Here is a 461,373-nt window from a genome sequence, read left to right as displayed (position 1 = left end):
AAACGGTGATTTCGAAGTTTGGTTATAAAATTAATTTCAAATCGAAACAAGATATTTCTAAATCATTGAATACGTTATTGAATGATGTAGTTGGAAAAAAAGAGCAAAATTTAGTCGATACATTGACTATACGAAGTATGAGTAAAGCGGTCTATTCTACTGAAAACATTGGTCATTACGGATTAGCCTTTGATTATTATTCGCATTTCACATCACCAATTCGTCGTTATCCGGATGTGATGGTACATCGTTTGTTGCAATATTATTTGGATGGAGGAAAATCGGTTTCGGCAGAATTGTATGAAGAAAAAAGTGCTCACTCGTCTGATATGGAAAATTTAGCTGCTAAAGCGGAACGAGACAGCATCAAATACATGCAAGTAAAATACATGCAAGATCATAAAGATCAAGAATTTTTAGGTGTTATTTCCGGTGTAACCGAATGGGGAATTTATGTAGAAATCATCGAAAATAAATGCGAAGGAATGGTACGAATCCGTGAAATTAAAGATGATTATTATGTGTTTGATGAAAAACAATATGCGTTAGTAGGTGAAGTTTCTAAAAAAATTATACAATTAGGCGACGAAGTTTACGTTAAAGTAAAAAATGCCGATTTGGTTAAAAAACAATTGGATTTTCATTTTATTAGAAGAAAAGAGTAAGTGGTCAGTTGGCAGTTTTTAGTAATCAGTTTTCCTGCAAGATTTTTAATTTATTTATATGAATTTATTTAAAAATTTGACTGTACTGACTGTATTTTCAATTTTATGGTTTCTAATTTTAATATTTTTTTATATTACTGAAGAAGGTCTTTCTGGGTATAAAATTATAGCATTTTTAGGATCATCAATTTTGGGATTTATCGGTTTATTTATTGATTTTTTATTAAAAAAGTTTATTAAGAATAGAATTAAAGTTAATATTATAGGTTTATCATTAGTTATTATTTTTACTATTTGGTTAACCTTATAAATTTATAAAAGGTTTCATTTTTGAAGCTAATCAATCATCAAAATCATCACATCATGAAAAAAATCATCTTCCTTTTCATTTTAACCACTTCTCCCCTTTTTGCTCAAACCGTAACCAAAAGTCCGGGCGATTTTACAACGGTAAAAATATTTGACAGAATTTCAGCTCAACTCATTCCATCCAATGAAAATAAAGTTGAAATCAAAGGTTCAAGAGCTTCAGAAGTGGAAGTGATTAATAACAATGGCGATTTAAAAATCCGCATGCCGCTGACCAAATTATTAAAAGGAGAAGTGATTGAAGCCACCGTTTATTACAAAAAATTAGAAGGTGTTGAAGCCAGCGAAGGTTCGTATGTAATTGCAGAAAAATCAATTAAAGCAGTCAATTTTGATTTGAATGCCAAAGAAGGAGCAGAAATTAAAATTGCTTTAGATGTAGAAAAATGTAATAGTAAAGCATCAACCGGCGGAAAAATAAACATTACCGGAACTACTCAAAATCAAGAGGTTATAGTTACTTCCGGAGGCGAATTAAATGCTAATAAATTCAATTCCAAGCAAACAACAGTAAGTATTAATGCCGGCGGAAATGCCAGTATTCATGCCACCGATTATGTGGATGCCAAAGTGAGAGCCGGCGGTTATATTTACATCTACGGAAAACCAAAACAAATTGATCAAAAAACAGTTTTAGGCGGTTCAATTAAAGAAATGAACTAAGAAATGTGTTAATTTGAATATTAAATTTTAAATTAGCATTTAGAAAGTTTCGTAACTTGAAACTTTAAACCTGAAACTTTTTTCAATGCTTAACGATATTTTAGCTGCCATTCCGTGGGGAATTCTCTTGGCTTTCACCATTGGTCCTGTGTTTTTTGTACTGATAGAAACCAGTATAACCAAAGGTTTTAAAGCTGCCATCACATTTGACTTTGGTGTTGTTTTTGGCGATTTGGTTTTTATTCTGATTGCTTATTTCAGTACCAACCAACTGCTGGAAAAACTCAAAGACGATCCGAGTTTATTCATCTTTGGTGGAGTGATTATGTTTGTGTTTGGTTTAATTTCCTTTATCAGAGAAAAAAGAGTAAAAAAGAAAAACCTCAACCCTGAGTTTTTAGCCGATTCAATTCCGAAAAACAATTATTTAGGGCTTTTTTTTAAAGGATTTTTGCTCAATTTCATCAATATTGGTGTATTGGGTTTTTGGGTGGGAATCATCATCGTCTTTGGTCCGCAAATGAATATGGAAACTGACCGAATTGTGTTGTTTATGACCGTTATCATAATTACTTATCTAATTACCGATGTGGTAAAAATCATCTTAGCCAAACAACTCAAAAACCGTTTAACACCCTATATCATTTATAAAATTAAACGCGTTATCAGTGTAATTCTAATGATTTTCGGGTTCTTTTTAATCATTCAAGGTTTTTTTCCTGAGGAAAAAGAAATGATTAAGGAGAAGTTTGAGAGGTTGAAAGATTGATTTTAATTTTATTATCAACAATAAATTACTTACCTTTGGCGTTAGTATATAATCTATAGTTCTGTGATTAAAAGTTTTACATGTAAAGAAACGGAGAAAATTTGGAACGGAATTCAATCCAGAAAACTTCCTTCTGACATTCAAAATGTAGCCAGAAGAAAATTAAGAATGATTAATAATGCTCAAAACATAAATGATTTAAGGATTCCACCTGCAAACCATTTAGAAAAATTAAGCGGAAATCTTGAAGGATTTCATAGTATCAGAATTAATAAACAATGGCGAATAATTTTTAGGTGGGAAAATGACAATGCTTTAGAAGTAGAAATTATAGATTATCATTAAAAATTGAAATTATGGCAACTTTAAAAAACATACATCCCGGTGAAATATTAAAAGAAGAATTTCTTGTTCCACTTGAAATATCAGCATACCGTTTATCAAAAGAAACGTTTATTCCTCAAACTCGCATAAGCGAAATTATTAAAGGAAACAGAAGAATTACTGCAGATACAGCCTTGCGATTATCAAAATACTTTAGTACCACTGCCAAGTTTTGGTTAGGTTTACAAGATGATTATGATATTGAAGAAGAAAAAATGGCTAAAAAAACAGAATTGGATAGTATTCAACCGATGAATACGGATGCGGCTTAGTTTTTTTGAAATGTTTGAATGAATAAATTTCAACTCATACTCTCTTTACTTTTCTGTCAATTTTTATTGGCACAAAATGATTCTGTAATTGTTTCAAAATCTAAAATAGGACTCATTTCTGCCGATAAATTGAATGTAGTTTATAGAGGAATTCAAAATCCAATTTCAATTGCTGTTCCAAACGCAAGATCATTTACTGTTTCTGGATTAGGGGTAAAAGAAGAAAATGGTAAATATTATATTGTTCCCGGACAAGGAAATGAAATGGTTGTTAAATTAGAGATTATTTTAGACGACGATTCAAAAGTGGTTGAAGAACACTTTTTCAGGATAAAAAATTTAAAGAAACATATTGCTAGAATTAACAATAAAAATTGTCAAAACTGTATCGTTTTGATGAAAAAAGAAGAATTAAAAGATGCTGAGATTTCTTTTTATTTAGAAGATTTTCTATATGATTTTTTAAATTTAAAAGTGACAAGTTTTGATTTATATATACATAAAAAAAAGAAATTTCACATTGAAGGAAGTAAAATTACGGATGAGGTATATAAAGAACTATTAAATTTAAAAAAAGGTAAAAAAATACTAATCTATAATATTGAATTTAAGCTACTTAGTGAACTAAATATTTTAATCCATCCAATTGATTTAATTCAAATACAAATTTCAAATTGATTTTATTAAATTTTCAATTACATTGAGATTTCTCCTATCGTCGAAATGACACAATGGAGCTAAAAAAAAGAGCTACTTTTCAGTAACTCTTTCAGAGGCATCGCCCTCCCGATTGCTATCGGGAGAACCGGGGTAGACGGTTTTGCGTTATCTTTAATTAATTTTTTCTAAAAATTTAAAACAAAAAAAGCTCCTTTTTCAAGAAGCTTTAATTTTGAGGCATCGCCCTCCCGATAGTAATCGGGAGAACCGAGGTAGACGGTTTTGCATTATCTTTAATTAATTTTTTCTAAAAATTTAAAACAAAAAAACCTCCAAGTTTCCTTGAAGGTTTCAGAGGCATCGCCCTCCCGATAGCAATCGGGAGAACCGAGGTAGACGGTTTTGCATTATCTTTAATTAATTTTTTCTAAAAATTTAAAACAAAAAAAGCTCCTTTTTCAAGAAGCTTTAATTTTGAGGCATCGCCCTCCCGATAGTAATCGGGAGAACCGAGGTAGACGGTTTTGCATTATCTTTAATTAATTTTTTCTAAAAATTTAAAATAAAAAAACCTCCAAGTTTCCTTGAAGGTTTCAGAGGCATCGCCCGGATTCGAACCGGGGTAGACGGTTTTGCAGACCGGTGCCTAGCCGCTCGGCCACGACGCCTTATAATCGGATGGCAAATGTAAATAAAAAGTTTAAAGTTAAAAAGCTAAACTTCAAAAAACTTTTTCTAAAAGTAAACTTAATCTTAAATTTATGAGATTCCTCATTCTTCGGAATGACAATTTTACGCAGAAAACCCGTAACCCGCAACTTTTCAACTCGCAACCTTCTAACTCCTGTATTCCTCCATCACAACCGTAACCGCTTCCACATCACCACCAATAGGCGGATTCAGCTTTGAAACCGAAACAATTACTCGTGAAACAGCCGGAATTTCATCAAAAATTCGTTTGATAATGCGATGAGCAACGTGTTCTAATAACTTGGAACGAATGGCCATTTCTTCCACTACTGCTTTATTCAAATGAACATAATCAACTGTATCGTGCAAATCATCGGAAACGGCCGATTTTCGCATATCAGTTTTAATTTCCAAATCAATTGAATAATCTGAACCGATTTTACTTTCTTCCATCAAACAGCCGTGAAACGAAAACGTTCGGATGTTTTGTAATTTAATTGTTCCCATTTGTTGTTTTTAAAAGGTACACGGACAGTTGCTAATGCCTTGGAAAATATCTACACCAAGCGTAACCATGTGCGTACCCGAATTGTAATTCACCAATTTGTTGAGCGTGATTTGATAGGAATAAGCGAAGTAAAAATTACTTTTCTTTAATCCCAACATCGGTCCAATATTCAAAGGTTCCAACAATTGATCATTTAAAAACCGATAGGAAACACCTGCCCAGTAATAATCATCAAAGTTATAAAAACGCAGCTTCAAATTCAAATCTGTTGTTGATCTTTGATCACTTTCAAAATATTGAAAAAATCCGGATGGTTCTACTTCAAAATCATTGTTGGATGAACTTCTCCATTTATAACCCGTAAATACTTGATAATTACGTAGTTCCAACGGTTCAACATCATTAAAAACATCTAAATTTTTGTTTAGTAAATTCGCAACGGTAAAACTACCGTAGAAACCGTTTTTACGATACAAAAAACCAACATCTACATTGTGATTGGTAAGTCTTCTATCATCAACAACAGCCATATCTTGTCCGGTAAAATTTTCAATTTCAATTCGAAACTGATTTAAAGCGTACGAAATTCCAAACGAAACAAATTGTTCCGCATATTTATCAATTACAATATGATGAGCAAAACTCACTTTTGCTCCAGATTGACGGGTATTTCCGTTTTTATCGCTATACAAATACAAACCAATTCCTGATTGATCATGAATTCGCATATCGCCGGCAAGCGACATATTTTCGGGTGCGTCTTTAATTCCAACCCATTGTGTAAATCCGTTGGCTCTGATTTTTACATTGTCTCCAATTCCGGCATACACCGGCGAAATTATAAATGGATTATCAGCTAAATATTGCGTAAAAGAAGGTAGGTTTAATTCCTGGGCTTTTCCGTTTAGAAAAGCTAGCAAAATGAAAAATGGGGCTATTTTTTTCATGGTTGTAGGTTTTTGGGTTAAACCAACTCCAAATTTGTGGCGACTTGGAGTTGGTTGTTTTTTTATTTTTTTATCTGTAAAGGGTAACGTTTCCAACAAATTGTCTTCCGCCGTCTAGCGTGATGGTGTACCAATAATCACCGGTAGGTAACAGTGATCCGTTGTAGGTTCCATCCCACTCGCCTTTGTGTCCAAATTGCGTAATAATTCTTCCGTAACGGTCAAAAACCTCTACGCGTGCATTTGGGAATCCTTCTAAATTTTCAGGAACCCACGTATCGTTATCACCATCATCATTTGGTGTAAAGAAGTTTGGAATATCGATGTCGATAAACTCAATGTAAATTTGAGCTTCGGCCGTACAACCGTTTTCATCACGAACAAGAACGGTGTAAGTTCCGGTAGCTAATATTTGGAAAACATTGTTGTATCCATAGTCTACTCCGTTTAGATAGTAGGTATAACTTCCACTTCCTCCGGTTGTTGTTGCCGTAAACTGATTTTGATACGTTTCAGATAAAGTCAACGCAATCGGAATGTAATTTGAAATGGTAAATCCAATAGTTTCCGAACAACCATCTTCATGAAGAACTGTTACTGAATGATTTCCATTTGATAAATTGGTAAATACATTCCCGGTTTGGAATGCACCGCCATCTAATGAAAATGTTACATCCGCGAATACGTCTTCTCTCGTTTTAACGGTAACGGTGTTTAAAGCAGTATCACCAACACAACCATAAACAATGTTTGTAGCAGGAGAAATATTAATTCCTCCATCCACATCAACTTCCAATGTTGTTACACATCCATTGGCATCTCTTACATAAATGGTATAGGTTTGTCCGCCAGCTAAATCTTCAAACAAAACACGGTTGGGTGTATAATTGTTTTCATTATTCAAACTAGTTGAGTAAGGAGCAATTCCACCATTGATGGAAATTTCAATTGCACCCACATTGTCACCGGCACATAAATCCGGGAACATGGTTACTAAGGAAGTATTTAACGCGTTTGGTTGGTTGATTGTGATGTTTAACTGGGTAGTACAACCTATTTCATCCCTAACAATAACCGTATAATTTCCGGCAGGTAAATTGGTAAATGTTTGGTTTGGACCAAAATCTGTCAAGTTTGGAGAAACAGCAAATTCTAATTGTCCGCTTCCTCCAAAGGCTGAAACTTGGAAAGAACCTGTTGATTCACCATGACAAGTCACATCTACTTGAGTAAATAAAGCTTGAACCGGAGTTGACGGTGTGATTGTAAATAGAACTTGTTGTTCACATCCATTGGTATGTCTAACGGTGATGGTGTGGTTTCCAACCGCAACATTGGTGAATGTGGCAGATGCTTGAAAAGTTCCTCCATCCAATGAATAGGTTACATTATTTACCACAGCTGAATTTACACTAACTGTTACTGCATTTCCTACTACATTACCTGTACAAACATAGGTTACAGCAACCGTTGGATTAATAGTAACCGGAGCATCTAACGTTACCGGAATAGATGATATACAATCATTAGCATCACGAATGAAAATGGTATAAGTTTGTCCACCAGTTAAGTTAGAATACGTAAATTGATTGGCTACAAAATTGTTTTGGTTATTCAAACTTGTTGAATAAGGAGCAACACCGCCATTTACAGTAATTGTGATACTTGCATTTCCGTCACCAGTACATAATTCTTGTACTAAAGCAGAAACACTTGAAGTCACAACAGTTGGTTCGGTGATGATTACTTCTTGTGAAAGAGTACAACCAATTCCGTCACGAACGATGATTGTGTATGTTCCGGCAGTTAAATTTGTAAATACATTATTTGTGGTAAATGTGGTTAAGTTTGGCGAAATAGCATACTCAATTGTTCCTGAACCTCCAGTTCCGTTTATCGTTACACTTCCTGTTGAATCACCATTACAAAGTGCATTTTGAACATTTGACACAGTAACACTTATCGGTTGAATGTCATCGATGATGAAATTAACAGTTTGAGTACAACCATTGGTGTGTTGAACCGAGATGGTATGATTTCCAACAGGAACATTCGTGAATGATGGAGATGTTTGGTAAGTTCCTCCGTCTAACGAATAGGTTACATCATTAACGACCTCTGAATTTACACTAACAGTTACGGTGTTTCCAACTACATTTCCTGTACAGAAATACGCTATATCAACCGTTGGAATAATCGTTACCGGAGCATCTAACGTTACAGGTATGGATGAAATACAACCATTGGCATCTTGAATGAAAATGGTATAAGTTTGTCCACCAGTTAAATTAGAATAGGTAAATTGATTCGCAACAAAATTATTTTGGTCATTCAAACTTGTTGAATACGGAGCAACGCCGCCATTTACAGCAATTGAGATGCTTGCGTTTCCGTCATTTGTGCATAATTCTTGTACCAAAGCAGAAACACTTGAGGTCACAACTGTCGGTTCAGTGATGATTACTTGTTGCGTAACACTACATCCAATTCCATCTCGAACGATAATGTCATACGTTCCGGCGGCTAAATTAGTAAACACATTGTTTGTTGTAAATGTGGTTAAGTTTGGTGAAATCGCATATTCAATTGTTCCGGTTCCTCCAGTTACGTCGATGGTTACACTTCCTGTTGAATCACCATTACAAAGTACGTTTTGAACACTTGATAAAGTTGCACTTAACGGTTGATTATCATCGATATTCATATCAACAGTTTTGGTACAACCGTTGGTGTGTTGAACTGAAATAGTATGATTTCCGGCTGGAACATTCACAAACACATTTGAAGCTTGATAAGTTCCGCCATCCAAAGCATACTGAACATTTCCAACTGCAGATGCATTGACAGAAACGGTTACGATGTTACCCGGCACATTTCCTGAACAATTATAAACAACTGATTCGATGGCAGGAATTACTTCTACCGGAGCATCTAAGAAGATATACGCAATTGTTTCACAACCATTGGCATCTTTTACGAAGATGAAGTAATCAGTTCCGCCTTCTAATCCTGAGAACGATAATTGTCCTTCAACAAAAGCACCCGGATCTTGGTTATTCAAACTGGTTGAATATGGAGCTGTTCCTCCGGTGATTAGAACGGTAAACGAACCATCATTATCACCTAAACATAAGTTTTGAACCACTGTTGTTAAATCAACATCAGCTATTAATGGAGCAGGTTCAGTGATTTCGATATCCAATAAAATAAAACATCCGTTTTGATCTTGAACGATAATATCATAATTGCCCGGAGCTAAATTATTGAATGTTCCGGTGTTGAAAAATTGATTTAAGTTAGGCGAAATCGCATATTGAACTGTTCCTGTTCCTCCTGTAGTTTGGATGGAAACACTTCCGTTTTCTCCTCCATTACATAAAACATTATTGACAGTCAAATTAGAAATCATCAATTCTTGCGGATCAGTGATTTGGATTAGTGATGAAACCGCATTACAATCGACACTATCCACCTCAACAATATAACTTCCGGATGGAAGATTGGTGAACATTCCACTGCTTTGTGGACCGGCAATTACGTTATTCGCATTGTCTAAAAGTGTGTAGCTGTAATTTCCTAAACCGCCAGTTGTGTTGGCAATAATGGTTGCTGTACTTTCTCCAAAACAGTTGATGTTGGCACTATTTAAATTTAAATTCAATTCTAAATCAGGAATAGTTTCTATCGTGATTTGATTGGTTTGAACTACGGCACAATTGTTTGCATCTCTTACAAAAAATTGATACGTTCCTGGGCCAACATTGTAAACCGTTGTGTTGGTAAAAGTGATTCCGTCGGTACTGTATTGATACGGAGCCGTTCCACCCGAAGCAGAAAGTGTGATTATTGCATCATTTGTACAAGTTAATGAACTTGTTAATGTTAATGAAGCTACTACAACTGTTGGTTCAGTTATTGTGATGATGTTAGTTGTAAAATCACAATTCCATCCGTCTGTGATGGTGATGCTGTAAATTCCTGCACCTAATCCATCAAAAGTTGGACTCGTTTGTCCTCCTGAACTGGTTACAATTGTTGTTCCGGTTGAATCATACGTATTCAAAATGTATTGATACGTTCCTTGTCCTCCGATTACATTTGCAGCCGTTACAGAAGCATTTGTATCACCATTACAAAGTAAATTAGTATTGATAGAAGTAAGATTAGCCGAAATTAAACTCGGTTGAACCAAAATAACAGTTGTACTTACTAAACATCCTCCGGCATCTTGCACAGAAACTGTATAATTTCCGCCTGCTAATCCTGTAAATAACGAATTGGCTCCAAAAGGTTGAACAGTTGTAGCAGTCGTGTTGTTGACCAATTCATATTGATACGTTCCCCATCCTCCGATTGCATTGGCAAAAATTTCACCTAAATTGTTAGTACAAGTAACATTTGCTGTTTCATTCGCTGTTAAAACCAATGGCTCACTTGGCGAAGAAACTACTGCAAAGTTGGATGTAGCTGTACAGAAAGGTGTCTCAGTTGCTGTGACAACTACTTGATAATTTCCACCTGATAATCCTGAAACGATAAACGGATTTATAGCAGTATTTCCACTTCCGGAAGCAACCGTATTTCCTTGAATGTCAATTACATCATAGGTTACATTTCCAACATAACCTAAAACATTTACAGTTATAGTTCCATCTGTATCGCCAAAACAAGTTACAGCAGATGAGTTGATTATACTTGCTTCGATGGTATCAAAAGGAGTGATTGTATAAGGAGCAGTTATAAAATAACATCCTGTTTCGTTGTCAGTTACTTGGAAAGTATAGGTTCCAGGCTCAGTTAACGTAAAGTTAGCACTGAAAACACCACTTCCCGGTGTGATAGCAGGCTGACTTCCTAGGGGTAATAATTCAAATGTAAAATCACCTGAACCACCGGTTACATTAATTTGAACGGTTCCGTCATTCGTACACGTTAAATTCGTTACCGTTGTTGTAGTAACTGCAGTAATGGTTGGTAATGGATTAATGTTCACAAGAGTTGTCGTCAAACAATTATTAGCATCACGAACAGTCACAGTAATGTTTTGAACACTTCCATTATCTACGATTGTAAATGTGTTGGATGCGAAGAAATTCGTTCCGTTAATGCTGTAAACATAAGGAGCTGTTCCAAAATTGGCTGCGGCTGTAATGGTTGATGTTTGAACCACATTGGAAGCATCACAAGCAAAATCGGTAGCCGTTGCAGCAACTGTTAATAAAGCCGGTTCATCAATTACAATGATTTCTTGTAAAGAACAATTTCTGGCAGAAGTAACAGTAATAGTATAAGTTCCAGCCGCTAATCCGGTGAAAACACCATTATTTTGAGAAATTGGAGCATTTACACCATCTGTTAAAACATACGTATAAATCGGGTTATCGTTGGATGCCGGTAAAGTCACAGTAATACTTCCGTCATTTCCGCCATTACAACTTACATCATTATGAACAGTGGTAAAAGTTACAGGAGTTGCAGGTTCTAATTCAATTGGAGCTTGAGCTGAACAGCCTGTGGTTGTGTCATTGATTACCACCACATAATTCCCTGAAGCCAATCCGTTGAATATTGGAGAAGCTTGAGCAGCAACAATTACACCGCCTACATTGTTTTGTAGTTCATAAGTAAAAGTTCCGCTTCCGCCGAAAGGTGTTACGGTAATAATTCCGTCGTTATTAGCACAAGAAGTTTGAGCTGTAATTGCCGGAGTTAAATTCAAAGGAGCAGGAATAGTAAGGTTTACAGTATGAATACATCCGTTAAAATCTCTCACTCTGATGGAATAATTTCCTGAATTCAAATTAGTATAAGTGAATGTAGGAACTGTTTGTGCTTGGAAAGTTCCGCCGTTTAAACTAAATGTATATGGAGCAATTCCGGCAGTTGTTAACGTTACTTCAATTGTAAAATCGCCTTGAGCTGCCGTACATAAATTGGTTACAGTAGCTGAAATTTGGGGAGAAGGATCCGTCGGTACAAAAACAGGTGCTGATTGAATACATCCGTTGGCATCTCGAATATAAACTACATAATTTCCGCCTTCAACATTGAAAACATTGGTTGCACTTCCCGCCCAAGTTAGTACTGTTGGAGCAGGATCACCGGCTACTACCAATTGATATTGATAAGGAGCTGTTCCAAATTGGCCGGTTGCAGTGATTCGTCCTCTATTGTTTAAACAGTTGTCGTTTCTAGTAACATTTGCAGTTACTTGCAATAAATTAGTTGATTGAGAGATGGTAAATGGCACTGATGCACTACTACATCCGGTTAATGTTCCTCCATTTTCAGTAAATAAAATGTAATAAATTCCGGGAGCTAAAGGGCCAAGATTTGTTACAGAAATTGGTCCGCCAAGTGGTGACGATGTTCCGGTAATTCCGGTTGAAATATTCGATTGAGAATTAAATACTTCGTAGGAAACACTCGTCGCCGTAGCATCATAATTATCAAATGTAAAATTCACAAAACCATCATTACTTCCGGTACAACTCACATTTCCAACCACATCTAACACAGAAGTTAAATTAGAAGGTGTGTTGATTGGCGTATCAGCAGTTTTAAAATAATAACAATCGGTTACTAAATCGTGCACTACAAACGTGTATGTTACACCCGGAACTAATCCTGTAAAAGTAGAAGTTTCAGGAGTTCCAACATCTGCCGGTTGATAGTTTGTTGAATAAGGTAAAACATTCGTTTCTAAAATCGCAAATTCATATGAACCGCTACTTACCGCAGAAGTTACTGTAATGACAGCTGTTCCACCGTTCACACAATCAGAAGTTGAAGTAGAAACATCAATAATCAAATCACTTGGAGGTGAAGCGATGATGATATTATCAACTAGTAAAACACAACCATTGGCATCAATAACTTCTACATTATAAATTCCGAAATTAAGAATTTGGAACGAATGATTTTCATTGGTTACCGGAGTATAAGAAGCAATAAATCCGAAATTATTATTTAAAATATAAGTATATTGAGCTGTTCCACCGGCTACACCTTGCACGATTATTTCACCATAAGAAGTACCACCCGGATTGTTACACGTAATATCTACTGTTGATATTGTGAAAGCAATCGGATTAGGTTCAGTTAATGTAATGGATGCTGTATCGGTACACGAATTAGCATCAGTTAATGTAATTTGATAATTTCCGGCCGTTAATCCTGACGTTTGAGTTCCGTAATTTACACCGGTTGTAGTATTGATTACTTCTAAAACGAAAGGAGCTAATCCAACCGCATTATTGGTATTGATTTGAATTTCTCCTTCATTTCCTCCGTGACATAAAATTCCTTGTAATTCTACTACAGAAGTGATTTCAGGTAATGTCAACGGTTCAACAGTAATAGTTTGACTTGTAAAAGTACAACCTTGTGCATCGGTTATCAAAAATTGATAATTTCCGGCATTCGCAGTAGAATATACAAAGTTAGTTCCAACCACATTCGTGGATGATCCAAAAGCTCCACTGTTGAACGAAACTTGATAAGTAAACGGAGCTAATCCGCCAGCGATTGCAGCTGAGATTTGAGCATTTGGTGATGCTGTACAATCCAAACCTTTGGTTAACGAAAAATCGCCTGTTAATTCAGGTTGAATAGTTTGTGAAACAGTTGAGGTACATCCATTAGCATCCGTAACAATTACCGTATAACTTCCCGGGGTTAAATTGGCAAATGTGTTTGAATTTTGTGATGGATTTCCGTTAATACTGTACGTATAAGGAACTACACCACCCGTCACTGCAATTACTAATGTAGCCCCATTAGCGTCAAAACATAAATCGGATGACGATGCAATTACAGCAACAGGATTTGTTGGCGTAGTTAGGTTGAATGTGTTGCTCACAACACAACCGTTTATATCATTTACCGAAATCGTATAGGTTCCGGCTTGAGTTAAATTTGTAAACGTGGCATTCGATTGAGGCCCTACCACTACCCCATTTGGTTGAGTAAGTTGGTATTGATAACTTCCCCATCCGCCGGTAGCTGTAATGATTACGCTTCCGTTGGAATTACAACTGATTTGATTAGCAACAAATGTGAAAGCTAACGCACTGCTTGGTGCTTCAACAATAGCAGTTGCTGTGTCAGTGCAATTAGTAACGGTATCTGTTATCGTTATTGTATAGGTTGAAGCAGTTAAACCTGTTAGCGAAATAGTCGATAAATTTGAATTGTTTGCTGATGCAACAACCGCATTTGAACTATTTACGATTTGATAATTGTATGGATTTGAATTGGTTACTGTAAAAGTAACAGCTCCATTTGAAGCTCCAAAACAAACCACATTGCTAATCGTTTGACCTATTACATCAATTATTGGTAATGGATTGATGGTGTAAGTTTCTTGATACGTACAACCATTACTATCAGTTACTTCAAACGTGTATGTTCCGGCAGTTAATCCTGCAAAAATAGGATTAGTTCCGTTGTTCACTGTTTGTCCTGCAGGAGCGATGATTTGATACGTAAACGGAGCTGTTCCGCCAACTGTTGTTACTGTTACCGTTGCATTTTGTGCCGGGCACGTTAACGCTGTTGCATTAAAAGTTAAATCGGTTAATTGGTTTGGTGCAACTAAGGAAATGGTATTGGTTGTAAAAATACATCCATTCGCATCTTGAATATAAATAGTATAATTTCCTGATGTTAAATTGGCAAATTCCGAAGAAGAAACAAAATTCACACCATCAATACTAAATAGATATGGAGCCGTTCCACCTGTGATGCTTCCTGGAACAATGTTAATCGTTCCTGCGTTAGTTATACAAGTATAATTTTCAGTAATTTCTGCAACACCTGTCATTGGCGTTGGTTCAGTAATTGTAAAATCTGTTGGGAATTCACACACTCTATTTCCTTGTGATTGAACTAAAACAACTGTATAGTTTCCAGCAGGTAAATTATTAAAAATGCCTGAATTGTTAGTACTGATGATGTTTCCGTTTTCATCTAACAATTGATAAGAAACCTGAAAACCATTTGATGAAGTTAAGTTATAGACAATAGATCCATTATTCTGACCAAAACAATTTATATTTTGAACAGTGGTAGTAAACTGAACATTAGGAACTAATTCAATTGTTACAGGATTGGATAATGCGGTACAATTATTTGCATCTACAACTATGAAAACATAGGTTCCTTGCTGACCAAATTCAATGTCAAAAATAACACTTGTTTGATAATCCGCAGAAGTAGGATTTAATAAAGCTCCATTAAAACTATAAATTGTAAAAGAATAAGGAGGTTGTCCGCCAGAAGGATTTACTAAAATATTCCCTTGATTACAAGTGATATTTTGAGATACTGACGCTACTAATTCCAAATCATTTTGGTCTTCAATTGTAACAGTTCCGGTAAATGAACAACCATCTTCTGTAACAACTGTAACGGTATAAGTGCCCGGATTTAGATTATCGAAGGTATAATCGTTATCAACAACCCATCCGCTTGTGGCAGAAATTGGATTGGTAATGCTAAATTGATATTGCGGCTGTGCTCCTGTTGCTTGCACACGAATACTTCCAAAACCATTACAATTGGTGTTTTGCGGAATCAAATTTACTTGAAAATTATTTTGTTGAATTCCGATGTTTGGTAATTCAAATACGCATCCCTCTGTCACACCAATTTGAGTTACTTGAACAGTATAAACTCCCGCATTTGAAATAGTAAACACAGGATTATTTTGATAAGGAACTAAAATGTTTCCTGTCATCTGATCAACTAATTGAAATTGATAATCAGACGGAAGATTCGTTATCGTAATGCTTCCCGGCGTATTACAAAGAATGTTTGTTGTTACATATTGAATATCCAATAAATTTGTAAAAACATTAAAGTAAAAACGCGTAAAACAACCATCTTGATAATTAATCGTCAAGCGATATTGACCGGCGGTAGTTACATTAAAATTAGCACCCGTTCCTACTTGATTCCAAGAACAAGCCGGATTATTATTGGCACACGTATCAATGCCAACCGGAGGACAACTAGCCTCATTCAGCACTTCCCAAACGATACTAGTTGCATCGCTGATTCCGGTTTGAATAAGCTGACTATCATTGGTTCCACAAAGAAAAATTAAAGGCAATTGTTCACCATTATTCGGACAAATCACCACCTCATCAGCAAATGGAATCACCGGATTAGTTTGTGTTGCTCCAAATAGTAAAACATTGAACGTTTGAGTGATTCCGATACACGGAGGAGTTGCCGTATTCACAACTGTATAGGTTCCAACATTGGAAACAGTGATGGTTTGTGTATTTCCGATTACTTGGTTAGAACTGTTGTACCAAGTGTACGTTTCGTAGCCATTTGCTGCAGTAAGTGTTAAATCTGTACCACACAAATAAGCATCATTTTCAAAAATACAATCATCGATATCGACCAAGAAATTCGCCGGACCCGGTTGACCAAATCCACAACTATCTAGTCCGGCAAAACTTGGGTCATTTGATATCCAATTGCTGTTTAAAATTCCACGATAAGTGGCGTAAGCTTGATTCTGAATTAAATTTGAACAAGCATCTTCCAATTCACTACACGTTGTTGCCACTTGCACACGAATGCGAATGGTATAAACAGGATCGCCTATTTCAACTAAGTTATTTGGTAAAGTAAAAACCAATTCATCAAAAGCAGGATCGTGTGTGAAAGTCACCCCAGGAGCCCCACTTAAATCTACTGATATAAAACTGGTATTGATTGGTAATATGTCACGAATGGTTGCATTTGTTGCATCATCATTACCCACATTTTGAAACGTAACAACATAATCTAAGAATTGCCCTAGGTTAACATCAGCCCCACCGATGTCGTTTCCTGCTAAATCTTCGACTGTTTTTACTAATTTAATATCCGGTTCTATGACTTCAATATTGAATGCATTGAAGAACATAAAGTAAGTATCTTGATTGGATGTAATCCGAAGCGTTGCTGCCGTTTCATTATTCGGAATTACACTGTTGAGCGGATTGGCAACGGTGATAATATCACCATCATATCCCAACGTATTTAAACTGTTTGGAACTCGATCTAAAAAGTCTACATTATTTAATGTCAATCGACTATTAAAAAAATTGTTCGTTGCATTTAAAGTATTACCCAAAGCGGTAAAAGTTGCATTGGAAGCCGCTCTAAACAACAACTGATCTCCCGTAATTCTGTTATCACCTTCCAAAGCAGCAGAAGCTAATTTTGCTCTTACCGGAAATGGCGGCGGCAAAGTGGTAAATCCGGAATAGTTAATATCCGTTTGACCAATGGCTGCACGAACACCTGCAAAACCATCATAAGCGGTAATGTATTTTCCGGTCATCGTTGGATTTTCATACACAAAGAAAATAGTCCATCCACCCGAAACTCCTCCTCCATTTATAAATCCTTGTGTGGCTCTAATGTTTGCCACAGTATATTCTCCTTCCGGATTGGCTAAACCGGTAACTAATGAAGTAATGTCTGCAAAACACGAATACGGACTATTTGCAATAAAATCAGGACTAGTAAATCCGTCAAAAATTAATTGTCCGGTGATGTTTTGATAAGCCCCGCCGGGTAACTTTAATCGCACTTGGTTAAAATCGTTTGCACGAACATTGTCACCATCTCCAGGATTAGTGGAATAACCGTTGTTAAATCGATACGTAGCCGACCAATATAATCCGGCATACACAATTTTGTTACATCCGCTGGCAGGCAAAATTAACGATGCACTACTAGAACTGAATGTACTTGGATCACCATCAATATCAATGTATCGCATATCGAAGTTATCATTGTATTGTGATGAATTTCCAACTTCATTATAAGGAACATTCGGACCGTTGGAATTATGTTGTCTGTTCACAATTCCGTTTGAAATCAACGTCATATCTCCTTTTAAATTTCGTTCGTAGCGAACCGTAAAAGGAACGGGAACTTGGGCATAGGAAGCCAAGTTGAGTAGCAAAAAACAACCGAGTAGGAAGATTGTTTTTAATTGTGGTATTTGGGGCGTTTTCATTTTGGGGTGTTTATTTTATGTTAATGTTCATAATCCAAATTTCATCAAAGTAGGTGTTGTCAACATTCGTGTAATAGGAGATTAGGGCTTCACTCCATTGCGGATGTTTGGTTAAATAGACATACCTGAAATTGTTTTTTGGGTTAATAAAATAATTGGCTTTAATTCCTCGCTTTTTTAGCTTATTGATAAAATCATCGGCAAAAGCAGGATCAGAAAAAACATTGGAAATAATGTAGAATCCGGGTTCTTGATTATCTACCTGCAAATAGTTTCCTTTTTTGGCAGTAGCTCTTTTTTTGTCGGTCAGTCTGGAATAATACTCTTTGATTTCTTCATCGGTTAGGGAAAATTTTGAATTGGTATTTGTTTTTGGTTCTTCTTTTTTGAGTTTGGAAATTTTAGATTCCAAATCAGTATTTTTTGAATTATTTTTAGTTGATGGCAATTTAATTTCTTCTTTTTTAGTTGATGATTTCATCGCTGATAATTTGCTGTTCAAATCATTTTTGTCTTCTTTTACTACAGGAGTTTCAGCGTTTTTTACAGTGGTTTTTGTTGTCGTTTCCACCGTTTTTTCTTCCGTAACTACTGTTGTTTTTGGATCGCAATTGCAATCTTTTTCGGCAATGGTTACTTCTAATCGTTCGATGTATTGCATCATATTTTCAATTCGTTTTTCAAAATCGGCTTTTTTCATATTTTCAAGCGAATCTTGTTTAACAATGATTTCCAATAATTTTAAATTATTTTCGTCCAACGTCATTTTTAATTTTTCAATTTCGATGTCTTTGTTGTAGGATTTCATTGTTTCTTCTTCATCAAATTCTTCTTCTTCTTCAACTTCAGCAATCGCTTTTGATGGTTTTTTCTTTTTCAAAACCGATTTTTTCTTCTTTGGAGCAGGCTCAATGATAATTGGTTCTTCGGCCATATCTTCATATTCTTCTTCGGCAAAATCGTCTTCGTATTCTTCTTCAAATTCTTCTGTTTCTTTCAACACTTTTGGCTTTCTAACAACTGCTGTAGGCTTTTTTTTTGATGATTTTCTGTTGTATGTTTCTTCGCTCTCCTTTCCTGCAAATCGATAGGAAATCGTGATTTCGTGCGTTGGACCAAAATTCACTAAACCATCATTGATTACTCTTTCATAGGTATAACCTAAAGACAATTTTTTGGTGAAATGAGCTCCAACGCCAATACTTACTCCAAAAAAATCATCAATTCCGGCTTGAACCCAACCTAAATTCGGGAAGTTGGTAATCACCGAACCGCCATACACAAAATCATCCGTCTGATTCATTTTTCCACGGGCAATTAATCTGAAAAAACCGTTTTCAAACAACCCTTCCTGATTTTGCATTTGATGATGATACATTGCATGTCCGGTGTACGTTTTTTGCGAATAATCCTGAACCATTTCGCTGGATTTAAAATCATAATCCACAAAATTTTCGGCATAAACTCCAAAGTCAAAACTTCCCCAGGTTACATTCAAACCCGGTTTTATTGTTAATATCGAATTATTTCGCAACGCCATAATGGCCGGATCAGGTTCGTTGGTTACGGCTCTGTTTCGGTCCACACCACTGTTGTAATAAGCGATGTTGAAACCTAAAGTCAACTTTATTTTTTCACGAATCGGAATTTGATAAGCATAGTTTCCAACTCCACCAAAACTGGTAATAATTCCTAAATTCTGTTGATAAATTCCAATCCCCACTCCTGCTCTTTCACCGTGTTTACCTGAATAAGAAAGCATATATAATTCCGGCGAATCATCAAATTGAATCCATTGATTTCTGTGGTAAAGTGTGAGGTATGAATCGTTTTCACGAACAACCGAAAAAGTCGGATTCATCATAAATCGATTTAACAATAAAGTATTTTGCGTAGGTATCGTAAACGTCAAAACAGGAGCATCTTGTGCTTGCAAATCGGCAAACACAAATCCTGTTAAGATTAAAACGATTACGTACTTTTTTATCATTTTTATTCGATTACGGTAATGGATCCTCTTTTAATAATTTCGTCATTTTCAGAAATGGTATAATAAAAAACCGGTTCTGATTTAGCATATTCTAAAGTTGAATTTGGCCAGTTATTTTGATAATTTCTAGCTCTGAAAACTACTTTTCCTTTTGGTGAATAAATAATCACCTCAACATCTTCTTTATTGATATATTCGTTCGGAAGTGACCAATAATCATTGATTCCGTCGTTGTTCATCGTGATTACATTTGGCACAACAATGCTTGTGTTTTCAACAACAGTAACAGTGAATGTTTTGGTGAATTCGCAGTCGCCAATGGTTCCAATAATTGTGTATGTTCCGGCTTCTGATACAAAAAATGAATTTCCGGTTGCTATGATTTGATCATTCAAATACCAAGTGTAATTATCAACTCCACTGGCAATCACTTCGGTTGAACCACCTTGAATAACCGTAATCGCATCGGAAATGTTTAAAGTAATTCCGTCTGTTGTAATCACTTCAACTGCAATTGTGTTTGAAGAATAAGTACATCCATCAAAATCAATCGTCATAAAATAATTTCCGGGTTCAGTTACAGTAATTGAATTTCCTGTTCCGATTTCAGTATTATTTTCGATGGAAAACCACGTTAGGATATAATCTGGATTTGTGATGTCTGATGATAAAGTGACACTTCCACCCGATTCACATAAAGTTCCTTCGGTTGATAAAGTAAAATCATCTGAAATGCCTAATTTTATTTCTACAACATTTGAAATAATCGAACTAAAACCTGCTATGGTAACTCGTAATTCATACAAGCCATTTTCTAAATAAGAAGGAACAGTGTAGGTTGTATTGGATGATGAAAGCACCAATTCTCCATCCTTAAACCATTCATAAACATACCCAAAGGAATTGTTTAAAATAGACATTGTTTCAGAAGAACTAACCGCGTTAAAGTTTGTAATTGATAACGTTGCTTGGTCACTTTCACAAGGAGAATAACCTGTATTTGCAGCAATTGTCACGTTGAAAGAATCAGGATAAACCAATTCAGCTATAACTTCTTGTGTTGCATCACAACCGGTTGTTTGAGTAACAATTACTTTGTAAACACCGTCTTGCGTCACATTGATTGACGAAGTTGTTTGTCCCGAAATAATTGCGTTATTTCTAAACCATTCGAAAGAAGGATTCACCGCATTGGTTGTTGCAGTTAAGGTTTTGGTTTCTCCCGGAATGATAATAGAAAGTGCGGGTAAATTCAAACTCGCTGTAATGCTGTTTAGTTCTAAATTCACCGTATTTGATGTAACCGTACAAGTTCCATATGAAATTACTAAATGATAATTTCCCTCTTGATTGGTGGTGTAACTTGGTTGAATTGCTCCGGTAATTAAGGTGTTGTTGCGATACCAATTGTATGTAAAAATACTGTTGGTTACAGAACTGTTTAGTTGAACTGAGTTTGTTCCGCATAAGCTTCCAACCGCGGTTACGACCGGAGTTTCAAGTTGCAAAGCAATCGAAATTGCATTTGATTCAATTGGTGCAAATGTTGGAATGGTAACACGTAATTCATACAAACCATTTTCTAAAAATGAAGGAACGGTGTAGGTTGTACTTGATGATGAAAGCACCAATTCGCCATCTTTAAACCATTCATAAACATATCCAAAGGAGTTGTTTAAAATGGATATTGTTTCAGAAGAACTAACAGCATTAAAATTAGTAATTGATAAAGTCGCCCCCTCACTTCCACAAGGAGAATAACCCGCATTTGCCGCAATTGTCACGTTAAAAGAATCCGGATAAACCAATTCGGAAACAGCTTCTTGCGTTGCATTACAACCTGTTGTTTGTGTAACAATTACTTTGTAAACGCCATTTTGTGTCACATTGATTGACGAACCGGTTTGTCCTGAGATAATTGCGTTATTTCTAAACCATTCAAAAGTTGGATCTACAGCATTGGTTGTGGCGGTTAAGGTTTTGGTTTCTCCCGGAATGATAATCGAGGTGGCAGGTAAATTCAAATTGGCTGTGATGCTGTTTTGCTCCAAATTCACCGTATTTGATGTAATCGAACAAGCTCCATACGAAATCACTAAATGATAATTTCCGGCTTGGTTGGTTGTGTAACTTGGTTGAATTGCTCCGGTAATTAACGTGTTATTTCGATACCATTTATAAATAAAAATGCTGTTGGTTACAGAACTGTTTAATTGAACTGAGTTAGTTCCACACAAACTTCCAACGGCTGTTAACACCGGTGTTGGAAGTTGCAAAGCAATCGAAATGGCATTTGATTCAATAGGAGCAAACGTTGGAATGGTAACACGAAGTTTATATGATCCATTTTGTGTTGCATCGTTAACTGTATGTGATGTTCCGGTAGCTCCTGCAATTGATGAATTATTCAGTAACCATTGATACGAAAAGTTTGAATTTGGAAGAGAAACCGTTACGTTTCCGGAAGAAGTTTGTGCAATAATCGAGCTCAACGACAACGTAGCATTCGTCACATTACACGATTGATAATCGCCGGAATTTTGAATAGTTACCGTAAACCCAATAGGATATTGAACCACAACTGTCAATTGTTCAGAAATAGTGCAACCTTGTGTTTCGGTTACCGTCAATTGGTACGTTCCTGGTTGTGTAACAGTGTAATTTGCAGTAGTCGCACCCGCAATAACTACGTTATCTTTTCTCCATTGATAGGTTGGCGACGTCGCATTATTTACCGAATTAATTTGAAGTTGTTCGCCAGGAATGATGACTTCATTCGCATCCACATTCCAATCAATATCTAATTCAATTAGTTCTAAGAAGATGGCATTCGATTCAAAAACACAACCACCAAACGTAATTCTTAATTTATAGATTCCTTCTTGTGCAGCATTGTACGTTGGTCCGGTTGCTCCCGAAATGGCCACATTATCTTTAAACCATTGATAAACGTAACCTGTATTTTGATGAGATGATGTTAAAAGGCGTGGCGTTCCATCACAAATATAATCGACATTCCCAGCAGATGAAATCGATAGATTTATACCGGCAGTTACATTAACAGAAACAATGTTTGAATAGGAATTCATCACACAACTTCCATAATCTACAATCGCATAATAATTTCCGGATTGAGTTACGTTTAATGATGGTCCGGTTGCTCCTGAAACTTCAGCAAAATTGCGGTACCATTTATACGATAAACCGGAATAGAATAGAGGTGAAGCCGGCGTTCCTGTATTATCAACTTGTAATGTTATATTTCCTCCTTCACAAAAAGAAACGGTTCCCGAATTATTATTAATTGAAAAAGGTTGATTGTGAACAGCGTAATAAGCAGAAAAAGCAACACTTACCGGACTTGTAACTGCCGGAGCTGTACTTCTAACTCTAATTCTGTACGCTTCTCCGGCAACCGTTGTTGGCATAGCAAAAGAAACATTTACCGGTGAAGTTACACTAGTAGAAGTCGTTAATGTCGTTGCCGAACCAAAATTGCCCGACGGATCAGAAAGTTCCACAATAAATTGATTTCCCGCCTGAACATTGGAAACCGGGAAAAATGTAAAACTAAGATTGTATGAATTAAATCCTTGTGAAGCACAAGCTTGAGTGAATCCTAATGAAGGTGTGCCAATTACTATCGTTTGGGCATACCCATTTCCGATGCTGTTAAGCAACATCAGAAACAAAAAAGAAAAAAATAATTTTCTTGGGGTAATTTTCCAAACCATAAAACACTCTTTATGTCGGACTGCTTTTACCCCAAAAGCAATCGGTTGTTATTTTGTAATTTAAATAGGCACTACACTACACTTAATTACGAAAAAAACGATAAATGGTTTTCTGTTTCTATCTGTTTTTGAAATTTGTTTCACTAAAAGTATATAAATATTTAGATGACTAAGTAAATTTAACATTAAAATCGATGAACGGTAAGCAGGTTTGCGGGAAACCGTAATTACCCGTATTGAAAACCGTAACAACAATTGCAGTTGGTCGATTATTTAGAAACAGACTAACATTTTGGTTGAATTTTTTTAAAAAATCATTTACGGCAAATAGGTAAATTTTTCCGTATTTTTGTCGCTCATTTTATTGATTATGTCAGAAGAAAAGTCGCTCAATTTTATTGAACAAATTATCGAAGAAGATTTAAAGAATGGTTTTGCCAAGGATAAACTTCGTTTTCGTTTTCCGCCGGAACCAAACGGATATCTTCACGTAGGTCACGCCAGTTCTATTTGTTTAAATTTCGGATTAGGAATTGATTATCAATCGCCGGTAAATTTGCGTTTTGATGATACCAATCCCGCCAAGGAAGAACAAGAATATGTAGATGCCATCAAACGCGATGTGCAATGGCTTGGCTATCAATGGGCAGAAGAGCGGTATGCATCTGATTATTTTCAAGAATTGTATGATTGGGCAGTTGAATTTATCAAAAAAGACAAAGCTTACGTAGATAGTCAATCTTCGGAAGAAATGGCAAAACAAAAAGGTACGCCAACACAAGTGGGAACAAATAGTCCTTACAGAAATCGTTCGGTAGAAGAAAATCTTGATCTTTTTGAACGTATGAAAAACGGAGAATTTCCGGAAGGAACACACGTTTTACGTGCTAAAATCGATATGGCTTCTACGAATATGTTGATGCGTGATCCGTTGATGTATCGAATTTTACATAAACATCACCACAGAACTGGCGACAAATGGTGCATTTATCCAATGTACGATTGGGCTCACGGTGAAAGTGATTATATCGAAGGAATTTCTCATTCACTTTGTACGCTGGAATTTTTACCACACAGAGAATTATACGATTGGTTTTTAGATCAAATTTATGATGCGAATAAAGTTCGTCCGAAACAACGAGAATTTGCGAGAAGAAACCTTTCGCACACAGTTGTAAGTAAACGAAAGTTACTGCAATTGGTTCAAGAAGGTCACGTAACCGCTTGGGATGATGCCAGAATGAGTACGATTTCAGGAATGAGAAGAAGAGGTTACACGCCAACTTCCATTCGGAATTTTGCCAAAACAATTGGTATTGCTAAACGAACTAATTTAATTGATGTTTCACTTTTAGAATTCTGCGTTCGCGAAGATTTGAATAAAACCGCTCCTCGTGTGATGGCTGTTTTGAATCCGATAAAATTAGTCATTACCAATTATCCTGATGGTCAAGAAGAATGGTTGGATGCTGAAAATAATCCGGAAGAAGAAATTTTGACCTACAGAAAAGTGCCTTTTTCAAAAGAATTATACATCGAAAGAGAAGATTTTCAAGAAGAAGCCAATAAGAAATTTTTCAGATTAACGTTGGGAACAGAAGTGCGTTTAAAAAATGCTTACATTATCAAAGGTGAAAATGTCATCAAAGATGCTGATGGAAATATCACCGAAATTCACGCTTCGTATGATGTGGATTCAAAGTCGGGTAGTGGCACAGAAGCTAGTCAACGCAAAGTAAAAGGAACCATTCATTGGGTTTCTGTTCCGCACGCCGTGGCAGCAGAAGTTCGTATTTATGACCGATTATTTACGCATGAAAACCCGGATGGCGATAAAGAAGTAGATTTTAAAAACTACATCAACCCCAATTCATTAGAAGTAATTACCGGATATGTTGAACCAAGTTTACAAACCGCTCAACCGGAAGATAAATTTCAATTTCAACGATTAGGCTATTTTTGTGTTGATAAAGATTCTTCTGCAGAAAAATTGGTTTTTAATAAAACCGTTGGTTTGAGAGATACTTGGGCAAAAGTGGAAGCGAAGGAGTAAAAATTTTTTTCAGCTCGTTTGTCATTTCGACCTAAGGGAGAAATCACATATCGAAAATAAAATATTCGTTTATCAACATTATGTGATTTGCTTCGCCTGTTCGCTATCGCTCGAGTCTCCTATCGTCGAAATGACACAGCGATAGAACTTTATAAATAAAAACTATAAAAGCCACAAATTACTGTGGCTTTTTCTATTATTACTATTTTCTATTGATTTTTAATTTCTATTATCAAAAACAATCAAAAACGGCTTTTTTAGAGCTTTTTTCAGACAGAAAAAATAATCAGCAATGTGATTTTATGCCTCACTTCATTAAAGTGAATTTAAACGGCTCTAATTCGTTTTTGATGAATTTCTAACCGTTTTTTCATTCTTAAAAATTCGAAAACTAAAATTTCTGTGCTTTCCGTGATTTCTGTGAGAAAATAATTTTTTTGATTTCCAAAATCTGTGTTCTAAAAAATCCTTCAAAATCCATTAAGCAAAGCTTCAAAAAAAATCAGCGTAAATTCTTTTCATCCATCAAACCTGCCTGCCGACAGGCAGGTCCGTGTTCCATTAAATTTAGCTTTCAAATCGGTATCCAATAAAAACAAAAAAAAGAGACCCGAAGGTCTCTCTCATTTTATTCTTCATCTTCTTCGGTCGTACCGAATTCATCTTTCGGTGCAATTTTTCTATTTGCTTTTTTGATAGCTCCTTTTTTCATCGCTTCACCAACTTGGTTACTCGCGGTAAAACTAGCTACCATATTATTTAACATATCACTTCCGGCTTGTGGTGAATTAGGTAACAAAATCAAGTTTGAATTTGTGTCAGCACCAATTGCTTGCAACGTATCATAATGTTGTGTAACCACAATTAAAGCAGATGCTTCTTGCGAATTAATTCCAACGCGATTCAACACATCCACACTTTCCACCAAACCTCTAGCAATTTCTCTTCTTTGGTCGGCAATACCTTGACCTTGCAATCTTTTGCTTTCTGCTTCCGCTTTTGCTTTCGCTACAATTCTGATTCTTCCTGCTTCTGCTTCATATTCTGCAGCGGTTTTTTCACGGTCAGCAGCGTTGATTCTGTTCATCGCATTTTTTACTTGAATGTCCGGATCAATATCGGTAATCAACGTGTTGATGATGTCATAACCATAAGTAGTCATTGCTTCATTCAACTCACGTTTTACGGCAACAGCAATATCATCTTTACGCTCAAAAACATCATCCAATTTCAATTTTGGTACTTCGGCACGCACAACGTCGAATACATACGAAGTGATTTGATCGTGCGGATATTCTAATTTATAAAAAGCTTCGTATACTTTCTCTTGAATCACTTTAAACTGAACAGAAACTTTCATTTTTACGAATACGTTGTCTTTTGTTTTCGTTTCAATAATAACATCCAATTGTTGAATTCTCAAATTTAATCGTCCGGCAACTCTATCTATCACAGGGATTTTAAGTTGTAAACCGGATTGTCTGGTGCTACTGAATTTTCCAAAACGTTCAATCACCGCAGCCGATTGTTGTTTAACGGTGAAAAATGAGGCTAACAGTAACAAGACTGCAATAGCAATAAAAATGTAAGTAAACATAGAAAAATAGTTTTTAGGTTATATGTAATGATACGAAATTTCTCGTACGTTTGTTACAACTTTATACACAATTCATGAAAAGATATTTTTTAGCGTTGGTTTTACTTGGTTTTACAAGCACAATTTCGGCTCAATATGGTAAAGGTGACTATAACCACATCGGAATTAGTTTAGGGATAAATCAAACCGATTTGTACACAGATAATTTTGCTATAAAACCCGGCACTAGTTGGACAGGCGGACTGTCTATGCGTGGAAATTACTACAACAATTTTTCGATGATTTACGGAATGAATTTCTCCGAAAATAAATTTGCTATTGAAACATTTTCCAGCAATTCTCAAAAGGAAGTCGATTTAAAAATGATGGCTGTTCAAGTACATTTGTTATTTTGTTACAAAATAGGAGGAGGTCCGGTTTCATTAGATTTTGGTCCTGTATTGCAAGTGAACAGTAAGTTAAAGTTCAATAGTTCTGACGAGAATAATATTATTGTGGGTAATGAATTGCTTAGCGTAAAAGATATTGAAGACATCAATCCAATTAATTTTAATGTTTACGCCGGAATTTCCGGTGGTTTTGAAAATATTCGTTTGAGTTTGAGTTATCAATATGGCGTAACCAATATTTTGAATAATCTCAATAACCAAGATGAAGTTGCTCTTTTAGCCGATGGAAAATTGAAAGGGAATTTGGGAATTATTGCAGGCAATATTATCTTTTATTTTTAAACTTTTAATTATACTGAATATGAAAAAAATTTACCCAGTTATTTTAGTGTTTTCATCATTTTTTTGTTTTGGACAAACATTAATCTTAGACGAAAAAATTGAAAAAGATTATATTCCATTGAGGATAAATTTTCTACCTAAGGAAAATAAAATTGTATTTTCATCAGGAACTTATTTAGGAATAAGCACAAATGAGATGATTAAAAATATTTATAGTTATGATCATTTAGGTACGAAGGAAATTTTATTAGAAAATGAAGCCGTAATGAATTTAAGATTTTCAACAACTGAAAAATCATTTTATGTTGAAGATTATGCAAAGATGTCATATACAGGTCCTTTTTATAGAATTTTTACAAATGGAATTCCATCAAAAAAAGTTAAGTATGAATATAAAACCAGAAAGTATGCTTTCAACTTTAGGAATTATGGATTTAATGATACTTACGAGTTTGGAATTTCTAATCAAAAAGGAAATGAGGATGTAAACTGTAAAGAAGATGATATTTTTATAGAAGTTACAGATATTAATACAAGAAAAGCAATAAAAAATAAAATTGATAAACCGTCGATAGAAAGAATTGAAGGAGAAGGTTTTATAAAATATATTCCAAAGAAAAATAAGATTGGATTTGGTTATTATGTCGTAGGAAATGAAGGGTTTCAAATTATTTCAAAATCAATTTCCGCAGATTATAGAACTATTATTATGTATAGAACTAACTATAACACTGAGGGTAAGTTTATTAATGAAGATTCTTTCAAAATAGAGTTAAATAAAGAGAATACGTATTTTGTTTATTCAAATAATGGAGGTTCTAAAACAACAACAGCAATTGTTAATAATTTACCCATTTTCTCGCATGATCTTGCAATTAATAATTTTGTGGTAGATAAAGATGAAAATGTTTATATATACGGCATAACAGGACCAAAAGCTGAAAGCTTGAACACTTTCAATGTAGCAACAGGATATTATATATTTAAATTCAATAAAAACGGTGATAAAATTTGGGAATCTTTTCATGAGATAAAAGATGAAAGCCATTTTAATAAAAAAAGGCACCTATATCGTCTATTTGTGGATTTAGATATTTTTGATGATAAGATTTTGTTTTCTACTGGAACAGATTACGTTCATGAACATATTCATTATTCTATCTTAAATAGTCATAATGGCGATTTAATATCTACAGAAAAGTTACTATTTGATGAAAAAAAGATAAGATTATTTAGCACAGGAGCTAAAAGATTATTTTATCCACATTACTTTATAGAAGAGTTTCAAAATAAAATATTTGATGTTAATTCTCTTATTGCCAATAAGATAAATAAAGATTTTAATGCGTACTTAGCAAGTATTAAAAACAATGAGAATCTATCTTTTAAGACCTTGTTTTCTCAGGAAGGTATTTGGTTAGTAGAAACGGATCATATAAATTATTACAAAGTCAATTATTTTGATAACTAATAAATAAGGCTCCCTAAAAAGGAGCCTTTATTTTAATGGCCAGGTTCGTAAATCAACCTAAAAAAAGTACTAAATCGTTCGTTTTCCCTACTAATTGGAATTCCTGTTACAATTCCTATCAGTAAATTATCTGCAATTCCAACTCGCATTTGCGGACGAATGGTCATATCAAAATCGGTTTTTGTAACTTCTTTATTGAATTCCACTCCAATAAAATTCCGTGTCCCCGGAATCATATAATGAACGTTGCTGTTAATTTGCCAGTTGGTATAAGTTGAATTGTCTTCAAAATGATGAATAAAAGCCGGTCCGGTATAGAGTAGGGTGTGAAAATTATTTCCCCAACGTTTTGCTGCTACAAAAAACGGATTGTAAACATTTCCAACAAACAATCTTCCATTTTGGTAATTATCAAATTCATTCATTTCAAATTCGTGGATATAACCAATGGCTAATGATGTTTTCTTCTTTTCGGAAACAAAAAAAGAATATTGTCCGGCCAATTTTAAGCTGTTGAGCTTGCTTCCCGGAGCCATTCCGTTGCTGTTGGAAGGGTAAATCGTAAATGGTAATTCGACTTCTAAACCTAATCGGTCAATCGGAGCCCATTCATATTCTACTAAAGCTAAATATTCATCATAGTCGTTGTTGTCGGTAATTCCAAAACCAAGATTCCATTCTTTTTCGCCTTTTCTGGCACCTAAATCTCTAATTAAATCGATGTACAATGGCTCTGCGTGAAGTACTTTTGGTTTTTCGGTTTTGGTTAAAACTTCTTCGATATACAAACTGTCTTTTGTTGTATTTTCGGTTTGTGTAAAGGAAATTTGGCTTAAAAGAAGCATAGAAAAGAAGCATAGCATTTGCTTCAAATTAAATTTGAACATAATTGTTTAATTTTAAATTATACGAATGATTTAAACTGTTTCCGATTGGAAAACAAGTTGTTACGAATAAAATAAATTAAACTTCCGGGGGAGGAGAATGAATTTCTAACGAAGGTTTTAAGAAAATAGTTTTAGAGTAATGAAAACTCTTTTTTATCGGATTAAAAACGACTATTTTAGGATTGATTTCATAAAATGGTAACACGAACTTATCCATCGAAAAACCTTTTTTCATTGTTGGATTATGTTCGCTGTCGTTTGCGTTATTTTCAGGAATAGCCTCTTCAAAACCTAAGACTTTTTCAAGAACTATTTCGACTAAACTTTCTTGTTCATTGTAGTTTGTATGTTTTTGCTTTTTTTCATCAAATAAAGAAGTGACATCTACACTGATATTGAGCAGGTAGAAGGCCATAAATCCCCAAACAAAAGTTGTTATTTTAGAATGTCGAATTGCATTTAACATGACACAAAAGTAAAACCTTTTGACAAAATTAAATTTTTTCTATCGCTTTTAATATTCTTTTAACGGTTTCTTCTTTGCCGATAAGTTCAATAATATCAAACAAATGTGGCCCTTTTAAAGCTCCAACCAAACTTAATCGAAGCGGTTGCATCACTTTTCCCGTTCCAATTTCGTTGGTGGTCATCCAATCTTTCAAAATTGTTTCGATTTTTAAAGATGTAAAATCCTCAATCGATTCTAAAACTTCAATGACTTGTTTCATTAAAGCTGGTGTTTCTTCTTTCCAATTTTTTGATGCTTTTTCGTCATACGAAGTAGGTGCAACAAAGAAATAATCCGCTAATTCCCAGAAATCGGACACGAAATTCGCTCGTTCTTTTATCGAAGAAACAACTTTGATCAGTTTATTATTTTCAACAGAAATTCCTTTTTCGTTTAAAATTGAAGAAAAACTTTCCGCCAATTCTTCGTCACTTTGCTTTTGCAAATACTGATGATTAAACCATTTATTTTTCTCCGGATCAAATTTAGCTCCGGCTTTGTGAACTCGATTTAAATCGAATTTTTCAACTAATTCTTCTAATGAAAATATCTCTTGATCAGTTCCATCATTCCAACCTAATAAGGCTAAAAAGTTAATCACGGCTTCAGGAAAATAACCCGTTTCACGATAACCTGATGAAATTCCTTCTTCTGTTTTCCATTCCAAAGGAAATACCGGAAAGCCCATTTTATCACCATCTCTTTTTGATAATTTTCCGTTACCAATTGGTTTTAAAATCAAAGGTAAATGTGCAAATTCAGGTGCTTCCCAACCAAAAGCTTTGTACAATAAATGGTGAAGTGGGAGCGAAGGCAACCATTCTTCGCCACGAATCACGTGTGATGTTTCCATCAAATGATCATCAACAATGTTGGCCAAATGATAGGTTGGCATTCCATCACTTTTAAATAACACTTTGTCATCCAATAAGTTAGTATCAAATTTTATATCTCCACGAATAATGTCTTTCAATTCCAAAACTTCATTCACAGGCGTTTTAAATCGAATGACAAAATCTTCGCCGGCAGCAATTCTTCTATTGGTTTCTTCAAGTGAGATTACCAATGAAGTATCTAATTTTTCACGATTATGCCAATTATAAATGAATGTTTTTCCTTGTTCTTCGTGCTGTTTTCTGTGTAAATCCAACGCATCAGCTGTATCAAAAGCATAATACGCCCAACCTGAATTAATCAATTGATCGGCATATTGTTTGTACAACGTTTTTCGCTCACTTTGACGATAGGGTCCGAACTTTTCGTTCCTATCTACCGTTTCTGAAGGAGCAATTCCTAACCATTCCAATGCTTCAAAAATGTACTGCTCAGCTCCCGGAACAAATCGATTTTGGTCGGTATCTTCAATTCGTAAGTAAAAAACACCGTTATTTTTTTTCGCAAATAAATAATTAAACAAAGCTGTTCTCACACCACCAATGTGCAATGGTCCGGTTGGACTTGGTGCAAAACGAACGCGTACAGGTCTTGACATTTTTAGTAAATTTTTTGCAAAGATACATTTTATGAATTTTATTTATGAAAAGTGTTTTGAAAAATAACCTCCCCACAACCACTACAAGACAAAAGCAAGACGGTTAACGTAATCATTTATGAAAATTTGTGAAATTCGTGGCAAAATCCTCCCCCCAACCCCCTCCAAAGGAGGGGGAGACGAGATGGTGAAAACTTGGCTACAATTTTAGATTAGAAGTAATTGCCGTTATGTTTTTCTCGGTGAAATTTTTTCAGCAAAATAATCTGTGTTAATCAGTGAAATCCGTGTCAAAAAACCAAACTAAACTGTTAATTTCATTAGAAAATATTTAACTTTTGACTATCGAATAAAATTGTACTTTTATCAGTTATAAGTAAAAGCCTCATTATTTTGGAAACAAAGTCACTGATTTATCAAAAGTTAGAAGCATTCATAAAAAAATATTACACCAACGAACTGGTAAAAGGAGTCATTTTATTTGTTGGTTTTGGGTTGTTGTATTTCTTTTTTACGCTTTTTGTAGAATATTTTCTTTGGTTAAAACCAGTAGGAAGAACAATATTATTTTGGTTATTTATCGCCGTTCAATTGTTTCTTTTATCGCGATTTATTTTGTTTCCGCTGTTCAAGTTGGTTAAACTTCAAAAAGGAATTGATTACAACCAAGCATCGCAAATCATTGGAAATCATTTCACTGAAGTGAATGACAAACTGACTAACTTTCTGCAATTAGCCGAAAATAATCAGCAGTCAGAGCTACTTTTAGCTTCCATCGAACAAAAAGGGAAAAGTTTGCAACCGATTCCGTTTAGCAACGCCATTAATTTTAAAAAGAATACCAAATACCTTCCGTGGGCGATTGTTCCCTTGTTGTTTTTGAGTTTCTTTATGTTGTCCGGAAACAGCGATATTATTGCCGATAGTATGAATCGAGTAGTGCGATATAATGAAAAATTTTCGCCACCAGCTCCGTTTTCTTTTGTGGTTTTAAATGAAAATTTACAAACTGAACAAGGGTTGGATTACGTTCTTCAAGTAAAGTCAGAAGGAAAAGTCATTCCCGAAAATGCTATGATTTTTATTGGTGACGAAAGTTATTTTATGGAGACCACCAAACCCGGCATTTTTGAATATCGTTTTACAAAACCATCCAAAAATGTTGAATTTCACATTGAAGCAAATACCGTTTCATCGGAGGATTATGAACTTTCGGTTGTGGCTGTTCCAACTGTTTCTAATTTTGAAATGGTATTGCAATTTCCATCGTATCTGAATCGAAAAGCCGAAATCATCAAAGGTTCCGGAAACGCCATTGTTCCTGAAGGAACGAAAGTGAGTTGGAAAATTAATGCACTTTCCACATCAAAAATTGAATATGCTGATGGTTCGGGTTTTACCAATTTTGTTCAGGAAAATAATGAATTCAAATTGTCTAAAAATGTTCATCAAAATACAGAATATCAAATACTGACTTCAAATAATAAAGTTAAACATTACGAGAAATTAAACTATCAAATTTCAACAATTAAAGATCAATTTCCAACGATAACGGTCAATAATGCACCGGATAGTTTGCGAATTGAAAAGAATATTTTAATCGGACAAGTTTCAGATGATATTGGACTTTCTAAATTGCAAATTGTCTATTATCCGAAGAACAATGAAAAAGCGGCTTTAAAATCGGCTATTCCGGTGAAGAGAGATGTTTTTGATCAATTCATCTACACGTTTCCTGGGAATCTTCCTGTAGAAGAAGGTGTTTCGTATGAATACTATTTTGAAGTGTTTGATAATGATGCGATTCACAATTATAAAAGCTCAAAATCTTCTGTATTTTCCGATCGAATTAGTACGGAAGAAGAACGGGAAGATGAGCAATTCAAACAACAAAATGATAATATCAACAGCATTCAAAAATCTTTAAAAAATCAAGATAAGCAGATGTCTGAGTTAGATAAGCTTCAGAAAATGAGTAAAGAAAAAGAAAGCTTAGAATTTAAAGACAAACAAAAAATAAATGATTTCATCAAACGCCAAAAGCAACAAGAGGAAATGATGAAAGAGTTCACAAAAGATTTGAAAGAAAATTTAAAGGAATTCAATAAAGAAGAAAAAGACGAATTAAAAGAAAATCTTGAAAAACGTGCTGAAAATGCTGAAAAACAATCAGAAGAAAATCAGAAACTTCTAGACGAACTTCAAAAACTTTCAGAGAAAATTCAGGATTTAGATATTGAAGAAAAGTTAGATAAAATCAAGCAAAATTCTGAAAATCAAGCGAAGAATTTAGAACAGTTGGTTGAACTGACTAAGAAATACTATGTTGAAAAGAAAGCCGAACAACTTATCAAAAAATTAGACAAATTAGCCGATAAACAAGATAAGTTATCAAAAGAAGATAAAGAAAATTCGGCTGAAAAGCAGGAAGCAATCAACAAAGAATTTGATAAAATTCAGGAAGAATTGCGTCAGTTGGAAAAAGAGAACAAAGAATTGAAATCGCCGGTTGACATTCCATCGGATGAGAAACAAGAAAAAAGCATCGAAGAAGATATGGAAAAAGCTTCGGATGAACTTCAAAAAGACCAAAAGGATAAAGCAAAACCTAAGCAAAAAAGTGCCGCTCAAAAAATGAAGCAAATGAGTATGCAAATGCAAGAAGGAATGGCGGGTGCAGAAATGGAACAAATGGAGGAAGATGTTAAAATGATGCGTCAGATTTTAGATAACTTATTGGCTTTTTCGTTTTCACAAGAAGATCTAATGAAACAATTCAAAGGATTAAAAAAAGGTGCTCCGTCGTATAACAAATACCTTAAAATTCAACAAGATTTGAAACAGCAATTCAAACACGTAGATGATAGTTTGTTTGCAATGTCTTTGCGAAATGAGATGATTACCGAGAAAGTGACGGAAGAAATTGGAAACGTGCATTACAACGTTGATAAATCGCTTGAATCATTAGCGGAAGCGATTATTTCCAAAGGGGTTTCGCATCAACAATACACAGTTGCAGCGTCTAATCGTTTAGCTGATTTTCTTTCAGATGTAATGAACAATATGCAAATGTCTATGCAAGGAATGGGAGCTGGCGGCGGTAAACCAAAACCGGGTCAAGGTAAAGGTGGACAGTTACCTGATATTATTCAAAAACAGAAAGGTCTTTCTGAGAAGATGAAAGAAGGAATGCAGAAAGGCGAAAAGCCAGGTGATGGCGAAAAAGGCGAGAAACCCGGTGAAGGAAAAGACGGTGAGAAAGGTGAAAAACCTGGCGGAAAAGAAGGAGGAAAAGATGGCGATAAAGGCAAAGGAAACCAGAAAGGAAATAAACCAGGCGAAGGAAGCGGCGGCGGTCAAGGCAATAATGATGGCGAAGAAAATGCTCGTGAATTAATGGAAATTTACCAAGAGCAACGTCGATTACGTCAACAGTTGGAAGATGAATTGAAGAAACAAGGTTTAACGCCTGGAGGTCAAAAAGTGTTGGATCAAATGAAAGATGCAGAGAAACAAATTTTAAATAAAGGTTTTAAAAATGAAGTGCTTCAGCGGATGTTGAATATCAATTATGAAATGTTGAAACTCGAGAAAGCAGTTCAACAACAAGGGGAAGATACTAAACGTCAATCTGAAACAAACAAGAAAGAATTCAATAATGCGGTTAAACCACTTTCGCCTGAATTACAACAATATTTGAATAGTGTTGAAATTTTAAATCGACAAAGCTTACCTTTGCGGCCAAATTATAACCAAAAGGTTCAGCAATACTTTAAGAAGAATGATTAGTTTTAATTATGAAACCGATTTTGAATTAGGTGACGAAAAATTGTTTTCCAATTGGATTTCGGCAATAATTTCATCGGAAGACAAAGAAGAAGGAGAAATCAATTACATCTTTTGTGATGATGGTTATTTGCATAAAATCAATGTCGAATACCTAAATCACGACACGTTAACCGATATAATTAGCTTTGATTACAGTGAAGGAAATTTTTTACACGGCGATATTTTCATTTCAACCGAAAGAGTGCAAGAAAATGCGTTAGAATTCAACGTTTCTTTTTTAGATGAATTAAAACGGGTGATGGCTCACGGTGTTTTGCATTATTGCGGCTATAAAGATAAATCGGAAACTGACGAAAAACTAATGCGTCAAAAAGAAGAAGAAAAAATGATGATGTTCCACGTGGAACAATAAAATGAATTTAATGAAGTTTCCGTGAAATGTTTCACGTGGAACAATCTAATAAAACTATGTTTCAAGATAAATATGATGTAATTGTGGTTGGTGCTGGCCACGCAGGTTCTGAAGCGGCGGCGGCGGCGGCCAATATGGGCTGTTCAACGTTGTTAGTAACAATGAACTTGCAAACTATCGGGCAAATGTCTTGTAATCCCGCTATGGGCGGTATTGCAAAAGGCCAAATTGTGCGTGAGATTGATGCTTTAGGTGGCTATTCCGGAATTGTTTCCGATAAGACAGCTATTCAGTTTAAAATGCTTAACAAGTCAAAAGGTCCGGCTATGTGGTCGCCAAGAGTTCAAAGTGATCGAATGCGTTTTGCTGAAGAATGGCGTTTGATGTTAGAAAACACGCCAAATGTTGATTTCTATCAAGAAATGGTTGCTGGTTTAATTATTGAAAACAATGTTATCAAAGGAATTAAAACTTCATTAGGGATTGAAATCAAAGCCAAAACCGTTGTTTTAACGAATGGAACTTTCCTTAACGGATTAATTCATATTGGCGAAAAACAGTTCGGAGGAGGAAGAGCAGGTGAAAGTGCAGCTTATGGAATTACCGAAGATTTAGTCAAACTCGGATTTGAATCAGGTCGAATGAAAACCGGAACACCACCAAGAGTTGATGGGCGTTCGCTGGATTACACCAAAATGCGAGAAGAAAAGGGTGATGATAAACCGCATAAATTTTCTTATTTAGATTCTTCTAAACCATTAATTCATCAAAAATCGTGTTGGATGACGTATACATCTGAAACGGTTCACAATTTATTACGTGAAGGTTTTGATCGTTCGCCAATGTTTAATGGTAGAATTCAAAGTACAGGGCCACGTTATTGCCCATCCATTGAAGATAAAATTAATCGTTTTGCAGATAAAGACAGACATCAATTGTTTGTTGAACCGGAAGGTTGGAATACGGTTGAAGTATATGTAAATGGATTTTCAACCTCCTTACCGGAAGACGTACAATTTAAGGCCTTACGTTCAGTGGAAGGTTTTGAAAAAGTGAAATTCTTTCGTCCGGGATATGCCATTGAATATGACTATTTCCCACCAACACAGTTAAAACACACGTTAGAAACCAAGTTGGTAGATGGTCTTTTCTTTGCCGGTCAAATAAATGGAACGACTGGTTATGAAGAAGCAGCTTCACAAGGCTTAATGGCAGGAATCAATGCTGCTTTAAAAGTGCAAGAACGTGATCCTTTTATATTGAAAAGAGATGAAGCCTATATCGGTGTTTTAATAGATGATTTAATTACAAAAGGTACTGAAGAACCGTATCGAATGTTTACTTCCAGAGCAGAATACAGAACGTTATTACGTCAAGATAATGCCGATGAGCGTTTAACGCCTAAAGGTTTTGAGTTAGGATTAGCTTCAGTAGAACGCTTAATTCGAATGAATCACAAGTTTAATGAAGCGGAAAAAATGGTCTCTTTTTTCAGAGAAACAAGTATTTCTCCTGAAGAAGCAAATCCGGTTTTGGAAACAAAGGGAAGTTCCCCAATGGTTCAATCAGACAAAATGTATAAAGTGTTTTCGAGACCTCAAATTGATTTAGAAGACATTGTTTTATTTGATAAAGTAAAAGAATATATCGCAGTCAATAACTTGGATGATGAAACAGTTGAGCAAGCAGAGATTCAAGTGAAATACAATGGTTATATTGAAAAAGAACGCAACAATGCCGATAAACTAAAACGATTAGAAGACGTCAGAATTCCGGATAATTATGATTTTGATAAAATTAAATCATTGTCGTATGAAGCTAGGGAGAAGTTTAAAAAAATTCGTCCGGTTACAGTATCTCAAGCATCTAGAATTAGTGGTGTGAATCCAAGTGATATTTCAATATTATTAATTTATATGGGAAGATAGGAAGTAATCAGTTCGTACCATCAATTTCAATTGTTCCACGTGAAACTATTTTGAAAAAACTAACAAGCACAAAGTGTTCCGTAATAAAAAACACTTTATTAATTGAAATGAATTTTACAAAAGAACCGTACATTAAAGTAAAAGATTATTCCGTTTCGGGAGAACAGTTTGAATTGTTGATGGATGAAAATCTTCAATTATTGAAAACGTATCCGCAACCTGCATTATCGGATTTACCGAATTATTACGAAAGCGAAGATTACATTTCACATACAGATAATAAACGATCTTTATTTGAAAAAGTATATCATTTTATCAAACGAAAAGCAATTCGCGACAAAGTAAGTTTGATAGAATATTGGAGTGTTGAAAAAGGAAGTGTTTTAGATATCGGTTCCGGAACCGGAGATTTTTTAGCAAAAGCTAAACAACAAAACTGGAAAGCTGTGGGAATGGAGCCAAGCGATAAAGCAAAAGCTCTTGCCAAACAAAAAGGAATTTGCATCATTGATACGTATCCTGAATTAGAAGATCACTTTTTTGATGTTATAACAATGTGGCACGTTTTAGAACACGTTCCGGATTTGGAATTCCAAATTAAAGAACTGAAACGATTGCTAAAACCGGATGGCGTTATATTTATCGCAGTTCCAAATTACAAATCGTATGATGCAAACCATTACGGAAAATTTTGGGCGGCTTATGATGTTCCTAGACATCTTTGGCATTTTTCTAAAACGGCTATGGAAAAACTTTTTGCTCAGGAAAATTTAAAACTAAAAAAAGTTCAACCAATGTGGTTCGATAGTTTTTACGTTAGTTTATTATCAGAAAAACACAAAACCGGAAAGATGAATCCGTTTAGAGCATTTTGGATTGGTTTGCAATCAAATTTGAAAGGAAGAAAGAGTTTAGAGTATTCTTCACACATTTATATCTTCAAAAACAGCTAAAAAATCATTTTAAGGCTTGTTTTTGGCCTATTTCATCAATGAACAGCTCTTTTGTCGATTCAGATCTGTTAATTGATTTAATCGAATCTAATGCGTCAAAACCAAATAAATTTAAGCTATACACTATTTAAAAACTATTGTAATTTCTTATACTGACAATTTTTTGAAAATGATATTCAAATTTGCCAATTAAATAGGAATTACTACTTTTACCAAAATTTTATAAATCAGACAATCATAATGAAAAAATCAATTTTAGTTTTCGGCTTACTTTTGGCCATGGCATCGTGTGATAAAGCAGCCGATCAAAAAGATTTCAAAACAGCTTATGTAGATACTTCAAAACTTTTGGATGAATATACCGAAGCAAAAGATATTGAAGAAAAATATAAATCAAAAGGCGAAGAAATGGGTAAGCAGTTAGAAGCTGAAGTAGCTCGTTTCAGAACTGAAGCAGCAGCTTTTCAAAAAAATGCCGAAACATATGGTCCACAATGGGCTCAACAAAAAGGGGCTGAATTGCAAAGAAAAGAACAAGAATTATCATATGCTCAACAAGCTATTTTACGTCAATTGCAAGAAGAGAGCGGAAAAGAAATGGACAGCCTAGTGAAAGATGTAAAAAAATTCATCAAAGACTACGGTAAAGAAAAAGGATACAATTACATCTACGGAACAGGTGATGCGGCAACAGTTTTGTATGCAAAAGATGAATATGATATTACCAATGATGTAATTAAATTACTGAATGATAAATACAAATCAACTTCTTCGGATGATAAAAAAGACGAAAAAGCAGATACAAAAGTAGATTCTACTAAAAAATAAGCAATCAATTTATTGCCATTCAAGTCTCTTGTTTTGAGATAGAGCTGTACACTAATTGCTATTCATTTTGGCCACGAATTACACTAATATACACGAATTAATTTGTGTAAATTTGTGAAATTCGTGGCTATCTTTTTAAACAGATTTATTTAAATCTGTTTAAATTTGTGAAATTCAATTGTTTCAAAGAGACAGCCATTATTAGTTATTCATACTTTTACCAAACAAATTTCAACAAAATTCAGATCATGGCTTTCACAATTATTCAAAAATTTGTAAATTTCCACCTTTAAACTCAACGCCAAATGGAAATTACAAACGATGCACGCCAAGTCCTGCAATTTATCAATCAAACGCAACGTTCTATTTTTCTAACGGGAAAAGCCGGAACAGGAAAAACCACTTTGTTGCGGAAAATCATTCAAACAACTCATAAAAATACGGTTGTAGTTGCTCCCACAGGAATCGCTGCACTGAATGCGGGAGGAGTAACCATTCATTCGATGTTTCAATTGCCTTTTGGAGGTTTTATTCCCGAATATATTGCCGGTTCCAGCATTTCTGAATACCAGAAATTTGAAACCAAAAACACCTTAGTTAAGCATTTTCGCATGAGCGGCCAAAAGAAAGCCGTGATGCTCAATATGGAATTGCTCATTATTGACGAAGTAAGTATGCTACGTGCGGATTTATTAGATGCTATCGATTTTATGTTACGAAAAGTCCGTCGAAGAGACATTCCTTTTGGCGGAGTGCAAGTACTTTTTATTGGCGATTTACTGCAATTGCCACCCGTTGTAAAAAATGATGAATGGCACGTTTTACGCAATTATTACCGTGGAATTTTCTTTTTTCACGCCAAAGTTATTCAGGAAAGACCGCCGTTGTATATTGAATTATCTAAAATTTTTAGGCAAACAGACGATCGTTTTATTTCAGTTTTAAATAACCTTCGAAATAATACAATTACACAAAACGATATGGTGGTTTTGAATGATTTTGTGAAACCAAATTTCGACATCAAAGCCAATAAAGGATACATTACTTTAACGACTCACAATGCCAAAGCCGACTCTATTAATGCAGAATCATTAGAAGAATTGGAAGGAAAATGTTATCGATACAAACCTGAAGTAGTAGGTGATTTTCCCGAAAAAATTTATCCTGTAGAAGAAATTCTTCAGTTGAAAGTGGGTGCTCAAATTATGTTTATTAAGAATGATTTGTCGCCGGATAAGAATTATTTTAATGGAAAAATGGGTTTCATCAAATCGTTATCTGAAGCTGAAATAATCGTTCACTTTCCGGAAGAAAATAAAACCATCGAAGTAGAAAAATATGAATGGAAAAACATTCGTTATTCGGTAAACGAAAATACGAAAGAAATTGACGAAGAAACACTAGGAACATTTGTGCATTATCCGATAAAATTAGCTTGGGCAATCACGGTTCACAAAAGTCAGGGACTTACATTTGACAAAGCCGTTTTGGATGTTTCACAAGTATTTTTACCCGGACAAGCGTATGTTGCATTGTCACGATTGCGATCATTGGAAGGTTTGGTTTTATTGAAGCCTATTCAAATGAATGGCATTTCCAACGACCAAGATGTAATGCAATATGCTGAAAATAAGGCAGATGAAGAAACCATAGTGAATGCTTTACAAAAGGAAACGCAACGATTTATTCTTCAATACATTAAGAATAGTTTTGACTGGGAAGCGATAACTCAACAATGGCGAAATCATCGCTTTAGCTACAATACTGATGCTGAAAAATCAGAGAAATCGAAGCATCAAAACTGGGCAGAAATTCAAGAACAGAAAGTTTCAAAATTAGAAGAACCGGCAAAAAAATTCAGATCCCAATTAGACAAACTTTTTCACGCTGATGATGTCAATATTCCCTTTATTGCAGAAAGAGTGAAAGCAGCCAAAGATTATTTCCTTCCAAAACTGAATGAAATTATGTTTGATTTGCTTTTGAAAATGGAAGAAATCAAACGTAAAAAAAGAGTCAAGGAATTCTACAACGAGTTGAATGAATTAGAAGAAGGTACTTTAAAAACTGTTCTTCAATTGTTTAAAGCCGTTAAAATGGTGGATGTTTTATCTGAAGGAAAAGAAATCAACAAAGAAAATTTAACTTCAAATGAAATTCAAAACTACCGAAGTATTTTAGTTGAAAATGTGGTTGAACATTTTAAATCCATCCAAAACACATTAATCGAAGAAGAGGGAGAAGCTGATTTTGATCCGTATCAATATCTTCCAAAAAAGAAAAAAACGAAAGAACCGAAGAAATCAACTGTTCAGGAAACGTATGAACTTTGGCAAGAGAAAAACTCGGTAAAAGAAATTGCTAAAATTCGTGTTCTAACCACACAAACGATTTACGGCCATTTAGCGAAGCTTATTCAAGCCGGAACCGTTTCTATTACAGAAGTGTTGCCCGAAGACAAAATAAATGAATTAGCGGCCGCATTTGAAGGCTACAACGAAGATTCATTAACCGCTTTAAAAGAACAAGTAGGCGAGAAGTTTACTTGGGGTGAATTGCGGTTGTTTAAGGCGAATTTGTAGGTTTTTTTTATTCTGGCATTAATATAGAAACAGCGGCTTCTTAATTTAATTCAAAAAGCCACTGTTTAGTTTAATAATTATATATTATTCAACCGCTATTTGATGACTTTCAATTTGGTCGTCTATATAAATTTTCAATATATAAATACCTTTGTTTAAATCACGAACTGAAAAAGTTGCTTTGTTGTCAAAAATCTCAACTTTTGATTTTACTAAGCCCATTAAATCAAATAGTTCGCCATAAATTTTTGAATTACTATCAGGTTTATTATTTTGGTCTCTCAAATCAATAAATACATCGTCTTTTGAAGGATTTGGATAAATTTTGTAAGTTGATGATTGTTCATTTATCATCATAAAATTATTTCCATTACAATTGATAACATTCATTGTATAAAAAGCCCAGTTCGATACATCACAACTGTTCGAAACTCTAACTTTGAATGAAATTTGACCTAACGAATAAGGGGTTATATAAATTTCATTGTTACTGCGTGAAAAGTTGAAATTGGTAGTTAATTTTACTATTTCCCAATGCGAATTTGCATCTAAACCTGCTACACATATTGTTTTTTTGTTTTCATAAATATCACCACCTCCTAAACACAATGTCATAGGTTCTATAGGGCACACTTCGTTAACATAATATTCTAGTTCAGCAGGATTTGGATTTGCACCAAAAACATAAGGTTTACCTATCCAAATGTTTTTTGTTAACGTAATGTTTCCACAACGACCACCACCATTGTTTTGAGGGTCATCACCCATTGTTAAAGAAAGTTTAACATACCCATATACGTTTGGTAATGCAGTAAGGGTGAAATTTTGTGTACTGTTTCCAATCGAATTAACTAAATGTGCTCCTTCAATAATTTGCCAATTATAGAATGTTCCGCCACTCGGTGCAGTAAAAGTTTTACTAATATTGTTGCAAATTTCATTTACTCCTGTTATAACATTGTTTCTACCATCACAATTATATGTGCAATTAAAAACATCTTCGTTATTAGTAATATTGTCTAATTCTAAAGCTAACCAATTACCATTACGGGTATTAAATGAAATGTGATTTTCGTTTATACCAGAGGTATTATGAGATGTTGTGAAATTGTTAAACGGAATTGTTCTTGAACCTGTTGGAGGAGTTAAAGAATTATACTTAACAAAATAGTCGTTATTATTTAAGACAATATTTCCATTACCAACATCTAAAGCACTTGGAGTAGGAATAAAGTTGAATGACGGTGCTAAATAAGCAGAAATTCCTAAATTAATAAAGTCATTATTTATTGTAGAAGTAGAAAAATTAAATGGCAATTGATATTTGCCTCCAGGGTAATAGTCATAAGATAATAACGCAGGATTATTATGGCTTCTACTGGTTAAACTAACTGTAATTTTTGGATTCCAACCAAAAAGACTAAATATTTTTTTGGTATAAGAAATACTTCCATGATAGACCTGAATTGTCGATCCAGCTGTTGGTAATGCATTAGCTTTAAAATTCATTGCAAAACTACTACTACCAGGAAGCATTCCTAAAAGCAAACCCGGTTCGTTGAATTCGAAAGCTAAGATTGGAGCACTAATACCGGTAATAGGTTCAATTAAAGCTGTTAAAAACGTGGTTAGGGCAGTTGTGCTTGCATTTCCATTTAAGGTAAATAAATTTGCCCCAGGATTAAAGCTTTGCGGATTTGCACAATGATTTCCATTGCTCAAAGCAACATTTCTAGTTTGTTGTGGATAGCCTAAATTGCGTAATTCAGTTTGAAATGTATTGAAAGCAGAATTATCTAAAGCAAAACTAGAGTTGATATAATTTGCTAACAATTGTTTTGTTCCTTGAGCATTTAAAAGGTTTTGAATATCAGCAATACTTATATTATTACCGCCATCAAGTTCGATTTGATAATCACCAACAGGAGTGTCAATAAATTGGTTTGCTAAATGACGTGCAAAATATTGAATTCCTACAGGAATATTGGCTCCTTGATGGGGTGCATCGTGGCTAATATATAAATTGGCTTGATGGTTCCATGTTTGGTCACCTGAACTTGCTAATTGATTTTCCATATCACGCAAGGCATAGCGAGCTAATACGCCACCCATACTTTGTCCTAATACCACATTTGGCAATGAGCCTTGTTTTACAGAGTTTACCCATTTAATAATATCTTGAACCAAATAGGCGTTGCGTTGCATATAATCTTTACCATTTTTGAAATTGATGTAGATGATGTCGTAGGTAGAAAGTTGGGAAGGAAGGTTACTAGACTCTATAAAAGAACTGTTTCTAAAATTTCAATATTGAACTTCCCCCAATTCATTTTCTACACCCAGTAATCCACCATCAAATCCTTCCACCACAAACAAAGGTTTGCGAATAACACAGTCATTTGATGCATAGTCAATTTCAAGGATTGCTTGATTTGCTGTACCTAAATAGGGTCTTGTGCCATAAAATTCTACTTTGTCAATGCCAAAAGCATCTTGACTGCATGGTTGATTTATGGTTCTGTTAATCGTTGTATTATTTGTTGGCGGAATTTCTACGTCAATTAATATTTTGCTGTGGCTGTATAAAATTTGGTTATTAGTAAGTGTTAGTTTGTATTTCCATTCATAAGTTCCTGCTGTTGCATAATTGATAGTACGAACTTGACCCAATGTCATGGTTTGATACCCTGCACCATTAGCAAAATCTATAGCAATGCTTTGTACCGAAGTTGCCTGATTGGTGTGCCACAATGAAGCAGGAAGGGTAACTTGAAGCGATAAACTTTTGTAAACAAATATTGGTGAAGCTATGGCAAAAACGTGTTGGTCTATATATGGATTTTGCCAAACGCCATTAACATATTTATCAGTAATGACATCATTATTATTGACCAAGAAATTTGGATAAGCATTGGTTTTAAACTTGTTATATTTGAAAAATAAACCACTCAGCACTATTTTATTTGGTTCTCGTAAATTGTCCCAATTTGTTTTAAATGCGTTTGGATTTATTAGCCCCGCTACGTTTGATTGCACTCGTGACATCAGGAGCGTGTTGTATATATTGGTAAATTTTCCTTTTGTTGTAAAGTTGGTAGCAGACATTTCGCCTGCATAATCGGTAAGTTCTGCAAACTCCATTGCTTGGTTAATAAGTAACTTGGTAGGAATTTTGGTTTTATCAAGACCTGCAAACTTGGCGTTAATTTGAGTTTTGTAGGTTGTGTTGATAGTTTGAGACTGTGCAAAATGAGTCGCAAAAAGGCAAAGCAGTAGCAACCCTTTGCCGAGAAAGAGTAATTTGTTCATAATATAATTGGTTTAAAAGTTACTAATTTGTGTAATGCATATCAAAACGACCTTCGCGGATTTGGTGTACATTACCTTGAAAATCTACAATGTCAAACCAAAAAGTTCCGGATACAATGTAATTTACTGGGTCTAATTTTGTAATGTATAATTCTCCTGTATAAATATCATTGGTCCTAGTAGGGATCCCTTCTAATGCGTATGTGCCATACGCATTAGAAGGAATCATCCCTTCTAATGCGTATGTGCCATTTTGAGCAATTTGTTTAGCATCTGTACCAACTCCTACACTTATTAAATAGTTATCTTGATTTATATTATTTGCATTTACTGAAAAATAATACTCTCCATCAACAAATTGGTAGAAACAGTTTGTAGAGTTATGATAATTTCCTGGCAAAAATGCTTTTCCATCTAACAAACAGCCAAAGGTATTAGCACCTGTTTGTGTGGCTAGTGGTAGTTTGTCAATTTCTGCAATGGGTTTGTCGTCATCGTTGTTGCAACAGCTTAATGTTGTTGCGAGTGTAAAAAGTAAGAGTAATTTTTTCATAAAATGTGATTTGGAGTATATTTGTATAAATCTACAAAAAAAAAAAAATAGTTTAACAAGTTTTTTAACACTAAATTGTTAAGATTTTGTGTTTATATATTCTTTAAACTATTTCTTTATTAAACTTTCACAGAGGGGTCTAATTCAACCAATACACCGCCAAAACAGCCGGAATATAATAAATCACAATCGTTCTGGCACCATCATAATCTTTGGCTAAACGTTGACCAAAAAGCAAAAAAAGTAAGGTAACACAACTCATTACAGCGGCATAAAAACCATAGTCGCGGTTGCCGTTATAAAGCAATTGAATTAGGCCGGCAATGGCTAAAATTACGGTTACTAATTCCAAAAGCAATACAAAAGCCAATGCTTGCGGAACTATGTTCTTGATAATGGTTTTAGAAAAATGTTCTTTTAACCAAGCCAAATTGTCTTTCCAGTAAAACAGTTTATCATAGCCGGATTGCAAAAAAGTTACGGTTAAAAGCAACAAAATCAGAAAAGAGGCGGGGTTGTTCATGCGTTTATTTTTTATGAATTAAACGGGTCAATTTAATTGATAAATCGGTTAAAATAATCTTCGCATTGCCATTGCGTTCAATGTGATACATGGCATCGTTAAGTTCCTTATAAATATCTAAGATATTATTTCCGTTTACAAACGGAGCAAAATTTTCAAGTTTAAATTTTTCCACTTTCGGTTCCAAATAAACCAACGATGTCGCTTGATAATTCAGCAACAACGCCTGACGGAACATTTCAATACAAAACGACAAAAATTTCTTTTGCGTTTCGCGACCTAATTTGGCAATTTCTTCGCTCCAAGTAATTAATTCGTGAATAGCGGCGGCGTTCCCTTTGGCTTTAAAAGCGGCACGAACCCAAAGCACAAACCATTGTTCAAATGGTAAATCTTCGTTGTCATCGCTTAGTAATTTCAAGGCTTTGTTATAATTTCCTTGTGCTTGATGGGCAATTTTTGTTGCCGCTTTTGGGTCAAGTTGTAGTTTCTCAATCAATGCTTCGGCAATCACACTTTCCGGAAGTCCGTTAAAATCTAACACCTGACAACGTGAACGAATGGTTTGAATCAAATCTTCTTCGTTTTCGGTAATTAAGATAAAAACAGTTCTATCGGTGGGTTCTTCCAAAATTTTCAGCAATTTATTGGACGCGGCAATGTTCATTTTATCGGCCATCCAAATAATCATCACTTTATAACCCCCTTCGTAGGATTTGAGCGAAAGTGTTTTTACAATTTCCTGTGCATCATCTACACGAATTTCACCTTGTTTATTTTCTACACCTAAAATTTTGAACCAATCAAACAAACCACCATATACATTTTCACTTAAAAAAGTTCGCCAATCTTGAATAAAATCAATACTTTTTGGTTTCGATTTAACGTCATCTGTGGTCACAGTTGGGTAAATAAAATGTAAATCCGGATGAGCAAAATGTTGAAATTTGAGGTTACAAGCTTCGTTTCCGCCTGAATTTTCATTTCCTGTATTGTTGCACAAAAGATATTGAGCATAAGCGATTGCCATAGCCAATGTTCCTGAACCTTCCGGACCAACAAAAAGCTGTGCATGCGGAATCCTACCCAACTGAACACTTCGGGTTAAATGATTTTTTATATGGTCTTGGCCTAATATTTGAGTAAATTGCATAAAGCAAATATAAATGATTTTTTTTGCCAATAAACGAGTTTGTTTTTTTGATGTTGAATTTCAAATTTTAACAAAATCGAGTTAAATTAGTATGATTGTATGAAAAAAGAAACCATTTTTGGCACTTTAATCGGTAAAATATGCGTTTTATCGTTGGTCTTTAGTACCTTTGAACCCAAATTAATAGTCCCAAATCTAAAATTGCTCCTTGCAATATGAGTAAATTTATGAACAAAATAAGATATAAAAATTTATTTTTTTTACTGTTTTTTATATCTGTCAATTTATGCCATGCTCAAATGGCCGTCCCTTTTAAAGAGCGATACAAAGCGAATATAAAAGGTGATATGACTATTATTGCCAATTCTATTCTGAATCGAATTGATAAAAAAAATTCCCCCAACGATCCGTACAATGACCAAAGTATTGATGCTATCACTAACGATGAAATCGATATGGAATACATTGATATTGATACCGATAAACAAACTTTTTCCTCCAGTAGTGCCGCTTTATTCCAAAAAAATGAAGCCTCAAAAAAAATTGTTTATGCCGGATTATATTGGTCAGCCACATACAAATATGAAAGCGGTTATAAAAAAGGACAGGATAAATTCGTTGCTTTTGATAACACCAGAGAGCCTTTTGAAGAAATTGTAGTGAAATTTCCCGATCAAAAAGAATATGCTACGATTAAAGGCGAAATTATTTTTGATGGTTTAAAACACAAAGAATTTAAAGATGCCGCACCGTATGCTGTTTATGCCGACATTACGGAGCAAGTAAAGGCTCTAAAAAATCCATTTGGGTTTTATACGGTGGGAAATGTTCGTGCAACACAAGGAACGCTCATTGGCGGTTCTGCTGCGGGTTGGACAATGATTTTTGTATATGAAGACGCATCAATGAGTGAAAAATTCATTGTTTCTCACGACGGTTTTGCCGGAGCATCAAGCGAAAGTGTCAATGTGGTTTTCAAAGGTTTCAAAACCCAACCACAAGGAAATGTTCAAGTAAAATTAGCCGGTGCAGCCTTAGAAGGTGATTTTAAAGTGGACGGCGATTTATTTATGTTTGGCTCATCCAAAAACAAAGATTTTACCAATGTTAAAACCGTCACTCGACGTTACAGTAATTTTTTTGACAGTTCCATTACCATCGAAGATGAACATTTTAAATACCGAATTCCTGATGGAAAAAATACCTTGGGTTACGACTCGTTTTTAACCACTTTATCAAATTATAACAACCGTTTTATTGGTAATAATATGGATGAAGCAACCGTTCGTTTCAAATCGTCCGGAGATGTTTTTTACCTTTTTTTCAGTGCAATGGCTATTGAAACAAAACCAGCAGTTGAGGTACAAGCTGATACTACGAAATTGGTTTATGAAGACAACAAGTTCAAAGTAGTTGATAAAACAACAAATGAAGAAATTGTTCAAAATCAAACGGCAAATGATTCTCTTTCTGCTTCATTAGCTCAAAAAGCAATAGATGGTTTAGCTCAAGATTCCAAGGAAAATACAAAATCAATTGTTGCCGAAGTTGAAAAAATACCTGAAGTCAAAGAAACAAAACAAGAACCGAAACCGGCTGTAACGTCTAAACCTGAAGCTAAAAAAGAACCTTCAACACCAATTGCCAAAAAAGAAACAGTTACCAAAAAAGAAGAACCAAAAACTGCTGTAAAACCGGATGTTGTCAAAGTTACTAAAACAGATGAAGTTAAGCCAAAAATAAATCCTGTAGTTGTTGCTCCTGAAGCAGTTAAAACAGAAACACCTAAAGAGGGAAAACAGCCGGAAATAGAGGTTTTAAATGATATTGACTCTCCAAAAGGTTATTATTTGGTGGTAAATGTGTTTAACGAAAGAGTAAATGCCGCTCGATTTATGAAAAGCCTAAGAGACAAAGGATTAAATCCGAATTATTTTACTAATCCAGCCAATAATTACATGTATGTTTATTTAGGTTATGTCACGACAAGAGAAGAAGCAGACAAACTCATTGAAAATAAATTAAATAATTTATATACCGAAGAAATGTGGATTTTAGTAATCAATATGAACAAATAATCGTAAACATGATTATTATCAATACATTTTAAATTCTAAAATTTTATATTTGTCTTTCCATTAAAAAATTAAAACTATAAAACCATGAAAACGTTGTTCGACTTCAATTTCAAAAATAAAAAAGCATTAGTTCGTGTTGATTTTAATGTTCCGTTAGATGAAGATTTTAATGTAACCGATGTCAATCGAATTGAAGGAGCAAAACCAACCATCGATAAAATTTTAGCAGACGGCGGAAGCGTGATTTTAATGTCGCATTTAGGAAGACCAAAAGGTGTTGAAGAAAAATATTCGCTTAAACACATCGTTTCAAAAACAGAAGAAGTGTTGGGTGTTCAGGTTAAATTTGCTTCTGATTGCATTGGAAGCACTGCCGAAAAAGCCGCTGCCGATTTAAAACCAGGCGAAGTTTTATTATTAGAAAACCTTCGTTTTTATAAAGAAGAAGAAGCGGGCGATGTAGATTTTTCTAAAAAATTAGCTTCACTTGGTGATATTTATGTTAATGATGCTTTTGGAACAGCTCACCGAGCACACGCTTCCACAACTATCATTGCTCAATTTTTTCCAAATGATAAATGTTTCGGAACCTTATTAGCCAAAGAAATTGAAAGCTTAAACAAAGTTTTAAAAGATAGCGAAAAACCGGTAACAGCCATTTTAGGTGGATCTAAAGTATCATCTAAAATCACGGTTATCGAGAATATTTTAGACAAAGTAGATCACATGATTATTGGTGGCGGAATGACGTTTACGTTCGTGAAAGCCTTGGGCGGAAAAGTAGGCGATTCAATATGCGAAGATGATAAAATGCAAATGGCTTTGGATATTTTGCATTTAGCGAAAGAAAAAAACGTACACATTCATATTCCGGTTGATGTAGTAGCTGCCGATGCTTTCTCAAACGATGCCAATACCAAAATTGTTGATGTTCGCGAAATTCCGGACGGATGGCAAGGTTTGGATGCCGGACCAAAATCATTGGAAAATTTCAAAGAAGTAATCATGAATTCCAAAACAATTTTATGGAACGGACCACTTGGTGTTTTTGAAATGGAATCATTTGCAAAAGGAACTATCACACTAGGAAATTATATTGCCGAAGCAACTGCAAACGGTGCTTTTTCACTTGTTGGTGGTGGAGATTCTGTAGCTGCCGTAAAACAATTCGGATTAGAGCCAAAAATGAGCTATGTTTCCACCGGTGGTGGAGCAATGTTAGAAATGCTGGAAGGACGAACATTGCCGGGTATTGCTGCCATTTTAAGTTAAAAAAAGTTTTTTAACAATAAATAAACAACTTATAACGTTTAACTTAATTATGTTTGCAAGTACGCTTAACCTATTGACAAATAAAACATTAACCACGAAAGAATGAATTTACGAAATACCACACTCCTCGTTGTTCTATTTTCTGCGACTACTTTTTATGCCCAAGAATCAACACTTGCGGATGTAAATGTGTCTGTAGAACCAAAATTATCCTATTTAGATTCTATTAAATCAACCTTTCAAAAACATGACATTGCTGCTTGTGTAGAGGAACGTTGGATGACCGAATTAAGCAATCAGGATTTGTACAGCGAAATGATTGCTGACATCGAAAACACAAATATTGATCAAAAAGTTGATTATGATTTATCAACCGAATTGCTGAAAGAAAGATTAAAAGCTTTAGACACAAAATCGGCTTTTCACATCGAATACAATCCCGGTTTAGAAAATATCATTAAACATTATCTTAAAAACAGAAAGCGATCATACGAACGTTTGATGGCTTTATCACAATATTATTTCCCAATTTTTGAAGAAGCGTTGGCAAAATACAACGTTCCGTTAGAAATTAAATATTTGGCCGTGGTTGAATCTGCTCTAAATCCAAGAGCGGTTTCCAAAGCCGGAGCAACCGGATTATGGCAATTTATGTACGGAACCGGAAAACAATACAATCTTGATATTAACACATTTACCGATGAGCGAAGTGATTTGCTAAAAGCCACCGACGCCGCTTGTCAATACATGGTGAATATGTATAAAATATTTGGCGATTGGGATTTGGTTTTAGCTTCTTACAATGCTGGGCCAGGAAACGTAACCAAAGCAATTCGTCGTTCGGGCGGAAAGCAAAATTATTGGAATATCAGACCTTTTTTACCAAAAGAAACACAAGGTTATGTGCCGGCTTTTATTGCCACCATGTATGTGTTTGAATACCACAAAGAACACGGCATCACACCACAAAAACCGATTGTAAATCATTTTGCGACTGATACCATTATGGTTAAAAACAAAATGTCTTTCAAACAAATTTCAGAATTGTTAGATATTTCGGTGGAACAATTACAGTTTTTAAACCCTTCGTATAAGAGAGATTTTATTCCGTACCAAACAGATAAAAAACATTTTGTTCGTTTACCGTTGGATAAAGTAGCGGTGTTTACTTCGAATGAAAATCAAATTTATGCGTATTGCGATTATGATTTTAATAAACGTGAAAAACCATTTACTTCGCAGGAAATGTTAGCCTCTTCGGATGCTTCTATTGTATCTAAAACCAAATACCACAAAGTAAAAAGAGGAGAATCGTTAGGATTGATTGCTCAGCGTAATGGCGTTACGGTTACTGAATTAAAACGTTGGAATGGTTTAAAATCCAATAACATTGTTCCCGGTAAAAGTTTAAAGATAGTTACAGAAGAAAGAGTGGCAGTTGCTCCTAAAAAAGCAGTTGAAACTCCGGTTTCCAAAGCGGTGGTTTCCAACGATACAATCAAAGTAAAAGCAAAATCAATTGAAACAGCTAAATTTCACGTGGTTGAAAAAGGAGAAAGTTTATTCAGTATTGCTCAAAAATATGATGTAACAAGTGAAGAATTAAAAGCATGGAATAATTTGGAAGAAGAAACAATTCAGTCCGGTTCAAAATTAGTTGTGACTGCTTTAGTGAAACAAAAAACAGAAAATCACATCGTTCAAAGTGGTGAAAATTTGAGTTCATTATCAAAAAAATATGGTGTAACGATTGATGAATTGAAAGAATGGAACGAATTAGAAGATAACAATATTAAATTAGGTTCAACTTTAAAAATTATGCTTCCTGCCGATGAAGAAGTGGTTGTGGCAGAAGTAAAAGCAAAAAAGCCTGAGAAACAGTCACCTTACAAATCTGAAAAAGTATATATTGTGCAAAAAGGCGATTCATTATTCAGCATTTCTCAAAAAATTAAAGGTGTAACGGTGTCAGATTTAAAAAAATGGAACGGTATTAGTGGTAAAAATATTAAACCGGGAATGAAACTTAAAATCAGCGGATAAAAAGGTTCATTTCACCAGAAAACACCATCATGAAAAAAGTTGTTATTTTACTGTTTGCTGTCTCTTTCTTTTTTTCTTGTAAAGAGGAAAATAGAGAAGACCTTTTAAAAGAATCTTCCGGAAAAATCAATCATTTGTCGGTTATTATCGAAAACCAACTTTGGAACGGCGAAGTAGGCGACAGCATCAGAACCATTTTTGCCGCTCCGGTGGATGGTTTGCCACAGGAAGAACCTTTGTTTACGATTAAACAGTATGCTCCCAATTTATTTGAAGGTTTCATGACCAACAGCCGAAACATTTTGGTGGTTTTGAAAAAAGAAAATAACGATTTTGAATTGGTAGAAAATGAATTTGCCAAACCGCAGAACGTGGCTCACATTACAGGAAGTTCTGTTGCCGAAATTGTTAGTTTATTAGAAAAACATTCGCCGGAAATTATCAATAAGTTTAAGCAAACTGATATTGCCGAAAATCAACGCAGAATTTCAAAATCGTTGTTGGACGATGCAAAAATCAAAAAGAATTTTAAGGCGAGTTTAAAACTTCCAACGGCTTATAAATATATCATTGAAGAAGATAAATTCTTTTGGATTAGAAAAGAACTTCCTTCCGGAAATGCAAGTATTTTGATTTATGAAGTTCCGTTAAACAGAATTCAAAAAGATACTAATACGATTGCCAACATTATTCAAATGCGTGATTCCATTGGTCAAAAACACATTGAAGGCACGCTACCCAATACCTACATGATTACCGAGGCATCTTATTCGCCTTATCTGTTCAACATTATCTTGAATGGTAAAAAAACCTATGAAACCAAAGGAACATGGGAATTGAAAAACGACTACATGGCCGGACCATTCATTAATTATGCCATTCGAGACGAAAAAAACAACCGTTATTTGGTGATTGAAGGTTTTTGTTATAATCCTTCCTTGGCAAAACGTGATATCATGCACGAATTGGAATCCATTCTCAAATCGGTAAAGATTTTATAAGTTTCGTTTTCTAAAAAATGTATCTTCAAATTTCATTAAATTCGCAGGAAGTAAACTTGTGAAACTATTTCAATGAAATTACAATTCAAAATAAAGCGATTTAACGAGCTTTCTCTAGTCGAACTCTACAATGTGCTACAATTGCGTAGCGAAGTGTTTGTAGTGGAGCAAAACTGCGTTTACCAAGACATTGACGGCAAAGACGAGAAAGCACTTCACCTTATAGGAACATTTAACAACAAAATAGTGGCTTATGTCCGCATTTTTAAACCTGGCGATTATTTTGAAGAAGCGTCCATCGGCAGAGTAGTGGTGAAGCAAACTTATCGCGATAAAAAATGGGGCTTCGATTTGATGCAAGAAGCTATTGCAGCAACCAAATCAGAATTAAACGAAACCAACATTACCATTTCCGCTCAATTATACCTTCAAAAATTCTATGAAAATTTAGGGTTTGTGCAAACGAGTGAGGTTTATTTGGAGGATGATATTGAGCATATTCAGATGAAACGAAAAGGCTTATCAACCCCAAAAATAAATTTTTAAATACATAGTAATATAGAATAATTCTTGGATTAACATATAGTTTTTCGATTTAATCTTTTCAAATTGTTGCGTAAGGTGAGGTTATTTCGTTCGATTTGATTAGTTCCAAACCTTTTGACACAATGAATAGTTTTTTCTATAATCGATTTATAATGTCTTAAACCATCAGTGTAAATTCGTTTGGCTTTGGAAAGTAGTAGCGTATTGATTACCGTGCCAAGTGTTCGTAATGTTCTTTTGCCAATTGCAAAACTGACAACTTTTTTTGTTTTTCTTTGCAAAGCATATACTATCCAAATTTGTCGAGACTTACTACTAATAAAACTTCGCATTTCATCTACTTCATAAATTTGACCTGATGAGATTGGAGGTGCTTTGATCGATTTTGCAATTGAAATGATTCGCTTTAAAACGGTTGTGGTTGAAATAAGTAGAATTCTGGCTGTGCTTCTAATACCGACACCTTCTTTAATTAGCTGTATAATTGAAGAATTTATGTTTTTACAACATGCTTTGTTAGTATAATAATCAATACTTCTTGTCTTGCAACTTTTACAATAATATTGTTGCTTTCTATTCTTTGTAAAACCATTTTTAATAATCTTTTTTGATCTACAATTAGGACAATTTCCAGTATCACTAACTTTATAACACGTGGTGTCACTTTTCTTCATTACATTCGTTTTAAGCCATTTTCAAATGTAAAAAAGACGAACAGTATCGTTCGTCTTTTGGTTTTAAATTTTATTTAAATATTGATTTACAAATGGTTAAATTGTAATTTTTGGTTCATCACTAACTATGGAACATTACCGTCTTAAAAAAACCAATCAAACAACCATTTCAAAATTCTTGTAAAAAAATTTTCTTTTTTTTCCATAAAATATAATTATTAGCTTTTTTTATAAACTTTTCTAAAATATGAATAAAAAAAATAGATTGTTGTAATAAAAGAAATTATAAATATAAAAAGATTATTATTTTTAACAAATGCTGTAATGTTTTCTTGATTTTGATATGTTATAAACAAAAGTGAGTTGATTAATATATGTGAAAAAACAGAAAAAATTATTTTCTTATTTTTCAAATAAATCAAAAAGAAACAACACCCGAATATAAAAGCATTTAACAAGGGTGTATCGCTAAAAATATGTGAGATACTAAAAACAAAACCATTCAATAATATTAACCCAATAAATTTAGTACTCTTATAAGTACTGAAATATAATTTTCTAAAAAAAAGCTCTTCAAAGACTGGATATAAAATAACGACAGTAATTATATTTAAAATTGAGAAGTCTAATGCAACCCTTTCATAAGATTCATAATTAAAAAAAACACCAATAGAATACAAGAATATATAAACTGATAAACTAAAAAATATGCTTAAAAAAAAGTCTAACAAAAATTGTTTATCAAGATTAATTTTCTCTTCATTAAAAATATCTTTTTTAAACTCAATAAAAAATACTAACAATAAAAATAATAAAGGGTACAATAATTTATTTTCATAGTCAACAGAAAAACTTACTGAAATTAGATAAAAGATTATGTAAATAAAAAATTTATATTTTGTTAAAGTTTTCGCCATACATTATAATAATTACTTGTGTTATTAATCATCGGAAGAGGTGTTTGTTTTTGTGGTGCAAACATATAGTTTAACAAAGAAGTTTTCGCAATATTGAAGCCATTATCGATTTGACTTTGTCTTAACTCTTGGCCTTTATCGTATTTAGCAGGATCATTATTAGCTAATTTACCTCCTGATAGAAGAGTTCCAGGAATTCCTGTTGCTTTCTTAAGCCCTTGTTTAAGAATGAATCCTATTCCTTTACCAACATTATCTGTTTCAGTTTCGGGTCTTGGAATTACAAAACCAAAGCGGGGAGAATTTAATAAATTTTCAAATTCAACATAAAATTCATAATCTCCAGTTTGAACTAAAATTAATTCATGTTTTGAAACCCAATCTTTCAATTCTTTATCGTTACCTGTACTACCAAATTGATTTTTCACATAATCAACATCTATCCTTGACTTTTTTTTCGGATCTCCATTATCATTACCTCCACCATTACCATCATCTTCATAACCAGCATTATCGATATCCGTTCCATAACTAAGCCTACCTGTTTTCCAATTATAGTTTAGTCCTTTTGCTGCTCCTGCCTGCATTCCATCTGGGTCAATGAAATAAATTGGATTATTATACGCATAGTTATAAGGTGTCCAACGTCTTGAGTTTTCTGCCAACGGGTCAATATTCATCCATCTTCCAATTGCAGGGTCATAATTTCGGGCATGATAATCATACATGTTAAGCCCCAACTCGTCTTGCCACTCCTTCCCATTGTACTTATACTTATTCGCCAAAGCAGAACTATCCTCATTATATCGCTTGTGTTTCATTCCAAACGGATAATAATGATTTTCTTCTAAAATCTCATTAGATTCAATAGTGCCGTTTTGGTTTAAATCACAATACTTTAAGCGAATGTTGCCTAAATGATCCGTATAGTTGAAAACGTGTTTATATGTACTGGTTCCTTCTTTAATTACATATCCTTCAGCATGTGGAAAAAATTTAAGAACGTTGTTTTCGTATTGATAACCTCCTGCCATGTATTTGGTGGTGGTTACTGTACTTCCTTCGGTTACAATTTTTTCTGTTTTCTGACCTAAGGCATTGTAAACATACTCAATTTGGCCTAAACCTGCAAAAATAATTTAATGAAAAATAGTACGATTTTAACTCATCACTAATTCTGAAACACGTGGTGTAACTTTTCTTCATTACATTCGTTTTAAGCGGTTTTCAAATGTAAAAAAGGCAAACTATTACGCTTGCCTTTTGGTTTTAAATTTTATTTAAATATTGATTTGCAACTGTTTAAATTGTAGATCTTGGTTCATCACTAATTATGGAACATTACCAATTATTGGATTTTTTACACTGGATCAAACCACTCTCTCTTTTCAGCAACTTTAATTAAGTGATAAAGGGTTATAACAGGCTTTTGGTTATTGACAATTCTTTTAAATCTCAAAAGATTTATAAAATACTTTAAATCCAATTTTGGCAATGGATTAAAGTATTTGTCAATGTCCAGATACCCTTTTTCAACTTTAAATTTCTCAAAAAAAGATTCCATTAAAAAATATGCCTCATCAGCTAAATAATCAGGTTTGTTGATGATTGTGTTAATATTATCACTTTCAGAAATTATTCGTTTTTCCTTAAAAAAAGTGATTACTTCTTTTTCTACTTCACTCATTATATTATTTAGATTATATATTTAGTTAGAAACAGAATCAAAAAGACCATACCCCCCTCCAGCTGTTTGAAAACCTCCAAAAATAGGAGAATTTCTACCTAAGAAAGTCCCCCAATCTTTAGCTGGGCCGTATAAAGTCGGCAGCCTTGATACAGGTAAATTTTTAAATCCTAATAATTTTGTAAAATATGCAGATGATACTAAGGTTTCTTTAGAAGCTCCAAACCCTACCTTAAATCCAACTGAGGACTTTAAAATTTTGGTAGTTCCCATTTTAATTAAAGTTATTCCTGAGCCAATATTAAAAACATCCAATACCAGATCTGTTAATCCCATACCAACACCTTGAGGACCAATCATTGAAATAGAATATCCGTTTTCTCTAAGAAATGAACCTAATAAGCCTCTTTCTGTTGCCATAACCTCTTCTTCGTCAACAAATATTCTGTCATGGCCGTCTCCGGTTCTTTCTACTTCCACAGTTTTATTTTTAGTATTTATTCTTACATTATCATCTCTTTCTACTTCATAATCATTCTCTTCACCGTTTCCATCAATTTCATGACCAGCATTATCAATATCCGTTCCATAACTAAGCCTACCTGTTTTCCAATTATAGTTTAGTCCTTTTGCTGCTCCTGCCTGCATTCCATCAGGGTCAATGAAATAAATTGAATTATTATACGCATAGTTATAAGGTGTCCAACGTCTTGAGTTTTCTGCCAACGGGTCAATATTCATCCATCTACCTAAAGCAGGGTCATAATTTCGTGCATGATAGTCGTAGAAGTTAAGCCCCAGCTCGTCTTGCCATTCCTTCCCATTGTACTTATACTTATTCGCCAAAGCAGAACTATCCTCATTATACCGCTCGTGTTTCATCCCAAACGGATAATAATGATTTTCTTCTAAAATCTCATTAGATTCAATAGTGCCGTTTTGGTTTAAATCACAATACTTTAAGCGAATGTTGCCTAAATGATCCGTATAGTTGAAAACGTGTTTATATGTACTGGTTCCTTCTTTAATTACATATCCTTCAGCATGTGGAAAAAATTTAAGAACGTTGTTTTCGTATTGATATCCTCCTGCCATGTATTTGGTGATGGTTTCCGTACTTCCTTGGGTGACAATTTTTTCTGTTTTTATACCTAAGGCATTGTAAACATACTCAATTTGTCCTGAATTTGCAAATGTAATTTTAGTAGGTAGATTTAAATGATTATATACTATCTCAGTAATTCCTTTGTTATGATCTTTAGTCATATTACCAAAATCATCATACTCATATTCAATAGCTAAATTTGCTCCATCAACAAATCCTCCGTTGTTTGTTGGGGTAGAATCGTCGGTTAGTTTGATTAATTGATTTGTGTTTTCTCGGTATTCATAAGTTAAATCGTCTATCTCTATGGTGTCTAATTCATCTTCTAAACTACTGTTTCTTTGCAAACCCTTGATGTTTCCGTTTTTGTCATACTCGGTTATTTTTTCATTATACGCATGGACGAGAAAATCATTTTTGTGATAAACGGCTTCGTTAAACGGTTTAAGTTGTCGTATTTATAGCTGTATCTTCTCCATCACTAACTTTGAAACACGTAGTGTCATTTTTCTTCATTACATTCGTTTTAAGCGATCTTCAAATGTAAAAAAGACGAACGATACTGTTCGTCTTTCTGTTTTAATTTTTGATTATGAATTGATTTATAAATGGTTAAGTAGTGATTTTTGTTTCATCACTAACTTTGAAACATTACCCATTACCACATCACATTATTGGGATTTCAATAATTTTTGTAGTGTCCTGTATATTTAAATAATCTATTGCTTTTGGTATTTTTGAATTACCAAAAATTGTTTTAATATCGTCTTTTGATTCTTCACAGTTTCCTTCATAAGCCTTTAATAGATAATAAACAGCCATCTTATCAAGTTCTTTACTTTCCATGTATCTTGTGTGTATATACATATAGTAATATGCTTTAGGATAATTATATTTCTGAGCCATAATAGTTGAGAAGTAAAACTCCTCTTTTGTGTTTACGCTTGAAACACATATGTTGTATAATTCTTCAAAATCTTCAGGCTTTCCATTATTAACTACTATTTTTCTTAGGCTGTCCATATATGTAGAATTATTGTATAATTTTGATTCAATATTTTCTGCTAAACTTTCTTCAATTATTTCTTTTTTCTTGCTACAGCAAGTAAAAAGTAGAAAGAGTGTTGTAATTATAATTATTCTAATCATGATTATTTTTTTTGTTGTTCAATTGCATTAAGTGGTTTAGTTTTCAAGTATTCTTGAAATGGAATACTTTTTAATCGTTTGCCATTATTGTAATAAATGACATTACCATTATTATTAACTCCAAAAACACCATAAGTTACGCTTCCATCCGAATATGTTCTTTTTCCCATGGTAGCTTTGTCAGAAAAGCCGGCAACTGTAACATTTTTATAAACAGCAGAAAATCTAGCCGCTATTGAGTTTTTACTGTCTCCCGATGAGCAAGCAAACAGATACAATGTAATTTGTTCTCTCTCACTTTCAGGCTTACTCATAACTTTATTCCACTCAGGGCTAATCTCCATCAAGAGCTTATTGAGTTCTTTAACGTCGTAAATTAACTTTTTATTTCTCCATCCTTCTCTTCTGTCTGAAATTGCTCCATCATACGTACCATGTGCATAAACTGTAAAAATACCATCACCAATTTCATAGTCTCTAGACTCAACAACATCGTTATGAAGATTTGCATAAACCTGCTCAATTTTGTCACTATTCATCTCTGACCCAACTTTATCTTTTGAGCCTTTACGTTTCTGAAACAAATTTATAGGAGGCTCTTCATTCAAGCTAGCTAAAGCACTTTCAACATTTGAACTTTCTCCTGAACTTTTATCAATATATCTTTTCTCATTCCAATCATAGTATATACTTGCTGTCTGAGAAGCTTCAGCCTGCATTCCATCAGGGTCAATGAAATAAATTGGATTATTATACGCATAGTTATAAGGTGTCCAACGTCTTGAGTTTTCTGCCAACGGGTCAATATTCATCCATCTTCCTATTGCAGGGTCATAATTTCGGGCATGATAATCATAGAAGTTAAGCCCCAGCTCGTCTTGCCACTCCTTCCCATTGTACTTATACTTATTCGCCAAAACAGAACTATCCTCATTATATCGCTCGTGTTTCATTCCAAACGGATAATAATGATTTTCTTCCAATATTTCATTGGATTCAATAGTACCGTTTAAGTTTAAATCACAGTATTTTAAACGAATATTGCCAAGATGATCTGTGTAATTGAAAACGTGTTTATAAGTGCTTGTTCCTTCTTTAATTACATATCCTTCAGCATGTGGAAAAAATTTAAGAACGTTGTTTTCGTATTGATAACCTCCTGCCATGTATTTGGTGGTGGTTACTGTACTTCCTTCGGTTACAATTTTTTCTGTTTTCTGACCTAAGGCATTGTAAACATACTCAATTTGGCCTAAACCTGCAAAAATAATTTAATGAAAAATAGTACGATTTTAACTCATCACTAATTCTGAAACACGTGGTGTAACTTTTCTTCATTACATTCGTTTTAAGCGGTTTTCAAATGTAAAAAAGGCAAACTATTACGCTTGCCTTTTGGTTTTAAATTTTATTTAAATATTGATTTACAAATGGTTAAATTGCGAGTTTTTGTTCATCACTAACTTTGGAACATTACCACATTACCCTATTCGGTTTTATTTTTTGACTCAAAAGTAAACAAATCGAAATCTGTTGTTTTATAAGGAGTATTAATAAATATTGAATTCTCTTTTTCAATTTTCATAAAGTTTGAATTAAAACCTTCAACAAAAATAAAATTAGGAGAACCAAAATGAATGGGTTTAGAAATTATAGATCCATTATCAAAAAAAAACAAGAAGTAGGTATGATCTGGATACTCTTCATATTCATAATTGGGCAAGATTTTACCTGTTTTAAAAAAAATATTAATTCTATTTATCAAATTTACTTTATCAATAACAATTATATAATCCCAAGGTTTGCAATTAAAGACCTTCTTAAAATCGAATTCTGCACCTACGGACAAGCTTTCAATAGGTATATATTGTTCATTTAAGCAAGAGTCCTTTAAATTATTTCCATTACTAAATTTGAATACAAGTACTATTACTATAATTAACAAAAGAAATCCTAAAAAAAAATTTATTTTACTCCCTAGGACCATATCTGAGTGCCCATTGTTTTGCTTTTTCATAATTTTCTCTTTTTTTAGTGATATTTGGAATTGTATTTTGATTCAATATTATTATTTCATTATTCATTACCGCATTATCAAAGTAATACTGAAAACTTTTTTCAAAATCAAGACTAAGGTTTTTTAAGGCGAAATTAATACCCCATTCATTATTGTGTAAATCCATCCTTCCCCATGGTGAATCCAAATTATTTACTTGTATCCCTTCTGAGTTTCTAAATAATTGATTTTCATGGTGAATACCAAACTGTCTAGCAATTTCTGGACCTAATTCTTTAGTAATTAAATACATCCAGTAGGTATGTCGAAGTGCATCTCCATAACCGCCATTATTTTGAGTTGTACCATTTGAAAAAAGTTCTTTCGCTCCTGCTTTCGCAGCTGCCGCTTTAATTACAATTGCCTCGTTGGGATTATTTTTAAACCATTCTTTATCACTTTTGGACCATGACCCAAAGGACCCACCAATGATACTACTTGGACTTTTGCTTTTTTTTCCCTTTTCCCCTCCAGAATCATTCTCACCACCATTACCATCATCTTCATAACCAGCATTATCGATATCCGTTCCATAACTAAGCCTACCTGTTTTCCAATTATAGTTTAGTCCTTTTGCTGCTCCTGCCTGCATTCCATCTGGGTCAATGAAATAAATTGGATTATTATACGCATAGTTATAAGGTGTCCAACGTCTTGAGTTTTCTGCCAACGGGTCAATATTCATCCATCTTCCAATTGCAGGGTCATAATTTCGGGCATGATAATCATACATGTTAAGCCCCAACTCGTCTTGCCACTCCTTCCCATTATACTTATACTTATTCGCCAAAGCAGAACTATCCTCATTATACCGCTCGTGTTTCATCCCAAACGGATAATAATGATTTTCTTCTAAAATCTCATTAGATTCAATAGTGCCGTTTAAGTTTAAATCACAATACTTTAAGCGAATGTTGCCTAAATGATCCGTATAGTTGAAAACGTGTTTATATGTACTGGTTCCTTCTTTAATTACATATCCTTCAGCATGTGGAAAAAATTTAAGAACGTTGTTTTCGTATTGATAACCTCCTGCCATATATTTGGTGGTGGTTTCCGTACTTCCTTGGGTGACAATTTTTTCTGTTTTTACACCTAAGGCATTGTAAACATAAACAATTTGTCCTGAATTTGCAAATGTAATTTTAGTAGGTAGATTTAAATGATTATATACTATCTCAGTAATTCCTTTGTTATGATCTTTAGTCATATTACCAAAATCATCATACTCATATTCAATAGCTAAATTTGCTCCATCAACAAATCCACCGTTGTTTGTTGGGGTAGAATCGTCGGTTAGTTTGATTAATTGATTTGTGTTTTCTCGGTATTCATAAGTTAAATCGTCTATCTCTATGGTGTCTAATTCATCTTCTAAACTACTGTTTCTTTGCAAACCCTTGATGTTTCCGTTTTTGTCATACTCGGTTATTTTTTCATTATATGCATGTACGAGAACATCGTTTTTATGGAAAAGGGCTTCGTTTAACCGGTTTAAATCGTCATAGTTATAGCTGTAGCTTCTTAAATGATTATCATTAGCTGTTTTCCAGAAGGTTTCGGCAATATTGCCGTTGTAAAGAGGTTTTATGCTTCCGTTTACATCATTTTCTACTGTGTTGTAGTTGATTTTAAAGGCAAATAAATCCATTGGGTCTGTTACTTGTTGAAGATTTGCTCCGTCGTTTATGCTCAACAACCATCCTCGGATATTGTATTTATAATCTATTTTTTGTAGAGGGGTGGCGGCAGATACATCGGTTCCGCCTATTCTTTTAACCATAAGATTACCCAATTCATCATAACTGTTATGTGCTATTAGTTGAGGTGTGCCGTTATTAATTTGTTGAATGTGTTTCACCAATTTGTCTTGATCGGAATAGGTGTAAAAATCCCTTGTTGTTACACCGGGCGACTCACTACTGATACGTTTGTGAAGAGTAACAGTTCGTTCTACTTTTCCGGCAAAGTCATATTTAGTATCAATTTGTGTACAGCCACCATCTCCACGTTCTCCGTTTCGGTTAAAAACCCTAATTGGTCTTGATTTTTGTCATAGAGTGTATAACTGGTTTCGTTTCGATAGGAGCCGGCAGTTCTAAGTAAACGTGTCCATGATCCAGTAACCAGTCCGATCGGTTTTCGGGAATTGTTGTAATATACTTCTTGTTCTTCAACTTCCGCAGGAATGGTTGGTGGGTTTGGGTAGTTGTAATCATCATAATAAGTTACATTCAACACATGATAGCCCGAGGTTGGCCATGCAGTATTGCTGTATCGGTAGGTGACACCCATTATCGTTACATCCGGGGTGTTTTCAGTTTTACTTTCGCTAAACACTGTTTGTCCATTAATTCCTAATTGTAAATTTTTACGTTTTGTATTTGTTATTGAGTCCGAACTTATCCATCCGGCTAAAATGGGTCGGTTAAATTTGTCGTATTTAGTGATTGACCAACCATTATCAGTTCGGTCACTAAATGGTGGTGCAGTGGGTCCAACACCTACCACACGATCGAGTTTGTCGTAAAGGATAAATTCCCATAACTTGCCCGGTATTTTTTTTGCTACTAACCGATTTCGGGAATCATATTTGTATTGGTAACACAAACCGTTAAGAATCGTTTCATCAATGGTTGATGTTGTATCAACTAATGGCGGAATTACATAGGTTAAATTGCCGTAAATATCATATACATAATAGGTGTCGTGTGGATCGTCATTGTTATAAGTTCGCTTTAAAACTACTTGACCTTGTTTGTTTTTAAATTCTTCGGTGGTGTTGTTTAAACCGGAAGCTTGTTTCCAATTCTCATCTTTGGTAATGGTTTTATACAATTGATTTTCTGTATAATGTCCATCTTTAACAAGTGCGATAGTATATAGACCTTCGGTTGCAGACCATTCGGTTACTGCTTTAAAATAAATTACTTCTTCATGTTTATTGGTTTGATAATCGAATTTAATGGTTTTGCCATTGGTTTTTTCCCATGGGTCGCCCGGTGCTGCTTGTTCAAATACTCTGGAAAGTGGGGAGGCTTCCAGTACTTTTTCGCTATACGGATTGCCTGTTGTTTCAAGAAAAGGGTTGCCTGATAGTGAAACGTTAGGGGTGGCATAAAAACTCATTGTATTTGCCTCTCCATTAGGGTCAAAATTTACCAAAGCACTCGAACGCACATAAGGCAGGTATTCTTTGGTTTGTCTCCCAAATTCATCGTAACCAATATGCACAATGATGTCTTTTCCGGTGTTGGATTGTTTATGAGCAACTTGTTGAATGGGTCTGCCGAGTCCGTCGAAGTATTGAATTGTAACGGCTACATCAGCTGGATTATCAACATCAATTTGTTCCTCTGTGGAAGGTTTTTTATACGTTGTGTTTTTGATGTAATTTTGTTCCTGTGCAAATAACAAAACAGGAAGGACTAAAAATAATATATATAGTTTTTTCATGGCTTGTCTGTTTAGTTTTGGGTTCTGTAATGGTATTCATTTTCAGAAAGAATGTTTCCCTGATGGTCTATGACAAATTTCAAACGACCAAAGCTATCATATTCATAGGTGGTTGTTTGTTCTTTGGGATCAGTTATTGTACTGACACCGACTAACGGTTTGTAAGTGAGGGTTGTAATCATACAATCTGCAAAAGCAGCAAGAGAAACTCTTAAATTATTTAATGCAGTCAAAACAAGGCTTTCATCATAAACCGAAGGAACGTCGGTAGAATTATGGATAGCTTCTATAGCATTTGGAGGAATCTGATTATAACTAATGTTTTCGATTTTAGCTACGGGTAATGCTTGATTATACGCATAGATATAGCAAATTTTTATTCCATTTTCTTGTTGTACTTCTAACGTATTGCCTTTTTCATCCATTTCGTTAAATATAACTTTAACTTCTGTATTCTGTTCACCTTTGGCTGAATGAATAAATTTAGGAGCTACGAAGCTTGTTGTGTTTATTGTCCAGTTATTAAATTCAGTTTCTTGTTCAGATAACTTGTCACCTCCTTTAAAACTTTGAGTTACTAGAGGAACGTCTAGTATGTTTTTATTTTCAAGCTCTAATCGAAACGGTTTTGAATTCATTTCAGGATCCTTAGCGTAAAAGTATTTTGTACTATTTAAAATACCATCGCTGGTAGATTGCGTAATGATTGATGGACTGTAATGATTGTCGTATCTGTAATTATAATCAGTTCTTGTAACCAATTCTTCTCCATTATCATAATATTCGGTGGTTTTGGTTTTCCAAAGATCTACGGTACCACCAGTGAAATGATACGTTTTGTAACCAACTCGTTGCGGATGACCTAGAATAGTATCGTGACCAGTTGTTGTAAAAATTGGTAATCTAAAATTTTTCGAATTTTTCAGATATTGTGCTAATGAAATATCCAAATCCTCACTTATGTGCTTAGTTACCGGAATTGGCATAAATACGGATGGGTTAGAACTTTCCATAGAGTCTATTTCATCCCCATATAAATATTCATTTTCAATTTTCCTTACTAGGTTATATGAACCATTTAAGTTTTTCTTAAAAGTTTTAATACTCAGTTCTTTGCCTCTTAACCATTCATTATCTGTGGGTGGATGATAAGGAAAGTAATAATACAATCCTGTATCTAAAGGTATAGTATATTGATGAACTGTTTTGCCAATAGTATTTTCTCCCTCTCCAAAATACTCGGTAACCCATTCATAGCCTAGTGTATTGCCTTGATAAGTTGAAAATGGTTCACCAGGAACATTACCCATTGGATTAACGACATGTAATCCTTCACTCCATGAACTAGAATTCCGAGAATAAAAACTAGCAAGTCCTAGCAGATAACCACTGGTTATCCCTGTTTCAGGATTTAAGTATTTGTATGTTTTAAAAAACTCTACATTATTTAAATCATCACGATACTCAATTTTCTTAATTCTTTTTCCTGATGTATAAATTAAATTACGTTCAACTTCTTCAATCCAATCTAAATCAACGTTAAAATGTTCTGATGTTGTACTGGTAGGATCATGATTTATATTTTTTGGTTTGACTGATAATACATAATCTCCGGGAGGAACGAGTGTGTTTACGTATTGACTATTAGGGGTAACAGGTAGGGGCACTACAAAAGAATCATCACTTAGTCTGCGAATTGTTACAATAAAATCACAATTATTGTAGTTTACACTATTACAATTTTCATCCCCAGTCATATATGTCCTGTATTTAAGCTGGCCCACTAGTCCTTCAGATATCGAAAATGCTTTTCTATAAATATTTTCAGATGGCGAATAAACTAATTGACCTCTGATACTGTCATAATCGGCGTGACTTAACGGTGTTAACAACATGTGTTTTTCTGCTATTGGGTTAGTACCGTCATAAACAATAGTATTAGGAAAAGTATTTAAAACTTTATTATGTTCGTAATGAAAATGAATGCTACCTCCCTCGGGCTTGATAATTTTCTTTAGCAAACCTGCTTCTGATTTTAACGTGTCAACTGCTCTACTTGAATTTGAATGACCTAAATAATCTTTTAAAAATTGACCATTGGTTCTACCATTAAAATATCCCCAATAATCAATTGAATTAGAATGTCTGCTAGGTAATAATTGTTCGTCATATTCAAATTGATAAGGCAAAACCATACTATTTTCATCATTTTGTATTTCTAACGATTTTAAGAAAAGTCTTTTTTTAGCTCGTTCATCCATCCCATTAAGATAAAAATTAGTATTTCCATCGTCTTGAGCCAAAGTATAATCATATGTTAATTTGACTTTCTTAACTACTTTATTATACATATCATACATTGTTATCTCTTTTAGAGCATTACTTCCAAATATGTCTTCCCGATCAGTTTCAAAATAATTGAATTCTAACTTTCCTTTTTCAAAATGAATTTCTTTAATTCTCTTTTGATTACTTATTACATTTGAAAAATATGATTTATACTCACTTGGTTCATTTTCATGATCAAATTTGTCATATGATCTTCTATGAAAGAAACTTTGTTCGTTTTCATAAATAAATGATATTTCTTTACCTAGTTGGGTTTTTATTTTAGTCAAATGCCATGTATTTATTACTAATGGATCGGATGATTCAGAATTAGGAGTATAATCGCCAGATTCTTTAGCTACAAAATTTATTGTTGAATAATCTGTGTCTGTCATATTATTTTCACCAAAGTAGAATGTATTACCACTACCATCAATTATTTTAAATCCATCGTTTGATCCAAAGTCTGTCCTAATAATTTTTATATTACTAAATTTTTGCATTAAGATTTCACCATCATTATAATCAAAAATAAATTTACCGTTAACTCCCAAGAAATCAAAAAAATACTGATCTGGTATTAAATCGCATTTTCTGTCATTTTCAGGACTGTGACCTTGAAAATCAAATATATTCCACCTCATATTAACGTTAGAAAACAAGTCATTATAATTATTCATTTGACAATAACTATAGCCATCATAATAACCTCTCATTTGCTTTGAGACCATCCCACCATAATTAAGGCTCCATCCAAGTCCAACTCTGGAAGCTACTTCAGCTACTTTAATTCCTCTTGAATGATAACTAATATTTATAGGTATTTTTACTCCGTCTGATTCAATCTCAAACAAAGGAATATTCATATTGGCTAGACCACTATATAAAGAAACCGGAACTTCAGTAAATTTAAAAACGGATGCTGCTTCAGGTGAAGGAGGAACTATAGTAGGCATACCTTCTTGACCGATAGCAATATTACTGAGTAGTAATGTGTAGCAGATAATATATATTTTTCTCATTTTTTTCGTAGTATTAATTTTTTATTCCTTTAATCACCTTCACCCCATCTTTCTGCACATTTGTTCTAACCTCAATCACATAAATCCCCTCTGGTAATCCACCCAAATCCACGGGAATGGTGCGTTCTTTAGTTATGTCAAAACTTTGCAGTTGTCTGCCCCCTAAATCAAAGACCGAACAAGTTCCTTTTTCATATTCATAGCCAATAATAACATTGGTGTACTGAGCCGTTGGATTAGGAAAGGCTTCAATAGCAACCTTGTCTTCTTTACGTTTATCTTTGTCTTTGAGTTTCACAATCCAAAAGTCATTTTTTCCAATAGAAGATTTCTTATCCCCTGATGCTTTCCCTGTACTAGTACCTGCCATTAAATAACCTCCATCTCTAATCTCTATCGCTTTTTTCAAAACATCTTTTCCTCCGCTTCCAATTGATTTACGCCAAATTTCTTCACCATGCTCATCAATCTTAATGGCTATATAATCATTGATGTCTTCTTTATCTTTTTTCTTTGTGCCATAAACTTCACTACGAGCATGACATCCTAAAAGCATCGAATGATCATCATTTTCTATTAGAGAAGTCAGGTAGTCAGATTTTCCGATGTTATAGGCTTTCTGCCAGAGTATTTCACCTGTTTCATCTATTTTTATCAGCCAGATGTCCATTCCTTTACTATTGGCAGTGTTTTTATTTCCGCTGGTTCCTGAATTGGAACTTCCTCCCAAAATAAAGTTGCCGTCATAAGTTTGATGTATAGCATGTAGTTGATCATCCTCTTCTCCTCCATACACTTTCTGCCATTCTTGTTGACCTTTGTTATCGAGTTTAATAACCCAATAATCACCTAACCCGTAATTTTTTTCTGTTTTATTGCCTGATTCAGGCGAATTAGAATAACCTCCCACAATATATCCACCGTCTTTAGTCTGTTCAATGTTTCGAACAACATCTGCGAATCTTCCTCCAAAACTACTTTGCCATTCGATTTCTCCTTTTGAATCGAGTTTAACGATCCAATAGTCTAAATTTCCAAAACTATTTTGATTTTTTGTAAATTGTTTTTGGACTTGTGATTCATCTTCTAGACTATTTGAGCTTGATGTAGCCCCTAGAATATAACCACCATCTATAGTTTTTTTAATACTATGCAGTTGTTCCTGTCCTTTTCCTCCAATTGTTCTTTGCCATAGTTCGTTTCCTTTGGCGTCTAACTTTATTATCCAAAGATCATCTGCTCCAAAAGACACATCTTTTTTGTCTCCTCCCTTTGGAGAATTGGAAATCCCAGCAAGAATAAATCCACCATCATTTGTTAAAGCAATGCTTTGAAGTAAGTCTGAACCTGTTCCTCCAAAACTTTTTTGCCATTCTAAATCGCATGTTCGTCCATTTTCCAGAGCCAATAATCCAAGTCACCTTGATTGGCATCGGTTTTTTTTCCGGTTTTCCCCGACAAGGAACTGCCTGCTAAAATAAATCCATAATCAGCCGTAGGAACAGCATCAAATAAATAATCGGCGTGTTTGCCGCCAATGGATTTTTCCCAAAGTATATCCTGAGCAAGGCAATTAATTCCAAACAGAAAAAATAGTAGTGGGATAAGGCAAAAGTGTAGTGTGATTTTTTCATACAATGAATTTAATGGTGAATAAATGGCAAATTAAAACTCTTCAAAAAATATTACTTTACGGACTTTCCGTAATTTTTATTTTCTATTTGGAATTTACGGCAAATTATAGAACGTGTTTAGATACATTTTACAGAAAATCTGTAAAAATTGTTAAAGTTTAAGAAAGTAAATTTACAAAAGGGAGCATACTGCGTATTATGAGAATATTTTCTTTTTGCAAAATTTCTTACTAACTCTCAACACATTACAATTTTAGAATAAAAATAAACACTAAACGATACCCACTTCTAGTGATTTTTTTTGTCTCACTAAAAACAGGGGGCTTTTGATATTAAAAAAGTAGAATAATTTTTGTAATAAAAAGTACTTTTTGTTTGGAAGATGATATTCCACATCTTGAAATGAAGAGGGGATAGTTCAAACTATCAGTTTGTTTAAAAAAAAAAAGTAGGTATGTTGTTCAAATACAACAACACTGATTTTTTTCTTATATTTGTAATAACTAAATTAAATTAGAAATGACACCACTTAATATAACCATTCATCCACAAGATGACGCACAAATAGAAGCTGTAAAAGCATTTATGAAAGCCTTGAAAATTAAGTTTGAGATTTCTAAAGACAAACCATTTTCCCTAACTGGTGAGCAACAAAAGCAATTGGATGACCAAGTTGGTTTAGATAAAAAACACTACACCGATGCAGAAACAGTTTATGGTGATTTAAAAAACAAGTATGGCTTATAAGATCATTGTTTCTCCCATTGCGTTGAAAAATATTGATAGTGCCTTAGAATATTATATCGAACAAGCCAGCAAAAAAGTAGCTCTTGCATTTCTTGATGATTATCAAAAAGTATATAAAGCCCTTCAGAAAAATCCTTTCTATCAATTTCACGACAGTAATTACAGGTACTTACCATTTAAAAAGTTTCCTTTCATCGCTTTTTTTATTGTAGATGAGCCCACAAAAACAGTTTTTCTGAATGCAGTTTTTAATACGCATCAAAACCCTGATAAAATAGAAAAGCTGTGATATCTTTTAGATTTTAAAAACAACCCTACACCTTCGTAATCACCAACTCCACCCGTCTATCCAATTCCGGACTTTTGCCCAACGGTTTTGTGTTTCCGTAGCCTTTAAAAGTCATTCTGGCTTTGGGTACTTTCTTTAAGATGAGGTATTTGTAAACCGCTTCCGCACGGTTGTGCGACAGTTTTCTTTTTTTGGTTCCTTTGTCTATGGCTTCTTTGTGGTTGGGCGGCGTGCAACACACATGACCTTGAATTTCGATGTTGATGTTTTTGTTTTTCAACAACATGCGAGCCATTTTGTCTAATTGATTTTTACTTTTTAGGGTGAGTTTGCTGCTTCCTCTTTCAAAAATCATGTCAGAAAGCATGATGCGGTCGCCCACAATATTTTCTTTGTCAAACATTGCATAGACACCGGGAATTTTTAGATCTTCTTCGGGTTGCGGTTTCATATTTAATACCACGTCCACCCGACGGTTTTTGGAACGGATTTCAGGAAGATTTTCTTCAATATCATCGTCAATCAAAATGCGACCTTTTCCTTCAATTGTCACAATAATTTTGCTTTTGATGCCGCTTTTGGTGATTTCCGCTTTTACTTTATTGGCCCTTTCGGTAGATAATTTTCGGTTATAATCATCTTTTCCAACATCATCACAGTAGCCAAAAATTTCGATGCTTTCTACTCTTGTACTGTCTGTTTTTTGAATAAAATTGAGTAATTCGGTTGCATATTTTGCTTCAACATCCGATTTATTGGTTTGAAAATAGATTGATTGAACAATTTCTTCTTGAGCAAAAAGTCCAAAACTCATCAGTAATAAAATGCCCGAAACCCACTTTTTTATCATTTTATAAGAATTTTATTGTATTCGGAAGCATTTGCCAAAATAGAAGTCGCTTTTTTAACTTCAGAATTATTTTGAATATAATATTGATAAAGTCCTTCTTTGTATTGATAGCGTTTGATTAATTCGTCTAACAACAATTCTTTAATTTCCGATTGATTTTTGTTCAGCTGAATATCTTCACTTTTTCGCAAAGCAGTCATCAAATTTTGGTACTCGGTTTTGATGTTTTCGTCTATTTTTTCAACTTGAGCAGCTTCTAATGTCTTTTTTAATTGCTTTTCTGTTTCTGTGTCAAACGAGAAGTTTTCTTTCTTTAAAAACGCTTTAAAGTCATTAAAATCGGCATCGGAAATGCTTGGAATTTTTGTCCCTAAATTCGGATTTTTATAAAAATAAACCGTAGCAAAATTAAAAACAGCATCATTTCGTTGAAGAGCTTCGGCTATCGAACTCAATTTTGTTTCTTCCAATTCCACATCCGGCTGAATACCTCCGCCATCATACACCGTTCTTCCTTTTTTGGTTTTAAAAGCATTAAAATTTTTGGAATCGGTTTTGATGGCTTTTCCGTTAACGTCTTTTTTGGAATAATCCAACGCCTGAATACATCTGCCGGAAGGTGTGTAATAACGAGAAATCGTCACTTTTACTTGTGTTCCATACGTTAAATCCAACGGACGTTGCACTAAACCTTTTCCAAAACTACGACTTCCCACCACAATGGCACGGTCTAAATCTTGCAAAGCACCCGCCACAATTTCGCTGGCAGAAGCACTTTTTCCATCTACCAAAACCACTACCGGAATATCTAAATCGATGGGTTCACGAGTGGTTTTATAGGATTGATTGTGTTTGTCAATTTTTGATTTGGTGGTTACAATCACTTCGCCTTTTGGCACAAATAGGTTGCAAATATTCACGGCTTCGTTCAGCAATCCACCCGGATTTCCGCGTAAGTCTAAAATGATTCGTTCGGCTCCTTGTGTTTTTAAATCCAACAAAGCAGCTTGGGTTTCAAACGATGCTTTTCGGTTGAATTGCGAAAGCACGATATAACCGGTTTTTTCATCTACTTTTCCATAAAACGGAACGGCTTTCACTTCCACTTCGTCTAACACAATCGTAGCATTTTGTGTTTTTCCTTGACGGATGAACTTCACATCAACTTTAGTGTTTTTGGCACCTCGCATCAAGGCAGAAGCATCTTCTTTGTAGTCTTTTAGATTGACATCGCCAATTTGAAAAATCTCATCGCCGGCTTTCAATCCAGCTTTGTCGGCAGGATAACCTTTATACGGTTCTTTAATGATGATTTTACCGTCTTTTCGAGTAATCATCGCACCAATTCCGGTGTATTCGCCTGTGTTGTTGATTTTAAATTTCACCACATCACCTTCATTAAAATAATTGGTGTACGGATCTAAATCGGCCAACATACTTTTGATTGCTTTGTCCATCATTTCACCCGGATTTGTTTCGTCAACATAGTTCATATTCACGGTTTTAAACAAATTAGTGAAGATTTCAATTTGCTTGGCGATTTCAAAAAAATCTTCTCTGAAACTACTTCCAACAAGTAAAAATCCACTTAAAATTACGGGAATGATATAGCGTTTTTTGAATTTTTTAAACATGAAAAAAGGTATTATATTTTTTGATTGACTTAATAAATAGAAACAAAGTGGCATCTAAATTAAGAATAAAATTGTAATAAACTGTTGATATAACGTTAAACCCGTTCGATAAAGTATCAAATGCAGTTTTGTAACTCAAAAATCAGACCGATTTGATCTCCTTAATAAACTTTTCGAAAAGTTGAATCGTTTTTTGATTCATTTCTTCAAAAGTCATTGCTTCTTTGCTTTGGTAAAAAAACATAATGGCATAGGGTTTATCGATGTTTTCCAATAAGATTTTTTTGTTTAACCGATAACATTCACGCAGCAACCGTTTGTAGTAATTTCGATCGACTGCTTTTTTAAAATATTTCTTTGAAACCGAAACCCCGAACTTAATTTTCTCTTCGTTCTCCAATTCCACCGGAGCAAAAACCAACCGCAACGGATACTTGGAAACCGATTTCCCATCCGAAAACAGTAAATCAATCTGCTTTTGGCTTTTAAGTTTTTCGTGTTTGGGATAGGTGAAGGTCATGCGGCAAAAGTACGAAAAGGTTTTGAGTGTGGAGAATTGGATTGAAAAGTTAAGTTTTGAGCTATTTTGAATTATTTATAACTGGTAATTTAACACTTTTATTATATTTTACTTGTTTCATGTTCCTCAACAGAATAAAATATAACTTTGTGCAAGTGAACCCGAACCGTTTAGAATCAAATTAATATGAAAGTAAAAGCCATTCTTTTTGCATTGCTACTTACAGTTTTGAATTCATGTAAAACCTATACCATTCCGCCGGAAAATTTTAAAAAACAACTTTCGAAAGTTGAAAATCAGCATCAAAAAACAATTTATCAAGCCTATGATCTTGACAATTTGGTGGTATATGATAGTAAGGGAAATGCAACCACGCTGCCCAATTCTCCAACTATAGAAATGCAGGTTACGCAAAAGAACGGTAAAAAAAATGCCTTCTTTTTTGATACAGTTTTTATAGAAAACGACACGTTGAAAGGAGAAAAATCGAGAATTTTAGGGTTGATGAACCACGTTCCGTTTGATCAAATAACCAAAATAGAAGTGCAAGAAGGAGTAAAAACACACTACCAACGAAGTGCTGAATTTAAAGTCCTGAAAATTGATGAAAAAGTAGATAGAATGAAGGAAGATTTAGGAGAGTTTACAGAAAAACCCAATTTTCCTATTGATTCTATTGCTATTAGTTATTCACATTCTGAAAATAGGCACTATGCGGTAGCAAATTTTAAACAAAGCAAAACAGAAATTACCTTTATTTTCTATAAAAATAACAACAACTTAATTCGAATTTTAACCAGAGAAAAAAGTCCGATTGATGAAGAGGTCTCGTATATAAATTCATTTTATGTGGAAAACAATAAAATTTTTTATGAAAAGAACTTTGTCACTACAAATGAAACAAAAGGAAGCATAAAAAAGGATTACGAGTTTTACCGATTCAACAAAGCCTTAGAAGCTCGTGTTTTAAAAGGAGTTTCGTTGGAAATTTATAAGGAATTGGAGAAAATGATCAACTAATTTTTTGCTAAATCATTATTTGCAACCATTTCTCACCTTTTTTCAGGTCGATTAAAAATAAAGTAATACGTCGCAGAACGTATTTTACCACGTCCATAGACGTATTCTACCACGTCCCCAGACGTATTTTATCACGTTCTGTACCGTATTATAATACGTTCCGAACCACTTTTACCACGTTGCCTAACGTATTTTACCACGTCCTTGGACGTATTCTACCACGTCCCCCAACGTATTTTACCACGTCTCCTACCGTATTAAAATACGTCCCCTACCGTATTTTACCACGTTCTGAACTACTTTTACCACGTCCCCTAACGTATTTTAATACGTTCCGAACCCATTTTACCACGTCTACTAACGTATTTTAATACGTCCAACAACCCCTTTTACCACGTTGGTAGACGTATTTTAATACGTTCGGAACCACTTTTAATACGTTACCCAACGTGGTAAAAGTAGTTTAGAACCCCTTTTAATACGTTACCTAACGTGGTAAAACCAGTTTGACAACCTATAAAAAGTAGTTTAAGACGTGATAAAAGTAGTTTGAAACGCCAAAAAAGTAGTTGACCAACGTATAAAAAGTGGTTTTTGGGTAGGGAAATGGGGTTTTGGATGGGTGGATTGGGGGAATTTGGTTTGGAATTGTTAAAGTGTTAATTTTTTTTGTAATTTGGTGGGGAATTAAAAATAATTCAATCAAGGATATAATTATAAATAGCGGTAAATATTTGTAACAAAATATTTGAAAGACTATTCACCATTTGCACACATTTAGTATGAAAAAAACAGTAGGGAAACCCGAAAACTGGCAAGATTTTGAATTACTCTGTAAAAAACTATGGGGTGAAGTATGGGATATTTCCAGCTCTATAAAAAAGAATGGAAGATTAGGTCAAGAACAAGCAGGAGTAGATGTTTATGGAATCCCCAAAAACAAAAATAATTATTGGGGAATACAATGTAAAGGGAAAGATGACTATACAAACGCCAAATTAACGAAAGCAGAAATTGACAAAGAGATTGACAATGCAAAAAATTTTAAACCTAAATTGGAAACTTACATTATTGCAACAACAGCTAATAAAGATGCTAAAATTGAAGAATATGTCAGAATAAAAGATTTTGAGAGTCGAAAAAATGGTATGGAAATACATCTTTTTTGTTGGGAAGATATTGTCGATTTGCTTGAAGAATATAATGATGTATATAATTGGTACTTAAGTGGTATAGGGCAAAAAGATAAATTTGATTTCACAATATCGTTTAATGATTTTCAAAAAGAATTAACACTTAAACCTATCTTCGAAAAAAATATAACTAAATACATTTTAACTAAAAAAAGCCAACATGAATTTATCCTTAGTAAATTAGAAAAAAAATCCTTTACTCCAATTTCGCATTGGGATTTAATAAGAAAAATTCATTTCCCAAGTAAAGTAAATAAATCTTGGTGCGATTTTGAAATCAACCTTGAAAACTCCGGTAAAAAAGTGATTGAAGATTGGAAATTTAAATTAAAATTTATTGATGGTATAAGGCATATTTTCGATGAATTCGAAAGTATTCATTCGACGTCAACCCCTTTAAATTTGAGAAAAGTTTATGTTTCAGATGATAAAAAATCACTAACATATTATCCTCTCAAAAATGAACCATTAATTCAGAAAGATTATAGAATTTTTGATGTTTCTATACTTCCAAAACATGAAATAAATATAATAACAGTTGAATGGGAATTACTTGCTCGTGATTTCAATACAAATGGAAAAATTGAAATTCATGTAATTCCTGAATATATTGAAAAAGTAGAAACTTTTGAAGTAATGTTGGTAGAAGAATTAATTGCAGACAAAGTAATTATTTCTGACCATGTTATTGACACCGTATCATCCTGCTAGTGTGAGTGTCAAGCTCGAACCTACAAACAAAATTTTTAATGAATAAAAGAGCAATTACCTAAATGACCAAAAGAAAAATCATCTTACTCCATATTCTACTGTTTTTAGTATTAACAGCGGTGTTGTTTTTCTATTCTGAGCGTTTATTAAATATTTTTGCCCCGGGTTATCATGATGTTTTTATGTGGTTGAATTTAATTATCTATGGAACAATTGGGATTTTGATTTTAACGATAATTTCGTGTTTTGTTTTTATAAGAAAAAGATGACTGATAAAGAATTACAAGAAATAGAAACCAGATGTGTTTCTGGGACTAAAGGTCCTTGGATTGCTATGATTGAAGGAATAACGCATACTAGCGGTTCTGATTTTATAATGACAGGCGTTGAAAATTCAAACGAATATCAAAATCCTGAAAGAGGAGAAGACCTTTATTTGACAAATGGAATGAAGGAAGATTTGATTTTTATTGCAAACGCAAAACAAGATATACCAAAATTAATAGCAGAAATAAGAAGACTGAAAAGAGTATAATTCCTAAGCTCTCCAAACTCTTCTTTACTAACACGAAGCTCAGCGATGGTCACAGATATTTAAAGTTATGGATACAAGTATTATACTTTTATCGGTTATTTTTACCCTCGTCTTAGTTGCTTTTATATATCAAAATATACAAGACAGAAAGTTGTTGAATACTGTCACGAAATCTCACCGAGGCACACGAACAGAAAGGTTAATGGTTTTATATCTTTTGAAATCTGGGATTCCACACCAAACCATCTTTCATGATTTATATTTAAAAAAACAAAGTGGAAATTATTCTCAGATTGACTTGGTAGTTGCCACAAAAGTTGGGATATTAGTTTTCGAAGTAAAGAAATATAATGGTTGGATTTTCGGATTTGCAAATCAAACCTATTGGACACAAGTATTAGCTTATGGTAAACATAAATATCGCTTTTACAATCCAATCTTTCAAAACAAAAAACATATTCAAGATTTAAAAAAGCAATTACCCCAATTTCAAAATGTTCCTTTCTACTCGATAATTGTTTTTTTTGGAAACTGTAGTTTCAGAAACCTAGATTACGTCCCAGATAGTACATTCTTGGTAAAATCACATAGGGCAATTAAAGTAGTAAAAGAAATCTTAGAACGAAATGAACCAGCCACCTACGTTAACAAAAGAGAAATAGTAAATCTTTTTAATTCAGCGGTGCTAAACGGAGAAAGTCAGGAAATTAAAGCAAAGCACATTCAAAATATAAAACGGAATTTCGGATAATAAACTCGACCTCGCAGCATACAAAAAAAAATCCGAACCTAAGTCCGGATTTCCTTCTAATTTCCTTTCGGATAAATATTATTCTCTTGATTCACATCGGCCATTAAACCACTCGGGTCAATCACCACCGATTTAATTTTTGATTTTTCCTGTGAAAGTGGCAATTCATACGTTGGATATGCCCAATCCCAGCCTTTTACAACCGTTCGTTTTACTTGTGGATACGGGTTTTCTTTTTCCCATCGCATTAACGGGTTTGGGATGTAAAAACTTTCTACGGTACCGTCTTCATAAGCTACCAAAATATCTAGCGGCATTGGCATTCTTCCGATGCGTTCGAGGGTTAGTTTACCGCTGTCATCTATGTTTTTAATGCTATAATCTATTGTGTTGGTCGTTTGTGTCCAATCCACCAAATACCAATCTAAAACTGCTCCCGAAATACGTTCGGCAGTACGTTTAAAATCGTTTGGCGTTGGATGCGTAAACTGATAATCGTGGTAAAACCGTTTTAAGGTTTTAAACATGTTATCCATCCCAATTACATAAGCCAATTGGGTCAAGAAAACTGTTCCTTTGCTGTACGAAGAAATGCCGTATACCATATTTTCATCATACCGATCGGCATGCGTAGATTGCGGTTGCTCACGACCAGTGCTCACCATGTAGAAATAGTTGTTGTAAGCACTTTGAAATGGGTTGTCGTCTTCTTTTTTGTTTTTAGGAGGCATTATTTCGGACATTGCCAAATCGGAAATGAAGGAAGTAAACCCTTCGTCCATCCATTCGTGCTTACTTTCGTTGGTTGCCAACACGTGTTGAAACCAAGTGTGAGCCAATTCGTGAGCAGTAACACCCACCAAACTGCCCAACGAGCGTTTTCCGGTGATGAGGGTACACATCGCATATTCCATACCACCATCGCCACCTTGAATAACTGAATATTGTTTATAGGGGTAAACGCCAATTGTTTTATTGAAGAAGCTTAATAATTCCGCTGTTTTAGGTTGTAAAGTCTTCCAATTTTCAAGGATTTCTTTATCATTTTTATAGAAAAAATGGAGCTCGACACCGTTTTCTCCGATGATTTTATCGTGAATGTAGTCGTCATCCGCACCCCAAGCAAAATCGTGCACCATCGGAGCTACAAAATGCCAGGTTAGGTTTTTGGTTTTTTTAGGATGTTTGACTTCTAGACCTTCGTCTTGGTAGCCGTGACCGATTTCGTTTTTGTTTTGCAAATAGCCCGAAGCACCAATGGTATAATTTTTATCAATCGAAATTTTTACGTCATAATTTCCCCAAACACCGTGAAATTCTCTGCCAATGTAAGGGTCGGCGTGCCATCCTTCAAAATCAAATTCACAGATTTTCGGATACCATTGCGTCATTGAAAGAGCGACTCCTTCCGCACTGTTTCTTCCTGAACGACGCACTTGCTCCGGTACTTGTCCGTCAAAATCCAATGTGAATGTCGATTTTGATTTAGGGAGAATTGGTTTTACTAACGTAACTTCCAAAATGGTTCCCACTACTTTTGTCGCAGCAACTTGTCCGTCTTGTTTAAAATTATTGATTTTTAAATACCCAATTTGATCAGGTTTTAAGGTGGAAATTCTACTTTCTTTGACTTCTTTGTCGCCTACTTTAAAACTTTTCACCATTCGTTTATCGGGATCGGTAATCGTTTTTAGTCGAATATCCATTTCGCTTCCCGGTTGAAACGCATTAAAATACAAATGATAAAACACTTTGCGAAGCGTGTCGGGTGAATTGTTGGTGTATTCTAATTCCTGAGTTCCTTTGTATTGAAAGGTTTTCACATCCATAAAGAAATCCATTTTATAATCGGCTTGTTGTTGCCAATAGCCTGGATTTGGATTGTTTTGAGCGGAAAGAAAATTAGAAAAAACAATAAAAAGAAGCACGGTAGCCTTTCTCATAAAAATAGATTTAGGATTTATTTTGAAACTTTTCCGGTTGATTTAGCCAATCTATCCGCCATCAACAACGCATTATACGCATTCACAATTTTTCCCGAAGTAGATAATTCTGAGAACGGCAATTTGTTTGTTGGATCTCCAGCTACAACTACAGTTTTGTTGATCGCAACGCCGCTTTCTTTCAAAATTTGTTTTACTTGCGGAGCGGTTAACGTTGGATAATACGAACGAATTAAAGCCGCAACTCCCGCTGCGTTTGGCGATGCCATTGAAGTTCCTTGTTGGTGTTCGTATTCGTTGTTTGGAACGGTAGCATAAATTTTTACACCGGGAGCAAAAACATCTACATCGGTTTTCCCGTAGTTTGAAAAATCAGCGACAGTTTTTGAACCATAATCAAAGTTTAAAGCACCAATCTTGATGAAGTTGTCTGCAATTTCAGTATCGCCAACTCGATCATTTGGAAAACTTTCTACGATGTTTAAATCATCACCATCATTTCCGGCAGCGTGAACGAATAAAACATCTTTGCTTGCCGCATATTTAATGGCATCATAAACCCATTCTTTTTGAGGAGAAAATCCTTTTCCAAAACTTCCGTTGATAATTTTCGCACCGTTATCAGCCGCATAGCGAATGGCAAGAGCGATATCTTTGTCGTATTCATCTCCATTAGGAACGGCACGAATCGCCATAATTTCTACGTTAGTTGCCACACCATCACCACCTAAATTATTTCCTCGAACTTGAGCAATAATTCCCGCAACGTGCGTTCCGTGTAACGCGTGTTTTTTATCTGGACCCCAAACTTGGTTGTTTCCATAGAATTTGGTTGAAAAATCTTCGTAGTTATCACCTAAAATTTTTCGACCATCGTATTCTGTGTTCAAATTGTAGTTCAATTGATCATAAACGTGCTCTTCATATTCTTTTACGCCTTTCATAAATTCTTCGCGGGAAGAATTAGCTAAAAATTGCATCATCGCCATTTTGTAATTTCCCAATGTTGGATTGGTGGTTAAGATCGATTTTACATCTTGTAAGGTGTAATCTTCTTTTTTTAAATGTTCTAAAATTCCTTTATCAGCAGCAACAATAAAATCGATTTGTTGTTTGTTCATCAATGCTTCCTGCTTTTTTTCTTCCAATTTTTTCGAAGCATTTTTATAGGTTTCAGAACCATCATCGCCTTTTCGTACGATGCGAGTCATTTCTAGTGTTTCATTCACCACATCGCCTAAAAAGTTCCAACCGTGAATATCATCGATATAACCGTTATTGTCATCGTCAATTCCGTTACCGGGAATTTCTTTAGCGTTTGTCCAAACACGACCTTTTAAATCTTCGTGTTCAATATCGGTTCCGCTATCAATTACGGCAACAATTACTTTTTGACCTTTTTTGTTTTTTAACAATTCTTCATACGCACGATCGACACTCATACCGGGAATCGTGTCTTTAATTAAATCTAAATGACTCCAACGTAACAATTCGGCATCAGAAATTTTACTGTTTTTTAATGGAACCGTTTCAGAAGATAATGGTTTTAAATTAGTGAAGGATGATTTTGAAGCTCCACATCCGGTTAAAATTAGAGCAGATAAAAGAGTAAATGCTGTTGAACGTATCAATTTCATAGTTAATGATTTGTAAATTTAATGTAAAAGGCAAATTTCATAAAAAGAAGTTCTAAAACCACATATTTTTGATTTTTTTTATGATTATTATCTAATTGTTGAACCGATAGAATTTCGATACAAAGATTCCGTCAGTTGAAAAGGTTGCTGTCATTCTACTTTAAGCAGAATAAATGGATGTTATAACCGACAAGCTTAACATCACTAAATAGGTGATAATTCGTAACATAACTGATTCGTTTTTTTGATTGATGATTGAAACTATTTACAATTTTGACTGATTTTTTTCAAAACCCGATCCACAATTTCTAATTCAGCTTGATTAATTCCGGTTAGTGCGATTTGACGGTTTTCTAGAACTACTTGATATACTTTTTCGATGGTTTTTGAACCCAATTTTGTGATTTTTAGGACAGATTTTCTTCTGTCGTTTTGATCTGTTTTACGTTCTAAATAATCTGATTTTACTAATAATTCGATGATTCGAGTAACGGAAGCATTGTCTTTAAAAACCCTATCAGCCAATTCATTTTGGGCAATATCAGGGTTTTCATTGATTGTTTTTAGTACAAGCCATTGGTCTATCGTTATTTTTAATCCGTTGTCTTTTAATCGTTTTTGTGCAAACATTCGATAGGTTCGAATACTTTGATCCATAGAATAAAAAATAACACTACTGATTTTTTCCATATTATAATTTTAATCAAAATTAAAAATGATTTATCAATAATTGATATATCAAATAAACATTTAGTACAAGTTTAACAATTTGTAATGATTGAATTTTAAAGGTTTAGGATGTCCTTACACGAAAAAACCTCTTTCAAACGAACGCCTTTTTCAGTTTTTTCAACAGTGATAATTTCGTTGTGAGCATCGTGTTCTAAAAACAAATAGTAGTTGTTTTCGGCAGCGGTTGTTAAAAATTTTGCTTTTTCATCCAACGTTAAAAGCGGTCTGGTGTCATAACCCATCACATACGGAATTGGAATATGACCAGCCGTAGCCAATAAATCCGCACAAAAAACAATGGTTTTATCTTCGTATTTGATGTGAGGAAGCATTTGCTTTTCAGTATGACCATCCGCATAAAAAATTCCGAAATCCATTTCTTCCGAAAAACCAAAATCACTGTTTGGTCTTTTGATAAAATTCAACTGACCACTTTCTTGCATCGGAATGATATTTTCGTGCAGAAAAGACGCTTTTTCACGAGAATTGGGTTTAGTTGCCCATTCCCAATGATTTTCATTCGTCCAGAATTTTGCATTTTTGAAAGCGACTTCATAACCGGTTTTATCTTTATTCCAATTGACGCTTCCGCCACAATGGTCAAAATGAAGGTGCGTCATAAAAACATCGGTTACATCATCCCGATGAAAACCATATTTTGCCAACGATTTATCTAATGAATGTTCGCCCCAAAGCGAATAATAACCAAAAAATTTATCTGATTGTTTATTGCCCATTCCGGTGTCAATCAACGTCAATCGATTTCCATTTTCAATCAACAAACAGCGTGCAGCAATGTCGATGAGGTTGTTCTCGTCTGCCGGATTTGTTCGGTTCCAAATGGTTTTCGGGACAACGCCAAACATAGCTCCGCCGTCGAGTTTAAAGTTTCCGGCTTCAATGGGGTATAGTTTCATTTTTTAAAATTTTTTGTTTCCGTGTAATGTTGCTTGCTGTATTCTTTTTTGAATTTTTACTATTGAAATCGGTTTTTTAAGAACAGGAGGGTCTATACTAGGGTCAATATCTTCAAAATAATTAATAGCTCTTAAGGCAATTAATTTATTAGAATGTTTGTATTTTATTTCATAAAATCCCAACATTTGATTCAATGAAAAATGCTCAAGTAAAAAATAAATATCTATAAAATCTTTAAGACGTTTCCCTGAATTTTGTATCGCGTGTAGTTTCATAGCACAAATATCTTCCAAGGAAAGATATGTAATTCCCTCTTCAGAAATAGGCTCATTAATTAGTGGATAATTGTGCCGAATAAAATCAGTTTTTATTTCATTTATTGAGCAGACAATAGTGTTTTTACGATTATAAACTAATTTTAAATCAAATAAATGTAGAAGATTTTCTAAAAGTTCATTGTCATTAAATTCGTCTTGAGTGAATAAATCAATGTCAATTGAATTTCGATGGCCAAGTTTTAATGCTAATGCCGTTCCGCCAACTAAATAAAAATCTTTGAGATAATCAAGCGATTGAAGTTCCTGAATCAAATTGAAAGTTTCAGGATGAATGATAAAAGGATCCTTACACAGCATAAAGCATATCAGATTTTAAGAAAAAAAGACTAAAATCCTTATCTCTTTTATCAAGCTGAGCAGACCATTCAATGGTTTCCAAAATTTTTTCTTTAGGATAAAACCGTATCATCTCTTTCCAATCATTGATAGTACCCAATTGTAAAACACGTTCAATAACAATTTTATACGATTTGTCGTAGTTAAATGTTTTTAGATCATATTCCCAAAGAAGGAACGCTGGAATGTTTGGTTTATCATTTTTTTGCATACTACAAAATTAATAAAAAAACAGTGTATTTCCGAGTCAAAATCAATTTTTTCTATCTATCCATTCGTTATAAAAATGTTAGGAATCCTTTTAAAATTCCTATTTTGATGTATCTTTGCAGTTAATTTAGACAAAATCAAAATAGCAAATGATTAAAGTTTCAGATACAGCCAAAAAGAAAATCATCAATTTGATGGAAGATGATGGTTTTGATGCTGCCCGAGATTACGTTCGAGTTGGCGTAAAAAGTGGTGGTTGTTCCGGTTTGTCTTATGATTTAAAATTTGACAAAGAAATTGGAGAAAACGATAAAGTATTCGAAGACAACAATATACGAGTAGCAGTTGAAAAGAAAAGTTTCCTTTATTTAGCCGGAACCATATTAGAATTTTCCGGTGGTTTAAATGGAAAAGGATTTGTATTTAATAATCCAAATGCGAACAGAACGTGTGGTTGCGGAGAAAGTTTTTCGCTTTAAAAACTAAACTATTAAGATAGAAAACTTAATGTTTCTTAATCTCTTAATGGTTTAAAAAAAATTAAAAAAATGGCAAAATATACAGAGGACGATTTAAAAGTTGAACTCGAAAGCAAAGAATACGAATACGGATTTTACACCGAATTAGACTCGGAAACGTTTCCTATTGGGCTAAATGAAGACATTGTCCGTGCGATTTCTATGAAAAAAGAAGAGCCACAATGGATGACCGATTGGCGTTTGGAAGCTTTTCGTGCTTGGCAAGAAATGATCGAACCGGATTGGGCAAATGTACATTATGAAAAACCCGATTTTCAAGCAATTTCGTATTATTCCGCTCCAAAAAAAGCAGATCCAAATAAAACACTAGACGATGTTGATCCGGAATTATTAGCGATGTATAAAAAGCTGGGAATTTCGATTGATGAACAGAAAAAAATGAATAATGTGGCGATGGATATTGTGGTGGATTCGGTTTCTGTAGCTACAACGTTCAAAAAGACATTAAACGAAAAAGGAATTATTTTCTGTTCGATTTCTGATGCAATTAAAGAGCATCCGGATTTAATTCAGAAATATTTAGGAACGGTTGTTCCGCAAAGAGATAATTTTTATGCGGCTTTGAATTCCGCCGTTTTTTCAGATGGAAGCTTTTGTTATATTCCAAAAGGCGTTCGTTGTCCGATGGAATTATCAACTTATTTCCGAATCAATCAAGCCGGAACAGGTCAGTTTGAAAGAACGTTATTAATTGCCGATGAAGGCAGTTATGTTTCGTATTTAGAAGGTTGTACCGCTCCAAGTCGTGACGAAAATCAATTGCACGCCGCTGTGGTTGAATTGATTGCGATGGATGATGCCGAAATAAAATATTCAACCGTTCAAAACTGGTATCCCGGAAATAAAGAAGGAAAAGGTGGTGTTTTTAATTTTGTAACGAAAAGAGGCTTGTGCGAGAAAAACGCAAAAATTTCTTGGACACAAGTTGAAACCGGTTCGGCCATTACGTGGAAATATCCTTCCGTTATTTTAAAAGGAAATAACTCGATTGGTGAGTTTTATTCAATAGCCGTAACCAATAATCATCAACAAGCCGATACCGGAACAAAGATGATTCATTTAGGGAAAAACACTAAATCGACTATCATTTCCAAAGGAATTTCTGCCGGAAAATCACAAAATAGTTACCGAGGTTTGGTTCGAATTAGTGCCAATGCCGATAATGCCAGAAACTTTTCGCAATGTGATTCGCTTTTGATGGGAAATAATTGTGGAGCACACACGTTTCCGTATATCGAAAGTAAAAACACATCTGCCAAAATTGAACACGAAGCAACGACTTCCAAAATTGGAGAAGATCAAGTTTTTTATTGCAACCAACGTGGTATTCCAACCGAAAAAGCAATTGCTTTAATTGTAAATGGTTTCAGCAAAGAAGTATTGAATAAATTACCAATGGAATTTGCAGTTGAAGCTCAGAAATTGCTAGAGATTTCGTTGGAAGGTTCAGTAGGATAATAAAACTAATAGTTATGGATATAATTTTAAAAAACGTAAAGAAAAAAGATTTTCCACTTTTAAAAAAATTGGCAAAATCACTTGGTTTTGAAATTGTTGAAAAAATCGAGAAACCCTACAATCCCGAATTTGTTAAAGAAATTTTGGAAGCAGAACAAAGTATCAAAGACGGAAAAGGTGTGAAAATAAAATTGGAAGATTTGTGGAAGTAGTTTATTCTGAAAAGGCTCAAAAAGATCGTGAGTTTTGGAAAAAATCTGGAAACAAAGCAATAATGAATAAAATTTCAGCTTTGATTGAAGATATTCAATTACATCCTTTTGAAGGCATAGGAAAACCAGAACCTTTGAAACATCAACTTTCGGGTAAATGGTCAAGAAGAATAAATCAAGAACACCGAATTATTTATCAATTAATCGACGAAAACACAATTGAAATTTTAAATATTTTGTCTTTAAAAGGACATTACGAATAGGTTTAATAAACCTGAAACATTAAACTTGAAACAAAACACAAAATGTTAAGCATAAAAAATTTACACGCTTCCATCGAAGACAAAGAAATATTAAAAGGCATCAACCTTGAAATAAAAGCGGGAGAAGTGCACGCCATTATGGGTCCGAACGGATCAGGAAAAAGCACACTTTCTGCTGTAATTGCCGGAAATGAAACGTTTGATGTAACCGAAGGTTCTGTTGAATTATTAGGCGAAGATTTAGCCGATTTAGCTCCCGAAGAACGTGCTCATAAAGGTATTTTCTTATCGTTTCAATATCCGGTGGAAATCCCTGGAGTTTCGGTAACGAATTTTATGAAAACGGCTATCAACGAAACCAGAAAAGCTAATGGAAAAGAAGAAATGCCGGCAAATGAAATGCTGAAACTCATTCGTGAAAAATCAGAATTATTAGAAATTGATCGTAAGTTTTTATCTCGTTCGTTAAACGAAGGTTTTTCGGGTGGAGAAAAAAAACGTAACGAAATTTTTCAAATGGCGATGTTGGAACCCAAATTAGCCATCTTAGACGAAACCGATTCAGGTTTAGATATTGATGCATTGCGAATTGTGGCCAATGGTGTGAATAAATTGAAAAGCCAGGACAATGCTGTTTTAGTAATCACGCATTATCAACGTTTATTAGATTATATAATCCCTGATTTTGTACACGTTTTGATGGACGGAAAAATCGTAAAATCCGGCGGAAAAGAACTAGCTTACGAGTTAGAAGAAAAAGGATACGATTGGATAAAAAGTGAATTGGTTTAACACAATATTGTCATGCTGACGAAGGAAGCATCTCATTATGAGATCACTCGTTCCTCGGACACGAGAACTATTCTCGAATTGGCGAAGCAATGACAAAAGAATAACAAAATGGATTTAAAAGAAAAATTAGTATCATCCTTCATGGCCTTTGAAGAACGAATCGATGTAACCGCCGAGTTACACGACATTCGAACTTCTGCCATCAAAAACTTTGAAAACAAAGGTTTCCCAACCAAAAAAGAGGAAGCTTGGAAATATACATCATTAAATACCGTACTAAAAAACGACTTTTCTGTTTTCCCAAAAAGAGAAAATTCAATTGAATTTAAAGATGTCAAGAAATTTTTTCTACACGAAATTGACACCTACAAATTAGTGTTTATCGATGGAAAATTCAGTTCGTTTATGTCGTCAACAACGCACGAAGGAATTGACGTTTGCTTACTTTCTTCGGTGCTGACAAAGCCAAAATACAAAATGGTTTTGGACACCTATTTTAACCAAATCGCTAGTAAAGACGAGAGTTTAACAACTTTAAATACTGCTTTTGCACAGGAAGGAGCGTTCATCAACATCCCGAAAAGTAAAGTGGCTGATAAACCAATTGAAATCATTCATTTCTCTACCGGAGTTGAAAGTGCGTTAATGGTACAACCTCGAAATTTGATTATTGTAGGTGAAAATGCTCACGTGCAAATCATCGAACGTCATCAAAGTTTGAACAGTAATCCGGTGTTGACCAATTCGGTAACCGAAATTTTTGCTCAAAAAAGAGCGATTGTCGATTATTATAAAATTCAAAACGACGAACAAACCGCCAACTTAATTGACAACACTTATATTTCTCAAAAACAAGAGAGTAGAGTAGCGGTTCACACGTTTTCTTTTGGTGGAAATATCACCCGAAACAACCTGAATTTCTATCATTTTGGTGAACGAATCGATTCAACTTTAAAAGGAATCACGATTATTGGCGACAAGCAACACGTGGATCATTACACCTTAGTAAATCATGCCACGCCCAATTGCGAAAGCCATCAAAACTATAAAACCATCCTAGGTGGAAGTTCCACCGGCGTTTTCAACGGAAAGATTTTCGTGGAAAAAGAAGCCCAAAAAACAGATGCTTTTCAACAAAATAACAACATTTTATTAAGCGATAAAGCCACCATCAACGCCAAACCACAATTGGAAATTTTTGCCGATGATGTCAAATGTTCACACGGTTGCACCATTGGTCAATTAGACGAAAGTGCGATGTTCTATATGCAACAACGCGGAATTCCTAAAAAAGAAGCCAAAGCGTTATTGCTGTATGCATTTTCCAACGAAGTGATCGAAAGCATCAAAATACCTGAACTCAAACAACGCATCACGAAAATTATTGCGATGAAACTGGGTGTGAATTTGGGGTTTGATTTGTAGGGTTTATCCTCATTTTGTGTCATTTCGACCAGAGGGAGAAATCACATAATCGAAGTATATTTTTTAAATATTTGAAGCGAATGGTTCGGGCATTTTCAGCCAACCATTTTCCCGCTTTCCGTTCCAATTTTTTGTTCCCGAGCAAAGCTCGCCAACAAAAAGATTTCCACTGCAACCTGCCTGCCGGTAGGCAAGGTCGGGGCTAAAAGATAAACTGTATTGAGTTTCAGGAAAATTTCTTCAAACCTTTCGGTTAAATTATCAATTTGGCAGATGAAATTTTTGGGTAAAATTTGCAGAAAATAAGTAGTCAAAAAAAAATCTACAATAGCAATAGCTTTTAGGTGATAGGTTAACAATATAGTTCGCAAAACTACATTTCACCTTCCCATTCAGCATAAAATTGGCTCAAAAATGTTTCCATAAAACGGTGACGTTCTTGAGCTAATTTTTTTCCGGTTTCGGTATTCATTTTATCTTTTAGAAGAAGTAATTTTTCATAAAAATGATTCAAAGTGGGCGAATCACTGTTTTTGTATTCTTCTTTGCTCATGTTTAGTTTTGGAGCAATAGTTGGGTTATATAAAGCTCTGTTTTTAAAACCACCATAATTAAAAGCTCTTGCAATTCCGATTGCTCCTAAAGCATCCAATCGATCGGCATCTTGTACGATTTCTAATTCTTTGGATGAAAAAGTTTTTTCAAAATTCCCGCCTTTAAACGAAATATTTTTGATGATTTGAATCACATGCTCGATTATTTCTTCGGAAACATTTTCGCTTTCTAAAAATTTTCTAGCAGTTTTTGGGCCAATTTCTTCATCTCCATTATGAAATTTTGAATCGGCAATGTCGTGTAATAAAGCTCCTAATTTCACAACGGTAACATCACAAACTTCTTCTTGAGCAATTAAAACAGCATTTTTAAAAACGCGTTCGATGTGAAACCAATCGTGACCGCCTTCGGCATCTTGGAGTTTTTCTTTTACAAAAAGAATAGTTTTATCAATCAAAGACATTTCAAATTATTTTTTGGAATTTAATACAATATCTATTTCTAAATATTTCAAAGAATGCATGGTACTCAGAGCAAAAGCTGCTGCTGAAGCACTAAAAACAGAATAATCAAAAGCTCCTTTAATTCCGGTTGAAAATGTCATTGACAAAGCAAAAATTAGCAATAGATAACCACTTAATTTTGCAAAATATTCCGTTCGGTAACCGATCATCAAACAAACTGCAAAGACAATTTCTAAAACAGTTGCTAATAATCCTATCGTTGAAACAGTACTTTTGGGCAACCAAGGATTTATCATTTGCGTATAACTTAAAAAGTTGTCCCAATTTCCCCAAACGGCTATTTCTTTATTCCAAAAACCAAGTCTGTCAGCTACTGCAGACAAGAAACTAATAGCAACAGCAAGTCTAAGAAAAATTTTTATTGCTTTCATAAGTGTAACGAGTTGATATAATTTACTTCACCAAAGCAGGTTGCACCCATTTAAACACATGTCCGGTTTCCGGAATAACTAATCGTTCAGAAATTTTGGCCATTCTAGCCGGAAGTTTCATCAAATAATCACGGGCTTTTTCGGCTTCATCTGTCAAACCGTTCATTTGATCAATTTTCCATTTATCGATTAACTTTTGCATAATATCAACATAATCAGCCGCCGTGTAAACACCAATTCGTTGAGCAGAATCGGAAAACTGTTCAAAAGCGGAACTAATTTTTTGTCCCGATTCACGTAAAAAATGAGCCGGCATCACAATTTTTTGTTTCATCATATATTGAAAAGCCAACATCATTTCGCTCGGATCAACTTGAAAAATTTGGTTCACAAATTCACTGTACGCATGATGATGACGCATTTCATCGCCTGCAATCAATTTGCACATTTTAGACAATTTGTTGTCTCCATATTTCTTTGCCATTTGAGCCACACGATTGTGTGAAACATACGTAGCTAATTCTTGAAAACTGGTATAAACAAAGTTTTTGTATGGATCTTTTCCGGTTCCGATATCAAATCCATCATTAATAAGGTGTTGCGTAGTCATTTCGATTTCACGCATGTTTACTCTTCCGGAAAGATAAAGGTATTTGTTAAGCAAATCACCGTGACGGTTTTCTTCGCCCGTCCAACTTCTCACCCATCTTGACCAACCGTTTCTTTCTTCATTATCAACGCCTTCTACTTCCATCAACCACGATTCATAGGTTGGCAAAGCTTCTTCGGTAATGGTATCTCCTACCAACGTTACCCAGAAATCATAAGGTAAATCTTTTGCAATTTCACGCAATTCTTTTACTTCTTCAAAAAAAGTTTCTTTTTCAGAATCCGGTAACAAATCGGATGGTTGCCAAATTTGTTCTACCGGAATTAAGTAATCGTTCATAAAAGTATCGACCTTTTTTTCCAGCAACTGCATCACTTCTAAACGAATGTTTTTTATAGACATAATTTTAATTTTTTATTCCGCTAATCACGGCATTTTCTGTTCTTTGCATCATTTCTTCGAACGTCATTCCCTTTACAGGAAAAGGTTCTTGTATTGTAAATGTAATTTTATTTCCCAATCCCATCGGAAATTGCCCAAATCGATTCATTTTCCATGAGTTATTAATTGAAATCGGTACAATATAAGCCGAAGGAGAGTATTTATACAAAATTTTCAAGCCATTTTCTGAAAATTTCTTGGGAACACCTGTTTTACTTCGAGTTCCTTCAGGAAAAATAACGGTTGAGCGATTGTGTTTTTCAATGTATTCACCCATCACTCTAATAGCAGACAACGCTTGTTTTGGATCTTTCCTATCTATTAAAACGGAACCTCCGTGTCTTAAATTGTATGAAACGCTTGGAATTCCCTTGCCGAGTTCTTTTTTACTGACAAATTTGGGATGCCAATCTCGCATAAACCAGATAATTGCAGGAATATCATACAGACTTTGGTGGTTAGCCACAATTATTATCGGCACACCTTTAGGTAACTTTTCTCTGTTTTGAAAATCATAGGTAGTTCCCAGTAAATGTGTGGTTCTAACTAAGAAAAAGTTTAAAATACTCACGCTTTTTTTATGAGCTTCGTAACCAAACCAATTAAAACAAATCCATTGAATAGGATGAAATATACACAAAAACAACCCAAAAGTTAGGTAATAAATAACCGAAATCGGATATGAGATAATTTTGTGCATTGAGTTTTGGAATCATTGCAAAAGTAAGAAATCAAAATAACTTAGCCGATTGCTTTTGTGGAAAAATAAATTATTTACACATCAAAAAAAAAAGTATTTTTACACAAACAATTCTTTATTAAAATTAAAGCCAAATTATTATGAGTTCAGAAAAAGAAGCCAAATTAAAAGCCTTGCAACTAACACTTGATAAGCTAGATAAAACCTACGGTAAAGGCACGGTGATGAAAATGGGTGACAAAGCGGTAGAAGAAGTAGAAAGTATTTCATCCGGTTCACTTGGTCTAGATTTAGCACTTGGCGTAAACGGATATCCAAAAGGAAGAATTATAGAAATATATGGTCCGGAATCTTCAGGAAAAACTACTTTAACGCTTCACGCTATTGCTGAAGCTCAAAAAGCAGGTGGAATTGCTGCATTTATTGATGCTGAGCATGCTTTTGACAGAAATTATGCAGAAAAATTAGGTGTTGATATTGAAAATTTAATCATTTCGCAACCGGATAATGGTGAACAAGCCTTAGAAATTGCTGAAAACTTAATTCGTTCGGGAGCAATTGATATTGTTGTAATTGACTCGGTTGCAGCCTTAACTCCTAAAAGTGAAATTGAAGGCGAAATGGGTGATTCCAAAATGGGATTACATGCTCGTTTGATGTCGCAAGCATTAAGAAAACTTACTGCTACGATTAGTAAAACACATTGTACCGTTTTCTTTATCAATCAATTACGTGAAAAAATTGGTGTAATGTTCGGAAATCCTGAAACGACTACTGGTGGAAATGCGTTAAAATTCTATGCTTCCATTCGTTTAGACATCAGAAGATCATCACAAATTAAAGACGGTGAAAATGTAATTGGAAACAGAACCAAAGTAAAAGTTGTTAAAAATAAAGTAGCTCCACCTTTCAGAACAGCCGAATTTGACATTATGTATGGAGAAGGAGTTTCAAAAACAGGAGAAATTTTAGACTTAGCCGTTGAATTTGAAATTATCAAAAAAGCAGGCTCATGGTTTAGTTATGGCGAAACAAAATTAGGTCAAGGTCGAGATGCAGTGAAATCTTTGATTAAAGACAATCCTGAATTAGCCGATGAACTTGAGGTAAAAATTAAAGACAAAATAAAAGAAGCTGAATAAACATAATAAACCCGAATTTTCGGGTTTTTTTATTAGTAATACGCAACCTTTTTAACTTTCGTGTATCTACAAAATATAATTAGAATTTTATGAAAAAGCTGTTTTTTTTATTTGCAATTGTTTTAAGTTTAGGCTCATGTAGCTTAGATGATGATTCTGAACCAGGATACCACATGGAAATTGTCCCTGTTGAAAATTTCATTGTTCCTGATACATTTAATTATTTAGGGTTTCATCAAATAAAATTATTTTATAAAAAACCAACTATTTGTCATGAACTTGCCGGCATTTATTTTGAAAAACATTTAAACGTTAGAACTGTTGGATTACAATGTATTGTGACAAATTCGCCCAATTGTATACCGTATGAAGGAGAGCTATATGAAGTTAATTTTAACTTTCAAGTAATTAGCAACGAAACCTATTTATTTAAATTTTATAAAGGAAAAGACGAAGACGGAAACAATATTTTTGAAGAAGTAGAAATCCCGGTGAATTAATGATTAAATCATCTTAGAAAACCATCGCGAGTGAATCTAGAATTACTCATACATGAATGCAAAAGCAACAATACTAAAGCACAAGAACAATTATTTAGATTATTATCTCCTAAATTGTTTAGTGTTTGCATTAAGTATTCGAAGAATTATGCCGAAGCTCAAGATAATTTACAAGATGGATTTTTAATAATTTTTGATAAAATAAATCAATTTGACAATAAAGGATCTTTTGAAGGATGGGCTAAAAGAGTGATGATTAACAACATCCTTCAAAAGTACAGAACACAAGGTATTTTTGAAATTGTATCAGAAAATTATCCCGATGTGGTTGATGTAGAAGTGGAAGAAGAAACCATATCAATGGAGTTTTTGACAAAAATAATTCAGGAATTACCGGACAAATATCGCTTAGTATTTAATTTGTATGTTTTAGACAATTATTCGCACAAAGAAATTTCAACGATGCTTAAAATTTCCGAAGGAACATCAAAATCAAATCTGTCTAGAGCACGAGCGATATTAAAAGAAAAAATAGAAAACAAGGCGTCGAATGAAATGAATGAAGCCAAATGAAAGATAAAAAGAATTTAGACCGATTGTTTCAAGAACAATTCAAGGATTTTGAAGAAATTCCGCCGGAAATTGTTTGGAAAAACATCGAAGCAGAACTAACCAAAAAGAAAAAAAGAAGAATCATCCCGCTTTGGTATAAACTTTCGGGTGTAGCTGCTTTGTTTATTTTTGGATTTTTAGGAACTCGTGCACTTTTGAATCAATCAAAAATTGAAACAACCAATCCAATTGTAATTGAAGAAAAAATCAATTCAACAGATAATCAAAATAGTGTTGTTGATTCAGACGAAAAAGATAATCATAATCAATTGAATTCAGATGAAAATGATTCAAATAAAATAAATAATAACTCAGAAAAACCATTGTTTTCTGATGATGAAGCTCTTGCGAATGAAAATTCTAATATTGAAAAACCTTCAAAAAAAGAAAATAATCAGCATAACAACACTGACAAATTAAACCAAAAGAAAAAAGAAAATTCAGGATTAGTTTCAAATTCTTTCGATAAAACAAATCGAACCAAAGAAGAAACTAAAAACAATTTAAACAAAACAAATAATTCGGAACTAGTTGATAATTCAACAACTAAAGACAAAAAAACAAAACAAATTTCTGAAACTGAATCAGCTATTGCAAACACTGGTTCAATCAATCAAAAAGCTACTGGTAATGAGACTGAAAACGAAGAAAAAAATAAATTAGGAGTTTTAGTTGACAATAACATCATCAAAAATGATAAACAATTTGTTTTAGAAGATCATTCATCTAAAATAGATAAAAATAAAATCGATTCTACTGCTGTTGCAACGCTAATTGCAACAAACGAAGAATTGAATACGTTGGGAGAATTGCTAAAAGAAAAAGAAAAAGATCAAAAACCTAAAGTTGAACCTAAAGAAAACAAATGGCAGATTACCTCAAATCTAGCTCCTGTTTATTTAGGTTCATCTTCCAACGGTTCTCCAATCGACTCTCAATTTGCCAACAATAGTAAAGACTATCAAAACACAATGAGTTATGGGCTTGGCGTAAATTATGATGTTAGCAAAAAGCTAACGTTAAGAACTGGTATTAACAAAGTTAATTTTGAATATTTGACCAACGGTATAGAATTTTTTGCTTCGCTAGAAGGTCGCCAAATGGCTTCATTAAGCACAACAAATTCATCAAATGCTGCTACAATTGTAGTTCAAAATTCTACTTTTACTACAGGAGAACTTTCAATGGCTTGGACGCAACAAGGAGCGATCGAACAAAGCATGGAATATTATGAAATTCCACTTGAATTATCATACAAAGTTCTAAATAAAAAATTTGGAATAGATGTCATTGGCGGATTTAGTACGCTTTTATTGAACGACAATAATCTAATGGTGGTTTCCGATGGTTTTTCGGCCGAATTAGGAAAAGCAAATAATCTTAATTCCGTTCATTTTAGCACCAATGTTGGACTAGGTTTCAGGTACCGATTTTGGAAGTCGTTTCAAGCAAATTTTGAACCCACTTTTAAATATCAACTCAATACATTTAGCAGTAACGACGGTGGATTTAAACCCTATTTTGTTGGTTTATATTCCGGTCTAAGCTATCGTTTTTAATATATAAGCTTTATTGGTTTGGCTTATAATGTTTTAGTTTTTTAGTTAAGTTCGTTATTACTTTTACTGCCATCAGTAATAACAAATAGAAAAGAGCACTTCCGGTTTTGGTGCTCTTTTTTTGTATCTTTAACTTTCAAAATAAACTCAAATGAAAACATATTTTATCACTTTGGTAGCCGTTTTTGGTTTTTTTTCTAATTCAGATACAGAACAAGAAAAAATAGAAATTGATTCCGTTATTAATCAATGGCATAAGGCTGCCGCCGAAGCTAATTTTGATAATTATTTTGGTTTAATGACCGATGACGCTGTTTTTATCGGAACCGATGCATCCGAAAATTGGAATAGAAAAGATTTTGAAGCCTATTCAAAACCACATTTTGACAAAGGCAGAGCATGGACTTTCCATAAATTAGAAAGAACTATTTATGTTGATAAAAACAATAAAATAGCTTGGTTTGATGAACTACTCGACACTTCATTCAAAATCTGCAGAGGCTCAGGCGTTTTAGAAAAAGTGAACGGAAAATGGAAAATTAAACATTACGTTCTCTCCATGACCATTCCAAATGAAACTTCAAAAGAAGTAATTGCTATTAAAGATTCCATCGAAACCAACTACATTCAAAAATTAAAATCAAAAAAATAACACTTTCATAAAACCATACCAAAACTTTTCTCGTAACTAAGAAGAACAAACTCAAAATTCTTGGTTATGAAAATCAACAGAAAAGTAAAACTCTTTTTAGGAAGCATTGCCGGAATTGTATTCCTGCTTTTTGTGACATTAGTAGTTCACATCGCAACAGCCAAGCCGGTTGAAGTAGATAATGCAACCATACAAATTAGTAGAATCGATTTTAATGAACCGCTTGATTCGCTAAAATCGAAAGAAATTCACAGAAACCTAAAATCGATTGATGGAGTAAAAAACATCAAAATTGTACCCGAAAAAGGTGTGGTTGTTTACTTTCATGACAACCGTATTGCCAATTCTGAACAAGTTTTTGCACAACTTTCTGCCAAAGGAGATTACCAAGCTGAACGCTTTGTGATTTCGGATGAACTGGCATCCAAAAAAGTATGTCCGGCTATGAGTACCGATAGCTTTAGTTACAAATTTTCAAGAGGAATCCAACGTATTTTTAATTAACCTAAATAGAATTGTTATGAAACATTTATCAAAATTATCCCTTTTTGCTTTCCTGCTTATTTCAGGATTTACGTTCGTTTCTTGTAGTGACGACGACGATGCAACACCGCCGGCAGAATTGACCCTTTATCAAAAATTAGGCGGAACTGCCAAAGTTTCTGACCCAAACAATCCCGGTCAAATGATTGAACAAGGAAGATTGTCTTATCGTTCTGTAGTTGACAGCACAATTACACTGATTGTAGCCGATATTGTAGCCGATTCTCAAGGAAATTTAGGAGCTCATTTTGCTCCTGTAGTTGGTGAAGTTTTAGGCGGAAACACAACCAATGTTGCCGTGTTAAGTAAAAACTTAACCGATTTCTTTTCAGCTAATACCGGTGGTGGTGCAACAAACACCTACTCTGGCCTAGGAATGGTTGCGGCTCATGACCCTGCTCAAAACCCAAGAATGGGTGTTAAAGCAAACAATGCTGACTATGATAAATTTATTGGCTACGTAGGAGCTGCAGCCGGTTTAAACGGAGTAACAGACCCAGCTTTAATTGGTGATGTTGTTGCTGTTTTAGAATCGCTTAGAGCACCTATTGTACAAGAATAATATATCTCCTACTTTAACTGTGCGGAATCACCATTCTTTTTTTAGGGTGGTGATTCTTTATTTTTGAAGGTTTTCCAACATTTCAACAGTCATCAAATCCATATCAAAATTGTGTTTCCAGCCCCAATCAGTTCGTGCGGAAGAATCATCAATTGAACCCGGCCAACTGTCTGCAATCTTCTGACGGAAATCGGGTTGATATGAAATTGTAAAATCAGGAATATGTTTTTTAATTTCTTCCGCAATTTCTTTCGGTGTAAAACTTACTCCTGACAAATTATAAGACGAACGAATTTTTATTTTTTCTGACGGAGCTTGCATAATTTCTATCGTTGCACGTATTGCATCATCCATATACATCATCGGCAAACGCGTTTCTTCCGATAAAAAGCATTCAAATTTTCCATCGCTTAATGCTTTATGATAAATATCTACAGCATAATCGGTCGTTCCTCCGCCCGGTGGTGTTGACCAGCTAATTAATCCCGGATAACGAACACTTCGAACATCTACGCCAAAAATGTTGTGGTAATATTCACACCATCTTTCTCCCGATTGTTTCGAAATTCCGTAAACCGTCGTTGGTTCCATAATCGTAAACTGCGGCGTATTTTCTCTTGGTGTTGTAGGTCCAAAAACAGCAATACTGGAAGGCCAAAATATCTTTTTAATTTTTCCGGCTTTCGCTAAATTCAATACGTGAAAAAGTGAATTCATGTTCAAATCCCATGCAAAAGCTGGATTTTTTTCGGCTGTAGCCGATAATAAAGCCGCCATCAAATAAACTTCTTCTACATGATATTTTTCAATAATATGCTCAATTTGATTAAAATCTAATGCATTCAAAACCTCAAAAATTCCATCATTCACTACATCATTATTTAACTTTCTGATGTCGGAAGCAATCACATTATCAGTTCCGTAAAGTTTTCGTAATTGTTGCGTTAATTCGGTTCCAATTTGACCGCACGCTCCTATGATTAGAATTTTTGTGCTCATTAGTTGTGTATTTATGATGCAAATATAAGGTTTTCGGAAAGCAAAAAACTGTTAAGAATAGGCTTTTATTTTAGAAAGCTTTAACGAGAATAACCAAGTTTCGATTTACCTTTGTATTTTTGAAAATCTAAATTAAATTTGATGAAAATTCGTTTCCTTTTTATCTGTATTACTGCCTTATTTCTTTTTTCTTGCGAAGAGGATAATGAGAAACGTTTAATCGAACAACAAAAAGAAGTCGCCAAGAAGGAGGAAATCTTTAAAAAAATAGACAAAGCATGGAGTTTTAGAACCATGAATTTGGAATCATCCTCTCAAAATTTAGTGAAAGATTGGGCAGAATGGCGTTTGTTTCTTACCGAATTAGAACAAAAACCAACAAGTTCAATTGGAGCTTTTCAAAAAAAATCTAAAAACCTAACGCAAAAAGCAGATGCTCTTTTAAATACAATTCCCCAGTCTTTATCGAATCCGGAATTCAAAAGTCGTTTTACTGTTTTGTTAAACCATTTTCGATCGTTAGAATTATACATTCATTTGGATGCCATTCCGGAAAAAAAAGTAATTGATTTAATATCAGATATTAACTTGCAATTAGCCTCTATCGAATTGCAAATGAATGAATTAATTAGAAAACGACAAATTCCAATGGAACAAGGAGAAGCTGATATGATCAGAATGTTAGATACTTCCAGAGCTGTTCGTGAAACACCAAAAAATCTAGACTAATTGAACGTTTCAACTATTTCTTCTGCTTATAATTCTTCTGCTAAAATTATTCAATTAGCTGAAAACATTACCGTTCCAGAAAATAAAATTCAAATCAAAGGATTAATTGGTTCGTCGTTGTCGTTTGTTATTCAAACTTTATTTCAAAAAACAGAATTACCTTTTTTATTACTTTTTAATGATAAAGAAGAAGCCGTTTATTATTTGAATGATTTGGAAAACCTCATCAACGATCAAGATGTGCTTTTTTATCCGAGTTCGTATCGACGACCTTATCAAATTGAAGAAACAGATAATGCTAATATTTTGCTTCGGGCTGAAGTGTTAAACCGCATCAATTCCCGCAAAAAACCATCGATTATTGTTACTTATCCGGAAGCTCTTTTTGAAAAAGTGGTTACTCGAAAAGAATTAGATAAAAACACGTTGAAAGTCGCTGTTGCCGATCAAATTTCGATTGATTTTATCAACGAAGTATTGTTTGAATATAATTTTAAACGCGTTGATTTTGTATCAGAACCGGGCGAGTTTTCGGTTCGTGGTGGAATCATCGATGTCTTTTCATTTTCAAATGACAATCCGTACCGAATTGAATTTTTTGGCAATGAAGTCGATAGCATCCGAACATTTGATGTAGAAACGCAACTTTCCCTTGAAAAACAGAAGAAAATATCCATCATTCCTAACGTAGAAAATAAATTTTTACAGGAAAATAGAGAAAGTTTCCTCAATTATATCAATCCAAAAACCGTTCTTTTTGTTCAGGAAACAGAAATGGTTTTGAGTCAATTTGATAAATTATTCGATAAAGCAACAGAAGCCTTCGGAAAACTTTCCGGTGACATTAAACACGCTTCACCAGATGAACTTTTCATCAATCAATCTTCTTTTGTAAAAAAAGCACTTGATTTTTCTATTGTTGAAGTTGGATTGAAATCGATTTTTAAATCCGAAAAAACGATTGAATTTCTTACCAAACCACAACCATCTTTCAACAAACAATTTGATTTATTGTTGAATGATTTGAATGAAAATCACTTTAACGGAATCAAAAATTACTTGTTTTGTTCCAATGAAAATCAAGCTAATCGCTTTCACGATATTTTTGAAAGTATTGATGAAGAAAATCACGAAAACATCCGAAAACAATACAAAACCATTGTTTTTCCGCTTTTTCAAGGTTTTATTGACGAAGAAAATCAATTAGCTTGCTACACCGATCATCAGATTTTTGAACGTTATCATAAATTCAGCATCAAAAACGGGTATTCCAAAAAGCAGACCATTACGTTAAAGGAATTAACCCAACTTTCTGTGGGTGATTATGTGACGCACATTGACCACGGAATCGGAAAATTTGGGGGTTTACAAAAAATTCAGGTGGAAGGCAAAATGCAAGAAGCCATTAAATTGGTGTACGCAGACAATGATATTGTGTATGTGAGCATTCATTCGCTACACAAAATTTCAAAATACAACGGAAAAGACGGAACACCTCCAAAAATTTACAAATTAGGTTCGAATGCGTGGAAAGTTTTAAAACAAAAAACCAAAGCTCGCGTCAAACATATTGCGTTCAACTTGATTCAATTGTATGCCAAAAGACGTTTGGAAAAAGGTTTTGCCTGTGCACCGGATAGTTATTTGCAAAAAGAATTGGAAAGTTCGTTTATTTATGAAGATACGCCCGACCAAATTACAGCTACGCAAGATGTAAAAAACGATATGGAACGTGATCGTCCGATGGATCGACTAGTTTGTGGCGATGTTGGTTTTGGAAAAACAGAAGTCGCCATTCGTGCTGCATTTAAAGCTGTTGACAACGGAAAACAAGTCGCTATTTTGGTTCCAACTACGATTTTGGCTTATCAACATTATCGAACATTTACCGAACGTTTGAAAGATATGCCGGTTACGGTGAATTATTTAAATCGATTTAGAACCGCGAAACAAAAAAGCGAAACACTAAAAGGTTTAGCAGAAGGAAAAGTAGATATCATCATCGGAACGCATCAATTGGTGAGTAAAGATGTGAAGTTTAAAGAATTAGGATTATTGATTATTGATGAAGAACAGAAATTTGGAGTGAATGTAAAAGATAAACTCAAAACGATTTCTGCTACGGTTGATACATTGACGTTGACCGCAACTCCGATTCCGAGAACGTTGCAATTTTCGTTAATGGCAGCAAGGGATTTATCGGTCATTACAACTCCACCACCGAATCGATATCCAATCGAAAGTCATGTGGTTGGGTTTAATGAAGAACTGATTCGAGATGCTATTTCGTATGAAATTCAGCGAAATGGTCAAGTTTTTTTCATCAATAATCGTATCGAAAATATTAAAGAAGTAGCCGGAATGATTCAACGGCTTGTTCCCGATGCTCGTGTTGGCATTGGTCACGGACAATTGGATGGAAAAAAGTTAGAAGAATTAATGCTTGGTTTTATGAACGGTGATTTTGATGTGTTGGTTGCCACCACCATTATTGAAAGCGGTTTAGATGTACCAAACGCCAATACGATTTTTATCAACAATGCCAATAATTTTGGTCTATCCGATTTGCATCAAATGCGTGGTCGTGTGGGTCGAAGCAATAAAAAAGCGTTTTGTTATTTTATCACACCGCCCCAATCAGTGATGACGGAAGATGCAAGAAAACGAATCAATGCATTGACACAATTTAGCGAATTGGGAAGTGGTTTCAACATTGCGATGAAAGATTTAGAAATTCGTGGAGCCGGTGATTTATTGGGTGGCGAACAAAGCGGTTTTATCAATGAAATCGGTTTTGACACGTATCAAAAAATTATGAACGAAGCCATCGAAGAATTAAAAGAAAACGAATTCAAAGAATTATATCAGGAAGAAAATGATATTGAAACCAAAGAATTTGTGAAAGATCTTCAAATTGATACTGATTTTGAATTATTGTTTCCGGATGACTACATCAACAGTGTCAACGAGCGATTAAATTTATACAACGAACTTGGAAGTGTAAAAGACGAAGAAGGTTTATTAGCCTACGAACAAAAACTAATTGACCGTTTTGGCTCATTGCCAAAAGAAGCAGAAGCGTTGCTGAACAGCATCCGAATTAAATGGATTGCCACGCGATTAGGCATCGAAAAACTCATTATGAAACAAGGTAAAATGATTGGTTATTTTGTGGGCGATCAACAAAGTGATTATTATCAATCTTCTCGATTTAGAAAGGTGTTGCAGTTTGTTCAATTGCACGGAAACCTTTGCAAAATGAAAGAGAAAGAAACCAAAAGCGGCTTGCGTTTGTTGTTGACTTTTGAGAATGTAAAATCGATTAGGAAGGCGTTGGAATTTATGGAGTTGATGGGACGTTAACTCTTTCTGCTTTAATCGTTTTCGTTGTTTTTATAATTTTCTTATTATCTTTGATATTCAAAAGAATTGATATGAGTGTTCAAACCGAAAAATCGATCTTAATTGATTTACTTCAAAATATTAGTGATGTTTCGATTTTAAAGAAAGTGAAGCAATTTGTATTGAAAGAAATTGAACAAGGAGAATTAACTGATCTTCAAAAGCAAGAGTTGAATAATCGATTAGAAGAACATCAAAAAAATCCCAAATCAGGAGTTGATGCTTTCGAGTTCTTAGATTCTATCAAAACAAAATATGAGTTATAAAAAACTCATTCTTAAATCTACCGCTTCTATTGAAATTGAAAATACAATTTCACATTATTCCCATATAAATAAATCTTTAGCTCAAAAACTTGAAAAAGAGATTCGTTATTCTTTTTTAAAAATTTCAAAACATCCGGAAAGTTTTCAATTTCGCTATCAAACAATTAGAATAATTTGGTTGAAAACTTTTCCCTATGGAATTTACTATATTTTTGATTCGGATGAGGTATACATCTTAGCGTTCTGGCATACTAAAGAAGATGCTGTTAATAAATTAAAGAAATAAAATTTATCTAAAGACTTTTCAAGTCTTTAATCACTTTAAAAGCCACATCAACTTCTTCTTCGCTCACTAAAATGGTAAACTCGTTTGAAGTAGAAATTACTTCGTTAATAATAATTCCTTCCCAAGCCAAACGTTGAAAAATGAAGTAATATATTCCGGGAATACTAACGTTTTCTTTAGGAAGTTTTACGGTTATTGAAGCTAAATTTTCTTGCTTTTGAATTAACTTTTCAGTTGAAAAATGCTTGTCTACCAAATGACCAACACTTTCACTTACAACAATGTTAGTTTCGTTTACACCTCGTGAAGAAGTATAAAAAATTCCGGTTTCTTTATTTATTTCCGAAATTAAAGCGGCTTGTTTGTCTAAAATGGTTTCCGAAACAGCAAACGTATAATCGATTAACGAAGAGCGAACGGTGATTTCGCCAATGTTTTTTAAGACTTTTAAGATTTTGTGATTAACTCTGAAATCCAATTCTTCTGAAAGTCTTTTTAAAGCCATAACAACAGCTCCTTGTTTGACATCTTTCCCCAATTCCTGCTCCAATTCGGGCATCATGTTTCGGGATAATGAAGTTAAATTGATGATACCTTGAGACAAAGCACTCAACAAAAATGGTTTTGTTTTGATGTAATGTTCTACAACCGAAGAAATAGTTTTCATTTAAAAATGTTTTAAAAACACGGCAAATATATAAATAAAAACAATTTGTTACAAATATAACATTAAAAATAATAAAAAGCATCTTCAAGATGTTCGATAGCTGTTTCTTGGTTGTTGATAATAATTCCTAAAATATCAAAACGCACTTCTAAATCAAGATCGTTTACATTCATATATTGGTCAACCGCTTTCACTAAATTTTGAATTTTTTTTCCTTTCACAAAATCTTGTGGTAAACCAAAATCGCCTGAAGTTCTTGTTTTTACTTCTACAATCGCAAGAATTGTTTCCTTTTGAGCAATAATATCGATTTCTGCTTTTTGATAAACCCAATTGGTTTCGAGAATTTCATAACCATTTTTTTGGAGATATTCAACAGCTATTTCTTCTCCTTTTTTTCCGAGTTCGTTGTGTTTTGCCATGATGATGCTTTATTTTCTGTGTCATTTCGACGATAGGAGAAATCGCATAAAGTAGATAAAATAACAGCGGCCTAAGTTTATGTGATTTCTCCCGTTGGTCGAAATGACACAATTGGAAGTGAATTTAGCATTAAATATATTTAATTGAAAGTTTTATTCAAACTTCAAAATCGTTCCTTTCTCACTAACTTCCAACGTTACTTGCCTTCCAAAAACCAACGCACGATTGTCCGGTATATGTCCGGCAGGAAAATTATAAACAACCGGAATATTATACTTTTTAGTCACATCTTGAATAATTTCTAATGCGTTTTTTCCCCAAGGAATTTCGTTATCGTTCATTTTAGTCATGCTTCCTACCACGATTCCTTTTAAACTTTCAAGGCAACCGTTGCGTTTGAGGTTCATCATCATTCGGTCAAAGTGATATAAATATTCGTCTAAGTCTTCCAGAAAGAGAATCTTATCTGAGCAATCAATCGCTGAATTTGACCCAAATAAACTGTATAAAATAGAAAGGTTTCCGCCCACCAACTCGCCTTTTGCCTTTCCTGATTTATTCATTGAATCATGCGGAATTGTATATGAAAGTTTTTCTCCAAATAAGGCTTTTCGTAAGCTTTCTTTGGCTTCGGGTGTAGCTCTTGGAATATTGACAGGCATCATTCCGTGAATGGATTGAAAACCTAACGTATTCAAATGACTATGCAAAACCGTTACATCGCTAAATCCGATGACCCACTTTGGATTTTGTTTAAACTTAGAAAAATCGAGTAAATCGACCATCCGGACAGTTCCATACCCTCCACGGACACACCAGATTGCTTTAATAGTTGGATTATCCATTTGGGTTTGAAAATCTTTTGCTCGGTCTTCATCCGTTCCGGCCAGTTGATGGTTATCTAACCCGATGGACGAACCAATTACAGTTTTTAAACCCCAATTTTCAAGGAATTCTTGGGCTAATTTTAAATCGTCATTCAAGTGTTTTCTGGCTGTGGCTACGATGGCAACCGTGTCGCCTTTTTGTAAATAAGGTGGAGTTATCATTTTTTTATCTAATTGAGCATTTGTGTTGAAAAAGAGTGAAAGTAATAAAATGGTTATGGCTTTTTTCATGGTTAAGAAAGTATTTGTTTGTTTCAAAGGCTTTATTCACAATCAAAAAGTTCTGCGGGATTAATTTTAAATTGAAGCATATTTGCTGTTTTTCTTCCACCATCTCCTCCTTTTCGCTGCATCGTTATCCTTCCAATTTTAAAATTACCTCTTTTTGTGACTTCAACTTCACCATTTCCAAAATGATTTAAACAAAAATTCATAGGTTTTAAAATCCATCTGGAATTTTGTTTAAGTTTTTGGGCAACAAGCATCCATTCAGCAGAAAATTGTCCTCTGCCTTTTAAAATATCTGAAACAATAAGCGATTTATTTTCTTTTAACCATTTTAAGACATTACTCTGTTCTTCTGTAGTAAATTCATGAAAGAACATTCTTCTTTTGTCTTTAGAATTTGTAACACTAGGTTCAACTTCACCTGTATAACGTTTAAGAATTGAAGCTATGTTTTGAGGAATATTCCACATTTCAATATATTTATCAACCCACCTTTTATCAATTTGATTAAACCCTCTTGTATTACTTACAAGCTTTACTTGTAAATTTTGGGCATCAATAGCTTCTTTCAATTTAATTGTTACCTGAACTTGAACGTCTGTTTTAAAACCACTTAATTTAAGTGCTTTAAATTCAATTTGGTTGAGTTCATATTGCATGATTAAAAGCCATTTCTGAGCTTCTTCATCGAATTCCCAATTATTAAATTTGATTACAATATTATCTTCATTTAAAAATCCGTTTTTTGCTGTTTGCGAACCTAATAATTGCTCTTTATGCATATTCTAACTTAGTTGTTTGGATTAAATTTTTACTGTTTGCGTTCAAAACTTTTGCAATCTCGAATAGGATATGTTGTAAAACATTAACAGAAACACTATTTCCAAATTGTTTATACGTTTGTGTGTCTGATGAATTTAAAATAAAACTCTCTGGAAAACCTTGTACTCTTGCACATTCTCTTGGTGATAATTTTCGTATTTTATCATTAATGAGATACAATCCTGTTTTTGAACCCACTCCACCTCCATGTGCAGAAAGCGTAATTGCATGACCTAATGGATGGTAAATTCTTTCTCCTTGTCCACCTTTGTTAACTTTTCCTATCTGTATAGGTTTGTTGAGCAATTGTATATCTGAAAACAAGTTGCTTGAAACAGTATAATTTTTATAAATTTCAATATCATCTCTATCAATAACTTTGGCATTTTCAGGTTGATTTTCGAGAATTTTACCTAAACAAATTGGTTCGTTAGTTGGTGAAGGAAAACTAAATTTGCTTGAATCTATTGATTTATGAAAGGCAATTATGTACAATCTCTCACGGTTTTGAGGTAGTCCAAAATTACTGGAGTTCAATACTTTGGTAAAAACCTCATAATCTAATTCTTTCAGAATGTTAGTAATAATTTCTAATGTCTTCCCATTTTCGTGCTTGACTAAGTTTTTTACATTCTCTAAAAAAAGAACTTTTGGTTTGTGATGGTTTACAATTCTTGCTATATCAAAAAACAATGTTCCTCTTGTATCTTCAAAACCTTTTTGTTTTCCAGAAATTGAAAAGGCTTGACAAGGAAAACCACCACAAAGAATATCATGGGTAGGAATTTCACTTTCATTGATTTTAGTGATGTCTCCAAGAGGCTTTATTCCGAAGTTTTCATAGTAAGTTGTTGATGCAAATTTGTCCCATTCAGAGGCAAAAACACAATTAGCACCAAATGATTTTAAAGCCAAATGAAATCCTCCTATTCCTGCAAATAGGTCGATAAAGTTATAATTTGAAAGTATATTTTTATCTGTTTTAATCATTTATCAAAGTTACTAATTTTTTTGACTTTTGATATTTTAATAAAATGATTGATTACATCTCTCTTTATTGCACTTATCCCTAGCCCGGATAGCAGTGGAAAGCCTTTTGCAGGATTGTTGTATTTTTTCTTGGCAAAAAAAAGCGACCAAAGGAAGCTCTTTTTTTGCCTTAGAAAAAAACAACAAGACAAAAAAGCTTGAAACGGATAGCCGGAATAGCTTCTTGAAAAAAATAAATTGCAATCTCTGAAGTCATTGCCTCTTGTCTGTGCGATAAAAAACTTATTTTTGCATACAATTTTGAAGTTTATGATAGAAAATCCAAAAAGATATACGATTACGGCGGCGTTGCCTTATACGAACGGACCGATTCACATTGGTCATTTGGCGGGAGTTTATGTTCCGTCTGATATTTATGCTCGCTATTTGCGTTTGCAGGGGAAAGATGTGGCGTTTATTTGTGGTAGTGATGAACACGGCGTGGCGATTTCGATGAAAGCCAAAAAAGAGGGAATTACGCCTCAGGAAGTGATTGATAAATATGATGGAATTATCCGGAAATCGTTTGTGGATTTTGGAATTTCGTTTGATAATTATTCGCGGACTTCGTCTAAAATTCACCACGAAACGGCTTCTGCTTTTTTTAGAAAATTGTATGAGAACGGCGATTTTATTGAGGAAACCAATGAACAATTGTATGACGCGAAAGCTGATCAGTTTTTGGCCGATCGATTTGTGGTTGGAACTTGTCCGAAGTGTGGCAACGAAGAAGCGTACGGCGATCAATGTGAAAAATGTGGATCGACCTTAAATGCAACCGATTTGATTAATCCGAAATCGACGATTACTGGTGAAACTCCGATTTTGAAATCGACGAAACATTGGTTTTTGCCATTGGACAGATATGATGATTTTTTAAAGGAATGGATTTTAGTCGGTCATAAAAATGATTGGAAAACCAACGTTTTGGGTCAAGTGAAATCGTGGTTAGATGATGGTTTGAAACCAAGAGCTGTCACTCGTGATTTGGATTGGGGAATTGATGTTCCTGTGGAAGGTGCCGAAGGCAAGAAATTGTATGTTTGGTTTGATGCTCCGATTGGTTACATTTCTTCTACTAAAGAATGGGCTGCCAAAGAAGGAAAAGATTGGGAACCGTATTGGAAAGATGCTGACACTAAATTGGTTCATTTTATTGGAAAAGATAACATCGTTTTTCATTGCATTATTTTTCCGGCGATGCTGAAGGCTGAAGGCAGTTTTATTTTGCCTGATAATGTTCCGGCGAATGAATTTTTGAATTTGGAAGGAAATAAATTGTCAACTTCAAAAAACTGGGCGGTTTGGCTGCACGAATATTTGGTTGATTTTCCGGATAAGCAAGATGTTTTGCGTTATGCTTTGACGGCGAATGCTCCGGAAACGAAAGACAATGATTTTACTTGGAAGGATTTTCAAGCGAGAAATAATAATGAATTGGCAGCGGTTTATGGGAATTTCATAAATCGTGTGGTGGTTTTGACGAATAAATACTATGATGGAATTGTTCCTCAACCGAATGAATTTTCGGAGGTTGATGAGCAGACTTTAGCAGAATTAAAAGCGTATCCGGCTGTGATTGCAAGTTCAATTGAACGATACCGATTTAGAGAAGCACAAGGTGAATTGATGAATGTGGCTCGATTAGGTAATAAATATTTAGCCGATGAAGAACCTTGGAAGATGATTAAAACCGATCCGGAACGTGTGAAAACACAGATGTATGTTGCGTTGCAAATTGCGACTGCGTTGGGGGTTTTATCGGAACCTTTTTTGCCATTTACGGCTGAGAAACTTTCACGCATTCTTGTCATTCCGACGAAGGAGGAATCTCATAAAGGATGGGAAACCGTTTCCAAATCATCCGAATTATTAAAACCAGGTTACAAAATCGGTCAAGGTGAAATATTGTTTGCACAGATTGACGATGCCGAAATTCAAAAACAAATAGACAAATTGGAAGCAACTAAAACCGCTAACAAAATGGAAAACAGAACTGTAGAACCACAAAAAGAAACGACAACTTTTGAAGATTTTTCAAAATTAGATTTACGTGTCGGAACTATTTTGGAAGCTGAAAAAATGCCAAAAGCAAATAAATTATTGGTTTTAAAAGTGGATACAGGAATTGATGTGCGAACCATTGTTTCGGGAATTGCTGAACATTTTTCACCGGAAGAAGTGGTTGGAAAAAGAGTAACCGTTTTAGTGAATTTAGCACCAAGAGCATTGCGAGGTGTTGAAAGCCAAGGGATGATTTTAATGACCAATAACGCGGAAGGAAAATTGGTTTTTATGAATCCGGATGGAGATGGGGTTGATAATGGGGCGTTGATTTCTTAAAAAAATAATATATGAACCTAAAAGTAATCGCATTCGACGCCGACGACACTTTATTTGTTAACGAGCCCTATTTTGAAGAAACCGAGAAGAAATTCTGTGGTTTGATGGAAGATTATTTATCACATCAAAGTTTATCGCAGGAATTATTTCGGACGGAAATTCAAAATTTACCGGTTTATGGTTATGGAATTAAAGCCTATATTTTGTCGATGATTGAAGCGGCGATGAAAATTTCGAATAACACAATTTCAATCGAAATTGTCGAAAAAATTATTCAATACGGTAAAGAATTATTAGAAAAACCAATTGAATTGTTAGACGGTGTTGAAGAAACTTTGGCAGAATTACACGGAAAATACAAATTGGTTGTTGCTACCAAAGGCGATTTAAAAGATCAACAACGTAAATTACACGATTCCGGTTTGGGTAAATATTTTCACCATATTGAAGTGATGTCTGACAAACAAGTGTTGGATTATCAAAAATTAATCGGTCGGCTTGAAATCAAACCGGAGGAATTTTTTATGATTGGAAATTCACTGAAATCGGATGTTTTACCGGTTTTGCAAATGGGAGGATATGCCGTTCACGTTCCTTTTCATACCACTTGGGCTCACGAGCGAATTGACCACAAAGTGGAACATCCCAACTTTAAAACAATTGAAAAAATTACGGAAGTTTTGCCGATTTTGCTTAAAAAGTAGTTGCTTGGAGATTTCTTAATTAAAATATGTCCAATTGATTCCGTCACTGATGACGATTAAACTTCTATTATTTCCTTCAAACATATAAACATCTGTGCTTCCTGTGGTCGATGTTTTTGGAAACAATAACCCTCCCGCAGTGGTTAAACGAGCTGTAACACTATTTTGTATGTTTCTTAAAATATAAACTCTTCCCGGAAAATTTACAGCATTTGGCAATCTGAATTCCTGATCTGTTAATAAAGGTTGCAAAGAAATATAAACTCCGTCATTAATTAAAGTTGGTGTAGCACTTCCTACCAAAATAACAGTTTTTAATGATAAATTTCCATTAATATCTAAAGTGCTTAAAGGTGTTGTTGTGTTAATTCCAACTTGTCCAAATGAACTTTTTGAAATCAAACACATCAATACTAAAACGAAAATAATTTTTAACTGGCTCATACGATTTATGTTAATTTACAATAAAGTTAAATAAATACTTCAATAATTTAACACCTTACCTATACAACACCTCACCGAAAACGTTTTCGTGTTGAAAAGTTTTTAATTTATATATGTTCAAATTCTTATTTTCATAAAAAAAGCGACAATATTTTACGTTGTCGCTTTTTACTAATCTTAAATAAATTTAACTGGCGTGTAATAACGAAATGATATCGTTTCCGTATCTTGAAATTTTATTTTCTCCAAAACCTTTAATCTTTTTCAGTTCATCAACCGAATCCGGTTTTAGCTTTGCAATTGTCATCAATTCAGAATTATGACAAATCATATATTGTGGTAATCCTAATTTTGACGATTTCTCACTTCGCCAATGTTTAAGCGAATTCAATGTGTTTTTTTCTTCTAAAGTTAACTCATCATAATTCAAAACGGCCACTTTTTCTGTTTCAGTTGTTTCTTTTATTTTTTCAGTTTTTGGTGAATAAAAAACTAAAACTGACCAATAATCAATCATTCCTGTTATAAAATTAGTTGCTGTTTTTTCAACGTTTACATCGGTTAAAAACTGATTGATGGCGTCTTGATCGTTCTGTAAATACTCCCCACTTACACGAACTCTGAAATGTTTTACTTTCATAATTTCTAGTTTAATGGATTTATTTACCTAACAACATTATATCATTCACAATCACTTCTGTGATGTAGCGTTTGTTTCCATCTTTATCATCATAACTTCTGGAGGTTAGTTTACCTTCAATGGCAATTTCTTTTCCTTTGGTTACAAATTTTTCGATGATTTCGGCATTTTTATCCCAAGCAACCAAACGATGCCATTCGGTTTGTTCCACTTTTTCACCTTTTTTGTTGGTGTAAGAATCATTCGTAGCGATATTAAAATTCGCTACTTTTCCACCTTCGAAGGTTTTTACTTCAGGGTCATTTCCAACGTGACCGATTAACTGTACTCTGTTTTTCATTGTGTTCATGGCGTATAAAATTTAATGGTTTATTTGATTTTTGTTATTGATATTGTAATTGATCTTTTGAAAGTTTAATTCATCAAAAGCAGTTCATTCACAACCACTTCCGTTACATAGCGTTTGTTGCCTTCTTTGTCGTCATAACTTCTGGAAGTCAGTTTCCCGATGATACCAATTTGCTTTCCTTTATCAACAAATTTCTCGATGATTTCGGCTGTTTTTCCCCAAGCAACAACATTATGCCATTGCGTTTGTTCTTTTTGATCTCCACTTTTGTTTACGAAAACATCTTTTGTGGCTAGCGATAAGTTTGCTACTTTTTTCCCTCCGTCTAAATCTCTAATGATTGGTTCGTTTCCAACATGTCCGATTAATTGTACTTTGTTTTTCATTGCATTCATGGCTTTTAAAATTTTAAATGGTTTATAAAAATTGTTGTCGTTCTTTCGTTTCGACATTGCAAAGTTGTGACAACCGGCAAATTTTATTCGGTAGAAAAACAATTACTTTCGGTTGTAAATATTTGTAAGCGTTTGTAAACGGAAAATATTTTTTGTATCTTGCAGAAAAACAAAGTATATGCACGAAGCAATTAAGAAAATTGAGTTACGAAATTTACAAATTGAAGATTACAAAGAATTGAAAAATTCGATGATGGAAGCCTATAGCGAACTCGAAAATTCGTATTGGAAAGAACATCATATCGAAAAATTACTTTCCATTTTCCCCGAAGGACAATTGGTTGTTTTGGTGGATGGAAAAGTTGTTGGCTCAGCACTTTCATTGATTATCGATTATCGAAAAGTGATTGCCAATCACACGTACGCCCAAATTACAGGAAATTATTCTTTTGATACACACAATCAAGAAGGTGAAGTTTTATATGGAATTGATGTTTTCATACATCCAAAATACAGAGGTTTAAGATTGGGAAGACGTTTGTATGATGCTCGAAAGGAATTATGCGAACAATTGAACCTTAAATCCATTATTTTCGCTGGCAGAATTCCGAATTATATTGATTACAAAGAAGAACTTTCTCCCAAACAATATATTGAAAAAGTAAAATTAAAAGAACTCTATGATCCTGTTTTATCTTTTCAAATAAGCAATGATTTTCACGTAAAAAAAATCATGAAAAATTATTTGGTTGGCGATACCAGTTCTAACGAATATGCGGTTTTGATGGAATGGAACAATATTTATTATGATGAAAATCCGAATTTAATTAACCTTAAAAAGAGCGTCATTCGTTTAGGATTAATTCAATGGCAAATGCGTCCATTGAACAACTTAGAACAACTTTTTGAGCAAGCCGAATTTTTTATCGATGTTGTTTCCGGTTACGGAAGTGATTTTGCGTTATTCCCCGAACTTTTCACCGCACCTTTGATGGCGGATTACAACCATCTTTCCGAAGCTGATGCGATTCGTGAACTAGCAAAACATTCGGAACCCATTCGAAAAAGATTTCAAGAATATGCCATTTCTTATAACATCAACATCATTACAGGAAGTATGCCTTACCTGGAAAACGGTGTTTTATACAACGTTGGATTTCTGTGCAAACGCGATGGAAGCAGCGAAATGTACACCAAAATTCACATCACACCCAACGAATCGTTGCATTGGGGAATGAAAGGCGGATCGCAAATTAAAACCTTCGACACCGATTGCGGAAAAATTGGCATTATGATTTGTTATGATGTGGAATTTCCGGAATTATCCCGATTAATGGCCGATGAAGGAATGAATATTCTTTTCGTTCCGTTTTTAACCGATACTCAAAACGGTTACACACGCGTGAAACATTGTGCTCAATCTAGAGCCATTGAAAACGAGTGTTATGTGGCAATTGCCGGTTGCGTTGGTAACTTACCAAAGGTAAATAATATGGATATTCAGTATGCTCAATCAGCGGTTTTTACACCTTCTGATTTTGCTTTTCCAAGTAATGGAATCAAGGCCGAAGCCACGCCAAACACCGAAATGACATTAATTGTTGATGTTGATTTAGATTTACTAAAACAATTGCACGAATTTGGAACTGTCCGAATTTTAAAAGACAGAAGACATGATTTATACAACATTAAGAAATTGAAATAGTATGAAAGAGTCCTTCACAATAGTGTTGTTCATATTCGTTTTCATGATTAGTTGCAATTCAAAAAATGAAGAGCAACAACAAATAAATATGGATACTGAAATTCAAAAAAAAGAAATTGACTCTAATAAAGTTAATCGTATTGAAAAAGATTCTATTGAAAATGAAGTTAAATCAAACATAAAAGTAATCGTTTTACAATGTTCTAACGGCTATGGTCACAATGATTTTAATAGAACTATTGAGTCTGAAATTAGTAAAAAGGAAGGTTTTACTATCGTTCCTTTTCCAAACAAAAAACTAGTAGGGGTCACTTTTCAAGGAGTTTATGACAAAAAATATTGTATTCCGATTATTGAGAGAATTGATGTTGATTACATTGTTATGACAAGATTTCTTGGGAATATAGAGGAAGCAGTTGAAATCATTGACGAAAATTTTGTATGGGGATATGAAATTAAAATTTTAAATACAAAAAGTATGAATCAAAAGATTTCAATTCGAAAAGACAACTTAGCAAAATATAAAGATCTTTTAACCGATATCGAAAAAAACGGTGAAAAACTACTTAATGACATTGAAAATTTAAAATGAAATTATGACAAAAAACTGTTTAGAATGTAACGAAAAAATCATTGGTCGCGAAGATAAAAAGTTTTGCAGCGACGGTTGTAGAAATGCCTACAACAACAAAATGAACAAAGACAGCAACAATTTGATGCGAAACATCAACAACAAGTTGCGAAAAAATTATCGAATTTTAAGCGAATTAAATACCGAAGGAAAAAGCAAAACCACTAAATCTAAACTGCTTAGCAAGGGTTTTGATTTTGATTTTTTCACTTCCATTTTACATACCAAAACCGGAAACACCTATCATTTTTTGTATGATCAGGGCTATTTGGCTTTGGAAAACGACTATTTCATGTTAGTCAAAAGAGACAATTAACCACAACCACTTTCAATCATGAAAAAAAATTACGCTTCGTTACTCATTTCCGTTTTGTTGATGGGAATTATTTGGTTTATTTTCCATCGGATGATGCCTTCCGATTACTCTAAAGGAGACGTTCCGGCAAGTGAATTTTCAACCGAACGAGCGTTAAAACACATTGAAGAAATTTCCAAAGAATCGCATTATGTTGGCTCACCCAATCATCCGAAAGTGATGAATTATTTGGAAAAAGAACTACAAAAACTAGGTTTAGAAACCCAAATTCAGCAAAGTGCCATTTTAAGTAAATGGAATAATTTAGTTGAAACAAAAAATATCATTGCCCGAATCAAAGGTTCAGATTCATCAAAAGCGTTGTTGCTTCTCACGCATTTTGACAGTGCTCCACACACTAAATCACTCGGAGCCAGCGATGATGCAAATGGTTTAGCGGTAATTTTAGAAGGAATTCGAACTTTTCTTCACAACAAATCAACCCACAAAAACGACATTATTATTGTTTTTTCGGATGCGGAAGAATTGGGTTTAAACGGAGCTTATGCCTTTGCATCCGAACATCCGTGGGCAAAAGAAGTCGGTTTAGTTATCAATTTTGAAGCCCGTGGAACTGCCGGCCCTTCGATGATGTTAGCCGAAACAAACTACGGAAATGCCAACTTAATTAAATGTTTTGCAGCTGCGAATCCGAAATTTCCGGTTACCAATTCGTTGATGTACAGTATTTATAAGATGCTTCCTAACGACACCGACTTAACCGCTTTTCGTGAAAAAGCTGATATTCCGGGCTACAATTTCGCCTTTATTGATGATCATTTTGATTACCATACCATTCAAGATAATTATGAAAATTTCACTCCCGAATGTTTAGAACATCAAGCCACTTATTTGATGCCGTTGCTCGCACATTATTCCAATGCCGATTTGAGTAATTTAAAAACTGATCAAGATCATGTCTATTTTAGTTCTGCGGTTGGATTTTTTAATTATCCTTTTTCATGGAATTTTCCGCTTTTAATTATTGCTTTCGTGCTTTTTCTTGGAGTTGTAACCATTGGACTAGGCAAACATTTATTAGATTTTAAAGAAGTTATACGGGGATTTGCACCATTATTTTTGTCAATTATACTAGTTGGATTGGTTACTTTTTTTGGTTGGGAAATGATTCAATCACTTTATCCACAGTACCAAGACATGCTCCATGGTTTCACTTATAACGGTCATAGTTATATTGCTGCTTTTGTGTTGCTGTCTATGGCTATTTGTTTTTGGATTTACGCCAAATTCACTAAAAGTAAATTAATGCCAAGTCATTTTGTAGCTCCATTATTTTTATGGTTCATCATCAATCTTTTGATTTGTATTTACTTAGAAGGAGCCGCTTTTTTTATAATTCCAGTTTATTTTGGTGTTTTCATTCTTGCTTTTTTGGTGTTTAAAGAAAAATCAAATCCTTACATAAATTTGGTTTTAAGTATTCCCGCTTTGACGATTTTAGCTCCGTTTATTCATTTATTTCCAATCGGTTTGGGTTTAAAAATGTTAGCTGGAAGTGCCGTATTAGTTGTACTTACATTTACACTATTACTACCTCTTTTTGGTGATTATTCTAGAAAAGCCAATTGGGGAACTTTCTTGTTTATTATTTCTATTGGATTTTTTATCAAAGCTCATTTTCAAAGCGATTTTGAAAAAGGAAAAGGCAAACCCAACAGCCTCGTCTATGTTTATGATGCTGATAATGACAAAGCCAATTGGGCAACGTATGACAAAGTGTTAGACAATTGGACTAAGAATTATTTAGGCGAAAATCCGAGTTTAGATAAAAATTTAAATAAATTCGGATTGAGTAGCAAATACAATTCCGGCTACAGTTATTCGGCTGAAGCTCCTAGAAAAAACATTGCTAAACCGACATTTACCTTTTTAAGAGATACAATTGTGGGCAATCAACGAGCAATCACAGTTAAAATTGAAGCCAATAAAAACGCAAATAGAATTGATGTTTTTGCTTCTGAAAAATTAAAAATCCATCATCTAAAAGCAAACGGAATTAAAAACATCAACCAAGAAGGAAGTTTTTATAAGCGAAAAAAATCCAATGTGTTGAATTATTATCCGATTAACAACAAACCGTTAACGCTGAGTTTTCAAATTCACAAAGACGATAAATTGGATATGGATGTGATGATTTCTTCGTTTGATTTATTGGAAAATCCACAATTCAGTATTCCAAAACGACCGGATTCGTTTATTCCGATGCCATTTGTGTTAACGGATGCAATAATTGTGAAAAAGAAACTTATCAAATCTGTTCCAAAAAAAGTGGAAATCAGCGAAACGATTGAAACCGAAATGGATTCATTAACTACTCAAAAAGACAGTCTTGAAACAAATTAGCATTTTAGGTTGCGGTTGGTTGGGAATGCCATTAGCGAAACATCTGATTCAAAATGGCTATTCAATTAAAGGTTCAACCACTACAGAAACAAAATTAGAATTACTTCAAAATGAAGGCATCTCACCTTTTTTAATTTCGCTTAAAGCGAATGATATTCCGCGTGAAATTGCCGATTTTTTAGAAAATTCAGAAATTTTAATTATCAATATTCCTCCCGGATTAAGAGGAAATTCAGGAGAAAATTTTGTGGCTAAGATGGAAAATTTCATTCCGTTTATCGTAAAATCTTCCGTTAAAAAAGTAATTTTTGTGAGTTCAACTTCGGTTTATGCAGATAAAAACGAACTTATTACCGAAGAAACTCCTCCAAAACCGGAGACAGAAAGCGGAAAACAATTGCTGATTTCTGAAAATTTACTTTTAAATAATTCCAACTTTCAAACCACAATTCTCCGTTTTGGCGGATTAATTGGTGAAGACCGTCATCCTATAAAATTTTTATCAGGAAGAAATAATATCGAAAATCCGGAAGCTCCCATCAACTTAATTCATCAACTTGATTGCATCGAAATCATCCAAAAAATCATTGAAAAAGAGGTTTGGAATACTGTTTTTAATGCCGTTGCTCCGTTTCATCCCAATCGGAAAAAGTATTATACAGAAAAAGCATTGGAGTTGAATTTAGTTCCTCCTCAATTTAATGAAAATCAACCTTCTGTCGGAAAAACAGTTTCATCCAACAAATTGATTACCGTTTTGAACTATGAATTTAAAAATTTAGGTTAAATTTACCTTTGCAAACTAAACTTATAAAATGAACAATTCTCCAAAATTTGCAGTGATTGGTGGCGGAAGCTGGGCAACTGCGATAGCAAAAATGTTGTGCGTTAACCAAGCTGAAATTTGTTGGTACATGCGGAATCAAAACGCAATCGACCATATTAAAACCGAAAAACACAACCCAAATTACTTGAGTTCCGTTGAATTTGACACCAAAAAATTACACCTAACTACCGATATAAACGAAGCGGTTAGTTATGCCGATATTTTAATTTTTGCCATTCCATCTGCTTTTTTAAATACCGAATTGGAAAAATTGACAGAATCCTTAAACGATAAAGTGATTTTTTCTGCCATCAAAGGAATTGTTCCTGAAACATTTTTGATTGTAGGCGAACATTTTCACAAACAATACAACATTCCGTATGAAAACATTGGTGTAATCACCGGTCCGTGTCACGCAGAAGAAGTAGCGTTAGAACGTCTTTCCTACTTAACAATTGCCTGTGCTGATGCTTCAAAAGCAAAAATTGTGGCCAAAAATTTAAACAGCAATTACATCAAAACCAAAATTTCCGATGACATTATCGGAACCGAATATGCTGCCATGTTGAAAAACATTTATGCTATTGCTGCCGGAATGGCTCACGGTTTAGGTTACGGCGATAATTTTCAAGCCTTGTTGATGAGTAATGCCATTCGCGAAATGAAGAAATTCATCCGTAAAGTGCACAAAATGAAACGAAATATCAATGATTCTGCCTATTTGGGCGATTTATTGGTAACCGGTTATTCCGTTTTTTCTCGAAACAGAATGTTCGGAAACATGATTGGAAAAGGCTACACCGTGAAAAGTGCGATGATGGAAATGAGCATGGTTGCCGAAGGCTATTATGCCGTAAAAAGTGCTTATAAATTAAATCAAGATTACGGAGCCAAAACCCCAATTATTGATGCGGTTTATCAGATTTTATACGAAAGTAAAGACCCGAAAAGTGTTTTTAAAAAATTAACGGACAAGTTAGATTAATTTAAAAATTAATAGAAGCAAAACAAGCGATAACAAAATTTGTGAGCGAATGGCTCGGGCATTTTCAGCCAACCATTTTCCCGCTTTCCGTTCCAATTTTTTGTTCACGAGCAAAGCTCGCCAACAAAAAGATTTCCACTACAATCGGGGCTAGTGGATAGACTGTATTGAGTTTCAGGAAAGTTTATTCTTTTGAATTCCAGTAAGAAAATGATTGAGGAGGAGTTAAATTATAATCTGCCTTTAAACATTTTGGGTTTTCAAATCTTTTTTTATTCTTAATCTGAATTGCAAAACCATTTTTTCTGTCAGCAAAATATTCATAAAAGTAATCTTCTGTTATACCTGAGTGTTCTTTAGTTTTATCCCAAAGAGTTTTTAAGTCAAAATTGAAAATTTCTCCAATTTCAAATTCTCCAATTACTTTTTGCACAGGTGAAGAAGCATAAACTAAAACCGAAGTAACATTTTGGTTTTTGAAAATAGCTTTTCTGAATTCAAATTTCTTTGTCCCATCAAAAATCTTATTTGCAAATTGGGGCTTTATTGATAGTACTACTTTCATATTTTATAATTTATAGGCAAATTTAATCAAAACATTAAACTGTTCATTCGTTATTTTAATAAATCCTCTCGGCATATTTAATATATCTGGAATTATCCCTAATCTATTTAAATCATCAAGAGTGGGTTTTGGTGTTGGTAACGAATGAGCATATAAAAAATTTACAACAAATGGTCTGTTCTTTGGATTTTTATCCCACCAATTTGTTTTTAAATCTTCTTTTGAAATCATAGTTCTTCTTTTACAAGCATTAAAAAAATCTTCAAAGGAGCTAAAGTTATTTTGTACATTTTCTACAATACAAATTGTTGTAACAGTACTTGAATATTTTTTTGGTGATGTTTCACCCATTCGATAAATTATCAAAAGATCCCCAGATTTTAAATTTCTATCTTGAGAATGCGATATATATACTTTACCAATTCTATTTCTATGCGGCTCATTTTCAGTATATTTCTGAATATCTTCTCTAGTATTTATACTATCTGGAAAAAGCTCAGTATGATATTGAGGCTCAATTTTAATAATATATTTGTCTGTTTTTCTTGATAAAAAGGGAAATGTAAGTTTTGGATTCTCTAAATTAACGGGGGTTTCTCTACTAAAAGGTCTAATATAAACTTTTTCTTCTCCGTTTTTTGTTGTTTTTAATCCATAATAAATAAATCCCCATTCTTCTAACATTTCTACTAACTGCTCTTGTTCAGGTCTTTTCGTAAAAAGTGTAACATATATTTTTTTGACTTTAAATTGGATTGCATTATCAAAAATTGTTTTTAAAAACCTTTCTCCAATTTTATATCCATTTCCAGTAACCTTTAAAGTTCCTATTTTCAATCTTTTTTTTGGTTGAAAAACAGGATTTATATTAGAGTAGTTTTCATTTTCGTTTTCAATTTTGACAAAAAGAAAAGCTGTCAAATTTCCATCGCTATAACATACATAACAGGGCTCTTCGGATTTACCGTTAAACCAACTGTCGAATTCTCCATAATCTAATCTGAAACTATCAAAAAACTCGTCTTTAATATTTACTTCAGCAAAATCAACTTTTTTAACAGCAAGAACTTTGTAATTAACTAAATCAGGGTTTTCCGAAATTACTTTTTCTAAAAAACTTTGAATTTTAAAAACCCGATTACCTATCCCAAGTAAATTTGCTTTAGTGTGAATTTTTTTATCTTCAGAAATTAAAATATCAACTCTACCTTCATAAACTTCGTTTAATATCTGCGAGTCAATAATATCGTTATCATTTCCATCTACTTGAGATATAACTTCTAACATTTTTTCGCTAAAAGGAGCTTGATGCTTTAGTAAATTATAACTCTCAATTTTAATGCTCATTGTGTCAAGAGCATTTTTATCTTTATACTTTTCTAACTCTTTAACCGTTAATGGATGAATATATTTGGAGTATTTAAGGTTATCAATCCATTTGAAAAGTTGACCAATTTCAGGCTTATAAATTTTATTCGCTTCTCGGTGAATAATAATGTTTGTGTCGAGTAAAATTTTCATCATTAAATAATGTTTAAAAGGCTTTTATAATTACTATTCCATATTTCAATATATGGAACAGAATATTTGTTTGAAAGATACTTTGCATACTCAATTTCCATTTCTTGCAATTCATTTAAGATTTTAGAATCATATTTTCTTTTATCTCTTTTTTCCAATCTTTCTGCAACTTTTTCAACATCATCAATTACGATTGCAACAATTCTTGGATTAATATAGTCAAATGTTTCCTCTTCAATTTTACTTGGAATTCCTTTTGAATTCAACAAACAAAAATGTCCATCAAGTAAATATTGTTTATCTTTTTCAATAAGATTTTTTAAGCCTAAAATCAATCTTTCTTGCGTCGTAGAAATATTATCAACTAATTTATTATCAGATTTACTAATTTCATTCCATTTTAAAACTTGACTTGCTGTAAGATGGGTTAGTCCAGATTCGTTTGAAATTTCTTTACAAATTGTACCTTTTCCGACTCCGTGAATTCCTCCAATAAAAACAATATTTTTGTTAAAAACCATAAAACTGAATAAATAAATTATGGTAAAATTAAGAAAAAACTCATTAATATAAGAAATTTACTTTTTTAAACTTGAAATTATTCCCCTCATCATCCCATTAAAATCAAAATCCTCATCTTCCGTCAAACCAAACCGAACAATCACCAATTCTTTGGAAGGAATAATAATCACTTTCTGACCTTGAAATCCGCCGCAGAAATACATATCTTTCGGAACATCAGGATATTTTCCACCGGCATTTAACCAAAAATGTCCACCATATTCTCCGTTAGAAGTGGGTGTAGGAGTCGCCACATACTTCGCCCAACTTTTATCAAATAGTTGCTCACCATTCCAATTGCCTTCGTGCAAATAAAGCAAACCAAATTTCGCCCAATCACGAGCCGTTGCCCATCCATACGAAGAACCTACATAATTCCCTGCCATATCCGGTTCAATCAACATCGAATGCATGCCGATTTTATCAATCAACGAAGCATACCAAAAATTCAAATAATCCTGATGATTTTGAAATTGTCTTCGCAAAATTCCCGACAGCAAATTCGTTGTTCCCGAAGAATAATTCCAATGTGTATTCGGTGCAAAAGTAGCCGGTTTTTCCAATTGAATTTTCGCCATATCATCCGCTAAAAAAAGCATTTTCGTTACATCCGATATTTTCCCATAATCTTCTTCCCATTCCAAACCGGAATTCATTTGAATCAAATTATGCAACGTAATTTTCGATCGAGAATCATTTGCCCATTCTTTCACTGGAGCAGGTTTATTAATGTCAATTTTGCCTTGCTTTTGTAAAATTCCAAAATAAGTTGCCGTGATACTTTTTGTCATCGACCAACCTAAGAATTTAGTATTTTTAGAAAAGCCAATTTCGTAATTCTCAGCAATGATTTTATCTTTATAAATCACTAAAAGAGCTCTTGTTCGCTTGTTTATTTCGCCTTTACTATCAAATGCATTTGCAACAGCAGTATTTAGTTTCATATAATTCACTTCCGGAAAAATTGAATCTTTTGGTTCTAAATTTCCATACGGAAAAGGTAAATTCGTTTCAACTTTTGTTCGTTTCGGAACCAAATACGGTTTTGTTTCATCAAAATCATCATTTATCAAAGTGGCACCCAAACCTTCTCGGTAAATGGCTTTTCTTTTTTTCAATCCAAAAGCGGAAGAAACAGCAAATTTTCCTTCATCATCAATTTCGTTTTTAGCTAATCGTACAGTTTCTATATCATTATCACCACTTTCAATAATTTGGAGCGATCGTCCATCAATAAAATGACCGGAAGCCACACTTTTTGCTGAAAAACCGGAAACAATATCCAATTTTGGATAGGTTGTTATTCCAATATAAATGATGAACAATAAAATAGCAATACCAAGAAATTTGAAGAATTTTTTCATTTGAAATTTATTTAGTGCAATGTATAAAATTATCTCAAATGAAAATCAATCGTTGACATTTTCAGTTCATACAATTCATAAAAATTCGTAAATTCGTGGCTAATACGGAATCATTTTTACTACTTTTGTATTTAGAATTTTTCTAAATAAAAAATGATAAACATCCAAAAAATCAGAGCCGATTTCCCGATACTTTCCCAAAAAGTAAACGGAAAACCGCTTGTTTATTTCGATAATGCCGCCACTTCGCAAAAACCAATTCAAGTTATTGAAGCCGAAGCGAATTATTATAAAGAAATTAATGCCAACATTCATCGTGGTGTTCACACATTAAGTCAATTGGCCACAGATGCGTATGAAGCTTCACGGTTGAAAATTCAACAGCACATTAATGCAAAATTTAGTCACGAAGTCCTTTTTACTTCCGGAACTACTCACGGAATTAATTTGGTTGCCAACGGATTTGCAAGTTTTCTTAAACCAGGCGATGAGGTCATGGTTTCTGCATTAGAACACCACAGCAACATCGTTCCCTGGCAAATGTTATGCGAAAAAACCGGAGCGAAATTGGTTGTCATTCCGATGAATGAAAACGGCGAATTAATTCAATCTGAATACGAACGATTACTTTCAGATAAAACCAAAATTGTAACCGTAAATCATATTTCCAATGCGTTGGGAACCATCAATCCAATCAAATGGATGATTGAAAAAGCCCACGAAGTTGGAGCAGCGGTTTTAATCGATGGAGCACAAGCAACTCCGCATCTAAAACCTAATGTTCAAGACTTGGATTGTGATTTTTATGTGTTTTCCGGCCACAAAATCTGCGGACCAACCGGAACCGGAATTTTATATGGCAAAGAAGCTTGGTTAAACAAATTACCTCCCTATCAAGGCGGAGGCGAAATGATTGCGACCGTTTCTTTTGAAAAAACAACGTATGCCGAATTACCCCATAAATTCGAAGCCGGAACACCAAACATTGCGGGCGGAATTGTGCTGGGAACGGCCATCGATTATCTCAATGAAATTGGATTTGACAACATTGCGACGTACGAACATGAGTTATTAGAATACGGAACCAGCCGATTACTAGAAATTGAAGGATTAAAAATTTATGGCACATCCAATCAAAAAACTTCCGTAATTTCGTTTAATATTGATGGCATTCATCCGTATGACATTGGTACGATAATTGACAAGTTAGGAATAGCGGTTCGCACCGGACATCATTGTGCCCAACCAATTATGGATTTTTATAAAATTCCCGGAACGTTGAGAGCTTCGTTTGCTTTTTACAATACCAAAGAAGAAATCGATGCGTTGGTAGAAGCCGTTAAAAGAGCAAAACTAATGTTGTCTTAAAAAACAAAAAATATGAAAACGATAACCCTAATTTTTCTTTCACTTTTTTTAACTAAAAATTGCAATCAAAAGGAAAAAGAAGAAATGAAAAAAGCCACCATCGAATATCAAGCGATAACGAGAGGTAGTTATCTTAATATTCAAATTCAGAACGAAAACCTTTCTATTGTTAGAAAACGAGATGAAAAAGCAAAAAACTATCAATTAGCAAAAGAAGATTGGAAAGAATTGGCAGATTTGTTCATGAAATTAGATTTAGACCAACTAGAAGAGTACAAAGCACCAACCGAAAAACGATTTTATGACGGTGCAGCAATGGCCAATGTTAGAATTGTGTATGAAGGAAAAGTTTATCAATCACAAACGTTTGACCATGATGCTCCACCAGTAGAAATTAAAGCCTTTGTAAATAAAATAGTTTCGTTTGTAAAAACCGAAAAAGATGACAATTAAAGAAATACAAGACGAAATCGTTGACGAGTTTTCGATGTTTGATGATTGGATGCAACGCTACGAATACATCATCGAACTCGGGAAAACATTGCCGTTGATTGATGAAAAATATAAAACCGAAGAAAACATCATCAAAGGATGCCAATCAAAAGTATGGTTGCAAGGTGAAGAAAATGACGGAAAAATTACGTTCACAGCCGATAGCGATGCCATTTTAACCAAAGGAATCATTGCTATTTTAATCCGAACATTTTCCAACCAAAAACCATCCGCCATTTTAGAAGCCAATACTGATTTTATTGATGAAATAGGATTGAAAGAACATTTGTCTCCCACACGAGCAAACGGTTTAGTATCTATGATAAAGCAGATAAAAATGTATGCGTTAGCTTTTGAAGCGAAGAATTAAAAAATAAAGACTTATTGACTTTGTGCCTTAGTGGCAAAAACAAAACTTAGAAGTAAACAAAATGGAAGAATATAAAGACGAAATAAACCTAGGCGAATCAGTTGTAAAAGTTCTTAAAGGAATATACGACCCCGAAATCCCAGTCGATATTTACGAACTCGGATTAATCTACGACGTAATGATCAACGAAGACAATGATGTAAAAGTGTTAATGACTCTAACCTCACCCAATTGTCCTGTTGCTGAAACATTGCCAAGAGAAGTAGAAGAGAAAGTGAAATCACTCGATGCCGTAAAATCCTGCGAAGTAGAAATCACTTTCGATCCACCGTGGAGCAAAGATTTAATGAGCGAAGAAGCAAAATTAGAATTGGGGATGCTGTAACAGTTATCGGTTGTCAGTTGTCTGTTATCCGTTTTTCAGACAACCGACAACGACAATCGACAACCGACAACCGATAACGGACAACCGACAACAGAAATGAACGAAATCATCAACAAAGTAGCCAATTCAACCCTTTTAGTATTCGATTTGGAAGATTTTTATCCAACCGGAATTCGAACACAAATTGATATTGCTCAATGGCTCGAAGAAGGATTTTTATTAAAAGAAAACAACTTCCGTGAGGAATTAAAAAACCACGATTGGTCACACTATCAAAACCATTTCGTGGCAATTCATTGTTCTACCGATGCCATTTTACCGGCCTGGGCAACTATTTTAGTTACGGTTCATCTTCAGCCGTTTGCTAAAAAAATCATCTTAGGCAAAAAAGAAGAAATCGACACCTTATTATATAGTGAAATTCTGCAACAAATCGATTATTCCATTTACCAAGGAAAACCGGTTATTCTAAAAGGATGTTCCAAAAAGCCGGTTCCGGAATCAGCCTATATTTTTGCTATTCAAAATCTACAAAAAGTAGCCAAAAGTGTTATGTTTGGCGAAGCTTGCTCGGCAGTACCATTATTCAAAGCATCAAAATAGCCGACCTTTAAGCAGAAATAAATTGTTAAATTTTACAACAATTACTAACTTTGCCTCGCAAATCTTAAAAATAAAAAGATGAGAAAAATAGTAATAGCATTAAGTTTGATGTTTGGCTTACACACTTTTGCTCAACAAGAAGTTGTAAAAAGTGTTGAAGAAGTAGTAAAAGCAGTAAACGATACTACACGAACCAAAGGTTGGATCAAAAAAGGGAACATCTCTTTCTTATTCAATCAATCTACTTTTGACAATTGGGTTGCCGGTGGTGAAAATAATATTTCAGGAAATCTAGGACTAAATTATGATTTCAATTACAAAAGCGACGACTGGTCTTGGGACAACAAAGTAATTGCTTCCTACGGAATCGTAAAAACCAAAAATTCAGAATTCGAAAAGAAAACCGACGACCGTTTCGAGTTCAATTCCCTTGCCGGAAAAAGAGCAGGAGGATATTGGTATTATTCAGCATTTTTAAACTTCAGAACGCAATTCACAAAAGGTTTTGTTTACGGAACCGATGAAAACGGCCGAGAAATAAGAACCGAAAACACCAACTTTATGTCACCGGGTTACCTCACTTTTGGTCCGGATATGATGTGGAAAAAAAGCGATAATTTCAAATTCAATTTAGCTCCGCTATCTTCAAAATTCACATTTGTAGATAAAGATTATACTTCTGTTCCGGGTTATGTTGATGGAAGTTATTTTGGTGTAGATGAAGGAAAATCAATGCGTTACGAACTCGGTTTCTATGCAGCCGGCTACTACAAATTCAATTTATTCGAAAACGTTTCTGCCGAAAATATCCTAAGTTTATATTCCAATTATTTAGAAGATCCGCAAAATGTGGACGTTGATTATCAGTTAAATATCGTGATGACCATCAATAAATTTCTATCCACCAATTTGTCATTCCAAACCATTTATGACGACAACGCATTTCGCGGATTCCAAACCCGTCAAGTGTTGGGAGTTGGCGTGAATTACGGATTTTAATAATATAAATTTATCCCCAATCTGTGTCATTTCGACGCAGGAGAAATCACATAAAGTAGGTAACTCGGTTTTCTTGCTTAGCGTTATGTGATTTCTCCTTCGTCGAAATGACACAGTAGGGAATAATTTTTTACTTTTTTTGGCGAACGGCCGGGCTTTCTGTTCCAAGTTTTTTGATTTTTTTCAACAACTGCTCCGGCTGCGGTAGCTTCCGTTGGTCGCTTCCTCGCTCGGCCATTTGTACAAAAAAAATCAAAAAAGCTTTCCACTGCAATCCCTGTCGCAGTCGGTGCAATCAACTATTCCTCATCCACAGCATCCTTATAATCCGGATACAAAAATTTATTATACGGAAAACGAGTCACGTGAATTTCCCTTACGGCTTCATAGACTTTTTCTCTAAATTCTTCAAAATTCTCCTTGTTCGTAGCCGAAATAAACAATGCACGCTCTTCACCCACATTACTCATCCAAGTGGCTTTCCATTCTTCCAATGAATAATGTTTTGATGTTTTTTCAATCATCAAATCATCTTCATCAAATTGAGCAGGTTTGTAGGCATCAATCTTATTAAAAACCATAATCGTATGCTTATCGGCACTTTTAATATCCTGCAAAATCTGATTTACTGAAGCAATGTGATGTTCAAAATCCGGATGCGAAATATCAACAACGTGAAGTAGTAAATCGGCTTCGCGAACTTCATCCAGCGTACTTTTAAACGATTCTACCAACTGAGTCGGCAATTTTCGAATAAAACCAACCGTATCCGAAAGCAAAAATGGTAAATTCTTAATTACCACTTTTCGAACCGTTGTGTCTAATGTCGCAAACAATTTATTCTCTACAAAAACATCGCTTTTTCCAACAGCATTCATCAATGTCGATTTTCCCACATTGGTATATCCCACCAAAGCAACACGAACCAACGAACCACGATTTCCGCGTTGCACCGACATTTGTTTGTCAATCGTTTTAATTTTATCTTTCAACAAAGCAATTCGATCACGGACAATTCGTCTATCCGTTTCAATTTCCGTTTCACCCGGACCACGCATTCCAATTCCACCTCGCTGACGTTCCAAGTGCGTCCACATTCCCGATAATCTCGGTAACAAATACTGACACTGAGCTAACTCAACTTGAGTTCTGGCATACGACGTTTCGGCACGTTGAGCAAAAATGTCCAAAATCAGGTTGGTTCGGTCCAACACCTTACAATCTAAAATTTTGGTAATATTTTTTTGTTGAGAAGGCGAGAGTTCATCATCAAAAATCACGGTAGAAACTTCGTTTTCAACAATATATTTATGAATTTCTTCAATTTTTCCTGTTCCAACGAAGGTTTTAGGATGTGCTTTTTCAAGTCGTTGCCAAAAACGTTTAATCACTTCACCGCCGGCAGTAAACGTTAAAAACTCTAATTCATCTAAATATTCATTCAATTTAGACTCATCTTGTTCTTTCGTAACAATTCCTACTACAACTGTCTTTTCAAAATTTGTTTTTTCTTTTTCTAGCATATTCAATTAAATGTCTTGCAAAATTAAGCAATTCAGTCGCTTTTTAGACAAAAATTTTTAAACTATAAAAACAAATTGATTGAATAATTTAGTTAAAAATTAAAATAATGTTACATAATTCTTAATTTTTGTTAAATTTGGCTCTCTAAACTTACGGAAAAAATTTTCAAAACAATCTAAACTTTCATTTATGAAAAGAATTACTTTACTATTACTGTTGTTTATGCTGACAGGAACAGTTGCGTATTCTCAGGTTCCTCAAGATTTTGAGGGCGGAATACCACCTGGGTGGACGTCATATAACAACGCTTTTGGTCCATCAACATGGACAACCATTAATTCTGTTAGTACTCCTCCAATTGTTTGTGAGGGAGCTGTATCTGCTTATGTGAATGGTAGAGAGAATATTGGTGCTGGTAACACTTCAGAAAAGTGGTTAGTATCATCATTAGTTACAGTTCCTAGTAATGGGCAATTGTTATTCTCAACCCGTTCAACAATTAACGGTTTCGACAATACAACTTATCAGATTAGAGTTTCTACTGTTTCTCAAAACAGTGGTTTCCAAATTGTAGCTCAGTGGACAGAAGCTGAGTTAAATCAAGTATTCAATATTTGTGAAGAAAAACAAGTTGATTTAGTAGGAGCAGGTTATGCAGAAGGGCAGGAAATTTACATTGCCTTCGTAATGTTGGTAACACAACCCACTACTAGTCCAACCGGAGACAGATGGATTGTAGATAATGTTCGTGTGGTGGAAAGATGTTTAGAACCAACAAATTTAAATGCAACCTTTACATTTAATACTGCCACCTTAACATGGTCTGGTTCTGCTACTTCTTGGGAAATAGAGGTGGTTGAATTACCGGGTGTTCCAACAGGCACCGGAGTTCCTCATTCTGGTTCAAATTCATATTTGGCACAAGGTTTATCACCGAATACTTCTTATGCATATTACGTAAAAGCTATATGTTTAGACGGAACTAGTGAATGGGTTGGGCCATTTAATTTTACAACTACTATTGCACCTATTGGGTGTGGTGATACTTTTGTAGACTCAGGTGGAGCAGGAGGAAACTACGGCAACAACGAAAATATATCAACATTAATTTGTGCGGATAGTCCAACAGATTTAGTTACTGTTACATTTTTATCTTTTGCAACAGAAAACAATTGGGATTTTTTAAGAGTTTATGATGGTAATAGTGCTTCGGCTCCTTTGATTGGAGCTTACACAGGTAACAATTTACCTCCAATTTTAACTTCGTCAACTCCTGGAGGATGTTTGTTTTTTGTTTTTACATCAGATGGATCAGGATTAGCAGCCGGATGGGTCGCTAACATTACATGTGCACCTGCACCAACATGTCCACGACCTTCAGCTTTAGCAACTTCTGCTGTTTTGTCAGGCTCAGTTAATTTAGCTTGGACAAATAATAGTACTGCTACAGCGTGGCAAGTGCTTGCTTTACCTTGTGGTTCTCCATTACCAACTGATTCAACAACTGGTTGGATTGACGCACCAACAAATCCATTCAACGTGACAGGATTAAATCCAGACACATGTTATACATTTTATGTTAGAGCAGTTTGTGCTGTAGATGATATTAGTGCTTGGTCTCAAGGAGTAAATGCAACAACACAGCTAGTGCCTCCAGCTTGCGGAGGGACTTTTACTGATCCAGGAGGTGCATCAGGAAATTATGGAAATAATGCAAACGTTACAACAACAATTTGTCCAGAAAACGGGACAGATTTAGTAACTGTTTCATTTTTATCCTTTGCTCTAGAAAACAATTGGGACTTTTTAAGAATTTATGATGGCCCTAGTGCCGCATCTCCATTAATAGGTTCTTACACAGGAAATAATATTCCACCTGATGTTACATCATCCACTCCAGGAGGATGTTTAACATTTGTTTTCACATCAGACGGTTCAGGAGTAGCAGCCGGATGGGTTGCTAACGTAACTTGTGGTCCGGCACCAACATGTCCACGACCAACAGCTTTAGTAACTTCTGCTGTTTTGTCAGGCTCAGTTAATTTAGCTTGGACAAATAATAGTACTGCTACAGCGTGGCAAGTGCTTGCCTTACCTTGTGGTTCTCCATTACCAACTGCTTCAACAACAGGATGGGTTGATGCACCAACAAATCCATTCAACGTTACAGGATTAAATCCAGATACATGTTATACATTTTATGTTAGAGCAGTATGTTCTGTAGATGATATTAGTGCTTGGTCGCAAGGAATAAACACAACGACACAACAAGTGCCTCCAGCGTGTGGAGGAACTTTTACAGATCCGGGAGGTGCATCAGGAAACTATGCAAATAATGCAAACGTAACTACAACGATATGTCCGGATAATGCAACAGATTTAGTCACTGTTTCATTTTTATCTTTTGTAACTGAAGGATGTTGTGACTTTTTAAGAATATATGACGGTAGTGATGCTACTGCACCATTAATTGGCACATATGGAGGAACGGCTATTCCACCTGATGTTACATCATCTACACCAGGAGGCTGTTTAACATTTGTATTTACTTCAGACATTAGTGTTGTAGAAGCTGGATGGGTTGCCAACGTAACTTGTGGTCCGGCACCAACATGTCCACGACCAACAGCGTTAGTAACTTCTGCGGTTTTATCAGGTTCGGCTAACTTAGCATGGACAAATAACAGTACTGCTACAGCGTGGCAAGTGCTTGCGTTACCATGTGGCTCTCCGTTACCAACTGCTTCAACAACAGGTTGGGTTGATGCTCCAACAAATCCATTCAACGTTACAGGACTAAATCCAGATACTTGTTATACATTTTATGTTAGAGCAGTATGTGCTGTTGATGATATCAGCACTTGGTCTCAAGGCGTAAATGCAACCACACAACAAGTACCACCAGCATGTGGAGGAACTTTTACAGATCCGGGTGGAGTTTCAGGAAATTATCCAAATAATTCTAATGTTACCACTACAATATGTCCAGATAACAACAATCAAGTTGTTACAGTAACTTTTTCAGCATTTAATCTTGAAAACAATTGGGATTTCTTAACAATATATAATGGTAGTGATGCAACAGCACCATTAGTTGGTACTTATACCGGAACTACATTGCCACCGCAAATTAGTTCTTCAACCTTTGGTGGTTGCTTAACCTTTGTTTTCACCTCTGATGGAGTTGTAAACGCTCCGGGTTGGGTAGCAAGTGTAGTATGTACAAGCTGTCCTTCACCAACCAATCTAACAGTTACAGCAACTAATACATATACTGCAGATTTAACGTGGACTAGCTTAAGCGGAAACAGCTGGGAGATTTTAGCTTTGCCTTGTGGTTCGCCTGCTCCTAATGCTAGTTCAACAGGATGGCAAACTAGTGACACTACATCGCATGTATATACAGGATTAAACCCTTTAACCTGTTATAATTTTTATGTTAGAGCAGTTTGTGATGAAGAAACCGGGCCATGGAGTTTATCAGCGACTGGAACCACTTTGCCAACATGTCCTCAACCAACCGACCTTTTGGCAACTACAGAAATCGGTTCTTATGCAGTTAACTTAACTTGGACACCACTTGGACCAGAAACCCAATGGGAAGTTATTGTGCAGCCATTAGGAGCTGGAGCTCCTGGAGCTACAGCAACTGGAGTTGTTGTAAATAATCCAAGTTACATATTTATGGCTGATGAAGATGTTTTCTATGAATTTTACGTGAGAGCTATTTGTAGTGATGACGATATTAGTTTTTGGTCTGGTCCAGAACAATTTTCAATCTTCATCCCACCAGGATGTGCATCTGTTGATGTTGTTGGCGTTGGAGTAGATATCGTTGATGGTTCAATTGTTGTTTGTCCGGATTCAGATATCGAAGAAATTAATCTTTCTGCTTCTTTCTACGGAATTGCAGCAACTACTTCATATGCAGTTGAATCTATTGAATACGCACCACCATTTCCTTTTACAGGTGGTACACAGACATCTGTAGACACTGATGACGTTTGGTCTAATGTTATTAATTTACCATTTAATTTCTGTTTCTTTGGCGAAAGTTTTTCTACTGCTCAAGTAAGTTCAAATGGAGCCGTTACTTTTGGAACCAATTTTGCACCTAATATACCGGGATCTTCCCCTTGGCAATACACACAAAATGTTCCAGACCCAACTTTTCCAATCAGAAATGCAATTTATGGAGTTTACCAAGATATTGACCCAAATATTAATAATGCTTTTGCTAATCCTAACATTAATTATCAGGTTTTAGGCACATCCCCGTGTAGAGCATTAGTAGTAAGTTTCTCAGAAGTTGCACAATTTGGTTGTACAACTGATGCAAATATTGGAGCTCAAACAACTCAAATCGTAATTTATGAAATTTCAAATATTATAGAGGTTTATGTTCAGAGAAGAGTTCCTTGTACATCTTGGAATGGAGGTAGAGGTGTTATAGGTATTCAAAATGCAGCAGGAACATTAGGCTATACACCTCCTGGTAGAAATACAGGACCTTGGTCTGCAACAAATGAGGCGTGGAGGTTCTTACCCAACGGAGAGTCAGATGTAGATTTCCAATGGTTGATGAATGGAGCTTTCTTTAGTAGTCAAGAAGATATTTCTATCGTTTTAACACCAGAACAACAACAAGAGTTAGAAACAAACTTGTCTTTAACGCTTGAAATGCAAGCTGTTGCAACATATGCTACTTGTACCCCAGGTGAAGAAGTTTCAACTACTAAAAATGTTGATATTGTTTATATTATTGAATTCCCAAGTAATGATCCAATAGATTTAGAATCTTGTAGTGCTACAGGTACAGCAATATTTGATTTAACTCAAAATACACCAATAATATTAGGTTCTTATAATCCTGATTTATTCTTAATTACTTATTATGAATCGGAAGAGGATGCTTCTATTCCTCAAAACCCTATTGAAACTCCTACAGAGTTTGAAGGTACAGATGGTCAACAAATTTGGGTAAGAGTTTCAGATTTAACCAATACTTGTTCTTTAGTTAAATCATTCTTCTTGAATTTTGGAGATGATATAATCACGCCTGTTGTAGGGTTTGAGTATAATCCTGCTGTGATATGTGTTTCAAGCACCAGCGGACTTCTATTGCCAACTTTAGCAGATGACTTTAATACAGGAGGAGAATTTTCTTCCACAGAAGGTTTAGTGATTGATTCTATAACAGGAGAAATTAACTTAGGTACTAGTACCGCCGGTATTTATGAAGTTGTTTATTCTCTAGAAGCAGTAGGTTGTACGGATTCTGGAACTCATTCATTTACTGTAGAATTAGTTAATGCAGTTACTCCTATTGTAGAATTTAGTTATGATGCTTTAGAATATTGTAAATCAGGAGATAATCCTATACTTGAACCAGCTGATAACTTTGATTCAACTGGAGAATTTACTGCATTACCTGAAGGATTAACAATAGACCCTTCAACTGGTGCAATTGATCTGTCAACAAGTACAGCTGGAGTTTATGAAATTACATATTTAGTTTCTTCTAGCACAGGAGTTTGTGAAATTAATGAAAGTCACACAGTTACATTAACAATTAATGATGTTGTTGATCCAATTTTTGAACCAATTACATTAACCTATTGTATTGGAGCAACACCAGATGAATTGCCAACAGCAACAAATGGTATCACAGGAACATGGAGTCCTACAACAATTGATACTTCGTTAGCAGTTGTTGATGCAGAATATATATTTACTCCAGATGAAGGCCAATGTGCAAACCCTCTTACATGGTTAGTTACTGTAACGGAAGAAGTTACACCAACATTTGAACCAATTGTTACGGCTTATTGCCTAAATGCAACACCAGATGCTTTACCAATGGCAACAAATGGTATTACAGGAATGTGGAGTCCATCAGCAATAGACACATCAGTTGCGGTAGTAGATGCAGAATTTGTGTTTACACCAGATGAAGGGCAGTGTGCGGCTTCTGTAACGTGGTTAATCACAGTTTCAGAAGAAATCACCCCAACCTTCGATCCAGTTTCAGTATGTCAAGATTCAGAAGCCCCTATTTTACCGGCAACTTCTTTGAACGGCATCACCGGAACGTGGAGTGGAGTTGTAGACACGAGTGTAGCAGGTGAATTTGTATTCACATTCACACCAAATGAAGAATTTGAATGTGCTATACCAGTAGATTTATCAGTTGTAGTTACGGCCACGGTTGCCGCTACGTTTGATGCTTTCACCACTACATATTGTCAAGGAGCTATAGCGGACGCTTTACCGTTATCGAACAATTCAGTATCTGGAACATGGTTTCCAGATGCAATTGATACGTCTGCTTTAGGAGTAGCTACGTATATTTTTACGCCAGATGTGAGTATTGATTGTGCTGTTACGACAGAGGTTGTGATTACCATCAGCACGCCTGTAACACCATTATTTGAAACACTTACAACAACGTATTGTTTAGATGTAATGCCAAGTGCTTTGCCAGCTGCTTCAGAAAATGGAGTAAGCGGAACATGGAATCCATTAGCGATAAACACAACAGCAGTAGGCACAACACCATACACCTTTACCCCTGATGCAGGACAATGTGCCGAGGAGGTAATTGTACAAATCACAATCAACGATAGAGTTGTGCCAACATTTGCACAAGTAGGGCCATTGTGTGTAGGAGAAGTTGCAAGCTTACCTGAAACATCACAAAACGGAATTGCAGGAACATGGACTCCGGCATTTAGTACAGCCACAGCAGGGACAACAACCTATACCTTTACACCAAGCGAAGGAATTTGTGCTACAACTCAAGAAATGATAGTTGAAGTAATAGCCCGACCAGCAGTGGATGAATTTGCTAACCAAACAGTTTGTGCAGCAGATGGAGCATTCCCGCTTCCGTCCTTAACCAATGGAGTTTATTACTCAGGACCAAACGGAACTGGAGACTTACTAGTAGGAACAATTCCGGTTAGCAATACACCTCAAACAGTTTATATCTTTGCAGCAGGCACATTAGCAGGCTGTTCGTCAGAATCTAGTTTTACTGTAACTTTTATCTCGGTAGAAGCAGATGAACTAAGCGATGTAGAAGAATGTGGTCGTTACTTCTTACCGGAAATAGCAGTAGGGAATGTTTACTATACAGGACCTGGTCAAACCGGAACTCAGTTAGTTGCAGGACAAGCTGTTGAAGAAAGTCAAACGATTTACGTTTCACAAGGAACGCCAAGTAGTTGTTATGATGAGACTTCGTTTGAAGTAGTAATCAACAATTGCGGCATTCAAAAAGGTATCTCACCAAACGGTGATGGACTGAATGATTTCTTTGATTTAACAGCATTTGATGTTCGAACCCTCTCTATTTATAACCGTTACGGTAAAAAAGTATACAGTAGAGGAAACTACAGCAATGAGTGGGTTGGTCAAAGCAGCGGCGGCGACGAATTACCGGATGGAACGTACTACTTTGTGATAGAATTCAATAACATTGAAGCTAAAACAGGTTGGATTTATATCAACAGAGAGCGTTAGTAGATATACATAACTCACCATTACTAAAGAAAAGTAATGGTGAGTTTTAAAAAATAAACCCTATAAAGAAATGAAAAAAATATATTTTGCAACATTGATCGCCGCGATCAGTTTCTTAGAAACCAAAGCCCAGCAAGATCCACATTATACACAGTACATGTATAATATGAACGTAATTAACCCTGCTTATGCAGGAAGTAAAGAAAACCTATCCTTTGGATTACTTTACAGAAAACAATGGGTAGATATTGAAGATTCTCCTACCACAGCCACCTTTTCCGGTCACATGCCAGTGGGAAGAAACGTTGGATTAGGATTGAGTGTGATTTCCGATAAAATTGGACCCGTAGAAGAGAACAATGCGTATGCCGACTTCTCATATACACTTAACTTAGGAGGCGAACACAAATTAGCTTTTGGATTAAAAGGAGGACTTACCTTTCATAAAGTAGGTCTTTTTGATCAAATTGGAAACGGAAATGTTCCAGATCCAAACGATCCGGCATTTAGTGAAAACGTGAGCAACACCTATTTAAACATTGGTTCAGGTATATTTTATTATACCGATAAATATTATGTAGCTTTTTCGGTGCCAAACATGCTAAAATCAAAACACTTAGATTTAAGAGATAACGGAGAAGAAAGACAATTTGGTTCAGAAGTATCCCACTACTTTTTAACAGCAGGATACGTGTTTGATTTAAGTCCAAACACAAAATTCAAGCCTTTTGCGATGTTAAAGTCAGCCTTTAATGCACCAACTTCACTAGATGTATCAACCAACTTTTTGTTTTTCGAGAAGTTTGAAATTGGAGCCACTTATCGTTTAGAAGACAGTTTTGGAGCCATGGTTAACTATGCCATTTCACCAAATCTTCGTATTGGATATGCGTATGATCATATCGTATCGGATTTAAATATTACCACCCCTTCTTCGCACGAGTTTTTCTTGTTGTTTGATGTAAACTTCCCGAAGAAAGTATCCCGTTCACCACGATTTTTCTAACCTAAAAAGCAATTCAAACGATGAAAAAAATATATATATCGATTCTAAGTATTGTAAGTTTAAGCCTTACACCACTTAGTGCACAGAATAAAGACACGCAAAAAGCCGATAAGCTTTTCAAGCGATTAGAATACGTTGATGCGGCACAAGAATACTTAAAGCTAACCGAAAAAGGTAAAGCTGACGGATATGTTTACAAACAATTGGCCGACAGCTATTTTAACACCTTTAACGCCTCCGAAGCCACCACCTGGTATGCCAGAGCTGTTGAAACACCACAAGATGCTGAAACATACCACCGCTATGCCCAAATGCTAAAAGCACAAGGCAAGTATGAAGAAGCCAACAAACAAATGCAAACCTTTGCCTCAAAAGCACCAAACGATCAAAGAGCAAAGGATTTTAAAGCCAACCCAAATTATCTTCCAAGCTTGTTAGACAAACAAAAGAAGTTTGACATTAAGCCATTGGATATCAACAGTGATAAATCAGATTTTGGAGCGGTATTGCACCAAAACAACCTTTACTTTACCAGTGCCAGAAACGGAGCCAGAAAAACCTACGGTTGGAACGAAGAACCATTTTTGGATATTTACAAAGCTACTTATAACGTAGATGGAACCATCACTAATGCAGAAACGGTAACAGATTTGAATTCGAAATGGCACGACGGACCATCTTCACTTAGTGCAGACGGAAACACGATTTACTTTTCAAGCGAAAGCTTTAAAGAAAAAGGTGGTTTTGAAAAAGACAAATCCATCAATGCTAAATTAGGACAAGTAAACTTGTATAAAGCTACGATGGCCAACGGAAAATGGTCAAACATCACGCAATTACCATTTAACAGCAATACCTATTCAACCGGAAACCCTGCTTTGAGTAAAGACGGAAAAACGTTGTACTTTGCTTCAAACAGACCAGGTAGTATCGGCGGAACAGATATTTGGAAAGTAGCTGTTAATGCAGATGGCTCTTATGGTGAGCCAGAGAACTTAGGTTCAAAAGTAAATACAGAAGGCGAAGAGAACTTCCCATTTGTAACTGAAGACAACAAAACGCTTTATTTTGCTTCAAACGGCAGACAAGGTTTTGGCGGATTAGATGTCTTTGCGTATGATATGACCAAAGGCGAATCAACCAACTTAGGCAAACCGGTAAATAGTGAGAAAGACGACTTTGCATTTTCATTAAATGCAGAGAAAAACATCGGATTTTTATCCACTAACCGCTCTGGTGTAGACAATATTTACCTAGCCACTCCGGTTTGTGGGGTAGAAGTAATTACACTTGTTAGCGATGCTAAAACAGGTAAAGCACTAGCCAATGCCAAAGTAGCCATTGTAGATGAAAAGAAAAACGTGATTGCAACAGAAACCACAGGAGCCAATGGCGAGGTGGCGTATTATGTAGAATGTAACAAAACCTATACGATTCAAGCCACCAAAGACGGTTATGAGAGCAACACCTTCCCTGTAGCAGCCAGCAAAGGCGAATCAAGAAAAGTGGAAGCTTCGTTGAACCCAATTGAAGATATTGTAACGGATAAAGAAGTAGTATTAAAATCAATTTTCTTTGAGTTCAATAAGAGTAACATCACCCAAGAAGGAGCTTTTGAGTTAGACAAGCTGGTTCAAGTATTGCAAAACAACAAGAACATGGTTATCTTAGTTAAAGCCCACACAGATAATAGAGGAAGCGACAGTTACAACTTGAGATTATCAGATGCAAGAGCAAAATCAACCGTTCAATACATCTTGTCAAAAGGCATCTCGAAAGATCAAATCTCAGGCAAAGGAATGGGCGAATCAGAACCAAAAGTAGACTGTAAAGAAGCTTGCACCGAAGAACAACACGCAGAGAATAGACGAAGCGAGTTCTTGATTGTGAAGAAGTAAGATTGTCTTTTAAAGTAAATAGTTTATTAAAACCGGATTTTTAAGTCCGGTTTTTTTATGCTATTTTAATAACCATTTTATTTTTTGATATTATAAATTCTAATACCTACTTAATATCTCAATTCAACTAATTTCATTTACAAATATTGGTGTTGTTTTAATGCAAATTAACGTTGTATAAGAATTGCATATACAAGTGCAAAAGGGGGTATTATTTATTGTCTATAGTCGTTTATTAATGCTTTTTAGCTTATCAAATTGCTTTTATGATCAACTTTATGCGAGGTCAATACTATTTGATATACAACATTAATTCTAACTGTTTCTAAATCAATTGAAGTGATTATATCAAGTGCTAAATGTTTGATAATGATTACGAATAATATTTTGCTTGATTTAGCGAATAGTGAACTGGTTTACAAAAGAGGAGAGTTAAGAATAATTCATTTTATATTTTTAAAACAAGTATTAAAATTAACTTATTTTAATACCATTTAGACATAAAAAAAGCCTGAAATTAATCAGGCTTCTTGAAATAGTAAAATATTTAATTTTTATTCGATTGTAAAATTATCAAAAACTAAATCATAAGGTTGTCCGCTTCCGATTTTTAATGCAAATAAGTTGGCAGAAAAATTGGTTAAATTTATTGGACCATCTATAGTTGTTAAATCAAGCGTTATTTGAACCCATTGACCGCCAGTGTTAATAGCACCACCGTATTGATTATTTGCTGCAACACCAACCGTTTTAGTTGCTAATACTTCACCTAAATTAAATGCAAAATATCCGCTAGTTTCTTTATACACATTTAAAGATAAAGATTTTGTTCCAGAAGTTCCTTTCATCCAAAAACGAATTTTTGTTGGATTTTCAGGTAATCCACTGTAGGCTAATGTTGTAAAAACAAAATCATTACCTCCTGCACCTGTTGTGTTAATACGAAGCGAGTTACTGTTTTCTATTCCGGTTCCTGCACTTTGTGTGGCATAAGCTTGAAGACCGAAAGAGTTTAAAGATCCGGTAAAAGCACTCCAATTTTCAAAATCTCCGCCTGGGAAAAGCAACACAGAATTTTCTCCTGGTTCTTCAGGTTCTTCTGGTATTGGTTCACCTAAAACATCTTGGTCAAGTTTAATATCGTTTGCAATACGTGCAACAAATTGAAAGTCTGAACTAAATTTTGTCATTACACCTCTCACTTTTCCACTTTTAAATGGAATAATACTTCCGGCATAAGTTGCAAAACTTCCTGTTCTAAAAATTACAGTGTTATCATCAATATCTCTAATAGTTCTGTTTGTAGAGCCTCCTAAAACAACATTAGGATCGTAATATGGCTTACCCATTTCTGCAGCTAAAAATTCAACTTCACTTAATTCGATAAGTTTATTAATATAATTATTGTTCTTGGCTTGCATAACTGTAACATGGTGTACAAGGTCTTCTTCAGATTTATAATCACATGATAAAAGAATTACATCTTTTACACTGTTTTCTGCAATTCTTCCTACATTGTTATTAAACAATTGACCTAAAACTAAAGAACTATGATTAATTTGAAAGTATAAATTATTTAATTTAATAAATACTTTTCTTCCAACTTCAAACCCTTTTGTATAGGTGTTATAAACGTCAACAGCAACGCTAAAACCTTTTCCATCTGCAGATTCCATTGAAATGGTTTTAAAGAAGTTTCCTCCGCCATCACTAGAAGTAATATAAGCTTCAAGATAGGCGTCTTCTGCAGAAACATATTGGGTTGCAGATGAACTAGCAAGAGCATATAATTCTGTAGCCGTTACATTAGCGGTAAGACCGTTTGTTGCATCAACACACGAAGAAATTGGTGTGCTGTAATCGTCATCATTAGCACAGCCAAAAGTAAGGCCGACTAAAAGAAATGAATAAAAAATGTTTTTTAAAATAGATTTCATAGCTTTTTTTTAATATATAATAAAATTGTCAACTTCAAAACCAGCGGTTAAAGTACTTGTATTACCCACCGCTTTAAAAGCAATGTTAAAAGGTCCTTCAATTGCTGACAAGTCAAAATTACCCGAAGAAACGAATGTAAAATTTGAATCACTCGATTGAGGCATTCTAAAGTTACTAGTAATACGAGTCCATGTTGCCGTAGTTACATTGCTGTCATAATTGGTAGAAATATAAACATCAAAGGTGTTAGAAGGATTGCTTAAGAAACTATGTGCAGATTCAAAGATTAATCTTTTCCCAATGTTAGAATCAAATTCAAATTTTGGAGATATTAACCAAGCAATATTTGAAGGTTCACCAGACTGAAAGGATGAAAATCTAACAGTTCCATTACTGCTAAATGTTTTTTCTGTCCAATTTATACTACCAGCCTCAACATGTGTTGACCAGCCTTCAAAACTAACAGGAGCATTATTTGTTGCTGTTTGAAAGTCTTCAACATAAACAGGAACAGTTATTTCTGGGATTGCAAAATCATCATCACTTACACATGAAATGGTGATAAGCGAAATAAGAACAAAGGTGAATTTTAATAAATTTTTCATTTTTCTTTTCTTAATAATTAAAAGTTAACATATAAGTTTAAGAAGTAATTACGTCCAAATCCATAGAAATATCTTGGACCAAATGAACGAGCAGGACCTTGGTGATCTCTGTCAACTTCTGTAAAACTAGCATTACGTCCTTGTTCAAAACCGCCTGTTTTATAGCGTTGATCGAATACATTGTTTAAACTTGCAAAAAATCCAAACGTTTTATTGTTGATTCTCCAAGATTTACCGCCTACCAAATTTACTAAAACTACCGATTCAAATTGCTCTTGTTTTAAATATTTTCTAACGTTTTCTTCAGAAGCATCAGGCAAAGAAAGACCAATTGGGCTATCTGGATCTAACACAAAATTATCTGTACGCATTAAAGCAGCAATGTCTAAATAATTATTATCTAAATAATTTGCGTTTGCACCAATCCACCAGAATTTAGGATTTCTATATTCTATCCCTAAAGATGCAGCTGTTTGCGGCATACCGGATTGTTTATAGTTTTTTAGTTTTGCTTCTCCTAAATCAAAAACACCTTTTAAGTTATCTATGTTTAAAGAAACATTAGGGTTGTTGGTATAAATATGTTGTCCATAGCCAATAACCCCATTAAGCTTGATTGTTTGAGAGATTTGATATTCTGCACCAAACTCAAGACCCAAATTTTGTTTGTCTAAACCATTAACAATTTCGGCAACAAAACGATTTCCTTCTGAACCAGAACCAACAACTCCAAGTCCTTCGGCAAAGAAAAACCCGATTTCAGTTGCATCTTGAATTTTAGAATAATAACCTGTTAAACGACTTTTAAACTTTGGTGCTCTTATGATGTAGCTCGCGTCAACACTAGAAATAGTTTCGCTTTTTAAATCGTTTGTAATAGCGTTGTTTAAACGAGCATTTGGAAACGTGTTTCTCATTGTTGGAGCCTTAGTCATATAAATGGCATTAAAATCAAATAAATGACGACCTGTTAATTTATATGTAAATCCTCCTTTGAAACCAAAGTTTTCAAAAATAGCTTTTGCTCCTTTGCCCAAAGAAGATTCAGGATAAATACCATTTTGATATAAACCTTCTCTTTGGTATTGTGTGCGAGTATAGTTTTGTGCTAAATAGAAGTCAAATTTATCATAAGTAAATTTAAACTGAGTAAATGCATCTACCACATCTGCGTGAAGAATGTAGTTGTAGCCATAACGGTCACCAACTCCAACGCTTCTGTCTGGGTTTCTCAAGTCTGCTTGTTGCTCACTTCCCAAAAAGAATGGGTCATAATCCAAGAAATACTCACCTCCCAAAAGATCTAGTACATTTTGAAAATTTTCAGATTTTAATTTTCTGTAATTCACTCCGGCATTCATAATAATGTTGTCAGAAACAGAAGAATTAAAAATAGAGTTTGCCGTAAACATTTTGTCATCTGTTCTATCTTCATAAAGAACATAAACGCTTCTTCCCGGTTCTAATACATTGTTCGTGTTTGCCTGATACATTGCGTCCCAGTTAACTTGTCTGTCTGTTAAGAATCGTGCATTTTGAGCAGCTTCAAAATCAGGAGTCCATACGCCATTATCGTGCAATGTAGTAAAGTAACTCGGTAAGTTTCTGTAATAAGTTGGATCTGGATTATCTGCTTTATAAAAATCTAAACGAGAGTTTCCAATTTTACCTGTTTGATAAGAAACGTTTGTTTGAAGTTTACTTTTGTTAGTAAGTTTCCAATAGTGGCTCAAAATTAAAATAGGTTCTTCTAAATCTTTATCTCTAGAATTTCTTTTTTTACCATCTTGCCAACCCCAATAAGAGTTGTAGTTTATACCAGCAATATTGTTTGCTTCTTCCGTATTTGGTGAGTTTTTACCTCTATTATTCTGAGCATAAATGCTAGTGAAATTTAGACTGTGATTTTCATTAAATCTTTTTTCAACACTGGCAAAAAGAGATTTTGCGTCATAATCTGTTCCTTCAAATTGAGCTTCATTTGCCCATCTACCAGAGGCAGAAACTACAAACGCCCATCCTTTTTGATTCATTCCAGAGGCATGTGTAACCATACTTCTCCAGTTATAATTGGTGTTGGCACCTGAAAATGAAATTCTTGTCCCTTTTCTAAAAACAGAAGCTCTTGTGTTAATGGTTTGAGTTCCTAAAACTCCTCCAAAAGTATAATCAACTGGAGCAGAACCATTGGTGAATTCTTGATTTCTTGTAGCATCATTTAAACCTCCCCAGTTACCCCATTGTGGTCTACCATCATACAATTTGTTCATCATTACACCATTAATCATAGTCGAGCCATATTCATTATCCAAACCTCTAACTCTAAATCTAGCTTGACCAAGATTAAAAGCAGCTGTTTGAAGAAATACATCTCTTGAAGCTTGAAGTAATCCCGAAGTGTTTTCAGAACCACTATTATCATCACCTAAATCGTTTTCTGTTAAAGTAATTAAACTTAGCTGTTGTTCTACACGCATGTCTTCTTCAAACACAATTATTCCTAAATCAAGTAGTTGATTTTCTTCAACTTCAATGTTCAAAAGCTGTCTAGAATATCCGTCACTTTTTAGTTCAAGTAACTGATTTCCGGCTGGAACATCTTCTAATAGAAAAACACCATCAGAAGAAGTCAATCTCATTAAGGTAGTGTTTTGAACTGTTACAATTACGCTCTGTAACGGTTTTTGTGTTTTAGAATCAACCACTTTTCCGGTAATTTTTCCCGGGTTTTGTGCCATTCCTAAGAACACTTGCATCACAAGTAAAATACTAAAAACAAGTTTTTTCATAAATAAAATTATAATTATTTTTAATTTTTGTTAAGTTAATTATTTCTTAACAGCCTGCAAATGTACATTATTTAATAATATTATTTACTTTTGGTGCGAAGTTTGTATCAAACTTGACAGTAATTTAATATACAATTTATGAAAATTAAACAATTTATTGCGGCTTTTCTTGTCATTTCCTCAATGAACAGCGTCATTGCTCAGGACAAAAAATTTAAAGTGCATACCGTTGCATTCTACAATCTTGAAAATCTTTTCGATACAAAAGATGACGAAGGAGTTAATGATTCAGAATATACACCGGCAAATGGTTGGACAAAAGAAAAATATCAACAAAAATTAAGAAACCTCGAAAGAGTAATTTCTGAAATTGGCACCAGCGATCAACAAACCAATTCTCCTGTCATTTTAGGCGTTTGCGAAATTGAAAACAGAGGTGTTCTCGAAGATTTAATCAAAATGCCAAAATTAGCAGCAAAAGATTACGGCATTGTTCACTACGATTCTCCAGACAAAAGAGGAATTGATACCGGTTTCCTTTACCAAAAGAAACATTTCACCCCAACAAGTTCAGTCAATATTCCTTTAATGATTCAAAACATTGACGGTAGCGGAAATAGAGTGTACACCAGAGACCAATTATTAGTAACCGGATTTTTAGATGGCGAAGAAATGCATTTCATCGTAAACCACTGGCCTTCCCGTTCCGGTGGAGAAAAAAGAAGTAGCCCTTACCGTGAAGCAGCTGGAGCTTTAAACAAAAAAATTATCGATTCACTTCAAAAAATCAATCCGGATGCCAAAGTAATAACGATGGGCGATTTAAACGATGGTCCTTATAATAAGAGCGTTAAAAAATTCCTAGGTGCAAAAGCTAAAAAAGAAGACGTAAAGCCTGGCGAGATATTCAACCCTATGGAAGAAATGTCAAACAAAGGAATTGGTTCGCTTGCCTACCGTGATGCGTGGGATTTATTCGATCAAATGATGTTCACAGAACCTTTCATCCGTAAAGATTACGATTCTTTCCGTTTTTGGAAAGCAGGCGTTTTCAACAAACCCTATTTAGTACAAACCACAGGTCAATACAAAGGCTACCCACTTAGAAATTCTGGTGGCGAAGCTGGTTTTAGCGATCACTTTGCAGTATATGCTTACCTCATTAAAGAAGTAAAATAAATTCAAAAGCCGATTCAGTTCGGCTTTTTTTATTTCGTAAATTTACATTTCAAAATATAAAACCATGGCAATCCAAAAACCATTCAATCTCAACCAATGGATTGAAGAAAACCGTCACTTACTCAAACCACCCGTTGGCAATAAAAATATATACATTGATTCCGGTGATTATATTGTCATGATAGTTGCCGGTCCAAACGCCCGAAAAGACTACCATTACAACGAAACCGAAGAACTATTCTACCAACTCGAAGGAAACATCACCGTTTATGTGCAAGATAACGGAGAGAAAATTGCCATGGAACTCGGTCCCGGCGATATGTTTTTATTACCCGCCAAAACGCCACATTCACCTGTTCGTCAAGAAAATTCAATCGGTTTAGTCGTCGAAAGAAAACGTATTGGCCAAGAAATTCCCGACGGATTACTCTGGTTCTGCGACAATTGCAACCATAAATTATACGAAGTTTATTTTGAACTCAAAGACATCGAAAAAGATTTCTTAGGTCATTTTCAACACTTCTATAATTCCCAAGAACTCCGAACCTGCCAAAACTGCGGCACCGTCATGGAAACCGATCCGCGATTTATCGCAAAATAATTAAATCAGCGAATCAGCGGCAATTTTTTTCGCCACTGATTCGCTGATTTTTATAAAAAAAATTCAGTAGTTTTTTCGGCAGACAATTCCCGCTGTCCGTTACAAGTTTTTCAAAAAAAATTAAGTTTTGCAAGCCACCCAAAGAGCTTCCGCTGGTCGCTTTTGTTTGGCAGCAAAACTAAAAATTTTTCTCAAAAAAGCTTTCCACTACCATCGGGGCTGCAATTCACTGCTCCACAACAAAATCAGTTTTCCAAAACAAAAAAAATCGGTATCTTCGCAAAAAAATATAACAAAAACCTTTAAAAAAGTTATAATGTCAACAATCGCACAACAATTCGGTATGACCGAAGCCCTGAAAATATTAGGCATAAAACCCATCAACGAAGGAACTTCCACCGGAAACAACCATTTTTCCAATGGTGAAATCATCGAAAGTTATTCTCCCGTAGATGGTCAATTAATCGCAAAAGTAAAAGCGTCCACCGCAGCCGATTACGAAAAAGTAATGCAAACTGCCACCGAAGCATTCAAAACTTTCCGTTTAATGCCAGCTCCTCATCGTGGCGAAATCGTTCGTCAGTTTGGCGAAAAATTGAGAAAGTACAAAGAACCACTCGGAAAATTAGTTTCCTACGAAATGGGAAAATCACTCCAAGAAGGTTACGGCGAAGTGCAGGAAATGATTGACATTTGCGATTTTGCAGTAGGTTTATCACGTCAATTACACGGTTTAACGATGCATTCAGAACGTCCCGGACACAGAATGTACGAACAATATCATCCGCTTGGCGTAGTCGGAATTATTTCGGCTTTTAACTTTCCGGTTGCCGTTTGGTCTTGGAATACCGCTTTGGCTTGGATTTGTGGCGACGTTTGCGTTTGGAAACCATCCGAAAAAACTCCACTTTGTGGCGTTGCTTGTCAAAACATCATCGCAGAAGTGTTGAAAGAAAATAATCTTCCGGAAGGAATCTCGTGTTTAATCAACGGCGATTACAAAGTTGGCGAATTAATGACGCACGATAAACGTGTTCCTTTAGTTTCGGCAACCGGTTCAACCCGAATGGGTAAAATTGTTGCTCAAGCTTGTGCCGCTCGTTTAGGAAATTCATTGTTAGAATTAGGTGGAAACAACGCTATCATCGTCACTCCGGATGCCGACATCAAAATGACGGTTATCGGTGCCGTTTTTGGAGCCGTGGGAACAGCCGGACAACGTTGTACTTCAACGCGACGATTAATCATTCACGAAAGTATTTATGATAAAGTAAAAGATGCCATTGTTTCAGCCTACAATCAATTACGCATCGGAAATCCATTAGATCAAAACAACCACGTTGGACCTCTAATTGATGTGGATGCCGTAGAATCATACAAAAAAGCCTTAGAAAAAGTAGTTTCCGAAGGCGGGAAACTAATCGTTCCGGGCGGTGTTTTATCCGGAGAAGGTTATGAAAGTGGTTGCTATGTAAAACCAGCCATTGCCGAAGCAAACAATTCATTTGAAATCGTGCAACACGAAACATTTGCTCCGGTTTTATATTTACTAAAATATTCCGGCGATGTACACAATGCCATCGAAATTCAAAATGGTGTTGCTCAAGGATTATCATCTGCGATTATGACCAATAATTTACGTGAAGCCGAAGCTTTTCTATCAGTTGCCGGTTCAGATTGCGGAATTGCCAACGTAAACATCGGAACTTCCGGTGCCGAAATCGGCGGAGCTTTTGGAGGCGAAAAAGACACAGGCGGTGGTCGCGAATCAGGATCTGATGCTTGGAAAATTTATATGCGAAGACAAACCAATACAATCAATTATACAACCAGTTTGCCCTTGGCACAAGGAATTAAATTTGATTTGTAGTCTTGAGAACATAGAATATAGAACATAGAGAATAGAAAGCCTTGCAAATTTTATTATTTGCAGGGTTTTTTAGTAATATTATTGAAAGGTCAAAGAATATGATTTATTGTCTCACACAAGAAATTTATAGGTGTTTTTAAAATTAACGAGTTTTTTATTTTACATTTTCTTGTTTAAGTTTGTTATCATGATAAATTATAAGAGGTTACTTTTTTTCATTTATATTTTTCAAAATAATTTAAAACCACTAATTATATTCTATCAATTTTGACAAAAGGTTTATCAAAAATATTTAATGAATGAGTTTAAAGTATAGAAATAATTCTACAAAAAAACGAAAAAATTCTACAAGCTAAATTTTTACTTTTTTATATTTTAGCAGTGAATTTATGAATTAAATAAGAGTATATCAATTCTATAATTAAATTTCGTGTCGATAATATTTTAAATTATTAATCAATAAATTTTATAAAATGAAGAAGTTATTAACATTTAGTTTTTTTATCATATCTTTTTATTCTTTTGGACAAACAGAAAATAAAATTTCAAAAGATGAGTATAAGAATATTGGTTTTTTCAATATTACAAAATTTGGATATATTGGCGTTACTAATCTCAAACAAGAACGCTTTATAGAAGGAGAAGGAAATATTTTTTCAGATTTAGAGACAGACAAAGCCCATGCTTGGAGTCTTCAAACTATTAATGGATATTTTTTGTCACCATCATTTTCTTTAGGGATTGGGGTTGGTCTTGATGGCTATCATAATCCTGATTTCAACACATTGCCTGTTGTTTTAGATACACGGTTTTATTTTTCTGATGATAGCGATTCTTTTTATACTTTTTTAAATATTGGACCAAGTGTACGAATTGGAGGAGAGAATTCAAAGTTTAGAAAAGGTATGGTTTTTAACATTGGAGCAGGCTATAAATTCAAAGTAGCAAACAATTTGTTTTTAGTTTCAGATATTTATTATGCTCACAAAACAGTTAGTTTTACTGATGAATGGATTGGAACATCAGACGATGTTATTAAAGCAAATGGGTTTGGATTAAGTTTAGGAGTGATTTTCTAATTTATATTATTAACCAATTAATTTATTATTTATGAAAAATTATTTTGTCAATTTTTTATCTGCTCTATTGTTAATTTCCTGCTCAAATGATATTGAAAAAGAGGAGACTAGTTTAGTTTTAGATTCCAGAAAAATGAAAGCATCGCTTGTTGATGGTAGATTACATTTTAATTCTTTGGATGATTTTAAGAATTCTATAGAGTATTTAAAAACTCTGAAGGACGAAGAAGTTGAAGCCATAATGTATGAATATTACGATGAAGGTTTTATGCCATTATATCCATTTTATAAAGAAGAGGATGAAGTATTGATTAGAGAATTTGTAGAGAAAAAGAAAGATCGTTTAAATCAAGGAAGCATAGTCATGAGAACTGATGAAAGTATTGTTGAGGATGATGAAATTGGTGATGATGATCCGGAAGCTTATGTTGAACCAGATGATGATTTAATTAGGTGATGATTATTTTGCAGGGTTGCTAAACTTTGAAAGAGAGATTGTAGTTGAAGATAAACTTTATAGATATACTCATGAAGGAGTTTTTAGAGTAAAACTAGACAAGAAAGTTGATTTAGATGTTTATATATTAGAGAATAATATTAATGAGATTAATATCCCTGATCCAAATACTATTCAAAGAGGATTGGTACAAGTAACCCCAACAATTGAAAGATTTGCACCTCAAACCATTGGAGGTTGTGGTTCTCAAGTTCATGTAATTCAGCCATATGAACAATATCCTATTTTTTATAATGATTTTGTTAATTCTGATTGTTATGGAAATAATTTTGGTGGTGGAGGAAGTTATTCAGTAGGCTCTGGGACAACTCCCTCTCCTAATCATACGGAGAGTATGAAAAATTATATGAAAAATTTACTGCCTTGTGATTCTCAAAGTGGAGGAATATTTGGTTGGAATCCATTCGGGACAAGTAGAAAATGCCATTCATACCATAGTAGTAATCATAGAGTAAAAACTAAATATTGGAATGAAAACTTATTAGTTTACACATCTATAGGTGTAAAAGTAAAGCATCAAAGAAAAAATTGTTGTTGGTGGTATGCTAGAAACACAGACGAAGTAGCACTAGTTATAAATCAAGCAATGTTTGCAATCACCTATCAAAATCAAATTCCAAATTATAATGCCATGCCAACATCTTCGTCCAATAATCAAAGATTGTACTACTATGATGGTAAATTCTATGATAATTTTTCTGCTTCTTATATGGTAGCTACAGGATGGACTCCATCAAGTGATTTTCTTGTTCCAAAGACACCTTTTCAAGAGGATATCATAATACAAGAATTTATAGATTTACCAATATTAAGAAATATGAATGATATTGAAATTGAAGCAAAGGAAATTAATAAACAGTTTTGGGAACAGGGAGTTTGGAATGGTGTAAACACATTATTGAGTCGGTTTGGCAAAACACCAAGAAAAATGACTTATATTTTAACAACACCACAAAAAGTATATGTTAATTACATAGATCTTACACAGCGAAAGACAAATGAAAAAAAGATTGTAGATGTACTTGATTATGATTGGGGTGGTACAATTAGTTTCAAATGGACTATTAATGGTGATGGTAGCTGGTCTAGCAATATAAATGACTGGAGTAATCCTCTTTCGTATGTAAAAGCATTTGATTTTACTGATTTGACTGATTTCGAAACACTTTCCATGGATTTTGTAGGTATGTCGAGAAGAGGTAATGCGTGGAAAGGTAGTAGAATAGTTTATAAAAAAGAATAATTCTTATTTCATCAATATTTAAAACCCTGCAAATAATAAAATTTGCAGGGTTTTTTTACGCAACTTTTTCATTGTTTTAGCATCTATTTAATAACCAAAAAAAATAAACAATGAAAAAGATTTTTTTACTATTGGCTTGTATGCCTTTATTTCTTGCAACGTCATGCAATAATGATGATGATGATGTAAACTGTACTCTAGTGGCTTTAGCAGGTTTAAACGTTACTGTTAAAGATGCTGTTACTGATGAAGTTTTGTCAACAGGAGTTATGGTTATTGCACAAGATGGAACTTACACGGAAACATTAGAGCAATTACCAAATAATGAAATTCCCGTTTTTATTGGAGCTTGGGAACGAGTTGGAACGTATGTGGTAACAGTTTCCAAAGAAGGTTATCAAACATTTACCTCAGAACCAATTGTTGTAACTGCTGATGTTTGCCATGTTATTCCAGAACTACTAACGGTGGAACTTCAACCCAATTAAGACTGTTTGTTTTGTTTTAAATACGAAAACCCTGCTAAACTTGATGTTTAGCAGGGTTTTTACTTCGTAATCTTGTCATTCCAACTTAATGAGATTCCTCTTTCGTCGGAATGACAAAAATGCGTGAAAATCGTATCAATTATTTCGTTTTCTTCACATACTGCGTCAAAATAAAAATAGTTTGATTTTCAACTCTTCCTTCAATAAGATTTGCATCATCCCAAACTAATTTAATATTATGAACAGCGGCACCTCTTTTAGCTGTAAAATTGGCACCTTTAACATCCAAATCTTTAATCAAAACCACAGAATCACCATCTTTCAAGATGTTTCCGTTGGAATCTTTATGGATGATTTTACCTTCGTCGTCATCGGCTTCTCCGGTTGCTTTTGCCCATTCTAAGGCATCTTCTTCCAAATACATCATCTCCAGTAAATCGTGGTTTTTTAATCGAGCTAACATCCGCCAAGACACAATTTGCACCGGTAAATGTTCGCTCCACATGCTTTCATTCAAACCACGCCAATCTTCAGGATTTGTTGTCTCCGAATTTTCAATTTGATTCTTTAGATTTTGAGTAATTAAAAGACTGTTTTCTAAACTTTCTTCTGTTTTGGGAGCAACAGTGTAAACCACCAAATCTTCCTCTAGACCACTAATTTCACATTTAGAATCACTGCGGTCTCTTAATTTTTTTTCGGTAATAGCCACTTTATATATTCAAATTATAAATTAAAACAAGCACCAATATTAAATTGGAATTGGTTATTTAATTTATCATAACCCTCTATTTTGTTTTTGTATTTTGCAATAGGAAAACCAACTTCTGAAAACACGCCAAATCCATCAGAAAAGAAATAACGAGCTCCTAAGTGGCCACCAAAGTTTCTTAATCCTAAATTTAAACCAGGATAAACATCAAAATTTGAAGGTAGGCCAATTACGCTACCCAGATTTGCGTTAAAACGAGCTTTTAAATCAAAGCGGTCTTCAAATTTAGCTCCTTCGAATCCAGCAGGTTCATCAACACCTAAAAGGTATCCTGTTTGTACACCAACTGACATGTTTTCGCCAATTCCGTGGTCATAAAATAAAACAATTCCGGTTCCGTGGTCTTGAATATTGGCCCCTACCTGAAATTTTTGGTCTCCTTTTCCGCTATAAGCTTGTGCATTAGCTAAGAAACCACTCAAAATCAATCCAAATGTAAATAGTTTTTTCATCGTTAAAAAATTTTCACAAATATAAACAATTCTGTTTTAACATTAAACTACTAATTTCTACCTTTTTCGTTTGGATAAAGTTGTGGCAAGGGCTCGCTTTGCCAGTATTCCTTAGAATTAACATTAAAAATGGTAAGTGGGCCATGAAAAGCAGCACCAGTATCAATATTCCAAACACAGGCTTTGTTTATTGGAATGGTTTCGTTTATGCGAGTGGTTGGTGTATGTCCCAAATAAATCTCGTTGTATAAAGTGAACCTTTTCGGATAATAAGGATTTTCTTTAGTGAGCATTGGATTTAATGAAAGAGCGGTTTCCCACAATGTTCTATCCCAATAAAATAGTTTTGGAAAATACTCAAAAGCTATCCCATTCACATTCGTAAAACCGGCATGAATGAACAATCTATTTTGTTCGTCTAGATAATAGTCTTTTAACTGATTTTCTAAAAAATCGATGTGTTCTAACCGAGTTGCATGCGAAACTTTTTCATACGCATCAATGGTTGATTGACCGCCGTGCTTAAACCATTCTTGATTATAATCGTTTGTTTTTAAATAATTTAGAAGCAATTCATCGTGATTTCCTCTGATAAAAACACAAGGTTGTTTTTTGCTTAATTCGATTATAAAATTGATTACTTGAGGCGATTCACTCCACCCATCAACATAATCACCTAAGAAAATTAATGTATCATTTTTTGTGGCTTGGCTTCTTTCGAGTACTTGATGTAAAGCTCGAAGACCTCCGTGAATGTCACCGATTACAAATGTTTTAGTCATTGTTAAAGGAAATGGTTTTTTTACAAATGTAATTAAATTTTAACATTTCCTACACTTTTTGGGGAAAACCAAACTGTTAAATAGAAATAGTTTTACACCGTAATATTACAAGTACAAGGAATTCCCGAATTTTTTTAAAAAAACCAGCAAGCTATTGTTATTCAATGGTTTTGCAACAAAATCTTTTGTCAAATTTAAAATGTAATATCATGAAATCAATTAGTAAAAATGCACCACTACATAATTTAAAAACTGTTTTCTTTTCGTTATTGTTTGTTAGTTTTTTCTCTTTTTTTGTTTCTTGTACCACCGATGAATCAGATGAATTGATTTATAATTCTATTGCGGAAGAGGTGGAGGTTTTGGCTAATGATGAGGAGAACCAACCAATAAAAGATGGAAGTATAAAACCATAAAGTTAATTTCGTATTTTTGAAAAAAACTATTTTTTGAAAAGGCATCTTTTTTCTATTTTAATTGGAAGTATCTTTTTGATTGGTTGCAACCAAAAAAAAGATACTTTTAGTTATTATGATAAAAATCAAACGGATAGTTTGTTTTCTCTATTAGAAAATGATAGAATTGATCCAAAACAAAAATTAAAAATTGCAAATTCAATTGAAGTTACAATACAAAATCAAAAAGATATTGATACTATTCTTTTAAAACAATATCACAAACTAGCTTATTTTTATGAGCTAGAGGGTAATTTAGAAAAATGTAATTCTATTTATTATGACTTAATTGAAAAAGCAGAAAACATAAACAACAACAAATATATTGCAATTGGTAATTATAATTTAGGAAATTATTACTACAATAAAACTAAATATGACAGTGCTTATTATTTTTTTAACAAAGCAGAAAAACGAGCTGTAAATTTAAATAGTTCATGGATCTATGCTAAAGTTTTAAATATAAAAGCAATTATTTTATTAAACAAAAGAGATTATGTTTTGTCAGAAGTTTATTCAATAAGAGCTTTGGATATTGCAAAAAAGAATGAGTTTTATGATATTTTATATAACAATTACTTAACTTTAGGAAATTCACAATTTGGATTAAACAATTATAACAAAGCAATTCATTATTTTGAAAAAGCTATAGAAGCTTCATATTACCTTACTAATGAACATGACTACTTATATTTAAAAGCTCAACCCTACAATTATATTGCAAAAGTTTACATCAAACAAAATGAATTTAAAAAAGCAATTGAATTAATTCAAGAGGCATTCAAGTTTGATGACTATAAAAAAACTGATCCTATTATTTACTGCTATTTAAAGCAAAACTTAGCCTATTCGAAATACAAATTAGGCGATAAAACCCAATGGAAAGAATTTCAGAACCTCTTGAAAATAGGCGATAGTATTGATAATATTCCCATTCAAATGGTTAATAATGCTCATTTGGCCGAATATTATTTTGATCTAAAAGAATTTGAAAAAGCGAAAACGCATGCGTTAGCGGCTAAACAAATGGGGCATCAAACCCAGTTTTTTGATGATGAATTGGCGGCCTTGGATTTGTTGGCTAAAATAGAACCTCAGAATGCCAAAGACTATTTGGAAAGAAGAATTGAATTAGCCGATAGTTTACAAACCGTAGAACGATTGTCAAGAGATAAATTTGCCAGAATTGAATTTGAAACCGATGAACTAGCCACACAAAAAAATGAAGTAGAAGCCAAAAACCAATTGCTTGTGCGAAGATTTTGGATTATTTTTGGCTTTAGTACCTTACTTCTTTTAGTGTTTTTTCTATGGTTTAAAATTCATAAACAAAGAATCAAAAACAAAGAATTGTTATTAATTCAAGAAAATCAAAAAGCCAACGAAGAAGTCTATCAATTAATGTTAGACCAACAACAACAAATTGAAAAAGGAAAGCGTTTGGAAAAGCAACGCGTTTCAATGGAATTGCACGATGGTGTAATGGGACGATTAACTGCCGTAAGAATGAACTTATTTCCATTAATTATGACGGAAAACAGTGAAAAAACGGATCAATTTTTAGCTCAACTTGATGGAATTCAAGCCGTGGAAAAAGAAATTCGATCTATTTCTCACGAACTTAACTCAAATGTTTTTAATGAAAACAGCAACTTTGTTTCGGTAATCAATCAATTATTTCAGGAAATAGAACATCATGCCCGTCTGCATTTTGATTTACAAATTAGCGACGACATCCCATGGAATTTAATGGATACGTCACTAAAAATTAACCTATACAGAATACTTCAGGAAGCCTTGCAAAATATAGAAAAATATGCTGAGGCTAAAAAAGTGACTGTCACCATGTTTCACAAAGAAAACCAGTTGAATCTTGAAATTATAGACGACGGCAAAGGTTTTGATACTTCGATAAAACGAACCGGAATTGGACTAAAGAATATGCAAACAAGAGTGAATTTGTTAAATGGACAATTTTCAATTGACTCAAAACCAGGAAAAGGTGTAAAAATAATTTTGTTAATTCCGATTTAAATTTTTACTTTCACAACAAACCAATTTTTTATGAAAGTCAGACTATTCATGCTCGATGACCATCAAGCGATGTTGGAGGGATACAAAGCAATATTGAGCATGAACCAGAACTTTGTTCTTGAAACTACAGACGCTCATTCATGTGAACAAGCCTATAACATCATAACTCAACCTGAAAAATTTGGCACGTTTGATTTTGCATTTCTTGATTATAGTGTTCCGGTTTTTGAGGCTCAACAATTGTATTCGGGCGAAGATGTAGCTTTGTTGGTTAGAAAACATCATCCTTCTACTAAAATAATGGTATTAACTTCTCACTATGACGGCATCCGATTGTTTGAATTAATCAAAAAAGTCCAACCCGAAGGACTTTTAGTAAAAAGTGATTTTAAACCACAAGACTTGAACAAGGCCATTGAAGTTATTCAAAAGGGCGAAAATTATTATAGCGAAACAGTTATTAATAATCTCAAAGAAAAGCTCCTCAGCCATGGACTTTTGGATTCTATAGACAGAAAGATTATCCAGCTAATTGCAGAAGGTTATCAAATTAAAACCATTGCAGAAAAACTAAATCTCTCGCAAGACACGATTAAAAAAAGAAAAAGTAAAATCAAAGATTTATTGGGCATAGAAAAAGGCAACGACGAAGATTTGTTGTTGGAATGCCGTAGGCTAAATTTAATTTAAGTTCTTACTTTTTTTGGTTTTAACATTTTTTACACTTTTAGTGTAATACCCTTTTTTTTCATGATTGTAATTTTACCACATCAAATTACTGCAGAATTATTTGATGTTTAAAAAAACAATTAATTAATAAATTTTAAAAATTATTTATCATGAAAAAATTAGTATTTGGCTTAATTGCTATGGTTATGTTTAGTTTTGTTGGGAATGCTCAAGATTTCACAAAGGAAGTTCAATTAGAAAATAATAAATCTGAGCTCTTTGCTTACAACGAATTAGAAAATTTTGAATTAAGTAAAAATAATATTCGTACAAAATTATTTTGTATAACAACATCGTGTTGTGGTCTTGGTCCTTTTTCTGTTCAAATTTGGTCTCAAACCACTTGCTATTATGGTTCTGTTCATAATATGACAAATTCAATAAATGGACAAATAGAAGAAGTTGAAATTATTTTTGAAGAAAAAATAAAAGAAAAAGAATTGCAAGTAACACAAGATTTTTTATTACCAACACTTAACAAAGGTGAGTATGTAACAATTCCAAAAGGAACATATTCAGTTATTGATGGAAATAAATTAATGATAACACCACCACAAACACAAGCTAGAATTGCAGTAGTTTGTGTTACAAGAGTTATAAAAGGTGAGTTTTTTGGACATCCATATAGCTCAACTGTAACTTTATGTTTTGCATATCTAACTAGTGCTAGAACATCAAACAATTCTACAGGAGATACTTTAGTTGAAGTAGATTTGAATTTGAGCGAGAAAGAATTAGCTAAAATTGATGATGTAAGTGAATTTGAAATTAAAGAGGATGTTGAAATTAAAGAACAAGGCATTTCTTATAAGTTAAGAAAAGGTAAATATAAAGTTAATAGTAATGGAAAAATTTATTTGAATTTTCAAATTACTAAATAAATTAAAAACAAACTGCCTTTTTTAAAAGGCAGTTTTTAAATCCTAATAAATATGAAAAAAAAATTTATTTACACATCAATTATTTTATTATTGATAGTTCTTTTTTTAAAAAATTGTGGTTTCCAAATAGGAAATGTTAGAATAGGACGGCAAGACGATTTTGTTGGAAATAATAAATTTGACTTTAAAAAATCAAACTTTTATAAGAATAAAATTTCAAGTGATAGCTTAGTTATTTTAAATACTTGGGCAACTTGGTGCAAACCTTGTATAGAAGAATTTCCAATTTTTCAAGAATTGCAAAAAGAGAAAAGCCATGTTGAATTTTATTTTTTATCAGTTGATAAAGACTCGCTTAAATTGTCTAATTTTTTAAATAAAAATAAGTATTTGAATGATATAACTTTTGAAAACATTTCTTATCGTAATGCGATATTAAATTCTTTAAACGGAAAAAGACCTGACGAATGGATTGATAGTTATACGGTGCCTGAAACTTACATTATTAAAAAAAGTAAAGTTGTTAAAAAAATTACTGGAAGTGTAAATTATGATGAATTGAAAAGTATAATTGAAGATTTTGAGGGCTTTTAGAAAACGTGTTTTTAAGAAATTAATCAATAAAAAATAGTGAACTATATTTATAATTTTAAATTAGAGGGTTTGTTATCCCTCTTTTTTTTACATCATGTCAAACAAAAAGAAGTTTTTCTGTTGAAAAAAAGGATGTTTCTGATGTAAAAAACTATTACAAGGGAATTTCTATTCCTGAGGATGATTTGCTTTTGATAAAAGATTTAGACGGATTCAAAAAACTAGACTCTTTAAATTTAACAACAATTCCAGATTTATTTATATTCAATCAGCAAGGCTTTTTGATTGAATATATTACTGAAAACAAAAATGAATGTATAAAAGAGCCGCTAATTTTTTTAGAAAACATAGAAAGCAAAGAATATTCAATCAACAAAAAAGTAGATTTGAAAAATTATGTAGAGTTCTTTATCAATCAATCTGGATTTGATGAGAAGTTTATCGAAAACAGAAAGTCTTACACCGTTTTTATAAACACATCAACATACACAGATAAACTTAATAAAATTAGATTTGAGGGTTTTAAGAGATTGAATATCAATAAAATTGTATTGTGTTTGCTTGGATGTTTTAAAAGAACGGTTTGCTGAATAATTTTAAAGGTCGCTGTTAATGAAAAGACACTAGAAAATAAACAGTAAAATACATATGAAACCAAAAAAAAGTTTATTTAGTATAGCATTATTAACAATCATTCTCATTATAGGAATAGTTTGGGATGGTTGGTATGAAAGAATTAAAAACCCAAATGATCCTGCAATCACACCAATTTTTATTATAATTTGTGTTGTAATTGGATGGGTTTTATATTTTATTTCTAGTAAAAACAAATAATCTCATTTAAAAACTATTAAGAAAACCCTCTCTTTATGAAAGAGTTTTGTATTTAAATCGAAATGTAAAATATCTATTCACCATGAAAAACAAATTATTCAAAATATCACTAGTATTGCTAACTTCCATTACTTTTTTATCTTCCTGTAATGTGTATAAAATTATAAACAACGAAGAAGTATTAAAAACAAACAAAGAGCAACCTTTTGAATTAGAGGGAAATAAAATGTATGTTAATGTAGTTATTGAAAATGGGGTGGAAGAAAAACTTATTTTTGATACAGGTGCTACAAAAAACATCTTGTTCGATACTTTGTTAATACCAAATTACTCCTCCAAACAAAAAGTAAATTTTGGCAAAACAAAATTACCTGACGGATCAGCCGTTAAAAATAGTTTGGTTGCGGTAAACATGAAATCACAAATGTTTGATTTCAAAAACTATGCAACGGGTGTACTTCATCATTCCTCTTCAAATTGTCGAGAAAATTCAAAAAAAGGATTAATTGGAAGTTATCCTTTACCTATACTTTTTAATGGAGGCTTATTACAATTCGATTTTGATGAACAAAAAATAGTTTTTCTAGAAAAAAGTGAGTTAGAAACTAGAAAACTAATGGGGTTTAAGGAAGTTAAAACAAAGTTTATAAAAAGCAATAGTCATTTTTTGGTTTATTTAACCATAAATGGTGTAGAAGAACCATTTCTTTTTGATACCGGAAATTCAAGTTTTCCTATAATAGTCTCAAGTAAATCAGAGATTAAAAGTGAGTTGCCGTTTTCAGAATATGATGGGGCGTTATTGTCTTTGGCAAATGGAAAACACAACAATGCCAATAATCTCATTAAATTGAATTCATCTTTTAAAATAGCCGATGAAACGTATGAAACAGCTTATCTAAAAACATCAACTTTTGAAGGAGATTATAATAACATTGGTACAGCTTTTATCAAAAATTTCAATTGGATTGTGGATTATGATTTGCAAAAAGTTTATTTCAAAAGAAATTCAATACAGTTAAGTTCGCCAACCATAAGTTCTTTTGAATTTGATTACAAAGTATTTGCCGATCCAACCAATGAGCTGAGAATAATTACCAAAAGAAAAGGCCTTTCAACTTTTCAATTGAATGATAAAATTTTATCTGTAAACGGAGTTTTGATTGATAAAGAGAATATTTGTGAGTATGAGCAACTTTTAAACAAAAATAAAAAGTGGGATAATTTTGAGATTAAGACAAAGAAATAAGGTTTAAAGTCCAAAAGCAAAAACATAGTACACATATTTAAAAACATTTATATTAACAACAGTGAAAAAAAACTATCTTTTAATAACAATTTGTTTCTCCTTAATTTCCTGTGGGAATTATGTCTTGGAAAAAATTGGGGTTTATGAAGAAACAGCAAAAACAGCTATAATTTCTGATGGGAATAAAAAAGTAATTATTATTGGAATGCAGCATGTTGGACAACAAAAGTTTTATGATGATGTAAAATTTAAAATAGATTCCTTAAGAGCTTTAGGATTTCATTTTCTATTTGAATCAGCAATGTATGATGTTGATTTAACAAATGAAGAAGCAAAAATTTATAATCTAAAAGCTAGAAAATTACTTGGTGTTCATCTAAGTGAAAAAGGAATTTTAGATACAATTGAAAACAAAATTGGTAATATAAAAGTTAATCCAAAGTACCAACTAGTAAACCAGCCCAAACCAACCCTTTTGGGATTAGATTTGAATAAAGATGTAAGAGCAGATTTACCCATGAATGCCTTAATCGATATGTATGAAATTAAGTTTGGTAAAATTGAGCTTGATGAATGTGACTTTAATACGCCACTTGAAGAAAGATATAGTTGTGCAACTTGGAAAAAGGGCGATATCAATTATTTGATTTTAGATGCTAGAAATGAAGAAATTATAGAAAGAATAGTAAAATCAAACCATAACAAAATCGCAGTGGTTTACGGTAAAAAGCACATTGAAGGAATAGTTAAATTACTAAAAGAAAAAGACAATAATTGGCAGTATGAATAGTATTGTCAACACTAAATAGTTCAACTTTAATCCGGTTAATCCGGATTTTTTTATTTTAAAAAATCAAACCTTAACATTTTTTACACTTTTAGTGTAAAGCCACCATTTCGCTTCAAAGTAATTTTACAAAACCAATTTTTAACGAATTGACACAATTGTTTAATGTAAAATTATAGAATTATGACACGAATCATACTCGCTTTATTACTATTATTGCTTTCATTTTTAGCACAGGCACAAACCGAAATTGCTCCGGTTGAAGCAGAACTCTCCATTGGCAGACACAGTGGAGATTGCACGGGCAGAGGTACTTGTTCCTTTACAATTGGTTCATCTTCTTCACGATTAGGCAAACCAGCTATGAAAACTACAGCAAAAAAAACAACGCCATCAACTTTTGTCATTACAATTCCAATTTCAAAATTGTCAAAAGAAGATGAATTGAATATGGCAGGAAAATTATTTTCAGAAATAAAAACCAACGATGAAATTGTTTTTATTCAAGAAGAACCTTTGATTTTAGATGATCAAACCATCAGAAGCTTAGGTATAGATAAACGATATACAAAGATTGCTCCCGGAGCCTACCCAATGAACATAACCAAAGACAAAGTAGAAATTACATTCACCTTAACAACAACAGAATAATGTGCTTACCCTTTCCAAAATACACTCTTTATAAAGTGGAAAAACGCCAAATGATGATTGAACTCGATTTGAACAAACTCGATGAAGACGATCAAACGCTGTTTTTTGGCAAACCATACAACACTTTGGCTGAAAATGAAGAACTAAAGTTTATTCAACATTTTGATTTTGAAATGGACTATGTTGTTATGGTTGTTTTAGAAATTAATCCCGACTATCGAATCATCAAAAAAGGTGAATATCCGGTTGAAATTGAAGATAATTTTGTTCGTGTAGTGCTTACAATGGAACATTTTACAAATCAAAATGAAATTATTAAATAAAATGAAAAAATCATGAAAAAAGTAACACACTATTTGTTGTTTGCGATGTTGCTCTTGTCTTTTAATGGTTTTTCGCATAAACTTGATGATAATCCGAACCAACTTGTTAGCGAATTACTCGTTGAGATAAAGAAAATTGGTGAAAAATATGATGTTTTGCTAGATGAAAAACACAAACAACTCAATCAGATCAACCAATCGTTGGCAGAAGCCTACAGCACAGATCAAAAGATTGAATTGCTGTATCAGAAAGATAAAATTAATGCAGAAATAAAACAATTAAACATTGATACTAGCATTGAGATTTCCAAAATACGATACCTAAAGGGATTGCAAATCATTAAAATTCTATATGAAAAAGTGTTGAGTTTAGACCATCATTTTGCATCGGTGCGAACCATTAATGAAATCAATAAAATTTCAAATCCAAATCAATATCCTGAATATGAAAAACTCAAAGATTTGGTGGCTTCGCGAAAAGATAAAAAACTAGGGTTAGACCTTACTTCAATTTTGGGTACAAACACAATTGTTTCTGTTGTTCAAACTTTTTCAAATATGATGGTATCTTCTCTTTCCAAAGAGGAAAAAGAAAAAGAATTAGCCAATGTTGAGTGCATTTTAGATTTTACTTTACGGATGCAAAACGATTTGAATACCATTTATTTTGAAACCGCTTTTTTGCAAAATAGTAATGAAAAAATGAAAACCGAAATAGAATTGTTGTTCAAGGATTATACAAAACCCATCGGCTATATTGCTTCGTTAGAAAGTTGTCGATCAAATGACGATTGGGAATCGGTCACCCAAAAAATGGAAGAATATTTGGCAAACATAAAAAATGCAACCGGAACAAAACAATTTAAAATGCAGGTGAACTTGGAGTTTCCAATTGATCGTTTGTTGCAATTTATCACGCTTTACAACAACTTTATCGATCAAGGCGGAAAGTTTTATGAAAAGTTTAAAATCATATTAAACAGTTATGAAAACGAAAAACAATGTTCCACCAAATTGCCTTTAGAATACAAAAAATTAAAAACCGATATTGATGTAGCGATTGATAAATTTAACATAGCCTACAAACCGGTAGAAGTAAACGGAACAAAAATGAAAGAAATTTTATATGGGTTAAATGAATTTGAGTAATTAATTTTTAAATATTTTTTGTTTTTACTTATTAAAAACGACAGTTTAATTGCTGTCGTTTTTTTTATGTTTTTAAAATTAAAACCCAATCTATTCTTTAACATTTTTTACACTTTTAGTGTAAAATCACGCTTAAATCAAAATCTATCTTTACATCAATATAGTAGAAAATAGTTCTTTTTGTCTATAGTAAAACGTTACCGGATCATCTGATTAGTTAATAATAATTAATTGGAAATATGATGGAGCGGTTAGTTATTCTAACAATTTAATCAGGCAATTCAACGGGGAAAATTAGTCGAACAGATACCCAAAAAATGATAGTAGGCGTTATTTTTAAATTTATTATTATGAAAAAAGTTTTTTTTAGTTTAGTTTTTTTAAATGTTTTTTTATCAATTGCTCAGAAAGAAATTAAATTTAGTGAATATGGTTTTTATCATAATGAAGTAATAAGGCTTTACAACGAGAAGTTTTTGAAAGGAGATATAGAAAAGATTTCAAACATAACCGTTGAAGAAATGACTAAAGTTATGTTAGAATTAATGAAGGGAAAATATCCTGAAGAGTTCAAAAATATTACTACAGAACAACTCAAAAATTATTTTGATTCAAGCACAACTGTAAGTAATTATGATTTTTACTTAAAATGGAAATTAAACAAAAATGACTATTTAAAGAAAGGATATCTTTCTCAAAAAATTATTAATTTAATTGATGACATAGCCATTAACGGTAAAGATTACAAAAGTATTAATAATATTATTATTTCTTTTAAGTCAAAGAATAATTTAACTGAGAAAGAATTAAACAACTTAATCGTTTTCGAAAGTGTTTTGAAGGAGTCAAATAATCTATGGAGTCAAGGTACTACCCTTAGAGGAGGAAAAAACCCTTGTACACCTAGAACAATTGTTTCTGATGCAGGGGCAACATTATGCACTTGGTATTTTGGACCTTTGTCTGTTATTGCAGGTGCTGCAAGTTCTTTAATTACATATTATTCGGATTCTAATTGTTAAACATAAAGAATTTAAAATTTAAATTTATCAATATGTATCTAGAAAAAATAACTAAGAATTTAGAGAAATTTGATTATAATTACTCTACGGCCGGAGACATAGTTACAGTAAAATTAGATTTTTCGCATGTAGTAACTATTGAATTGTGTCAAAATAGAATAATAATCAAAGATAAACTTCTAGGATGGAATTTTCTCACTGGAGCAATAGAAATGAGTCTTAAAAGTTCATTTATTTACAATTTTGTTGGTGCAGTTGTTTTTGGTTTCTTGTGTCTTTTTGCAAGTTTTGAATTGAATATTGAATTAAATAGTTTGTATTTATTGTTCATTACTTGGGTCATTCTATTTTCAGGCTTCTATCTTGCAAATTATCATAGTTTTAGGCAGCAAATAATGTATTGGACACATCAATAATTTTAAATAGTATGAAAGGAAAAATAAATTTTTTATGTGTTTATCTTAGATGCTATCGCCACTGTTAATGGTTCTTACCTAAAAATTAACAGCAATACAAAAGCTTATATTATAATAATTGCAAGGTGTTTTTGATTGAAATAACATCATTTACAGGATTAGTAGCTGTTAATTTTATAAAATTAAAATTTTTTTAAAGTAGGATTTATTTAAAAACGACAGTTCACAAGCTGTCGTTTTTTTATGTTTTTAAAATTAAAACCCAATCTTTTCTTTAACATTTTTTACACTTTTAGTGTAAAATCACATTTAAATCAAAATCTATCTTTGCATCAACAAATTAGAAAATAGTTGTTTTTGTCTATATTAAAACATTAAATTATCATGAAAAAAATCATATTTTTTATTCTTGGAATTAGTATGGTATTAGTGCTTGTTTTATTCCTTTTTAAGGATAAGTTCTCTTTTGAGATACATGATAAAACAAATCTAAATGAAAGTGTAATTTACAAAAACTATATTCAAGATGACAAGTTAATAGTTGTAAACTATTGGGCTTCATGGTGTGCTCCATGTATCGAAGAGATTCCTTTTTTAAATAATGTCAAAAAAAGTTTTGATAATGAAGTTGTGTTTTTATCCTTCTCAAAAGATAAAGATACTCTGTTGACTAAAAAAGCAATTAGTGAACATAATTTTAACTGGTCTGAAATTACATTAATTGATTATAGATCCAAACATGCTTTGAACTCATTTTTTAATGACAACAGCATCATTGAAATAGATGTTTTACCTAAAACATATTTTATTAAGAATGGTGAAGTAGTTAAAAAGTTAAACGGAAAACTAGATAGTATTCAAGTTTATGACTTTATAAATAAAAACAAATAAAAATTGTAAATTCCAACTTGAAATTTAAATAAAAAACGACAGCTTGTGGACTGTCGTTTTTTATTCATTTCTATCATATTTTACCTTCCTCAAAATCCGCATAGTTTCTTTAAAATTTACATAAACCATCGGGTTTTCTACCATTTTAAGCAGCGGTTTGGCATCAATTAATTTTTGTTTGGCTTCTTCAAATCCGTTTAAATAACAAATCATTAATGTAGAAGGCAAATTTAGTAAATCCCGCTTTTCATTTTCGGATAAAGCAGTTCCTTTTTGTAATTTTTGCAACAAAGATAAGTTGGAATTATAAATATGAAACATCATTTTCCGATTGTATTGTGGAGGTTCAAACAGAAACTCGTTTTCAATTTTATAATAACCATTATCAAAAAAAGTCAGCGTTTGCTTTTCTAACGGATAATAACTCGTTTTGTCATTCAATCCTAACGGAACATATTCAGTAATCGTAAATGTCTTATCATCATACGCAATCGAAACCTCATCAAAAGCAGAATAGAATAGCTTGACTTGTTCGTTAATTAATTCAATATCTACCCTTGAATAAAATGTTTTATCGCGTACCTTTTTCTTATTTCCTGCCCAACAAACCACAAAAAGTTCTTTAAAAACATGGTACTTTGTAGCCATGTCTTTGTGCCGATTATTCATAAAATCTAAAACTCCTTCTAAAGTATAGGAAATACTGTTTCGCGAATTATTTTCAATTCCAATCACCGTTTCGGTATTCATTTTAGAAAACGGGATTTTATCTTCGGTTGGAATAGAATTACTTCCTCTTCGCACAAAAACTGTTCGAGCCGGAATAGTATAAATTCCTTTTTTAAAGGCTGAAACTTTGCTGTTTGGTTTTATCGTGACCAAACCCACCACTTTATCTTTTGGTAAATTTGGAAACGGAACATTCTCATATTGAATTTTCGGTGGATTTTCTAAAAATGCGTTCACTAGATTTTGAATCCTACTGTCATCAAAAAAATCATCACCTGTAATTTCATTATCTTGATCTTCAACCCCAACCACGATATAGGAATTATTTGTTGGGTTGGAATTCGACAAAGCACAAATGTGTTTCAAAAACTTCGCTTTTCCTTCTTTAGTATGCAAATTCAACTGACGTTTTTTATCATAAAAACTACTCTCATCGTTGTGAGCTAAGAGGTTTTTGATAAGAAGGCGTTTGTTGATCATTATTTTTAGTTTTCAGTCGCAGTCGCAGTTTTCAGCGAGATACACAGTTTGAAAACTATTTCTGCGACTGAAAACTGCGACTGAAAACTTTTTAAGGCACTTTACTGCCCATACTTTCCGTCCAAATTTCAAACCAATCTTCTTTGTCTAAAATTAATTCGGACGCTTTTTGTAATTGTTGAATTCGAGCTACATTTACTGTTCCTGCAACGGGAATTATTTTGGAAGGATGCTGCATAATCCAGGCCAGTAAAATGATATCAGAACCAAAGTGATATTTTTCGACCAATCGAGCTAATAATTTTTTTAATCGACGGGTTTGTTCGGTGTCTTCTCTAAAAATTGTTCCGAGTGGATTCCAGGCCATCGGACGAATGTTGTGAATTTGCATATGGTCTAAACTTCCATCGACCATCGGTTCAAAATGCGTGGCTGAAAACTGAATTTGATTATACGAAACCTTCGTTTTTTGCTGAATCAAATCGGTTTGAGAAGGCGTAAAATTTGACAATCCAAAATCCAAAATTTTACCTTCTTTTTTTAGTTTTTCAATCGCCTCAGCAATTTCATCGGCTTGCATTAACGGACTCGGTCGATGCAAAAGATACACATCTAAATAATCGGTTTTTAAATTTTTAAGCGAATTTTCTGCCGACCAAATAATGTATTCTTTCGAATAATCATAATGTTTGATTCTGTTCGGACGATTATCGGAAATATGTTGAATACCACATTTTGAAACCAATTGAATTTTTGTTCGATCAATTTTGCTTTGTTTAAAACCTTCGCCAAAAGTGGCTTCGGTTGTATAACCGCCATAAATATCGGCGTGATCAAACGTGGTTATTTTATTTTCTAAACAAACAAGAATGAGGTTGGCCATTTCGGCGACACTTAGATTTTTGTCCCAAACACCCCAATTCATGGTTCCTGCTACAACAGGAGATAATGTAGTTTTCATTTTTTATAGATTTTTCATTTTTTTTAATAGCACACGGATTATTTGGATTCAATAGATTTTCACAGATTTTTTGTTCGCCTAGCGAAAATAGATTAAAACAGATTTCCATCGCAAGTGGAACCCGGAACTCGCAACCCGGAACTCGCAACCCGCACTTTTTTCTTATCGGTCTTAAAATTATAAAAACTAAATCACAAATCACTCTTAAAACCTATGATTTTATTGAAGTTTTAACGCTATGTTAACATCTTAAAACGAATAAAATTTTCAATTTGCACTGTTAATTTAAACACACTAAATTCGAGCTCTTAAAATAGGAATTATGGAAGAAAATACAACTACGCTAGATATCCGAGCGATAAATGAAAAAATTGAAAGAGAAAGTGCTTTTATCGACCTTCTTACCTATGAAATGAACAAAGTCATCGTTGGTCAAAAACACATGATCGAACGATTGTTGATTGGTCTTTTAGGTCAAGGTCACATTTTGTTGGAAGGTGTTCCCGGTTTGGCAAAAACGTTGGCGATTAATACGTTGTCACAAGCTGTGCAGGGTTCATTTAGCCGAATTCAGTTTACACCCGATTTATTACCCGCCGATGTGGTTGGAACAATGATTTACAACATTAAACAAAATGAATTTTCGATAAAAAAAGGTCCTATTTTCGCCAATTTCGTCTTAGCCGATGAGATCAACCGTGCTCCTGCAAAAGTGCAATCGGCTTTGTTAGAAGCGATGCAGGAAAAACAAGTAACCATTGGTGACACGACTTTTAAATTAGACAAACCGTTCTTGGTTTTAGCTACTCAAAACCCGATTGAACAAGAAGGAACGTATCCGTTACCGGAAGCTCAAGTCGATCGTTTTATGCTGAAAACCGTGATTGATTATCCTAAAATGGAAGACGAACGATTAGTAATTCGTCAAAATTTAAAAGGAAGTTACGAAAAAGTAAATGCTGTGATTTCCATCGATCAAATTTTACGTGCTCAACAAGCGGTTCGTGAAGTGTATATGGATGAAAAAATTGAAAAATACATTTTAGATATCATTTTTGCTACGCGTTTCCCTGAAAAATATAAATTAGAAAGTTTAAAACCGTTAATCAGTTTTGGATCTTCTCCTCGTGGAAGCATCAATTTAGCCACAGCAGCAAAATGTTACGCGTTTATCAAACGTCGTGGTTATGTGATTCCCGAAGATGTGCGTGCCGTTGTTCACGATGTGTTGCGTCACCGTATCGGAATTACGTATGAAGCTGAAGCAGAAAACATCACTTCGGTTGAAATCATTAATAAAATTGTGAACGAGATTGAGGTACCTTAAATTTTAGTTGACAGTTATCAGTTATCATTTGGCAGTCAATCTGCTAAACCGATAACAAACAACCGACAACCGACAACTGAAAAAAAATGGAAACAAAAGACTTACTCAAAAAAGTACGAAAAATAGAAATTAAAACCCGAAGATTGAGCGATCATATCTTTTCGGGAGAATATCACACGTCTTTCAAAGGTCGTGGGATGACTTTTTCAGAAGTTCGTCAATACCAATTTGGCGATGATGTTCGAGCAATCGATTGGAATGTGACCGCACGTTACAACGAACCGTATATCAAAGTTTTTGAAGAAGAACGAGAGTTAACGATGATGTTGATGGTTGACATTTCCGGTTCTGAAAGTTTTGGTACAAAAAATCAATTGAAAAGTGAAATTGTTACTGAAATCGCTGCAACAATGGCATTTTCGGCAACTCAAAACAACGATAAAATTGGTTTGATTTTGTTTTCCGATGAAATTGAGCTTTATATTCCGCCAAAAAAAGGAAAATCGCACGTGTTGCGAATCATCCGTGAGTTAATAGAATTTAAACCAAAAAGCAATAAAACAAATATTACCAATGCGTTGAAATTTCTATCGAGTGTGATGAAAAAGAAAGCAATTGTGTTTTTCATATCTGATTTTATTACGGATGATAATTACGAACACACCTTAAAAATCGCCGGAAAAAAACACGACATCACCGGAATTCGTGTGTTTGATATTCGAGAAGAAAAAATGCCAAACATCGGAATGGTGAATATGTTGGATGCTGAAACGGGCGAAACGATGTTAGTGAATACCAATTCGAAATCTATCCGAATGGAATATGAAAAATATTACCGCGAGAAAGTAACTTTTTTCAAAGAAACATTTTCCAAATGCGGTTCAGGAACAGTAAATACAAGAGTTGACGAAAGTTATGTGACCAAATTACTAACTTATTTTAAATCAAGATAATCATACGCCAATTTCAAAAAATTTTGTAAATCGCTGTGAAACAGACAATGAAAATTAAATTATATATATTCTTTCTACTCTTATCAACCTTCGTTTTTGCTCAACAAAAAAGAGTAACTACTTCGGTTGACAGCACCAGGGTTAAAATTGGTGCACAAATTAATTTAACTTTTAAAACAACGGTCGATACACTTTCAAAAGTGGCTTTTCCGGAAGGGAAATTATTTGGAAGTTTAGAAGTTTTAGAAAGTTATCCAACCGATACAATTAAAGAAAACGATAAATATCAACTTATCAAAAAATATGGTTTAACGCAATTTGACAGTGGAAAATACACGATACCATCGTTGAAAGTTATCATCAATTCAAAGTCGTTTGCGACCGATAGTGTTTTAGTAGAAATTCTTCCGGTTGTGGTAGATACATTGAAGCAGCACATGTATGACATCAAAGACATTTCAACTGTTCCGAATGATTATTCGAATTGGTGGATTTATTTGTTGATTTTAATCGGAATTGCAGGAATTGGTTATTTGATTTATTTTCTGATAAAGAAATATAAAAAACCGGTAGAAGAAGAAATTGTTTATGCTACTCCGATTGAAAAAGCAACAGCTCATTTAAAAACATTAGAGAAAAAGAGCTTGGTTGAACGTGGTGAAGTGAAAGAATATTATTCTGAATTGACTGATATTGCTCGAACTTACATCGAAGAAGCCATCGAAATTCCTGCAATGGAAAGTACCACTGACGAATTGATTTCTGCTTTCAAAATTGCGATAGTCAAAAAGAAACTTTCGCTAACAGAAGAAACCATCAAAAATCTGGAAAAGGTTTTAAAACAAGCCGATTTAGTGAAATTTGCCAAATCAAAACCATTAGAATTTGAAATTGCAGACGATAAAATAAAAATAGAAAAAACAATTTTCAAAATTCATCAATCCATTCCGGAAGAAATCGAAGAAGAAGAATTAGAAGACAACGAAGCCAATCAAGCGAAAATATTAAAACGTAAAAAAGCGAAGAAGAGAACATTAATAATTGTTTCTGTAGTTGCTGTTTTATTTGTTTCATTAGGTATTTTAGTCGTCGTGAAAGGTTTCGACTTTTTAAAAGACAACATACTTGGTCATCCAGCTAAAGAATTATTAGAAGGTGAATGGGTTTCGAGTCAATACGGAAATCCTGCTATTAAAATCGAAACGCCAAAAGTTCTCCAACGAATGGATGTTTCCAAAATGATGGGCGGACAGCAGTCGGAAATGACAGATATGCAACTATTTGGCTACGGAGCAATGATGGATCATTTTTATATTGCCGTCATGACCACAAAATTGAAACAAGATATAAAAATTGAATTAGCTCAAGCATTGGAAGGTTCACTAAAAATGATGGAAGCCAACGGTGCTCAGAATATCTTAGTGAAACAAGAAAGTTTCAGTACTAAAGAAGGTATTGAAGGATTAAGAGGCTACGGAACCATGAATATTTTAGATCCAATTACCAAAAAAAGCAGAAAAGCGTATTACGAAGTAATGTTTTTTGGTCAAGAAGGCGGATTGCAACAAGTTATTGTGCTACACGAAGAAGGCGATGAAATTGCCAATGAAATAACAGAGCGAATTATGAATTCGGTTGAAATTGCCATAATAAAATAACTATGGAAAACATCACTTTTTTACATCCACAGTTTTTTTGGTTGTTCACCCTTCTGCCGGTGGCAATCGCTTGGTATATTTGGAAAAGAAACAAACAAACACCAACTTTAAAAGTCAGTTCGTTAAAAGGTTTTAAAGTAAAAAGTTCAATTTTACCTAAATTGAAACCATTACTTTTTGCAATGCGAATTTTAGCTCTAAGTTTTATCATTGTAGCGTTAGCCCGACCAAGAACAGTGGATGTTAGCAATAAAACCAAAACTACACGCGGAATCGATATTGTGATTGCCACCGACGTTTCCGGAAGTATGTTGGCCAAAGATTTAAAGCCAAATCGATTAGAATCACTTAAAAAAGTAGCGGCAAACTTTGTAAAGGACAGACCGAATGACCGCTTCGGAATTGTTGTATATGCCGCAGAAAGTTATACTAAAACTCCCGTAACCAGTGATAAATCAATTGTGATTGATGCTATTCAAAACATTAATTATGATAATGTTCTGAAAGACGGAACCGGAATCGGAATGGGATTGGCAACCGCTGTGAACCGTTTAAAAGATAGTAAAGCCAAAAGCAGAATCGTTATTTTGTTAACCGATGGTGTAAACAATGCCGGATTTATTGAACCTGAAACAGCCGCCGACATTGCCAGAGAATACGGAATTAAAGTCTATACAATTGGTCTTGGAACAAATGGAATGGCAGAATTCCCGTATGCGTATGCACCAAACGGCGGATTTTTATTTCAAATGATGCCGGTTGAAATTGATGAAGCATTAATGAAAAGTATCGCCAAAAAAACCGACGGAAAGTATTTTAGAGCCACAAGCAATAGTAAATTAGAGGAAATTTATAACGAAATCAATAAGTTAGAAACAACCGAAATAGAAGAACAGCGTTTTTACAATTACGATGAAAAATTCCGCCCATTAATTTGGATTGCAGGCTTATTATTGTTGATAGAAATTTTATTAAAACAAACCATTTTTAGAGGTTTTATATAATATGTATTCACAAATAGACGAAAAAATATATTTATACTTTTTAGCTGTTATCCCAATAATAGCGATACTTTTTTTAATTAATTTGTATTGGAAAAGAAAAAAGCAACGCGAATTTGGTGATATCGAATTAGTTAAAAAGCTCAGCCCTGAAAAGTCGGTTTTTAAGCCGGTTCTAAAAATTACTGTTTTGCTTTTGGCTTTGGCGAGTTTAATCATCGGCTTAGCCAATCCAAAAATAGGCACCAAAATGGAAACTGTGAAGCGGGAAGGAATAGACGTGGTTTTTGCCATCGACGTTTCCAAAAGTATGTTAGCCGAAGACATATCTCCCAACCGATTAGACAAAACCAAACAAATCGTTTCGCAAATCATTAATCAATTGGGTAGCGATCGTATCGGAATGGTGGCCTATGCCGGAAGTGCTTTCCCGGTTTTGCCTATTACAACCGATTATGGTGTGGCAAAAATGTATCTGCAAGGCATGAATACAGATATGGTTTCGTCGCAAGGAACTTCATTGGAAGAAGCTATCAAATTATCGGCTGATTATTTTGATAAAGATAATGCCACCAATAAATTAATTATTCTGATTTCGGATGGAGAAGATCATTCCGACGGAGTAGAGGAAGTCATCGAAGAAGCTCTCAAAATAAAAGCAAAAGTAATTACCATTGGAGTTGGAACCGAAAAGGGTGGCCCTATTCCGATCAAAAGAAATGGAGTTGTAGAGAATTTTAAACGCGATAGAAATGATGAAGTTGTCGTTACAAAAATGAATGCCGAAATTCTAAAACAAATAGGAAAAGGCACAAAAGGCGGTTATGTTTATGGTGGAAATACTAAAGATGTGCTGGATTATGTGAAAAATGCATTAGATAACATCGAAAAAACCGAATTTGAAACGACACAAGTAGCCGATTTTCAATCGCAATTTCAATGGTTTTTAGGCATAGCTTTTGCACTGTTGTTTATCGATATTTTTCTGTTAGAAAGAAAAACAGGCTGGATAAGTAAGTTGAATTTATTTAATGAAAAGGAATCATGAAGCAAATAGTTTTTTTAATTAGTTTATTACTTTCTTTTTTTACGTTTGCTCAAGAGGAAGTGAAAAAAGAGAAAGATAAAATTTTGCCCAAAGCAAATGAAGCTTTCGCTGAAAAGAAATATACCGAAGCAGAAGCTCAATACCGTATTTCCAATTCCAAAGGATTATCTGGAGCAGCTCCTTCGTATAATTTAGGAAATTCAATTTACAGACAAAAGCAATTCAGTGAATCAAAATTTGCGTATTCACAAGCGTTTGAAAAAGCTACAACCAAAGAAGAAAAACACAAAGCATTGCACAATTTGGGGAATGTTTATATGAAAGAGAAACAGTATAGCAAAGCTGTTGAAGCGTATAAAAATGCGTTGCGAAATAATCCTTCCGATGAGCAAACCCGCTACAATTATGCCTTAGCCAAAGAATATCTAAAAAATAATCCCGAAGATCAAAACCAAGATAAAAAAGACGATAAGAAAGAGGACAAGAAGGACGATAAAAAAGACGACCAAAAACAAGACAAAGGAGACGGCGACAAAGACAAAAAGGACGATAAAAAAGAAGGCGACAAAGACAAAAGTAAAGGCGATAACAAAGAAGACAAAAACGAAGGAGATCAGAAGAAAGACCAAAATCAAGGTGGCCAGCCAAAACCACAACCTTCCGGAATTTCTAAAGAAAGCGTCCAAAATCTGTTAGATGCCGTAAATAATGAAGAAAAGAAAGTACAGGAAAAAGTAAATCTTCAAAAAGTAAAATCAAAACCTGTTCAAACGGAAAAAGACTGGTAATTTAAAATGAAAAAATTAGTATTCATACTATTATTAACTTGTCAGACAATTTTTGCTCAAGTTCAGTTTGAGGCCAAAGCAAGCAAAACTTCTTTGGGACTCAACGAACGCTTGCGTATCGATTTCACAATGAACGTGGATGGCGATAATTTTGTTCCTCCAGCTTTTGAAGGTTTCAGAGTCATTGCCGGCCCAAGTCAGCAAGTAAGTCAATCGTGGGTAAACGGGAAAAGTTCGTTCAACAAAACGTATTCTTATTTTTTATTGCCTACTCAAAAAGGAACTATTTCTATCAAACAAGCTTCGATTGAGTATAACGGACAAGTTTATAAAACCACACCAATCAGCATCAAAGTTACCGATGAGGTGCAACAACCACGTGATCCAAACGACAATTCCGTTTCTATTAATGATGCGTTGCATTTGGTTGCTGAGGTTAGCAAAACCAATCCCTATTTAAACGAACCTATCACAGTAGTTTACAAATTATATTTTAGCCACAACATCGGAATTTCGAATTGGCGAGAATTAGACAAACCAAAATACAATGATTTTTGGAGTCAAAACATAGACATTAAACAATTGGTTGCAGAAGAAGGAACCTATAACGGTGAACGTTTTCGTTTTGTAGTGCTACGCAAAACAGTTTTATATCCACAAAAATCAGGAAAATTGGAAATTGAACCGCTTTCGTTAGATATTGATGTAGAATTGCCCACCAATCGACGAAATATATTCGGTCAAGTAATGCTTGCCAAAGATCACAAACGTGTTTCTGCCGGAAGCAAAATCATCACAGTGAAACCACTTCCCGAAAACGGAAAACCAATTGATTTCTCCGGTGCTGTTGGTAAATTTGATTTTAAAGTTACGCCATCCAAAACCACTTTAAAAAATGGTGAAAGTATGGATTTGGAAGTCAGTGTTTCCGGTTCAGGAAATTTAAAACTATTCAGTTTACCTAAGCCGGTTGTTCCTACAGCTTTAGAAATGTATGATCCGGTTCACTCCGAAAATGTGAATACACCTTTGAGCGGAATGAACGGAAAAATCTCCGATAAATACACAATTATTCCACAATTCAAAGGAAATTATACCATCAAACCAATGCAGTTTTCTTATTTTGATTTAGGAACGAACAGCTACAAAACAATCACTTCCGATGAAATTACGATTAATGTGGCAGACGGACCATCTTCGCCTAACGCAGGAATTGCTAATCAGGAGAATGCTTCTGCGGAGAAAAAGACGGTTTCAGCACAAGATCAATTCAAATTTATTCATTTAAAAACTAAATTATCCCAAATCAATAAAAAGGATTTTTTTGGTTCAACGACGTATTATGTTTTGTTAGGAATACCTTTTCTATTAATTCCTTTTATCATTTTATTTAAAAAGAAAAAAGAAGCAATCGATGGCGATGTGGTGGGTAATAAATTGAAAATGAACAACAGATTGGCTAAGAAATATTTATCGGAAGCTAAAAAACAATTAGGAAATAAAGAGCCGTTTTATGTGGCATTAGAAAAATCGTTGCACAACTTTCTGAAAGCGAAATTGAAAATTGAAACCTCGGAAATGAGCAAAGATTTAATCAAAGAATTGTTAGCCGACAAAAAAGCTCAACCGGAAACGATTGAAAAATTTATTCAAATCACCGAAAATTGCGAATTAGCTCGTTATGCTCAATTTTCAAATGTAGCTATGCAACAGGATTTTGACAAGGCGGCGGAAGTAATTTCAGAATTGGAAAAACAAATTTCTTAACATCAAAACCATGAAGAATATCATCTATTTTTTACTCTTGATTTCCCAAACTTTTTGGGCTCAGAGTGTTTTTGATAAAGGAAACGAAAACTATCGCAAAGGCAATTATCAAGAAGCAATAACAGCCTACGAAAGCATTTTAAAAGATAAAAAAGAATCATGCGATTTATATTTTAATTTGGCTAACAGTTATTATAAACTCAACCAAATTGCACCGGCTATTTATTATTATGAGAAAGCATTGTTGATTAGTCCGAATGATAAAGACATCCAAAACAACCTAAAATTCGCCAAAAACAGTACGATTGATGATATTAAAACCATTGAAAAAGTTGGTTTTGAACGCATCATGCGAAATTTCACAGGATTGGTGCATTACAACACGTGGGGTTATATTTCTGTTGGTTTAGCAATTCTGTTTTTGTTGTTTTTTATTGGCTATTACTTTTCGCAAACAACAGTAGTAAAACGAATTTTCTTTGTAGGAATGTTCATTATCCCGTTTTTTATTTTAGCAGCCTTTGGAGCAGCCGTTTTTGAAAAAAACCTTTATCAAACCGAACGCCCGGCCATTGTTTTTGAACAAATAATTTCAGTAAAAAACGAACCGAGAGAAAATGCAACTGAAGCATTTATTCTTCATGAAGGAACAAAAGTTTTTGTTTTAGAAACGGTTGATAACTGGAAAAAAATTCAACTCACAGATGAAACCGAAGGATGGATTTTAAGCGAAGCAATCAAGGAGTTGAAGTAGTTTCTTCATATACTTTTTTTACATCGTCAATCCACTTCGTAACCATTGGAAGCATAAAAGCGGTGGTATCCAAAATTGGTCTGTAAAAAATAGACTTTTCCTGTTTTTCTTTAGAAATCAATTGATTATCTACATTTATTTTTTGAACTAAATTTAAAACTATTCCAATCAACAAAGCGGTTTTTAATACACTAAAAATTCCGCCTGCTAATTTGTTTGCCCAACCTAAAAAAGCAAAATCGGCAATTTTTGTAAATATTTTTGCCAACAAATGAACGCCAATTACAACCAAAATTAAGGTCAATACAAAAGCAGTAACTTGTATGGTTTTTGGATTCCAACTGACGAAACCTTCTAAATAACCTTTCACCAAATACGAAAATTTAATCGCAAGAAAAACGCCTAAAATAAACGAAATGATGGAAGCAATTTCTACAAATAATCCGTTTTTAATGCCGTAATACAATCCTACAACCAATAAAACTCCAATAACAATATCCATTTTCAAAAAATAAAGTTCACTAAAATAGTAATTTCTGTTTAATAAGAAGCAACTTCTTATCTTTGCAAAAAAATAATAGTGATTGATGGCAGAAATTATTCTTCCATCTTCCCACTTCCCACTTCCATCATGTCAAGAGATATTCAATTAAAAGAACGTTGGGAAAACGTTGTCAACATACTATCCAATCAATTTGCCGAAGGCGATGTACTCGACCTCGATGCCATTATTTATTTAATCGGCGTTCAGGAATTAGGTAAAGTGAAAAGAACCTTCAAAAAAGACGAAAAAATCGAACTCATGCATATTGCCATTTGCCGTTTATTAGAACCGTACGGCTATTATGAATTCGAATTTTTTGATAACGACGGTTGGCCACATTACAAAGTAAAAGAAGAACTTCCGCCATTAAAAGCCGGTGAACAATCTGTTTTGATGAAAGAAGCGATTGTGAATTATTTTTTGGAAAGAGAGTTGATTAAATAGTTTTCAGTTTTTAATAAAAACACCCAACTTCCAACTTCCAACTCCCAACTTTTTCCTAAATTTGCACCTTTACAGCACGAACGATGATAGATAAGATAAAAGAATACATTGGCGAAGCACAAGCTTTTCAAACGGATAACAAGGAAACCCTTGAACAATTCAGAATTAAATTTTTAGGAAGCAAAGGTCTGTTGAAAGACTTGTTTGCCGAATTTAAAAATGTTCCTAACGAACAGAAAAAAGAATTTGGTCAAGTTATCAATACATTGAAAAATACCGCCGAAGAAAAAGTAAAATCAATTCAGGAAATGCTGGAAAGCAAAGAAGAATCGGTTGGACTTTTTGGCGATCTTTCTCGTCCGGGTGAGCCTTTCCCAATTGGTTCTCGTCATCCTATTTCGTTGGTAAAAAATCAAATTATCGATATTTTTTCAAACATTGGTTTCAATGTTTCCGAAGGTCCGGAAATTGAAGATGATTGGCATAATTTCACCGCTTTAAACCTTCCGGAATACCATCCGGCAAGAGATATGCAGGACACGTTTTTTATTCAAACTAATCCGGATGTTTTGTTGCGAACGCACACGTCATCCGTGCAAGTGCGATACATGGAAAACAACAAACCGCCAATCAGAACGATTTCTCCGGGACGTGTTTTCCGTAATGAAGCCGTTTCTTCGCGTTCACACTGTATTTTTCATCAAGTGGAAGGACTATATATTGACAAAGATGTTTCGTTTGCCGACTTGAAGCAAACACTTTTATATTTCACCAAAGAAATGTTTGGAAAGTCAAAAATTCGTTTGCGACCTTCTTATTTCCCTTTTACCGAGCCAAGTGCTGAGGTGGATATTTATTGGGGTTTAAAAACCGAAACGGATTACCGTATCACTAAAGGAACCGGTTGGTTGGAAATTATGGGTTGCGGAATGGTTGACCCAAATGTTTTGAAAAACTGCGGAATCAATCCGGATGAATACAATGGTTTTGCCTTTGGTATGGGAATCGAACGGATTGCCATGCTTTTGTATCAAATTGGCGATATTCGTATGTTTTATGAAAATGATGTTCGCTTTTTAGAACAATTTAAAACGAGTATATAATTTTAACGATTAAACCTCTCAGGTTTCCGAAACCTGTCGGTTTAAATAGTCTCCATGAAATCCGACATCATCATCCCAAAAGTAGAAAACGTCTTTTTAGCCGCCATCCAAGAATGGAATGACGACTTTATGGATAACGTTTGGAATGTCTATCTCATCAACGACAGCGACTTCAAATTAGATAGCGTAATGGTCGTTTCAAAAGCGTTTGGAACGGTTGATGGCGAAATGAAAAAAACCTCGTTATTACGTCATGCTTTTGTTGAAATTCCTTCCGTTTCTGCTGTTAAAATAGAAATGATTGAAGCCAGTGTTTTGGCTTTGAACAACGAATTCATGGTTACGTTTTTTATAGAAAATACTTTATACGATAAAAAATTCACCTTTAGAACCAATACCATAAACGAACGAGCAACTGAAGAAGTGCCTGTTTTGTTTAAGAATGGGGTGGTGGTGAAGTAATAAAGGTTTAATTATCTCCTTTAAACTCTGCTTTCCTTTTCTCTAAAAATGCCGTTGTTCCTTCTTTAAAATCGGCTGTTCCAAATGATTTTCCGAAGTTTTTAATCTCTATTTCATAACCATTTGTTCCGTCTTTATAATTTGCATTCACTGCATCAATCGCATTGGAGATGGCAACAGGAGAATTTTTGGCGATTTTTGAAGCAATTCCTTTTGTAAAATCCAGCAATTCAGCTTGCGGAACCACGTGATTAACTAAGCCATAATTTTTAGCTGTTTCGGCATCAATCATCGTAGCGGTCATTATCATTTCCATTGCTCGGCCTTTGCCAACTAATTGCGGTAAACGTTGTGTTCCGCCATAACCTGGAATTACGCCCAACGTTACTTCCGGCAAGCCCATTTTGGCATTGTCTGAGGCAATTCTGAAATGAGCAGACATTGCTAATTCTAATCCACCACCCAAAGCAAATCCGTTCACAGCCGCAATGACCGGAGTAGATAAGTTTTCGACAAAATCAAACAATAATTTTTGTCCTTGTGCGGCTAATTTTCCTCCTTCTTCCACAGAAAAATGGGCAAATTCAGAAATATCGGCTCCGGCAACAAACGCTTTTTCACCACTTCCGGTAATGATGATTACTCGGGTAGATTTGTCTTTATCTTCGGCATCAAAAGCATGATGAAGTTCTTCAATTGTTGCTTTGTTTAATGCGTTTAATTTGGTTGGTCTATTGATGGTGATGACAGAAATTCCGTTATCTTTTTCGATTAAAATATTCTCGTAGTTCATAATGTTGTAGTTATTCGTTTGTATTTAGTGGCAACAAAACAGTAAATGTTGTGCCTTTATTTTGTTCTGATTCAAAGGTAATTGTTCCGTTATAATTTTCGATAATTTTTTTGATGATACCTAAACCAAGACCCATTCCGCTGTTTTTTGTGGTGAATTTTGGTTCAAAAACATACATTTTATTTTCATCTGAAATACCAATTCCGTTATCTTTTACTTCAATTTTTACAGTTGAATTTTCTTCAGAAACAGAAATCAAAACAATTGGATTAGAATTTTCATTTGAAATGGCTTGCGTTGCATTTTTAACCAAATTGGTGATAATTCGAATTAACTGCGTTCGATCCATCAACATAAAAATTTCTTTTTCAGTTGATTCAAAATGAATGTAATTTTCATTAAAAATTTCTAATCCTAAACTAACAACTTCCACTACATTAATCAATTCATTTTGCTGTGCCGGCATCGAAGCAAAATTTGAAAACGCATTGGCTACCGAACTCATTATGTCGATTTGTTGCAATAATGTTTTGGTGTAATCATCTAATTTTTGTTTGATGTTTGGATCGTTTTCATCAAATTTCCTTTGAAAACTTTGTACCGTCAATCGCATTGGCGTTAAAGGATTTTTCACTTCATGTGCAACTTGCTTCGCCATTTCTCGCCAAGCTTGTTCGCGTTCGCCTTGTGCTAATTTCACAGCACTTTCTTCCAATTCATCCACCATGTTGTTGTAGGCTTCAACGAGCAATCCTATTTCTCTGCTGCTGGTTTCCAATTCAATTTTTTCATTTTTTTTATTCAGCTGCGTTTCGGTTAACTTATCAGAAATAGTTTTAATGGATTTAGTTATAAAACTTGATAAGAAATAAGCCAAAACTCCTGAAAGGAGTAGCATAAATGCATAGACTTGTCCGAACCGAATCATAAATTTCCTCAATTCTCGCTCATAATAACCATCGTCTTCAATGTACGGAAGATTCAAAATAGCTAAAGGTTTAAATTGTAAATCTTTGATTTCGCTGTAAGAAGATAAATTTTTGATGCCATTGATTTCACTGACTTCCACATATCTCTTGTCCATACTCGACAGAACAAGTCTAACAATATGACTCGGAATTGATTTTGGTTCATCATCAATCGCAAAAGAAGATTTAGATGATTTTAAAAGTTTACCATTCAAATCATAAAAATTAATTTCCAATGCATGAATATCTGAAATTTCATGAATTTTATCTCTTTCCGAAAAAATCAGCGGAATATTTTCTGTTGTTAACGGATAAGTAGTGTTTTTGAGGATGTAATTGATGTTTTCCTTAATAGCCGTTTCTTTTCGTTCGAGCCTTTCCTGATGATAATCTTTTGCTTCATTTCTAAATTGAATAATAGAAACCGAAGCAATCAAAATAGACGAAATGACAGTTAGAAAAATCATCGAAATGAAAATTCTAACTCGAAGTGAAAGTTTGCCTATTTTTTTTGAAAAACTCACTTGTTGCGTTCTCTTATTCGTTTATAAAATCTAAATCCAATCATAATCAGCATCGAAAAAACAAAAATCCCAATTACGCCATAAATCCAGTTGATAGCACTTTTTAAAATCACTAAAAAAACGACTGCAAATAAAATCAATGTTGCTCCTTCATTCCATAATCGGAAAAAATTGGAGCTGTTTTTTACTTCATTTTTCTGTAAGTCTTTGAAAATAAGATGACATTTGATTTGATAAGCATATAATAAAACCACAAATCCTAATTTAACCAACATCCAATCTTGTTCTAACCAAGCGGGAATTAAATACAACAGCCAAAAAGCAAAAATGCTGGCTAAAACAGCACTTGGCCACGTAATGATGTACCACAATCGGTATTGCATCAACTGGTATTGTTTGATTAGAATGCTTTGCTCCGGTTCGGGTTTTTCTTTGGCTTCAGCATGATAGACAAACAAACGAACTATGTAAAACAACCCGGCAAACCAAGTTATCACAAAGATGAGATGCAACGCTTTGATGTAGTTATAAAATTCCATCCGGTTTTTCAATCAGTTTAGTGGTCATTTCTCTCCGCAAAAAGTAGGCCGTGATTATGGTTGATAAAATATCTGCAATCGGAAAAGCGACCCATACTCCAAAAATACCAAAATAATTCGGCAAAATAAGCACAAGCGGAATCAGAAAAAATCCTTGTTTTGTCAACGTGAGCAATAAGGCAGGAATTGCTTTTCCTGCAGCTTGAAAATAAGCAGCTCCAATGAGTTGCAAAGCAATAATCGGTGAAGCGGCAAAAACCCATCGCAAAGCATCAGGAGTTTCGGCAATTACATCGGCATCGTTTGTAAAAACAGAAACGATTGGTTTTGCAAAAACTAATATTAAAATAAATATAAATGTTGCTAAAATAGCGGCATATTTTATCGAAATAGAAATGGTTTCTTTCACTCGATTGTAATTTTCCGCACCATAATTGTATCCGGCAATCGGAAGAAATCCGTGTGTAATTCCTAAAATGGGAAACAAAGCAAACATCAACATTCGACTGATGATTCCATAAACAACAACTGAATGTTCGCCACCATACGTAAACAAAGTATGATTGATGATGATGGCTAGAATACTCACGACACCTTGACGGGAAAACGTAACCAATCCGAGTGAAGAAATTTCTTTTACAATTGATAAATCAAATTTATAATGATGAAGCGATGGTTTTAATTCACTTTTTTTGATGAAAAACCAAAGAATAAAAACAAAACACATAAAATAGGAAATCGTAGTGGCTAAAGCCGCTCCGAACATTCCCATATCTAAAAATTTGATGAAAATTATGTCTAAAATTATGTTTCCAAATGCCGGAATAATCATTGCCATCATGGCAAATTTGGCTTTTCCTTCTGCACGAATCACATTGTTTCCCATCATACAAAGAGCCAAAAACGGAACGCCGATTAAAACCGGAATAAAAAATTCTTTGGCCGGTTTCATAATATCGCCATTCGCACCAAAAAGTAGCAGAATTTCATCGGAAAACAAAAATCCAATCACAACAAAAAACAACGCTAAAACTAAGGTCATCATAATTTGATTTCCAAAAGTTCGATAGGCTTTTTCTTTGTCTTTTCCTCCTAAAGCTCTTGATATGATGGAACTTCCGCCAATTCCAATTGCCATTCCTAATGAAGAAATTAAAAATGTAATTGGTAAAACTACGGTAACTGCTGCAATGGCCAACGATCCTATCCATTGACCTACGAAAATAGTGTCGACTAAAATGTTAACCGACATAAATAAAATTCCAATAGAGGCCGGAACAGCTTGTTTTATCAACAATTGTTTGATGTCATCTGTGCCTAAAGCTCCCGATGATTGTGCCATTATTTTGCGGTTTCTGTTTCAGCAAAAGCCCATTGGTCAATCCATCGGCTTAAAGTTTTGCACCAATCGTCGTCGTCGTTTAAACATGGAATTGCTAAAAATTCTTCGCCACCATTTTCTTTAAATTGATGATTGGCTTCCATCGCAATTTCTTCCAAAGTTTCCAAACAATCAGATACGAAAGCAGGTGTTACTACGGCTAATTTTTTAATTCCTTTTTCAGGCATTTTGTTGATTTCAACATCGGTATATGGCGTTAACCATTTGTCTCCGGCTAAACGCGATTGAAAAGTTTGGCTGTATTTTCCTTCCGGAATTCCTAAAAATTCAACAACTTGTTTTGTTGTTTCATAACATTGATGACGGTAGCAGAATTCGTGTGCCGGTGAAGGCGTGTTGCAACACGAGCCATCAATTTTGCAATGACTTTTGGTTACATCGGTTTTGCGAATATGTCGCTCCGGAATTCCGTGATATGAAAATAACAGATGGTCGTATTCAAATCCTTCCAAATGTTTTTTGATGGAATTAGATAAATCCCGGATGTAATCTTTTTGGTTATAAAAAGCAGGTAGAATCGTGAAATTCATATTTGGGAATTTCTTTTTACGAATTTCTTCTGCCAAAACTAAAATTGTCACAGTTGAAGCCATCGCGTGTTGCGGATACAAAGGAAAAAGCATCACTTCTGTCACGCCTTGATCGTGTAATTCTTGTAAGCCTGATTCAATGCTTGGTTTGCCGTAACGCATCGCTAAACTCACAGGAATGCTCGTGTTGGCTTGCACTTTTTTATGCATCCGTTTGGATAAAACAATGAGTGGCGAACCTTCATCCCACCAAATTTTGGCATATGCGGCAGCTGATTTTTTGGGTCTGGTTTGTAAAATGATCCCGCGAACTAGCAACGCTCGTAATAAAAACGGAACGTCAATCACATATTTATCCATTAAAAATTCGTCTAAATATGGCTTGACATCTTTTGGGGTTGGACTTTCGGGCGAACCTAAGTTGACTAATAATACTCCTTTTTTCATTTTATTTAGTTGCAATTTTTATATTTATTCTTCTAAAATCCATTTTACCAAATCATTTTCATCAACAATCGACCAAGAATGCGGATGTCTGTTTCCATTGGAACGATAACCTTTATCCGTAGTTTTGATTAATTCGGTTTTTTTAAAATTTTGTTTTTTTAATTCTTCAGCTAATTTTTCAATTGAATAAGCGTTCAAATCTTCATACTCATTTGCTCTGTTTTCTTTCCACCAAATTGTATCGGGTTCAGTATATAACCTCAGTTTTACATCCTTTAAAGATGAAATGTTTTGAATAGATTTTGATTCAAATGTGAAAGGAGAATGTTCTTCATATTTTTTAATTCCTGATGAAGGAACTCCGAAGATTTTATCAAATTCAGAAACTATCCATTTTGCTTCTTCAACAGATTCTGAAGCGACATTTTTTCGATATTTTTTTGAGAAGTTTTATAAAGTTCTAATAAATCAATCGGAGAATCCACTAAGAAAACACCTTTAGGTTGGATGTTATTTTTGGTTTGAATAAGATAATTGCTAAGTAAAAAGCTCACATTTCCACCACTTGAAAATCCGCCAATAAAGATGTTTTCTGATTTTAAATTTTCTTCTTTTAAAATTGAATTTAATTGTTTGGCCAATTTTTCTTTTTCTTCCTTTTCTAAATATAAATGTTGGTTGAAATTCATCATCAACACAGAAATATTATTTTTTTGAGCCACATCAATAATCTTGAATTCAGTTTTTGTATTTTCTGCATCACAAGGAAAACAAGGAAAAAGTATAAGCAAAGCTTTTTGACTTTCAGCCTTGACAAGTTCATAATCAATTGCAATTGTTTTTTTATTGGATTCTTTATCCGATGAAAAACAACCGGATATCATAAAAAGCATTAAAATTGATAAAATTCGCATAACTTATTCTTAACTCGACAATGACATTAAATATTTCTTCGGAGTCGTTCCGAATTTCTTTTTAAACGCAGCAATAAAATGCGATGCTGTGCTATAACCAATTTGCACACCTACTTCATTTACATTGTATGTTCCGCTGTCTAACAATTTTCGGGCGTATTCCATTTTATAATCAAACAAAAAACTGTACACACTATCGCCATAAATTTGTTTGAAACCCATTTTTAGTTTCTTCAAATTCAAGCCCACTTGATCGGCTAATTCTTGTAAACCCGGTGGCTCAGCCATATTGGCAATGACAATTTCTTTGGCTTTTTTAATTTTCAATACATTTTCTTCGTCAATCAAAAACGGACAATGGTCTGCATTCGGATCTTCGTTGCGGTTAAAGTACAAACTAAGCAGTTCATAACCTTTACCTTTATAATAAAGATTTTTTATAGAAGCATTGAGGTTATAATGAAAAATCTGATTGAGCACGATGGCCATTGACGGACTTATATTTTCCTCGGCATAATATTTTTTCTCCCGATTATCATCACTTAAAAACGGAATATATTCTGCTTCCGTAGAAAACAAAGTGTGAAATTTCTTAATCGAAACCAACACCGAAATCATCCAAGATTGGGGTGCAATTTCCAAATGAACCGGTAACTCTTTTTGCGGATTATAGAGCAAAAGAGATTTTTCTTCCTTCATTTCTAATGCATAATTGCCCTGATTAAAGATAAATTTTGCTTTTCCTTTTAATCCAAAATGAAACTGAATTAAACCCGTAGATACCTGTCTTTCAAAGCGAACCACCTCATCAGTGTCGTTTTGAAAACGGATTAAAATAAAGTCATCTTCAATTTTTATTTCTTCTTGAGAACCCATAGCGACATTTTTTCGTATATAACTCGGAAGGCTTGAATTTTGTTTATTTAGAATTATTCTAAACAAATACATTCAAAAGCGTTGAGAACACTACAAATATAAAAGAATTTACGTTGAAAAGCACAATTTGGATTGGGATATCTTCAAGCGATACAAAAAGTACTTTGAGCGATACTTTTATAAAATAGATAATGATAATTTTGTTCAACTTTTTAGGAAAAGTGTATTTATGGAAAATTTAAACTTGTCGAAACATCAAACCTTTTATGCGGTTGGATTGAGTTACAAAAAAGCAGATGCTGAGACACGAGGAAAGTTCAGTTTAGACGCGAAAGCAAAAACGAATATTTTGCTTCAGGCGAAATTGGAAGGAATAGATAGTATGATTGTTACATCAACGTGTAACCGAACTGAAATATATGGTTTTGCACAACATCCATTTCAATTAATTAAGTTGATGTGTGATAACAGTATTGGTACTGTTGAAGATTTTCAGAATGTAGCCTACGTTTATAAAAACCAAGAAGCCATTTCGCATATGTTCCGTGTTGGAACCGGTTTAGACAGTCAGATTTTGGGTGATTTTGAAATTATCAGTCAAATAAAAAATAGTTTTGTTGAAAGTAAAACGTTCGGATTAGCCAATTCATTTTTAGAACGATTGATTAATGCCGTAATTCAAGCAAGTAAACGCATCAAAAATGAAACGGAAATTAGTTCAGGAGCTACTTCGGTTGCTTTTGCTTCGGTTCAATATATTATTAATAATGTAGACGGAATTTCTCAAAAAAACATTCTTCTTTTCGGAACCGGAAAAATTGGTCGAAATACCTGTGAAAATTTAGTAAAACACACCAAAAATGATCATATTGTTCTAATCAACAGAACAAAAGATAAAGCAGAAAAAATTGCCGGAAAATTCAATTTAATTGTAAAAGATTATACCGAATTACAACTTGAAATTCAAAAAGCCGATGTGCTAATTGTTGCTACCGGAGCACAAAATCCTACCATCGATAAAGACATTTTAAATCTAAAAAAACCACTTTTAATTTTAGATTTATCCATTCCGAAAAACGTAAACGAAAATGTGAAAACATTGGATAACGTTTCATTGGTTCATATGGATTATTTATCGCAATTAACAGACGATACATTAGAAAAAAGAAAACTACATATTCCGGCTGCAGAAGCCATTATTGATGAGGTGAAATTGGAATTTATTTCGTGGATGAAAGCCAGAAAATTTGCTCCAACAATTCACGCGTTAAAAGAAAAATTGAATTCGATTAAAGACGGAGAATTGGATTTTCAACGTAAAAAAATAGCTAATTTTGATCACGATCAAGCTGAAATTATCAGTAATCGAATCATTCAAAAAATCACAACCCATTTTGCTAATCATTTAAAAGATGATAATACGATGGTGGATGAAAGCATCGAATGGATTGAGAAAATCTTTCAAATAAGTCCCATTGTTTCCGAAGGAGAAGCACTTCAAAAAGTAACCTATAATGAACGATAATTCAGAGTCATCTATTCCTTCTTCGGAGGACAGGAGGCTTATCCGCATTGGAACTCGCGACAGTGAACTCGCACTTTGGCAAGCTCATACGGTAGAAAAAAAATTAAATGATTTGGGTTATCAAACTGAAATTATTTCTGTAAAATCGACTGGCGACATTATTCTTGACAAACCACTTTACGAACTCGGAATCACCGGAATTTTCACGAAAACACTTGATATTGCTATGCTGAAAGGCGAAGTGGATATTGCAGTTCACTCGATGAAAGATGTTCCAACGGCTTTGCCAAAAGGAATTGTACAGGCTGCGGTTTTGGAACGAGCTTCAACTTTAGATATTTTGGTTCATAAAGGAGATTTATCTTTTTTAGATAATTCGGGTACAATTGCTTCCGGAAGTTTACGAAGAAAAGCACAATGGTTGAATAAATATCCGTCTCACCAAGTAGAAGATTTACGCGGAAACGTAAATACCCGAATGCAAAAATTGAAAGATAATAATTGGAATGGAGCTGTTTTTGCTGCCGCCGGTTTAGAACGAATCAATTTGAAACCCGAAACATTCATCAACCTGGATTGGATGATTCCTGCTCCCGCACAAGGTGCAATGGTAGTAGTTGCGATGGAAAATGATACTTTTTCTCAGGAAGCATTGGCTCATTTAAATCATAAAGCATCGGAAATCTGCACGTTTGTAGAAAGACAATTTCTTAAAACACTAGAAGGTGGTTGCACAGCACCAATCGGAGCATTAGCAGAAATCAACGACGATTTAATGACTTTAAAAGGCGTTCTCTTTTCATTAGACGGAAAAGTTAAACTGGAAATAGAAAAAACGATAAATACAACTTTATATCAAAATTTTGGCGAACTTTGTGCTACTGAAATTTTAGAAAACGGTGGTTCAGAACTAATGCGTTCGATAAAAAAAGCATTAGAAAAGAAACACTAATTGCTCAACTATGCACAAAGATTCAATACTCAAGATAATCTACCGCTTTTTTGATCTCATTGTATTGACCTACATCGTATTTGATTTTGGTTATAGCATTCACGAAGAATACCATACGCCAAAATTCATCGGTTTAGTATTAATCACTATTGCTTTGTTAGTGTTTAATATTTTCAAATATTTTTATTATAAAACGTCCGGACGGAAAAAAGTAGCGTTAGTTAATTCCTTGATAATAGGGGCTTTATTGGTAGTCGCACTCATTTTCTCCATAATCAATATCAATCTTCATTACTTAGAAGTTTTCAAGAAAATCAGACCCATTTTAGAAGCTGGTTTGATCTTTTATTTCATTATTCGATTAATGATTTTGGTGCGATATATCTATGAAGTGTATTATAATCCGGCCATTGTTTTTGTGGGAAGTTTTTTTGCCATCATCATCATTGGATCATTTTTGTTGATGCTTCCCAACGCCACAACAAATGGAATTTCGTTTACCGATGCACTTTTTACATCCACCAGTGCCGTTTGTGTTACCGGTTTAATCGTTTTAGATACAGCAACAGATTTTACCACCGTTGGACAAACAATTATCATTAGTTTAATTCAAATTGGTGGATTGGGAATTTTGACGTTTACTTCCTTTTTTGCCTTTTTCTTTCGAGGGAGTTCTTCGTTTAAAGAAGGTTTGAATGTGAGGGACTTTATTGCTCAAGATACTTTAAAAGATGTTTTAAAAACTGCCTTGAATGTGGTGATTTTTACCATTAGCGTAGAATTAGTAGGTGCATTATTTATTTATTCTTCTATTATTGATAATCCTGCGATTGAAGACAAGGTTTTCTTTTCGATTTTTCACGCTATTTCTGCTTTTTGTAATGCCGGATTTTCAACATTATCAGCCGGATTGAGCGAAAGTTACCTTCAATTTAATTATTATATGCAGTGGGTCGTAATTGTTATGGTTGTTTTTGGAGGATTGGGTTACAACATCATTTTTAATTTTTATCAATACATTAAAATCTTTGTTTTAGAACTTTTTGACAGAAAAAGAATTCATAAACATTTGAGTGTGATGACATTAAACTCAAAAATCGTTCTTTATACAACCGGAGCTTTATTGGTTGGTGGATTTGTTTTCTTATGGATTTCGGAATACAATAACACGATGAATTATCATCAAACGTTATTCGGGAAAATCACATCAACTGCGTTTAATGCTGTGACACCGAGAACCGCCGGTTTTAATACATTAGATTTAACAGAATTCACCGTTCCAACCTTATTATTCATTATCTTTTTAATGTGGATTGGAGCTTCACCGGCATCAACCGGAGGTGGGATAAAAACGAGTACCTTTGCATTAGCTACATTGAACATTTTTGCAATTGCCAGAGGAAAAACAAGAATTCAGCTGTTAGGAAGAAGAATTTCGAGTGAATCAACTTCAAGAGCTTTTGCCATTTTATGTATTTCATTAATTGTAATTGGATTTGCCATTTTATCGTTGTTGATTTTAGAACCAAAAGGAACGGACTTACTTTCAGTTGTTTTTGAATGTTTTTCGGCTTACAGTACGGTTGGTTTGTCTTTGAATTTTACACCAACGTTAACCGAACCAAGCAAATATGTTCTCATTGGAACTATGTTCATCGGAAGAATCGGGATGCTCAACTTAATGATTGGATTGCTTCGTCAAATCAATCATCAGTTTTATGAATATCCCAAAGAAAATATTTTAATTAACTAAAATCTAATAGAATGAAAATCATCATTTTTGGATTAGGAAATTTCGGAATGTCCTTAGCATTAAGCCTCACAGAAACTGGAAATGAAGTGATTGGGGTGGATAAGCAAATGGATAAAGTCAACTTGATTAAAGACAAAATTTCACACGCAATTTGTATGGATTCTACGAATGAATTAGCGTACGAAGCCTTGCCATTAAAGGATGCCGATAAAGTTGTGGTTGGTATTGGAGAGAATGAGGGTGCTGCCATTATTACGACGGCCATTATCAAAAAATTATCGAATGTAAAAATCATCAGTCGAGCATTATCGCCGATTCACGATACGGTTTTGGAAGCGATGGGAATTTACAGTATCATTCATCCGGAACAAGAAAGTGCCGATCGTTTAACGAAGCAAATCAACTTCAAAACGACGTTAGAAAACTATCAATTAGATAACAATTATACCATTTCCGAAGTAAAATCGAAACCGGAATTTCACGGAAAAACATTGTACGAATTAAATACAATCGATAAATACCATTTGAATTTAGTTACAATTATCCGTAAAAAAGAAAAAACGAATTTAATCGGAAAAAAATCAATCGTAAAAGAAACCATTGGTTTGCCAACACCTGAAACCGTGATTTATCAAGATGATATTTTAGTGGTTTTTGGTGAAAATAAAAATATTTCAGTTTACTGTGAAGGACAAGATTAACGTTGGAAAAATCAATCAGAATACTATCAACTAAAAAACTTCAACCCAACCAAAAACAGTTTTTACTTAATGCTGATTTTCGTTTGATTGAAGCTGATTTTATTCAAATTGAATTTCAATCTTTTCAATTGAATTCATCTTTTGATTATTTAATTTTCACCAGTCAAAATGCCGTTTTAAGTGTCATAAAAAATGAAAATCATATCATTTTGAAAGATAAAATTTGTTTTTGTGTCGGAATAAAAACAAAGCAACTTTTGAAAGAAAACGGATTTAAAGTTGAAAATGCATTTGATTATGCCGATGAGCTGGTTGATTATTTATTGAAGAATCATTCTGATAAAAAATTCACGTTTTTCTCCGGAAATTTGAGAAGAGATACGATTCCAGCCGCTTTTCAAAAAAATAATATCATTTTTGAAGAAATTGAAGTCTATAAAACCATTTTAACGCCACACAAAACTGATAATCAAATCGATGGAATTTTGTTTTTTAGTCCGTCCGCTGTTCAGAGTTATTTAAAAGAAAATTCTATTTCTAATGAAATTTGTTTTTGCATCGGGACAACAACAGCCGCAGAAATTGAAAAAAGCACAAAAAATATAGTGATTGCAAACCGACCGACGGTTGAAAACGTAATCATACAAAGTATAAATTATTTCAAAGAATCCTAAATCTGACAAAAGTTCGTCAGTTTAAAAAATATAATTATGATAAAAAACGATCTTTTTCTAAGAGCCTTAAATAATGAAACCGTTGAACGTCCACCTGTTTGGATGATGCGTCAAGCCGGAAGATATTTGCCTGAATTCAGAGCTTTACGTGACAAATATGATTTTTTCACTCGTTGCGAAACCCCTGAATTAGCTGCGGAAATTACCGTTCAACCCATCCGAATTGTAAAACCCGATGCGGCTATTTTGTTTTCAGATATTTTGGTTGTTCCACGAGCGATGGGAATTCACGTGGAATTAAAAGACAATTTAGGGCCAATTATTCCGAACCCAATTCGTTCGATGGATGATGTGAATAAGACTTTTGTTCCGGATGTTCACGAAACATTAGGTTATGTTTTTGATGCCATCAGATTAACCAAAGAAATGTTGAATGATGAGGTACCATTGATTGGTTTTGCCGGCTCACCTTGGACAATTTTTTGTTATGCCGTGGAAGGAAAAGGTTCAAAAAGTTTTGATACTGCAAAGGGATTTTGTTTTTCAAACCCAATAGCTGCTCACACATTATTACAAAAAATAACCGATACGACTATTTTATATTTAAAAGAAAAAGTAAAAGCGGGTTGTAATGCAATTCAGATTTTTGATTCTTGGGGAGGAATGCTTTCTCCGGTGGATTATCAGGAATTTTCGTGGCAATACATCAACCAAATTGTTGAAGCGTTGGCTCCACACACCAAAGTAATTGTTTTTGGAAAAGGATGCTGGTTTGCTTTGAACGATATGGCTAAATCAAAAGCTTCAGCTTTGGGTGTAGATTGGACTTGTTCAGCAAGAAATGCTCGTTATTTATCCGGTGGAAAAATCACGTTACAAGGAAATTTTGATCCGTCACGTTTATTATCACCCATTCCAACTATCAAAAAAATGGTACATCAAATGATCGATGAATTTGGGAAAGACAGTTATATCGTAAATCTTGGTCATGGAATTTTACCAACTATTCCTGTTGATCACGCGAAGGCTTTTGTGGAAGCGGTGAAGGAGTATAATCAGTAGGCAGTTGCTTATTTGAAAATGAGAAGTCAAAAGCATGAAAATAAAGCTATTAATTTTTGGATTGATATTTACACTAATTAGCTGTGAAGGAGAAAATGGAGGGGATGGGATTGTATTTGATAAAAATACAGGAATTGCGTTAGATAGTGTAAAGTATAAATGCATTGAAACAGAAAAAACAAAATATACTGATTCATTGGGTAGCTGGGAAATGTATGGTCCATTTGGCGGATGTATGCCGGATTGTCAAGATTTTCATGTTGAATTCTCTAAAGAAGGATACGAAACACAAACAATTAAAAACCCGGACAATGATATTTATTTAGAGTTGGAGGAATGAATTTATCAAATTTTAAAAAGTAGCTAGAGAATAAACATCCAATTTTCTTATCAACTAAAAATCTTCAACAATCGTTAAACCTTATACAATTTGATGATTGTTTCAAATTAAAATCTAATTTTGATTCAAAATAGAATTAAAATGCTTGAATTTAAAGAATACGACAATGGTTTTTTCCAAAACGAATCAAAGTTGGAAACTAAAAAAATGCCACTAACTACGTGGGATTTGTATGGTGATTTTTTAAATCAACTAAACAAAATTATATCAGATCAAAATCAGTTACAGCTTTTGGCCGCTTTTAATAGTTGGAAAACAGATTTTAATTTGAATAAATCGATAGATATTGATACTGTTGTTGTAGTTACTTGTCCAAATCTGAAAATTGTTTTCTCCACCAAAAATATGGTTCGAATGAACGGCTATCATCCGGAAGAAGTTATAGGAAAGTCTCCAAAAATGTTTCAAGGTGAAGCAACTTGTCTGCAAACATCTAAAGAAATAAGTTTGGCAGTAAAAAATCAACAACCGTTCGACAAAATTATAACGAATTATTGTAAAAATGGTTCAACTTACCAATGCCACATCAAAGGTTTTCCGGTTTTTAATAAATCAGGCGAACTAACAAATTTCATAGCGTTTGAAAAAGCAGCATAAAAAAAGGAGCTAATTTTAGCTCCTTTTATATTTATTTACTTCGGTTTTTACGAAATATCTGAAACCCTCAACGTATTTACCATTCCTTTTTCAGCAATTGGCATGGCAGCTAAGTTGATAACCATATCACCTTTTTCTACAAAACCTTTCTCTTTAGCTAATTTGTTTACATCTTCCACGGTGTCATCTGTACTGGCAAACTTATCATAATAAAAAGAACGAACACCCCAAAGCAAATTCAATTGGGTTAAAATTCTTTTGTTTGATGTAAAAACCAAAATATGGGCACTTGGTCGCCAAGCCGAAATCTGAAAAGCAGTATAACCACTGTTTGTTAAGGTAGAAATGGCTTTTGCTTTAATTTCATTCGCCATAATTGCCGCATGATAACAAATTGATTTGGTAATAAATCGTTTTGTGCGAACGTGAGGAGGATTATGCGGAACTTGAATTAGCGGACTGTCTTCAACTGATCGAATGATTTTTGACATCGTTTCAATCACTTCCACAGGATAGTTTCCTACCGAAGTTTCTCCGGAAAGCATTACGGCATCGGCACCATCCATAACAGAGTTGGCAACGTCGTTTACTTCTGCTCTAGTTGGGGTTAAACTAGTAATCATTGTTTCCATCATTTGAGTAGCAACAATAACAGGAATTCGTGCTGTTTTGGCTCTGTGAATCAGTTTTTTCTGAATCAACGGAACTTCCTCCGCGGGAACTTCTACACCCAAATCACCACGAGCAACCATCAAGCCATCGCAAAAAGCAACAATTTTATCAATGTTTTCCACCGCTTCCGGTTTCTCGATTTTAGCAATAATCGGAATTTTATACGAAGAATGTTTTGCAATCAAATCCTGCAATTCTTCTAAATCTTTTGGCGTTCTCACGAAAGAAAGTGCAATCCAATCTACTTCATTTTCAATAGCAAAAAGAGCATCTTTGATATCTTTTTTGGTCAAAGCCGGCAAAGAAACTTTTGTATTCGGAAGATTTACACCTTTTTTCGATTTTAATGGTCCTCCTTGAATAACTTTACAAACTACTTCAGTTGTTCCATTGGTTTCAAGAGCTTCGAACATTAATTTTCCATCGTCTAAAAGAATTTTTTCACCCGGATTTACATCTCTCGGAAATTCTTTGTAATTCATATAAACACGTTCAGCCGTTCCGGGAACATCTTCTGCAGTTTGAAAAGTAATAATATCACCTTTGCTCACTACAACATCTTCTTTCATCACGCCTACACGTAGTTTTGGGCCTTGCAAATCGGCTAAAATGGCAGTTGTGTATCCAAATTCATCATTTAATCCACGGATGATGTTGATGCGTTCTTTCACATCTTCATAATCAGCATGCGAAAAATTAATACGGAATACATTTACTCCGGCATCAATCATGTTTTTAATAACTTCTTTGGTGCTACAAGCTGGCCCTAATGTGGCAACAATTTTGGTTTTTTTGTTGATTGGCATATTGTTTTTTAAAAAATTAAATTGTTTTTAGATTTTATTCGACTTTTATCTACGGCATAAACCGTTGCAATTTGGTCGATAGTATTTAGTTTTGTTATTATTTTATTGATGTTTATCTGGCTTTCATCGCCTTCAATTTTTAGAAAAAAATCTACATTTTTAAATTCAGGTAAAAAGTAAATAGTATTACTAAATTCCTGTTCTTCTTTAAAAAGAGTGATGATTTTGTTTTTCTGAGGAAGAGAAATTTCCCTTTTATTTTCAATTAAAGTCCAAAAAATTTCTTTTTTGTTGTCTTCAAAATGAAAGTTTGAAAAACCTTTTTTTTGTTTTTCTGTTCCAATCAGAATTTCTTTTTTGTTTCGATGAAGTAAAATAGGTAGATTTTGGTTTATAAAATACGCAACTCGATAGTTTTCCAAGGTGGTATGAATGGCGATTAACTGATAATCTGCTTCTTCGAAGTCGTCAATGAATAATTTATGAATAGCCATATTTTACATTCAAACAAGATGTAAATATAGTGTTTTTAGCCTACAAAAAAGGGTGAATTTCTTAACTTAACGATAATTTATGAACGAAAACGATGTAGTTTTATGATTTCTATAATTTTTTGTCCATTTTTTCTTGGAAAGCGAAAAAGGCACGTTTCGAAGCAATTTCTTCTGCTTTCTTTTTGGAAGTAGCTCTTGCTTTGGCAATTATCTTGTTATCGATGCTTAACTTAACACCAAAATAACGTTGGCCGTCATTTCCGTTATCATCAAAAACATCAAAATGAAAAGGTTTTTTCTCTTTTTGACACCATTCGATTACTAAACTTTTGTAACTAATGACTTTTCCTTCCAATTTAGCAATATCAACATAAGGAACGATAACTCTTTTGTAGATAAATTTTTCGCAATACGGATATCCTTTATCTAAAAAAATGGCTCCTACTAATGCTTCAAAAATATTACCGTGAATATTTTCGCCAAAATGTTGAAACGGAACCTTACTATCTACCAATTGAATCAAATTTAAATCACGACCGAGTTCATTCAAATGCTCACGACTCACAATTTTAGAACGCATTTTGGTTAGATAACCTTCGTCTCCGGAAGGAACTTCGTTAAACAAATGCCCGGCAATAACGGCACTCAACATGGCATCACCTAAAAATTCTAGACGTTCATAATTAATCGGATTCCCTTTTAAATCCAGTTTATTGGAAGATCGATGGGTAAATGCTTTTTGATAAAATTCAATGTTATTTGGTTTGAATCCCAGTATTTTATGAATAGCTTCAAAAAAAATCCCGCCTTCTAGAGGACGGGAATTTTTGGTAAATATTTTTTTAAAAACGTTCATTGAGAATTATTCCTCTAATTTTTTAAATAAAACACAGGCATTATGACCACCAAAACCAAAGGTGTTACTCATTGCCACTTTAATATCTCTTTTCTGAGCTTTATTTAGCGTAAGATTTAACTCCGGATTAATGTTTTCATCCACTACAGAATGATTAATTGTGGGTGGAATTAATCCGTGTTTAATGGCTAAGATGGAAGCAATCGCTTCAATTCCACCGGCAGCACCAAGTAAATGGCCCGTCATTGATTTGGTTGAATTAATGTTGATGTTCTTCGCGTGATCGCCAAAAACAGCACTAATTGCCTTTAATTCAGCAACATCACCTAAAGGAGTTGAAGTTCCGTGCGTGTTGATGTGATCAATTTCTTCCGGTTTCATTCTGGCATCACGCAAACAATTATTCATTACTGCAATAACGCCAAGCCCTTCCGGGTGCGGAGCGGTTAAGTGATAAGCATCCGATGACATTCCGCCACCACCGATTTCACAATATATTTTTGCTCCACGAGCTTTGGCGTGTTCATATTCTTCTAAAACTAATGCACCGGCACCTTCACCCAATACAAATCCGTCACGAGTTGCATCAAAAGGTCTTGAGGCTGTTTCTGGACTCTCATTTCGGGTTGATAAGGCGTGCATCGAATTAAATCCGCCCATTCCTGCAATGGTAACTGCAGCTTCTGAACCACCTGAAATAATGACATCACACAATCCTAATCGGATATAGTTAAAGGCATCAATCATAGCATTTGCCGATGAAGCACAAGCAGAAACCGTAGTATAATTTGGTCCCATAAACCCATTTTTCATCGAAATATGAGCGGGAGCAATATCAGCAATCATTTTTGGGATAAAAAACGGATTAAATTTTGGTGTTCCGTCGCCTTTGGCATAGTATAAAACTTCTTCTTGAAAAGTTTCTAATCCGCCAATTCCGGCTCCCCAAATGACCCCAACTCTATGTTTGTCAACGTTGTCTGCAGTAATTCCGGCGTCTAAGATTGCTTCGTCACTGGCAACAATGGCATATTGAGCAAATTTATCCATTCTTCGAGCTTCTTTGCGATCAATAAAATCTTCTACATTGAAATTCTTTACTTCGCAAGCAAACTTTGTTTTGTGTTTTTCAGTATCATAATAAGTAATTGGTGCAGCACCACTAACGCCGTTAATTAGTGCATTCCAATATTCCTCAATGTTATTTCCTATGGGTGTTAAGGCTCCTAAACCGGTAACCACGACTCTTTTTAACTCCATTTTTAATGCTTATTTGTGAGTACGAATATAAACAAAAAAACCCTGAAATTTATTGAAAATTAAAAATCAGGGGTGTTTTTTTCTGTATGTGTGTGATTGAATGACAATCAATAAATTAGTTTTAGTAAAAATAATAACACCCGTTCCGGATTAGCAGAACGGGATGTTTTTAGTTATTATTTTTTAGCTTCTTCGATGTAAGAAATAGCTTGACCTACAGTAGCAATGTTTTCAGCTTGGTCGTCTGGAATTTGAATATCAAATTCTTTTTCGAACTCCATAATTAGCTCAACAGTGTCTAATGAATCAGCTCCTAAATCGTTTGTGAAGCTTGCTTCTGTTACAACTTCGTTTTCGTCAACACCTAATTTGTCTACGATAATCGCTTTTACTCTTGATGCAATGTCTGACATAATCTTTTAAATTTTAGTTTAATTGTTGGCAAAAATAAAAAACTTTATTTTAAAACAACATTTTAGTTAATAAATCTGACTACGAATTTAAAAAATATATTTGACAATAGAAGCTTAAACCCTATAAATTCTCGTTTCTTTTTTGTTTTTTTGCGTAATAAAAATTACAGGAAACATGAAGAACATCGTGATTTTTGCCTCAGGAACGGGTTCCAATGCGGAAAACATCATTCAATATTTCAAAAATAATACCTCAAAATCGGTAGTCGCTGTGTTTTCAAACAATTCTAATGCCAAAGTTTTAGAAAAAGCAAACAATTTGAATGTTCATACAGTTTCCTTCAATAAAGACGAGCTTTACGGCGATTTCGTACTTTCTAAATTAATCGAATTAAAACCCGATTTAATTGTCTTGGCGGGATTTTTACTTAAATTTCCGGAACATATCATCGCAGCATTTCCCAATAAAATTATCAATATTCATCCTGCGTTGTTACCTAATTATGGCGGAAAAGGAATGTATGGCAAGCATGTGCATCAAGCCGTTTTGGATAATAAAGAAACCGAAACCGGAATCACCATTCATTTTGTTAATGAGCAGTATGATGAAGGAAGGATAATCCTACAAGAGAAAACGTCAATTTCAGATTGCACAACGTCCGAAGAAGTGGCAACCAAAGTTCACGAACTCGAACACCGTTTTTTTCCACAAGTAATCGATCAACTTTTAACCCGTAACCTGTAACCCGCAACTTTCAAACCCGAAAAATTATGTCTCACCAAATCCACATCTACACCGACGGAGCAGCCAAGGGAAACCCCGGACCAGGCGGCTATGGCGTTGTGATGGAATTGGTAGGTTCGCCCTATAAAAAAGAATTCTACGAAGGCTTTCGCTATACCACCAACAACCGCATGGAATTATTGGCCGTGATTGTTGGATTAGAAAAACTAAAAAATCCAAATACGACTGTTTTAGTTACTTCCGACTCTAAATATGTAGTGGATGCTGTAGAAAAAAGATGGGTTTTTCAATGGGAAAAGAAAGGTTTTGCGGGAAAGAAAAATCCCGATTTATGGATGCGTTTTCTTAAAATCTACCGCAAACATAAAGTTGATTTTAAGTGGGTAAAAGGACACAATAGCCATCCACAAAATGAAAGATGTGATGAATTGGCGGTTTATGCTTCCGGTTTACCGAATTTATCGGTGGATGCGTTTTATGAAAAGGAGGAAGGGAAGTTGTTTTGAAGATTTTAATATGATACATCGTAGTAATCTTTTTACCCTCCACCACACCGCTCACAAAACATACCGCAACTAATTGGGGCTTACTCAAATCAACTAAAATAATCATTAATTACCTGTAGTAAAAATTCTATAATAATTTAAGATTTAGTTCTACACAGAATAAAAATTACCTTTTTTAATTTTGTTCTAAAACTACGTTTTTTAATCACTTAGTTGAATAGCGATTGTTTTTTTAATTCACTTTTTTCAATACTTTTTACGTAAAAAAAAATTAACATTTTATGCACAAAAAGTGCAAAGGAAAATAGTAGACGTTTTTTAACTTGCATTTAAATTTTTATAGCTTTAAAAACTTTGTTAAAGTTCTATAAAATACTAGTTTAAGTATCTGTTGTACAGTTGTAATAACAATTTTTTTGTCAAATTTTAATAATTAATTATGAAAAAATTTCTTCTTACATTTTTTTGCTTTTATGGATTAGTTTCTAGTGCTCAAAAAATTCGATTTGAATACGATGCTGCTGGTAATCAAATATTAAGAACTTGGTGTCCTTCATGTGATTCAAGAATGAATAATAATCAAGTAAAAGATATTACAGAAATTGAGGATAGTGATTTACAAAAGTTTTTCCCAGAAGATGTCATTTCTTATTATCCAAACCCTGTTAAAGAAGAGCTTTACTTAAAGTGGGATTTGAAAAACAACACTACTGTTTCAAGTATTGAAGTTTTTTCTTTGAATGGGCAGCTAATTAAAACGATAAAAGAAAACTTATCTCAAAACACCCAACTCATTTCGTTTTTAGATTTTCCTGTAGGCGTTTATTTTATAAGCCTGAATTATAGCAATGGTGAGCAAAAGTCTATTAAAATTGTTAAAAATTAAGTTATGAAAAAGTTTCTTTTATTTTTAGTGTTATTTTTTAATACAATTTATTTGTTTTCTCAAGAGGATATGTTTGGTAACACTCCTGTTCAGGGGGTTATTCCAATAAAAAGAGTTGGCAATCCTATAACAAATACTACTTTAAACAGATCTTTAACAAATGCTGATATTACGCCTAGTACTCCTACTGGGAGTTCGCCAGAAGTGGGGGTAACAGAAGGTCAGCTTTCTGTATCATTAACTGGTGGTGCCACGTATAGTATTCCAATTGCAGTGCCTCCGGGTATAAATGGAATTGTACCTCAAATTGCTTTAAGTTACAATAGTCAAGGTGGAAATGGACTAGCGGGTTATGGTTGGAATGTTTCAGGAATTTCAGTAATTACAAGAACCCCATCAACAAGATTCCACGATAATAATATTGATCCAGTAGATTTTGATGCTTTGGATAGGTTTTCTTTTGATGGTCAACGATTAATCGTGAAAAATGGTACATCAGGGGTATATGGAGCTAATAGCACTGTCTATGAAACAGAAAGCTTTTCTAATGTAAAAATAACATCTTATGGCGTGCATCCGAGTGGTGCAAATTATGGTCCCGCTTATTTTATCGTTCAATATCCAGATGGTTCTCTCGCTCATTATGGAAATTCAGTAAATTCAAGATCACTTACAGATTGGGCTATTACCTATTGGCAAAATCCACAGGGGGTTAGAATTTCATATCTTTATACTTTGTCTAATAATAATTTATCAATAAGTAAAATTAGATACGGCACTAGATTGACTACAACTCCAATTAATGAAATAGATTTTGTTTATAAATCAAGGGTAAGAGCAGAACAGGCTTATATTGGTGGGCAAAATTTTATGAGAAACAATATCTTGAGTGAGATTAGAGTAAAAGGAAATAACGTAGGATTTAGAAATTATTTGTTAACACACGAAGCTACCTCTTTAGGCTATGAGATATTAACAAAAATTACCGAAAAGAGTGGTGATAACACTAAGAGTTTTAACCCTACAGTCTTTAATTATGATTTAACCACAAATTCAGATTTATTCAATATAAGTAATCCGATACCGTTAAGTGTGGGTAATATTAGTTTTGCAAATTCAAGTAATATTAGTGGTGATTTTGATGGTGATGGAAACATGGATATTATTTTGTATCCAACAATAGGTACAGACACAAAAAAGAAATACTGGCTTTTTAGTGATATTCAAGGTACAGGTTTAAATATTGGAAGTGAACATAATGTAGGTTCATTTATAGATATATTTCCAACATCTTGGCTTAATCATTCAGATAAATTAATGCCCATGCAGGGTTGGTGTGTGATACAAAATAATTCAAGTAATTCAATAACTTCTTTCAAAAATTATTCTGCAGGTATTTCAAATCCAATTTATTTTCAATACGAAAAAACGTATGAATTTCCAAAATTCTCTACTATAATTGAATGTCCTAATTTACCGCACTGTGATTTGAGTCCCTTTCCTGAAAACATAGAGCCATATAGTATGAATTTGAATCTTGATCGAGATCCCATAACAGTAGATCCATTAGATCCTAATGATCCTGGGAATACTTCTTGCCCAAATCCAATAAATATCAATATAAGTCCAATTTTAAACAATGAGGCAACTATAACTTGGAGTCAGTTAGGCACTCCTTTAGCATCATCTTGGGAAATTTATTATTTTGAAACAGGTTTAGCAAATAACCCGTCTAATTTTGACCCTATTGGTACTTATACAATAGTGTCGCAAAATTCTCATGTAATTCAGAATTTATATCCTCGAAAAAGTTATAAGTTTTTTATTAGATCGATATGTGGTGGTCAAGTTGGAAATATGCCTGGAACATGGGTCGGTCCTTTAAATATAGGAGGTTTGATAGAACATAACCCGGGGGAAGTCGTATATCAAGTTATTCCTAAAGAATATGTAAGTGGAGACTTTAATGGGGATGGTTTAACAGATGTTGTTGCAATAGAAAAAAGAAGCAGTTATCAGGCGGTTGTTTGTCAGGGCAATTGTTATACAACTACCAATATATCTATTCCGGGAGGAAAAACTTATTTTGTAAATCTTGACAGGAGATTAACTGAGAATTTCGTTAATTTCTCTGGGCAGATTACAACCACCAATAATAGTAAATTTATTGTAGCTGATGTTAATGGTGATGGGAAGTCAGATTTAATGGTGTTTGACTCAGGAAGTGTGAAAGTTTATTCTCTCAATGAAAACAAACAGTTTGTTCAAATTGTAAGTCAAACAGATGGTAGTATTAAATCTGACAAACCGAGGTACATGGGGGATTTTAATGGTGATGGAAAAACAGACTTTGTAATACCTCAAGAGAACAACACAGATAGTTGGAGTTTCTTTTTGGCAACAGGAACAGGCTTTGAGAAAGTAACTACTACAATCGGATTGCAATACAAGATAGCAAACGGGGGATATTACGGGGTAAATGGGTTCAGTATTTACACTTACAGTTTGAATGAGCATTCTTATGTAGTGAATGATTTTAATGGCGATGGTAAATCGGATATCTTATACCAACAAAATTTAACTGTCGAATATGTGATGACTCGTAATGGAGCTGATTACACAGACTATGGTAATCCTCAATTAACCTATTTGGTTTTATTGGAAAATCAACTTTCAACTAATAATTCTATTAATTTTAATATTGTTAGTACAAATCCTTCATTTGGAGGTATCAGGAGAAATGCTATGCCAATTTTTCTAGACCACAATAATGTAAATCAAAACTTAGAGTATGGATTAATCTCAGGGAATTTTATTAGAACTTTTAAGTCAACAAAAGATAATAAAAGAGATACTAGATTAAAAGAGATTATCCTCGGCACTGGTGTAAAAGAGGTAATCACTTATACTCCTTTAAATTCAGCTTGTGATTTGCCTTTTAATTGTGATTATGCTTTTGAACCCTCTACTTACACAGAGAACTATCCAAACTTTGATATTAAGCAAGCTAATGGTTTTCAAATTGTTTCTAAAATTGAACAGATTACTCCGTCTTCACAATATAAAAAACAAAATTTCAGATATTACGGAGCCGTTACCAATGTAGAAGGACTCGGGTTTCTTGGATTTAGAGGTTTGTTAAGAACAAATTGGCATAATGATGATAATCCTGTAATCTCAACAGTAACCAAACATATAATTAATAAAAGAGGAGCCATTAATGAAACTTATACTGTTTTAGGAGAATTCTACGGGAACTTTACAAGTTATACACCGACCACTTTTATAAATAAAGTGAATATGACGTATGAAGATGAGTTATTACCCAACAAGGTTTATAAAATCAAAAACACCTTTACTGTTTCATTAAACGGCTTAGAGGGAACTTCTGGAGAAAAATCAACTTCGTATGACATTTATAATAACCCCGTCACAACAACTTCTGTTTCTAAAAACGGAACAACTGTTGAGAGAACAGAAGACATCAATATTGAATATTTTCCACCATCTACTGGTTCTACCTACTTTGTAGGTAGGTTAAAAAAGAAAAATTCAACTGTAACACACAACGGAGATACGACTACAGGTGAAGAAATTTATACTTACAATGCATCACATTTGGTTTCAAAAATTCAAAAGAAAGGACATTTAACCAACTATCTGACCGAAGACAACCTTTATGATGTATTTGGCAATATAACTAGAAAAACAATAACCGCTTCGGGCTTAGCACCAAGAGTTACTAATTATACTTACGATACCTCTGGTAGATTTCTAATCTCTGGCAGTGATATTGAAGGTTTAATTACTACTTACGCCTATAATACAAGCAATGGCTTGCTTTTGTCACAAACGTTACCCTCAAATTCAGGTTTTCCGTTAATAACATCTTTTTTATATGATGTTTGGGGTAAAAAAACTAGAGAAACAGATTATTTAGGAAAAAAGTTGAATTTTTCTTATAATTGGTTAAATCCTTCAACTTCCGGACACTTTTCAATTCAAACAACAGGAGATGACAATTCGTACAGCTCTGTTTGGTTAGATGATTTAGGGCGAAAAGTGGCTCAAGGATACAAAACAATTAATGATGTAATCGGTTCAGAATCAAATATCAGTTGGAAAACAGATGAATTTGATATTTATGACAGAGTAACAAAATCTTATGAATCCAAACTATCAACTACACCCAATTGGTCCGGTTTGTTTGGATCAACGTCGTATGATGTTTACGGTCGACCAATCCAAGTTGTTGAGCCGACCGGAAAAACTACAACTATTGCCTACAGCGAATTAACTACCACCACAAGTGATGGGGTGGCGAACAGTACATCAATTAAGAATTCTTTAGGAAATGTTGTTTCTATGACCGATAATGGCGGAACAATTACCTATCAATATTATGCGAATGGTGGTTTAAAGCAATCTAATTTTGAGGGAGTAATTGTAGCAGTTGAACAAGATGGTTGGGGTAGAAAAACTAAGTTAACAGATCCAAGTGCAGGAATTTATGAGTATGAATACAATGAATTTGGAGAAATAACAAAAGAGACAACGCCAAAAGGAATAACTACTTATACATTGGATAATTTTGGAAAAGTTTCCGAAAAAACAATTGTTGGAACCGGAGGTGATACTACCAACAATAAAACTACCTATACTTATAATTCGGCTAGCAAATTACTAACAAATAGTAGATATGATGATTTTACAGGAGGTTTTTATACAACCTATTCATACGGTTATGACAATTATAAAAGACTAAATTTTTATGATGAAAGCGGCTTTAATGCCTATTATCAGAGAGCAACTCAATTTGATGCGTTTGGCAGACCTGAAAAAGAACTTTATACCGGTATCAATACTTCAGATGGCAAACGTTCGGATAAATGGATAAAAAACACCTATAAAAATGGTCATCATTGGCAAATCGTTGACGATGCTACCAATCAAGTTTTATGGCAAACGACAAAAGTAAATGCTCGTGGTCAACTAATTAATGGAAATTATGGAAATGGAATAAATATAACTAATACCTATGATCAACACGGGTATCCTTCACAATTTAAGCACGATAAATTGACTATTCCTACTGCAAATGTAATGACATTAAACTCTGTTTTTGAACCGGAAAGAGGTAATCTAACCAGTCGTTACAACAGCATGTTTGATCATCAAGAAAATTTTACTTATGATGGCCTTGATAGATTAACCAGTTGGAGTAATAACAATGAAATACAAAATTTTACATTTACCAATACTATAGATGGTTTCATACCCACAAATACTAATGTTTCTATTGTTAACGAAACGAATTCTTCTTATTCAAGACTAAAGGTTACTACCAATGTTAATTTTGAAGGAACTCAAAAAACAGTAAAAAGTCATGCGTTTATTGGAGAAGTGTTAGCTATCAATGGGCAAATATTTTTAAAAAATTTAGTAGGAGTTAATAATTATGCAAAATTTTCGGTTGTAGAACGAAACCCAAATACAGGGCAAACTATAGAGATCCAGTATGGAATTAATGCAGGAATAAATTTTTCTTTTCAACATACGGTTTCTCAGTATTCTGAAATTGCTATAAAAATTATTGCAGGTAATGACATTAATTTTCAAGCACCAATCTCATTTTCTTTAGACAATATAAAAGTTGTTGAAATCAAAACCGAATCCCAAACATACGATACGTTAGGAAGAATTGATGAAAATAATATTGGAAGTTATAATTATACCAACACGTCTAAACCTTTTCAAAATACGTCGGTTGAAACAAATACGTCTTATTCCGATTATTATTTAAGTAGAGCAAATCTAGCGATTACCTATAACACGTTCAAAAGTCCGGTTGATATCATTGAGGAAGGAAAAGACAAGTTGAGTTTTATTTATAACATGAACAACAGTCGTTCAACCATGTATTACGGTAGTTTAGAGGCTGATAAATTAGCTAGAAGATACAGAAAACATTATGCGGCTGATGGCAGCATGGAAATTAAACAAGATATCGTTAACGGAACTGTTGAGTTTATAACCTATATTGGAGGTGATGCATATTCTGCCCCAATCATGTTAAAAAGTGACGGCACAATGCAAAATTATTTATATTTACATAGGGATTATTTGGGCAGTATTGTAGCGGTTACCAATCAATCCGGTGCCGTAGTTGAAAAGCGATTGTTTGATGCTTGGGGTAACATTAAAAAAGTAGAGGACGGCTCAGGAAACGTTCTTACAGGTTTACTTGTTTTAGATAGAGGTTACACCGGTCATGAACATTTGCAAGGGGTGAATTTAATACACATGAACGGTAGGTTGTATGACCCTGTAGTGCATCGTTTTTTACAACCGGATAATTTTGTGCAAGATCCATACAACACTCAGAATTATAACAGGTATTCTTATGTTTATAATAATCCATTAAAATATACAGATAAAAATGGTGAGTGGATTTGGGCGGCCGTATGGGTTGGTGCTATTATAGGAGCTGCTGCTGGCGGTGCAAGTTATATAGCTCATGCCATTCAAACGGGTAATTGGTCTTGGGGTGGTTTCGGAATGTCTGTGTTATCGGGTGCTATTATTGGAGGAATTAGTGGAGGCTATGCCTCAGCAACAACTGCTGTTACAGCAAGTGCTGTAGGAAATACTGCTGCTTCATCCTTTGCTGCTGCTTTTTTTCCTGCCATTAGCGTGCCTATCGGCGATTGGTCAATTAGTGTCTCTCCTTCTATCGCTTTTGGAAATGCTTCAGGTGCAGGTATAAGTCTAGGTGTGGGTTACAGCGATGGAGACTGGTCTTTTTCTGGAGGTGTTGGTGTAATGTCATATTCTAACTATAATGGTTTTGGTGCTAACGCTAATGAAGTCAGATATTCTGCTCTAGTAAATTATGATGATGGTAAAACAGGTTTTAGTTTAGGAACAAATTTTTGGAGGGGTTCAGCAGGCAGTGATGGTAACAATTTAAATCAACGAACAGGTATGGTAGGTTTTCATAATGGAGATTTTAGAGTAATGTATGAAAATGATGGTTCTATAGGGCCATTAGGTGATGGTGGAGATAGTTATAGAAGTGCAGCTCTAAATTTGTCTGTTGGTGATTTTACTGCAGGTTTTAATTTAATGACTGGCAAGAGAAATTACAAAGGAGAAGAAAGTTTAGAAGGAGGTCATAGAGGAAAACCTGAAATAGATAAGTTTAATAGAAGAATGCCAAATGGATACGCTTTAGAGGAAGGAAATAAATATAGACTGGGTGCATTAACTGTTGGCTATAAAGGTTATAGAGTTGGAGTTAATAGTGAGCATGTTAGACATGCGATACAAGATCAAGCTATCCATAATTTAAAATTAGGCCCGTTAGATAAACGACAAAGAGGGTTTGAAAATCAATCTTGGGATTGGAAAGGTTATTTTCAATATAAAACGCCAAATCAATTTACATCATGGTAAAGTGCACATATGTTTTTTTTGCTATGTTTTTCATATCCTGCGTATCAACAAAACATAACGAGGACAAGTTATTAAAAATGCAGGATGTGATTAAACAAAAAAATAAATTAAGATTAGATGGGTTTTATTATGTTAATAATTCATCTGATGTTAAATCGATAGATGTTTTATTATTATATAATGAAGGTTTTGTTATCAATGAAGGTAATTATAATGGTTTGTCTAGTAATTATTGTTTAGTAAATATTAAAAAGGAAAACTCTATAGAAAATGCAATTGATAGCTATAAGTCACGTTTAAAACTTTTAAATCAATCAAAAAAAATTCCTCGTTCATGTAAGATTTTAGAAAATGACTTAGATGGGAAAGGCGTTTTTGTTACAAATAATGATAGTATAATAATCCAATATTATAAATCAGATTTAAAAATACGAAACCAAGATTCTTTTAATGACTATTTTTTGCATGAATATAGAGGAGTAGTTTTGAATGATACATTATTTAAAATATTAAAAATTGTAAACTACAGAGATAATATCACTAAAAATGTTGAATTAGAGTTTAAATTTTTAAAGCACTCTGATAAGCCAAAAGTAGATAGTAAAGATATTTTTAAGAATATTTATTAATTTGAAAAAAAATATATTAGTATGTAATTAAATGGTTGTTTTCAATATAGTAAACCAAACATCTTTACAACATGGTAACTAAATATTTTCAAATAATAGTAGTTGTTTTTTTATGCAATTCTTGTGTTTACCCAAGTTATAAATTTGAAGAGAATAAGGATGGCGAACCAATTTTAACTACAGATTTATATACTTTAAATGATGAACTTACAATTGAAAATTTCAAAGTAATTGATACAAGTTCTTATTATATTGAAACTTTTCAAGGGCTAGATTCTAATGAAGAGCAAAGAGCAAATCCAAGAATTTATAAATTTCATAAAGATGGATATTATAAGGAAGACTCATATTTATATTTTGGAAAGTTTGATAAAGAAAGAAATAAAAAATCTGTATATTATGGTGGTAAATATAAATTAAAAGGGGATACTATTTATTTGGAATCATTTTATCCTATTAGTGGAGGTAAAACAAATATATATTCAAAAGTAATAAGTAAAGGTGTTATTAAAAACGATACCATCTACATTGATTTTTTTGGAACGCCTCATAAATATGTGAAGAAAAAATATAAACAAATTTTTGATTAAACGAAATTTTATAAAAAAACTCAGTTGCCAGCCATTATATGCACTACATATAAACTTCAAACTAATAAAATTTACAAATGAAAAAAGCAGTAACTATTCTTATTCTTTTTATTTCTTTTTTGCCTCATGCACAAGCTCAAGAAGCAAAAAAAGTTCAAGTTGGGTTTAATTATTCCTTTACAGACGATGATGATTTGTATAACAAACCGTTTTCGGGCTATGTGAATTACCAAATAAAAGCATGGGAAGATATTGGTCTACATGCAGGTTTTAGAGCGTTTTATTATTATCCCAAAATTAAAGATAATTTTACCGATAAATGGGGTTTTAATCCCAACATAAGTGCGTCTTATTCTTTCTTTGAAAAAAAAATGCAGGCAAGTTTGGCGGTAGGCTATTATTTTGATTCTTTTACATTTAAACCAACCACTGACGGCTTTATTACAAGTCCAAATCGGGATATAAAAACAAATGGTTTTACGATTTCTCCCGGCATAAAATATTTTGTGACTAAAACTTTTTTTATTGAGTCAAATTTGACAATCTTGAATGTAAAAAACAAATCCCAATTTGTCTATCCTGAATCTAGTGATTTTGTGTTTTTTAATATTGGAGTTGGAGTTGCATTTTAATATTAGGTTTTGCGAGTAGTTTTATATATATCATTTTTTTTATTAAATCTTATCTCTTCCTTTGCTCAGGGAGAAGCTAATAGTTGGTATTTTGGCGAAAATGCTGGTTTAGATTTTAATAGCGGCAGTCCTGTTGCTTTAACCAATGGTCAATTGGTTACAGACGAAGGTTGTGCCACCATTTCTGATTCAAGTGGTCAACTTTTGTTTTATACTGATGGTGTTACAGTATATAACAAAAACCATCAAATTATGGTAAATGGTACAGGTTTAATGGGACAAGCATCAAGTACACAATCTGCAACTATTGTTCCAAAACCGGGGTCAACAAACTTGTATTACATATTTACTACAGCTCAAGAAAGTAGCCCAAATGGATTTAGATTCTCTATCGTAGATATGAATCTTGACAATGGTAATGGAGCGGTAACTAATGATAAAAACAATTTGATTTTTACTCCAACTGGAGAACATTTAGGGATTACAAAACACGCAAACGGACAAGATTATTGGATTGTTATACATGGGCTTCATAATAATAGTTTTTTCGCTTATCAATTAACTTCATTAGGTCTAGAGTCTAGTCCGGTTGTAACTAATATAGGAGCGATAATTACTGGTAGTCCAATTGATTTTTTTGAAGCAGGGTCAATTAAAATAGCTCCAAGTGGCTCAAAATTAGCTTTTACAAGCGTTTCAGATATCGTACAGCTTTTTGATTTCAATAATTCAACAGGTGTTTTAACAAATGAAATCACATTATTAACCGAACCAGGTGAATTAATTGGTGCTGCTTTTTCTCCTAACGAATCCTTATTGTATGTTTCAAATTCTCATGGAAAAATTCATCAATTTAATCTGAATGTATCAGATATTCCCAATTCCATAGTTACAATACACCAAGGCAATATTCCCGGGCAATTACAAGTTGGACCGGATAATAAAATATATATTGCATTTAATAATAGAAATTATTTAGGAGTTATTAATAACCCCAATGAAATTGGGTTGGATTGTGACTTTCAACTTAACGGTTTTTTTTTAGAAGGGAAAAGAAGTAAATTAGGTTTACCGTCTTTTAATCAATCTTTCTTTTTCACACCCATGATTACATTATCTTCCAATTGCGAAGGCGAAAGTTCAACGTTTTCTTTTTCCACAAACCAAACGGTTCTATCTGCTTCGTGGGATTTTGGAGACGGGAACACTTCAAGCGAATTACAACCCACTCATATTTATACCAATGCAGGAACATATAACGTAATTGTAACGGTTGTCACTCCGTTAGGAACAGGAACCAATTCACGCCAAATTACCATTTATCAACCACCAGTATTGTTAAATAACGTTGTTTCCTTAAAACAATGCGATGATAACAACGATGGATTCAGTGCTTTTAATTTAGCAGAAGCTAATGAACTACTTGTTTCATCAACTTTAGGTTTGTCTTTTTCCTATTTTGAAACATTTGCAGAAGCACAAAACAATACAAATCAGATTAACAATTACATTGCCTATAGTAATCAAAATGTGAGCACAGATCAACTATATGTACGTGTAGAAAATACAAACAGTTGTTTTAGAGTTGCAACATTAAACTTAATTGTTTCAACCACGCTCATTCCTGCTTCTTTTCAAAAAACATTTACAGTTTGCGACGATAGTAGTTCGGGATCTGATTCAGATGGTATTGCAACATTTAACTTTAGTAGTGTAATATCAGAGGTTCAATCTTTGTTTCCGGCTGGTCAGTTATTAGATATAAGTTTTTATCAAAACATAAGTGATGCTTTAGCAGAGCAAAATCCAATCAGTAATACATCTAATTTTATCAATACAAATTCTCCAACAACACAAAATATTTACGTGAGGGTAGATAGTCAATTGGATAATGAATGTTTAGGTTTAGGTCATCACATCACACTAAATGTGGAAGCTTTACCAATTCTGCAACCCCTAATTTATACAGAATGCGATGACGATAATGATGGCATTTTTGGGTTTAATACTACGACATTAGAATCAAGTCTATTGACTGATTTATCGAATGTTATATTTAGTTATTGGGATGAAAATAATGCACCATTACCTAGTCCATTACCCAATCCTTTTTTTACACATTCTCAAACTATAAAGGTAAGAGCAACAAATACTACTACAAATGCTTGTTATCATGAATCAACAATTTCATTTATAGTAGATGATTTGCCTGAGATTAATACTATTCCAATAGCCTTTACAACGTTATGTGACGATGAGGTTAATCCTATGGAACAAGATGGCTTAGTTGCTTTTGATACTTCAACTTTTCAAAATACGTTATTGGGTAATCAAACAGGAGTGATAGTCAATTATTTTGATCAAACAGGAAATCCTTTACCTAGCCCTTTACCAAATCCATTTGTGAGCGGAACCCAAAATATTTTGGTAGAAGTAATAAATCCTAATAATAGTAATTGCAAAGCTACGGCTATTATTCCTTTGATGGTTAATCAAGTTCCCGTTTTAGAATTGAAAGGTGAGGCCTTAATTTGTAGTGATGATTCCTCTTTCACAGAGATTTTGACAGCTGGTTTAATGGATGAAAATTTAATTTCAAATTATACCTATCAATGGTACAAAGATGGGCAATTGATTGAGAATGCTACTGATTACACGCTTAATGTAAACAGTGAAGGAAGTTATTCTGTAACAGTAACCAATTCAAGCGAATGTGTAAGAACGAGAACTTTTACCGTGACAGCCTCAAATAGGGCTAGTATTGAAGAAATTAAAATTTTTGATTTATCAGAGAATAACTCCGTTACAATTTTAGTTTCAGGTTATGGTGATTATGTATTTAGTTTGGACAATACTCTTTTTCAATCATCAAATACATTTGAGGGTTTAGAAGCAGGGATTTACACAGTTTTTGTGAAAGATTTAAATGGTTGTGGGACAATAACAAAGGAGATAAATGTTTTAGGTATTCCGAAATATTTTACACCAAATGGAGATGGATATAATGACGTTTGGAATATTAAAGGAGCAAGTAATTTACAAAATTCTGATACGGTTATTTTAATTTTTGATCGATATGGAAGTCTACTCAAACAAATCAGTCCGATGGGATCAGGGTGGGATGGTACGGCGAATGGTAGGCAAATGCCCTCATCAGATTATTGGTATTCTATAAAACTGCAAGATGGTAGAACTATAAAAGGGAATTTCTCTTTAAAAAGATAGAGCTTTAAACTCTTTTTCATCTAAATTACAACTTCTTTTTTTGACACTAATAGCTTTGAGGTTTTTTCATTAATGCTTAAAATCATCAACCCTCTACCATCCATAAAACAAAACCGCACCAATTGCATATAAACCGAAATCTATTACATCTGCTGTATAACGAGGGTTTCTTTCAGGTAAATAAATTTCAAAAAACCAACCGAATAGCATTGCCATCACGAGACATTGAAAAAAAGTTAATTGCAGTTTAGGATTTGATTTTATTTTTCTTGCCAACCATAAAGCCATGCTTAAAACGATAGGCAAAGCAACCAAATCGTTGTAATAATTGTTGATGATTTTAGGCAGATTGTAATTATTTTGTTGAAGTAAATAGACACTAATAGCACTCACAAACAAAAGAAGAAACAACCAAAATGAATATGATTTTTTCATTTTCATCAGGCTGATATTGTTGCGGCCAACCATGCCAAAAAACTTCCAACGGCTAAAAGGATTACCCAAACCGAATGTACTATGTTTCCAAAAGCCCGAACTAACCAAAAACGATGATTACGCAACTTGTTTAAAAATGAATTTTCAGCTTCAACTTGTTCTTTTTTTAATTGCTCTAAATGCTTTTTCTTTCGCTTATCAATATTTTCTTCTCGGATTAAAGCGGGATTAATCAACTCGCCACAATTTGAACAATAATCCAAATTGCGATTAAATGATCCACAAGCTTTACATTTTATGATAGATAAATTAGTCAAAATTGGTTTTTTACAAAAATACGAAAAATAAAAAGGAGGATTGGAAGAGGAAATCTATAGAATTTATTGACTTGAATAGACTATCTTTTTTTATTCACAATTCAACAAACTTTCACAAACTTTTAAACTCCTACCCATTTAAACTTTTAAACAAAAACCGTATCTTTGCACCTTATTTCAAACCATAACTCATGAATAAACTACTTATTGTAGGAACGGTTGCTTTTGATGCGATTGAAACCCCTTTCGGAAAAACAGATAAAATTTTAGGTGGAGCCGCTACATTTATTGGCTTGTCGACCTCTTTTTTTAATGTAAAATCGGCGATTGTTTCTGTTGTTGGAGAAGATTTTCCGCAAGAATATTTAGATTTATTAACCGATAGAGATATTGATATTTCCGGAATAGAAATTGTAAAAGGTGGCAAAACGTTCTTTTGGAGCGGTCGTTACCACAACGATTTGAATTCAAGAGATACGTTGGTTACAGAACTAAATGTATTGGCCGATTTTCAACCAAAAGTTCCAATCGAGTATAAAAATGCACAAGTTGTGATGTTAGGGAATTTACATCCAATGGTTCAAATCAGCGTTTTAAATCAAATGACTGAAAAACCAAAATTAGTAGTTTTGGATACGATGAATTTTTGGATGGATTGTGCGTTAACCGAATTGCACGAAGTAATGAAACGCGTAGATGTAATTACTATCAACGATGAAGAAGCTCGTCAATTATCCGGTGAATATTCGTTGGTGAAAGCAGCTGCAAAAATCCAAACGATGGGGCCAAAATATGTAGTAATTAAAAAAGGAGAACACGGAGCCTTATTGTTCCACGGAAAAGAAATTTTCTTTGCACCGGCTTTACCATTAGAAGAAGTTTTTGATCCAACCGGAGCCGGCGATACATTTGCAGGTGGATTTTCAGGATTCATTGCTCAAAGCGAAAACATTTCGTTTGGAAACATGAAAAACGCAATCATTTACGGTTCAAACTTAGCATCGTTCTGCGTAGAGAAATTTGGAACCGAGCGAATGCTTACCCTTGAGAAAGAGGAAGTGTACGACCGCTTGAAACAGTTCAGAGCTTTAACTCAATTTGATATCGAATTAGAATAAAATAGTGTGCCCCGAAATTTCGGGGCATTTTTTATACAAATAGTTTTTTAATAATTGAACCACATAGAAACATAGTAAAGAAATAGCAGCGAATTTGATAGATCATTTTTTGGTTCACAAAGCTATGATTTGCTTTAAATAAGTGAAACGTCTTTATTAATTTTGTAAAACCTATGTATCTATGTGGTAAATTAAAATAAGTGAATATAACTAGTAATATTTAAGAACAACCTACAAAAAAGAAACTGAAATAAGTCAGTTAAACAACACAACACAATGAGTGACAACTTAAAACACGAATGCGGAATTGCCCTTTTACGATTAAAAAAACCGCTTCAATATTACAAAGACAAATACGGAACTGCTTTCTACGGGATACAAAAAATGTATCTTTTGATGGAAAAGCAACACAACCGTGGTCAAGACGGAGCCGGATTTGCCAGCATTAAATTTGATGTAGAACCCGGTCAGCGTTACATCAGTCGGGTTCGTTCCAACAAAGCACAGCCGATTCAGGATATTTTTGCCCAAATTAATGAGCGAATAAACGATGATCTAGCCAACAATCCTGAATTTCAAAATGATGTAGATTGGCAGAAAGAAAACATTCCATACATTGGTGAATTATTTTTGGGTCACGTTCGCTACGGAACTTTCGGAAAAAACAGCATCGAAAGTGTTCATCCGTTTTTACGTCAAAATAACTGGATGCACCGAAATCTCATTGTTGCCGGAAATTTCAACATGACCAATGTAAAAGAGCTGTTTGATAATTTAGTCGAATTGGGTCAGCACCCAAAAGAATTAGCCGACACCGTTACTGTAATGGAGAAAATAGGTCATTTTTTAGATGATGAAGTAACCGATTTATATCAGGAATGTAAAAATAACGGGTTATCCAAACGAGAAGCTTCTCCGGTAATTGCCGAAAAATTAGATATTGCTAAGATTTTACGAAAAGCATCCAAAAATTGGGATGGCGGTTTTGCAATGGCCGGTTTGTTAGGTCACGGCGATGCGTTTGTGTTTCGTGATCCTGCCGGAATTCGACCTGCTTATTTTTACGAAGATGATGAAATCGTGGTAGTTGCATCAGAAAGACCGGTAATTCAAACGGTTTTCAATGTGCCTTTCGAAGAAGTGCAAGAATTAGATCCGGGAAAAGCATTGATTATCAAGAAGAACGGAAGCTTTTCGTTAGAAGAAATTTTAGAACCATTAGAAAAGAAAGCGTGTTCGTTTGAACGTATTTATTTCTCCAGAGGAAGTGATGCAGAAATTTACAGAGAAAGGAAAATGTTAGGAAAATTAATTCTTCCTGCTGTTTTGGATGCGATTGATAATGACACAGACAACACGGTTTTCTCTTATATTCCAAACACAGCCGAAACTTCTTTCTATGGAATGGTAGAAGCCGCTCAGGATTTTCTGAATCAACGAAAAAACAAATACATTCTTACCAACCGAAAAACATTAACGAAGGAAAAGTTAGAGGAAATTCTTTCGGTTAAAATCAGAACTGAAAAAGTAGCGATAAAAGATGCGAAGTTGCGAACGTTTATTACGGAAGACAGCAGCAGAGATGATTTGGTAGCTCACGTTTATGATGTAACGTACGGTGTGATAAATCCATCCGATAATTTGGTGATAATTGATGACAGTATCGTCCGCGGAACAACATTAAAGAAAAGCATCATCCGAATGATGGATCGATTAAATCCAAAACGAATTGTGATTGTTTCATCGGCTCCACAAATTCGTTATCCTGATTGTTACGGAATCGACATGGCAAAATTAGAAGGATTGGTTGCGTTTAGAGCAGTTTTAGAATTATTGAAAGAAAGCAATGAGTATTCGATTATTGATGAGGTGTATAAAAAATGTAAATTTCAAGAAAAATTCAAAGACGGTGAAATTGTAAATTATGTCAAAGAAATTTATGCACCGTTTACTGATCAGCAAGTTTCAGATAAAATAGCCGAAATGTTAAGTTCATCGGATACAAAAGCGGAAGTGAAAATTATCTTTCAAACGGTAGCTAATTTACATATTGCTTGTCCAAATCATTTAGGTGATTGGTATTTCACCGGAGACTATCCAACACCCGGTGGAAACCGCGTTGTAAACCGTGCTTTCATGAATTTCTATGAAGGGAAAGACGCAAGAGCATACTAAATTGTAGTATTTTTTGCCTTTTAACGATTTTTGATGCATTTCATCTAATTTATTTGTTAACAAAACAGTGTTAATATACATTTGTTTCACCATAGCATTAGTAGGTTAAGTTTATGGTAGATTTGGGGCAAAAAGGGTACGCTATGCGTACCTTTTTTATTTTATATCGGTTTGGAATACACTTAAAATCCATCAAAAAACCCATATAATTATACAATACACCCTTTATTCCCTAATTGTTAAAATTTATTTTGCTATACAATAGTTTCTTACTAAAAACCGTTGTACATTTGTAATTACCATAGTACGCACGGTTAAGTTTATGGTAGATTTGGGGCAAAAGGGTGGAAGAAATTCCACCTTTTTATTTTTCCACAAAAAAAGCGACACTCGATAGAATGTCGCTTTTTTTGATTTTACTAAAGATTTGCTATTATTTTTCTACAGCATATCTTCTGGAAACTTCTGCCCAGTTAACTACGTTAAAGAAAGCTTCAATATAGTCCGGTCTTCTGTTTTGATAATTTAAATAATAGGCATGTTCCCATACATCCATGGCAAGAATTGGTGTTCCGCCACAACCAACACCCGGCATTAACGGATTGTCTTGATTTGGTGTTCCGCAAACTTCTAGTTTACCATCTTTCACACACAAAAAAGCCCAACCTGAGCCGAATTGTGTTGCTCCGGCTTTAGAAAACTTGGCTTTAAACTCTGCAAAGGTGCCAAAATCCCTTTCAATGGCTTCGGCTAATTCTCCGGTTGGTTCTCCACCACCGTTTGGTGACATCACTGTCCAAAACAAATTGTGATTATAAAAACCACCACCGTTGTTGCGAACCGCCGCATTGGTTTTGTCTAAATTAATTAAAATATTTTCAATTGTTTTGCCGTCCATGTCTGTTCCTTCAATAGCCGCATTTAGGTTATTGGTGTAGGCAGCATGGTGTTTAGAATGATGAATTTCCATCGTTCTGGCGTCAATATGTGGCTCTAATGCATCGTATGCATAAGGTAATTTTGGTAGTTCAAATGACATAATTTTATTTTTTTTGTGTTTAACAATAACGAGCTTCAAATTTAATCAATTAACTTTGGAAAAGGAAATTCTATTTCGTTATTGTTGTATTAATTTAAATTATACTCTTGAATAAACCCGCTTTTTCAATCTACGATGCTTCTGCCGGATCCGGTAAAACGTTTACTTTGGTTAAAGAATATTTAAAAATTATTCTCTTATCCAAAAGAGAAGATGCTTATAAAAATATTTTGGCTATTACATTTACCAACAAAGCAGTTGGCGAAATGAAATCGAGAGTATTGGAAACCCTTTCGCAATTTGCAACAGAAGAACCCAACGCAAAAGCTATGGCGGTGATAAATGCTATTGTGAATGAAACCGGATTATCAACACAAGAAATTAAACAAAAATCAAAAGCCATTATTCGAAATATCATTCACAATTATGCCGCTTTTGATATTTCTACGATTGATAAATTTACACACAAAGTAATCCGAACTTTTGCTCACGATTTGAATTTGCCTTCTACGTTTGAAGTCTCGCTAGAAACCGATAATCTTTTGCAAGAAGCCATTGATGCCATTATTGCTCAAGCCGGCGATGATGAAATGCTCACACGTTTGTTGGTAGATTTCACTTTAGAAAAAACAGACGACGATAAATCGTGGGATGTTACTCGCGACATCAAAGAAATTTCGAAGTTGTTAACCAACGAAAACAACCGTAATGAAATTGTTCATTTTAAAGACAAACAGATTCCGGAATTTATTGAGTTAAAAAAAAATGTGCTCGACAAAATCAAAACCATTGAAAAAAAATGTTTGGAAGCCGGGCAAAAAGCTATGCGACTCATTAACAACCATCAGTTAGATGCCAAATCATTTAGTAGAGGTGTAGTTTTTAATTATTTTACAAAAACGGCTCAAGGCGAAATCATCAACAATGCAAAAATTGAAGAATATTTGTCCGAAGGAAATCGGTATTCCAAATCCATTCCGAACCCACAAAAAGAGGCGGTTGATTCAATTGCAACAGAATTATTGCATTTTTTCAGTTTAATACATTCTTCCGTCAAAGAATATATGTTGTATTTGGCTTTTTTAAAAAACATCACACCCTTATCACTTTTAAATCGTGTGAGTCAGGAATTGGATAAAATTCAGGAAGAACAGAATATTTTATCGATTTCAGAATTCAATGCCATCATTCACAACGAAATTCAAAACCAACCTGCTCCCTTTATTTATGAAAGGATGGGCGAACGGTATAAACATTTTTTTATAGATGAATTTCAGGATACCTCGCAAATGCAGTGGGAAAATTTAATTCCGTTGATTGATAATGCTTTGTCCACCGAAGATTTAAACCAAGAAAGAGGTTCGTTGATGATTGTGGGTGACCCAAAACAATCGATTTATCGTTGGCGTGGTGGAAAAGCAGAACAATTTATCGAATTAAGTAAAGATGAAAATCCATTTATAAATCCGGAAAAGAAACTTTTTCATTTAGACACCAACTGGCGAAGTTATAGCCAAATCATCGATTTTAATAATCAGTTTTTCAAGTTTTTATCGAGCAGTTTCGAGCATCCGGATTATAAAGAATTATATGAAAAACACAGCTTTCAAAAAGAAAACGATAAAAAAGGTGGTTATGTGAAACTTTCTTTCATTCCATCCAAATCAGAATGGGAAGACGATATTGAAAAAGACGATTTGTATTTAGAAGCCGTCCTTCAAACCATTGAAGAGTTAAAAGCGAAAAATTTCTCCTATCGCGACATGGTTATTCTCACCCGAAAAAAAGATCCAGGAGTAAAAATTGCTGCTTTTTTAACCGAAAAAAGTATTCCGATTGTTTCGTCTGAATCGCTGCTGTTGCAAAATTCTTCCGATGTAAATTTGATCATTACATTATTGCGATTTCTTAAAAACGGTGCTGATAAAGAATCGAAAGCACATTTTTTGTATTATGTGGCTAAAAATCTTCAGCAAGAAATTCCAACTCACGATTTTGTGGCAAAAGGAATGGAATTTGAACAAGAAAGTGAATTAGAAACTTGGTTAACTTCGTTAGAATTGTCTTTTTCGTTTCAACAAATCAGAAAAAAATCGTTGTATGAAGCGGTTGAAACCATTATTCGAACATTCATCAAACCAAAAATATCCAATGCATACATTCAAGATTTTCTGGATCGGGTTTTAGATAGAGATATTAAAAACCAAAGCGGAATTTCAGATTTTTTATCGTATTGGGATGAAAATAGTGTCAAATTCAGCATTCCATCGCCGGAAGGAAACAATGCTATTCGTATTATGACCATTCACAAATCAAAAGGATTAGAATTTCCGGTGGTAATTTTTCCGTTTGCCGAAGAAAATTATACCAATTCACCCAAAGATAAATTGTGGATTGAACCCGAATCCGATTTAATCGAATTACCCAAAGTTTTAATTGATAACAATAAAAATGTTGAAGAATTTGGTGAGTCTGCAGCTGCCGTGTATCATCAGAAAAAAGAAGAAGAATTGTTAGATAACATCAACATTCTTTATGTAGCACTCACGCGGGCAGAAGAGCAGCTTCATATTATTTCGAGTATGAATTTGAATTCGAAGGGTGAAGTTTCTCCTAACAATATGTCGAGTTTTTTTCTAAATTTTCTAATTGAAAATACTATTTTCGATACTCAAAAAAGAGTATATGAATGGGGAAATTCGAATAAAGTTTCTCTTGAAAGTAAAAAAGTGCAGGAATTAATTCCCATTTCATTGGTAGAGGAAAATTTAAATCCAAATTCAATCAAAATCGCTCAACGTGAAAGTTTGATGTGGGGAACGCATCAACAAAAAGCAATTGAATATGGTAATGTGATTCACGAAATATTATCCTATATAAAAACCAAAAGCGACATTGATTTGGCGGTTACCAAAGCATTAGAAAACGGAATTATTGCTTTAAGCCAAAAAGAATCCGTTTTGTCGATTATCAATCAAATTTGTTTGCATCCTGAATTATTCATCTTTTTTGATGAATCGAATAAAATATTGAATGAGCAGATTATTTTACGAAAAGAAGATGCAATCGTAAAACCGGATCGAATTATAATTAATGAGCAAAATCAAGTAATGATTCTCGATTATAAAACGGGAAATCCGCTCGCTAAACATCATAAACAAATAGAAATATATGAAACTGCTTTGCAAAACATGGGTTTTAAAGTCGTTAAAAAAGCATTGGTTTATATTGGAGAAACTTTGGAAATAGTAACTTTGTAAAAAATAAAACAACATGTACGGTAAAATACAACAACACTTACAAAACGAATTAGATACAATTCAACAAAACGGATTGTTTAAAAAAGAACGCATCATTACTTCGCCTCAAGGAGCAGAAATCACAATTTCTACTGGCGAAAAAGTACTGAATTTCTGTGCAAATAATTATTTAGGACTCTCTTCGCATCCTGAAGTGGTTCAAGCGGCCAAAGATGCCTTAGATTCGCATGGCTTCGGAATGTCGTCTGTTCGATTCATTTGCGGCACACAAGATATTCACAAACAATTAGAACAAAAAATCGCTGAATTCTACGGAACCGAAGACACGATTTTGTATGCAGCAGCTTTTGATGCAAACGGTGGTGTTTTTGAACCTTTGTTAGGTGAAGAAGATGCTATTATTTCGGATAGTTTAAATCATGCTTCTATTATTGATGGGGTTCGTTTGTGTAAAGCAGCCCGCTATCGTTATGATAATAATAATATGGAAGAGTTGGAACAACAATTGATTAAAGCCAATCAAGAAGGAAAACGCTTTAAATTAATTGTAACCGATGGTGTTTTTTCGATGGATGGTATAGTTGCTTCACTAGACAAAATTTGCGATTTAGCCGATAAATATGATGCGATGGTAATGGTAGACGAATGTCATGCTGCCGGATTTATTGGTGCAACCGGAAAAGGAACATTGGAAGCAAAAGGTGTTATGGGTCGCGTTGACATCATCACCGGAACATTAGGAAAAGCATTAGGCGGAGCCATGGGAGGTTATACCACTGCTAAAAAAGAAATTATTGAACTATTAAGACAACGTTCACGGCCTTATTTATTTTCAAATTCATTAGCTCCTTCAATAGTTGGTGCTTCTCTAAAAGTTTTTGAATTATTAGAAAAAGATACTTCGCTTCGTGATCAACTCGAATGGAATACCAATTATTTCAAAAAAGGAATGAAAGAAGCCGGTTTCGATATTATTGACGGAGATTCTGCAATTGTTCCTGTAATGCTATATGACGCAAAGTTATCACAGCAAATGGCTGATGAATTGTTAAAAAAAGGAGTTTATGTAATTGGCTTCTTTTTTCCTGTAGTGCCAAAAGATAAAGCAAGAATTCGTGTGCAACTCTCTGCTGCTCATACCAAAGAACACCTTGATATCGCTATCGATGCGTTCACTCAAGTGGGTAGGTCATTGAAAGTTATATAGTTTTCTTATTAATATTTTTAACATTAAGTTTTGTAGTTAGCAGAAAACATCTTATTTTTGCATCAATTAACAATGTATTGTAATCAAAACAAATCAAGTATGAAACATCTTAACAAATTAGTTGTCGCTATCTTTATGTTTGCTGGACTAAGTTCACAGGCTCAGGATAGTAACAACCCATGGGCAATCTCCTTTGGAGCGAATGCCGTAGACGGAGGTAGAGTTAGTGCTGCCGAGAGTGTTAAAAATCAGTTTTCTGAATATTTTAACGCTAAAGATTTTTGGAATGTAGTTCCTTCTGTATCTTACTTAACAGTATCTAGACACGTAGGTGACAATTTCTCTTTTGGAGTAACTGGATCTTTTAACAAAATTGACAAATTTGTATCTGAAAAATCAGACATGAACAATGGTGATTATGTAGTTACAGATATTGACGAAATGTACTACGGAATTGATGGAGCAATCAACTATAGCGTTGGTACTTTCTTTAAATTTATCGAGCCTGTATTGCACATTGGTGGAGGTTACACTTTCTTAGGTGATAACAGTGCAGGTACAGTTAACGGAGGATTAGGTTTTAATTTTTGGTTCACTGATGTAGTAGGTCTTTCTGTAAAATCTACTTACAAACATTCTTTCGAGGATGACAGAACTGTTATGCCTTCACACTTACAACACTTTGCTGGTCTTACTTTCAAATTTGGTGGTAAAGATACAGATGGTGATGGAATCTATGACAAAGACGATGCTTGTCCAGATGTACCTGGTTTAAAACAATTCAACGGATGTCCTGATACAGACGGTGATGGAATTATTGATGGAGATGACGCTTGTCCAAATGAATTTGGTTTAGCTGAATTCCAAGGTTGTCCTGATACTGATGGAGACGGAGTTGCTGATAAAGATGATGATTGTCCAGAAGTTGCTGGTTTAAAATCATTAAAAGGTTGTCCTGATACAGATGGTGACGGAATCGCTGATAAAGACGATCAATGTCCAAACGAAAAAGGACCAAAAGAAAACAAAGGATGTCCATGGCCAGATTCAGATGGTGACGGAGTTCTTGACAAAGATGACAGATGTCCACAAGTAAAAGGTACTGTTGCTAACAACGGTTGTCCTGAAGTATCAGAAGAAGTTGTAAAACAATTAAATGATTTCGCTAAATCTATCTTATTTGATACTGGTAAATCTACTATCAAACAAGTTTCTTTCGGAACTTTAGCTTCTATCAAAAATGTAATGAATGAATATCCACATTCAAGATTCAGAATTGAAGGACACACAGATAGTACTGGTACAGCTGCTACAAACGAAAGACTTTCTAAAGAAAGAGCTGCTGCTGTTAAAGATTACTTAATTGCTAACGGTGTTGACGCTTCAAGATTAGAGTCTGAAGGATATGGTCCATCTAGACCAGTTGCTGATAACAAAACAGCTGCAGGTAGAGCTCAAAACAGAAGAACAGAAGTTGTTGTTATAAAATAATTTCTTTTTAAATAATTGAAGAAACGCTCCGATTTATCGGGGCGTTTTTTTATTTTTATAACATGAAGCCAATTTCTTTTTTATCGTTACTTGCAAAGCATATCGTTGCCAATTATTCAGCTATAATTGAGGAATTAGTTGTTGTTCTTCCCAATAAAAGAGCAAAAGTCTTTTTATTAGAAGAATTAAAAAATGAAATTCAACAAAACAGTTTTGCTCCCAAAATTATCAGTATCGAAGACTTTATTCAAGACATTGCCGGAATACGTTCGGTAGATTCAGTTGAATTGTTATTCGAATTCTATAATGTTTACATCAGTTTAACCGAAAAAGAGCAACAACCTTTTGAACAATTTTCAAATTGGGGGAAAACATTATTGCAAGATTTTAATGAAATTGATCGTTATCTATTAGAACCAAATCACGTCTTTTCGTATTTAAAAGACATAGAAGCCATTAAAAGATGGAATCTTGAACCACAAGACAAGACAAAATTAATTGAAAATTATCTTTTGTTTTGGGAGAATATGCCTTTGTATTATGATGCATTTTATAAACATTTGCTTTCCAAAGGAATAGGTTATCAAGGTTTGATTTATAGAGAAGCAGTTGAAAATTTGAATCATTTTTCAAATTCTATCCAACATAAAATCATTTTTGCCGGATTTAATGCGTTGAATCAAGCCGAAGAAAAAATATTTCAACATTTACTTTCTGTTGAAAAAGCAGATGTTTTGTGGGATGTGGAAGAAACTTTTCTCAATGACCCTTACCATGATGCAGGGTTATTTGCCAGAAAAATCAAAAAGTCATGGACTCATTACAAGTCAAATCCATACGAATGGCTATTCAATGAATTCAAGCAACCCAAGACAATTCAAATCATGGGAACACCCAAAACCATTGGTCAGGCAAAGTTGGTTGGTGAAATAATTGAAACCATTTCATCTGAACAAAAACTTGAAAATATAGCCGTGGTTCTAGGTGAAGAAAATATGTTGATTCCGCTTTTGCATTCACTTCCGCAATCTGTTTCTCATCTCAATATCACCATGGGTTATTCTGCCAAAAATAATCCCGCTCAATTGTTGGTTACAAAATTGTTTAAAATGCACCAAAATGCTTTTAAACGGAGTCAATCCAGTTATGTCTTTTACTATAAAGATGTGTTGGAAGTTCTTCAAAATCCGTTGGTTGAACCTTTTGCTAAGGCTAAATTGGTAGTTAAAAAGATGAATGAAAATAATTTCACCTTTATCTCTCACGCCAAATTACTTGAATTTAACGAAACAAAAACTGATTTTTTCACACTTTTATTTGAAAAATGGAATGATAATCCGGTTGTTGTTTTAGAAAAAATCTCATCCTTACTACTTGAGATTAAGCACTTTTTATCGTTGGAAAGTTCCAAAGATAAAATGACCAAAAGTTTTGTTTATGCGGTTTTTAAAGTGATTAATAAACTAGCAACTTATTGCGAACAATACAATCATATTACTTCCATTGAAGGTTTGTTTTCGCTTTACAAACAAATAATCGATTTAGCCGAAGTTTCTTTTGAAGGTGAACCCTTGCAAGGTCTTCAAATAATGGGAGTTTTAGAAAGCCGTGTGCTCGATTTTGATACAGTGATCATAACATCGATGAATGAAGGTGTTTTTCCCGCAGGAAAGTCGCAAAATTCGTTTATTCCGTTAGATGTGAAAAGAGAATTGGGTTTGCCTACTTTTAAAGAAAAAGATGCGATTTATACCTATCATTTCTATCATCTTTTGCAACGAGCCAAGAATATTTATTTGCTTTATAACACCGAATCGGAAGGAATTGATGCCGGCGAAAAAAGCCGATTTATCACGCAGTTGGAAGTGGAAAAACAACCGAATCATACCATTACTCATCAAATTTATAATGCTTATTTGCCTGAAAAAGCTCATCAAACCATGTTGGTTGAAAAGTCTGATTTGGTTATGCAACGATTAAGAGAAATGGCAGAAAATGGGTTTTCACCATCAACTCTTACAACGTATATTCGCAACCCGATGCAATTCTATTTTCAGCGAATTTTGCGTATTTCTGAAGTGGATGAGGTGGAAGAAAACATTGCCGTGAACACACTCGGAACAATCATTCACGGTGCTTTGGAGGAATTGTATAAACCTCATTTGAATATTTTTTTAAGCGTTTTGAATGTTGAAAATATGCTTCAATTGGCAAATGATGAGGTGTTGAAGCAATTCAAATTGGTTTATAAAGAAGGTGAAATTACGAAAGGTAAAAACCTATTGGCTTTTGAAGTAGCGAAACGGAATGTCTTCAATTTTCTTCAACTCGAAAAACGTCTTTTAGAACAAAATGATGCTGTGAAAGTCTTGTTTTTGGAAAAAAATTACGAACAAATTTTAAATGATGAACGACTCCCATTTCCCATCAAAATAAAAGGAAATGTAGATAGAATTGAACTTAGAAACGGAAAACTCCGCATCATCGACTATAAAACCGGAAAAGTAGAACAAGCCAGTTTATCTATTTCTAATTGGAACGGTTTAACGGAAGACATCAAATACGATAAAATCATTCAATTGTTATGTTATGCCTTCATGGTTCAATCCGATTTCCCGAATACGGAATTGGAAGTCGGCATTATTTCCTTCAAAAACTTAAAAGCCGGATTTATGCCTTTTCAAATTAAGGAAGGACGAGAAGTGATTGTGAATCAAGTAGATGATTCTGTTTTAGATGATTTTAAAACGGAATTAATTGTGTTGTTAAATGAAATTTTAAATGTTGAATTTCCTTTTGAGGAGAAAATTTTATAAGGATTAGATTTTCTTTATAAATCTAAGCAAAACAGCTTTCAATTCCGCTTCATTTTCAATGTGACTCATGTGTCCATCCGGAAAAGAAACCAATTCTACTTTTGTGTTTTCAATTTGTTCAATGCTGTCTTTGTAGTTCAACACACCATCTTTTTTACCTAAAATTAACAAAATTGGATAAGGTGAAAAATGCAACAAAACCTCTCTGTCGTTGCGAATTTTCATGCCTTCTAATGCGGCAACAATGCCTTGAAGTGGTGTTTTTAAAGCTTCGTTACGAACTTCTTCAATTTTATCGGCTAAGCGTTCCCGATTATCTTCGCTAAATAAATTTGCAATCGACATTCGTATAAAAGAAGAATAATTTTGTTTCACAGCCAAAATTGCCCGATCTCGATTTGTTTTGCGTTCCTCACTATCGGCACGCGAAGTCGAATTCAACAAAACCAATCCTTTCACGTTATCCGGATACAATTCGGCGAAAGCCAACGCCACATAACCACCCATCGAATGCCCGATAAAAACTGCTTTTCTGATTTTTAGTTCATGCAACACTTCATGTGCCATATCGGCTTGGTCTTCCATGGTGTGGACGTAACCTAAACATTCTGTATCGCCGTGACCCAATAAATCGATCGCAATGATGCGATTTTTCTTTGAAAATTCATCTATAAACGCATTCCACATTCCTAAATTTTCCAGAAAACCGTGAAGTAAAACCACAGCCGTTCCTTTTCCTGTGTCGGTATAGTTGATTTTGGTGTTTTTGTAGAGGGTTGTTTTAGGTTTCAAGTTTCAAGTTTCAGGTTGGTTTGGCAAAGTAAATTATAAGTGAGCGAAAATCCAATTTGAAATGAATAAATTAGTTTATTAAAACAGAATATCACAACTCTTTAATTTTTTAATTTCCCAGTGCAGCCCGATTACATCTCTTTTCTAAAGCCAAGAAAGTAAGTCTTTTAGGATTTTTTTTTGTATTTTCGTTAATTCATTATTTTCAATTCTATTTACTTGTGATTTCATTTTGTAAACATATTAATAACTTACAATCAAAAGCATTTCTGTTATTGCTTTTTATTTTCCTCTTTCCCTTAAAATCTTTGGGACAAGGGTTTGATTGGGTATATGCTACGAAAGGTGTGGTTGGCCAAGATCTTATTCCTGGTTCGCCTGTAACACATTTGGTTACGAATAGTAGTAATCATATTTATGCAATAGGGAGACATAATGGTCATTCTGATTTTGGAGATGGTCAAGAAGAAATTTTTTTTAGCACAGGATCTATAACATCCGGTTTCTTAGTAAAATTAGACGAAAGCAAAAATATTTTATGGGCTAAGAATTGGAAACTAGGCGGTCATTACCTCTTTACTTCAATAAAGTTAGATGAGAACGAAAATATTTTCATCAGTGGATCTACTCGACCACATGTTTCAACATTATATTTTGATCCAAACCCTCCAAATCCATTTTTCCCAAATATATTGTCACCAACCTATGAAGACTTGTCAAAAGATCAAATTTATGGGTTTGTTTTGAAATTAGATAAATATGGTAATTATATAGACACTATTTTATTTGAAGACACTTTTATTTACGATATTGAATTAGATAGTAATAATGATTTAGTTGCTGTTGGATACACAATTTTATATAGCGATAATATATTTATCGATCACATAGTCGAATGGGGTTATATTACCAAATTAGACAATAATTTAACTACTATCTGGGAGAAAACATTTGATAATCAAAATAGTAACTCTTATAATGGTTTGTCAGAAATTGAGATAGATAGCCAAAATAATATCTATTGTACTGGTTTTTATCGCAACAATTTTATGTTTGGTAATACAGTTTTAGAGCAAGTTCCGGCTGATGAATATATTACTTCAGAGTTCATATTAAAGTTACTTCCTAATCTAGATGAAAATTGGATTATAGATTTGTTGGATTATAGTGTTACTAAAATGAAAATAGATGAATCAGATACTATTTTCTTCTCAGCAAATTATACAGAACCTTTCTCTATACAATTTAATAATACCAATATAAGTGATTTACCTCCTAGTAATGACTTAAGTTATAATTCGGTGTTGTTTAAAGCAGACACAAATGGAAATCATATTTGGAACACTCCTTTATTTGGTCCCGGAGATCAAAGGCTAATGGATTTCACCTTTAACAATCTTGGTGAATTGATTATGCCAATAAAGTCAAAGTATAATCAATTATTCTATAGGAATGAAGACACAACTATAGAAGTAGAAAATGCATCAGCATTATTGCTGAAAGCAAACTTGAATGGAGAATTGATTGATTATAAACTATTATTTGAAAATACAATTGAAGATCGTGTAAATGTTAATACAGTTAGTACCGACACAGAAGACAATATACTGTTAGGAGGTTATTTTAGTCGAGAAACCGATTTTGACCCACATCCGTTTAATGATTATATTTTATCTACAGATATATTTGAAATCGAAGATACGGGATGGTTTTATTATGAAACAAGAGCTTACGTTTTAAAACTCACTAACTGTGATATTGTCCCTCTGTTTGAAGACACTTACGAATTTTGTTTCGGCACAACTCCAAATCCTGTAATTGCAGACATCAAACCAAAAGCGTTAAATGTCAAATGGTATAGTTCGATGGTGTCTTCAACGCCTTTAAGTGATGATTTTGAAGTAATTGACGGACAGACCTATTTTTATGAAAACATTGTTGAAAATTGTCCCAATTTTGAAAGATTGCCCGTAATAATGACCATTTTCGTTCCGCCACCTCCAGTTTTTAATACTTTGCAACCTTGTTATGTTGAAGATTTAATGTTATCGGATTTATCAATAGAAGGACAAAACATAACCTTTTATGATTCGATCGATGGAGATTCAATTCCTTCTTCTACAGCAATTATTCCAGAAACCACCTATTATGTGAGCCAAACCATTAATGAATGTGAAAGTGAACGCATTCCAATCATTATTTCAGATCTTTTAGGAGCCAGCCTAAATCAATATACACTGACCTTTTGTAAAGAAGACGAAGAGGGTGTTTTTGAAGTTATCAATCTTTCTGATTACAACAATTTCTTCCTTCCTTCAGGTGCATTAGCGTCTGATTTTGATTTTAGTTATCATAATTCTTTTGAGGATGCCAATGGAAATTTGAACCTAATTACCAATTATCAAAACTATCAAGTTACGAATCAAACTATTTTTATCAGAATATATTCTGAACAAAATTCTTGTTTTAAAATAACGGAATTAGTCATACAATTTTCAACACCTCCAACCATCGAAAATATCATCACAGAAGATTGGACTGATAGTAATAACACCATTACAGTTTTACCAAACGATGAAAATTTCTGGTATTCTTTAGATGGGATAACTTACCAAAATAGCAATTATTTTGAAAATGTATTAGCCGGAGAATACAACATTTATATCAAAAATGAATCAAACTGCGTGGGTATAGCAGAAAAAATTTATTTGCTTAATTATCCAAAGTTTTTCACCCCAAATGGTGATGGACTGAATGATCAATGGAGAGTTAAGTTTTCTGAATTTCAAGAGCTATTTCAAGTAGAAATCTACGACAGATACGGAAAATTCATTAAATCGTTTGATAAAAATAGTATCGGTTGGGATGGAAAACACAATGGAATTAATCTTCCTTCAAGTGATTATTGGTTTAAAATAATCCGAATATCAGACAAAGAAATCATTTATCGTGGGCATTTTTCTTTAAAAAGGTAAATTTTATTTTCCGCTTTAAGAGCAATAGTTCTTATCAAAAAAAATTGGCTTAATCAAAGAAAAGTAAATTATTACAGAATAAAAATCCTATTTTTGAGAAAAGGAATTTTGATATGAATATATTAATTGTAATAGATTTTGTGTCATTTCGACGAAGGAGAAATCACATCAAGTTAGTCATATTGTGAGATTCCTCCTTCGTCGGAATGACAACTTTGCGGACAAAAAAACGACCCACATTCCTGCAAGTCGCCTTTTAAACATATAAACCTTTAAACTCTTAAACCAAATTAAGAATTCATCAAAGATTCAATTTCTTCAATCTCAATCGGAATATTTCGCATCAAATTAAACGGTTCACCACTTTTTTGTATTACCACATCATCTTCCAAACGAATACCAAAACCTTCTTTTGGGATATAAATACCGGGTTCAACCGTAAAAACCATATTGGCTTGCATTGGTTCGTGCAACAATCCGTAATCGTGCGTGTCCAATCCCAAATGATGCGAGGTGCCGTGCATAAAATATTTTTTATAAGCCGGCCATTCCGGATTTTCATTTTGCACATCGACTTTGTCTAAAAGTCCTAAATTCAATAATTCTGAAGTCATTATTTTACCCACTTCCACATGATATTCTTTCCATAAAGTTCCGGGAATTAATAATTTCGTAGCTTCATTTTTTACATTCAAAACCGCATTGTAAACGGCTTTTTGGCGGTCGTTAAATTTCCCTGAAACCGGAATCGTTCTCGTCATATCACTCGAATAGTTAGCGTATTCTGCACCAACATCCAACAAAATCAAATCGCCGGCTTTGCATTGTTGGTTGTTTTCAATATAATGTAAAACATTCGCATTATTTCCAGAAGCAATAATCGGCGTATAGGCAAATCCTTTCGAACGATTTCGGATGAATTCGTGAGCAAATTCCGCTTCAATTTCATATTCCATCACATTCGGCTTCACAAAAGATAGCACTCTGCGGAAACCTTTTTCAGTTAAATCACACGCTTTTTGCAATAAATCAATTTCTTCACTTTCTTTCACCGAACGCAAACGCTGCAAAATCGGATTGCTTTTTTCCACTTTATGAGCCGGATAATTTTCTTTCCACCATTTTGTAAAACGAGCCTCACGGGTTTCCGTTTCAATCGAAGCACGATAATGTTCATTGGTGTTGATGTACATCGTATCAGAATAGGCCATCACCTCTTTCAAAATCTTATTAAAATCGCTTAACCAATATACCGATTTAATACCCGAAACTTCAAAAGCACGGTCTTTAGTCAGTTTTTCGCCTTCCCAAACTGCTATGTGTTCGTTGGTTTCTCTTAAAAATAAAATTTCTTTCAAATGAGCATACGGTGCATCGGGAAACAAAAGCAAAATACTTTCTTCCTGATCTACGCCTGACAAATACAAAATGTCACGGTGTTGTGCAAACGGCAACGTCGTATCGGCACTCACCGGATAAATATCATTAGAATTAAAAACCGCCACACTGTTTGGCTTCATTTGAGCGATAAATTTTGCTCGGTTTTTTATGTATAAATTTCGATCAATCGGATGGTATTTCATATCAGGAAAATTGTAAATTAAAGAATTTCAAAAATAACAAGAATACAACGATTTGCTGTTAATTCAACGATAAAATTTTGTCAACAGCTGAGTTATGCCTAATTTTCCGTACTAAAATCAATTTTATGAGAAAAGAATGTATCTGTTTTGTTTGGTTTCTTTTTGCAGTTACTTTTTCATGGGCTCAAAATGAAAATGGTTTCAAAGAAAATTCATTAGTCAAAAACATTGCTTTTCAAAGTGTTGGGCCAACTGTCATGAGTGGAAGAGTGGTTGATGTGGATGTAAATCCCAATAATCCAATTGAATTTTATGTGGCCTACGCTTCTGGCGGACTCTGGTATTCCAACAACAACGGAATGAGTTTTGAACCAGTCATGGATTCTTCGCCTACTCAAAACATTGGCGAAATTGCCGTAGATTGGAAAACCGGAACAATTTGGGTGGGAACCGGTGAACACAATGCCTCTCGTTCTTCGTATGCCGGAATCGGAATTTTAAAATCTTCTGATAAAGGAAAAACGTGGAAAAATATGGGTTTAACCGACAGTCATCACATCGGAAAAATCGAAATTAACCCGAATAATTCTAATGAAATTGTAGTTGGCGTGACCGGACATTTGTATTCTAAAAACACCGAAAGAGGAATTTATAAATCAACCGATGGCGGGAATTCGTGGAGACAAACGCTTTATATTGATGATGAAACCGGAATTATCGATATTTCTGTTTCACCAACAAATTTTAACATTCAATATGCTGCAGCTTGGAAAAAAGATCGAAAAGCATGGAATTTTTTAGGAAATGGCACTACTTCCGGAATTTATAAAAGTGAAGATGGCGGAAATTCATGGAAATTAATTTCAACACCGGAAAGTGGATTTCCCACCGGAGATGGTGTGGGCAGAATTGGTTTGGCCGCTTTTGATGACAATACGATTTATGCTTTGTTAGACAATCAAAACAACAGACCTTCGACAGCTTCAAAAAACACTACTTTGCCAACCATGTTTAGCGTACCGGGCGATGTTTTTATGCAAATTCCTGATAAAGAAGTTAATTCGTATTTAAAAAAACGCGGTCATACCGAAAAATACCGAGCTCAAAATTTAAAAAATTTGGTTAAGGATGGTGCGATGAAACCTGAAGAAGTCAAATCACTTCTTTTGGATGCCAATGCCGCTCTTTTTGAAACCGAAGTTATTGGTGCAGAAGTTTATAAATCGACCGATGGCGGAAAAACATGGAAAAAAACACATACCGATTTTATTGATGATTTTTATTATTCGTATGGTTATTATTTTGGGAGAATTGCAGTTGATTCAAATAATTCGGATAAAATTTACCTTTCCGGAGTTCCGGTTTTAAAGTCGGATGATGGCGGGAAATCCTTTGTTTCCATCAATCGCGAAAATGTGCACGTAGATCATCACATTGTGTGGGTGAATCCTAAAAAACCAGGTCATTTAATCAATGGAAATGATGGCGGATTGAATATTTCGTATGATGATGGAGCCAATTGGATAAAATGCAATCCGCATGGAGTGAGTCAGTTTTATTCCGTGAGCGTAGATTATCAAAAACCATATAACATTTATGGTGGAATGCAGGATAACGGCGTTTGGGTTGGCCCGAGTAATTATAAATACAACGTAGAATGGCATCAGGAAGGAAAATATCCGTTTGAAAGTTTAATGGGCGGCGATGGGATGCAAACGCAAATTGACCGAAGAAATGCTGACATCGTTTTTACAGGTTTTCAGTTTGGGAATTATTATCGCATCGACAGAAGTAAAAAGGAAATGAAATACATTTCGCCTAAAGCAAAAAAAGATGAAAAACCGTTACGATTCAATTGGCAAACACCGATTTTGTTGTCTTCGCATAACCAAGATATTTTGTACATGGGTTCCCAATATCTTCACCGTTCTTTCGATCAAGGAGAAACGTGGTCACCAATTTCTTCCGATTTAACACAAGGTGGAAAAGAAGGAAATGTGGCTTATGGAACGCTCACCACCATTAGCGAAAGCAAACAACAATTTGGAGTGATTTATGCGGGAAGTGATGATGGTTTAGTGCATATTTCGAAAGACGGCGGTGTGAATTGGCAGAATATTTCAACTACTTTTCCAAAAGATTTATGGGTTTCCAGAGTCGTGGCTTCGACTCACAAAAACGATCGAGTTTATGTCACTTTGAATGGTTATCGTTGGGATGATTTTAAACCGTATGTTTATTTTTCCGATGATTACGGGCAAACGTGGAATTCAATTGCTCCGAAATTTGAAACGCTTTCTGTAAATGTGTTAGTGGAAGATAATGTAAATCCGAATATTTTGTATTTGGGTTCTGATAATGGTGTTTACATTTCATTTGATCAAGGTAAAAACTGGCAAACTTTTAACAACGGAATGCCTCCGGTTGCAGTGCACGACATGGTTATTCAAACCGAAGCTAATGATTTGGTGGTTGGAACGCATGGAAGATCGATTTATAAAGTGAATTTGAAGTCAATTCAGCAATTGAATGAAGAAACGTTAGCTTCAGATCTAAAAATATTTTCAGTTGATAATCTTGCTCATTCTGATTTCTGGGGAAGCACTTGGAGTAAATGGCTGCCTGCCAATGAGCCAAAAATAGATGTAGATTATTACGCAAAAAATAAAGGCGAAGTTACGATTCAAGTCATTCACGAAAACGGAATTGTTGTATTTGAAGATAAACAAACTGCATCAATCGGAATAAATCAATGGAACTACGACGTAGAAATTTCAAAATCCGGAATCGAAAAATGGAAGAAAAAAGATAAGAAAGTTACTTTAACGGAATCAAAAAATGGAAAAACGTATCTAATTCCCGGAAAATATCAAATCAAAATCACTCAAGGAAAAATTTCACAATCCACACCTTTTGAAATCGCACAAAATGAAAGAAATAAAAAAGAATAAATTTTTAAGTACGCTCGCTCCCCTCTCCTTTGGAGAGGGGTTGGGGGTGAGGTTTTTAATCCTATTAATATCAACATCTTCATTCTCTCAGAACAAATCACCCTATCAAGTTTTCGATAAAAACGGCAAAAAATCATCCTATGAAAAAATCCTAAAAGCAGCTGAAAAATCAGAACTTGTTTTATTTGGCGAACACCATGATAATTCAATCGTACATTGGTTGCAATTAGAATTGACAAAAGATTTAGCCGAAAAAAAGCCATTGATTTTAGGAGCAGAAATGATTGAAGCCGATAATCAAAAGCAATTAAATCAATATTTGAATGACGAAATAGACCAGAAAAAGTTTGATACTACGGCACGTTTGTGGAACAATCACAAAACCGATTACAAACCACTAGTTGATTTTGCGAAAGCGAAAAAATTCCCTTTTATCGCCACAAATGTGCCAAGACGATATGCGAGTGTTGTTTTTAAAAAGGATTTTGCAGGTTTAGACGATTTATCCGATGAAGAAAAAAGTTGGATTGCTCCGTTACCAATTCCGTTTGATATTAATTTGCCCGGTTATCAAAAAATGTTAGAAATGATGGGTGGCCATGCCGGAGAAAAGATGCCAAAAGCCCAAGCAATTAAAGATGCAACGATGGCTCATTTTATCGTTCAAAACCTAAAAAACGGCACTATTTTTGTGCATTATAACGGAACGTATCACAGTGATTTTTTTGAAGGAATCAATTGGTATGTAGATCAATACCGTAAAAACACCAAAATTATTACGATTGCTACGGTTGAACAAAAAGAGTTAAGTAAATTAGAACAAGAACATTACAATAAAGCCGACTTTATTCTCGTTATAGACGAAGATGTGACCAAAACCTACTAAGATGACCAAACTGATTAAATTGACTTCTGTACTTTTTCTCTTAGCGATAAGTTACGGATTTTTCTCTTGTAGTTCCGAAGACGGACCTGCTGAACCGGCTAATTTAATCATCAAAATTAAGTTTGATCCAAATCAAATGAGGTTGAATAATTTAGGACAACCTTCGGTTATTCCCAATGGAAATGCAGCTCAAACACCTGATATGAAAAGCATTAGTGCTCATTATTTAGAACTAGCACCTTCGGCAACTACATTATTAGGACAAGGAAAAGTGCTTTATCATGCTCCTGAAACTGATTTAGGCGGAGCGATGGCGATTGATTTCAGTCAAGCAAAAATTGTGGGTCAAAATGAGGTTTTTCTAACCATTCCCATCACAGCACAAATGGCAGGATCATATGAATGGGTTCGACTTTCATTATCCTATCAAAGTGGAAAAATTCAGGTTTTTAGTCAAGGAACAACCTATACTGGAACTTTAGATAGTTTTTTAGGCTATAATACATACATTGGTTCACATAGTATTGGCAATAATGTTTTTCCTGTAAACGCAAATAGATTGCAAGGTTATTGGGCTTTTGCATTGGATTCATTTCCTTATATGACTTCCGGACAAGCTCCTCCTGGTGCAACGACTGTGCCAAATCCATTGTTTCAAACATCTCCGGTTCCTCAAGGTTCTTGTGTGGTAACCGGAAAATTTGAAAATAATTTAACCTTAGTTGGTAATGAAACCTCTGATGTTGTGGTAACATTATCTCTTTCGTTAAACAATAGTTTTGAATGGACAGAAGTAAACAATGACGGAAAATATGAGCCTTCAGCTGGCGAAAATGTTGTGGACATGGGTTTAAGAGGCATGATTCCAAGTTATATTAGATAAAATCGTTTAATGATTTAATGAAATAGCATCCCTTTGTTGCTATAATTTCTAAACACTTGTTAATCCTTCTTTAAAATCACTTTAAATTAGAACGAAAAGGTTGTAGTTATTGTCAAATAGCTGTAAATTTGTGTGAAATTTTTAAAAATTTATTTACACAACATTATGGCAAAATCTGCACTTTTAAAGTCATCCATCGGAAAAAAATACTGGATGGCTCTTACGGGTTTATTTTTATGCTTGTTTTTAGTAGGTCATTTGGCGGGTAATTTACAATTATTGATGCCAAATAGTCAATTGCAGTTCAATCAGTATGCATTGTTTATGACTTCTAATCCAGCCGTAAAAATTCTTTCTTATCTCACTTACATTTCAATTTTATTCCATGCTATTGATGGAATTCTTTTGGCAATTCAAAACAAAAAAGCTCGACCGGTGGGTTATGCAAAATCTAATCCATCTGCAAATAGTAGTTTTGCTTCACGAAACATGGCTATTCTAGGAACATTGGTTTTAGTTTTTATCGCCACACACATGATTAATTTTTGGGCAAAAATGCATTTTGATGAAAACATGCCTTTGATGACTCAACCAGTTCAAACGGCTCCCGGAAACAAGGCTGATTATTTTGTAGGTAGAAGTGTAGGTCAGTTTTATCCTTTAGATCAAGTAAAATTGCCTGGCGAGCCTGCTCCACCCGACGGTGTAATACCTAAGCAACTTGAAGTGAGAAACGGTACAGATGTATACAGTATTAATGCAAATGTTAAAGTTGGTGAACTTTATAAAGATTTACATAAAATTACATTCGACTTCTTCAAAAGCAAAAACAAATTGTTTGGAGTAATTCCGAACGAAGGTTTATTTTTTACATTATTTTATGTTTTTTCGATGATAGTCTTAGCTTTTCACTTATGGCACGGATTCCAAAGTGCATTTCAATCGTTAGGATTAAATAGTCCAAAATGGACACCAATCATCAAATTTGCAGGAAAAGCTTTTGCGGTAATTGTACCATTGTTGTTTGCAATTATCCCACTGTATATTCATTTTAGTAAATAATCAACATCAGAAATATATTATGAAGTTAGATTCAAAAATACCGGAAGGTCCAGTTGCTCAAAAGTGGACAAACCACAAAAATCATTTAAAATTAGTTGCACCAAATAACCGTCCAAAAATTGATATTATTGTAGTTGGAACCGGTTTAGCCGGAGCTTCTGCAGCCGCTTCTTTTGGAGAAATGGGTTATAATGTAAGTGCTTTTTGTTTTCAAGATTCACCTCGAAGAGCTCACTCTATTGCTGCTCAGGGTGGAATTAACGCTGCTAAAAATTATCAAAACGATGGTGATAGTGTTTACCGACTTTTTTATGATACGATAAAAGGTGGCGATTACCGTGCTCGTGAAGCAAACGTGCATCGTTTAGCCGAGGTTTCAGGAAGCATCATCGACCAATGTGTGGCTCAAGGTGTTCCTTTTGCTCGTGAATATGGCGGAATGTTAGACAACCGTTCTTTCGGAGGAACTCAAGTACAACGTACGTTTTATGCAGCAGGTCAAACAGGACAACAATTATTATTAGGAGCTTATTCAGCTTTATCAAGACAAATCGGATTAGGTCGTGTAAAAATGTACAACCGCCATGAAATGTTAGAATTGGTAAAAGTTGACGGAAAAGCTCGCGGAATTATTGCCAGAAACTTAATCACTGGAGAATTAGAAAGACATTCAGCTCACGCTGTAATTATAGCATCAGGAGGTTACGGAAACGTTTATTTCCTTTCAACCAATGCAATGGGAAGTAACGTAACTGCGGGTTGGAAAATCCATAAACAAGGAGCGTTATTCGCCAATCCATGTTATGTGCAAATTCACCCAACGTGTATTCCGGTTCACGGCACCAATCAGTCAAAATTAACGTTGATGTCGGAATCATTGCGTAATTCGGGTCGAATTTGGGTCCCAAAAAAGAAAGAAGATGCAGAAGCAATTCGTTCAGGAAATTTAAAACCAACGCAAATTGCAGAAGAAAATAGAGATTATTTCTTAGAAAGAAGATATCCTGCTTTTGGAAACTTAGTTCCTCGTGACGTAGCTTCCAGAGCCGCCAAAGAACGTTGTGATGCCGGTTATGGAATTGAAGCCAATGATACAAACGAAGGAGTTTACCTTGATTTCTCTACAGAAATTAAAAACAAAGGAAAACAAGCCGCTTATGCTCAAGGAAATCACAACCCTTCCGAAGAAGAAATAATCAAGTTAGGTAAAAAATGGTTGGAAGAAAAGTACGGAAACTTATTCACAATGTACCAAAAAATTACCGACGAAAATCCGTATGAAACACCAATGAAGATTTATCCGGCGGTTCACTACACAATGGGAGGTGTTTGGGTAGATTATAATTTGATGTCAACCATTCCGGGTTGTTTTGTGGCAGGAGAGGCAAATTTCTCTGATCACGGAGCAAACAGACTAGGTGCTTCCGCTTTAATGCAAGGTTTAGCCGATGGGTATTTTGTTTTACCTTATACAGTTTCCAATTATTTAGCCGATGAAATCAGAACCGGAAAAATTTCGACTGATTTACCTGAGTTCGCTGAAGCAGAAAACAACGTTAAAAAATTAATTGATAAATTTTTAAACAATAACGGTTCCAAAACAGTTGACCATTTCCACAAACGTTTAGGTTTAATTATGTGGAATAAAGTTGGTATGGGAAGAAACGAACAAGGTTTAAAACAAGCCATTTCTGAAATTGCTCAACTTAAAGAAGAATTCTACAGCGATGTTTTTGTTCCGGGAACTTCAGACGAATTAAATCCAGAATTAGAAAAAGCTCTACGTGTAGCCGATTTTATCGAACTCGGACAATTAATGGCAATGGATGCATTGCAACGAAACGAATCTTGCGGAGGTCACTTCCGAGAAGAATATCAAGATGCCGAAGGCGAAACATTACGTGACGATGAAAACTTCAAATTTGTGGGTGCTTGGGAATACAAAGGTTCAGACATTTCAAAATCAGAGCTACACAAAGAAGAATTGAAATACGAAGAAATCAAAATTGCAGCTAGAAATTATAAATAAGATACTATGAGTGCAGCAAAAAATATAAATATTACCCTTAAAATTTGGCGTCAAAAAAATGCTAAAACTAAAGGTGGAATCGAAACATATAAACTAGATAATGTTTCAACAGCCAGTTCGTTTTTGGAAATGTTAGACCAATTAAATGAGCAATTAGTAAACGATAGAAAAGAACCAGTTGCCTTTGATCACGATTGTCGCGAAGGAATCTGCGGAAGCTGTTCGCTATACATCAACGGACGTGCTCACGGGCCAGATACCGGTATCACAACTTGTCAGTTACACATGCGAATGTTTAATGATGGCGATACTATTTTTGTAGAACCATGGAGAAGTAAAGCTTTCCCGGTAATTAAAGATTTAGTGGTGGACAGAACTGCTTTTGACCGAATTCAACAAGCTGGTGGTTTTGTATCTGTAAACACTTCAGGAAACACCATTGACGCAAATACAATTCCGGTTCCAAAGCACGATGCTGATAATGCTTTTATGGCAGCAGCTTGTATTGGTTGTGGAGCATGCGTTGCAACTTGCAAAAATGGATCTGCCATGTTATTTGTTGGAGCAAAAGTTTCACAATATGCACTTTTACCACAAGGTAAAGTAGAAGCTACTGAACGAGTTTTAAATATGGTTCGCCAAATGGACGAAGAAGGATTTGGAAACTGTACCAATACTGGTGCTTGTGAGATTGAATGTCCAAAGGGAATTTCACTAGAAAATATAGCTAGAATGAACCGCGAATATTTGAAAGCGAGTTTATAATTTTAGTAAAAAATAGTAATTAGCATAGAAAAACGCATCTTATTCGAGATGCGTTTTCTTTTCTTCGCTAACCAAACTTTCTAAGTAAGAAGCAAAATTTTCTTCGTGTTGAACGTTTAATTTTTTTCGCACTCGATACCGAGCATTTTCTACTCCACGGATTGAAATACTTAGTAATGGGGCTATTTCTTTATTACTCAAATCCATTTTCACAAAAGCACACAAACGCAATTCTCTTTTGGTTAAGGATGGATTTAGTTCTTTCAGTTTTTCAAAGAAATTGTGGTTTACTTTCTCAAAATTCACATCAAAAATTTCCATGAATTCTTCCCCAATTTTGTTCTGATGCAGCTTTTGGAATATTTGACTGATTCGTTTTCTAAAATCGTCATTTTTATTGATTTCCCTCAAACTTTTTAAATCTAATTGAAGATCATTAAACAATTCTTTCTTTTGACTCAACAAAAGCGTGTAGTTGGCCAATTGCTTACTTTTTTCGATAACATCTTCTTCCAAGTGAATTTTTGCGGCATTTATTTTTTCTTTTTCACGCAATAATTTTAGTTGTTCTAATTCTAATTCTAAAAGTTTTTTGGTTTTTTCGGCTTCAATTCTGGCTTTGGTTCTTTCGCGTTCTATTTTTTTCTTAACCAAAACCCAGATGATATAAATGAGCAAAATAAAGGATGAAATGTAAAGAAAAAAAGCAAAATTTGTTTGATACCATTTCGGAAGAATTGTGAACTTATAAGTTGTTTCACTTCCTAAAATTCCAGATAAATTTCGGCTTTTAATTTTAAAAACATAATCGCCCGGATTAAGATGAGTAAATTCTTTATAGGAAGAATTTTGCCATTCAGACCAGTTTTTATCAATAGGTTCAAGTTGATAGCTGTACTGAATTTGAGTACCTTTTGTCATTTCAGGTGCTGCAAATTCAAAACGCAACAATGCAGTTTTATTTGGAAACTCAATGGAAGAGTTACTTTTTACATCTGCTAAAAATGGTTTCTGATTTGCTGTATATTTAATTGATGTTAGTTGTGTTGGAACAACAGAATTTATAGTATTATTCTTTAAATTATAAAAAAACAAACCAAGATTAGAACCAAATAACACTTGATTTTCAGACAATGGAATAATACATTCCATTCCACGATTAAAATAGCCTTTTAGGTTTAAAAATAAATCTTTATGAAGCGATTTGTTGTTGCTTTTTGTATAAAAATAACCAGCTTCATCATTTAGCACAAACCATGTTTTTGAACCTCGAGTAATAATTTTTCGCGTGTTTTTTGTAGGATCAAGAATTTTATTCAACTTTTGATGAGGAACAAATCTGTTTTGTTCATGGTTGTATTGAAATATTCCGTTGTTTGTTGTAAAAACAATTTCATTTTCCCACTTAACAACGTTCACGTTATAAAACGATTTTAAGCCGTTTTTATCAGTAAAATGTTCAACAGCTATTGCTTTTGTGTAATCACTGTTTAAATGAACCTTAAAAACGCCTTGGTAGCCGTGGCAAATCCAATACGTGTTTTTTTCTTCAGATAACATGATATCTCTTGCCGATTCTTCAAACCCGGCTATTTTATGCAAAAGCTTCCATTCGTTGTTGTCTTTTTCTAAAAGAAATAATCCGGTATAAGTTGAAGCTAAATATTTGCCGGTACTTCCTTCGATTGGTGTAACTTTCCAAAAACCACTTTCTGTTCCAACTCTTATTGGTGTTAAATCATTCAACACAAATAATCCATCGTTATGCGAAATAACAATTTCATCTTCAACCAACTGAATAGACCATGTTTGTCCTTGCAGTTCCTTTATTTTAGAAAAGGAATAATATGTGTCAGAATTTAAATCAAAAGAGGTATCTGCATAAAACACACCCGAATTGGTGGCTAAGTATATTTTTGAATTATGAATTAAAACATCATACACAGAAGCTTTATCAAACAAATTGATAAATGGCGGATTAAAATCCATAAACGATAGTCCGTTGTTGGTGATAACCCAATAATTGTTTTTTGACTTAAAAAGATTGTGAATAGCAACATTTTTTAAACTTCTGTGCGAAGGATTGTTCTTGTGAATTGTTCCAGTGGAAATATTAAATTCAATGATTTTTGAAGCCAACGTACCAACCATAATGGTTTTGTTGTCTTTTCTAATTGCTTTTGAAATTTGATCCGGACTATTGCTATCAAATAAGCTAAACCACATTTCAATAGCTAAAGTTTTTAAATTGCCTTTGTAGATGTTTCCGGATTTTGAAAATAAAATGATCTCATCCTTTTTATCAGATTCAAGCATCGAAGCGATTTCTTCATCATTAAATTTAGTCGCTTCAAACACTAAGTTTAATTCTTTGTTTTGTAAATTATATTGATAAATCCCATATTTTGCATCCTGAACGTAGAAATTATCATTTAAAACAGCCGAATTTATAAAAGAAGCATTTGCCGGAATAAACAAAGCGGTTTTTCCTTTGATGAGAATTAATCCGTTAAATGTTCTGCAAATAATAAATTCGCCAAATTCGTGAATTTGCCAAATATTTTCAATGTGTTTGTTTGAAAGGTGAAGTTCATTCATTAAGGAATGATAATAATATTTTCCTTTTTCATCTTTTTGTAAAGTACCAAATTCATTGTAACCACCGGCAAAAATTTTTCCTGATTTAGCTTTGTATAAACTTCTAACAGAAGAATTGTTCGGAAGATTGATTTTACTCCAACGGTTTCCGTCAAAAAAAACCGCTCCATCATTGTTGCCAAATATCATCACACCATCATTGTCTTCGCAAGCGGCCCAAAATTGTGGATCTGCATTAAAATTTGACCTATTATAATTGGTCACTTTCGCAATTGGATTAATTTTTAACTCATTAAAATTTATGTTTTGACAAAAAACAGTGCAATTAATCAGTAATAAAACAACAATTGTAAATTGGTGAATGGTCTTCAAGTGTCTTAAAAATTAAATTATGAAAGAAAAGTGCTTAAAATTTCATCAAAAATAGTAAAAAAAATAAATTTTGGAGTATTATTTTATTTATTTAAACTATTGAATAATAATTTATTACATAATTAAGTGAATAAAAAGTGTATATAAAAATGAATTTGATGAGATACAAGTGTATAACACATTGTTAATGTGGTGTTAATATGAGATAATTTTAAGCTGCTATTAAAACGAAAACGTTAGAGTAGATTTTAAAATTATATTACTCATAATAATAAGGTATGTTTTTTTAGAATTCTCTACTTTTTTTAGAAATGGCAAAAAAACAAAAACTAACAAATTATTTAAACAACCAAAATTTATGAAATTCAGCAAGTATTTAAGCATGCTTTTTCTCTTTGCGTTTTCAATGATTACTGCTCAAAACATTGAAATTAAAGGGACTGTGACGGATGATTCTGGCAATCTTCCGCTACCTGGTGTTAATGTTGTAGTAAAAAACACGTCGAGGGGAACTACAACCGATTTTGATGGTAATTATACAATCAAAGTCAATTCAAACGAAGTTTTAGTGTTTTCTTATGTTGGCTATGAGTCTCAAGAGGTAGCCGTTTCTCAAAACACAACAATCAACGTAACTTTAAAAGAAGAAAATAAATCTCTAGACGAAGTGGTCGTTGTGGGTTATGGTACACAAAAGAAAAGTGTAGTAACCGGTGCAATATCCAGCTTAAAAGCAAAAGATATTGAAAATATTCCAAACAGTGGTCGTGTAGAACAAGCGTTGCAAGGTAGAACTTCAGGTATTATTATTGCAAGTAATTCTGGCCAACCTGGAACTGCAGCTACTGTTCGTGTTCGTGGTATTACAACGTTTGACACCTACGGTGGAAATAATCCGCTTTGGGTTATTGACGGTGTAATTGTTGAATCTTCAGGAATTGGTTTTATTAACCAAAACGATATTGAGTCAATTGAAGTTTTAAAAGATGCCGCTTCTTTAGCAATTTATGGTTCTAGAGCTGCTTCCGGTGTAATCTTGATTACAACCAAAAAAGGAAAATCTGGTAAAATTAGTGTGAACTATACTGGTTTTGCAGGTGTTTCATCTGCAGCAAAAAAATTAGAAATGTTAAATGCAACAGAATATGCAGCATTAATGAATGAACGTGCTGCGGCCGATGGAAGAACTCCTCCTTTTACCGATTTATCATCATTTGGAAGAGGAACCGATTGGCAATCGCATATTTTTGATGATTCTGCTAAACGATCTTCACATGAGGTAAGCGTAAGTGGAGGAAACGATAAATCAACTTTCTATTTGTCTTTTGGATTAATTGACCAAGAAGGTATTGTGTTACCGGAAATTTCAAAATTCAACAAGAAAAATATCCGTATTAATTCAACTCACAAAATTTCTAAGTATTTTACAGTGGGTCAAACATTAGGCTATTCGCATCAAAAATCTGTTGGTATAGGAAATACAAACAGTGAGTTTGGTGGCCCATTGAGTTCTGCAATCAATTTGGATCCAATTACACCGGTAATTGAAACCGATCCTGTTTTAAGTAATGGAGCCCCTTATTCCAATCCAAGTTTTAATGTAATGAGAGATGAATTTGGAAACCCGTACGGAATTTCAAATTTAGTAATTCAAGAAATGACAAATCCTTTAGCTTACGCCAAAACAAGGTTAGGACACTTTGGATGGTCTGATGATTTTGTAGGGAATGCTTTTCTTGATATTACAACACCAATTGAGGGTTTAAAAATTAGAAGTTCGCTAGGTGGTAAAATGGCTTTTTGGGGAGGTGAAGGTTTTACACCTGAATTTTATTTGAATGCATCTACTTTGTCATTACAAAACAATTATAGTAGAAATATGCACAAAACGTTTGGTTGGAATATTGAAAATACAATTTCCTACGCTAAAACTTTTGACAAACATAATGTAGAAATCTTATTAGGGCAAGGGGCTTATGTAGACAATATTACCAATGGAATGAGTATGACTCATTATAATTTACCGATAGATAATTATCATGATGCTTCATTTAACTTTATTATACCACAAGATGATAAAGTTGGATCTGCCTATGAAGGGAATGAACATATTTTGTCTTCTCTTTTTGCCCGTTTAAATTATAATTTTAATGAAAAGTACATTTTTTCTGGAATCATAAGAAGAGATGGATCAAGTAGATTTGGAAAAAACAATAAATATGGTACTTTCCCCTCTTTTTCTGTAGGTTGGAATATTTCTAACGAGGAATTTTGGAAAGAAAACAAATTTGTAAACACATTCAAATTTAGATTAGGATATGGTATTACAGGAAATGATGGTATTCCTGATTTTGGATATGCTGCCTTAATTAACGGAGGAAGAAACTATACATTTGGAGCAGATGGAATTGCTATTGATACAGGATATAGCCCAAGTGCACCGGATAATCCTGATTTAAAATGGGAAGAAACCTCGCAGTTTAATATTGGTTTCGACGCTAAGGTTGCAAACGATTTTACATTAACCATAGAATATTATCGCAAAAAAACGACAGGTATTCTTCAGTACGTTAGACTTCCGGGATATGTTGGAGCAACGGGTGATCCTTTAGGAAACGTTGCCGATATGGAAAACACAGGTTTTGAATTTGAATTGGGTTATAAGAAAAAAATCGGAGAATTGAATTTTTCAGCAAATGCTAATTTTTCAACACTTACAAATGAAGTTACCTATTTAGGTTTTGATAAAGAATTCATTACTGATGGCACAGCTGGTTTCCAATCAATGGGGGCAATTACAAGAACCCAAGTAGGAGAAGCCTATAATTCATTTTACGGATATCAAACGGCTGGAATTTTCCAAAACATGGACGAGATAAACGCCTATACCAATTCAAATGGTGGATTAATTCAACCTGATGCTAGACCAGGAGATTTTAGATGGACAGATGCAAATGGTGACGGAACAATTACGGAAGATGATAAAGTGTTTTTAGGAAGTCCTCTTCCAAAATACACCTATGGGCTAACCTTGAATTTTGATTTTAAAGGGTTTGATTTAATGACCTTTTTCCAAGGTGCGGGAGGAAACAAAATTTTTAAAGGATTAAGAAGGCTTGATATTCAAAATGCCAATTATCAAACTGATGCGTTGTCAAGATGGCACGGTGAAGGAACTTCGGATAGCTACCCTAGACTTACAAATGATGATCCAAATAGAAACTTTACCAATCCTTCCGATTTCTACTTAGAAGATGGTGATTATTTACGTTTAAAAGTTGTACAACTTGGTTATACAATCCCAAGAGATTTGTCCAGCAAAATAGGTGCAGAAAGACTTAGATTGTTTATGACAGCAGAAAATTTAGTAACGTTTACAAAATATACTGGTTATGATCCTGAAATCGGAGGAAATATTATGGGTATAGACAGAGGGTATTATCCACAAGCAAGATCATTTATGTTTGGTGTTAATCTTCAATTTTAATAAAAATGATTATGAAAAGATTTAATTTAAAAAATGGTGTACTGGGAATTTTATTTTTTAGTGCAGTGATGAGTTGTTCAGACGACTTTATAGAGATCGAACCTAAGGGTGTGTTTTCTTCTGAGAATTATTATTCCAATGAAGAGGAAGCTTTTAGCGGGTTGGTTGCAGTATATGATATTTTGAGAAAACAGTCCGGAGGTTTTGAAAATATGATTGCCATGATGAACGCAGGTTCAGATGATCATTTTGCCGGAGGAGGTAGCTCTACAGATGGAATAGGAATTCAGTCGTTTTCCAATTTTACCATCAATAAAAACACAATTCCACTTAGTTTTTGGAGTGATTATTACCAAGGGATTTTTAGAGCAAATGTTTTGCTTCAAAGAATACCAGAAGCAGATATGGATGATAACGTAAGAAATCAATTCATTGCAGAAGCAAGAGCTTTACGCGGAATTTATTACTTTGAATTGGTAAGAATGTTTGGAAACATTCCTTTAATTACGATTCCTCTGGAACCATCGGAATTTTTAACTATTCCACAAGCAGATCCAACAGCTGTTTATGCTCAAATTGAAGAAGATTTACTATTCTCAATTGATTATTTACCTTCAACTATTGCCGATATGAGTGCAGATGCCGGAAGGTTAACCAAAGGTGCTGCTCAAGCGATGTTGGGTAAAGTGTTTTTGTTTCAAGGTAAAAATGCTTTAGCTGCAGAACAATTGGCACAAGTGAACGGAACACCGGGGCAAACAAACCAATACGGAAACAAATTGTTAGACAACTTTGGCGATTTGTGGCTGGTAGCAAACAAATTTAATCAAGAATCAATTTTCGAAGTAGCTCACACCAATACAGGATTAACAGGCTGGGGTAATTGGGGAAGTGGTACTGACGAAGGAAATTCATTAAACATAATGGTAGGGCCAAGAGGATATGTACAAGTTATTCCATCCGCTCCTGATTTACCTTCTGGATGGAGCTTTAATGTTTTTACGGAAGATTTTATTAACTTCATGACTGGTGATCCAAGATTTGATGCAACTGTATTTAATGTTCTTCCTTACGAGGCTATTGCACAAGCTCAGGATCCTCCAACGCATGCATATTCACCAGGATATCAGGATACAGGCTATTTTCTAAATAAATTTTTACCTAAGCAAGCGGATGTTCACACAGGGGGTGGAGATGTCATTTTAAATTATAGACAAAACACCTACATGATTCGTTTGGCAGATACTTATTTGCTTGAAGCAGAAGCATTAGGGTCAACTGGAGCAAGAGCTCAAGCATTGTTAGATGCTGTTAGAGCACGCGTTGGATTGCCTTCTATACCAGTTTCTTTAAACGCAATTAAAGACGAAAGAAGAAAAGAACTTGCCGGAGAAGGTCACCGTTTCTTCGATTTAGTAAGATGGGGAGATGCAGCCACAAAATTATCTTCAAGAGGATTTGTAGCGGGTAAAAATGAAATTTTCCCAATTCCATACCAAGAATTGGAAAACACAGCAATTGTTCAAAATCCACAATATAACTAACAAATACAAACCATGAAAAATATAAAAAACATATTATTGTTGTTAGTTGCTGTTCTTGCAACAAGTTGTTCAGAAGACAGTATTAGTGATGATTTATCATCGGTAAATTCATCCCAACCAAATAATATTAACTCTACTCTTCAAATCAGTAACGATAATTCAGGTAAAGTTAAAATTACTCCAACCGGAAACGATGCAACATTCTTTACAGTCGATTTTGGTGATGGAACTTCAGAACCAGTTACATTATCAGCTGGTGAAAATGTAACCCACGTTTATCCGGAAGGAAGTTATACAGTAAAAATAATCGCAACTAGTATTACTGGTTTTGAAACAGAAAGTTTAATTCCGTTTCAAATTATGTATAGAGCTCCTGAAAATATAGAAACTACAAAAATCATAGAAGGCTACAACCTTACCGTATCTGCTACTGCAGATTTTGCAAATGGTTTTTTGGTTTACTATGGTGATGTTGCTAATGAAACAGGAACACCAATGGCGGTTGGACAAACACTTCCTCCACACACCTATCCAAGTGCGGGAAGTTATCAGCTTAAAGTGGTGGCTTTGAGTGGCGGTGCAGCAACTTCAGAATTAATAGAAGAAGTTATTATTTTTGATCCATTTGAATTGCCAATAACTTTTGAAAGTGATTATATAAATTACTTTTTTGGAACCTTTGGCGATGTAACTTTTGCAAAAGTTGATAATCCAAACCCTTCCGGATTAAATACAAGTGCAAAAGTAGGTCAATATACAAAACCTATGAACGTTCCCAATTGGAGCGGAACATATAGCCCACTGAACAATCCAATTGATTTTGCAAACGGAAATAAAATTAAAGTATTGGTTTATGCCTCTGAAGTTGGCAAAATGCTAAACGTTGAATTAGAAGGTGCTGTGGGTGGAAATCCAGGAAATGGTGTAGCTATTTTAAAAGTAGCTAATACAGTAGCAAATCAATGGGAAGAATTAACTTTCGATTTTAGCACTGTTGGCGGAATTCCTGCCGGAACTAAATTTAATCAGCTTGTTTTGCGTTACAACGATACAGATAATGGTGCAGGAGAAGTGATTTATATCGATAATATCAGATTAACAAATTAATGAAAGCTATGAAAACAAAAATTTTATATTTGATTTCTTTCCTCACGATTGGAATAGGATTCACAAATTGTGCCGAAGAAGAGTATTCTCTTGGAGATTTAAACGCACCAACAAATCTGGTTATTAACACAGAAATTATTGGTCAAAACGCAGAAAATCCAGACGGAGATGGATCTGGTGATGTGGTTATAAATATTACTGCAGATGGAGCCATTGGTTATAAAATTGATTATGGCACAGCTGCTCAATCAGAACTCGTAAGCCTAAGCTCTACAACAGTAACCAAACGATATTCTTCTACCGGAACCTATTTAATAACAGTAGTTGCCTATGGTAGTGGAGGTTCATCTACAACTGCTACAAAAGAAATTACAGTTAGAAGCGATTTCAACGTTGAACCTGAAATTGTAACTTATTTAACTAATAACTCGTCAAAAACTTGGGTTGTAGATAAAGATGTTCCAGGTCATTTAGGCGTTGGTCCGTGGGAAGGTTCTTCAACCCCAGAATGGTGGTCTTCTGCTATTGATGAAAAAGTTGCGTGTTGCAATTGTTTTTATACATCAACGTTTACATTTAGCTTTTTGGCTGGCTCAAATTCTTACCAAATTAATGTAGCAACTCCTGATGGAGCTTTCACAAAAACCGGAGCTCTTTCTTCCATACCTGGTATTCCGGCTTCAGGAGATGAAGGATGTTACAGCTATGGTGGTGCAGTAACTCCTTTCACCTTTACAGGTGCCACTTCTGGAATTGCTGAATCAACCGAAACAGTTATTGTTTTAGGAGGAACCACAAGTTTCATTGGCTACGGAGCTCTTCAAAAAAGCTATGAAATCATTGAATTAACAGAAAACGAAATGTACCTCAGAGTTCAAGGGACAGAAATAGGAAATGCCTGGTATCTTAAATTGAAACCAGCTCTTTAATAAACTTAAAAATGCCCAATCATTAATGGGTTGGGCATTTTTTTAATAAAATTTACTATGAAACAATTTCTTTCCTTTATCCTCATTATTACAAGTGCATTTTTTGCATGTAGTAGCGATAGTAGTTCGTCTGAGAACAGTAATATGCCTAAAAATTTGCAGCTTACAGCTAATGTTGTAGGTGCCGATGCAAACAATCCCAACGGAAATGGTTCCGGAATGGTGGTGTTTAGCTTTTCTGCCGATAACGCAACAAATTATAAATTAAATGCGGGTAATGGTCAAGTTGTTGAAACGCAATCAAATACACATACGCATACATACACGGGTAGTGGAATTTCTACCTACGAAGTTTTTGTTTCTGCCTATAACGGAACAAATTTTATATCAAAATCAATAACAGTAACCGTTTTTGTAGCTTCTTCGATGATTTGGTCAGAAGAATTCAATGTTAACGGAGCCCCTAACAGTGCATATTGGGGCTACGATTTGGGAACAGGCGGTGATGGATGGGGAAATAACGAGTCACAATATTATACCAACAGACCGGAAAATGTAATTGTGGAAGACGGTCATCTAAAAATTAAACTAATCAAAGAAAATTATAGTGGAAGCCAATATACTTCTGCACGAATTAAAACACAGAATAAATTTTCGTTTCGATACGGAAAAGTAGAAATAAGAGCAAAACTTCCAACCGGTGGCGGAACTTGGCCTGCTTTATGGATGCTTGGAGACAATATCTCAACTGCAGGATGGCCTGGATGTGGAGAGATAGACATCATGGAGCACGTTGGAAACAGTCAGAATATTATTCACGGAACGTTACACCATCCTAGTCATTCCGGTGGAAATGGCGATGGCGGAAGTGTAACTGTTCCAAATGTTTCTTCCGAATTTCATCTTTACACAGTAGATTGGAGAGCATCATCTATAAAGTTTTATGTTGATAATCAATTGTTTTATACTTTTTCTAACAATAGTAATTTACCATTCAATCAAAATTTCTTTCTGATTATAAATTGTGCCATGGGTGGAAATTTTGGAGGAGCAATCGATCCAAATTTTACACAATCCGTTTTTGAAGTCGATTATATCAGAATTTATCAATAATACAGTTTGTTTTGAGTTAGTTATTTTTCCTTGAAAAAAATGCTTCTGCAGCAATACGGAAGCATTTTGAGGAGAAATTTTATCCTCAAAAATAAAATCATAACTATCCTTCTTCTAAAAATAGAAAGAAAAAAATCCAAGTATGAAAAAAATAATTTTTACCTCAATGAAAGCAATCGCAATTTTGGCATTCATAATGTCACTGTCTCAGTGTAGTGATTCTTCAGATGGTTCTCAACCAATGGATGATGATACTCCGGTTGGAATCAATGAAGTTGATTTTTGGCTTACCAAAGGAAACCAATCCGTTAAACTACAAAAGCAAAATGGATTATTAATTTTTGGAACACAACCCAATATAAATCCCGTTATTGAAGTAAAACCCAACATTACCTACCAAGAAATCGAAGGGTTTGGCTATTCATTAACCGGAGGAAGTGCCGAAGTGATCAATCAATTAAACGCAACAAAAAAACAAGAATTACTACAAGAACTTTTTGGATCTGGCGAAAATGATATTGCCGTAAGCTATTTACGAATCAGTATCGGAGCTTCTGATTTAAACAGCACTGTTTTTTCATATAACGATTTGCCAGCCGGCCAAACCGATATGAATCTTGAACAATTTAGTTTAGCACCGGATATGACGCATTTAATTCCGGTTTTAAAAGATATTTTACTTATCAATCCAAACATTAAAATCATGGGAAGTCCATGGTCGCCACCTGTTTGGATGAAAGATAACGGCAGTAGCATCGGAGGTAGTCTTCAACCACAATATTATGGTGTTTATGCACAGTATTTTGTAAAATTTATTCAAAAAATGCAAGAAGAAGGTATCAGAATCGATGCCATTACACCACAAAACGAACCATTACATCCCGGAAATAATCCGAGTATGTATATGACGGCAAATCAACAAGCAGATTTCATTAAAAATCACCTCGGACCTGCTTTTGCCGCAGCAAATATTAATACAAAAATTATTATTTATGACCACAATTGTGATCAGCCGGGCTATCCGATTGCTGTTTTAAATGATCCTGCAGCAAAAAGTTATATTACCGGTTCTGCTTTTCATCTTTATGGAGGTGATGTTAATGCGATGTCGCAAGTAAAAACTGCTCATCCTGACAAAGATTTATACTTCACCGAACAATATACTTCTAACACAGGTTCGTTTGATGGCGATTTAAAATGGCATGTAAAAAATGTCATCATCGGAACGATGAAAAATTGGAGCAAAAATGCATTAGAATGGAATTTGGCAAACAATGCTTCTTTTGGTCCACACACGCCCGGAGGATGCACAACTTGCAAAGGAGCAATTACTATCAACAGTTCAAGCAGTTTTACAAGAAATGTTGCTTATTATATTATTGCTCATGCTTCCAAATTTGTTCCGGATGGTTCAGTTAGAATTGACAGTAATTCAAGTGGAGATATTCATAGTGTTGCCTTTAGAACTCCACAAGGAAAAAAAGTATTAATTGTTTTAAATGAAGGAAATATTGCCCAGTCATTTAACATTAAATTCAACCAAAAATGGGTAACTTCTTCACTCGATGCGGGTGCAGTTGGAACGTATGTTTGGTAAAATAATAATCAGTAAAAAAAACACAAAATGAAATTTTCTATCGCCTTATTGTTGGTTTCCGCAGTTGTTCTCGGGCAAACAAAGAATAAATCCAATACAGATAATCTACAGCCAAAACCGGTTACAATTTATACATCGGCACCTGACTCCAACTTAAAAATGACCAAAACCGGTCAGGAAACTTTTAAGCCCTACAGTCAACCTTTGGAAACACAATTGTGCATTTTTGTTCATCCAAACAAAAAAAATCAAATTTTCTTAGGAATTGGAGGAGCAATAACTGATGCCAGTGCCGAAGTTTTTGCTAAATTATCCAAAGAAAAACAAGAAGAATTTTTGAATGCTTATTTTGATAAGGAAAAAGGTATCGGTTATACCATCATTAGAACTAACATCCACAGCTGCGATTTTAGTTCCGGAAGCTATACGTATGTAGAAGAAGGTGATAAAGAATTAAAAACTTTTTCTATCGAACACGACCGAGCTTTTAAAATTCCATTAATCAAAAAAGCAATGGCAAAAGCGGGTAAAACCACGTTTTATGCTAGTCCGTGGAGTCCGCCGGCTTTTATGAAAGATTCTAAGAATATGCTTAAAGGCGGCAAGTTATTACCAGAATTCTATCAGTCGTGGGCAAATTACTATGTAAAATTTGTGCAGGCTTATGAAAAAGAAGGCATTCCGGTTTGGGGTTTAACCATTCAAAATGAACCAATGGCAACTCAAATTTGGGAATCGTGCATTTATACTGCCGAAGAAGAACGCGATTTCTTAAAAAAATATTTAGGCCCAACATTGCATAAAAATGGATTAAAAGACCTAAAAATCACCGTGTGGGATCATAACAGAGATTTGCTTACGCAAAGAGCCAGCACCGTGTTAGATGATCCTGAAGCGGCCAAATATGTGTGGGGAATTGGTTTCCATTGGTATGAAAATTGGAGCGGCGGAAATCCGATGTTTGAAAATGTTGGAAAAGTACACCAAATGTATCCCGATAAAAATCTATTGTTTACAGAAGGTTGTGTAGAAAAATTCTCTGCCGAAAAATATCAATTTTGGGCAAACGGACAACGTTACGGTCGTTCAATGATTCACGATTTTAATAACGGAACTGTAGGTTGGACCGATTGGAATATTTTATTAGACCAAAACGGTGGACCAAATCACGTAGGCAACTTTTGTTTTTCACCCATTCATGGCGATACATCAACCGGAGAATTGATTTATACTCCATCGTATTATTTCATTGGACATTTTTCAAAATTTATCAAACCGGGAGCAAAAAACATTAGTAATTCGGTCAGCCGAAGTCAGTTAATTGCCACTACTTTTCAAAATCCAAACGGAGAATTAGTAACCGTTGTTATGAATGAATCCGATAAAGAATTAACCTATTTATTAAGTAATAATAATCAAGTAAGCGAACTAAAAATTCCGGCTAAAGCGATACAGACATTGGTTTATTAAATTTTTATGTTTTAATCATGTAAAATAAATAGCTGAAAAATAAAGACTATATTTCCCTAAACCTGACAGGTTTTAAAACCTGTCAGGTTTAAAATTTAAAAAAACAAATATGAATAAAAAGGCAATTTTAGTGTTGATTATTTTACTTTCAATTAGTTCTTTTTCACAAGACAAATTGATTGAACAAAAGGTTGAAAATCTTTTGAAACAAATGACGTTGGAAGAAAAAATTGGTCAACTTAATCAATATACAGGCGATGGTGGTGCGACAGGTCCGGTTACCATAAACCCAAACAAACAAGCAGAAATTAAACAAGGTTTAATCGGTTCCATGCTCAATGTGATGGGAGTTCAACACACGCGTCAATATCAAGAATTAGCCATGCAATCCCGATTAAAAATCCCTTTACTTTTCGGTTTAGATGTGGTGCACGGATACAAAACTACATTTCCACTTCCTTTGGCCGAAGCAGCCAGTTGGGATTTAGAAGCCATCGAAAAATCAGCCCGAATTGCAGCAATCGAAGCTTCTGCAAATGGAATTCACTGGACATTTGCTCCCATGGTCGATATCGGCCGTGATCCACGTTGGGGAAGAGTCATGGAAGGTGCCGGAGAAGATACCTACTTAGGTTCCAAAATAGCATTTGCTCGTGTAAAAGGCTTTCAAGGAAAAAAATTAGGCGATTTAGATGCCGTAATGGCTTGTTCCAAACATTTTGCAGCCTACGGAGCTGCTGTGGGAGGAAGAGATTATAATTCCGTCGATATGAGCGAACGAATGCTTTGGGAAACTTATTTGCCACCTTTCAAAGCCACTGTTGATGCCGGTGTTGCCACGTTTATGAACTCTTTTAACGACTTAAACGGAATTCCAGCCACCGGAAATGCCTATTTGCAACGTGATATTTTAAAAGGCAAATGGAATTTCAAAGGTTTTGTGGTTTCCGATTGGGGTTCAATCGGCGAAATGATTGCTCATGGCTATGCAAAAAACGGTAAAGAAGCAGCATTTTCAGCCATTACAGCCGGTAGCGATATGGATATGGAAAGTAATGCCTATCGCTATAATTTAGCCGCTTTAGTCAACGAGGGAAAAGTAGATATTGCTCTTGTGGACGATGCCGTTCGACGCATTTTATACAAAAAATTCGAATTAGGTTTGTTTGATGATCCGTACTGCTTTTCCAATGCAGAAAGACAAAAAAAGGCATTGAACAATCCTGAACACACCAAATTTGCTCGTGAAATTGCCGCAAAAAGTATTGTTTTACTCAAAAATGAAAACAATTTACTTCCGCTTTCCAAACAAATCAAAACCATTGCTTTTATTGGTCCTGCCGTAAAACCTGCTCGAGGAAACCACGGTTTTTGGTCAATTGATGTGAAAGAAGTCGATTCAACCTACATCATTTCACAATGGAAAGGATTAGAAAATAAAGTCGGCAAAAACACCAAACTGCTTTATGCCAGAGGTTGCGGTTTTGAAGATAACAGTAAAGCCGGTTTTGACGAAGCAATTGCCATTGCCAAACAAGCCGATGTGGTTATTCTAACCATTGGTGAACGTTGGGACATGAGCGGCGAAGCAAAAAGCCGAAGCAATATTCAATTACCTGGTGTGCAAGAAGATTTAGTAAAAGCCATTCACACCACCGGAAAACCAATGGTCGTGCTCATTAATGCCGGAAGACCACTTGTTTTTGATTGGACAGCCGATAACGTTCCTACCATTCTTTATACGTGGTGGTTAGGTAGCGAAGCCGGAAATGCCATTGCCGATGTATTGTTTGGCGATTATAATCCGTCTGCCAAATTACCAATGACTTTCCCTAGGAGTGAAGGACAAATTCCCATTTACTATAATTATTTCAACACCGGAAGACCTTCAAAAGAAGAAAATCATACCAATTATGTTTCGGCGTATATCGATTTAAAAAACTCACCTAAATTTCCCTTCGGATATGGGTTGAGTTATACCACATTTGAGTATTCTAATCTTCAACTTTCATCTTCAAAAATAAAAGAATCAGAAAAAATCACACTTTCATTTCAACTAAAAAATTCCGGAAAAGTTGCAGGAGAAGAAGTCGTTCAGTTGTATATTCAAGACAAATTTGCTTCAGTAGTTCGTCCTGTTAAAGAGTTGAAAGACTTTCAAAAAATAAAACTTCAACCCAACGAAACAAAAACAATTACGTTTATAATCGACAAAGAAAAACTCTCATTCTACAACCAAAAATTAGATTGGATAACCGAACCGGGCGAGTTTGAAGTCATGATCGGAACTTCTTCTGCTGATATTCGTTTAAATCAACTGTTTGAATTAATAAATTAAAAAGATGAAAATTTTCATTTTAGTAGTGTTGTTCTTTAGCAATGAAATTTATGCAGAAGTTAAGCTAGCTTCAATTTTTGCAGACAATATGGTGTTGCAACGTGACGTTAAAATACCAATTTGGGGTTGGGCAGCGGTTAATGAACATATTACAGTTCAATTTCACAACCAATCAAAATCCACCAAGGCAGATCATAACGGAAAATGGATTGTTTATTTAGACAAAGAAAATGCCGGCGGACCATTTGTTTTAACTGTCAAAGGCAAAAACACCATCCAAATTAAAAATATTTTAGTCGGCGAAGTTTGGATTTGCTCCGGACAATCAAACATGGAATGGACAGTCGGACAAGCTGAAAATGCAACCGAAGAAATTGCATCAGCCAATTTTTCAACCATTCGACACATTAAAATGCCTAAAGAAGTTAATAGTCAGCCCAATAGCGATTTTAAAACTACGCCATGGGAAGTTTGTTCACCACAAACCGTTGAAAATTTTACCGCTGTTGGCTATTTTTTTGCTAAAGAATTGACTCAAGAAGTGGCCATTCCAATTGGTCTAATTAATGCTTCTTGGGGCGGAACAAATATTGAAACATGGATTAGCAAACAAGGTTTTGAATCGGAAGCCGAGTTTCGAGAAATGATTCAAACCATGCCAAAAATTAACTTAGATTCACTTTTAAAACTAAAAATAGAATCAGCAGAAAAACAAATCGAAAGTATACAAAATGCCAAACTAGATTCAAAAAAAGCAGCATCATTCAACTTAGTTGATGTAAACGATTCAACTTGGCCCGAAATGCAACAACCCGGCATTTGGGAAACACAACAATTAGGAAATTTTGACGGTGTTGTCTGGTTGCGAAAGCAGTTTATTTTAGAAAATACAACCAACGCAATTGTCTTAGAAATTCCGGCAATTGATGATAACGATATTACCTACGTGAACGGAATTAAAATTGGTCAAACAAACGGCTGGGATAAAAAAAGAACCTATCAAATACCGGCAGAAATCCTCAAAACCGGACAAAATACAATCGCTATTCGCATAGAAGATAATGGCGGCGGTGGCGGAATTCATGGCGACGAAAACGAATTGAAATTGACCGTCCAAAACAAAGAAATTCCCCTCGCAGGAAAATGGAAATTTCAAGTAGAATCAATTAAAAACAGCATCAACGAAAATGATTTTCCTTCGCTTTGCTACAATGCAATGATTCATCCGCTCATTCCGTTTGCATTCAAAGGAGTACTTTGGTATCAAGGCGAGAGCAATGCTGCCAGAGCCTATCAATATCGAAAAGCTTTTCCGTTATTAATCCACGATTGGCGACAAAAATGGCAAACAGATTTCCCGTTCTATTTTGTTCAATTGGCAACCTTTACAACTGCGGGAAACAGCAACCAAGGCTGTGATTGGGCAGAATTACGAGAAGCTCAAACTCAAACATTAGCCCTAAAAAACACCGGAATGGTTGTAACGACCGACATTGGTGATCCAACCGACATACATCCTAAAAATAAACAAACAGTTGGTAAGCGACTTTCAAACATTGCCTTACACCATTTACACCAAAAAAACAAAATACATAACGGTCCAACGTTTCAGTCTTTTCAAAAAAATGAAAACCAATTAATCATTACTTTTCAAAACACAGGAAAAGGATTGACAACCACCAATGATTACGGATTCGTAAATGGGTTTGAAATCGCCGGACAAGATCAGCATTTTCACACCGCCAAAGCCTATATCAAAAACAATAAAATAATCGTAAGTAGCGATAAAGTGCCAAACCCTGTTGCCGTTCGTTTCGGTTGGATTGGCGATGCATCACATTGCAATTTGTTCAATATAGAAGGTTTTCCTGCCGTTCCATTTCGTTCAGACGATTGGAAAATAAGTACAGAAACCGTCAAATATACCATTTCAACCCACTAATTTTTTTCAACTTCATATTTGTTTTCTTAAAAGGCATTCAGCATTTGTTGAGTGCTTTTTTTGTGGGCGTTTACGGGCTTTCCGTTACAAGTCCTCGCCAAAAATGCAATTTTCTAAAGCCACAAAAGAGCTTCCTTTGGTCGCTTTTTGTGCCTAAGAAAATTTGCATTTTTTGGCTCCGGGCTTTTCACTGCAATCCCTAACGCAAATCCTGCTCAATAAGAAATTTTAGTATATTTGAAGGACAAACAAAGATTTCAATCATCTTACACCTGACAGGTTTTAAAAACCGGTCAGGTGTAATGTTAAAACAACAAACAATGCGAATTTTCATTCTCTCATTATTTCTTTTTATTAGCGGAATCAACTTCAGTCAAAACTACCAACAATACGTCAACCCCTTCATAGGAACTGGCGGAACAGGACACACATTTCCAGGAGCAACTGTGCCATACGGAATGGTGCAACTTTCTCCAGACACCCGTATCGACGGCAGTTGGGAAGGCTGTTCCGGCTATCATTATTCCGATAATCGAATTTATGGTTTCTCGCACACCCATCTCAATGGAACCGGTGTTTCAGATTATGGTGATATTTTGCTAATGCCAACCATGGGCGAACCTTCGTTTGACAACAAAATCTATTCTTCTACTTTTTCTCATACCAACGAAAAAGCATCCGCCGGATTTTATTCCGTTAAATTAGATAAACATAACATCGATGTTCGATTAACAACATCTACAAGAGTTGGTTTTCATGAATATACTTTTAATGAAAGCGGTCAAGCCAACATAATTTTAGACTTAAATCACCGTGATAAATTGTTGGAAGGTAGAATCCGAGTAATTGATGATAAAACCATCGAAGTATTGCGAAGAAGTGAAGCTTGGGCCCAAAATCAATATGTTTACACCAGAATTGAGTTCAATGTTCCTTTAAAAATCAATAAAGAAAAAACGACTTTTAAAGATATAAAAGGAGAATATCACGGAACAGAACTTGCACTTAGTTTCTCCAAAAAAGTCAAAAAAGGAGAAAAACTACTCGTAAAAGTAGCTCTTTCACCCACAGGATACGAAGGAGCACAACTCAACAGCACCGAAATCCCACATTGGAATTTTGAAAAAGTAAAAAAAGCGGCAGAAGAATTATGGAACAAAGAACTTTCCAAAATTGAAGTCACTTCTAATGATAAAAATAAACTCACTATTTTCTACACGGCTTTGTATCACACGATGATGCAGCCCAACATCGCTCAAGATTTAGATGGAAAATACCGAGGTCGCGACAACAAAATTCATCAAGCCGAAGGATTTGATTATTACACCGTTTTTTCCCTTTGGGATACGTTTCGAGCCGCTCATCCGCTTTATACGTTGATTGATAAAAAACGCACTTCCGATTACATCAACACCTTTATCAAACAATTTGAACAAGGCGGTCGCTTACCCGTTTGGGAATTAGCTTCCAACGAAACCGATTGTATGATTGGCTATCATTCCGTTTCTGTGATTGCTGATGCGATGGTCAAAGGCATCAAAGGTTTTGATTATGAAAAAGCGTATGAAGCAGCCAAACATTCCGCTATGCTTGATCATTTAGGGTTGGATGCTTACAAAAAACAAGGTTTTATTTCAATTGATGATGAACATGAAAGTGTTTCCAAAACGTTAGAATATGCGTATGACGATTGGTGTATCGCTCAAATGGCTCAATTACTTGATAAAAAGGAAGATTACCAATATTTTATGCTTCGTTCTCAAAATTGGAAAAACCTTTTCAATTGGGAAACAGGATTCATTCAACCCAAGAAAAATGGCGGATGGGATAAACCTTTTGACCCCAAAGAAGTGAACAACAATTACACCGAAGCCAATGGTTGGCAATATACGTTTTTTGTTCCGCAAGATATTGATGGGATGATAGAAGCGATGGGTGGAGCAGCAAAATTTGAAGCCAAATTAGACGAACTATTTAATTCTGTCAGCGAAACGTCCGGTCGTCATCAAGTCGATATCACCGGTTTAATCGGTCAATATGCTCACGGAAACGAACCAAGTCATCACGTAGCGTATTTGTACGATTATGTGAATAAACCTGAAAAAACAAAAGAAAAAGTACATTTCATTTTAGATAATTTCTATAAAAACGACCCAGACGGCTTAATTGGTAATGAAGATTGTGGACAAATGAGTGCTTGGTATGTGTTGAGTGCGATGGGAATTTATAATGTAACACCAGGAAATAAAAATTATAATTGGACAGTAATCGAGCCTTTTTTTGATGAAATTAATGTAAAACTTGAAAATTTGAACGATTATGTTATTAATAAAAAAAATAGAATAGTAGATTATTCTATTTTTGGTTTTGATGGAAGTTATTTGAGATTTCCGATAAACTATAGTGATATTATTCCCGTACCAGTAATTGCAGCTGAAAGTAAATCATTCAAAGATAAAATGAAGATTGAAATTCAATCATTTAAACCGGAAGACAAAGTTTATTATATTACAAATGAACAAGGAGTAGATTACAGCACTTTTAAAAGAACTTTTATTGAATACACAAAACCATTTGAAATCGACAAAACAACTGAAGTTCTTACTTATGTTAAAAAAGGAGAAAATCAAAGCAACACTGTCTCCGCCACTTTCTTCAAAAAACCAAACAATTTCACCATCGACATCAAATCAAAATACAATCCGCAATACCATGCCGGCGGTCCGGAAGGCTTGATTGACGGTATTTTTGGTACAGAAAACTGGCGAAAAGGCGATTGGCAAGGCTATCAAACCTACGATTTTGAAGCAGTCATTGATATGCAATCCACCCGCGAAATAAGTCAAATTACCGCCAATTTTCTGCAAGACACCCGTTCGTGGATTTTGATGCCAACCAAAGTGGAGTATTATATCTCAGATGATAATGTGAATTTTACGCTTTTCGACACGCAAAACAATACAATTGACCCAAAAGATTACAATTCCATCACAAAAGGATTTAAAAGCATCAAAAAATATGTAAAAGCTCGCTACGTAAAAGTAAAAGCGAACAACTTCGGCAAACTACCTGAATGGCACCAAGGTTTTCCTTTTGATGGGGAGGCGTTTATTTTTGTGGATGAGATTACGGTTGAGTAACCTCCCCCCAACCCCCTCCAAAGGAGGGGGAGACGAGACGTTTATAAAATGTGGATATATTTTGATTAATAATCCGTTTTAATCTAGTATAACGAAGCTATCAAAATCTGTAAAAATCTGCGTTTTGCAAAGCAAATCAGTTCAATCCGCGTTCCAATAAAAGATTTCTGTTACAGTCGCAGTTTATTGCCATCAATAAAATCCGTTTCAATCCATTTTAAGCAAAGCGAATCAAAAAATCAGCGGAAATCTATTAAATCCTTACTATCCGTGTTCCATTTAAAGGTTTACTTGTTTTCTGTGAGCAATTAATCCTTCCAACCCCAAGGCGACTCAGGATTTTCAACCGTTTCACTCAAATCAAACGACACCGAAAAAACCCGATCCGTTCCAATCCGACGTAAATTATACGTAAAAGATTTCTCATCCACGGTTATCCACCAAACATTCATAGAAGCATACGGAATCAATTCGCTCGTAAATTCATCAGCCGGAAAAAATTGCATGTTTTGTGAACCGCCATTTGTTGAGGTACCGCCGTATTGCGTTACTTTATCCGGTTTACCATTTTCATGACGGTGGTCGTGTTTGAGTGTGATTTTACCATTTTTATAGGTCAATACCCAAGTTCTGGATTTATCGTCACCCACAAAAAACGGAATACGAATTTTATTTTTCCCACAGCTTTTTACGTGCATGACTAACTTTTTTCCTCGAAATTCATCGTTGGCAGGAGCTTCAATTATTTCGCCTTCAAACGATTTTCCGCAGTGTTTTTGCAGTGTTTCCCAGAATTTTTGGGTTTCCGATTTCTGTTGAGCATCCATTGAAAAGGAAATCAATAAAGCCAATAAAAAAGTCCATTTTTTCATACAATTGTTTTTTTGTGAAGATAAGAAAAAATCTCAAATTCGTATTTTGTATCTTTATCAAAAAAGAAAAAATGATTGTTTCGCTCATTCAAGCTCCTTTAGTTTGGGAAAATCCATCCGAAAACCGACTTTATTTTGAACAAAAGATAAAGGCAATTTCGCAACAAACCGATTTAATTGTGCTTCCCGAAATGTTTACCTCCGGATTTACAATGAATCCAAAACACGTAGCGGAAACGATGAAAGGAGAAACGATTGCGTGGTTAATTGAACTCGCAAATGAAAAAAACGCAGCTATAACTGGCAGTTTAGTCATTCAAGAAGAAGAACAATTTTTTAACCGAATGGTGTTTGTTTTTCCAAATGGAAAAGTTGATTATTATGACAAAAGACATCTTTTTACTTTAGCCGGAGAGGAAAAAGTCTATCAACCCGGAAAAGAAAAGAAAATAATTGATTACAACAATTGGAAAATTTGTTTACAAGTGTGCTACGATTTGCGTTTTCCGGTTTTTGCCAGAAATTCGGAAGACTATGATTTGTTGATTTATGTAGCGAATTGGCCAAAAGTGAGAACAAACGCATGGGATATTTTGCTGAAAGCCAGGGCAGTAGAAAATTTAACGTATGTAATTGGTGTAAATAGAATTGGGTTTGATGATAACGAGCATGAATATGTTGGCCACTCACAAGTGATTGATGAATTAGGGAATTATCTCTTGGAACCGCAATTAAATGAACATGTTTTTCTTGTTGATTTAGATAAAGAAAAAATGATTGAAACGCGAAAAAAATTGAATTTTTTAAATGATAGGGATGATTTTTTATTACTTAATGAACACTGAGACTGCGACTTTTTTTTAATGGAACACGGATTAGACAGATTTAAAAGATTTACGCGGATTTTTGAATTCGCTTCGCTTAAAATGGATTTAAACGGATTTTGTTTATTGCTATTTTCTGCTAAAAATTGCAACTGCGTCTGAACACTAAACCAAAGGTTCATTCTCACAGAAGGCATGAAAAACACAGAAATTTTATTGATAATTTTCAAACCTGAAACTTGAAACTTGAAACTTTTGTCAATATCAACCACCACTAAACTTCAACGTTTGATCCACATCCCAATTTGCACGCACTTCTACAGGTGTGGGAAAGTAGCGAACTTCTTCGGATTGGCGTTTTTCAAGATAATTTCCAGTATCCCAAACTTTGTTTTTGTTATCATCATAAATAATTCTGATAGTAAACATGGCAGGTTGTATCAAATTAAAATCAAAAACCGTTTCTCCTTCCGAATAAGCAGAAGCTTGAACAACACCTTTGTCATTTGTTAGTTCAATAATAATCGGAAACGATTTAATTCCTTCCAATCGTAAGCGTAAGTTACCATATTCAGAAACATCTCTGGTAGAAACTCGATATCCGGTAGAATCGCTTTCTCGTTCTAAAAAATCAGTAAAAGCACCTTTTTCAAGGGTGAAACTATACTTTTCAAGCGGTTCTTTCTTAAAATCAATTTCAACTTCTTGTTTCAATTCATCATATTTTGTTGAAAAGGCAACCGCTACCGAGTCTTTATTTATCAATTTTATTTTTGAATCATCAATTTTTGTCAACGGAACGGAACTGCCGAGCGTAAAATTTTCCCTAAAATGCAGCGTACCGCTTTGTTTAGGTTTAATGCTTAATGTGTCTGATTTTTGGTTTTTCATTTTAACCGTAAATTCCTTTTCAAAATCATTCCGATTGATTTTTAACGAAAGTGAATCGGTTTTAATGGGTTTAAACCAAATTTGAACCGAATCTTTTCCTTGAAAGGGTGTAACGATTGTGGGAATAATTTCATTGCCGTTTTTCAATTCTGTTTTGAGGTTATCAGCTTTCCCTTCATGGCCAACAATAATTCTATTTCCGGAAGCTTGTGATGGTTTCATCGGTTTAAACGGAAGAACTTCTTTAAACAACTCTAATTCATACGCAGACTCACTTGGAACAGTAATCGTTTCACTAAAAAACGCAATTTTATCCGACTTTGGATCAAATTTGTTATTGCTGCTCACATCTTTCATCGCAACTAAAAGGTAATTCCCTTCTTTTAAATTTTCCAGTTTAAATGTTTTGCTACTGTCTAGCGTGTTGGTAATGTATCGTGGAAATTCTTTATAAACGACAGAATCGTTAAATTTTTCATTTTTTTCATACAACATAACCGAAACAAAATTATCGGTTTTACTATCAAATGCATCTTTGATGGTTCCATTTATTTCAAGCGAATCGATATACGTTCCGGTAGAAAAAATGTATTTAAATTGTTGATAAGGGTTTCCTTCATTGTTATCCTGAATACTTTTTCCAAAATTAAAACTATAGGTAGTATTTTCAAGTAAAGTATCTTTAATGGTAATCGTAATTTCTTTTGAAGCGACCATTGGAGAGATTAGCGGTTGCGTCTTCATTGGTGGCGAAATAATCAACTGCTTGTTTATATCTTTCAACTTCACATATTCGTCAAATTGAAGTTTAATGACATTTCCTTTAAAATTAGTTGAAAAATTCTTAGGTTCACTCAGTTTCAAAATAGGCGGAATAGTGTCTTTCATGCCACCAGTAATAAAACCTCGCTTGGCACAACCTGTAAACAGAACCGTAATAAGAAGCAGAAAAAAAATTCTCATAATTTTATCAGATACATAAAGTTGCCACAAAATAACAATTATATTTAGTGTAAACGAAATGTTTTAGGTTTTTCTTTACGTATGCTTAGTGTGTATAAGCTATACAAACAATGCTCAATTTTGTTCCCGGTATTTTTAGGATGGCTTTTCCGCATTGCTCTAAGGTTGATCCGGTTGTAATGACATCATCAATCAAAAGATAATGTTTGTTGTGATGACTTTCATTGAATTCAACTTCAAAAAAGGTTTTTTTGGCTTCTGTTCTTTCTAAAAACGACTTTTTGGTTTGAGTAACAGAATAAGTATTTCGGTGTAAAATATCCTCATAAAAGGGTATTTGTAATGATTTTGAAAGTGATTGACCAAATGTAGTTAATTGATTGTATCCTCGTTCTTTCATTCTCTTTTTATGTAAAGGAACCGGAATAATTGCATCAAATTTTAATTCGGAGTGAATTTTTTGAAGCTCTTCTCCATACCAATCACCTAAAAAAGTACCCACTTGTTGTCTTTTTTTATATTTTAGATGATGAATGAGTTCCTGCACCAATCCTTTTTTGTGAAAATAAAGTAGGGCAGAAGCATGTTCTAAAGGCAAACGACCATAAAATTTTCGTAAAACTTCGTTGTCCGGATTTTCAGTATGTCTTGTGAGAGGTAATCGATGGCGACATAGTGCACAAACCGAAATTTCGTTGGTAAACAAAGGATTTTTACAAGCTAGACAAACTTCAGGGTAGAATAAATGGAGTATACTTTTCAGCATTTTGGCGTGTATTAGGTTCGAAATGGCGTTTAGTTGAGTAAACTAATATAAAAAAGACTTGATTTTAAGAATTAGAGTAGCAAACAATTACTTGTCGAAGCTGAACAATTCTGTTATTTCTAAATCCAATGCTTTTGATATAGCATAAACAGAGCTTATCGTTGTGTTTATCTCTCCTCTTTCAATTCTTCCAACTTGTGAAATTGGAATATCGGCTGAGTAAGCAAGAGTCTCTTGAGATATTTTTTTAGAAACTCTTATTCTTCTTAGGTTTTCACCAAAAGCAATTATAAAATCTATATTCTTTACATTATTCACAATGTAAAAGTCAGGATATATAAAAATATTTATAAACGCATATATGCGTTTATAAATATTTTTTATTATGTTTGTAACAAGATAATTCGTAATAATTTTTTTTTATTACATTTACTATGTTTTAAAATTATAAACTTAAATCAATTAGCTTTTATCATGAAAACCAGTTTAAAATTACTATTCGTTTTTATTGCAACAATTTTATTATTTACTTCTTGCGATAAAGATTTTTACGAAGATGTTGAGTTGCAGAAAAACAATTTAGAATCAATTGATGTAAAAACAATTACCTATGATGAGTTTAAAAGAAAACTAAAATCAGTAGAAAACAAGCCGGCAGTAAAAATGATTTTGAATAATACAAATTCCATACGTCATTTTGCAAGATCAGGCGATGATTCTGAAATTGAAATCTTTACAGATGTAATCAAAGAAATAACCTCAGGAACATACAAATCTTATACGATGTACATCAAGACATCGGACACGATAGCCAGTAAATTTTATAATCTTACTTTAGAAGAGAAAGAAGGAAACACCGATGCTTTTATTACAAAATATAGCCCTACCGAAAATTGGTTAGATGACAAAAGCCAACCATTTGAAGGAGGAATAACCACCTTTAGAGTAGAACCTGGACCAGGAGGTTCAATTAAATTCACACATGTTGATGAGGAAGGAGGAGGTGAAGTTGAGGGATCAAATATTTATCCTATTGCTTGCGATGGAACAGTTCAAACCACCATTATTGTGGAAGCCATTATGTGTTCAGAATTTGTCCACTGGCCATGGTCGCCAACTACACCACCTTGCAATGCTAGTGTTAAGGCAAAATATAAATACACTTACAGATATGAATGTGTTCCAGGTATTACGTTTCCGGGTTCTGGAGGTTCTAACCCTGGAGGAAGTTCACCAGTTGGAGGAAATAGCCCTGGTTCATCTCAACCCGGTGAACCATCAAATAATTCATTAACAACAATAGTTGGTGAGCCTATAATTAGACCCTCGGTACTTTATTTGGCTGATCTTTTATCGCTGAATAGTCGGCAAATCACCTTTCTTAGCAACAACCCAGTTGTCGAAGCACAAATATCAAATTATATTAGTGAAAATACAATAGGAGGTGTTGTTAGTTCTGAAGTGAAATCGTTTGTTTTAGAGTTTATTCAAGGTGCACTTGAAAGTGGTTTGAATCTAGATTTTGAAAAATCATTAAAATCACCAGCAAATATTGATTTTTCAGCAATTGATCAAAACACCCCAGAAGGACAACAATTTACTTGGATTTATAGTAAGTTAATGGAGTCTTCTGTTTTTAAGCAAATGTTTACAGAAACATTTCAAGTTAGTGACCCCAGAATAAACGTTAAATTTGAAGTTACAGACGAAGGTATTCCTTCAGGGGCAAATGGAATTTGTAAAATCCAAGGATCTGATGGAAACTGGCACAACACGATTAAAATAAGAAAATCTATCATCGGTGAAGATTCTAATTTATCTATTGCCAAGACTATTTTACATGAATGCATACATGCTTATTTAAACATAAAAAAAATAGATTCAAATTTAGGCACAACTATTGCTCAACTTAACGGACTAGACCTTGGTCAATTATTAGGCACATTTACAGGAGGTTTTGGTGGTGTTCCTGTTGCAAACGGAACTGTAACACAACACGATTTTATGTTTACCTATATGTTACCCGTTTTTACAAATGTATTAGCAGATTTGAAAGATGACTTGATTTTACCAAGTCATATTGTTGAAGCTGAGCAGGCAATATGGTACTTATCAAATGATGAGGAATACAATTTTAATTGGCCAGATTTATATTTTTACCTTTCTTTGAATGGTTTACATGGATCTGCCCCTTTTCAAAATGAATTTCCTACCAATTCATTAAATTTTGAAAAGTATTATTTCATGCAAGAATTAGGTGTTTTATCATTAACTAAAACTATGTTCTAATGAAGTTTTTATCCTTTTTCCTGTTATTTTTTAATTTAGTTTTTTCTCAACACGAAAATGAACTAAATAAGGTAGATAGTGTTTTTGTAATATTTTCTGAAAGTGATAAACAAAAGATTTACACTAAGATTTTAGAAAAAGATTCTAATGAACTAAATAAAATTATGTACATGTTTTATTTTAGTGATGGTAAAAATTGTAGTTTTCGATTTTATAAACAATTCAATTACGATCCTGATGGAAATGAAATTCTAAAAACTTATAAATTAAATAAATCCTTTTTAAGAAAAAACAAACATAAAATTATCACTTACGAAGAAATCAATGAAAAAGGTTTCATCAACTTTATTGATTTTCTTAGAGAACGAAAGGTATACATCATTGATTTGGGGGAGGCAAAAGGCAGGCATCTCATTGCAAGAGGGGTAATATTTGGCTTTGTTGCCGAAGAATAAATGAATTCTAACTCGATTTTATGTTTACCTATATGTTACCCGTTTTTACAAATGTATTAGCAGATTTGAAAGAAAAATTGATAAGTCAAACGGACATCTCAGCAGCAGAAAATCAAGAACCTTGGGTTTTATCAAATGATGAAGTTTATCATTTTAATTGGCCAGATTTGTATTATTATTTATCGCTTAATGGTTTGCATAATTCAGCACCTTTTCAAAGCCAATACCTTGAGGTTTTACAGGTAATTGCGTTTTGATTATATTAAATTTAATTCTGAAAGTATATGCAATAATTTAGTGTGTTAAAATTTATTTTCAAATCAAACTTTTTTACCCCTACTTTTTATATTTTTGCACCATTATGGCAAAACAAGAAGATAATTTTAAGAATGTAATTTCACACGCAAAAGAGTACGGATTCATTTTTCCGTCCAGTGAAATTTATGACGGTTTAAGTGCCGTTTACGATTATGCTCAAAACGGAGCAGAATTAAAGAAAAACATTAGAGAATATTGGTGGAAATCAATGGTGCAAATGCATGAAAACATCGTAGGTATTGACGCTGCGATTTTTATGCATCCAACAACATGGAAAGCTTCCGGTCACGTAGATGCCTTCAATGATCCGTTAATTGACAACAAAGATTCTAAAAAAAGATACCGTGCTGATGTGTTAATTGAGGATTATGCCGAAAAATTAAACCAAAAGGCACAAAAAGAAATCGACAAAGCCAGAGAACGTTTCGGTGATGCTTTTGATGAAGCCCAATATGTGACCACCAATCCTCGTGTGATGGAATACAAAGCCAAACAACGCGAGATTTTGGAAAGAATGGCTCGTTCGTTGGGCAATGAAGATTTGGCCGATGTAAAGGCTTTAATTGAAGAATTAGAGATTGCTTGTCCGGAATCCGGTTCACGAAATTGGACCGAAGTGCGTCAGTTTAACTTGATGTTCGGAACCAAATTAGGAGCTTCTGCCGATTCTGCGATGGATTTATATTTGCGTCCGGAAACCGCTCAGGGAATTTTTGTGAATTTCTTAAACGTACAAAAATCAGGTCGTATGAAAATTCCATTCGGAATTGCACAAACCGGAAAAGCGTTTAGAAACGAGATTGTAGCTCGTCAGTTCATTTTTAGAATGCGTGAATTTGAACAAATGGAGATGCAATTTTTCGTAAAACCGGGAGAAGAGATGAAATGGTATGAATACTGGAAAGAAACCCGTTTAAAATGGCATTTATCGCTTGGTTTAGGGAAAGAAAATTACCGTTTTCATGACCATGAAAAATTAGCTCATTATGCTAATGCGGCGGCAGATATCGAATTTAATTTCCCATTCGGATTCAAAGAACTGGAAGGAATTCACTCCAGAACCGACTTCGATTTGAAAGCTCACGAGCAATTTTCAGGAAAGAAATTACAATATTTTGATACGGAAGAAAACAAAAACTATGTTCCGTATGTAGTTGAAACTTCAGTTGGTTTAGACAGAATGTTCTTGGCTGTTTTCGCTAATTCATTAACAGAAGAAGCCTTAGAAGACGGTTCAACACGAACAGTTTTGCGTTTGCCATCGGTTTTAGCACCAACCAAAGCAGCCATTTTACCTTTAGTGAAAAAAGACGGTTTACCAGAGATTTCCCGTAAAATTGTAGAAGAATTAAAATGGGATTTCAATGTAGCGTATGATGAAAAAGATGCTGTGGGTCGTCGTTACAGAAGACAAGATGCATTGGGAACACCATTTTGTATCACAGTTGACCACCAAACCATAGAAGATGAAACGGTTACTATTCGTCACCGAGATTCGATGCAACAAGATCGTGTGAAAATTTCTGAATTAAGAGATATTATCGCGAATGATGTTTCGATGCGAAATTGGTTGATGAAAATGTAATAACCATTCAATAATATGTAATAAGGCTTTCCTATCGGGAAGCCTTATTTGTTTAAATTTGCAAGACATTTTTGGATTATGGAATCGAATGATTTTCAAAATTATTTTTATTTTTTAGTTGCTGCACTTGTTTTGGTGGTGGGAATAGCTCTTATTTTGGGATATAAACTGTTTAAATCCCTGAAAAGAAAAGAAGCTATCGAATCGCAATTTCAGCAATTAGAAGATAAAGTCAGCAATTTACAACTGGAAACGTTGGAGGCAAAACTCAATCCACATTTGTTTAAAAACATATTGAATTCTATTCAATCACATGCTTATCAAACCTATTTTGCATTAGATAAACTAGCGAATGTGTTGGATTATATTTTATACGAAAGTCGAAAAAAATTCGTCACACCAAAAGATGAAATTGAATTTGCTTGTAACTTAATAGAAATCAATAAAATAAAAGTCAGTCCGCTTTTTGAATTAAAGGTAAAAATGAAGGTAAAGGAAGAAGAATTACTTTACAATCAAAAGTTAATTGCTCCGATGATTTCTATCGATTTAATTGAAAATGCATTCAAACACGCCGATTTACAAAGTGCGGATGCTTTTATTTCCATCGTATTTGAATTTAAAGAAAGTGTTTTTAGTTTAACCGTTTCCAACAAAATTTCTCGAAAATCAAAATTAGAGAAAGAAAAAGGAGGTTTTGGAACACAAACTCTTGAACAAAGATTAAAAATCATCTACAAAGATCATTTTAAACTGGATAGATTTGTAGAAAAAGACGTTTATATTGCTCACTTAAAAATTAATTTACTTGAACACAAAGCTGAAATGCTTGCTGCTCGACGATGAGTTGCCCGGATTAACTTATTTGAAAATGCTTTGCGAACAAATTCCTGAATTGGAAGTAGTCAAAGCATTTAACAACCCCGATGTGTTTTTAAGTGAAATCCCCGAATTAGATTTTGATTTATGCATTTTAGACATCGAAATGCCAATGATTTCGGGCATTGAAGTGGCAAATCTATTACAAGGAAAACTTATCATTTTTGCTACAGCTTACAAAGAATTTGCGTTGGATGCTTTTGAATTGGATGCAGTGGATTATCTGCAAAAACCCATCAAAAAAGAGCGATTGCAAATGGCTGTTCAAAAGGCGTTGAAAAGAATTCAGCAGGAAATTCCAACCAAGAAATTTACTCAACTACAAGCAGATAAAGGTAAAATACTATTATATTTCGACAAAATCAACTACGTCAAAACCGCCTCGATTGATAGCAGAGACAAAGAAGTTTTGCTGGATGATGGCTCAACCGTTATTTTAAAAAATATTTCTTTCGAAAAATTACTGGAATTATTACCAACTTCAGATTTTTGCCGAATTAACAAACACGAAATCATCAAACTTAGTATTGTTCAGTTTTTTTCAGCTGATTTGATTACTACAAATTGTACTTTAAGAGAGAAAAACCTTGTGCTTACGTTAGGAAATTCATTTAAAAAGGATTTTTTATCAAAACTTACTTTATAAGTTGTTACATTTTTTTGCAGTTTCATTACAAAAATGAAATGTCCTATTTCAGTACCGGATTTTACTATTTTGAAATGATAGAATTTTGAGGAAATTAAATGAATTTCCGATGAAAAACTTTAAAAACTCATTCTTCTACATTCTAATTATTGGTGGATTTTCTGCTTTGATGTATTGGATTGCCGTTCAAGGCGAAAAACTGGAATACAATAGAAATATTGAAGTCGTTTCTACCAATTTATCACAATGGGATTCGTTTTTAGAATCAATTACGCACAACATTCATCATCCGTTAGCGATACTTTTAGCTCAAATTGTTACAATCATTTTAGTGGCTAGGATGTTTGGTTGGATTTGTAAAAAAATCGGTCAACCTTCCGTTATTGGTGAAATTATTGCCGGAATTGTTCTAGGACCTTCGTTATTCGGCATGTATTTTCCTGAATTTTCAGCCAATCTTTTTCCTGCTGAATCATTAGGAAACTTACAATTTCTTAGCCAAATAGGGCTTATTTTATTCATGTTTGTAATCGGAATGGAGTTAGACCTCAAAGTGCTTCAAAACAAAGCTCATGACGCAGTTGTAGTGAGTCATGCCAGTATCATTATTCCGTTTGCTTTAGGGATGGGATTGGCTTATTACATTTATGAATCGTTTGCTCCCGAAGGTGTTCAATTTGCCTCTTTTGGATTGTTTTTGGGAATTGCGATGAGCATTACGGCTTTTCCGGTTTTAGCAAGAATTGTTCAAGAACGTGGTTTGCACAAAACCCGCTTGGGAACGATGGTTATCACTTGTGCCGCAGCAGATGACATTACTGCTTGGTGTTTGTTGGCCGCCGTAATTGCCATTGTTAAAGCAGGTTCATTTGTGAGTTCGCTTTATATCATTGCATTGGCTGCTATTTATGTGTTGTTAATGCTAAAATTGGTTCGACCCTTCTTAAAAAGAGTTGGCGATCTATATGCAACAAAAGAAAAATTGAGTAAACCTGTTGTAGCTATCTTTTTTGTAACGCTGATTGTTTCTTCATATGCTACGGAAATTATTGGAATTCACGCTTTGTTTGGAGCGTTTATGGCAGGTGCGATTATGCCGGATAACATGCGTTTCAGAACGCTTTTTATAGAAAAAGTAGAAGATGTTTCCATCGTTTTACTTTTGCCGCTATTTTTTGTTTTTACTGGTTTGCGTACCCAAATCGGACTTTTAAATGATCCTTATTTATGGAAAGTGACGGGTTTAATCATTTTAGTTGCAGTTGTCGGAAAATTTCTCGGAAGTGCTTTAGCAGCCAAATTTGTGGGACAAAATTGGCGTGACAGTTTGACCATTGGTGCGTTAATGAACACAAGAGGGTTAATGGAATTGGTCGTTTTAAACATTGGTTTTGATTTAGGAGTTCTCACGCCCGAAGTTTTTGCAATGATGGTCATTATGGCGTTAGTAACTACATTTATGACCGGTCCGGCATTGAATTTAATTGACCTAATTTTCAAAAAACCAACTCATGAAACCATTCCGGCTGAAGTTATTGATGCTGGGAAATACAAATTACTATTTTCATTTGGCGATAGTCAAAGTGGTAAAGCATTGTTGCGTTTGGGAAATTTTTTTACTAAAAAACAAGGTGAAAATGCATTGATTACAGCCATGCACTTGACACCTACCAACGAAATCAATCATATTAACATTGAAAATTATGAAAAGGAAAGTTTTGAACCCATTTTAAACGAAGCTAAAGTAATTAATCAACCGCTTTCCACTTTTTTTAAAGCATCCAACGATATTGATTCAGACATTACTAAAACAGCCAATCAAGGCGATTTTGATTTGCTTTTAATCGGTTTGGGACAATCAATGTTTGAAGGAAGTTTTTTAGGTAAAATTTTAGGATTTACTACCAGAATTATCACACCAGATCGTATTTTAAATACAATAACCGGTAAAGATAATATTTTTGAAGAATCTATTTTTGATGATAGAACCCGTCAAATTTTAATGAAAAGTGAAGTTCCGGTTGGGATTTTAGTGGATAAAAAATTCACCAAAGCAGACATTATTTTTGTTCCTATTTTTGATAAAAGTGATGCTTATTTGATAAATTATGCTCAAAAACTCATTCACAATAATGAATCGCAGATTACGATTTTAGATTCTAAAGGATTAATCAAAAACAATCCTGAAATCAAAGAAATGATTCGTTCCATTGAACAGAAAGCACCTAATCACATTACGCTGCTAAACGAACAAAAAATAGAAAAAGAATTCTTGCTTAAACAGGATTTGATGTTGATTAGTCTCAACAGCTGGAAAAAATTGGTTGAAACTAGAGGAATTTGGTTGAGCAACACACCTTCAACGTTAATAATTCAGAAATAAAACATTGCAAAAATTATTAAAGTAAAAAATCCCAAACTCACTCGAATTTGGGATTTTTCTTTTTAAACATTTTCTTTAATAAATTCCTCAGAAAAAGCTTTGATTTGATCGCGAACCCTTCTGAACTCAGCAATTAATTCCTTTGCGGTTCCTGATGCTTTTGACGGATCTTCAAAACTATGGTGAATTGTTTTTGTTTTAGTTGGGAAAAACGGACAAGCTTCTTTAGCATTATCACAAACGGTAATAACAAAATCAAATTCAATATCGGCATATTCATCCACGTGATTAGAAGTATGTTTCGAAATATCAATACCGTCTTCGGCCATAATTCCAATTGCAAACGGATTCAAACCGTGTACTTCCACACCGGCACTGTAAACTTGTGCTTTATCGTTAGCAAAATGCTTTAAATAACCATGAGCCATTTGGCTTCTGCACGAATTTCCGGTGCATAGAACGAGAATTTTTTTCATTTTATTTGTAGTATTTGTGTTTTAACCAAAAAGATACTCTTACCAGCAAAATCAATGCAGGTACTTCCACAAGAGGACCAATTACACACGTAAAGGCTTGTCCGCTATTCAATCCGAAAACGGCAATGGCAACTGCAATCGCTAATTCAAAATTGTTTCCGGCAGCTGTAAATGAAACCGCTGCGTTTTGATCATAAGGAGCTCCAACTGCTTTTGTTACAAAAAAGCCAATGATGAACATAATTGCAAAATAGATAAGCATCGGAATGGCAATCAATACAATATCAAGCGGAATTGTGACAATTAATTCGCCTTTTAAACTAAACATTACTACAATGGTGGCTAATAAAGCGATTAACGTGATGGGTGATATGGTTGGGATGAATTTCGTGTTATACCATTCTTCGCCTTTTAGTTTTACTAAAATGATTCGGCTTAAAAAACCCAACAAAAAGGGTAATCCGAGATAAATCGCTACACTTTCGGCAATGGTTGCAATTGAAATATCAACAATCGCTCCTTCAAAACCAAAATAGGGTGGAAGAATCGTTATGAATATCCAAGCATAAAAACTGTAGAAAAACACTTGAAAAACACTGTTTAAGGCGACTAATCCTGCTCCGTATTCTTTGCTTCCTTCGGCTAAGTCATTCCAAACCAAAACCATGGCTATACAACGGGCTAATCCAATCAGAATTAATCCAATCATGTATTCCGGATGATCTTTTAGGAAAATGATAGCTAAGAAAAACATCAAAAACGGACCAATTATCCAATTTAATAGTAGTGAAATAGATAGGATTTTGGTGTTTTTAAACACTTTCGGTAATAATTTGTAATCTACCTTAGCTAATGGCGGATACATCATCAAAATCAATCCAATAGCAATTGGAATGTTAGTTGTTCCGGAACTCATTCCGTTGATATTTTCTGCTACAGATGGAATATAATAGCCTAAACCAACGCCAATAAACATCGCAATAAAAATCCACAAGGTTAAATACGAATCTAAGAAAGATAGTTTCTTCATAATCAATAAATTAGCAACAGCCTGATTCCGGTGTGCAACATCCTGCTGTAACTTCGGCTAATTTTACTTTTTGTTTCGGAGTTCCGCATGTTTCGCCACGGTCTATTGCTTTGCATTGTGTTTTGTCAGCAATTAAATTGACAATGATATCATCTTCAGAAAATTGAAAATCTTGTGGATGCATTTGTCTCGTGTCAAACGTATCATTTCCAAACTCAATTTTAACGGTTACATTTGGATTTAAAGGCAGTGATTTTTCAACCACATCAATAATTTGTAATGCTTTTGATGCTTTCATCGAACGAGGAGTTTCCTTTTGAGAAGGCTCCCAAAGTTGAAGGATAATTTCTGTCCAAGCATTCATTTTTCCACCACAATCAACCGAAGTGATAGCGTTTTGTTTTATTTCTGTAATATGAAAAGAAGGGTGCACAAATTGATTTTCACCAAATTGAAATTGCAAATGCAAATCCGGGTGTTGCACTAATTGATTTTTAAATTCTGACCAGTTCATAATTATTTGGTTTTTTAACAGCAGTCAAACGGACTACCATCGGGTTTACTAATTGTTTTGATAAAAGCTTTTACTTTTTTCCAAGTTTCTAAATCTAAGCAGTAACAGATGTTGTTTCCGCTGATATTTCCTTTGATTAAGTTTACTTTTTTAAGTTCCGCTAGGTGTCTTGAAACGGTAGATTGAGCTAAAGGAAGCACTTCTACAATTTCGCCACACACACAAGACGGCATGTTGCTCAATAATTTTATGATAGCTATGCGTGCCGGATGCCCAATTGCTTTAAGGATTTCGGCCATTTCGTTGGTCTCTTGAGAGAAGCCAGTTGTTTTTGTTATTCCCATATCGCAATATTACGATAAGGTTTCAAATAATACAAGTTTTTTAACGGAAATTTTTGCGTGTTATCGAAAGCCTTGTAATATGCTTTTTTAGCCGTGTTTTTTAACCTAAGTTTGTTGATAGTTATGGGTTTAGGTTTAGATGCTGAAAGCCTGTCATTTAGAAATATAATCGTGTAAAACGCCCCAATCTTTTTGCACAAGTAACCTACAAATCAAATTTATTTTAAAAAAGCAAGACCAGGAGTTGTTTCCTGATTTTTGTATTCAAAAGATTTTGTAGGTTTATGATGCACTCTTACCTCATTCTTGACGATGATAGCAAAAGCATTTTGAAAATCCAATCCGTAATGGAAGGGTTTTCAAATTTTCAGCTTATGGCTACTGCGACAAATTATGAGGACGGTTTGAATGCCATTTTAGAGTACCAGCCGGATTTTGTTTTTTTAGAGATCAATCCGCTTTCCTCTTCTTCTAATCTTTCTTTGTTGATTATAAATGAATTGCATCGTTTTTTAAAGAAGATTCCCAAAATTATTGCTATTTCGCACGATACAAGCAAAGCTTTTGAAGCGGTTAAATACGATGTATTGGATTTTTTGGTAAAACCATTTGACGAAGCAGATGTTCGCAAAGCATTATTGCGTTTTGAAAAAAACAATGATATTCCGGTTATTCGTTTAAACCCTGAACCACGAAAAATTGCGGAATTCAAAATTGTTGAACCAAATCCTGAAGTTCAAGAAAACGACAATTTAGCGAGAGAGTTAATTCCGATTCAGCCGGAACCTATTCAAGTTAATGCGGTGAATGAAGAATTGATTACGCTTTTAAAATCAGAATTATCCGATTTAAAAGAGGCTATTTTGGAAATGGCAAATCAACAGAAACCGGCGTTTGATTCAGAATCGATTACTTCACAAATACTTTCAACAATAGAAGAATCACTTCCAAAGGAAAATACAACAGTAGATTTAGAACCCATACTTTCCGAAATAAAAAACATCACATTTGATTCTCCAAAAACGATTGTAGCAAATGATGAAGTGCACCGCAATTTAATTTGCATAAAATCGTATGGCGATTATCGATTCTTAGAGTTAGATGAAATTGCTTTTTTGAAAGCCGATAACAATTCTACCGATATAACATTAAACAATGGAGAGGTCATTACTGCATTTAAAACCTTAAAATATTTTGAAGAAAATCTTCCTTCCTATTTCTTCAGAATACACAACAGTTATATTGTGAATAAAAACTACGTTTCCCGAATTCATACCGGAAACACGGTTTGCTACATTAAAAATTCGAAAACACAACTCCCGTTTTCCAAGAGCTACAAAGACAATGTAGAGCAAATTATAGCCCAATTAGCGGGGTTAGAATTCAAAGACATCTAAAACAAGTTATTCTACCAAGATTTTAGGTTATTCCACAATCAAACGAATGCAATCCACCATTAACGCCCTGATTTTGTTGGCTGTAGCAGATATGCACTATACTTTTACACCGTGAATGATTGTGTCCACGTGATACATTTACATGATAACATATATAGTGTCAAGCGTTCACTCAACTAAAACGAAATTCAACTTATAACTTAATATCACAACATTATGAAAACTTTATTCGCATTATTAGGACTTTTTATGTTCGCTTCTGTTTCTTCTACAGATTTAACTACTAGTGCTACTTCAAAAAATGATCAACCAATGTTAACTGAAAGCGGTGACGGAGGAGCTAATACAGGAACTGTTGCTGGAAGTAGAAAAGTTTTGGTAATTCTTTAAAACAGAATACCATAACTCAAATTTTAAAGATTTTATTCAATAATACAAATCTTTTCAATACTTTTGAATTTAAATTCTAAAAGTATTGAAAAGATTTTACTTATTATTTTTCATTTTACTTTTAATTGCATGTACTGATTTTTCATCAAACAAAGAAATCAACAGTGCAACTCAAGATAGTATTACGCTCTACCTAGAAAGAGCGAATGACTACGTGATGCCAAAACCTAAAGCTCTTGAGTACCTATATAAGGCTGAAAATTTAGTAAAAACTCTTCCAAAAGACTCTATTTATTTTACAAACAAAATATATGTTGGGTTTATTTATTATAACTTAGAAAAAAAAGAAGAATTTAAAAAAAATTCAAGTGAATTAATTGAAGATGCAATCCAAGCCAAAGATTCATTTTATCTTGCTAGAGCTTACACTTATTTAGGAGAATATTATGCTGAAAAGCTCATTATGGATAGTGCTGTTATTAATTTTCAACAAGCTGAAAAAATTTATTTTGGATTAAATGATAATTTTAGTATAGGTCGTTTGCATATTAAAATAGCGACAGCAAAATATCAAGCACGAGATTTTATGGGTAGTGAAAAATCTGCCGTTTTAGCATTAGCTCATATCCGTCTTGAAAAAAATAAATTATTAGAATATGAAGCTTATAATATTTTAGGTTTAACATGCATAAAAATAAAAGATTATGAAAAAGCCCTTGAATATTTTGAAAAAGCTTATTTTATTGCAGATTCAGAAGAACTCAAAACTTTAGGACAGTATCAATCTAAAGCAGTTACACTAAATAATATTGGGTTAGTCAATTTACAGAAAGAAAATATTTTAGTGTCTTTGTCATATTTTAACAAAGCTTTACAAGAGAAAAATCTTTATCAAGAATATCCTAGTTTGTATTCAACTGTATTAGACAATAAAGCAAAAGCAAAATTAAAAATAGGAGATTTTACTAATCTTCCTTACGAATTTTATGAATCTTTGCGAATTAGAGAAGAATTACAATTAACACCTGAAATTGTAAATAGTAAAATAAATTTATCTGAATACTACGAAAAAAGAGGTGTTTTAGATAGTGCACAATATTTTGCTCGTGATGCATATAACCTTGCAAAAAAAACTAACATTTTAAATTTACAATTAGATGCTGTTGATCAATTAAGTAAAGTTGAACCCGAAAATCATAGTGTTTATTCTAAGGAGTATGTTAAACTAGCAGATAGTTTATTACAAGCCGAGCGTAAAGTTTCCGAAAAGTTTGCCCGTATAGAATATGAAACGGACGAATTCAAAAGACAAAAAGAGCAATTAGCTATTCAAAACCGAAACATCATTCTGTTTGCATTATTAGCAGTTTTTATAGTCGTGCTCCTCTATATTATTCGTGATCAGCGAAGTAGGAATAAATACTTTCGATTGCGGGAAGAACAGCAAAAAGCCAATGAGGAAATCTATAGCCTCATGTTAAGTCAGCAGAAAAAGTTAGATGAGGTCGTTATCAAAGAAAAACAACGCATTGGTCAAGAATTACACGATGGGGTTTTAGGGCGTTTGTTTGGAGCAAGGCTAAATTTGGACAGTTTAAATAGAAAAGGAGATGAATTGGCCATCGCCGGAAGAGATCACTACATCTCTGAACTTAAGTTTATTGAACAAGATATTCGTGAAATCTCGCACGAACTGAGCCGCGAAAAATTTGCGTTAATCAATAATTTTGTGGCTATTTTAACCAATCTGTTTGAAGAACAAAAAAATCTATCAGAAAACACCGATTTCAAATACATTATTGACCAAGCCATAAAATGGGATAAGGTGGATAATGATTTAAAAATTAATATCTATCGAATAATTCAGGAGTCATTGCAAAACATTAATAAATATGCTAAGGCTAAGAATGTTTCGGTTAACTTACTAAAAGATGCGGATAACCTTCATGTATCAATAATTGATGACGGAATTGGTTTTGAAGTTTCTAAAAAGAGCAAAGGAATTGGCTTGCAAAATATTTCTTCGAGAGTGGCAACGTGCAAAGGAACTTTTGAGATTAAATCAAAACCAGGAAAAGGGACGACGATCACGATTGATTTGCCATTTAAAAAATAATTTTTTAAAACAAACACTTTTGAATTTATCAAAAGTGTTTTTTCTTTTTTATATTTGAATGTTAATTTCAACCAAAAATACAACCAACAACTAAATCATGTCAAAAAACTACCAAATCGTTATTGTTGATGATCACCCATTTATCATCGAGGCCTATAAAAATGCGTTAAAGAGTTACAGTGCAAATTCATTTGAATATACTACTACACAAGCAAACAATTGTAAGATGGCTTATGAAACCATCACCACAGCAACGCAAGCATTTGATATTGCGTTTTTAGACATCAGTATGCCACCTTATGAAGAAAAAAACATCATGTCGGGTGAAGATTTGGCAAAATTACTTCGTAAACTAATGCCGGACTGCAAGATTATTTTGCTTACGATGCACACCGAATTAATCAAAATAAATACCATTATTAAAGAAATTAACCCAAACGGACTAATTATTAAAAATGATTTAACCTTTGATGAATTGCTTAATGCGTTTAATAAAATTTTAAACAACGATAATTACTACAGTCAAACAGTTGTGAAGTTTGTGAGCCAATCGCAATATGAAAATTTACAAGTAGATGAGTTTGATAAACAAATTTTATATCATTTGTCAAAAGGCATAAAAACCAAAGATATTCCGAGTTATGTGCCACTTTCGTTGAGTGCTATTGAGAAGCGAAAGCTCAATTTAAAAGAGATTCTTCACGTCAAGGGAAGTAGTGATATCGAACTGATTACGGAAGCAAAAAACAAAGGGTTGATTTAGTCAACCCTTTTTTATTGTATAAAACCGTACTAAAATTGGCATAAAACCGCAACAAGATTTGCGGTAAACCGTAACTAATTATCTGAAAATCAATTTACTTTTACATCGAGTTAGTTAGCATACTGAAGTTTCTGAGCAACCTAAGAACGAAAGAAGAGTAAACCGAAAAAATACCACCCTTTTGTAAGTCCCCAAGACTTGACCTACTAATCGGACACTCAAAAAAAAATTTAAAAGCGATAGGCCCCAAACTATCGCTTTTTTGTTTGCTCTTTAGCCACGAATTGCACGAATTTTTCAAAGCTTGCTCCCCTCTCCAAAGGAGAGGGGAGGTGAGAGGTTTTGAAAGTAATTGAAAAAAATCCAAAAGCTTTGTCAAAGTTCAAAACTTTGACAAAGCTAAACCCAAATCAGTAGCTAATTGTTATTTACGGGAAACCACATCAAAAAAGGCACAAACCCGTAACACATTCTGAGTGAACCCGTATTTAGAATTTAAAGTGATCAACATATCTTTACATCATCAATAAAGAGTTAGTTATTCATAATTAAAAATATTGACCCAAGAACGTTCTAAGTAGCCACATCGAAAAAGAAATACCACCCTTTTGCCCCAACGAAAGATCTGATTCAACCAAAAACAGCTACTTAAAAAAGTTAAAACCAAAAAAAGCGATACACCTACTGTATCGCTTTTTTTGTTTTGATGAGGTTGCTAAAAATAACTGAGTTTATTTGACATGAACCTGCCTGCCGCCAGGCAGGTTGCACGAATTGTCACGGATTAAAAAATTTCACAAATACTATAAAACTTAAAAAATAGAAATCTCATGATTTTACTTCAGCTCGCTCCCTTCTCTCTTGGAGAGGGGTTGGGGGTGAGGTTTATGAACCAAACTTCTTTCTTGGCACAAACCCGCGTGCGGGATAGAAGCGGAAAGCCCGGAGCAAAAAAACACCAATTTTCTCAGTCCAAAAAAGCGACTAACGGAAGCTCTTTTTGGGTTGAAGAAAATGGTGTTTTTTGCGAGGACTTGCAGCGGATAGCCCGACCCGGAGCTTGCGGAGGGGCACGCCCAACTTATTCTTCTAATGCATTCCAGCCTCTGGCTTTGAGTTCTATTTTTTGATTGGCTCGCGTGACCAAATGTTTGCCCTCGGTTTCTTTATTCATGTGACCGATGACGGTGAGGTTGGGATTGGCTTTGATTTTGTCGAAATCTTCGATAGCGATGGTGAAAAGTAGTTCGTAATCTTCGCCGCCGTTGATGGCTACTGTTGTGCTGTCGATGTTGAATTCTTCGCAAACGGAGATGAGTTGCGGATCGAGCGGTAATTTCTCTTCGTAAATCGTGCAACCTACGTTGGATTGCTTGCAGAGATGCATGACTTCGGAGGATAAACCATCGGAAATATCAATCATGGAAGTGGGTTTTACTTCGAGTTTTTCGAGTAAGTCTTTGATGTCTTTTCTGGCTTCGGGTTTCAGTTGACGTTCGATTAGGTACGTATAATTGTCTAAATCCGGTTGGTTGTTGGGGTTGACTTGGAACACTTGTTTTTCGCGTTCAAGCACTTGTAAACCCATATAAGCCGCACCGATGTCGCCGGTTACCACAAGCAAATCGTTTTCTTTTGCTCCACTTCGGTACACAATATCTTCTGCATTGGCTTCGCCCAAAGCGGTGATGGAAATGATTAATCCTTTTTGAGAAGAAGTGGTATCGCCACCAATAACATCCACATTATATTCTTTAGAAGCGTGTGTAATTCCGGCAAATAAATCTTCTAACGCTTCGAGCGGAAATCGGTTAGAAACTGCAATGGAAATGGTTATTTGCGTGGGTTTGGCATTCATCGCACAAATGTCGGAAACGTTCGCCACCACGGCTTTGTAACCTAAATGTTTTAAAGGCATATAGGCCAAATCAAAATGCACGCCTTCGACTAACAAATCGGTTGTAACGACGGTTTTTTTATCCTTGAAATCCAATACTGCAGCATCGTCGCCAATTCCTTTTATAGTGGAAGGTTGGTTGATGTCAAAATGTTTGGTTAAATGGTCGATTAAACCGAATTCGCCCAATTGAGCGATGGAAGTGCGTTGAGGTGATTTTTCTTCTAACATAGTGTTTTTATGAAGTGCAAAGGTAGTAAGATTTTAGGAAATCTACACAGCCCACGGTTTTAACCGTGGGATTTTGAGAAGTAGCTTTGTATTAGCTACAGTGAAATACAAGGTTTAAAATTTATATGTTAAAATAAAAAAAAAGCAAATCCTACTGACAAACTGTTGTCACTTCCTGCCAATAACTTTGCAGTATTAATCATTAAATAATAAAAAATTATGACAACAACAGCCCAAGTAATCAGTAAAGAAGATTTGTTAAAACACTGGCAAGGTCACCGTTCGTTAACCCGAAAAGTGATTGAAGCCTTTCCTGAAAAAGATTTTTTTGAATTTTCTGTTGGCGGTATGCGAACGTTTGCCGAATTGACTTCAGAATTGTTAGCCATTGGTGCTCCGGCTATGAAAGGCATCGTGAACCGTGAAGTAAAACCTTACGACGAAAACACCGATAACGGAAAAACCAAGGCCGACTATTTGGCAAAATGGGACAAAGCCACAGAAGAAATTAATCACTATTGGGGTTTGTTACCCGTTGAAGATTTCAGTAAAACCTTCAATCTTTTTGGGCAATATGAGTTTCCGATTATCGAAAATGTTTTTTATTTTATTGATAACGAAGTTCACCACCGCGGACAAGGGTATGTGTACCTGAGAGCTTTAGGAATTGAGCCACCTTTCTTTTGGGAGAGATAGGTTTTGTATTATTTAAATAAAACAATAATTTTGTATATAAAGTAGCTAGTAGGTTGCATTGAGTTTTTATTCTTAATGCAACTTACTATCGTAAAGGGTTTGAAAATCGTTACTTAATTTAAAAACCCAAGATGGCTTTTGCGATGGAAAAATAGATTAAAATTCCGAAAATGTCGTTGCTGGTGGTAATAAATGGGCCTGTGGCGAGTGCGGGATCGATGCCGTATTTGTTTAGTGTGATGGGTACAAACGTTCCGATGAGCGATGCAATAACGATTACAGAAATGAGTGCGATGGCCACAGTGATACCGATTATGTATTCGACTCCGAGAAGAAAATGACTGCCAAGAAGAAGAATTACGGAGAGAATTAGACCATTAAAAAGGCTCAACCGCATTTCTTTATAAAGTCGTTGCCAAATGGTTCCACCTAATGTATTGTTTGCTAAACCTTGAACGATAATTGCAGATGATTGAACTCCCACATTTCCTGCCATTGCGGCAATTAGTGGTGTGAAAAAGAATAAAACGCCATAGTCTTTCATTGCTCCCTCAAATTGTCCGGAGACTTTTACGGCGATGAATCCGCCTAAAAGAGCCAAAACCAACCATGGTAGGCGAGCTTTGGTGAGTTCGAGAATGCTGTCATCTGCTTCAACGTCCTGCGAGATACCGGCGGCTAACTGGTAATCTTTATCGGCTTCTTCTTTGATGACGTCGATGATGTCGTCGATGGTAATCCGCCCAACCAATCGTCCTAGTTCATCTACAACCGGAATGGCTTCCAAGTCGTATTTTTGCATGATTCGAGCCACTTCAACGTCTTTCGTGTCAACCCGAACATAATCTACTTTTGGAATATAGACTTCGCTAATGGGTGTTTTGGTGGAAGTGGTTAATAAATCTTTGAGCGACAATCTGCCTTTGAGACGATTTTCGTCATCAACAACATAAATAGAATGTACTCGGGAAACGTTTTCAGCTTGAATTCGCATTTCTTTCACACACGTGAGTACGTTCCAATTTTCATTCACTTTCACTAGCTCTTTTCCCATTAAACCTCCGGCAGAATCTTCGTCGTAACGCAACAAATCGACAATGTCTTTGGCGTGTTCAACGTCTTCTAACTCAGAGATTACTTGTTCTTTTCGCTCTTGCGGAAGTTCGGCAATAATGTCGGCCGCGTCATCGGTGGAAAGTTCGTCTAACTCTTCGGCAATTTCTTTTGGGGTTAATTTCCGAAGGATTTTTACACGAACTTCTTCATCTAATTCAAGAAGAATTTCGGATGTTTTTTCGGAATCTAACGTGTTAAAAATGTAAATAGCTCCGTAATCATCAAGTTCCTCCATGATTTCGGCAATATCAGCATAGTGGATTTCGTGAAGCAAGTCGTTTAATTCCTGCTCCTTATTTTCCTTAATTAATTGCTCAATTTGACTGAGAAATTCTCTGCTGATTTTAAACTCCATCGGCGGCTATTTTTTGCGTGAGATCAATAAATTGTTCTACCGAAAGTTGCTCCGGTCTGAGGTCAAAGATACTATCTTCTTTTAAATTATCAGACAGTTGGTATGTTTTTAAACTGTTACGAAGTGTTTTTCTACGTTGGTTGAAAGCCGTTTTTACGACTGTGAAAAATAATTTTTCATCACAAGGCAATTGATAGTTTTCTTTTCGTTTTAAACGTAAAACACCCGATTTCACTTTTGGTGGTGGAATAAAAACATGTTCGGAAACCGTAAAAAGATATTCTGCTTCATAAAAAGCTTGGGTTAAAACGGATAGAATTCCGTAGGCTTTTGTTCCTTTTTTTTCACAAATGCGTTCGGCTACTTCTTTTTGAAACATTCCTGAAAATTCGGGAATTTGGTTTCTTAGTTCTAACGTTTTAAAAACAATTTGGGTAGAAATATTGTAGGGAAAATTTCCAATGATAGCAAAGGGTTCGGTTCCTAAAACTTCTGATAAATTATATTTTAGAAAATCTTTTGAAATGATTTTTCCGTCTAATTTTGGGTAATGGTTTTGTAAATAGGTCACTGATTCAGTATCAATCTCAATCACAAACGTTGTAATGGGTTTATCGAGCAGGTATTTGGTGAGCACGCCCATTCCCGGACCGATTTCCAAGACGTTTTGATAACCTTCCAACGTTAACGAATCGGCTATTTTTTGAGCGATGTTTTCATCGTTGAGAAAATGTTGACCGAGGTGTTTTTTTGCTTTTACTTTTTCCATTTTTATCCTCCCCCCGACCCCCTCCAAAGGAGGGGGAGACGAGGTTTTATTTTAAAATTTTTATTTCTTTTTTTGCATACAATAAGCTGCGTTTTACTGCAGAGCAGATTTTGGGAAATGCTCACTGATGACTTGCAATTCTGTTCGGAAGGCGAGCATTTTATCGGCAAAAAGAGCGAGTCCTTCTTGGCGTAATCGCGGAGCATCTTCGCGGTAATAGCTTTCTAATTTTTCTTTGTTTTCTGCTGTATATTGAATCGAGTAGGTCGTGCTGCCTTCTTCTTCCACTAATACTTTTACCATTCGGGCAGAGGTGAATTTTCCGGTGGCTAAAACGTCTTGAATGTGTTTAGATTGCATCCAATGAAGCCATTGGTCGTGGACGCTTTGTTCGATGTTGATGGTTACGTTGTATAGGATCATATTATTTTTCCTCCCCCCAACCCCTCCGAAGGAGGGGGAGACGAGGTGTGATTATGTTGTTAATTATTGTTTTTCTACCTCACCACCTGCCGATAACTATCGGTGCCTTACAAAGGAGTGGGGAGCGAGTTGCGGAAATTTTTTTTATAAATTTGAATCGCCACGAAGCTGCCTGAAATTCTTTCGGGATTCCACAAAATGGATGCTGTCTTGATGATTAAAAAGAACGGCTTCGTATAATGGTTTTGCTTTTTCAGGTTGATTGAGGTGTTTATTGTAGATTTCTGCCGAGAAAAATAAAGCTTCATCACGGTAAATGCTTTCGGGATGATTGTCTATGATTTGTTGGTAGAAAGACAAAGCGTTGTTGTAATCGGTTAATTCTTGGTAGGTTTCACCAATTCGCAAAATGGTTTCATCTTCAATTTCTTCCCCTTTATGGTCTTTTAAAATTTGTTGAAATTGCGTTAAAGCTTCTTGGTTTTTATTTTGATATAGGTAAAAATCGCCTTTAGAGAATTTCTTCAAGGCAGTTCGGGTGGAATCGGCTACGGTGTTGTCGTTGATTAACAGGAATAACTCCAACGCATCGTTGGCAATGAGTTGTGTGGAAGCCGATTTTAATACTTTTAACTGCGTTAAAGCCCAATCAAAATCGGCTTTAAAATAACTAGTTTTGGCAGCTTTCAAACTGGCTTCGTGACCCAAAACGTCATTTTTTAAATCTTCTTCAATTTGCGAATAATACAATAAAGCTTGATTGAATTTTTCTTCATATAATAAAATATCCGCCAATTCCATTTTAGCTTCCGCTAATTGAAATTTATTCAACGGCAGTTGCATTGCTTTTTCCAAAACTAACTTTCCTTTTTCGGGATTGTTTTGATAAAAGGCCAAAAATTCTGCTTGTAACCGTTGCAAAGCCAACGAATACGGACTCACTCCGTATTGTTTCAATAACAATTCTATTTCTGATTCAATTTTAGCATAATCTGCTTTTTTGGCTTTCTCAATTCTAATTCGCATCAAATAGTCTTGGGCAAAAATCTGCAAATCTAAATCTTGGGTATTTTGTAATATAAAAGTCAAAATTTCTGTGGCCACTTCATCTTCATTTTCTTCAATGGCAAGTTCGGCTAAATTGACAATGTTTGAAAAAGAATCCGGTTCTCTTTTATAAATGGCTTTTTCCTGAATAAAAGCTTTTCCATATTCTTTTTGTTGTACGAAAAACCAGCTTAACATTTGATTCCAAAAGAGATCTTGGTTTTTTTGAACTTTTACCAACAAAGCTTTTCGAAGCGTTTCGTTAAAAGAATCTCCCGCTTGATCGTTCATAAATCGGGTCAATTGATTTTGAACCATGACGCTGTTTTGCGGATTTTCATACATTTCTTCTAAATACTTTTCAATCATCAAATCTTGCTTACCCATTTGCCCGTAAAGTTGAGCCATTTGATAATTAAATTTGTATTTTGGATCTAACGAAATGGCGGTTTGATAAGCTTTCAAGGCATAGTCTAACAGTACTTTCTTTTCAAAAGAAGAAGCTATTCCATACACATTAGAAGTATTTTCGTTTATTTTTTCAATCGCCGTTTTATAATGTATATCGGCTTTTTCTTGATTTTTTTGCAACTGATAATTGTATCCCAATTCCACATACAAATTGGCCATTTTAAATTTTGTCAATCGTTCCTGAAGAGCAGTTTCCGCCTTATCAAACTGAAGCAATTGTTGATAACAATCAACCACTCGAAGAAAGTAAATTCCGTTGGATGGTTGGGTTTTCAATAGTTCTTGATAACTCAACAATGCTTTTTCAAATTCGCCTCGTTCATAATAGTTCTGAGCCAATTGTTCATTTTGTGATGAAACAATTGACGAGAAAATTAGAAAGAGTAGAATAATAAATTTGTGCATAGCGTTTAAAAAACAATGTACTAAAATAGCTTTTTTTGGCCAATTAGTACATTGATTGTATAAAGATTAACTTTTTTAGTTGATAATGTCGAATCCGGTGTACGGACGCAATACTTCAGGAATCACAATTCCTTCCGGAGTTTGATAATTTTCGATGATTCCGGCTAAAACTCTTGGCAATGCCAAAGAACTTCCGTTTAACGTGTGTGCCAATTGGTTTTTCCCATCTTTATCTTTAAAACGCAACTTCAAACGATTGGCTTGAAAGGTTTCAAAATTAGAGACAGAACTGATTTCCAACCAACGATCTTGAGCAGTTGAAAACACTTCAAAATCATACGTTAACGAAGAAGTAAAGCCCATATCGCCACCGCATAAACGCAAAATACGATACGGTAATTTCAATTCTTGCAGTAATGTTTTTACGTGTTCTACCATTCCATCCAAAGCTGCGTATGAATTATCAGGATGTTCAATACGAACAATTTCTACTTTGTCAAATTGATGCAAACGGTTTAATCCACGAACATGAGCACCATACGAACCAGCTTCTCTTCGGAAACATGGTGTGTAGGCTGTACATAAAACCGGTAATTCATTTTCATTTAAAATCACATCGCGAAACAAATTGGTAACCGGAACTTCAGCCGTTGGAATTAAATATAAATCATCTACACCAACGTGGTACATTTGTCCTTCTTTATCAGGCAATTGACCTGTTCCAAAACCGGATGCTTCGTTTACCAAATGCGGAACTTGAATTTCTTGGTAACCCGCTTCGGTATTTTTATCTAAGAAATAAGCAATCAACGCACGTTGAAGTCGGGCTCCTTTTCCTTTGTAAACAGGGAAACCTGCACCGGTGATTTTTACACCTAGTTCAAAGTCGATAATGTCATATTTTTTTACCAAATCCCAATGTGGCAAAGCACCTTCGTGCAATACCGGAATGTCACCTTCTTGGTGAACAGTTAAATTATCCTCAGGTGTTTTTCCTTCCGGAACGATGTCCGCCGGCGTGTTCGGAATTTTATATAATTCTTCGGAAAGAGAAGTGGTAAATGCTTCTAGTTTCTCCGATAATTCTTTGCTTTTCTCTTTTAATTGAGCTGTTTTTTGTTTGACGATTTCAGCTTTTGCTTTTTCGCCCGATTTCATCATTTCGCCAATTTCTTTCGAAAGAAGGTTTGACTCGGCCAAAATGTTATCCAATTCTACCTGAGTTGATCTTCTTTTTTCATCTAAATCTAAAACCGTTTCAACTAAATTGTTGGCGTCTAAATTTCTTTTAGCCAATGCTTTAATCACTTTTTCTTTATTCTCACGAATAACAGCTAATTGTAACATAATAATTGTTTTTTTGCGAAGGCAAATGTACATAAATGTTTTGGAACGAAAAGAACAGTTTTTGAAAATGAAAAACGTTTAAACAAATGCTAAAAAACAGAAAGAAATATGATAAATCAATACAATTTTCTACATTTGGCAATCAATTTTTAAATAAAATGAATAAAATCCTACTTAATTTATTTCTTTTAGCAAGTTTTTCGATTACTGCACAAGATTATTTGAAAGAAATTAATGAAATTGCTGAGGCAGAATTAAAATCTTCTTCCTCACTTTTTGATATTCAAGCCAACCCTAATACAGCCAATTATGATGTAATTTATCATCGATTGGAGTTTGATGTTGATCCGGCAGAATATTTTATCAGCGGAAATGTAACCACCGATTTTATTGCCTTGGAAAACATGAATTCGATTACGTTTGATTTAGGCAGAATTACCAATTCAAATAATCCATTTTTTTCTAGTAGAATTACAGTAGGTTCTGTGATGATGAACAATCAATCGTTACCTTATGTTCATAATGCCATTAGTAAAGAACTTGTTATTACATTTCCAGCCACAATTGCTTCTGGAACAACCAATACTATTTCTGTAAGCTATGCCGGAGCACCTGATACATCCGAAGAAGGTTTTGCCACAGATGAGCACAATGGTGTTCCCGTGTTATGGACACTTTCTCAACCTTTTGGAGCAAGAGATTGGTGGCCATGCAAGCAAGATTTGAATGACAAAATTGACAACATCGATGTGTTTATAACAGCTCCATCGCAATATACAAGTGTTGCAAACGGTGTTCAGCTAAGCAGTATTGATAATGGTGATGGCACAAAAACCACTCACTTTCAACATAATTATCCTATTCCGGCCTATTTAATTGCTATTGCGGTAACTAACTATAGTGTTTTTACGCAGCAAGCAGGAACTGCTCCAAACGAATTTCCGATTGTGAATTATATTTATCCCGAAAATCTAAATTCTGCTCAAAACAGCTTGGCTGTAACACTTCCGATTATGGATTTGTTTGAAGAATTGTTTGAAACCTATCCGTATGCCAATGAAAAATACGGTCACGCCCAATTTAGTTGGGGAGGCGGAATGGAACACACCACGGTTTCGTTTATGGGAAGCTTTGGGAGAAGTTTAATTGCACACGAGTTGGGTCACCAATGGTTTGGAAATAAAGTTACCTGCGGAACCTGGAGAGACATTTGGCTAAATGAAGGATTTGCTACTTATCTTTCAGGTTTGGTAGTAGAAAATTTAGATGGCCCGGATAATTTTGTTTCTTGGAAAAATGGTGTAATTAATAACATCACCTCTGCTAATAATGGAGCGGTTTACTTAACAGAAAATGAAGCTCTTAATGTAAATCGAATTTTTAGTAGCCGATTGAGCTACAACAAAGGAGCCATGGTTGTGCACATGCTACGTTGGAAAATTGGCGATCAAAATTTCTTTCAGGGATTAAAAAATTATTTAGCCGATCCTTTATTGGCATTTGGATATGCGGTGACGGATGATTTACAAATGCATTTAGAAGCTACTTCCGGAATGGATTTGACTGAGTTTTTTGAAGATTGGGTGTATGGTCAAGGGCATCCAACGTACACTGTTTCGGTGAGCAATATTGGCAACAATCAAGCGGCTGTAACAATAAACCAAATTCAATCGCATTGGAATGTTAATTTTTTTGAAATGCCTGTTGAAATTAGACTTTACGGATCAGGAAATCAAGTTTTTGATGTTGTTTTAGAACATACAGCAAACGGACAACAATTTATTGTAAATGTTCCTTTTGTGATTACAGATGTGGATTTTGACCCAAACAGACATATTATTTCAAGAAACAATAATGCAATTTTGGGTATCAATTCAATTGATTTAGCTGCAGTAATTCAGTTGTATCCTAATCCTGCTTCAACGGAATTGATTATTCAAATTCCTGAAACCATTAACTTTGAAAAAGCAATTATCTTCAATCATTTAGGTCAACAAATTAAAGAAACTAACAATTCAAATATTGACGTTTCAGCACTTTCTAGCGGGATTTATTATATTAGCTTACTTACTTCCGAAGGAACTTTTCATAAAAAATTTATAAAAAACTAACGCCATTTAACAAAATCAATTCAATTGTAAAGTGAAAACCTTACTTTTGTGCACGATTTTGAAATTTAAAACACATCAATGGAAACATTAATTCAAATAGCACAGTTGATTTTGTGCCTTTCTTTTCTGGTAATACTTCACGAATTAGGACATTTTTTACCGGCAAAATACTTTAAAACAAAAATTGAAAAATTCTATCTTTTCTTTAATCCTTGGTTTTCTTTGGTTAAGAAAAAAATCGGCGAAACCGAATACGGAATCGGATGGTTGCCAATGGGCGGTTATGTAAAAATTGCCGGAATGATTGACGAAAGCATGGACAAGGAGCAACTCAAACAAGAGCCACAACCTTGGGAATACCGTAGCAAACCGGCCTGGCAACGTTTAATCATCATCATGGGTGGTGTAATCGTGAATTTCTTTTTGGCATGGATAATTTATGCCTGTCTTTTCATCAATCACGGAGATAATTTCATTGATAATTCAAAAATCACACACGGAATTGCAGTTGATTCTGTTGGAACCATTTTAGGATTAAAAAATGGGGATCAAATTTTGAAAGTAGATGGTAAATCACAAGCGAAGTTTGAACAATTGCCATTAGAAATTTTATTTGGAGATGATATAACTGTTTTAAGAGACGGAAAAGAGCTAACGTTTGATTTGTCTGATGAAGGTAAGCGTGACGTAATTAAAAGAGCGGGTAAGAACTTTTTAGCTGCTCGTGAAGAAGTTGTTGTAGATTCTTTGTTGATAGGACAACCGGCTGATTTAGCAGGATTGAAATTGGGAGATAAAATCATAGCGATTGACAATACAAATGTTGCTTACTATGATGAATTTATTGCAGAAATAAGTCAACACAAGAATGATAGTATTGATATTAAAGTTATTCGTAATAACGAAACAATAGTGGTTAAAGCCAAAACAACCGCTGATGCCAAACTTGGTTTTTATCATAGAGCAAATACGTTAAAAGAAGCTTATGTAACGAAAGAAGTTTCTTTTGCACAATCTATACCGGCTGGTTTTAATAAAACCATTACAACCTTAACCGGACAAATAAAACAATTTAAAATCATTTTTAATACCAAAACGGAAGCGTACAAACAAGTAAGTGGTCCGTTGCGAATGTTTAAAATCTTTAAACCAACGTGGGATTGGACATTTTTCTGGTCGTTTACAGCGATGTTTTCAGTGTGGTTGGCGTTCTTGAATGTGCTTCCGATTCCGGGATTAGACGGTGGTCATGCCGTATTTATTTTAATTGAAATAGTTACCCGCAAAAAACCAACCGAAAAAACTTTAGAAGTGGCTCAAACAATCGGAGTAGTTATTTTGCTGACATTGATGGCATTAGTGTTTGGGAACGACATCTGGCATTTGGTCACCGGAAAATAATAAAATAAAAAGTGTAAAAAAGTGCAGATTTTGTTTGGATAAATCATTTTTCGCTTTATATTTGCACTCGCAAAAAAGGTTATACACCTTCCTCCTTAGCTCAGTTGGTTAGAGCATCTGACTGTTAATCAGAGTCCCGATAGCTATCGGGATTGGTTCGAGCTAAGAAGTTTAAGTTCTAAATTGAAATGTTGAAAATATTATAACCTATACGGTTATTCCTCCTTAGCTCAGTTGGTTAGAGCATCTGACTGTTAATCAGAGGGTCCTTGGTTCGAGCCCAAGAGGGGGAGCAAAAAGCTTGACAGAAATGTCAGGCTTTTTTTGTTTATATACTTTCCTTAATGTTTAAGTAAAGTTTATTTTTCATATACTATATAAAGATGCATCTGACTGTTAATCATAGTCCCGATAGATTCTGTGTTGATTTCCAAAATAAAATCTAAATTTTTATTAGTTTTGTTTTTCAAGACAGTCTCTGAACTAGTCTCTATAGCGTGTTTAAACCATTTGTGTTTGCACGCTATTTTTTGTTATATATTCTTTATCGTAAACTGTTTCATTTTTGAATAAAATATAGATTAGTTCGAGTAACTTTCTTTGAACTGCTACCAAAGCTTTCATTTTAATACCGTGTTTAGACACTAATCTTGCGTAAACACTTTTAAAATTTTCATCCCATTTTACAGCACTTAATGCTGGTAAATGCAATGATTTTCTTAAAAACCTATTTCCTTTCTTGGATATTCTTGGCTTCCCCTTTACTGAGGTTCCTGATTGCTTTTCTTTTACATCCAGTCCTGCATAACTAGTTAGCTGAGATTTGTTTCTTATTAATTCAAAACCGTTTGTTTCCGCTAAAACTGTCACTGCGGTTAATTCACCAACACCAGGTATTGATGTAACTCTTTTGATGATATTGGACACTTGAAGATCAGCTTTTGTAATTTCGTTGATTTCTTTTTTTATTTCTTTTTCTTGTAAATTCAATAATACTATTCTCTTTTTCATCCTATCAAGACTTCGTTCATTTGGCATAGCTTCTACACTTTCAGCATGTATTTGGTTTTTAATATTACTCCTCTCTTGAACAATTTGCTCTCTTTCACGGGTAAGCTGTTGTAGCTCCCTGTAAATGCTTTTAGGCTTTGTCCATCGATCTAATTTTCGCTCTAATCCAAATTGTGCAATTGCTTGCGAACAACTCTTATCGGTTACTGTTTTTTGTTCTAAGGTTCGTATGTAATTACTAATCTTATTGGGTAATACAATACTTACCTCACAACCGTTATCGACTAAATGATATGCAAACTTTTGATGATAAACTCCGGTTGCTTCCATAACGTAACGTATGGGAAGCTCTTTATCTATTTGCTTATTTACCCATTCAACCAATGATTTAATTCCAGAATCACTGTTTTTAAAAACTTTGTAACTAAATAACTCAATGTTGAAATCTTCATATATACGGCCTAAAGTAATGACTAATTCCTTTTGAGCAACATCAATTCCTGCGACTTGTTTTAATAATTTTTTAATCATTTTTTTAATATTAGTAATTGATAAAGTGATGTATCTTCCTTCGTCTTTTCTCCTAGTTGGATATTCAAGATATTAAGCAATACTCAATTCTTTACATTCTGTTCAAACTCTAAAAGATAAAAAAGAAAGAGGTAATATCTATCGAACAATATACTTCAAGAGTTATTTAGCCATCGGTATACTCTCTTTCTTTTCACTTTATTTCTTCAAATTTATAATATCAACTTTATTTTGCAAACATAGGAGCTATCGGGATTGGTTCGAGCCCAAAAGAAAGAGCAGAAAGCCTGATACGAAAGTGTCAATTTTTTATTTTAAATTTATCCGCCATGCACATAGTTTACATTCTACACTCCCAAAAGCTAAACCGGTTTTATATCGGTTATACCACTAATCTAGACTTGAGACTAGACTTCCATCTCCATGACACACAAGCACGAAAATTTACTTACAAAGCAGACGATTGGACTTTGTTCTTTTCGTTAGCATGTACTTCTAAAAATCAAGCTTTGGCCATTGAAAAACATATCAAAGCGATGAAGAGCAAAGTGTATATTGAGAATCTTGCTATATATCCTGAGATTACTTCTAAATTACTAAATAAGTACGCGACATCTGATTGTTAACCTAGGTAATATCGGTACAAATAGCTATCGGGATTTGTTCTAGTTCGCCACGGTGGAGAAGTTGTATGATGGTTGTACTTTTAAGTGCTAAAACTCTTCCTCAGTCATAATATTATTTACCATAGCACCTGCAAGGCCACCTGCGGCAACTGCATTGGAAACGGAACGCAATGGACTCGCATTATCACCACAAGCAAAAACACTTGCAACGGATGTTTTTTGAAATAGATCTACTTTTACTAAACCTTGTTCAGTGAGTTCGCAACCCAATATTTCGGGGATGTTGCAATGTTGCTCAAAGTCAGGACGCGAATAGATTGCTTTGAGGTTAAAGGTTGAATGGTCTCTGAATACGATTTGACTGATAGTACCGTTTTCGTGTTTCAGTTGAGCAATTTCTTTTTCGATTATCGGAATGGCGTGCTTGTCGATTTTTTCGGTTTGTTCTGGTGTTAGTGTAGATTTTCCGTTGGTAAAAATGGTCAGGTCTTTTGTCCAATTTCGTAGTAGTTGAGCATAGTGTAGTGCTGCATCTCCGTTGGCCAAGATTCCTGTTTTTTCGCTTTTTACTTCGTAACCGTGGCAGTAGGGGCAATGGATGACTGAAATTCCCCAACATGCTGAAAAACCTTCTATGTTAGGCATAATGTCTTTTACTCCTGTTGCAAAAATGAGTTTTTTTGCTCCAAATAGTTCGCCTGCTTTAGTAGTGATTGTAAAACCTTTTTCAGTTTTCTTTCCATCAACCGCAAGGTCATTTAAGAATTTTACCGTATTGTATTTTAAAACCTGTGCTTTGGCTTTCTCTGCAATAACTTTTGGTTTCTCGCCATCTTGTGTAATAAAATTATGCGAATGGGGTGTTTGCCGGTTGCAAGGCAAACCACTATCAATGATTAAAACTGTTCGTAAAGCTCGGCCTAATGCCATTCCTGCTGAAAGTCCTGCATAACTTCCACCGATGATGATTACATCAAAATTTTTAGGGTCTGTCATTGTATTGAATATTGAAAATGGTAGCGGAGTTCGCACACCATTTATTAGTTTAATTTATAATCGGGTATCGATATGCTTTTAACAAAAATTAAACCATCATACGTTTCGGTATATATTTTACTGACCAAAATCTTATGCAAAGGTTTAGGTTGATATCCACCACCGCCAATGACTAAATGATTTGATTTTTCACTAAAAAAATTGGTTGGTTCATTATTAAGTGCGTTTTCCAAATCCACAAAATAAATATCCTTGTCAACGGACATCAATGTGTTGGCATATGTCTTTCGAAATGGCTTTTCTATATGATATGTTTTCCAATGATTTCCTTTCTTTTTATCAGTAACATAACCGTTTATTTTTCCGGTTCCAAAATCGAATCCAACACTATAATACTTGTCGCTATAATAATCCTTCAAATGACGACCTAAATTAATTATATTACTTCCGGTATAGTACATTTCTTTTTTATTAATGTGTTCATTATGTGCCCAAATAAATGCTTTTCCATTCTTAGATTCATATTCTACTATATATTTTACATTTTCAAACATTTTCAAATCCCTAAATTCTGTACTCTTGGGATATTTCTGTTGAATTGATGATCCATATTCAGTATAACTTATCAAGTAATCTAAACTTCTTACGATAGATTTGGTTTCATTATTATTTGTTTTTGAATTTAGTAATTGCTCTTTTAGTTCATTTAATTTTGGAGTCTGAATTTGCCACCAGCTTTCTGCTTTGCTAAAATCTATTTTTTTATTTGCACAGCTATCTATTACAGTTAATAGGTTTTCATCAACAGAGATTTTATTCTTAGTAATGAATTCTCTTATTTCCAGATTTATTTTTTCTCCTATTTGAACATCCATTCCGTAAAATCGAATTTGCTCTTCACGTGGTTTATCTACATTATAATCCTGCATCCATTCCAGAAGATTGACGATTTCTTTAGTATACCAAAATCCCACATTAAAATTTTCGGCTATCGTTTTTATATCGCCTTTTCCTCCACTAATCCACTCGTTAATTCCTGCTTCGGCTTGATACGATTCTTCCATTATAAAAATTTTGACACCTTGATTTTTTACTAAATGTTTAAAAAACTTTGCTTTGATGTCAAAAAATTCTTTTGTGTTATGAGATGCTTCTCCAAACCCATAAAGAGTAGCATTGTCAAATTTAGTAGGTGTGTTTTGCTTAAAAAGGATCATTTCAGAATCAGGATTCGCATCTTCAATTGCAATCGAATGAGTGGTTATCCAATCAATGGTTTCTTCATTTTGAGAAGTAAGAAGAAGTGGAATAATAAAAGTGAAAATTAAAAGTATTTTTTTCATCAAAATTTTTTTCTTAAAATGGGGCTCGTCAGTTGAATTAAACCAAATATATTCTTTTTTTCTTTAATTTGAAAGTAGTTTATTTTGATTGATTTGTAGGTTATTTGTTGAAATAGAAATACTAATTTACTTTGATGTCTCTCGACTTCGAAGAGCAAAGGGAATTTAAATTTGAAATACTGTGATTGCACTTATTGCGTGCGGGATAGTAGTGAAAAGCCCGGAGCAAAAAAACGCCAATTTTCTAAAGCTAAAAAAGCGACCAAAGGAAGCTCTTTTTGGGTTGAAGAAAATGGTGTTTTTTGCGAGGACTTGCAACGGATAGCCCGAAACACGCCCAAATTATTGCAAAAAAGAAATTACCTACCTCACCACCATCACCTTCTTCACCGTAGTATCCAACGCATCATTGGTAGAAATAAAAATCATATAAACCCCGGAAGCTACTTTATATTTTCCGAATGCTCTAGTGTCCCACTCGATGGTGCCGCCTTCGGAGATTTCTTCGTAGACGAGGTTTCCTTCGATGTCGGTAATTTTTACGTTGGCTTTGCTGGTTAATCCGGAGATTTTTACGGTTCCTTCAAAACCTGGTCGCACCGGGTTGGGATAAACATAGACGTTTTGCAGGTCGTCGTTCGGTTTAGTGGATGTTCCTTTGAAAGAGACCATTCCTTTGGCGGTGGCAATAAAAACCTCGCCCGTGGTTCCGTTGATTTCGATGTCGTTGATTACGTTGCTTGGCAAAGGTGAATTGGCAGAAGTAAAACGCTGTAACGTTTGCTGACCGTTTGGCGAAAATTGAAACACACCTGCATCGGCTGTTCCGATCCATTTGTTGTTGGCACCATCTACAGCGATATCGGTAATAAATTGTCCGAACAAAAGTTCTTGAGCTAAGCCGTCATCTAAAATAATGATGGAATTGGTTGTGAGTTGATCTTCGCTTAGAAATCGATCTACCGAAGGCAAAACCCTTAATCCTCTTCGGGTGCCAATCCATAACTGGTTTCTGTTATCTACAACAGCACATTGCACGGCTGATGAGGGTAAATTACCATCATTTTGACCATCGTTAATTTTTAGTAAACGGTTATTGAAGTTTTCATTGAAAGCGATTAAACCTTCGTCTAATGTACAAAGCCATTTGGTGTTGTTCTTATCGATAGACATTCGGTTATTACCGGTAAATCCGCCTAAAACATCACTTACATCATAGGATTGCCATTGTCCATTGGCTCTCATCACTTTGAGCATATTTGCAATTAAACCGTTTGATACCCAAAGATTACCATTTTTATCAAATGCGGTTTGTTCTATTCTAATATCAGGACCATAGGTTGGGTTTCCCGGGATAACTAACGATTGTAATCCGCTATTGGAAGCGTTATAAAGGGTTGTAGCAACATCATCTTCCAATTTTAATAAACCTGAAAAATAGGAGCTTGCATACACAATGTTTTCATTGGTTGGGCTAACGGTGATTCGAACAATCGATTTGGCTCCTAATAATTCTTCATAGGGAATATTTAGCCATTGTTGCTGTGCTAATTTACTGATCCCATACTCGTCTAACGGATAAGGATTGTTAAATTGAGAATAATCGCCATACGTTGCCCACAATGTTCCCGAAGGCGTTACGGTTATTGAAAAAATATTGTTTTTATTTGGCCCTTGCGGAAGTAAAACTTCAAAGGAAGAGGGATTGGTTATTGATGATTCAATCACACCATTTTCAAATGTACCAATATAAATGGAGTCTCCAATGATAGTTGCCGATGTGAAATTTGAAGTTAAATCTGGTACCGATGTACTTTGAATAACCGCAATCTGACTAAACGATTCGTTCATCACTACAACTCTGGTGGGAGTGGTAGCAATTAACTTATCTCCTCTACTTCGTAAATCGAGAAAGGCTTGACCAACATTTAAAACGGCCGATGGACTCGTTCCGATGAATCTGTAAATAATATTATTTGAATTGATTGCAACGAGTTGTTCATTAAATGTGACAATTCCTCTCCAAAATCCGGCATCTAATGTTTGCCAAGCTTCAAAATTAACCAAGTTTGGATTTGAGAGCGGTGCATTACGAATTCCGTGATTTAACGTTACGGCATAAATTTCTTCGTTTAAAACTGTTGTTTCCAATACTTCTGCCTGAGCTCCGGTTGGACTGATATAAAACGTATCTCCGAAAGTGAAATCGGTTAATTTGAATTCAACTACTGCAAAATCAGTGGAAATATATAATTTTGAATTGTATTCATAAATGTGATTGATTTTCTTTTTGTTGGGCGGAATTCCTCCGGTTTGATCGCGAATTCCAACTAACAAAGTGATTTCTTCAGTGGCTTCATTAATCATTATCAACAAACCATTGTCGTGACCAACAAATGTTCGGTTGATCTGCTGACTGTGATAAATGGTTGAAATAGTTTCTCCCGAAAGACCATCAACAGTATTAAATGTTTTTATTTCATTTGTAGAACGATTTTTTGAAAACAAAGCGGTTTCGCAAGCGGCAAATAATCGGTTTTCAGATTCCGATAAATCGCGTACTTCATTATAGGAGAAGTAGCCTTCCCATAGCAGATTTTGTGAAATACTCACAAAAGGAAACATTAGTAAAACTATAATCCGGAAAAAATTCTTCATTAGCAATTCAAATTGACACACAAATATAGGTAAAACGAAAGAATCCTACTTTTAATATTTTGGGAATAAAAAAAGCTGTCATTTTCAGACAGCTTTTGAATTTTATTAAGTTGAAGCGAAAAAATTATACCACTCCTTGACCCAACATTGCGTCGGCTACTTTTACGAAACCGGCAACGTTTGCTCCTTTTACATAATCTACATAGCCTTGTCCGTCTGAACCATATTTTACACATGATTCGTGGATGTTAGCCATAATTGCTTTTAGTCGTTGGTCAACTTCTTCTGATGTCCAACTTAAACGCAAAGAGTTTTGAGACATTTCTAAACCAGAAGTTGCTACACCACCAGCGTTAGATGCTTTTCCTGGTGCAAATAATATTTTTGCTTTTAAGAATGCTTCAACAGCTTCTGATGTAGAAGGCATGTTTGCACCTTCAGAAACACAAATACATCCGTTTGCAATTAATGCTTTTGCTTCGTCTTCGTTTAACTCATTTTGAGTGGCACAAGGCAATGCAATATCACATTTTACTTCCCAAGGACGTTTTCCTTCTACAAATTTTGCATTAGGATATTTTTTCACGTACTCGCTGATTCTTTCTCTCAATTCATTTTTAATGTGCATTACGTGAGCTAATTTCTCAGCATCAATTCCGTCTGCGTCATAAATATATCCTGAAGAATCAGAAAGTGTTACTACTTTTCCGCCTAATTCGGTTGCTTTTTCGGCTGCATATTGTGCTACGTTTCCGGATCCTGAAACTGTTACAATTTTACCTGTGAAGCTATCTCCTTTAGTTTTTAACATACTTTGAGCAAAGTAAACGTTTCCGTAACCTGTTGCTTCCGGACGAATTAATGAGCCACCGAATGAAATTCCTTTTCCGGTTAAAACTCCGGTAAATTCGTTTCTTAATCGTTTGTATTGACCAAACATATAACCTACTTCTCTTCCTCCCACACCAATATCTCCTGCAGGAACGTCGGTATCTGCACCAATGTGTTTAGACAATTCAGTCATGAAACTTTGGCAAAAACGCATGATTTCGATGTCTGATTTTCCTTTTGGATCAAAATCTGAACCACCTTTTCCACCACCCATTGGTAACGTAGTTAAGCTGTTTTTGAATGTTTGCTCAAAAGCTAAAAACTTCAAAATGCTTAAATTTACAGATGGATGAAAACGAATTCCTCCTTTATAAGGACCAATAGCAGAGTTCATTTGAATTCTGTAACCTCGGTTAACTTGCGTTTTTCCGGCATCGTCAATCCATGTTACGCGAAAAATAATTACACGTTCCGGTTCAACCATACGCTCTAAAAGCATTTGGTTTTGGTATTTTTTATTTTGCTCAATAAAAGGAATAACCGTTTCGGCAACTTCCTTTACAGCCTGTAAAAATTCAGGTTCATTTGGATTTTTTTTAGCTACAGCTTCAACAAAAGAGTGAATACTTTCTGTCATGATTATTAGTTTAATAACGTTTTATGAAAACGTTTTCGTTTGTTGCGACAAATATACATTTTATTAAAATATCGGTATAATTTTTTTTATATTCTCAGTAGATTTATTTTTTTGTTAAGAAATCAAGATAAATTCAACAATAAATCATAACATTTAAAACAAATTTTAGTTTTTTTCGTATATATACAAGTATTTTTTCATTTTATTTTACAAGTGAAGTATGTTTTTATATATTTGTCGAGAATTGTCATTTAAAATATATGCAAATGCCCAAATATCTTATAATTACCTTATTGCTAGTACTTGGTTTTAACAATGCAGTTAAAGCACAATTTGGTTTTTCGCATGAAGTTGGTGCGATTGTTGGACCTGTTGCTTTTCAATCCGATTATGGTGTGCGAGGCGACGGCGAAACAAATTTTGGAAATACAGGTTTTGGTATTGGAATTATTCACTACATGAATTTCTCTTACCGAGCAGATTGTAACTGTTATGCAACACCAACTTATTTTAATGACCATTTCAAAGTAAGAAGCGAGCTTTCTTATAACAAGACTAACCTTGAGCATTATGGAAAATGGGTTGATGACAACAAAACATCTATAAAGGCTCAACAACTTAGAGCAATGAAAGGAAGCACAGCTGTAACCAATATTGGAATGCAGTTAGAATATTTTCCATTAAGTATCAGAGAATTTTCTTCAACGCCCGGAAAACTTGCACCATTTGTGAGTTTAGGTGGACAATTTAGTTATTTCAAACCAGAAGCTTATTCTGAGTTAGGTCTAGGTCTTGGACAATTGTTGGAAGTTACTCCGGTAAAATATATCGATGGTGTAACCAACGAAAGCGGAACAGTTTGGTCTGTTGTAGCGAGTGTTGGAACACGATATAAATTAACGGTACTTTCTGATTTAATGATTGATTTACGTTGGCAATATTATTTTTCTAACTGGGTTGATGGTTTAAATCCGAATCCACAAGTTTACACAGAAAATAAAGCAAACGATTGGTTAGTGTGGCTAAATGTAGGTTACATTTATTACTTAGATTAATCGATTTTATAGTATAAAAAATCCCGTCAACTTTTTGCTGACGGGATTTTTGTTTTTATCTGAATGCCTGTTCAATATCGGCTAATAAATCATCAATGTCTTCTACTCCAACACTTAGACGAACTAAATCGTCTGAAATTCCAATCTCTTTTCTTTTTTCTTCAGGTATAGATGCATGTGTCATCAAAGCCGGATGATTGGCCAACGATTCAACTCCACCTAATGATTCTGCTAAAGTGAATACTTTTAGTTTTTCTAAGAACGAAATAGAGTCTGCTTTTTTACCTGATTTGAATGTAAAAGAAACCATTCCACCAAAACCGCCAATCATTTGTTTTTTAGCAATTGCATGAAATGGATGGTCTGGTAAACCGGGATAAAATACCTTTTCTACTTCAGGATGATTGCTTAAAAATTCGGCTACTTTCATTCCGTTTTCACAATGTCTTTGTACTCTTAGGTGCAAGGTTTTAATTCCTCGTAGCACCATATAACTGTCTTGTGGACCTAATGTTCCTCCGGTTGCAAATTGTGCAAAGTGTAATTTCTCACCTAATTCTGCATCTTTTACAATCAAAGCTCCGGCAATCACATCAGAATGACCTCCTAAATATTTGGTTGCCGAATGCATCACAATATCCGCACCTAAATCCAATGGTTTTTGAAGATAGGGTGTAGCAAAGGTGTTATCTACTGCAAAAAGGATTTTCTTTTCATTTGTAATTTTAGCGATAGCAGCAATATCAGCTAATTTCATCAACGGATTAGTAGGTGTTTCAACCCAAACTAATTTTGTGTTTGAATTTATTAAGGATTGAAATTTCTCCAAATTATTCATATCAACAAAATGGAATTTGATACCAAAATCTTGATAAATACGAGAGAACATACGGTACGTTCCGCCGTATAAATCATCCATTGCAATTACTTCGTCGCCGGGTTTTAATAATTTTAAAACGGAATCTGTTGCTGCCAAACCGGAAGCAAAGGCTAAACCGCGAACACCATTTTCAATACTTGCCAACGCATCTTCCAATGCTTGACGAGTTGGATTGGCCGCTCTACTGTATTCATAATGATTAATGGGAACACCCGGACTTTTTTGTGCAAAAGTAGACGTGTTATAAACCGGAGGCATTACTGCTCCTGTGCTTGGATCATGGTGTTGACCACCATGTATAACTTTTGTGTTGAACTTCATAATTTATTTATTTGTGCAAAGATAAGAAGTTGAAATTTATAAATTTTCTAACTTATTCCTAAAGATTCGATAAATTAATTAGAAGTGGAACTAATTACAATTCAAATACTCACAAAAATCTGTACTTTTGCATCATGGAAACAAATAGACAAAAAAAAATAGGGAGCGTTTTACAGAATGATTTAGTTGATATTTTGCAAGGCGAAGTGCGTAAAAACGGAATTTCAAATTTGATTATTTCTGTTTCAAAAGTTTCTGTTACAACTGATTTATCGGTGGCAAAAGTATATTTAAGCGTTTTTCCAACCGAAAAAGGTCCGGAAATTTTAGCTGCAATCAAATCGAATACACCTTTAATTAAACATGATTTATCGCAACGTGTAAAACTTCAATTACGCAAAGTGCCCAACTTAACTTTCTACATTGATGACTCATTGGATTATATCGAAAAAATAGATAAAGCATTAACTGGCGATGTAAATCCGATTGAAAATCCTGATCTTTTAGAAAAAAGAAAGAAATCTTAAAGTGAAATTTCCGCTTTACATAGCCAAACGTTACTTATTTAGTGGTAGTAAAAACACTGCCATAAACATTATTACACTCATCGCATCGGTGGGGATAATTGTAGGAACCATGGCTTTGTTTGTGGTAATGTCGGTTTTTAGTGGATTAAAAGATTTCAGCTTGTCTTTTTCAAATGATTTTGATCCGGATTTAAAAGCGGTTGCAAAAACCGGAAAAACCATCTTAATCAGTCCCCAACAAGAAACCGAAATTAGTAAACTCGAAGGTGTTGCACATTTTAGCAAAATCATTGAAGAAAGAGCACTTTTTACCTTTAACGGAAAAGATTTATTAGCTAACATTAAAGGAGTTGATAAAAATTTTAATCAAGTAAACCAAGTCGAAAAAACTATTTTTCAAGGTCAATGGATTGAAGAAGATTCCGAAGAAGTTGTAGTTGGTCACGGCATTAGTCAGAAGCTTTCCATGGGATTATTTGATTTGGTGAATGTTTTTGAAACCTTTGTTCCCAAACCGGGAAAAGGCACGATTGATTCGCCGGATGGAGCTTTTAACCGTTCCGTTTTAGTTCCGGTGGGATTTTATTACATCAATGAAGAACTCAATCAGAAATATGTTTTTGCCGATTTAAGTATTGTGCAGGAATTATTGGCTTATAAGTCCAATCAAATTTCCGGAATTGAGTTAAAACTCAAACCGAATGCAGACGAATCTGACGTTATTGCTTCATTGGAAAAAATTCTGCAAAACAATGTCGTCATCAAAAACAGAGCTCAACTGAATGAATCGCTCTATAAAATGTTGAATACCGAAAATTTGGTTTTGTATCTTATTTTTTCGTTGGTAATTACAGTCACGCTTTTCACATTAGTCGGGGCTTTGATTATGATAATTATTGAAAAAAAATCAAATTTAAAAACCTTATTCAATTTAGGTTCTGATATAGAAGATTTGAGAAAAGTTTTCCTTTATCAAGGGTTTCTAATTTGCTTCCTAGGATGTTTGATTGGTTTAGTTTTAGGAATTATTGTTACGCTTCTTCAACAACAATTTGGTTTTATTATGATTAACCAAAGCATGGCCTATCCGGTTCGGTTTTCGTTTGCAAATGTATTGATTGTGATTGCTACCATTGCCGTTTTAGGATTTCTTGCCTCATGGATTGCCAGCAGCCGCGTCAATAAAAAATTGTTGGAATAGTCTCCGTTTTATAAAATAATTTATATTTGTACTTCACTTCAAGAATATGATAGTATTTTTTTGTCCTTATTTCGTATAAAGACGTTCTTCTCGCTTTAATTTAATCTGAAAGTTCTTTCAGATAAATTTTTATTCACTTAATCTTTATTAAAAATGACAGAAAATAAACTATCAAAGGGTATGTTTTCACGTATCTTTTCTACTATAAAAATGGCTTTAAAAGGCGAAGCCGATTTTGATTATACTTCCGGAAAAATAAAAACCGCCGTTATTCTGCTTGCTATTCCGATGGTGTTGGAAATGATGATGGAATCGGTTTTTGCTTTAGTCGATTTGTACTTTGTCGGTCACTTGGAAAACAGCAGCTTTGCTGTTCAAACCGTTGGATTAACCGAATCTGTTCTTACTATAATTTATTCATTAGCTATCGGAATCAGTATGGCAGCCACAGCGGTTGTTGCCCGAAGAATTGGCGAAAAAGATCCGGTTGCTGCGGCAAAAGCTGGTATGCAGGCGATACTAATTGCTGTTGCTGTAAATACCATTCTCAGCATTTTCGGAATCATTTATGCCACCGATATTTTAATTTGGATGGGTTCTTCGCAAGAATCAGCCATTTACGGAACTTCGTTTGTTCAAATTATGATGGGAGGAAGCGTTTCCATTATGTTACTTTTCCTAATCAACGGAATTTTTCGTGGTGCCGGAAATGCTGCTATTGCGATGAAAAGTTTGATGTTGGCGAATGGTTGTAATATTATTTTAGATCCAATTTTGATTAACGGTTGGGGTTCTATTCCGGCTTATGGTTTAACCGGAGCTGCTATTGCGACTACAATTGGAAGAAGTATTGGCGTTATCTATCAAATGTATCATCTCTTCAACGGTAAAGGTGTTATCAAAATGATGGTTGCTTACATAACTCCTGATTTTGATCAGATAAAAGCGTTAGTTAAAATTGCTGCACCCGGCGTTTTGCAATTTGTGATTGCTTCGTGCAGTTGGATTTTTATGGCAAACCTTGTCGCCACAACCGGAGGAGACGTTGGTTCAGCGGGTTATCAAACCGCTCTTCGGATTATGATGTTTTTCATTCTTCCCGCATGGGGATTGAGCAGTGCTGCCGCCACTTTGGTGGGTCAGAATTTAGGAGCAAAACAAATTGAACGTGCCGAAAAATCAGTGATGGTTACCGCAAAATACAATGTGATTTTTATGGGAATTATTATGATTGTCACGTTAACCGCCGCCCGCCCGATTATTACTTTATTTACAAATGATAAAGCAGTTTTGGATATTGCTGTAGAAGCCATTCAAATTATGAGTTTAGGCTATGTTTTTTATGGAATCGGAATGGTGCTAATCAATGCATTTAACGGTGCGGGAGATACGTGGACACCTACAAAAATTAACTTCTTTGGGTTTTGGTTGTTTCAAATTCCGTTGGCTTATTTTTTAGCGAAGTTTTTAAAAATGGGTCCAACCGGAGTTTTTATGGCGGTTCCGATAGCAGAAACGTGCATTACCATTGCCGGTTATATTTTGTATAAAAAAGGGAAGTGGAAAAAAATGGTGGTGTAACCTTTTTATTTTTAACCATATAAGTCAGATAGACTAATTCTAGGGTTTAGATAAATTGAGCGGAGCGAGAACAAAAAAACCTATATAAATAAGCTTACCATGATTTTGTTGAACAGTTTTTAACTAAAATGCAAGAGTTGATATACTGTCCCTAATTCTTAAGCTATCTTGAATTCTATTATTTAAATCCAAATTATTTCTTTCCATTTGAATTTCTTTTTCACGTAATTCTTTAACTTTTTGTTTTTCGTACATTAAATCTGAATAATATAAACCAAATTTTATAAAATCATTACTATGGTCTTTTTGTAAAGGATTTAAGTTGAAATTTTCCCAAATATGTATAACAAGGTTATTATTAATCCAAAAAGCTCGGTTTGAATGTTCTGAATTCATTTCTAAGAGGGGTTTGCCATATTTTTTTTCCAATAATTGTAAATAATTGAAATAATTCCTTTCTGGATTATAGTCTCCATAATTATCATACAAGAAGCCATTAGATCTTAATGATATGGCTTTTAATTTATTGGAAGAAAAGGTTGGGTACAGTTCGAAGCTATTTCCAAAATCGGAGGGTCTATCATGTATTAGAAAAGGAAAAATTAAAGTATCATTTCTTTGTAATAATGTTTCTTTATCAATATTTAATTTTGCTAGCCTTTCAAATTCTTCTCTTGAAATATTAGAATTAAAATTTAAAAAAAGTTTTTGTGTTGTTGCTGATACAGAATGATTTAAAATAGCATTTTCTTGGAAAGTAATGAATTCTGAAAAGCTAATATTATTGTATTCGACTGCTTCTTTTTTATTACATGCGATAAATAAAATAAATAATAAAAGTAATTTGTTTTTCATAATAAATTATTATCCATTTAAACCGTCTGATAATTAGCATATACTTCAGCAATTTCTTCAAAAAGTGCCATTAACGGCATTGCTCCATCGGTTGTAACTAATTTTTGTTTGTATTCTTTGAATCCGTGAATACCTTTGAAATAATTGGTATAATGACGACGCATTTCAAAAATTCCAACGCGTTCGCCTTTCCAATCCATTGACCAAATTAAGTGATTTCGGGCGGCTTCAATGCGGTCTTTCATCGTGGGTTCAGGTAAATGTTCGCCTGTTCTGAAATAATGTTTGATTTCGTTAAAAATCCAAGGATAACCAATGGCGGCACGGCCAATCATCATTCCATCCAAACCATATTTATTTTTGTATTCCAAAGCTTTTTCGGGTGAATCGATGTCACCGTTTCCAAAAATGGGCATCGTAATTCTCGGATTGTTTTTTACACGAGCAATGTGCGACCAATCAGAATGACCTTTATACATTTGAGCACGCGTTCTTGCGTGAACGGTTAACGCTTGCACACCAATGTCTTGTAAACGTTCAGCGACTTCATCAATGTTGATGGAATTTTCATCCCAACCTAAACGGGTTTTTACTGTTACCGGAAGATTCGTTCCTTTGATGACGGCTTTGGTCAATCGAACCATTAAATCAACATCTTTTAAAACTCCCGCACCGGCTCCTTTGCAAACGACTTTTTTAACCGGGCAACCAAAATTAATATCTACTAAATCGGGTTGAACGGTATCCACAATTTTGGCAGACATTTCCATTGCTTCTTCGTCACCACCAAAAATTTGGATTCCAACCGGACGTTCGTAATCAAAAATATCAAGTTTCATTTTGCTTTTCATCGCATCACGAATCAAGCCTTCGGATGAAATAAATTCAGAATACATCAAATCGGCTCCGTGCAATTTGCATAAGCGACGAAACGGCGGATCACTCACATCTTCCATTGGAGCAAGAAGTAAGGGAAAGTCGGGTAAGATGATGTTTCCGATTTTTGGCATTGAATTTTTTTTGCAAAGATAGGGAAACAGGTGGGGTTTGCAAAATGAGCTATGTCTAAACCTGACAGGTTTTCAAAACCTGTCAGGTTTAACATCTTTAAAATCCAAAACTTTGCTTTATATTTGCACACAATTCTCTAAGGAGCAGGGTTTGCGTTAGGGATTGCAGTGGAAAGCCCACAGGAACGGTGTAGCGATAGCGAAACCGTGACGAGGACTTGGAACGGAAAGCCCGACCCTTGGGGAACGCCCAAAAAATTTGAATTAAACGAAGATGAAGAACATACGAAATTTTTGCATTATTGCTCACATTGACCACGGGAAAAGTACGTTGGCCGATCGTTTATTGGGGGCTACTCAAACGGTGACGGCTCGTGAGGAAAAGGCTCAGTTACTGGACAACATGGATTTGGAGCGTGAACGTGGGATTACGATTAAGAGTCATGCGATTCAAATGGAATATACATACAAAGGCGAGAAATATATTTTGAATTTGATTGATACGCCCGGACACGTTGATTTTTCGTATGAAGTTTCGCGATCCATTGCCGCTTGTGAAGGGGCTTTGTTGATTGTGGATGCGGCACAAAGTATTCAGGCTCAAACGATTTCCAATTTATATTTGGCTTTAGAAAACGACTTGGAAATTATTCCGGTGTTGAATAAAGTGGATTTGCCAAGTGCCAATCCGGAGGAAGTGAGCGACGATATTATTGATTTATTAGGTTGTAAATTAGAGGATATTATTCACGCGTCGGGTAAGACCGGTTTTGGTGTAGAAAATATTTTGGCTGCGATTATTGAAAAAATTCCCGCTCCAAAAGGAAATGTTGATGAACCGTTGCAGGCGTTGATTTTTGACTCGCATTACAATCCGTTTCGTGGTATTGAAGTAATTTTCCGTGTGAAAAACGGTGAAATTAAAAAAGGTCAGAAGATTAAATTTATGGCCACCGGAAACGAATATTTTGCGGATGAAGTTGGGACGTTGAAGTTGAATCAAGTTCCGAAAAATGTGATTTCAACCGGTGATGTAGGCTATTTAATTTCGGGAATTAAAGAGGCAAAAGAAGTAAAAGTAGGTGATACATTGACCGATGCTAAAAACCCTACTACTAATATGATTACAGGTTTTGAGGATGTGAAACCAATGGTTTTTGCCGGAATTTATCCTGTTGACACCGAAGACTATGAAGATTTACGAGCTTCGATGGAAAAATTACAATTGAACGATGCGTCGTTGGTGTTTTTACCGGAAAGTTCTGCTGCTCTTGGTTTTGGTTTCCGTTGTGGATTTTTAGGAATGTTGCATATGGAGATTATTCAGGAACGTTTGGAGCGTGAGTTTGATATGACTGTGATTACAACGGTTCCCAACGTTTCGTATCACGCATACACGAAGAAAGAACCGGATACAATTTTGATTGTAAACAATCCTTCCGATTTGCCGGAGCCATCTAAATTGGACCGTGTGGAAGAACCGTATATCAAAGCAACCATCATTACCAAATCGGATTTTGTGGGGAATGTGATGAGTTTGTGTATTGAAAAACGCGGTGTGATTACGAATCAAACCTATTTAACGACAGAAAGAGTTGAGTTGAATTTTGATATGCCGTTGGCCGAAATTGTATTTGATTTTTATGACCGTTTGAAAACGGTTTCTAAAGGATATGCTTCGTTTGACTACTCACCTATTGGGATGAGAACGTCAAAATTAGTAAAATTAGATGTGTTGTTGAATGCTCAATCGGTGGATGCTTTGTCGGCTTTGATTCACGAAGACAATGCCTATAATATTGGTAAGAAAATGTGTGAAAAACTGCGTGAATTGATTCCGAGACAACAGTTTGACATTCCGATTCAAGCGGCAATTGGTGCGAAGATTATTGCTCGTGAAACGATTAAAGCGTTGCGAAAAGACGTGACCGCCAAATGTTATGGTGGAGATATTTCCCGTAAACGAAAACTGTTGGAAAAACAGAAAAAAGGAAAAAAGAGAATGCGTCAGGTTGGTAATGTAGAGATTCCGCAAGAGGCGTTTATGGCGGTGTTGAAGTTGAATGATTAATTGTAGAGACGTTGCAATGCAACGTCTGTACGAAATGCGATGCAATATTTGAATAATATAAACCCAACAACGAGAGTTGTTGGGTTTTTCATTAGCCCACGGTTTCAACCGTGGGATGAAAATTGTTTTCTCCACGGTTCACAAAACCCCACGGTTGAAACTGTGGGTTAAATTCAAAGCCAAAAAAAAGCTGTAATTGACAAACGCTTAGACCGTATGATAACCATTTCAACTCGGCTAAATATGTTTAAATTAAGTAAATTTCTCCACAAAATCATATTTTATCAATTCCCATTCTTTGTTTAGTAAACATATAGGATTAAAGTCGGTATCTGCTAATTCAAAATCTAATAACTGATTTTTTAATGTTTTACTATTACCGTATGGATATCGCTTTTCAAATAACTCAATAAATTGAGAAAGCTCATAATTCTCTAAGAAATAATGAATATCCCAAAAGTCTTTTTTTCTTCCTTTGTTATTAATGACATCCAATTTCATAGCAATTATTTCTTCTGAAGTTGCCATTCTTACGTTGTCAATAATCAATTCATTAAAAACAAAATTATCGGTGTAATAAACATCAATTTTTACAAAATCATCTTTTGATAAGCCAACTTCAAAATAGGTGCCAAATGAAATTAAATCAACATCTCTGTAATTGCAATAGGGATATTTATTTTCTAAAAAATCTCTAATTTTTTTAAAATCGATAGAACCATACTCATCATCAGTAAATAAATCAATATCAACTGATAAACGATGCCCAAATTGTAAACTTAATGCAGTTCCTCCAACCAAACGAAAGTGTGAAAATATTTCTTCATTCATCAAATCTGATAAAATGGATTTTAGTAACGGTGAAACAGTATTCCAAAACATAATTATCTTTTAGCAGGAAATAATTTATTAATTCTTTCTACTTCATCCTTTCCATAAAATCGAATGATTTCTTCTTGTTCTTCTTTTGTACCATAGGCAAATACTCGTGTAATAACAGCACGTCTCATTAACTTCCAATCTATTTTATCGAGAGTAGTATCCCAAAATGTATTTTTTCTTAATTTAGACAAATTGGGTTTATACGATTCATCTTTCTTGATAATTTTAATATCATAATGAGCCTGAAGTGTCATCAAAAAACCTTCTTCTAAACCTAATTTATCTTCAATTTTTATAGCCAAAGAAGTATTTATGTTTCGCTTACCGTTAATTATCGCATTAAGTGTTTGTGGATGTTCACCTACAGCCAATGCCAATTGACGTTGATTGCTGTTTTGTTTTTTCAGTTCTCTGTCAATTATTTTTCCGGGATGAATCCCTTTTATATATTTAAGGATAGCATACATATTTCTACTTTTACACAAATGTAAACAAATTTGTTTATATAATTATCGTCTTACACATCTGAAATTATGAATAAAATTAGAAAAATAAACCTTTATATTTGACAAACGCCTTTTATGTAAGACGAAACCCCAAAACGCTTTGACCTCATTGTTGTTCGGTTTTCCATTAGCCCACGGTTTTAACCGTGGGATGAAAATTGATTTCCCTCACGGTTTACAAAACCCCACGGTTAAAACCGTGGGTTAAATTCAAAACAAAAAACACTATATTTGACAAACGCCTTTTATGCACGACGAAACCCCAAAACGCTTTGACCGCATTGTCGCCATTCTCATCCAATTACAATCCAAAAAGATTGTAAAAGCACACGAATTGGCCAAACGTTTTGACGTAAGTTTGCGAACCATTTACCGCGATATTAGAACGTTAGAAGCTTCGGGAGTGCCCATTTACAGCGAAGCCGGTTTGGGTTATTCTTTGTTAGAAGGTTATCGGTTACCGCCAGTCATGTTCACCCGCGAAGAAGCCGAAAGTTTTATTGCTGCCGAAAAACTTATGGAAAAATTTTCAGATAAATTAATCGGAGATCAATATGCTTCGGCGATGTTTAAGTTGAAAGCGGTATTGAAAAGTGCCGATAAAGATTGGGTTTCTACCATCGAATCCAATGTGGTCATGCAGCCATTAGAAAAAACATTTCCTAAACAAGCTCCACATGCATTGGCTTTTATTTTTCGAAGTATTGCGGACAAAACGCAATTAATTTTGGATTATCAAGCTTTTGAAGCCGATGAAAATACCGCCAGAACCATCGAACCAGTGGGTGTTTTTCACGACCACAACAATTGGTATGTGTTGGGCTATTGCCATTTGCGGAACGATTACCGCCAATTTAGAACCGACCGCATTCACAACATTAAAAAAACGGAAAACGCTTTCACGAAAGAACACGAAGCATTGGAATTTTATTTGAATAAAGACAAAGAAGAATATCCCACCACAAAAGTCGTTATTTCTATTGAAAAGAAAATGGCAAAATACCTTTCCGGCGAACGAAAATACCACGGATTTGTCTCCGAAAAAGTAGTTGGTAATAACGTAGAAATGACTTTTTTATGCAAAGATATTCAAGATGGTTTCCCTAGATTTTTTCTAATGTTTGGTGATTTTGCTAAAATTATTGAACCCGAACAGTTAAAAGTTAGAGTGTTAGAGTTAATGGAATTAATAAAAGAAAAAATGCTAAAGTAAAAACGTTTAATTTCCTTTTCAAGCTTTAGAAAAAATTACAAAAAGACCTCACTTTTCCAACAAATCATTGGTAATAAAAAGTATTAAACCAAACTTACGTTAAAATTTGTATTTTTAGGGTGCCAAAACCTGCTATCCGCTGCAATCTTTTTCAGTCAGGCTTGTTTTTGTAAGCCCAAAAAAGAGCTTCTTTTAGTCGCTTTTTTTGAGCAACAAAAACTAAGCCCGCCTTTCAAAAGTATTTCCGCTACTATCAGGGGCACAAACCGTAAATCAATCAATAAGCCATGAACATTCACATCATCGGAGGAGGTAACTTAGGCGTTGCCATAGCAGTAGGGTTAGCCAATTTTTCCAAAGGAAATCACATCACAATTACCCGCAGAAATACAGCTCAAATTCAACATCTTTCACAAAACGGAATCACTATTTCTTCCAACAATATCGAAAACATTGATAAAGCTGATTTAATTATTCTTACCATCAAACCCTATCAAATCGACACGGTTTTAAACGAAATCCTGCCGCATATTTCCAATAAAATTATCGCTTCGGCGGTGAGTGGCGTTTCGTTGGAAACCTTACAACAAAAAACAAAAGGAGCACATCCCATTGTTCGAATTATGCCCAACATCGCCGCTCAATTTGCCGAAAGTGCCACGTGTATTTCTTTTTCAGAACAAAATAAAGAAGCTGGTGAACAAGTTGTCTCCTTATTCAACCACCTCGGAACTGCCATCGTGATTGAAGAAAAACTGATGGATGCCGCCACCGTTCTCGGTGCGTGCGGAACTGCGTATGCGTTGCGATACATCCGTGCTTCAATGCAAGCCGGAATTGAAATCGGTTTTGATGCTCAAACTGCTTTAGCTATCGCATCACAAACCGCAAAAGGTGCAGCTAAAATGGCTTTGGAAGAAAAAATTCATCCTGAACAATTAATTGACAGAGTAACCACACCGCAAGGTTGCACAATTGTTGGATTAAACGAAATGGAACATCGCGGATTTAGTTCTGCTTTAATTCGTGGAATAAAAACTTCGTTGCAAAAGATTAAGGAGTAAAAAGTTTAATTAACAGACAATAATATTTTAAATAAAAATATGAATTTAAGAGAAAAAATAGACAAAAAAAGAGATGAAATTATTTCTGAATTATATGATTGGGCAGAAACCTTTAATCCAGAAAGTATTCTTTACAACACAAATGCTATAGAAGAAGAAGATGAGTTGGAGATGTTGGATTCTTATAATTCCGTATGTGAATTGGTAAATAAATTAGAAAAAAATGAATGTAGTGAAAAAGATTATGAAGATATACTTTTCCATATTGAACAAATAAATCACAATGAAAAGATTATTAAATTATAAATTAATCTGATATTGAATTCTTCTGGTTTTTATTCTTTCTTCTAATTCTTGTATAGTTAAAAAAGCAAATGATGAACCTTTTTCATTTAAACTGACAAAACAAAATCTAAATCTAGAACCAAGAATTTTACCAAAATTAAATTCATTTTCAGTTGCTCCAAAAAAGAAGCCTTTTGGGTTTTCAGGCAGATATTTTTTAGTTGTTTTTAATTCTACTAAAATAATATCTTCTAAATAAGTATGAATAAAATTAGCATCAGCTATCTTTCCAACCATTTCTGGTACATAAATTAAGTCGAAAGCTTGTAGGAACCTATATTCTATTTTCAATAAATCTAATAATTCTTTTTTTGTAGCTAAATCAATTTTAAAAAATCCAGTGTAATTTTCAATTAGAAAGTTTACCCCTTCTTTTTCAGTAACATTATTTGATAATGTCAGTACAAATGAGTGTTTCCTTGACATTACTTTTCTGATTTTATTTCATAATTTTTATAATTATGATTTGGATTTATAATTTTTAAATCTAAAAGTTCAGAAAGATTAACTTCAAAAACTTTTGCAAATACAGCCATATTTGAAAGTGAAATATTTCTTTCGCCTCTCTCAATCATTCCGATATAAGTTCTGTGAAAACCAGTTAAAAAAGATAATTTTTCTTGGCTGATTTTTTTTTGAAGTCTTAGTTGCTTAATTCTGTCTCCAAATTCTTTTTGCAGAAATACATTTATCATAAAACAAAACTATACATATTGTATGTCTTGATCAACAGACAATGTGTATCCATATTAAAAGTGTTCAATAAAAAAAACAGAAAAATTTATATATGGAATTAAGTAGTGAAGTTTTATTTTTTATGTAAATTTGACATAGGCTATAATTGGGTTTTTTCGGATAAAATAGTTGGTTGGTTTGAAAAAGCTGAGATAACTATAAAAATATTTCGCTTAGCAAAAAATACTGTAGATACATATTCTTTACCAAAAGAAGATAAGTTTGCAAACATGAAGGAATAGACAAAATATTGCTTTTGGCTAAATAATTCATACGTTAGAGATGAAATTTATCTTAAATAAATTATTAAATTGAACAAAAAAAAAATAAAAATCCTACACCTCGATTCCAATCATCCTCTTTTGTGGGAGCAATTGGAAGCAATGGGTTTTGAAAATCATCAGGATTTTACTTCATCCAAAGAAGAAATTGAAGCTAAAATTCAGGATTATCAAGGAATCGTGATTCGTAGCCGATTTAAAATTGACAAAACTTTTTTAGATAAAGCCATCAATTTACAATTTATCGCTCGAGTTGGTGCCGGTTTAGAAAGCATTGACTGTGACTATGCCATTTCAAGAAACATTCACCTCATCGCCGCTCCCGAAGGCAACCGAAATGCGGTGGGCGAACACGCATTGGGAATGTTACTTTCGCTGATGAACAAATTAAACCAAGCCAATCACTCCGTAAAAAATGGAAATTGGCTCCGTGAAGGTCATCGTGGTTATGAATTGGATGGAAAAACAGTCGGCATCATCGGGTATGGAAATATGGGAAAAGCATTTGCCAAAAAACTGCGTGGTTTTGATGTTGAAGTTTTATGTTATGACATTTTACCTTTTGTTGGCAATCAAAATGCCAAACAAGTTTCATTAGAAGAATTACAACAAAAAGCAGATGTGCTGTCGCTTCATATTCCATGGACACCTGAAACCGATAAAATGGTTAATGAACAATTCATAAACGCATTTGCCAAACCATTTTGGTTCATCAATACCGCCCGAGGAAGAGCAGTTGTGACAGCCGATGTAGTGAAAGCACTCGAATCCGGAAAAATTCTTGGTGCCGGATTAGATGTGTTGGAATACGAAAAACTCTCTTTCGAAAAATTATTCGAAGGCGAAAAACCGGAAGCTTTTACCTATCTTTTAGAAGCAGAAAACGTTTTGCTTTCACCACACATTGCCGGTTGGACGTTTGAAAGTCATCAAAAATTAGCTCAAGTTATCGTCGATAAAATCAAAACCATTTATTTTCCAACAGAAGAAATCGCTGAAATAAAAAGAGTAACCGGAATTGGGGGATTCTTTTTTAAATCAAATGATTCTAAAAAATTAGTGGAATGGTATGGTAAATATTTAGGTCTAAAAACCGATCAATACGGCTCCACTTTTTGGTGGAAAGACAAAGATGGTAATGATTGTTCCACGCAATGGTCGCCGTTTGCGGAAGATATCACCTATTTTTCTCCATCCGAAAAACAATTTATGCAAAATTTCCGTGTAGAAAATTTAGAACTGCTTTTAGAAAAATTAAAGCAGGAAGGTGTAACAATTGTGGGAGATATGGAGACTTATGATTATGGAAAGTTTGGATGGATTTTGGACCCCGAAGGAAATAAAATTGAACTTTGGGAACCAATTGATAAAGCATTTCAATAATTTTTATATTTTTATAATCATTTTTCAACTTAATCAATCAAATTTTATGGAGACAACTCGACCTACAGAAGACTGGAATAAACCAAATCATGATTTACCAAGACAAGAGAATAAAAAGATATTGGCCGGTATTCTAGCTATTTTATTAGGTTCGCTGGGCGTTCACAAATTTATTCTTGGATATAATCAGGAAGGAATAATTTTATTGTCTATTTCAATTGTTGGTTATGCCACAATTTGTTTGTTAGTAGGCGTTTTCATTATTTGGATTCCGGGATTAATAGGTTTGATAGAAGGAATTATTTACCTAACTAAATCAGACGAAGAATTTTATACTACTTATCAGCTAAACAAAAGACCTTGGTTTTAGGCATAAAAAAAGTCCCTTAGGGACTTTTTCTTTTTTAACCTTTATCTTTTTTCTCCAACTCGGCTTGGAATTCTTCCATCACCGGTTTAACGGTGCTTTCCGGAATATCAGAAATCCGAATATACATTAATCCGTCGACCGCATTGTTAAAAAGCGGATCGACATTAAATGCAACCACACGAGCATTCTGTTTGATGTACTTCTTAATTAAAACCGGTAAACGCAAATTGCCGGGTTCAACTTCGTCAATAATTTTGTCAAATTTGTTCAAATCGGCTTCCGTTTCATTAAATACAAAGTCTTTGTCTGCATCTTTCAGTTTCACTTTATATTCCTTTTTCGGATGAATGTATTGAGCAATATATGGATCATAATAATGCGATTTCATAAACTCAATCATCAATGATTTGGAGAAATCTGAAAATTGATTACTGATGCTCACGCCGCCGATTAAAAATTTGTGTTCCGGATAACGTAGCGTGGTGTGCACAATTCCTTTCCATAACAAAAATAAAGGCATTGGTTTTTGCTGGTATTCTTCAATAATGAATGCCCGACCCATTTCGATGGATTTGCTCATCATATCATATAACTCGGGTTCAAAACGGAACAACTCATGTAGATAAAATCCATCAATACCGTATTTTGTATAAATCTTTGAACCAAATCCCATTCGGTAAGCTCCCGCAATCATTTGAGCTTCATCATCCCACAAAAACATGTGATGATAGTATTTGTCGTATTGATCTAAATCGAGTGATTCATTTGTGCCTTCGCCGATTGCTCTAAACGTAATTTCACGTAATCGACCAATTTCGTGCAAAATATTCGGAATTTGATCGGCCGTAACCAAATAAACTTGGTAATTTTTACTTTGTAATAATCGACATTCGCTAATGCTTTTGATAACAGCCATCTCTTCCAAAATTTTATCCTGATTGGCAGGTTTGGCAATTTCTTTCGGGCTTTTTGGGAATTTCAAGCTTGGTGCTGCTAACAATTTATTGCCCTTTTCAAATGCATTGGCAAGCATGTACGTCTTTTTTCTGAGAAATTCTGAATACGATTCAATACTTTCGTATTCATTTTGTTCAGCTACTGAAATTGGTTTTCCGATTCGAACTTTAATTACACGTTTCTTCTGAGTTAATAATTCCGAAGGTAATTTTGCTGTTCGAAACGTATCATTCAAACTCGATAAGAAGTAAAATAACCGACTGTTTTTTGCGTGAAAATAAATCGGAACAACCGGAACTTGAGCTTTTCGGATTACTTTAATTGCTCCTTCTTCCCACGGTTTATCCACTACTAAAACACCATCTTTATACGTTGAAACTTCTCCGGCAGGAAACATTCCCAATGGTTTTCCATCGCTCAAGTGACGGAGCGTTTCTTTGATTCCGACCACACTGGATTTGGCATCTTTATGATTTTCAAACGGATTCACCGGCATAATATACGGTTTCATCGGTTCGATTCTGTGCAACAAAAAATTAGCTATAATTTTAAAATTGGGTTCACGTTCCAACATTAATTTCAACAATAAAATACCGTCAATTCCACCCAGCGGATGATTGGAAACGGTGATATACGGACCTTCTTTAGGGAGGCGTTTTAAATCTTCTTCGGGAATTTCAAATTTTATCTGAAATTCATCTAAAATGCTATTGAGAAAAGTTACTTCCGATAAATGTTTATTTCGATTGTAGATTTTGTTTAACGTAGAAATCTTCAATACCTTCATAAGCAACCAACCAATGGATGTGCCAATGAAACCATATTTATCAACATTTATTGCTTTGGCAACTTCTTTCGCGGTAACTAACCCCATTCGTTATTTATTGTTTGTGTGGTTTTGGTGAAAGTAACAAATATAGTAATTCTGACAGTATCAAATTCAAAAAAATAAACAAAAACTGTAAGTTGTTAAACATTTATTATAATATTGAATTGTGGTTTTGATACTCAAGGTTTTTAACTATTTTTGAAAAACTTTATCACAAATTTTAATGAGAATTATTTCCTATAATGTAAACGGAATTCGTGCTGCCATAACCAAAGGTTTTTTAGATTGGCTCAAACAGGCAAATCCTGATATTATTTGTCTACAAGAAATTAAAGCTACTGAGGATCAAATTCCTACAGAAGCTATTACCGAAGCGGGCTATCCTTATCAATATTATTTTTCGGCTCAAAAAAAAGGGTATAGTGGAGTTGCCATTTTATCTAAAACAGAACCAAAAAATGTAGTTTTCGGAACAGGAATTCCCGAAATGGATTTTGAAGGTAGAAATCTGAGAGCCGATTTTGAAGATTTTTCTGTAATGAGTTTATACCTTCCATCGGGAACAAATATTGACCGATTAGATCATAAATTCAAATATATGGATGATTTTCAAATGTATACTAATGCATTGAAAGTTGACATTCCAAACTTAATTATTGCCGGCGACTACAATATTTGTCACGAAGCAATTGATATTCACGACCCGATTAGAAATGCCACTGTTTCCGGATTTTTGCCTTCTGAACGAAAATGGATTGATGGTTTTATGAAAAGTGGATTCATTGACAGTTTCCGTCATTTTAATAAAGAACCGCATCATTATTCGTGGTGGAGTTACCGTGCGAATGCCCGAAACAACAACAAAGGATGGCGGATTGATTATCATTTGGTGAGCGAACCCATGCGAGACCGATTAAAAAGAGCGGTCATTCTTCCGGAAGCCAAACATTCGGATCATTGTCCGATTTTAGTAGAAATTGATTAACAAAAACCTCAAATAAATAACAAAATGATTAAAAAAGTTTCATTTCTTCTGCTTGTGGCAGCTTTGTCTGCTTCATGTGTTTCCAAAAAAGTGTTCAATGAATTAGAAGGAAAATACGCTACCTTAAAAAAGCAGCAACGTGAATTATCGGATGAAAATCACGACTTGGAAAAAACTAAAAATAAATTAGAAAATGATTTAAAGTTAAACCAAGATGAATTAGCAAAAGTAAAAGCCGAACGTGATAAATTACTAAATGATTACACCACCGCTTCCAATAATTTAAAAACATTACAAACTTCGTACGCTGCATTAGAAAAAAATTCGGATGAAGCCTTGCAAGCCAATATGAAGAAAAACAGAGAATTATTAGCTCAATTGGATGCCAAAGAAAAAGCATTAGCAGCCGAACAAGAGCGTTTAAATAAATTGCAAGCCGATTTAAAAGACCGTTCGCAACGGGTAACCGATTTAGAAAACATGATTTCATCAAAAGAAGAAAGCATGCGAAAACTGAAAGAAACACTTTCCAAAGCCTTAAATAGTTTTGAAGGAAAAGGACTTACCGTGGAACAAAAAAACGGAAAAGTCTATGTTTCCATGGAAAATAAATTACTATTCCAAACCGGAAGTTGGGCGGTTGGTACCGAAGGAAAAAGAGCCGTTGTTGAGGTTGGAAAAGTACTTGCTCAAAACCCGGACATCACCGTATTAATTGAAGGTCACACCGACAATGATAAAATCTTAGGTTCTATTGGTGGAGGAATTGAAAACAACTGGGATTTATCGACCAAAAGAGCAACAGCCATTGTGAACATCTTAGCCGAAAACAAAGGTGTTTTAAAAGAAAATTTAACCGCTGCCGGACGTGGTGAATTTGCACCGTTAATGGCAAATGATTCTCCAGAAAACAAAGCCAAAAACCGCAGAATCGAAATTATTTTGACTCCGAAATTGGATGAAATTTCTAAAATGTTGAATGATTTGTAATATTAGGTTCTGAGGGACAAAGGTTCTAAGACACTAAGGTTTTCTACCTCAGTTCCTTAGAACCTTAGCACCTTAGCACCTCAAAAGATAAAAATGAAAACCACCACAATCCCCAATACCTCCCTAAAAATCAGTAAAATTTGTTTAGGAACGATGACTTTTGGCGAACAAAACTCCGAAAGCGAAGCTCATGAACAATTGGATTATGCTGTTTCTCACGGAATCAATTTTATTGATACGGCAGAAATGTATCCTATCGCTTCCCGAAAAGAAACGTTAGGAAGTACCGAACGATTCATTGGTAGTTGGTTAAACAAAAGAGGTAAACGTGACGATTTAGTAATTGCCACCAAAATAGCCGGGCCCAATCGTGGGATGGAATACATCAGAAAACCACTTGATTTCTCCGCAAAAAGCATCAAAGAAGCGGTTGATTTAAGTTTGAAAAACCTGCAAACCGATTACATTGATTTATACCAAATGCATTGGCCGGAACGGGTGATGAATATGTTTGGGAGGAGGGGGCTGACCGGAATTGATACCAATTGGAAAGAAAATTTTGCTGAAGTTTTATCTGTTTATGATGAATTAATCAAAGCCGGAAAGATTCGGCACATTGGTGTTTCTAACGAAGCTCCGTGGGCAGTGATGAAATTCATCAGCGAAAGCGAAAAACATAATTTACCGCGAATTGCCACAATTCAAAATCCGTATTCACTATTAAATCGATTGTTCGAAGTAGGTTTGACCGAAGTTTGCATGCGAGAAAATATCGGTTTAATGGCTTATTCTCCGCTTGGTTTCGGCATTTTATCCGGCAAACATTTAAACGGAACACAATCCAATTCCCGAATAGATTTGTTTCCGCAATTCACTCGCTACACTTCTGAAAACGCAACTAAAGCTACCAAATTATACCAAGAATTAGCTCAAAGTCACGACTTAACATTAACGCAAATGGCATTGGCTTTTGTGCAACAGCAACAGTTTGTGATGAGCACAATTATTGGAGCCACTTCCTTAGCACAACTAAAAGAAAACATTGATTCACATGAAATTGTTCTTTCAGAAGAAATTTTAAAAGAAATTGATGCGATACAAGAAATGATTCCGAATCCGGCACCTTGAGTTATCGGTTGTCGGTTATCTGACGTTTGTTAAAAGTCGCAGGATACCCCGCAATCTTGTCATTCCGATTTCTATGATAAAACCAAATTTTTTTGATAAGGAATTTGGTTTTTAATTACTGCAAAAACCCTATGTATTATTTTGTTTCTAACTGCATTTATAACGCTCATTTTATTTTTACCTTCTTCTACTTTTCGAAGATAATAATTTCTTAAGTCATTATCATTCCTAATAGCACTCATCGCTCCTAGATGCAAGACACTTTTAACTGTTTTATCAGCAAGCCTTGACACTCCGGATCTTCGCTTTATTGATGTGCCTGACTGAAAATCAAAAGGAACAACTCCGCTATAACAGGCCATTTTCCTTGGATCTGTTATAGTTGTAAACCCTTCCGTTTTTGCCAAAATAATCCACGAGAGCACTTTACCTACACCAGGAACAGACTTCATCAATTGATAATTATTTTTTAAATCTGATTCACTAGAGATAACTTCTTCTATACTTTTTTCTATGTTTTTAATTTGAATATCAATACTCTTAACAAGTTGCAAATTTAATTTCAGCAATTCCTTGTCCATATTAATTCCTTTCATCAGTTTGTAGTCATCCTGCTGGCTCGTCAATTGTTTTCTCATTTTTATTCTTGCTGCTCTTTCTGTAAGCAGTACTTTAATTTTTCTGATTGTCAAGGATGAAGGTTTCCATGGTGTAATTTCTTGATGGTTCTTCTCGATAAAATTACAAATTCGAAGTGCATCAACCTTGTCATTTTTTCCTCTTGTAAGGCCCATACTCTTCTTTAAGTGTAAGGGTGATATGATATAAACTTTAAAGTTGTGAGATTCCAAGACCTGCAACAAATTCCAATTATATTTACCCGTATTTTCCATAGCTACAATAGGATAGCTAGTAGAATAAATTTTAAAAAAACGCTTAATACTCTGTACTTTGTTTTCAATAGTAAAATAGGAAACTTTTTCATCTTTGATACAAATGTCTAAAGTCTTCTTACTGATGTCAATGCCAATAATAATGTTTTTCATAACTTTGCTTTTAACGTTAAACAAGTGATTTGAGAAATTCATCATAAGCTCAACTCCTTAATAATGGGTCTGGTTCCCTAATTTCTATTTGAGTCTTTGATGAAAAGGGAAGCTAAAGTCTTAATCGAAATATGAGTAATTAACTCTGACGCAGGAATAGTGTACTTTTGCTTCCTTTCTCAATCATAAATTTATTGATTTTTTCTAAAAACAAATCTAAAGGACGAAGGAGAAATCTCAGTCCCAGTTTTACACAATCCTGTAAAAAGTAATCAAAAACTTTGTGCCTTAACTTCTTTGTGGCAAAAAATCCTCACCCCTCCCGAAGCCTCGGGACTCTCCAAAGGAGAGGGAGACTGGGCGTAGTAATATTGCACTTAATTAGCAGTAATGAATCCGCTTTAATCCATTATAGCGAAGCTGTCAAAATCTGTAAAAATCCGCGTTTTGCGTAGCAAATCCGTTCAATCCGTGTTCCATTTAAGGACGTTTAATCTCAGGTACAGTTTTAAGACACAGTTTTCCGATCTTCTTGTAAAAAGCAATCAAAAACTTTGTGCCTTAATTTCTTTGTGGCAAAAAAAGAATAAAAATTCCCCATAAACTTGTCATTCCGTAGGAATCACCGTTATATGAGATTCCTACGGAATGACAAGTTTGAGGTAAGTATGTCGTGAATAGAATTACTTCACCACCAATTTACTAGTAAAACTACCTCCATTCACATCCTCAACAGAAACAAAATACAATCCCGATGTAAGGTTATCAATAGCAACAGTAGTCAATTCTAAGTTACCCATTTTTTGATTGGCAACTCTTTTTCCCATCGAATCATAAATAGTCAATTCGTTTAAATTCAACAAATTAGAATTCTGAATTGTAAATGAATTATTGGCAGGATTAGGATATAAACTCAAACCATTTTGTTGAAAATCATTTGTACTTAAACTCGTGTCAATTACTCTGGAAATCACACCATTCGAAATACCGACCCAATATAATTCGCCATTCACATCTTCGCCAAACGAAACCACATTTCCTGAAAAAGCATTGGCTGTCCATGTAATTGGGCCTCCATCCACATCGATATAGCCAATTTTATTGTTGCAATAATCGGCAAAAACATATTTGTTTTGAAGTGCAGGATAGGTTGTTCCTCGGTACACATAACCTCCTGTTAATGAGCAGCCACCCGTAGATGCATGCGTGTACTGTGCAATAGGAAAAGTATAATTAGACGAAGCTCCACAGCCAGAAGTATTATAGGCAGAATTTCCTTCATAACAACGCCAACCGTAATTTAAACCCGCTTCGGTGGAAGTTGCTTTGTTGATTTCTTCAATAGCATTCTGACCCACATCGGCAATCCAGATGTCACCGGTTAGCCTGTCGAAAGAGAATTTCCAAGGGTTTCGCACACCAACAGCCCAGATTTCATCTTCGCCGGCAATGCCAACATAGGGGTTGTCTGCCGGAATTGCATAACCGGTTTCGCCATCTACATCAATACGAAGCATTTTGCCTAACAAGGAGTTCAGGTTTTGTCCATATCCATTAGGATCGCCACCGCTACCGCCATCGCCCATACCAATGTATAAATAACCATCAGGACCAAAATTAAGCGAACCACCATTGTGATTAGAAAACGGTTGAGCAATAGTCAACAGTATTTCGGCACTAGCGGAATTGGCAACGTTTGGATCGGTAGTGCTCACCGTATATTTTGCAATTACTGTGGCTCCGTCACCAGAACGGGTGTAATTCACATAAAAGCGTCCGTTAGTGGCATAATCAGGGTGAAAAGCCAAGCCCAACAAGCCGCGTTCGCCACCTGCAGTAATGATTGACGTTAAGGATAAAAACGGCGTAGTATTAATTGTTCCGTTTGCATTGACAATACGGATTAAACCGCCTCGTTGCACCACAAATAAACGGTCGTCACCTGCATTCACTAGAGCAACCGGACTCGAAAAACCGGAAGCAAACGTTTGCAAACCAACTGTTTGCGAGAAAACACTTGATGCAAACAGTAAAACACATAATTGTAGTATTCTTTTCATAGCATTTTTGTTTTGGATTACGTAAAATTAGTAAAAAAATATAAACGGTGCTAATTATTAACAAGTTAGTCATTGATTGAGTTAAAATAAGAATGATTTATGTTATTTTTAGGAAATGGTTTCTGCTTCTCCATTTTATAAATTTGAATTTGGCGTTAGAGGATGCCAATTTTTACATCCTAAAGTCCATGTATCGGGTTATAGTACCAAGACTGAACAAAATTGATATCATTAGAGACTATATTAAACAAAAAACCACCCCAAATTACTTCAAGGCGGTTCAACCACAATCCAACTAAAATTAGTTTACCACTACATAGCCTTTTGCTTTGGCAAAACTGTGAATAGACGTTGCCATTGCATTGCCCAAATCGTCTTGGGTTTTGGTGTTTTTTGATTCGTTGTCAATAAATTCTTGACGTTTCTTGGCCAACTCGGTCATTTCTTTTTGAATGGTTTCTCGTTCTTTGGTTTTCTGAGTTACAATCGTTTTAATTTCTTCTTTCGATTTGTTCTTTAGTTCCGCCGGAAGTTCTTCTTCTTTCAAATTGTCTAAGGCTTTGGCATCGGTTTTGGCTTTATCCACCAAATCCCAACTGTCGTTTTTATACACTGCTTTTGATTTACTTACGGAACGCTCCGCATAATTGGCCGTAGAAATCGATTCAGCATTGGCGTCTTGCACTTCTTGGCTTCTTTTTTTCTCCATTCCTTTTGCACCATAGCCAATATAGGTCGCATTCAACCGCACATTGCATTGCGAAATCCGGTCGTCATAAGGCGTCACGATATAGCGAACTTTGGCGTTGTAATCAATGTTAAAGTATTTTCCTTTGCCCACATCGGCACCGTCTTTCCAAAAGGTAGAAATCCCTTCGGTAGCATCCCCACAGAAAATCGTGTTGATAAAAATGTCTTTTTTCAACGCATCGGCAATGGCTTCTTTATAGTTGATGTTACCTTGATTAAACGGTTCGTTTCCGGCAATATACACGAGTTTCATACTCTTTTGATGATCATCCCAAGTCAATTTATCAACGGATTCTTTAATCACAGCTCCGCAATATTCGTAACCGCCGTTGGTTCGCAACGCAAACAGTTGTTCCGAAATCAAATCCAAATCGGTGCTCAACGGCGTAATTTGTCGGATATAATTGGATTGCATACTCAATCCGCTGTTGCCGTATTCGTATAACGCAATTTGAATTTCCGGACTTTTGCCTTCGTATTTCAATGTGGTCAAGGTGTTCACGATGTTCCACAAACGCGACTTGGCTTGTTCAATCAAACCATCCATACTGCTCGAAGTATCTAATAATAAAGCCACTTGAATTTTGGTTTCGGCTGTTGCTACCACAGTTGTTTCAGGTTGTGGATTGATAGCTAAGGTTTCTTTTTTGTTCTCGCAATTGCTAAATAGTAAGCAAGACGATAACAGGGCGAAGGTTAAAATTACATTTTTCATACGATTGTGTTTTAAGATTAGTATTTTATTTTTGAAGGTTTTTGATGTCATTTTCTATCGAAAGAATCATCAAACAAGTCGCCGTACAAAAGGAAGGACTTGTGATGCAGTGATGACCATTCCAGCTCCCGTCTGCATTTTGAATTTGCATCATTCGGCCGCCGATGTTGTCGTACCATTTTTTCCAGTCGTCGTCGTGATTCACCACCATCGATTCGCCGGTTTGAAGGAAGCTTAGGAATTCTTCGCCACCGTTGTTGCCAAAACCGGATAATACATCTTCTTTCATAGCGGTTACTTTGGCAGAATTATAAACTTTATTTGCCACATCATACGACTTTGCTTTTTCTTTGGAATAGCCTAAACGTTCTAAATTTTGTTCGTTTAAAACGGCATCTCTTTCAATTTTGCCTTCGGCTTTGGCTTTTTTAAACAATTGGTTGACTTCTTTGGCTTCTTCGGCACTGTTGCGTACCGAACTGCTCACGGCATACAACATAATTCCGGCTCCGTCTTCGGTTTTGGCCGACTGACTTTCGGGATTGTAATTGCTTTTTTGGTATTCTCTGGCTTTTTGAATTTTGTCTTTATCAACTTTGATGCCTTCGTTTTTGGAAGCCATTTCTAAACTGGAATTCGCAAAAGAGGATTGCAACACACCTGCCCAACCGGAGCTACCGACTTTACCGGAATCGCCCATTGATTTTTCGATTTTATCGACACAAACTTGAATGCCGTCTTTTACTCGTGCTTTGATTGAATTATCTTTTAGAGTAGGAAGCAATTGATTGAAGAATTGCAACGTGAGAATGGCATCAATGTGTTCGCCTAATTTTCCTTGAATTTGCGTTCCTCGAATTTGCGTGATGTAAGGAGAATTTTGGTTCTTTTCGATTTCGTTTAACAGAAATAAAACTGATTTTTTAAGGGTTTCTTTGTGCTCGCCTTTCTCCATCGAATGTCCGCAGCGATACAATGCCATCGCCGACATTGCTGTTGTAGCAGGATCGGACGAAACGGCGTGTGGATTTCTTTCGGATTGATTGTTGCGAGAACCGGCTCCCCAACCGCCATCGGAGTTTTGGGCTTCAATGAGCCATAATTCGCCTTTGGAAATGGTTTCGATGAATTTGGAATTCGTTTTTACTGTGGCTGCACCTTCAATTGGTTGTTCGCCCATTAAGGACATAAAGACACAGGGTTTTTCTTCGTCTTCCACAATTTCTCGTTGAGCGATTTCTTTTTTGGGAAGAAGTTCTTTTTTGGGAAGAAGTTCTTTCGTTGGTGCTGAATCATTTCCCAACAAATAAATAAACGGAACACAACTTACTAAAGCGGATATTCCTAGGATGATTTTTGATTTCATATTGTATTGATTTTGATTATTACTTATTATTTTGCCGCTGATTCGCTGATTTATTTTTTAACCACATAGGGACATAGTTTTTTATAGACTTTAAAGGCGTTTCACTTTACAGTAGAAAAGGATAGCTATGTGAACCCAAGCATTGGGCTATATTTTCCTTTTTGCCTATGTCTCTATGTGGTTAAGTGGCATTTAATATAAAAAATCAGCGAATCAGTGGCTTGTTACATCATCAGTAAAAAATGATTTTGCTTTTATTTTTTGATAAAATTACTTTTCATACTAATTCAACTTTGGGCGACTTGGTGAAACCCATTTTTGACTTGGTGAAATCGTTTTTTAAACCCGATTTTATTTTCGTACTTTACACTATAATATAAATGAGATGTATAATCAACTGAAAATAATACTGTTCGCTTTGCTTTTCCCTTTGGTGATGGTTGCTCAAGACAGCACTAAAACTAAATCGGGCAAAACTTCCGTGAGCAAAAAAGCCATTGAACTGAAAGAAACTTTATCAGAAAGTAACCCTATCGCCACGGCGAATAAATATGTGGAATTAGCTGAGCAATTGGATAAAAAAGGTGATTACGCCAAAGCGGAAGATTATCTGAAACGAGCTTTGTCTATTTATCAAAAGCAAAAAAATAAAGATAAAATAGCGAGTACAACACGTTCGATTGCTCAAATTCAGGAGAAGCAAAATAAATTGAAAGAAGCCATTGTTAGTTATCAATCGGCTAGTGAAGAAGCGGTGGAAGTGGGTTATTCGAAGGTCAATTCGAATGATGCGAGTCGTTTGCAGAACACCAATCCGCGAGTTCAAGCCGATTATCTAGATTCCAACATCAAAATTTTGGAGAAAGAAGGTAAAATGGATGATGCTGCCGAAGTCTATAAACAAAAAGCGGAAGTAGATTTTAAGTCGGAAAACAAAGGAATGGCGATTGAAAATTATGAAAAAGCCATCGCCGTTTCTAAAGATAAACCGGAAGAAGTATTGAAATTGAAAAGCGAGATTTCGAAAGTCTATGCTTCAGAAAACAACTTGGATAAAGCGATTGAAATTACCAAAAACACCATTTCGGATGCGGAGAAATTAGGAAGTGTTTCGCAACAAATTGAGCAACAGCAAACGTTGGCGGGTTTGTATTTTAAAAATGAAAACCAAGATGATGCGATTATTTTGTTGGAAGAAACGTATAATCTGGCTTTAAAAAACGGGCGAACATTTGATGCAAAGAAAGCGATGTTGGCTCTTTCCGATTATTACAGACAACAAGGCAATCAAACGAAAGCGATTGAATTGTACGACAAATTTCTGAATGATTTTGATCGAATGGTGCAAGCGGATAGTTCGTTGGTTGATTCGAAGATTTTTCAAGTTACGGAAGAAAAAATCAAACAATTGGAGAAAGAACGTGCGTTGAAAGATGAGTTGATTACGAAGAAAAATAAGTTCAATTATGTGTTGATTGGTTCTGTCATTTTGATGCTGATTTTATTGGGATTGATTGCGAAGGCGTTGTTTTCTATCAAAACCAAGAACAAAAAAATTGCATTGCAATCGCTTCGAAGGGAAATGAATCCGCATTTTATTTTTAATAGTTTAAATAGTGTGAACCAATTTATTGCTCAAAATAATGAGTTGGAAGCCAATAAATATTTGACTTCGTATTCCAATTTGATGCGGAATATGATGGAAACATCGAACAAAGATTTTATTTCGTTATCCAATGAATTAGAGCAAATTAAGAAGTATTTGGATTTGGAACATTTGCGTTTTCAAGACAAATTTGTTTTTGAAATTGTGGTTGATGAAAAGTTGGATTCGGATGCAGTTTTGGTTCCGAATATGTTGATTCAGCCGCATTTGGAAAACGCCATTTGGCACGGTTTGCGTTACCGTGAATCTATTGGAAACTTGAAAGTGACTTTTACAGAAGAAAATCAATTGATCAAAGTTTCTATTGAAGATGATGGCATTGGTGTTGAAAAAAGTCGCGAATTGAAAACGCAAAATCAAAAAGTGCACGAATCCAGAGGCTTGAACAATGTGGAAGAACGGATTAATTTGCTGAATGATTTGTATCATCAACAGATTTCGTATACTATTTCGTCGGGAACAGATGGCAACGGAACATTAGTCACCCTTTATTTTTCTAAAACCACCAAAGTTGTATGAATGATTTTCAAAAAATAAAAAGTGTCATTGTTGAAGATGAGTCGGCTGCTCGCGAAGCGTTGAAAAATTATTTGGCAAAATATTGTCCGCAAATCGAGATCATTGGCGAAGCACAAAACAGTCGGGAAGCCATTCCTTTGTTGCACGAACTACAACCACAATTGGTTTTTTTGGATGTAGAAATGCCTTTTGGCAATGCGTTTGATGTATTGGAAGGATGTAAAGATTTGCATTTTGAAACCATTTTTGTCACTGCTTTTTCGGAATACTCATTGAAAGCATTGAACCAAAGTGCGGCGTATTATTTGTTGAAACCCATCAGTATTGAAGAATTGATTTTGGCGGTTAACAAAGTGCAACAACAATTGATGAAGCAGGAATTGTTTAATCGAAATCAAATCATCGTACAAAACTTTCGCGAACCAAAAATCGAGAAACAACAAGTCATTTTACCTACGTTAGAAGGTTTTGAAGTTGTAAAAATGGAAGAAATCGTTCGTTTGCGTGGCAATGGCAACTTTACCGATATTCATTTAGCCGACGGATCCAAAAAAATGGTCTGTCGATTTTTGAAACACTTTGATGAAATGTTGGATTTTCCTTTTATGCGGGTGCATAAATCACACATCATCAATTTGAATTTTGTGAAATCGTATCACAAATCGTTAGGTGGTTATGTCACGCTTTTTGATGACACGGAGATTGAGATTTCTGTGGGTTATAAGGAGGAGTTTTTGAGGAGGTTTAAATAAGGCTTTTTAGTAATTGCTCCACTTCTTCCTTTTGCTCAGCATATTTTAACTGCAATTCCGAGCCAACTTCCATTCGATTATAATAGTCCAACGCTTTATTCGCACATGCTTTTTTATAAAAAACAGAAAGTTCCGGAATTTGAGGAAATTGTATGTGAAAAATATTTTCGTAATACGCTTGCCATTCGCGTTCGTTTTTATCCGTAACTACGTTGCCTTTTTCTTTTTGTTGCACGTGAATCATTTCGTGAGCCAATAAATTTAGCATCAGATTCAATGGAAATTCAAACGTGTTTTCCGGAATGCGAATGATTTGCGGACCACCCAAAATTCCTTCGGTAGTCATTAAAATAAAATCAGGTTTTGCTTTTTCTCGCAACTCAAACCCTTTGAAATTGGGATGATTTAAATTGTATTCGTTAATCAAAAATTCGGCAGATTGAATCGTTTCACCTTGTTCGTGAAAACTGTTAACCCATTGAATGATTTCTTGATATGCTTTCAAAAGATATTTTTTAGCCAAATAGTTCGCTTACAACATCTTCAATCTTCGCCACCAATTTCACTTGAATCAATGTTTCTTTCAACGAAATTTTATTGTATTTCGAGACAAAAATGGTAGAAAACCCTAACTTCTCCGCTTCCAAAATGCGTTGTTCTACGCGGTTGACAGGACGAATTTCTCCGGCTAAACCTACTTCTCCCGCAAAACAAAAATCTTTCCCAACCGGAATATCTTCGTTGGAGGATAAAATAGCTGCAACAACTGCCAAATCAATTGCAGGATCATCCACAGAAATTCCGCCTGTTACATTTAAAAAAACGTCTTTTGCTCCCAATCTAAATCCGGCACGTTTTTCTAAAACCGCTAAAATCATGTTCAGTCGTTTAGCATTATAACCTGTCGTGCTTCGTTGAGGTGTTCCGTAAACTGCGGTGCTGACTAAAGCTTGTATTTCAATCATCAACGGTCGCATACCTTCTAAGGTAGAAGCGATGGCAGTTCCTGAAAGTTCTTCGTCTTTGTGTGAAATCAGAATTTCCGATGGATTGGCAACTTCCCGCAAACCGGAACCTTGCATTTCATAAATTCCAATTTCTGCCGTAGAACCAAATCGGTTTTTAAGCGAACGGAGAATTCGGTAAACGTGATTTCGATCGCCTTCAAATTGCAAAACGGTATCGACCATATGTTCCAAAATTTTTGGTCCGGCAATCGTTCCGTCTTTGGTAATATGACCAATCAAAAGCACCGGAACATTGGTTTCTTTGGCAAATTTGATAAGTTCAGCCGTGCATTCGCGTATTTGCGAAATACTTCCGGCAGTCGATTCAATATAATCGGTGTGTAGCGTTTGAATGGAATCGATAATCACAATTTCAGGGTCAATTTCCTGAATTTGTTTAAATATATTTTGTGTTTTGGTTTCGGTTAAAATAAAACAATTATCGCCGTTTGGTGTAATCCGTTCGGCACGCATTTTTATTTGTTTCTGACTTTCTTCGCCGGAAACGTATAAAGTTTTATAAGGTAATTTTAATGAAATCTGTAATAAAAGTGTACTTTTTCCAATGCCTGGTTCGCCACCCAAAAGTGTTAATGAGCCGGGCACCAATCCGCCGCCTAATACACGGTTTAATTCACCGTCTGTCGTGTCCAAACGAATTTCTTGTGTGGAATCAATATCGCTAATGCGAAGCGGTTTTGGAGCTTTTTTAGTTTCGGTGGATGAAGGTTTCCAAGACGATTTTTCTTCCTTCTGAATCACTTCTTCCACAATGGTATTCCACTCGTTGCAAGCATGACATTGTCCTTGCCATTTGGAATATTGCGTCCCACAATTTTGACAAAAAAAGGAGGTTTTTACTTTTGCCATTTAGTTAATCAATTGCTTCATTTCTTCCGATTTGTCATACATCATATCCTTGTCTAAATCGCCAATTGGTTCTTTTTGAAAAGCACTTAAATAGTATTTTTGAGCTCTTTTGTAGTCTTCTTTTTTCTCATACATCAATGCCATGTGATAATCAGGAAGCATGGTTTTTTTGTAATATTTATCGGCAAGAATTGAGAGAGCATCAAATTCATTATAATCTTTATTTTTTAAAATAGCAGCTTCAATTGCCTTAAAATCATTCAATCGAATTGGCATTTTGATGTTTAACGATTTTTCTAAAACATCATATTTTTGTTTTAAATAGTCCACATAACCTGATTCCAATTTCACAATTTTTTCATTGAATTCATGTGTTGTGATAGGTTGATAAACCGCAAAAAATTGATACAAAGCATTTGGAATCGAATGTAATACCAACGAATAATGTGAAGCTCCTAAGAATTCATCAAATTTATAATTCAATGATTCTTTTTTGATGGCTTTTACTTTTTCATCTAATTCTTTAATTCTTTTTTGAATTTTCTTCAAATCCCCATCCGCAGTAGATTGATAGTAATAAATTGGTTTTGTAATTGCATTTAATCGCTCAGGAATTCTGTTTTCCATATCCAAAGCTAATTCAGGACTCAACGAAATATACGCATCAAAAACAGGATTGTCTTTATACAAGAAAAAGTTTAAAAATCCGGCAGTAGTATCGTGTCCGGCAATAATTTTGAATGGAGCAATTCGATAAGTTTTTTGCAAATAAGGCATTAATTCTGTTCCGATGAAATCAAAAAAATTGGCTCCGGTTTCAATGGGTAAGCCACTTTCTTCATCAAATTCACTATCGGCATAGCGTTCGTCTTGTTTGTTTTGAGAAATTCCGACCAAAATTACTTCCGGTAAATCATCCCAATAATTTCCAAATTTTAATGCACCTTGAAAAGGATCAAATAAATATTCGCCATCTAAAACCAACAATAAAGGAAATTTTTGATTTTTATCCTTATCATACGATGGAGGAAGAGTTATATAAATATCTCGGTCTCCACCCAACTTTTGAGAAGTAAATTTTTCTACGTTTTTTTGAGCATAAATACTCAGTGAACACAATAAAACGGCAAGAATTTGAACTAATTTCATCTGGTTTCGGTTTTGGAAATTAAGTAAATAACCTAATTTTTTTCGAAAGCAAGATAGTAAATTATTTGTTTTTGTTTAAAATGGGAAGCAATAAAAATGAAAGTGTTCCTAAAATCACCACCATTAGTGTTTGTGAAGTCCATACCAACCAGCCAAAAGCAGTTCCGGCAGTTTCGGGAACGTTGTAAAGTAGAAGAATTTCTGCCATCAAAAATGGATAGGCTCCAAACCCTGAATTCGTTAAAGTAATGGCAATTCCGCCCACAATAAATGAAATGACAACGGTACTTAAACTCAAGTTACTGGTTTCAGGTAGTGCAAAAATAGTAATGTAAAACATAAAAAAATAACTTGTCCAAATCAATAAAGAATGAAAGAGGAAAGCCCATTTTTTCTCCATTTTCCAAATACTGAAAACACCATCCATCAAACCGGAAATTTTTTGTTTGATGATTACAATAGGTCTGATTTTTGAATAACGAAACAATAAAATAACACCTATCATCATAAAAGTGCCAATTCCTAAAATTAGCATCAATTTTTGAAAAGGAATTTTATCCAAAACAAATGCTTTTAACACATCAAATTCCAGAAAAAAGGCTAAACCAATGAATGATAATAAGAAAAATGTATCAACAACTCTTTCGGCGATGATGGTTCCGAAGGCTTTATCAAACGGGACATCTTCGTATTTTTTGAGAATCAAAGCACGTGAAACTTCGCCTGAACGCGGAATAGACATGTTGATAAAATAGCCAATACAAACTGCCATCACATTCGTAGAAATTTTTGGTTTATAGCCCAAATGTTCCAACGTATACCTCCATCGATAACCTCTTGACCACAAAGCCACTGCACTAATTAACAACGAGATATAAATATAGAAATAATCAGCATTTTTAAATTGCAATTTAATTTCCTCTAATTGTTCGGGTGTAAATTTATTGTAGGTATAAATAACCAACGCCAATCCCAACAAAATTGGAAGTAGAATAGAAAGCCATTTGCCGATTTTCTGTTTCAAGGGAATTTAGGTCAACGAATTGTCGTTCTCATTAGGAAAAACTAATGCCGGTTTGAAGGTTTTAGCTTCTTCAAAATCTATAATTCCGTAAGCAATCACGATAATTATATCTCCTTTTTGAACTTTTCGTGCAGCCGGACCGTTCAAAGTAATTTCGCCACTGTTGCGATTTCCTTTAATTACGTAGGTCTCTAAACGCTCACCATTGTTGATGTTTACGATAGCAACTTTTTCTCCTTCTACAAGATTTGAAGCTTCCATTAAAGCTTCGTCGATAGTAATACTACCGATGTAATTTAAATCTGCTCCAGTCACCTTTACGCGGTGAATCTTGGATTTTACAACTTGAATTTGCATGGTGCAAAGGTAATTAATTTAATGAAATAGTATCAATCAATCGAATGTTGTTGATAAAAACAGCGATAAAAGCACGGTATTTTTTATTTTTCGATTTGCGAAAACAAGGTTTTAACGTGGCTTCATCGGCAATTTGAAAATATTCTAACGAAAATTTAGGGTGATTTTCAAACGTTTTTTTAACAAATTCCGAAACCTCTTTAGCAGATTTCGTGCCAAACAATTTTTTGGCAGTAGTTAATGTCTTGAAAATCAAAGTAGATTCTTCTTTTTCAGTTTCAGTAAGTCGTTCGTTTCTAGAACTCATTGCTAAGCCATTTTTTTCGCGATGAATTGGGCAACCAATTACGTTTACAGGAATTTTATGCTTTTGAACCAATTTTTTGATAATCTGCAATTGCTGAAAATCTTTTTCGCCAAAATAGGAATTAGAGGGTTGAACAATTTCAAATAATCGTTTCACAATTGTTCCTACTCCATCAAAATGTCCGGGGCGATGTTTTCCTTCCATTTGATGTTCCAAGCCGTCATAATTAAAGGACTCAGAAACTGTTTTTCCGTTGTAAATATCCTCAACAGTGGGAGCATAAATAATTACTTTATCACTTAGTGTAGCTATTTTCTGAACATCTCTATCAAGTGTTCTTGGGTATTTCTCTAAATCTTCGGGATTGTTGAACTGTGTTGGGTTTACAAAAATACTCATCACAACAACTTTGTTTTCTTGTAGTGCTTTTCTGAGCAAAGACAGGTGTCCATCGTGCAAAGCACCCATGGTTGGCACAAATCCGATAGTGGTTTTAGCTGTCCAAAAGGGTGACAAATAGGCTTTAAGATCGGTTTGTTTATTGAAAATGAGCATGTAAATTTGATTAGTTCAAGTGCAAACTTAGTATTTTACTTAAATATCTGCATAAATTTTTGTAATTTTGCATGTTTTTAAAAACTAATAAATAAAGTTCAAAACGTATGGAGGATAAGAGGATATTGTATGTATCATCTGAGGTAGTGCCTTATTTAGCAGAAAATGAAGTTTCAATAATGTCTTATGATGTTCCAAAAATGATCAACGATCAAGGTGGACAAATAAGAATTTTTATGCCACGATATGGAAATATCAATGAAAGAAGACATCAATTACATGAAGTAATACGGTTGTCTGGAATGAACTTGGTGGTGAATGATTTAGATATGCCGTTGATTATTAAAGTGGCGTCCATTCCAAAAGAACGAATCCAAGTCTATTTTATCGATAATGACGAATATTTTAAACGTAAAGCAACTTTTACGGATGAAGATGGAAAGTTGTATGCCGATAATGATGAAAGAGCCATTTTTTTTGCAAAAGGAGTGGTAGAAACAGTAAAAAAATTAAATTGGGTTCCGGATATTATCCATGTTCATGGTTGGTTGGCTTCACTTTTGCCGGTTTACATGAAACACTATTATAAAGATGAAGCATTGTTCTCTAATACAAAAATTGTAACTTCTGTTTATGCTCAATCTTTTGATGGTAATCTAGATATTGAACTCATCAATAAAATTAAATTTGATGGTGTTCCGCAGGATTCAATTGCGGTTTTAGAACAACCAAATTATGAAAATTTAATTAAAGTGGCTGTAGAACATTCTGATGCCGTGATAGTTGCGTCTGAAAACGTTTCGTCAAGTTTAACAAAATTTATAGAATCATCAGGAAAACCTTTTTTACCTTTCGTGCCGAAAGAGGATTATCCTGAGCATTATAAAAATTTCTATAAAAAAACAGTTCTTTAAATTTTATTTATTTCAAATGATTTCAAAAAAATTAATACAATATACTTCTATTGCAGTGCTTGCTTTGTTACTTTTTTCATGTGATAAAGATTTTAATACAATTGGCGGAAATGTGATTGGCGACGATCATTTTCAATTTGGCATCAAAGATCAAGAAGCTACAGTTGTTGCTTTTAACCAAGATTTTGGGGCGGTTCAGACCAATAATTTAGTTACAAATCCTTTAGGGATTTATCATAATACGACGTTTGGTAAAACTACAGCTCATTTTGCAACGCAATTAACTTTGCCGTCAACGGTTCCTTCATTCTTTAGAATAACGACTGATCCGGAGATCACAGAAGTTATTCTCTATATTCCTTATTTTAGTAAAAAAGGAGCAACAGATAGCGAAGGAGTTGCAACTTATACACTAGATTCGGTTTATGGAACATCAAAATTAAAACTTAGTGTTTTTGAAAACGGATACTTTTTAAGAGATTTTGATCCAAATTCGCAATTTACTCAAGCACAACGCTATTATTCAGATCAATTGTCTGATTTTGAAAATAACAAAAGAGGAGCTGATGCTGATGGGACTTCTGTTTCAAATGGAGAACGATTAAATAACGCTGAAGATGTTGCTGAAAATGATCAATTCTTTTTTGACCCTGCAGAGATTTCGGTAACAGTTTTTGAAGATGAAGATGATGTAGTGGGCACCACAACAAAATCTGCACCCGGAATTTATTTAAAATTGAATAAAGAGTTCTTTCAAAAGAAAATTATAGGAGGTTATTATGAAAACAAGTTAGTGAATAATAATGTTTTTAAAGACTATTTCCGTGGTTTATATTTTAAAATAGAAGCCTCTGATGCCGAACCAAATGGAAGCAGTTTGGCTATGATTAATTTTACGGGTGGAAAAATCACGGTAAAATATAAAGAAGATAAATCCACCGGTGAAGATACAACTCCGGAAAGAGTTAATAAATCGTTTGACTTAACACTTTCTGGAAATACAGTGAGTTTAACCAACCAAGAAAGAACAACCAATTATTCAAATGCTTTAACTTCGGCAGATCCTACGCAAGGAGATGAACGATTATATATAAACGGAGGAGCAGGTTCTATGGCGGTTATCAATTTGTTTGGACGTGATGAAAATGGACAATCGGCAGAATTAGATGCCTACCGAGCAAAAGGATGGTTGATTAACGAAGCAAATTTAACCTTTAGAATAGATCGCGATGCAATGGGTGATAATTTTGAGCCAAAACGAATTTATTTGTATGATGTTGATAATAAGCGACCTTTAATTGATTATTCTTCAGATTTTACTACCAATGCTGCAAAACCAAAATTTGGTAAAGTTGTTCATGGCGGTATTATAAAATTGGAAGATGAAAAAGGAGTAACTTACAAAATTAGATTAACTAACCATATAAACAATTTGTTGAAACATGCCGATTCTACCAATGTTAGATTAGGCTTGGTTGTGACCGAAGCAATTGGAAATGTTGGAAATTATAAACTAAAAAATCAGACAGCAACTGGTATTAAAGATGTGCCAATTGCCTCTGTAATGAATCCATTGGGAACAGTGTTGTATGGTAGCAAATCTTCTGTACCTTTGGATCAAAGATTGAAATTAGAAATTTACTATACCAAACCTGACTAAATAGTTAAACTTATGTGTGGAATTGTTGGATATATTGGAAAAAGAGACGCTTATTCAATTGTTATTAAGGGATTGAAGCGTTTAGAATACAGAGGTTATGACAGTGCCGGAATCATGCTGCATGATGGCAAAGACCTTAAAATTTCAAAAACAAAAGGAAAAGTAACAGACTTAGAAGAAGTTTCTTCAAAAGATAATAATTTTTTCGGTTCTATCGGGATGGGTCACACGCGTTGGGCTACTCACGGGGTGCCAAATGATGTAAATTCGCATCCGCATTTATCAAATTCGGGAAACATTGCGATTATTCACAATGGAATCATTGAAAATTATGAACCGTTAAAAAAAGAATTAATCAAAAGAGGATTTGTATTTCATTCGGATACAGATACAGAAGTTTTAGTTAATTTGATTGAAGACGTTCAGAAAAAAGAAAATTTAAAATTAGGAAAAGCCGTTCAAGTTGCTTTAAACCAAGTTGTTGGAGCATATGCAATTGCGGTTTTTGATAAAAATAAACCAGACGAAATTGTCGTAGCACGTTTAGGAAGTCCATTAGCGATTGGAATTGGCGATGGCGAATTTTTTGTTGCTTCAGATGCTTCACCATTTATCGAATATACTTCTAATGCTATTTATTTAGAGGACGAAGAAATGGCAATTGTTCGTTTGCACAAACCAATCAAAGTTCGTAAAATCAAAGATGATACCTTAGTTGATCCGTATGTTCAAGAATTAAAAATGAACTTGGAGCAAATTGAAAAAGGCGGTTATGATCATTTCATGCTTAAAGAAATCTATGAGCAACCAAGTGTTATAAAAGATACATACAGAGGAAGATTACTTTCCAATAAAGGAATCATTCAAATGGCCGGAATTGAAGATAATTTAGAAAAATTCCTCAATGCAGAGCGTATCATCATCGTAGCTTGTGGAACTTCATGGCATGCCGGATTAGTAGCAGAATACATTTTTGAAGAATTTGCAAGAATTCCTGTGGAAGTAGAATATGCTTCTGAATTTAGATACAGAAACCCAATTATCAATAAAAAAGATATTGTTGTCGCTATTTCTCAATCTGGTGAAACAGCCGATACGTTAGCTGCAATCAAATTAGCCAAAGAAAATGGTGCGTTTGTTTTTGGAGTTTGTAACGTAGTTGGATCATCCATTTCAAGAGAAACTGATGCGGGTGCTTACACACACGCCGGTCCTGAAATCGGAGTGGCTTCAACCAAAGCATTTACAACACAAATTACCGTTCTAACGCTGATTGCTTTACGTTTAGCAAAAGCAAAAGGGACAATGTCAAATTCAGACTATCACCGTTATTTATTAGAATTAGAAATGATTCCGGACAAAGTAGCAGAAGCTCTTGAAACCAATGACATTGCCAAAGAAATTGCAGGTATTTATAAAGATTCTCCAAATTGTTTATATTTAGGTAGAGGTTATAATTTCCCTGTAGCTTTAGAAGGTGCTTTGAAATTAAAAGAGATTTCCTACATTCATGCCGAAGGTTATCCTGCTGCAGAGATGAAACACGGACCAATCGCTTTAATTGATGAGTCGATGCCGGTTGTTGTAATTGCTCCAAAAATGGGTCATTATGATAAAGTAGTGAGTAACATCCAAGAGATTAAATCCAGAAGCGGAAAAATTATTGCGGTTGTAACCAAAGGTGATACGCAAGTGAAAGAATTAGCCGATCACGTGATCGAAATTCCTGAAACATCAGATGCCCTTTCACCATTATTAACAACCATTCCATTGCAATTACTTTCTTACCACATTGCAGTTATGAGAGGTTGTAATGTAGATCAGCCAAGAAATTTAGCCAAATCGGTTACAGTAGAATAAATCATTTTTACAATTATATTAGAAAGCGGACATATTTATGTTCGCTTTTTTTATTTTTAACTTTTTCTTACAAAGTTGCCAAATTGTTAACTAAAGCTTAAAAAATTATATGAACGCATAGTAAATTTTATCTATTTTATTAATTTTTTAAAAATAATTCAAAAAAATACACTGAGAATAATTTAAAAATGATAATATAAAATTATTAATTACGATAAATTTCTTCCAATTTTTTATTAATATCAAAAATATTTGTACTTTGGTAACGTAAACTAACAAAAACTCTAACTTTATGAAATTGAAATTAATTCTTCTCACATTGTTTTTTTGTAGCATTTCTTTTGCACAAACAACAATAACAGGAAAAGTGGTTGACAATACAAATCAGCCAATTCCCGGAGCAAACGTCAAAATTGTTGGCGAAGCTATAGGTACAACATCCGACTTTGACGGAAATTTTACCTTAACAACGCAAAAAAAGCCACCTTTTAAAATTGAAATTTCTTCCATTGGTTTTTCGTCCAAAACAGAAGAAATCAGATCAAACAACCAAAAAGTAAATGCTGTTTTGGCGGAGGAAGAAACAAGATTAGACGAAATTGTAATTTCTGCTTCAAGATCTCCTGAAAGGGTTAGAGAATCTCCTGTTACCATTGAAAGAATGAGCGTCAAAGACATCAAAAAATCTGCTTCAGTTTCTTTCTACGATGGTCTTGAGAACTTAAAAGAAGTACACATGAACACAAGTAGTATGTCTTTTAAATCAATTAACACAAGGGGTTTTGCAACAGTGGCGAATTCTCGTTTTATGCAATTAGTAGATGGAATGGATAATTCCTCCCCATTATTAAACTTCGTTTTAGGAAACTTAATTGGTGTTTCTGAAATTGATGTGGCTAGCGTTGAACTTCTACCGGGAGCATCTTCTGCTTTATATGGTGCAAATGCATTTAATGGTATTTTATTTATGACCAGCAAGAGTCCATTCACACACCAAGGAATAAGTGCGTATGCAAAAGTTGGACAAACAAGTCAACAAGCCGCAGGGAACAACCTTTATTATGATTATGGTGTTAGAGCTGCTAAAGCTTTCACGCCTCATTTTGCTGCCAAAGCCAACTTTACTTTCATGAGCGGAACAGATTGGTATGCCACTGACTACAGAGATAAAGATTTAGTAAATAAAATCGGTGCTGATAGAACAGATCCTAACTATAATGGTATAAACGTTTATGGAGACGTAGTTTCTACCAATATTAAAAGTGTTGCTTCTGCAATGTTAAATGCCGGAGCAATCACACCTGCACAATTTGCTGTTTTCAATGCTGTTTTACCTAATCAAAACGTTTCAAGAACAGGTTACAATGAGGTTGATATAACAGATAATAAAGTAAGAAATGCTAAAATTGATTTTTCTTTACACTTGAAACCATGGGCAACCGGTAGCACAGAGTGGGCAAAAGATATTGAGTTTATCTGGCAAAGTAAATTCGGATTTGGTAACACCGTTTACCAAGGAGCAAACAGATATTACCTTAACGGATTTGAAATGCAACAGCATAAGTTTGAGGTGATGGGTAAAAATTTCTTCGCAAGAGGATATGTAACGTCAGAAGATGGGGGTAATTCGTATGATATGGAATTTACCGCAGTAAACGTTAACAGAAAATGGAAACCGGATTCAACTTGGTTTGGTCAATATGCTGCAACCTATGTTCAATCAACTTTAGGAGGTGCCACACCGGCACAAGCACATAATTCCGCAAGAAATATTGCCGATACCGGAAGATTTTTACCGGGAACACCTGAATTTATAAATGCATTTAATGAGGTAATTGCCGATCCGGATGTTTTAACAGGATCTAAATTAGTAGATAATTCTAAAATTTATCATGCAGATGCCAATTATAACTTTAGAGATATTCTAAAATTTGCAGAAATTCAAGTTGGAGGTTCTTATAGAATCTATGATTTAAACTCATTTGGAAGAATTTATACAGACACACCTGAATTTGGAGGGATTGACTATGAAGAATATGGCGTTTATACGCAAATTCAAAAGAAATTTTTAGAAGATAAATTCAAGTTTACAGGTTCTGTTCGTTATGATAAGAGTCAAAATTTTGATGGAAATTATTCTCCAAGAGTTTCCTTAGTATTCTCTCCTGACGAAAGAAAAAACCACAATTTTAGAGCTTCATTCCAAACCGGTTTCCGTAATCCAACTACGCAAGATCAATACATTGGATTCAATGTAGGTAACGCTGTTTTGATTGGTTCTGCACCAGATAACTTAGATCGTTATAGTGAAACATTGCCGGTATCTACTGCAGAGGGACAATTTTTTGCAGGAGGAAATTCAGTGGTACTAACAGGACAAAATGCTTATTATAATTCTTATACTGCAACATCTGTACAAGCTTTTGCAGCATTGGCTGGATCAGATCCAGTAGCCGCTTCAGCTTTATTAAGAAGAACCAATGTAGATTTAGTTAAGCCTGAAACGGTAAAAGCATTTGAATTAGGATACAGAGGTCAATTCGAAAATTTCGCTTACGATATTAATGGTTACTATAATATTTACAATGATTTTATTGGAAATCTTAACGTAGTTGCTCCTTTATACGGAACAGCACAAGACTCTCCAAATCCAGGAGCAGGTCCAACTGATGCAGGTTTCCAAACACTTCATGCTATTCAAACCGGAAATATCAGAGCGTATCAGTTATATACAAATACAGATATTGAAATTAAATCTTTAGGATTTGGTTTAGGGCTTTCAACTAAAGTTTACAAAGATTTTGAATTAGGAGCAAATTATAATTATGCTGAATTTAGCTTTGACCAAGCACTAGACCCAAGTTTTGAAGCTGGTTTCAATACACCAAAACACAGAGTAAAAGGATCAATCAGTAATGACAAATTATTCAAAAACTTTGGATTTAATGTTAGTGCAAGATGGAACTCAGAATATTTATGGCAATCTACTTTTGTAGACGGTATGATTGAAGAAGCAACTGTTATCGATGCTCAAATTAACTATGCTATTCCAAAATTAAAAACAATTGTAAAAGTAGGAGCTACTAACCTTGGCGGACAAGAGTATATTCAAGTGTTAGGAGCAGGAGCAATCGGACAACAATTCTTTGTTGGATTAACCATTAATCAATAATCAACGAATTTAAAATTTATGAAAATGATAAAAAATAATAAATGGCTTTTATTGGTTGCATTAACCATGATGGCTTGTAGTGATGATGATGCAGTTGTTGTTAATGATACTGCTGATGGACAACCTTTAACGTCAGGGAGTGCAGATTTTTCTAATTATGTTGCTATAGGTGACTCTTTTGCGGCTGGTTTTTCAGACAATGCGTTGTTTGAAGAAGGACAAAAATTTTCCTATCCAAATATATTAGCAAGCCAGTTTTCATTAGTTGGCGGAAGTGAATTTAAAATTCCTTTTATGGTTGGTAATGTTGGTGGTTTCTCCAATGGAGGAGTGCAGGTGCCCGGATATGGAGTAAGACTATATCTTGATACAGCAAATCCAAATGGTCCAACGCCAACATCAGTTTCAGGTGTTGCTGGCACAGAAATTTCTGCAACAATTCCGGGATCTTACAATAATTTTGGAATTCCAGGTGCAAAAAGTTTTCATTTAACTTTTCCCGGTTATGGAAGTTCAGCAGGAAACCCTTATTTCGCTAGAATGGCGTCCAGTCCATCTACAACTGTTTTACAAGATGCATTGGCACAAAACCCAAGCTTTTTTTCACTTTGGATTGGTGGTAATGATGAATTAGGATATGCAACTGCAGGAGGTGATGCAAGTCTTAATCCATTAACACCACAAGCTGTATTCGATGCAACATATAATCAATTGATGGCAGAATTAACCGCTGGTGGAAGAAAAGGTGTTATTGCAAATTTACCACCTGTGACTACTTTACCTCATTTTTATGTAATAAAATACAATCAGTTAACTCAAGCTAATTTAACTGTTGGTGGGAATAGTATAGTTCCTCTTTTAAATGCACAATTATATGGTCCATTGAAAAATGCTCTTGCTTTTTTAGGGCAAGGTGATAGAATTAACCTTCTTTCAACCACTGATAATAACCCGATGTTAATGAGAGATGAAACTTTAGCTGATTTATCTGCTCAGTTAACAGCAGTTCTTATAGGAGGTGGTCTTGATGTTCCAACTGCAACTGCTTTTGGTCAAGTTTTTGGTCAAGCTAGACAAACGTTACCAACAGATTTAATTTGTTTAAGTGCAAGTTCTAGAATTGGTCAAAGCCCTAACGTTCCTCAAGATGGTGTGTCATCACCATCTCCAACGTTAGGTCAATTAGGAATTACATTTCCTTTGCCAGATAGATATGTATTAATTCCAACCGAAGTAGCAGAAATTGTTGCTGCAACCGAAGGTTATAATACAACAATCGAAAATGCTAAAAACACCTATGATGTTGCATTTGTTGACGCAAAAGCAATCATGACACAATTAAGTTCTCCAGCAGGTATAACAGCTAATAATTTTACTTTAACTTCTAATTTTGTAACTGGCGGTGCGTTTTCTTTAGATGGTATTCATCCAAGCCCAAGAGGTTATGCTTTAATCGCAAATAAGTTTTTAGAAGCAATTAATGCAAAATATGGTTCAAATTTCAAAGGAGTTAATTTGGGGAATTATAGAATATTATATCCTCAAAATCCGGATAATTTCTAATAAATAAAAGAATAGACATTAAAACCACCTCTAACCCAGGTGGTTTTTTTATTTTACTACACTATTTTTATCGCTAAGTACTCTGTGTTTAGAATACTTCAAAAAAACCTAAAAAAAACATCCGTTTACTATTGATTTTATATTTTTAAAAATTATCTTTGCACTCTGAAAAAAGACGTGTTTAAAATAAACATAAATAGCTATTAAATAAATACATAAGCAATGTCAAAAGTAATAGGAAAAGTTGCCCAAATCATCGGACCGGTTGTAGACGTAGTGTTCGATTCTAAAGTTGCCGATTTACCAAAAATTTATGATTCGTTAGAAATCATTAAAAAAGATGGTTCAAAATTAGTATTAGAAGTACAGTCGCACATTGGTGAAGACACCGTAAGAACAATCTCTATGGACTCTACAGACGGATTAAGCCGTGGTACAGAAGTAGAAGGAACTGGTGCTCCAATTCAAATGCCAATCGGTGCAGATATCTACGGAAGACTTTTCAACGTAATTGGTGATGCAATCGACGGATTAGGCGATTTACCAAAAGCAGGTGCAGACGGAATTTCTATCCACAGACCAGCTCCAAAATTTGACCAATTATCAACTTCTACAGAAGTTTTATTCACAGGTATCAAAGTAATCGACCTTATCGAGCCTTATGCAAAAGGAGGAAAGATCGGTTTGTTCGGTGGTGCCGGTGTAGGTAAAACGGTATTGATTCAGGAGTTAATCAACAATATTGCAAAAGGTCACGGTGGTCTTTCTGTATTCGCAGGAGTAGGGGAAAGAACACGTGAAGGAAATGACTTACTTCGTGAGATGTTAGAGTCAGGAATTATTAAATACGGAGAAGAATTCATGCACTCTATGGAAAATGGAGGATGGGATTTATCCAAAGTGGACAAATTAGGTATGAGAGAGTCTAAAGCTACTTTCGTATTCGGGCAGATGAACGAACCACCGGGAGCTCGTGCTCGTGTGGCGTTATCAGGACTTTCTATCGCAGAATATTTCCGTGATGGTGCAGGTTCAGATCAAGGAAAAGACGTACTTTTCTTCGTAGACAACATCTTCCGTTTCACCCAAGCAGGTTCTGAGGTTTCGGCTCTTTTAGGTCGTATGCCATCTGCGGTAGGTTACCAACCAACTTTAGCAACAGAAATGGGTGCGATGCAAGAGCGTATCACCTCAACAAATAAAGGTTCTATTACATCTGTACAAGCGGTTTACGTTCCTGCGGATGACTTAACTGACCCGGCTCCGGCAACAACTTTTGCTCACTTAGATGCAACAACCGTATTGTCGCGTAAAATTGCCGAGTTAGGTATTTATCCTGCGGTAGATCCATTGGATTCTACGTCAAGAATTTTAACAGCTCAAATTTTAGGTGATGAACATTATGATTGTGCTCAAAGAGTAAAAGAAATTCTTCAAAAATACAAACAACTTCAAGATATCATCGCGATTCTTGGTATGGAAGAATTATCTGAAGAAGATAAATTATCTGTATCACGTGCTCGTCGTGTGCAACGTTTCTTGTCTCAACCATTCCACGTGGCAGAGCAATTTACAGGTATCCCAGGCGTTTTAGTAGATATTAAAGACACCATCAAAGGATTCAACATGATTATGGATGGTGAATTAGATCATCTTCCTGAGGCTGCTTTCAACTTGAAAGGAACCATCGAAGATGCTATTGAAGCCGGACAAAAAATGTTAGCAGAAGCATAAAAATAAGCTGGAAGACGGAAGCTGGAAGCTAGAAGTAATTTTCTTCATCTTCCATCTTCCATCTTCCATCTTCTAACTCAAAAAATTATGATTTTAGAAATAGTATCCCCGGAAGCCACTTTGTTTCAAGGCGAAATCACCTCAATCACCCTACCAGGCGTTGACGGTTCGTTTCAAATTCTAAATAATCACGCACCCATCGTTTCTATTTTAAACCAAGGAACTATCAAAATTGTAGCTCCAAGTTTCAAAATTAGTAAAGACGTAGCCGGAAAGTTTACCAAACTAAACGAACAAACCTACACGTTAGAAATCAATTCGGGAACAATCGAAATGAAAGACAACAAAGTAATCGTTTTAGCCGACTAAGCTTTTTCAATTAGAAATAAAATTACCCTTGCTGAAAAGTGAGGGTTTTTTGTTTAAACTTGTAATATGATTTTGAAGAGTAAAATATATTTTCTTGTTGGTTTTTTATTTATAATTTCTTGTTTTTTATCGGGCTGTAAATCCATGGATTCAGAAGATATTTATAAAAGCTGTGTTATTGACAGAACTCAACAAAAATTAATCGAAGGTTACGGAGTTAAAAAAGATATTTTTAAATTACTTGAAGAAGCAGAATTATCTTTAGTAGAAAGTAAAGTAATTCAGAACACAAGTAAAGAAAGTTATCTTAAATTAATGGAGTTGACTTTTAATAATGAAGAAATTTCAAAAAAAATAACCGCAAGTATCAAGACGAATGTTGGCGGTAATTTTTTTGATTTACTTTCTCTAACTACATTAGATTTTTATTCTTATTGCCCAGAAGAAGTTTATAGTAAGGAAGCTGATGATGTGAATAAGACAATCTTAAGAGGACGATTTACTATATATGCAAATCTAATGGCAGATGGTTATAAAAATGAAATAAGGATTGCCTCTTTAATAAATGAATCTGAAAAGTTTTCTGAAACAGAACGACTTGTTATTCTTCACTTAATTTTGATGAATGTACCTAATTAATAACAAAAAAACCATCTCTTTCGAAATGGGTTTCCATTTAATAAGCCTGAATTAATACTTCAGCCGGAATATTTAATTTTTCTTTTAATCTACGAATCATCGCTAAGCTTAACTTTCTTTTGCCGGAAAGAATTTCAGATTTACGCGAACGAGCTCCTAAGATTTTAGATAATTCTGTTTCAGAAATGTTCATCTGATCCATTCTGAATCTTATTGCTTCTAGCGGACTTGGCTGAGGCATCGGATGAAATTCATTCTCATATTCTTTAATTAGAATAGAGAGAATCTCTAACTCATCAGAATCTTTAGTGTCGGGCTTTACATCCTTTTGCAACAGTTCATAAACTCGCTGTAGCGATGCATCATACTGTTGCTCATTTTTTATAGGTCTTAACATAACTTACTTTTTTAGCATCAATTTTATCATATTCCGTATGCGTTCCAAACCAAACTATAAAAACAATTTTTAAACGATATTCAACATCAACAATCAATCGATATGTGTTTCCGTGAATATTAAAAACTACTCTTTTGTCTGTTAATACAGAAGCATTTCTATACTGAGCTTTCATTTGATTTGGATTATTCCATTCTGCAGTACTTACCTCTTCATACCAAGATAACAAAGGTTGTTCTGCTTGAGAAAATTCTTGAAAATACTCTTTTAATGTTCTTACGGCTATTACTCGCATTCACAAATATACAAAAAGTTACCAATTTGGTTACGATTTTATAAAAATTTTAGATCAACTTTATAAAATCAAAAAACCCATCTCTTTCGAAATGGGTTTTATATTTTGAAGTAAATTCTAAATTATGCTTCAAAAGGAATAACAGATACAAATGATTTGTTATCACCTTTTTTCTGAAACTTAACAACTCCGTCAACTCTTGCATGTAAAGTGTGATCTTTACTAATGTAAACGTTTTCTCCCGGATTATGTTTAGAACCTCTTTGTCTTACTATGATATTTCCTGCAATAGCTGCTTGACCACCATAAATCTTAACACCTAAACGTTTCGATTCTGATTCTCTACCATTCTTGGAACTACCGACACCTTTCTTGTGAGCCATGATGTTAGGGTTTTATAAGTTAATATTAAAATTAAACAGCTTTACCGCCATTTAATTCATCTTGTAATTTTTTTAATTCATCCATTTTGCCATCAGCAGCTAATTGTGCTTGTTGAGCCCAAGTAGTTGGATCTAAATGTGATACTTTAGCGTCAGATGCTTCTAAAATAGTTTTAACATCATCAGCACTAGTTTTTGCTAATTTAGCATAAGTAGTTATTCCGGCAGCAACTAATACTTCAGCAGCAACTGGTCCAACTCCTTCAATAAGCGTTAAATCATCAGCTGATTTAGTTGCTTTTGGAGCTTTAGGACTTTCAGATTTTGCAGCCGTTTTCTTTGTTCCGGAAGCTAAAATACCTTCTACAACAATTTGCGTAAATGACTGTCTGTGTCCGTTTTTCTTTTTGTAACCTTTTCTTCTTTTCTTTTTGAAAACGATTACTTTATCACCTTTTAAGTGTTGTAACACTTTGGCTTCTACTGAAGCTCCTTCTATAGCGGGGGCGCCTATAGTAACTGTTCCATTATCGTCTAACAACATCACTTTATCGAAAGAAACTTTGCTTCCTTCTTCAGATGCTAAACGGTGAACAAATACTTTTTGGTCTTTGCTTACTTTAAATTGTTGCCCTGCTATCTCTACGATTGCGTACATAACAATGTGTTTTTAATTAATTTTTAAGTTTGCAAATATACAACTTATTATGAATCACACAACTTAAACTTCAAAATATATTTCAACCAAAAAAAATATCTTCCCTCCAACTGATTTTTTTGATAAAAATTAAAAAAAACTGTAACAAAATCCCGAAATTGCATACTTATTTAAAAGCAAAAAAATAAATAACTAATTTTATGAAAAAATCTTTAATGGCTTTAAGTTCAGTTCTTATGCTTGGAGGTACAGTTTCTGCTCAAAAAGTAGAGTTCGAACATTACACGCTAAATAACGGTATGCATGTGATTTTACACCAAGACAATTCGGCTCCGGTGGTTATTACATCTGTAATGTATCACGTAGGTGCAAAAGATGAGAATCCTGAAAGAACAGGTTTTGCTCACTTTTTTGAGCACCTTTTGTTTGAAGGAACACAAAACATTGGACGTGGAGAATGGTTTAAAATTGTGACCGGAAACGGAGGAACAAACAACGCTAACACTTCTGACGACAGAACATATTATTATGAAATCTTCCCGTCAAACAACTTAGAATTAGGTTTATGGATGGAATCGGAACGTTTATTACACCCTGTTATTAACCAAATAGGTGTGGACACGCAAAACGAAGTAGTGAAAGAAGAAAAACGTCTTCGTGTTGATAATCAACCTTACGGAAATTTAATTTCTGAAGTAAAAAAGAATATGTTCGTGAAACATCCTTACCGTTGGGCAACAATTGGTTCGATGGAACATCTAGATGCTGCTACTTTAGAAGAATTTCAAGCTTTCAACAAAAAATATTATGTACCAAACAACGCTACTTTGGTTGTTGCCGGACAATTTGATCCTGCTCAAGCAAGAGCTTGGATTGACAAATATTTTGGTTCAATTCCAAAAGGTGCTCCTGTAACTAGAGAAAAAGTAGAAGAAGCTCCTATTACGCAAACTATCAAAGCTCGTTTTGAAGACCCGAACATTCAAATTCCAATGGTTGTTGCTTCTTACAGAACTCCATCAATGAAAACAAGAGATGCTCGCGTTTTGGATATGATTTCAACACTTTTATCAGACGGAAAATCTTCTCGTTTATACAAAAAATTAGTTGACGACAAAAAAATGGCTCTTCAAGTAGGTGCATTCAATTTTAGTCAAGAAGATTATGGTTTGTATATTTTATACGGATTGCCAATGGGTGGAAGTACTCCTGAAAATTTAATGACAGAAATTGACCAAGAAATCGTAAAACTTCAAACCGATTTAATTTCTGAAAAAGAATTCCAAAAATTACAAAACATTTACGAAAATCAATACGTAAACAGCAATGCTTCTGTAGAAGGAATTGCAGGTAATTTAGCTACTTTTCACATGTTATATGGTGATGTAAATTTAATTAATACTGAAATTGACATCTACCGTTCTATTACAAGAGAGGAAATTAGAGAAGCTGCAAAAAAATTCCTAAATCCAAACCAACGTTTACTATTAGATTACGCTCCTAAATCAGATAAAGCTCAAAATTAAGATATCAATCATGAAAAAAATAGTCATTATAGCAACGAGCTTGTTTATTTCACTTTCTATGCAAGCACAAGACAGACCTCAACCAAAACCGGGACCGGCTCCCAAAATAAATATTGGTAAACCACAAACGTTCGAATTGAAAAACGGATTAAAAGTGTTAGTGGTTGAAAACGATAAACTTCCAAGAGTTTCATACAATCTAACGATCGACAATGCTCCTTATGCAGAAGGTGCAAAAAAAGGTGTTGCAGATTTAACGAGTAGCTTGATAGGAAACGGAACAAAAACCATTTCTAAAGATGCTTTTAACGAAGAAATTGATTTCTTAGGAGCAAGCATTAATTTTGGATCAAATGGTGCTTATGCAAGTGGTCTTTCAAAATATTCAACAAGAATCATGGAATTAATGGCCGATGGAGCTTTAAATCCTGTATTTACACAAGAAGAGTTTGACAAAGAAAAAGCAAAACTTATTGAAGGATTAAAAGCAGAAGAAAAAAGTGTTCCATCAATTGCAAACCGTGTTCAAAAAGTGTTAGCCTATGGAAAAAACCATCCAAATGGAGAATATTTAAGTGAAGAAACGATTAACAAAGTTACTTTAGAAGATGTTAATCAAAATTATACAACTTACTTTAATCCGCAAAATGCTTATTTAGTAATTGTGGGTGATGTAAAATTTGCAGAAGTAAAAGCAAACGTTGAAAAATTATTTGGTACTTGGAAGAAAGGAGTTGCTCCACAGGTTTCTTATTCTGCCCCAAAAGATGTTCAATACACACAAATTAACTTTGTAGATGCTCCAAATGCGGTGCAATCTGAAATCGCTGCGGTTCATATTACAAACTTAAAAATGACTGACAAAGATTATTTTGCTGCTTTGGTTGCAAATCAAATCTTAGGAGGTGATTTTAATAGTTATTTAAATATGAATTTGAGAGAAGCTCACGGTTGGACGTATGGTGCTCGTTCAGGTTTAAGAGGAAACAAATACACGTCAAACTTCAGTGCTTCTACACAAGTTAGAAATGCAGTAACAGATAGTGCTGTAGTTGAAATTTTGAAAGAAATCAAACGTATCAGAACAGAAAAAGTATCTGATGAAACGTTGAAAAACGTAAAAGCAGGTTACATCGGTAAATTCGTAATGGACATTGAAAAACCGGCTACTGTAGCTCGTTATGCATTACAAACAAAAACACAAGGCTTACCGGCAGATTTCTATGAAAACTACATCAAAAACATCAATGCAGTTACGGCTGATGATGTATTGAGAGTTTCTAAAAAATACTTCTTAGCTGATAATCTAAGAATTGTTATTGTAAGTAAAGCAGGTGATGTTTTACCTGGCTTAGAAAAATTAAACATTCCAATCTTCTATTTCGACAAATACGGAAACAAAGTTGAAAAACCGGAAGAAAAAAAGGTAAGTGCTGATGTTACTGCTAAGTCTGTTTTAGAGAAATATATTGCTGCCATTGGAGGCAAAAAAGCTGTTTCTGATGTAAAAACACTTTCTGTTAAAGGTGCTGGTGCTTTTCAAGGAATGACCGTTGAGTATACTAAAAAGAGCTCTAATACGAATAAGATAAACGAAACGTTAAGCATGATGGGACAATCTATGTCTAAAGTTTTTAACGGCACTAAAGGATATCAAGCTGGAGGAGGTCAAAAAATGGATTTCTCTGAAGAAGAAAACAAACAAATGAAATTCCATTCTAATCCAATTCCTGAATTAAGTATGTTGGAAAAAACAGACATCAAACTTAATGGCATTGAAAATATTAATGGAAAGGATGCTTATGTAATTCAAGATGGAGAGAGTAAATTCTGTTATGATGTAGAATCAGGTTTAAAAGTAGCCGAAATTAGTACAGTTGAGGCTCAAGGACAAAAAATGACAATCAATCAACCTTTTAGTGATTATAAAGAAATCAAAGGTGTTAAGTTTCCTCACAAAACAGCAATTAATATTGGTGTTGAAATCGAACTTATTATGAGTGAAATCAAAGTTAACGAAGGTGTTAGCGAAGCTGATTTTCAATAATCAGAAAAACAAATAATTCTTGAAAGAGACTGTCAGCAATGGCAGTCTTTTTTTTTAACTACAAAGTTTTTTGCCACAAAGAAAGTAAGGCACAAAGAAATCATCTTAAAAAACTTTGTAACTTAATGATAAATAAAAACCTTAGAACCTTTATGTCTTAGTGGCAAAAAAAGAAAAAATCACTTCTTAGCCGAAAGATAAACCCCTAACATAATAATTGCAGCACCTAAAAACTGAATCGAGGTCAAACTTTCATTATCAACCAAACCCCACATAAAGGCAACAACCGGAATTAAATAAGTAACCGATGAAGCAAAAACAGGTGACGATATTTTGATTAACTTATAAAACAAAATATTCGCCAAAGCAGTACCAACCACACCTAAAATAACTATATAACCAATCACACTTTGAGTTTCCTGAACTTGAACTGCTTCAAAAAAGCCGGAGAAATACAAAACAATAGAAGCCGGAATCAACATCACAATAAAATTCCCGGTGGTTATGCTTAACGGATTTAGATCGGATAAATACATTTTTATAAAATTCACATTCATCGCATAACAAATAGAAGCGATAACCAATAAGATAGCATAATTATAATTCTGCTCCGGATGATTCGCAGCACCATTCAAAATCAACAAAGCACTACCAATCAAGCCAATAAAAACGCCATAAATCTGTCTGCGTTGAAAATCTATTTTAAACAATAAAATACCTAACAATAATGTATTTAGCGGAGTGAGCGAATTCAAAATAGCACTCACCGAACTACTAATCTCTGTTTGAGCATATGAAAAAAGATAAACTGGGATAAATGTGCCAAAACAAGCCGTTAAAGCTAAATATTTCCAATGGCGAAGCTGAATTTGCTTAATACTATTAAAACCAATAATCAACAAAAACAAACCTGCAAAAACCATTCGTAGCGAACCCAGTTGAAAGGGTGTTAACCCAACCAAACCTCTTTTAATCAAAATAAAGGAACTCCCCCAAACGAGAGCTAAAATCACTAAATAAACGAATCGTAACTTCTTATTTTCCATGGATAATTTTTCGCGTCACAAAACTCCGTTAATTTTGGCAAATAAAAAGCGAAAAAAATGTTATTTTTGTAATGCAGTATAAATAAAATTTATATCACTCATTTTAAACAATATAACTATGAAATTCACGCAAACAATCGCAGCCATCGCTTTAACCACATTAATGATGGTAAGTTGCAAAAAAGAAGCAACAGAAAACACCGAAAATGCAACTGCAACTACTGAACACACACAAGATCAGCCGGCTCAATTGGCAACAGCTTCGTTCACAGTAGAAGGCATGCATTGCGAAGTGGGATGTGCCGGACATTTAGAAAAAAAATTGGCCAAATTAGATGGCGTTCAAAAAGCAGAAATTGATTTTGAAGCTAAAAAAGCAACTATTGAATATGATACCAATGTGCTTTCACCGGAAATTTTGGTTCAAACGGTAGAAAATGCAGCCGACGGAAAAACCTATAAAGTGTCTGATGTGGTAAACACTGCCGACAAAGCCATGTTTTTTAACAAAGACAAAAAGAAAAAGAAAGCTAAAAAAGAAGAAGAGAAAAAAGCTGCCGCTGCTTCCGAAGAAAAAAAATCATGTTCATCCGGAGAGAAAAAAGCGTGTTGTGCTAGTAAAAAAGCAGAAACGCTTTAGTTCACTAATCATAATCATTACGTCATAAACCTTTGTCAAAGTTCAAAACTTTGACAAAGGTTTTTTTCTTTCCCAAAATCCACCCACTTCAACTCCGAAAACACTCAATTGTTGCCAAAAAATAATTTAACAAGAATAAGCTTCCTAATGCCAATTTTTCAACTTTCCTCTCTCAAGCCTTGATTTTACTGATAAAAATGATTTTTTTACAATTTTTAAAAAAATAATTTTAAAGTAAATCAATCTAAGAATGCTATATATTTTTATAGCTATACATTTACATTCAACTGTCCCAAATAAACAACAGTTCGCCCCCAATTTATGCATAAACTATTACTATTGGCAACTTCGGTTGCCCTAACTTGTCTTGTTACCCAAGCAAACGCACAAGCTCCCGTATTGGGAACTTCTTCCTCTTTTGCACTCTTTTCTACCAATGGTGCTGTGAGCAACACAGGACTTTCGCACCTCACAGGAAATGTAGGTACAAACAACGGACCGAACAACAATTTCGGAAACGTAGATGGTGTGATGCACAACGCAAATGGCTCAACAGCCGCTGCAGCTACCGCATTAACGATTGCCTATAATCAATTAGATGCTGCAATTCCAGACTTTTTCCCATCCTCATTATTAGGAAATGGAGAAACATTGGAAGTCGGAACCTACTTTATCGGCGAAAGTGCTTCACTAAACAACACCCTAACCCTAGACGCAGAAGGTGATGAAAACGCCGTATTTATTTTTCAAATACAAGGATCATTCTCATCCGCTGCAGGATCACAAGTCATTTTAACCAACGGAGCACTTGCCTGCAACGTATTCTGGAAAATAGAAGGTCTTGTAGATCTTGCCACTAACACCGTAATGAAAGGAACAATTGTTGCCAACAACGCCGCAATCATTCTTAACAGCGGAGTTTCCTTAGAAGGTCGTGCACTTTCTACCACCGGAGCCGTAACGGTATCGGGCGTAACAGTAAGAATGCCGTTAGGTTGCGGAACTCCCGAACTAACAGGTCCGCTTGCACCACCTTTAAACACTGTAGTTTGCTACACTGTTTTTTCAGGTAATGGCGAAGTAACCAATACCGGAATATCATTCGTAACCGGAGATATCGGAACCAATGTTGGATTAACAACCGGGTTTCAAGCCGAAAACGTAACCGGAACCATTCACCCAAACCCTGATGTATCAACGGCACAATGTGCTGCCGATCTAAACGTGGTTTACTCCTACCTAAACACCCTTCCGGTAGACATTCAATTGCTTTATCCTGCTGCTTTTGGCAACGACCTTGTGCTAACACCACATACCTATTTAATGAATGCCGCAACTGTGTTAACCGGAAAAGTAACCCTAAACGCACAAGACAATCCAGATGCAGTTTTTGTCATTAAAATCGTAGGAGCATTATCTACCTCAACCTATGCCACCATCGAATTAATAAACGGAGCACAAGCCAAAAACGTTTTCTGGAAAGTAGACGGAGCCATCAACTTAAATGATTATTCGGACTTTAAAGGAACAGTAATTGGCAACAACGGAGCCGTTATCCTTAATTTAGGCGTAGCCATCGAAGGCCGTGTGTTGAGCACCAGTGGCGGAATTACCACCTTTGGAATCAATGCCGTAATGACACCGGGTTGCGAATCGTTATCTACACCTTCCAATGAAGTGGCAAACAACACAGCCAAATTCTACCCAAACCCGTTCTCATCTACATTAACAATAGACTTAGCAGGAATAGAGTCAAGTTCTTCTGAACTTACTATCTATAACACCTTAGGAGCATTGGTTTATAAAACTGAATTAACACAAAATACTACTGAATTATCCTTGAACCTTCCAACCGGAATTTACTACTACAGAGTAGCCACTTCCAACGGAACCGTTCAAACCGGTAAATTGGTTTCTAAACAATAAAAGGTTATTTGTTACGGAAAGCCCTGCCATTTGGCGGGTTTTTTTGGTTTGGCATGAGCATAGTAGAATAAATAAACATAGATAATCTTTGCTATTTAAAGCTATATCACACTTTATGAAATATATTAAGGAGTAGTTGAAATGTTAAAGTTTTTTGTATTTTAGTGGGATAATAATAACACGATTACAATTGAGTATATCAGTGCCAATTGGGTAGATGTGCTGAAAGAAATATATAAAAACTGAGTATATAAATAACTTAGCTACAATTATTACCAAAACACGATGAAAAAATATGCAATTCTATTAGTAATGCTTTCGCTTATTTCAAGTGCAAAAACGAAAGATACAATTTACTATACACCAAGAGAGACTAAAATACAAAGTAATATCATTTTACCAGAAAAGTTAAAAATAGAACAAGTTTCAAACAAATCTGATAGTTTATTTGATAAAAGTTTACCTTGGATTAGTGCTCTTTTTATCGGAATAATTTCAGCTATTATAAACTTTTATATAGCTCATAAATTAAGGAAATCTAATGAAAGAAATCTTGAAAGACAGCTTGCTAGTAATGAAAGGAATTTTCAACTACAGATTGAAGCTAGTAAAGAAATTAAGATTTTAGAAATTAGGTCAAACATTGGAACTAAAAACCGACAAGATTGGTTAAATGATTTAACACAAACTCTATCAGAATATTTGTCTTCAGTTTCATTAATTGTTCCAAAATTAGAAATAGAAGAATTGAAGCCTCTTATTTACAGAGCATCATTGTCTAAAGCCAAATTAGAATTATTACTTTCTCAAGAAAAGGCTGAGCAAAAAAGACTTTTTGATAGTATTCAAAAAATATATAATATTTGCGTAGAAAGAGAAACAATAGAAAATCATACTTCTCAATTAGTTAAGGCAAGAACTGAAGTTATCGAGTCGGCAAGAGAATTATTTAAATTTCATTGGTCTAAAATTAAAAATCCATAGTAATAACTTTAACAAATAGCAGTTTTGCCACCCGCTAGTGCGAGCGTCACGCTCATACACACAAACAACATCAACTATTTTTCTATTTTTGAGAAGATATTGTTAAAAAGAATTAAATTGAGGGTACGAGCGTCTCCCACCCTCGTAGCAAAAAAAATTATTTCCCCTGAAAACAAACCTCCAACATCTGATACAAATCAGGATGTTTCTTTTTCATTTGCTCGGGTCTTTCAAAAAAGTATTCGGCAGCCACGGCTAGAAATTCGGCTTGGTTGGTGCCACCATAGTGTCTAATGTCGGATTCATTGTTGTTGATTTCTTCCATTTTTTCATGAATGATTTTTAACCACGGAATGACATATGCTTTTTGCATCAGCACTTCCGGAATTCCATCTGTACTGCCGTCTAATTTATCAATCAAATGCACAAATTCGTGAATACCTGTATTGTGTTTTGGCGAATGCGGCGAAAAACCTTCGTGCAAGGCTTTTCGGGAGAGAATCATCTGGTTTTCAAAACGTCCGGTGCCAACCAAACCGCCAATTTTACGGTCTTTATCGTTTTGAGCAAAGCCTAAATCTTCATTAAAATGATCGGGATAGACCAAGACCGTGCTTAAATTTCGGTAATGCCATTCGGGGAAATTAAAAACCGGAATCACGGCACTGGAAGCAATATATACTTTATCTAAATCATTCAATTCAAAACCAACGCTTTCTAAGTGTACTTCGCTTAAAAATGTCATCATTCGGTTTTGAAAACGCGGTTTTTCCTTTGGCGATAAGTCGTCGTAGAATGCCACATGCTTCAAAAGTAAATTATGCCACTTAGGTGGAAATTTTTCTACTTTCTTTTTTTGATTTGAGTTAATCGCATAAATAGCAAAACCAATTAAAAGTAAAAATACAAAGGCGGTTGTCATAAACGGATGATCTTATTTAAAGTGAGAAAGTATTCCTTTAAAAACACAAGTAAACAGCGTTTGAATAAATATAGTAAGTTTATTTGAATGGTGGTTTGGTTTGATTTTGAAGAATAGTAAATAGACACATCAATTGCACATTACTTCTTCCACCGCATCGTCTCCATCAACGTTTGCATATCATCCTTAATATAACTCGCTGCTGGCATAATCGAGTCAAAATTGGGTTTTGCATAAAAATATACTGAGCCAGTCACAAAATGTTGGATACTGTCGGTTAAGTAAAATTGGGTGTTGGTCGCGGCATTTCCGCCCACTTGATAAAACATGCCGTAGACTTTGTCTTTCGTGTTGATAAAAGGCGTTTCTACAATATCATCGGCTTTGATTACGTGTTCGTAGGTAAGTTTTTGAGCGTCTTTCAATAAAGCATCAATGTTGTTCTCTACTTTTCGATACGTTAAATAAACCGTGGCTTTCATTTTAGGATACTGAATTGTGACATCGCAATTGTCTTTCACATTTACTTTAGTGTCTGTGTTATGATCAAAGTTAAAGTCACACGGACTATCAAATTGCATGTAATTGGCCATTTCATAATCCAATCGCAATTGAGCCGTTGGTTTAGGCAAAACGTCTTCTTTGCATCCTATCAATAAACAAAAGGCAAATAGTAATCCGAAATATACAATCGATTTATGCATCTAAGGTAACTTTAATTTGTTTTACTCGTTTTTTGTCAACCGATTCAATGGTGAACAAACATTTATCAAAAAAGATTTTTTGTCCTTTTTTGGGAAACGTTCCGATGATTTCTAAAATAAATCCGGCTAAGGTTTCGGCTTCGCCTTTTTTATCTTCAAACAAATCTTCGTCAACGTCCACAATTCTGTAAAAATCTTTGAGGTTTATTTTGCCTTCAAAAAGAAAATTCTTGTCGTCAATTTGCGAGTAATTGATATTTTCATCATCAAATTCATCACTAATATCGCCCACAATTTCTTCGATAATATCTTCTAAGGTTATCACTCCGGATGTTCCTCCGTATTCATCGACCACAATCGCCAAGTGATTTTTCATACCTTGAAAATCTTTCAGCAAGTTGTCTAACTTTTTGTTTTCGGGCACAAAAAATGGTTCTCTGAGCAAGGTTATCCAATTAAAATCGGTTTTGTCAATGTGTGGCAACAAATCTTTTACATACAGAACGCCTTCCACCTGATCTATATTGTCTCGATACACCGGAATTCTGGAATAACCTTTGTCCAAAATTTTAGGTAAAATTTCTTTAAAGGATTCATCAATTTCCAAAGCAAATACATCAATTCGAGGACTCATAACCTGACTCGTATCTGTATTTCCAAATGAAACAATGCCTTCCAGAATTTTTTGCTCTTCGTCGGTTGTATCATCCGAAGACGTTAATTCCAATGCCTGCGACAATTGATTTACGGAAATATTTGATTTTTGTTTGCCTAATTTATTTTCAAAATAAATGGTCACGGCACGCATGGGCATGTTGATTGGCGACAAAATCACGTTTAGTATATGAATCGGCCGTACCACCATTTTGGCAAATTTAATATTGTTGCGGTTGGCATATACTTTCGGTAAAATTTCGCCGAAAAGTAAGATTAAGAAGGTGACAACACCAACTTCAATAGTAAACTGCAACCAATCGGGATAAATAGTTCCCAACAAATCATTTTTAACAAATGAAAATATAATTACGATACCTATATTAATAAAATTGTTGACTATCAGTAAGGTAGCCAACAATTTTTTAGGTCGTTTTAATAAATTGGAAATTAAGTTTCCTTTCGTTTCATTTTGCTCAATGGCTTCCTCAATATTTTTCTGAGAAAGCGAAAAGAGAGCCACTTCGGCACCCGAAACCATGGCTGAAAAAAACAACAAGACAATAATGCCAAGCACTCCAAAGAGTAAACTTGTGTTTATTAATTCCAGAAAACTCGCGGGGTCTGCGTCCAAATGTTTAAAAATTGGTTATACATTAATAGGCTTGGTCATCATTATCTGAATTTCTTCCGCCTTGGCTGTCAAAATTAGTGTTTTTATTTGAATCCTGATTTTGTTTATGAAGTTCCGTTTCCTTTTTTGTAGTTAAAAAAGTAAACTCAGTCACTTGAATTTCAGTTGTATATTTGGTCTGGCCATCTTCTGCCTGCCATTGTCTAGACTTAATTCTTCCCTCTACATAAATTTTATCGCCTTTAGAAAGGTATTTTTCGCAAATTTCGGCGGCTTTGTTTCGAACTACCAAATTATGCCATTCTGTAGAAGTTAGTTTTTCGTTAGTCGTTTTGTTAATATAGACTTCGTTTGTTGCTAACGGAAATCTACCAATACAATTACCACCATCAAAATAGTGCATTTTTACGTCGTCTCCTAAGTGACCTATTAACATCACTTTATTTAAAGTTCCATTCATAATATTATTTAAGTTGATTATTTGGATTATATCAAAGTTACAAATTTAATAACAGTTTAGAAATTCTTTTCAATAAAATTAAAAATTACAATTGGAAATGGAAATTTTTTTACTGCTTCTTTTGAAATTCCTTTTTCAATTTTCCCATCTACATTTAGTCCCCAAAACCTGATTTTCAGTCGTTGATGTGATAAGATGTGTAAAACACTTTTTTCATCAAAAGGTTTTATCGAAACCAATTTATTTGTAAGAAAAGATGTGGTAGAAATTTTTTCAATTAGTTCTTCTTCATCCAATTCCTTTTCCGATTCAATCAGCGGGAATTCATATAAATTATGCCAAATCCCTTTTGATGTTCTTTGTTGAATAAGTAAATTGCCACTTTCATCTTCAAAAACCAAATAATTAAAATAGCGTTCGGTTACTTTTGTCTTTTTTAATTTTATTGGAAGCAAATCTACTTTTTTCTTTTGTAATGCAGCACAACTTTCATTAAAAATACACATTGAACAAATTGGGTTTTTGGGCACACATTGCAAGGCTCCAAATTCCATCAACGCTTGATTGAATAAATCCGGTTGTTTTTTATCGATGAGTTCATTGGCCAAAGCCGTAAATTCTTTTTTGGCTGTAGCCGATGAAATATCGGTTTCCACATCAAAATAACGAGCAAGAACACGAAAAACATTTCCATCCACCACGGGAACAACTTCTTTTTGACTAAATGAAGCAATTGCTGCAGCGGTATATGTGCCGATTCCTTTTAATTTTAATAATTCGGTGTAGGTTTTTGGAAACATTTCATTGCACTCAAAAGCGATAATTTGAGCGGTTTTATGTAGATTTCTTCCTCTGGAATAATAACCTAATCCTTGCCAAAGTTTTAAAACCTGTTCTTCGGAAGCATTTGCTAAATCAAAAACCGTGGGAAAATTTTCAACAAACCGCAAATAATAAGGCAAACCTTGAGCTACTCTTGTCTGCTGCAAAATGATTTCTGAGAGCCAGATTTGGTATGGATTTGTGGTATTTCGCCATGGTAAATCGCGTTTGTTTTCTAAATACCATTGAATAAGCCGATTAGAAAAAGTCATAAAATTGAATTGGTTAACAAAAGTATAAGTTTATGTAATTAAATTTTAATCAATTATGCTTGAATATTTGTTTTTTTAATTTGTATATTTGCACTCTCAAAAATTTACACATAAAATTTAACACGCAAGAAAATGACGAAAGCAGATATCGTAGCGAAGATTTCAGAAAAATTAGGACTTGAAAAAGGAGATGTTCAAGCAACAGTAGAGTCTTTTATGGAAGAAGTTAAAAACTCATTAGAAACTGGAGACAATGTTTACTTAAGAGGTTTTGGAAGTTTTATCATCAAAACAAGAGCTGAAAAAACAGGAAGAAACATTTCAAAAAACACAACAATCAAAATTCCTGCTCACAACATTCCGGCATTCAAACCTGCAAAAGTATTTGTAGAAGGTGTGAAAACCAACACTGAAGTAGCAGTATAACTCATTTATTAATACCAAAAAGATCACACTATGCCAAGTGGAAAAAAGAGAAAAAGACATAAGGTAGCAACGCACAAACGTAAGAAAAGAGCGAGAGCTAACCGTCACAAAAAGAAAAAGTAGTTCTAAACTACTTTTTTCTTTTACAAAAAGTTCTTTGAAATGAAACAGTAAAAAACAATAACTGTTTCACCGGGTACAAACTACCTGTTTAAAATATTGTTTAATCCATCCTAACTTTGGGTTGATTGGTTGCGAGTTGCGAGTCGCGGGTTTTACCGTTAACTGACAACCGACAACCGACAACTAAATTGTTCGGATAAAAATTTACAACGTGAATAAAGAATTGATCATCAGGTCAGGTTCTGAAGCAGTAGATTTTGCCTTATTAAAAGATGGAAAACTAGTAGAATTACACAAAGAAGAGGAGCAAAAGAGCGGCTTTCAGGTGGGTGATATTTTTATTGCCAAAATCAGAAAACCGGTTCCGGGGCTTAACGCGGCTTTTGTAAATTTAGGCTTTGAAAAAGATGCCTTTTTACATTACCACGATTTAGGACCCAACTTATCTTCGATGTTGAAATTTACAAAACTTGTAAGCACAGGTAAACAAAAAGATTTCTCCCTTAAAAACTTTCAGTTTGAAAAAGAAATCGACAAAGACGGTATCATCACTGATGTGTTGAGTGCCAACCAGTCGGTTTTAGTACAAATCGTTAAAGAACCTATCTCAACCAAAGGTCCAAGAATTAGCTCCGAGCTTTCCTTGGCGGGAAGATATATCGTTTTGGTTCCTTTTTCTGACCGCGTTTCTGTTTCTCAAAAAATAGATTCGAAAGAAGAAAAAGACCGTTTAAAGAAACTTGTACAATCTATCAAACCAAAAGGATTTGGTGTTATTGTTCGCACAGTAGCAGAAGGCAAAAAAATAGCCGAATTAGACCAAGACATGCAGAATTTACTCAGTAAATGGACTGCCATGTGTAAAAAATTACCAACGGCTCATCATCCGTCAAAAGTATTAAGTGAAATGAACAGAGCTTCATCCATTTTACGTGACGTGTTTAACGATTCCTTTACCGGAATTTATATAGACGATGAAGAGTTGTTTGAGCAAACAAAGGAATCAATTGAAGAAATTGATCCAACAAAAGTTAATATTGTCAAGTTGTACCAATCAAAAGAGTTACCCATCTTTGAAAAATACCATATCGAAAGACAAATAAAAACGTCTTTTGGCAGAACGGTATCGATGAGCAAAGGAGCTTATTTGATTATTGAACACACCGAAGCTCTTCACGTTATAGATGTGAATAGTGGAAATCGTTCCAATAAAGCTCAAAATCAAGAAGACACAGCCTTAGAAGTAAATATGATTGCTGCAGCAGAAGTTGCCAGACAATTGCGTTTGCGAGACATGGGTGGAATTATTGTTGTCGATTTTATCGATATGCAAAATCCCGAAAACCGAAAAGTGCTTTTTGATTTCTTGAGAGAAGAAATGAGCGATGACAAAGCAAAACACAAAATCTTACCGCCAAGTAAGTTTGGATTAATCCAAATCACACGACAACGAGTAAGGCCGGAAGTTAACATTAAAACAAGAGAAGAAGATCCAAACAACGGAACTGGAGAAATAGATGCTCCAATTCAGGTAATTGATAAGATTAATCTCGATGTTGAACGACTAAAAAATCATAAAAAGTTGGTGCTTAACGCCCATCCTTTTGTGGCCGCATACCTAACCAAAGGTTTTCCATCATTACGTTCAAAATGGTTTTTTGAACATAAAAAATGGGTGAAAATTATACCTCGTGATGCTTACACGTTTTTACAATACCAATTTTATGATAAAGAAGGTAATGTAATAAAAGAATAAAAATGAACGTCTGCCTTTTGGTGGGCGTTTTTTTTTGGATAAATTTCACGAAATTTTCGTTTTTGACACGGATTTCACTAATTTACACGAATGAAATTCTTGTTATAAATTTCACAGAGAAATTCTTTTTAGTTCTTTTGACAAAGATTCTTCTTTTTTGACACGGATTCCACTAATTTATACGAATTATGAATTTTGTAAAGAGAAATGGTTGTTTTTTAATTTCATAAAAACTACTAATTGAAAAAGATTTTCACGCTTCGTCTCCCCCTCCTTTGGAGGGGGTCGGGGGGAGGGAGGTTTAATCACATTTATATTATGAAAACAAAATTGTTATTCCTCTTTATGATTTGGATAATCTTCCAAACCACAACCTCAGCTCAATCAGGTTGCACCGATGTTTTGGCTAGAAATTACGATGTTAATGCTATTGAAAATGATGGCAGTTGTTGTTATAAACGATTAAAAATAAAAGAATTTACTTCTGTTATTTTAAGTGATACACTGAACGAAACTTCGGGTTTAGTGGAATGGAAAAATCATTTTTATACACACAATGATGATACGGATTTGCATCTTTATCAATTGGACAAAAAGGGTTCAATTACAAAAAAGATAAAATTAAATGGCGTTAAAAACAAAGATTGGGAAGAACTCACACAAGACATAACCCACTTTTATTTAGGTGATTTTGGTAATAATGCGAGTGGAAATAGAACTGATTTAACCATTTATAAAATTGCAAAAGATTCACTTTTTGAAAATCCTAAAATTGAAACAATTACTTTTTCTTATCCTGAACAAACTAATTTTTCAAAACAAAAAAGCAACTCAACCGACTTTGATTGTGAAGCTTTTATCGCCACCGAAAATGAATTGATTTTGTTTACCAAACAATGGAAAAACAACCAAAGTGCTGTTTATCGTTTGCCCAAAAATCCCGGAAATTATTCAGCAGAATACATTACAACCCTAAAAGTAAAAGGATTAATCACAGGAGCTACTTTTGTGGAAGAAAAAAACCTCATCGCTCTTTGTGGACATAACAAAAAATTGAAACCTTTTGTATATTTAATTACTGATTTAAACGATTTCAACTTTGAAAAAGCCAATCAACGAAAAATCAAATTAAAACTTCCTTTTCATCAAATTGAAGCCATCAGTTCGACAAATGGTATTGATTTTTATATTACGAATGAACGATTTTCTAGAAATATTATCGGAACAGTTGAGCAACAGATTATCAGCTTTTTTTTGAAAGAAAATTAATTTTTTCATCATTTTCATTACAACTTTTTCATCCCAAACTTTAAATACAACACCTATATTTTGTCTCGAAATCAAGAAAAAAAGTTAATAAAACATCAATATCTCTAAAAATTAGCATCTTTTTAATGTTTTAGATGATATATTAATAATTTTTATAGAATATGTTTTTATCTCATAATTTTATCTAACTTTGTATACAAATCAAAATAACCTACAAGCAAATAAATAATTAACAACGCCAATTAAATTATATTTTGATGATGAAGAAAATACTACCTTTATTTCTACTAATTAGTAGTTTATATGTAAACGCACAAGTAGGCGTTGGAACAACTTCTCCAGCTGCAACTTTAGATGTTACAGCAACTAATCCAACCGGAACAGCCACAAACGTTGATGGTATTCTGATACCAAGAATATCAAGAGAAAGAGCTCAGTTGATGGCAGCAACTCCAACTTCCACTTTGGTTTACATTAATGATGTTGCTTCGGGATCTGCATCAGGGACAACAATTAATGTAACTACAGTAGGTTTTTATTTCTTTAACGGAACAATTTGGGAAAAAATTGCAGCAGGAGTTAGTAACGATTGGTCGTTAATTGGAAATAGCGGAACTTCCGCTACAACTAATTTTATTGGCACAACCGACAATACTGATTTAATCTTCAGAAGAAACAATTTAAGAGCCGGTAGATTAGGTTTAGACAACACCTCTTTTGGTTTAAATTCATTAAATCCCGCAACAACTGGAACTAGAAATACAGCGATTGGAGCCAATGTTTTAAATGTCAACACAACAGGTACAAGAAATACAGCCATTGGCGAAAACACTATGTTTTTAAACACTACCGGCGGAGAAAATGTAGCCATGGGTGCCGGTTCTTTGTATAGTAATACAACTGGAAATCAAAACACCTCTATTGGAAGAAACTCTTTAACAACCAATACTACCGGCAGTTCAAATACAGGATTAGGTTATATAACTTTACGAGATAATACTACCGGCGATTTTAACACAGCGGTTGGTAGAGCTTCATTAATAAGTAACACTATTGGTGTTGAAAATGTGTCTGTTGGAGTAAATAGCTTGTTTGCCAACACAATCGGAAACTATAATAGTGGTTTTGGAGTTCAATCGAGCAGGTTAAACACAACAGGCTCAAACAATACCGCGATCGGTTACCAATCTCTGTACAGCAATGTAACAGGCAACAACAATGTAACCCTCGGAAATCAAGCTGGTTATTTTGAAACAGGAAGCAACAAATTATATATTGAAAATTCAAATGCAAATGCTGACAATGCTTTAATTTATGGAGAATTTACAACTGGGGCAAAAATATTACGAACAAACAGTCAATTTCAAATTGGAAATCCTAGTGTCGCAACGAGTGGCTACTCTTTTCCAACAACCAGACCTGCCACAGTTGCTAATCAAATTCTGCAATACAATGCCGTGGGTGCATTAAGTTTTCAATCGCCTTCTGCCGCTCTTAATGGCTTTGCGTGGCTCACAACCGGTAATAGTGGAACTGTAGCTTCAACAAATTTTATTGGTACAACTGACGCTATAGATTTTAGAGTGCGAACAGGCAACAATGAACGATTTAACTTTACCAGCAATGGTAGATTAAGAAGTTACAATGACGGAGATGCCGCTCAACCCACCTATTCATGGAATCCTGGAACAGGCTCAACCATGGGTATGTATAGAATTGGAGCAAATATTTTAGGCTTTTCAACTGCATCAACAGAAAGATTAAGAATTAATGCAACTGGACAGGTGATAGTGAATTCTGCAACAGCCTTTGCAACTTCTACTTTTCATACTTTAGCCACCGGTAACAACGATGCCGTTGTCGGAAATGCTACTGGAACGGGTAGTGCAGTTTATGGTCAAAATAGTGGTACAGGAGAAGGTGTATATGGTCTAAGTAGCAATGCAAATGGTATTGGTGTAGTCGGTAATAATACAAGTACCGGAACAGGTGTATATGGCCAAACAGTAGGTGCAACTGGTGCTGGTGTTTTTGGAGTGGCCAATGTAGCGAATGGTGCAGGTTCCTATGGAACCAGTAATGGTGCAGGCGGAACTGGTGTTTGGGGAAATACTACTGGAAATCTTGGTAGTGGTGTTTACGGTCAAGCTAGTGGCACAAATGGAACGGGAGTTTATGGATTTGCAAACAATACTGGTGGTGATGGTGTTATAGGTGAATCAACAGTGGCAAATCGTTACGGTGTTTGGGGAATTAATGATAATGCGTCCGGAATAGGTGTTTTTGGTAGTACTACAGGAGCAAATGCATTTGGCGTTAGAGGTCAAAGTGCCACTACAGCAACAGGTGTTTTAGGAACAAATACTGGAACCGGCAATGGTGTTTGGGGTGAAAACTCAGGCACTGGTGTAGGCGTAAGAGGTCAAAGTGTATCAACCGGAATTGGCGTTTTTGGATTTAACAATGGAGCAGGAAATGCAGTATTAGGTAACAACACGGGAACAGGTCGTGGTATAGAAGGACAAAGTGCCACAACAGGAATTGGTGTAATCGGGTTTAATACAGGAACCGGAGTAGGCGTTCAAGGACAAAGTGTAACAACAGGTATTGGTGTTATTGGTTTTAATACCGGTGCTGGTGTTGGTGTTCAAGGTCAAAACTCATCCACTGGTGAAGCAATTGTTGGTATAAATACCGGTTTAACAGGTGATGGAATTGTTGGTCAAACACCTGCAGGTTCTGCCGGATTTGCTGTTTTTGCAAATGGTGATATGGGAGCATCAGGAATAAAACCTTTTTATATCGACCATCCTACAGATCCTGCAAACAAATATTTGCGTCATTTTGCATTGGAATCTAATGAAGTGCTAAATGTGTATCGTGGAAATGTTGTTTTAGATACTAATGGAGAAGCCATTGTGACTCTTCCTGACTATTTTGAAGACATCAATACCAACTTTTCTTATAACTTAACATCAATTGGGTCAAAATCTGATGTATATATTAAAGATGAAATAAATAACAACCAATTTAAAATTGCAGGAGGACTTCCTAATCAAAAAATATCATGGCAAGTTTATGCTGAACGAAATGACTTATACCTTCAACAATTTCCTGAAAAAAGAGAAGTTGAGATCAATAAAGACCCCAATGATAAAGGAAATTATTTAATGCCTGAATTATTTAATCAATCTAATGAGAAAGGAATTTATAACAAAAGTAAAAAGGTTGAAGCTGTCGAAAATAAATCGCCGTTAAAAGAGAATACGGAAATTTCAACATTAGAAAGCACTAAAGAAAAAAGTGCTCGTTCAGAAAAAAAAGAGGTACAAGTCACCGATAAAGAAAAAGTGGTAGAAAACTAAATATAAAGAAACCGTCTCACCTTCTGAGGCGGTTTTTTTAGTTCACTCCCGCTCAACTTCTATTTTCCTTTTAATCTCACTTCCATTTTCATCCACCACAGTGATGTAATGAATACCCGAATTGGCTTGCATTGGCATTTCATGAAAGTTTTGTGTAACACCTAAATACGTATTATTCACATACCAATACAATTTGATGTTAGGTTGCGAATGAGCCACTTTTAAAATCACCGGTTGCACTTCACTGTCAAAGTTTTTGGTAAGATAGATTTTGCTGTTTGTTTTCGGATAAATAAAGTCCATAAACGGCGTTTGATTGTCCTCACAATCTTGACGAAAAGGCGGCAAAACCCAATAATCCATATTTTTACTTTTGTAATACCACTCCATCACAGGAGGCAGAACAAACCACGATTTAGTGACCATTTCGTCCACATTTTCACAATTGCTGTTTACCCGAAATTGTTCGGTTTTGTCCAAATGAACTAATTTATGATAGTTGCATTGTTCTGTTTGCTTAGCCGAAACCGGAATCCATTGTTTACTTTTAGGACAATTTTCTGAGGCTAAAAAACCACTTTTGGTACAAACTTCGGCTTGCTGCAAATTGTTCAACGGCTTTTCAAACCAATTGCTTCGTGGCAATAAATTGAAGACATCAAACAAAATCGGAGCTGCGTGACTGACGCCGGTTAATGATGGTCGACCTTCTCCTGTGGCATTTCCGACCCAAATTCCGACTACATATTTAGAACTTGTTCCGACAGCCCACGCATCACGATTTCCAAAACTGGTTCCGGTTTTCCAGGCAATAGGTAACGACGAATCATAAAAACGCCAAGCTTCATCGCCTTCGGGACGGTTTACTTCCTTCATTGCTTCGTAGGTTAAATAAATTGACCCTGCTCCCACAATGTTTTTTTGATAGGATAATTTTCCGAAGTCAATTTTGTTTTCAGCGACGTAATTCAACTCTGAAAATTCGTTTTTTCGGTATTGAAATTTGTTTTTTTGGTATTGATTTAATGTTCCTGTCAGACCGGAATAGGTTTTACACAAATCCCATAAATTGGTTTCTGCTCCACCCAAAATGAGTGATAATCCGTAGTGATTTGGATGTTTTTTCATCGTGGTAAAACCATATTGTTGCAATTGTTCGTAGAAACGATACACGCCAAAATCCTGTAACATCAAAACAGAAGGAATATTTAGCGATCGTGATAATGCTCGTCTCGCCGGAACCGCTCCGTCATAAGTTAAATTAAAATTTTGCGGAGTATAGCCTGAAATTTGTGTTGGAATATCAGGAACTAACGTGTTGGGTAACAATTCGCCTTCATCTAACATTCCGGCAAAAAGCAACGGTTTCAAAATACTTCCCGAACTGCGTGGAGCCGAAATAATGTCAACATCTTTTTGATGATTTTTGTCGGTGGGAGCATTTCCAACATAACCTACAATATTTCGGGTTTCAACTTCCACGACCAAAATGGCTAAGTTGTACACTTCGTTTTGTTTGTATTGATAATAATAATTTTGAGCAATTTGGTTCAATCGTTCTTGCAACGCAAAATCAATGGTGGTTTTTACTTTTTGACCTTCTTGTTTTTTGGCGGTTTTTTGTAATAAATGCGGAGCCATTTGCGGTAAGTCAAACGGTTTTTGTGGCAAAGGTTCTTGCAATGCCATTTCGTATGAAAGTTGATCTAACACTTCATTTTCGTATAATTTTGCCAGTAAACGATTGCGTTTTTCGAGTAAACGTTGTTGGTTTTTTCCGGGATAAATTAGGCTTGGAGCATTCGGTAAAACTGCTAATGTAGCCGTTTCTGCCCACGACAATTGATGCGATTGCACACCAAAATACCGCCACGAAGCCATTTCTAATCCAACGACATTACTGCCAAACGGAGCGTGGGCAGCATAGAGTTTCAAGATGTTATTTTTTGAATGACGAAGTTCCAAACGCGTTGCCAGAACCACTTCGATGATTTTTTCAAAATAGGTTCTGTTTTTTCCTTTTCGGGAAAGGCGAATGACTTGTTGGGTTAAGGTACTTCCGCCACGAACAACACGATTGGCTTTTCGGTTTTGCCGAAACGCATTCCACATCGAAATTGGGTTAAAGCCGGGATGATAGTAAAAATGCTGGTCTTCAAAAGCGATGATACATTGTTGAAATTTCTCCGGCACACTATCCGCTGCCGGAAACCGCCATTGGCCATCACGGGCGATTTTGGCTCCTAATAAATTACCTTCTTTGCTTTCGATAACGGTAGAATACGGTTCGTTAAAAAGTGTTCGTGGCAAACAAAAATAATAACCAACCAACAATAGTAAAATCAAAATGGATTTGATTTTGTTTTGGCCGATTTTGGTTTTGGTTTTATGGAGGAGGGGTTTGAGCACTGAATTAAAACTAATTTTTGTTATTCATATTTATCAAAACTATAAACTCCGAATTCAGAGACTTCGGAGAGCCTTTAGATTTGTTCATTGAAAATTTCGTAATTTTAGATTAACAACCAAACTGACAAAGTGAACCAGTTCGGTGGCAAGAATTTAAGGTCTATCCCCAGATTAGGACTTTGTCAGTTTATATTGAATAAGCATCAAATAGTTATTCAGGCATTTAGGCCTATTATTAAGGTTGTGATTGTATTCAATGTTTGGTTGCTAACCTTTTAAAACTTTTCTTATGAACAAATTTAAACATTTTTTAGGTATTGATGTATCAAAAGAATATTTTGATGCTGTTGTGATTTTGAATGGTAATAACAAGAAAACATTTCACAATCAATTCACTAATGATTTCAAAGGGATTAGGTCACTATGCAAGTGGCTTAAAGATCAAGACGCAACGTTTGATAACACACTTGTATGTTTAGAGCATACAGGGATGTATAGTAAGTTAATTATTAAGTATTTGACGGGTTATAACTTCTCGCTTTGGGTTGAAATGTCTCTTAAAATTATACGAAGTATAGGAGTTCAACGTGGAAAAAATGATAAAGTTGATGCTGAAAGAATTGCCTATTATGCAATGAAAAATGCTGATGAAGCAACTATTTATAAAGCACCTAGTATGTCTGTAGAGAAGATTAGAAAACTACTTTCTCTTAGAGATAAATTAACCACTACTAAAGCTTGTTTGATTCGTAATGTTAAAGAACTTAAAACTTTCGATTTAGAACTATCAAAATTGTTAGACAAATTTCAAAAAAATACTATCAAAGGAATTGAAGAAGATTTAAAAAAAATTGAAAAGCAATTAGATGAACTAATAATAGAAGATGAAAATATCAATAAAATTTTCAATCAAGCTACATCAGTTCCAGGAATAGGTAAAATAACTGCTTTGTTTTTAATATGTTTTACTAATGAATTTACGCTATATTCAAATCCAAGGCAATTGGCTTGTTATGCAGGCGTAGTTCCATTTGAATACACTTCGGGTAAATCAGTCAGGGCAAAACCTAAAGTCCATTATATGGCAAATAAAAAATTAAAAAAGCAATTACATCTATGTGCTCTCTGTGCTGCGACTTACGATTCTGAGATAAAAGAATACTATCAAAGAAAAGTTGCTGAAGGGAAAAATAAAATGCTTGTATTAAACAATGTTAGAAACAAATTAATACATCGAGTTTGTGCTTGTATCAGAGAAGATAAAATGTACGAGAAAAGACAAATAGCTTAAACTTTAAAAACATATTTTCTTTTGAAAGGGAAAAGATAAAAACTCTCTTCCCCTTCGCAAGACTTGTGTTTTTCCTAAATCAAATTTATTGAATTATTCTCAAAATATCAATGAAAAAATTAACATTTTTTATTTGCTTAAACCATAGTTATCAATGGGGTTTTTCTAAATCATGTGATAATTGTTATTAACTCTGTTCCTGAGTGTCTCCAATTAACCTTAATTATATCATTACCCATCTGTTCGATAATTTTTCCTTTATTTATTATTATTCCATGAAAATCATTTGGAACTTTCCTTCTAGAAACTTTTGGTATGTATTTGATTCCAATTACATAATGAGAAAAATATCCAAACTCACATAAATAAAATTCATCACCTATTGACCTGATGAATTCATCCAAAATTAACTTGCGAGTATTTTCTCCAATATTGGGTTCAAAAGGAGTCCAATAATTATTCTGAATATCTCTTCTTATATCAGCATAGAGATTTGTCCAATCAATAAAATTATATTCTTTGTAATATTGTTTCATAAAATCATGTTCAAAGTTAGAAATTATTAAAATCTAAAGTTTTTAATAATATGGTTTAAAGTTAGAGACTTTAGAGAATATTATTTTTTAGATTTCAAATAGATATACTTATATGGTATATAAAAATATAAGATTAAAAAAACTGAAAATAAAATCAATAAAATATAAGCATTATAATCGAATTCAGATTTATTAATTAGAATTTCGTGATTCTTCTCAAGTTGAATAATATCGATGGTATTTTGTGATGCATTATATCCTTCATTGTAAACCTTAACAGCGTCACCGCTTTTTATTTTCTCTTTCAATCGTACATATTCATTTTCATTTCTATTAAAATAAGAAAAAGTTGTCTCATTATTTTTTAACTTGATGTAAAAAACCTCACTTACAGTTTTTGGAGATCTTTGCCCACCTTTGTATGTCTTTAATGTAATGCCAAAACTTTCAACTTTTCCTTCATTTACATTAAATTGATCTTTTGTTTTTGTTATTTGAGAAATTTGAATGTAAATCAAAAAACAAAAAATGAAAGGTAAAATTAAAACAGAGACCACTATTGTTATTTTTTTAATCATTTATACATTTTAATATTGAATATAACATTTAACTACAAATTATCATCATTGTTTTCTTCTATTGGAGATGGCGGAGGTGGCGGAGAATGATATGGCGAAAAATCACTTTTAAAATCATCATAATTCTCTGAAAAATCTGTTCTTATGTGAAATGGAATTTCTTCTGAAAGTAATTCTAACTCTTCTTTAGACAAATCGCAAACTAACTTTCCAAACTTTATATATGCTTGTTTATTTAAAAATCCGGCATATCCTTTTAGAGTTTCCAAAATCAATTCTTTTAAAAGACTTTTATTAACTTTCTTATCCCAAAAAAAAGTAATAATTATAGATTGAAAATTATCTTCTCCTCTTTCAAAGTAAAAATCTTCAATACTTTGACCGACTTGATTTAAGCTTTTGTTTTCGGATTGCACATAGATTGAATCCTTGTCTGATAAATAAATATGACAAAAATTTCTGAGTGAAATAAGTGCTGGATTTTCATCAAATTCTAAATTTCGAGAATGAAAAGCCAATGGGATTTTCACATCTTCTGATAATTCTAAATTTAAAATAAAATATGCATACCCAGATTCTGAATTTCTAAACAAACTATCTAACTTAGTTTTATAATCGTCCCTGAAATCTACTATTGAAAAATTGGTTTTTGGTAACGAATCAAATGTTTTGAATATTTGGAGTTCATTTTCGCAAAATAGTGGCGGTTCAATTTCCTTTTTTTGACAGGAAATCGAAAGAATTAGTAAAATAAGAATGAAAAGGTTTTTCATAATTTATTGCATTTTATTTGTATTCTTTTTATTGCACCAACCCCTTAGCCCCGATTGCAATGGAAAGCCTTGAGCCGCCAAAGCTGATTTTTTCTTGCTGACCCAAAGCGACCAGAGGAAGCTCTTGGGGCGGCTTAGAAAAAACAGCTTTGGCAAACAAGCTTGGAATGGAAAGCGGGATTGGCTTCATATTAATACTATTTATAGTGCTGTGTCATTTCGACCAGAGGGAGAAATCACATAACGCTTATTGACAATCATTATTTTTTGAGATTCCTCCTTCGTCCTTTAGATTTGTTTTTAGAAAAAATCAATAAATTTATGATTGAGAAAGGAAGCAAAAGTACACTATTCCTGCGTCAGAGTTAATTACTCATATTTCGATTAAGACTTTAGCTTCCCTTTTCATCAAAGACTCAAATAGAAATTAGGGAACCAGACCCATTATTAAGGAGTTGAGCTTATGATGAATTTCTCAAATCACTTGTTTAACGTTAAAAGCAAAGTTATGAAAAACATTATTATTGGCATTGACATCAGTAAGAAGACTTTAGACATTTGTATCAAAGATGAAAAAGTTTCCTATTTTACTATTGAAAACAAAGTACAGAGTATTAAGCGTTTTTTTAAAATTTATTCTACTAGCTATCCTATTGTAGCTATGGAAAATACGGGTAAATATAATTGGAATTTGTTGCAGGTCTTGGAATCTCACAACTTTAAAGTTTATATCATATCACCCTTACACTTAAAGAAGAGTATGGGCCTTACAAGAGGAAAAAATGACAAGGTTGATGCACTTCGAATTTGTAATTTTATCGAGAAGAACCATCAAGAAATTACACAATGGAAACCTTCATCCTTGACAATCAGAAAAATTAAAGTACTGCTTACAGAAAGAGCAGCAAGAATAAAAATGAGAAAACAATTGACGAGCCAGCAGGATGACTACAAACTGATGAAAGGAATTAATATGGACAAGGAATTGCTGAAATTAAATTTGCAACTTGTTAAGAGTATTGATATTCAAATTAAAAACATAGAAAAAAGTATAGAAGAAGTTATCTCTAGTGAATCAGAATTAAAAAATAATTATCAATTGATGAAATCTGTTCCTGGTGTAGGCAAAGTACTCTCTTGGATTATTTTGGCAAAAACGGAAGGGTTTACAACTATAACAGATCCAAGGAAAATGGCCTGTTATAGCGGAGTTGTTCCTTTTGATTTTCAGTCAGGCACATCAATAAAGCGAAGATCCGGAGTGTCAAGGCTTGCTGATAAAACAGTTAAAAGTGTCTTGCATCTAGGAGCGATGAGTGCTATTAGGAATGATAATGACTTAAGAAATTATTATCTTCGAAAAGTAGAAGAAGGTAAAAATAAAATGAGCGTTATAAATGCAGTTAGAAACAAAATAATACATAGGGTTTTTGCAGTAATTAAAAACCAAATTCCTTATCAAAAAAATTTGGTTTTATCATAGAAATCGGAATGACAAAATTGGGTGAAATACTTTGTCTTGACCTACTTTATGTGATTTCTCCCTTTGGTCGAAATGACACACTTTGCGAATGACAAAATTGGGTGAAATACTTTGTCTTTACCAACTTTATGTGATTTGCTTCGCCTGTTCGCTTCGCTCGGGTCTCCTATCGTCGAAATGACACAATGCTCAATTAGTAGTTTAAAACGCTACTCCTTCACCACTTCCACCCATTGACCCAATGTTCGTGCCGCATACGTGTTGTCGTACATCGCTTCGGCTTGCATACCGGGCAGGTAATAGTTGCCCAAATAGGACGCATTTAACAGCACTCGGAACGTTCTGGACTCGTTGGCTTTGAGGCCAAAATAGAAATTGGTGCGATCGTCGCGGATGTCGATGTGGTCGGCTATGTTGTTGCCAAAACTGCCAAAATCGGTAAACCGAGTGTTCACAATTTCAAATCCGGATGGGATAATTTGTGTTAATGCCAGATTTTCTACACGTTCGTTGGTTTGGTTTCGGATGGTTATTTCGGCAATAAACTCGGTTCCTTGAGCGATTTTTGATACGCTGACTGGTGCTCCGCTTCGGTTTTTAAAGACTAGATTGGTAAACAATTTACTTTGCATCGCTTTTTCTTGACCGATTGGCAAAATGCCGCTCGTGAGTACTCGCACATACAACGTGTTGGATTTGGTGTTTTTGATGGTGATGGAATTGCTTCCGTTTTTGATTTCTAAATTTCGGTTTGCCAATGATTTTGCAGTTGTGATGGTTTGCGATTTTCCGTTTAAAGAATACGTTACTTCTACGCCTTTTCCGCCGTTTTGTTGAGCAAATTTTGACATTGCATATAAACAATAAGCCGTGGTTTGGGTGCTCATCCATTGATCGGAAGCCATATTTTTAGCCAAATCGGTCGCCATTTTGAAGGCTCTTTGTTTGTTTCCTGTTAGCAATAAAGTTTCCAAAGCCATCGCTTTATTTCGTTCTGGCGAACCGTAATAATAGTAATGATTTTGGTTCGTTTCATCAATTTTGCTTTGATTGAATAGTGTTTGAGCGGCTTGTTTTTGTCCGGCCAACGCATAGGCAGCAGCCAAACGCAATTTACTTTCGTTAGAAATTCCGGTGGTTTCACGCAAACGGTTCATTGAAGCCATATCGGGCGAACCCGCCAAAGCCAAGGTGTACAAACGATAGGCTTGAGCAAAATCGTTGTGATAGCCTTTGTTCAAACGCCATTCTTTGGACGCTTTTTGTTGATAGGCAATCCATTTTGATTTGAAATTGATGGGTAAAACATAGCCTTTTTTCTCGGCTTCAATGAGGAAATGACCCACGTAGGATGAACTCCAATCGTCGGCATAATTTTGTCCGCTCCAATACGAGAATCCGCCATTTGAAATTTGGAAACCGCCTAATTTTTGGATTCCGATTTTGATGTTTTTCTGAATTTCGTTTTTACGGTTTTGGTCTAAATCGAAAATATCAGCCAAATACAATTGCGGGAAAACACTCGACGTGGTTTGCTCCAAACAACCGTGCGGATATTGGATTAAATATTGTAATCTTCTACTAAAATCGATGGTTGGGAAAGACGAAACTTCCAATTGAGCTTTGTTGCTTCCGGCGACACCGAAGGTTGCAACATCGATTGTTTTTGAACTATTAGGTTCTAAGACAATATCGGTAAATTCATTCGTAATCGGGTTTGGATTTGTTATATCGAGTTCGACTTCGTAAGTGGCTTTTTCATTTCCGGAAGTGGCGATGACTTGCACTTTTGCCAATCCGGTTAATTCGCCTACTTCCAACTCAAAATACGCCATTTTTTCATCCGGTTGAGCGAATGATAAACTTTGGGAAGTTTTTCCAATTACTCGAATTCCGTTGTTGGTTTTGATTTGTAATGAAACATTTTTTACTTGTGGTTCCATTGCAAAAATCGTTACCGGCAACGTTACTTTTTCAGTTGGAGAAATTTTTCGTGGTAATGAAGCTAAGACCATCAACGGTTTTCTAACCGGTGTTGTTTTTTCAGCTGAACCGTACGCACTCGAATTTACATCTCCGGCTACAACCATAGTTCGGACTGAACCGACATAGTTTGGCATCGTAATTTTATGCGTTTGCGATTTTCCTTTTTCTAATTTGTATGGGCCAAAATACATCACCACCGGTTTAAAACGATTGGCTTTTTTGGCTTTGCTTCCGCCCAAATCTTCGTCACCACCTATGCTGAACACTTGGTTGATTCTTCCGCCGTAGGCTCCAATTACTTCATCAAAAATATCCCAGGTTTTTACGCCTAACGCTTCACGAGTGTAGAAACTATTCCACGCATTTGGGGTTTTAAATCGGGTTAAATCGAGCAAACCATCATCCACAATTGCCAACGTGTATGTCATTGCTTTTCCTGATTTTTCGCTTACGCGGATGTTGACTTTTCCTTCCGGTTTTAAAACTTCCGGCATAGTGATTTGGGGTTCGAGGATGGTGTTTTTATCGACGACTTCAATCGGCACAATTCCATATAAACGAATTGGTGAATCGTTTAACGTGGAAGCGTGCGGTTGTAATAATGTAATGTGAACGAACACATTTGGAGCCATTTCGCCGGTAATTGGAATTTCGACTTTGGTTTCGCCTTTTTGCGTAGTTGCCCAGAAAGTTTTGACCACGCGAGAACCATTTTCCAATGAAATTAACGCTCTTCCTCCAGCACTAGATGGGAAGGAAATTTTGGCTTTTTCGCCCACAGCGTAATTCTTTTTATCGGTGGAAAACATCAACATCGATGCATTGGAAGCATCGGTATTTCTAGTTTTTCCTGACCAATATGGCCAATCAATCATTACGGTTGAACCGGTGGCGTGACCGCCTTGTTCATCGGTAACTCTTATTAAATAACGACCCCATTCATTTTCATCATTTTTGAATTGAACGCTTGCTTTTCCGGTGGAATTGGTGCTTACGTTGAAATTCTTAAAAGCAGTTGTTGAATTGGAGGAAACATAACTGGAAAGGTTGTCATAACTCGCATCCCACCACCAACGCCATTCTACTTTATAAACTTGCACTTTTAAGTTTTGAACTGCTTTTGGATTTCCTTTTTCGTCTACGGTTACAATGTCGTAGCGGTTCATTTTTCCGGTTTCTAGTAAGCCGTATTTGTTTGGTTCGGGCGTTTTTAAACCGACATACGTTTGATAAGGCGAAAGTGTTGTTGCCATCACATCGGTACTGAAATCGCCACCGTTTTCATAGACTTTGGTCATCAAACTGGCTTTCAACATTCCGGGTGATTGACTGCTTACCTTTGGTTGAAAACTCACGGTTGCTTTTCCTTCCGAATTTACTTTTCCGTTATAAATTGTCGTTTCTTCTGTTTCAAATTGACGGATTGGGTCATCAAAATTATAATTGGCGAATCCTTTAAAAGCGGTTTTTTGTTGCATAATTTTGGCTTGCATTTCCATTTTTAAATCTTTGGCAACGGCACCGTGCAACCAAGCCACTTCTACTTCGCTGACATTTGTTTTGGCTGTGGATAAAATTTCGGAATCGAATTTATTTTTGATTTTTAATCGATTTGGTTTGATGGTTTCAATTTTGATGTTTTTATAAAATCGAGCACCTCCAACGCTAATTACTGCTTCCCAACTTCCCGTAGGATGAGAGTCACGAGTTGGAATGATGAATTTATAATGATTGAGTTCGTTATACTTTTGAACCGACTGAAAGGTTAATTTTCCAGTTGGATCATTCAATTTGAATTTGATAGGATGCGATTTGTCTAATTTGCTGGCGGCATCATTTAACATAAAGCTCAAAAACAATGTATCACCCGGACGCCAAACGCCTCTTTCGCCATAGATATACCCTTTGAGTCCTTTTTGTAATTTTTCTCCGGACACATCAAAATTACTGACCGATTGCGAAAAGCCTTCGTCTAATTTCACGTAAGTGGTTTGTTTATCTTTTGAAACGAGAGCAAAATAGGCATATTTGTCAACTTTAAATGAAGCCATTCCTTCTGCATCGGAATTTCCTGAAGCAATTTTTTGCTGTTGAAAATCATACAATTCAACCGTTGCTCCCGAAATGGGTTGCGTGTTGACAATGTTGGTTACGGCAATGGTGTAAGAACCATTTTCACCACGTTTAGCAATTACACCTAAATCAGAAGCTAACACATTCATTCCAATCGGGCCACGGCGGAAATAATCATCTTGACAAGCATCTTTGCTATCGTACCAATCGTAATCATCATACCAATAATAGTCGTAGTAATCATCGTTGTAGGAACGCACTTCTTCGTTATCATCTTCTCGTTCTACGTCGTCATCTGTTGTCGTTTCGGAACATTTGAATAATGAATAACTTTTCTTGAACGACATTTCTACCCGATAAATCGCTCCAGGCTCCGGTGTGATTATTTTTGATAAATCAAGAGCAAACGTATTCCACTTGCTGTAATTCGGCAGTTTTTTATTTAATAAATTGATGGTTTGTTTGGCTATCGGTGAAGCTACTTTTCTTAAATTTCGATTTCCGTTTAAATTATTATCTTGTAAAAATTGCAGAACATTATTTTGGTAAATTTTATACACTTTTACATCAACCGCTTTTAGATTTGCCGATTCAAAATTGATTTTTAAATTATTTGAACTTGGTAAAATCGTTCCGTTTTTTGAAAAGCGAACATTCGGTTTCATTTCGTTGAAAGCTACTCTTTGCGAAAAAGTTTCTTTCATTTTATAGCCTTCGTCGCTGGTAATTCCTTGGAAAACTTCCACCAGTAAATCACCTTTTAATGGTTCGCTGAAAAAGACTTTCAGTAAATTTCCTTCGATTAAAAATTTGGTGGTTTGAGCAGTTTCAACGGAAACTAATCCTTGTAAATCTTGTCCTTTTTTGATGGGATCAGTAAAATTGATGAATAGGGATTGATTGTCTTCATCGCCCACTTCCATTCCAACAATTTTGAAATTATTTTTACCCGGAATTTCATATTCCACACTTCCTTTTTGGTCGATGTTGAAAGGTTTTCCGTTCCAAGAAATTTCGATTTTATCGTCTTCTACTTTACGTTGAATGCTATCGATAATAAATTTGAATTCCGTTTTCGTACTGAGTGATTTATCAAATTTAATTTTTAATTTTTTTCCGTCTTGTGTAGCTTCAACGAGTTTTGAAGCAGTCGTAAAATCCAACAAATCGCTGGTTTGAATTGTTCCGTTCAAATAGTTCAATTCTCTGCTGTACGATTGCAAATCCATCACATTTACTATAAAATCTTGCTTTAAGGTTTTGATAGAAAATTTGAATTCTTCTAAACCTTTTTCAGTTTTTATAAGTTTGGATAATTTGAAAACAATGCGGTATTCAGTATCTTGTTCCAATGGCTTTTCGGGCACAAAAGCAATGGTGTTGGAGGCTAAGGCGACCATTTTCCCTTTCACACTCGGCGAAATATCAAATAAATTTTTATCAATTTCCTGATTGGGTTGCCATTCTTGCTTATCGAAAGCCAGGGTTACGCGAATATCGGAATTGGCCGAAACCAAACCGGAACTGAAGTTCAGTATGTACTCGTGAAACAATGAAAAATCAGAATTAAAATCTTCTGTAGATTCTTTTTTGCCACAAGAGTGTAGCACTACAACCGCAACAAGAAGTTGCATCAAACGTTTGATTGACATTGTTCAAAAAGATTAAAAAGTGGAACGGGAAAAGTGTGGGTACTTATTGTCGATAACACAAAAAGTATTCCAAATATTGTGTTAAAGATAATTATTTTTTAGAAGAATTTTTGGATAAAATTACTTGCGTTTGGATGCGAAAAAACGTAGCATTAAATCGGCTGATTCTTGAGCCAAAACACCTGAAACGATTTCTGTTTTGGGGTGTAATTTTGTTCCCATTTTCACAAAACCACGTTGCTCATCTCGAGCTCCAAACACAATTTTTGAAATCTGACTCCAATACAAAGCTCCGGCACACATTTGACAAGGTTCTAAGGTGACGTAAAGTGTGCAACCTTTTAAGTATTTCCCACCAATGAAATTAGCTGCAGAAGTGATGGCTTGCATTTCGGCGTGAGCAGTGACATCGTTGAGTAATTCAGTTAAATTATGCGTTCTGGCGATGACTTTATTTTCTACCACAATGATGGCTCCCACGGGAATTTCGCCTTGTTCAAAAGCGACTTCGGCTTCTTGCAGGGCTTTTTTCATAAAATACTCGTCGGTGAAAGGGTTTTCCATTTATTCTATTTTATTTAACAATTTTTGAGCTTGTTGGAAATCATCTGCATTTTTTGGAAGCTTTTTTAAATAGAGCTTACAGGTTTCTAAATCATTTTCTTTTAAAGCTAAAAGGGCAAGATACCATGTTGCTTTGTTTTGATAGATCGACGTTCCGTTTTCAATTTCAACAAAAACAGCTTTAGCTTCAACTAAATTATCGGTTTCTAATAATGTGATCCCATAAAACAGTTTTTCTTCTGTATTGTTCATCGGACTCATTTTTTGAAAAGCTTGTAATGCTAAATCATACTTTTTTTGATTAAAAAAATCTTGGGCTTCTTTTAAAAAGAATGAACTTTCATCCGAATCATTTCTTACAGTAAATGAAGCAATTTCATGTTGATTGAAATCGTTGTATTCCGGATTGCTATTTTGCAAAAACACTAGCAATCCTAAAAAGAAAACAACAGATGCAGCGATGGCAAAATAATAGCGTTTGAGTTTAAAAACCTTTGTATCTTCTTTTATTTCTTGTTCAAAATAATTTTTGGAAATGGTTTTTAAATTAGACTCAAAATCCGCTTTTTTGGTACTGAATTTTGTGGCTAAAAATTGATTATTTTGTTGATATAGTTCGAATTTCTCCTTCAATTGCGAATCAGCTAACAACTGATTTTCAAAAGATAACCGATCTTTTTCATTCATTTCATTAGAAAGATAGTTTTCGAATAATATGTAAATTTCTTCTTGCATCACATTAAAATTTTAGTGATTTATATTGACTTGATAGTTGAATCAATTCGGTTAATTGACCGGTGCAGAGTGATTTTTTCTTTCTAACATAAGCATACGAAACATTCAATTTGATGGCTACTTCGTCTAACGTTTTTGTTACAAAACTTAGTTTGAGCAATTCTTGGCATTTTTCGCCTAATTTTTGAAACATTTGGTCAAATAGGGCTTGTTTTTCATCAAAATCTTCTGTCGTCAAAACCATTTGAGTGATTGAGTCATCTGTAGATAAAGTATCGTCTTGAATTGTTACCTGTTTATTGGAAGATTTTTTTAATTCATTAAGCCATCTTCTTTTGCATAGCAGAAAAAAATAGGCATCAAACGGACAAGTTAATTTTAAATCTTTTGTTTTCGCTTGGTTATAAATCGTCATTAGCACTTCTTGAATTACATCTTGAGCATGATCAACATCACCATTATTTGTTTTAATATAATGAATCACTTTTGGAGCAAACTTTTTATAGATGGATTGAATTATGGCAGAATTGTTTTCTATCAAACCATCAATGAAATACTGATCTGCATGAGGTGCTTTTAAAGTCATGAATCCCTTTATTTATTGGCTAATATAAAAAATATTATCCGAGTTTGTTTTTTTTTATCAAACTAGGGTAACAAATTTTCCATTCGATTGATATAGGTAAAAGCGTAACCCGAAAAGCTAATAGAGTAGGGGAAATTAAATTTTATTTATTATGAAAAATTTTAACCAATTTCGATTTAAAAAGAATTTCTTGAAATTCTTAGTAATTAATTTTCTATTGTTATTAGGTCACAATGCAATGTCTCAGACTAATTGTAGCCCACAAACAACTTATACAAATTTCGATTTTTTGTATTCAAACACAAATGCAGTAAATTTATCAACTTCCAGTCATGTTGAAAGTGCCGGTGTTTCAAATTATACGGTTAACGTATATACTTTCACTATTCCTTTTTTTGAAAATTCTTTAACTTTTAATCACCTTCGATTTAAAAATGGTGTATCATCTTATAATTGCAAACAATCCGCAAATGGATCCTCATGTACCTCAAAAATTAAAGTTTTCAATGCTCATTCCGGCGGATTACTTCTTTCGTCTATAAATAATGTTTCGCAACTTGATTTAACCAATCCGCTAAGTGTGGGAATTCACAATTTAAGAGTGGAAGGAACTTGTGGAATTGTGCAGTTTACCAACACAGACAATGTCTATAAAACAGCATATTATAGAATAATTATACAAAAAGAACAACATCCCAGCTTGAACCTAACTATTAGCACAGCTTGTGTGAAAAACAGTCAAAACCAAAACACAGGTTATGTAAATTTTCTAGCAACAGGTACAAAACCAAACAACAACAAATTATATCTAAAAATTACACCTCCAAGTAGCTCTTCTTGTGCTCCAATTCAAATGTTAGTAGATAATTTAAGTTATTCTTCAACATTTACAAATCAACCTTTTTACAATTGTAATTCAAATGGCGTATACACTTTTAAAATTCTTTATATAAGTAGTCGAATTGGTGGTGGTGGAAATATTATTCAGGAAATAACGCCAATTGGTTGGACAGACTTTTCATGGACAAAATCATTTAGAAGTTGCATGCTTACTTACGACCCTCTCCCTGTTAATTTTGCATTTAAATCGTCTCCCAATCCTGTCAAAGATGTTCTTTCAGTAAAAATTGGTGAAAATGAAAAAGCCGAATCAATTGCTATTTATGACTTTACAGGAACAATGAAAAAGAAAATAAAAGGCAACAACTCTAGTCAAATTGAATTAAACCTAAGCGATTTGGAAAAAGGAATTTATTTCCTTGAAATTACAACATCAACTAGTACATATAAAGAAAAAATTGTGAAAGAATAACAAGACTCCCTTTTGCCCTTAAAATTGCTATGAATAAATTTTTGAGAGATTTATTAGCATCAACAACCAAAAAAGATGGGAAAAATTGCTTAAAAAAAACGCTCTTATTCGTTGATGCTAATAAACTTTCAAAAAAATTAAAAAAACAGGGTAACAAATTTATCATTCAGTTGATATAGTGATATAAAAACAATTTAAAATTTAGAAATCATGAAAAATTTAAAAAAATCAATCTTATTAATGCTAGCTGCAATTGGTTTTGCTAGCTGTAGTTCAGACGACAATGGAAACTCCTATACTTATGTTCCAACCAGTCAATCATTCAGAGCCTTATTTGACAATGCTCTTGAAAGCAGAACTCAAACCGCCACTTTTGATGCTGAAACCACATTAAATTATGTTTCAGATAATGGTGTTTTATTAACTATTTACGGAAACTGTTTACGCAAAAACGGAAATCCGGTTACCGGAAATGTTGAATTAGAATATGTTGAAATCTTTGACAGAGCCTCTATGCTTGTAACCAACAAACCAACTATGGGTGTAGAAAATGGTGAAACAAAATTATTAACTTCCGGAGGCGAGTTTTATATTAATGTTACGCAAGATGGTGTTCAACTTACATTGGACTGTGGAATGATGTTGAGTGCTCCTACATCACTAACCGGCGGAACAGATAACGCTATGCTGCCATTTGCCGGAACAATAGATCAAGACGGAGATTTAATTTGGGAACAAACTGTTACTGTGGAGTTCTGGATTGGTCAAGGACAAGGCTTAGGTTCCGATTTATATAATGTTTTCTTTAGCAGCTTCGGATGGTTTAACTACGATAGATTTGTTAATTATTCCGGACCAAGAACAGAAATTAGTACTTTAGTGCCTCAAGGATATGGAAATGGTAATAGTGCTGTTTTTATGACTACAAATGATTTTCCTAATTCATTAGGCACAACCTACGGCGAGTTTCCCGTTGGAATGGAAGTGAACTTTGTTTTTGTAACCGAAGAAAATGGCCTTTTCAGATATGCAATTAAACCAGTACAAGCTTTAGTTCCCAATCACCAAGTTACTTTTAGTTTGTCTGAAACAACTTTGGGTACAGAAGCTCAGTTAATTGCTGCAATTAATGCTCTTTAACACACAGAATAGGATATTTTACACAAAAAGCGATGAAAATTCATCGCTTTTTGCTAATTTTATCACAAGCCATCACAATCTAATCATGAAAAAAGTAGTAATTCTATCGACCTTTTTCTTTTTTACATTTTGTTTTAGTCAAACAAAAGTAATTGACACCATCACTCGAAGTGCCACTATTGGTTATGACTTAAAAGGAAATCAAGTTTCTCTGAAACCTCAAACACCACCATTAATTCAGGTTGCAGGAGCACCTGCTGCCTACTATTCTTATTTTTGGGAATTTGGTGACGGTCATTACAGCAAAGAAAAAGAACCCAAGCATACTTATAAAAAAACAGGAGAAAAAACGGTTCGGTTAGCAGTGACAAATAATTATGACAATGGAAAACCACCGGCAACTCGACCAAAAAAAGTTGCTGTAAATGAAATTACCGATACCAATTTTAAAAATATTGCTTCTATTGAAGAGCATCAAGGATTGTTTTTACAAAAAAACAGAGAGCCCGTTCCGGAAGAAGAAATTGTGATTGTATTGAGTTATCAAAACCTAAAAGAATATACCACCAACGGAAAGCTTTATTTGTTTTATAACGACAAGCAATTTAAAAACAACAATTTTGAATTTATAGAAACCCGAACCCATGAGGGAGAAATCGAGATTCAAGCAGAAAACATCGCCATGGTTGATGATTTTGACAATCACGAAAGTTATTTAGCAAGCAATGAAAACATTTTTTATAAAAACATAAGACCAATAGAAGACCGAGAAGATCTTGAATTTACTCTTGAAGAATCAAAAACATTATACAGAAATTCAAAAGTATATGAATTTGAAAACCTTGATTCCGGCGAAACCAGAAATGTTTTTTTTAGTTTAAAAACCACTCCGGAAATGATTAAAGATACGAGTGCTACTTTAACCATTCGAAGTGTTTTTGTTCCTGACAGGAATTATAAAAATCACAAGGTAAAAAATTTAGAGATGGAAATTGTTACTTCCCACGATCCAAACAAAATGTCGTCTAATGGTTTTTTGATGAATTATCGATTGGTTCGATTTAAAACACTAAACTTTAAAACCCGTTTTCAAAATGATGGAGAAGGCCCGGCTAGAATCATCAAATTAGAAACAGACATTCCTGAAATGTTTGACAAGTCAACGTTTAAAATTGTGGATATGTATCCAAAATGTGAAATTTGTCCAAAAGATGAAATTGTAAATTACAGTTGTTTGGACACTATCATTCTAAAAAATCAAATTCATTTTACGTTCAAAAACATTTATCTACCCGGAACCAATCAAAAAAATGTGACCGAGAAAGACAGTACTAAAGGATTCGTAAAATACAGTATGAAATTTGGCAAAGACTTTCATAAACAAAAAACCAAAAGCAGAACTTCCATAATTTTTGACAAAAACGAGCCGATTATTACAAACTATGCTGTTACTCGCTTTATGCCGGGGATTTCGGTTGGCATAAGAACAGGATATAATTATTTTACAGACCAACCCAATCCAAAAAGTTATTTTCTGGGAGCTACTATTTCTCCATTCAAATCCTATCGGTTTTATTGGCAATCTGAAATGAATTTTTCCTATTTAGAAACTAATCAATCATCATCAAGCAATTTGACACTAACACAATTTGATCCCCCAATAATTGATTCTAATGGTCAAGGGTATGAATTAGGTTTTACAAATAGGAGTAGTAGCACAGAAACAATATCCAAAAACATTGATGTAGTTCCAATTTCACTTCGCTACAACATTAACAACTACATTGGTGTTGGTGTTGGTCCACAAATTTCGGCTATTATTAACCAACGGACTACGACTAACCAATCTACTCTTTTTTACGCTCCGATTTTTGAAAATCAAGAATTTACTCCGGGTGAAGAAATTGAAGACACAAGACAATCAGCTTCAGAAATATTTGAAACCAAAACCTTTGAAAAATTTAGAACTCAAGTTTTTGCAGATGTTACTTTTGGCTTTGCTCGAATTGGCCCAAGTGTAGGCATTCGCTATATGATGGATTTCAAACAAGATTTCAACTATTGGCAATTTTATGCCATTTGGAAATTCTAAAAACCACTTGTTCATGAGTAAATTTATTTTTTTTATACTCATTTCGGCAATGAGCTTTGCTCAACAAAATACCAAAAATATTGATGATTTAATTTATCAAGTTGTAGATGATTTTGTTGCTAACCCAAAGCAGGAAAATTTATCAAAATTAAATAGTTTTACTTCAACAATACAGCCAAAATCAACGCAAGATTTTTTAGCCTTAACCATATTATATTGCAATAAAGCCTACTATGAAAACCAGTTTGGTTTGACACAGGAATCGATTTCAAGTTACGAAACCGCCTGGCAACTCTTTCTAAGCCAAAAATTAATGGATTATGACATTATTGAATATTGTTTGAAACCTCTAGGAAATCTGTATACAAAAATAGGTGACTATGACAATGCCGAACATATAATAAAATCATACTTATACACGGCTAATAAAGAGAATAACAACGAATTAATTTATGCCGGAATTTTAAATCTTTCCAATGTTTATCAAGCTTCCGGAAAAAGTGAATTGGCTATTGATTTGATAAAAAAATCATTAAAAAACACATCTTTAACCGAAATTCAAAAAGCCAGTTTGTTTAATAATTTGGGAACAAATTATACTATTCAACAACAATATGAATTGGCAGAAATCGCCTTTAAAAAAGCTATTTCCATTTTAAAAAACCAAAATGAACCGGAAACTGCTTCCAATTCGTATCGAAATTTAACGCAACTCTATCTTCAGAAAAATAATTTAGAAAAAGCGAACCAAGAATTTGAACAGGCAAAAAAGTATTTCTTTCAAATTCAAAATCAAACACTTAGAGAACGTGCAAAATTTTATTTAGAAACCGCTCTAATTTATCAGACACAAAAAAACAATCAGCAGGCACTACTCGAAATTTCAAAAATTTATACCCTTTTGATTCCAAATTTTACTAAAAAAACCAATTTCCCTACGATTAATCAATTGTATGCCGAAACCATTTTATTGGAAACATTAGATCTTCATGCAACTTTGTTAACAGAAAATAATCAGTTTGAAAAAGCATTGGCGTGTTATGAATTGGCTTTTGAGGTTGAAAAACTAATCCAATGGGTTTTAATTCATGAGAATTCTAAAATTATCAATCAACTACGAAACAAAAATCGAGTGCAAAAATGTTTGGAAGTCTATACTTATTTACACAAAATTGACAAAAATAAAGCACATCTTGAAAAAGCATTTTTATTGGCAGAACAAAATAAGTTTTTGGTTTTAAGAACCGAAAAAGAGAACAACTCCAATCGTTCGATTCAAGAAAAAAAGTTGATGAATGAACTTCAAAACTGGAATGCCATTTATTTAAATGAACAAAACAAATCTTTTCCCTCTATCGAAAAAATGAATCAAGCAATTTTGAAACAAAATGAAATTATGCTTCAACTTAAATCGAAAGAGAAAAAGAAATTAATTGAGAAAAAAATCGATATAAAATCGTTATTTACTCAATTAAAAGAAGATGATGCAGTGCTAATTTCCTATTTTTTAGGAGATCAAAAGCTATTTCTGTTTAAAATAGAAAACAATGAACTCACGCTTTCTGAAATAAAAAACACAGTCAAAGAGAAAAAAATTATAACTGATTTTTTAAACTATTTTAATGATCCTAACGCCATTTCAAACAACAGTAATGGCTACAACAGTCAAGCAAATTTGGTTTACAATTTTTTAAAAATTCCAAAAAAAAGTACTCAAAAAAATTTAGTGATTTTTCCGGATGGAATTTTAAATTTTCTTCCGTTTGAAGCTTTAATTACCAAAAAAACAAACAATTCTTCGTTTGCTGAGATGAATTATTTGCTGCATGATTATAAAATTGGCTATCAAACTTCTGTTTATTTTTATTTGAATCAAAAACCATTACACCACAAAAGTGAAACTATTTTAGGTGTTTTTCCAATTTTTAAAAACTCCTCTTCTGAGCTACTTTTTTCAAAAGAAGAAGCAAACTTTATTAAAAGTCATTTCAAAGGTTTAGCTTTAGAAAATCATGAAGCATCTTTTGAAAATTTTAAAAAAAACAGCTCCAATTATTCTATTTTGCACCTCTCAACACATGCTTCTGCCGGAGATGAATTTACTCCTGCCTCCATACGATTTTTTGATCGAGAAGTAAATTATACCGAGTTTTATAACTTAGATACAACTAGCGATTTGGTGGTTTTGAGTGCTTGTGAAACCGGAATTGGAAAACTCTATCAATCCGAAGGTGCGTTGAGCATAGCCAGAGGTTTTCAAATGAACGGCAATCAAAATTTATTATTTTCTTTATGGAAAGTAAACGATTATACCACTTTCACACTAATGAAAAATTTTTACAGCAATTTAAAAAATGATCTAGGATATTTTGAAGCCAATCATCAAAGTAAAATGGATTATTTAAACGATAAAAATCTTTCAAACTCAAAAAAATCGCCTTATTACTGGAGTGCAATGACGTATTACGGTACATTTGAAAATAAAAGACATGCCTCATACTGGTTTTATCTTTTACTACTTCCGGCACTTGCTTTGGTAATTTTTATAATTCGAAAATATATCCGATAAGAAAAAACAAAATAGTAATTTTGTCATTTCCTTTTTAATGACTACTCTTCTTCAACATATCAATTATCCTAATGATTTACGCAAACTAAACGTAAATCATTTGCCGCAATTGGCTCAGGAACTACGCGACTTTATCATCGATATTGTTTCGGTAAAAGAAGGTCATTTGGGAGCCAGTTTGGGTGTGGTTGAATTAACGATTGCCTTGCATTATGTTTTCAATACGCCGGAAGATTTATTGGTTTGGGATGTAGGCCATCAAGCCTACGGTCATAAAATTTTAACCGGACGGAAATCTATTTTTCATACTAATAGGCAATTAAATGGTATTTCCGGTTTCCCGAAAAGAAGCGAAAGTGAATTTGATACGTTTGGAGTTGGACATTCTTCTACTTCTATTTCTGCGGCTTTGGGAATGGCAATCGCTTCCCAATTAAAAGGAGAAAACAAACATCATATTGCGGTGATTGGCGATGCTTCGATTGCGAGCGGTATGGCGTTTGAAGGTTTAAATCATGCCGGAGTCACCGATGCCAATTTATTAGTTATTTTAAATGATAACGCGATTGGAATTGACCCTAGTGTAGGTGCTTTAAAAAATTATCTCACTGCCGTGAAAGAAGGCAAAAATCCGAAAGTGAATAACATGATTAAGTCGCTGAATTTTGATTATTCAGGACCGATTGACGGACATAATATTTTTGAAATAATTTCGGAATTGGAACGGTTGAAGAAAGTAAAAGGTCCGAAGTTTTTACACGTCATTACTACCAAAGGGAAAGGGCTTCAAAAAGCAGAAGAAGATCAAGTGAAATACCATGCTCCGGGGAAATTTGATAAAATTACAGGGGAAATTCATCTCAAGGAAGAAAGTCATTTACCACCCAAATTTCAAGATGTTTTTGGGTTGACTTTGGTTGAATTGGCTCAACTAAACGAAAAAATTATTGGCATAACTCCTGCGATGCCAACGGGAAGTTCGCTTAAATTTATGATGGATGCTTTTCCTGAAAGAGCTTTTGATGTTGGAATTGCAGAACAACATGCAGTGACTTTATCAGCCGGAATGGCAACACAAGGAATGGTTGTTTTTTGCAACATTTATTCCACTTTTTTACAACGAGCGTACGACCAAGTGATTCATGATGTGGCGTTGCAAAATCTTCCTGTGATTTTTTGTTTGGATAGAGCCGGTTTGGTTGGCGAAGACGGAGCCACGCATCACGGTGTTTATGATTTGGCTTATTTGCGATGCATCCCGAATATGATAATTTTTTCACCAAGGAATGAAATTGAGTTACGAAATATACTTTTCACTGCTCAATTAGGTTTAAATCATCCGATTGCGATTCGTTATCCGAGAGGAAGAGGAGAAATTGTGGATTGGCAACAACCGTTTCAAAAAATTGAAATTGGCAAAGCAACTTTATTAAAAAAAGGATTAAAAGTGGCGATTTTATCCAATGGTTTTATTGGAAGAAACGTAACGTTAGCATTCGATGAAATTTCAAATTCAGAATTATTTTCACAGTATGATTTTTCGTTTGTAAAACCGATGGATGAAACTCTTTTACATTTTATTTTTAAAGAATATGAAAGTATCATTACAATTGAAGACGGAACGATCATTGGCGGATTTGGTTCTGCGATTGCTGAATTCAAATCAAAATATAATTACAAGAACAACGTTCAAATACTTGGAATTCCTGACGAGTTTATTGAACAAGGAACTGTTGAGGAGCTACAACGTTATAGTGAAATTAATGTGAAAAGTTTGGCTTCCGTTTTGTCATCTTATTGAAAATGGTCATTTTTGCCTTTCCTAATCAACTGTTTAGAATAATGAGGTTTTTTCTGCCATTACTGATGCTTTTTGTTTCGCAATTGTTTTTTTCTCAAACGCTTGTAACAGAAAGCGATACCATTCCGAGAGATACTACTTATTGGACCAAGAAAAATGTTGCAGGTTTAGACTTCAGTCAGATTGCTTTTGTGAATTGGAATGCTGGTGGAAATAGTTCGGTATCCGGTTTGTTGAAAGGTGATTTTGCCCGAAAATATGTTCGAGGAAGCGTGATTTGGAATAATGAAATGTCTCTAAGATACGGAATCAACAAGCAAGAAGGAAGGGAACTTCGTAAAACTGATGATGCTTTTTCGTTTCTTTCCAATTATGGTTATAAAAAAGAACCAAATTCAAATTGGTATTATTCTGCCCGGTTTAATTTTAACACGCAATTTACTGACGGTTATGCCTATCCAAACACGGATGATCCGGTTTCTAGATTATTTGCACCGGCTTATGTGTTTCTAGGAGTAGGTTCTGAATACAATCGAAAAGATTTGAATATGAATTTTTACTTTTCTCCCATAACTTTTAAAAACACGCTTGTTTTAGATCAACGATTAGCAGATATGGGCTCATTTGGAGTGAGTAAAGCAATTTATGATGAAGAGGGAAATTTATTGCGAAGAGGTCGTAAATCCAGAACAGAATTTGGTATGCTTTTTAACAGTTACTGGAAAAAGGAATTCTATAAAAATATGTTTTTTGAGCACCGACTTTCATTATATTCTGATTACATAAACAACTTTGGAAATGTGGATGTTGACTGGCAATTAACCGTCGATTTAGTTGTAAATCAATACGTTAAAGCCAATATTGGCATTCATATGATTTATGATGATGATATTAAAGCTAAAGAAGAAATTGCGGGCGAACAAGTGACTGTTGGCCCTAAATTACAATTGAAACAAGCGTTAGGAATTGGTGTTACCTATTCTTTTTAACCATTATTGGAAGAAATAATTTTGTTTAATAAAAGTGCATTTCCATCGGTTAATAATGAAATGTAATGGGAAATATGCATTAATCTTTCGTATAAATTTGCTTTTTCTACTTGGTATTTTTCAGGTAAAAGTTTCAACAATAATTGGTCGTAATTCGACATTTTTCCTTCGTGCTTATTATTAAAAGCGGTAATGAATTTATCCAATAAGTTATTGATTATATGATAGCCGGTAATTTCCTTTTGAATTACTTCTTGACTTTGATAAATCTTTTTTACACTCAATTTGATAATGTCATCCATTTGAGCTTTGTACTTACTTTTATCGGTTAACGCATACGGGAATTTTCCTTGCAAAATAGCTTCTTCATTTTCGATAAAAACACGAACCGCATCATTAATTAAACTTCCGATTGCCAAGGCACGCAAATAACTAATGCGGTCTTCTTTGGTTGTTAAGGAATTATATTTGGAAGCATCAATACTTTCTTTTACTAATTTAATTAAATATTCTAAGGCGAAATCTTCTTCTACTAAGCCTAAATTGATTCCGTCTTCAAAGTCGATGATGGTGTAACAAATATCGTCTGCAGCTTCCACTAAATAGGCTAACGGATGACGTTCATAACCCAAATCATCACCTGATTTATTTGGAATTAAGCCTAATTCTTCTGCAACATCTTTAAAAAATGCTTTGTCTTGTTGAAAAAAACCGTACTTTTTATCGGCAATGGCATTGGTTGGTTTTTTAGGTAAACTTTCTTTGGGATATTTCATAAAAGCTCCTAACGTTGCATACGAAATTCGCAACCCGCCTTCGATGCCGGCTCGGTTTCCGGTTAGTACAGAAAAGCCGTTTGCATTTCCTTCAAAATCAATTAAATCTTGCCATTCTTTGGCGGTGAGTTGGTCTTTGTATTGTTGTCCGTTTCCGGTTTTAAAGTATTCACCAATAGCTTTTTCACCTGAATGCCCGAAGGGTGGATTTCCAATGTCATGAGCTAAACAAGCGGCGGCTACAATGGCTCCAAAGTCGTTCATGTGAAAACCGTGAGCTTCTTTGAGATACGGATATTTTTCGATGATTTTTTTTCCCACCAATCGTCCGATGGAACGACCAACGACGGAAACTTCCAAACTATGTGTTAAACGTGTGTGAACAAAATCTGTTTTTGAAAGTGGAATAACTTGTGTTTTATCTTGCAAACTGCGGAAAGCGGCAGAAAAAATGATTCGGTCATAATCTACTTCAAAGCCCAAACGGGTGTCATCTTGTTCTGAACGTAAACGTTTGCCGGTGTCGCCTTGTCGTTTGAGTGATAAAAGTTGTTCCCAATTCATCATGAGAGTGTAGGTTTTAAATTTATTTCTTATCGTTTGCCAAGAAGAAATTTCTTGATTTTTTTGGGTATTTGTTGTAGCTGATATCGCTTGGGTTTTCGATGACGGTTTTGATGTTTACCTCGTCGCCAATTTTGAAGTTGGCTTCGGTATATTTAAAATCCAACAAATATTCTCCGCAGAAATAATTGCCGTTTTCATCTTTTTCGATGATGCCGGTATAGACACCTTTTTTTTCTTTTGACATGATTCTTGAATTGATTTTCAAATGTACGAATTGAAAGTTGAATTTGGAAGAAAGAGGTTGAAATGGTGCAATAGAAAATAATTAATTTGAATTACACATATTTTTATTGTCACGGCTTTACTTCGTCTCTTCACTTCGCTTAGGATTACTAATTTGCATAAATTAATTCTTGGCTTTTAGTGAATTAATATAAATTATCTGAGTTGTATATAACCTCATTTTAAAAAAATACACATCCTGTTCTGTCATTTCGACGAAGGAGAAATCACACACTAAACCGCTTAGGGTTTTGAAACAGATACTGTGAATTTTATATAAAGCTATACACTTTTTATTTTGACAAATAATTTTTAATAAAGTGATATAATTTAAATTTTAGTTGTTTTTTGATTATTTATTATTGTTTATCAATAATTTTTATATATTTGTTTCAAATTTAAAACCTATTAGGATGAGAAAATTAAACATTTTAAAAGCTATTGTGGATTTTGTTTGGATTATGTCTTGGATAATTTTACCGATAATTATTATTGTGTCAATTGCAATGCTTTTTATTGATTTACCAATTAAGACTACTCTAACTATTAATGACTCAGAGTTAACACCACATTCTACTTATGATAAATATGCTCTACCGATTGGAATAGTATATCTTGGATTATTTATCTACATACTTTTCTTTTTTAGAAAGCTACTAGTAAACTTTAGAAATCAATTAATTTTTGATGTTGCAAATGAAGAATTGTTGGACAAAATTGGAAATTTAATTATGCTTAATGCCATCATTTATGTAATAATTAATTTTATCATTCAAGTAATTAATGGTAAACTATCGATTGGAATTGGCTACGGTCCATTTTTATCTCTGTTAGGTTTAGGATTGTTTTTTAAAGTTTTAGCCGAAGTTTTTAAAATGGGAAGAACCTATAAAGAAGAAAATGATTTAATGATTTAGTTATGCCAATTATAGTAAACTTAGATGTCATGCTCGCCAAGCGAAAGATGCGTTCGAATGAGTTGGCCGAAAAAATTGGGATAACAACAGCCAATCTTTCTATATTAAAAACCGGAAAAGCGAAAGCCATCCGGTTTTCGACATTGGAATTGATTTGTGAAATATTGGAATGTCAGCCGGGTGATATTATGGAATTTGTGAAGGAATAATTTTGTTTTAAAGCACAATCTCCTAGCCCCGATTGTAATGGAAAGCCTTGTGCAGCTATAGCTGATTTTTTCTTGCTGACCCAAAGCGACCAACGGAAGCTCTTGGGGCGGTTTAGAAAAAACAGCTTTAGCAAACAAGCTTGGAATGAAAAGCGGGAAAAAGCTCATAAAAAAAAGTCACACATTGCTGTATGACTTTTATATTTATTGTATTGTCTTACTACTAATATCTGTAATACTCCGGTTTGTAAGGTCCTTGAACATCCACACCAATATAAGCAGCTTGCTCTACATTTAATGTTTCTAATTCAACGCCTAATTTTTCAAGGTGTAAAGCGGCTACTTTTTCATCTAAATGTTTTGGTAACATATACACTTCGTTTTTATAAGCAGAAGCATTGGTGTATAATTCAATTTGAGCTAAAGTTTGGTTTGTAAATGAATTACTCATTACAAAACTTGGGTGACCTGTAGCACAACCTAAGTTAACCAAACGACCTTCGGCTAAGATGATAATATCTTTTCCGGCAATAGTATATTTGTCAACTTGTGGTTTAATTTCAATTTTTGAAGCACCGTGGTTTTTGTTTAACCAAGCCATGTCGATTTCATTGTCAAAGTGACCAATGTTACAAACGATGGTTTTGTCTTTCATTTGTTCAAAATGTTTTCCAACAACGATGTCTTTGTTTCCGGTTGTTGTGATAATGATATCCGCTGTTTTGATAACAGTTTCTAATTTTTTCACTTCAAATCCGTCCATCGCAGCTTGCAAAGCACAAATTGGGTCAATTTCAGTTACAGTTACAATTGAACCAGCACCTCTAAACGAAGCAGCAGTTCCTTTTCCAACGTCACCGTATCCACAAACGATTACTCTTTTTCCGGCTAACATAATATCTGTTGCACGACGAACTGCATCAACAGCCGATTCTTTACAACCGTATTTATTGTCGAATTTCGATTTCGTAACCGAGTCATTTACGTTGATAGCAGGAATGTGTAATGTTCCGTTTTTCATTCTTTCGTATAAACGGTGAACTCCGGTAGTCGTTTCTTCTGAAAGACCTTTGATTCCAGCAATTAGTTCAGGATATTTATCAAAAACCATATTCGTTAAATCACCACCATCATCCAAAATCATGTTTAATGGTTGTCTGTCTTCTCCAAAAAATAAGGTTTGCTCGATACACCAATCAAAATCAACTTCGTTTAATCCTTTCCAAGCATACACTTGAATTCCGGCAGCAGCAATTGCAGCAGCGGCATGATCTTGCGTTGAAAAAATATTACATGAACTCCAAGTAACTTCTGCACCTAAAGCGATTAATGTTTCAATCAAAACAGCCGTTTGAATCGTCATGTGCAAACAACCTGCAATACGAGCTCCTTTTAACGGTTGACTATCGCCATATTCTCTGCGAAGAGCCATTAAGCCCGGCATTTCGGCCTCGGCCAATTCAATTTCTTTTCTTCCCCAAGCGGCAAGCGAAATATCTTTCACTTTGAACGCTACAAATGGCAATGTTTGTGTACTCATTTATAAAATAGTTATATTAGCTAAAAATTTATGCAAATTTACGGAATAGCTTAGAAATTTAAAAGCCTTTTTGTGTTTTTTGTGATTTGTTTAGTTAACTAATGTTTTGAAATACAATTTGATATATACTTTTGAACAATGCCATTTTACCAAAGAATAAATGTAGATGAAAAAACAGCTGTTTTTGTTTGGAAGATAACAGAGTCTTTTGATGATTTATTTCGTGAAGTTTCGCTGAAAGATACTTCTTTAGCAAGATTGGAAGGCATGAAATCCGAAAGTCATCAAAAAGGTTTTATGGCGGTTCGGATGCTCTTGCAATATAATGGCTACACCGATTTTGATTTGTATTATGATGAATTTGGAAAACCTCATTTAAAAGATGGTGTAAATATTTCTATTTCGCATTCGTTTGGTTTTTCGGTTATCGTTTTATCAGATAAAAATGTTGGAATCGATTTAGAACTTCGTCGTGATTTGGTAAAAAAAATCGCTTATAAATTTGCAGAAGAAGAGTTTGTGTATGAATGCGAACATAATCCTGCCGAATTCGTTAGTAAATTAACCGTCATTTGGGGCGTAAAAGAAGCCGTTTTTAAAGTGAGAAACGAAATCGGAATTAGTTTTAAAGACCATATTTTTGTACAACCATTTGAGATGAACGAGGCAAAAACAACTGCTTTGTTAGATTTTAATTCGGTAAAAAGAGAATTTTTGGTTTACTTTACCGAAATTGAAAATTATACCTTAGTCTGGCTTTGGGAAACCGAATAATGAAAAAAATCTACCAAGAAATACTACAGGCAAAAGCCGAAAATCGAAAATTACTTGCTATTTTATTAGATCCGGATAAGATTGAAATGGATAATTTATCTGTTTTGGTTGAAAGAATTATACAAAGTCCGGCAACTCATATTTTTATAGGCGGTAGCATCGTTGAAACTAATAAAATTAATGAACAGATTAATTTTCTTAAAGAGAAGGTAACTATTCCGATAGTACTTTTCCCTGGAAATCCATCACAGATTTCAATTTTTGCAGATGGAATTTTATTTTTGAGTTTACTTTCCGGTAGAAATCCTGATTATCTAATTGAACATCATGTGAATGCTGTTTCACTTTTAAAAAATACATCCTTAGAGATTATTTCAACCGGTTATATTTTAATCGAAAGCGGAAGTGAAACTGCTGTGGAACGAATCAGTAAAACCAAACCTTTAGACAGAAATAATGTAGAATATGTCTGCCAAACCGCAAAAGCTGGAGAATATTTAGGCAATAAATTGATTTATCTCGAAGCCGGAAGCGGAGCAAAATTAGCCGTTCCATTAGAAATGATTAAGGCGGTTTCTCAAGAAATTTCAATTCCACTGATTGTTGGTGGCGGAATTCGTTCGCAAAAAGCAATTCAAAACGCTTTTGATGCCGGAGCCGATTTGGTTGTGATTGGAACTGCTTTTGAAAACGATCTTAACTTTTTTACTCATGATTGATTTACTTTTTTCCCAATACAAAGACTATTCAAATCTTCACATTTTTCTGGAAATCATTGGGGTAATTTTTGGTTTAATTAGTGTTTGGTGTGCTAAAAAAGATAACATTTTAGTATTCCCAACCGGAATTATCAGTACAACCATCTTTATATATTTGTTGTGGGAATGGAAGTTGCTGGGCGATTTTACCATCAACATTTATTATTCAATAATGAGTGTTTACGGCTGGTATCATTGGACTCGCAAAAAAGAAGGAAAAACAGAATTTCCAATTGCAAACATTACCAAAAATGAAAAATTATGGGCAATTGTAATTTTTGTTTTAACATCGATTGGAGTAGTGTTGATTTACACTTTTTTTGATAAATTTACAAGTTGGACAGCTTATGTTGATACATTTACTACCGGAGTATTTTTTGTGGGTATGTGGCTCATGGCAAAACGTAAAGTTGAACACTGGATTTTTTGGATAGTGGGTGATATCGTTTCAATTCCTTTGTATTACTATAAAGGATTAACGTTCACTAGCTTGCAATATTTTATTTTTACAATAATCGCCTTTTATGGATATATCGAATGGAAGAAAACCTTAAACAACAGTCTACAGAAATCATAAAAATAGCCATTTATGGTCCGGAAAGCACCGGTAAAACCACGTTGGCTAAACAATTGGCAGAACATTTCAATACGGTTTGGATTCCTGAATTTGCTCGTGATTATCTTCAGCAAAAATGGGAAAATAAGCAACAGATTTGCCAAAAGGAGGATTTGTTGCCCATTGCCATCGGTCAAACCAAATTGGAAAATGAAGGATTACAAAAGGCAAATACGTTTTTGTTTGCCGATACAAACTTGATGGTTACCAAGGTTTTTTCAGATATTCATTACGGAGAAACAGATCCAATTTTAGAAAAAGCAGCCAAAAAACATAAATACGATTTGTTTTTGTTAACCGATGTCGATGTGCCTTGGCAAAAAGACGATTTGCGAGATAGTCCTGACAACAGAGAAATGACTTTACAGATTTTCGAGGAAAATTTAATCAAATTCAATAAACCGTATTTAAAATTATCGGGTTCAAAAGAAAAAAGATTTCAAAAAGCGGTAGCATTAGTTTCAACTCTTTTGGAAGGCAAAGAATTAGGACTGAATTCATTTGATTTTATCAATTTGCACCAAAGGGATATTAAGTTAGACTTGGTGAAAAATCAGATTGAGTTTTTAACCAACGGAATTCAGGCCGTTAATCTTGAAAGACCGGCAAAACTAAACGACGGAATAGAGCCGTTATCAATTGACGAAGCAACCTATTTTGCCAATTTTTTTGATGAAAAGCGAAATCATTTAAAACTTAAAAAGTTTGTTCCTGCTTCCGGAGCTGCAAGTAGAATGTTCAAATTTTTAAACGAGTTTCTGCATGATTATAAGTTGGGAGAAGAGTCAATAAATGCGTACATCAACCGAAAAAAAGCAAAAAACTTATCACTTTTTTTAATTGGTGTAGAGAAGTTTTCGTTTTATAATGATGTGATTTATCGCTTAAAAAAACTTTATCCAGAGTTTGACACGTGGGGATATGATAGCAAACAATATGCATTTATAAAAACACTTTTATCCACAAAAGAATTTGATTTTGCCAATAAACCAAAAGGTGTTTTGCCTTTTCATAACTATCCTTCGCACATTGCAACGCCAATCGAAGAGCATTTGAATGAAGCTGTTGCTTATGCTTCTTCCAATCAAAAAGCTCATTTGCATTTCACGGTTTCAGAGGAGCATCAATCTGAATTTGAAAAAATTGTAGAAAATGTAAAAACAAAAATAGAAATTACTTCTCAAACAGAGATTAGTGTTGCCTATTCGTATCAGGATAAATCAACCGACAGCATTGCTTTAGATTTTGACAATCAGTTTGTTAGAGAAGATAATGACAGTTTGGTTTTTAGGCCAGGCGGTCATGGAGCCTTAATTCAAAATTTGAATAATTTGGATGCCGATGTAATTTTTGTAAAAAACATTGACAATGTGATTCAGAATCATTTAAATGAAATTTCGTTGTATAAAAAAGCTTTGGCAGGAATTTTATTAGATAAACAACATCAGATTTTCGATTACCTTCGAATGCTTGATGAAGATAATCTTAATAAAGAAACGTTGGATGAAATCGTGAATTTTATTCAGTCGAAATTACATTTTGAAGTAGTAGAAGATTTTTCTAAATATACCAAAGAAAGTAAAATCGACTATCTCAAAAATTATTTAAATCGACCAATTCGTGTATGTGGAATGGTTAAAAATGAAGGCGAACCCGGTGGAGGACCTTTTTGGGTGAGAGATAGAAAAGGATTAGTTTTTTTGCAAATTGTTGAGTCATCTCAAATTGATGAAAAGGATGCTAGTCAGATGAAAATACTAAAAAGTTCAACTCATTTTAATCCGGTTGATTTAGTGTGTGGAATTAGAAATTACCGAGGAGCCAATTTTGATTTAACTGAATTTGTAGATCATACCAGTGGTTTTATTGTTCATAAAAATAAAGGTGGGAAAGATTTGAAAGCGTATGAATTACCAGGACTTTGGAACGGAGCAATGGCAAAATGGTTAACTGTTTTTGTAGAAGTACCTTTGATAACATTTAATCCGGTAAAAACGGTGAATGATTTATTAAAAATAGCTCACCAACCGCAATAAAATGGAGGCCGAAAAAATCATAACAGAATTAACTTTCAAAGCCGTAAGAAGTAGCGGAGCAGGAGGACAAAACGTAAACAAAGTTTCGTCTAAAGTAGTGCTGTCTTTTGATGTGCTCAATTCACAAAGTTTGTCTGAGGAAGAAAAAACACTAATTTCAGAAAAACTAAAAACAAAATTAACGTTAGATGGAATTCTGATTTTAAACTGCGACGAAGATAGAAGTCAACTCAAAAACAAAGAAATTGTAACCAAACGTTTTTTGAAACTCATTCAAAACGCATTGGTCATTCCCAAAAAAAGAAAACCAACCAAAATTCCACGTTCTGTCATCGAAAAAAGAATTAAGGAAAAACGAACTACTTCAGAAACTAAACAAAACCGAAAGAAACCGGATGTTTAAAGGATAATTAATTCATTTTTTTGTCATTCCGCAAGATGACGAAGTCGAAATAGGAATCTCCTGCAAAGCAGGCCGTTTTTGTCATTGAATTTGATTTTTGCCATTGCCATTGATTTTTGTCATTGCCATTGAAAATCTTTTACTACCTTTGCACCGTCTCAAAGGGGTGCTCAAAATAACGAGCTGAGATCATACCCAACGAACCTAGAACAGGTAATGCTGTTTAGGGATTAGACAAAAAAGTAAATGTGCACGTTTATTTTGATGTCAAGAGTATCAATTTTAATTTTTAACCCAGAATAATTGCCCCTTTTATTCGTAATAATTTACGAATGAAAACTTTATTCAACAATCGCCAGTATGGCTCAAAAACGCTTAGTAGGTATTGCTTTGCGAGTTTTTTTCTATTTTCTTTTATCGGTTTTTCTCAGGAACAGCAAACGGTTGTCGATACAACCAAAACCAAAGACATTCCGTTAGATGAAGTCTTGGTTTCTGCCGTTCGCGTAACTGCTCAATCGCCGGTTACATTTTCCAATCTTCGCAAAGAAGAATTTCAATCTCGAAATCTGGGACAAGATATTCCGATTATGATGAATTATCTTCCCTCAGTAGTCACTACAACCGATGCCGGAGCAGGCGTGGGTTACACCGGAATTCGTGTTCGTGGTTCCGATGCAACACGTGTAAACGTGACCATCAACGGAATTCCTTATAACGATGCCGAAAGCCAAGGAACATTCTGGGTAAACATGCCCGATTTTGCCAGTTCAACCGAAAGTTTGCAATTGCAACGTGGAGTTGGAACATCTACCAATGGAGCTGGAGCATTTGGAGCGAGTTTAAACTTGTTAACCGACTCGTATTCTAAAGAAGCCAGTGGTGAAATTTCCAATTCCTACGGAAGTTTTAATACCAGAAAACACACTGTAAAATTCAGTACAGGCTTAATGAATGACAGATTTGAAATTGCAGGACGATTATCTAATGTTGTTTCAGATGGTTATATCGACAGAGCTTCATCCGATTTGAAATCGTATTTTTTGCAAGGAACGTATGTTGGCGAAAACACTTTAATTAAAGCTCTTGCTTTTGGAGGAACTCAAAAAACCTATCAAGCATGGAATGGTCTGGAAGATCTCGAATTATTGGAAAATGACAGAACGTTCAACACGGCCGGAATGTATTTTGATGACGAAGGAAACATGAAATTTTATGACAATGAAGTAGATAATTATCAGCAAGATCATTATCAATTGCATTGGAATGAACGTTGGAATGACAATTGGAGCACGAATTTAGCCTTTCATTATACTAAAGGAAAAGGCTATTTTGAACAATATAGAGAAGATGAAGATTTTGCTGATTATGGTTTAAATCCAATTTCTTTGGGAGGAGAAACCATCGATGTAACCGATTTAATTCGTCGTCGTTGGTTGGATAATGATTTTTACGGAACGACTTTTTCATTAAATTATAAAAAAGATAAAGTTGATTTTATTTTTGGTGGAGGAGCCAATAAATATGAAGGAGCTCATTTTGGTGAAATCATTTGGGCAGAATTTGCCTCGCAAAGTGAAATTAGAGATCGCTATTATGATGATTTTTCAACCAAAACCGATGTCAATGTTTTTGGAAAAATGAATTATGATTTAACTTCAAAATGGCGACTTTTTGGAGATATTCAATACAGAAATGTTGGTTTTAAAGCCAATGGCGAAGATACCGGAATTGTGAACGACAATTTTAATTTCATTAATCCAAAAGCCGGAATTACTTTCACTTTAAATCAAAATAATAATTTTTATTTTTCGTATGCCAAAGCCCAACGCGAACCAAACCGAAATGACTATGAAAACGGGAGTCCAAAACCTGAAAAATTAGATGATTTTGAGTTAGGATGGAGATATGCAACAGAAAACGTAAAATTGAATGTTAACAGTTATTTGATGATGTACAAAGACCAATTGGTTTTAACAGGAGAATTAAATGATGTAGGAGCACCAATTCGTGCCAACAGTGGTGATAGTTACCGAGTTGGTTTAGAAGTTGATGCTACTTTAAAACTTTCAGATAAATTCTATTTGCAGCCTAATTTTACGGTTAGCCAGAACAAAAACCAAGACTTCATTTTTCAACGGGATGGAGTTGTTGAAAACTTAGGTTCAACCAACATTGCTTTTTCGCCAAATTTTATTGCAGCGAATCGTTTCACTTTTGTCCCAGTTAAAAATTTACAGCTTTCCTTTTTATCAAAGTTTGTGAGTGAACAATTTATGGGGAATATCGATGCAGAAAGTTCAAAATTAGATGCTTATTATGTAAATGATTTTAATGTTTCGTATGAAATCAAAACGAATAAAATTTTTAAAGCAATTCGATTTAGTGCGTTAGTGAACAATATTTTTAACCTTAAATACGAAAGTAATGGCTATTTCTATACGTATGATGACGATTTTTCATCGCCGGGAACTATTACAACTATTGAAGGAGCCGGTTTTTATCCGCAAGCGGGAATTAATTTCCTTTCAGGAATAAGCCTATTATTTTAGTATAAAGAAGAAATCCTGACTTTGCGGTCAGGATTTCTTTTAATTATAAACTCTTACAAACGCACCATTTACTTCTGTCCGATATCGTTTCATCGGATAATCTAAAGTTCCTAAGCCGGTAAATAAGTTATACGATTCTTCATCACAAGGACAAATGGCGTTTGTGCTTTGAATCGTCATGGTTGAACAAGAACTCAACGGTTGATTTGGACAAGCTGCATCAAAAGCATTATAGCCACTTCCGGTGTTAAAAACTATAATTCCTCTCACGCCGGCATTTCCTTGTGAAATATAAACCGAGTTTCCGGCAAATTTTAATGAGCTGTAAAGTGGTAAATCAGTATTAATATCTACCGTAAAAGTATAATTTGGGATATTGGGATTAAAATTGTTAAAGCGTTCTTTTTCACATCCTGAGAGGAAAACACTAAAAACCAACAACAAAACAAACTTTTTCATAAACATTTTTTTCATTTGGCAAATTTAATTTAATTACCTTTGAGTAGCCTTATAAAGGAATAAATTTTCAAATAATTAAAAATTATACTATCTTTGTTGAAAGGAATCCTCTCAAAGGGGATTTTTTCTATTTTATATAACGATAAAAATAACGATTTTATATATCAAAGTTCAACTTTTATGAATTTTGAAAAATTGAATTGCAACAAAAAACACATGAAGTTATGAGTACAGTATCGTATTACACCGCAGAGGGTTTAAAAAAACTAAAAGAAGAATTAGAAAATCTTAAACATATTGAACGACCAAAAGCATCACAAGCCATCGCAGAAGCAAGAGATAAAGGTGATTTGTCTGAAAATGCAGAATATGATGCTGCAAAAGAAGCTCAAGGATTATTGGAAATGAGAATTTCTAAAATGGAAGAAGTATATTCAAATGCCCGATTAATTGACGAATCGCAACTTGATCTATCAAAAGCATTAGTGTTATCTAACGTAAAAATTAAAAACCAAGCCAACGGCATGGAAATGAAATATACGTTGGTGGCCGAAAGTGAAGCCGATTTAAAAACAGGAAAAATATCAGTAACTTCTCCTATCGGAAAAGGATTATTAGGAAAATCTGTTGGCGATGTAGCCGAAATTACAGTACCAAACGGCGTTTTAAAATTTGAAGTGTTAGAAATTTCAAGAGATTAATTTTTTTGAAAATTTAAATCAATGGCAAGCATTTTTACCAAAATAATCAACGGCGAAATTCCATCCTATAAAATTGCAGAAGATGAATATTTTATTGCTTTTTTAGATGTAAATCCTAATGCTGTTGGACATACACTGTGTGTTCCAAAACAAGAAATCAATAAGATTTTCGAAATGGAAGAAGACCATTATTTGGCTTTGATGAAGTTTTCGAGAATAGTGGCAGTTGCTTTGGAAAAAGCAATTTCGTGTAAAAGAGTAGGGATGAGTGTGATTGGCTTAGAAGTTCCTCATGTTCATGTTCACCTGATTCCGTTACAAGAAATGGACGATATGCGATTTCAACGGAAAGTGAGCTTAACCAAAGAAGAATTTGAAGCAACAGTGCAGAAAATAAAGAATGAATTATAAAAAAATCCCGATGAACTCGGGATTTTTAGTTTTATATTTTTGTTAAAACCATGTTAGCCGGAATTCTAAACGGAGTTTGATCGCTTGGATTACAATTTCTACCCCAATCTATATTTGTTCTATTCCAACCGATGGTTTCAACACCATTCGTATTTGAATATAGTAAATTAACTTCACCCATTATTCTACGGCCACATGGATTGGAACTTGGTTCATCAAAAAAAATATAAAAACTATCAAACCTGAAAGAACCCATATCACTATCAGCAAAATAGTTATTCGTTACGTTGTATATTTCAACACCATTCAGTTTATATTCATAATGACCAACTAGTTTGTCTGAAAAAACAGTTATTTTAGTGTTACCTATCGGTGTTTCTCTAACTTGAGTATGTTTTGTAAAAGTGATTTTAAAATAATGTCCTCCATTAGTATATTCCCAAGTTCCTACATATTTATTTAAAAGATTGTTAACATCTTTATAGTATACATGCTTTGGTTGATTGGGTTCATAAAAAGTTTCAATGGGTCTTTCAATAACCTGTGCCGAAAGTGTCACTGCACTAAAAAGAAATAAAAATAGGCTTGATATTGTTTTCATAATAAAAAAGCGGCTTTCATTTATACCAAAAGCCGCTATGGCTATAAATTATAGTTATGAGATGTGTTTTATATTTTTGTTAAAACCATATTAGCCGGAATTCTAAATGGAGTTTGATCGCTGGGGTTACAACTTGCCCCCCAATCTATATTTGTTCTATTCCAACCGATGGTTTCAACACCATTCGTATTTGAATATATTAAATTAACATCACCCATTATTCTACGGCCACATGGATTAGAACTTGGTTCGTCAAAAAATATAGAAAAGCCATCAAAAGCAAAAGCTCCGCTGGTACTTAAAGCAAAATCATCATTATTAATATTGTAAATTTCAATACCATTCAACCTATATAGATAATGACCAACTAACCTGTCTGTGTATATCGTAGTTTTAGTGTTAGCAATAGGGGTTTCTCTAATATATATTTGTTTGATAAAAGTGATTTTAAAATAATGACTACTACTATTATATTCCCAAGTGCCAACATATTGGTCTAGAAGATTATTGACATCTTTATAGTATACGTGACTTGGCTGATTTGGTTCATAGAATGATTCGATTGGTTTTTCAATAACCTGAGCAGAAAGAGTTACTATTGTAAAAAGTAATAAGAATATGATTGCTTGTGTTTTCATAATAAATAAGGTTTTTAATTTTGTTTTGTCCAATTATAGTTGTCATTATTGTTTGCAGGGTGTGGGGCATAATAAAAATCAATACCCCAAACCATCTCTTTAAAAAAAGCTATAAAATTTTGAAGTAGAAGATTTTTGTATTCTTCATTAGTGCAAGTACCATTACATTCATTTTGAGATTTTTTTATCACCTTTTTTTCATACGCACCTCTAAAAAGTAGTTTAGCTTGACGGGTAGAATAATAACTATTAAACTCTTCAATTTCAATAGGATTACTAACACGTAAAGCATGAACGCCATCTTCTGACACCATTATAAAAGTGATGTTATTGTTTTCGGGAGAATTAGGGTTTAAGTTGTTTTTTTGAATAAAAAAGTCAACCATACCCAATACGTCTTCTGCACTAAAGATAGGGTTTAAACCCGTATGATGTTTATGCATTCTAATGATTGGGTTATTCACACTTACAGGAGGAAAGCCTGTGCCATCAACTCCATTGGATTGAGCAGGATAAGCAGAATAAGTGCCATTGCTATTAAGTTTAAACTCCATGCCTTGTTCAATTGGATTGTCTGTATTTGCTGCTAATTGGTCTATGTAGTTTCTTAGTCCATTAGTGCCATTCTCGTTTTGATTGGTTATCTTTTTTAATTCTTTTATATGATTCACCTCACTATTTGTTAAAATTGGCGATGTTATCGATCCATCCTCATTGAACAAGCCTGGAGGCTCTGAAGTATTGTTGCTCCCGCCGGGAGTACTACCACCTCCAACTGATGAACTTCCTCCCGGGTTAGAGCCTCCAGAGCCCGGAAACGTAATACCTGGAACACATTCATATCTGTAAGTGTACTTATATCTTGCTTTAACATTAGCATCGCAAGGTGGTGTAGTTGGCGACCATGGCCAGTGGACATATTCTGAACACATAATGGCCTCCACAATAATGGTGGTTTGAACTGTTCCATCGCAAGCAATTGGATAAATATTTGAACCCTCAATTGCACCTCCTCCTTCCTCATCAACATGTGTGAATTTAATTGAACCTCCTGGTCCAGGTTCTGCCCTGAAAGTTGTAATTCCTCCCTCAAATGGTTGGTTTTTGTCATTTAACCAATTTTCGGTAGGGCTATATTTTGTAATAAATGCATCGGTGTTTCCTTCTTTCTCTTCTAAAGTAAGATTGTAAAATCTACTGGCTATCGTGTCCGATGTCTTGATATACATCGTATAAGATTTGTATGTTCCTGAGGTTATTTCTTTGATTATATCTGTATATATTTCAATATCAGAATCATCTCCTGTTCTGGCATTATGATTAGTTAAGCTTGAATTTGCTTTATTCATAATCATTTTTACTGCGGGTTTATTCTTTAAAACCTGCATCTTTCTAGAAAAATCTTCATACGTAATCGTTTTAATATCAATCTCTTTGATTTGCTTTTTTTGTAAATCGATATCTTCGTAAAAATCTTTTTCACACGAAGAGAAAAGGAAGAGAAAAATAATGAAACTTAAAAGTGATTTAAATTTGTGTGTCATGATAAAAAAATTAATTGGTTTAGATTCATTTTTTTAATAATGAGTTAAAACCAAATTATCATGCTTCACAATTTTCAAATATAAATTATCAGTAGTTTAATATTAATTTGAAAAATAATAAAGACCGTAAAAAATTGATTTCTCTCAATTATTTACGTTTGAATTTGGAAATACTAATTAACAAAAAATTTCTTTATGTAAAATGTTTTTTTGCTATTTTTTATAAGTATTTAGATTATTCAGTCTAAAATCGAATTTTTTCAATTAAAAAATCCCGAAATTATCGGGATTTTTCGTTTTATCTTTTTATCAAACTTATCAGAAAAAGTAAGACCCAAGCTCCTCCGGCAGCAATTAGAATTTGCCAAAGTAATCCGCCTCCACCAATTCCGAAATGACCAGCTAACCAGCCACCAACAAATCCTCCAATGATTCCAACAATAATGTTACCGATTAATCCAAAACCTGAACCTTTCCAAAGTTGACCTGCAAGCCATCCCGAGATAGCACCGATGAGTAAGAAATACAAAAAATTCATAAAAATTGATTTTATTGGTTAATAATGTTAAAATTATAAAAAATAAATGACAATTTAATAAATATTATATTTTTTTGAAACTAACCATCATCGTAGTGCCTTTTCCAACTTCCGATTGAGAGACTTTTATTTTTCCTTTATGGTATTCTTCCACAATGCGTTTTGTTAGCGATAAGCCTAATCCCCAACCGCGTTTTTTGGTGGTAAATCCGGGTTCAAATACTTTTTTAAACTGATTTTTCGGAATCCCTTTTCCTGAATCCGAGACTAAAATTTTTACTTCTTTTTCGTCTTCAATAATCGTGAGTGATAATTTTCCACGACCTTTCATCGCATCAATCGCATTTTTTACCAAATTTTCAATAGTCCAGCTATGAAGGGTTGGATTCAAGTTCACCAAAATAGTTTTGGTTGGTGCCGAAAACGAAAATTCAATTTGCTTCGAAAAACGCGACTTTAAATAATCGAAAGATTGAATGGTTTCCGAAACCAAATCTAATTCTTCCAAAACAGGTTCTGAGCCAACTTTAGAAAAACGATCGGCAATGGTTTGCAATCGAGTGATGTCTTTTTGAATTTCTTTGATGGTGTTTTCTTCTACATTTTCAATTTTTAATATTTCCAACCAACCAATTAATGACGAAAGTGGTGTGCCAATTTGATGTGCCGTTTCTTTTGCCATTCCGGCCCAAAGTTTATTTTGAGTGGCAACTTTTGTACTTCTGTAGTAATTGTAAACCAAAGCGGTAAATAGGATGATAATCAGAATTAACGCAATTGGATAATATTTTAATTTGTTTAGTAAAGACGAATTTCCATAATACAAATACCAAAATTTTCCGGTATTATATTCAATAACAATTGGAGTGTTCTCCTTTTTTAATTTTTCTAGAAATTGATTTAATTTTTCTTTATTTGAAATGATATTTTCATCAATATTGATTTGATTGATGATTGTATCATTTTCGGTCACGATAATAGGAATTGTTTTGTTGTTGTTAATGATTTGAAGTGGTAACTCAATATCATCTGTTTCCAAATTTGCATTATTCACAGTTTTCAGGCTTTCAGCCCAAAGTTCCATTTTTATTTTTTCTTCGTTTTTAAATATTTGAAAAAAAGTATAAGTATTCCAAAGAATCAGTGAAACGATCACAAAAGAAGTGAGAATCAAAAACCATCGGGTTACATTTCTGCTTTCGGAAAACTGCATAAATTTGTATTTAGGATAAAAGTAGTAAAATCTTGTGTTAATTGAAAAATTCAATCGTCAAATACTGCTCAATTTTATACATTTGTATAAACTCAGAAAAACAATGGTTAGTATTTCTCCAAAAGATGTTTCTCCTTTAAAATTACAAGGTTATTTGCAAAGTTCAGTTGGTCCGAGACCTATTGCATTTGCCAGTACTGTTGACGCAAATGGCAATCCGAATTTGTCTCCATTCAGTTTTTTTAACGTGTTTAGTTCCAATCCGCCGATTTTAGTTTTTTCACCTGCCAGAAGAGTGCGGGATAATACCATCAAACACACTTTAATTAATTGTGAAGCCACAAAAGAAGTGGTAATTAATGTGGTGAATTTTGATATTGTTCAGCAAATGTCACTCTCAAGTACAGAATATGCCGATGGTGTGAACGAGTTTCTAAAATCAGGTTTAACCATGTTGCCTTCTGAGGTTGTAAAACCATTTCGTGTGGCCGAAAGTCCCGTTCAATTTGAATGTAAAGTCAATCAAATTATTAGTTTAGGAACAGAAGGTGGAGCGGGGAATTTAATTATTTGTGAAGTCGTAAAATTACACATTGATGAATCTATTTTAGATGAAAATGGTAACATCAACCAACATAAAATCGATTTGGTTTCACGCATGGGAGCCAATTGGTATTCGCGTTCCAACCAAGGTCTTTTTGAAATCCCAAAACCATTGGCAACGTTAGGAATTGGAGTCGATCAAATTCCTGATTTTATTAAAGAAAGCCCCGTGTTTACTGGAAATGATTTAGGAATGTTAGGAAATGTAGAAAGTTTGCCATCAACCGAAGAAATTAATATATTTGTAAACGAAAATATTCAGGTGAAAGGAGTTTTGAGTTCTGCCGATGAAATGAAAGTGCATCAAAAAGCAAAAGAATTCCTTAACAAGCAAGATGCCCTTTCGGCCTGGAAAGTTTTATTAGCCAAACGAGTTTAATATTAGCCAAATTAATAATTTTTAAAATCAAGATCATGGAAGTTACAGGAAAAATCAAAGTAATTAACGCAGAACAACAAGTAAGTGCTTCGTTTAAAAAAAGAGAATTAGTGGTTACCACCGATGAGCAATATCCACAACATATTATCATGGAATTTACACAAGATAAGTGTGATTTGCTTAACTCTTACAAAGTGGGTGAAGGTGTAAAAGTATCCATTAACATTAGAGGAAGAGAGTGGGTGAGTCCACAAGGTGAAACAAAGTATTTCAACTCTATTCAAGGTTGGAGAATTGAGCGTTTGCAAGCAGAAGCTCCGGCAACTCAAATGCCTCCTGTGCCTGCAGCGGAAGCTTTTGAACCGGCTACCAACTTTAATGAAGAGGAGCACGACGATTTACCATTTTAATTCTTATACTAAAAAGTGAACAAATTCCAAATTTCAACTAAATATGTTGGAGTTTGGAATTTCTTATTTAGATTTTAATTACCGATGTATTTTTTAAGCAAAGATTTATATTTTCCTCCTGTTTCGGAAGCTTCCTATGAAGGGATTTTGGCTGTTGGTGGCGATTTGAGTACAGAACGATTGCTTTTGGCTTATCAAAACGGTATTTTTCCTTGGTTTGAAGAAGATGAGCCTATTTTATGGTGGAGCCCGCCGCAACGAATGGTGGTGAATCCGAAAGAATATAAAATTGCTAAAAGTTTACGGAATATTCTAAACAGAAAGATTTTTGAAGTTACGTTCAATCAAAATTTTTCTGAAGTTATCGAACATTGCCAAACCATCAAACGAAAAGGGCAACAAGGAACGTGGATTACCGATTCGATGTTTGAATCCTATCTAAAACTACATGAATTAGGAATCGCAAAATCGGTTGAAGTTTGGCAAAACAACGAATTGGTCGGCGGTTTATACGGTGTTGATTTGGGTAACGTTTTTTGTGGTGAAAGTATGTTCAGCAAAGTTCCCAATGCAAGTAAAGTAGCATTCGTTTCTTTGATTGAAAAGTTAAAGCAAGAAAATTATCTTTTATTGGATTGCCAAGTGCATAATGATCATTTAGAAAAATTAGGTGCGTTTGAAATTTCCAGAGATACTTATTTAAAAATTCTTAAATCTAAACGCTAATTTCTTTTCCAACAATCTAAAAAATGATCGTTCACCATTCCTGTTGCTTGCATATGTGCATACATCGTCGTTGGTCCGATAAATTTGAAACCTCTTTTTTTCAAATCTTTGCTAATTTTTTCAGCTAATGGACTGTAAGCTGGTACTTCGCTAAAAGAAGTGAAATTATTGACAATTGGTTTTCCATCCACATAACTCCAAATAAATTTAGAAAAAGAACCAAATTCTTCCTGCACTTTCATAAATGCTTTTGCATTGCTGATTGCTGAATTTATTTTTAATGTATTTCGAATGATTCCGGCATCTTTCATCAATTCTTGTACTTCATAATCGCCAAACAAAGCAATTTGTTTATAATCGAAATTGAGAAATGCTTTTCTGAAATTTTCTCGCTTTTTTAGAATCAAATGCCAACTCACTCCGGCTTGAAATGTTTCTAAAATTAAAAATTCAAACAACTTCTGATCATCAAAAACCGGTTCGCCCCATTCTTCATCATGATAATTACGATATAAATCATCTTTTTCGCACCAAGCACACCTTGTTTTAGTTTCCATATTGTTTCAATTATTTAACAAATATAAAAAATCAAAGCTTTAATTTGATATTAATGTTTATTTTAGGGTTGATAATTTAAAAAATGATAAAAATTTGAGTGTGGTGTACAAAAATTGGGGGTTATTAATACATTTGTGTAATAATTAGAAATAATTTAGTGATGAAAATAGGGGTTCCGAAGGAAATCAAAAATAATGAAAGTCGAGTTGGAATGACTCCTGCAGGTGTTTTTGAATTGATTAAAAACAATCATACTGTTTATGTTCAACAAGATGCCGGTTTTGGAAGCGGTTTTTTTGACACGGATTATGCAGTGGTTGGTGCAATTTTAGTTCCAACAGCGGCTGAAGTGTATGCTCAAGCCGATATGATTGTGAAAGTGAAAGAACCTATCGCAGAAGAATATCCATTGATAAAAAAAGGCCAAATTGTTTTTACTTATTTTCATTTTGCTTCCAGTGAAGAATTGACGATTGCGATGTTGGAATCCAAATCAATTTGCATTGCTTATGAAACGGTGGAAGAAACAGACGGTTCATTGCCATTACTGACCCCAATGTCTGAAGTTGCCGGAAGAATGGCCATTCAACAAGGAGCAAAATATTTAGAAAAACCAATTAAAGGAAGAGGTGTATTGCTGGGAGGCGTTCCCGGAGTTCCACCTGGAAAAGTGTTGGTTTTGGGAGCGGGAATTGTCGGTATTCAAGCAGCAAAAATGGCAGCCGGTTTAGGGGCACACGTTACGATTTTGGATATCAATATGAAACGACTTCGGTATGTAAATGATGTGATGCCAAGTCACGTTGTAACTGAATTTTCGAGTGAATATAATATTAGAAGGCACATCAAAAACCACGATTTGATTATTGGTGCGGTATTAATTCCGGGGGCAAAAGCTCCTAAATTAATTACCCGAGATATGTTGAAAGAAATGCATCCCGGAACAGTAATGGTGGATGTTGCGGTCGATCAAGGTGGTTGTTTTGAAACGACTGTCGCAACTACGCACGAGAATCCAACCTATATTATTGATGATGTTGTGCATTATTGTGTGGCGAATATGCCGGGAGCAGTTCCGTACACGTCAACATTAGCCTTAACGAATGTGACATTGCCATACGTTTTAAAATTAGCGAACTTAGGATGGAAAGCGGCCACAGAACGCTATCCGGATTTAGGAAAAGGGCTCAATATTGTTCAGGGAGAAATTGTCTATAAAGAATTAGCCGAAACGTTCAATTTTAGTTAATAGGTTTTATTTGTTTGTTTGTTTAAAAATCCCATCGCAGCCAAGGTGATGGGATTTTGTATTTATTATTTTTTGGAAATCGTTTCACAATATAATTCTTCCACTTTTTTTCTAGCCCAATCGGTTTTTCTCAAAAAAGTTAAACTGGATTTGATGGACGGATTTTCAGTGAAACATTTAATTTTTATTTTTTGACTTAAGTTTTCAAAACCATAAAATTCAACTAAATATTCAACTATTGATTGTAATGTTTTCCCGTGGAGAGGATCGTTGTTTTGCATTTTGTAAATTTAACTAAAAACCATAAAAAAACCTCAATCATTACAATTGAGGTTTTAGCATATTATATTCGATAGAAATTATCCTAAAGCAACTCTTTTGAAACCTGTAATTTCAACATTGAAACCTTTTACATAATCACTAACTTTTTTGCTATCATCTTTGATAAAGTTTTGATCTAACAAAGCTTTTTCTTGATCTAAAGTAGTGTTATCAGAGATAAAACGTTGGATTTTTCCAGGAATGATTTTATCCCAAATTTGCTCTGGTTTACCTTCTGCTTTCAATTCAGCTTTAGCATCTTCTTCCGCTTGTTTTAAAACTTCTTCTGTTAATTGAGAGAAAGAAATATATTTAGGAACATTTTTTAATGTTTTTCCTAAACGTTTTGCTTCTTCATTTTCTTTTTCGATTATAGCAATACGAGCAGCAAGTTCAGAAGCAACGAAAGCAGGATCAAAATCTTTGTAAGATAAAGTATCTGCTCCCATTGAAGCTACTTGCATAGAGATGTCTTTCGTTAAAACTTCTGCATCTGCAATTGCTGATGAAATAGCAGTTAAAGCAGCAATTTTGTTCACGTGTACATACGATCCAACAAAAGCACCTTCTAAAATTTCAAAACCACCGATTTCAATTTTTTCACCGATAACACCAGTTTGCTCGATTAATTTTTCAGCAACGGTCATGTTTCCCTCAAATGAAGAAGCTAAAAATTCTTCTTTAGAAGAAAAGTTGATTGCTTTTTCTACTAATTGTTTAGCCAAAGAAACGAATGATTCGTTTTTACCTACGAAATCAGTTTCACAGTTCAAAGTAATTACAGCACCTTTGGTTTTGTCTGCATTTATAAAAGCAACAGCAGCACCTTCACTAGACTCACGGTCAGAACGGTTAGCAGCAACTTTTTGCCCTTTTTCTCTAAGGATTTGTATAGCTTTATCGAAATCTCCTTCAGCTTCAACCAAAGCTTTTTTACAGTCCATCATTCCGGCACCTGTAGTTTGTCTTAATTTATTTACGTCTGCAGCAGTAATTGTTGCCATTTTGTATCTATTTTTAAGTTTAAATTTTTATGTAAAAAAACAAATTCCAATATTCAAATTCCAAATTCCAATTTTATTAAATCATCAATTTTTAAAGAGACAATTTTTTGGAACTTGGAATTTTTCCTATCGGAATTTATAGTTATTTATTCTTCTGAAGTTGTTTTAGCTTCTTCTGCTTCCATTGCTGGAGCAGCTTCTACTGCTACTACTTCTTCAACTGTATCTTCAGCAACAGTATCGCCATCTTTTTCAGATCCTCTTTCAGAAAGACCTTCGATGATAGCACCGGTTACTAAAGATAAAATTTTATCGATTGATTTAGAAGCATCATCATTAGCTGGGATAACGTACTCAACTTGACGTGGGTCAGAGTTGGTGTCAACCATAGCAAAAACTGGAATGTTTAATTTTTGAGCTTCTTTTACTGCGATGTGTTCAGCTTTGATATCTACTACAAATAATGCAGCAGGTAATCTTGACATGTCAGCGATAGAACCTAAGTTCTTCTCTAGTTTAGCACGAAGACGATCTACTTGAAGTCTTTCTTTTTTAGAAAGAGTATTAAAAGTGCCATCTTTCTTCATTCTATCAATAGAAGCCATTTTTTTCACAGCTTTACGGATAGTTACGAAGTTAGTAAGCATACCACCAGGCCATCTTTCCGTGATATACGGCATGTTCGCTGCAGCTGCTTTCTCGGCTACGATATCTTTTGCTTGTTTTTTGGTAGCTACGAAAAGTACTTTTCTACCAGATGCTGCAATTTTTTTCAAGGCTTCGTTAGCCTCTTCAATTTTAGCAGCAGTTTTATATAGGTTAATGATATGAATACCATTACGTTCCATATAAATGTAAGGAGCCATGTTCGGGTCCCATTTACGAGTCATGTGTCCAAAATGAACGCCAGCCTCTAGTAAGTCTTTAACTTCAACTTTGTTTGCCATTTTTGTACTAGTTTACGTTCTGTTGATTAGCAATAATGTAGTAGCGATTACTCTGGTCTTCATTATTTAGATGCTAAACTAATTTTCCGATCGCATCGGAATAATAACAACAATAACTTTTTTAATAATAATTTTGTAATTCGATTAACGTTTAGAGAATTGGAATCTCTTACGAGCTTTCTTCTGTCCAAATTTCTTACGTTCTACCATTCTTGGATCTCTTGTTAGCAATCCTTCTGGTTTCAAGATAGCTCTGTTATCAGCTTCTACCTCACACATTGCTCTTGCAATAGCCATTCTCACAGCTTCTGCTTGCCCTGTTGAACCACCACCATATACATTTACTTTTACGTCAAAGTTAGTTGCATTTTCTGTCATAGACATTGGTTGCATCACTTTGTACTGTAAAGTAGCAGTAGGGAAGTAGTTTTCAAATTCTCTTTTGTTTACGGTGATTTTTCCTGTTCCTTCTGAAACATAAACACGTGCCACAGCACATTTTCTTCTACCGATTTTGTGAATAACTCCCATTACTTTAGATCGTTTAAGTTAACGGTTTTTGGTTGTTGAGCTCCATGTTTGTGCTCAATACCAACATTTACATTTAAATTGCGGAATAGTTGAGCACCTAATTTGTTTTTAGGTAACATTCCTTTTACAGCCTTTTCTACTAAAGTTGCAGGGTTTTTTTGTTGCAATACTTTAGCCGTTAGGCTTCTTTGTCCACCTGGGTAACCTGTGTGACGGATGTACGTTTTGTCATCCAACTTGTTACCAGTCAGGTTGATTTTTTCTGCGTTGATAACGATTACGTTATCACCACAATCAACGTGCGGGGTATAATCAGGCTTGTATTTACCTCTCAATAGCATCGCTACTTTTGAAGCAAAACGTCCTAAGTTATGACCCTCAGCATCTACAACAATCCACTGCTTATCTGCGGTAGCTTTGTTGGCTGAAACTGTCTTGTAGCTTAATGTGTTCACAATAATTTATTTTAATTAAACATTCCATCCCCAATAAAGGGGTTGCAAAAGTACAATTAATTATTATAAAAGCAAATAGCAATTTGAGATTATTTTTAATGACTTATTTTTAGACGACTAATTTTGCTAATACTGCTGATTTTAAAGGTGTAAGTAATGGATTTATTTCGAATTTATTTTGGTTATTAAACGGTCAATTCATCGATTTTTTAAAAATAAAATGAGTTTTCATCATCAGATAAATGTCAATCACATTAAATCTATTCATTATTTTACTATTTTTACGTCTAAATTCGAAAGATATGAAGCCAAAAGCAACATTAAAACAAATTTCAAAAGATTTAGGAATTTCCGTTTCTACGGTTTCTAAAGCCTTGAGTGATAGTCATGAAATTAGTGAACCTACTAAAATAAGGGTTCAGGAGTATGCCAAGCTTCAAAATTATAAGCCAAATTCAATGGCTAAGAATTTAAAAAACCAGCGAACAAACACAATTGCGGTAATTATACCTAATATATTGAATCCATTTTTTGCCAAAGTGTTTAGCGGAATTGAAAAAGCCGCCAATGCAAAAGGCTATAATGTAATTACCTATATATCTAACGAATCACTTAGCAAAGAAAAGCAAGCCATGGATTTGTTGAGCAATGGAACAGTAGATGGTTTTATTCTATCGGTTTCGGAAGAATCACAAGCCAAAAATGTTTCTTCACACTTTAAAGAAATTCTTCGTGAAGGATTGCCAATTGTGATGTTTGACCGAATCATGGAAGATGTTAATTGCGATAAAGTAATTGTAGATGATTTTGAATCATCTGTGGAAGCAGTGAATCATTTGTTGAAATTGAAATGTAAAAAAATTGCGTTACTTTCTTGTATTGATAATTTAAGTGTTGGAAAACATCGTGCGTTGGGTTATGAAAGAGCTTTGCAAGACAATAAAATAAGCATTAACGAAAAGTATATCATCATAACTGACAGTCAAGAAGATTTTGATGCCCGTTTAGAAAAATTATTAGCATCAAAAGAAGTAGATGGAATTTTGGCTGTTGATGAACATTCTTCTACTATGGCGATGAAAGTTGCCATTCAGAAAGGAATTAAAATACCGGAAGAATTATGTATAATTGGTTTTGCAGACGGAGTTTGGTCACGTAGATTAACACCAAGTTTATCCACCATCAGTCAACACGGGCCGGAAATTGGTGAAGAAGCCGCCAAACTTCTAATCGAAAAACTCGAACGAAAACAAGAAACACCAACTTATAGAACTACGGTTGTTAAAACGGAATTGAGACAACGGGATTCAACGAGGAGGGTTTAGGGTATTTCAACTTTGTCAAAGTTTAGAACTTTGACAAAGTTTTTACTCCTGACTAAAAACTCCCCACTATCAATGAGCCTCCAACCAATTCCTTCCCATCCCCAAATCCACATCCAACGGAACATTCAATTTAAAAGCATTCTCCATTTCGTGTTTAATCATCGGTTGAATTTTTTCCAATTCCGAATTGTGTACATCAAACACCAACTCATCGTGTACCTGCAATAACATTTTGGATTGCCAGTTTTCGGAAGTCAATTTTTGATGAATGTTTATCATCGCGATTTTGATGATATCGGCAGCAGAACCTTGAATGGGAGCGTTGACAGCATTTCGTTCAGCACCGCTTCGCACCATCGCATTCGCGGAATTAATATCTTTTAAATAACGTCGTCTTCCTAAAACGGTTTGTACATAACCATTTTCTCTGGCAAAATCTACTTGGTGTGCCATGTATGCTTTCAATTTTGGATAAGTGGCATAATAGGCATCAATCAACTCGGCACTTTCTTTTCGGGATAAATTCGTTTGGTTGGAAAGTCCGAATGCAGAAACACCATAAATGATTCCGAAGTTCACCGTTTTGGCATTGCTTCGTTGTTCTTTGGTGACTTCTTCCAGCGGAACATTGAACACTTTTGCAGCAGTACTTTTGTGAATATCTTCGTTGTTTTGAAAGGCTTTAATCATATTTTCTTCGCCTGATAAAGCGGCAATAATGCGAAGTTCTATTTGCGAATAATCGGCAGAAACTAATGTATAATTTTCATCTCTGGCAATGAACGCTTTTCGGATTAATCGTCCTCTTTCGGTACGAATCGGAATGTTTTGCAAATTCGGATTATTCGAACTCAATCGTCCGGTTGCCGCAACCGTTTGCATATAATCAGTGTGAACTCGTTGCGTTTTTGGATCTACTTGGTTGGGCAATGCATCAATATAGGTGCTTTGTAATTTCACCATTTGTCGCCATTCCAAAATGTCTTTCACAATTTGGTGCTCGTTCACTAAATAACTCAACACCTCTTCACCCGTCGCATACTGACCGGTTTTGGTTTTCTTTTGTTTGGCTCCGCCGATTTTTAATTTATCAAATAAAATATCGCCTAATTGTTTTGGAGAAGCTAAATTGAACTTTTCACCGGCCGTTTCATAGATTTTCTGTTCAAAATCAGTGATGTCTTTTTGCATTTCCACCGACATTTTTTTCAGAAATTCCACATCCAATCGAATGCCTTCAGATTCCATTGCGGCTAAAACCGGAATTAACGGAATTTCGATTTCATCAAACAATTTCTTAGTTTCGGCTTTGTCTAAAATCGGACTGAAAACTTCTTTTAGTTGAAACGTAATATCAGCATCTTCGGCAGCATATTCTTTGATGTCTTCAAGATTAACATCACGCATTGATTTCTGATTTTTACCTTTTTTTCCAATTAATGTTTCGATGGATTTTGGCGAATATTTCAAATATGTTTCCGATAAAACATCCATATTATGACGCATATCGGGATTAATCAAATAATGAGCAATCATCGTGTCAAACAATTTTCCTTTAACAGAAATGCCATAATTCGCTAAAATTTTCAAATCATATTTGATGTTCTGACCGATTTTTTCAATGGTTTCACTTTCAAAAAAAGGTCTGAATTTTTCAATTAATTGTTGAGCCTCTTGCTGATTTTCGGGAAACGGAATGTAGAATGCTTTTCCTTTTTCCCACGAAAGTGCCAAACCAACTAATTCGGCATTCAACGCATCAATTCCGGTTGTTTCGGTATCAAAACAAACAGAAGTTTGATTCATTAAATTTTGTAAAAGCAGTTTTAAATGTAAATCACCTTGAACCAATTCATAATGATGAGAAGTCGTTTCTAATGTAGCATAAAACGAATTTGTTCTCACTTCATCCGAATCATCATCGCTAAAACCAAACAAGTCAAATTGATCTTCGTTGGATTTTTTGGTCGGAACTTTTTTGGCTGCTTTTGGTGTTTCCAATGTTTCGGAAGCGGCTTCATTGATGTCAATTTCGTCATATTCTTTTCCGGTTCCAAAAAGTTTATCAAATTGAGTTTTCATTTGACGAAACTCTAATTCCATAAAAATTTCATCTGTTTTTTGAACATCGGGTTTAGAAAGTTCAAAGTCTTCAGCATTAAAAGTAACCGGACAATCGAGTAGAATTCGAGCCAGTTTTTTCGATAAAATTCCAAGTTCTTTATTGTTTTCGATTTTATCTTTTAAAGCACCTTTTAATTTATCAGTGTTTTCCAAAAGATTTTCCATCGAACCAAATTCTTTCAATAATTTTTTGGCGGTCACTTCACCGACACCAGGAAAACCGGGAATATTATCGGCAGAATCGCCCATCATTCCTAAGTAATCAATCACTTGTTCCGGACGTTCAATTTCAAATTTGGCTAGCACTTCGGGAATTCCCCAAATTTCAATGTCATTTCCCATTCGGGCGGGTTTGTACATAAAAATATTTTCCGAAACCAACTGAGCAAAATCTTTATCAGGTGTGACCATAAAAACTTGAAAACCTTCTTTTTCGGCTTGTTTGGCTAGTGTTCCAATTAAATCATCGGCTTCAAAACCTTCTTTTTCCATAATCGGAATTTGCATCGCTTTCAACAATTCTTGAATATAAGGAACTGCAATTTTGATGGCTTCCGGCGTTTCATCTCGATGAGCTTTGTACTCTTGATACATTTCATAACGATAATCGCTTCCGCCTTTATCAAAAGCTACGGCGAGATGGTCGGGTTTTTCACGTCGGATAACATCCATCAATGAATTCATAAATCCCATAATGGCCGAAGTGTCCATTCCTTTGGAATTGATTCGCGGATTTTTTATAAAAGCATAATACCCACGAAAAATTAAAGCGTAAGCATCAAGAAGGAAAAGGCGTTTTTGCGTTGACATTTTATTGTATTTATATTTTTCAAAGTTACGAATATAGTTAAAACCTAAAATCTAAAATATTTTTTTCATGAAACAAAATGCAGATTTCATAAACTCAAACACTCATTTCATAAAATCCTAAAAACAACTTCCTTAAATTTTTGTAGTATTGTCTTCCCAAACCGTGTACTATGAAAAATATTGACATTAAAGTAAAATGGTTGTCGATAGCCATTTTAATCGTACTAACATTAAATGCCATTAATCTAATTTATAGATTTCATTTGTTGTTAAACTAGCAAAGCTTTTGATAAGTTGTTTTTTTAAAAATTCTGCAAAACATTTCAAAAAACAACTTATTTTTACTTTTAAACTAAATTGTCTTTGTGAAAAGTGCTACTTCCATCAAAATCTGTTTTTTTCAACACTTCTATAAAACGATTTTGTGGTTTTGTTTACTTTCAACTACTATTTTATCTGCACAAGAACCTTTTGTTCGAAAAATTTCCTTTTTAGAAGGATTGCCAACGCAAGTTATTTACGATTGTTATGTTGCTAAAAGCGGTCTATTGTATTTAGGAACCGATAAAGGTTTAATTTCTTTTGACGGTGTTCGTTTCAAAGAATATCCGTTTAATGAAAATTTAGGGTTGGCTGTTAATAGCATTCAGGAAGACGATAATGGAAACATTTGGTGCAAAAATTTTGCCAATCAATTGTTTTATCTTGATGATTCGGTTTTAATTCTTGAACCAACATCAAAAAAAATATTGGAGGAAGAAGCTAATAATTTAGTCGATTATAAACTCATTGACAATCAACTTTGGTTGCTTACGGAGAAGAAATTTTTTTTACTTCGAAAAGGCAAAAACCCAAAAATTATATATCAATTCAAACTAAATGATAGTGATAGAACTTTTACAGCCTTAAATTACAATTCAGTTCTTCAAAAACTATATGTTGCTTCATTAACGGAGATGTTAGTGATTGATAAAGAAGGAAAAACTACCAGTTATCTAACCGAAAAAGGTCAGAAAGAAATTGAAGTTTTTAACGGCAAAACATTTTATAACATCAAAGGAAACACAAACGGTATTTGGGATGTAACCAATCAAAAATTCAACACCGATTTGTTGGCAAAAAATACGTATTTCATAAAAATGAGTGCAACGGCTGATGATTTTTGGTTGTGCACTTCAGACGGAATTTACTCTTTAAATACCACTTCAAAATCGGTTGAAAATGGTTTTTTAAGAGGAAAACGCATCACTGATGTGGTAGCCGACAAAGAAGGAAGTTTCTGGGTGAGCACGTTGGACGAAGGCTTGTATTTTATCCCATACAAAAACTTACAAAAACTCAATGTAAAATTAGAAACACAAAAAACGCAACTCAATTTCACGAGTATTATTCGCGACAAAAATAATCATACGTTGGTTGGAAGCAGTAACGGAAAAATTATTGAATTTGACCAAAACAATCAGCAAATTTTTGTTTATGACTCTAAAAAAGATAGGGAAGTAGAGCATCTCTATTTATATGAAGATAAAATCATTTCGTCTGTTGGAGTTTTTGATCAACGTAAAAAAACATTTTTGGTGGATGATTATTTTGGTAAAAATATTGCCGAAGATGATTCCGGTAATTTTATGATGGCAAGTTATAATTCCGCCGGACTTTTTCCGAAGAATTTTATAGGAAAACCGATTATTCCGAATCAATTATCTCCAAAAGAAATAACCAAATTTGGCAATAATACATTTGAGATGTATGTGTTTAGAAACAAACGTTCTCGCTCGGTTTATTACTGCCAACAAAATAAAATCTACTACATTGGTTTTAGTGATGGTTTGTTTGCCTATGAGCAAAATCAAAAAATAACAGAAATTAAAACCAAAGAAAACAAACCCATTGTTGCGTCAAGAATGTTGCCGGATGGAAATGGTTCTATTTGGATTGCTTCGTCTCAACAAGGTTTGTTGAAAATCACAAAAACAAAAGTGGATAATCACTTTTCTATCCAAAACGGATTATCAAGTAATCACTGCAAACGCATTGGTATAGATCAAAACGGCGTTTGGGTTCTAACGGATAATGGCATTGATTTTTTACCAAAAAATTCTGATAAACCCAAAAATATAAGTTTGAATTTAGGTTTAAAAGGGATTTCTGTGAACGATATGTTTTTGGATGAAACATCACTTTGGCTTGCTACAAATGAAGCCGTTATTTTTACAGATAAATCACTTTTTCAAACTAAAATTGTTCCCGATTTTAAACTTTTGCCTTTAAAAGCCAATCAAGAATTGGTTCAAAACGTAAATTTAATTCAGCATAATCAAAACAATATTGAATTTGCTTTTGAAACCATTCACTATAAAAGTTTAGGAAATTATTATTATGAATTTCGGATAAAAGAAATTGATACAACTTGGAATTCTCAATCTTCTGCCAACACGAAAGTTAATTTTTTGGCACTTCAACCGGGCAACTATACGTTTGAAGCACGAGTGAAATCAGGTGATGTTTATTCGCCCATTCAAACCATTCCATTCAACATTTTAAAACCGTTTTGGAAAAGTCTTTGGTTTTTGGTGCTTATGGTGGTTTGTTTGTTATTGCTTATTTATTTCATTTTTCGTTATGCTATTTTAAGAATAAAACAAAAGCAAGAAATTAAAGAAAAATTGGCTCTTTCGCAATTAACTGCTTTGCGTTCGCAGATGAATCCGCATTTTATGTACAATGTATTAAATGCTGTGCAAGGTTTGATTTATTCTAATCAAAAAACAAAAGCAAGTGATTATTTGGGAACTTTTTCTGATTTGATGCGAAAAACATTGGATATTTCCGACAAGAAAGAAATTACCATTCAAGAAGAAATGGAAGCCATAGAATTGTATGTGTCATTAGAAAAAGCACGATTTGAAAAAGACGATTTTCAGTACACTATTCAAAAACCGGAAGAGGAAGATTTGAATGAGTTTGTCATTCCTTCTTTGATTATTCAACCTTTTGTAGAAAACGCCATTAAACACGGATTGATGCATAAACACGGATTAAAAAAATTAGAAATAGTCATCAGAAAGGAAAATGAAAACTACTGGTTATTTGAAATAACAGATAATGGAATCGGCAGAAAAAAATCGGAACAAATTAATCAAAAAATTAAAAAATATGATTCGTTTGCCACCAAAGCCATTTCCAATCGTATTGAATTAATTAATAAAATGAGTAATTTACCCGTTACAATAGAAATTATAGATATAGAAAATAAACAAGATTTTTTGGGAACGAAAGTGATTTTAAAAATACCAGTTAAAAAGCGATAAGTTATGAATGTCATTATTGTTGATGATGAAAAAAATGCCCGTTTGGCACTTCGTGGAATTTTGGAAGAAAATTTTCCGGAAGTCATTATTTTAGACGAATGTGTTGATGTTCCTGGTGCTGTGAAATCCATTCATAAACACCAACCGGATTTGGTTTTTTTAGATATTTCGATGCCGGGTTATTCCGGTTTAGAACTGTTTAAGTTTTTGGATGAAAGTGAATTAATTTTCAAAGTCGTTTTTGTCACTGCTTATAGCGAATATGCCATAAATGCATTTGAACTTTCTGCCGCCGATTATATTTTGAAACCGGTTCGATTAGAAGCTTTGCAACGAGCATTGAACAAAGTGAAAGGGAATAAAACAAATAATATTAAAGTTTTAAAAGAAAATTTAGAAGAGACACAACACAAAAAAGTAGCGTTACAAACCGGAGACGGACTCACATTTTTATTGTTGGAAAATATTTTATACCTCAAAGCGGATGGTTCCTACACTCATTTTATTACGACCGATAACAAGAAAATTACGGTAACTAAAAAAATTGCCGATTTTGAACGATTAGAACAAATGGGCAGTTTTCTTCGCATTCATCGAAGTCACTTGATTAACTACAATCGTATTCAAAAAATCATGAAACAAGATGGCGGAACAGTGGTGATGGACAACGGCGATTTGTTATCGATTTCCACAGATAAAAAGCAACAATTACTTGATTTATTTGAACGAAATAAATTATAAAAAAAGAGTGCATCATTTAATAACGCACTCTTTTTGATGAAAAAACTAAACTATTTTACTTCGCTAATTTCGATTTAAAAGCGGTTGCTTTTTCGCAAGGTAAATAACCGCCAGGCATTCCAATATAGGAAACTGGACCTGTGACTTTTCCGTTGGCAGCGTCATATTTTCCGTTTTCAAAGATTTCTACATAGTACATTAAATCAGCTTTACATTGCCCTTGCGGATTGGTTCTTACAATCACAACGTGTAATTCTCTGTGTGATTCAACCAATTGTCCGTTTGGTAAATATTTTTTCTTATTTACCCATTCATTTCCGTGAACATACATATAGTTATGTGTCCAACCTTTGTTGATTGGGTCATACTTTTCTTTGTAAGTTTTTAAAGCTCGGTCTTGAATAAATTTAGAATTTAATTTTCCAATAGATGGCATTTCGTTGTTGGCATTTTTCTTGCCATCAACTTCTGCATAAATGGCGTTAATATTCTCCATAGTTTCAATCCATCTATTTTTTACTTTATCTTGAATTTCGACTGAATTAGACCAATTTTTTAAATCTTCTTTATTTTTCACGAAAAAACTTCCAGAGTTTACATAATCTTCGATATTAAAATCATCTTTCTTAATAAAGGGTTCTGTTCCCCCAATAATACCGGTATAGTTTTTGGCCGACATAAATAACACACCAGGTTCTATATATAAAATATCACCAAACATTCCTCTACTTGGAAAAAATAATTTTTTTGTATTCACTACGCTTTGCGGAATGCCATATCCATCAGCAGCATTTGAATCTTTCCAAATCTTAGAATTGGTTTCAGGAATTTCGTGTTTAAAGACGATACAAGCGGGCATATCTTCGGCACCTTTGGCTTTGCTTTTTTCCTTACAAATTTCAAATTGCATATTGGTTTTGATAATTCCGTTTTTGGTTTGACTGTAATAAATTCCGTTAAAGCCATATTCGTCAACAACAAAATCATTGGAGACTTCAGATTCACCAATCATTTTAGAACTTCCTTTTGAGTTGCTCGTTGATTCTGTTTTGCCTTGTGCAGCATCTTTTAATTTTTTAAGTAATTGTGCCTCGGCAGTTTGATTTCCAATCAAGAAAAACACGCCAATAAATAGCAATGCAATGGTTTTGGTTTTTGTAATCATTTTATAAATTTTAGGGGTTATTGTTTTATAAAGGTTCAAATCCGATGAATTTTAAGCCTTTGTCTGTTTCTTTAAAATAAAAAGTATGTCCTTCCGGACGAGTGAATTCTTCAAGTTTGCCAATGGTTAATTGTTTGATGGGTTCATTAAGCAACATTGCATCATACAAATCAGAATAAGTTGTTTTTTTTAAGTGCTCGATGGCTTCCTCGTTTTCAAATAAATAGGCGTAATCTTCGCCCAATTGACCTTCTATTTCAACAAAGGAATTCCAATCAAATTCTTTTTTTTGGATGATAGTATTTCTGAAATTATCCCAATCTTTTTCAAATAAACTTTTGGTTTGAGATTCCTCTTTTGTAGAGTTTTCTTTGCAAGAGATAAACATTCCCAAAACAATCAAAAGAAATATGGAGTGAAAATTTTTCATTTTAGTAAGGAATAAAAAGCCGGTTTTGGCAGATCAAATACCGGCTTTTAGAAAAAACTAGTACTTTATTTTACTATTTTTTTGGTTAATGAAGTTCCGTTTTCCAATTCAATCGTTACAAAATATATTCCGCCGGAAAGAGCATCTAGTTGATTGATTTCAATAGTATTTCCAGTGAACGTTTTTGAATAAAATTGTTTTCCGGTTACATCCACCAAAGTGGTTTTTACGTTTTGATAATCGCCACCTAATGCAATTGAAATGTGATTGTTGAATGGATTTGGATAGATTTTTAAGCTGGATTCCAATTCAAAGTCTGTTGTTGATAAAGCTTCACAAGCTGCTTGAACTACTGCATTTGATTGGCAACCAGTCGCATTGTTATTTAACAATGCATTGCTTGCATTTGAAATCAGAAAATTACAAATCCAAGGCACATTACAGGTTGTAAGTGAATTATTGTTTTCTACATTTATAGATGAAATACTTGCTATGTTGAGGTTGTTTAATGCTGAGATATCCGTTAGATTATTGTTAAAGGCAATAAAAACACCAAAATTGTTTATAAATGAAAGATTTTGTAATCCGTTTAACGATGTGAGTGCCGGACATCCAAAAATAGTTAGTGCCATGATGCTACCACTTGTATTTGCCGTTGTTAATGATGTTACACCAGTAAGCGATGCAATAGAGTTTAAATTAGTATTTGTTGAAATTGCTATGCTGTTTACTTGTGTCAAATTCCAATTAGGAAGCTGAGTAATTAATGTATTAAAAGATATATTTAGTACACCGTTTATTGCGGTAATATTTTCTAAACCGTTTAAACTTGATAATGCAGTATTATTTGTAATTCTTAGACTTCCATTTATTGTGGTTAAGTTAGATAGGCCAACTAACGAATTTATAAAAGTTCCCGAAATAGTTAAATCTCCATCAATAGTAGTGCAATTTGGATATAACGCTACAAAAGTGTCTACATCTAATTGACTGTTTAATGTTACATTTCCTGCCGGACAAGGGCTTGAACTACATGTAGTTTGAACTTGGGCAATATCAAAGCATCCATTTGCATTGGAATCTATAGAGACATTTGTAGTATTTAAAGCTAATCTTCCACAAACCCACGAAACACCACACGCACTTAAACTGGTATTCGATACAATTGTTAGGCCGTTAATTGAATTCACATTTAAACCATTAAGTGCAGAAATATCAATTAAACTATTATTGCCTGTTAAGCCTATATTCGCATTGTTTAACGTTGTTAAGTTTTGCAATCCATTAAGCGAAGTTAATGCTTGACAACTTGTTATTGAAAGTGCTGTTGGCAAACCAGAAGCAGGAGCACTTAAAGTTGTTATACCTGATAATGTTGTAATTGAAGATAACTGAGCATTATTAGACAAACTAATAGATCTTACTTGTGTTAAATTCCAGTTGGGTAATTGGGTTATTAACGCATTTGACCCAATTCCTAAGCTTCCTGTTATGGTTGTAATATTTTGTAAACCGTTTAAATTTGCTAATGCAGCATTATTAGTAATGGTTACATTTCCATTTATGTTTGTTATTCCTTCTAAACCATTTAAATTTACTAGTCCGGTATTAAATTGAATAATTAATCCACCAATTTGTCCATTAATAACAGATAAAGGTTGCAAAGAAGTAACCAATGGCAGTTGCGAAATTTGAACATCTAAACAGTTTGTTACGCTCGAAAAATTTATTCCATCAAGCGATGTAAGTAATGGATTTGCAAATATTCTAAAAGGAGTTGTACCATTACCATTTACAGCATTTGTAACAGAAGATAATGACGCAATTGATGTTAAGTTTGGATTGTTATCAATAGACAAACCTCGTAAAATGGTAGTTAAACTAGAAAGCTGACTCAAATTAGTAAGTGGCGTTCTTCTAATTAATAAATAACCTACTGATTGTACATTACTAAATCCGGATATATTTGTCGTGGCAAGGGTTGTACTTGTACTCAAAATAGATAAATTTCCCGTAACTGTGACTAAATTTGAAAAGCCCGTAATGCTCGTGATGTTTTGATTATCGGCAATTTGTAACGTATCACCAGTATTTACTAGTGCATTAAAACCACTCAAGGTTGTTAAATTGCTGTTGGATTGAATAGTTATATTCCCGGAAACTTGAGTTAAATTATTGAAGATATTTCCATTTGAAATCGTTGTATTTGAGATGGTAAGAGCTCCATTTACGGTAGTAATTTGATTTAAACCAGTAATATCTGTGATCGATGGACCACTTATTGTAAGATTACCGTCAATGGTCGTACAAGTAGGGTATTGGTTAACAAAACTATCTACTTCTGCTTGACTAGTTAATAGTACAGAACCTGATGGACAATCAAATTGTGGTGTTTGAAGATTGTATAAGCTTTGAACTTCAGAAGCAGTAATTGCTCTTGAAAAAACATACATTTCATCTATTTTTCCAGAATAGGCTTTTTGTGGCCAGTTGACATCACCACTATTGGTGCCGGCTCCAACAAGGAATTTATTGGTATATTGAAATGGAGCTTGTTCATTGCCTGTTAATGGAATATTTACAAAAAGAACATTGTTGATATATCCTTTTAAGTTGTTTGATGGAGCATTGTAAATATAAACAATATGATTCCATACGTCGGTATCTGCAAAGAAAAATTCTTGATCTGGATAAATTGCTGCACCACTCTGATAGTTGCCGGATGTTCTTGAAATTATAAAGCTGGGAACACGTCCGCGAACTACAATGCTTTCAAAGCCTTCTACATACGTTTTTAAACCATCTTGAACAAAGTCTGACTTCATCCAAAAACTAATGGTTACACTTTTATCCGATTGAGCAGCGAAATAATCAGCAAGTTGAGCGTCGTTTACGAGCGTATTTGAACCATTAAAATTCACGCAACTTCCCGAAATTCCATCTGCAGTATACGAGGGAACACCACCTGCATTAGTGTTTTGTGGAGTTAACCCATATAAATTGGAATTAATTTGGTTTGCTCCTGAATTTTCAAAATTGTAATAAGCCACTAAGTTGGCACTAGAAATTTGTCCAAAACAAAAATGAGAAATCAATCCCATTAGTAATAATAATTTTGTTTTCATAAGTATATAATTTAGATTTGAGAGGACAATATTACTTTCAATTCTTATCAGAAATTAATGCATTACTTGAAAACAGGTTTTATTTTCACGAAATAGCTATTTTATTCTACGAACTTTTTTATCACACCTTACAACCGTTAAAATTTTAATAAATACAAATCAATCAAGAGCAGATGTTGTTATTTTGTCTAAAAATTGATTTTGATGATTCGATTGTTGTTTTTTATTGCGTTTGTTTTATTTATTGAAGTTTATGCCTTTCAAGCCTTTAGAACCTTGTCTAAAATAAAATGGGTTCAGTATTCGTATGTGCTTTTGAGCGTACTCATTTTGGCGTTCATCATTTATTCTTTCACACAATTTGATCGTCGTGTTGGCCAAAATTCGCGCACACTTCTCACTTTTGGTTTAGTATTAATCGTCTATATTCCGAAAATTATTTTGACTTTAGTAATGTTTGGTGAAGATTTTTATAGAATAATTTCCGGCACGATTTCTCACTTTTTGGGAAATACAGAGCAAAGTTCTTTTCTTCCCGAAAGGAGAAAATTCGTCAGTCAGATTGCTCTAGGAGTCGCAGCTGTTCCTTTTTTGTCACTTTTGTATGGAATGACCAAAGGGAAATATAATTTTAAAGTCATCAAGCAAACACTTTTTTTTAATGACTTACCAGATAGTTTCGACGGAACAACCATCACACATATATCAGACATTCATTCCGGAAGTTTTGATGATTCCGAAAAAATTCAGTATGCAGTTGATTTGATTAATGAACAGAATTCAGATATGGTTTTGTTTACAGGCGATATTGTGAATACACACGCTACTGAAATGAATCCTTGGATTGATACGTTTAAAAAAATTCATAATCCAAAATTCGGAAAATTCTCTGTTTTAGGAAATCACGATTATGGCGAATACATTGATTGGCCAACGCAAAAGGAAAAAGAAGATAATTTTGAAGCCATTAAAGATATACATCGTCAAATTGATTTTAAATTATTGATGAATGAAAATGTGAAATTGAAAAACGGAACCGATGAAATTGCCGTTGTTGGTGTTGAAAATTGGGGTAAAAGTTTTAAAAAGGCAGGTGATTTAGTGAAAGCGTCAAACGGATTAAATCAAAAAGATTTTAAGATTTTGATGAGCCACGATCCAAGTCATTGGGAATATGAAGTGAAAAATCACGAACAAAATTTTCATTTGACGTTATCCGGTCATACACACGGATTGCAATTTGGAATAGAAATTCCAGGTTTTATCAAATGGAGTCCGGTGCAATACGTTTACAAGCAATGGGCAGGATTATATGAAAATTTAGGAAGATACGTTTATGTAAATCGCGGTTTTGGTTTCCACGCTTACCCGGGAAGAGTAGGAATTTGGCCTGAAATTACCGTAATCGAATTAAAAAAAGCAGAAAAAGTAGCGTAATTCGTAAAATATGCTACATTTGTACTTAATATGTTAAAAAATAGGTTTAAATTTAAATAAAATTTGTCCTTATGTCAAAGTTTGGTGAACTTATTAATGCTCAAGTTCCGGTGTTAATTGATTTTTACACTGAGTGGAACGAATCATCTGTAGCGATGCATCCTGTAATTAGAGATGTGGCGGCTGCATTGGGCGATAAAGCGAAAGTAATTAAGATAGACGTAGATAAAAATCAAGAATTGGCCGATGCTCTTCGTATTAAAGGTCTTCCTACCTTAATGATTTACAAAGAAGGTCAGATGGTGTGGAGACAGTCCGGTGAGTTGGATGCAAACACAATTATTGGTTTAGTTCAAGAACAAGTCTAGTTGATTATTTCACATTGATATCCGTTTTCGGATAAAAATTGAAGCGTTTTTGGGAGTACATATTCCAAATTCGGAAATGCTTTTATACTATCATGAAAGACAATTATACTTCCTGATTCCACATTTTTCACCACGTTTTCTAAACATTTTTCTTTCGTGATTGTTTGCTTATAATCGGCACTCAACACATCCCACATAATTATTTTATACCCTAATTTTCGCAATTTTCTGGATTGCAGAGGTTTTATTTTTCCGTAAGGCGGACGAAAAAGCTTGGATAGATTTTGGTTAATCGAATAATGCTGAATCATTCCCTCACATTTTTCAACTTCTTTTAAATAGGTTTTGTTTGGCGTATTCCATCCTTTCACGTGATTGAATGTATGGTTTCCAATAGCGTGACCATCCATAATTAATTGATTGAATAGTTCAGGATGTTTCTCAATATTATTTCCAATACAAAAAAAAGTAGCTTTAAAATCATACTTTTTTAGTTGTGCTAAAACCCATTCTGTGATTTCCGGAGTTGGACCATCATCAAAAGTTAGATATACTTTTTTTTCACTATTTGGAATATTCCAAATATAATTTGAAAAAATATTTTTAATAATCGGGTTCGTTTTAATCCAGAGTAAATCCATACTTAAAAGATAAAAAAAGAGCCAACTTAATGGCTCTGATTTTTATTCATTATCACGACCAAATCGCTCGAATCGTTTGTTATAGCTATTAAATATTTTTCTGTTTTTCTCATAAAAAACAGTGTCTTCTTTACTTTTTACAACTTGAATTAATGATCGATATCGCTCTAAATTTTTAACAATTTCATAGATGTTATCATTTTGTTCAGATGCTTTTTGGCTAACATAATAATTCAGGTTATCGTTGTATTTTTCAGCTAATTTAGCAATCAACTCTTGTGCTTTTTTGGTTTCACCAACATCATAATAACCAGCTACAAAAGGTTCTAATAACGTATAGAAACCGTATTTTTCTAAAGGTAATTTAGTCATGGCCAAATCGATAACTTTTTTGGCTTTTTCTGTTTTTCCTTCAGTAATTAATTGTTGCATTAATCGAGATAAGTTTAAACGATACGTGATGCTGTTTCTTCGGGTTTCAATGTCGTGATAAATATCACCGTCGCTATTGCCCCAATCCCATTTCATTACAATATCATACATTTTGTCGCTATCAATCATGCCCATTTCCATTTGACCGCTTTCTCTATTGTAAGGAGTCTTAATTGGAACCAATTTATAAACCAAACCATCTAATTGCAGGTATTGCTTCATCCATAGAAAATCTTCGTCACTATCGCTACCACCAGTAAAATAGATAGGTCTTTCCCAATTGTTATTCTGAAGAATATCAAACATAATGACACGTGCTTTATAAATAGCTCTGTCTTTGATGTCGATGTCCATAAAAGGAACGATGGAATCATAATATTTTTCAGAAACAACTTTATTTTTGATAACTGCTTCTTTGTCTATAGTATATCTTATTTTGTTGGTTGGGAAGAAATGTACGCTTTGTCCACTTTGCATTTCAAGCTTTGTGTTAGCATCATCACTTTTAATAAAATTGATAAAATCTTTTAATTCCCAACGATTTTGTGTCATTTCATTGTGTACGCAATAATCTAATTTGTCTCCAACATATAAACTTCTATCAAAAGAAATCGGCAATGGTTCAGAAGTATACGCTTTTGCTTTCATCTGATCAATATGCCAATCCGTCATGAAAAGTTGCGTGTTTACAACTCTAACATCTCTTCGAATCCCTTCAATTTCCTGAGCATACCAAAGCGGGAAGGTGTCATTATCGCCAATAGTAAACAAAATTGCATTCGGATCACACGATTCTAAATATCCTCTTGCATTGGCTAAAGCGGTATATTTTCCTGATCGATCATGATCATCCCAGTTTTGCGAAGCAAGTAAAACCGGAGCGGCTAAAAGTGAAGCAACAAAAACAATCGGAAAGACGATTTTTGGTTGCATCCATTTTCGTAATGTATCAAAAATAGCAAAAACGCCAATTCCTATCCAAATGGCAAATACATAAAATGAACCAACTAAGGCATAATCTCTTTCTCGTGGTTCAAAAGGTCTTTCGTTGAGGTAGATTTTTAATGCGATTCCTGTAAACAAGAATAATGCAAGCAGTACATAAAAACTTTTTAAGTCTTTTTTAGAATGATAAAGTAATCCGATGATGCCTAAAATAAAGGGCAAAAAGTAGTAAACATTTCTTCCTTTATTTGTTATCACATCTTCAGGGAGATTTTTTTGAGAGCCTAAAAAGATCTCATCAATAAAATCGATGCCGCTTAGCCAGTTGCCTTCGTTGTCATATTTTCCTTGAACGTCGCTTTGTCGTCCTACGAAATTCCACATCAAATAACGAACATACATATAGCCAAATTGGTACTCAAACATAAACCGGAAATTGTCTGAAGCTTTTGGCTTTTCTACAATTAGATAATTACCATACCCTTTTAAGAAAGAAATATAATCTTCGGTGTCCAGTCTTCCTGAGTTGTAGGCTTGTCGGAATTGCGAAACAATATCAACTAATTCTTTTTCATGAGCATATTCAGGATCAATTTTAAAATCTACTACATTGGTAAATTCCATGTAGTTTTGGGCATGCTCTTCACTCCACATTCTAGGCAAGAAGGTTTTGTGATTGCCATGATTGTTTTGTGTTGCATTGATATAATTGTTGGTAATAACATATTTCCCCGTTTTGTAATCACGTTCGTAATTAGGGGCTTTGTCTATAAAGGGTTTATCTGGATCTAACCCTGCAAACATATCTGTGAATTGTTTGCCATAAAACAATGCGTTTTGCGGATATTGTTCACGGTTATAATAAGCCAATACCTCACGGGCATCAGAAGGACGGTTTTCATTAATAACTACATTGGCATTAGCACGTATTGGCAACATCATCCAAGTTGAAAAACCAATCAATACAAAAAGAATACACAATAAAATAGTGTTGTATTGCGGAAGATTTTTGGTTCGGGTAAATTTCAATCCAAAATAGAAAAATGCTATTAAAAACAGCGTCATGAAAATTGTTCCGGAGTTAAACGGTAATCCGAAAGTGTTAACCATAAATACTTCTGTTTTTCCAAAAAGCGACATAGTTAATGGTAACAACATTTTAAAAATAAATAGCAAAATAGCGACTACAACAATGTTAGCTATGATGAAATTTTTAACGGTTACAGTTTTATAATTTTTAAAAAAGTATAACAATCCAATAGACGGAATTGCCAATAGTGCCATAAAGTGAACACCAAATGAAAGGCCAATAACCAAGCAAATGAGTAGTAGCCATTTATTTCCGCGAGGTGTGTGCATGTCTGTTTCCCATCGCAAACCAAGCCAAAATAATAAAGCAATTAACAAAGTTGCCATAGCATACACTTCTGCTTCCACAGCATTATACCAAAAACTATCGGTAAACGTAAAGGCTAACGCACCAATCAAAGAAGCACCTAAAATAGCAACTTCATCCATTTTAGTGATTTCTTTAAATCGAGTAACTATTTTTCTCAACAATAAAGTAGATGACCAATACATAAATAAAATAGTAAACGCACTCGAGAATACAGACATCATATTTACCATCAATGCCACTTTTGAATCATCTGGGGCAAACATAGCAAAAAACGCACCCATCATCTGGAATAGTGGAGCTCCTGGTGGGTGACCAACTTGTAGTTTTGCAGATGTGGAAATGTATTCGCCACAATCCCAAAAGCTTACGGTTGGTTCAACTGTTAATGAAAAAGTAAGTAAGGCAACGGCAAAAGCGAACCAGCCTAAAATTGTATTCCACTTATTAAAATTGAGTGTAGTCATCAGTGCTATTTATTGTTTATGCTTGAATCTAGCTACAAAGAAACTATTTTTTTGTGGAAACGGCTATGGCTTAACAAAATTTTGTTAATTAAGTTTAGTTGTAAGCATTTATATTTGAGGCTTAAATAGCTCGTTTTTAATATGATGTTGGTTTTTGAGAAAAAATTTCAGAGAAAAATCTTTTATTTATTTGCTTTAAATAAAAAATAGTATAAATTTGCACCCGCAATCAAGCGATTTTGGTCCATGGTGTAATGGTAACACAACTGTTTTTGGTGCAGTCTTTCAAGGTTCGAGTCCTTGTGGACCAACAGACAAACCCACTTTAACGAGTGGGTTTTTTGTTTTTATACCATAAAAAAATCCCGTCTTATCTAAATAAAACGGGATTCAGTATAAATATGTGGTAGATTATATTTTGAAAGTTAATACAGGTCTAATGGCATGATTTACCAAGTCTTCACTAATACTTCCATTAAAAAAGTGAGAAAGCCCTTTTCGTCCGTGTGTACACATTCCGATTAAATCTGCATTAATACTATTTGCAAAATTCAAAATTCCTTTTTCAACATTAGCATCATTAAAAATGTGTGTTGAATAACTGTTAATTTGAAATTGAGCAACAAATTTGTCCATAATTTCTTGTGCAACCAAAGTCGATTTAAAACTATTTGGTGTATTAATCATTACCAAGTTCAATTCTGCACCAAACTTATTAGCAACTTCAACCACTTTTGCAAAAGGGTTTTTAACTTCGTCTGTAAAATCAGAGGCAAAAACAAATTTCTTAATATTAAAATCAGGTATTTCTTTTTTAATAATTAAAACCGGAACTTCCGAATGACGAACAACTTTTTCAGCGTTAGATCCAATAAACATATCTTTAAATCCGCTAGCACCGTGCGAACCCATCACTATCAAATCTATGTCATTCTTTTTACTCAAGTTAATGATTCCGTCAAAAGCCAACTCAAACTGAATAATTTCAGATACTTTTAAACCTTCTAAGTAGGGTGCGTCCATCAAACTTTCCAATTTGTTAATAGCTGCATTCTTAAAGAACATAAGTTCGGGAATCGCGTGTGAACTATTTACGGCATCACCAGATTGAGAAGGCAATTCTAACATGTGAAGTAAAATGATTTCACCATCATGTTTTTTTGCGATTTGAGCCGCTACTTTTAGGGCATATTCTGCATGTTGAGAAAAATCGGTTGGAATTAAAATTTTTTTCATAAAAAAGTTTTGTAAAATAGATTGGTTTTTTTAGGTTGTTTTAAAACATAAAGGTACAAATTTTTTTATCATTTTACAATGAATTTTCAATTATAAAAAAAATCACTATATTTGCACCGTTATTTGATTAAAAAGTAAATAATGAGGCACGCATTGCGTGCCTCTTTTTATAAAAATATGATATTTAAAGATAAAGTTGTTGCCTTATTAAATCAGGGGTTAAGTGAAAAACCTTCTGTTTTTTTGATTGATTTAACCATCACAGATGCTATGAAAATCATAGTTACGTTAGATGGTGATCAAGGAGTTACGCTTCAAGATTGTATCGACATTAACAGGGCAATCGAGAATAATTTAGATCGTGAAGAGCAGGATTTTTCAATCGAAGTGGCTTCAGCCGGTGTTTCAACTCCGCTAAAATTAGTAAGACAATACAAAAAAAATATAGGAAGAACGCTAAAAGTTAAAACCGCAACAGATGTAATAGAAGCTGTTTTAGCCGATGCAAACGAAGAATTTATTACCTTGACTTGGACGGCGAGAGAGCCCAAAAAAATAGGTAAAGGAAAAGAAACGGTAGAAAAAAAGATTGAGCTACCTTATTCGGAAATTAAAGAAGCAATAGTGACAATAACATTTTAAAAATACAAGTAGTTTAGCATGGAAAATATAGCATTAATCGAATCATTTTCAGAGTTTAAAGACGATAAATTAATCGATCGTGTGACCCTCATGGCCATTTTAGAAGATGTTTTTAGAAATGCCTTGAAAAAGAAATATGGTTCAGATGACAATTTCGATATTATTATCAATCCTGATAAAGGAGATATGGAAATCTGGAGAAATCGTGTGGTGGTAGCCGATGGAGAAGTAGAAGATGAAAATTCTGAGATTTCATTGTCTGAAGCCAGAAAAATCGAGCCTGATTTTGAAGTAGGTGAAGATGTTTCAGAAGAAGTGAAATTAATCGATTTAGGAAGAAGAGCCATTTTAGCCCTTCGTCAAAACTTGATTTCTAAAATACATGAACACGATAGCACAAATCTTTACAAACAATTTAAAGATTTAATTGGTGAAATTTATACTGCCGAAGTACACCATGTTCGTCCAAGAGTTGTAATTTTGGTTGATGATGACGGAAACGAAATCGTATTGCCAAAAGAAAAACAAATTCCATCAGACTTTTTTCGTAAAGGAGATAATGTTCGTGGAATCATTGAAAACGTAGAATTAAAAGGAAATAAACCTCAAATTATTATGTCAAGAACTTCAGAAAAGTTTTTGGAAAAATTATTTGAACAAGAAATTCCTGAAATTTTCGACGGATTAATAATGATTAAAAAAGTGGTTCGTATTCCGGGTGAAAAAGCAAAAGTTGCAGTAGATTCGTATGATGACAGAATTGATCCGGTTGGAGCATGTGTTGGAATGAAAGGATCTAGAATTCACGGAATCGTTCGCGAATTAGGAAATGAAAATATTGATGTTATCAATTACACAAGTAACAATCAATTATTTATAACAAGAGCATTGAGCCCTGCAAAAGTTTCTTCAATCAAAATTGATGAAGAGAAAAAAAGAGCAGAAGTGTTTTTGAAATTAGAAGAAGTTTCAAAAGCAATCGGCCGTGGCGGACACAATATTAAATTGGCAGGCTTATTAACCGGATATGAATTAGATGTTATCCGTGAAGGAAATGTTGCCGAAGAAGAAGATGACGTTGAATTAACAGAGTTCTCTGATGAAATCGACGCATGGGTAATCGATGAGTTTGCAAAAATAGGTTTAGATACAGCAAGAAGCGTACTAAAACATACTATAGAAGATCTAGTCAGAAGAACAGACTTAGAAGAAGAAACTGTTCAAGATGTGATGAAAATTTTAAAATCAGAATTTGAAGCATAAACTTCACAAAAAAGAACACACACTAAAAAAAATATATGTCTGAAGAAAAGAACATAAGAATTAATAAAATTTTAAGGGAATTAAATATTTCTTTGGAGAGAGCTGTCGATTATTTAAAAGACAAAGGTGTTACTATTGAAGCTAGTCCAAACACAAAAATCTCTGAAAATGAATATTCAATTCTTTGTAATGAATTTGCCGGCGATAAGGGGAATAAAGAAGCTTCTAAAGAAGTGAGTGAAGAAAAACGTAAAGAAAAAGAAGCTCTCCGTGTTGAAAGAGAAAAGGAATTGGAATTGCAGAAAAAGCATGAAGAAGAACTTTTAAAACAACAACAGGAAGTTATAAAAGCCAAAGCAACTGTAACAGGACCAAAACAGGTTGGAAAAATTGACTTAGAGCCAAAAAAACAACCTACTCCAGAAGTTGAAAAAGTAGTTGAAGAAGTTAAGCCGGAACCAGTTCAAGAAGTAGTTAAAAAAGAAGAGCCTGTTCAAGAAAAACCTGTTGTTCAAGAGGAAAAACCAAAAGTTACTCCAGAAAAAGTTGAACCTAAACCAGTAGCTCAAAAAACGGAAGAGCCCAAAAAACCAGCTATAACACCAACTACGACTACTTCTGCTCAAGCTCCTGTTGCTACTCCAGCTCCAGGCGATGAAAAATTTGAGACACAGTATAAAAAGTTATCAGGAACAACAACTACCGGACAAAAAATTGATTTGTCTCAATTTGATAAACCAAAAAAGAAAAAGGAAGAACCAAAAATTCAACCTCGTTCGGCTACGCAACAAGCGGCGGGAAATTCGGATGCTAATAAAAATAAAAGAAAAAGAATTATACCAAAGCCGGGAACAGGTGGTCAAAGTACAGGAAATACTCAAGGAGGTCCGCCTCGCCAAGGTCAAGCAATCAGACCTGGATTTAATAAAAGTGCTCGTCCGGCAATTGTTGCCAAAGTAGAGCCAACCGAAGAAGAAGTACAAAAACAAATTCGTGAAACCTTAGAAAAACTTCAAGGTAAAGGAAATAAAAGCAAAGCGGCAAAATACCGTAGAGATAAAAGAGATTCGCACCGTCAACGTTCGGATGATGAATTAAAAGCAATCGAAGAAGGAAGCAAAACAATCAAAGTAACCGAATTTGTTACCGTTGGTGAAATTGCAACCATGATGGATGTGCCAATTACCAAAGTAATCGGAACATGTATGTCGTTAGGAATCATGGTAACCATGAACCAACGTTTGGATGCTGAAACTTTATCTATTGTGGCAGATGAATTTGGCTATGAAGTAGAATTCATTACAACAGATATCGAAGATGCAATTGAGGTAGTAGAAGACAAACAGGAAGATTTGGTGCACAGAGCTCCAATTGTTACTGTGATGGGTCACGTTGATCACGGTAAAACATCGTTGCTGGATTATATCCGTAAAGCCAACGTAATTGCCGGTGAGTCCGGAGGTATTACACAGCACATCGGAGCCTACGGAGTAACGTTGGAAAATGGTCAAAAAATCGCATTCCTTGATACACCGGGTCACGAAGCGTTTACCGCAATGCGTGCTCGTGGTGCTCAATTAACAGATATTGCGATTATCGTAATTGCTGCTGATGATGACATCATGCCACAAACCAAAGAAGCCATTAGTCACGCTCAAGCGGCGAATGTTCCTATGATTTTTGCGATTAACAAGGTGGATAAACCAAATGCTAATCCTGAAAAAATCAAAGAAAAATTAGCCGGAATGAACTTATTGGTAGAAGATTGGGGTGGAAAAATTCAATCGCACGACATTTCTGCTAAAATGGGAATTGGTGTGAAAGAATTACTTGAAAAAGTTTTATTAGAAGCTGAACTTTTAGATTTAAAAGCTAATCCAAACAAACCAGCTGTTGGTACTGTTGTTGAAGCCTATTTAGATAAAGGAAAAGGATATATTTCAACCGTATTGATTCAGGCCGGAACAGTTAGAATTGGAGATTACGTGTTGGCAGGTAAAAATCATGGTAAAGTGAAAGCGATGCATGATGAACGTGGCAATAGTATCAAAGAAGCCGGACCTTCAACACCAATTTCTATTTTAGGATTGGATGGAGCTCCAACTGCCGGAGATAAATTCAATATGTTTGAAGATGAACGTGAAGCAAAACAAATTGCTGCAAAACGTTCACAATTGATGCGTGAGCAATCCGTTAGAACTCAAAAACACATTACGTTGGCCGAGATTGGAAGACGTATTGCATTAGGTCAATTTAAAGAATTGAATATTATCTTGAAAGGTGACGTGGATGGATCGGTAGAAGCACTTTCTGACTCGTTCTCTAAATTGTCAACCGAAGAAATTCAAATCAAAATTATTCATAAAGGTGTTGGTGCCATTACCGAATCAGATGTATTGTTGGCTTCGGCTTCCGATGCAATTATTATCGGATTTAATGTTCGTCCTGCCGGAAATGCTAAACAATTGGCTGACAAAGAAGAAATTGATATTAAAACATACTCAATTATCTACGATGCAATTGATGATTTAAAAGATGCAATGGAAGGAATGTTGTCTCCGGAATTAAAAGAAGAAATTTCAGGAACAGCAGAAATCCGTGAAACATTCAAAATTTCGAAAATTGGAACAATCGCAGGTTGTATGGTTATTGATGGAAAAATCATCAGAAGCTCTAAAATCAGATTAATTAGAGAAGGTGTTGTAATTTACACTGGTGAACTGGTTGCTCTTAAACGTTTCAAAGACGACGTAAAAGAAGTTTCGAAAGGATATGATTGTGGTATGCAAATTAAAGGCTACAACGACATTGAAGTAGGCGATTTAATCGAATCCTTCAGCCAAGTAGAAGTTAAGAAAAAGCTGAAATAAGAAGCATAAAAAAATCCCGAGCAATCGGGATTTTTTGTTTCTATAAGATTGTGAAATTTACTTATTTGGTTTAATCAAAAAAGCATTCGGATATTTAGCTTTTAATTCCTTCAAATTTCTCTCTGCTTCAATTCTGGTTTTGTAGTTTCCAACCCAAACTTTATAAACCGGCGTGTGAAAAACAATTGTAGCATCAAAATCTTTATTCTCTCTTTTAAAAGTAATAAGCTCTTTTCTTGAGTTTTCATTATTTCCGGTAAAAATTTGAATTTTCCAACGGTCATTCACCGTCAATGAAGCGTTTACTCGTCTTTTTTCATTTAACAATTGTTCGAATTTTGCATCTTGTTCAACAGTTGTAGTTTGTGCGAAAACTTCATTATTTGTAAATAATAAAACAAGTAAAATAAGGGAGTAAAACAGTTTTTTTCTTTCTTTTGATAACATAATGAATTGATTTTAATGCAAATGTAATGGTTATGAAATAAAACAAAACAATAAATATTATTTAGAATAAATATAAATTACTATTTAAGGGTATTTTAAGGTTTTGAGAATAGTTCATAAGTCGTATTTTTGTCGGAGTTTAAAATAAAATGTACGTTTTATTGTGAACTATAGAAAAAATCATACCAAAAAATTAGTCGACAAATTATATTCTAATATATGAAAAAGGTGGGTTACCCTAATTCGATTTCAAGAGTTCTACTGTTTAGTTTAGCATTTATGCTAACTTTTTCTATTCAAATTTTTGCTCAAGATGCAGCCACTCCGGCTCCAGCTGCTGATGCAACCGCTGCTGCACCTGCACCGGCTACTGCTTCAGGAGATCCTGTTGCGGGAAAAGCATTGTTTAATGCTCAATGTGCGGCTTGTCATAAATTGGATTCTAAAAGCACCGGTCCTGCTTTACGTGGGGTGGGTGATAAATATGAAAAAGAATGGTTGTATAAATGGATTCGTAACAGTGCCGATTTAATCAAATCGGGAGACGACAGAGCAAACAAAATCTTTAATGAGTACAACAAGTCTCCAATGACTGCGTTTCCTCAGTTGTCTGATGCAGATATTGATAATATTGTTGCTTATACGATGGAGCCAGTTGCGACGATGCCTCCACCTCCACCGCTTCCGGAAGGAGCTGTTGATCAAACAGGTGGAATTTCTAACGAAGTAATCCTTGGTGCTCTAGCATTAGTATTAGCTATGTTGGTAGTAATGCTTTTCTTGGTAAACAATGTGTTATCCAAAATTGCAAAAGCAAACGGAATTGAAGTAGCTCAAAAAGAAAAAACATTGCCAATTTGGAAAGCATTTGCTAAAAATCAATTCTTGGTTTTAGTAACCGTTATTTTCCTTTTATTGTCTAGTGCTTATTTTGTTTACGGATGGTTTATGCAAATTGGTGTAGATCAAGGTTACGAGCCAATTCAGCCAATTCATTATTCACACAGAATTCATGCGGGAGACAATGGTATTGATTGTAAATATTGTCACTCGTCTGCCAGAGAAAGTAAGCATTCAGGAATTCCTTCTTTAAATGTTTGTATGAACTGTCATAAAAATGTTTCAGAAGTTGCAGAAACAACTGCTACGCCAGAATACAGCAAAGCATTCTACGATGGAGAGATTCAAAAATTGTATGATGCTGTTGGATGGGACAAAGCAGAACAAAAATATACCGGAAAAACACAACCTGTTAAATGGGTTCGTATTCATAACTTACCAGATTTAGTTTATTTCAATCATGCACAACACGTTACTGTAGCTGGAATTGAGTGTCAAACTTGTCACGGTCCGGTAGAAGAAATGGAAATCATGAAACAACATTCTCCATTAACCATGGGATGGTGTATCAATTGTCACAGAGAAACCGATGTGAAATTGAAAGACAATGATTACTACAAAAAAATTCACGAAGAACTTTCTAAAAAATATGGTGTAGAGAAATTAACTGCTGCACAAATGGGAGGTTTAGAATGTGGAAAATGTCACTATTAATTAATTTATTAAGAAGCTAATATATATACAGTATGTCATCAAACAAAAAATACTGGAAAAGTGTTGAAGAGCTAAGCGATAACAGTTCTATTGTTGAGACGTTAAGAGACAATGAATTCGTGGAGCCAATTCCAACGGATGAGTTTTTGGGAGATAAAGACAGTTTGTCTAACTCTTCTACTTCAAGACGTGATTTCTTAAAATACGTTGGTTTTAGTACAGCTGCCGCTTCATTGGCTGCCTGCGAAGGACCAGTGATCAAATCTATTCCTTATGTGGTGCAACCGGAACAAATTATTCCCGGTATTGCAGATTATTACGCTACAACAATGTTCGACGGTTTCGATTTTGCTAACATTTTAGTAAAAACTCGCGAAGGTCGTCCTATCAAAATAGAAAACAATACGATCGAAGGTGCTTCTTTTAGTGCCAACGCTCGTGTTCATGCTTCGGTTTTGTCTATGTATGACAACATGCGTTTAAAGCAGCCTAAGCTAAATAAAAAAGACACCTCTTGGTCAGAAGTTGATGCAAAAGTAAAAGCTAGTTTAGCCGATGCAAAAGCAACAGGTGCTCAAGTAGTTCTTTTAACCGGAACATTAGCAAGTCCTTCTACCGATAAATTAGTTGCGGAATTTATAGCAAACAATCCAACAGCAAAACATGTAATTTATGATGCTGTTTCTTCTTCAGAAGCGTTAGATGCTTTTGAAGCAGTGTATGGAGAAAGAGCTTTAGCAGAATATGATTTTTCAAAAGCATCAACCATTGTTTCCGTTGGAGCAGATTTCTTAGGAGATTGGCAAGGTGGTGGTTTCGATAAAGGATATGCTCAAGGAAGAGTTCCAAAACAAGGAAAAATGTCAAAACATATTCAATTAGAAGCGAATATGACATTATCCGGTGCTGCAGCAGACAAAAGAATTCCAATGTCAACGGCAGAACAAAAATTAGCTTTAGTTAAAATTTTCAGTATTGTTACAGGAACTTCTGTGAATGTTGGGAAATTAGCAAACGAAGCTGAAATAACAAAAATTGCAGAACAATTAAATCAATCGGGTTCTAAAGGAGTTTTAGTTTCCGGTATCGATGATAAAAATGCTCAGTTATTAGTATTAGCAATCAATGCTAAATTAAGCAGCGAAGCATTCAATCCAAATCAAACACGTCAAATCAGAAAAGGTTCTAACCAAGCAGTAGCTCAGTTGGTAGCCGATTTGAATGGTGGAAAAGTACACACACTTATTATGAGTGGTGTAAATCCGGTTTATACGTTAGCAGATGGTAAAACATTTGCTGATGGTTTGAAAAAAGCTAAACTTTCAGTAGCTATTTCATTAAAAGAGGATGAAACTGCTTCTTTAACAACCATCGCTGCTCCTGCACCTCATTATTTGGAGAGTTGGGGTGATGTTGAAATTATCAAAGGAACTTTCGGATTAACTCAACCAACAATTCGTCCGTTGTTTAATTCTCGTCAGTTACAAGATAATTTATTGGTTTGGAACGGAAGTGATAAAACCTATTATGATTTCTTAAAAGAATCATGGGCTGGAATTTTAGTTGGAAAAACATGGAGTCAAGCAGTTCACGACGGAATTTTTGTTTCGGCTACAGCTTCCTCCAATAGTGCCGGTGGTGCTGATTTTTCAACAGCAGCTTCAGCTTTAGCTCAAGCAAAATCAAGTCCATTCGAATTAAATTTATATACCAAAACCGGAATGGGAGACGGGCAACAAGCCAACAACCCATGGTTACAAGAATTCCCGGATCCAATTACAAGAGTTTCTTGGGATAACTATTTAACTGTTTCTAAAGCAGATGCAGAAAAATTAGGGATAGAAAATGAAATAGTTGCTAATGGCGCTCTTAACGGAAGCTATGTAACGATAACAGTAGGAAACACAAAACTTGAAAAAGTTCCGGTAATCATTCAACCGGGTCAAGCCAAAGGAACTGTTGGTTTAGCATTTGGTTATGGAAAAAAAGAGGCTTTAAAAGAAGCAATGCAAGTTGGTGTGAATGCTTATTCTTTATACAAAGGATTTATTGCAACGCAGCCGGTAACTATTGCTTTAGAAAGCGGAGCACATGAATTTGCTTCAGTTCAATCACAAAAAACCTTAATGGGTCGTGGTGATATTGTTAAAGAAACTACGTTAACGATTTTCAATACAGAAAAAGATGCAAAAAAATGGAATCCACCACCAATGGTTTCTATGGATCACAAACCTATTGAAGCTACAAAAGTAGATTTATGGGATAGTTTTGACAGATCAGTTGGGCATCATTTCAACTTATCAATCGATTTGAACTCTTGTACCGGATGTGGTGCATGTGTAATCGCTTGTCATGCAGAAAATAACGTTCCTGTAGTAGGAAAATCAGAAGTAAGAAGAAGTAGAGATATGCATTGGTTGCGTATCGACAGATATTATTCTTCGGAAGAAACGTTTGCCGGAGATGTGAAGCGAAAAGATGAATTCGACGGATTATTCGGAGAAAAAGGTTCATTAGGTGGATTTGGAGAAATGGAAAGTCCTGCAGAAAATCCACAAGTCGTATTTCAACCGGTAATGTGTCAACACTGTAACCATGCACCATGTGAAACAGTTTGTCCTGTGGCAGCAACATCACACAGTCGTCAAGGTCAAAACCACATGGCATACAACAGATGTGTGGGAACTCGTTACTGTGCAAACAACTGTCCGTATAAAGTACGTCGTTTCAACTGGTTCTTATACAACAAAAATAACGAATTCGATTTCCATATGAATGACGATTTAGGTCGTATGGTATTGAATCCGGATGTAAATGTTCGTTCAAGAGGTGTAATGGAAAAATGTTCTATGTGTATCCAAATGACGCAAGCTACTATCTTAAAAGCTAAGAAAGAAGGTCGTCCGGTAAGCAAAGACGAATTCCAAACCGCTTGTTCAAGTGCTTGTTCTACCGGTTCAATGATGTTTGGTGATGTAAATGATAAAGAAAGTGAAGTGGCCAAATTAGTCGAAGATGATAGAATGTATCATTTATTGGAACACGTTGGAACAAAACCAAATGTATTCTATCATGTTAAAGTTAGAAATACGTAGTTAAAATTTAATTAATAAGAAATACTATAAAGGATTATGTCGTCTCACTACGAAGCACCCATTAGAAAACCTTTAGTTATAGGTGATAAATCTTATCACGATGTAACAGTAGATGTCGCTGCTCCTGTTGAAGGAAGAGCAAACAAACAATGGTGGATTGTATTTTCAATCGCATTAACCGCTTTCCTTTGGGGATTAGGTTGTATGATATACACCATTTCTACCGGTATCGGAACATGGGGATTAAATAAAACTGTTGGATGGGCTTGGGATATCACTAACTTCGTTTGGTGGGTTGGTATCGGTCACGCCGGAACTTTGATTTCTGCGGTATTGTTATTATTCCGTCAAAAATGGAGAATGGCGATTAACCGTTCTGCGGAGGCAATGACCATCTTCTCTGTAATGCAAGCAGGTTTGTTCCCAATTATTCACATGGGTCGTCCATGGTTAGGATACTGGGTACTTCCAATTCCAAACCAATTTGGTTCGTTATGGGTTAACTTTAACTCACCATTACTTTGGGACGTATTTGCAATTTCAACGTATCTTTCTGTATCCTTAGTTTTCTGGTGGACAGGTTTACTTCCTGACTTTGCGATGTTGAGAGACAGAGCTATTACACCTTTTACAAAAAGAGTTTATTCGATTTTATCCTTCGGATGGAGTGGAAGAGCAAAAGATTGGCAACGTTTTGAAGAAGTATCTTTGGTTCTTGCCGGATTAGCAACTCCTCTTGTACTTTCTGTACACACAATTGTATCCTTTGACTTTGCAACGTCGGTAATTCCGGGTTGGCATACGACCATTTTCCCGCCTTATTTCGTAGCTGGAGCGGTATTCTCAGGATTCGCAATGGTAAACACGTTGTTGATTATCATGCGTAAAGTATCTAAATTAGAAGCATACATCACGATTCAACATATCGAATTAATGAACATTGTAATTATGATTACAGGTTCTATTGTGGGAGTCGCCTATATTACAGAGCTGTTTGTTGCTTGGTATTCCGGTGTAGAATATGAACAATATGCTTTCTTGAACAGAGCAACAGGGCCGTATGCTTGGGCATATTGGGCGATGATGACATGTAACGTGTTTTCCCCACAATTCATGTGGTTCAAAAAATTAAGAACGAGCATCATGTTCTCTTTCGTAATCTCAATTGTGGTAAATATTGGTATGTGGTTTGAACGTTTCGTAATTATCGTAACTTCATTACACAGAGATTACCTTCCATCATCTTGGACGATGTTCTCACCAACATTTGTAGATATCGGAATTTTTATCGGAACAATCGGTTTCTTCTTTGTATTGTTCTTATTATATGCAAGATCATTCCCAGTGATTGCTCAAGCAGAGGTAAAAACTATCTTGAAATCATCAGGAGATAATTATAAGCGTAAGAGAGAAGAAGAAGGACATCACCATAATCATTAAGATAATTAGTATAAGAAATTATGAGTACTAAAGTTATACAGGCACTATATAATGATGATGACATCCTAATGGATGCCGTGAAAGAGACTCGCAAAGCTCATCATCATATTGAAGAAGTTTACACTCCTTTTCCGGTTCACGGTTTGGATAAAGCCATGGGGTTAGCTCCAACTCGATTAGCAATTGCGTCGTTTATGTATGGTTGTGTCGGACTTTCATTTGCTACTTGGATGATGAATTACATCATGATTCAAGATTGGCCACAAGATATCGGAGGAAAACCAAGTTTTAGTTATATCGAAAACATGCCGGCATTCGTGCCTATTATGTTTGAGCTAACGGTTTTCTTTGCTGCTCACTTAATGGTAATTACTTTTTATATGAGAAGTAAATTATGGCCATTCAAAGAAGCAGAAAATCCGGATGTTAGAACAACAGACGACCACTTTTTAATGGAAGTTGCTGTTCATAATAACGAACAAGAACTGTCTGACTTTTTAAAGAAAACAGGAGCAGTTGAAATTAAAGTTGTAGAAAAGCATTAAGATAGAAATATGAAAAGCTTATTTAAAATAGCCCTATTGTTTGGATTAGCCGTTTCGGTTACCTCTTGTTTTAACAGCAAAAGTCCAAATTATCAATTTTTTCCAAATATGTACGAATCAGTTGGGTATGAAACTTATGCTGAATCAGAAGCATTTAATGGTGAAAATCAATTGAAAGGACAAACCGCACAAGAACCGCCAGTAGGAAGTGTGAAAAGAGGTTTTGAAATTTATGATTATGAAAATTCAACAGCCGGATACGAATTAGCAAAAGCTAACCTAGTTTCTCCTCTTGATTCAATTTCTGATAAAGAAGCTGCTAAAGGAAAAGAACTTTACGGAATTTATTGTGCCATTTGTCACGGAGATTCCGGAAATGGTAAAGGAAAATTAGTAGAAAGAGAAAAATTCTTGGGAGTTCCAAGTTATGCTGATAGACCGGTTACGCAAGGAAGTGTTTTTCATGTGATAACCTACGGATTGAACTCTATGGGTTCTCATGCTAATCAATTATCGCAACACGAACGTTGGTTAGTGACTGATTATGTTCTTCAGTTAAAAAGTAAATTATAATTATTGACAACTAGATTGTATAGATATGTATACCTTTTCAAGTAAATTAAAAGTTTTTTCCTTTGTTCTAATAATCGTTGGATTGTTGGGAATTGGATATAGTTTTATTTCTGCTCCAAAAACCACAGCCGATGTAGAAAAAATTCTTGAAGCTGAAGCTCATGGTCATCACGGTGCTCGCGATGCTCATGCTCATGATGCACACGGACACGATGCTCACAGTGCAGAAGCACACACAGAACACGAAGAACATTTAAACCATGTTTTACATCAGTTGCAAAATAAACCTTGGGCTGCATTGTATGTTGCGGCTATCTTTTTCATGTTAATTTCACTTGGAGCATTGGCTTTCTATGCAATTCAAAATGTTGCTCAAGCAGGTTGGTCTCCGGTATTGTTTAGAGTAATGCAAGGAATCACGGCCTATTTGCCATGGGGTTCTGCTATCTTTTTTATATTATTAGTAGTTTCTGCTTTACATTTTAATCATTTATTTGTTTGGATGGATCCTGAATTAGTTAATCCGGAAAGTCCAAAATTTGATAAACTTCTAAATGGCAAAATTGGATATTTGAACGAATGGTTCTGGTTAATCAGAGCAGCAGTATTCATCATTGGATGGAATTTATATCGTTACTTCTCCAGAAAAAATTGTTTGGCTCAAGACGAAGCTTCAGATAATGCTTTCTACAAAAAGAATTTTAATATTTCAGCAGGATTTTTAGTGTTCTTTATCGTAACAGAATCAATCATGTCTTGGGACTGGATTATGTCTGTTGATCCACACTGGTTTTCTACCTTATTTGGATGGTATGTATTTGCTTCCTTCTTCGTAAGTGGAATTACAGTGATTGCAATGGTAACATTATACCTAAAATCAAGAGGTTATTTAGAACATGTAAACACAAGCCACATTCACGACTTAGCTAAATTTATGTTTGGTATCAGTGTGTTTTGGACGTACTTATGGTTCTCACAATTCATGTTGATTTGGTACTCTAACATCCCTGAGGAAGTTACTTATTTTGTAACAAGAATAGAACAATATAATTTACCTTTCTTCGGAATGGTTGCCATGAACTTTATTTTCCCATTCTTAATCTTAATTAATACGGATTTCAAACGTATTACTTGGGTTTTGGTAATGGCAGGAGTAGTAATTTTATTAGGTCATTATGTTGATTTCTTCAACATGATTATGCCTGCTACCGTTGGAGACAGATGGTTTATTGGAATCGGAGAGATTGGTTCATTGCTTTTCTTCCTTGGATTATTTATTTTAATAGTGTTCACAGCTTTAACAAAAGCACCATTATTACCAAAAAGAAATCCATTTATCGAAGAAAGTAAACATTTTCATTATTAATATTTAAAGATTTAGACAGATGACAAGTTTGTTAGTACTAGTTGTTTTAGTTTTAGTATCAGTAGCCATTTGGCAATTGACCAAAATATTTGATTTAACGCAAATAGGAGGTGACGCTGATAATTCTCAAGTGGCTAATGACAATGATAATAATGTAAATGGTTATTTAATGTTTGCCTTTTTGGTGTTCATTTATATTACAACTATTGTTTGTGTAGTTAAGTATGGTCATTTTCCATTAATGAGTAATTCGGCTTCAGAACATGGAGTAGAAGTGGATCGTTTGATGTGGATTTCGATGATTTTAATTTTCTTCGTTCAAACAATTACGCAAGCATTATTACATTACTTCGCCTACAAATACAGAGGGAAAAAAGGAAATACTGCCTTGTATTTTGCGGATAACAACAAATTAGAAATGATTTGGAGTATCATTCCTGCGATTACATTAGCCGGTTTAATTCTTTACGGATTATATGCTTGGACAAATATTATGTTTGTGGATGAAGAAACAGAAAACCCAATGGTTGTGGAAATTTACGCAAAACAATTCGGGTGGGAAGTTCGTTATGCCGGTGAAGATAATGTGTTAGGAAAAGCAAACGTTCGTTATATTGAAGGAATTAATACTTTAGGTGTAGATTTAGCAGATCCAAATGCTCAAGATGATATTCCTGCTTCAGAATTACATTTACCAAAAGGTGTAAAAGTGATTTTTAAAATTCGTTCACAAGACGTTTTGCACTCAGCCTACATGCCTCACTTTAGAGCTCAAATGAACTGTGTTCCGGGTATGGTTACACAATTTGCATTTGTTCCTACTGTTACAACGCTTGATATGAGAAACTCTCCTGAAATGCAGGAAAAAGTTGCTACAATCAATAAAATCAGAGCAGAGAAAAGCAAAGATTTAGTTGCAAAAGGTGAAGCCGCTTTAGACCCATATACATTTGATTACCTTTTATTGTGTAACAAAATTTGTGGAAAATCTCATTACAACATGCAAATGAAAATTGTAGTTGAGAGCAAAGAAGACTTCAAGAAGTGGTTAAGCGAAAAGCAAACACTTGCACAAGTTATGAAAGCTCAGGAACAAACTATTGAAGAGATTAAAACAGAAACAGATTCTACAAAAGTTGTGGTAGATTCAACTTTAGTAGCTCAAGTAGTAGATAAAAAATAGCTAAATAAAAATTTATATTTAAGATTATGTCAGCACACGATCACGCAAACGAACACGATCACGGACACGAGCACGAGCATCACCACAAAGATACTTTTATAACAAAGTACATCTTTAGTATCGATCATAAGATGATTGCTAAGCAATACCTAATCACTGGTTTGATTATGGGTATTATTGGTGTGGCTATGTCATTGTTGTTCAGAATGCAATTAGCTTGGCCTGAAGAATCATTCAAAATTTTTAACGTCCTTCTAGGAGATAAATTTGCTCCTGACGGAGTAATGCAAAATGATGTTTATCTAGCACTTGTAACAATTCACGGAACCATCATGGTATTCTTTGTATTGACTGCTGGTTTGAGCGGAACGTTTAGTAACTTATTAATTCCGTTACAAATTGGAGCTCGTGATATGGCATCTGGTTTCTTGAACATGATTTCCTATTGGTTATTCTTTTTATCAAGTGTAATCATGGTTATTTCATTGTTTGTAGAATCAGGACCAGCCTCTGCCGGATGGACAATTTATCCACCACTTAGTGCTCTTCCGCAGGCAATACCTGGTTCTGGAACCGGTATGACGTTGTGGTTGGTTTCTATGGCTATTTTTATTGCTTCTTCATTAATGGGATCATTAAATTATGTGGTTACCGTTATCAACCTTAGAACAAAAGGAATGTCTATGACAAGATTACCTTTAACAATTTGGGCTTTCTTTGTAACAGCAATTATCGGTATCGTATCTTTCCCTGTTCTTTTATCAGCAGCGTTATTGTTGATTTTTGATAGAAGTTTTGGTACCTCATTCTTCCTTTCGGATATTTTTATCGCCGGTGAAGTATTGCATTACCAAGGTGGTTCGCCAGTTTTGTTTGAACACTTATTTTGGTTCTTAGGACACCCGGAAGTTTACATCGTTTTATTACCAGCATTAGGAATCACATCAGAAATTATTGCAACCAATTCACGTAAGCCAATTTTTGGTTACCGTGCCATGATTGCTTCCATTATAGCGATTGCATTTTTATCAACTATCGTATGGGGTCACCACATGTTTATCTCAGGAATGAATCCATTCTTAGGGTCTGTGTTTACCTTTACAACTTTGTTGATTGCAATTCCTTCCGCAGTAAAAGCGTTCAACTATATCACAACTTTATGGAAAGGTAACCTTCAGTTAAATCCTGCGATGTTATTTTCTATCGGATTAGTTTCTACTTTTATCACCGGAGGTTTAACGGGTATTATTTTAGGAGATAGTACACTTGATATTAACGTTCACGATACTTACTTCGTAGTTGCTCACTTCCACTTAGTAATGGGTATTTCTGCTCTTTACGGAATGTTTGCCGGAATCTATCATTGGTTCCCAAGAATGTTCGGAAGAATGTTAAACAAAAATTTAGGTTATGTTCACTTCTGGGTAACTGCTGTTTGTGCGTATGGAGTTTTCTTCCCAATGCACTTTATTGGAATGGCCGGTTTACCAAGACGTTATTACACCAACACTGCTTTCCCATTATTTGATGATTTACAAAACGTAAATGTTATCATTACAATGTTTGCTTTAGTAGGTGGTGCTTTCCAATTAGTATTTATTTGGAATTTCTTCCACAGTATGTTCTACGGTAAAAAAGCCGAAATGAATCCATGGAGATCAAATACATTAGAATGGACAGCTCCAGTAGAGCACATTCATGGAAACTGGCCAGGTGCTCTTCCTGAAGTTCACAGATGGCCTTATGATTATAGTAAGCCTGGGCATTTAGAAGATTTTGTGCCGCAAACCGTTCCAATGGGTCCGGACGAAGAAAAATTACATCACTAATATATTATTAATTCATATTTAAAAGTCCTTTCATTTTTTTGAAAGGGCTTTTTTATTTATCTTTATTCTGATAAATTTTGATATTATGGGAAAAGAAAAAGAGTATTCAAATGATGAAGTTACTATCGTTTGGAAGGCTGAATTGTGTACACACTCTGCAAATTGTGTAAAAGGTTTGCCCGCGGTTTTTCAACCCAAAGAAAAACCATGGATCAAACCAAATGATGCAACTTCAGAAGAAATTATCAATCAAGTTAATAAATGTCCTTCGGGAGCACTATCCTATTATCTAACTAAAAAATAAATGACTATGGCAGATAAATATGAATCAGTAGAATTGCTGAAAAATGAAGAAAAGAAACGATTTGAACTTCATGTTGAAGGACATGTGGCTTTTATCGAATATATCCTTACCAATCAAAACGTAATGTATCTAACCCATACCGAAGTGCCTATTGGATTAGAAGGAAAAGGTGTGGGAAGTAGCATCGTTGTCAAAGCATTAAATTTTATCAAATCCAACAATTTTACATTAGCTCCACTTTGCCCTTTTGTTGCGGCTTACTTAAAAAGACATCCGGAATGGAAAGAAATTTTAGCTCCCGGTTATCACGTTTAACTATTTCTTTTTATAAATAGACTTTGTCTTATCTTTGCTTTTATGAATGAATATTTAGACCCAACCAACAAAGGTTTTAATCCGGAAGAACTCGACCTCGAAAAAAAGTTGAGACCGCTTTCATTTGATGATTTTGCCGGGCAAGACCAGGTTTTAGAAAATTTAAAAGTTTTTGTAGAAGCAGCCAATCAACGGGAAGAAGCTCTTGATCACACCCTTTTTCACGGACCTCCCGGATTAGGAAAAACAACATTAGCGAATATTCTAGCAAATGAATTAGGGGTTGGTATAAAAATCACATCTGGACCAGTGTTGGATAAACCGGGCGATTTGGCCGGATTACTTACGAATTTAGAAGATAGAGATGTGCTCTTTATTGACGAAATTCACCGACTGAGTCCAATTGTAGAAGAATATTTGTATTCTGCAATGGAGGATTTCAAAATTGATATTATGATTGAATCCGGACCAAATGCTAGAACGGTTCAGATCAATTTAAATCCGTTTACATTAGTTGGAGCAACCACTCGTTCAGGCTTACTTACCGCACCAATGCGTGCCCGTTTCGGAATTCAAAGTCGATTGCAATACTATAACACCGAATTATTAACTACCATCGTTCAACGTAGTTCTTCCATTTTGAAAGTGCCAATTTCTATGGAAGCAGCCATTGAAATTGCAGGAAGAAGTCGTGGGACACCACGTATTGCCAATGCATTACTTAGAAGAGTTCGTGATTTTGCTCAAATAAAAGGTAACGGAAAAATCGACATTGAAATTGCCAAATATGCACTAAAAGCTTTGAACGTAGATGCTCACGGTTTAGATGAAATGGACAATAAAATCCTAAACACCATCATTGATAAATTCAAAGGTG

The 461,373-nt window shown here is 34.3% G+C and carries 384 protein-coding genes, 3 tRNA genes and 2 pseudogenes (2 of these 389 cut by a window edge); 225 read left to right on the top strand and 164 right to left on the bottom strand.

Annotation, left to right across the window (positions count from 1 at the left end):
- The 7 genes from rnr to M0M57_RS06565 all read left to right on the top strand — a co-directional run.
- A protein-coding gene (rnr, locus tag M0M57_RS06595) for a ribonuclease R (RefSeq protein ID WP_248436396.1) crosses the window boundary here: on the top strand, window positions 1–665 show its final stretch. The gene continues 1,513 nt to the left of window position 1, outside the view; the window shows 665 of its 2,178 coding nt (coding positions 1,514–2,178); its start codon lies beyond the left edge, outside the window; it ends in the stop codon at window positions 663–665.
- Between the two features lie 58 nt (window positions 666–723).
- Entirely contained in the window at window positions 724–975 is a 252-nt protein-coding gene (locus M0M57_RS06590; RefSeq protein WP_248436395.1) for a hypothetical protein, read from the top strand.
- Between the two features lie 53 nt (window positions 976–1,028).
- Window positions 1,029–1,697 (top strand): head GIN domain-containing protein, encoded by a 669-nt coding sequence (locus M0M57_RS06585; protein WP_248436394.1) that lies wholly within the window; start codon window positions 1,029–1,031, stop codon window positions 1,695–1,697.
- Window positions 1,698–1,782: 85 nt separating this feature from the next.
- Complete coding sequence (locus M0M57_RS06580) at window positions 1,783–2,466, top strand: LysE family translocator (RefSeq protein WP_248436393.1); 684 nt, start codon at window positions 1,783–1,785, stop codon at window positions 2,464–2,466.
- 63 nt (window positions 2,467–2,529) lie between these two features.
- On the top strand, window positions 2,530–2,811 hold the full coding sequence (locus M0M57_RS06575) for a type II toxin-antitoxin system RelE/ParE family toxin (protein ID WP_248436392.1): 282 nt from the start codon (window positions 2,530–2,532) through the stop codon (window positions 2,809–2,811).
- 11 nt (window positions 2,812–2,822) lie between these two features.
- The gene (locus tag M0M57_RS06570) at window positions 2,823–3,122 is read left to right on the top strand and encodes a HigA family addiction module antitoxin (protein ID WP_248436391.1); all 300 of its coding nucleotides are present in this window, start codon (window positions 2,823–2,825) and stop codon (window positions 3,120–3,122) included.
- A gap of 18 nt (window positions 3,123–3,140) precedes the next feature.
- Window positions 3,141–3,800: a GldM family protein gene (locus tag M0M57_RS06565; RefSeq protein WP_248436390.1), complete on the top strand. Its 660-nt coding sequence runs from the start codon at window positions 3,141–3,143 to the stop codon at window positions 3,798–3,800.
- A 579-nt stretch (window positions 3,801–4,379) separates the two neighbouring features.
- Here the strand turns inward: M0M57_RS06565 and M0M57_RS06560 are convergent.
- The 6 genes from M0M57_RS06560 to M0M57_RS06535 form a co-directional block, all read right to left on the bottom strand.
- Window positions 4,380–4,450: transfer RNA gene (locus M0M57_RS06560), tRNA-Cys, on the bottom strand.
- 169 nt (window positions 4,451–4,619) lie between these two features.
- Complete coding sequence (folB, locus tag M0M57_RS06555) at window positions 4,620–4,979, bottom strand: dihydroneopterin aldolase (RefSeq protein WP_248436389.1); 360 nt, start codon at window positions 4,977–4,979, stop codon at window positions 4,620–4,622.
- Between the two features lie 9 nt (window positions 4,980–4,988).
- Window positions 4,989–5,927, bottom strand: a complete 939-nt coding sequence (locus M0M57_RS06550) for a PorP/SprF family type IX secretion system membrane protein (RefSeq protein ID WP_248436388.1) — start codon at window positions 5,925–5,927, stop codon at window positions 4,989–4,991.
- A gap of 70 nt (window positions 5,928–5,997) precedes the next feature.
- Window positions 5,998–17,955 carry a T9SS type B sorting domain-containing protein gene (locus tag M0M57_RS06545; RefSeq protein WP_248436387.1) on the bottom strand — a complete coding sequence of 3,986 codons (11,958 nt, stop codon included), beginning with the start codon at window positions 17,953–17,955 and terminating at the stop codon, window positions 5,998–6,000.
- Between the two features lie 10 nt (window positions 17,956–17,965).
- On the bottom strand, window positions 17,966–19,945 hold the full coding sequence (locus tag M0M57_RS06540; RefSeq protein WP_248436386.1) for a PorP/SprF family type IX secretion system membrane protein: 1,980 nt from the start codon (window positions 19,943–19,945) through the stop codon (window positions 17,966–17,968).
- Between the two features lie 2 nt (window positions 19,946–19,947).
- The gene (locus tag M0M57_RS06535; RefSeq protein WP_248436385.1) at window positions 19,948–23,679 is read right to left on the bottom strand and encodes a T9SS type B sorting domain-containing protein; all 3,732 of its coding nucleotides are present in this window, start codon (window positions 23,677–23,679) and stop codon (window positions 19,948–19,950) included.
- A gap of 367 nt (window positions 23,680–24,046) precedes the next feature.
- Between M0M57_RS06535 and M0M57_RS06530 the strand changes: the two genes are divergently transcribed.
- Window positions 24,047–25,732, top strand: a complete 1,686-nt coding sequence (locus tag M0M57_RS06530) for a glutamine--tRNA ligase/YqeY domain fusion protein (protein WP_248436736.1) — start codon at window positions 24,047–24,049, stop codon at window positions 25,730–25,732.
- A gap of 628 nt (window positions 25,733–26,360) precedes the next feature.
- On the opposite strand, the gene M0M57_RS06525 is transcribed toward M0M57_RS06530, so the two are convergent.
- Window positions 26,361–27,329, bottom strand: coding sequence for an SPFH domain-containing protein (locus tag M0M57_RS06525; protein WP_248436384.1), 969 nt, complete (start codon window positions 27,327–27,329; stop codon window positions 26,361–26,363).
- A 74-nt stretch (window positions 27,330–27,403) separates the two neighbouring features.
- On the opposite strand from M0M57_RS06525, the gene M0M57_RS06520 reads away from it, so the two are divergent.
- Both M0M57_RS06520 and M0M57_RS06515 read left to right on the top strand, forming a co-directional pair.
- Window positions 27,404–28,060, top strand: coding sequence for a porin family protein (locus tag M0M57_RS06520; protein ID WP_248436383.1), 657 nt, complete (start codon window positions 27,404–27,406; stop codon window positions 28,058–28,060).
- A gap of 19 nt (window positions 28,061–28,079) precedes the next feature.
- Window positions 28,080–29,531, top strand: coding sequence for a hypothetical protein (locus M0M57_RS06515; protein ID WP_248436382.1), 1,452 nt, complete (start codon window positions 28,080–28,082; stop codon window positions 29,529–29,531).
- 32 nt (window positions 29,532–29,563) lie between these two features.
- Here the strand turns inward: M0M57_RS06515 and M0M57_RS06510 are convergent, their stop codons facing one another.
- The 3 genes from M0M57_RS06510 to gltX form a co-directional block, all read right to left on the bottom strand.
- Window positions 29,564–30,418 carry an HAEPLYID family protein gene (locus tag M0M57_RS06510; RefSeq protein ID WP_248436381.1) on the bottom strand — a complete coding sequence of 285 codons (855 nt, stop codon included), beginning with the start codon at window positions 30,416–30,418 and terminating at the stop codon, window positions 29,564–29,566.
- A 76-nt stretch (window positions 30,419–30,494) separates the two neighbouring features.
- Window positions 30,495–30,884: a hypothetical protein gene (locus M0M57_RS06505; protein WP_248436380.1), complete on the bottom strand. Its 390-nt coding sequence runs from the start codon at window positions 30,882–30,884 to the stop codon at window positions 30,495–30,497.
- A 28-nt stretch (window positions 30,885–30,912) separates the two neighbouring features.
- Window positions 30,913–32,418, bottom strand: a complete 1,506-nt coding sequence (gene gltX, locus M0M57_RS06500; RefSeq protein WP_248436379.1) for a glutamate--tRNA ligase — start codon at window positions 32,416–32,418, stop codon at window positions 30,913–30,915.
- Between the two features lie 393 nt (window positions 32,419–32,811).
- Between gltX and M0M57_RS06495 the strand changes: the two genes are divergently transcribed.
- The 6 genes from M0M57_RS06495 to M0M57_RS06470 all read left to right on the top strand — a co-directional run bounded on the left by M0M57_RS06495 (window position 32,812) and on the right by M0M57_RS06470 (window position 42,910).
- Window positions 32,812–36,207: a hypothetical protein gene (locus M0M57_RS06495; RefSeq protein WP_248436378.1), complete on the top strand. Its 3,396-nt coding sequence runs from the start codon at window positions 32,812–32,814 to the stop codon at window positions 36,205–36,207.
- Window positions 36,200–36,619, top strand: coding sequence for an rRNA maturation RNase YbeY (gene ybeY / locus M0M57_RS06490; protein WP_248436377.1), 420 nt, complete (start codon window positions 36,200–36,202; stop codon window positions 36,617–36,619). Before M0M57_RS06495 ends, ybeY begins: the two co-directional genes overlap by 8 nt.
- Window positions 36,620–36,675: 56 nt before the next feature.
- Window positions 36,676–38,547, top strand: a complete 1,872-nt coding sequence (mnmG, locus tag M0M57_RS06485) for a tRNA uridine-5-carboxymethylaminomethyl(34) synthesis enzyme MnmG (protein ID WP_248436376.1) — start codon at window positions 36,676–36,678, stop codon at window positions 38,545–38,547.
- A gap of 107 nt (window positions 38,548–38,654) precedes the next feature.
- Complete coding sequence (locus M0M57_RS06480; RefSeq protein ID WP_248436375.1) at window positions 38,655–39,500, top strand: class I SAM-dependent methyltransferase; 846 nt, start codon at window positions 38,655–38,657, stop codon at window positions 39,498–39,500.
- 240 nt (window positions 39,501–39,740) lie between these two features.
- Complete coding sequence (locus M0M57_RS06475; protein ID WP_248436374.1) at window positions 39,741–40,328, top strand: OmpH family outer membrane protein; 588 nt, start codon at window positions 39,741–39,743, stop codon at window positions 40,326–40,328.
- Between the two features lie 305 nt (window positions 40,329–40,633).
- A complete protein-coding gene (locus tag M0M57_RS06470; RefSeq protein WP_248436373.1) occupies window positions 40,634–42,910 on the top strand; it encodes a helix-turn-helix domain-containing protein in 2,277 nt (758 codons plus the stop codon).
- 84 nt (window positions 42,911–42,994) lie between these two features.
- Here the strand turns inward: M0M57_RS06470 and M0M57_RS06465 are convergent, their stop codons facing one another.
- From M0M57_RS06465 to M0M57_RS06445, 5 genes are all read right to left on the bottom strand, one after another.
- Window positions 42,995–45,115 (bottom strand): T9SS type A sorting domain-containing protein, encoded by a 2,121-nt coding sequence (locus tag M0M57_RS06465; RefSeq protein WP_248436372.1) that lies wholly within the window; start codon window positions 45,113–45,115, stop codon window positions 42,995–42,997.
- A gap of 99 nt (window positions 45,116–45,214) precedes the next feature.
- A complete protein-coding gene (locus M0M57_RS06460; protein WP_248436371.1) occupies window positions 45,215–46,219 on the bottom strand; it encodes a hypothetical protein in 1,005 nt (334 codons plus the stop codon).
- 22 nt (window positions 46,220–46,241) lie between these two features.
- A complete protein-coding gene (locus tag M0M57_RS06455; RefSeq protein WP_248436370.1) occupies window positions 46,242–46,772 on the bottom strand; it encodes a hypothetical protein in 531 nt (176 codons plus the stop codon).
- A gap of 139 nt (window positions 46,773–46,911) precedes the next feature.
- Window positions 46,912–47,295: a DoxX family protein gene (locus M0M57_RS06450; RefSeq protein WP_248436369.1), complete on the bottom strand. Its 384-nt coding sequence runs from the start codon at window positions 47,293–47,295 to the stop codon at window positions 46,912–46,914.
- Window positions 47,296–47,299: 4 nt separating this feature from the next.
- The gene (locus M0M57_RS06445) at window positions 47,300–48,448 is read right to left on the bottom strand and encodes a DNA polymerase III subunit (protein ID WP_248436368.1); all 1,149 of its coding nucleotides are present in this window, start codon (window positions 48,446–48,448) and stop codon (window positions 47,300–47,302) included.
- Between the two features lie 227 nt (window positions 48,449–48,675).
- On the opposite strand from M0M57_RS06445, the gene M0M57_RS06440 reads away from it, so the two are divergent.
- From M0M57_RS06440 to M0M57_RS06420, 5 genes are all read left to right on the top strand, one after another.
- On the top strand, window positions 48,676–50,526 hold the full coding sequence (locus M0M57_RS06440; RefSeq protein ID WP_248436367.1) for an SPOR domain-containing protein: 1,851 nt from the start codon (window positions 48,676–48,678) through the stop codon (window positions 50,524–50,526).
- A gap of 84 nt (window positions 50,527–50,610) precedes the next feature.
- A complete protein-coding gene (locus M0M57_RS06435; protein WP_248436366.1) occupies window positions 50,611–51,798 on the top strand; it encodes a phosphoglycerate kinase in 1,188 nt (395 codons plus the stop codon).
- A gap of 102 nt (window positions 51,799–51,900) precedes the next feature.
- Window positions 51,901–53,841: a LysM peptidoglycan-binding domain-containing protein gene (locus M0M57_RS06430; RefSeq protein ID WP_248436365.1), complete on the top strand. Its 1,941-nt coding sequence runs from the start codon at window positions 51,901–51,903 to the stop codon at window positions 53,839–53,841.
- A 29-nt stretch (window positions 53,842–53,870) separates the two neighbouring features.
- On the top strand, window positions 53,871–54,842 hold the full coding sequence (locus tag M0M57_RS06425) for a DUF4837 family protein (RefSeq protein WP_248436364.1): 972 nt from the start codon (window positions 53,871–53,873) through the stop codon (window positions 54,840–54,842).
- A 72-nt stretch (window positions 54,843–54,914) separates the two neighbouring features.
- A complete protein-coding gene (locus M0M57_RS06420; RefSeq protein WP_248436363.1) occupies window positions 54,915–55,388 on the top strand; it encodes a GNAT family N-acetyltransferase in 474 nt (157 codons plus the stop codon).
- Here the strand turns inward: M0M57_RS06420 and M0M57_RS06415 are convergent.
- The 13 genes and pseudogenes from M0M57_RS06415 to M0M57_RS06355 form a co-directional block, all read right to left on the bottom strand.
- Window positions 55,365–56,062 (bottom strand): annotated as a pseudogene (locus M0M57_RS06415) (IS1 family transposase). The gene M0M57_RS06420 and the pseudogene M0M57_RS06415 overlap by 24 nt on opposite strands.
- 218 nt (window positions 56,063–56,280) lie before the next feature.
- On the bottom strand, window positions 56,281–56,979 hold the full coding sequence (locus M0M57_RS06410; RefSeq protein WP_248436361.1) for a CPBP family intramembrane glutamic endopeptidase: 699 nt from the start codon (window positions 56,977–56,979) through the stop codon (window positions 56,281–56,283).
- Window positions 56,964–58,013: an RHS repeat domain-containing protein gene (locus tag M0M57_RS06405; RefSeq protein ID WP_248436360.1), complete on the bottom strand. Its 1,050-nt coding sequence runs from the start codon at window positions 58,011–58,013 to the stop codon at window positions 56,964–56,966. Before M0M57_RS06405 ends, M0M57_RS06410 begins: the two co-directional genes overlap by 16 nt.
- Before the next feature lie 326 nt (window positions 58,014–58,339).
- Window positions 58,340–58,666, bottom strand: a complete 327-nt coding sequence (locus tag M0M57_RS06400; protein WP_248436359.1) for a DUF1493 family protein — start codon at window positions 58,664–58,666, stop codon at window positions 58,340–58,342.
- Window positions 58,667–58,687: 21 nt separating this feature from the next.
- Entirely contained in the window at window positions 58,688–60,118 is a 1,431-nt protein-coding gene (locus tag M0M57_RS06395; protein WP_248436358.1) for an RHS repeat domain-containing protein, read from the bottom strand.
- 319 nt (window positions 60,119–60,437) lie between these two features.
- Entirely contained in the window at window positions 60,438–60,920 is a 483-nt protein-coding gene (locus tag M0M57_RS06390) for a hypothetical protein (protein ID WP_248436357.1), read from the bottom strand.
- A 2-nt stretch (window positions 60,921–60,922) separates the two neighbouring features.
- The gene (locus M0M57_RS06385) at window positions 60,923–62,086 is read right to left on the bottom strand and encodes an RHS repeat domain-containing protein (RefSeq protein WP_248436356.1); all 1,164 of its coding nucleotides are present in this window, start codon (window positions 62,084–62,086) and stop codon (window positions 60,923–60,925) included.
- A gap of 320 nt (window positions 62,087–62,406) precedes the next feature.
- The gene (locus M0M57_RS06380; RefSeq protein WP_248436355.1) at window positions 62,407–62,937 is read right to left on the bottom strand and encodes a hypothetical protein; all 531 of its coding nucleotides are present in this window, start codon (window positions 62,935–62,937) and stop codon (window positions 62,407–62,409) included.
- A complete protein-coding gene (locus tag M0M57_RS06375; RefSeq protein WP_248436354.1) occupies window positions 62,891–64,837 on the bottom strand; it encodes an RHS repeat domain-containing protein in 1,947 nt (648 codons plus the stop codon). The genes M0M57_RS06380 and M0M57_RS06375 overlap by 47 nt, the downstream gene beginning before the upstream one ends.
- A gap of 92 nt (window positions 64,838–64,929) precedes the next feature.
- Complete coding sequence (locus tag M0M57_RS06370; RefSeq protein ID WP_248436353.1) at window positions 64,930–66,432, bottom strand: DUF6443 domain-containing protein; 1,503 nt, start codon at window positions 66,430–66,432, stop codon at window positions 64,930–64,932.
- An 11-nt stretch (window positions 66,433–66,443) separates the two neighbouring features.
- Window positions 66,444–69,782, bottom strand: coding sequence for a hypothetical protein (locus M0M57_RS06365; protein WP_248436352.1), 3,339 nt, complete (start codon window positions 69,780–69,782; stop codon window positions 66,444–66,446).
- 13 nt (window positions 69,783–69,795) lie between these two features.
- On the bottom strand, window positions 69,796–71,190 hold the full coding sequence (locus M0M57_RS06360; RefSeq protein WP_248436351.1) for a T9SS type A sorting domain-containing protein: 1,395 nt from the start codon (window positions 71,188–71,190) through the stop codon (window positions 69,796–69,798).
- Complete coding sequence (locus tag M0M57_RS06355) at window positions 71,157–71,420, bottom strand: hypothetical protein (RefSeq protein WP_248436350.1); 264 nt, start codon at window positions 71,418–71,420, stop codon at window positions 71,157–71,159. Before M0M57_RS06355 ends, M0M57_RS06360 begins: the two co-directional genes overlap by 34 nt.
- A gap of 515 nt (window positions 71,421–71,935) precedes the next feature.
- On the opposite strand from M0M57_RS06355, the gene M0M57_RS06350 reads away from it, so the two are divergent.
- Window positions 71,936–72,163 (top strand): DUF2683 family protein, encoded by a 228-nt coding sequence (locus M0M57_RS06350; RefSeq protein WP_248436349.1) that lies wholly within the window; start codon window positions 71,936–71,938, stop codon window positions 72,161–72,163.
- A complete protein-coding gene (locus M0M57_RS06345; RefSeq protein ID WP_248436348.1) occupies window positions 72,153–72,452 on the top strand; it encodes a type II toxin-antitoxin system RelE/ParE family toxin in 300 nt (99 codons plus the stop codon). The genes M0M57_RS06350 and M0M57_RS06345 overlap by 11 nt, the downstream gene beginning before the upstream one ends.
- Before the next feature lie 25 nt (window positions 72,453–72,477).
- Here the strand turns inward: M0M57_RS06345 and M0M57_RS06340 are convergent, their stop codons facing one another.
- From M0M57_RS06340 to rnpA, 3 genes are all read right to left on the bottom strand, one after another.
- Window positions 72,478–73,302, bottom strand: coding sequence for an OmpA family protein (locus M0M57_RS06340; protein ID WP_248436347.1), 825 nt, complete (start codon window positions 73,300–73,302; stop codon window positions 72,478–72,480).
- The gene (locus M0M57_RS06335) at window positions 73,299–74,936 is read right to left on the bottom strand and encodes a S41 family peptidase (protein WP_248436346.1); all 1,638 of its coding nucleotides are present in this window, start codon (window positions 74,934–74,936) and stop codon (window positions 73,299–73,301) included. Before M0M57_RS06335 ends, M0M57_RS06340 begins: the two co-directional genes overlap by 4 nt.
- Window positions 74,937–75,078: 142 nt before the next feature.
- Complete coding sequence (gene rnpA, locus M0M57_RS06330) at window positions 75,079–75,456, bottom strand: ribonuclease P protein component (RefSeq protein WP_248436345.1); 378 nt, start codon at window positions 75,454–75,456, stop codon at window positions 75,079–75,081.
- 186 nt (window positions 75,457–75,642) lie between these two features.
- On the opposite strand from rnpA, the gene M0M57_RS06325 reads away from it, so the two are divergent.
- From M0M57_RS06325 to M0M57_RS06310, 4 genes are all read left to right on the top strand, one after another.
- Window positions 75,643–76,476 (top strand): hypothetical protein, encoded by an 834-nt coding sequence (locus tag M0M57_RS06325; RefSeq protein WP_248436344.1) that lies wholly within the window; start codon window positions 75,643–75,645, stop codon window positions 76,474–76,476.
- A 782-nt stretch (window positions 76,477–77,258) separates the two neighbouring features.
- Complete coding sequence (locus M0M57_RS06320; protein WP_248436343.1) at window positions 77,259–78,380, top strand: restriction endonuclease; 1,122 nt, start codon at window positions 77,259–77,261, stop codon at window positions 78,378–78,380.
- A gap of 265 nt (window positions 78,381–78,645) precedes the next feature.
- On the top strand, window positions 78,646–78,915 hold the full coding sequence (locus tag M0M57_RS06315) for a hypothetical protein (protein ID WP_248436342.1): 270 nt from the start codon (window positions 78,646–78,648) through the stop codon (window positions 78,913–78,915).
- Window positions 78,916–79,117: 202 nt separating this feature from the next.
- A complete protein-coding gene (locus M0M57_RS06310; RefSeq protein WP_248436341.1) occupies window positions 79,118–79,666 on the top strand; it encodes a nuclease-related domain-containing protein in 549 nt (182 codons plus the stop codon).
- A 56-nt stretch (window positions 79,667–79,722) separates the two neighbouring features.
- On the opposite strand, the gene M0M57_RS06305 is transcribed toward M0M57_RS06310, so the two are convergent.
- The 6 genes from M0M57_RS06305 to M0M57_RS06280 form a co-directional block, all read right to left on the bottom strand.
- Window positions 79,723–81,609, bottom strand: coding sequence for a M1 family metallopeptidase (locus M0M57_RS06305; RefSeq protein ID WP_248436340.1), 1,887 nt, complete (start codon window positions 81,607–81,609; stop codon window positions 79,723–79,725).
- Window positions 81,610–81,626: 17 nt separating this feature from the next.
- The gene (locus M0M57_RS06300; protein WP_248436339.1) at window positions 81,627–83,246 is read right to left on the bottom strand and encodes a S8 family peptidase; all 1,620 of its coding nucleotides are present in this window, start codon (window positions 83,244–83,246) and stop codon (window positions 81,627–81,629) included.
- 261 nt (window positions 83,247–83,507) lie between these two features.
- Window positions 83,508–83,936 (bottom strand): MarR family winged helix-turn-helix transcriptional regulator, encoded by a 429-nt coding sequence (locus tag M0M57_RS06295; protein WP_248436338.1) that lies wholly within the window; start codon window positions 83,934–83,936, stop codon window positions 83,508–83,510.
- Between the two features lie 95 nt (window positions 83,937–84,031).
- Window positions 84,032–84,895 carry an MBL fold metallo-hydrolase gene (locus M0M57_RS06290; RefSeq protein WP_248436337.1) on the bottom strand — a complete coding sequence of 288 codons (864 nt, stop codon included), beginning with the start codon at window positions 84,893–84,895 and terminating at the stop codon, window positions 84,032–84,034.
- Window positions 84,896–84,898: 3 nt separating this feature from the next.
- Window positions 84,899–85,531 (bottom strand): nucleotidyl transferase AbiEii/AbiGii toxin family protein, encoded by a 633-nt coding sequence (locus tag M0M57_RS06285; RefSeq protein ID WP_248436336.1) that lies wholly within the window; start codon window positions 85,529–85,531, stop codon window positions 84,899–84,901.
- The gene (locus M0M57_RS06280) at window positions 85,521–85,781 is read right to left on the bottom strand and encodes a DUF6922 domain-containing protein (RefSeq protein ID WP_248436335.1); all 261 of its coding nucleotides are present in this window, start codon (window positions 85,779–85,781) and stop codon (window positions 85,521–85,523) included. The genes M0M57_RS06285 and M0M57_RS06280 overlap by 11 nt, the downstream gene beginning before the upstream one ends.
- Before the next feature lie 148 nt (window positions 85,782–85,929).
- On the opposite strand from M0M57_RS06280, the gene M0M57_RS06275 reads away from it, so the two are divergent.
- From M0M57_RS06275 to sufD, 6 genes are all read left to right on the top strand, one after another.
- Window positions 85,930–86,259 carry a HesB/IscA family protein gene (locus M0M57_RS06275; protein WP_188361480.1) on the top strand — a complete coding sequence of 110 codons (330 nt, stop codon included), beginning with the start codon at window positions 85,930–85,932 and terminating at the stop codon, window positions 86,257–86,259.
- A 69-nt stretch (window positions 86,260–86,328) separates the two neighbouring features.
- Window positions 86,329–87,777, top strand: a complete 1,449-nt coding sequence (gene sufB, locus M0M57_RS06270) for a Fe-S cluster assembly protein SufB (RefSeq protein ID WP_248436334.1) — start codon at window positions 86,329–86,331, stop codon at window positions 87,775–87,777.
- Between the two features lie 14 nt (window positions 87,778–87,791).
- Entirely contained in the window at window positions 87,792–87,989 is a 198-nt protein-coding gene (locus M0M57_RS06265) for a DUF2683 family protein (protein WP_248436333.1), read from the top strand.
- Window positions 87,980–88,252 (top strand): Txe/YoeB family addiction module toxin, encoded by a 273-nt coding sequence (locus tag M0M57_RS06260; protein WP_248436332.1) that lies wholly within the window; start codon window positions 87,980–87,982, stop codon window positions 88,250–88,252. Before M0M57_RS06265 ends, M0M57_RS06260 begins: the two co-directional genes overlap by 10 nt.
- Window positions 88,253–88,294: 42 nt before the next feature.
- A complete protein-coding gene (gene sufC / locus M0M57_RS06255) occupies window positions 88,295–89,044 on the top strand; it encodes a Fe-S cluster assembly ATPase SufC (RefSeq protein ID WP_248436331.1) in 750 nt (249 codons plus the stop codon).
- Window positions 89,045–89,152: 108 nt separating this feature from the next.
- The gene (gene sufD, locus M0M57_RS06250) at window positions 89,153–90,469 is read left to right on the top strand and encodes a Fe-S cluster assembly protein SufD (protein ID WP_248436330.1); all 1,317 of its coding nucleotides are present in this window, start codon (window positions 89,153–89,155) and stop codon (window positions 90,467–90,469) included.
- Window positions 90,470–90,564: 95 nt separating this feature from the next.
- Here sufD and M0M57_RS06245 read toward each other — a convergent pair whose 3' ends face one another.
- Genes M0M57_RS06245 through M0M57_RS06225 form a run of 5 tightly spaced genes read right to left on the bottom strand, consistent with a single transcriptional unit; the run spans window position 90,565 to window position 93,670 of the window.
- Window positions 90,565–90,828: a hypothetical protein gene (locus M0M57_RS06245; RefSeq protein ID WP_248436329.1), complete on the bottom strand. Its 264-nt coding sequence runs from the start codon at window positions 90,826–90,828 to the stop codon at window positions 90,565–90,567.
- Window positions 90,829–90,842: 14 nt separating this feature from the next.
- Window positions 90,843–91,487, bottom strand: a complete 645-nt coding sequence (locus tag M0M57_RS06240; RefSeq protein WP_248436328.1) for an HD domain-containing protein — start codon at window positions 91,485–91,487, stop codon at window positions 90,843–90,845.
- A 6-nt stretch (window positions 91,488–91,493) separates the two neighbouring features.
- Window positions 91,494–91,919 carry a DoxX family protein gene (locus M0M57_RS06235; RefSeq protein WP_248436327.1) on the bottom strand — a complete coding sequence of 142 codons (426 nt, stop codon included), beginning with the start codon at window positions 91,917–91,919 and terminating at the stop codon, window positions 91,494–91,496.
- Between the two features lie 22 nt (window positions 91,920–91,941).
- Window positions 91,942–92,931 (bottom strand): acyl-ACP desaturase, encoded by a 990-nt coding sequence (locus M0M57_RS06230; protein ID WP_248436326.1) that lies wholly within the window; start codon window positions 92,929–92,931, stop codon window positions 91,942–91,944.
- Between the two features lie 4 nt (window positions 92,932–92,935).
- Entirely contained in the window at window positions 92,936–93,670 is a 735-nt protein-coding gene (locus M0M57_RS06225) for a lysophospholipid acyltransferase family protein (protein WP_248436325.1), read from the bottom strand.
- 140 nt (window positions 93,671–93,810) lie between these two features.
- On the opposite strand from M0M57_RS06225, the gene recA reads away from it, so the two are divergent.
- From recA to M0M57_RS06190, 7 genes are all read left to right on the top strand, one after another.
- Window positions 93,811–94,812 carry a recombinase RecA gene (recA, locus tag M0M57_RS06220; protein ID WP_248436324.1) on the top strand — a complete coding sequence of 334 codons (1,002 nt, stop codon included), beginning with the start codon at window positions 93,811–93,813 and terminating at the stop codon, window positions 94,810–94,812.
- An 89-nt stretch (window positions 94,813–94,901) separates the two neighbouring features.
- Window positions 94,902–95,312, top strand: coding sequence for a hypothetical protein (locus tag M0M57_RS06215; protein ID WP_248436323.1), 411 nt, complete (start codon window positions 94,902–94,904; stop codon window positions 95,310–95,312).
- Window positions 95,313–95,342: 30 nt separating this feature from the next.
- Entirely contained in the window at window positions 95,343–95,885 is a 543-nt protein-coding gene (locus tag M0M57_RS06210) for an RNA polymerase sigma factor (protein ID WP_248436322.1), read from the top strand.
- On the top strand, window positions 95,882–97,483 hold the full coding sequence (locus tag M0M57_RS06205; RefSeq protein ID WP_248436321.1) for a hypothetical protein: 1,602 nt from the start codon (window positions 95,882–95,884) through the stop codon (window positions 97,481–97,483). The genes M0M57_RS06210 and M0M57_RS06205 overlap by 4 nt, the downstream gene beginning before the upstream one ends.
- 151 nt (window positions 97,484–97,634) lie before the next feature.
- The gene (locus tag M0M57_RS06200; protein WP_248436320.1) at window positions 97,635–98,135 is read left to right on the top strand and encodes a nuclear transport factor 2 family protein; all 501 of its coding nucleotides are present in this window, start codon (window positions 97,635–97,637) and stop codon (window positions 98,133–98,135) included.
- A 66-nt stretch (window positions 98,136–98,201) separates the two neighbouring features.
- Complete coding sequence (locus M0M57_RS06195; protein ID WP_248436319.1) at window positions 98,202–98,639, top strand: hypothetical protein; 438 nt, start codon at window positions 98,202–98,204, stop codon at window positions 98,637–98,639.
- Between the two features lie 16 nt (window positions 98,640–98,655).
- On the top strand, window positions 98,656–99,240 hold the full coding sequence (locus tag M0M57_RS06190) for a globin family protein (RefSeq protein WP_248436318.1): 585 nt from the start codon (window positions 98,656–98,658) through the stop codon (window positions 99,238–99,240).
- Window positions 99,241–99,297: 57 nt separating this feature from the next.
- On the opposite strand, the gene M0M57_RS06185 is transcribed toward M0M57_RS06190, so the two are convergent.
- A complete protein-coding gene (locus M0M57_RS06185) occupies window positions 99,298–100,239 on the bottom strand; it encodes an L-threonine 3-dehydrogenase (protein ID WP_248436317.1) in 942 nt (313 codons plus the stop codon).
- 141 nt (window positions 100,240–100,380) lie between these two features.
- Here M0M57_RS06185 and M0M57_RS06180 point away from each other — a divergent pair, with 141 nt between their 5' ends.
- From M0M57_RS06180 to M0M57_RS06165, 4 genes are all read left to right on the top strand, one after another.
- Window positions 100,381–100,968 carry a hypothetical protein gene (locus tag M0M57_RS06180; RefSeq protein WP_248436316.1) on the top strand — a complete coding sequence of 196 codons (588 nt, stop codon included), beginning with the start codon at window positions 100,381–100,383 and terminating at the stop codon, window positions 100,966–100,968.
- Window positions 100,969–101,013: 45 nt separating this feature from the next.
- Complete coding sequence (mfd, locus tag M0M57_RS06175; RefSeq protein WP_407647483.1) at window positions 101,014–104,331, top strand: transcription-repair coupling factor; 3,318 nt, start codon at window positions 101,014–101,016, stop codon at window positions 104,329–104,331.
- A gap of 71 nt (window positions 104,332–104,402) precedes the next feature.
- Window positions 104,403–104,636, top strand: coding sequence for a hypothetical protein (locus M0M57_RS06170; RefSeq protein ID WP_248436314.1), 234 nt, complete (start codon window positions 104,403–104,405; stop codon window positions 104,634–104,636).
- Window positions 104,626–104,922 (top strand): type II toxin-antitoxin system RelE/ParE family toxin, encoded by a 297-nt coding sequence (locus tag M0M57_RS06165; RefSeq protein ID WP_248436313.1) that lies wholly within the window; start codon window positions 104,626–104,628, stop codon window positions 104,920–104,922. Before M0M57_RS06170 ends, M0M57_RS06165 begins: the two co-directional genes overlap by 11 nt.
- 7 nt (window positions 104,923–104,929) lie before the next feature.
- Here M0M57_RS06165 and M0M57_RS06160 read toward each other — a convergent pair whose 3' ends face one another.
- The 5 genes from M0M57_RS06160 to M0M57_RS06140 all read right to left on the bottom strand — a co-directional run bounded on the left by M0M57_RS06160 (window position 104,930) and on the right by M0M57_RS06140 (window position 108,939).
- Window positions 104,930–105,589 (bottom strand): aspartate kinase, encoded by a 660-nt coding sequence (locus M0M57_RS06160; protein ID WP_248436312.1) that lies wholly within the window; start codon window positions 105,587–105,589, stop codon window positions 104,930–104,932.
- Window positions 105,590–105,651: 62 nt separating this feature from the next.
- Window positions 105,652–106,011: a YraN family protein gene (locus M0M57_RS06155; protein ID WP_248436311.1), complete on the bottom strand. Its 360-nt coding sequence runs from the start codon at window positions 106,009–106,011 to the stop codon at window positions 105,652–105,654.
- Window positions 106,012–106,164: 153 nt separating this feature from the next.
- Window positions 106,165–107,061: a S66 peptidase family protein gene (locus M0M57_RS06150; protein ID WP_248436735.1), complete on the bottom strand. Its 897-nt coding sequence runs from the start codon at window positions 107,059–107,061 to the stop codon at window positions 106,165–106,167.
- 101 nt (window positions 107,062–107,162) lie between these two features.
- The gene (locus tag M0M57_RS06145) at window positions 107,163–107,909 is read right to left on the bottom strand and encodes a PDDEXK family nuclease (RefSeq protein WP_248436310.1); all 747 of its coding nucleotides are present in this window, start codon (window positions 107,907–107,909) and stop codon (window positions 107,163–107,165) included.
- Complete coding sequence (locus M0M57_RS06140; protein WP_248436309.1) at window positions 107,902–108,939, bottom strand: DNA cytosine methyltransferase; 1,038 nt, start codon at window positions 108,937–108,939, stop codon at window positions 107,902–107,904. Before M0M57_RS06140 ends, M0M57_RS06145 begins: the two co-directional genes overlap by 8 nt.
- A 309-nt stretch (window positions 108,940–109,248) precedes the next feature.
- On the opposite strand from M0M57_RS06140, the gene metG reads away from it, so the two are divergent.
- Together metG and M0M57_RS06130 are read left to right on the top strand one after the other, a co-directional pair.
- Window positions 109,249–111,321 carry a methionine--tRNA ligase gene (metG, locus tag M0M57_RS06135; RefSeq protein WP_248436308.1) on the top strand — a complete coding sequence of 691 codons (2,073 nt, stop codon included), beginning with the start codon at window positions 109,249–109,251 and terminating at the stop codon, window positions 111,319–111,321.
- 11 nt (window positions 111,322–111,332) lie between these two features.
- Window positions 111,333–112,025: an HAD family hydrolase gene (locus M0M57_RS06130; RefSeq protein WP_248436307.1), complete on the top strand. Its 693-nt coding sequence runs from the start codon at window positions 111,333–111,335 to the stop codon at window positions 112,023–112,025.
- 15 nt (window positions 112,026–112,040) lie between these two features.
- Here the strand turns inward: M0M57_RS06130 and M0M57_RS06125 are convergent, their stop codons facing one another.
- The 4 genes from M0M57_RS06125 to M0M57_RS06110 all read right to left on the bottom strand — a co-directional run bounded on the left by M0M57_RS06125 (window position 112,041) and on the right by M0M57_RS06110 (window position 113,853).
- Entirely contained in the window at window positions 112,041–112,469 is a 429-nt protein-coding gene (locus tag M0M57_RS06125) for a hypothetical protein (RefSeq protein ID WP_248436306.1), read from the bottom strand.
- 187 nt (window positions 112,470–112,656) lie between these two features.
- Complete coding sequence (locus tag M0M57_RS06120; protein ID WP_248436305.1) at window positions 112,657–113,109, bottom strand: HRDC domain-containing protein; 453 nt, start codon at window positions 113,107–113,109, stop codon at window positions 112,657–112,659.
- Window positions 113,110–113,128: 19 nt separating this feature from the next.
- Window positions 113,129–113,449 carry a single-stranded DNA-binding protein gene (locus M0M57_RS06115; protein ID WP_248436734.1) on the bottom strand — a complete coding sequence of 107 codons (321 nt, stop codon included), beginning with the start codon at window positions 113,447–113,449 and terminating at the stop codon, window positions 113,129–113,131.
- A gap of 74 nt (window positions 113,450–113,523) precedes the next feature.
- Window positions 113,524–113,853: a single-stranded DNA-binding protein gene (locus tag M0M57_RS06110; RefSeq protein ID WP_248436733.1), complete on the bottom strand. Its 330-nt coding sequence runs from the start codon at window positions 113,851–113,853 to the stop codon at window positions 113,524–113,526.
- 178 nt (window positions 113,854–114,031) lie between these two features.
- Between M0M57_RS06110 and M0M57_RS06105 the strand changes: the two genes are divergently transcribed.
- The 6 genes from M0M57_RS06105 (at window position 114,032) to M0M57_RS06080 (ending at window position 120,719) form a co-directional block, all read left to right on the top strand.
- Window positions 114,032–115,558 (top strand): bifunctional GNAT family N-acetyltransferase/carbon-nitrogen hydrolase family protein, encoded by a 1,527-nt coding sequence (locus M0M57_RS06105; RefSeq protein ID WP_248436304.1) that lies wholly within the window; start codon window positions 114,032–114,034, stop codon window positions 115,556–115,558.
- A gap of 88 nt (window positions 115,559–115,646) precedes the next feature.
- Window positions 115,647–116,150 carry a hypothetical protein gene (locus M0M57_RS06100; protein ID WP_248436303.1) on the top strand — a complete coding sequence of 168 codons (504 nt, stop codon included), beginning with the start codon at window positions 115,647–115,649 and terminating at the stop codon, window positions 116,148–116,150.
- A 4-nt stretch (window positions 116,151–116,154) separates the two neighbouring features.
- A complete protein-coding gene (locus M0M57_RS06095; RefSeq protein WP_248436302.1) occupies window positions 116,155–116,505 on the top strand; it encodes a hypothetical protein in 351 nt (116 codons plus the stop codon).
- 18 nt (window positions 116,506–116,523) lie between these two features.
- Window positions 116,524–118,908 carry a M28 family peptidase gene (locus M0M57_RS06090; RefSeq protein ID WP_248436301.1) on the top strand — a complete coding sequence of 795 codons (2,385 nt, stop codon included), beginning with the start codon at window positions 116,524–116,526 and terminating at the stop codon, window positions 118,906–118,908.
- Window positions 118,895–119,695: an NAD(P)H-binding protein gene (locus tag M0M57_RS06085; RefSeq protein WP_248436300.1), complete on the top strand. Its 801-nt coding sequence runs from the start codon at window positions 118,895–118,897 to the stop codon at window positions 119,693–119,695. Before M0M57_RS06090 ends, M0M57_RS06085 begins: the two co-directional genes overlap by 14 nt.
- Window positions 119,696–119,723: 28 nt before the next feature.
- A complete protein-coding gene (locus tag M0M57_RS06080) occupies window positions 119,724–120,719 on the top strand; it encodes an NAD(P)H-dependent glycerol-3-phosphate dehydrogenase (RefSeq protein WP_248436299.1) in 996 nt (331 codons plus the stop codon).
- Window positions 120,720–120,903: 184 nt separating this feature from the next.
- Here the strand turns inward: M0M57_RS06080 and M0M57_RS06075 are convergent, their stop codons facing one another.
- The 4 genes from M0M57_RS06075 to M0M57_RS06060 are packed head-to-tail and all read right to left on the bottom strand — an operon-like array spanning window position 120,904 to window position 124,730.
- On the bottom strand, window positions 120,904–121,284 hold the full coding sequence (locus M0M57_RS06075) for a hypothetical protein (protein ID WP_248436298.1): 381 nt from the start codon (window positions 121,282–121,284) through the stop codon (window positions 120,904–120,906).
- Between the two features lie 3 nt (window positions 121,285–121,287).
- Window positions 121,288–122,808 (bottom strand): PIN domain-containing protein, encoded by a 1,521-nt coding sequence (locus M0M57_RS06070; RefSeq protein ID WP_248436297.1) that lies wholly within the window; start codon window positions 122,806–122,808, stop codon window positions 121,288–121,290.
- Window positions 122,808–123,326, bottom strand: a complete 519-nt coding sequence (locus M0M57_RS06065; protein WP_248436296.1) for an ATP-binding protein — start codon at window positions 123,324–123,326, stop codon at window positions 122,808–122,810. Before M0M57_RS06065 ends, M0M57_RS06070 begins: the two co-directional genes overlap by 1 nt.
- A 57-nt stretch (window positions 123,327–123,383) precedes the next feature.
- Complete coding sequence (locus tag M0M57_RS06060; RefSeq protein WP_248436295.1) at window positions 123,384–124,730, bottom strand: serine hydrolase domain-containing protein; 1,347 nt, start codon at window positions 124,728–124,730, stop codon at window positions 123,384–123,386.
- 153 nt (window positions 124,731–124,883) lie between these two features.
- Between M0M57_RS06060 and M0M57_RS06055 the strand changes: the two genes are divergently transcribed.
- From M0M57_RS06055 to M0M57_RS06030, 6 genes are all read left to right on the top strand, one after another.
- Entirely contained in the window at window positions 124,884–126,098 is a 1,215-nt protein-coding gene (locus tag M0M57_RS06055; protein WP_326930613.1) for an aminotransferase class V-fold PLP-dependent enzyme, read from the top strand.
- Window positions 126,099–126,110: 12 nt separating this feature from the next.
- Window positions 126,111–126,551, top strand: coding sequence for a hypothetical protein (locus M0M57_RS06050; protein ID WP_248436294.1), 441 nt, complete (start codon window positions 126,111–126,113; stop codon window positions 126,549–126,551).
- Window positions 126,541–126,960, top strand: a complete 420-nt coding sequence (locus M0M57_RS06045; protein ID WP_248436293.1) for a SufE family protein — start codon at window positions 126,541–126,543, stop codon at window positions 126,958–126,960. The genes M0M57_RS06050 and M0M57_RS06045 overlap by 11 nt, the downstream gene beginning before the upstream one ends.
- Window positions 126,961–127,021: 61 nt before the next feature.
- Window positions 127,022–127,345: an SUF system Fe-S cluster assembly protein gene (locus M0M57_RS06040; RefSeq protein ID WP_248436292.1), complete on the top strand. Its 324-nt coding sequence runs from the start codon at window positions 127,022–127,024 to the stop codon at window positions 127,343–127,345.
- Between the two features lie 96 nt (window positions 127,346–127,441).
- Complete coding sequence (locus M0M57_RS06035; RefSeq protein WP_248436291.1) at window positions 127,442–127,948, top strand: DUF2480 family protein; 507 nt, start codon at window positions 127,442–127,444, stop codon at window positions 127,946–127,948.
- A gap of 78 nt (window positions 127,949–128,026) precedes the next feature.
- Entirely contained in the window at window positions 128,027–128,947 is a 921-nt protein-coding gene (locus M0M57_RS06030; RefSeq protein WP_248436290.1) for a DUF3078 domain-containing protein, read from the top strand.
- 299 nt (window positions 128,948–129,246) lie between these two features.
- On the opposite strand, the gene hflX is transcribed toward M0M57_RS06030, so the two are convergent.
- On the bottom strand, window positions 129,247–130,470 hold the full coding sequence (gene hflX / locus M0M57_RS06025; RefSeq protein WP_248436289.1) for a GTPase HflX: 1,224 nt from the start codon (window positions 130,468–130,470) through the stop codon (window positions 129,247–129,249).
- A 190-nt stretch (window positions 130,471–130,660) separates the two neighbouring features.
- On the opposite strand from hflX, the gene M0M57_RS06020 reads away from it, so the two are divergent.
- From M0M57_RS06020 to M0M57_RS06010, 3 genes are all read left to right on the top strand, one after another.
- Window positions 130,661–137,995: a CUB domain-containing protein gene (locus tag M0M57_RS06020; protein ID WP_248436288.1), complete on the top strand. Its 7,335-nt coding sequence runs from the start codon at window positions 130,661–130,663 to the stop codon at window positions 137,993–137,995.
- 70 nt (window positions 137,996–138,065) lie between these two features.
- Entirely contained in the window at window positions 138,066–139,001 is a 936-nt protein-coding gene (locus tag M0M57_RS06015) for a PorP/SprF family type IX secretion system membrane protein (RefSeq protein ID WP_248436287.1), read from the top strand.
- Between the two features lie 20 nt (window positions 139,002–139,021).
- Window positions 139,022–140,899: an OmpA family protein gene (locus tag M0M57_RS06010; RefSeq protein WP_248436286.1), complete on the top strand. Its 1,878-nt coding sequence runs from the start codon at window positions 139,022–139,024 to the stop codon at window positions 140,897–140,899.
- A 554-nt stretch (window positions 140,900–141,453) separates the two neighbouring features.
- Here M0M57_RS06010 and M0M57_RS06005 read toward each other — a convergent pair.
- Genes M0M57_RS06005 through M0M57_RS05995 form a run of 3 tightly spaced genes read right to left on the bottom strand, consistent with a single transcriptional unit; the run spans window position 141,454 to window position 146,231 of the window.
- Entirely contained in the window at window positions 141,454–142,836 is a 1,383-nt protein-coding gene (locus M0M57_RS06005; protein WP_248436285.1) for a DUF5689 domain-containing protein, read from the bottom strand.
- 9 nt (window positions 142,837–142,845) lie between these two features.
- The gene (locus M0M57_RS06000; RefSeq protein ID WP_248436284.1) at window positions 142,846–143,442 is read right to left on the bottom strand and encodes a choice-of-anchor J domain-containing protein; all 597 of its coding nucleotides are present in this window, start codon (window positions 143,440–143,442) and stop codon (window positions 142,846–142,848) included.
- A 17-nt stretch (window positions 143,443–143,459) separates the two neighbouring features.
- Entirely contained in the window at window positions 143,460–146,231 is a 2,772-nt protein-coding gene (locus tag M0M57_RS05995; RefSeq protein ID WP_248436283.1) for a carboxypeptidase-like regulatory domain-containing protein, read from the bottom strand.
- Between the two features lie 138 nt (window positions 146,232–146,369).
- Here M0M57_RS05995 and M0M57_RS05990 point away from each other — a divergent pair, with 138 nt between their 5' ends.
- From M0M57_RS05990 to M0M57_RS05960, 7 genes are all read left to right on the top strand, one after another.
- Window positions 146,370–147,410, top strand: a complete 1,041-nt coding sequence (locus M0M57_RS05990) for an endonuclease/exonuclease/phosphatase family protein (RefSeq protein WP_248436282.1) — start codon at window positions 146,370–146,372, stop codon at window positions 147,408–147,410.
- A gap of 64 nt (window positions 147,411–147,474) precedes the next feature.
- Window positions 147,475–148,011 (top strand): 3-hydroxyanthranilate 3,4-dioxygenase, encoded by a 537-nt coding sequence (locus tag M0M57_RS05985; protein WP_248436281.1) that lies wholly within the window; start codon window positions 147,475–147,477, stop codon window positions 148,009–148,011.
- 316 nt (window positions 148,012–148,327) lie between these two features.
- Window positions 148,328–149,881 (top strand): L-piperidine-6-carboxylate dehydrogenase, encoded by a 1,554-nt coding sequence (gene amaB, locus M0M57_RS05980; protein WP_248436280.1) that lies wholly within the window; start codon window positions 148,328–148,330, stop codon window positions 149,879–149,881.
- 473 nt (window positions 149,882–150,354) lie between these two features.
- A complete protein-coding gene (locus M0M57_RS05975) occupies window positions 150,355–150,960 on the top strand; it encodes a hypothetical protein (RefSeq protein ID WP_248436279.1) in 606 nt (201 codons plus the stop codon).
- A 31-nt stretch (window positions 150,961–150,991) separates the two neighbouring features.
- Window positions 150,992–151,417, top strand: a complete 426-nt coding sequence (locus M0M57_RS05970; protein WP_248436278.1) for a hypothetical protein — start codon at window positions 150,992–150,994, stop codon at window positions 151,415–151,417.
- Between the two features lie 16 nt (window positions 151,418–151,433).
- Window positions 151,434–152,720: a hypothetical protein gene (locus M0M57_RS05965; RefSeq protein WP_248436277.1), complete on the top strand. Its 1,287-nt coding sequence runs from the start codon at window positions 151,434–151,436 to the stop codon at window positions 152,718–152,720.
- A 110-nt stretch (window positions 152,721–152,830) separates the two neighbouring features.
- Window positions 152,831–153,208 carry a carboxypeptidase-like regulatory domain-containing protein gene (locus M0M57_RS05960; protein ID WP_248436276.1) on the top strand — a complete coding sequence of 126 codons (378 nt, stop codon included), beginning with the start codon at window positions 152,831–152,833 and terminating at the stop codon, window positions 153,206–153,208.
- A 139-nt stretch (window positions 153,209–153,347) separates the two neighbouring features.
- Here M0M57_RS05960 and M0M57_RS05955 read toward each other — a convergent pair whose 3' ends face one another.
- Genes M0M57_RS05955 through M0M57_RS05945 form a run of 3 tightly spaced genes read right to left on the bottom strand, consistent with a single transcriptional unit; the run spans window position 153,348 to window position 155,214 of the window.
- Window positions 153,348–153,920, bottom strand: coding sequence for a PhnA domain-containing protein (locus M0M57_RS05955; RefSeq protein ID WP_248436275.1), 573 nt, complete (start codon window positions 153,918–153,920; stop codon window positions 153,348–153,350).
- A 14-nt stretch (window positions 153,921–153,934) separates the two neighbouring features.
- Window positions 153,935–154,432, bottom strand: a complete 498-nt coding sequence (locus M0M57_RS05950; RefSeq protein WP_248436274.1) for a DUF6646 family protein — start codon at window positions 154,430–154,432, stop codon at window positions 153,935–153,937.
- Window positions 154,433–154,482: 50 nt separating this feature from the next.
- Window positions 154,483–155,214, bottom strand: coding sequence for a metallophosphoesterase family protein (locus M0M57_RS05945; protein ID WP_248436273.1), 732 nt, complete (start codon window positions 155,212–155,214; stop codon window positions 154,483–154,485).
- 209 nt (window positions 155,215–155,423) lie between these two features.
- Between M0M57_RS05945 and M0M57_RS05940 the strand changes: the two genes are divergently transcribed.
- The 15 genes from M0M57_RS05940 to M0M57_RS05870 all read left to right on the top strand — a co-directional run bounded on the left by M0M57_RS05940 (window position 155,424) and on the right by M0M57_RS05870 (window position 167,229).
- On the top strand, window positions 155,424–155,630 hold the full coding sequence (locus M0M57_RS05940) for a hypothetical protein (protein WP_248436272.1): 207 nt from the start codon (window positions 155,424–155,426) through the stop codon (window positions 155,628–155,630).
- Window positions 155,631–155,663: 33 nt separating this feature from the next.
- Window positions 155,664–157,703, top strand: coding sequence for a tetratricopeptide repeat-containing sensor histidine kinase (locus tag M0M57_RS05935; protein ID WP_248436271.1), 2,040 nt, complete (start codon window positions 155,664–155,666; stop codon window positions 157,701–157,703).
- 30 nt (window positions 157,704–157,733) lie between these two features.
- Window positions 157,734–158,393 carry a response regulator transcription factor gene (locus M0M57_RS05930; RefSeq protein ID WP_248436269.1) on the top strand — a complete coding sequence of 220 codons (660 nt, stop codon included), beginning with the start codon at window positions 157,734–157,736 and terminating at the stop codon, window positions 158,391–158,393.
- Window positions 158,394–158,542: 149 nt separating this feature from the next.
- The gene (locus tag M0M57_RS05925) at window positions 158,543–159,313 is read left to right on the top strand and encodes a hypothetical protein (RefSeq protein ID WP_248436267.1); all 771 of its coding nucleotides are present in this window, start codon (window positions 158,543–158,545) and stop codon (window positions 159,311–159,313) included.
- Window positions 159,314–159,364: 51 nt separating this feature from the next.
- The gene (locus tag M0M57_RS05920) at window positions 159,365–159,907 is read left to right on the top strand and encodes a TlpA family protein disulfide reductase (protein WP_248436265.1); all 543 of its coding nucleotides are present in this window, start codon (window positions 159,365–159,367) and stop codon (window positions 159,905–159,907) included.
- Window positions 159,908–160,098: 191 nt separating this feature from the next.
- Entirely contained in the window at window positions 160,099–160,497 is a 399-nt protein-coding gene (locus tag M0M57_RS05915) for a hypothetical protein (protein WP_248436264.1), read from the top strand.
- A 58-nt stretch (window positions 160,498–160,555) separates the two neighbouring features.
- Window positions 160,556–160,741: a hypothetical protein gene (locus tag M0M57_RS05910; protein WP_248436262.1), complete on the top strand. Its 186-nt coding sequence runs from the start codon at window positions 160,556–160,558 to the stop codon at window positions 160,739–160,741.
- Between the two features lie 82 nt (window positions 160,742–160,823).
- Window positions 160,824–161,990 (top strand): hypothetical protein, encoded by a 1,167-nt coding sequence (locus M0M57_RS05905; protein ID WP_248436260.1) that lies wholly within the window; start codon window positions 160,824–160,826, stop codon window positions 161,988–161,990.
- 61 nt (window positions 161,991–162,051) lie between these two features.
- Window positions 162,052–162,780: a hypothetical protein gene (locus tag M0M57_RS05900; protein WP_248436259.1), complete on the top strand. Its 729-nt coding sequence runs from the start codon at window positions 162,052–162,054 to the stop codon at window positions 162,778–162,780.
- A 180-nt stretch (window positions 162,781–162,960) separates the two neighbouring features.
- Window positions 162,961–163,428 carry a hypothetical protein gene (locus tag M0M57_RS05895; RefSeq protein ID WP_248436257.1) on the top strand — a complete coding sequence of 156 codons (468 nt, stop codon included), beginning with the start codon at window positions 162,961–162,963 and terminating at the stop codon, window positions 163,426–163,428.
- Between the two features lie 35 nt (window positions 163,429–163,463).
- On the top strand, window positions 163,464–163,751 hold the full coding sequence (locus M0M57_RS05890) for a hypothetical protein (protein WP_248436255.1): 288 nt from the start codon (window positions 163,464–163,466) through the stop codon (window positions 163,749–163,751).
- Window positions 163,752–163,763: 12 nt separating this feature from the next.
- On the top strand, window positions 163,764–164,900 hold the full coding sequence (locus tag M0M57_RS05885) for a hypothetical protein (RefSeq protein ID WP_248436253.1): 1,137 nt from the start codon (window positions 163,764–163,766) through the stop codon (window positions 164,898–164,900).
- Window positions 164,901–165,250: 350 nt separating this feature from the next.
- Window positions 165,251–165,922 (top strand): hypothetical protein, encoded by a 672-nt coding sequence (locus tag M0M57_RS05880; protein WP_248436251.1) that lies wholly within the window; start codon window positions 165,251–165,253, stop codon window positions 165,920–165,922.
- Window positions 165,923–165,954: 32 nt separating this feature from the next.
- Window positions 165,955–166,338 carry a hypothetical protein gene (locus tag M0M57_RS05875; protein ID WP_248436249.1) on the top strand — a complete coding sequence of 128 codons (384 nt, stop codon included), beginning with the start codon at window positions 165,955–165,957 and terminating at the stop codon, window positions 166,336–166,338.
- 384 nt (window positions 166,339–166,722) lie between these two features.
- Entirely contained in the window at window positions 166,723–167,229 is a 507-nt protein-coding gene (locus tag M0M57_RS05870; protein ID WP_248436247.1) for a TlpA family protein disulfide reductase, read from the top strand.
- A 60-nt stretch (window positions 167,230–167,289) separates the two neighbouring features.
- On the opposite strand, the gene M0M57_RS05865 is transcribed toward M0M57_RS05870, so the two are convergent.
- Window positions 167,290–168,438 (bottom strand): ATP-binding protein, encoded by a 1,149-nt coding sequence (locus tag M0M57_RS05865; RefSeq protein ID WP_248436245.1) that lies wholly within the window; start codon window positions 168,436–168,438, stop codon window positions 167,290–167,292.
- 91 nt (window positions 168,439–168,529) lie between these two features.
- Window positions 168,530–169,399: an aldo/keto reductase gene (locus tag M0M57_RS05860; protein ID WP_248436243.1), complete on the bottom strand. Its 870-nt coding sequence runs from the start codon at window positions 169,397–169,399 to the stop codon at window positions 168,530–168,532.
- 322 nt (window positions 169,400–169,721) lie between these two features.
- Here M0M57_RS05860 and M0M57_RS05855 point away from each other — a divergent pair, with 322 nt between their 5' ends.
- The 8 genes from M0M57_RS05855 (at window position 169,722) to M0M57_RS05820 (ending at window position 178,695) form a co-directional block, all read left to right on the top strand.
- A complete protein-coding gene (locus tag M0M57_RS05855) occupies window positions 169,722–170,726 on the top strand; it encodes an AAA family ATPase (protein WP_112087072.1) in 1,005 nt (334 codons plus the stop codon).
- Between the two features lie 86 nt (window positions 170,727–170,812).
- On the top strand, window positions 170,813–171,679 hold the full coding sequence (locus M0M57_RS05850) for a DUF58 domain-containing protein (protein WP_248436241.1): 867 nt from the start codon (window positions 170,813–170,815) through the stop codon (window positions 171,677–171,679).
- 47 nt (window positions 171,680–171,726) lie between these two features.
- Window positions 171,727–173,337 carry a BatD family protein gene (locus M0M57_RS05845; RefSeq protein ID WP_248436239.1) on the top strand — a complete coding sequence of 537 codons (1,611 nt, stop codon included), beginning with the start codon at window positions 171,727–171,729 and terminating at the stop codon, window positions 173,335–173,337.
- A 2-nt stretch (window positions 173,338–173,339) separates the two neighbouring features.
- Window positions 173,340–174,341 carry a vWA domain-containing protein gene (locus M0M57_RS05840; protein WP_248436237.1) on the top strand — a complete coding sequence of 334 codons (1,002 nt, stop codon included), beginning with the start codon at window positions 173,340–173,342 and terminating at the stop codon, window positions 174,339–174,341.
- Window position 174,342: 1 nt separating this feature from the next.
- Entirely contained in the window at window positions 174,343–175,386 is a 1,044-nt protein-coding gene (locus M0M57_RS05835) for a VWA domain-containing protein (RefSeq protein WP_248436235.1), read from the top strand.
- Window positions 175,383–176,174: a tetratricopeptide repeat protein gene (locus M0M57_RS05830; protein ID WP_248436233.1), complete on the top strand. Its 792-nt coding sequence runs from the start codon at window positions 175,383–175,385 to the stop codon at window positions 176,172–176,174. The genes M0M57_RS05835 and M0M57_RS05830 overlap by 4 nt, the downstream gene beginning before the upstream one ends.
- Window positions 176,175–176,180: 6 nt before the next feature.
- The gene (locus M0M57_RS05825; RefSeq protein ID WP_248436231.1) at window positions 176,181–177,941 is read left to right on the top strand and encodes a BatD family protein; all 1,761 of its coding nucleotides are present in this window, start codon (window positions 176,181–176,183) and stop codon (window positions 177,939–177,941) included.
- A 10-nt stretch (window positions 177,942–177,951) separates the two neighbouring features.
- Window positions 177,952–178,695 (top strand): tetratricopeptide repeat protein, encoded by a 744-nt coding sequence (locus M0M57_RS05820; RefSeq protein WP_248436229.1) that lies wholly within the window; start codon window positions 177,952–177,954, stop codon window positions 178,693–178,695.
- Here the strand turns inward: M0M57_RS05820 and M0M57_RS05815 are convergent.
- Window positions 178,679–179,197 carry a CvpA family protein gene (locus M0M57_RS05815; RefSeq protein WP_248436227.1) on the bottom strand — a complete coding sequence of 173 codons (519 nt, stop codon included), beginning with the start codon at window positions 179,195–179,197 and terminating at the stop codon, window positions 178,679–178,681. The two genes, M0M57_RS05820 and M0M57_RS05815, sit on opposite strands and share 17 nt — an antisense overlap.
- 129 nt (window positions 179,198–179,326) lie before the next feature.
- Here M0M57_RS05815 and M0M57_RS05810 point away from each other — a divergent pair, with 129 nt between their 5' ends.
- The 3 genes from M0M57_RS05810 (at window position 179,327) to M0M57_RS05800 (ending at window position 181,248) form a co-directional block, all read left to right on the top strand.
- Window positions 179,327–179,683: a hypothetical protein gene (locus M0M57_RS05810; protein ID WP_248436731.1), complete on the top strand. Its 357-nt coding sequence runs from the start codon at window positions 179,327–179,329 to the stop codon at window positions 179,681–179,683.
- An 83-nt stretch (window positions 179,684–179,766) separates the two neighbouring features.
- Window positions 179,767–180,786, top strand: a complete 1,020-nt coding sequence (pheS, locus tag M0M57_RS05805) for a phenylalanine--tRNA ligase subunit alpha (protein WP_248436225.1) — start codon at window positions 179,767–179,769, stop codon at window positions 180,784–180,786.
- A gap of 54 nt (window positions 180,787–180,840) precedes the next feature.
- Window positions 180,841–181,248: a hypothetical protein gene (locus M0M57_RS05800; RefSeq protein ID WP_248436223.1), complete on the top strand. Its 408-nt coding sequence runs from the start codon at window positions 180,841–180,843 to the stop codon at window positions 181,246–181,248.
- A gap of 7 nt (window positions 181,249–181,255) precedes the next feature.
- On the opposite strand, the gene M0M57_RS05795 is transcribed toward M0M57_RS05800, so the two are convergent.
- The 8 genes from M0M57_RS05795 to M0M57_RS05760 form a co-directional block, all read right to left on the bottom strand.
- Entirely contained in the window at window positions 181,256–182,041 is a 786-nt protein-coding gene (locus M0M57_RS05795; RefSeq protein ID WP_248436221.1) for an enoyl-CoA hydratase/isomerase family protein, read from the bottom strand.
- Window positions 182,042–182,051: 10 nt separating this feature from the next.
- Window positions 182,052–183,476, bottom strand: a complete 1,425-nt coding sequence (locus M0M57_RS05790) for a sensor histidine kinase (protein WP_248436219.1) — start codon at window positions 183,474–183,476, stop codon at window positions 182,052–182,054.
- A 53-nt stretch (window positions 183,477–183,529) separates the two neighbouring features.
- Window positions 183,530–184,072, bottom strand: a complete 543-nt coding sequence (locus M0M57_RS05785; RefSeq protein ID WP_248436217.1) for a CopD family protein — start codon at window positions 184,070–184,072, stop codon at window positions 183,530–183,532.
- Window positions 184,059–185,414: an MATE family efflux transporter gene (locus M0M57_RS05780; RefSeq protein ID WP_248436215.1), complete on the bottom strand. Its 1,356-nt coding sequence runs from the start codon at window positions 185,412–185,414 to the stop codon at window positions 184,059–184,061. Before M0M57_RS05780 ends, M0M57_RS05785 begins: the two co-directional genes overlap by 14 nt.
- Window positions 185,414–186,451 carry a ferrochelatase gene (gene hemH / locus M0M57_RS05775; RefSeq protein ID WP_248436213.1) on the bottom strand — a complete coding sequence of 346 codons (1,038 nt, stop codon included), beginning with the start codon at window positions 186,449–186,451 and terminating at the stop codon, window positions 185,414–185,416. Before hemH ends, M0M57_RS05780 begins: the two co-directional genes overlap by 1 nt.
- Window positions 186,452–186,475: 24 nt before the next feature.
- Complete coding sequence (locus M0M57_RS05770; protein WP_248436211.1) at window positions 186,476–186,649, bottom strand: hypothetical protein; 174 nt, start codon at window positions 186,647–186,649, stop codon at window positions 186,476–186,478.
- Between the two features lie 188 nt (window positions 186,650–186,837).
- Window positions 186,838–187,365, bottom strand: a complete 528-nt coding sequence (locus M0M57_RS05765) for a hypothetical protein (RefSeq protein ID WP_248436209.1) — start codon at window positions 187,363–187,365, stop codon at window positions 186,838–186,840.
- Window positions 187,366–187,374: 9 nt separating this feature from the next.
- Window positions 187,375–188,241 carry an AraC family transcriptional regulator gene (locus M0M57_RS05760; RefSeq protein WP_248436207.1) on the bottom strand — a complete coding sequence of 289 codons (867 nt, stop codon included), beginning with the start codon at window positions 188,239–188,241 and terminating at the stop codon, window positions 187,375–187,377.
- 229 nt (window positions 188,242–188,470) lie between these two features.
- On the opposite strand from M0M57_RS05760, the gene hemA reads away from it, so the two are divergent.
- The 8 genes from hemA to M0M57_RS05720 all read left to right on the top strand — a co-directional run bounded on the left by hemA (window position 188,471) and on the right by M0M57_RS05720 (window position 195,905).
- Window positions 188,471–189,766: a glutamyl-tRNA reductase gene (gene hemA, locus M0M57_RS05755; protein WP_248436205.1), complete on the top strand. Its 1,296-nt coding sequence runs from the start codon at window positions 188,471–188,473 to the stop codon at window positions 189,764–189,766.
- Complete coding sequence (gene hemC / locus M0M57_RS05750) at window positions 189,756–190,718, top strand: hydroxymethylbilane synthase (protein ID WP_248436203.1); 963 nt, start codon at window positions 189,756–189,758, stop codon at window positions 190,716–190,718. The genes hemA and hemC overlap by 11 nt, the downstream gene beginning before the upstream one ends.
- A 10-nt stretch (window positions 190,719–190,728) precedes the next feature.
- Window positions 190,729–192,471, top strand: a complete 1,743-nt coding sequence (locus M0M57_RS05745; protein ID WP_248436201.1) for a TrkH family potassium uptake protein — start codon at window positions 190,729–190,731, stop codon at window positions 192,469–192,471.
- An 11-nt stretch (window positions 192,472–192,482) separates the two neighbouring features.
- On the top strand, window positions 192,483–193,172 hold the full coding sequence (locus tag M0M57_RS05740; protein ID WP_248436200.1) for a potassium channel family protein: 690 nt from the start codon (window positions 192,483–192,485) through the stop codon (window positions 193,170–193,172).
- 2 nt (window positions 193,173–193,174) lie between these two features.
- Window positions 193,175–193,846, top strand: coding sequence for a uroporphyrinogen-III synthase (locus tag M0M57_RS05735; protein WP_248436198.1), 672 nt, complete (start codon window positions 193,175–193,177; stop codon window positions 193,844–193,846).
- Window positions 193,847–193,882: 36 nt separating this feature from the next.
- Window positions 193,883–194,908, top strand: a complete 1,026-nt coding sequence (hemE, locus tag M0M57_RS05730) for a uroporphyrinogen decarboxylase (RefSeq protein WP_248436197.1) — start codon at window positions 193,883–193,885, stop codon at window positions 194,906–194,908.
- A gap of 34 nt (window positions 194,909–194,942) precedes the next feature.
- A complete protein-coding gene (locus tag M0M57_RS05725) occupies window positions 194,943–195,248 on the top strand; it encodes a hypothetical protein (RefSeq protein ID WP_248436195.1) in 306 nt (101 codons plus the stop codon).
- A 141-nt stretch (window positions 195,249–195,389) separates the two neighbouring features.
- Window positions 195,390–195,905 carry a PAS domain-containing protein gene (locus tag M0M57_RS05720; protein WP_248436193.1) on the top strand — a complete coding sequence of 172 codons (516 nt, stop codon included), beginning with the start codon at window positions 195,390–195,392 and terminating at the stop codon, window positions 195,903–195,905.
- 47 nt (window positions 195,906–195,952) lie between these two features.
- Here the strand turns inward: M0M57_RS05720 and pyk are convergent, their stop codons facing one another.
- The 5 genes from pyk to M0M57_RS05695 all read right to left on the bottom strand — a co-directional run bounded on the left by pyk (window position 195,953) and on the right by M0M57_RS05695 (window position 200,406).
- Window positions 195,953–197,383 (bottom strand): pyruvate kinase, encoded by a 1,431-nt coding sequence (gene pyk / locus M0M57_RS05715; protein WP_248436191.1) that lies wholly within the window; start codon window positions 197,381–197,383, stop codon window positions 195,953–195,955.
- An 8-nt stretch (window positions 197,384–197,391) separates the two neighbouring features.
- Window positions 197,392–197,877, bottom strand: coding sequence for an IPExxxVDY family protein (locus M0M57_RS05710; RefSeq protein ID WP_248436190.1), 486 nt, complete (start codon window positions 197,875–197,877; stop codon window positions 197,392–197,394).
- Window positions 197,878–197,986: 109 nt separating this feature from the next.
- On the bottom strand, window positions 197,987–198,733 hold the full coding sequence (rnc, locus tag M0M57_RS05705; RefSeq protein WP_248436188.1) for a ribonuclease III: 747 nt from the start codon (window positions 198,731–198,733) through the stop codon (window positions 197,987–197,989).
- A 6-nt stretch (window positions 198,734–198,739) separates the two neighbouring features.
- Complete coding sequence (fabF, locus tag M0M57_RS05700) at window positions 198,740–199,993, bottom strand: beta-ketoacyl-ACP synthase II (RefSeq protein ID WP_248436187.1); 1,254 nt, start codon at window positions 199,991–199,993, stop codon at window positions 198,740–198,742.
- 176 nt (window positions 199,994–200,169) lie between these two features.
- The gene (locus tag M0M57_RS05695) at window positions 200,170–200,406 is read right to left on the bottom strand and encodes an acyl carrier protein (protein WP_007137004.1); all 237 of its coding nucleotides are present in this window, start codon (window positions 200,404–200,406) and stop codon (window positions 200,170–200,172) included.
- Window positions 200,407–200,581: 175 nt separating this feature from the next.
- On the opposite strand from M0M57_RS05695, the gene purN reads away from it, so the two are divergent.
- The 8 genes from purN to M0M57_RS05655 all read left to right on the top strand — a co-directional run bounded on the left by purN (window position 200,582) and on the right by M0M57_RS05655 (window position 215,074).
- The gene (gene purN, locus M0M57_RS05690) at window positions 200,582–201,151 is read left to right on the top strand and encodes a phosphoribosylglycinamide formyltransferase (RefSeq protein ID WP_248436185.1); all 570 of its coding nucleotides are present in this window, start codon (window positions 200,582–200,584) and stop codon (window positions 201,149–201,151) included.
- Window positions 201,152–201,177: 26 nt separating this feature from the next.
- The gene (gene rnhA, locus M0M57_RS05685) at window positions 201,178–201,657 is read left to right on the top strand and encodes a ribonuclease HI (RefSeq protein WP_248436183.1); all 480 of its coding nucleotides are present in this window, start codon (window positions 201,178–201,180) and stop codon (window positions 201,655–201,657) included.
- A 439-nt stretch (window positions 201,658–202,096) separates the two neighbouring features.
- Window positions 202,097–202,543 carry a T9SS type A sorting domain-containing protein gene (locus M0M57_RS05680; RefSeq protein WP_248436181.1) on the top strand — a complete coding sequence of 149 codons (447 nt, stop codon included), beginning with the start codon at window positions 202,097–202,099 and terminating at the stop codon, window positions 202,541–202,543.
- Between the two features lie 3 nt (window positions 202,544–202,546).
- Complete coding sequence (locus M0M57_RS05675; protein ID WP_248436180.1) at window positions 202,547–209,998, top strand: polymorphic toxin type 23 domain-containing protein; 7,452 nt, start codon at window positions 202,547–202,549, stop codon at window positions 209,996–209,998.
- Between the two features lie 86 nt (window positions 209,999–210,084).
- A complete protein-coding gene (locus tag M0M57_RS05670) occupies window positions 210,085–210,627 on the top strand; it encodes a hypothetical protein (protein ID WP_248436178.1) in 543 nt (180 codons plus the stop codon).
- A 71-nt stretch (window positions 210,628–210,698) separates the two neighbouring features.
- Window positions 210,699–211,217 carry a hypothetical protein gene (locus M0M57_RS05665; protein WP_248436176.1) on the top strand — a complete coding sequence of 173 codons (519 nt, stop codon included), beginning with the start codon at window positions 210,699–210,701 and terminating at the stop codon, window positions 211,215–211,217.
- A 77-nt stretch (window positions 211,218–211,294) separates the two neighbouring features.
- Entirely contained in the window at window positions 211,295–211,849 is a 555-nt protein-coding gene (locus tag M0M57_RS05660) for an outer membrane beta-barrel protein (RefSeq protein WP_248436174.1), read from the top strand.
- A gap of 9 nt (window positions 211,850–211,858) precedes the next feature.
- Window positions 211,859–215,074, top strand: a complete 3,216-nt coding sequence (locus M0M57_RS05655; protein ID WP_248436172.1) for a T9SS type B sorting domain-containing protein — start codon at window positions 211,859–211,861, stop codon at window positions 215,072–215,074.
- A gap of 93 nt (window positions 215,075–215,167) precedes the next feature.
- Here the strand turns inward: M0M57_RS05655 and M0M57_RS05650 are convergent, their stop codons facing one another.
- Both M0M57_RS05650 and M0M57_RS05645 read right to left on the bottom strand, forming a co-directional pair.
- Window positions 215,168–215,509: a hypothetical protein gene (locus tag M0M57_RS05650; protein ID WP_248436170.1), complete on the bottom strand. Its 342-nt coding sequence runs from the start codon at window positions 215,507–215,509 to the stop codon at window positions 215,168–215,170.
- A gap of 5 nt (window positions 215,510–215,514) precedes the next feature.
- Complete coding sequence (locus tag M0M57_RS05645) at window positions 215,515–215,826, bottom strand: hypothetical protein (protein WP_248436168.1); 312 nt, start codon at window positions 215,824–215,826, stop codon at window positions 215,515–215,517.
- A gap of 191 nt (window positions 215,827–216,017) precedes the next feature.
- Between M0M57_RS05645 and M0M57_RS05640 the strand changes: the two genes are divergently transcribed.
- Together M0M57_RS05640 and M0M57_RS05635 are read left to right on the top strand one after the other, a co-directional pair.
- Window positions 216,018–216,944, top strand: a complete 927-nt coding sequence (locus M0M57_RS05640; RefSeq protein ID WP_248436166.1) for a PfkB family carbohydrate kinase — start codon at window positions 216,018–216,020, stop codon at window positions 216,942–216,944.
- A 276-nt stretch (window positions 216,945–217,220) separates the two neighbouring features.
- Window positions 217,221–219,119: an amidophosphoribosyltransferase gene (locus tag M0M57_RS05635; RefSeq protein WP_248436165.1), complete on the top strand. Its 1,899-nt coding sequence runs from the start codon at window positions 217,221–217,223 to the stop codon at window positions 219,117–219,119.
- A gap of 433 nt (window positions 219,120–219,552) precedes the next feature.
- On the opposite strand, the gene M0M57_RS05630 is transcribed toward M0M57_RS05635, so the two are convergent.
- Window positions 219,553–220,158 (bottom strand): superoxide dismutase, encoded by a 606-nt coding sequence (locus M0M57_RS05630; RefSeq protein ID WP_248436163.1) that lies wholly within the window; start codon window positions 220,156–220,158, stop codon window positions 219,553–219,555.
- A 107-nt stretch (window positions 220,159–220,265) separates the two neighbouring features.
- On the opposite strand from M0M57_RS05630, the gene M0M57_RS05625 reads away from it, so the two are divergent.
- From M0M57_RS05625 to M0M57_RS05610, 4 genes are all read left to right on the top strand, one after another.
- Window positions 220,266–223,418, top strand: coding sequence for a UvrD-helicase domain-containing protein (locus M0M57_RS05625; RefSeq protein WP_248436161.1), 3,153 nt, complete (start codon window positions 220,266–220,268; stop codon window positions 223,416–223,418).
- 13 nt (window positions 223,419–223,431) lie between these two features.
- Window positions 223,432–224,625, top strand: coding sequence for a glycine C-acetyltransferase (gene kbl / locus M0M57_RS05620; RefSeq protein WP_248436160.1), 1,194 nt, complete (start codon window positions 223,432–223,434; stop codon window positions 224,623–224,625).
- A 99-nt stretch (window positions 224,626–224,724) separates the two neighbouring features.
- Window positions 224,725–226,116: an OmpA family protein gene (locus M0M57_RS05615; protein WP_248436158.1), complete on the top strand. Its 1,392-nt coding sequence runs from the start codon at window positions 224,725–224,727 to the stop codon at window positions 226,114–226,116.
- 62 nt (window positions 226,117–226,178) lie between these two features.
- Complete coding sequence (locus M0M57_RS05610; protein WP_248436156.1) at window positions 226,179–228,932, top strand: PD-(D/E)XK nuclease family protein; 2,754 nt, start codon at window positions 226,179–226,181, stop codon at window positions 228,930–228,932.
- 3 nt (window positions 228,933–228,935) lie between these two features.
- On the opposite strand, the gene M0M57_RS05605 is transcribed toward M0M57_RS05610, so the two are convergent.
- Window positions 228,936–229,724 (bottom strand): alpha/beta fold hydrolase, encoded by a 789-nt coding sequence (locus M0M57_RS05605; protein WP_248436154.1) that lies wholly within the window; start codon window positions 229,722–229,724, stop codon window positions 228,936–228,938.
- 308 nt (window positions 229,725–230,032) lie between these two features.
- Here M0M57_RS05605 and M0M57_RS05600 point away from each other — a divergent pair, with 308 nt between their 5' ends.
- The gene (locus tag M0M57_RS05600) at window positions 230,033–232,699 is read left to right on the top strand and encodes a T9SS type B sorting domain-containing protein (RefSeq protein WP_248436152.1); all 2,667 of its coding nucleotides are present in this window, start codon (window positions 230,033–230,035) and stop codon (window positions 232,697–232,699) included.
- Window positions 232,700–232,989: 290 nt separating this feature from the next.
- Here the strand turns inward: M0M57_RS05600 and M0M57_RS05595 are convergent, their stop codons facing one another.
- Window positions 232,990–234,282 carry an aminopeptidase P family protein gene (locus M0M57_RS05595; RefSeq protein ID WP_248436150.1) on the bottom strand — a complete coding sequence of 431 codons (1,293 nt, stop codon included), beginning with the start codon at window positions 234,280–234,282 and terminating at the stop codon, window positions 232,990–232,992.
- Between the two features lie 125 nt (window positions 234,283–234,407).
- Here M0M57_RS05595 and M0M57_RS05590 point away from each other — a divergent pair, with 125 nt between their 5' ends.
- The 6 genes from M0M57_RS05590 to M0M57_RS05565 all read left to right on the top strand — a co-directional run bounded on the left by M0M57_RS05590 (window position 234,408) and on the right by M0M57_RS05565 (window position 242,858).
- Window positions 234,408–237,233 (top strand): WD40/YVTN/BNR-like repeat-containing protein, encoded by a 2,826-nt coding sequence (locus tag M0M57_RS05590; RefSeq protein ID WP_248436148.1) that lies wholly within the window; start codon window positions 234,408–234,410, stop codon window positions 237,231–237,233.
- A complete protein-coding gene (locus M0M57_RS05585; RefSeq protein ID WP_407647470.1) occupies window positions 237,211–238,119 on the top strand; it encodes a ChaN family lipoprotein in 909 nt (302 codons plus the stop codon). The genes M0M57_RS05590 and M0M57_RS05585 overlap by 23 nt, the downstream gene beginning before the upstream one ends.
- Before the next feature lies 1 nt (window position 238,120).
- Window positions 238,121–239,002: a hypothetical protein gene (locus M0M57_RS05580; RefSeq protein ID WP_248436146.1), complete on the top strand. Its 882-nt coding sequence runs from the start codon at window positions 238,121–238,123 to the stop codon at window positions 239,000–239,002.
- Between the two features lie 165 nt (window positions 239,003–239,167).
- The gene (locus M0M57_RS05575) at window positions 239,168–240,064 is read left to right on the top strand and encodes a succinate dehydrogenase cytochrome b subunit (protein WP_248436144.1); all 897 of its coding nucleotides are present in this window, start codon (window positions 239,168–239,170) and stop codon (window positions 240,062–240,064) included.
- A 19-nt stretch (window positions 240,065–240,083) separates the two neighbouring features.
- A complete protein-coding gene (locus M0M57_RS05570) occupies window positions 240,084–242,093 on the top strand; it encodes a fumarate reductase/succinate dehydrogenase flavoprotein subunit (RefSeq protein WP_248436142.1) in 2,010 nt (669 codons plus the stop codon).
- Between the two features lie 6 nt (window positions 242,094–242,099).
- Entirely contained in the window at window positions 242,100–242,858 is a 759-nt protein-coding gene (locus M0M57_RS05565) for a succinate dehydrogenase/fumarate reductase iron-sulfur subunit (RefSeq protein ID WP_248436140.1), read from the top strand.
- Between the two features lie 39 nt (window positions 242,859–242,897).
- Here the strand turns inward: M0M57_RS05565 and M0M57_RS05560 are convergent, their stop codons facing one another.
- Window positions 242,898–245,828 carry a helix-turn-helix and ligand-binding sensor domain-containing protein gene (locus M0M57_RS05560; protein WP_248436138.1) on the bottom strand — a complete coding sequence of 977 codons (2,931 nt, stop codon included), beginning with the start codon at window positions 245,826–245,828 and terminating at the stop codon, window positions 242,898–242,900.
- A 358-nt stretch (window positions 245,829–246,186) separates the two neighbouring features.
- On the opposite strand from M0M57_RS05560, the gene M0M57_RS05555 reads away from it, so the two are divergent.
- The 10 genes from M0M57_RS05555 (at window position 246,187) to M0M57_RS05510 (ending at window position 264,495) form a co-directional block, all read left to right on the top strand.
- Complete coding sequence (locus tag M0M57_RS05555; protein ID WP_248436136.1) at window positions 246,187–249,315, top strand: SusC/RagA family TonB-linked outer membrane protein; 3,129 nt, start codon at window positions 246,187–246,189, stop codon at window positions 249,313–249,315.
- An 11-nt stretch (window positions 249,316–249,326) separates the two neighbouring features.
- The gene (locus M0M57_RS05550) at window positions 249,327–250,859 is read left to right on the top strand and encodes a RagB/SusD family nutrient uptake outer membrane protein (protein ID WP_248436134.1); all 1,533 of its coding nucleotides are present in this window, start codon (window positions 249,327–249,329) and stop codon (window positions 250,857–250,859) included.
- Window positions 250,860–250,871: 12 nt separating this feature from the next.
- Window positions 250,872–251,966 (top strand): PKD domain-containing protein, encoded by a 1,095-nt coding sequence (locus M0M57_RS05545; RefSeq protein WP_248436132.1) that lies wholly within the window; start codon window positions 250,872–250,874, stop codon window positions 251,964–251,966.
- 8 nt (window positions 251,967–251,974) lie between these two features.
- Window positions 251,975–252,895 (top strand): PKD domain-containing protein, encoded by a 921-nt coding sequence (locus M0M57_RS05540; RefSeq protein WP_248436131.1) that lies wholly within the window; start codon window positions 251,975–251,977, stop codon window positions 252,893–252,895.
- A 57-nt stretch (window positions 252,896–252,952) separates the two neighbouring features.
- Window positions 252,953–254,008 (top strand): glycoside hydrolase family 16 protein, encoded by a 1,056-nt coding sequence (locus M0M57_RS05535; protein WP_248436129.1) that lies wholly within the window; start codon window positions 252,953–252,955, stop codon window positions 254,006–254,008.
- A gap of 142 nt (window positions 254,009–254,150) precedes the next feature.
- The gene (locus M0M57_RS05530) at window positions 254,151–255,605 is read left to right on the top strand and encodes a glycoside hydrolase family 30 protein (protein ID WP_248436127.1); all 1,455 of its coding nucleotides are present in this window, start codon (window positions 254,151–254,153) and stop codon (window positions 255,603–255,605) included.
- Between the two features lie 27 nt (window positions 255,606–255,632).
- Window positions 255,633–257,075 (top strand): glycoside hydrolase family 30 protein, encoded by a 1,443-nt coding sequence (locus tag M0M57_RS05525; protein ID WP_248436125.1) that lies wholly within the window; start codon window positions 255,633–255,635, stop codon window positions 257,073–257,075.
- A 109-nt stretch (window positions 257,076–257,184) separates the two neighbouring features.
- The gene (locus M0M57_RS05520) at window positions 257,185–259,413 is read left to right on the top strand and encodes a glycoside hydrolase family 3 N-terminal domain-containing protein (RefSeq protein ID WP_248436123.1); all 2,229 of its coding nucleotides are present in this window, start codon (window positions 257,185–257,187) and stop codon (window positions 259,411–259,413) included.
- A 4-nt stretch (window positions 259,414–259,417) separates the two neighbouring features.
- Window positions 259,418–261,355, top strand: a complete 1,938-nt coding sequence (locus M0M57_RS05515; protein WP_248436121.1) for a sialate O-acetylesterase — start codon at window positions 259,418–259,420, stop codon at window positions 261,353–261,355.
- Between the two features lie 320 nt (window positions 261,356–261,675).
- Window positions 261,676–264,495, top strand: coding sequence for a GH92 family glycosyl hydrolase (locus M0M57_RS05510; protein WP_248436119.1), 2,820 nt, complete (start codon window positions 261,676–261,678; stop codon window positions 264,493–264,495).
- Between the two features lie 308 nt (window positions 264,496–264,803).
- Here the strand turns inward: M0M57_RS05510 and M0M57_RS05505 are convergent, their stop codons facing one another.
- On the bottom strand, window positions 264,804–265,367 hold the full coding sequence (locus M0M57_RS05505; protein ID WP_248436117.1) for a hypothetical protein: 564 nt from the start codon (window positions 265,365–265,367) through the stop codon (window positions 264,804–264,806).
- A 71-nt stretch (window positions 265,368–265,438) separates the two neighbouring features.
- On the opposite strand from M0M57_RS05505, the gene M0M57_RS05500 reads away from it, so the two are divergent.
- The gene (locus tag M0M57_RS05500; protein WP_248436115.1) at window positions 265,439–266,212 is read left to right on the top strand and encodes an amidohydrolase; all 774 of its coding nucleotides are present in this window, start codon (window positions 265,439–265,441) and stop codon (window positions 266,210–266,212) included.
- A 243-nt stretch (window positions 266,213–266,455) separates the two neighbouring features.
- Here the strand turns inward: M0M57_RS05500 and M0M57_RS05495 are convergent, their stop codons facing one another.
- The 3 genes from M0M57_RS05495 to M0M57_RS05485 form a co-directional block, all read right to left on the bottom strand.
- Window positions 266,456–268,045: an Ig-like domain-containing protein gene (locus M0M57_RS05495; protein WP_248436113.1), complete on the bottom strand. Its 1,590-nt coding sequence runs from the start codon at window positions 268,043–268,045 to the stop codon at window positions 266,456–266,458.
- 85 nt (window positions 268,046–268,130) lie between these two features.
- Window positions 268,131–268,811 (bottom strand): ComF family protein, encoded by a 681-nt coding sequence (locus tag M0M57_RS05490; RefSeq protein ID WP_248436111.1) that lies wholly within the window; start codon window positions 268,809–268,811, stop codon window positions 268,131–268,133.
- Window positions 268,812–268,898: 87 nt separating this feature from the next.
- Window positions 268,899–269,129 carry a helix-turn-helix domain-containing protein gene (locus M0M57_RS05485; protein WP_248436109.1) on the bottom strand — a complete coding sequence of 77 codons (231 nt, stop codon included), beginning with the start codon at window positions 269,127–269,129 and terminating at the stop codon, window positions 268,899–268,901.
- Window positions 269,130–269,285: 156 nt separating this feature from the next.
- On the opposite strand from M0M57_RS05485, the gene M0M57_RS05480 reads away from it, so the two are divergent.
- The 7 genes from M0M57_RS05480 (at window position 269,286) to M0M57_RS05450 (ending at window position 277,366) form a co-directional block, all read left to right on the top strand.
- Window positions 269,286–271,100: a hypothetical protein gene (locus tag M0M57_RS05480; RefSeq protein ID WP_248436107.1), complete on the top strand. Its 1,815-nt coding sequence runs from the start codon at window positions 269,286–269,288 to the stop codon at window positions 271,098–271,100.
- Window positions 271,100–271,555, top strand: a complete 456-nt coding sequence (locus M0M57_RS05475) for a hypothetical protein (RefSeq protein ID WP_248436106.1) — start codon at window positions 271,100–271,102, stop codon at window positions 271,553–271,555. Before M0M57_RS05480 ends, M0M57_RS05475 begins: the two co-directional genes overlap by 1 nt.
- Window positions 271,556–271,575: 20 nt before the next feature.
- Window positions 271,576–271,812 carry a hypothetical protein gene (locus tag M0M57_RS05470; RefSeq protein ID WP_248436105.1) on the top strand — a complete coding sequence of 79 codons (237 nt, stop codon included), beginning with the start codon at window positions 271,576–271,578 and terminating at the stop codon, window positions 271,810–271,812.
- Between the two features lie 104 nt (window positions 271,813–271,916).
- Window positions 271,917–273,458, top strand: a complete 1,542-nt coding sequence (locus M0M57_RS05465) for a glycine--tRNA ligase (protein ID WP_248436103.1) — start codon at window positions 271,917–271,919, stop codon at window positions 273,456–273,458.
- A gap of 78 nt (window positions 273,459–273,536) precedes the next feature.
- Window positions 273,537–274,304, top strand: a complete 768-nt coding sequence (locus M0M57_RS05460; RefSeq protein WP_248436101.1) for a sensor histidine kinase — start codon at window positions 273,537–273,539, stop codon at window positions 274,302–274,304.
- Window positions 274,267–274,983, top strand: a complete 717-nt coding sequence (locus M0M57_RS05455; RefSeq protein WP_248436100.1) for a LytR/AlgR family response regulator transcription factor — start codon at window positions 274,267–274,269, stop codon at window positions 274,981–274,983. Before M0M57_RS05460 ends, M0M57_RS05455 begins: the two co-directional genes overlap by 38 nt.
- 109 nt (window positions 274,984–275,092) lie before the next feature.
- The gene (locus tag M0M57_RS05450; RefSeq protein WP_248436098.1) at window positions 275,093–277,366 is read left to right on the top strand and encodes a cation:proton antiporter; all 2,274 of its coding nucleotides are present in this window, start codon (window positions 275,093–275,095) and stop codon (window positions 277,364–277,366) included.
- 62 nt (window positions 277,367–277,428) lie between these two features.
- Here the strand turns inward: M0M57_RS05450 and M0M57_RS05445 are convergent, their stop codons facing one another.
- The 4 genes from M0M57_RS05445 to M0M57_RS05430 are packed head-to-tail and all read right to left on the bottom strand — an operon-like array spanning window position 277,429 to window position 279,730.
- Window positions 277,429–277,842 (bottom strand): arsenate reductase ArsC, encoded by a 414-nt coding sequence (locus M0M57_RS05445; protein ID WP_248436097.1) that lies wholly within the window; start codon window positions 277,840–277,842, stop codon window positions 277,429–277,431.
- A gap of 1 nt (window position 277,843) precedes the next feature.
- Window positions 277,844–278,872, bottom strand: coding sequence for an ACR3 family arsenite efflux transporter (arsB, locus tag M0M57_RS05440; protein WP_248436096.1), 1,029 nt, complete (start codon window positions 278,870–278,872; stop codon window positions 277,844–277,846).
- A 10-nt stretch (window positions 278,873–278,882) separates the two neighbouring features.
- Entirely contained in the window at window positions 278,883–279,386 is a 504-nt protein-coding gene (locus M0M57_RS05435; protein ID WP_248436094.1) for a DUF6428 family protein, read from the bottom strand.
- A gap of 14 nt (window positions 279,387–279,400) precedes the next feature.
- Window positions 279,401–279,730, bottom strand: a complete 330-nt coding sequence (locus tag M0M57_RS05430; protein WP_248436093.1) for an ArsR/SmtB family transcription factor — start codon at window positions 279,728–279,730, stop codon at window positions 279,401–279,403.
- Window positions 279,731–280,104: 374 nt separating this feature from the next.
- Between M0M57_RS05430 and M0M57_RS05425 the strand changes: the two genes are divergently transcribed.
- The 4 genes from M0M57_RS05425 to M0M57_RS05410 all read left to right on the top strand — a co-directional run bounded on the left by M0M57_RS05425 (window position 280,105) and on the right by M0M57_RS05410 (window position 284,396).
- Entirely contained in the window at window positions 280,105–281,127 is a 1,023-nt protein-coding gene (locus M0M57_RS05425) for a response regulator transcription factor (RefSeq protein ID WP_248436091.1), read from the top strand.
- Window positions 281,128–281,343: 216 nt separating this feature from the next.
- Window positions 281,344–281,517: a hypothetical protein gene (locus tag M0M57_RS05420; protein ID WP_248436090.1), complete on the top strand. Its 174-nt coding sequence runs from the start codon at window positions 281,344–281,346 to the stop codon at window positions 281,515–281,517.
- Window positions 281,518–281,602: 85 nt separating this feature from the next.
- Entirely contained in the window at window positions 281,603–283,633 is a 2,031-nt protein-coding gene (locus M0M57_RS05415) for an ATP-binding protein (protein ID WP_248436088.1), read from the top strand.
- Window positions 283,634–283,730: 97 nt separating this feature from the next.
- Window positions 283,731–284,396 (top strand): response regulator transcription factor, encoded by a 666-nt coding sequence (locus M0M57_RS05410; protein ID WP_248436087.1) that lies wholly within the window; start codon window positions 283,731–283,733, stop codon window positions 284,394–284,396.
- A 1,081-nt stretch (window positions 284,397–285,477) separates the two neighbouring features.
- Here M0M57_RS05410 and thiL read toward each other — a convergent pair.
- On the bottom strand, window positions 285,478–286,524 hold the full coding sequence (thiL, locus tag M0M57_RS05405; RefSeq protein ID WP_248436086.1) for a thiamine-phosphate kinase: 1,047 nt from the start codon (window positions 286,522–286,524) through the stop codon (window positions 285,478–285,480).
- 219 nt (window positions 286,525–286,743) lie between these two features.
- Between thiL and M0M57_RS05400 the strand changes: the two genes are divergently transcribed.
- Window positions 286,744–287,220, top strand: coding sequence for a DinB family protein (locus M0M57_RS05400; protein WP_248436085.1), 477 nt, complete (start codon window positions 286,744–286,746; stop codon window positions 287,218–287,220).
- Window positions 287,221–287,338: 118 nt separating this feature from the next.
- Here M0M57_RS05400 and mgtE read toward each other — a convergent pair whose 3' ends face one another.
- The 5 genes from mgtE to serS all read right to left on the bottom strand — a co-directional run bounded on the left by mgtE (window position 287,339) and on the right by serS (window position 293,153).
- Window positions 287,339–288,691 carry a magnesium transporter gene (mgtE, locus tag M0M57_RS05395; RefSeq protein WP_248436083.1) on the bottom strand — a complete coding sequence of 451 codons (1,353 nt, stop codon included), beginning with the start codon at window positions 288,689–288,691 and terminating at the stop codon, window positions 287,339–287,341.
- Window positions 288,681–289,460 carry a 16S rRNA (adenine(1518)-N(6)/adenine(1519)-N(6))-dimethyltransferase RsmA gene (gene rsmA, locus M0M57_RS05390; RefSeq protein WP_248436082.1) on the bottom strand — a complete coding sequence of 260 codons (780 nt, stop codon included), beginning with the start codon at window positions 289,458–289,460 and terminating at the stop codon, window positions 288,681–288,683. The genes mgtE and rsmA overlap by 11 nt, the downstream gene beginning before the upstream one ends.
- Window positions 289,461–289,553: 93 nt before the next feature.
- Window positions 289,554–289,883 (bottom strand): DUF4286 family protein, encoded by a 330-nt coding sequence (locus M0M57_RS05385; RefSeq protein ID WP_248436080.1) that lies wholly within the window; start codon window positions 289,881–289,883, stop codon window positions 289,554–289,556.
- A gap of 144 nt (window positions 289,884–290,027) precedes the next feature.
- Window positions 290,028–291,806, bottom strand: a complete 1,779-nt coding sequence (locus M0M57_RS05380) for a tetratricopeptide repeat protein (protein ID WP_248436078.1) — start codon at window positions 291,804–291,806, stop codon at window positions 290,028–290,030.
- 75 nt (window positions 291,807–291,881) lie between these two features.
- Window positions 291,882–293,153, bottom strand: coding sequence for a serine--tRNA ligase (serS, locus tag M0M57_RS05375; protein ID WP_248436076.1), 1,272 nt, complete (start codon window positions 293,151–293,153; stop codon window positions 291,882–291,884).
- A gap of 86 nt (window positions 293,154–293,239) precedes the next feature.
- On the opposite strand from serS, the gene M0M57_RS05370 reads away from it, so the two are divergent.
- From M0M57_RS05370 to M0M57_RS05360, 3 genes are all read left to right on the top strand, one after another.
- Window positions 293,240–295,264, top strand: coding sequence for a M1 family aminopeptidase (locus M0M57_RS05370; RefSeq protein ID WP_248436074.1), 2,025 nt, complete (start codon window positions 293,240–293,242; stop codon window positions 295,262–295,264).
- Window positions 295,265–295,342: 78 nt separating this feature from the next.
- A complete protein-coding gene (gene rseP, locus M0M57_RS05365; RefSeq protein ID WP_248436072.1) occupies window positions 295,343–296,665 on the top strand; it encodes an RIP metalloprotease RseP in 1,323 nt (440 codons plus the stop codon).
- Window positions 296,666–296,884: 219 nt separating this feature from the next.
- A tRNA-Asn gene (locus tag M0M57_RS05360) sits at window positions 296,885–296,958 on the top strand.
- Window positions 296,959–297,166: 208 nt separating this feature from the next.
- Here the strand turns inward: M0M57_RS05360 and M0M57_RS05355 are convergent.
- Window positions 297,167–298,207 (bottom strand): IS110 family RNA-guided transposase, encoded by a 1,041-nt coding sequence (locus M0M57_RS05355; protein ID WP_248432818.1) that lies wholly within the window; start codon window positions 298,205–298,207, stop codon window positions 297,167–297,169.
- A gap of 329 nt (window positions 298,208–298,536) precedes the next feature.
- On the opposite strand from M0M57_RS05355, the gene M0M57_RS05350 reads away from it, so the two are divergent.
- Complete coding sequence (locus M0M57_RS05350) at window positions 298,537–298,833, top strand: GIY-YIG nuclease family protein (protein WP_248436070.1); 297 nt, start codon at window positions 298,537–298,539, stop codon at window positions 298,831–298,833.
- Between the two features lie 87 nt (window positions 298,834–298,920).
- On the opposite strand, the gene M0M57_RS05345 is transcribed toward M0M57_RS05350, so the two are convergent.
- From M0M57_RS05345 to gdhA, 4 genes are all read right to left on the bottom strand, one after another.
- Entirely contained in the window at window positions 298,921–299,829 is a 909-nt protein-coding gene (locus M0M57_RS05345) for an NAD(P)/FAD-dependent oxidoreductase (RefSeq protein WP_248436068.1), read from the bottom strand.
- Window positions 299,830–299,873: 44 nt separating this feature from the next.
- Window positions 299,874–301,172: an erythromycin esterase family protein gene (locus M0M57_RS05340; RefSeq protein WP_248436066.1), complete on the bottom strand. Its 1,299-nt coding sequence runs from the start codon at window positions 301,170–301,172 to the stop codon at window positions 299,874–299,876.
- A gap of 363 nt (window positions 301,173–301,535) precedes the next feature.
- Entirely contained in the window at window positions 301,536–303,830 is a 2,295-nt protein-coding gene (gene porZ, locus M0M57_RS05335) for a type IX secretion system anionic LPS delivery protein PorZ (protein WP_248436064.1), read from the bottom strand.
- Between the two features lie 124 nt (window positions 303,831–303,954).
- Entirely contained in the window at window positions 303,955–305,298 is a 1,344-nt protein-coding gene (gdhA, locus tag M0M57_RS05330; protein WP_248436063.1) for an NADP-specific glutamate dehydrogenase, read from the bottom strand.
- A gap of 266 nt (window positions 305,299–305,564) precedes the next feature.
- On the opposite strand from gdhA, the gene M0M57_RS05325 reads away from it, so the two are divergent.
- Window positions 305,565–306,353: a THC0290_0291 family protein gene (locus M0M57_RS05325; RefSeq protein WP_248436061.1), complete on the top strand. Its 789-nt coding sequence runs from the start codon at window positions 305,565–305,567 to the stop codon at window positions 306,351–306,353.
- Between the two features lie 55 nt (window positions 306,354–306,408).
- Here the strand turns inward: M0M57_RS05325 and M0M57_RS05320 are convergent, their stop codons facing one another.
- On the bottom strand, window positions 306,409–307,554 hold the full coding sequence (locus tag M0M57_RS05320; RefSeq protein ID WP_248436059.1) for a cystathionine gamma-synthase: 1,146 nt from the start codon (window positions 307,552–307,554) through the stop codon (window positions 306,409–306,411).
- 134 nt (window positions 307,555–307,688) lie between these two features.
- Between M0M57_RS05320 and rbfA the strand changes: the two genes are divergently transcribed.
- From rbfA to M0M57_RS05305, 3 genes are all read left to right on the top strand, one after another.
- Window positions 307,689–308,081, top strand: a complete 393-nt coding sequence (gene rbfA / locus M0M57_RS05315; RefSeq protein WP_248436057.1) for a 30S ribosome-binding factor RbfA — start codon at window positions 307,689–307,691, stop codon at window positions 308,079–308,081.
- 1 nt (window position 308,082) lies between these two features.
- The gene (locus M0M57_RS05310) at window positions 308,083–309,282 is read left to right on the top strand and encodes an ABC transporter permease (protein WP_248436055.1); all 1,200 of its coding nucleotides are present in this window, start codon (window positions 308,083–308,085) and stop codon (window positions 309,280–309,282) included.
- Between the two features lie 180 nt (window positions 309,283–309,462).
- Window positions 309,463–310,863 (top strand): MATE family efflux transporter, encoded by a 1,401-nt coding sequence (locus M0M57_RS05305; protein WP_407647469.1) that lies wholly within the window; start codon window positions 309,463–309,465, stop codon window positions 310,861–310,863.
- Between the two features lie 123 nt (window positions 310,864–310,986).
- On the opposite strand, the gene M0M57_RS05300 is transcribed toward M0M57_RS05305, so the two are convergent.
- Both M0M57_RS05300 and dusB read right to left on the bottom strand, forming a co-directional pair.
- A complete protein-coding gene (locus M0M57_RS05300; RefSeq protein ID WP_248436051.1) occupies window positions 310,987–311,718 on the bottom strand; it encodes a hypothetical protein in 732 nt (243 codons plus the stop codon).
- A gap of 17 nt (window positions 311,719–311,735) precedes the next feature.
- Entirely contained in the window at window positions 311,736–312,728 is a 993-nt protein-coding gene (dusB, locus tag M0M57_RS05295) for a tRNA dihydrouridine synthase DusB (protein ID WP_248436049.1), read from the bottom strand.
- A gap of 274 nt (window positions 312,729–313,002) precedes the next feature.
- Between dusB and lepA the strand changes: the two genes are divergently transcribed.
- On the top strand, window positions 313,003–314,799 hold the full coding sequence (gene lepA, locus M0M57_RS05290) for a translation elongation factor 4 (RefSeq protein WP_248436047.1): 1,797 nt from the start codon (window positions 313,003–313,005) through the stop codon (window positions 314,797–314,799).
- A 252-nt stretch (window positions 314,800–315,051) separates the two neighbouring features.
- Here lepA and M0M57_RS05285 read toward each other — a convergent pair whose 3' ends face one another.
- Together M0M57_RS05285 and M0M57_RS05280 are read right to left on the bottom strand one after the other, a co-directional pair.
- Window positions 315,052–315,681, bottom strand: coding sequence for a nucleotidyl transferase AbiEii/AbiGii toxin family protein (locus tag M0M57_RS05285; protein WP_248436045.1), 630 nt, complete (start codon window positions 315,679–315,681; stop codon window positions 315,052–315,054).
- Between the two features lie 2 nt (window positions 315,682–315,683).
- A complete protein-coding gene (locus tag M0M57_RS05280) occupies window positions 315,684–316,148 on the bottom strand; it encodes a HigA family addiction module antitoxin (protein WP_248436043.1) in 465 nt (154 codons plus the stop codon).
- 286 nt (window positions 316,149–316,434) lie between these two features.
- On the opposite strand from M0M57_RS05280, the gene M0M57_RS05275 reads away from it, so the two are divergent.
- The 3 genes from M0M57_RS05275 (at window position 316,435) to M0M57_RS05265 (ending at window position 318,770) form a co-directional block, all read left to right on the top strand.
- On the top strand, window positions 316,435–317,400 hold the full coding sequence (locus M0M57_RS05275) for a helix-turn-helix transcriptional regulator (protein ID WP_248436041.1): 966 nt from the start codon (window positions 316,435–316,437) through the stop codon (window positions 317,398–317,400).
- 287 nt (window positions 317,401–317,687) lie between these two features.
- Complete coding sequence (gene proC / locus M0M57_RS05270) at window positions 317,688–318,464, top strand: pyrroline-5-carboxylate reductase (RefSeq protein ID WP_248436039.1); 777 nt, start codon at window positions 317,688–317,690, stop codon at window positions 318,462–318,464.
- Window positions 318,465–318,503: 39 nt separating this feature from the next.
- A complete protein-coding gene (locus tag M0M57_RS05265) occupies window positions 318,504–318,770 on the top strand; it encodes a hypothetical protein (protein ID WP_248436037.1) in 267 nt (88 codons plus the stop codon).
- Here M0M57_RS05265 and M0M57_RS05260 read toward each other — a convergent pair.
- A complete protein-coding gene (locus tag M0M57_RS05260; RefSeq protein WP_248436035.1) occupies window positions 318,765–319,235 on the bottom strand; it encodes a hypothetical protein in 471 nt (156 codons plus the stop codon). The two genes, M0M57_RS05265 and M0M57_RS05260, sit on opposite strands and share 6 nt — an antisense overlap.
- Window positions 319,235–319,504: a helix-turn-helix domain-containing protein gene (locus tag M0M57_RS05255; RefSeq protein WP_248436033.1), complete on the bottom strand. Its 270-nt coding sequence runs from the start codon at window positions 319,502–319,504 to the stop codon at window positions 319,235–319,237. Before M0M57_RS05255 ends, M0M57_RS05260 begins: the two co-directional genes overlap by 1 nt.
- Window positions 319,505–319,855: 351 nt before the next feature.
- Between M0M57_RS05255 and M0M57_RS05250 the strand changes: the two are divergent.
- From M0M57_RS05250 to M0M57_RS05245, 3 genes and pseudogenes are all read left to right on the top strand, one after another.
- Window positions 319,856–320,800, top strand: a pseudogene (locus tag M0M57_RS05250) (2-hydroxyacid dehydrogenase); the annotation flags it as partial.
- 84 nt (window positions 320,801–320,884) lie between these two features.
- Window positions 320,885–321,208 (top strand): VOC family protein, encoded by a 324-nt coding sequence (locus tag M0M57_RS16725; protein WP_326930624.1) that lies wholly within the window; start codon window positions 320,885–320,887, stop codon window positions 321,206–321,208.
- 46 nt (window positions 321,209–321,254) lie between these two features.
- Window positions 321,255–321,578, top strand: a complete 324-nt coding sequence (locus M0M57_RS05245) for a TM2 domain-containing protein (protein ID WP_248436032.1) — start codon at window positions 321,255–321,257, stop codon at window positions 321,576–321,578.
- A 34-nt stretch (window positions 321,579–321,612) separates the two neighbouring features.
- Here M0M57_RS05245 and M0M57_RS05240 read toward each other — a convergent pair whose 3' ends face one another.
- Entirely contained in the window at window positions 321,613–323,409 is a 1,797-nt protein-coding gene (locus tag M0M57_RS05240) for a GNAT family N-acyltransferase (RefSeq protein ID WP_248436030.1), read from the bottom strand.
- Window positions 323,410–323,587: 178 nt separating this feature from the next.
- Between M0M57_RS05240 and M0M57_RS05235 the strand changes: the two genes are divergently transcribed.
- The 3 genes from M0M57_RS05235 to M0M57_RS05225 all read left to right on the top strand — a co-directional run bounded on the left by M0M57_RS05235 (window position 323,588) and on the right by M0M57_RS05225 (window position 326,467).
- A complete protein-coding gene (locus tag M0M57_RS05235) occupies window positions 323,588–324,349 on the top strand; it encodes an exodeoxyribonuclease III (protein ID WP_248436028.1) in 762 nt (253 codons plus the stop codon).
- A 24-nt stretch (window positions 324,350–324,373) separates the two neighbouring features.
- Window positions 324,374–325,339 (top strand): OmpA family protein, encoded by a 966-nt coding sequence (locus M0M57_RS05230; RefSeq protein WP_248436026.1) that lies wholly within the window; start codon window positions 324,374–324,376, stop codon window positions 325,337–325,339.
- Between the two features lie 93 nt (window positions 325,340–325,432).
- Window positions 325,433–326,467 carry an NADP(H)-dependent aldo-keto reductase gene (locus tag M0M57_RS05225; protein WP_248436024.1) on the top strand — a complete coding sequence of 345 codons (1,035 nt, stop codon included), beginning with the start codon at window positions 325,433–325,435 and terminating at the stop codon, window positions 326,465–326,467.
- A 71-nt stretch (window positions 326,468–326,538) separates the two neighbouring features.
- Here M0M57_RS05225 and M0M57_RS05220 read toward each other — a convergent pair whose 3' ends face one another.
- The 4 genes from M0M57_RS05220 to M0M57_RS05205 form a co-directional block, all read right to left on the bottom strand.
- The gene (locus tag M0M57_RS05220) at window positions 326,539–327,513 is read right to left on the bottom strand and encodes an IS110 family RNA-guided transposase (protein ID WP_248435101.1); all 975 of its coding nucleotides are present in this window, start codon (window positions 327,511–327,513) and stop codon (window positions 326,539–326,541) included.
- A gap of 683 nt (window positions 327,514–328,196) precedes the next feature.
- A complete protein-coding gene (locus M0M57_RS05215; RefSeq protein ID WP_248436022.1) occupies window positions 328,197–329,573 on the bottom strand; it encodes a PQQ-dependent sugar dehydrogenase in 1,377 nt (458 codons plus the stop codon).
- A 301-nt stretch (window positions 329,574–329,874) separates the two neighbouring features.
- Window positions 329,875–331,038 carry a VWA domain-containing protein gene (locus tag M0M57_RS05210; RefSeq protein ID WP_248436020.1) on the bottom strand — a complete coding sequence of 388 codons (1,164 nt, stop codon included), beginning with the start codon at window positions 331,036–331,038 and terminating at the stop codon, window positions 329,875–329,877.
- 25 nt (window positions 331,039–331,063) lie between these two features.
- Entirely contained in the window at window positions 331,064–332,404 is a 1,341-nt protein-coding gene (locus M0M57_RS05205) for a hypothetical protein (protein WP_248436019.1), read from the bottom strand.
- A gap of 385 nt (window positions 332,405–332,789) precedes the next feature.
- On the opposite strand from M0M57_RS05205, the gene M0M57_RS05200 reads away from it, so the two are divergent.
- Window positions 332,790–334,589: a tetratricopeptide repeat-containing sensor histidine kinase gene (locus M0M57_RS05200; RefSeq protein ID WP_248436017.1), complete on the top strand. Its 1,800-nt coding sequence runs from the start codon at window positions 332,790–332,792 to the stop codon at window positions 334,587–334,589.
- Entirely contained in the window at window positions 334,586–335,341 is a 756-nt protein-coding gene (locus tag M0M57_RS05195; protein ID WP_248436016.1) for a LytR/AlgR family response regulator transcription factor, read from the top strand. The genes M0M57_RS05200 and M0M57_RS05195 overlap by 4 nt, the downstream gene beginning before the upstream one ends.
- Here M0M57_RS05195 and M0M57_RS05190 read toward each other — a convergent pair.
- The 6 genes from M0M57_RS05190 to panC all read right to left on the bottom strand — a co-directional run bounded on the left by M0M57_RS05190 (window position 335,334) and on the right by panC (window position 340,610).
- Entirely contained in the window at window positions 335,334–335,846 is a 513-nt protein-coding gene (locus tag M0M57_RS05190) for a hypothetical protein (protein ID WP_248436014.1), read from the bottom strand. The two genes, M0M57_RS05195 and M0M57_RS05190, sit on opposite strands and share 8 nt — an antisense overlap.
- A 10-nt stretch (window positions 335,847–335,856) precedes the next feature.
- Window positions 335,857–337,218, bottom strand: coding sequence for a DNA repair protein RadA (gene radA / locus M0M57_RS05185; protein WP_248436012.1), 1,362 nt, complete (start codon window positions 337,216–337,218; stop codon window positions 335,857–335,859).
- A complete protein-coding gene (locus M0M57_RS05180) occupies window positions 337,219–338,367 on the bottom strand; it encodes an alpha/beta hydrolase (protein WP_248436010.1) in 1,149 nt (382 codons plus the stop codon). It lies immediately after the preceding gene.
- A gap of 61 nt (window positions 338,368–338,428) precedes the next feature.
- Complete coding sequence (locus M0M57_RS05175; RefSeq protein WP_248436008.1) at window positions 338,429–339,391, bottom strand: lysylphosphatidylglycerol synthase transmembrane domain-containing protein; 963 nt, start codon at window positions 339,389–339,391, stop codon at window positions 338,429–338,431.
- A 6-nt stretch (window positions 339,392–339,397) separates the two neighbouring features.
- Window positions 339,398–339,748, bottom strand: coding sequence for an aspartate 1-decarboxylase (gene panD, locus M0M57_RS05170; RefSeq protein WP_248436006.1), 351 nt, complete (start codon window positions 339,746–339,748; stop codon window positions 339,398–339,400).
- Window positions 339,749–339,761: 13 nt separating this feature from the next.
- Window positions 339,762–340,610 carry a pantoate--beta-alanine ligase gene (gene panC, locus M0M57_RS05165; RefSeq protein WP_248436004.1) on the bottom strand — a complete coding sequence of 283 codons (849 nt, stop codon included), beginning with the start codon at window positions 340,608–340,610 and terminating at the stop codon, window positions 339,762–339,764.
- Window positions 340,611–340,717: 107 nt separating this feature from the next.
- Between panC and M0M57_RS05160 the strand changes: the two genes are divergently transcribed.
- The 8 genes from M0M57_RS05160 (at window position 340,718) to M0M57_RS05125 (ending at window position 352,521) form a co-directional block, all read left to right on the top strand.
- Window positions 340,718–341,524 (top strand): glycogen/starch synthase, encoded by an 807-nt coding sequence (locus tag M0M57_RS05160; protein WP_248436002.1) that lies wholly within the window; start codon window positions 340,718–340,720, stop codon window positions 341,522–341,524.
- Window positions 341,525–341,540: 16 nt separating this feature from the next.
- Window positions 341,541–343,184 carry a DUF4270 domain-containing protein gene (locus tag M0M57_RS05155; RefSeq protein ID WP_248436000.1) on the top strand — a complete coding sequence of 548 codons (1,644 nt, stop codon included), beginning with the start codon at window positions 341,541–341,543 and terminating at the stop codon, window positions 343,182–343,184.
- Between the two features lie 12 nt (window positions 343,185–343,196).
- Entirely contained in the window at window positions 343,197–345,044 is a 1,848-nt protein-coding gene (glmS, locus tag M0M57_RS05150) for a glutamine--fructose-6-phosphate transaminase (isomerizing) (protein WP_248435998.1), read from the top strand.
- 292 nt (window positions 345,045–345,336) lie between these two features.
- On the top strand, window positions 345,337–348,216 hold the full coding sequence (locus M0M57_RS05145; protein WP_248435996.1) for a TonB-dependent receptor domain-containing protein: 2,880 nt from the start codon (window positions 345,337–345,339) through the stop codon (window positions 348,214–348,216).
- Window positions 348,217–348,240: 24 nt separating this feature from the next.
- Window positions 348,241–349,779 carry an SGNH/GDSL hydrolase family protein gene (locus M0M57_RS05140; RefSeq protein WP_248435994.1) on the top strand — a complete coding sequence of 513 codons (1,539 nt, stop codon included), beginning with the start codon at window positions 348,241–348,243 and terminating at the stop codon, window positions 349,777–349,779.
- A 222-nt stretch (window positions 349,780–350,001) separates the two neighbouring features.
- On the top strand, window positions 350,002–351,513 hold the full coding sequence (atpD, locus tag M0M57_RS05135; protein WP_248435992.1) for a F0F1 ATP synthase subunit beta: 1,512 nt from the start codon (window positions 350,002–350,004) through the stop codon (window positions 351,511–351,513).
- Window positions 351,514–351,600: 87 nt separating this feature from the next.
- The gene (locus M0M57_RS05130; protein ID WP_248435990.1) at window positions 351,601–351,882 is read left to right on the top strand and encodes a F0F1 ATP synthase subunit epsilon; all 282 of its coding nucleotides are present in this window, start codon (window positions 351,601–351,603) and stop codon (window positions 351,880–351,882) included.
- A gap of 144 nt (window positions 351,883–352,026) precedes the next feature.
- A complete protein-coding gene (locus tag M0M57_RS05125) occupies window positions 352,027–352,521 on the top strand; it encodes a hypothetical protein (protein ID WP_248435988.1) in 495 nt (164 codons plus the stop codon).
- A 37-nt stretch (window positions 352,522–352,558) separates the two neighbouring features.
- Here the strand turns inward: M0M57_RS05125 and M0M57_RS05120 are convergent, their stop codons facing one another.
- The 4 genes from M0M57_RS05120 to rplU form a co-directional block, all read right to left on the bottom strand.
- On the bottom strand, window positions 352,559–352,918 hold the full coding sequence (locus M0M57_RS05120; protein WP_248435986.1) for a helix-turn-helix domain-containing protein: 360 nt from the start codon (window positions 352,916–352,918) through the stop codon (window positions 352,559–352,561).
- The gene (locus M0M57_RS05115) at window positions 352,896–353,213 is read right to left on the bottom strand and encodes a type II toxin-antitoxin system HigB family toxin (protein ID WP_248435984.1); all 318 of its coding nucleotides are present in this window, start codon (window positions 353,211–353,213) and stop codon (window positions 352,896–352,898) included. The genes M0M57_RS05120 and M0M57_RS05115 overlap by 23 nt, the downstream gene beginning before the upstream one ends.
- Before the next feature lie 122 nt (window positions 353,214–353,335).
- On the bottom strand, window positions 353,336–353,596 hold the full coding sequence (rpmA, locus tag M0M57_RS05110) for a 50S ribosomal protein L27 (RefSeq protein ID WP_248435982.1): 261 nt from the start codon (window positions 353,594–353,596) through the stop codon (window positions 353,336–353,338).
- A 31-nt stretch (window positions 353,597–353,627) separates the two neighbouring features.
- Window positions 353,628–354,254: a 50S ribosomal protein L21 gene (gene rplU, locus M0M57_RS05105; protein ID WP_248435980.1), complete on the bottom strand. Its 627-nt coding sequence runs from the start codon at window positions 354,252–354,254 to the stop codon at window positions 353,628–353,630.
- A gap of 200 nt (window positions 354,255–354,454) precedes the next feature.
- Between rplU and M0M57_RS05100 the strand changes: the two genes are divergently transcribed.
- Window positions 354,455–355,780 carry a M16 family metallopeptidase gene (locus tag M0M57_RS05100; RefSeq protein ID WP_248435979.1) on the top strand — a complete coding sequence of 442 codons (1,326 nt, stop codon included), beginning with the start codon at window positions 354,455–354,457 and terminating at the stop codon, window positions 355,778–355,780.
- A 10-nt stretch (window positions 355,781–355,790) separates the two neighbouring features.
- Window positions 355,791–357,827: a M16 family metallopeptidase gene (locus tag M0M57_RS05095; protein WP_248435977.1), complete on the top strand. Its 2,037-nt coding sequence runs from the start codon at window positions 355,791–355,793 to the stop codon at window positions 357,825–357,827.
- Window positions 357,828–358,006: 179 nt separating this feature from the next.
- Here the strand turns inward: M0M57_RS05095 and M0M57_RS05090 are convergent, their stop codons facing one another.
- Window positions 358,007–358,873: a DMT family transporter gene (locus M0M57_RS05090; protein ID WP_248435975.1), complete on the bottom strand. Its 867-nt coding sequence runs from the start codon at window positions 358,871–358,873 to the stop codon at window positions 358,007–358,009.
- 118 nt (window positions 358,874–358,991) lie between these two features.
- On the opposite strand from M0M57_RS05090, the gene M0M57_RS05085 reads away from it, so the two are divergent.
- The 3 genes from M0M57_RS05085 (at window position 358,992) to M0M57_RS05075 (ending at window position 362,423) form a co-directional block, all read left to right on the top strand.
- Window positions 358,992–359,513: a heavy-metal-associated domain-containing protein gene (locus tag M0M57_RS05085; RefSeq protein ID WP_248435973.1), complete on the top strand. Its 522-nt coding sequence runs from the start codon at window positions 358,992–358,994 to the stop codon at window positions 359,511–359,513.
- A 321-nt stretch (window positions 359,514–359,834) separates the two neighbouring features.
- Window positions 359,835–361,439, top strand: coding sequence for an ice-binding family protein (locus M0M57_RS05080; RefSeq protein ID WP_248435971.1), 1,605 nt, complete (start codon window positions 359,835–359,837; stop codon window positions 361,437–361,439).
- A gap of 285 nt (window positions 361,440–361,724) precedes the next feature.
- Complete coding sequence (locus M0M57_RS05075) at window positions 361,725–362,423, top strand: hypothetical protein (RefSeq protein ID WP_248435969.1); 699 nt, start codon at window positions 361,725–361,727, stop codon at window positions 362,421–362,423.
- Between the two features lie 157 nt (window positions 362,424–362,580).
- On the opposite strand, the gene M0M57_RS05070 is transcribed toward M0M57_RS05075, so the two are convergent.
- From M0M57_RS05070 to mutY, 5 genes are all read right to left on the bottom strand, one after another.
- A complete protein-coding gene (locus M0M57_RS05070; protein WP_248435968.1) occupies window positions 362,581–363,345 on the bottom strand; it encodes a M90 family metallopeptidase in 765 nt (254 codons plus the stop codon).
- A gap of 140 nt (window positions 363,346–363,485) precedes the next feature.
- Complete coding sequence (gene gldD / locus M0M57_RS05065) at window positions 363,486–364,049, bottom strand: gliding motility lipoprotein GldD (protein ID WP_248435966.1); 564 nt, start codon at window positions 364,047–364,049, stop codon at window positions 363,486–363,488.
- Entirely contained in the window at window positions 364,042–365,337 is a 1,296-nt protein-coding gene (locus M0M57_RS05060; protein WP_248435964.1) for a gliding motility-associated protein GldE, read from the bottom strand. Before M0M57_RS05060 ends, gldD begins: the two co-directional genes overlap by 8 nt.
- 22 nt (window positions 365,338–365,359) lie before the next feature.
- The gene (locus M0M57_RS05055; protein ID WP_248435962.1) at window positions 365,360–365,797 is read right to left on the bottom strand and encodes a single-stranded DNA-binding protein; all 438 of its coding nucleotides are present in this window, start codon (window positions 365,795–365,797) and stop codon (window positions 365,360–365,362) included.
- A 56-nt stretch (window positions 365,798–365,853) separates the two neighbouring features.
- Window positions 365,854–366,891 carry an A/G-specific adenine glycosylase gene (gene mutY / locus M0M57_RS05050; RefSeq protein WP_248435960.1) on the bottom strand — a complete coding sequence of 346 codons (1,038 nt, stop codon included), beginning with the start codon at window positions 366,889–366,891 and terminating at the stop codon, window positions 365,854–365,856.
- Between the two features lie 132 nt (window positions 366,892–367,023).
- Here mutY and M0M57_RS05045 point away from each other — a divergent pair, with 132 nt between their 5' ends.
- The 4 genes from M0M57_RS05045 to M0M57_RS05030 all read left to right on the top strand — a co-directional run bounded on the left by M0M57_RS05045 (window position 367,024) and on the right by M0M57_RS05030 (window position 373,830).
- The gene (locus tag M0M57_RS05045; RefSeq protein WP_112085891.1) at window positions 367,024–367,317 is read left to right on the top strand and encodes an HU family DNA-binding protein; all 294 of its coding nucleotides are present in this window, start codon (window positions 367,024–367,026) and stop codon (window positions 367,315–367,317) included.
- Window positions 367,318–367,651: 334 nt separating this feature from the next.
- Window positions 367,652–369,196 (top strand): Rne/Rng family ribonuclease, encoded by a 1,545-nt coding sequence (locus tag M0M57_RS05040; RefSeq protein WP_248435958.1) that lies wholly within the window; start codon window positions 367,652–367,654, stop codon window positions 369,194–369,196.
- 345 nt (window positions 369,197–369,541) lie between these two features.
- Window positions 369,542–370,465, top strand: a complete 924-nt coding sequence (locus tag M0M57_RS05035) for a T9SS C-terminal target domain-containing protein (RefSeq protein WP_248435956.1) — start codon at window positions 369,542–369,544, stop codon at window positions 370,463–370,465.
- A gap of 257 nt (window positions 370,466–370,722) precedes the next feature.
- Window positions 370,723–373,830 (top strand): beta strand repeat-containing protein, encoded by a 3,108-nt coding sequence (locus M0M57_RS05030; RefSeq protein ID WP_248435954.1) that lies wholly within the window; start codon window positions 370,723–370,725, stop codon window positions 373,828–373,830.
- A gap of 42 nt (window positions 373,831–373,872) precedes the next feature.
- Here the strand turns inward: M0M57_RS05030 and pbpC are convergent, their stop codons facing one another.
- Entirely contained in the window at window positions 373,873–376,176 is a 2,304-nt protein-coding gene (gene pbpC / locus M0M57_RS05025) for a penicillin-binding protein 1C (RefSeq protein WP_248435952.1), read from the bottom strand.
- 352 nt (window positions 376,177–376,528) lie between these two features.
- Here pbpC and M0M57_RS05020 point away from each other — a divergent pair, with 352 nt between their 5' ends.
- A complete protein-coding gene (locus M0M57_RS05020) occupies window positions 376,529–377,530 on the top strand; it encodes an IS110 family RNA-guided transposase (protein WP_248435824.1) in 1,002 nt (333 codons plus the stop codon).
- A 170-nt stretch (window positions 377,531–377,700) separates the two neighbouring features.
- Here the strand turns inward: M0M57_RS05020 and M0M57_RS05015 are convergent, their stop codons facing one another.
- The 4 genes from M0M57_RS05015 to M0M57_RS05000 all read right to left on the bottom strand — a co-directional run bounded on the left by M0M57_RS05015 (window position 377,701) and on the right by M0M57_RS05000 (window position 379,607).
- Window positions 377,701–378,066 carry a hypothetical protein gene (locus M0M57_RS05015; RefSeq protein WP_248435950.1) on the bottom strand — a complete coding sequence of 122 codons (366 nt, stop codon included), beginning with the start codon at window positions 378,064–378,066 and terminating at the stop codon, window positions 377,701–377,703.
- Window positions 378,067–378,146: 80 nt separating this feature from the next.
- Window positions 378,147–378,644 (bottom strand): hypothetical protein, encoded by a 498-nt coding sequence (locus M0M57_RS05010; protein ID WP_248435949.1) that lies wholly within the window; start codon window positions 378,642–378,644, stop codon window positions 378,147–378,149.
- A gap of 32 nt (window positions 378,645–378,676) precedes the next feature.
- Window positions 378,677–379,417: a hypothetical protein gene (locus M0M57_RS05005; protein ID WP_248435947.1), complete on the bottom strand. Its 741-nt coding sequence runs from the start codon at window positions 379,415–379,417 to the stop codon at window positions 378,677–378,679.
- Between the two features lie 28 nt (window positions 379,418–379,445).
- Complete coding sequence (locus M0M57_RS05000) at window positions 379,446–379,607, bottom strand: hypothetical protein (protein ID WP_248435945.1); 162 nt, start codon at window positions 379,605–379,607, stop codon at window positions 379,446–379,448.
- A 318-nt stretch (window positions 379,608–379,925) separates the two neighbouring features.
- Between M0M57_RS05000 and M0M57_RS04995 the strand changes: the two genes are divergently transcribed.
- Window positions 379,926–380,900, top strand: a complete 975-nt coding sequence (locus tag M0M57_RS04995; RefSeq protein ID WP_248435943.1) for an IS110 family RNA-guided transposase — start codon at window positions 379,926–379,928, stop codon at window positions 380,898–380,900.
- A 209-nt stretch (window positions 380,901–381,109) separates the two neighbouring features.
- On the opposite strand, the gene M0M57_RS04990 is transcribed toward M0M57_RS04995, so the two are convergent.
- From M0M57_RS04990 to M0M57_RS04975, 4 genes are all read right to left on the bottom strand, one after another.
- On the bottom strand, window positions 381,110–386,611 hold the full coding sequence (locus M0M57_RS04990) for an alpha-2-macroglobulin family protein (RefSeq protein ID WP_248435942.1): 5,502 nt from the start codon (window positions 386,609–386,611) through the stop codon (window positions 381,110–381,112).
- A gap of 120 nt (window positions 386,612–386,731) precedes the next feature.
- Window positions 386,732–387,175, bottom strand: coding sequence for a nucleoside deaminase (locus M0M57_RS04985; RefSeq protein ID WP_248435940.1), 444 nt, complete (start codon window positions 387,173–387,175; stop codon window positions 386,732–386,734).
- Complete coding sequence (locus M0M57_RS04980) at window positions 387,176–387,910, bottom strand: tetratricopeptide repeat protein (protein ID WP_248435939.1); 735 nt, start codon at window positions 387,908–387,910, stop codon at window positions 387,176–387,178. It abuts the gene before it with no gap.
- A gap of 4 nt (window positions 387,911–387,914) precedes the next feature.
- Entirely contained in the window at window positions 387,915–388,496 is a 582-nt protein-coding gene (locus tag M0M57_RS04975) for an RNA polymerase sigma factor (RefSeq protein ID WP_248435937.1), read from the bottom strand.
- A gap of 151 nt (window positions 388,497–388,647) precedes the next feature.
- On the opposite strand from M0M57_RS04975, the gene M0M57_RS04970 reads away from it, so the two are divergent.
- The 6 genes from M0M57_RS04970 to M0M57_RS04945 all read left to right on the top strand — a co-directional run bounded on the left by M0M57_RS04970 (window position 388,648) and on the right by M0M57_RS04945 (window position 398,399).
- Window positions 388,648–389,808 (top strand): T9SS type A sorting domain-containing protein, encoded by a 1,161-nt coding sequence (locus tag M0M57_RS04970; protein WP_248435936.1) that lies wholly within the window; start codon window positions 388,648–388,650, stop codon window positions 389,806–389,808.
- A gap of 210 nt (window positions 389,809–390,018) precedes the next feature.
- Window positions 390,019–390,948, top strand: coding sequence for a hypothetical protein (locus M0M57_RS04965; protein ID WP_248435934.1), 930 nt, complete (start codon window positions 390,019–390,021; stop codon window positions 390,946–390,948).
- Between the two features lie 85 nt (window positions 390,949–391,033).
- Entirely contained in the window at window positions 391,034–393,040 is a 2,007-nt protein-coding gene (locus M0M57_RS04960; RefSeq protein ID WP_248435932.1) for a PKD domain-containing protein, read from the top strand.
- A 13-nt stretch (window positions 393,041–393,053) separates the two neighbouring features.
- Window positions 393,054–395,609, top strand: a complete 2,556-nt coding sequence (locus M0M57_RS04955) for a CHAT domain-containing protein (RefSeq protein ID WP_248435930.1) — start codon at window positions 393,054–393,056, stop codon at window positions 395,607–395,609.
- A 37-nt stretch (window positions 395,610–395,646) separates the two neighbouring features.
- Window positions 395,647–397,410 (top strand): 1-deoxy-D-xylulose-5-phosphate synthase, encoded by a 1,764-nt coding sequence (locus M0M57_RS04950; RefSeq protein WP_248435928.1) that lies wholly within the window; start codon window positions 395,647–395,649, stop codon window positions 397,408–397,410.
- A 41-nt stretch (window positions 397,411–397,451) separates the two neighbouring features.
- Window positions 397,452–398,399 carry a DUF3078 domain-containing protein gene (locus M0M57_RS04945; protein WP_248435926.1) on the top strand — a complete coding sequence of 316 codons (948 nt, stop codon included), beginning with the start codon at window positions 397,452–397,454 and terminating at the stop codon, window positions 398,397–398,399.
- Here the strand turns inward: M0M57_RS04945 and M0M57_RS04940 are convergent.
- On the bottom strand, window positions 398,396–399,739 hold the full coding sequence (locus M0M57_RS04940) for a deoxyguanosinetriphosphate triphosphohydrolase (RefSeq protein WP_248436729.1): 1,344 nt from the start codon (window positions 399,737–399,739) through the stop codon (window positions 398,396–398,398). The genes M0M57_RS04945 and M0M57_RS04940 overlap by 4 nt on opposite strands.
- A gap of 22 nt (window positions 399,740–399,761) precedes the next feature.
- Entirely contained in the window at window positions 399,762–399,986 is a 225-nt protein-coding gene (locus tag M0M57_RS04935) for a hypothetical protein (RefSeq protein ID WP_248435924.1), read from the bottom strand.
- A 451-nt stretch (window positions 399,987–400,437) separates the two neighbouring features.
- On the opposite strand from M0M57_RS04935, the gene M0M57_RS04930 reads away from it, so the two are divergent.
- Both M0M57_RS04930 and M0M57_RS04925 read left to right on the top strand, forming a co-directional pair.
- Window positions 400,438–400,941, top strand: coding sequence for a DUF2975 domain-containing protein (locus M0M57_RS04930; protein ID WP_248435922.1), 504 nt, complete (start codon window positions 400,438–400,440; stop codon window positions 400,939–400,941).
- Between the two features lie 2 nt (window positions 400,942–400,943).
- Window positions 400,944–401,150 carry a helix-turn-helix domain-containing protein gene (locus M0M57_RS04925; protein WP_112085875.1) on the top strand — a complete coding sequence of 69 codons (207 nt, stop codon included), beginning with the start codon at window positions 400,944–400,946 and terminating at the stop codon, window positions 401,148–401,150.
- Window positions 401,151–401,373: 223 nt separating this feature from the next.
- On the opposite strand, the gene ahcY is transcribed toward M0M57_RS04925, so the two are convergent.
- Entirely contained in the window at window positions 401,374–402,690 is a 1,317-nt protein-coding gene (gene ahcY / locus M0M57_RS04920) for an adenosylhomocysteinase (RefSeq protein ID WP_248435920.1), read from the bottom strand.
- 138 nt (window positions 402,691–402,828) lie between these two features.
- Between ahcY and M0M57_RS04915 the strand changes: the two genes are divergently transcribed.
- The 6 genes from M0M57_RS04915 (at window position 402,829) to M0M57_RS04890 (ending at window position 409,829) form a co-directional block, all read left to right on the top strand.
- Window positions 402,829–403,464: a 4'-phosphopantetheinyl transferase family protein gene (locus M0M57_RS04915; protein ID WP_248435918.1), complete on the top strand. Its 636-nt coding sequence runs from the start codon at window positions 402,829–402,831 to the stop codon at window positions 403,462–403,464.
- On the top strand, window positions 403,464–404,183 hold the full coding sequence (locus M0M57_RS04910; RefSeq protein ID WP_248435916.1) for a phosphoglycerol geranylgeranyltransferase: 720 nt from the start codon (window positions 403,464–403,466) through the stop codon (window positions 404,181–404,183). The genes M0M57_RS04915 and M0M57_RS04910 overlap by 1 nt, the downstream gene beginning before the upstream one ends.
- Window positions 404,176–404,799 carry a nicotinamide riboside transporter PnuC gene (gene pnuC / locus M0M57_RS04905; protein ID WP_248435914.1) on the top strand — a complete coding sequence of 208 codons (624 nt, stop codon included), beginning with the start codon at window positions 404,176–404,178 and terminating at the stop codon, window positions 404,797–404,799. Before M0M57_RS04910 ends, pnuC begins: the two co-directional genes overlap by 8 nt.
- Window positions 404,760–406,874, top strand: coding sequence for a DUF4301 family protein (locus M0M57_RS04900; protein WP_248435913.1), 2,115 nt, complete (start codon window positions 404,760–404,762; stop codon window positions 406,872–406,874). The genes pnuC and M0M57_RS04900 overlap by 40 nt, the downstream gene beginning before the upstream one ends.
- Window position 406,875: 1 nt before the next feature.
- The gene (gene arfB, locus M0M57_RS04895; RefSeq protein WP_248435912.1) at window positions 406,876–407,277 is read left to right on the top strand and encodes an alternative ribosome rescue aminoacyl-tRNA hydrolase ArfB; all 402 of its coding nucleotides are present in this window, start codon (window positions 406,876–406,878) and stop codon (window positions 407,275–407,277) included.
- A gap of 332 nt (window positions 407,278–407,609) precedes the next feature.
- Entirely contained in the window at window positions 407,610–409,829 is a 2,220-nt protein-coding gene (locus M0M57_RS04890; RefSeq protein ID WP_248435910.1) for a TonB-dependent receptor, read from the top strand.
- 39 nt (window positions 409,830–409,868) lie between these two features.
- On the opposite strand, the gene M0M57_RS04885 is transcribed toward M0M57_RS04890, so the two are convergent.
- Window positions 409,869–410,288: a Rieske (2Fe-2S) protein gene (locus M0M57_RS04885; protein WP_248435908.1), complete on the bottom strand. Its 420-nt coding sequence runs from the start codon at window positions 410,286–410,288 to the stop codon at window positions 409,869–409,871.
- A 224-nt stretch (window positions 410,289–410,512) separates the two neighbouring features.
- On the opposite strand from M0M57_RS04885, the gene greA reads away from it, so the two are divergent.
- Both greA and M0M57_RS04875 read left to right on the top strand, forming a co-directional pair.
- Entirely contained in the window at window positions 410,513–410,989 is a 477-nt protein-coding gene (gene greA, locus M0M57_RS04880; protein WP_248435906.1) for a transcription elongation factor GreA, read from the top strand.
- A gap of 21 nt (window positions 410,990–411,010) precedes the next feature.
- Window positions 411,011–411,400: an HIT family protein gene (locus M0M57_RS04875; protein WP_248435904.1), complete on the top strand. Its 390-nt coding sequence runs from the start codon at window positions 411,011–411,013 to the stop codon at window positions 411,398–411,400.
- Between the two features lie 31 nt (window positions 411,401–411,431).
- On the opposite strand, the gene M0M57_RS04870 is transcribed toward M0M57_RS04875, so the two are convergent.
- From M0M57_RS04870 to M0M57_RS04850, 5 genes are all read right to left on the bottom strand, one after another.
- A complete protein-coding gene (locus M0M57_RS04870; protein ID WP_248435902.1) occupies window positions 411,432–412,001 on the bottom strand; it encodes a DUF6705 family protein in 570 nt (189 codons plus the stop codon).
- Between the two features lie 68 nt (window positions 412,002–412,069).
- Window positions 412,070–412,639, bottom strand: coding sequence for a DUF6705 family protein (locus M0M57_RS04865; RefSeq protein ID WP_248435900.1), 570 nt, complete (start codon window positions 412,637–412,639; stop codon window positions 412,070–412,072).
- Between the two features lie 14 nt (window positions 412,640–412,653).
- On the bottom strand, window positions 412,654–414,183 hold the full coding sequence (locus tag M0M57_RS04860; RefSeq protein WP_248435899.1) for a hypothetical protein: 1,530 nt from the start codon (window positions 414,181–414,183) through the stop codon (window positions 412,654–412,656).
- A gap of 298 nt (window positions 414,184–414,481) precedes the next feature.
- Window positions 414,482–414,721 carry a GlsB/YeaQ/YmgE family stress response membrane protein gene (locus M0M57_RS04855; RefSeq protein ID WP_248435897.1) on the bottom strand — a complete coding sequence of 80 codons (240 nt, stop codon included), beginning with the start codon at window positions 414,719–414,721 and terminating at the stop codon, window positions 414,482–414,484.
- A gap of 64 nt (window positions 414,722–414,785) precedes the next feature.
- Entirely contained in the window at window positions 414,786–415,934 is a 1,149-nt protein-coding gene (locus M0M57_RS04850; RefSeq protein WP_248435895.1) for a sensor histidine kinase, read from the bottom strand.
- Between the two features lie 103 nt (window positions 415,935–416,037).
- Between M0M57_RS04850 and M0M57_RS04845 the strand changes: the two genes are divergently transcribed.
- From M0M57_RS04845 to aat, 3 genes are all read left to right on the top strand, one after another.
- On the top strand, window positions 416,038–416,916 hold the full coding sequence (locus tag M0M57_RS04845; RefSeq protein WP_248435893.1) for a flavin reductase family protein: 879 nt from the start codon (window positions 416,038–416,040) through the stop codon (window positions 416,914–416,916).
- A 35-nt stretch (window positions 416,917–416,951) separates the two neighbouring features.
- Window positions 416,952–417,326: a DUF3127 domain-containing protein gene (locus M0M57_RS04840; protein ID WP_248435891.1), complete on the top strand. Its 375-nt coding sequence runs from the start codon at window positions 416,952–416,954 to the stop codon at window positions 417,324–417,326.
- Window positions 417,327–417,410: 84 nt separating this feature from the next.
- Window positions 417,411–418,052: a leucyl/phenylalanyl-tRNA--protein transferase gene (aat, locus tag M0M57_RS04835; protein WP_248435889.1), complete on the top strand. Its 642-nt coding sequence runs from the start codon at window positions 417,411–417,413 to the stop codon at window positions 418,050–418,052.
- On the opposite strand, the gene M0M57_RS04830 is transcribed toward aat, so the two are convergent.
- Entirely contained in the window at window positions 418,049–418,609 is a 561-nt protein-coding gene (locus tag M0M57_RS04830; protein WP_248435887.1) for a DNA-3-methyladenine glycosylase I, read from the bottom strand. The genes aat and M0M57_RS04830 overlap by 4 nt on opposite strands.
- Before the next feature lie 161 nt (window positions 418,610–418,770).
- On the opposite strand from M0M57_RS04830, the gene ald reads away from it, so the two are divergent.
- Window positions 418,771–419,859 carry an alanine dehydrogenase gene (ald, locus tag M0M57_RS04825; protein ID WP_248435885.1) on the top strand — a complete coding sequence of 363 codons (1,089 nt, stop codon included), beginning with the start codon at window positions 418,771–418,773 and terminating at the stop codon, window positions 419,857–419,859.
- A gap of 65 nt (window positions 419,860–419,924) precedes the next feature.
- Here ald and M0M57_RS04820 read toward each other — a convergent pair whose 3' ends face one another.
- From M0M57_RS04820 to rplM, 5 genes are all read right to left on the bottom strand, one after another.
- A complete protein-coding gene (locus M0M57_RS04820; protein ID WP_248435884.1) occupies window positions 419,925–420,140 on the bottom strand; it encodes a VF530 family protein in 216 nt (71 codons plus the stop codon).
- A gap of 78 nt (window positions 420,141–420,218) precedes the next feature.
- Complete coding sequence (gene tsf, locus M0M57_RS04815; RefSeq protein WP_248435883.1) at window positions 420,219–421,184, bottom strand: translation elongation factor Ts; 966 nt, start codon at window positions 421,182–421,184, stop codon at window positions 420,219–420,221.
- A gap of 146 nt (window positions 421,185–421,330) precedes the next feature.
- Window positions 421,331–422,131 (bottom strand): 30S ribosomal protein S2, encoded by an 801-nt coding sequence (rpsB, locus tag M0M57_RS04810; protein ID WP_248435881.1) that lies wholly within the window; start codon window positions 422,129–422,131, stop codon window positions 421,331–421,333.
- Window positions 422,132–422,275: 144 nt separating this feature from the next.
- A complete protein-coding gene (gene rpsI, locus M0M57_RS04805; protein ID WP_248435880.1) occupies window positions 422,276–422,662 on the bottom strand; it encodes a 30S ribosomal protein S9 in 387 nt (128 codons plus the stop codon).
- Window positions 422,662–423,117: a 50S ribosomal protein L13 gene (gene rplM / locus M0M57_RS04800; protein ID WP_112085949.1), complete on the bottom strand. Its 456-nt coding sequence runs from the start codon at window positions 423,115–423,117 to the stop codon at window positions 422,662–422,664. The genes rpsI and rplM overlap by 1 nt, the downstream gene beginning before the upstream one ends.
- 302 nt (window positions 423,118–423,419) lie before the next feature.
- Between rplM and M0M57_RS04795 the strand changes: the two genes are divergently transcribed.
- Window positions 423,420–424,442 (top strand): LacI family DNA-binding transcriptional regulator, encoded by a 1,023-nt coding sequence (locus tag M0M57_RS04795; RefSeq protein WP_248435878.1) that lies wholly within the window; start codon window positions 423,420–423,422, stop codon window positions 424,440–424,442.
- A 69-nt stretch (window positions 424,443–424,511) separates the two neighbouring features.
- Here M0M57_RS04795 and polA read toward each other — a convergent pair whose 3' ends face one another.
- Window positions 424,512–427,376 (bottom strand): DNA polymerase I, encoded by a 2,865-nt coding sequence (gene polA / locus M0M57_RS04790; protein WP_248435876.1) that lies wholly within the window; start codon window positions 427,374–427,376, stop codon window positions 424,512–424,514.
- A 365-nt stretch (window positions 427,377–427,741) separates the two neighbouring features.
- On the opposite strand from polA, the gene M0M57_RS04785 reads away from it, so the two are divergent.
- Window positions 427,742–430,687, top strand: a complete 2,946-nt coding sequence (locus tag M0M57_RS04785) for a sensor histidine kinase (protein WP_248435875.1) — start codon at window positions 427,742–427,744, stop codon at window positions 430,685–430,687.
- 3 nt (window positions 430,688–430,690) lie between these two features.
- Window positions 430,691–431,428, top strand: coding sequence for a LytR/AlgR family response regulator transcription factor (locus M0M57_RS04780; protein WP_248435873.1), 738 nt, complete (start codon window positions 430,691–430,693; stop codon window positions 431,426–431,428).
- 55 nt (window positions 431,429–431,483) lie between these two features.
- Here M0M57_RS04780 and M0M57_RS04775 read toward each other — a convergent pair whose 3' ends face one another.
- The 3 genes from M0M57_RS04775 to M0M57_RS04765 form a co-directional block, all read right to left on the bottom strand.
- Window positions 431,484–432,593: a hypothetical protein gene (locus M0M57_RS04775; protein WP_248435871.1), complete on the bottom strand. Its 1,110-nt coding sequence runs from the start codon at window positions 432,591–432,593 to the stop codon at window positions 431,484–431,486.
- 25 nt (window positions 432,594–432,618) lie between these two features.
- The gene (locus M0M57_RS04770) at window positions 432,619–433,023 is read right to left on the bottom strand and encodes a hypothetical protein (protein WP_248435869.1); all 405 of its coding nucleotides are present in this window, start codon (window positions 433,021–433,023) and stop codon (window positions 432,619–432,621) included.
- A 65-nt stretch (window positions 433,024–433,088) separates the two neighbouring features.
- Complete coding sequence (locus tag M0M57_RS04765; protein WP_248435868.1) at window positions 433,089–436,148, bottom strand: LamG-like jellyroll fold domain-containing protein; 3,060 nt, start codon at window positions 436,146–436,148, stop codon at window positions 433,089–433,091.
- Between the two features lie 201 nt (window positions 436,149–436,349).
- Here M0M57_RS04765 and M0M57_RS04760 point away from each other — a divergent pair, with 201 nt between their 5' ends.
- Together M0M57_RS04760 and M0M57_RS04755 are read left to right on the top strand one after the other, a co-directional pair.
- Window positions 436,350–437,585, top strand: a complete 1,236-nt coding sequence (locus tag M0M57_RS04760; RefSeq protein ID WP_407647482.1) for a metallophosphoesterase — start codon at window positions 436,350–436,352, stop codon at window positions 437,583–437,585.
- Between the two features lie 71 nt (window positions 437,586–437,656).
- Complete coding sequence (locus tag M0M57_RS04755) at window positions 437,657–437,953, top strand: thioredoxin family protein (RefSeq protein ID WP_248435864.1); 297 nt, start codon at window positions 437,657–437,659, stop codon at window positions 437,951–437,953.
- Here the strand turns inward: M0M57_RS04755 and M0M57_RS04750 are convergent.
- Both M0M57_RS04750 and M0M57_RS04745 read right to left on the bottom strand, forming a co-directional pair.
- A complete protein-coding gene (locus tag M0M57_RS04750; protein ID WP_248435862.1) occupies window positions 437,950–438,594 on the bottom strand; it encodes a polysaccharide deacetylase family protein in 645 nt (214 codons plus the stop codon). The two genes, M0M57_RS04755 and M0M57_RS04750, sit on opposite strands and share 4 nt — an antisense overlap.
- 42 nt (window positions 438,595–438,636) lie before the next feature.
- Window positions 438,637–441,834 carry a DUF2723 domain-containing protein gene (locus M0M57_RS04745; protein ID WP_248435860.1) on the bottom strand — a complete coding sequence of 1,066 codons (3,198 nt, stop codon included), beginning with the start codon at window positions 441,832–441,834 and terminating at the stop codon, window positions 438,637–438,639.
- Window positions 441,835–442,074: 240 nt separating this feature from the next.
- Between M0M57_RS04745 and M0M57_RS04740 the strand changes: the two genes are divergently transcribed.
- A tRNA-Gln gene (locus M0M57_RS04740) sits at window positions 442,075–442,145 on the top strand.
- Between the two features lie 100 nt (window positions 442,146–442,245).
- Here the strand turns inward: M0M57_RS04740 and M0M57_RS04735 are convergent.
- Window positions 442,246–443,070, bottom strand: coding sequence for a universal stress protein (locus tag M0M57_RS04735; RefSeq protein ID WP_248435858.1), 825 nt, complete (start codon window positions 443,068–443,070; stop codon window positions 442,246–442,248).
- 177 nt (window positions 443,071–443,247) lie between these two features.
- Here M0M57_RS04735 and rimP point away from each other — a divergent pair, with 177 nt between their 5' ends.
- Genes rimP through infB form a run of 3 tightly spaced genes read left to right on the top strand, consistent with a single transcriptional unit; the run spans window position 443,248 to window position 447,845 of the window.
- Window positions 443,248–443,712, top strand: a complete 465-nt coding sequence (gene rimP, locus M0M57_RS04730; RefSeq protein WP_248435856.1) for a ribosome assembly cofactor RimP — start codon at window positions 443,248–443,250, stop codon at window positions 443,710–443,712.
- A gap of 18 nt (window positions 443,713–443,730) precedes the next feature.
- On the top strand, window positions 443,731–444,975 hold the full coding sequence (gene nusA / locus M0M57_RS04725; RefSeq protein WP_248435854.1) for a transcription termination factor NusA: 1,245 nt from the start codon (window positions 443,731–443,733) through the stop codon (window positions 444,973–444,975).
- A gap of 35 nt (window positions 444,976–445,010) precedes the next feature.
- Window positions 445,011–447,845, top strand: coding sequence for a translation initiation factor IF-2 (gene infB / locus M0M57_RS04720; protein WP_248435852.1), 2,835 nt, complete (start codon window positions 445,011–445,013; stop codon window positions 447,843–447,845).
- Between the two features lie 57 nt (window positions 447,846–447,902).
- Here the strand turns inward: infB and M0M57_RS04715 are convergent, their stop codons facing one another.
- On the bottom strand, window positions 447,903–448,292 hold the full coding sequence (locus M0M57_RS04715) for an SPOR domain-containing protein (protein ID WP_248435850.1): 390 nt from the start codon (window positions 448,290–448,292) through the stop codon (window positions 447,903–447,905).
- Window positions 448,293–448,511: 219 nt separating this feature from the next.
- Here M0M57_RS04715 and M0M57_RS04710 point away from each other — a divergent pair, with 219 nt between their 5' ends.
- The 11 genes from M0M57_RS04710 to ruvB form a co-directional block, all read left to right on the top strand.
- Entirely contained in the window at window positions 448,512–449,846 is a 1,335-nt protein-coding gene (locus M0M57_RS04710) for a c-type cytochrome (protein WP_248435848.1), read from the top strand.
- Between the two features lie 32 nt (window positions 449,847–449,878).
- Window positions 449,879–452,941, top strand: coding sequence for a TAT-variant-translocated molybdopterin oxidoreductase (locus tag M0M57_RS04705; protein WP_248435847.1), 3,063 nt, complete (start codon window positions 449,879–449,881; stop codon window positions 452,939–452,941).
- Window positions 452,942–452,977: 36 nt separating this feature from the next.
- Entirely contained in the window at window positions 452,978–454,381 is a 1,404-nt protein-coding gene (gene nrfD, locus M0M57_RS04700; RefSeq protein ID WP_248435846.1) for an NrfD/PsrC family molybdoenzyme membrane anchor subunit, read from the top strand.
- A 20-nt stretch (window positions 454,382–454,401) separates the two neighbouring features.
- Window positions 454,402–454,926, top strand: a complete 525-nt coding sequence (locus M0M57_RS04695) for a DUF3341 domain-containing protein (RefSeq protein ID WP_248435844.1) — start codon at window positions 454,402–454,404, stop codon at window positions 454,924–454,926.
- 9 nt (window positions 454,927–454,935) lie between these two features.
- Window positions 454,936–455,499 (top strand): c-type cytochrome, encoded by a 564-nt coding sequence (locus M0M57_RS04690; protein WP_248435842.1) that lies wholly within the window; start codon window positions 454,936–454,938, stop codon window positions 455,497–455,499.
- Between the two features lie 25 nt (window positions 455,500–455,524).
- Window positions 455,525–456,865, top strand: coding sequence for a quinol:cytochrome C oxidoreductase (locus M0M57_RS04685; protein WP_248435840.1), 1,341 nt, complete (start codon window positions 455,525–455,527; stop codon window positions 456,863–456,865).
- Between the two features lie 19 nt (window positions 456,866–456,884).
- Window positions 456,885–458,048: a cytochrome c oxidase subunit II gene (locus M0M57_RS04680; RefSeq protein ID WP_248435838.1), complete on the top strand. Its 1,164-nt coding sequence runs from the start codon at window positions 456,885–456,887 to the stop codon at window positions 458,046–458,048.
- Between the two features lie 26 nt (window positions 458,049–458,074).
- A complete protein-coding gene (locus M0M57_RS04675; protein ID WP_248435837.1) occupies window positions 458,075–459,877 on the top strand; it encodes a cytochrome c oxidase subunit I in 1,803 nt (600 codons plus the stop codon).
- Between the two features lie 85 nt (window positions 459,878–459,962).
- A complete protein-coding gene (locus tag M0M57_RS04670) occupies window positions 459,963–460,181 on the top strand; it encodes a (4Fe-4S)-binding protein (protein WP_248435835.1) in 219 nt (72 codons plus the stop codon).
- Between the two features lie 6 nt (window positions 460,182–460,187).
- Window positions 460,188–460,496: a GNAT family N-acetyltransferase gene (locus M0M57_RS04665; RefSeq protein WP_248435833.1), complete on the top strand. Its 309-nt coding sequence runs from the start codon at window positions 460,188–460,190 to the stop codon at window positions 460,494–460,496.
- Window positions 460,497–460,538: 42 nt separating this feature from the next.
- Window positions 460,539–461,373, top strand: partial view of a Holliday junction branch migration DNA helicase RuvB gene (gene ruvB, locus M0M57_RS04660; RefSeq protein ID WP_248435831.1) — the 5' portion only. 188 nt of this gene lie beyond the right edge of the window; 835 of the gene's 1,023 nt are visible here — the first part of the coding sequence; its start codon is at window positions 460,539–460,541; its stop codon lies off the right edge, out of view.

The sequence above is a fragment of the Flavobacterium azooxidireducens genome (genome assembly GCF_023195775.1).
Classification (GTDB): Bacteria; Bacteroidota; Bacteroidia; order Flavobacteriales; family Flavobacteriaceae; genus Flavobacterium; species Flavobacterium azooxidireducens.
This window is presented reverse-complemented; position numbering and strand designations above follow the sequence as displayed.

Bases quoted from the DNA above. Each gene is read 5' to 3' on its own strand.
- M0M57_RS05710 (WP_248436190.1), bottom strand. From the start codon at position 197,877: ATGGCTATTCATAAATTATTCATTGACGACTTCGAAGAAGCAGATTAT.
- M0M57_RS06385 (WP_248436356.1), bottom strand. From the start codon at position 62,086: ATGGCAGGAGGTTATCAATACGAAAACAACGTTCTTAAATTTTTTCCA.
- M0M57_RS04960 (WP_248435932.1), top strand. From the start codon at position 391,034: ATGAAAAAAGTAGTAATTCTATCGACCTTTTTCTTTTTTACATTTTGT.
- M0M57_RS04925 (WP_112085875.1), top strand. From the start codon at position 400,944: ATGCCAATTATAGTAAACTTAGATGTCATGCTCGCCAAGCGAAAGATG.
- M0M57_RS06460 (WP_248436371.1), bottom strand. From the start codon at position 46,219: ATGAACAAATTACTCTTTCTCGGCAAAGGGTTGCTACTGCTTTGCCTT.
- arsB (WP_248436096.1), bottom strand. From the start codon at position 278,872: ATGAAGAAACTATCTTTCTTAGATTCGTATTTAACCTTGTGGATTTTT.
- M0M57_RS06100 (WP_248436303.1), top strand. From the start codon at position 115,647: ATGGATACTGAAATTCAAAAAAAAGAAATTGACTCTAATAAAGTTAAT.
- M0M57_RS05090 (WP_248435975.1), bottom strand. From the start codon at position 358,873: ATGGAAAATAAGAAGTTACGATTCGTTTATTTAGTGATTTTAGCTCTC.
- M0M57_RS06515 (WP_248436382.1), top strand. From the start codon at position 28,080: ATGAAAAAAATTTACCCAGTTATTTTAGTGTTTTCATCATTTTTTTGT.
- M0M57_RS05300 (WP_248436051.1), bottom strand. From the start codon at position 311,718: ATGAAAAACAAATTACTTTTATTATTTATTTTATTTATCGCATGTAAT.
- hemH (WP_248436213.1), bottom strand. From the start codon at position 186,451: ATGAAAAAAGGAGTATTATTAGTCAACTTAGGTTCGCCCGAAAGTCCA.
- M0M57_RS05615 (WP_248436158.1), top strand. From the start codon at position 224,725: ATGAAACATCTTAACAAATTAGTTGTCGCTATCTTTATGTTTGCTGGA.
- M0M57_RS04775 (WP_248435871.1), bottom strand. From the start codon at position 432,593: ATGATTACAAAAACCAAAACCATTGCATTGCTATTTATTGGCGTGTTT.
- M0M57_RS06120 (WP_248436305.1), bottom strand. From the start codon at position 113,109: ATGAAAGTAAAACATTTCAGAGTTCGTGTAAGTGGGGAGTATTTACAG.
- M0M57_RS04985 (WP_248435940.1), bottom strand. From the start codon at position 387,175: ATGGAAAACCCTTTCACCGACGAGTATTTTATGAAAAAAGCCCTGCAA.
- M0M57_RS06095 (WP_248436302.1), top strand. From the start codon at position 116,155: ATGACAAAAAACTGTTTAGAATGTAACGAAAAAATCATTGGTCGCGAA.
- M0M57_RS05505 (WP_248436117.1), bottom strand. From the start codon at position 265,367: ATGAAAAAATGGACTTTTTTATTGGCTTTATTGATTTCCTTTTCAATG.
- M0M57_RS05585 (WP_407647470.1), top strand. From the start codon at position 237,211: ATGAAAGAAATAAAAAAGAATAAATTTTTAAGTACGCTCGCTCCCCTC.
- sufC (WP_248436331.1), top strand. From the start codon at position 88,295: ATGTTAAGCATAAAAAATTTACACGCTTCCATCGAAGACAAAGAAATA.
- M0M57_RS05665 (WP_248436176.1), top strand. From the start codon at position 210,699: ATGGTAACTAAATATTTTCAAATAATAGTAGTTGTTTTTTTATGCAAT.
- M0M57_RS06320 (WP_248436343.1), top strand. From the start codon at position 77,259: ATGAAAAAAACAGTAGGGAAACCCGAAAACTGGCAAGATTTTGAATTA.
- ybeY (WP_248436377.1), top strand. From the start codon at position 36,200: ATGATTAGTTTTAATTATGAAACCGATTTTGAATTAGGTGACGAAAAA.
- rseP (WP_248436072.1), top strand. From the start codon at position 295,343: ATGGAAACATTAATTCAAATAGCACAGTTGATTTTGTGCCTTTCTTTT.
- M0M57_RS05810 (WP_248436731.1), top strand. From the start codon at position 179,327: ATGTCAAGAGATATTCAATTAAAAGAACGTTGGGAAAACGTTGTCAAC.
- rnc (WP_248436188.1), bottom strand. From the start codon at position 198,733: ATGAACGTTTTTAAAAAAATATTTACCAAAAATTCCCGTCCTCTAGAA.
- M0M57_RS05510 (WP_248436119.1), top strand. From the start codon at position 261,676: ATGCGAATTTTCATTCTCTCATTATTTCTTTTTATTAGCGGAATCAAC.
- rnhA (WP_248436183.1), top strand. From the start codon at position 201,178: ATGTCTCACCAAATCCACATCTACACCGACGGAGCAGCCAAGGGAAAC.
- M0M57_RS05530 (WP_248436127.1), top strand. From the start codon at position 254,151: ATGAAAAAAATAATTTTTACCTCAATGAAAGCAATCGCAATTTTGGCA.
- hemE (WP_248436197.1), top strand. From the start codon at position 193,883: ATGATAAAAAACGATCTTTTTCTAAGAGCCTTAAATAATGAAACCGTT.
- M0M57_RS06455 (WP_248436370.1), bottom strand. From the start codon at position 46,772: ATGAAAAAATTACTCTTACTTTTTACACTCGCAACAACATTAAGCTGT.
- M0M57_RS06080 (WP_248436299.1), top strand. From the start codon at position 119,724: ATGAACAATTCTCCAAAATTTGCAGTGATTGGTGGCGGAAGCTGGGCA.
- M0M57_RS05140 (WP_248435994.1), top strand. From the start codon at position 348,241: ATGATAAAAAATAATAAATGGCTTTTATTGGTTGCATTAACCATGATG.
- M0M57_RS05220 (WP_248435101.1), bottom strand. From the start codon at position 327,513: ATGAAAAACATTATTATTGGCATTGACATCAGTAAGAAGACTTTAGAC.
- M0M57_RS05320 (WP_248436059.1), bottom strand. From the start codon at position 307,554: ATGAAGTTCAACACAAAAGTTATACATGGTGGTCAACACCATGATCCA.
- M0M57_RS04865 (WP_248435900.1), bottom strand. From the start codon at position 412,639: ATGAAAACACAAGCAATCATATTCTTATTACTTTTTACAATAGTAACT.
- M0M57_RS06165 (WP_248436313.1), top strand. From the start codon at position 104,626: ATGAGTTATAAAAAACTCATTCTTAAATCTACCGCTTCTATTGAAATT.
- M0M57_RS05500 (WP_248436115.1), top strand. From the start codon at position 265,439: ATGATTGTTTCGCTCATTCAAGCTCCTTTAGTTTGGGAAAATCCATCC.
- recA (WP_248436324.1), top strand. From the start codon at position 93,811: ATGAGTTCAGAAAAAGAAGCCAAATTAAAAGCCTTGCAACTAACACTT.
- M0M57_RS06390 (WP_248436357.1), bottom strand. From the start codon at position 60,920: ATGATTAGAATAATTATAATTACAACACTCTTTCTACTTTTTACTTGC.
- hflX (WP_248436289.1), bottom strand. From the start codon at position 130,470: ATGCTAGAAAAAGAAAAAACAAATTTTGAAAAGACAGTTGTAGTAGGA.
- M0M57_RS05115 (WP_248435984.1), bottom strand. From the start codon at position 353,213: ATGCGAGTAATAGCCGTAAGAACATTAAAAGAGTATTTTCAAGAATTT.
- M0M57_RS05845 (WP_248436239.1), top strand. From the start codon at position 171,727: ATGAAAATTAAATTATATATATTCTTTCTACTCTTATCAACCTTCGTT.
- M0M57_RS05080 (WP_248435971.1), top strand. From the start codon at position 359,835: ATGCATAAACTATTACTATTGGCAACTTCGGTTGCCCTAACTTGTCTT.
- M0M57_RS04860 (WP_248435899.1), bottom strand. From the start codon at position 414,183: ATGACACACAAATTTAAATCACTTTTAAGTTTCATTATTTTTCTCTTC.
- M0M57_RS05045 (WP_112085891.1), top strand. From the start codon at position 367,024: ATGACGAAAGCAGATATCGTAGCGAAGATTTCAGAAAAATTAGGACTT.
- M0M57_RS05920 (WP_248436265.1), top strand. From the start codon at position 159,365: ATGAAAAAAAAATTTATTTACACATCAATTATTTTATTATTGATAGTT.
- M0M57_RS05610 (WP_248436156.1), top strand. From the start codon at position 226,179: ATGAAGCCAATTTCTTTTTTATCGTTACTTGCAAAGCATATCGTTGCC.
- M0M57_RS05410 (WP_248436087.1), top strand. From the start codon at position 283,731: ATGTCAAAAAACTACCAAATCGTTATTGTTGATGATCACCCATTTATC.
- mgtE (WP_248436083.1), bottom strand. From the start codon at position 288,691: ATGGAGTTTAAAATCAGCAGAGAATTTCTCAGTCAAATTGAGCAATTA.
- M0M57_RS05815 (WP_248436227.1), bottom strand. From the start codon at position 179,197: ATGGATATTGTTATTGGAGTTTTATTGGTTGTAGGATTGTATTACGGC.
- M0M57_RS06235 (WP_248436327.1), bottom strand. From the start codon at position 91,919: ATGAAAGCAATAAAAATTTTTCTTAGACTTGCTGTTGCTATTAGTTTC.
- gltX (WP_248436379.1), bottom strand. From the start codon at position 32,418: ATGTCAAGACCTGTACGCGTTCGTTTTGCACCAAGTCCAACCGGACCA.
- M0M57_RS04870 (WP_248435902.1), bottom strand. From the start codon at position 412,001: ATGAAAACAATATCAAGCCTATTTTTATTTCTTTTTAGTGCAGTGACA.
- M0M57_RS05680 (WP_248436181.1), top strand. From the start codon at position 202,097: ATGAAAAAATTTCTTCTTACATTTTTTTGCTTTTATGGATTAGTTTCT.
- M0M57_RS06170 (WP_248436314.1), top strand. From the start codon at position 104,403: ATGAGTGTTCAAACCGAAAAATCGATCTTAATTGATTTACTTCAAAAT.
- M0M57_RS05950 (WP_248436274.1), bottom strand. From the start codon at position 154,432: ATGAAAAAACTATTTACATTTGGATTGATTTTGAGTGGTTTCTTAGCT.
- M0M57_RS06440 (WP_248436367.1), top strand. From the start codon at position 48,676: ATGAACAAAATAAGATATAAAAATTTATTTTTTTTACTGTTTTTTATA.
- M0M57_RS04890 (WP_248435910.1), top strand. From the start codon at position 407,610: ATGAAAACTTTATTCAACAATCGCCAGTATGGCTCAAAAACGCTTAGT.
- lepA (WP_248436047.1), top strand. From the start codon at position 313,003: ATGAAGAACATACGAAATTTTTGCATTATTGCTCACATTGACCACGGG.
- M0M57_RS05325 (WP_248436061.1), top strand. From the start codon at position 305,565: ATGCCCAAATATCTTATAATTACCTTATTGCTAGTACTTGGTTTTAAC.
- M0M57_RS05800 (WP_248436223.1), top strand. From the start codon at position 180,841: ATGAAATCCGACATCATCATCCCAAAAGTAGAAAACGTCTTTTTAGCC.
- M0M57_RS05910 (WP_248436262.1), top strand. From the start codon at position 160,556: ATGAAACCAAAAAAAAGTTTATTTAGTATAGCATTATTAACAATCATT.
- M0M57_RS05245 (WP_248436032.1), top strand. From the start codon at position 321,255: ATGGAGACAACTCGACCTACAGAAGACTGGAATAAACCAAATCATGAT.
- M0M57_RS05200 (WP_248436017.1), top strand. From the start codon at position 332,790: ATGTATAATCAACTGAAAATAATACTGTTCGCTTTGCTTTTCCCTTTG.
- M0M57_RS04745 (WP_248435860.1), bottom strand. From the start codon at position 441,834: ATGACTACACTCAATTTTAATAAGTGGAATACAATTTTAGGCTGGTTC.
- M0M57_RS06535 (WP_248436385.1), bottom strand. From the start codon at position 23,679: ATGGTTTGGAAAATTACCCCAAGAAAATTATTTTTTTCTTTTTTGTTT.
- proC (WP_248436039.1), top strand. From the start codon at position 317,688: ATGAACATTCACATCATCGGAGGAGGTAACTTAGGCGTTGCCATAGCA.
- M0M57_RS06525 (WP_248436384.1), bottom strand. From the start codon at position 27,329: ATGTTTACTTACATTTTTATTGCTATTGCAGTCTTGTTACTGTTAGCC.
- M0M57_RS04845 (WP_248435893.1), top strand. From the start codon at position 416,038: ATGGTTAGTATTTCTCCAAAAGATGTTTCTCCTTTAAAATTACAAGGT.
- M0M57_RS04705 (WP_248435847.1), top strand. From the start codon at position 449,879: ATGTCATCAAACAAAAAATACTGGAAAAGTGTTGAAGAGCTAAGCGAT.
- rpsI (WP_248435880.1), bottom strand. From the start codon at position 422,662: ATGGGAGTTATTCACAAAATCGGTAGAAGAAAATGTGCTGTGGCACGT.
- M0M57_RS04755 (WP_248435864.1), top strand. From the start codon at position 437,657: ATGTCAAAGTTTGGTGAACTTATTAATGCTCAAGTTCCGGTGTTAATT.
- M0M57_RS06225 (WP_248436325.1), bottom strand. From the start codon at position 93,670: ATGCACAAAATTATCTCATATCCGATTTCGGTTATTTATTACCTAACT.
- M0M57_RS05850 (WP_248436241.1), top strand. From the start codon at position 170,813: ATGGAAACAAAAGACTTACTCAAAAAAGTACGAAAAATAGAAATTAAA.
- M0M57_RS05260 (WP_248436035.1), bottom strand. From the start codon at position 319,235: ATGTCAAGGAAACACTCATTTGTACTGACATTATCAAATAATGTTACT.
- M0M57_RS05870 (WP_248436247.1), top strand. From the start codon at position 166,723: ATGAAAAAAATCATATTTTTTATTCTTGGAATTAGTATGGTATTAGTG.
- sufB (WP_248436334.1), top strand. From the start codon at position 86,329: ATGGCAAAATATACAGAGGACGATTTAAAAGTTGAACTCGAAAGCAAA.
- M0M57_RS05000 (WP_248435945.1), bottom strand. From the start codon at position 379,607: ATGAAGCCAATCCCGCTTTCCATTCCAAGCTTGTTTGCCAAAGCTGTT.
- M0M57_RS06190 (WP_248436318.1), top strand. From the start codon at position 98,656: ATGAAACATTTATCAAAATTATCCCTTTTTGCTTTCCTGCTTATTTCA.
- M0M57_RS06545 (WP_248436387.1), bottom strand. From the start codon at position 17,955: ATGAAAACGCCCCAAATACCACAATTAAAAACAATCTTCCTACTCGGT.
- M0M57_RS06215 (WP_248436323.1), top strand. From the start codon at position 94,902: ATGAAAAAGCTGTTTTTTTTATTTGCAATTGTTTTAAGTTTAGGCTCA.
- M0M57_RS05345 (WP_248436068.1), bottom strand. From the start codon at position 299,829: ATGACAGACCCTAAAAATTTTGATGTAATCATCATCGGTGGAAGTTAT.
- M0M57_RS05380 (WP_248436078.1), bottom strand. From the start codon at position 291,806: ATGCACAAATTTATTATTCTACTCTTTCTAATTTTCTCGTCAATTGTT.
- M0M57_RS06510 (WP_248436381.1), bottom strand. From the start codon at position 30,418: ATGTTCAAATTTAATTTGAAGCAAATGCTATGCTTCTTTTCTATGCTT.
- M0M57_RS05005 (WP_248435947.1), bottom strand. From the start codon at position 379,417: ATGAAAAACCTTTTCATTCTTATTTTACTAATTCTTTCGATTTCCTGT.
- fabF (WP_248436187.1), bottom strand. From the start codon at position 199,993: ATGGAGTTAAAAAGAGTCGTGGTTACCGGTTTAGGAGCCTTAACACCC.
- M0M57_RS05490 (WP_248436111.1), bottom strand. From the start codon at position 268,811: ATGCTGAAAAGTATACTCCATTTATTCTACCCTGAAGTTTGTCTAGCT.
- M0M57_RS05535 (WP_248436129.1), top strand. From the start codon at position 252,953: ATGAAACAATTTCTTTCCTTTATCCTCATTATTACAAGTGCATTTTTT.
- M0M57_RS04695 (WP_248435844.1), top strand. From the start codon at position 454,402: ATGAGTACTAAAGTTATACAGGCACTATATAATGATGATGACATCCTA.
- tsf (WP_248435883.1), bottom strand. From the start codon at position 421,184: ATGGCAACAATTACTGCTGCAGACGTAAATAAATTAAGACAAACTACA.
- M0M57_RS06290 (WP_248436337.1), bottom strand. From the start codon at position 84,895: ATGAAACTATACCCCATTGAAGCCGGAAACTTTAAACTCGACGGCGGA.
- M0M57_RS06445 (WP_248436368.1), bottom strand. From the start codon at position 48,448: ATGCAATTTACTCAAATATTAGGCCAAGACCATATAAAAAATCATTTA.
- M0M57_RS04910 (WP_248435916.1), top strand. From the start codon at position 403,464: ATGAAAAAAATCTACCAAGAAATACTACAGGCAAAAGCCGAAAATCGA.
- M0M57_RS05480 (WP_248436107.1), top strand. From the start codon at position 269,286: ATGAAAACCAGTTTAAAATTACTATTCGTTTTTATTGCAACAATTTTA.
- M0M57_RS06405 (WP_248436360.1), bottom strand. From the start codon at position 58,013: ATGGCAGGAGGTTATCAATACGAAAACAACGTTCTTAAATTTTTTCCA.
- M0M57_RS04955 (WP_248435930.1), top strand. From the start codon at position 393,054: ATGAGTAAATTTATTTTTTTTATACTCATTTCGGCAATGAGCTTTGCT.
- M0M57_RS05385 (WP_248436080.1), bottom strand. From the start codon at position 289,883: ATGATCCTATACAACGTAACCATCAACATCGAACAAAGCGTCCACGAC.
- pheS (WP_248436225.1), top strand. From the start codon at position 179,767: ATGATAGATAAGATAAAAGAATACATTGGCGAAGCACAAGCTTTTCAA.
- M0M57_RS05875 (WP_248436249.1), top strand. From the start codon at position 165,955: ATGTATCTAGAAAAAATAACTAAGAATTTAGAGAAATTTGATTATAAT.
- M0M57_RS05925 (WP_248436267.1), top strand. From the start codon at position 158,543: ATGAAAAAATTAGTATTTGGCTTAATTGCTATGGTTATGTTTAGTTTT.
- M0M57_RS04975 (WP_248435937.1), bottom strand. From the start codon at position 388,496: ATGACTTTAAAAGCACCTCATGCAGATCAGTATTTCATTGATGGTTTG.
- M0M57_RS04950 (WP_248435928.1), top strand. From the start codon at position 395,647: ATGACTACTCTTCTTCAACATATCAATTATCCTAATGATTTACGCAAA.
- M0M57_RS05280 (WP_248436043.1), bottom strand. From the start codon at position 316,148: ATGTATGCTATCCTTAAATATATAAAAGGGATTCATCCCGGAAAAATA.
- M0M57_RS05550 (WP_248436134.1), top strand. From the start codon at position 249,327: ATGAAAAGATTTAATTTAAAAAATGGTGTACTGGGAATTTTATTTTTT.
- dusB (WP_248436049.1), bottom strand. From the start codon at position 312,728: ATGCCAAAAATCGGAAACATCATCTTACCCGACTTTCCCTTACTTCTT.
- M0M57_RS06410 (WP_248436361.1), bottom strand. From the start codon at position 56,979: ATGGCGAAAACTTTAACAAAATATAAATTTTTTATTTACATAATCTTT.
- M0M57_RS05465 (WP_248436103.1), top strand. From the start codon at position 271,917: ATGGCAAAACAAGAAGATAATTTTAAGAATGTAATTTCACACGCAAAA.
- M0M57_RS05125 (WP_248435988.1), top strand. From the start codon at position 352,027: ATGGATTCAGAAGATATTTATAAAAGCTGTGTTATTGACAGAACTCAA.
- M0M57_RS05305 (WP_407647469.1), top strand. From the start codon at position 309,463: ATGTTTTCACGTATCTTTTCTACTATAAAAATGGCTTTAAAAGGCGAA.
- M0M57_RS05540 (WP_248436131.1), top strand. From the start codon at position 251,975: ATGAAAACAAAAATTTTATATTTGATTTCTTTCCTCACGATTGGAATA.
- M0M57_RS05195 (WP_248436016.1), top strand. From the start codon at position 334,586: ATGAATGATTTTCAAAAAATAAAAAGTGTCATTGTTGAAGATGAGTCG.
- M0M57_RS05765 (WP_248436209.1), bottom strand. From the start codon at position 187,365: ATGCGAATTTTATCAATTTTAATGCTTTTTATGATATCCGGTTGTTTT.
- pyk (WP_248436191.1), bottom strand. From the start codon at position 197,383: ATGCCAATCAACAAAAAAACCAAAATTGTTGCCACATTAGGGCCAGCT.
- M0M57_RS04855 (WP_248435897.1), bottom strand. From the start codon at position 414,721: ATGAATTTTTTGTATTTCTTACTCATCGGTGCTATCTCGGGATGGCTT.
- M0M57_RS05055 (WP_248435962.1), bottom strand. From the start codon at position 365,797: ATGAATGGAACTTTAAATAAAGTGATGTTAATAGGTCACTTAGGAGAC.
- M0M57_RS06155 (WP_248436311.1), bottom strand. From the start codon at position 106,011: ATGGCAAAACACAACGAACTCGGAAAAAAAGGAGAAGAAATAGCTGTT.
- aat (WP_248435889.1), top strand. From the start codon at position 417,411: ATGTATTTTTTAAGCAAAGATTTATATTTTCCTCCTGTTTCGGAAGCT.
- M0M57_RS04780 (WP_248435873.1), top strand. From the start codon at position 430,691: ATGAATGTCATTATTGTTGATGATGAAAAAAATGCCCGTTTGGCACTT.
- M0M57_RS05825 (WP_248436231.1), top strand. From the start codon at position 176,181: ATGAAAAAATTAGTATTCATACTATTATTAACTTGTCAGACAATTTTT.
- M0M57_RS05975 (WP_248436279.1), top strand. From the start codon at position 150,355: ATGAAGAAGTTATTAACATTTAGTTTTTTTATCATATCTTTTTATTCT.
- M0M57_RS05015 (WP_248435950.1), bottom strand. From the start codon at position 378,066: ATGAAACAATATTACAAAGAATATAATTTTATTGATTGGACAAATCTC.
- M0M57_RS05760 (WP_248436207.1), bottom strand. From the start codon at position 188,241: ATGGGTTCTCAAGAAGAAATAAAAATTGAAGATGACTTTATTTTAATC.
- M0M57_RS04980 (WP_248435939.1), bottom strand. From the start codon at position 387,910: ATGCAAGAAGAAATTTACATATTATTCGAAAACTATCTTTCTAATGAA.
- M0M57_RS05425 (WP_248436091.1), top strand. From the start codon at position 280,105: ATGGCTACTGCGACAAATTATGAGGACGGTTTGAATGCCATTTTAGAG.
- M0M57_RS05240 (WP_248436030.1), bottom strand. From the start codon at position 323,409: ATGGGGTTAGTTACCGCGAAAGAAGTTGCCAAAGCAATAAATGTTGAT.
- M0M57_RS05790 (WP_248436219.1), bottom strand. From the start codon at position 183,476: ATGATTTTTCTAACTGTCATTTCGTCTATTTTGATTGCTTCGGTTTCT.
- M0M57_RS05515 (WP_248436121.1), top strand. From the start codon at position 259,418: ATGAAAATTTTCATTTTAGTAGTGTTGTTCTTTAGCAATGAAATTTAT.
- M0M57_RS06015 (WP_248436287.1), top strand. From the start codon at position 138,066: ATGAAAAAAATATATTTTGCAACATTGATCGCCGCGATCAGTTTCTTA.
- M0M57_RS05100 (WP_248435979.1), top strand. From the start codon at position 354,455: ATGAAAAAATCTTTAATGGCTTTAAGTTCAGTTCTTATGCTTGGAGGT.
- M0M57_RS05255 (WP_248436033.1), bottom strand. From the start codon at position 319,504: ATGATAAATGTATTTCTGCAAAAAGAATTTGGAGACAGAATTAAGCAA.
- M0M57_RS06340 (WP_248436347.1), bottom strand. From the start codon at position 73,302: ATGATAAAAAAGTGGGTTTCGGGCATTTTATTACTGATGAGTTTTGGA.
- pnuC (WP_248435914.1), top strand. From the start codon at position 404,176: ATGATTGATTTACTTTTTTCCCAATACAAAGACTATTCAAATCTTCAC.
- M0M57_RS05155 (WP_248436000.1), top strand. From the start codon at position 341,541: ATGATTTCAAAAAAATTAATACAATATACTTCTATTGCAGTGCTTGCT.
- M0M57_RS05930 (WP_248436269.1), top strand. From the start codon at position 157,734: ATGAAAGTCAGACTATTCATGCTCGATGACCATCAAGCGATGTTGGAG.
- M0M57_RS06185 (WP_248436317.1), bottom strand. From the start codon at position 100,239: ATGAGCACAAAAATTCTAATCATAGGAGCGTGCGGTCAAATTGGAACC.
- M0M57_RS05130 (WP_248435990.1), top strand. From the start codon at position 351,601: ATGATTTTAGAAATAGTATCCCCGGAAGCCACTTTGTTTCAAGGCGAA.
- M0M57_RS06205 (WP_248436321.1), top strand. From the start codon at position 95,882: ATGAAAGATAAAAAGAATTTAGACCGATTGTTTCAAGAACAATTCAAG.
- M0M57_RS04665 (WP_248435833.1), top strand. From the start codon at position 460,188: ATGGCAGATAAATATGAATCAGTAGAATTGCTGAAAAATGAAGAAAAG.
- M0M57_RS06045 (WP_248436293.1), top strand. From the start codon at position 126,541: ATGACAATTAAAGAAATACAAGACGAAATCGTTGACGAGTTTTCGATG.
- hemA (WP_248436205.1), top strand. From the start codon at position 188,471: ATGGAAAATTTAAACTTGTCGAAACATCAAACCTTTTATGCGGTTGGA.
- M0M57_RS04830 (WP_248435887.1), bottom strand. From the start codon at position 418,609: ATGGAAACTAAAACAAGGTGTGCTTGGTGCGAAAAAGATGATTTATAT.
- M0M57_RS05230 (WP_248436026.1), top strand. From the start codon at position 324,374: ATGATTAAAAAAGTTTCATTTCTTCTGCTTGTGGCAGCTTTGTCTGCT.
- M0M57_RS04990 (WP_248435942.1), bottom strand. From the start codon at position 386,611: ATGTCAATCAAACGTTTGATGCAACTTCTTGTTGCGGTTGTAGTGCTA.
- M0M57_RS04970 (WP_248435936.1), top strand. From the start codon at position 388,648: ATGAAAAATTTTAACCAATTTCGATTTAAAAAGAATTTCTTGAAATTC.
- M0M57_RS05675 (WP_248436180.1), top strand. From the start codon at position 202,547: ATGAAAAAGTTTCTTTTATTTTTAGTGTTATTTTTTAATACAATTTAT.
- gldD (WP_248435966.1), bottom strand. From the start codon at position 364,049: ATGCATAAATCGATTGTATATTTCGGATTACTATTTGCCTTTTGTTTA.
- M0M57_RS06325 (WP_248436344.1), top strand. From the start codon at position 75,643: ATGAAAGTAAAAGCCATTCTTTTTGCATTGCTACTTACAGTTTTGAAT.
- M0M57_RS06435 (WP_248436366.1), top strand. From the start codon at position 50,611: ATGAAAACGTTGTTCGACTTCAATTTCAAAAATAAAAAAGCATTAGTT.
- M0M57_RS04710 (WP_248435848.1), top strand. From the start codon at position 448,512: ATGAAAAAGGTGGGTTACCCTAATTCGATTTCAAGAGTTCTACTGTTT.
- M0M57_RS05450 (WP_248436098.1), top strand. From the start codon at position 275,093: ATGAAAAACTTTAAAAACTCATTCTTCTACATTCTAATTATTGGTGGA.
- M0M57_RS05945 (WP_248436273.1), bottom strand. From the start codon at position 155,214: ATGACTAAAACATTTGTAATCGGTGACATTCACGGAGGTCTTCGAGCT.
- M0M57_RS06160 (WP_248436312.1), bottom strand. From the start codon at position 105,589: ATGAAAACTATTTCTTCGGTTGTAGAACATTACATCAAAACAAAACCA.
- M0M57_RS05545 (WP_248436132.1), top strand. From the start codon at position 250,872: ATGAAAAATATAAAAAACATATTATTGTTGTTAGTTGCTGTTCTTGCA.
- M0M57_RS04675 (WP_248435837.1), top strand. From the start codon at position 458,075: ATGTCAGCACACGATCACGCAAACGAACACGATCACGGACACGAGCAC.
- M0M57_RS05865 (WP_248436245.1), bottom strand. From the start codon at position 168,438: ATGATCAACAAACGCCTTCTTATCAAAAACCTCTTAGCTCACAACGAT.
- M0M57_RS05420 (WP_248436090.1), top strand. From the start codon at position 281,344: ATGAAAACTTTATTCGCATTATTAGGACTTTTTATGTTCGCTTCTGTT.
- M0M57_RS05020 (WP_248435824.1), top strand. From the start codon at position 376,529: ATGAACAAATTTAAACATTTTTTAGGTATTGATGTATCAAAAGAATAT.
- mutY (WP_248435960.1), bottom strand. From the start codon at position 366,891: ATGACTTTTTCTAATCGGCTTATTCAATGGTATTTAGAAAACAAACGC.
- M0M57_RS06005 (WP_248436285.1), bottom strand. From the start codon at position 142,836: ATGAAATCTATTTTAAAAAACATTTTTTATTCATTTCTTTTAGTCGGC.
- M0M57_RS05215 (WP_248436022.1), bottom strand. From the start codon at position 329,573: ATGAAAAGAATACTACAATTATGTGTTTTACTGTTTGCATCAAGTGTT.
- M0M57_RS05340 (WP_248436066.1), bottom strand. From the start codon at position 301,172: ATGAAAAAAATACTTTTAATTTTCACTTTTATTATTCCACTTCTTCTT.
- mnmG (WP_248436376.1), top strand. From the start codon at position 36,676: ATGTTTCAAGATAAATATGATGTAATTGTGGTTGGTGCTGGCCACGCA.
- M0M57_RS05275 (WP_248436041.1), top strand. From the start codon at position 316,435: ATGCACGACGAAACCCCAAAACGCTTTGACCGCATTGTCGCCATTCTC.
- M0M57_RS05575 (WP_248436144.1), top strand. From the start codon at position 239,168: ATGGCAAAATCTGCACTTTTAAAGTCATCCATCGGAAAAAAATACTGG.
- M0M57_RS06130 (WP_248436307.1), top strand. From the start codon at position 111,333: ATGAACCTAAAAGTAATCGCATTCGACGCCGACGACACTTTATTTGTT.
- M0M57_RS04930 (WP_248435922.1), top strand. From the start codon at position 400,438: ATGAGAAAATTAAACATTTTAAAAGCTATTGTGGATTTTGTTTGGATT.
- M0M57_RS06380 (WP_248436355.1), bottom strand. From the start codon at position 62,937: ATGAAAAAGCAAAACAATGGGCACTCAGATATGGTCCTAGGGAGTAAA.
- M0M57_RS06475 (WP_248436374.1), top strand. From the start codon at position 39,741: ATGAAAAAATCAATTTTAGTTTTCGGCTTACTTTTGGCCATGGCATCG.
- M0M57_RS05840 (WP_248436237.1), top strand. From the start codon at position 173,340: ATGGAAAACATCACTTTTTTACATCCACAGTTTTTTTGGTTGTTCACC.
- rpmA (WP_248435982.1), bottom strand. From the start codon at position 353,596: ATGGCTCACAAGAAAGGTGTCGGTAGTTCCAAGAATGGTAGAGAATCA.
- M0M57_RS06450 (WP_248436369.1), bottom strand. From the start codon at position 47,295: ATGAACAACCCCGCCTCTTTTCTGATTTTGTTGCTTTTAACCGTAACT.
- M0M57_RS06090 (WP_248436301.1), top strand. From the start codon at position 116,524: ATGAAAAAAAATTACGCTTCGTTACTCATTTCCGTTTTGTTGATGGGA.
- M0M57_RS05350 (WP_248436070.1), top strand. From the start codon at position 298,537: ATGCACATAGTTTACATTCTACACTCCCAAAAGCTAAACCGGTTTTAT.
- M0M57_RS06275 (WP_188361480.1), top strand. From the start codon at position 85,930: ATGATTAAAGTTTCAGATACAGCCAAAAAGAAAATCATCAATTTGATG.
- M0M57_RS05895 (WP_248436257.1), top strand. From the start codon at position 162,961: ATGACACGAATCATACTCGCTTTATTACTATTATTGCTTTCATTTTTA.
- M0M57_RS06350 (WP_248436349.1), top strand. From the start codon at position 71,936: ATGACACCACTTAATATAACCATTCATCCACAAGATGACGCACAAATA.
- M0M57_RS06585 (WP_248436394.1), top strand. From the start codon at position 1,029: ATGAAAAAAATCATCTTCCTTTTCATTTTAACCACTTCTCCCCTTTTT.
- M0M57_RS06195 (WP_248436319.1), top strand. From the start codon at position 98,202: ATGAAAATCAACAGAAAAGTAAAACTCTTTTTAGGAAGCATTGCCGGA.
- greA (WP_248435906.1), top strand. From the start codon at position 410,513: ATGAGTACAGTATCGTATTACACCGCAGAGGGTTTAAAAAAACTAAAA.
- M0M57_RS05830 (WP_248436233.1), top strand. From the start codon at position 175,383: ATGAAGCAAATAGTTTTTTTAATTAGTTTATTACTTTCTTTTTTTACG.
- polA (WP_248435876.1), bottom strand. From the start codon at position 427,376: ATGTCAACGCAAAAACGCCTTTTCCTTCTTGATGCTTACGCTTTAATT.
- M0M57_RS04735 (WP_248435858.1), bottom strand. From the start codon at position 443,070: ATGAAAAAAATTTTAATTCCAACCGATTTTTCTCAACATGCAGAATAT.
- nrfD (WP_248435846.1), top strand. From the start codon at position 452,978: ATGTCGTCTCACTACGAAGCACCCATTAGAAAACCTTTAGTTATAGGT.
- M0M57_RS04995 (WP_248435943.1), top strand. From the start codon at position 379,926: ATGAAAAACATTATTATTGGCATTGACATCAGTAAGAAGACTTTAGAC.
- M0M57_RS05525 (WP_248436125.1), top strand. From the start codon at position 255,633: ATGAAATTTTCTATCGCCTTATTGTTGGTTTCCGCAGTTGTTCTCGGG.
- M0M57_RS05940 (WP_248436272.1), top strand. From the start codon at position 155,424: ATGAAATCAATTAGTAAAAATGCACCACTACATAATTTAAAAACTGTT.
- M0M57_RS06150 (WP_248436735.1), bottom strand. From the start codon at position 107,061: ATGATAACTCCACCTTATTTACAAAAAGGCGACACGGTTGCCATCGTA.
- ahcY (WP_248435920.1), bottom strand. From the start codon at position 402,690: ATGAGTACACAAACATTGCCATTTGTAGCGTTCAAAGTGAAAGATATT.
- M0M57_RS06430 (WP_248436365.1), top strand. From the start codon at position 51,901: ATGAATTTACGAAATACCACACTCCTCGTTGTTCTATTTTCTGCGACT.
- serS (WP_248436076.1), bottom strand. From the start codon at position 293,153: ATGTTACAATTAGCTGTTATTCGTGAGAATAAAGAAAAAGTGATTAAA.
- M0M57_RS05160 (WP_248436002.1), top strand. From the start codon at position 340,718: ATGGAGGATAAGAGGATATTGTATGTATCATCTGAGGTAGTGCCTTAT.
- M0M57_RS05035 (WP_248435956.1), top strand. From the start codon at position 369,542: ATGATTTGGATAATCTTCCAAACCACAACCTCAGCTCAATCAGGTTGC.
- M0M57_RS04750 (WP_248435862.1), bottom strand. From the start codon at position 438,594: ATGGATTTACTCTGGATTAAAACGAACCCGATTATTAAAAATATTTTT.
- M0M57_RS05580 (WP_248436146.1), top strand. From the start codon at position 238,121: ATGACCAAACTGATTAAATTGACTTCTGTACTTTTTCTCTTAGCGATA.
- M0M57_RS05435 (WP_248436094.1), bottom strand. From the start codon at position 279,386: ATGAACTGGTCAGAATTTAAAAATCAATTAGTGCAACACCCGGATTTG.
- M0M57_RS06300 (WP_248436339.1), bottom strand. From the start codon at position 83,246: ATGAAATTGATACGTTCAACAGCATTTACTCTTTTATCTGCTCTAATT.
- M0M57_RS06265 (WP_248436333.1), top strand. From the start codon at position 87,792: ATGGATATAATTTTAAAAAACGTAAAGAAAAAAGATTTTCCACTTTTA.
- M0M57_RS05640 (WP_248436166.1), top strand. From the start codon at position 216,018: ATGAATAAACTACTTATTGTAGGAACGGTTGCTTTTGATGCGATTGAA.
- M0M57_RS05355 (WP_248432818.1), bottom strand. From the start codon at position 298,207: ATGATTAAAAAATTATTAAAACAAGTCGCAGGAATTGATGTTGCTCAA.
- M0M57_RS05745 (WP_248436201.1), top strand. From the start codon at position 190,729: ATGCACAAAGATTCAATACTCAAGATAATCTACCGCTTTTTTGATCTC.
- M0M57_RS06075 (WP_248436298.1), bottom strand. From the start codon at position 121,284: ATGAAAGTAGTACTATCAATAAAGCCCCAATTTGCAAATAAGATTTTT.
- M0M57_RS06000 (WP_248436284.1), bottom strand. From the start codon at position 143,442: ATGAAAAATTTATTAAAATTCACCTTTGTTCTTATTTCGCTTATCACC.
- M0M57_RS04940 (WP_248436729.1), bottom strand. From the start codon at position 399,739: ATGAATTGGGAACAACTTTTATCACTCAAACGACAAGGCGACACCGGC.
- M0M57_RS05795 (WP_248436221.1), bottom strand. From the start codon at position 182,041: ATGAACTACGAGAATATTTTAATCGAAAAAGATAACGGAATTTCTGTC.
- M0M57_RS06400 (WP_248436359.1), bottom strand. From the start codon at position 58,666: ATGAGTGAAGTAGAAAAAGAAGTAATCACTTTTTTTAAGGAAAAACGA.
- M0M57_RS05520 (WP_248436123.1), top strand. From the start codon at position 257,185: ATGAATAAAAAGGCAATTTTAGTGTTGATTATTTTACTTTCAATTAGT.
- M0M57_RS06035 (WP_248436291.1), top strand. From the start codon at position 127,442: ATGAACGAAATCATCAACAAAGTAGCCAATTCAACCCTTTTAGTATTC.
- infB (WP_248435852.1), top strand. From the start codon at position 445,011: ATGTCTGAAGAAAAGAACATAAGAATTAATAAAATTTTAAGGGAATTA.
- atpD (WP_248435992.1), top strand. From the start codon at position 350,002: ATGTCAAAAGTAATAGGAAAAGTTGCCCAAATCATCGGACCGGTTGTA.
- porZ (WP_248436064.1), bottom strand. From the start codon at position 303,830: ATGAAGAATTTTTTCCGGATTATAGTTTTACTAATGTTTCCTTTTGTG.
- M0M57_RS04935 (WP_248435924.1), bottom strand. From the start codon at position 399,986: ATGTCAAAAGAAAAAAAAGGTGTCTATACCGGCATCATCGAAAAAGAT.
- M0M57_RS06040 (WP_248436292.1), top strand. From the start codon at position 127,022: ATGGAAGAATATAAAGACGAAATAAACCTAGGCGAATCAGTTGTAAAA.
- M0M57_RS04685 (WP_248435840.1), top strand. From the start codon at position 455,525: ATGTATACCTTTTCAAGTAAATTAAAAGTTTTTTCCTTTGTTCTAATA.
- kbl (WP_248436160.1), top strand. From the start codon at position 223,432: ATGTACGGTAAAATACAACAACACTTACAAAACGAATTAGATACAATT.
- M0M57_RS05985 (WP_248436281.1), top strand. From the start codon at position 147,475: ATGGCAATCCAAAAACCATTCAATCTCAACCAATGGATTGAAGAAAAC.
- M0M57_RS06310 (WP_248436341.1), top strand. From the start codon at position 79,118: ATGGTTTTATATCTTTTGAAATCTGGGATTCCACACCAAACCATCTTT.
- thiL (WP_248436086.1), bottom strand. From the start codon at position 286,524: ATGTTAGAAGAAAAATCACCTCAACGCACTTCCATCGCTCAATTGGGC.
- M0M57_RS06070 (WP_248436297.1), bottom strand. From the start codon at position 122,808: ATGATGAAAATTTTACTCGACACAAACATTATTATTCACCGAGAAGCG.
- folB (WP_248436389.1), bottom strand. From the start codon at position 4,979: ATGGGAACAATTAAATTACAAAACATCCGAACGTTTTCGTTTCACGGC.
- M0M57_RS04915 (WP_248435918.1), top strand. From the start codon at position 402,829: ATGCCATTTTACCAAAGAATAAATGTAGATGAAAAAACAGCTGTTTTT.
- M0M57_RS05210 (WP_248436020.1), bottom strand. From the start codon at position 331,038: ATGAAAAATGTAATTTTAACCTTCGCCCTGTTATCGTCTTGCTTACTA.
- M0M57_RS05960 (WP_248436276.1), top strand. From the start codon at position 152,831: ATGAAAAAGATTTTTTTACTATTGGCTTGTATGCCTTTATTTCTTGCA.
- M0M57_RS05595 (WP_248436150.1), bottom strand. From the start codon at position 234,282: ATGAAATACCATCCGATTGATCGAAATTTATACATAAAAAACCGAGCA.
- rplU (WP_248435980.1), bottom strand. From the start codon at position 354,254: ATGTACGCAATCGTAGAGATAGCAGGGCAACAATTTAAAGTAAGCAAA.
- M0M57_RS05265 (WP_248436037.1), top strand. From the start codon at position 318,504: ATGAATTTAAGAGAAAAAATAGACAAAAAAAGAGATGAAATTATTTCT.
- M0M57_RS05145 (WP_248435996.1), top strand. From the start codon at position 345,337: ATGAAATTGAAATTAATTCTTCTCACATTGTTTTTTTGTAGCATTTCT.
- M0M57_RS06010 (WP_248436286.1), top strand. From the start codon at position 139,022: ATGAAAAAAATATATATATCGATTCTAAGTATTGTAAGTTTAAGCCTT.
- M0M57_RS06540 (WP_248436386.1), bottom strand. From the start codon at position 19,945: ATGATAAAAAAGTACGTAATCGTTTTAATCTTAACAGGATTTGTGTTT.
- M0M57_RS05070 (WP_248435968.1), bottom strand. From the start codon at position 363,345: ATGACAACCGCCTTTGTATTTTTACTTTTAATTGGTTTTGCTATTTAT.
- rsmA (WP_248436082.1), bottom strand. From the start codon at position 289,460: ATGGAAAAAGTAAAAGCAAAAAAACACCTCGGTCAACATTTTCTCAAC.
- M0M57_RS05880 (WP_248436251.1), top strand. From the start codon at position 165,251: ATGAAAAAAGTTTTTTTTAGTTTAGTTTTTTTAAATGTTTTTTTATCA.
- M0M57_RS05570 (WP_248436142.1), top strand. From the start codon at position 240,084: ATGAAGTTAGATTCAAAAATACCGGAAGGTCCAGTTGCTCAAAAGTGG.
- M0M57_RS05630 (WP_248436163.1), bottom strand. From the start codon at position 220,158: ATGTCATTTGAACTACCAAAATTACCTTATGCATACGATGCATTAGAG.
- purN (WP_248436185.1), top strand. From the start codon at position 200,582: ATGAAGAACATCGTGATTTTTGCCTCAGGAACGGGTTCCAATGCGGAA.
- M0M57_RS06140 (WP_248436309.1), bottom strand. From the start codon at position 108,939: ATGATTAAAACAGATAAAAATATACTTTCAAATTATAACTTTATCGAC.
- M0M57_RS06550 (WP_248436388.1), bottom strand. From the start codon at position 5,927: ATGAAAAAAATAGCCCCATTTTTCATTTTGCTAGCTTTTCTAAACGGA.
- M0M57_RS04875 (WP_248435904.1), top strand. From the start codon at position 411,011: ATGGCAAGCATTTTTACCAAAATAATCAACGGCGAAATTCCATCCTAT.
- M0M57_RS05205 (WP_248436019.1), bottom strand. From the start codon at position 332,404: ATGAAATCAAAAATCATCCTAGGAATATCCGCTTTAGTAAGTTGTGTT.
- M0M57_RS06030 (WP_248436290.1), top strand. From the start codon at position 128,027: ATGAGAAAAATAGTAATAGCATTAAGTTTGATGTTTGGCTTACACACT.
- M0M57_RS05590 (WP_248436148.1), top strand. From the start codon at position 234,408: ATGAGAAAAGAATGTATCTGTTTTGTTTGGTTTCTTTTTGCAGTTACT.
- M0M57_RS06295 (WP_248436338.1), bottom strand. From the start codon at position 83,936: ATGGAAAAAATCAGTAGTGTTATTTTTTATTCTATGGATCAAAGTATT.
- gdhA (WP_248436063.1), bottom strand. From the start codon at position 305,298: ATGACAGAAAGTATTCACTCTTTTGTTGAAGCTGTAGCTAAAAAAAAT.
- M0M57_RS06020 (WP_248436288.1), top strand. From the start codon at position 130,661: ATGAAAAGAATTACTTTACTATTACTGTTGTTTATGCTGACAGGAACA.
- panD (WP_248436006.1), bottom strand. From the start codon at position 339,748: ATGCAAATTCAAGTTGTAAAATCCAAGATTCACCGCGTAAAGGTGACT.
- M0M57_RS06520 (WP_248436383.1), top strand. From the start codon at position 27,404: ATGAAAAGATATTTTTTAGCGTTGGTTTTACTTGGTTTTACAAGCACA.
- M0M57_RS05445 (WP_248436097.1), bottom strand. From the start codon at position 277,842: ATGAAAAAAATTCTCGTTCTATGCACCGGAAATTCGTGCAGAAGCCAA.
- M0M57_RS06505 (WP_248436380.1), bottom strand. From the start codon at position 30,884: ATGTTAAATGCAATTCGACATTCTAAAATAACAACTTTTGTTTGGGGA.
- M0M57_RS05400 (WP_248436085.1), top strand. From the start codon at position 286,744: ATGACAACAACAGCCCAAGTAATCAGTAAAGAAGATTTGTTAAAACAC.
- M0M57_RS06055 (WP_326930613.1), top strand. From the start codon at position 124,884: ATGATAAACATCCAAAAAATCAGAGCCGATTTCCCGATACTTTCCCAA.
- M0M57_RS04965 (WP_248435934.1), top strand. From the start codon at position 390,019: ATGAAAAATTTAAAAAAATCAATCTTATTAATGCTAGCTGCAATTGGT.
- M0M57_RS04840 (WP_248435891.1), top strand. From the start codon at position 416,952: ATGGAAGTTACAGGAAAAATCAAAGTAATTAACGCAGAACAACAAGTA.
- M0M57_RS06230 (WP_248436326.1), bottom strand. From the start codon at position 92,931: ATGTCTATAAAAAACATTCGTTTAGAAGTGATGCAGTTGCTGGAAAAA.
- M0M57_RS05285 (WP_248436045.1), bottom strand. From the start codon at position 315,681: ATGTTTTGGAATACTGTTTCACCGTTACTAAAATCCATTTTATCAGAT.
- M0M57_RS06285 (WP_248436336.1), bottom strand. From the start codon at position 85,531: ATGCTGTGTAAGGATCCTTTTATCATTCATCCTGAAACTTTCAATTTG.
- M0M57_RS05650 (WP_248436170.1), bottom strand. From the start codon at position 215,509: ATGAAAAAATCATATTCATTTTGGTTGTTTCTTCTTTTGTTTGTGAGT.
- metG (WP_248436308.1), top strand. From the start codon at position 109,249: ATGATAGAAAATCCAAAAAGATATACGATTACGGCGGCGTTGCCTTAT.
- nusA (WP_248435854.1), top strand. From the start codon at position 443,731: ATGGAAAATATAGCATTAATCGAATCATTTTCAGAGTTTAAAGACGAT.
- M0M57_RS04900 (WP_248435913.1), top strand. From the start codon at position 404,760: ATGGAAGAAAACCTTAAACAACAGTCTACAGAAATCATAAAAATAGCC.
- hemC (WP_248436203.1), top strand. From the start codon at position 189,756: ATGAACGATAATTCAGAGTCATCTATTCCTTCTTCGGAGGACAGGAGG.
- M0M57_RS06125 (WP_248436306.1), bottom strand. From the start codon at position 112,469: ATGAGCCAGTTAAAAATTATTTTCGTTTTAGTATTGATGTGTTTGATT.
- M0M57_RS05855 (WP_112087072.1), top strand. From the start codon at position 169,722: ATGGAAGAAAATACAACTACGCTAGATATCCGAGCGATAAATGAAAAA.
- M0M57_RS05085 (WP_248435973.1), top strand. From the start codon at position 358,992: ATGAAATTCACGCAAACAATCGCAGCCATCGCTTTAACCACATTAATG.
- M0M57_RS05820 (WP_248436229.1), top strand. From the start codon at position 177,952: ATGAAGAATATCATCTATTTTTTACTCTTGATTTCCCAAACTTTTTGG.
- M0M57_RS06115 (WP_248436734.1), bottom strand. From the start codon at position 113,449: ATGAAAAACAGAGTACAGTTAATCGGTCACGTTGGAAATGACCCTGAA.
- M0M57_RS06370 (WP_248436353.1), bottom strand. From the start codon at position 66,432: ATGAAAAAACTATATATATTATTTTTAGTCCTTCCTGTTTTGTTATTT.
- M0M57_RS06470 (WP_248436373.1), top strand. From the start codon at position 40,634: ATGGAAATTACAAACGATGCACGCCAAGTCCTGCAATTTATCAATCAA.
- glmS (WP_248435998.1), top strand. From the start codon at position 343,197: ATGTGTGGAATTGTTGGATATATTGGAAAAAGAGACGCTTATTCAATT.
- M0M57_RS05010 (WP_248435949.1), bottom strand. From the start codon at position 378,644: ATGATTAAAAAAATAACAATAGTGGTCTCTGTTTTAATTTTACCTTTC.
- M0M57_RS06480 (WP_248436375.1), top strand. From the start codon at position 38,655: ATGAATTTTACAAAAGAACCGTACATTAAAGTAAAAGATTATTCCGTT.
- ald (WP_248435885.1), top strand. From the start codon at position 418,771: ATGAAAATAGGGGTTCCGAAGGAAATCAAAAATAATGAAAGTCGAGTT.
- M0M57_RS06590 (WP_248436395.1), top strand. From the start codon at position 724: ATGAATTTATTTAAAAATTTGACTGTACTGACTGTATTTTCAATTTTA.
- M0M57_RS05235 (WP_248436028.1), top strand. From the start codon at position 323,588: ATGAGAATTATTTCCTATAATGTAAACGGAATTCGTGCTGCCATAACC.
- panC (WP_248436004.1), bottom strand. From the start codon at position 340,610: ATGCTCATTTTCAATAAACAAACCGATCTTAAAGCCTATTTGTCACCC.
- M0M57_RS05835 (WP_248436235.1), top strand. From the start codon at position 174,343: ATGTATTCACAAATAGACGAAAAAATATATTTATACTTTTTAGCTGTT.
- M0M57_RS05635 (WP_248436165.1), top strand. From the start codon at position 217,221: ATGAGTGACAACTTAAAACACGAATGCGGAATTGCCCTTTTACGATTA.
- M0M57_RS06565 (WP_248436390.1), top strand. From the start codon at position 3,141: ATGAATAAATTTCAACTCATACTCTCTTTACTTTTCTGTCAATTTTTA.
- M0M57_RS04680 (WP_248435838.1), top strand. From the start codon at position 456,885: ATGACAAGTTTGTTAGTACTAGTTGTTTTAGTTTTAGTATCAGTAGCC.
- M0M57_RS06305 (WP_248436340.1), bottom strand. From the start codon at position 81,609: ATGAGAAAGGCTACCGTGCTTCTTTTTATTGTTTTTTCTAATTTTCTT.
- M0M57_RS05180 (WP_248436010.1), bottom strand. From the start codon at position 338,367: ATGAAATTAGTTCAAATTCTTGCCGTTTTATTGTGTTCACTGAGTATT.
- M0M57_RS05475 (WP_248436106.1), top strand. From the start codon at position 271,100: ATGAAGTTTTTATCCTTTTTCCTGTTATTTTTTAATTTAGTTTTTTCT.
- rnpA (WP_248436345.1), bottom strand. From the start codon at position 75,456: ATGACCTTCACCTATCCCAAACACGAAAAACTTAAAAGCCAAAAGCAG.
- M0M57_RS06465 (WP_248436372.1), bottom strand. From the start codon at position 45,115: ATGCAACGCAACGCCTATTTGGTTCAAGATATTATTAAATGGGTAAAC.
- M0M57_RS04820 (WP_248435884.1), bottom strand. From the start codon at position 420,140: ATGCAAAACAACGATCCTCTCCACGGGAAAACATTACAATCAATAGTT.
- arfB (WP_248435912.1), top strand. From the start codon at position 406,876: ATGGAGGCCGAAAAAATCATAACAGAATTAACTTTCAAAGCCGTAAGA.
- M0M57_RS06145 (WP_248436310.1), bottom strand. From the start codon at position 107,909: ATGCATAAAGAGCAATTATTAGGTTCGCAAACAGCAAAAAACGGATTT.
- M0M57_RS06240 (WP_248436328.1), bottom strand. From the start codon at position 91,487: ATGTCTTTGATTGATAAAACTATTCTTTTTGTAAAAGAAAAACTCCAA.
- M0M57_RS05565 (WP_248436140.1), top strand. From the start codon at position 242,100: ATGAGTGCAGCAAAAAATATAAATATTACCCTTAAAATTTGGCGTCAA.
- M0M57_RS06315 (WP_248436342.1), top strand. From the start codon at position 78,646: ATGACTGATAAAGAATTACAAGAAATAGAAACCAGATGTGTTTCTGGG.
- M0M57_RS06425 (WP_248436364.1), top strand. From the start codon at position 53,871: ATGAAAAAAGTTGTTATTTTACTGTTTGCTGTCTCTTTCTTTTTTTCT.
- M0M57_RS04690 (WP_248435842.1), top strand. From the start codon at position 454,936: ATGAAAAGCTTATTTAAAATAGCCCTATTGTTTGGATTAGCCGTTTCG.
- M0M57_RS04795 (WP_248435878.1), top strand. From the start codon at position 423,420: ATGAAGCCAAAAGCAACATTAAAACAAATTTCAAAAGATTTAGGAATT.
- rbfA (WP_248436057.1), top strand. From the start codon at position 307,689: ATGGAAACAAATAGACAAAAAAAAATAGGGAGCGTTTTACAGAATGAT.
- M0M57_RS05460 (WP_248436101.1), top strand. From the start codon at position 273,537: ATGGAATCGAATGATTTTCAAAATTATTTTTATTTTTTAGTTGCTGCA.
- M0M57_RS04715 (WP_248435850.1), bottom strand. From the start codon at position 448,292: ATGTTATCAAAAGAAAGAAAAAAACTGTTTTACTCCCTTATTTTACTT.
- M0M57_RS05860 (WP_248436243.1), bottom strand. From the start codon at position 169,399: ATGAAAACTACATTATCTCCTGTTGTAGCAGGAACCATGAATTGGGGT.
- M0M57_RS06345 (WP_248436348.1), top strand. From the start codon at position 72,153: ATGGCTTATAAGATCATTGTTTCTCCCATTGCGTTGAAAAATATTGAT.
- M0M57_RS05990 (WP_248436282.1), top strand. From the start codon at position 146,370: ATGAAAATTAAACAATTTATTGCGGCTTTTCTTGTCATTTCCTCAATG.
- M0M57_RS05370 (WP_248436074.1), top strand. From the start codon at position 293,240: ATGCTAAAAAACAGAAAGAAATATGATAAATCAATACAATTTTCTACA.
- M0M57_RS04765 (WP_248435868.1), bottom strand. From the start codon at position 436,148: ATGAAAACAAAATTATTATTACTAATGGGATTGATTTCTCATTTTTGT.
- M0M57_RS05725 (WP_248436195.1), top strand. From the start codon at position 194,943: ATGAAAATAAAGCTATTAATTTTTGGATTGATATTTACACTAATTAGC.
- M0M57_RS06570 (WP_248436391.1), top strand. From the start codon at position 2,823: ATGGCAACTTTAAAAAACATACATCCCGGTGAAATATTAAAAGAAGAA.
- rpsB (WP_248435881.1), bottom strand. From the start codon at position 422,131: ATGGCAAACAAAGTTGAAGTTAAAGACTTACTAGAGGCTGGCGTTCAT.
- M0M57_RS05780 (WP_248436215.1), bottom strand. From the start codon at position 185,414: ATGGCACAATCATCGGGAGCTTTAGGCACAGATGACATCAAACAATTG.
- M0M57_RS05075 (WP_248435969.1), top strand. From the start codon at position 361,725: ATGAAAAAATATGCAATTCTATTAGTAATGCTTTCGCTTATTTCAAGT.
- M0M57_RS05120 (WP_248435986.1), bottom strand. From the start codon at position 352,918: ATGTTAAGACCTATAAAAAATGAGCAACAGTATGATGCATCGCTACAG.
- M0M57_RS06060 (WP_248436295.1), bottom strand. From the start codon at position 124,730: ATGAAAAAATTCTTCAAATTTCTTGGTATTGCTATTTTATTGTTCATC.
- M0M57_RS06420 (WP_248436363.1), top strand. From the start codon at position 54,915: ATGAAATTACAATTCAAAATAAAGCGATTTAACGAGCTTTCTCTAGTC.
- M0M57_RS05495 (WP_248436113.1), bottom strand. From the start codon at position 268,045: ATGAGAATTTTTTTTCTGCTTCTTATTACGGTTCTGTTTACAGGTTGT.
- M0M57_RS06065 (WP_248436296.1), bottom strand. From the start codon at position 123,326: ATGGTTTTTAACAAAAATATTGTTTTTATTGGAGGAATTCACGGAGTC.
- M0M57_RS06200 (WP_248436320.1), top strand. From the start codon at position 97,635: ATGAAAACATATTTTATCACTTTGGTAGCCGTTTTTGGTTTTTTTTCT.
- M0M57_RS06365 (WP_248436352.1), bottom strand. From the start codon at position 69,782: ATGAGAAAAATATATATTATCTGCTACACATTACTACTCAGTAATATT.
- M0M57_RS05030 (WP_248435954.1), top strand. From the start codon at position 370,723: ATGATGAAGAAAATACTACCTTTATTTCTACTAATTAGTAGTTTATAT.
- M0M57_RS05555 (WP_248436136.1), top strand. From the start codon at position 246,187: ATGAAATTCAGCAAGTATTTAAGCATGCTTTTTCTCTTTGCGTTTTCA.
- M0M57_RS06050 (WP_248436294.1), top strand. From the start codon at position 126,111: ATGAAAACGATAACCCTAATTTTTCTTTCACTTTTTTTAACTAAAAAT.
- M0M57_RS05430 (WP_248436093.1), bottom strand. From the start codon at position 279,730: ATGGGAATAACAAAAACAACTGGCTTCTCTCAAGAGACCAACGAAATG.
- radA (WP_248436012.1), bottom strand. From the start codon at position 337,218: ATGGCAAAAGTAAAAACCTCCTTTTTTTGTCAAAATTGTGGGACGCAA.
- M0M57_RS06180 (WP_248436316.1), top strand. From the start codon at position 100,381: ATGAAAATTCGTTTCCTTTTTATCTGTATTACTGCCTTATTTCTTTTT.
- M0M57_RS05995 (WP_248436283.1), bottom strand. From the start codon at position 146,231: ATGAAAAAACTTGTTTTTAGTATTTTACTTGTGATGCAAGTGTTCTTA.
- M0M57_RS05660 (WP_248436174.1), top strand. From the start codon at position 211,295: ATGAAAAAAGCAGTAACTATTCTTATTCTTTTTATTTCTTTTTTGCCT.
- M0M57_RS05905 (WP_248436260.1), top strand. From the start codon at position 160,824: ATGAAAAACAAATTATTCAAAATATCACTAGTATTGCTAACTTCCATT.
- M0M57_RS06105 (WP_248436304.1), top strand. From the start codon at position 114,032: ATGCACGAAGCAATTAAGAAAATTGAGTTACGAAATTTACAAATTGAA.
- M0M57_RS04945 (WP_248435926.1), top strand. From the start codon at position 397,452: ATGAGGTTTTTTCTGCCATTACTGATGCTTTTTGTTTCGCAATTGTTT.
- M0M57_RS04885 (WP_248435908.1), bottom strand. From the start codon at position 410,288: ATGAAAAAGTTTGTTTTGTTGTTGGTTTTTAGTGTTTTCCTCTCAGGA.
- M0M57_RS05695 (WP_007137004.1), bottom strand. From the start codon at position 200,406: ATGTCAGACATTGCATCAAGAGTAAAAGCGATTATCGTAGACAAATTA.
- M0M57_RS05970 (WP_248436278.1), top strand. From the start codon at position 150,992: ATGAAAAATTATTTTGTCAATTTTTTATCTGCTCTATTGTTAATTTCC.
- M0M57_RS06580 (WP_248436393.1), top strand. From the start codon at position 1,783: ATGCTTAACGATATTTTAGCTGCCATTCCGTGGGGAATTCTCTTGGCT.
- M0M57_RS06110 (WP_248436733.1), bottom strand. From the start codon at position 113,853: ATGAATGCAATGAAAAACAAAGTACAATTAATCGGACATGTTGGAAAC.
- amaB (WP_248436280.1), top strand. From the start codon at position 148,328: ATGTCAACAATCGCACAACAATTCGGTATGACCGAAGCCCTGAAAATA.
- M0M57_RS05785 (WP_248436217.1), bottom strand. From the start codon at position 184,072: ATGGAATTTTATAACTACATCAAAGCGTTGCATCTCATCTTTGTGATA.
- M0M57_RS05740 (WP_248436200.1), top strand. From the start codon at position 192,483: ATGAAAATCATCATTTTTGGATTAGGAAATTTCGGAATGTCCTTAGCA.
- M0M57_RS04770 (WP_248435869.1), bottom strand. From the start codon at position 433,023: ATGAAAAATTTTCACTCCATATTTCTTTTGATTGTTTTGGGAATGTTT.
- M0M57_RS05470 (WP_248436105.1), top strand. From the start codon at position 271,576: ATGTTTACCTATATGTTACCCGTTTTTACAAATGTATTAGCAGATTTG.
- rimP (WP_248435856.1), top strand. From the start codon at position 443,248: ATGATATTTAAAGATAAAGTTGTTGCCTTATTAAATCAGGGGTTAAGT.
- sufD (WP_248436330.1), top strand. From the start codon at position 89,153: ATGGATTTAAAAGAAAAATTAGTATCATCCTTCATGGCCTTTGAAGAA.
- M0M57_RS05885 (WP_248436253.1), top strand. From the start codon at position 163,764: ATGAAAAAAGTAACACACTATTTGTTGTTTGCGATGTTGCTCTTGTCT.
- M0M57_RS06335 (WP_248436346.1), bottom strand. From the start codon at position 74,936: ATGTTTAAAAAATTCAAAAAACGCTATATCATTCCCGTAATTTTAAGT.
- M0M57_RS04850 (WP_248435895.1), bottom strand. From the start codon at position 415,934: ATGCAGTTTTCCGAAAGCAGAAATGTAACCCGATGGTTTTTGATTCTC.
- M0M57_RS05720 (WP_248436193.1), top strand. From the start codon at position 195,390: ATGCTTGAATTTAAAGAATACGACAATGGTTTTTTCCAAAACGAATCA.
- M0M57_RS05225 (WP_248436024.1), top strand. From the start codon at position 325,433: ATGAAAACCACCACAATCCCCAATACCTCCCTAAAAATCAGTAAAATT.
- M0M57_RS05095 (WP_248435977.1), top strand. From the start codon at position 355,791: ATGAAAAAAATAGTCATTATAGCAACGAGCTTGTTTATTTCACTTTCT.
- M0M57_RS06280 (WP_248436335.1), bottom strand. From the start codon at position 85,781: ATGCAAAAAAATGATAAACCAAACATTCCAGCGTTCCTTCTTTGGGAA.
- M0M57_RS04670 (WP_248435835.1), top strand. From the start codon at position 459,963: ATGGGAAAAGAAAAAGAGTATTCAAATGATGAAGTTACTATCGTTTGG.